The organism is Vibrio sp. THAF190c (assembly GCF_009363355.1).
Classification (GTDB): Bacteria; Pseudomonadota; Gammaproteobacteria; order Enterobacterales; family Vibrionaceae; genus Vibrio; species Vibrio fortis_A.
Genome location: NZ_CP045338.1, coordinates 1,152,544 through 1,613,916 on the forward strand (window position 1 = coordinate 1,152,544; position 461,373 = coordinate 1,613,916).

General features: G+C 44.7%; 375 protein-coding genes, 5 tRNA genes, 3 pseudogenes, 2 riboswitches and 1 other annotated feature (2 of these 386 cut by a window edge). Of the genes and pseudogenes, 230 read left to right on the forward strand and 153 right to left on the reverse strand.

The annotated features are described in order from the left end of the window. From FIV04_RS05270 to torD, 4 genes are all read right to left on the reverse strand, one after another. On the reverse strand, nucleotides 1–490 hold the 5' portion of the coding sequence (locus FIV04_RS05270) for a TVP38/TMEM64 family protein (protein ID WP_152468462.1). The gene continues 191 nt to the left of window position 1, outside the view; 490 of the gene's 681 nt are visible here — the first part of the coding sequence; the start codon lies at nucleotides 488–490; its stop codon lies off the left edge, out of view. Nucleotides 491–614: 124 nt separating this feature from the next. Then, complete coding sequence (locus FIV04_RS05275; protein WP_152468463.1) at nucleotides 615–1,205, reverse strand: TfoX/Sxy family DNA transformation protein; 591 nt, start codon at nucleotides 1,203–1,205, stop codon at nucleotides 615–617. Between the two features lie 128 nt (nucleotides 1,206–1,333). Then, nucleotides 1,334–1,418, reverse strand: a riboswitch (cyclic di-GMP riboswitch). A gap of 171 nt (nucleotides 1,419–1,589) precedes the next feature. Then, a complete protein-coding gene (purR, locus tag FIV04_RS05280; protein WP_032549435.1) occupies nucleotides 1,590–2,594 on the reverse strand; it encodes an HTH-type transcriptional repressor PurR in 1,005 nt (334 codons plus the stop codon). A gap of 321 nt (nucleotides 2,595–2,915) precedes the next feature. Beyond that, nucleotides 2,916–3,563: a molecular chaperone TorD gene (gene torD, locus FIV04_RS05285; RefSeq protein ID WP_152468464.1), complete on the reverse strand. Its 648-nt coding sequence runs from the start codon at nucleotides 3,561–3,563 to the stop codon at nucleotides 2,916–2,918. A 256-nt stretch (nucleotides 3,564–3,819) separates the two neighbouring features. Here torD and torR point away from each other — a divergent pair, with 256 nt between their 5' ends. Beyond that, entirely contained in the window at nucleotides 3,820–4,533 is a 714-nt protein-coding gene (gene torR, locus FIV04_RS05290) for a two-component system response regulator TorR (protein ID WP_152468465.1), read from the forward strand. A 130-nt stretch (nucleotides 4,534–4,663) separates the two neighbouring features. Here torR and elyC read toward each other — a convergent pair whose 3' ends face one another. Continuing rightward, nucleotides 4,664–5,539, reverse strand: coding sequence for an envelope biogenesis factor ElyC (elyC, locus tag FIV04_RS05295; RefSeq protein WP_152468466.1), 876 nt, complete (start codon nucleotides 5,537–5,539; stop codon nucleotides 4,664–4,666). Between the two features lie 115 nt (nucleotides 5,540–5,654). Between elyC and cmoM the strand changes: the two genes are divergently transcribed. From cmoM to fdhF, 5 genes are all read left to right on the forward strand, one after another. Further along, nucleotides 5,655–6,437, forward strand: a complete 783-nt coding sequence (gene cmoM, locus FIV04_RS05300; protein WP_152469530.1) for a tRNA uridine 5-oxyacetic acid(34) methyltransferase CmoM — start codon at nucleotides 5,655–5,657, stop codon at nucleotides 6,435–6,437. A 136-nt stretch (nucleotides 6,438–6,573) separates the two neighbouring features. Then, nucleotides 6,574–7,911 carry a chromosome partition protein MukF gene (mukF, locus tag FIV04_RS05305; RefSeq protein WP_150895148.1) on the forward strand — a complete coding sequence of 446 codons (1,338 nt, stop codon included), beginning with the start codon at nucleotides 6,574–6,576 and terminating at the stop codon, nucleotides 7,909–7,911. Beyond that, a complete protein-coding gene (gene mukE / locus FIV04_RS05310) occupies nucleotides 7,892–8,656 on the forward strand; it encodes a chromosome partition protein MukE (protein ID WP_150871830.1) in 765 nt (254 codons plus the stop codon). Before mukF ends, mukE begins: the two co-directional genes overlap by 20 nt. Next, nucleotides 8,653–13,107: a chromosome partition protein MukB gene (mukB, locus tag FIV04_RS05315; protein WP_152468467.1), complete on the forward strand. Its 4,455-nt coding sequence runs from the start codon at nucleotides 8,653–8,655 to the stop codon at nucleotides 13,105–13,107. Before mukE ends, mukB begins: the two co-directional genes overlap by 4 nt. Before the next feature lie 238 nt (nucleotides 13,108–13,345). Beyond that, complete coding sequence (gene fdhF / locus FIV04_RS05320) at nucleotides 13,346–17,572, forward strand: formate dehydrogenase subunit alpha (RefSeq protein WP_152468468.1); 4,227 nt, start codon at nucleotides 13,346–13,348, stop codon at nucleotides 17,570–17,572. Between the two features lie 114 nt (nucleotides 17,573–17,686). On the opposite strand, the gene FIV04_RS05325 is transcribed toward fdhF, so the two are convergent. The 6 genes from FIV04_RS05325 to FIV04_RS05350 all read right to left on the reverse strand — a co-directional run bounded on the left by FIV04_RS05325 (nucleotide 17,687) and on the right by FIV04_RS05350 (nucleotide 24,095). Further along, entirely contained in the window at nucleotides 17,687–18,652 is a 966-nt protein-coding gene (locus FIV04_RS05325; protein ID WP_032549426.1) for an alpha-L-glutamate ligase-like protein, read from the reverse strand. A 3-nt stretch (nucleotides 18,653–18,655) separates the two neighbouring features. Further along, nucleotides 18,656–20,161 (reverse strand): inactive transglutaminase family protein, encoded by a 1,506-nt coding sequence (locus FIV04_RS05330; protein ID WP_032549424.1) that lies wholly within the window; start codon nucleotides 20,159–20,161, stop codon nucleotides 18,656–18,658. 17 nt (nucleotides 20,162–20,178) lie between these two features. Then, complete coding sequence (locus FIV04_RS05335; RefSeq protein WP_150871840.1) at nucleotides 20,179–20,916, reverse strand: ATP-dependent zinc protease; 738 nt, start codon at nucleotides 20,914–20,916, stop codon at nucleotides 20,179–20,181. Between the two features lie 231 nt (nucleotides 20,917–21,147). Next, the gene (gene cmoB, locus FIV04_RS05340; RefSeq protein WP_032549422.1) at nucleotides 21,148–22,119 is read right to left on the reverse strand and encodes a tRNA 5-methoxyuridine(34)/uridine 5-oxyacetic acid(34) synthase CmoB; all 972 of its coding nucleotides are present in this window, start codon (nucleotides 22,117–22,119) and stop codon (nucleotides 21,148–21,150) included. Between the two features lie 216 nt (nucleotides 22,120–22,335). Beyond that, complete coding sequence (cmoA, locus tag FIV04_RS05345; RefSeq protein WP_152468469.1) at nucleotides 22,336–23,064, reverse strand: carboxy-S-adenosyl-L-methionine synthase CmoA; 729 nt, start codon at nucleotides 23,062–23,064, stop codon at nucleotides 22,336–22,338. A gap of 146 nt (nucleotides 23,065–23,210) precedes the next feature. Beyond that, nucleotides 23,211–24,095: a DUF72 domain-containing protein gene (locus FIV04_RS05350; protein ID WP_152469531.1), complete on the reverse strand. Its 885-nt coding sequence runs from the start codon at nucleotides 24,093–24,095 to the stop codon at nucleotides 23,211–23,213. Nucleotides 24,096–24,401: 306 nt separating this feature from the next. Here FIV04_RS05350 and aspS point away from each other — a divergent pair, with 306 nt between their 5' ends. The 19 genes from aspS to FIV04_RS05445 all read left to right on the forward strand — a co-directional run bounded on the left by aspS (nucleotide 24,402) and on the right by FIV04_RS05445 (nucleotide 43,131). Further along, nucleotides 24,402–26,183, forward strand: a complete 1,782-nt coding sequence (aspS, locus tag FIV04_RS05355; protein WP_152468470.1) for an aspartate--tRNA ligase — start codon at nucleotides 24,402–24,404, stop codon at nucleotides 26,181–26,183. Between the two features lie 109 nt (nucleotides 26,184–26,292). Next, entirely contained in the window at nucleotides 26,293–27,318 is a 1,026-nt protein-coding gene (locus FIV04_RS05360) for a GGDEF domain-containing protein (RefSeq protein WP_152468471.1), read from the forward strand. A gap of 109 nt (nucleotides 27,319–27,427) precedes the next feature. After that, nucleotides 27,428–27,949 carry a crossover junction endodeoxyribonuclease RuvC gene (gene ruvC, locus FIV04_RS05365; RefSeq protein WP_032549418.1) on the forward strand — a complete coding sequence of 174 codons (522 nt, stop codon included), beginning with the start codon at nucleotides 27,428–27,430 and terminating at the stop codon, nucleotides 27,947–27,949. 153 nt (nucleotides 27,950–28,102) lie between these two features. Then, nucleotides 28,103–29,563 carry a methyl-accepting chemotaxis protein gene (locus FIV04_RS05370; RefSeq protein WP_152468472.1) on the forward strand — a complete coding sequence of 487 codons (1,461 nt, stop codon included), beginning with the start codon at nucleotides 28,103–28,105 and terminating at the stop codon, nucleotides 29,561–29,563. Between the two features lie 91 nt (nucleotides 29,564–29,654). Continuing rightward, entirely contained in the window at nucleotides 29,655–30,266 is a 612-nt protein-coding gene (gene ruvA / locus FIV04_RS05375) for a Holliday junction branch migration protein RuvA (RefSeq protein ID WP_032549415.1), read from the forward strand. A gap of 121 nt (nucleotides 30,267–30,387) precedes the next feature. After that, nucleotides 30,388–31,398 carry a Holliday junction branch migration DNA helicase RuvB gene (gene ruvB / locus FIV04_RS05380; protein WP_152468473.1) on the forward strand — a complete coding sequence of 337 codons (1,011 nt, stop codon included), beginning with the start codon at nucleotides 30,388–30,390 and terminating at the stop codon, nucleotides 31,396–31,398. A 555-nt stretch (nucleotides 31,399–31,953) separates the two neighbouring features. Next, nucleotides 31,954–33,540, forward strand: coding sequence for a cytochrome ubiquinol oxidase subunit I (gene cydA / locus FIV04_RS05385; RefSeq protein ID WP_032549413.1), 1,587 nt, complete (start codon nucleotides 31,954–31,956; stop codon nucleotides 33,538–33,540). A gap of 13 nt (nucleotides 33,541–33,553) precedes the next feature. Continuing rightward, on the forward strand, nucleotides 33,554–34,690 hold the full coding sequence (gene cydB / locus FIV04_RS05390; RefSeq protein ID WP_032549412.1) for a cytochrome d ubiquinol oxidase subunit II: 1,137 nt from the start codon (nucleotides 33,554–33,556) through the stop codon (nucleotides 34,688–34,690). A 31-nt stretch (nucleotides 34,691–34,721) separates the two neighbouring features. Then, nucleotides 34,722–34,829: a cytochrome bd-I oxidase subunit CydX gene (cydX, locus tag FIV04_RS05395; RefSeq protein WP_000270284.1), complete on the forward strand. Its 108-nt coding sequence runs from the start codon at nucleotides 34,722–34,724 to the stop codon at nucleotides 34,827–34,829. Then, the gene (gene ybgE / locus FIV04_RS05400; RefSeq protein WP_032549411.1) at nucleotides 34,822–35,124 is read left to right on the forward strand and encodes a cyd operon protein YbgE; all 303 of its coding nucleotides are present in this window, start codon (nucleotides 34,822–34,824) and stop codon (nucleotides 35,122–35,124) included. The genes cydX and ybgE overlap by 8 nt, the downstream gene beginning before the upstream one ends. A 165-nt stretch (nucleotides 35,125–35,289) precedes the next feature. Continuing rightward, nucleotides 35,290–35,727, forward strand: a complete 438-nt coding sequence (gene ybgC / locus FIV04_RS05405; protein ID WP_150872871.1) for a tol-pal system-associated acyl-CoA thioesterase — start codon at nucleotides 35,290–35,292, stop codon at nucleotides 35,725–35,727. Then, on the forward strand, nucleotides 35,717–36,400 hold the full coding sequence (tolQ, locus tag FIV04_RS05410) for a protein TolQ (RefSeq protein WP_032549410.1): 684 nt from the start codon (nucleotides 35,717–35,719) through the stop codon (nucleotides 36,398–36,400). The genes ybgC and tolQ overlap by 11 nt, the downstream gene beginning before the upstream one ends. 3 nt (nucleotides 36,401–36,403) lie before the next feature. Then, a complete protein-coding gene (gene tolR / locus FIV04_RS05415) occupies nucleotides 36,404–36,847 on the forward strand; it encodes a protein TolR (RefSeq protein ID WP_152468474.1) in 444 nt (147 codons plus the stop codon). A gap of 13 nt (nucleotides 36,848–36,860) precedes the next feature. After that, on the forward strand, nucleotides 36,861–37,928 hold the full coding sequence (tolA, locus tag FIV04_RS05420) for a cell envelope integrity protein TolA (protein ID WP_152468475.1): 1,068 nt from the start codon (nucleotides 36,861–36,863) through the stop codon (nucleotides 37,926–37,928). Nucleotides 37,929–37,940: 12 nt separating this feature from the next. Continuing rightward, nucleotides 37,941–39,293 carry a Tol-Pal system beta propeller repeat protein TolB gene (gene tolB / locus FIV04_RS05425; protein ID WP_032549407.1) on the forward strand — a complete coding sequence of 451 codons (1,353 nt, stop codon included), beginning with the start codon at nucleotides 37,941–37,943 and terminating at the stop codon, nucleotides 39,291–39,293. Between the two features lie 110 nt (nucleotides 39,294–39,403). Beyond that, nucleotides 39,404–39,946: a peptidoglycan-associated lipoprotein Pal gene (gene pal, locus FIV04_RS05430; RefSeq protein ID WP_032549405.1), complete on the forward strand. Its 543-nt coding sequence runs from the start codon at nucleotides 39,404–39,406 to the stop codon at nucleotides 39,944–39,946. Between the two features lie 31 nt (nucleotides 39,947–39,977). Next, complete coding sequence (gene ybgF / locus FIV04_RS05435; RefSeq protein WP_152468476.1) at nucleotides 39,978–40,760, forward strand: tol-pal system protein YbgF; 783 nt, start codon at nucleotides 39,978–39,980, stop codon at nucleotides 40,758–40,760. A gap of 117 nt (nucleotides 40,761–40,877) precedes the next feature. After that, nucleotides 40,878–41,939, forward strand: coding sequence for a quinolinate synthase NadA (gene nadA / locus FIV04_RS05440; RefSeq protein WP_032549402.1), 1,062 nt, complete (start codon nucleotides 40,878–40,880; stop codon nucleotides 41,937–41,939). Between the two features lie 145 nt (nucleotides 41,940–42,084). Next, nucleotides 42,085–43,131, forward strand: a complete 1,047-nt coding sequence (locus tag FIV04_RS05445; protein ID WP_152468477.1) for a potassium channel family protein — start codon at nucleotides 42,085–42,087, stop codon at nucleotides 43,129–43,131. 108 nt (nucleotides 43,132–43,239) lie between these two features. Here FIV04_RS05445 and FIV04_RS05450 read toward each other — a convergent pair whose 3' ends face one another. Next, nucleotides 43,240–43,809 (reverse strand): YecA family protein, encoded by a 570-nt coding sequence (locus FIV04_RS05450; RefSeq protein ID WP_152468478.1) that lies wholly within the window; start codon nucleotides 43,807–43,809, stop codon nucleotides 43,240–43,242. A gap of 171 nt (nucleotides 43,810–43,980) precedes the next feature. On the opposite strand from FIV04_RS05450, the gene FIV04_RS05455 reads away from it, so the two are divergent. The 14 genes from FIV04_RS05455 (at nucleotide 43,981) to FIV04_RS05520 (ending at nucleotide 62,353) form a co-directional block, all read left to right on the forward strand. Further along, nucleotides 43,981–46,383: a hybrid sensor histidine kinase/response regulator gene (locus tag FIV04_RS05455; RefSeq protein ID WP_152468479.1), complete on the forward strand. Its 2,403-nt coding sequence runs from the start codon at nucleotides 43,981–43,983 to the stop codon at nucleotides 46,381–46,383. Between the two features lie 247 nt (nucleotides 46,384–46,630). Then, a complete protein-coding gene (locus tag FIV04_RS05460; RefSeq protein ID WP_032549397.1) occupies nucleotides 46,631–47,080 on the forward strand; it encodes an L-alanine exporter AlaE in 450 nt (149 codons plus the stop codon). 154 nt (nucleotides 47,081–47,234) lie between these two features. Next, a tRNA-Ser gene (locus FIV04_RS05465) sits at nucleotides 47,235–47,322 on the forward strand. A gap of 410 nt (nucleotides 47,323–47,732) precedes the next feature. Then, on the forward strand, nucleotides 47,733–48,710 hold the full coding sequence (locus FIV04_RS05470) for a LacI family DNA-binding transcriptional regulator (protein ID WP_152468480.1): 978 nt from the start codon (nucleotides 47,733–47,735) through the stop codon (nucleotides 48,708–48,710). Nucleotides 48,711–49,008: 298 nt separating this feature from the next. Continuing rightward, nucleotides 49,009–50,247 (forward strand): extracellular solute-binding protein, encoded by a 1,239-nt coding sequence (locus FIV04_RS05475; protein WP_152468481.1) that lies wholly within the window; start codon nucleotides 49,009–49,011, stop codon nucleotides 50,245–50,247. 11 nt (nucleotides 50,248–50,258) lie between these two features. Then, entirely contained in the window at nucleotides 50,259–51,353 is a 1,095-nt protein-coding gene (locus FIV04_RS05480; protein ID WP_152468482.1) for a carbohydrate ABC transporter permease, read from the forward strand. Further along, nucleotides 51,346–52,761 carry a carbohydrate ABC transporter permease gene (locus FIV04_RS05485; RefSeq protein ID WP_152468483.1) on the forward strand — a complete coding sequence of 472 codons (1,416 nt, stop codon included), beginning with the start codon at nucleotides 51,346–51,348 and terminating at the stop codon, nucleotides 52,759–52,761. The genes FIV04_RS05480 and FIV04_RS05485 overlap by 8 nt, the downstream gene beginning before the upstream one ends. Nucleotides 52,762–52,779: 18 nt before the next feature. Beyond that, complete coding sequence (locus FIV04_RS05490; RefSeq protein ID WP_152468484.1) at nucleotides 52,780–55,122, forward strand: glycoside hydrolase family 65 protein; 2,343 nt, start codon at nucleotides 52,780–52,782, stop codon at nucleotides 55,120–55,122. Further along, nucleotides 55,115–55,747 carry a beta-phosphoglucomutase gene (gene pgmB / locus FIV04_RS05495; RefSeq protein ID WP_152468485.1) on the forward strand — a complete coding sequence of 211 codons (633 nt, stop codon included), beginning with the start codon at nucleotides 55,115–55,117 and terminating at the stop codon, nucleotides 55,745–55,747. The genes FIV04_RS05490 and pgmB overlap by 8 nt, the downstream gene beginning before the upstream one ends. Nucleotides 55,748–55,852: 105 nt before the next feature. Then, nucleotides 55,853–56,989, forward strand: a complete 1,137-nt coding sequence (locus tag FIV04_RS05500; protein WP_152468486.1) for an ABC transporter ATP-binding protein — start codon at nucleotides 55,853–55,855, stop codon at nucleotides 56,987–56,989. A 166-nt stretch (nucleotides 56,990–57,155) separates the two neighbouring features. Further along, entirely contained in the window at nucleotides 57,156–58,205 is a 1,050-nt protein-coding gene (locus FIV04_RS05505; protein WP_152468487.1) for an OmpG porin family protein, read from the forward strand. A gap of 168 nt (nucleotides 58,206–58,373) precedes the next feature. Then, nucleotides 58,374–59,849 carry a glycoside hydrolase family 32 protein gene (locus FIV04_RS05510; RefSeq protein ID WP_152468488.1) on the forward strand — a complete coding sequence of 492 codons (1,476 nt, stop codon included), beginning with the start codon at nucleotides 58,374–58,376 and terminating at the stop codon, nucleotides 59,847–59,849. After that, nucleotides 59,849–61,783 carry an alpha-amylase family protein gene (locus FIV04_RS05515; RefSeq protein ID WP_152468489.1) on the forward strand — a complete coding sequence of 645 codons (1,935 nt, stop codon included), beginning with the start codon at nucleotides 59,849–59,851 and terminating at the stop codon, nucleotides 61,781–61,783. Before FIV04_RS05510 ends, FIV04_RS05515 begins: the two co-directional genes overlap by 1 nt. A 375-nt stretch (nucleotides 61,784–62,158) precedes the next feature. Then, the gene (locus FIV04_RS05520) at nucleotides 62,159–62,353 is read left to right on the forward strand and encodes a hypothetical protein (RefSeq protein ID WP_150871899.1); all 195 of its coding nucleotides are present in this window, start codon (nucleotides 62,159–62,161) and stop codon (nucleotides 62,351–62,353) included. 107 nt (nucleotides 62,354–62,460) lie between these two features. On the opposite strand, the gene FIV04_RS05525 is transcribed toward FIV04_RS05520, so the two are convergent. After that, nucleotides 62,461–63,132, reverse strand: coding sequence for a DUF1826 domain-containing protein (locus FIV04_RS05525; protein WP_152468490.1), 672 nt, complete (start codon nucleotides 63,130–63,132; stop codon nucleotides 62,461–62,463). Between the two features lie 267 nt (nucleotides 63,133–63,399). Between FIV04_RS05525 and FIV04_RS05530 the strand changes: the two genes are divergently transcribed. After that, complete coding sequence (locus FIV04_RS05530) at nucleotides 63,400–64,332, forward strand: LysR family transcriptional regulator (RefSeq protein WP_152468491.1); 933 nt, start codon at nucleotides 63,400–63,402, stop codon at nucleotides 64,330–64,332. A gap of 10 nt (nucleotides 64,333–64,342) precedes the next feature. Here the strand turns inward: FIV04_RS05530 and FIV04_RS05535 are convergent, their stop codons facing one another. Then, complete coding sequence (locus FIV04_RS05535) at nucleotides 64,343–65,095, reverse strand: DeoR/GlpR family DNA-binding transcription regulator (RefSeq protein ID WP_152468492.1); 753 nt, start codon at nucleotides 65,093–65,095, stop codon at nucleotides 64,343–64,345. Nucleotides 65,096–65,104: 9 nt separating this feature from the next. Further along, nucleotides 65,105–65,809 carry a glycerophosphodiester phosphodiesterase family protein gene (locus FIV04_RS05540; RefSeq protein ID WP_152469532.1) on the reverse strand — a complete coding sequence of 235 codons (705 nt, stop codon included), beginning with the start codon at nucleotides 65,807–65,809 and terminating at the stop codon, nucleotides 65,105–65,107. 244 nt (nucleotides 65,810–66,053) lie between these two features. Between FIV04_RS05540 and FIV04_RS05545 the strand changes: the two genes are divergently transcribed. From FIV04_RS05545 to FIV04_RS05590, 11 genes are all read left to right on the forward strand, one after another. Continuing rightward, nucleotides 66,054–67,067: a C4-dicarboxylate TRAP transporter substrate-binding protein gene (locus FIV04_RS05545; protein ID WP_152468493.1), complete on the forward strand. Its 1,014-nt coding sequence runs from the start codon at nucleotides 66,054–66,056 to the stop codon at nucleotides 67,065–67,067. A 102-nt stretch (nucleotides 67,068–67,169) separates the two neighbouring features. Next, nucleotides 67,170–67,634: a TRAP transporter small permease gene (locus tag FIV04_RS05550; protein WP_152468494.1), complete on the forward strand. Its 465-nt coding sequence runs from the start codon at nucleotides 67,170–67,172 to the stop codon at nucleotides 67,632–67,634. Between the two features lie 9 nt (nucleotides 67,635–67,643). Further along, nucleotides 67,644–68,927, forward strand: a complete 1,284-nt coding sequence (locus FIV04_RS05555) for a TRAP transporter large permease (protein WP_150871913.1) — start codon at nucleotides 67,644–67,646, stop codon at nucleotides 68,925–68,927. A 35-nt stretch (nucleotides 68,928–68,962) separates the two neighbouring features. Then, nucleotides 68,963–69,748 (forward strand): HAD-IIB family hydrolase, encoded by a 786-nt coding sequence (locus FIV04_RS05560; RefSeq protein WP_152468495.1) that lies wholly within the window; start codon nucleotides 68,963–68,965, stop codon nucleotides 69,746–69,748. A 763-nt stretch (nucleotides 69,749–70,511) separates the two neighbouring features. Then, nucleotides 70,512–71,495, forward strand: coding sequence for an LPP20 family lipoprotein (locus FIV04_RS05565; protein WP_152468496.1), 984 nt, complete (start codon nucleotides 70,512–70,514; stop codon nucleotides 71,493–71,495). A 50-nt stretch (nucleotides 71,496–71,545) separates the two neighbouring features. Then, a complete protein-coding gene (locus FIV04_RS05570) occupies nucleotides 71,546–72,562 on the forward strand; it encodes a hypothetical protein (RefSeq protein WP_172974224.1) in 1,017 nt (338 codons plus the stop codon). A 3-nt stretch (nucleotides 72,563–72,565) separates the two neighbouring features. After that, entirely contained in the window at nucleotides 72,566–73,177 is a 612-nt protein-coding gene (locus tag FIV04_RS05575; protein ID WP_152468497.1) for a lipoprotein, read from the forward strand. 84 nt (nucleotides 73,178–73,261) lie between these two features. Further along, a complete protein-coding gene (locus FIV04_RS05580; protein WP_152468498.1) occupies nucleotides 73,262–74,755 on the forward strand; it encodes a transglycosylase SLT domain-containing protein in 1,494 nt (497 codons plus the stop codon). Nucleotides 74,756–74,833: 78 nt separating this feature from the next. Further along, nucleotides 74,834–75,004: a hypothetical protein gene (locus tag FIV04_RS26885; RefSeq protein WP_017071746.1), complete on the forward strand. Its 171-nt coding sequence runs from the start codon at nucleotides 74,834–74,836 to the stop codon at nucleotides 75,002–75,004. 2 nt (nucleotides 75,005–75,006) lie between these two features. After that, nucleotides 75,007–75,813, forward strand: a complete 807-nt coding sequence (locus tag FIV04_RS05585) for an ETEC_3214 domain-containing protein (protein ID WP_032549347.1) — start codon at nucleotides 75,007–75,009, stop codon at nucleotides 75,811–75,813. 58 nt (nucleotides 75,814–75,871) lie between these two features. Further along, nucleotides 75,872–76,846: a bifunctional oligoribonuclease/PAP phosphatase NrnA gene (locus FIV04_RS05590; protein WP_152468499.1), complete on the forward strand. Its 975-nt coding sequence runs from the start codon at nucleotides 75,872–75,874 to the stop codon at nucleotides 76,844–76,846. A 135-nt stretch (nucleotides 76,847–76,981) separates the two neighbouring features. On the opposite strand, the gene FIV04_RS05595 is transcribed toward FIV04_RS05590, so the two are convergent. The 3 genes from FIV04_RS05595 to FIV04_RS05605 all read right to left on the reverse strand — a co-directional run bounded on the left by FIV04_RS05595 (nucleotide 76,982) and on the right by FIV04_RS05605 (nucleotide 81,797). Continuing rightward, nucleotides 76,982–77,512: a winged helix-turn-helix domain-containing protein gene (locus FIV04_RS05595; RefSeq protein WP_152468500.1), complete on the reverse strand. Its 531-nt coding sequence runs from the start codon at nucleotides 77,510–77,512 to the stop codon at nucleotides 76,982–76,984. A 75-nt stretch (nucleotides 77,513–77,587) separates the two neighbouring features. Beyond that, the gene (locus FIV04_RS05600) at nucleotides 77,588–80,650 is read right to left on the reverse strand and encodes an efflux RND transporter permease subunit (protein ID WP_152468501.1); all 3,063 of its coding nucleotides are present in this window, start codon (nucleotides 80,648–80,650) and stop codon (nucleotides 77,588–77,590) included. 1 nt (nucleotide 80,651) lies between these two features. Continuing rightward, nucleotides 80,652–81,797 carry an efflux RND transporter periplasmic adaptor subunit gene (locus tag FIV04_RS05605; protein WP_253895374.1) on the reverse strand — a complete coding sequence of 382 codons (1,146 nt, stop codon included), beginning with the start codon at nucleotides 81,795–81,797 and terminating at the stop codon, nucleotides 80,652–80,654. A gap of 292 nt (nucleotides 81,798–82,089) precedes the next feature. Between FIV04_RS05605 and FIV04_RS05610 the strand changes: the two genes are divergently transcribed. Together FIV04_RS05610 and FIV04_RS05615 are read left to right on the forward strand one after the other, a co-directional pair. Continuing rightward, complete coding sequence (locus tag FIV04_RS05610; protein ID WP_152468502.1) at nucleotides 82,090–82,815, forward strand: TetR/AcrR family transcriptional regulator; 726 nt, start codon at nucleotides 82,090–82,092, stop codon at nucleotides 82,813–82,815. 192 nt (nucleotides 82,816–83,007) lie between these two features. Further along, nucleotides 83,008–84,261, forward strand: coding sequence for a D-amino acid dehydrogenase (locus tag FIV04_RS05615; protein ID WP_150895087.1), 1,254 nt, complete (start codon nucleotides 83,008–83,010; stop codon nucleotides 84,259–84,261). Between the two features lie 109 nt (nucleotides 84,262–84,370). On the opposite strand, the gene FIV04_RS05620 is transcribed toward FIV04_RS05615, so the two are convergent. The 4 genes from FIV04_RS05620 to FIV04_RS05635 all read right to left on the reverse strand — a co-directional run bounded on the left by FIV04_RS05620 (nucleotide 84,371) and on the right by FIV04_RS05635 (nucleotide 88,237). Further along, complete coding sequence (locus FIV04_RS05620; RefSeq protein WP_152468503.1) at nucleotides 84,371–85,108, reverse strand: dienelactone hydrolase family protein; 738 nt, start codon at nucleotides 85,106–85,108, stop codon at nucleotides 84,371–84,373. A gap of 111 nt (nucleotides 85,109–85,219) precedes the next feature. After that, nucleotides 85,220–86,146, reverse strand: coding sequence for a pyridoxal-phosphate dependent enzyme (locus FIV04_RS05625; RefSeq protein WP_152468504.1), 927 nt, complete (start codon nucleotides 86,144–86,146; stop codon nucleotides 85,220–85,222). A gap of 145 nt (nucleotides 86,147–86,291) precedes the next feature. Next, complete coding sequence (locus FIV04_RS05630) at nucleotides 86,292–87,563, reverse strand: HAMP domain-containing sensor histidine kinase (RefSeq protein WP_152468505.1); 1,272 nt, start codon at nucleotides 87,561–87,563, stop codon at nucleotides 86,292–86,294. After that, nucleotides 87,560–88,237 (reverse strand): response regulator transcription factor, encoded by a 678-nt coding sequence (locus FIV04_RS05635; RefSeq protein WP_150871944.1) that lies wholly within the window; start codon nucleotides 88,235–88,237, stop codon nucleotides 87,560–87,562. Before FIV04_RS05635 ends, FIV04_RS05630 begins: the two co-directional genes overlap by 4 nt. Before the next feature lie 130 nt (nucleotides 88,238–88,367). Here FIV04_RS05635 and FIV04_RS05640 point away from each other — a divergent pair, with 130 nt between their 5' ends. The 3 genes from FIV04_RS05640 to FIV04_RS05650 are packed head-to-tail and all read left to right on the forward strand — an operon-like array spanning nucleotide 88,368 to nucleotide 91,298. Beyond that, nucleotides 88,368–89,387 carry a glycosyltransferase family 2 protein gene (locus FIV04_RS05640; protein ID WP_032549340.1) on the forward strand — a complete coding sequence of 340 codons (1,020 nt, stop codon included), beginning with the start codon at nucleotides 88,368–88,370 and terminating at the stop codon, nucleotides 89,385–89,387. Continuing rightward, a complete protein-coding gene (locus FIV04_RS05645) occupies nucleotides 89,384–90,859 on the forward strand; it encodes a glycosyltransferase family 39 protein (RefSeq protein WP_152468506.1) in 1,476 nt (491 codons plus the stop codon). The genes FIV04_RS05640 and FIV04_RS05645 overlap by 4 nt, the downstream gene beginning before the upstream one ends. Next, nucleotides 90,837–91,298, forward strand: a complete 462-nt coding sequence (locus tag FIV04_RS05650; RefSeq protein WP_152468507.1) for a GtrA family protein — start codon at nucleotides 90,837–90,839, stop codon at nucleotides 91,296–91,298. Before FIV04_RS05645 ends, FIV04_RS05650 begins: the two co-directional genes overlap by 23 nt. A 134-nt stretch (nucleotides 91,299–91,432) precedes the next feature. On the opposite strand, the gene FIV04_RS05655 is transcribed toward FIV04_RS05650, so the two are convergent. Further along, nucleotides 91,433–93,802, reverse strand: a complete 2,370-nt coding sequence (locus FIV04_RS05655) for a YgiQ family radical SAM protein (RefSeq protein WP_152468508.1) — start codon at nucleotides 93,800–93,802, stop codon at nucleotides 91,433–91,435. A gap of 246 nt (nucleotides 93,803–94,048) precedes the next feature. Between FIV04_RS05655 and FIV04_RS05660 the strand changes: the two genes are divergently transcribed. Further along, the gene (locus FIV04_RS05660) at nucleotides 94,049–94,729 is read left to right on the forward strand and encodes a hypothetical protein (RefSeq protein WP_152468509.1); all 681 of its coding nucleotides are present in this window, start codon (nucleotides 94,049–94,051) and stop codon (nucleotides 94,727–94,729) included. A 161-nt stretch (nucleotides 94,730–94,890) separates the two neighbouring features. After that, nucleotides 94,891–95,091: a DUF4250 domain-containing protein gene (locus FIV04_RS05665; protein WP_150871959.1), complete on the forward strand. Its 201-nt coding sequence runs from the start codon at nucleotides 94,891–94,893 to the stop codon at nucleotides 95,089–95,091. A 132-nt stretch (nucleotides 95,092–95,223) separates the two neighbouring features. On the opposite strand, the gene FIV04_RS05670 is transcribed toward FIV04_RS05665, so the two are convergent. Continuing rightward, nucleotides 95,224–96,135 (reverse strand): LysR substrate-binding domain-containing protein, encoded by a 912-nt coding sequence (locus FIV04_RS05670; RefSeq protein WP_152468510.1) that lies wholly within the window; start codon nucleotides 96,133–96,135, stop codon nucleotides 95,224–95,226. Between the two features lie 269 nt (nucleotides 96,136–96,404). On the opposite strand from FIV04_RS05670, the gene metE reads away from it, so the two are divergent. Continuing rightward, entirely contained in the window at nucleotides 96,405–98,720 is a 2,316-nt protein-coding gene (metE, locus tag FIV04_RS05675; RefSeq protein WP_152468511.1) for a 5-methyltetrahydropteroyltriglutamate--homocysteine S-methyltransferase, read from the forward strand. Between the two features lie 103 nt (nucleotides 98,721–98,823). Here the strand turns inward: metE and FIV04_RS05680 are convergent, their stop codons facing one another. From FIV04_RS05680 to FIV04_RS05705, 6 genes are all read right to left on the reverse strand, one after another. Further along, on the reverse strand, nucleotides 98,824–99,219 hold the full coding sequence (locus FIV04_RS05680; RefSeq protein WP_032549335.1) for a GspS/AspS pilotin family protein: 396 nt from the start codon (nucleotides 99,217–99,219) through the stop codon (nucleotides 98,824–98,826). Nucleotide 99,220: 1 nt separating this feature from the next. Then, nucleotides 99,221–99,517, reverse strand: coding sequence for a YciI family protein (locus tag FIV04_RS05685; protein ID WP_032549334.1), 297 nt, complete (start codon nucleotides 99,515–99,517; stop codon nucleotides 99,221–99,223). Between the two features lie 204 nt (nucleotides 99,518–99,721). After that, the gene (gene yciA / locus FIV04_RS05690; RefSeq protein ID WP_150871970.1) at nucleotides 99,722–100,117 is read right to left on the reverse strand and encodes an acyl-CoA thioester hydrolase YciA; all 396 of its coding nucleotides are present in this window, start codon (nucleotides 100,115–100,117) and stop codon (nucleotides 99,722–99,724) included. A gap of 118 nt (nucleotides 100,118–100,235) precedes the next feature. Then, the gene (locus FIV04_RS05695; protein ID WP_152468512.1) at nucleotides 100,236–100,802 is read right to left on the reverse strand and encodes a septation protein A; all 567 of its coding nucleotides are present in this window, start codon (nucleotides 100,800–100,802) and stop codon (nucleotides 100,236–100,238) included. A gap of 109 nt (nucleotides 100,803–100,911) precedes the next feature. Then, nucleotides 100,912–101,160: a hypothetical protein gene (locus tag FIV04_RS05700; protein WP_032549329.1), complete on the reverse strand. Its 249-nt coding sequence runs from the start codon at nucleotides 101,158–101,160 to the stop codon at nucleotides 100,912–100,914. Between the two features lie 353 nt (nucleotides 101,161–101,513). Continuing rightward, entirely contained in the window at nucleotides 101,514–102,401 is an 888-nt protein-coding gene (locus FIV04_RS05705) for a LysR substrate-binding domain-containing protein (RefSeq protein ID WP_032549328.1), read from the reverse strand. Nucleotides 102,402–102,582: 181 nt separating this feature from the next. Between FIV04_RS05705 and hisC the strand changes: the two genes are divergently transcribed. The 6 genes from hisC to FIV04_RS05740 all read left to right on the forward strand — a co-directional run bounded on the left by hisC (nucleotide 102,583) and on the right by FIV04_RS05740 (nucleotide 108,916). Beyond that, the gene (hisC, locus tag FIV04_RS05715) at nucleotides 102,583–103,707 is read left to right on the forward strand and encodes a histidinol-phosphate transaminase (RefSeq protein WP_152468513.1); all 1,125 of its coding nucleotides are present in this window, start codon (nucleotides 102,583–102,585) and stop codon (nucleotides 103,705–103,707) included. A 10-nt stretch (nucleotides 103,708–103,717) separates the two neighbouring features. Then, nucleotides 103,718–104,491, forward strand: coding sequence for an ABC transporter substrate-binding protein (locus FIV04_RS05720; RefSeq protein ID WP_152469535.1), 774 nt, complete (start codon nucleotides 103,718–103,720; stop codon nucleotides 104,489–104,491). A gap of 270 nt (nucleotides 104,492–104,761) precedes the next feature. After that, nucleotides 104,762–106,381: a methyl-accepting chemotaxis protein gene (locus FIV04_RS05725; RefSeq protein ID WP_152468514.1), complete on the forward strand. Its 1,620-nt coding sequence runs from the start codon at nucleotides 104,762–104,764 to the stop codon at nucleotides 106,379–106,381. Nucleotides 106,382–106,393: 12 nt separating this feature from the next. After that, nucleotides 106,394–107,644, forward strand: a complete 1,251-nt coding sequence (locus FIV04_RS05730; RefSeq protein ID WP_150895057.1) for a hypothetical protein — start codon at nucleotides 106,394–106,396, stop codon at nucleotides 107,642–107,644. 11 nt (nucleotides 107,645–107,655) lie between these two features. Beyond that, complete coding sequence (locus tag FIV04_RS05735) at nucleotides 107,656–108,051, forward strand: hypothetical protein (RefSeq protein ID WP_032549323.1); 396 nt, start codon at nucleotides 107,656–107,658, stop codon at nucleotides 108,049–108,051. 283 nt (nucleotides 108,052–108,334) lie between these two features. After that, entirely contained in the window at nucleotides 108,335–108,916 is a 582-nt protein-coding gene (locus FIV04_RS05740) for a TetR/AcrR family transcriptional regulator (RefSeq protein WP_150895052.1), read from the forward strand. 125 nt (nucleotides 108,917–109,041) lie between these two features. Here the strand turns inward: FIV04_RS05740 and FIV04_RS05745 are convergent, their stop codons facing one another. Continuing rightward, entirely contained in the window at nucleotides 109,042–110,241 is a 1,200-nt protein-coding gene (locus tag FIV04_RS05745) for a dicarboxylate/amino acid:cation symporter (RefSeq protein ID WP_253895403.1), read from the reverse strand. A 531-nt stretch (nucleotides 110,242–110,772) separates the two neighbouring features. Here FIV04_RS05745 and FIV04_RS05750 point away from each other — a divergent pair. Together FIV04_RS05750 and FIV04_RS05755 are read left to right on the forward strand one after the other, a co-directional pair. Further along, the gene (locus FIV04_RS05750; RefSeq protein ID WP_152468515.1) at nucleotides 110,773–112,209 is read left to right on the forward strand and encodes a nodulation protein NfeD; all 1,437 of its coding nucleotides are present in this window, start codon (nucleotides 110,773–110,775) and stop codon (nucleotides 112,207–112,209) included. Between the two features lie 66 nt (nucleotides 112,210–112,275). Continuing rightward, the gene (locus FIV04_RS05755; protein ID WP_152468516.1) at nucleotides 112,276–113,070 is read left to right on the forward strand and encodes a slipin family protein; all 795 of its coding nucleotides are present in this window, start codon (nucleotides 112,276–112,278) and stop codon (nucleotides 113,068–113,070) included. A 91-nt stretch (nucleotides 113,071–113,161) separates the two neighbouring features. On the opposite strand, the gene trpA is transcribed toward FIV04_RS05755, so the two are convergent. From trpA to FIV04_RS05790, 7 genes are all read right to left on the reverse strand, one after another. Next, nucleotides 113,162–113,968 carry a tryptophan synthase subunit alpha gene (gene trpA, locus FIV04_RS05760; protein WP_152468517.1) on the reverse strand — a complete coding sequence of 269 codons (807 nt, stop codon included), beginning with the start codon at nucleotides 113,966–113,968 and terminating at the stop codon, nucleotides 113,162–113,164. Next, the gene (trpB, locus tag FIV04_RS05765) at nucleotides 113,968–115,158 is read right to left on the reverse strand and encodes a tryptophan synthase subunit beta (RefSeq protein ID WP_032549317.1); all 1,191 of its coding nucleotides are present in this window, start codon (nucleotides 115,156–115,158) and stop codon (nucleotides 113,968–113,970) included. The genes trpA and trpB overlap by 1 nt, the downstream gene beginning before the upstream one ends. Nucleotides 115,159–115,296: 138 nt before the next feature. Further along, nucleotides 115,297–116,724 (reverse strand): bifunctional indole-3-glycerol-phosphate synthase TrpC/phosphoribosylanthranilate isomerase TrpF, encoded by a 1,428-nt coding sequence (gene trpCF / locus FIV04_RS05770; RefSeq protein ID WP_152468518.1) that lies wholly within the window; start codon nucleotides 116,722–116,724, stop codon nucleotides 115,297–115,299. A gap of 24 nt (nucleotides 116,725–116,748) precedes the next feature. Further along, nucleotides 116,749–117,747, reverse strand: a complete 999-nt coding sequence (gene trpD, locus FIV04_RS05775) for an anthranilate phosphoribosyltransferase (protein ID WP_152468519.1) — start codon at nucleotides 117,745–117,747, stop codon at nucleotides 116,749–116,751. A 9-nt stretch (nucleotides 117,748–117,756) separates the two neighbouring features. Next, the gene (locus tag FIV04_RS05780; RefSeq protein ID WP_152468520.1) at nucleotides 117,757–118,365 is read right to left on the reverse strand and encodes an aminodeoxychorismate/anthranilate synthase component II; all 609 of its coding nucleotides are present in this window, start codon (nucleotides 118,363–118,365) and stop codon (nucleotides 117,757–117,759) included. A 2-nt stretch (nucleotides 118,366–118,367) separates the two neighbouring features. Next, nucleotides 118,368–119,963: an anthranilate synthase component 1 gene (locus FIV04_RS05785; RefSeq protein WP_152468521.1), complete on the reverse strand. Its 1,596-nt coding sequence runs from the start codon at nucleotides 119,961–119,963 to the stop codon at nucleotides 118,368–118,370. Nucleotides 119,964–120,088: 125 nt separating this feature from the next. Further along, nucleotides 120,089–120,204, reverse strand: a sequence feature (Trp leader region). Further along, on the reverse strand, nucleotides 120,151–120,276 hold the full coding sequence (locus tag FIV04_RS05790) for a trp operon leader peptide (protein ID WP_032549309.1): 126 nt from the start codon (nucleotides 120,274–120,276) through the stop codon (nucleotides 120,151–120,153). (Overlaps the previous feature by 54 nt.) Before the next feature lie 118 nt (nucleotides 120,277–120,394). On the opposite strand from FIV04_RS05790, the gene FIV04_RS05795 reads away from it, so the two are divergent. The 3 genes from FIV04_RS05795 (at nucleotide 120,395) to rluB (ending at nucleotide 123,133) form a co-directional block, all read left to right on the forward strand. Further along, entirely contained in the window at nucleotides 120,395–121,312 is a 918-nt protein-coding gene (locus tag FIV04_RS05795) for a PHP domain-containing protein (RefSeq protein ID WP_253895375.1), read from the forward strand. Continuing rightward, nucleotides 121,312–121,932 (forward strand): L-threonylcarbamoyladenylate synthase, encoded by a 621-nt coding sequence (locus tag FIV04_RS05800; RefSeq protein WP_032549308.1) that lies wholly within the window; start codon nucleotides 121,312–121,314, stop codon nucleotides 121,930–121,932. Before FIV04_RS05795 ends, FIV04_RS05800 begins: the two co-directional genes overlap by 1 nt. Before the next feature lie 160 nt (nucleotides 121,933–122,092). Then, nucleotides 122,093–123,133 carry a 23S rRNA pseudouridine(2605) synthase RluB gene (gene rluB / locus FIV04_RS05805; protein ID WP_032549307.1) on the forward strand — a complete coding sequence of 347 codons (1,041 nt, stop codon included), beginning with the start codon at nucleotides 122,093–122,095 and terminating at the stop codon, nucleotides 123,131–123,133. Between the two features lie 215 nt (nucleotides 123,134–123,348). Here the strand turns inward: rluB and FIV04_RS05810 are convergent, their stop codons facing one another. The 3 genes from FIV04_RS05810 to yeiP all read right to left on the reverse strand — a co-directional run bounded on the left by FIV04_RS05810 (nucleotide 123,349) and on the right by yeiP (nucleotide 124,838). Continuing rightward, nucleotides 123,349–123,831, reverse strand: a complete 483-nt coding sequence (locus FIV04_RS05810) for an RNA methyltransferase (RefSeq protein WP_032549306.1) — start codon at nucleotides 123,829–123,831, stop codon at nucleotides 123,349–123,351. A 98-nt stretch (nucleotides 123,832–123,929) separates the two neighbouring features. Further along, nucleotides 123,930–124,259, reverse strand: a complete 330-nt coding sequence (locus FIV04_RS05815) for an HI1450 family dsDNA-mimic protein (RefSeq protein ID WP_032549305.1) — start codon at nucleotides 124,257–124,259, stop codon at nucleotides 123,930–123,932. A gap of 9 nt (nucleotides 124,260–124,268) precedes the next feature. Beyond that, nucleotides 124,269–124,838, reverse strand: a complete 570-nt coding sequence (gene yeiP, locus FIV04_RS05820; RefSeq protein WP_032549304.1) for an elongation factor P-like protein YeiP — start codon at nucleotides 124,836–124,838, stop codon at nucleotides 124,269–124,271. A 137-nt stretch (nucleotides 124,839–124,975) separates the two neighbouring features. Between yeiP and FIV04_RS05825 the strand changes: the two genes are divergently transcribed. After that, entirely contained in the window at nucleotides 124,976–125,743 is a 768-nt protein-coding gene (locus tag FIV04_RS05825; RefSeq protein ID WP_152468522.1) for a nucleotidyltransferase domain-containing protein, read from the forward strand. Nucleotides 125,744–125,809: 66 nt separating this feature from the next. Here FIV04_RS05825 and FIV04_RS05830 read toward each other — a convergent pair whose 3' ends face one another. Continuing rightward, the gene (locus FIV04_RS05830) at nucleotides 125,810–128,173 is read right to left on the reverse strand and encodes a DNA polymerase II (RefSeq protein WP_152468523.1); all 2,364 of its coding nucleotides are present in this window, start codon (nucleotides 128,171–128,173) and stop codon (nucleotides 125,810–125,812) included. A 439-nt stretch (nucleotides 128,174–128,612) separates the two neighbouring features. Between FIV04_RS05830 and uvrY the strand changes: the two genes are divergently transcribed. From uvrY to nspC, 10 genes are all read left to right on the forward strand, one after another. Then, nucleotides 128,613–129,257 carry a UvrY/SirA/GacA family response regulator transcription factor gene (gene uvrY / locus FIV04_RS05835; protein WP_032549301.1) on the forward strand — a complete coding sequence of 215 codons (645 nt, stop codon included), beginning with the start codon at nucleotides 128,613–128,615 and terminating at the stop codon, nucleotides 129,255–129,257. A gap of 15 nt (nucleotides 129,258–129,272) precedes the next feature. Next, nucleotides 129,273–131,105 carry an excinuclease ABC subunit UvrC gene (gene uvrC / locus FIV04_RS05840; protein ID WP_152468524.1) on the forward strand — a complete coding sequence of 611 codons (1,833 nt, stop codon included), beginning with the start codon at nucleotides 129,273–129,275 and terminating at the stop codon, nucleotides 131,103–131,105. Nucleotides 131,106–131,151: 46 nt separating this feature from the next. Further along, nucleotides 131,152–131,709, forward strand: a complete 558-nt coding sequence (gene pgsA, locus FIV04_RS05845) for a CDP-diacylglycerol--glycerol-3-phosphate 3-phosphatidyltransferase (RefSeq protein WP_032549299.1) — start codon at nucleotides 131,152–131,154, stop codon at nucleotides 131,707–131,709. Nucleotides 131,710–131,978: 269 nt separating this feature from the next. After that, nucleotides 131,979–132,052 (forward strand) — tRNA-Cys (locus FIV04_RS05850). A 25-nt stretch (nucleotides 132,053–132,077) separates the two neighbouring features. Continuing rightward, nucleotides 132,078–132,153: transfer RNA gene (locus FIV04_RS05855), tRNA-Gly, on the forward strand. 77 nt (nucleotides 132,154–132,230) lie between these two features. Continuing rightward, nucleotides 132,231–132,317 (forward strand) — tRNA-Leu (locus FIV04_RS05860). A gap of 30 nt (nucleotides 132,318–132,347) precedes the next feature. Next, nucleotides 132,348–132,423, forward strand: a tRNA-Gly gene (locus FIV04_RS05865). 873 nt (nucleotides 132,424–133,296) lie between these two features. Continuing rightward, nucleotides 133,297–136,218: a pyridoxal phosphate-dependent class III aminotransferase gene (locus FIV04_RS05875; protein WP_253895378.1), complete on the forward strand. Its 2,922-nt coding sequence runs from the start codon at nucleotides 133,297–133,299 to the stop codon at nucleotides 136,216–136,218. A gap of 8 nt (nucleotides 136,219–136,226) precedes the next feature. Continuing rightward, nucleotides 136,227–137,480, forward strand: a complete 1,254-nt coding sequence (locus tag FIV04_RS05880; RefSeq protein ID WP_032549298.1) for a carboxynorspermidine synthase — start codon at nucleotides 136,227–136,229, stop codon at nucleotides 137,478–137,480. A 198-nt stretch (nucleotides 137,481–137,678) separates the two neighbouring features. Next, entirely contained in the window at nucleotides 137,679–138,818 is a 1,140-nt protein-coding gene (gene nspC / locus FIV04_RS05885) for a carboxynorspermidine decarboxylase (protein WP_152468525.1), read from the forward strand. Nucleotides 138,819–138,874: 56 nt separating this feature from the next. On the opposite strand, the gene FIV04_RS05890 is transcribed toward nspC, so the two are convergent. From FIV04_RS05890 to FIV04_RS05905, 4 genes are all read right to left on the reverse strand, one after another. Beyond that, nucleotides 138,875–139,387 (reverse strand): DUF1566 domain-containing protein, encoded by a 513-nt coding sequence (locus tag FIV04_RS05890; RefSeq protein ID WP_152468526.1) that lies wholly within the window; start codon nucleotides 139,385–139,387, stop codon nucleotides 138,875–138,877. Further along, nucleotides 139,387–141,045: a DUF1566 domain-containing protein gene (locus FIV04_RS05895; protein ID WP_152468527.1), complete on the reverse strand. Its 1,659-nt coding sequence runs from the start codon at nucleotides 141,043–141,045 to the stop codon at nucleotides 139,387–139,389. The genes FIV04_RS05890 and FIV04_RS05895 overlap by 1 nt, the downstream gene beginning before the upstream one ends. A 221-nt stretch (nucleotides 141,046–141,266) precedes the next feature. Beyond that, nucleotides 141,267–141,779, reverse strand: a complete 513-nt coding sequence (locus tag FIV04_RS05900) for a glycine cleavage system protein R (protein ID WP_152468528.1) — start codon at nucleotides 141,777–141,779, stop codon at nucleotides 141,267–141,269. A 217-nt stretch (nucleotides 141,780–141,996) separates the two neighbouring features. Next, on the reverse strand, nucleotides 141,997–142,905 hold the full coding sequence (locus FIV04_RS05905) for a DUF3943 domain-containing protein (protein WP_152468529.1): 909 nt from the start codon (nucleotides 142,903–142,905) through the stop codon (nucleotides 141,997–141,999). A gap of 209 nt (nucleotides 142,906–143,114) precedes the next feature. Between FIV04_RS05905 and FIV04_RS05910 the strand changes: the two genes are divergently transcribed. Then, nucleotides 143,115–144,350: a CinA family nicotinamide mononucleotide deamidase-related protein gene (locus FIV04_RS05910; RefSeq protein WP_152468530.1), complete on the forward strand. Its 1,236-nt coding sequence runs from the start codon at nucleotides 143,115–143,117 to the stop codon at nucleotides 144,348–144,350. 101 nt (nucleotides 144,351–144,451) lie between these two features. On the opposite strand, the gene yfaE is transcribed toward FIV04_RS05910, so the two are convergent. From yfaE to ubiG, 4 genes are all read right to left on the reverse strand, one after another. Then, on the reverse strand, nucleotides 144,452–144,730 hold the full coding sequence (yfaE, locus tag FIV04_RS05915) for a class I ribonucleotide reductase maintenance protein YfaE (RefSeq protein ID WP_150872047.1): 279 nt from the start codon (nucleotides 144,728–144,730) through the stop codon (nucleotides 144,452–144,454). After that, a complete protein-coding gene (gene nrdB / locus FIV04_RS05920) occupies nucleotides 144,730–145,863 on the reverse strand; it encodes a class Ia ribonucleoside-diphosphate reductase subunit beta (RefSeq protein ID WP_032549288.1) in 1,134 nt (377 codons plus the stop codon). Before nrdB ends, yfaE begins: the two co-directional genes overlap by 1 nt. 100 nt (nucleotides 145,864–145,963) lie before the next feature. Continuing rightward, nucleotides 145,964–148,240 (reverse strand): class 1a ribonucleoside-diphosphate reductase subunit alpha, encoded by a 2,277-nt coding sequence (gene nrdA, locus FIV04_RS05925; protein WP_152468531.1) that lies wholly within the window; start codon nucleotides 148,238–148,240, stop codon nucleotides 145,964–145,966. A gap of 505 nt (nucleotides 148,241–148,745) precedes the next feature. Then, nucleotides 148,746–149,489 (reverse strand): bifunctional 2-polyprenyl-6-hydroxyphenol methylase/3-demethylubiquinol 3-O-methyltransferase UbiG, encoded by a 744-nt coding sequence (ubiG, locus tag FIV04_RS05935; RefSeq protein ID WP_032549285.1) that lies wholly within the window; start codon nucleotides 149,487–149,489, stop codon nucleotides 148,746–148,748. A gap of 258 nt (nucleotides 149,490–149,747) precedes the next feature. Between ubiG and gyrA the strand changes: the two genes are divergently transcribed. Beyond that, the gene (gene gyrA, locus FIV04_RS05940; RefSeq protein ID WP_152468532.1) at nucleotides 149,748–152,378 is read left to right on the forward strand and encodes a DNA topoisomerase (ATP-hydrolyzing) subunit A; all 2,631 of its coding nucleotides are present in this window, start codon (nucleotides 149,748–149,750) and stop codon (nucleotides 152,376–152,378) included. A gap of 161 nt (nucleotides 152,379–152,539) precedes the next feature. Next, nucleotides 152,540–153,166, forward strand: coding sequence for a tetratricopeptide repeat protein (locus tag FIV04_RS05945; RefSeq protein WP_152468533.1), 627 nt, complete (start codon nucleotides 152,540–152,542; stop codon nucleotides 153,164–153,166). A 91-nt stretch (nucleotides 153,167–153,257) separates the two neighbouring features. On the opposite strand, the gene FIV04_RS05950 is transcribed toward FIV04_RS05945, so the two are convergent. Further along, nucleotides 153,258–153,602 carry a rhodanese-like domain-containing protein gene (locus FIV04_RS05950; RefSeq protein ID WP_152468534.1) on the reverse strand — a complete coding sequence of 115 codons (345 nt, stop codon included), beginning with the start codon at nucleotides 153,600–153,602 and terminating at the stop codon, nucleotides 153,258–153,260. 171 nt (nucleotides 153,603–153,773) lie between these two features. Next, nucleotides 153,774–155,204, reverse strand: coding sequence for an ammonia-forming nitrite reductase cytochrome c552 subunit (gene nrfA, locus FIV04_RS05955; RefSeq protein WP_152468535.1), 1,431 nt, complete (start codon nucleotides 155,202–155,204; stop codon nucleotides 153,774–153,776). 481 nt (nucleotides 155,205–155,685) lie between these two features. Here nrfA and nrfB point away from each other — a divergent pair, with 481 nt between their 5' ends. From nrfB to FIV04_RS06025, 15 genes are all read left to right on the forward strand, one after another. Beyond that, a complete protein-coding gene (gene nrfB / locus FIV04_RS05960) occupies nucleotides 155,686–156,270 on the forward strand; it encodes a cytochrome c nitrite reductase pentaheme subunit (protein WP_152468536.1) in 585 nt (194 codons plus the stop codon). A 3-nt stretch (nucleotides 156,271–156,273) separates the two neighbouring features. Next, nucleotides 156,274–156,960 carry a cytochrome c nitrite reductase Fe-S protein gene (gene nrfC, locus FIV04_RS05965; RefSeq protein WP_152468537.1) on the forward strand — a complete coding sequence of 229 codons (687 nt, stop codon included), beginning with the start codon at nucleotides 156,274–156,276 and terminating at the stop codon, nucleotides 156,958–156,960. A gap of 2 nt (nucleotides 156,961–156,962) precedes the next feature. After that, nucleotides 156,963–157,937, forward strand: a complete 975-nt coding sequence (gene nrfD / locus FIV04_RS05970) for a cytochrome c nitrite reductase subunit NrfD (protein ID WP_152468538.1) — start codon at nucleotides 156,963–156,965, stop codon at nucleotides 157,935–157,937. 55 nt (nucleotides 157,938–157,992) lie between these two features. Then, the gene (locus tag FIV04_RS05975) at nucleotides 157,993–159,924 is read left to right on the forward strand and encodes a heme lyase CcmF/NrfE family subunit (protein ID WP_152468539.1); all 1,932 of its coding nucleotides are present in this window, start codon (nucleotides 157,993–157,995) and stop codon (nucleotides 159,922–159,924) included. Then, nucleotides 159,905–160,474: a DsbE family thiol:disulfide interchange protein gene (locus FIV04_RS05980; protein WP_152468540.1), complete on the forward strand. Its 570-nt coding sequence runs from the start codon at nucleotides 159,905–159,907 to the stop codon at nucleotides 160,472–160,474. The genes FIV04_RS05975 and FIV04_RS05980 overlap by 20 nt, the downstream gene beginning before the upstream one ends. Beyond that, complete coding sequence (nrfF, locus tag FIV04_RS05985; protein WP_152468541.1) at nucleotides 160,471–160,905, forward strand: heme lyase NrfEFG subunit NrfF; 435 nt, start codon at nucleotides 160,471–160,473, stop codon at nucleotides 160,903–160,905. The genes FIV04_RS05980 and nrfF overlap by 4 nt, the downstream gene beginning before the upstream one ends. 90 nt (nucleotides 160,906–160,995) lie before the next feature. Next, the gene (locus tag FIV04_RS26890; RefSeq protein ID WP_032549272.1) at nucleotides 160,996–161,172 is read left to right on the forward strand and encodes a hypothetical protein; all 177 of its coding nucleotides are present in this window, start codon (nucleotides 160,996–160,998) and stop codon (nucleotides 161,170–161,172) included. 227 nt (nucleotides 161,173–161,399) lie between these two features. Beyond that, nucleotides 161,400–161,999: a GTP cyclohydrolase II gene (ribA, locus tag FIV04_RS05990; protein ID WP_150894993.1), complete on the forward strand. Its 600-nt coding sequence runs from the start codon at nucleotides 161,400–161,402 to the stop codon at nucleotides 161,997–161,999. A 172-nt stretch (nucleotides 162,000–162,171) separates the two neighbouring features. Next, entirely contained in the window at nucleotides 162,172–163,431 is a 1,260-nt protein-coding gene (locus tag FIV04_RS05995; protein WP_152468542.1) for an imelysin family protein, read from the forward strand. Between the two features lie 226 nt (nucleotides 163,432–163,657). Continuing rightward, nucleotides 163,658–165,046, forward strand: coding sequence for a di-heme oxidoredictase family protein (locus FIV04_RS06000; RefSeq protein ID WP_152468543.1), 1,389 nt, complete (start codon nucleotides 163,658–163,660; stop codon nucleotides 165,044–165,046). Nucleotides 165,047–165,191: 145 nt separating this feature from the next. Beyond that, nucleotides 165,192–166,250 (forward strand): imelysin family protein, encoded by a 1,059-nt coding sequence (locus FIV04_RS06005; protein ID WP_152469538.1) that lies wholly within the window; start codon nucleotides 165,192–165,194, stop codon nucleotides 166,248–166,250. Next, nucleotides 166,240–167,328, forward strand: a complete 1,089-nt coding sequence (locus FIV04_RS06010) for a DUF1513 domain-containing protein (protein ID WP_152469537.1) — start codon at nucleotides 166,240–166,242, stop codon at nucleotides 167,326–167,328. The genes FIV04_RS06005 and FIV04_RS06010 overlap by 11 nt, the downstream gene beginning before the upstream one ends. An 82-nt stretch (nucleotides 167,329–167,410) precedes the next feature. Beyond that, nucleotides 167,411–168,955, forward strand: coding sequence for a murein L,D-transpeptidase (locus FIV04_RS06015; RefSeq protein WP_152468544.1), 1,545 nt, complete (start codon nucleotides 167,411–167,413; stop codon nucleotides 168,953–168,955). 173 nt (nucleotides 168,956–169,128) lie between these two features. Continuing rightward, nucleotides 169,129–169,677 carry a YcbK family protein gene (locus tag FIV04_RS06020; protein WP_152468545.1) on the forward strand — a complete coding sequence of 183 codons (549 nt, stop codon included), beginning with the start codon at nucleotides 169,129–169,131 and terminating at the stop codon, nucleotides 169,675–169,677. 138 nt (nucleotides 169,678–169,815) lie between these two features. Then, a complete protein-coding gene (locus FIV04_RS06025; RefSeq protein WP_032549265.1) occupies nucleotides 169,816–170,469 on the forward strand; it encodes an MBL fold metallo-hydrolase in 654 nt (217 codons plus the stop codon). A gap of 53 nt (nucleotides 170,470–170,522) precedes the next feature. Here the strand turns inward: FIV04_RS06025 and FIV04_RS06030 are convergent, their stop codons facing one another. After that, complete coding sequence (locus FIV04_RS06030) at nucleotides 170,523–171,281, reverse strand: DUF2982 domain-containing protein (protein WP_152468546.1); 759 nt, start codon at nucleotides 171,279–171,281, stop codon at nucleotides 170,523–170,525. Nucleotides 171,282–171,502: 221 nt separating this feature from the next. On the opposite strand from FIV04_RS06030, the gene FIV04_RS06035 reads away from it, so the two are divergent. The 8 genes from FIV04_RS06035 (at nucleotide 171,503) to FIV04_RS06070 (ending at nucleotide 181,657) form a co-directional block, all read left to right on the forward strand. Beyond that, nucleotides 171,503–171,895, forward strand: a complete 393-nt coding sequence (locus FIV04_RS06035) for a hypothetical protein (RefSeq protein ID WP_032549263.1) — start codon at nucleotides 171,503–171,505, stop codon at nucleotides 171,893–171,895. A 454-nt stretch (nucleotides 171,896–172,349) separates the two neighbouring features. Next, complete coding sequence (locus FIV04_RS06040) at nucleotides 172,350–173,444, forward strand: TRAP transporter substrate-binding protein (RefSeq protein WP_032549262.1); 1,095 nt, start codon at nucleotides 172,350–172,352, stop codon at nucleotides 173,442–173,444. A gap of 182 nt (nucleotides 173,445–173,626) precedes the next feature. Next, entirely contained in the window at nucleotides 173,627–174,160 is a 534-nt protein-coding gene (locus FIV04_RS06045; protein ID WP_032549261.1) for a TRAP transporter small permease subunit, read from the forward strand. Nucleotides 174,161–174,170: 10 nt separating this feature from the next. Further along, entirely contained in the window at nucleotides 174,171–175,454 is a 1,284-nt protein-coding gene (locus FIV04_RS06050; RefSeq protein WP_032549260.1) for a TRAP transporter large permease subunit, read from the forward strand. A 153-nt stretch (nucleotides 175,455–175,607) separates the two neighbouring features. Then, entirely contained in the window at nucleotides 175,608–176,963 is a 1,356-nt protein-coding gene (locus FIV04_RS06055; RefSeq protein WP_152468547.1) for a cache domain-containing protein, read from the forward strand. After that, entirely contained in the window at nucleotides 176,956–177,594 is a 639-nt protein-coding gene (locus FIV04_RS06060) for a response regulator transcription factor (protein ID WP_032549257.1), read from the forward strand. Before FIV04_RS06055 ends, FIV04_RS06060 begins: the two co-directional genes overlap by 8 nt. 327 nt (nucleotides 177,595–177,921) lie before the next feature. Further along, the gene (locus FIV04_RS06065; RefSeq protein ID WP_152468548.1) at nucleotides 177,922–179,493 is read left to right on the forward strand and encodes a BCCT family transporter; all 1,572 of its coding nucleotides are present in this window, start codon (nucleotides 177,922–177,924) and stop codon (nucleotides 179,491–179,493) included. 280 nt (nucleotides 179,494–179,773) lie between these two features. Beyond that, complete coding sequence (locus FIV04_RS06070) at nucleotides 179,774–181,657, forward strand: methyl-accepting chemotaxis protein (RefSeq protein ID WP_152468549.1); 1,884 nt, start codon at nucleotides 179,774–179,776, stop codon at nucleotides 181,655–181,657. A gap of 57 nt (nucleotides 181,658–181,714) precedes the next feature. Here FIV04_RS06070 and FIV04_RS06075 read toward each other — a convergent pair whose 3' ends face one another. The 9 genes from FIV04_RS06075 to FIV04_RS06115 form a co-directional block, all read right to left on the reverse strand. Then, nucleotides 181,715–182,122, reverse strand: a complete 408-nt coding sequence (locus FIV04_RS06075; protein ID WP_152468550.1) for a hypothetical protein — start codon at nucleotides 182,120–182,122, stop codon at nucleotides 181,715–181,717. Between the two features lie 100 nt (nucleotides 182,123–182,222). Beyond that, on the reverse strand, nucleotides 182,223–182,672 hold the full coding sequence (gene azu / locus FIV04_RS06080; protein WP_152468551.1) for an azurin: 450 nt from the start codon (nucleotides 182,670–182,672) through the stop codon (nucleotides 182,223–182,225). 246 nt (nucleotides 182,673–182,918) lie between these two features. After that, nucleotides 182,919–184,337: a hypothetical protein gene (locus tag FIV04_RS06085; protein WP_152468552.1), complete on the reverse strand. Its 1,419-nt coding sequence runs from the start codon at nucleotides 184,335–184,337 to the stop codon at nucleotides 182,919–182,921. A gap of 171 nt (nucleotides 184,338–184,508) precedes the next feature. After that, a complete protein-coding gene (gene sufE / locus FIV04_RS06090; protein WP_152468553.1) occupies nucleotides 184,509–184,925 on the reverse strand; it encodes a cysteine desulfuration protein SufE in 417 nt (138 codons plus the stop codon). A gap of 3 nt (nucleotides 184,926–184,928) precedes the next feature. Continuing rightward, nucleotides 184,929–186,161: a cysteine desulfurase gene (locus FIV04_RS06095; protein WP_152468554.1), complete on the reverse strand. Its 1,233-nt coding sequence runs from the start codon at nucleotides 186,159–186,161 to the stop codon at nucleotides 184,929–184,931. Continuing rightward, on the reverse strand, nucleotides 186,154–187,410 hold the full coding sequence (sufD, locus tag FIV04_RS06100; RefSeq protein ID WP_253895380.1) for a Fe-S cluster assembly protein SufD: 1,257 nt from the start codon (nucleotides 187,408–187,410) through the stop codon (nucleotides 186,154–186,156). The genes FIV04_RS06095 and sufD overlap by 8 nt, the downstream gene beginning before the upstream one ends. Beyond that, a complete protein-coding gene (gene sufC, locus FIV04_RS06105) occupies nucleotides 187,400–188,146 on the reverse strand; it encodes a Fe-S cluster assembly ATPase SufC (protein WP_152468556.1) in 747 nt (248 codons plus the stop codon). Before sufC ends, sufD begins: the two co-directional genes overlap by 11 nt. Before the next feature lie 2 nt (nucleotides 188,147–188,148). Further along, a complete protein-coding gene (sufB, locus tag FIV04_RS06110; RefSeq protein ID WP_152468557.1) occupies nucleotides 188,149–189,621 on the reverse strand; it encodes a Fe-S cluster assembly protein SufB in 1,473 nt (490 codons plus the stop codon). A gap of 2 nt (nucleotides 189,622–189,623) precedes the next feature. Beyond that, complete coding sequence (locus FIV04_RS06115; protein ID WP_152468558.1) at nucleotides 189,624–189,992, reverse strand: iron-sulfur cluster assembly accessory protein; 369 nt, start codon at nucleotides 189,990–189,992, stop codon at nucleotides 189,624–189,626. 186 nt (nucleotides 189,993–190,178) lie between these two features. On the opposite strand from FIV04_RS06115, the gene nrdH reads away from it, so the two are divergent. From nrdH to nrdF, 4 genes are read left to right on the forward strand one after another with little or no spacing between them, the layout of a single operon-like run. After that, a complete protein-coding gene (nrdH, locus tag FIV04_RS06120; protein WP_150894961.1) occupies nucleotides 190,179–190,403 on the forward strand; it encodes a glutaredoxin-like protein NrdH in 225 nt (74 codons plus the stop codon). Continuing rightward, on the forward strand, nucleotides 190,400–190,798 hold the full coding sequence (nrdI, locus tag FIV04_RS06125) for a class Ib ribonucleoside-diphosphate reductase assembly flavoprotein NrdI (RefSeq protein ID WP_152468559.1): 399 nt from the start codon (nucleotides 190,400–190,402) through the stop codon (nucleotides 190,796–190,798). Before nrdH ends, nrdI begins: the two co-directional genes overlap by 4 nt. Further along, nucleotides 190,791–192,923 (forward strand): class 1b ribonucleoside-diphosphate reductase subunit alpha, encoded by a 2,133-nt coding sequence (nrdE, locus tag FIV04_RS06130; RefSeq protein WP_152468560.1) that lies wholly within the window; start codon nucleotides 190,791–190,793, stop codon nucleotides 192,921–192,923. Before nrdI ends, nrdE begins: the two co-directional genes overlap by 8 nt. 16 nt (nucleotides 192,924–192,939) lie before the next feature. After that, nucleotides 192,940–193,911: a class 1b ribonucleoside-diphosphate reductase subunit beta gene (nrdF, locus tag FIV04_RS06135; protein WP_152468561.1), complete on the forward strand. Its 972-nt coding sequence runs from the start codon at nucleotides 192,940–192,942 to the stop codon at nucleotides 193,909–193,911. Nucleotides 193,912–193,985: 74 nt separating this feature from the next. Here nrdF and FIV04_RS06140 read toward each other — a convergent pair whose 3' ends face one another. The 4 genes from FIV04_RS06140 to trxB all read right to left on the reverse strand — a co-directional run bounded on the left by FIV04_RS06140 (nucleotide 193,986) and on the right by trxB (nucleotide 200,072). Next, nucleotides 193,986–194,678: a redoxin family protein gene (locus tag FIV04_RS06140; protein ID WP_253895381.1), complete on the reverse strand. Its 693-nt coding sequence runs from the start codon at nucleotides 194,676–194,678 to the stop codon at nucleotides 193,986–193,988. 781 nt (nucleotides 194,679–195,459) lie between these two features. Next, entirely contained in the window at nucleotides 195,460–197,181 is a 1,722-nt protein-coding gene (cydC, locus tag FIV04_RS06145) for a cysteine/glutathione ABC transporter ATP-binding protein/permease CydC (RefSeq protein WP_152468562.1), read from the reverse strand. Next, the gene (gene cydD / locus FIV04_RS06150) at nucleotides 197,174–198,958 is read right to left on the reverse strand and encodes a cysteine/glutathione ABC transporter permease/ATP-binding protein CydD (protein ID WP_152468563.1); all 1,785 of its coding nucleotides are present in this window, start codon (nucleotides 198,956–198,958) and stop codon (nucleotides 197,174–197,176) included. Before cydD ends, cydC begins: the two co-directional genes overlap by 8 nt. Nucleotides 198,959–199,112: 154 nt before the next feature. Further along, nucleotides 199,113–200,072: a thioredoxin-disulfide reductase gene (trxB, locus tag FIV04_RS06155; protein WP_152468564.1), complete on the reverse strand. Its 960-nt coding sequence runs from the start codon at nucleotides 200,070–200,072 to the stop codon at nucleotides 199,113–199,115. A gap of 813 nt (nucleotides 200,073–200,885) precedes the next feature. Here trxB and FIV04_RS06160 point away from each other — a divergent pair. The 3 genes from FIV04_RS06160 (at nucleotide 200,886) to FIV04_RS06170 (ending at nucleotide 204,912) form a co-directional block, all read left to right on the forward strand. Further along, nucleotides 200,886–202,226, forward strand: coding sequence for a hypothetical protein (locus tag FIV04_RS06160; protein ID WP_152468565.1), 1,341 nt, complete (start codon nucleotides 200,886–200,888; stop codon nucleotides 202,224–202,226). A gap of 810 nt (nucleotides 202,227–203,036) precedes the next feature. Continuing rightward, the gene (locus FIV04_RS06165; protein ID WP_150872121.1) at nucleotides 203,037–203,693 is read left to right on the forward strand and encodes a 2OG-Fe dioxygenase family protein; all 657 of its coding nucleotides are present in this window, start codon (nucleotides 203,037–203,039) and stop codon (nucleotides 203,691–203,693) included. Continuing rightward, nucleotides 203,677–204,912, forward strand: coding sequence for a cysteine desulfurase-like protein (locus FIV04_RS06170; protein WP_150872123.1), 1,236 nt, complete (start codon nucleotides 203,677–203,679; stop codon nucleotides 204,910–204,912). The genes FIV04_RS06165 and FIV04_RS06170 overlap by 17 nt, the downstream gene beginning before the upstream one ends. 56 nt (nucleotides 204,913–204,968) lie before the next feature. Here the strand turns inward: FIV04_RS06170 and FIV04_RS06175 are convergent, their stop codons facing one another. Next, nucleotides 204,969–205,400 (reverse strand): MarR family winged helix-turn-helix transcriptional regulator, encoded by a 432-nt coding sequence (locus FIV04_RS06175; RefSeq protein ID WP_152468566.1) that lies wholly within the window; start codon nucleotides 205,398–205,400, stop codon nucleotides 204,969–204,971. A 99-nt stretch (nucleotides 205,401–205,499) separates the two neighbouring features. On the opposite strand from FIV04_RS06175, the gene FIV04_RS06180 reads away from it, so the two are divergent. From FIV04_RS06180 to FIV04_RS06190, 3 genes are all read left to right on the forward strand, one after another. After that, the gene (locus FIV04_RS06180; RefSeq protein WP_152468567.1) at nucleotides 205,500–205,991 is read left to right on the forward strand and encodes a DUF2798 domain-containing protein; all 492 of its coding nucleotides are present in this window, start codon (nucleotides 205,500–205,502) and stop codon (nucleotides 205,989–205,991) included. Nucleotides 205,992–206,054: 63 nt separating this feature from the next. Then, nucleotides 206,055–206,363, forward strand: coding sequence for a DUF3861 domain-containing protein (locus FIV04_RS06185; RefSeq protein ID WP_152468568.1), 309 nt, complete (start codon nucleotides 206,055–206,057; stop codon nucleotides 206,361–206,363). 112 nt (nucleotides 206,364–206,475) lie between these two features. Continuing rightward, nucleotides 206,476–206,859: a nuclear transport factor 2 family protein gene (locus tag FIV04_RS06190; protein WP_152468569.1), complete on the forward strand. Its 384-nt coding sequence runs from the start codon at nucleotides 206,476–206,478 to the stop codon at nucleotides 206,857–206,859. A 63-nt stretch (nucleotides 206,860–206,922) separates the two neighbouring features. Here FIV04_RS06190 and FIV04_RS06195 read toward each other — a convergent pair whose 3' ends face one another. Beyond that, the gene (locus FIV04_RS06195) at nucleotides 206,923–207,750 is read right to left on the reverse strand and encodes a DUF2797 domain-containing protein (RefSeq protein ID WP_152468570.1); all 828 of its coding nucleotides are present in this window, start codon (nucleotides 207,748–207,750) and stop codon (nucleotides 206,923–206,925) included. Between the two features lie 276 nt (nucleotides 207,751–208,026). On the opposite strand from FIV04_RS06195, the gene FIV04_RS06200 reads away from it, so the two are divergent. Further along, complete coding sequence (locus FIV04_RS06200) at nucleotides 208,027–209,322, forward strand: GGDEF domain-containing protein (protein WP_152468571.1); 1,296 nt, start codon at nucleotides 208,027–208,029, stop codon at nucleotides 209,320–209,322. Between the two features lie 192 nt (nucleotides 209,323–209,514). On the opposite strand, the gene FIV04_RS06205 is transcribed toward FIV04_RS06200, so the two are convergent. The 3 genes from FIV04_RS06205 to FIV04_RS06215 all read right to left on the reverse strand — a co-directional run bounded on the left by FIV04_RS06205 (nucleotide 209,515) and on the right by FIV04_RS06215 (nucleotide 213,647). Continuing rightward, on the reverse strand, nucleotides 209,515–210,885 hold the full coding sequence (locus tag FIV04_RS06205) for a DASS family sodium-coupled anion symporter (protein WP_152468572.1): 1,371 nt from the start codon (nucleotides 210,883–210,885) through the stop codon (nucleotides 209,515–209,517). A 197-nt stretch (nucleotides 210,886–211,082) separates the two neighbouring features. After that, a complete protein-coding gene (locus FIV04_RS06210) occupies nucleotides 211,083–211,811 on the reverse strand; it encodes a vancomycin high temperature exclusion protein (protein ID WP_152468573.1) in 729 nt (242 codons plus the stop codon). A 147-nt stretch (nucleotides 211,812–211,958) separates the two neighbouring features. Then, nucleotides 211,959–213,647, reverse strand: coding sequence for an NAD-dependent malic enzyme (locus FIV04_RS06215; protein WP_150894932.1), 1,689 nt, complete (start codon nucleotides 213,645–213,647; stop codon nucleotides 211,959–211,961). Nucleotides 213,648–213,831: 184 nt separating this feature from the next. Between FIV04_RS06215 and FIV04_RS06220 the strand changes: the two genes are divergently transcribed. Together FIV04_RS06220 and FIV04_RS06225 are read left to right on the forward strand one after the other, a co-directional pair. Beyond that, nucleotides 213,832–216,222 (forward strand): helicase-related protein, encoded by a 2,391-nt coding sequence (locus FIV04_RS06220; RefSeq protein ID WP_152468574.1) that lies wholly within the window; start codon nucleotides 213,832–213,834, stop codon nucleotides 216,220–216,222. Nucleotides 216,223–216,428: 206 nt separating this feature from the next. Next, a complete protein-coding gene (locus tag FIV04_RS06225) occupies nucleotides 216,429–216,806 on the forward strand; it encodes a hypothetical protein (RefSeq protein WP_032549231.1) in 378 nt (125 codons plus the stop codon). A 134-nt stretch (nucleotides 216,807–216,940) separates the two neighbouring features. Here FIV04_RS06225 and FIV04_RS06230 read toward each other — a convergent pair whose 3' ends face one another. From FIV04_RS06230 to FIV04_RS06260, 7 genes are all read right to left on the reverse strand, one after another. Further along, nucleotides 216,941–218,044, reverse strand: coding sequence for a phosphoribosylaminoimidazolesuccinocarboxamide synthase (locus FIV04_RS06230; protein WP_032549230.1), 1,104 nt, complete (start codon nucleotides 218,042–218,044; stop codon nucleotides 216,941–216,943). A gap of 231 nt (nucleotides 218,045–218,275) precedes the next feature. Beyond that, a complete protein-coding gene (locus FIV04_RS06235; protein ID WP_152468575.1) occupies nucleotides 218,276–218,698 on the reverse strand; it encodes a SulA-like leucine-rich domain-containing protein in 423 nt (140 codons plus the stop codon). Nucleotides 218,699–219,111: 413 nt separating this feature from the next. Next, nucleotides 219,112–219,300, reverse strand: a complete 189-nt coding sequence (locus FIV04_RS06240) for a hypothetical protein (protein ID WP_032549228.1) — start codon at nucleotides 219,298–219,300, stop codon at nucleotides 219,112–219,114. Nucleotides 219,301–219,465: 165 nt separating this feature from the next. Then, nucleotides 219,466–220,500 carry a tetratricopeptide repeat protein gene (locus FIV04_RS06245; protein ID WP_152468576.1) on the reverse strand — a complete coding sequence of 345 codons (1,035 nt, stop codon included), beginning with the start codon at nucleotides 220,498–220,500 and terminating at the stop codon, nucleotides 219,466–219,468. A gap of 62 nt (nucleotides 220,501–220,562) precedes the next feature. Next, nucleotides 220,563–221,231 carry an OmpA family protein gene (locus FIV04_RS06250; RefSeq protein ID WP_032549227.1) on the reverse strand — a complete coding sequence of 223 codons (669 nt, stop codon included), beginning with the start codon at nucleotides 221,229–221,231 and terminating at the stop codon, nucleotides 220,563–220,565. A gap of 118 nt (nucleotides 221,232–221,349) precedes the next feature. After that, entirely contained in the window at nucleotides 221,350–222,039 is a 690-nt protein-coding gene (locus FIV04_RS06255; protein ID WP_032549226.1) for a DUF2786 domain-containing protein, read from the reverse strand. Between the two features lie 178 nt (nucleotides 222,040–222,217). After that, nucleotides 222,218–222,901 carry a DUF3334 family protein gene (locus tag FIV04_RS06260; RefSeq protein ID WP_150872157.1) on the reverse strand — a complete coding sequence of 228 codons (684 nt, stop codon included), beginning with the start codon at nucleotides 222,899–222,901 and terminating at the stop codon, nucleotides 222,218–222,220. Nucleotides 222,902–223,121: 220 nt separating this feature from the next. Here FIV04_RS06260 and FIV04_RS06265 point away from each other — a divergent pair, with 220 nt between their 5' ends. Next, nucleotides 223,122–226,157, forward strand: a complete 3,036-nt coding sequence (locus FIV04_RS06265; RefSeq protein WP_152468577.1) for an FAD-binding and (Fe-S)-binding domain-containing protein — start codon at nucleotides 223,122–223,124, stop codon at nucleotides 226,155–226,157. 59 nt (nucleotides 226,158–226,216) lie between these two features. Then, nucleotides 226,217–226,678 carry an isoprenylcysteine carboxylmethyltransferase family protein gene (locus tag FIV04_RS06270; RefSeq protein ID WP_152468578.1) on the forward strand — a complete coding sequence of 154 codons (462 nt, stop codon included), beginning with the start codon at nucleotides 226,217–226,219 and terminating at the stop codon, nucleotides 226,676–226,678. 101 nt (nucleotides 226,679–226,779) lie between these two features. Here FIV04_RS06270 and FIV04_RS06275 read toward each other — a convergent pair whose 3' ends face one another. The 6 genes from FIV04_RS06275 to hutC all read right to left on the reverse strand — a co-directional run bounded on the left by FIV04_RS06275 (nucleotide 226,780) and on the right by hutC (nucleotide 234,105). Further along, nucleotides 226,780–227,505 (reverse strand): DUF3581 domain-containing protein, encoded by a 726-nt coding sequence (locus FIV04_RS06275; protein ID WP_032549220.1) that lies wholly within the window; start codon nucleotides 227,503–227,505, stop codon nucleotides 226,780–226,782. Nucleotides 227,506–227,773: 268 nt separating this feature from the next. Next, nucleotides 227,774–229,306, reverse strand: coding sequence for a histidine ammonia-lyase (gene hutH / locus FIV04_RS06280; protein ID WP_152468579.1), 1,533 nt, complete (start codon nucleotides 229,304–229,306; stop codon nucleotides 227,774–227,776). Between the two features lie 14 nt (nucleotides 229,307–229,320). Next, entirely contained in the window at nucleotides 229,321–231,015 is a 1,695-nt protein-coding gene (gene hutU, locus FIV04_RS06285; protein ID WP_152468580.1) for a urocanate hydratase, read from the reverse strand. A gap of 44 nt (nucleotides 231,016–231,059) precedes the next feature. Then, nucleotides 231,060–232,055 carry a formimidoylglutamase gene (hutG, locus tag FIV04_RS06290; protein ID WP_152468581.1) on the reverse strand — a complete coding sequence of 332 codons (996 nt, stop codon included), beginning with the start codon at nucleotides 232,053–232,055 and terminating at the stop codon, nucleotides 231,060–231,062. After that, nucleotides 232,042–233,280 (reverse strand): imidazolonepropionase, encoded by a 1,239-nt coding sequence (hutI, locus tag FIV04_RS06295; RefSeq protein ID WP_152468582.1) that lies wholly within the window; start codon nucleotides 233,278–233,280, stop codon nucleotides 232,042–232,044. The genes hutG and hutI overlap by 14 nt, the downstream gene beginning before the upstream one ends. A gap of 111 nt (nucleotides 233,281–233,391) precedes the next feature. Continuing rightward, entirely contained in the window at nucleotides 233,392–234,105 is a 714-nt protein-coding gene (gene hutC / locus FIV04_RS06300; RefSeq protein ID WP_152468583.1) for a histidine utilization repressor, read from the reverse strand. Between the two features lie 199 nt (nucleotides 234,106–234,304). Between hutC and FIV04_RS06305 the strand changes: the two genes are divergently transcribed. Then, a complete protein-coding gene (locus FIV04_RS06305; protein ID WP_152468584.1) occupies nucleotides 234,305–235,048 on the forward strand; it encodes a sporulation protein in 744 nt (247 codons plus the stop codon). 103 nt (nucleotides 235,049–235,151) lie between these two features. On the opposite strand, the gene FIV04_RS06310 is transcribed toward FIV04_RS06305, so the two are convergent. Then, complete coding sequence (locus FIV04_RS06310) at nucleotides 235,152–236,129, reverse strand: DUF3187 family protein (RefSeq protein WP_152468585.1); 978 nt, start codon at nucleotides 236,127–236,129, stop codon at nucleotides 235,152–235,154. A gap of 321 nt (nucleotides 236,130–236,450) precedes the next feature. On the opposite strand from FIV04_RS06310, the gene thrS reads away from it, so the two are divergent. The 6 genes from thrS (at nucleotide 236,451) to FIV04_RS06340 (ending at nucleotide 240,659) form a co-directional block, all read left to right on the forward strand. Then, complete coding sequence (gene thrS, locus FIV04_RS06315) at nucleotides 236,451–238,379, forward strand: threonine--tRNA ligase (protein WP_152468586.1); 1,929 nt, start codon at nucleotides 236,451–236,453, stop codon at nucleotides 238,377–238,379. A gap of 66 nt (nucleotides 238,380–238,445) precedes the next feature. Then, nucleotides 238,446–238,934: a translation initiation factor IF-3 gene (gene infC, locus FIV04_RS06320; RefSeq protein ID WP_301339526.1), complete on the forward strand. Its 489-nt coding sequence runs from the start codon at nucleotides 238,446–238,448 to the stop codon at nucleotides 238,932–238,934. A gap of 105 nt (nucleotides 238,935–239,039) precedes the next feature. Then, nucleotides 239,040–239,234 (forward strand): 50S ribosomal protein L35, encoded by a 195-nt coding sequence (gene rpmI / locus FIV04_RS06325; protein WP_032549209.1) that lies wholly within the window; start codon nucleotides 239,040–239,042, stop codon nucleotides 239,232–239,234. A gap of 41 nt (nucleotides 239,235–239,275) precedes the next feature. Further along, nucleotides 239,276–239,629, forward strand: a complete 354-nt coding sequence (gene rplT, locus FIV04_RS06330; RefSeq protein ID WP_004401084.1) for a 50S ribosomal protein L20 — start codon at nucleotides 239,276–239,278, stop codon at nucleotides 239,627–239,629. 210 nt (nucleotides 239,630–239,839) lie between these two features. After that, the gene (gene yqfB / locus FIV04_RS06335; RefSeq protein ID WP_152468587.1) at nucleotides 239,840–240,154 is read left to right on the forward strand and encodes a N(4)-acetylcytidine aminohydrolase; all 315 of its coding nucleotides are present in this window, start codon (nucleotides 239,840–239,842) and stop codon (nucleotides 240,152–240,154) included. Nucleotides 240,155–240,203: 49 nt separating this feature from the next. Then, nucleotides 240,204–240,659 carry a hypothetical protein gene (locus FIV04_RS06340; RefSeq protein ID WP_152468588.1) on the forward strand — a complete coding sequence of 152 codons (456 nt, stop codon included), beginning with the start codon at nucleotides 240,204–240,206 and terminating at the stop codon, nucleotides 240,657–240,659. A 107-nt stretch (nucleotides 240,660–240,766) separates the two neighbouring features. Here FIV04_RS06340 and FIV04_RS06345 read toward each other — a convergent pair whose 3' ends face one another. After that, nucleotides 240,767–242,005 carry a leucine-rich repeat-containing protein kinase family protein gene (locus FIV04_RS06345; protein WP_152468589.1) on the reverse strand — a complete coding sequence of 413 codons (1,239 nt, stop codon included), beginning with the start codon at nucleotides 242,003–242,005 and terminating at the stop codon, nucleotides 240,767–240,769. Between the two features lie 166 nt (nucleotides 242,006–242,171). Here FIV04_RS06345 and FIV04_RS06350 point away from each other — a divergent pair, with 166 nt between their 5' ends. Next, on the forward strand, nucleotides 242,172–242,864 hold the full coding sequence (locus tag FIV04_RS06350) for an aspartate/glutamate racemase family protein (protein ID WP_152468590.1): 693 nt from the start codon (nucleotides 242,172–242,174) through the stop codon (nucleotides 242,862–242,864). Nucleotides 242,865–242,925: 61 nt separating this feature from the next. On the opposite strand, the gene FIV04_RS06355 is transcribed toward FIV04_RS06350, so the two are convergent. Beyond that, on the reverse strand, nucleotides 242,926–243,507 hold the full coding sequence (locus FIV04_RS06355; protein ID WP_152468591.1) for a TetR/AcrR family transcriptional regulator: 582 nt from the start codon (nucleotides 243,505–243,507) through the stop codon (nucleotides 242,926–242,928). Further along, nucleotides 243,504–244,940 (reverse strand): coniferyl aldehyde dehydrogenase, encoded by a 1,437-nt coding sequence (locus tag FIV04_RS06360; RefSeq protein ID WP_152468592.1) that lies wholly within the window; start codon nucleotides 244,938–244,940, stop codon nucleotides 243,504–243,506. The genes FIV04_RS06355 and FIV04_RS06360 overlap by 4 nt, the downstream gene beginning before the upstream one ends. 411 nt (nucleotides 244,941–245,351) lie before the next feature. Between FIV04_RS06360 and speA the strand changes: the two genes are divergently transcribed. From speA to FIV04_RS06375, 3 genes are all read left to right on the forward strand, one after another. After that, complete coding sequence (speA, locus tag FIV04_RS06365) at nucleotides 245,352–247,259, forward strand: arginine decarboxylase (protein WP_152468593.1); 1,908 nt, start codon at nucleotides 245,352–245,354, stop codon at nucleotides 247,257–247,259. Further along, nucleotides 247,259–248,185: an agmatinase gene (gene speB / locus FIV04_RS06370; protein ID WP_150894891.1), complete on the forward strand. Its 927-nt coding sequence runs from the start codon at nucleotides 247,259–247,261 to the stop codon at nucleotides 248,183–248,185. The genes speA and speB overlap by 1 nt, the downstream gene beginning before the upstream one ends. A gap of 503 nt (nucleotides 248,186–248,688) precedes the next feature. Further along, nucleotides 248,689–270,933 carry a retention module-containing protein gene (locus FIV04_RS06375; RefSeq protein ID WP_152468594.1) on the forward strand — a complete coding sequence of 7,415 codons (22,245 nt, stop codon included), beginning with the start codon at nucleotides 248,689–248,691 and terminating at the stop codon, nucleotides 270,931–270,933. Nucleotides 270,934–271,021: 88 nt separating this feature from the next. On the opposite strand, the gene FIV04_RS06380 is transcribed toward FIV04_RS06375, so the two are convergent. Further along, nucleotides 271,022–271,786 (reverse strand): transporter substrate-binding domain-containing protein, encoded by a 765-nt coding sequence (locus FIV04_RS06380; RefSeq protein WP_152468595.1) that lies wholly within the window; start codon nucleotides 271,784–271,786, stop codon nucleotides 271,022–271,024. A gap of 266 nt (nucleotides 271,787–272,052) precedes the next feature. Between FIV04_RS06380 and FIV04_RS06385 the strand changes: the two genes are divergently transcribed. The 7 genes from FIV04_RS06385 (at nucleotide 272,053) to FIV04_RS06415 (ending at nucleotide 280,861) form a co-directional block, all read left to right on the forward strand. After that, nucleotides 272,053–272,931, forward strand: coding sequence for an NAD(P)-dependent oxidoreductase (locus FIV04_RS06385; RefSeq protein WP_032549194.1), 879 nt, complete (start codon nucleotides 272,053–272,055; stop codon nucleotides 272,929–272,931). Between the two features lie 327 nt (nucleotides 272,932–273,258). Next, nucleotides 273,259–274,290 (forward strand): DUF2157 domain-containing protein, encoded by a 1,032-nt coding sequence (locus FIV04_RS06390; protein WP_152468596.1) that lies wholly within the window; start codon nucleotides 273,259–273,261, stop codon nucleotides 274,288–274,290. Nucleotides 274,291–274,503: 213 nt separating this feature from the next. Beyond that, nucleotides 274,504–275,808 (forward strand): MATE family efflux transporter, encoded by a 1,305-nt coding sequence (locus FIV04_RS06395; RefSeq protein WP_152468597.1) that lies wholly within the window; start codon nucleotides 274,504–274,506, stop codon nucleotides 275,806–275,808. A 186-nt stretch (nucleotides 275,809–275,994) separates the two neighbouring features. Then, nucleotides 275,995–276,756: an ABC transporter ATP-binding protein gene (locus tag FIV04_RS06400; RefSeq protein WP_152468598.1), complete on the forward strand. Its 762-nt coding sequence runs from the start codon at nucleotides 275,995–275,997 to the stop codon at nucleotides 276,754–276,756. A gap of 20 nt (nucleotides 276,757–276,776) precedes the next feature. Beyond that, nucleotides 276,777–277,610: an ABC transporter ATP-binding protein gene (locus FIV04_RS06405; RefSeq protein WP_152468599.1), complete on the forward strand. Its 834-nt coding sequence runs from the start codon at nucleotides 276,777–276,779 to the stop codon at nucleotides 277,608–277,610. After that, nucleotides 277,600–279,120 carry an ABC transporter substrate-binding protein gene (locus FIV04_RS06410; RefSeq protein ID WP_152469540.1) on the forward strand — a complete coding sequence of 507 codons (1,521 nt, stop codon included), beginning with the start codon at nucleotides 277,600–277,602 and terminating at the stop codon, nucleotides 279,118–279,120. The genes FIV04_RS06405 and FIV04_RS06410 overlap by 11 nt, the downstream gene beginning before the upstream one ends. 4 nt (nucleotides 279,121–279,124) lie before the next feature. Further along, a complete protein-coding gene (locus FIV04_RS06415) occupies nucleotides 279,125–280,861 on the forward strand; it encodes an ABC transporter permease subunit (protein WP_152468600.1) in 1,737 nt (578 codons plus the stop codon). Between the two features lie 141 nt (nucleotides 280,862–281,002). On the opposite strand, the gene FIV04_RS06420 is transcribed toward FIV04_RS06415, so the two are convergent. Beyond that, on the reverse strand, nucleotides 281,003–283,237 hold the full coding sequence (locus tag FIV04_RS06420) for a hypothetical protein (RefSeq protein ID WP_152468601.1): 2,235 nt from the start codon (nucleotides 283,235–283,237) through the stop codon (nucleotides 281,003–281,005). Nucleotides 283,238–283,775: 538 nt separating this feature from the next. Between FIV04_RS06420 and FIV04_RS06425 the strand changes: the two genes are divergently transcribed. The 4 genes from FIV04_RS06425 (at nucleotide 283,776) to FIV04_RS06440 (ending at nucleotide 287,935) form a co-directional block, all read left to right on the forward strand. Beyond that, complete coding sequence (locus FIV04_RS06425; RefSeq protein ID WP_152468602.1) at nucleotides 283,776–284,549, forward strand: MipA/OmpV family protein; 774 nt, start codon at nucleotides 283,776–283,778, stop codon at nucleotides 284,547–284,549. A 94-nt stretch (nucleotides 284,550–284,643) separates the two neighbouring features. Then, nucleotides 284,644–285,420, forward strand: a complete 777-nt coding sequence (locus FIV04_RS06430; RefSeq protein ID WP_172974226.1) for an EAL domain-containing protein — start codon at nucleotides 284,644–284,646, stop codon at nucleotides 285,418–285,420. Between the two features lie 455 nt (nucleotides 285,421–285,875). Next, entirely contained in the window at nucleotides 285,876–286,541 is a 666-nt protein-coding gene (locus FIV04_RS06435) for a response regulator transcription factor (protein WP_152468604.1), read from the forward strand. After that, nucleotides 286,541–287,935, forward strand: coding sequence for an ATP-binding protein (locus FIV04_RS06440; protein WP_152468605.1), 1,395 nt, complete (start codon nucleotides 286,541–286,543; stop codon nucleotides 287,933–287,935). Before FIV04_RS06435 ends, FIV04_RS06440 begins: the two co-directional genes overlap by 1 nt. A 72-nt stretch (nucleotides 287,936–288,007) precedes the next feature. Here FIV04_RS06440 and FIV04_RS06445 read toward each other — a convergent pair whose 3' ends face one another. From FIV04_RS06445 to FIV04_RS06455, 3 genes are all read right to left on the reverse strand, one after another. Beyond that, the gene (locus FIV04_RS06445; RefSeq protein WP_152468606.1) at nucleotides 288,008–288,490 is read right to left on the reverse strand and encodes a peptide-methionine (S)-S-oxide reductase; all 483 of its coding nucleotides are present in this window, start codon (nucleotides 288,488–288,490) and stop codon (nucleotides 288,008–288,010) included. A gap of 105 nt (nucleotides 288,491–288,595) precedes the next feature. Then, nucleotides 288,596–289,471: a DMT family transporter gene (locus FIV04_RS06450; protein WP_152468607.1), complete on the reverse strand. Its 876-nt coding sequence runs from the start codon at nucleotides 289,469–289,471 to the stop codon at nucleotides 288,596–288,598. A gap of 75 nt (nucleotides 289,472–289,546) precedes the next feature. After that, nucleotides 289,547–291,019 carry a carboxypeptidase M32 gene (locus FIV04_RS06455; protein ID WP_152468608.1) on the reverse strand — a complete coding sequence of 491 codons (1,473 nt, stop codon included), beginning with the start codon at nucleotides 291,017–291,019 and terminating at the stop codon, nucleotides 289,547–289,549. A gap of 278 nt (nucleotides 291,020–291,297) precedes the next feature. Between FIV04_RS06455 and FIV04_RS06460 the strand changes: the two genes are divergently transcribed. Then, complete coding sequence (locus FIV04_RS06460; protein ID WP_152468609.1) at nucleotides 291,298–291,942, forward strand: LysE family translocator; 645 nt, start codon at nucleotides 291,298–291,300, stop codon at nucleotides 291,940–291,942. A gap of 81 nt (nucleotides 291,943–292,023) precedes the next feature. Here the strand turns inward: FIV04_RS06460 and FIV04_RS06465 are convergent, their stop codons facing one another. Beyond that, the gene (locus FIV04_RS06465; RefSeq protein ID WP_152468610.1) at nucleotides 292,024–293,406 is read right to left on the reverse strand and encodes a sodium:alanine symporter family protein; all 1,383 of its coding nucleotides are present in this window, start codon (nucleotides 293,404–293,406) and stop codon (nucleotides 292,024–292,026) included. 119 nt (nucleotides 293,407–293,525) lie between these two features. Continuing rightward, nucleotides 293,526–293,645: riboswitch (glycine riboswitch) on the reverse strand. Nucleotides 293,646–293,946: 301 nt separating this feature from the next. Here FIV04_RS06465 and FIV04_RS26895 point away from each other — a divergent pair. Both FIV04_RS26895 and FIV04_RS06470 read left to right on the forward strand, forming a co-directional pair. Continuing rightward, entirely contained in the window at nucleotides 293,947–294,105 is a 159-nt protein-coding gene (locus FIV04_RS26895; RefSeq protein ID WP_032549183.1) for a hypothetical protein, read from the forward strand. A 108-nt stretch (nucleotides 294,106–294,213) separates the two neighbouring features. Next, entirely contained in the window at nucleotides 294,214–294,948 is a 735-nt protein-coding gene (locus FIV04_RS06470; protein WP_152468611.1) for a chromosome partitioning protein ParA, read from the forward strand. Between the two features lie 107 nt (nucleotides 294,949–295,055). On the opposite strand, the gene FIV04_RS06475 is transcribed toward FIV04_RS06470, so the two are convergent. From FIV04_RS06475 to FIV04_RS06500, 6 genes are all read right to left on the reverse strand, one after another. After that, a complete protein-coding gene (locus FIV04_RS06475; protein WP_150872251.1) occupies nucleotides 295,056–296,597 on the reverse strand; it encodes a sodium:alanine symporter family protein in 1,542 nt (513 codons plus the stop codon). A gap of 632 nt (nucleotides 296,598–297,229) precedes the next feature. Next, a complete protein-coding gene (locus FIV04_RS06480) occupies nucleotides 297,230–298,393 on the reverse strand; it encodes an ABC transporter permease (protein ID WP_152468612.1) in 1,164 nt (387 codons plus the stop codon). Further along, entirely contained in the window at nucleotides 298,390–299,580 is a 1,191-nt protein-coding gene (locus FIV04_RS06485) for an ABC transporter permease (RefSeq protein ID WP_152468613.1), read from the reverse strand. The genes FIV04_RS06480 and FIV04_RS06485 overlap by 4 nt, the downstream gene beginning before the upstream one ends. Before the next feature lie 8 nt (nucleotides 299,581–299,588). After that, nucleotides 299,589–300,563: an HlyD family secretion protein gene (locus tag FIV04_RS06490; RefSeq protein ID WP_152468614.1), complete on the reverse strand. Its 975-nt coding sequence runs from the start codon at nucleotides 300,561–300,563 to the stop codon at nucleotides 299,589–299,591. A gap of 3 nt (nucleotides 300,564–300,566) precedes the next feature. Further along, nucleotides 300,567–302,009, reverse strand: a complete 1,443-nt coding sequence (locus FIV04_RS06495) for a TolC family protein (protein ID WP_152468615.1) — start codon at nucleotides 302,007–302,009, stop codon at nucleotides 300,567–300,569. 181 nt (nucleotides 302,010–302,190) lie between these two features. Continuing rightward, on the reverse strand, nucleotides 302,191–302,418 hold the full coding sequence (locus tag FIV04_RS06500; RefSeq protein ID WP_032549176.1) for a hypothetical protein: 228 nt from the start codon (nucleotides 302,416–302,418) through the stop codon (nucleotides 302,191–302,193). Nucleotides 302,419–303,014: 596 nt separating this feature from the next. On the opposite strand from FIV04_RS06500, the gene FIV04_RS06505 reads away from it, so the two are divergent. From FIV04_RS06505 to gnd, 5 genes are all read left to right on the forward strand, one after another. Continuing rightward, a complete protein-coding gene (locus FIV04_RS06505; protein ID WP_152468616.1) occupies nucleotides 303,015–304,679 on the forward strand; it encodes a sensor histidine kinase in 1,665 nt (554 codons plus the stop codon). After that, nucleotides 304,680–305,375 (forward strand): response regulator, encoded by a 696-nt coding sequence (locus FIV04_RS06510; protein WP_152468617.1) that lies wholly within the window; start codon nucleotides 304,680–304,682, stop codon nucleotides 305,373–305,375. A gap of 494 nt (nucleotides 305,376–305,869) precedes the next feature. Next, nucleotides 305,870–307,372, forward strand: a complete 1,503-nt coding sequence (gene zwf / locus FIV04_RS06515; RefSeq protein WP_172974265.1) for a glucose-6-phosphate dehydrogenase — start codon at nucleotides 305,870–305,872, stop codon at nucleotides 307,370–307,372. Then, nucleotides 307,369–308,085 (forward strand): 6-phosphogluconolactonase, encoded by a 717-nt coding sequence (gene pgl / locus FIV04_RS06520; protein ID WP_032549172.1) that lies wholly within the window; start codon nucleotides 307,369–307,371, stop codon nucleotides 308,083–308,085. The genes zwf and pgl overlap by 4 nt, the downstream gene beginning before the upstream one ends. Before the next feature lie 29 nt (nucleotides 308,086–308,114). Next, nucleotides 308,115–309,563 (forward strand): decarboxylating NADP(+)-dependent phosphogluconate dehydrogenase, encoded by a 1,449-nt coding sequence (gene gnd / locus FIV04_RS06525; protein ID WP_004742688.1) that lies wholly within the window; start codon nucleotides 308,115–308,117, stop codon nucleotides 309,561–309,563. 102 nt (nucleotides 309,564–309,665) lie between these two features. Here gnd and FIV04_RS06530 read toward each other — a convergent pair whose 3' ends face one another. Next, nucleotides 309,666–310,814 (reverse strand): HD-GYP domain-containing protein, encoded by a 1,149-nt coding sequence (locus FIV04_RS06530; RefSeq protein ID WP_152468619.1) that lies wholly within the window; start codon nucleotides 310,812–310,814, stop codon nucleotides 309,666–309,668. 571 nt (nucleotides 310,815–311,385) lie between these two features. On the opposite strand from FIV04_RS06530, the gene FIV04_RS06535 reads away from it, so the two are divergent. After that, complete coding sequence (locus tag FIV04_RS06535; RefSeq protein ID WP_032549168.1) at nucleotides 311,386–311,802, forward strand: VF530 family DNA-binding protein; 417 nt, start codon at nucleotides 311,386–311,388, stop codon at nucleotides 311,800–311,802. Nucleotides 311,803–311,914: 112 nt separating this feature from the next. Here the strand turns inward: FIV04_RS06535 and FIV04_RS06540 are convergent, their stop codons facing one another. From FIV04_RS06540 to FIV04_RS06560, 5 genes are all read right to left on the reverse strand, one after another. Next, nucleotides 311,915–312,106 (reverse strand): hypothetical protein, encoded by a 192-nt coding sequence (locus FIV04_RS06540; RefSeq protein ID WP_032549167.1) that lies wholly within the window; start codon nucleotides 312,104–312,106, stop codon nucleotides 311,915–311,917. Between the two features lie 204 nt (nucleotides 312,107–312,310). Next, entirely contained in the window at nucleotides 312,311–313,069 is a 759-nt protein-coding gene (locus tag FIV04_RS06545; RefSeq protein ID WP_152468620.1) for a TSUP family transporter, read from the reverse strand. A 164-nt stretch (nucleotides 313,070–313,233) separates the two neighbouring features. Further along, nucleotides 313,234–314,754, reverse strand: a complete 1,521-nt coding sequence (locus FIV04_RS06550) for a tripartite tricarboxylate transporter permease (protein ID WP_152468621.1) — start codon at nucleotides 314,752–314,754, stop codon at nucleotides 313,234–313,236. 10 nt (nucleotides 314,755–314,764) lie between these two features. After that, on the reverse strand, nucleotides 314,765–315,265 hold the full coding sequence (locus tag FIV04_RS06555) for a tripartite tricarboxylate transporter TctB family protein (RefSeq protein WP_152468622.1): 501 nt from the start codon (nucleotides 315,263–315,265) through the stop codon (nucleotides 314,765–314,767). A gap of 191 nt (nucleotides 315,266–315,456) precedes the next feature. Then, nucleotides 315,457–316,428 carry a tripartite tricarboxylate transporter substrate binding protein gene (locus FIV04_RS06560; RefSeq protein ID WP_152468623.1) on the reverse strand — a complete coding sequence of 324 codons (972 nt, stop codon included), beginning with the start codon at nucleotides 316,426–316,428 and terminating at the stop codon, nucleotides 315,457–315,459. Nucleotides 316,429–316,944: 516 nt separating this feature from the next. Between FIV04_RS06560 and FIV04_RS06565 the strand changes: the two genes are divergently transcribed. The 10 genes from FIV04_RS06565 to FIV04_RS06610 all read left to right on the forward strand — a co-directional run bounded on the left by FIV04_RS06565 (nucleotide 316,945) and on the right by FIV04_RS06610 (nucleotide 335,135). After that, complete coding sequence (locus FIV04_RS06565) at nucleotides 316,945–320,103, forward strand: HD domain-containing phosphohydrolase (RefSeq protein ID WP_152468624.1); 3,159 nt, start codon at nucleotides 316,945–316,947, stop codon at nucleotides 320,101–320,103. A gap of 155 nt (nucleotides 320,104–320,258) precedes the next feature. Next, nucleotides 320,259–323,438 (forward strand): HD domain-containing phosphohydrolase, encoded by a 3,180-nt coding sequence (locus FIV04_RS06570; protein WP_152468625.1) that lies wholly within the window; start codon nucleotides 320,259–320,261, stop codon nucleotides 323,436–323,438. Between the two features lie 412 nt (nucleotides 323,439–323,850). Continuing rightward, on the forward strand, nucleotides 323,851–324,573 hold the full coding sequence (locus tag FIV04_RS06575; protein ID WP_152468626.1) for a GntR family transcriptional regulator: 723 nt from the start codon (nucleotides 323,851–323,853) through the stop codon (nucleotides 324,571–324,573). Nucleotides 324,574–324,675: 102 nt separating this feature from the next. Further along, nucleotides 324,676–325,578, forward strand: coding sequence for a methylisocitrate lyase (prpB, locus tag FIV04_RS06580; protein ID WP_152468627.1), 903 nt, complete (start codon nucleotides 324,676–324,678; stop codon nucleotides 325,576–325,578). 191 nt (nucleotides 325,579–325,769) lie between these two features. Then, nucleotides 325,770–326,942 carry a 2-methylcitrate synthase gene (prpC, locus tag FIV04_RS06585; protein WP_032549153.1) on the forward strand — a complete coding sequence of 391 codons (1,173 nt, stop codon included), beginning with the start codon at nucleotides 325,770–325,772 and terminating at the stop codon, nucleotides 326,940–326,942. A 115-nt stretch (nucleotides 326,943–327,057) separates the two neighbouring features. Then, on the forward strand, nucleotides 327,058–329,673 hold the full coding sequence (gene acnD / locus FIV04_RS06590; RefSeq protein WP_152468628.1) for a Fe/S-dependent 2-methylisocitrate dehydratase AcnD: 2,616 nt from the start codon (nucleotides 327,058–327,060) through the stop codon (nucleotides 329,671–329,673). A gap of 9 nt (nucleotides 329,674–329,682) precedes the next feature. Next, nucleotides 329,683–330,855, forward strand: coding sequence for a 2-methylaconitate cis-trans isomerase PrpF (gene prpF, locus FIV04_RS06595; RefSeq protein ID WP_152468629.1), 1,173 nt, complete (start codon nucleotides 329,683–329,685; stop codon nucleotides 330,853–330,855). A gap of 153 nt (nucleotides 330,856–331,008) precedes the next feature. Further along, nucleotides 331,009–332,955 carry a propionyl-CoA synthetase gene (locus FIV04_RS06600; RefSeq protein WP_152468630.1) on the forward strand — a complete coding sequence of 649 codons (1,947 nt, stop codon included), beginning with the start codon at nucleotides 331,009–331,011 and terminating at the stop codon, nucleotides 332,953–332,955. Between the two features lie 211 nt (nucleotides 332,956–333,166). Next, entirely contained in the window at nucleotides 333,167–333,646 is a 480-nt protein-coding gene (locus FIV04_RS06605; protein WP_152468631.1) for an N-acetyltransferase, read from the forward strand. 76 nt (nucleotides 333,647–333,722) lie between these two features. Continuing rightward, entirely contained in the window at nucleotides 333,723–335,135 is a 1,413-nt protein-coding gene (locus tag FIV04_RS06610; RefSeq protein WP_152468632.1) for a phosphatase PAP2 family protein, read from the forward strand. 80 nt (nucleotides 335,136–335,215) lie between these two features. Here FIV04_RS06610 and FIV04_RS06615 read toward each other — a convergent pair whose 3' ends face one another. Then, nucleotides 335,216–336,025: a Cof-type HAD-IIB family hydrolase gene (locus FIV04_RS06615; RefSeq protein WP_152468633.1), complete on the reverse strand. Its 810-nt coding sequence runs from the start codon at nucleotides 336,023–336,025 to the stop codon at nucleotides 335,216–335,218. Nucleotides 336,026–336,213: 188 nt separating this feature from the next. Here FIV04_RS06615 and queE point away from each other — a divergent pair, with 188 nt between their 5' ends. Next, nucleotides 336,214–336,882 carry a 7-carboxy-7-deazaguanine synthase QueE gene (gene queE, locus FIV04_RS06620; protein ID WP_152468634.1) on the forward strand — a complete coding sequence of 223 codons (669 nt, stop codon included), beginning with the start codon at nucleotides 336,214–336,216 and terminating at the stop codon, nucleotides 336,880–336,882. Nucleotides 336,883–336,911: 29 nt separating this feature from the next. After that, nucleotides 336,912–337,607, forward strand: coding sequence for a 7-cyano-7-deazaguanine synthase QueC (queC, locus tag FIV04_RS06625; protein ID WP_152468635.1), 696 nt, complete (start codon nucleotides 336,912–336,914; stop codon nucleotides 337,605–337,607). Here the strand turns inward: queC and FIV04_RS06630 are convergent. The 4 genes from FIV04_RS06630 to FIV04_RS06645 form a co-directional block, all read right to left on the reverse strand. Next, nucleotides 337,567–339,408 carry a tetratricopeptide repeat-containing diguanylate cyclase gene (locus FIV04_RS06630; protein ID WP_152468636.1) on the reverse strand — a complete coding sequence of 614 codons (1,842 nt, stop codon included), beginning with the start codon at nucleotides 339,406–339,408 and terminating at the stop codon, nucleotides 337,567–337,569. The two genes, queC and FIV04_RS06630, sit on opposite strands and share 41 nt — an antisense overlap. 351 nt (nucleotides 339,409–339,759) lie before the next feature. Further along, the gene (locus FIV04_RS06635; RefSeq protein WP_032549144.1) at nucleotides 339,760–340,110 is read right to left on the reverse strand and encodes a DUF2750 domain-containing protein; all 351 of its coding nucleotides are present in this window, start codon (nucleotides 340,108–340,110) and stop codon (nucleotides 339,760–339,762) included. Nucleotides 340,111–340,246: 136 nt separating this feature from the next. Next, complete coding sequence (locus tag FIV04_RS06640) at nucleotides 340,247–340,864, reverse strand: OmpA family protein (RefSeq protein WP_152468637.1); 618 nt, start codon at nucleotides 340,862–340,864, stop codon at nucleotides 340,247–340,249. Between the two features lie 3 nt (nucleotides 340,865–340,867). Beyond that, complete coding sequence (locus FIV04_RS06645; protein ID WP_152468638.1) at nucleotides 340,868–342,181, reverse strand: TolC family outer membrane protein; 1,314 nt, start codon at nucleotides 342,179–342,181, stop codon at nucleotides 340,868–340,870. A 387-nt stretch (nucleotides 342,182–342,568) separates the two neighbouring features. Between FIV04_RS06645 and FIV04_RS06650 the strand changes: the two genes are divergently transcribed. Further along, a complete protein-coding gene (locus FIV04_RS06650) occupies nucleotides 342,569–362,062 on the forward strand; it encodes an Ig-like domain-containing protein (protein WP_152468639.1) in 19,494 nt (6,497 codons plus the stop codon). 117 nt (nucleotides 362,063–362,179) lie between these two features. On the opposite strand, the gene FIV04_RS06655 is transcribed toward FIV04_RS06650, so the two are convergent. Further along, nucleotides 362,180–363,373 carry a class I SAM-dependent methyltransferase gene (locus tag FIV04_RS06655; RefSeq protein WP_152468640.1) on the reverse strand — a complete coding sequence of 398 codons (1,194 nt, stop codon included), beginning with the start codon at nucleotides 363,371–363,373 and terminating at the stop codon, nucleotides 362,180–362,182. A gap of 129 nt (nucleotides 363,374–363,502) precedes the next feature. After that, nucleotides 363,503–364,906 carry a methyl-accepting chemotaxis protein gene (locus FIV04_RS06660; protein WP_032549141.1) on the reverse strand — a complete coding sequence of 468 codons (1,404 nt, stop codon included), beginning with the start codon at nucleotides 364,904–364,906 and terminating at the stop codon, nucleotides 363,503–363,505. Nucleotides 364,907–364,994: 88 nt separating this feature from the next. Here FIV04_RS06660 and yccX point away from each other — a divergent pair, with 88 nt between their 5' ends. Beyond that, the gene (yccX, locus tag FIV04_RS06665; protein WP_152468641.1) at nucleotides 364,995–365,282 is read left to right on the forward strand and encodes an acylphosphatase; all 288 of its coding nucleotides are present in this window, start codon (nucleotides 364,995–364,997) and stop codon (nucleotides 365,280–365,282) included. Nucleotides 365,283–365,322: 40 nt separating this feature from the next. On the opposite strand, the gene FIV04_RS06670 is transcribed toward yccX, so the two are convergent. From FIV04_RS06670 to FIV04_RS06695, 6 genes are all read right to left on the reverse strand, one after another. Beyond that, nucleotides 365,323–365,652 (reverse strand): TusE/DsrC/DsvC family sulfur relay protein, encoded by a 330-nt coding sequence (locus FIV04_RS06670; RefSeq protein ID WP_152468642.1) that lies wholly within the window; start codon nucleotides 365,650–365,652, stop codon nucleotides 365,323–365,325. Nucleotides 365,653–365,788: 136 nt separating this feature from the next. Continuing rightward, entirely contained in the window at nucleotides 365,789–366,454 is a 666-nt protein-coding gene (locus tag FIV04_RS06675) for a Bax inhibitor-1/YccA family protein (protein ID WP_150872326.1), read from the reverse strand. A gap of 221 nt (nucleotides 366,455–366,675) precedes the next feature. Continuing rightward, nucleotides 366,676–367,440, reverse strand: a complete 765-nt coding sequence (locus FIV04_RS06680) for an amino acid ABC transporter ATP-binding protein (protein WP_032549136.1) — start codon at nucleotides 367,438–367,440, stop codon at nucleotides 366,676–366,678. A 22-nt stretch (nucleotides 367,441–367,462) separates the two neighbouring features. After that, complete coding sequence (locus FIV04_RS06685; protein WP_032549135.1) at nucleotides 367,463–368,560, reverse strand: amino acid ABC transporter permease; 1,098 nt, start codon at nucleotides 368,558–368,560, stop codon at nucleotides 367,463–367,465. Nucleotide 368,561: 1 nt separating this feature from the next. After that, on the reverse strand, nucleotides 368,562–369,767 hold the full coding sequence (locus tag FIV04_RS06690; RefSeq protein WP_152468643.1) for an amino acid ABC transporter permease: 1,206 nt from the start codon (nucleotides 369,765–369,767) through the stop codon (nucleotides 368,562–368,564). Nucleotides 369,768–369,916: 149 nt separating this feature from the next. Continuing rightward, complete coding sequence (locus FIV04_RS06695; RefSeq protein WP_150872329.1) at nucleotides 369,917–370,945, reverse strand: amino acid ABC transporter substrate-binding protein; 1,029 nt, start codon at nucleotides 370,943–370,945, stop codon at nucleotides 369,917–369,919. A 490-nt stretch (nucleotides 370,946–371,435) separates the two neighbouring features. On the opposite strand from FIV04_RS06695, the gene FIV04_RS06700 reads away from it, so the two are divergent. Next, nucleotides 371,436–372,374 carry a bifunctional precorrin-2 dehydrogenase/sirohydrochlorin ferrochelatase gene (locus FIV04_RS06700; RefSeq protein ID WP_152468644.1) on the forward strand — a complete coding sequence of 313 codons (939 nt, stop codon included), beginning with the start codon at nucleotides 371,436–371,438 and terminating at the stop codon, nucleotides 372,372–372,374. A 104-nt stretch (nucleotides 372,375–372,478) separates the two neighbouring features. On the opposite strand, the gene FIV04_RS06705 is transcribed toward FIV04_RS06700, so the two are convergent. Both FIV04_RS06705 and FIV04_RS06710 read right to left on the reverse strand, forming a co-directional pair. After that, the gene (locus FIV04_RS06705) at nucleotides 372,479–372,961 is read right to left on the reverse strand and encodes a YajQ family cyclic di-GMP-binding protein (protein WP_150872333.1); all 483 of its coding nucleotides are present in this window, start codon (nucleotides 372,959–372,961) and stop codon (nucleotides 372,479–372,481) included. A gap of 10 nt (nucleotides 372,962–372,971) precedes the next feature. Beyond that, a complete protein-coding gene (locus tag FIV04_RS06710; protein WP_032549130.1) occupies nucleotides 372,972–374,030 on the reverse strand; it encodes a 3-deoxy-7-phosphoheptulonate synthase in 1,059 nt (352 codons plus the stop codon). A 264-nt stretch (nucleotides 374,031–374,294) separates the two neighbouring features. Between FIV04_RS06710 and FIV04_RS06715 the strand changes: the two genes are divergently transcribed. Then, nucleotides 374,295–374,774, forward strand: a complete 480-nt coding sequence (locus FIV04_RS06715; RefSeq protein WP_032549129.1) for a PaaI family thioesterase — start codon at nucleotides 374,295–374,297, stop codon at nucleotides 374,772–374,774. 67 nt (nucleotides 374,775–374,841) lie between these two features. Here FIV04_RS06715 and FIV04_RS06720 read toward each other — a convergent pair whose 3' ends face one another. Next, entirely contained in the window at nucleotides 374,842–376,194 is a 1,353-nt protein-coding gene (locus tag FIV04_RS06720; protein ID WP_152468645.1) for a hypothetical protein, read from the reverse strand. A gap of 97 nt (nucleotides 376,195–376,291) precedes the next feature. Here FIV04_RS06720 and FIV04_RS06725 point away from each other — a divergent pair, with 97 nt between their 5' ends. Next, nucleotides 376,292–377,131, forward strand: coding sequence for a S1 RNA-binding domain-containing protein (locus tag FIV04_RS06725; protein WP_150895953.1), 840 nt, complete (start codon nucleotides 376,292–376,294; stop codon nucleotides 377,129–377,131). A gap of 404 nt (nucleotides 377,132–377,535) precedes the next feature. On the opposite strand, the gene rsmF is transcribed toward FIV04_RS06725, so the two are convergent. The 4 genes from rsmF to FIV04_RS06745 form a co-directional block, all read right to left on the reverse strand. Continuing rightward, nucleotides 377,536–378,957: a 16S rRNA (cytosine(1407)-C(5))-methyltransferase RsmF gene (rsmF, locus tag FIV04_RS06730; RefSeq protein ID WP_152468646.1), complete on the reverse strand. Its 1,422-nt coding sequence runs from the start codon at nucleotides 378,955–378,957 to the stop codon at nucleotides 377,536–377,538. 145 nt (nucleotides 378,958–379,102) lie between these two features. Continuing rightward, on the reverse strand, nucleotides 379,103–381,760 hold the full coding sequence (locus FIV04_RS06735; protein ID WP_152468647.1) for an MlaD family protein: 2,658 nt from the start codon (nucleotides 381,758–381,760) through the stop codon (nucleotides 379,103–379,105). After that, nucleotides 381,747–383,030 carry a paraquat-inducible protein A gene (locus FIV04_RS06740; protein WP_150872342.1) on the reverse strand — a complete coding sequence of 428 codons (1,284 nt, stop codon included), beginning with the start codon at nucleotides 383,028–383,030 and terminating at the stop codon, nucleotides 381,747–381,749. Before FIV04_RS06740 ends, FIV04_RS06735 begins: the two co-directional genes overlap by 14 nt. A gap of 95 nt (nucleotides 383,031–383,125) precedes the next feature. Beyond that, a complete protein-coding gene (locus FIV04_RS06745; RefSeq protein ID WP_152468648.1) occupies nucleotides 383,126–384,922 on the reverse strand; it encodes an ABC transporter ATP-binding protein in 1,797 nt (598 codons plus the stop codon). 89 nt (nucleotides 384,923–385,011) lie between these two features. Here FIV04_RS06745 and FIV04_RS06750 point away from each other — a divergent pair, with 89 nt between their 5' ends. From FIV04_RS06750 to rmf, 14 genes are all read left to right on the forward strand, one after another. Next, complete coding sequence (locus tag FIV04_RS06750; protein WP_152468649.1) at nucleotides 385,012–385,485, forward strand: GAF domain-containing protein; 474 nt, start codon at nucleotides 385,012–385,014, stop codon at nucleotides 385,483–385,485. Nucleotides 385,486–385,582: 97 nt separating this feature from the next. Beyond that, entirely contained in the window at nucleotides 385,583–386,206 is a 624-nt protein-coding gene (gene proQ, locus FIV04_RS06755; RefSeq protein WP_032549122.1) for an RNA chaperone ProQ, read from the forward strand. Nucleotides 386,207–386,223: 17 nt separating this feature from the next. Further along, nucleotides 386,224–388,218 (forward strand): carboxy terminal-processing peptidase, encoded by a 1,995-nt coding sequence (prc, locus tag FIV04_RS06760; protein ID WP_150872348.1) that lies wholly within the window; start codon nucleotides 386,224–386,226, stop codon nucleotides 388,216–388,218. Nucleotides 388,219–388,408: 190 nt separating this feature from the next. Next, on the forward strand, nucleotides 388,409–389,107 hold the full coding sequence (locus tag FIV04_RS06765; protein WP_152468650.1) for a hypothetical protein: 699 nt from the start codon (nucleotides 388,409–388,411) through the stop codon (nucleotides 389,105–389,107). 237 nt (nucleotides 389,108–389,344) lie between these two features. Then, nucleotides 389,345–391,951, forward strand: coding sequence for an aminopeptidase N (gene pepN / locus FIV04_RS06770; protein WP_152468651.1), 2,607 nt, complete (start codon nucleotides 389,345–389,347; stop codon nucleotides 391,949–391,951). Nucleotides 391,952–392,121: 170 nt separating this feature from the next. Next, on the forward strand, nucleotides 392,122–392,340 hold the full coding sequence (locus FIV04_RS06775; protein ID WP_084181798.1) for a DUF2835 domain-containing protein: 219 nt from the start codon (nucleotides 392,122–392,124) through the stop codon (nucleotides 392,338–392,340). A gap of 228 nt (nucleotides 392,341–392,568) precedes the next feature. Continuing rightward, a complete protein-coding gene (locus FIV04_RS06780) occupies nucleotides 392,569–397,413 on the forward strand; it encodes an NAD-glutamate dehydrogenase (RefSeq protein ID WP_152468652.1) in 4,845 nt (1,614 codons plus the stop codon). Between the two features lie 255 nt (nucleotides 397,414–397,668). Further along, on the forward strand, nucleotides 397,669–398,679 hold the full coding sequence (gene pyrD / locus FIV04_RS06785; protein WP_032549116.1) for a quinone-dependent dihydroorotate dehydrogenase: 1,011 nt from the start codon (nucleotides 397,669–397,671) through the stop codon (nucleotides 398,677–398,679). A 196-nt stretch (nucleotides 398,680–398,875) separates the two neighbouring features. Beyond that, a complete protein-coding gene (locus FIV04_RS06790) occupies nucleotides 398,876–399,424 on the forward strand; it encodes a cell division protein ZapC (protein ID WP_032549115.1) in 549 nt (182 codons plus the stop codon). Nucleotides 399,425–399,920: 496 nt separating this feature from the next. Further along, on the forward strand, nucleotides 399,921–402,041 hold the full coding sequence (gene rlmKL / locus FIV04_RS06795; protein ID WP_152468653.1) for a bifunctional 23S rRNA (guanine(2069)-N(7))-methyltransferase RlmK/23S rRNA (guanine(2445)-N(2))-methyltransferase RlmL: 2,121 nt from the start codon (nucleotides 399,921–399,923) through the stop codon (nucleotides 402,039–402,041). 69 nt (nucleotides 402,042–402,110) lie between these two features. Then, on the forward strand, nucleotides 402,111–402,329 hold the full coding sequence (locus FIV04_RS06800; protein ID WP_032549112.1) for a glutaredoxin family protein: 219 nt from the start codon (nucleotides 402,111–402,113) through the stop codon (nucleotides 402,327–402,329). After that, nucleotides 402,307–404,223, forward strand: a complete 1,917-nt coding sequence (locus FIV04_RS06805) for an ABC transporter ATP-binding protein (protein ID WP_152468654.1) — start codon at nucleotides 402,307–402,309, stop codon at nucleotides 404,221–404,223. The genes FIV04_RS06800 and FIV04_RS06805 overlap by 23 nt, the downstream gene beginning before the upstream one ends. A gap of 9 nt (nucleotides 404,224–404,232) precedes the next feature. Beyond that, on the forward strand, nucleotides 404,233–405,960 hold the full coding sequence (locus FIV04_RS06810; RefSeq protein ID WP_152468655.1) for a DUF3466 family protein: 1,728 nt from the start codon (nucleotides 404,233–404,235) through the stop codon (nucleotides 405,958–405,960). Between the two features lie 160 nt (nucleotides 405,961–406,120). Further along, nucleotides 406,121–406,294, forward strand: coding sequence for a ribosome modulation factor (gene rmf, locus FIV04_RS06815; protein ID WP_084181794.1), 174 nt, complete (start codon nucleotides 406,121–406,123; stop codon nucleotides 406,292–406,294). 185 nt (nucleotides 406,295–406,479) lie between these two features. On the opposite strand, the gene fabA is transcribed toward rmf, so the two are convergent. Both fabA and FIV04_RS06825 read right to left on the reverse strand, forming a co-directional pair. Continuing rightward, nucleotides 406,480–406,995 (reverse strand): bifunctional 3-hydroxydecanoyl-ACP dehydratase/trans-2-decenoyl-ACP isomerase, encoded by a 516-nt coding sequence (gene fabA / locus FIV04_RS06820; protein ID WP_032549106.1) that lies wholly within the window; start codon nucleotides 406,993–406,995, stop codon nucleotides 406,480–406,482. A gap of 71 nt (nucleotides 406,996–407,066) precedes the next feature. After that, nucleotides 407,067–408,716, reverse strand: coding sequence for a Lon protease family protein (locus FIV04_RS06825; protein ID WP_152468656.1), 1,650 nt, complete (start codon nucleotides 408,714–408,716; stop codon nucleotides 407,067–407,069). Between the two features lie 189 nt (nucleotides 408,717–408,905). Here FIV04_RS06825 and matP point away from each other — a divergent pair, with 189 nt between their 5' ends. The 7 genes and pseudogenes from matP to FIV04_RS27130 all read left to right on the forward strand — a co-directional run bounded on the left by matP (nucleotide 408,906) and on the right by FIV04_RS27130 (nucleotide 412,976). Further along, entirely contained in the window at nucleotides 408,906–409,361 is a 456-nt protein-coding gene (matP, locus tag FIV04_RS06830; RefSeq protein ID WP_150872368.1) for a macrodomain Ter protein MatP, read from the forward strand. Nucleotides 409,362–409,379: 18 nt separating this feature from the next. Then, nucleotides 409,380–409,688, forward strand: a complete 309-nt coding sequence (locus tag FIV04_RS06835) for a DUF3634 family protein (protein WP_150872370.1) — start codon at nucleotides 409,380–409,382, stop codon at nucleotides 409,686–409,688. A 97-nt stretch (nucleotides 409,689–409,785) separates the two neighbouring features. Beyond that, nucleotides 409,786–410,094 (forward strand): hypothetical protein, encoded by a 309-nt coding sequence (locus FIV04_RS06840; RefSeq protein ID WP_152468657.1) that lies wholly within the window; start codon nucleotides 409,786–409,788, stop codon nucleotides 410,092–410,094. A gap of 156 nt (nucleotides 410,095–410,250) precedes the next feature. Continuing rightward, nucleotides 410,251–411,471 (forward strand): hypothetical protein, encoded by a 1,221-nt coding sequence (locus FIV04_RS06845; RefSeq protein WP_152468658.1) that lies wholly within the window; start codon nucleotides 410,251–410,253, stop codon nucleotides 411,469–411,471. 362 nt (nucleotides 411,472–411,833) lie between these two features. Next, nucleotides 411,834–412,070, forward strand: a pseudogene (locus FIV04_RS06850) (single-stranded DNA-binding protein). Continuing rightward, nucleotides 412,067–412,516: a hypothetical protein gene (locus tag FIV04_RS06855; protein ID WP_152468659.1), complete on the forward strand. Its 450-nt coding sequence runs from the start codon at nucleotides 412,067–412,069 to the stop codon at nucleotides 412,514–412,516. The pseudogene FIV04_RS06850 and the gene FIV04_RS06855 overlap by 4 nt, the downstream one beginning before the upstream one ends. A 91-nt stretch (nucleotides 412,517–412,607) precedes the next feature. Beyond that, nucleotides 412,608–412,976, forward strand: coding sequence for a phage protein (locus tag FIV04_RS27130; protein WP_116871519.1), 369 nt, complete (start codon nucleotides 412,608–412,610; stop codon nucleotides 412,974–412,976). Between the two features lie 217 nt (nucleotides 412,977–413,193). Here FIV04_RS27130 and FIV04_RS06865 read toward each other — a convergent pair whose 3' ends face one another. The 13 genes and pseudogenes from FIV04_RS06865 to FIV04_RS06920 all read right to left on the reverse strand — a co-directional run bounded on the left by FIV04_RS06865 (nucleotide 413,194) and on the right by FIV04_RS06920 (nucleotide 422,595). After that, nucleotides 413,194–413,556 carry a hypothetical protein gene (locus FIV04_RS06865; RefSeq protein ID WP_152468660.1) on the reverse strand — a complete coding sequence of 121 codons (363 nt, stop codon included), beginning with the start codon at nucleotides 413,554–413,556 and terminating at the stop codon, nucleotides 413,194–413,196. A gap of 284 nt (nucleotides 413,557–413,840) precedes the next feature. After that, on the reverse strand, nucleotides 413,841–414,344 hold the full coding sequence (locus FIV04_RS06870) for an RloB domain-containing protein (RefSeq protein WP_152468661.1): 504 nt from the start codon (nucleotides 414,342–414,344) through the stop codon (nucleotides 413,841–413,843). A gap of 7 nt (nucleotides 414,345–414,351) precedes the next feature. Next, on the reverse strand, nucleotides 414,352–415,599 hold the full coding sequence (locus tag FIV04_RS06875) for an ATP/GTP-binding protein (RefSeq protein ID WP_152468662.1): 1,248 nt from the start codon (nucleotides 415,597–415,599) through the stop codon (nucleotides 414,352–414,354). 480 nt (nucleotides 415,600–416,079) lie between these two features. After that, entirely contained in the window at nucleotides 416,080–416,628 is a 549-nt protein-coding gene (locus tag FIV04_RS06880; RefSeq protein WP_152468663.1) for a DUF2726 domain-containing protein, read from the reverse strand. A 70-nt stretch (nucleotides 416,629–416,698) separates the two neighbouring features. After that, nucleotides 416,699–417,831 (reverse strand): annotated as a pseudogene (locus FIV04_RS06885) (zonular occludens toxin domain-containing protein). Beyond that, nucleotides 417,831–418,145 (reverse strand): DUF2523 family protein, encoded by a 315-nt coding sequence (locus FIV04_RS06890; protein WP_032549088.1) that lies wholly within the window; start codon nucleotides 418,143–418,145, stop codon nucleotides 417,831–417,833. The pseudogene FIV04_RS06885 and the gene FIV04_RS06890 overlap by 1 nt, the downstream one beginning before the upstream one ends. A 3-nt stretch (nucleotides 418,146–418,148) precedes the next feature. Then, complete coding sequence (locus FIV04_RS06895; RefSeq protein ID WP_152468664.1) at nucleotides 418,149–419,780, reverse strand: hypothetical protein; 1,632 nt, start codon at nucleotides 419,778–419,780, stop codon at nucleotides 418,149–418,151. 152 nt (nucleotides 419,781–419,932) lie between these two features. After that, nucleotides 419,933–420,067, reverse strand: a complete 135-nt coding sequence (locus FIV04_RS27315; protein ID WP_048612093.1) for a membrane protein — start codon at nucleotides 420,065–420,067, stop codon at nucleotides 419,933–419,935. Nucleotides 420,068–420,078: 11 nt separating this feature from the next. Continuing rightward, nucleotides 420,079–420,321 (reverse strand): single-stranded DNA-binding protein, encoded by a 243-nt coding sequence (locus tag FIV04_RS06900; protein ID WP_152468665.1) that lies wholly within the window; start codon nucleotides 420,319–420,321, stop codon nucleotides 420,079–420,081. A gap of 17 nt (nucleotides 420,322–420,338) precedes the next feature. After that, on the reverse strand, nucleotides 420,339–420,677 hold the full coding sequence (locus FIV04_RS06905) for a DUF1293 family protein (protein ID WP_032549084.1): 339 nt from the start codon (nucleotides 420,675–420,677) through the stop codon (nucleotides 420,339–420,341). After that, nucleotides 420,665–421,776 (reverse strand): annotated as a pseudogene (locus tag FIV04_RS06910) (replication initiation factor domain-containing protein). The gene FIV04_RS06905 and the pseudogene FIV04_RS06910 overlap by 13 nt, the downstream one beginning before the upstream one ends. Continuing rightward, on the reverse strand, nucleotides 421,766–421,966 hold the full coding sequence (locus FIV04_RS06915; RefSeq protein ID WP_032549081.1) for a hypothetical protein: 201 nt from the start codon (nucleotides 421,964–421,966) through the stop codon (nucleotides 421,766–421,768). The pseudogene FIV04_RS06910 and the gene FIV04_RS06915 overlap by 11 nt, the downstream one beginning before the upstream one ends. After that, nucleotides 421,966–422,595 (reverse strand): hypothetical protein, encoded by a 630-nt coding sequence (locus FIV04_RS06920; RefSeq protein WP_152468666.1) that lies wholly within the window; start codon nucleotides 422,593–422,595, stop codon nucleotides 421,966–421,968. Before FIV04_RS06920 ends, FIV04_RS06915 begins: the two co-directional genes overlap by 1 nt. A 134-nt stretch (nucleotides 422,596–422,729) precedes the next feature. Here FIV04_RS06920 and FIV04_RS06925 point away from each other — a divergent pair, with 134 nt between their 5' ends. Continuing rightward, a complete protein-coding gene (locus tag FIV04_RS06925; protein WP_152468667.1) occupies nucleotides 422,730–423,092 on the forward strand; it encodes a DUF3693 domain-containing protein in 363 nt (120 codons plus the stop codon). A 154-nt stretch (nucleotides 423,093–423,246) separates the two neighbouring features. On the opposite strand, the gene FIV04_RS06930 is transcribed toward FIV04_RS06925, so the two are convergent. Both FIV04_RS06930 and FIV04_RS06935 read right to left on the reverse strand, forming a co-directional pair. Beyond that, complete coding sequence (locus FIV04_RS06930; protein ID WP_152468668.1) at nucleotides 423,247–423,609, reverse strand: hypothetical protein; 363 nt, start codon at nucleotides 423,607–423,609, stop codon at nucleotides 423,247–423,249. A gap of 378 nt (nucleotides 423,610–423,987) precedes the next feature. Continuing rightward, complete coding sequence (locus FIV04_RS06935; RefSeq protein WP_152468669.1) at nucleotides 423,988–424,494, reverse strand: helix-turn-helix domain-containing protein; 507 nt, start codon at nucleotides 424,492–424,494, stop codon at nucleotides 423,988–423,990. 122 nt (nucleotides 424,495–424,616) lie between these two features. Between FIV04_RS06935 and FIV04_RS06940 the strand changes: the two genes are divergently transcribed. Genes FIV04_RS06940 through FIV04_RS27135 form a run of 4 tightly spaced genes read left to right on the forward strand, consistent with a single transcriptional unit; the run spans nucleotide 424,617 to nucleotide 427,081 of the window. Next, complete coding sequence (locus FIV04_RS06940) at nucleotides 424,617–425,915, forward strand: phage/plasmid replication protein, II/X family (protein WP_152468670.1); 1,299 nt, start codon at nucleotides 424,617–424,619, stop codon at nucleotides 425,913–425,915. A gap of 21 nt (nucleotides 425,916–425,936) precedes the next feature. Then, complete coding sequence (locus FIV04_RS06945) at nucleotides 425,937–426,215, forward strand: single-stranded DNA-binding protein (RefSeq protein ID WP_152468671.1); 279 nt, start codon at nucleotides 425,937–425,939, stop codon at nucleotides 426,213–426,215. Nucleotides 426,216–426,240: 25 nt separating this feature from the next. Continuing rightward, entirely contained in the window at nucleotides 426,241–426,468 is a 228-nt protein-coding gene (locus FIV04_RS06950) for a hypothetical protein (RefSeq protein ID WP_152468672.1), read from the forward strand. Next, nucleotides 426,452–427,081, forward strand: a complete 630-nt coding sequence (locus tag FIV04_RS27135) for a DNA-binding protein (RefSeq protein ID WP_253895384.1) — start codon at nucleotides 426,452–426,454, stop codon at nucleotides 427,079–427,081. The genes FIV04_RS06950 and FIV04_RS27135 overlap by 17 nt, the downstream gene beginning before the upstream one ends. Before the next feature lie 195 nt (nucleotides 427,082–427,276). On the opposite strand, the gene FIV04_RS06960 is transcribed toward FIV04_RS27135, so the two are convergent. Both FIV04_RS06960 and FIV04_RS06965 read right to left on the reverse strand, forming a co-directional pair. Continuing rightward, nucleotides 427,277–427,639 carry a hypothetical protein gene (locus FIV04_RS06960; protein ID WP_152468668.1) on the reverse strand — a complete coding sequence of 121 codons (363 nt, stop codon included), beginning with the start codon at nucleotides 427,637–427,639 and terminating at the stop codon, nucleotides 427,277–427,279. Nucleotides 427,640–428,017: 378 nt separating this feature from the next. Then, the gene (locus FIV04_RS06965; protein WP_152468669.1) at nucleotides 428,018–428,524 is read right to left on the reverse strand and encodes a helix-turn-helix domain-containing protein; all 507 of its coding nucleotides are present in this window, start codon (nucleotides 428,522–428,524) and stop codon (nucleotides 428,018–428,020) included. A gap of 122 nt (nucleotides 428,525–428,646) precedes the next feature. Between FIV04_RS06965 and FIV04_RS06970 the strand changes: the two genes are divergently transcribed. The 5 genes from FIV04_RS06970 (at nucleotide 428,647) to FIV04_RS06990 (ending at nucleotide 431,616) form a co-directional block, all read left to right on the forward strand. Continuing rightward, nucleotides 428,647–429,945, forward strand: coding sequence for a phage/plasmid replication protein, II/X family (locus FIV04_RS06970; RefSeq protein ID WP_152468670.1), 1,299 nt, complete (start codon nucleotides 428,647–428,649; stop codon nucleotides 429,943–429,945). Nucleotides 429,946–429,966: 21 nt separating this feature from the next. Further along, complete coding sequence (locus FIV04_RS06975) at nucleotides 429,967–430,245, forward strand: single-stranded DNA-binding protein (RefSeq protein WP_152468671.1); 279 nt, start codon at nucleotides 429,967–429,969, stop codon at nucleotides 430,243–430,245. Between the two features lie 25 nt (nucleotides 430,246–430,270). Beyond that, nucleotides 430,271–430,498 (forward strand): hypothetical protein, encoded by a 228-nt coding sequence (locus tag FIV04_RS06980; RefSeq protein ID WP_152468672.1) that lies wholly within the window; start codon nucleotides 430,271–430,273, stop codon nucleotides 430,496–430,498. Further along, nucleotides 430,482–431,111 carry a DNA-binding protein gene (locus tag FIV04_RS27140; RefSeq protein WP_253895384.1) on the forward strand — a complete coding sequence of 210 codons (630 nt, stop codon included), beginning with the start codon at nucleotides 430,482–430,484 and terminating at the stop codon, nucleotides 431,109–431,111. Before FIV04_RS06980 ends, FIV04_RS27140 begins: the two co-directional genes overlap by 17 nt. Nucleotides 431,112–431,391: 280 nt before the next feature. Further along, nucleotides 431,392–431,616, forward strand: a complete 225-nt coding sequence (locus FIV04_RS06990; protein ID WP_152468673.1) for a hypothetical protein — start codon at nucleotides 431,392–431,394, stop codon at nucleotides 431,614–431,616. Between the two features lie 258 nt (nucleotides 431,617–431,874). Here the strand turns inward: FIV04_RS06990 and FIV04_RS06995 are convergent, their stop codons facing one another. After that, nucleotides 431,875–432,294, reverse strand: a complete 420-nt coding sequence (locus tag FIV04_RS06995; RefSeq protein WP_152468674.1) for a helix-turn-helix domain-containing protein — start codon at nucleotides 432,292–432,294, stop codon at nucleotides 431,875–431,877. A gap of 89 nt (nucleotides 432,295–432,383) precedes the next feature. Here FIV04_RS06995 and FIV04_RS07000 point away from each other — a divergent pair, with 89 nt between their 5' ends. From FIV04_RS07000 to FIV04_RS07015, 4 genes are all read left to right on the forward strand, one after another. Beyond that, entirely contained in the window at nucleotides 432,384–433,526 is a 1,143-nt protein-coding gene (locus FIV04_RS07000) for a phage/plasmid replication protein, II/X family (RefSeq protein ID WP_152468675.1), read from the forward strand. 13 nt (nucleotides 433,527–433,539) lie between these two features. Next, entirely contained in the window at nucleotides 433,540–433,815 is a 276-nt protein-coding gene (locus FIV04_RS07005) for a G5P family DNA-binding protein (protein ID WP_152468676.1), read from the forward strand. Continuing rightward, nucleotides 433,812–434,261 (forward strand): hypothetical protein, encoded by a 450-nt coding sequence (locus FIV04_RS07010; RefSeq protein WP_152468677.1) that lies wholly within the window; start codon nucleotides 433,812–433,814, stop codon nucleotides 434,259–434,261. Before FIV04_RS07005 ends, FIV04_RS07010 begins: the two co-directional genes overlap by 4 nt. Before the next feature lie 269 nt (nucleotides 434,262–434,530). Then, on the forward strand, nucleotides 434,531–434,755 hold the full coding sequence (locus tag FIV04_RS07015; protein WP_152468673.1) for a hypothetical protein: 225 nt from the start codon (nucleotides 434,531–434,533) through the stop codon (nucleotides 434,753–434,755). Nucleotides 434,756–435,013: 258 nt separating this feature from the next. Here the strand turns inward: FIV04_RS07015 and FIV04_RS07020 are convergent, their stop codons facing one another. Continuing rightward, a complete protein-coding gene (locus FIV04_RS07020) occupies nucleotides 435,014–435,433 on the reverse strand; it encodes a helix-turn-helix domain-containing protein (RefSeq protein WP_152468674.1) in 420 nt (139 codons plus the stop codon). 89 nt (nucleotides 435,434–435,522) lie between these two features. Between FIV04_RS07020 and FIV04_RS07025 the strand changes: the two genes are divergently transcribed. Genes FIV04_RS07025 through FIV04_RS07035 form a run of 3 tightly spaced genes read left to right on the forward strand, consistent with a single transcriptional unit; the run spans nucleotide 435,523 to nucleotide 437,400 of the window. After that, nucleotides 435,523–436,665, forward strand: coding sequence for a phage/plasmid replication protein, II/X family (locus FIV04_RS07025; RefSeq protein WP_152468675.1), 1,143 nt, complete (start codon nucleotides 435,523–435,525; stop codon nucleotides 436,663–436,665). 13 nt (nucleotides 436,666–436,678) lie between these two features. Next, complete coding sequence (locus tag FIV04_RS07030) at nucleotides 436,679–436,954, forward strand: G5P family DNA-binding protein (RefSeq protein ID WP_152468676.1); 276 nt, start codon at nucleotides 436,679–436,681, stop codon at nucleotides 436,952–436,954. After that, nucleotides 436,951–437,400 carry a hypothetical protein gene (locus tag FIV04_RS07035; RefSeq protein WP_152468677.1) on the forward strand — a complete coding sequence of 150 codons (450 nt, stop codon included), beginning with the start codon at nucleotides 436,951–436,953 and terminating at the stop codon, nucleotides 437,398–437,400. The genes FIV04_RS07030 and FIV04_RS07035 overlap by 4 nt, the downstream gene beginning before the upstream one ends. Nucleotides 437,401–437,785: 385 nt before the next feature. On the opposite strand, the gene FIV04_RS07040 is transcribed toward FIV04_RS07035, so the two are convergent. After that, complete coding sequence (locus FIV04_RS07040; protein WP_152468678.1) at nucleotides 437,786–437,992, reverse strand: hypothetical protein; 207 nt, start codon at nucleotides 437,990–437,992, stop codon at nucleotides 437,786–437,788. Between the two features lie 179 nt (nucleotides 437,993–438,171). Between FIV04_RS07040 and FIV04_RS07045 the strand changes: the two genes are divergently transcribed. From FIV04_RS07045 to FIV04_RS07075, 7 genes are all read left to right on the forward strand, one after another. Then, the gene (locus tag FIV04_RS07045; protein ID WP_152468679.1) at nucleotides 438,172–439,470 is read left to right on the forward strand and encodes a phage/plasmid replication protein, II/X family; all 1,299 of its coding nucleotides are present in this window, start codon (nucleotides 438,172–438,174) and stop codon (nucleotides 439,468–439,470) included. 10 nt (nucleotides 439,471–439,480) lie between these two features. Beyond that, the gene (locus tag FIV04_RS07050) at nucleotides 439,481–439,762 is read left to right on the forward strand and encodes a single-stranded DNA-binding protein (protein WP_152468680.1); all 282 of its coding nucleotides are present in this window, start codon (nucleotides 439,481–439,483) and stop codon (nucleotides 439,760–439,762) included. A gap of 14 nt (nucleotides 439,763–439,776) precedes the next feature. After that, nucleotides 439,777–439,998 carry a hypothetical protein gene (locus FIV04_RS07055; protein WP_152468681.1) on the forward strand — a complete coding sequence of 74 codons (222 nt, stop codon included), beginning with the start codon at nucleotides 439,777–439,779 and terminating at the stop codon, nucleotides 439,996–439,998. Nucleotide 439,999: 1 nt separating this feature from the next. Next, entirely contained in the window at nucleotides 440,000–440,227 is a 228-nt protein-coding gene (locus tag FIV04_RS07060; RefSeq protein WP_152468682.1) for a major capsid protein, read from the forward strand. Between the two features lie 148 nt (nucleotides 440,228–440,375). Next, on the forward strand, nucleotides 440,376–441,899 hold the full coding sequence (locus FIV04_RS27090; protein WP_216651667.1) for a virulence factor TspB C-terminal domain-related protein: 1,524 nt from the start codon (nucleotides 440,376–440,378) through the stop codon (nucleotides 441,897–441,899). Between the two features lie 8 nt (nucleotides 441,900–441,907). Next, on the forward strand, nucleotides 441,908–442,297 hold the full coding sequence (locus FIV04_RS07070; protein ID WP_152468683.1) for a DUF2523 family protein: 390 nt from the start codon (nucleotides 441,908–441,910) through the stop codon (nucleotides 442,295–442,297). A 113-nt stretch (nucleotides 442,298–442,410) separates the two neighbouring features. Then, nucleotides 442,411–443,640: a zonular occludens toxin domain-containing protein gene (locus FIV04_RS07075; protein WP_253895386.1), complete on the forward strand. Its 1,230-nt coding sequence runs from the start codon at nucleotides 442,411–442,413 to the stop codon at nucleotides 443,638–443,640. Nucleotides 443,641–444,260: 620 nt separating this feature from the next. On the opposite strand, the gene FIV04_RS07080 is transcribed toward FIV04_RS07075, so the two are convergent. Continuing rightward, the gene (locus FIV04_RS07080) at nucleotides 444,261–444,467 is read right to left on the reverse strand and encodes a hypothetical protein (RefSeq protein WP_152468678.1); all 207 of its coding nucleotides are present in this window, start codon (nucleotides 444,465–444,467) and stop codon (nucleotides 444,261–444,263) included. Between the two features lie 179 nt (nucleotides 444,468–444,646). On the opposite strand from FIV04_RS07080, the gene FIV04_RS07085 reads away from it, so the two are divergent. The 7 genes from FIV04_RS07085 to FIV04_RS07115 all read left to right on the forward strand — a co-directional run bounded on the left by FIV04_RS07085 (nucleotide 444,647) and on the right by FIV04_RS07115 (nucleotide 450,115). Then, nucleotides 444,647–445,945, forward strand: coding sequence for a phage/plasmid replication protein, II/X family (locus FIV04_RS07085; RefSeq protein ID WP_152468679.1), 1,299 nt, complete (start codon nucleotides 444,647–444,649; stop codon nucleotides 445,943–445,945). Nucleotides 445,946–445,955: 10 nt separating this feature from the next. Further along, nucleotides 445,956–446,237 (forward strand): single-stranded DNA-binding protein, encoded by a 282-nt coding sequence (locus FIV04_RS07090; protein WP_152468680.1) that lies wholly within the window; start codon nucleotides 445,956–445,958, stop codon nucleotides 446,235–446,237. Between the two features lie 14 nt (nucleotides 446,238–446,251). Then, nucleotides 446,252–446,473, forward strand: a complete 222-nt coding sequence (locus FIV04_RS07095) for a hypothetical protein (protein WP_152468681.1) — start codon at nucleotides 446,252–446,254, stop codon at nucleotides 446,471–446,473. Nucleotide 446,474: 1 nt separating this feature from the next. Then, on the forward strand, nucleotides 446,475–446,702 hold the full coding sequence (locus tag FIV04_RS07100; RefSeq protein ID WP_152468682.1) for a major capsid protein: 228 nt from the start codon (nucleotides 446,475–446,477) through the stop codon (nucleotides 446,700–446,702). 148 nt (nucleotides 446,703–446,850) lie between these two features. Continuing rightward, the gene (locus FIV04_RS27095; protein ID WP_216651668.1) at nucleotides 446,851–448,374 is read left to right on the forward strand and encodes a virulence factor TspB C-terminal domain-related protein; all 1,524 of its coding nucleotides are present in this window, start codon (nucleotides 446,851–446,853) and stop codon (nucleotides 448,372–448,374) included. An 8-nt stretch (nucleotides 448,375–448,382) separates the two neighbouring features. After that, nucleotides 448,383–448,772 carry a DUF2523 family protein gene (locus FIV04_RS07110; RefSeq protein WP_152468683.1) on the forward strand — a complete coding sequence of 130 codons (390 nt, stop codon included), beginning with the start codon at nucleotides 448,383–448,385 and terminating at the stop codon, nucleotides 448,770–448,772. Nucleotides 448,773–448,885: 113 nt separating this feature from the next. Continuing rightward, the gene (locus tag FIV04_RS07115) at nucleotides 448,886–450,115 is read left to right on the forward strand and encodes a zonular occludens toxin domain-containing protein (RefSeq protein WP_253895386.1); all 1,230 of its coding nucleotides are present in this window, start codon (nucleotides 448,886–448,888) and stop codon (nucleotides 450,113–450,115) included. Between the two features lie 620 nt (nucleotides 450,116–450,735). On the opposite strand, the gene FIV04_RS07120 is transcribed toward FIV04_RS07115, so the two are convergent. Continuing rightward, complete coding sequence (locus FIV04_RS07120; RefSeq protein WP_152468678.1) at nucleotides 450,736–450,942, reverse strand: hypothetical protein; 207 nt, start codon at nucleotides 450,940–450,942, stop codon at nucleotides 450,736–450,738. A 179-nt stretch (nucleotides 450,943–451,121) separates the two neighbouring features. On the opposite strand from FIV04_RS07120, the gene FIV04_RS07125 reads away from it, so the two are divergent. From FIV04_RS07125 to FIV04_RS07155, 7 genes are all read left to right on the forward strand, one after another. Then, a complete protein-coding gene (locus tag FIV04_RS07125; RefSeq protein ID WP_152468679.1) occupies nucleotides 451,122–452,420 on the forward strand; it encodes a phage/plasmid replication protein, II/X family in 1,299 nt (432 codons plus the stop codon). Between the two features lie 10 nt (nucleotides 452,421–452,430). Continuing rightward, complete coding sequence (locus FIV04_RS07130) at nucleotides 452,431–452,712, forward strand: single-stranded DNA-binding protein (protein WP_152468680.1); 282 nt, start codon at nucleotides 452,431–452,433, stop codon at nucleotides 452,710–452,712. Between the two features lie 14 nt (nucleotides 452,713–452,726). After that, nucleotides 452,727–452,948, forward strand: a complete 222-nt coding sequence (locus FIV04_RS07135) for a hypothetical protein (RefSeq protein ID WP_152468681.1) — start codon at nucleotides 452,727–452,729, stop codon at nucleotides 452,946–452,948. Between the two features lies 1 nt (nucleotide 452,949). Beyond that, a complete protein-coding gene (locus FIV04_RS07140; protein WP_152468682.1) occupies nucleotides 452,950–453,177 on the forward strand; it encodes a major capsid protein in 228 nt (75 codons plus the stop codon). Between the two features lie 148 nt (nucleotides 453,178–453,325). Continuing rightward, nucleotides 453,326–454,849: a virulence factor TspB C-terminal domain-related protein gene (locus FIV04_RS27100; protein ID WP_216651668.1), complete on the forward strand. Its 1,524-nt coding sequence runs from the start codon at nucleotides 453,326–453,328 to the stop codon at nucleotides 454,847–454,849. Between the two features lie 8 nt (nucleotides 454,850–454,857). Continuing rightward, nucleotides 454,858–455,247: a DUF2523 family protein gene (locus tag FIV04_RS07150; protein WP_152468683.1), complete on the forward strand. Its 390-nt coding sequence runs from the start codon at nucleotides 454,858–454,860 to the stop codon at nucleotides 455,245–455,247. A 113-nt stretch (nucleotides 455,248–455,360) separates the two neighbouring features. Then, entirely contained in the window at nucleotides 455,361–456,590 is a 1,230-nt protein-coding gene (locus FIV04_RS07155; RefSeq protein ID WP_253895386.1) for a zonular occludens toxin domain-containing protein, read from the forward strand. A 420-nt stretch (nucleotides 456,591–457,010) separates the two neighbouring features. Here the strand turns inward: FIV04_RS07155 and FIV04_RS07160 are convergent, their stop codons facing one another. From FIV04_RS07160 to FIV04_RS07170, 3 genes are all read right to left on the reverse strand, one after another. After that, a complete protein-coding gene (locus FIV04_RS07160; protein ID WP_152468685.1) occupies nucleotides 457,011–458,738 on the reverse strand; it encodes a response regulator in 1,728 nt (575 codons plus the stop codon). Beyond that, nucleotides 458,738–459,922, reverse strand: coding sequence for an FIST signal transduction protein (locus tag FIV04_RS07165; protein ID WP_152468686.1), 1,185 nt, complete (start codon nucleotides 459,920–459,922; stop codon nucleotides 458,738–458,740). Before FIV04_RS07165 ends, FIV04_RS07160 begins: the two co-directional genes overlap by 1 nt. A gap of 101 nt (nucleotides 459,923–460,023) precedes the next feature. Then, on the reverse strand, nucleotides 460,024–460,386 hold the full coding sequence (locus tag FIV04_RS07170) for a hypothetical protein (RefSeq protein WP_152468687.1): 363 nt from the start codon (nucleotides 460,384–460,386) through the stop codon (nucleotides 460,024–460,026). 258 nt (nucleotides 460,387–460,644) lie between these two features. On the opposite strand from FIV04_RS07170, the gene ccoN reads away from it, so the two are divergent. Continuing rightward, nucleotides 460,645–461,373 carry the 5' portion of a cytochrome-c oxidase, cbb3-type subunit I gene (gene ccoN, locus FIV04_RS07175; protein ID WP_172974229.1) on the forward strand. The gene runs 699 nt beyond the window's last position, so 729 of the gene's 1,428 nt are visible here — the first part of the coding sequence; it begins with the start codon at nucleotides 460,645–460,647; its stop codon lies beyond the right edge, outside the window.

Below are 461,373 nucleotides of genomic sequence, written 5' to 3' on the forward strand. Positions count from 1 at the left end.
AATAGTAGCGTCCTACAGAGATAGGTGTTAAGCCCATTAGTAAGTTAATTAAGAAAAATGGGAATACCGGAATCAGACGCAAAGAGAACAGGTAGAATGCGCCATCTTTTTCTACGCCTTGATTAATAGTAGACAGCTTATCGCCAAACTTACCTTGCACCCAGTCACGCAGTAGAAAACGGCTACTCAAAAACGCTAGTGTTGCACCTATGGTACTTGCAAACGACACGAGTAATAAACTAGTCCAAAAGCCGAATAGCGCCGCCCCGAGTAGCGTAACTACAGCAGCGCCTGGGATAGAGAAAGAGGTAATCATAATATAGAGAATGAAGTAGGTTGCTGCCGCAACAACAAAGTTACTCTCTATGTAGTCATTAAGAAGTGCCTGCTGGGCTTTGGCATTTTCAAGCGTTAAGTATTGACCAAAGTTAACGGCTAGTAACACTATCGTGGCAACTAAAATTATGCCTAAAATCATTTTCTTACTCATGGGAGCGTCCCTTAATCTTTTGCTTATAGTTAGTATAGTTAGACAGGAGAAGGAAAGATTAACTTTCAAAAGAAAATAAAAAAAGCCACATTAATGTGGCTTTTTACAATTAAGTGATTTGGACCTAATTAATAGAGCTGATGAGCTCGTCGCGTCGCTGCTGAGGTATCACCGACCAATGAGTGCCGTTGATTGCACCTTCAAGCGCCCAAAGTAGCTCTAAGCTAACACTTGATGAATGAGATTCTTTAATGGCTTTGTATGCATTAACAGAACCTGACTCATACAAGCTTTCAACGGTATCGATCCCTGCTTTTTTCAACATACGCTCTGTGGCAAGTCGAAGGTTTGGCAAATCTTTCAATCGCGTCGGTTTCGCCGATGATTGGATTTGTTTCTCTTCTTTAGCACAGTCAAGGGAAGCTTTTGCCAGCTCGATAATACGTTCTTGAGTCTGCCAGAGGTCTTCTGGGAGGGCAAAATACTTAGTAACGACTGGGAATCCACGTTTTTTGTAAACGTAAGGTTCGAAGCCCTGTTGTTCAAATTGTGAAGTAGTATTCTTATCAGCTCGAATGTGCAACTGATTGTTTACGACCAATGCAAACATGGTGTCATCGGCAAAAAGGCCGAAACCGCCAAACATTGAGCGTGACTTTATCTTTCCAAGTGGCTCAAATAACTTCATTGAGTCCTTGAGTATCGGTTTATCCATATTGTTTATCTCGGTGTATTTGAATTACGCCACCAAATAAGCAGGTCCGAGAGATTAGCAAAATGTCGCAATGAAATTGTCAATAAGCCGTAAATTACTACTAAAGGTAGGAAATACTGCATTTTGCCATCGGTAACCCCGCTACCATACCAATAATGGGTTAGGCCGGAGGCTTTGCGTCTCACCCTTTCAAGTGATTTGCCCTGTGCGTGACTGTATAATCAAGAATAAAGTTTTTTGTTGAATGAGGTTCACACTTGTTATTCTAAAATGTGATCTTAATTCAGTTAATTGTTGCCTTGATATGCAACTGGGTTTTTATTTTTGACAAATAAAAAAAACGCACCAAACGGTGCGTTTTATTAGATTTTTCTAAAGTTTACGTTATTTTAACGTTTTTACTGTCGCACGCTCAATGATCTCTGGATGCATCTCGAACACGCGTTTTTCGTGGTCTTTGTCTTTGATACGTTCTAGCAGGATTTCGAACGCGTTCTTACCGACACGACGTTTTGGTTGGTGAACAGTCGTCAACGGCGGTGAGAAGTACTCTGCCAACTCAATATTGTCGTAACCAATCACTGAAATATCTTCAGGGATCTTAATACCTTGCTGTTGTAGGCGGCTCATAAGACCAAGCGCCATCGTATCGTTAAAACAGAATACCGCGGTAGGGCGATTTTCCATTGCAGCGATTTTATCTGCTGCGATAACAGCCGTATCACACTCGAAGTTACCTTCAAGGATTAGGTTGTCATCGGCTTGAATGTCTGCCTCTGCCAGTGCTCGACGGTAACCAGCGATACGTTCAACACACGCCGCTTTATCTAAGTGACCACTTAGACATGCAATACGTTCATGCCCGCGTTCAACTAGATATTTAGTCGCTAGGTAGCCACCTTCTTCAGAGTTGTCGATGATCTTATCTGCTTGTGAACTTTCAGGGCCCCAATCCATAACAACTTTTGGAATGTCTGCATGACGGTCAAGCATTTCACGAAGTTCTTCCGTTAGGTCAGAACACATTACTAAGATGCCATCTACGCGTTTTTCAGCAAGCATTCGGATGTAGTCACGTTGCTTCTCGTAGATACCACCTGTGTTACATAGAATCAGCGTATAGCCTTGACGGTAACAGTAGCTCTCTACACCATCGATCACTTCAGAGAAGAATAGGTTAGTTGATTGAGTTACTAACATACCGATTGTGCGCGTAGAGTTACATTTCAAACTACGAGCAACGGCACTTGGTGCATAATTTAATTCGTCTACGGCTTTGTTTACTTTTTCTTGAGTCGCTTCTGCTACGAAACGTGTCTTGTTGATCACGTGAGAAACGGTGGTTGTTGATACGCCGGCTAAGCGAGCGACATCTTTTATAGTTGCCATGGCTTTATCCTATTGATAGCTACTTCCTCAGCAGTACGGAGCAAGTAGCCGTTTTAAGCTACCAGAACAAGAGCTTAGAATGTGTAGGGCTCTCTCGGTACTAAAGTGCTAAAAAACAAAAAACCGCTAATGAGAGCGGCTTGTCTTAACACCGAAATGCTCTTAGCTAATTTAAAGCATAGCATTTCGAGAATGTTTCATATTTTATCGTTTGCGGTCACAATTTTAGACTGACTAGAAAATACTCGCAATAAAATTCACCCAGAAATCTGGGTGAATTGTCACATTCTACCTAAATTGTGCCTTTAGTCATTAGTGAATTTATTCACCAGCCAAATATTGCGCATCAAGTTTACAGAAAGCGGCTAGCAATTCTGCAACACAAGCGTAAAAACCAAACTCATCAAATTCACGGCATTTCGTTGCAAATTGTGGAATCCAGCTGAGAAGTTGTTGTTCAACAAATTCATGCTGTGCAGTGAAAGCTGCTTCTAATTCTTGCTCACTCTCGAGGTCGTTTGAACGAATGATAATGTTGCCAAGGAAATCCAACTCGATGGCTAGGTGGTCAGCAGGCTCTTTTAGGTCTTGGTTTACGGCGATACCATAAGACGCCATGATGGCTTCCATGTCTTGAGCTGGCTTGGCGTTCAGCAGGCCGCTCTTGTCTAAGTAAATAGAAGCGTACGGTAGAGCACCGTATTTATCTGACTTAAGGAACAACTCGCAAAAATCTGACGAAAGCTCCAGTTGAGCGTCTTCACGATTCTGCAATCGGTTAAGCGCATCTACTAGGTTATTGATTGCTGGCTTAAGCGTCTCATTGTCGCCAAGACCAGTTAAAAACGAACGAATCTCAACCGAGTGGTAGTTATCCAGTTCTTCTTGAGTCAGCTCTTTTGCGAACAGGCTCGATAGCCACCAGTAGATTTCAGCTCGTTGTTCGTTGAACGCTTTCGTTTCTTTCATCTCAATAATCCTAATATCGTCTTTCGTAATATCTGCGGTACGAAGGCTTGCTAACGGTTGTATTTGCTAATTGCAAAGTCACTCGTTAGTAGTAATGCCTATATTGAATTGCGATGGAGGTTAAATAGCAAGGTTTAAGATTGTCTTGTATCAAAAAAAATTCAGGTTTCTGGCTTTTATCTTGCGTACTACTAGAATTGTTACTAGTTATGAATAGAATAGTCACTGAAACTATTAAATAAGAAAAGTGGTGTAGATGAGCTATCACGTATTAGTCGTTGAAGATGATGTGGTAACCCGTAGTAAGCTGGTTGGATATTTCCAGAATGAGGGTTACACAGTAAGCGAAGCAGAAAGCGGCGCTCAAATGAGAAACGTTCTAGAAGAGAATAACGTTGACCTCATTATGCTGGACATCAACTTACCAGGCGAAGATGGATTGATGCTAACTCGCGAATTACGCAGTCAATCAGACATTGGGATTATTTTAGTTACTGGACGCACGGATAGCATCGACAAAATTGTAGGCCTAGAGATGGGCGCAGATGATTATGTTACTAAACCATTCGAACTTCGCGAGTTACTGGTTCGAGTGAAAAACCTACTTTGGCGAATTTCTGCAGCTCGCAAGTCACCAGCAGGTGCGGCGGAGCAGGCGGATGACGAATCTATCGTTCGCTTTGGTGAGTGGATATTTGATATTCCACGCCGCGCACTGAGCAAAAACGGTGAGCCAGTGAAATTGACCAAAGCAGAATATGAGCTATTGGTTGCGCTGTCTTCATACCCGAACCAAGTATTAAGCCGTGAGCGAATCTTAAATATGATTAGCCACCGTGTTGATGCGCCAAACGACCGTACCATTGACGTATTGATTCGTCGTATGCGTGCGAAGATGGAGTTTGATCCGAAGAACCCTCAAATCTTTGTGACGGTTCATGGTGAAGGTTACATGTTTGCTGGCGATTAACGCTCAGAATTAAAATGCTCAACAAGCAAAATTGAAAAAGCCGAGATATTCAGTATCTCGGTTTTTTGTTTATGGAATCAGCTTGAAAAGAACATAGGCCATTAGTCATGGTTATCCATGTTGTACAGCATTAAAGTGCTGGCTGTGCGCCGCTCGTTGGTATTGCACCAGAGGTTGTAGAGTTTTCTTCTTCAAGCATCGATGGCTCGGAGATTACAACCGGTTCGTCCATTTCAGAGCTTTGGTTATCTAGCCAGTCGCGCAGTGATTGCCAAACTAAGCCCATCGTTTCGTGCCAGTAGCGCTCTGTTTGTTCCAAGTATGCTGCTTTTGGCATGTACTTGTTCCAAGGCTGTTCAATGCCTTCTTGAGCTAAGAAATTAGTTGGCGCAGGAATTGGTTTGATACCAGCGTCATGGAACTCGTTAAGAGCGCGCTGCATATGGCTTGCAGAAGTCACCAAAACCATTCGCTTGTTTTTTACAAACGCAGCAGCCTGACGCGCTTCTTCCCATGTATCTTTGGCTGTCTCAAGCAAGATAATGTCAGGTTTGGCAACGCCTAATGCTAGGGCAACTTTGGCCATCATACGTGCGTTACTGACTTCAGTGCCACCACCATAGCCAGATAGAATCAACTTAGCACCCGGGTAGATTCGTTGAATGCGAATACCTTCACTTAGTCTCATTAGGCCAGTTCGGCTAAGTTCAGACGTTGGCGGGATTTGGTCATCCACCACATGGCCGCTACCCAATACCATCACGTAATCGACAGGTTCAGTAGTTGGTAAGAATGCGGTGTATTGGCGTTCCATTGGCATAAGAAGTTGGCTAGAAACGGGTTGGAACGCGATAAGGAAAATGCCACATAATGCAGACAGCGTGATAAGGCACCCTGTTTTACGTTTTGTAGTGAACATAACAAGGGCTAAGCCCAGAAAAGCGAGAATTAACATTGCTGGCAGTGGCATCAACAGTGAAGACACTACTTTTTTCAGCTCAAACATATCCGAATAGTCCGAAAAAACATCACTTAGTACTAAAAAGAGACATCGCCTCTTTATTCCTGAAATTCCTGTGACAGAATAGCAGGCACGATAGGACATGATAACTCAAGTAGCTGTGACTGAAGACCGTAATTTCGACGATATTGCCCACAAATTTGCAAAAAATATTTACGGCTCTGACAAAGGAGAGATCCGTCAGATCATCGTATGGGAAGATTTAGAGCAAGCGTTAAGCACATTCAAAACCGATGAATCACCTTTGCAGATTTTGGATGCAGGAGGCGGTTTAGCTCAGATGTCGCAAAAGATAGCTGGCTTGGGGCATAAAGTGTCGCTGTGTGATCTTTCTTCTGAAATGCTGAAATTGGCACAGCAAGATATTGATAAAGCCGGCTTGCTTGAACAGTATCGATTCATTCACTCTCCGGTTCAAAACATTGCACAGCATATGGATGAGCCCGTGGACATGGTGATGTTTCATGCTGTGATGGAGTGGTTAGCCGATCCAAAAGAGGCTTTGGATATCCTGCTTAAGCAAGTTAAACCGGGTGGCGTGGCATCAATTATGTTTTACAACCATCACGGATTAGTCCTTAAAAATGTGATTTGTGGCAATATTCCTCATGTATTAAATGGGATGCCACATCGAAAACGGTTTAAGCTGCAACCCCAAAAAGGTTTGAAGCCTGAAGAAGTCTATCAATGGATAGAAGAGGCGGGCCTTGAGATTAAAGGAAAGTCGGGTATTCGCTCGTTTAGTGATTACATAGGTAACATGGAGTACATGGGCGACTATCAATTCGAAGACGTGCTTGAGCTTGAGAAGCAGCTATGTCGCCAAGAGCCTTACCTCTCTTTAGGTCGTTATATTCACGTTTGGGCGCAAAAACCAGAATAAAAAAGCGGAGAATGTGGTACAAGAGTTGCCATCGCATTCCTAGGCTACAGTCGACAACCTGATAGCCCGCGTTATAAAGAAAAGGCGTAACATCGACATCTGTTCGGTGTTACAAAGAACAGTAACAGGAACCACAATGAGTGAAATGACTCAAACTGCCGAAGAGCAGCCAATTGATGAGTTGGTGGGCTGGGTCAAGCAGCATGATTTTTCATTAAATTTGCCGCCTGAGCGATTGGCATTTCTAATTGCTATCGCAGTACTAAGCAACGAAAGGTTCGATGAAGAGTTAGGTGAGGGTGAACTGCACGACGCGTTTACCATTGTCACTCGTCTGTTCGAAGATACCGGCGAAGCCTCAGCGTTTCGCGCAAACAACGCAATCAATGAACTGGTAAAGCAGAAATTGATTAGCCGTTTTACCAGCGAGATTACCGATGGTGCGAGCATTTATCGTCTATCGCCGCTCGCAATTGGTATTTCAGATTACTACCTACGTCACCGCCAATTCTCGAAGCTAAAACTATCGATTCAACTATCGATGGTTGCTGACGAGATGGCGAAGGCAATTGAAGCCGCACAAAAAGGCGGAACGCCGGGCCACTGGCGTAAAAACGTTTATGGCGTCCTAAAATACTCAGTTGGTGAGATCTTTGACCAAATCGATCTTAACCAACGTGTAATGGATGAACAGCAACAGACTGTTAAACAGCAGATTGCGGACCTTCTTAACAAAGATTGGCGTGAAGCGATCAATAACTGTGAAGCTCTGTTATCTGAAACCTCTGCAACGTTAAAAGAGCTTCAAGATACCTTACAAGCGGCCGGTGATGAGCTACAAACACAGATTCTTGATATCCAAGAGATTGTTTATGGTGATGACGAGCTAGAGTTCGTTGGTGAAACCCTATTCGGTCTGCAGATGAAGCTAGACCGAATCACAAGTTGGGGCCAGCAAGCCATCGATCTATGGATTGGTTACGACCGCCACGTACATAAGTTTATTCGTACTGCCATCGATATGGATAAGAACCGAGCGTTCAGCCAACGACTGCGCCAATCGGTAACCGATTACTTTGATGCGCCATGGTTATTGACGTATGCCGATGCCGAGAAACTCACAGACTTGCGTGATGAGGCTCTAGTGCTTCGTGACGATGAGGTAATGGGTCAAGCGCCACTCGATGTAGAGTACGAAGAATTTGAACAAGTGAACGATTACCTCTCAGATAGAATTGCTGAGATGTTGAAGGTTCACAAACAGCAAGGGACGCCAATCGACCTTGGCCTAGTACTGCGAGACTACCTTGCAGAACACCCTCGCACACACCATTTTGATTTAGCCAGAATTGTTGTCGACCAAGCGGTGCGCTTAGGTTACTCAGAGTCTGACTATCAGGCGATTCAACCTGATTGGCAGGCAATCAACGATTTCGGTGCAAAGGTACAAGCAAATGTCATTAACAAGTACTGATGATTACATGCCAGAGAAACTGGTAAAAGCGATTGCGAACCCATTGTTCCCAGCGCTTGATAGCATGCTACGTTCAGGTAAGCATATTTCAACAGAAGACCTAGATAATCACGCACTGTTGTCAGATTTCGAACTGGAGCTTCAACAGTTTTACCAACGCTACAATACCGAGTTGGTAAAAGCGCCAGAGGGCTTTTTCTACCTACGTCCTCGTTCAACCTCTTTGATTGGTCGAAGCGTACTATCAGAGCTCGATATGCTGGTGGGTAAGGTGTTGTGTTTCCTTTACCTAAGCCCTGAGCGCTTGGCTCATGAAGGTATCTTCACCAACCAAGAGCTGTTCGAAGAGTTGATGGCTCTTGCTGATGAAAAGAAACTGATGAAGCTGGCAACCAACCGTGCTTCTGGTTCTGATTTAGACAAAGAGAAACTGTTCGAAAAAGTGAGAACGTCTCTACGTCGTCTACGCCGTATCGGCATGCTTATCTCAATCGGTGAAACGGGCAAATTCCGTATTAGTGAAGCGGTATTCCGCTTTGGTGCAGATGTACGCGTTGGTGACGATATGCGCGAAGCACAACTGCGCCTAATCCGTGACGGTGAAGCCGTGGTTCATACTCAAGAACCAAACCAAGGTAGCTTGCTTAACGAAGAGCAAGAAGAGACAGAACAAGATGCTCAACAAGATATTTTCGGTGACGAAATCATGAGCAACGAACAGACAAAAGAAGAAGGTGAAGCATGATTGAAAGAGGTAAGTATCAATCGCTAACCATGGTTAACTGGAACGGCTTCTTCGCACGTACTTTTGACATCGATGGTTTGGTGACAACCCTTTCTGGCGGCAACGGTGCGGGTAAATCGACTACGATGGCCGCGTTTATTACGGCATTGATCCCTGACCAAACCCTGCTTCATTTCCGAAACACAACGGAAGCGGGTAGCTCACAGTCATCTCGTGATAAAGGCTTATACGGTAAGCTACAACCGGGTGCGTGTTATGCCGCGCTTGATGTGGTTAACTCGCGAAATCAGCGCCTATTGTTTGCGGTTAAGCTTCAACAAGTAGCGGGTCGTGACAAAAAAGTAGACATCAAGCCGTTCCTAATTCAAGGCCTTCCAAGTCATGTGAAGCCAACGGATGTACTGATTGAAAACGTATCAGACAGCCATGCGCGCGTATGTCAGCTCAATGATGTAAAAGCAGCAGTTGCCCAGTACGAAGGTGCTCACTTTAAAGCGTTCTCTTCTATCGTTGATTACCACGCTCAAATGTTCGAGTTTGGTGTTGTGCCTAAGAAGCTGCGTAACAGTGGCGACCGTTCTAAGTTCTACCGTCTGATTGAAGCATCTCTGTACGGTGGTATCTCAAGTGCAATTACGCGTTCATTACGTGATTACCTATTGCCACAAAACGGTGGCGTAAAGAAAGCCTTCCAAGATATGGAATCGGCGCTACGCGAAAACCGAATGACACTAGAAGCGATCAAGACAACACAGTCGGATCGTGATTTGTTCAAACACTTGATCACAGAGTCAACTAATTACGTGGCAGCAGACTACATGCGCCATGCGAACGATCGTCGCAATAAGCTTGATCAGACGATGAAGCTACGTGGTGAGCTGTTCGGCTCTCGTGAAACCTTGCTTGAACAGAATAACTTGCTTAATCGAGTGCAAGAAGAGCTTGAGCTGCTAGTTGAACAAGAATCTTCGCTTGAACAAGATTACCAAGCGGCTTCAGACCATCTACAACTTGTACAAACAGCGCTGCGCCAACAAGAGAAGATAGAGCGTTACAGCGAAGATCTTGAAGAGCTTAGCGAGCGTCTAGAAGAGCAGATGATGGTCGTTGAAGAGGCGCAAGAGCGCGTTCTTCTTGCTGAAGAGCAGGCGACCATTACTGAAGAAGAAGTGGATAGCCTGAAAACCCAGCTTGCGGATTACCAACAAGCCCTAGACGTTCAGCAGACTCGTGCTTTGCAGTACCAACAAGCGGTACAAGCGTTGGAGAAAACCAAACAGTTATTGGATGATGAGTCTATTACTGCGGAAGGCGCATTGACGCTGGTTTCTGACCTTAAGACGCAAGAAGAACAGAGCACGCAACACCTTCTAGCAACGAAACATAAACTGGATATGTCGTCAGCGGCGTCTGCTCAGTTTGAAAAAGCCTTGTCACTGGTTAAGAGCATTGTAGGTACGGTAGAGCGTAGTGAAGCATCACAAGCGGCTAAACAAGCGCTTGATAAAGGTCGCAACGCAAAACACATTGTTGAAAACGAACAGCAATGGCGAGCTCAGCATCGCGATATGGTTCGTGATGTGGCGCAACAGCGTCAAGCAAAAGAGCTGGCTGAAGAGTACCAGAAGCAACACAACACTCAGCTGAATGATGAAGCGGTCTTTGAAGAAGAACGTGAACGTCATGCAATGCAGATCGAAACGCTTGAGTATGCTCAAGAAGAGTTGCGTGAAGCGAAGAGTGAAAAGCGTCGTATACAGCATAACCACGATCAAGAGATTCAAAAGCTTGAAGCGATTGCACCTGCGTGGATTACAGCAAATGACGCACTAGATAGTCTTCGTGAGCAAACGGACGCTGAACTTGAAGATAGCCAAGCTGTGATGACTCAAATGCAGCAAGTGCTTGAAGATGAAAAAGCACAGTCTGTCGCGAAAGATCAATTGGCAAAACGTCGCAGCGAACTCGAACTTGAGATTGAGCGTCTGGCTTCACCTGGTGGTTCAAACGATCCTCGTTTGAAAGGCCTAGCAGATACTCTAGGCGGCGTACTTCTGTCAGAGATCTACGATGATATAACGATCGACGACGCACCATACTTCAGCGCAATGTACGGTCCTGCTCGTCACGCGATCGTGGTATCGGATCTTGACGGTATTAAAGAGAAGCTGGTGGATCTTGAAGACTGTCCAGAAGATCTTTACATCCTTGAGGGTGACGTTGACGCATTCGACGACAGTTCATTCAATGCCGATGAACTCGAAGGTGCAGTGTGCGTTCAGTTAAATGATCGCCAAATGCGTTACTCACGCTTCCCAGATATCCCGTTGTTTGGTCGTGCGGCACGTGAACAGCGTCTAGAGAAGCTGCGCGAAGAGCGTGATGTAGTCGTTGAAAACCATGCGAAAGCTGCCTTTGACTCTCAGAAGCTAAATCGTCTGTACCAAGCGTTTAATACGTTTGTTGCGAAACACCTGCATGTAGCGTTCAATGCTGACCCTGAGCAGGCGTTGGCATCGGTACGTGATAAGCGTAACCAAATTGTTCGTGCCCTAGCTGAGTTGGATGCGAAAGAGCAGCAGCAACGTAGTCAGCTTGCACAGAGCAAACAAGCATTAGCCGCTTTAGACAAGCTAGCACCTATGGTTCGTATTTTAGAAGACGAAACCATAGCAGAGCGCTTGGCTGAGCTAGAAGCGCAACTGGAGCGTTTAGGCGAAGCGAAATCTTACCTGAGCAATCACGGTAAAGCGCTGCAAAACCTAGAGCAAATCGTCACAGCCCTAGATGCAGACCCAGAGCAGTTTGACGCACTGGAAGCGGAATACAAGCAAGCAGACCAAGCACTGCAAGCCTTGAAGGCGAAGGTGTTTGCACTGTCTGATCTGATTGAACGTCGTCACTATTTTGCTTACTCAGATTCAGTAGATTTGCTGAACAAGAGCAGCGAATTGAGCGAGCAGCTAAAAGCGAAACTGGTTCAAGCTGAACAAGCACGTGCTAAAGGTCGTGATGGCTTGAAGCAAGCTCGTGAGCAAATGAACCAATACAACCAAGTATTGGCGGCTCTGAAGAGTTCACACCAAGCGAAACTAGAAACGGTTCAAGAGTTCAAACAAGAACTTCAAGAGTACGGTGTGAATGCCGACGAAGGTGCTCAAGAGCGCGCTGTTCGTCGTCGTGATGAACTGCAAGAGCGTTTGCATACGTCACGTAGTCGTAAGAGCGAATACGAGCGCACCATCACTTCAACTGAGCTTGAGATGAAGTCTCTGGCTAAGCGTCTGAAGAAAGTACAGAAAGAGTACGTTGAGCTGCGCACTTTTGTGGTTGCAGCAAAAGCGGGCTGGTGTTCAGTGCTTCGTTTGGCTCGTGAAAACGATGTTGAGCGTCGCCTACACAAGCGTGAGTTGGCTTACCTGTCGGCTGGTGAACTGCGTTCTATGTCGGATAAATCTTTGGGTGCACTGCGTTTAGCTGTTGCCGATAATGATGATCTGCGTGATGCACTGCGTCTATCGGAAGACAATGCGCACCCAGAGCGTAAGGTTCTATTCTACATCGCTGTGTACCAACACCTACGTGAGCGTATCCGTCAAGACATTATCCATACTGATGATCCAGTAGAAGCGATCGAAGAGATGGAAGTGGAGCTTGCGCGACTGACGGAAGAGCTAACACAACGTGAAAACCGCCTAGCGATCAGCTCTGAGTCGGTAGCAAGCATCATTAAGAAGACGATTCAGCGTGAGCAGAACCGAATTCGAATGCTTAACCAAGGTCTATCGAACATCTACTTCGGTCAGGTTAAGGGCGTTCGCTTGAATGTGAAGATCCGTGAGAGTCACGAGATCTTGCTGACTGGTCTTGCTTCTCAACAGGAGCAGCACAAAGATCTGTTTGAAAGTTCTCGCTTCACTTTTTCTGAAGCAATGGCGAAACTGTTCCAACGCGTTAACCCACATATCGATATGGGCCAACGCTCACCACAAGTACTAGGTGAAGAGCTGCTTGATTACCGCAACTACCTAGAGCTAAGCGTTGAAGTAAACCGTGGTTCAGATGGTTGGCTACAAGCTGAGTCAGGCGCGCTATCTACAGGTGAGGCGATCGGTACTGGTCAATCTATCTTATTGATGGTTGTTCAAAGCTGGGAAGAAGAGTCACGTCGCCTGCGCAGCAAAGACATTGTTCCATGTCGCCTGCTGTTCTTGGATGAGGCAGCGCGTCTGGATGCGAAGTCTATCTCTACTCTGTTTGAGCTGTGTGACCGTCTTGGTATGCAACTTCTAATTGCAGCGCCGGAGAATATCAGTCCAGAAAAGGGCACAACCTACAAACTGGTTCGTAAGGTATTTAAAGATCACGAACACGTACACGTTGTAGGATTGCGCGGCTTTGCTCAAAACAGAACAGAGTCACCAGTTCAAGAACTGATAGAAGAAGCGTAAAAAGCGCGAGTGAATAGCAAACAATAGATAACTAAGCCCCTTTTCGAAGGGGCTTTTTTTGTGTCCGAAACAGCCCTCATTAAATCCATTCATATTTTATGGTTAATATCAATGGAACGAGTTTGCGGTCACACGCACAAAACCACAAATAATGTATGGTAATAGTAACCACTATGAAATATTAATAATATTGTATTACTTAATTGTTCGTTTAGATGCTGTGTAAGGAAGGTTCACTATGATTCAGATTGTGATTGACGGTAAATACCGCATTGTCGAGCAGGGGCAAACTGTGCTCGAGGCTGCGAATACATGCGGTGTTGATATTCCATCGCTGTGTGGGTTGAACCGCTCTGGAGAAAAGATACCTTGTGACCTATGCGTTGTTGAGGTTGAAAGTGGAGGAATGCAACGAGCCTGTGAACTGGACGTCTACCAAGGTTTAACCGTTAACACGCAATCTGAGCAAATCAGTCAACATCGCCATCGCGCGCTAAATCGAATCATGTCTGATCATTATGCCGATTGTGAAGCACCTTGTCAGACGGCTTGTCCCGCTGGCGTTGACATCCAATCCTACCTGCATCACATCGCACAAAACGACTCGTTGAAGGCGATAGAGGTCATCAAACAAACCTTACCTATGCCATTGTCGATTGGCCGCGTATGCCCAGCTTTCTGTGAAACTGAATGTCGCCGCAACTTAGTTGACGACTCAATTGCGATACGTCAGTTAAAGCGCCACGCTGCGGATATCGATTTAGAAGCGCAAGAAAGCTACACGCCACCTAAGAAACCGGACAATGGAAAGCGGGTCGCGATTGTGGGAGGTGGGCCGGGTGGGTTGACGGCTGGCTACTATTTGGCGAATGAAGGCTATCAAGTTGTTGTCTATGAGTCGATGCCTAAAGCTGGTGGCTGGTTGCGTTATGGTATTCCTGAGTATCGTTTACCAAAGTCAATTCTAGACAAAGAAATTGAGTTGATGTGCCGTAACGGAATGGTGATTGAATGTGATAAGAAGCTTGGTGAAGACTTTTCGCTGTCGAGTCTATCGCAAGACTTTGATGCGGTTTGTTTAGCCGTTGGGGCTTCCAGTGCAGTAGAGATGAATTATACGGGTAGCGATTTAGAGGGTTGTTACCTCGGTGTCGACTATCTGAAGGATTACGTCACTGATCACCAATATACAACAGGCAAAAAAGTGGCGGTCATCGGTGGCGGTAACACCGCGATAGACTGTGCTAGAACGGCGGTCAGAGCAGGGGCTGAGACAACACTGATTTATCGTCGGACTCGAGATGAGATGCCAGCCGAAGATTACGAAATCGAAGAAGCTGAACACGAGGGCGTTAAATTCCACTTTCTGACCAACCCTGCGGAAAACCTCGCAGACGAAAATGGTCGCGTCAAAGCGATTCGTTTAGAGCGAATGGAACTCGGGGCACCAGATGCTTCAGGACGACGAAGCCCGAAAGCAACCGGAGAGTTTTTCACAGAAGCATTCGACACTGTGATTGCAGCGGTATCCCAAAAGCCAGACTTGAGCTTCATGATCGATGAGTCTTTAGAAATTCCCCTCACTCGTTGGAATACTGCTGATGCCAACCCAGATACCATGCACACAGGGGTAGGCAATATCTTCAGTATCGGCGATTTCAGACGTGGGCCAGCAACAGCGGTTGAGGCTGTTGGAGATGGTCGTATTGTTGCTCAGGCGATAGACCGTTTCTTTAGCGGCACTATGACACAGTTACCAGTGAAGCCTTTCAATTCACGTAAAGAGAAGCAATTAAAAGCAGTTGAACGGCAACAATATCAAGCGATTCAAAGTGTCGCCCGAAAGATTATGCCTGAGCTAAGCGCAGAGCAGCGTGAACAAAGCTTCGATGAAGTTGAACTCGGTTTTACCAATGCTGATGCGATTGAAGAAGCGCAACGTTGCCTAGAGTGTGGTTGCCAAGCGAACACTCAGTGTGACCTGCGAGACTACGCGACAGAATACCAAGCCGTGCAAACATTCAATGATTATAAGGTCGATGTTACGGATGATGCGGTCTGGCAAGCAGTAAAAGCTAAGCAAGGGAATAGTAGCCAGCAACCAAGACATAAGTTTGAAGTTGACGCGAGTTCAGAGTTCATCGTCTTTGATGCCAATCGATGTATCAGCTGTGGTCAGTGCATTCAAGCGTGTAGAGAGCAGAATGTTCATGGTGTCTTAAGCTTCATGTGTGCACAAAATGGGAAGCCAAGCTCTAGGCCCGAACTTAGACCGAATTTTGGTCCGAATCAGACGCTAATGGGCGACTCTAATTGCGTTCAATGTGGTGCTTGTGTCCAAGCGTGCCCGACGGGAGCAATGGTGGATGCGAGATACAAACAGCAAGGTTCTGTTGAACAACTACAAAAAGTCGACACCATTTGCACCTATTGTGGTGTGGGTTGCAAGCTCACTATGCATGTTGACGAATCGGCGAATAAGATTCGTTATGTGGAAGGCGCTAACTCGCCAGTCAATGAAGGCATGTTGTGTGTTAAAGGTCGTTTCGGGTTTGATTTCGTCGGTAGTGACGAGCGACTTACAACACCTTTGATACGTAAAGATGGTTGGCTACAACCTGCTAGCTGGGAGGAAGCCATTCGTTTGGTCGCCGATAAGTTTTCCGCTATTAAGAAAGGGGTTGGCAGTCAGGCGCTAGCGGGCTTTTCTTCGGCAAAAACGACTAATGAGGACAACTACGCTTTTCAAAAATTCATCCGTCGAGAGCTGGGGACAAACAACGTCGATCATTGTGCGCGCCTTTGCCACGCCTCCACAGTCACCGGGCTTGAGGCGTCACTGGGCAGTGGTGCAATGACCAATGATATTCCGAGTACTAAACACTCCGATGTTATTTTTATTATCGGCTCGGATACCACATCGGCACACCCGATCATTGGCTCTCACATTAAGCAGGCTGTGCGACATGGCGGTGCACGATTGATTGTTGCTGATCCTAAGCGCATCGATATCGCCGACCACGCCGAACTTTATCTAGCTCACAGACCTGGGACTGATGTGATGCTGCTTAACGGTGTGATGCAGCAGATAATTAAACACGGCTGGTATGATCAAGATTATATCGACGAACGCGTCGATGGTTTTGATACCTTGCTACAAGAGGTTATGTCACCGAGTTATTCCCTCGACAAGGTGGAACTGGTCACGGGTGTAAAAGCGGAAGACATCTTTGCGATGGCGCGATTGATAGGCACAGCAGAGCGCACAGCCGTCTATTACTCCATGGGCATTACTCAGCACACGACTGGACACGACAACGTACGCTCTATCGCTAATCTGCAACTGTTGTGCGGAAACATCGGCATTGAAGGAGGCGGCATTAATCCGCTGCGCGGTCAGTCAAACGTGCAGGGGGCTTGTGACATGGGGGCTTTGCCAAACAACCTACCGGGTTATCAAAAGGTCTACAATCCACTGGTTCGTAAGAAATTTGAGATGGAGTGGGATGTTTCTGAACTGCCTGCTGAGAGCGGTTTAACACTCACTGAAATCATTGATGGCGCGTGTAATCGAGAAGTCCGTGGACTGTACGTGATGGGGGAAAACCCAGTATTGAGTGATCCAAACCAAGCCCATGTGATTGAGGGGCTTGAGGCGCTCGATTTTCTGGTGGTGCAAGATATCTTCCTGACTGAAACAGCTCAATACGCGGATGTTGTCCTGCCATCATGCTCATTTGCTGAAAAGTCTGGGCATTTCACCAACACGGAGCGTCGTGTGCAGCGTATCAACCCTGCGGTGAAACCGCCGGGTGAGGCGAAAGAGGATTGGGCAATCATTCAAATGCTGGCTAATGCCATGGGCAGCGATTGGAATTATCAGTCAGTAGCAGATATTACTAATGAGATCGCTCGTGTAACACCACAATATGGCGGGTTGCGTTGGGAGAACATTACGATAAACGGCATTCAGTGGCCAAGTAACAAAAACAACCCTGATGGCACTCGTATTATGCACCAAACTCAGTTTACGCGTGGGAGAGGGCAGATGGAGGCGATTCCATTTAGATACGCTGCAGAGTTGCCAGACGAAGAGTATCCTCTAGTACTGACTACAGGACGTATCCTTGAGCAATTCCATACTGGGACTATGACTCGTAAAACGAAAGGGTTGGATAATTTGGCGGGACCTCGAGCTATGATCAGTGTGCATGATGCTGAGGCGCTCAATATCAACAATGGTCAGATGCTGAAAGTATCAACACGTCGCGGCGAAATTGAGATCGCTGCATTTGTAACCAAGCGTATGCAGAAGGGCGTGGTATTCATCCCGTTCCACTTTGTGGAGTCACCGGTGAATCGTCTCACGACAACAGCAACAGACCCACATGCGAAGATCCCTGAGTTTAAAGTCGCAGCTGTTAAGGTAGAGCCCGTATTCAAAGAGCAGAGTATTCACGTGTGATGTTTGAAAGTACCTAAAAGTACAGAACACAAAAAAAGCCGCATAGTCTGACTATGCGGCTTTCGTTTTATTTGATAACACTAATGTCGTTATTACTTTTGACCGCGGCTGCTCTTATTCGACGTGTACACCAAACTGCTTAGCAGCGTATGCGACACGCTCAGCCGGTTTCGGATACTCAGCTGGTGTACCAAGGTTTTCGATATGATGAAGACGTGGCAGTAACCCAGCCCCGTTAGCAATCTGAATCGCCAGTCCTGGACGAGCGTTCAATTCAAGCACCATTGGGCCTTCCTCCTCATCAAGTACCATGTCAGTACCCATGTAACCAAGGCCTGTCATTTCCCAAGCACTCGAGGCCAAAGTCAGCAACTTTTCCCAGTGAGGTACCTGCAGTAGGGCAAGTTCTTTGCCTGTATCTGGGTGATGGGTGACGGGTTGGTCAAATTGCACGGCTCGTACAGCTTTACCAGTGGCAATATCAATGCCCACGCCTACCGCACCTTGGTGAAGGTTTGCTTTACCATCGGAAGCCGATGTTGATAGACGCATCATTGCCATTACAGGGTAGCCTTTGAATACAATGATACGTACGTCAGGCACCCCTTCGTAACTAAAACCATCAAAACAGCTATCGAACTTAATTAAATTCTCAACTACTGCTACATCATTTTTACCACCCAACGAGAATAGACCCGCAAGTGCGTTACTGATGTGGCGTTCAACGTCCTCTTTACCGATCGTCGAACCAGATGGCTTGGTATAAACGCCGTCTTTGTGAGAGGTGATAACCAAGATGCCTTTACCACCACTCCCTTGTGCAGGTTTGATTACAAACCCCGGCCAGTCTTGAACCATCTTGTGGATAGTCTTCACTTCCGCTTGATGACCAATCACACCAATCAGTTTAGGTACGGTAGCACCCGCTTGTTCAGCGATGATTTTGGTTTTTAGCTTGTCATCCACCAAAGGATACTTGGAGCGATCATTATAGCGACCAATGTAACTATGGTTACGCTTGTTCATCCCCATGATGCCTTTGTCTTTCAACTTAAACGGCGATGTAAACTGTTCAAACATAACTTAATCCTCCGCTAGCGGTTTAAAGCGACGTAGCTCAGTTAAGCGGTAACCTGTGTAAGTACCTAGTAGTAAGATGCCGCCTAGGACAATAAGTTGTAGACCAATAAAGTTAAACGTTAAGTGCTGAATGAACGGGTTGGTCATTGCCAAGTAAACAAGAACAGCAGTCAGTAGCGAGCCACCACCTTGTAGCACAACCTCTTTTGCACCTTCTTCTTCCCAAAGGATAGACATACGCTCGATAGTCCAAGATAGGATGATCATTGGGAAGAACGTAATCGATAGGCCTTCAGTTAAGCCAACCTTGAACGCGACAACCGTAAAGATAGAAATAATCATGATTACGGTGATAATTACCGCGGATATCCGCGCGACCAGCAGAAGGTTAAGCTTGGATAGATAGCTACGAATTACTAGACCCGTACCAACGATAAGTAGGAAACCGACAATACCTGTCACCAGCTGTGTCTGTACGAACGCTACAGCAATCAGAACAGGCATGAAGGTACCTGATGTCTTCAAGCCGACGATAACACGTAAGAACACAACAATAAGCGCACCAATTGGAATCAGCATGATGGTCTTAAACATCGCTTGTTCTTCAAGTGGTAAGCTGTGGATTGAAAGGTTCAGTAGCTGGTCAGCTGAGATCTTACTGTTGGTCGCTTCAGTTGGAGTCACCTCTTGGGCAATCATTGAGAAGTGAACTTTACTGTTTTGACCGCCGACAACGTCTAGTAGTGAAACGTTCGATTCATCCCAGATCAATAGGTTTGGCTGAACTTGTTGTTGGCTAGATTCAGGAGAGAAAAGCACCCATTGGTTTTTGTCCCAAATCTGAATCATATGTTGGATAGATTGGCGACGACGGCCATCTTCTAACTCGATAACACCAACAACCTTTGAGTGGATTCCAGCAAAAGAAAGTAACTTGTGTGCTGCTTCCACTTTATCCATGTTGTTAAGGATAAGCGCTGAGTTTTGGCTGTCTGGATCGTTAAGTGTTTTAACAAGCTCACGAGTGAAGGTGAGGTTGTCTGCAGAGCGCTGAGTTGCGCGGTCGATAAGGGCTTTCGCTGCTGCTTCTTCAGGGCCGTCAAAGCTTGGCGTTGCCACTTCACCTTCTGGTGGTACGGCATTAACTTGCGCTTGAGGGTCAACTAAGAATTGAGTTTTGTAGTAAATTGTCTGTGCGCCGCTAGCGTGACGGATAGACCACTCAGCTCGACGACCAGTGTCGGTCGTCACGTAAGAGATACCATAGCCCGGTGAGGAAGCGGATTCGCCGATGAGTGTGTAGTTTGATTGCGTGTGTGGAGCCGCTAGCGATACTTTCGCTTCTTGGTCCATGGCGTTGAACTCGATTCGAGCTTCAACGTCCCACACTTGTCGGGTTTCCCCTGGCGTCCATGGCACGCCGTAGGTCGTGTGTCTGAACACACTCAATGCAATGCCGGCTACGATGAGTAGCACGATCGAAATATAAAATGGGATTCTTGACGTCATAGCTTACCCTACTATTGTTATTTATCTTCCGTTTGTACGTACTTTTTACTTACATCCACTAGAGCGATGTCTTTGATAAATTCACGCCCTAGTAATACAGGGTGACTCATTTGAGAGCGATCCGCCAATGTAAATTGCGCTTTTTCATGGATTTTTCCAACTTTCACCCATAATTCGATCACAGCTCGACGTTCTGTCTCGTCGCTGGTCGATTGGCGAATCTTCACATAGCGTACAACGGGTGCTTCAATCCACTTTTGATCTTCTGCAGGTTGCGATTTATCAGCTAGGTGAAACTTCACCCAGTTCTTGCCATTACGCTCAAATTCTTTGATATCTACTGCATTCAACGACGAAGTCGTGGCGCCAGTATCTACGCGAGCATCAAACTTTTGCTTGATTGACTCAATCGTAACTTTTTCAATGGCACCGAGAATGGTTGGTTGCTCGTTTGAAACAACTGGGACTCGAGTGACAATCACTTCTTCCTCTTCGATCTCTTCGACCTGTTGTTTTTCTAGAGTAGTTAGGTGAACTTCAACTTCATTGGATAAAGCAATGATTTCTTCTTCTAGACTCTCGATGTAGTCACTTTGATTGCTAAGTTGAAGCTCTAAGTTTTGAACTTTATTTGCGATGTTTGTCTCTGATTTAGCGATAGCATCCAGAGTTTCTTGATGATAAGCCGCACCGTTAGTGAGAGTACAGCCAGAGAGCAAACCAACCGCCAGAATAGGCGATAATCGCTTAAACATATAAAAACCTTTGAAATTAGAAAATAGTTCAGACTATTGAATAGTTTAGCCCACAAAAAAGGATGCGTGAAGCATCCTAATGTTAGCGTCCGGTCATATTGACAGGCTATGTTTGCCTACAGCCAATTATCATTCGACGAAATAGCTCATTCATTGAGCACTCTGTGGATTTTATCCAATTTCGAGTCTTCTTTCGTCAAATGCTTGTCAGCGTCTTTGGTTTTTCAACGCTTAAGGCTTAGTTGCCACCAAAACGGCACGGCGTGGTGCTGGATGCCCTTCAACTGTTTTACTTGGGTCATTTGGATCCAAGTAATCAGGTAGTGAGTTGTGCGTCATCCATTCGGTAGTGCGTTGCTCACCGACCGTTGTTACGTTTTCATCGACAATACGTACGTCTTTAAAACCCACTTGCTCTAGCCAGCGCTTTAGAGCACGGGCTGATGGGAAGAAGTACACGTTACGCATTTGTGCATAGCGGTCTACTGGCACAAGTACCGCGTTTTCATCACCTTCGATAACCAAAGTTTCTAGCACTAGCTCACCACCAGAAACCAACTGATCTTTAAGTTGGATTAGATGATCAAGAGGAGAACGGCGGTGGTATAGCACACCCATACTAAATACCGTATCGAACGCTTCCAGTTTTGGTAATTGCTCAATGCCGAGTGGCAACAGGTGTGCACGCTGGTCGCCACCCATTAGTTTACGAATTGCTTCGAACTGAATTAAGAACAGGTGAGAAGGGTCGATACCGACAGTCAGTCGCGCACCTTCGCCCAGCATACGCCACATGTGGTAGCCGTTACCGCAACCAACATCAAGTACGCTGCGGTTTTTCAATGGTGTGATGTGTGGAAGAACACGGTCCCATTTCCAGTCGCTGCGCCACTCAGTATCAATATGAATACCGTGAACCGTGTACGGACCTTTACGCCATGGGTGGAACGTTTTCAGCAGGTTTTCTAGCTTCTTCAACTCACCGTCGTGAAATGGTGTGTCGTTAGTCAGCGTTACAGAGTTCTTTAGGTCAACTTGATCCGGTGCACCTTGTGGGATCTTGTTTAAAGCACGCAGCCAGCGGTCGAAGTCTCCGTGCTCCGCATTTTGCCAATCCGTTAACTGTTGAGGAAGAATATTCAGCCAAGGTTGCAGGCGCGTATCTTGAGCAATGAGTTGATAAAAATTGGCAAAATTAAACATAGTTTTTCACTGAGTTAATTAGGGTCGATAACCCTAAAGTAAAAATTAAATTCGTCATTCCCCACAGTGAGGGACGAACATGATAGGGAATCTCGGTTCTATCGTATCGGATTTGAGATCCCCAACTCGCTCGTTCCTCGCTCTTGAGGATGACGCTCTGGTACGAGTTATTTGTGACGTGCTTATGATTTCAATATTGTAGCGTTAAATTGTTAACTACTTAACCGCAAACATTGAGCCGAAGTTAAAGCATTGGAACCAAACTTCGTGGCTAGAGAAGCCAATCTTATCGAATCGCTCTTTATGCATTTGAATCGAGTCTGGGCGCATCACGTTTTCGATGGCGCTACGTTTTTGGCTCACTTCCAACTCGCTATAACCGTTTGCACGCTTAAAGTCGTGGTGTAGATCAATCAGTAACTCGTTAGCATTTTCATCTTCAAAGACATACTTTTCAGACAAGATAAGCACACCACCAGGACGAAGACCGGTGTAGATCTTCTCTAGTAGAGCGAAGCGATCTTCTGGCGAAAGAAACTGCAGCGTGAAGTTGAGTACGACCACTGAAGCATCAGTAATTTCAATTTCTCGAATGTCCGCTTCAATCACTTCTACAGGGGTGTCGCTGCGGTAAGCGTTAACGTGAAGCTTACAACGCTCTACCATGGCTTCGGAGTTATCGACTGCGTAGATTGTACAGCCTTCTTGCTGAATGTGACGGCGCATAGATAGTGTCGCAGCACCCAAAGAACAACCTAGATCGTAGATATTCGAATGTGGTTTCACAAAGCGCTCAGCCATCATGCCGATCGCAGAAATGATGTTGCTGTAGCCTGGAACGGAGCGTTGAATCATATCTGGGAATACTTCTGCAACCCTTGCATCAAAGGTGAAATCACCAATTTTATCAATAGGAGCGGAAAAGATAGTGTCTTTGTTGCTCATAGCGTTCTCTCTCGACAGTCAGCAAATCAGCAGGCTTTCGCATGCTGAATAAAAGGGGGCGTATTTTACGTAAAAAATGTCACTGTGTCACGAAAACTCAGGTTTCACTGCCAATACAAACTGCCAATGGTTTGGTTGTAGATGAGTTAGAACATGCTGATTTGCGTATCGCCCTTGTTAGCCGGGAATTCGGAGAGCTGAGGTAACTTGATATTGTGATGCTGCTGACATTGCTCGATAAGCTGTTTGTATATCGTTGCCGCCAGTTCTGGAGCATGGTCATTATCCGGAGTGTGGATCATCAGATATGGCTGTTTCCCTTCTGCTATCCATGTTGGAAGCTTAGTGAGCCAAGGTTTGAAAAACTCCAGATTCGGCTGTTCGTCGTGCTGGCCAATAAAGCGAATCATCGGGTTGTCAGATGTGGCAATTGCATGCACGGGCACACGAGGTTTTTTCTTATGTGCGTCAATAATCGCCTCAGTCGTTGGCGCTGCAGCAAATACTGGGCGACTGTCCATAATGATGCGATTGATGTTCTCTTCAACTAACCATTGATTAAAGCGCTTTTCGTCGTCGCTTTTGTCAAAAAAGCCAAGGTGACGTACTTCTACGCCAAGTTTCATCTCTTTCGGGAAGAGTTTGCAAAACTGTTGCAGCACAGGCAGTGATTCTGGCTCGAACTGGTGAGGTAACTGAATCGTCCATTGACCAATACGTTCATGTAGTGGTGACATGATTTGTAGGAACTCTTTCAACTCTGCTTGGCAGTGTCTGAGTTGCTGCTGGTGGGTGATGAATTTCGGCAATTTGAAGGTGAAACGAAAGTCATCGTGGCTTGCGTTACGCCAGTTATTGACGGTAGTCATCGATGGCGTCGCATAGAAGGTAGTATTACCTTCAACGGTATGAAAAACATGACAATATTTCTCTAGTCTTTCTGCAGGTTTGGTACCTTTTCCATAGAATTGGCTCTGCCACTCTGAGTGCGACCACATAGTCAGTCCGAGTCTTAAAGGTAATCTTGTCATGGTATCTAAAAGTGTTTTGGTTGCTTTAATCAAAAACACTCTACGAGACTTTTGCTGACTTGGGTACTTTCAATATATAATTAGCGCAATTTTTTCAGTGTTGATGAATATTTGTGCGAGATTTGTGCCGCTTTGGCTGTTTCGTGAGCTATAAAGCGTCAAAGCTGAATAAAACACAACAAATAGGCGTGGGAAAGGTCGATTTTAGACAAGTTTCCGCGTATAAATGGATCTTTGAATTGTAATTAGATTCGGTCTAGTTACAGCATAGAAATTAGTAATTATTAAGAGATTGGGAAATTCATTATGCGTACCCATTACTGTGGTAACCTGAACAAGTCCCTGGCGGGACAAACTGTAGAACTTTGCGGCTGGGTAAACCGTCGTCGTGATTTGGGCGGTCTTATTTTCATCGATATGCGAGATCGTGAAGGTATCGTTCAGGTAGTTGTAGACCCAGATATGGCAGATGCGTACGAAGTAGCTAACCAACTTCGTAATGAATTCTGTATCAAACTAACGGGTGAAGTACGCGTTCGTCCAGACAGCCAAGTAAACAAAGACATGGCAACGGGTGAAGTTGAGATCATCGCTAAAGGTCTTGAAATCATCAACCGTGCTGACGTTCTGCCACTAGACTTCAACCAGAAGAACTCAGAAGAGCAGCGTCTAAAGTACCGTTACCTAGACCTACGTCGCCCAGAAATGAGCGATCGCATCAAGCTACGTGCTAAAGCGTCTAGCTTTGTTCGTCGTTTCCTAGATGACAACGGCTTCCTAGACATCGAAACACCAGTACTAACGAAAGCGACACCAGAAGGTGCACGTGACTACCTAGTACCTAGCCGTGTTCATAAAGGTTCGTTCTACGCGCTTCCTCAGTCTCCACAGCTATTCAAACAGCTGCTAATGATGTCTGGTTTTGACCGTTACTACCAAATCGTTAAGTGTTTCCGTGATGAAGACTTACGTGCTGACCGTCAACCAGAATTCACTCAAATCGATATCGAAACATCTTTCATGAGCGCGGAAGAAGTACGTGCAACAACTGAGAAGATGGTTCGCAACATGTGGCAAGAGCTTCTAGACGTTGATCTAGGTGAGTTCCCAATCATGCCATTCTCTGAAGCGATGCGTCGCTTCGGTTCTGACAAGCCAGACCTACGTAACCCACTAGAGCTAGTAGACGTTGCTGACCTAGTGAAAGACGTTGAGTTCAAAGTATTCTCTGGCCCAGCAAACGACGAAAAAGGTCGCGTTGCAGTAATTCGTGTACCGGGTGGTGCTAAGCTAACTCGTAAGCAGATCGACGGTTACGGTGAGTTCGTTGGTATCTACGGTGCTAAAGGTCTAGCATGGATGAAGGTTAACGACCGTGCTGCAGGCATGGAAGGTATCCAATCTCCAGTTGCTAAGTTCCTAAACGAAGAAGTGATCAACGGTATTCTTGAGCGCACAGGCGCAGAGACTGGCGATATCATCCTATTCGGCGCAGACAAAGCAAACACTGTGTCTGAAGCAATGGGCGCGCTACGTCTGAAACTAGGTACAGACCTAGAGCTGACAGACGAGTCTGCATGGGCTCCGCTATGGGTTGTTGACTTCCCAATGTTCGAAGAAGACGACGAAGGCAACCTACACGCTATGCACCACCCATTCACATCACCTCTAGGTGTGACTGCGGAAGAGCTAAAAGCGAACCCAGCGGCTGCTAACTCAAACGCGTACGATATGGTTCTTAACGGCTACGAAGTGGGCGGCGGTTCTGTACGTATCCACAATGCTGAAATGCAATCTGCAGTATTCGACATCCTAGGTATCGAAGCTGATGAGCAGCAAGCTAAGTTTGGCTTCCTACTGGACGCACTTAAGTTCGGTACACCACCGCACGCAGGTCTAGCATTCGGTCTTGACCGTCTAGTAATGCTACTTTGTGGTACAGAGAACATTCGTGATGTTATCGCGTTCCCGAAAACAACGAATGCTTCTTGTCTACTAACAGACGCTCCAAGCCTAGCGAACCCAGCTGCGCTTGAAGAGCTAGCAATCGCGGTTAAAGCTGCTGAAAAGAAAGAAGAAGAAGAGTAAATTTAGTTAACTAACTCTTTAATTAGAAACGCCACTCCAGCTAGGAGTGGCGTTTTTTTTGCGAGTACGATAGGGTGGAAATTCAATAAGTTAATAAAATGTAAGTGGTATGGACGCCTTAAATATAGAAGCGACGGAACAGCTTCGACGTAAAGTACTAATTGGAATGTGTTTGAATTTGGGTGGAGCTGCGCTTTTTCTTGGTGTGGCGAATATCTTTATTTTTGAACACAAAGCTATGGCTCTCGGAGTGATGGAGATCTTCTACTTCTTTATCTCTGCTTTTATGTTGTTTTACATACGTAACCGAAGTCATCCTAAATGGTTTCTCGCATTTCATAGCTTTGTTCTCGCCTTCCTAATTATTTTCGGTACTCACTCCAAACTGATTGAAGAAGCACTTTTCGTATGGGCGATTGTCTTGCCAACGGTTTTTTACCTCGCAATGGGGAAACAAGTTGGTTTTTATTGGAGCCTAGTGTGTCTGATACTGGAAGTGTATGTCATTTATTTAGGGGCGAGTGCGACTGATTGGATTCCTGCAACATTATTGGCAAATTTTATCCTGGCGTATCTATGTATTTGGGTGGTTTCCCATGCTTATGAAACGAGTCGGGTTAGAGCTGTAACCGATTTAAAGGCCTTAGCGCTCCATGATGCTTTAACTGGTGCGCGAAATCGACTGGCATTGTATTCAACTGTTGACGGGCAAAAGGGTATCGATGAGCTTCAATATGCTCTGGTACTAGATATCGATGATTTTAAACAGTTTAATGACCTTTATGGCCATGATGCTGGCGATGCGGTGTTGGTTGAATGTGTAAAGCGAATCCAAAACATAGCAGGTGAATCGAACACGTTTCGCGTCGGTGGTGAAGAGTTAGTAGTACTGATCAGACATGGTGAATTTGATATCCAAGACGTTGTAACTCAACTTCATCGTGCAGTTAGTCGCCAAGTATTGATGTTTGGTGATGTAAAACTAAGCATATCGTTCAGTGCAGGGCTAGAAAAATACCGAACGACTGAAAACTTTGATACTGTACTCGCAAGAGCGGATGCAGATTTATATCAGGCAAAGCAAGCTGGCAAAAGTTGTACCTTCTATCAAGGTTCCAAATTTGCTGAATCGTAATACAGTGAGTTCCAGTTATCATTTCTCCTTAAGCCTGAGCGAATGCCTCGTTCATAATTCCGCTTACTACTTATCACTATCGGTACTGATCGAGAAGAAAGAACAGAAAATGTCTATTATCCTTGGAATCGACCCTGGCTCGCGTATTACGGGCTATGGGGTTATTCGTCAAAATGGTCGCCACCTGCAGTATCTAGGCAGTGGTTGTATCCGTATGTCTGAGAAAGAGCTTCCGGGACGCTTGAAACAGATTTATGCGGGTGTTAGCGAAATCATCACGCAGTTTCAACCGGACGTATTCGCAATCGAGCAGGTGTTTATGGCGAAAAATGCCGACTCTGCGCTCAAGCTTGGTCAGGCCCGTGGCAGTGCGATCGTTGCCGCTGTAAATGCAGATCTTCCAGTGCACGAGTACGCCGCTCGTCTTATCAAGCAAGCCGTAACTGGCAATGGCGGTGCAGACAAATCACTGGTGCAAAACATGGTGATGAGCATGCTTAAACTCCCAGCAAAACCGCAAGCAGATGCTGCCGATGCACTGGGTGTTGCAATTTGTCATGCCAATACCAACAAAACGCTGATCGCGCTAGCAGGTAAAGCAACCACAGCAAGGCGCGGCCGTTATCGTTAATCCTCCCAATTGATATTCCAATCGCCATCAATTACTTATCTTTGATATGAAATGAGACTTCAAAAACAGTTTTTGTTAAATAGGTTCGCATTCTATTTAACAATTAACTAACATTGGTCGGAGGTCTTACAAGTCAATCAAGGATGATTATCGATGAACCCAATTACATGGTGGCGATCGCTCTTTCTACCCAAAACTCATCAATGGGGCAGTAATGAGTCACGACAGGCGGACATTTTATTACTGTTTACTTTCATTGCGTTTATCGTTGGACTTTACAGTCTGATCAAATGGAGCAAACATGGCGAACAGCTATTAATTGCGACCTCTATCTTCCTCATAGTTCTTGAACTGGTTTCTGCCATCGTTTTAAAGCTCTCGAAAAATCCAATCTTGGCTCTTAATTTTGGTTTTGTCGGCATGGCTGTTCATGCGCTAAATATCATTTATCAAAGCGGCGGGGTCGTCGATTCTACTCAAGCTTACTGGGTGCCTTTGCTGGTGGTCGCTTTCTTCTTATCTGGAACTAGAATTATCGCCCTTACATGGAGTGCCTTAGTGATAGGTGTGGCGGTGGTAATGACCTCTATGCATTTGAACGGTGCAGTATTCCCAAATATCGCCCTAAATGAGCAGGCAATGGTGGTGGAGACCTGGTCTGGGGTCGTCATGCCATTGGTAGTGATATGCATAGCGCAAGCGTTTACCGCTAGACAGAAAGAGATTGCGATTGAGCAAGCCGAGGCTGCGAAAACAGAGAGTCAAAGTGTAGCTGCGCAAGCTACCCAAAGTGAAGCTCAGCTATCTGTTGTGTTAGACCACGCCAACAATAATTCACAGAGCTTGCAAGGCGTCTCAGTGCAGCTTGATCAGCAGTCAAAAGACCTCCACTCTCAAGTTGAAGTCCTAAACATGAACTGTGAATCTCAAGCGAGTGCCGCTGAGCAGATGAGTCAGCAGCTTCATCAGATGACGGAAGGGCTAGAGGAATCCAACTCTTTCGTCAACGAACTGAAAGAGCGCAGTGAAGCGGTTGGAGTCAAAGCGCAGAAAAGCTCAGAGTCTTTGGAAGCATCGACCAACGCCATTAGTCAGATTATCCAAAGTAATCAAGAGATCATGAAAGTGGCAGACCTGATTACGTCAGTAGCCGAACAGACCAACCTTCTGGCACTTAACGCAGCAATAGAAGCGGCGAGAGCAGGGGAGCAGGGCCGAGGCTTTGCGGTTGTGGCAGATCAAGTACGTGAGCTATCTGCGAAAAGTAGCCATTCTGCGATTGAGATCCGAACACTGCTGGACCGGAGTAAGGAAGAAGTTGAGCACGGGCGAACCATTATCGAAACCACGGAAGCTGAAATGAATGGCATTATTTCCGAGGTTCAGACCATCTCTTCAGATGTGAATCAGCTCACTGACATCATGACCATGCAGATGGGCTCTTTGCATGAGCTCGATCAGGCAAGTACCGAAGTTGCAAAGAGTGTCGCAGAGACCAAAACCGTATCTGGGCAAGTTGCATCAAACGGCATTCAATTGAATCAACAAGTCGATCTCGTTAAGCAATTAGTCACAAGTCTGAATAGCGCGGTGTCAAACGCCAAACACGCTTAATTAATTCCCCAATCAAATAGAAAGAACTGGATAAGCATCCAGTTCTTTTATATTCTGTCCATCAAATAATTTTCCATCAAGAGAGTAAGTTGTGATCGGACGTCTTCGCGGTATTTTAATTGAAAAACAGCCACCAGAATTGTTAATTGAAGTGAGTGGCGTTGGCTATGAAGTACAAATGCCAATGAGCTGTTTCTATGAACTACCTGCTGTAGGCGAGGAAGCGATTATCTATACTCATTTTGTTGTGCGTGAAGATGCCCAGCTGCTTTATGGCTTTAATACCGTTAAAGAGCGAGCTCTGTTCCGAGAAGTGATTAAAGCTAATGGTGTTGGTCCTAAACTTGGCCTTGGTATCCTTTCAGGTATGACTGCAAGCCAGTTTGTTCAGAGTGTTGAGCGTGAAGATATCTCAACGTTGGTTAAGCTTCCGGGCGTGGGTAAGAAAACCGCTGAGCGTTTGGTTGTAGAAATGAAAGATCGACTCAAAGGCTGGGGCGCAGGTGATCTGTTTACACCGGCAACGGATGCGGCTCCAATTGATTCAACACCGAATGCGCACGATGCTGAAGAAGAGGCGGTAAGTGCACTTCTCGCTCTTGGTTATAAACCAACTCAGGCTTCGAAGGTTGTGTCGCAGATAGCGAAAGATGGCATGACAAGCGAGCAACTGATTCGTGAAGCACTAAAATCGATGGTATAAACTCGGTTTACCTGTATACATAAAATGCACTCCGCAATACTTTGCCTTCAGCTAGAGTCGGGGAGTGCAGTGAAGAACTTAAATAGAACAAGAGCTTGTCACTCTTGAGTTGGAATGACCTATGATTGAAGCGGATCGCCTAATAGCGCCGGACAACCCAGTATTCAAAGACGAAGACGTCATCGATCGCGCGATAAGACCCAAAGCGTTATCGGATTACCAAGGCCAAGATCACGTGCGTGATCAGATGGAGATCTTCATCAAAGCGGCGCAACTTCGTAATGAAGCGCTCGACCATCTATTGATTTTTGGCCCTCCAGGCTTGGGTAAAACCACACTTGCCAACATCGTAGCGAACGAAATGGATGTGAATATCCGCACTACTTCAGGGCCTGTATTAGAAAAAGCGGGCGACTTAGCAGCGCTTTTAACCAACCTTGAAGAAAACGATGTGCTGTTCATCGATGAGATTCACCGATTGAGCCCAATGGTTGAAGAGGTGCTCTATCCTGCGATGGAAGATTACCAATTGGATATCATGATTGGTGAAGGCCCTGCGGCGCGTTCTATCAAAATCGACCTGCCTCCGTTCACCTTAATTGGTGCGACAACGCGAGCGGGCTCTTTGACATCGCCATTGCGTGACCGTTTTGGCATTACGCAGCGCCTTGAGTACTACAAGGTGGACGACCTACAAAATATTGTACAACGCAGTGCTGACTGTTTGGGGCTATCTATGGACCCTGAAGGCGCACTGGAAGTGGCACGTCGCGCCCGAGGCACACCTCGTATTGCTAACCGTCTGTTGCGTCGTGTCCGTGACTTTGCAGAAGTGAAGGGCAATGGTCATATTTGTGCAGATGTTGCTGACAAGGCACTTAACATGCTCGATGTCGACGCCAAGGGCTTTGACTATATGGATAGAAAGCTTCTGTTGGCGATTATGGAAAAATTTGGCGGTGGTCCGGTAGGTATCGACAATATGGCCGCCGCGATTGGTGAAGAGCGTGACACCATTGAAGATGTGTTAGAGCCGTATCTGATTCAGCAGGGTTATCTACAGCGAACCCCAAGAGGACGAATCGCTACCGATCGTGCTTACCTTCATTTTGGTATCGACAGACCAAGTTAATTAATCGTTGTGTTTTATAAACCCTGGTTGCATAAGCGCCGGGGTTTTTAGTTTTTTATAGAATAACAACTCTTTGCGCGAGTCGATATTAGTCGCCGATATGCCATTCCAAAACTGAAAACATTGATTTCAAATTTGACGTCGCTAACAAAAATTGAAATAAGTTGTCATAATTCTTGTTAATACTTTATGGGTAGTTGTAATTCAAATGTTGATTGAGTGATAGCGGCATGTCACAGATATCATGCCTCGTTATTACCAACCTAATAATTGGTGTGATTTTAATCATGTTTGGTTAAAAATAACTCTAAATTGCTCGTAGAAATTTGATACAAATCAACGCAGGGTTCTCCTATAAACCTTTTGAAACATACTGATTTTACCAGTAATATTAGCGCCAGCTATATTAGCTCATGCTTAACAATAATCTAACTATAACGGTACGTTTTTGCTACAAATTTCAACTTGTAATAACAATCACGTTAATTGTTTTAACATGGATTTTTGCGGTGAATAATCACACAAGTGTCATTCAGCCGACACAAAGGAGTTACCATGATTGATGTTGTTGATCTGTCGCGATTGCAGTTTGCACTGACAGCGATGTATCACTTCTTATTTGTTCCACTGACTCTTGGTATGGCGTTTTTGCTTGCCATCATGGAGTCTCTATATGTAATGACCGACAAACAAATTTACAAGGACATGACTAAGTTCTGGGGTAAATTGTTTGGTATCAACTTCGCTCTAGGTGTAGCAACCGGCTTAACCATGGAGTTCCAGTTTGGTACTAACTGGTCTTATTACTCTCACTATGTTGGCGATATCTTTGGTGCCCCTCTGGCAATCGAAGCGCTTGTTGCATTCTTCCTAGAGTCTACTTTTGTTGGTCTTTTCTTCTTCGGTTGGGATAGATTGTCAAAGCGTCAGCACTTAGCAGTAACATGGTTGGTAGCACTTGGCTCTAACTTCTCTGCGCTGTGGATCCTGGTTGCCAACGGCTGGATGCAGAACCCAGTGGGTGCTGAATTTAACTTTGAAACAATGCGTATGGAAATGGTGAGCTTCGCTGAAGTTGTCCTAAACCCAGTAGCGCAAGTTAAATTCGTACACACAGTGGCTTCTGGTTACACAACGGGTGCAATGTTCATCCTAGGTATCAGCTCTTACTACATTCTAAAAGGTCGTGACCTTGCCTTTGCTCGTCGCTCTTTCGCGATTGCTGCATCATTCGGTATGGCTGCGATTCTATCTGTAATCGTTCTAGGTGACGAATCAGGTTATGAGTTAGGTGAAGTTCAGAAAGTGAAGCTAGCAGCGGTAGAAGCTGAATGGCACACAGAAGAAGCACCAGCTGCATTTACTGTGTTTGGTATTCCAAACCAAGAAACAATGCACACTGACTACGCAATTAAGATCCCTTACGTAATGGGTATCATCGCAACGCGTTCTTTCGATAAAGAGGTAACCGGCCTACGCGATCTGCGTGACGAGCACGTTGATCGTGTCCGCACGGGTATGTACGCATACGAGCTTCTAGAAAAACTGCGTGCAGGCGATAAGTCTGAAGAGAACATGGCAGCATTTGATGAAGTGAAAGGTGACCTAGGTTACGGTCTACTTCTTAAGCGTTACACAGAGAACGTGGTTGACGCGACAGAAGAGCAAATCCAAATGGCAGCGGATGATTCTATCCCGACTGTTTGGCCTCTATTCTGGTCGTTCCGTATCATGGTCGCGTGTGGCTTCATCATGCTATTCGTATTTGGTGCTGCGTTTGTACAAACGTGTCGTCAAAAAATCGAACAGAAGCAATGGGTTCTTAAAGCCGCTCTATTCTCAATCCCACTACCTTGGATTGCGATTGAAGCAGGTTGGTTTGTTGCAGAATACGGTCGTCAGCCGTGGGCTGTAGGTGAAATCCTACCGACGAACGTTGCAGCATCAGCTCTGACTATTGGCGAGCTTTGGACATCACTATTTGCAATTCTTGCACTTTACACAGTGTTCCTAATTGCAGAAGTTTACCTAATGCTTAAATTTGCTCGCAAAGGCCCAAGTAGCCTTAAGACAGGCCGTTACCACTTCGAACAAAACGACAACTCTGTTGAAGACAAAGTTAGCCGTTCAGTAGAAGTATAAGTGAGGGAATATTATGTTTGATTACGAAATCTTACGACTTATTTGGTGGGTCCTAATCGGTGTTCTACTGGTAGGTTTCGCCGTGACTGATGGCTTCGACATGGGCGTTGCAGCTCTGTCTCCTGTTATCGGTAAGAGCGACACTGAACGTCGTATTATGCTGAACACCATTGCTCCTCACTGGGATGGTAACCAAGTTTGGTTAATCACAGCGGGTGGTGCACTGTTTGCTGCATGGCCTCTAGTTTACGCAACGTCGTTTTCTGGATTCTATCTAGCGATGTACGTAACGCTAGCAGCACTTTGGCTACGTCCACTTGCTCTAGATTACCGTTCTAAGATTGAAGATCCAAAATGGCGTAAAGCTTGGGACTACGCGCTTTGCTTCAGCGGCACAGTTCCACCAGTTATCTTTGGTGTTGCTTTTGGTAACCTCCTTCAAGGTGTTCCATTTGAGCTAAACAGCCTGCTGATGTCTGAGTACAAAGGTTCGTTCTTCGCTCTACTGAACCCATTTGCTCTACTGTGTGGGGTACTAAGCTTGATGCTATTTGTTATGCAAGGTGCAACTTGGCTGCAAATGAAGACGACTGAGTCACTACACGAGCGTGCTCGAGGTGTTGCTCAAATCACGGGTCTAATTGCGGTTGCGCTATTCGTAGCGGGCGGCTTCTGGGTTCAATCTATCGATGGCTACGTGATCACAAGTACGCTAGACACAATGGCTGACTCAAACCCACTAAACAAAGAAGTAGCTGTTCAAGCTGGTGCTTGGATGGCGAACTTTGAAACGTACCCAGCAATGTGGGCTGCGCCTATCCTAGGTGTGGTAATGCCATTGCTAGCGGTTGTAGCGTCTCGCTTTGAGCGTGGTGGTTTTGCATTCTTGTTCTCAAGCTTGTCAAACGCTGGTGTTATCCTAACGGCTGGTTTTGCGATGTTCCCATTCGTGATGCCTTCAAGCCTAATCCCGAACCACAGTTTAACAATGTGGGATTCAACAGCGAGTGAACTAACACTTGGCCTGATGACTGCGGTAGCGGCGGTAATGGTACCTGTGATTCTTGCTTACACGACTTGGACTTACTACAAAATGTTCGGTCGTCTTGATAAGAAACACATCGAAGATAACGACGTTTCAGCTTACTAAGCTAGAAGTGAAATAACTTAGGAGAAATTTTATGTGGTATTTCGCATGGATTTTGGGTGTACTTCTAGCATGTGCATTCGGCATCATTAACGCTCTTTGGTTAGAGCACTCAGAAATGATGGATAAAGACAGTGAGTAATCTCACTGAGCAAGTGACCAAGCTGCACCAACCTATGGACAAGACTCTTCTTCGAGTTTTGTCTCTAGTACTGGGCTTCGTGCATGTTGGCTTGGTTATGTGGGATCCTGAAGCCTACGCCGAGAGTATTGGCGGTTTCAATGCGGTCATCGGTCCAATGTTGATTTGGGCGGTGTGTTCAAGCATGGTTTTCGGGGTTGGTTTTAAGCCTAGAGCGTGGGTATGGCAATTGCTATTTAGCCCATATGCTTCACTCACAATTTTGCTCTACCTAACAGTGTTAAGGTTCATATAGCGGCGCAATGCCCGTGAATACAGGCTTTATCGCATTGTTTGGTTTTTAGCCGAAAAGAGGTCATCTTATACAGATGGCCTTTTTTTTCACCACACAAATCAAATATTTCATGCCGTTATACTATTAATGTCAAAGAGTTGAGTTATAGTGATATCTTTAACGTTTTTGTATTGTGGTATGAGTTTGCAGGGATCATCTAAGCCATTTACCTGGCCTGTCACCGTCTATTATGAAGACACAGATGCAGGTGGCGTCGTTTATCATTCCAACTACCTGAAGTTTTTTGAACGCGCTCGAACCGAGATGCTGCGCTCAATTGGGGTATCTCAGCAAGTCCTTTTAGAACAAAACATCGGTTTTGTTGTCCGACACATGGATATCGATTTTATCCAAGGTGCACGCCTTGATGATGCTTTACAAGTCATTACAAAGATTTATGAACTGAAACGTGCTTCCCTAGTATTCTGTCAGGAGATCGTAAATCCTGATGGCAAAGCATTGTGTAAAGCAATGGTTAAGGTAGCATGTATCGACAATCAGAAAATGAAACCTAAGGCTATGCCGACTTTTATTCTTACGGAGCTGACAAACAGTGACTGCTGAAATCTCAATTTTAGGCCTTATTTTAGAAGCCAGCTTACTGGTTAAACTGGTAATGCTTACCCTAATGGGTATGTCGGTCGTCTCGTGGGCGATGATCATAAAAAGAAGCAAAGTGCTTTCTCAAGCGGCGAAACACACAGAGACCTTTGAAGATAAGTTCTGGTCAGGTGTTGATTTGTCGAAGCTATACCAAGAAAGCAACAAGCGTAAAGACGAGCTGTCTGGTACCGAAGAGATCTTCTACGCAGGCTTCACCGAATTTGCACGCCTGCGTAAATCTAACGCGGCGTCACCAGATTTCATTATGGAAGGTACTGGCCGTGCGATGCGTGTTGCCGTTGCTCGTGAAGTAGATGAGCTGGAAACCAACTTACCGTTTCTTGCAACAGTTGGCTCAATCAGTCCATACATCGGCCTTTTTGGAACCGTGTGGGGCATCATGCACTCATTCATCGCATTGGGTGAAGTAAAACAAGCAACGCTAGCAATGGTTGCGCCAGGTATCGCAGAGGCACTTATCGCAACCGCGATGGGTCTATTTGCCGCGATTCCTGCAGTAATGGCGTACAACCGATTCAGCAGCCGTGTAGGTAAGCTAGAACATAACTACGCGACATTCTCTGAAGAGTTCCACAGCATTCTTCACCGTCAAGCGATGGCTGGCAGGGAATAATCGATGGCAGGATACCAACCTAAAAAGCGCAAAATGACCGCAGAGATTAACGTTGTACCTTACATCGACGTTATGCTGGTTTTGCTGATTATTTTTATGGTGACCTCGCCGTTCGTTACTCAAGGTGTGGACGTAGAGCTGCCACAAGCCTCAACAGCAAAATCGGCTCAAGATCTTCTCGGTGACGATAACGCTAGCTTTATCATTGTTGAAGTAAATAAAGACGGTGAACTAGGGCTAAGTGTAAACAACGAAGAAGTTCAACATGGTCTGTCATTAGAAGAGATCATTGTGCGAGTGAAAGCGGAGCTTTCAATTAAACCAAATTCACCAGTGGCTGTTGGTGGCGATGCTGCAACGCCGTATGCTGAAGTTGTTTTACTACTTGATGAATTAAGCCGAGCAGGGGTGCCTAAGGTTGGCCTACTGACGGACATAAGGGAATAACTCCGTAGCATTCATGAAAACAAAAAAGACTAAATCGAATAGCTTAAGTACACCACTTATCGTGTCGCTAGCGCTACACGTGGTGTTATTCGTTGTGCTGATTGTGGGTGCAGATTTTACTATGTCTGAGCCCGAGCCAAGCGGCCAAATGGTTCAAGCGGTCGTTATTGATCCGCAGCTCGTTCGCCAGCAAGCGCAGCAGATTCGTCAGCAACGCGAAGCTGCGAGTAAGAAAGAACAAGAGCGCCTTGATAAGCTACGCCGAGAAAGTGAACGCTTAGAGCGCAACCGTAAGGCGGAAGAAGAGAACATTCGCAAGCTGAAAGAGAAGCAAGCCAGAGAGGCGAAAGCGGCTCGTGAAGCAGAGAAGCGTCGCGTTGAGCAAGAGAAACAGCGTAAAGCTGAAGAAGTTCGTCTTAAGCAAGAGAAAGAGCGCGCAGCGAAAGCTGAAGCCGACCGCAAGCTCAAAGAGGCCGCATTAGTTAAAGCGGAACAAGAGCGTAAAGCGAAAGAGGCGGCTATTGCAAAAGCAGAACAGGAACGCTTGGCAAAAGAGCAAGCGGCTAAAGAAGCGGCAGAAAAAGCACGCAAAGAGAAAGAAGCCGCTGAACGTGCTGAAAAAGAGCGTTTAGCGAAAGAGAAAGCGGCAAAAGAAGCGGCTGAAAAGGCACGTAAAGAGCAAGAGCGATTAAAGCGACTTGAAGAAGAGCGTAAGCAGCAAGAAGCGGCACTTAACGACATATTTGCAGGCCTTGAAACCGAGGCTTCGCAAAACTCTTCAGCAAGACAACAATTTATTGGTGATGAAGTTCAGCGATATGGTGCGATTTATACCCAGCTCATAGAGCAAAACCTGCTGTTGGAGGATAGCTTTAGGGGAAAGTCGTGTAGGGTAAACCTGAAACTGATCCCAACTGGATCAAACGCTATTTTAGGTAGCCTTTCGATTCTAGAGGGTGACAGCCGCCTATGTGCTGCTACGAAACGAGCAGTAGCCCAAGTGCAGTCTTACCCACTACCGAAAGACCCAGATATCGTAAACTCGTTGAAAAACATTAACCTAACAGTATTACCAGAGTAAAAGGACGAACCCGTGTTAAAGAAACTATTACTGAGTTTTGTGTTTGTAATAGCGACCAGCAGTCAGTTTGCACACGCTGCGTTGGAGCTCGTTATTACCGATGGTATCAACTCTGCACGACCTATTGCGATTGTGCCTTTTAAATGGGAAGGCAAAGAGAAACTACCACACGACGTTTCTGCTGTGATCGCATCAGACTTACAGCGCAGTGGTAAATTCAGCCCAGTTGCAACCAGCAAAATGCCACAAACACCCTACAGCGAAGCGGACGTAGATTTCGATGCATGGACAAACCTAGGTGTTGATTCACTGCTGACAGGTAGCATTACTCAAGATGCGCAAGGTCAATACGTCGTGAACTACCAACTGGTTGATATCGTTCGCGGTCAGCTAACTAATGGCCAAAGCCGTGCACTGAGCGATGAAGGCCAACTGGTTCTTTCGAAAGACCACGTTCTTTTCAATAAAAAAGCAACCGTACCGGGCCCACGTTTACGTGAGTACGCACACCGTATTTCAGATCTTGTTTATGAAGAGCTAACAGGTGAGAAAGGCGCATTCTTAACGCGTATTTCTTACGTTGTAGTGAATGATAAGGACAAGTACCCGTACCAACTGCGCGTAGCGGATTACGACGGTTACAACGAGCGTCTGGTTCTTCGTTCAAAGCAGCCACTGATGTCTCCAGCTTGGTCTCCAGATGGTAAGAAACTCGCTTACGTGAGCTTCCAAAATGGTCAAGCGGAAATCTTTATCATGAACATCTACACCGGTGAACGTGAAAAGGTGACGTCATACCCTCGTCACAATGGTGCGCCAAGATTCTCTCCTGACGGTAAGAAATTGGCACTAGTGCTTTCGAAAACAGGCAGCCTTCAGGTTTACACGCTTGATCTACAAACTCGTAAACTGACGCAAATTACTCGCGGTCGTGCCAATAATACGGAACCTTTCTGGCATCCTGATGGCAAGTCTCTCATTTTTACTTCTGATCGCGGTGGTAAACCCCAGATTTATAATGTAAATTTGTCAGATAATTCTACCCAAAGAATTACATGGCAAGGCAGCCAGAACTTAGGTGGTCAAATTACCCCTGATGGTCGATTCCTGATTATGGTGAATCGCAGCAACTCTGGATTTAACTTGGCCAAGCAAGACTTGGAAACAGGCGCGGTACAGGTCCTAACTAAAACCTTACTAGACGAGTCGCCAAGTATTGCACCAAATGGAGGTATGGTCATCTATAGCTCTATTTACAACCAAACAAATGTACTGTCGATGGTATCTATCGATGGTCGTTTTAAAGCTAGATTACCGGCAACTAATGGACGTGTAAGAGCGCCAGCATGGTCGCCGTTTCTGTAGCCACGCTTAAAAGCAATTAGCTATTGATAGTAATAACTATTGTAGCAAGTAACTATCTATAGCAATTTATCGGCTGTAGAAACTAAGTTTGATAACGTAAGGAAAATAAGATGCAACTTAATAAAGTTCTTAAAGGCTTGATGATTGCACTACCAGTGATGGCAGTAACTGCATGTAGCTCAAGTGATGATGCAACATCTGCGACTTCTGGTACTGAAACTAACCAAGCAACTTCAGGTTCAGAAAACAACGTAGACACAACTGTTGTGACACCAATTGACGCAAACGGTCAACTGTCAGAGCAAGAGCTTAAAGAGCAAGCACTACGTGAAACTCAAACTATCTACTTCGCATTCGACAACGCTACTATCGCGGGTGATTACGAAGAGATGCTAGCAGCTCACGCAGCTTACCTAAGCAAAAACGTAGACATGAAAGTAACTGTAGAAGGCCACGCTGATGAGCGCGGTACTCCTGAGTACAACATCGCTCTAGGCGAGCGTCGTGCACAAGCTGTTGCTAAGTACCTACAAGCTCTAGGTGTTCAAGCTGACCAAATCTCTATCGTAAGCTACGGTGAAGAGAAGCCACTTCTTCTTGGTCAATCTGAAGAAGTGTACGCTAAAAACCGTCGTGCAGTACTAGTTTACTAATTAGTAGACTTTTTAATTGAGGAATAGCCTCATGTTCAGTAACACAAAGCGTGTCATTATGCTTTCGTTACTGGCAAGTGCAGCGAGCACCGCGCTCGCTGCACCAGCTCCAGTATCCGATCTTAATAGCACCACAACCAATTCAACTTCCTCTTCTACTCGAGCGGCTTCGAATGAAACCGATATCGAGCGTCTAGAGCGCTTGCTACAAAACCGCAATCGCGTTCAACTTCAAATGCAGCAACAAATGGACGACATGGCTCTTGAGATCAGTGAGCTACGTGGTCAACTTGAACGCAATAGCTACGACATGAAACAGATGTTAGAGCGTCAGCGTGAGCTGTTTATCGAGCTTGATAAAGTAAGAAGCGAAGTGAAATCATCAGCCTCTGCTGCCGCTGTTGTTCCGGCAACAGACGCGAAAGGCGCCGAAGGTACTTTCAGTACTGATGTTGATGAGCAAACCGCTTATCAAAACGCTGTGGATATGATCCTCAAACAGCGAGACTACACGGGTGCGATTACTGCATTCCAGAAGTTTCAAACAGACTTCCCAGATTCTACGTTCACACCTAACTCACACTACTGGTTAGGTCAGCTCTATTTTGCTAAGAAGCAAGATAAAGAGGCAGTGAAGAGCTTTGCAGCTGTTGTAGCTTACAAAGACTCAAACAAGCGCGCTGATGCTTTAGTGAAGCTTGGCGATATCGCTGCGCGTAATAATAACTCTGAGCAAGCGAAAAAGTACTACGAACAAGTGGTTGCCGAATACCCGAACAGTGCATCGGCAAAAGTAGCCAAGACTCATTTATAGTTCTTTAGTAAAAGAGGCGCATCAGCGCCTTTTTTTATGCCTAATCCTTTTTGATCCCAATCGTTGTACTGTGTAGAATGCTCTAATTCTCGGAAGAAGTTGCGTAGAGCAAGAGCAATGAGCCATATATTAGATAAAATCGACACTGTTTACCCATTCCCACCGAAGCCAGTTCCATTGAACGATGCTCAAAAGCAGGCTCACATAGCGAACATCAAAAAGCTACTAAAAGAAAAAGACGCTGTTTTGATCGCTCACTATTACACGGACCCTGAAATCCAGGCACTCGCAGAAGAGACGGGTGGTTTCGTAGGTGATTCGCTAGAAATGGCTAAGTTTGGTAATCGTCACCCAGCGAGCACACTGATCATCGGTGGTGTTCGATTCATGGGCGAATCCGCGAAAATTCTGACACCTGAAAAGCGCATCTTAATGCCAACACTAGAAGCTGAGTGTTCTTTGGATCTTGGCTGTCCAGCAGACAAGTTCACTGAGTTCTGTGATGCACACCCAGACCACACTGTAGTGGTTTATGCTAACACCTCTGCGGCTGTTAAAGCACGTGCTGATTGGGTTGTGACATCGAGTATCGCACTTGAGATTGTCGAAAGCCTAGATGCTGAAGGCAAGCCAATCATTTGGGGACCAGACCGTCACCTAGGTTCGTACATTGCTAACCAAACTGGCGCAGACATGCTCCTGTGGCAAGGTGAGTGTATCGTACACGACGAATTCTCTGCTGATGCATTGAGAAAGATGAAGTCTGTATACCCTGAAGCAGCAATTCTTGTACACCCAGAGTCTCCGGCTAGTGTGGTTGAGCTAGCTGATGCAGTTGGTTCTACGAGTCAGCTGATCAAAAAAGCGAAAGAGTTGCCGCATCCGCAAATGATTGTGGCGACAGACAAAGGTATCTTCTTCAAGATGCAGCAATTGGTGCCTGAAAAAGAACTGATTGAAGCGCCAACAGCAGGTGCTGGTGCAACATGTCGTAGCTGTGCTCACTGTCCTTGGATGGCGATGAATGGCCTAGAGGCGATTGAAAATGCACTTGAGAATGGTGGTGAGCAACACGAGATCTTCGTTTCTGACGAGCTACGCGTGAAATCTCTTATCCCATTGAACCGCATGCTTGATTTCGCAGAGCAGTTGAACATGCAGGTGAAGGGCAACGCGTAAGCAAAGTCTTCATCTTCAGAGTTTATAAGCCAGCATTCGTGCTGGCTTTTTTGTACCTTTTTCCTCGACTTTTACGCCAGATATCTTGTTGATATCGCGAATTTTTCCTAGCATGTAATTAACAAAATACTTAATTGAGGTGCAGATGGTTATCTGGTTACAGCTCAAGCGTTGGCTTCAGGCGAATCTATTCGTGTTAAACGGGAAGAACTTGCTGGTCGCGTTTGCAGGGTATGTGCTTACGGCATGGCTATTGTTGTTCATTGCTGGCGAGCACGATCTCACGTCCTCAATTACTACCTTCGCGTACTATCTGGTCGTGACGGCTTCAACGGTTGGGTATGGTGATTTGTCACCAACCACAGAGCTTGGTCAGTGGGTAGTGATTTTATTTGTGATTCCCGGAGGTCTCAGCTTATTTGCTGCTTTGCTCGGTAAGGTCGCAACCGAGGGTGTTGAATATTGGCGTGCAGGTCTGTTGGGTAAAAGGAGAATTCGAGTGGAAAACCACATTTTAATGTTAGGTTGGAATGAGCAAAGAACGATACATCTTATAAGAATGTTACAGCATGAAGAGACTGGTAAGCGCCCAATTGTGTTGTGTACTCGTTCTGATATAGAAAACCCTCTTCCGGGAGAGATCAACTTCGTTAAAGTGAACAGCTACACCGATGGTAAAGAGATGGAAAAGACGGGGATAGAGTCGGCAAGCTGTATCCTGATTGATAATCCAGAAGATGATATTACTTTGTCAGCAGCTCTGTACTGTGCGAATCGAAACCCTGATGCGCATTTGCTGGTTTACTTTAAAGACGAAGCTTTGAGCGATTTGCTCCACAAACATTGTCCAAATTCGGAGTGTATTCCGGCAGTGGGCGCGGAAATGTTGGCTAAAGCAGCTGTAGATCCGGGCTCGAGTGCCTTGCACCAAGAGTTGCTTAGCTCGACACGAGGCATGACGCAATACTCGACTTACTATCCAGAGAATGCAGAAACAACAACGGTCGCGCCTATCTTTAGTGTTTTCAAAGAGCGCTATCAAGCAACGTTGATCGCAATAGATCACGGTAAGGGGCAGGGGATCGAGCTTAATCCTGAGTTGAATGTTGAAGTTAGTGGAGGATCAAAGCTCTTTTATATAGCGGATGAACGAATCCCAGAGTTCAACTGGCAAACCATTACAAATAAATAGTGGAACCGAGTAATCCTTGGTTAACGAGATCAAAAAAGGCTTCCGATGGGAAGCCTTTTATTCTTTCGTTCATAGCATCACCGCGTGATGCATGCTCGATGTCATTCGTTATTGAGCTTCAGCCAAAGCGATACCGCGTTGCGTCAAGCCACATAGCATAACGGGTACAGCATTGAAGATCTCTTCAAACTGCTCCAAGCCTTCAACGCCTTGCTCTGCTAGTGTCGCAATAGAAGTCTCTGGATCGTAAAGCATGCTGATAGAAAGTAGAACGCCGCCAACCAGTGCGTTGTCTTCACTGTCTTCAGGCATCAAGGTTTCCCAGTCATCACGAGCGATCTGCCAACCTTGTAGCAGGCCCTCACAGAAATCACGAGTTGCTTCGTTCACTACTTCTTCTTCATCTAACTGACAAGCTTGTGGCCAAGTCCAGTTGCCTTCCATTAAAGCTGGGCGAGTTTCATTCCAAAGCGCAATGATAAGCTCAATATAGCTCTCTAGTTGTTCGCCATCAGTGAAAGGAGCAACTTCTTCACCGCCCCATAAGAATGGAAGCCATTCGTGCGGCGTTAACACGTTCGGCGCGGCTGCCATAGCAGTCACAAAGCCAAGTGTTTTGTGTTCTGTGATGAGTTTGCCTTCCAGCTCAGGAAGCGCAAGAATTTCTTGTAGTGTCAAACTGAAGTACCATAGTAGGTGAAACAAATTTGTGCTTATAGTACCAATCTTGCTGTCGCAATCAAAACCCAATCTAAAAAGGCTTGATGTAACTGGATATAGTCGCTAGCTTAAATAAAAAAGCAACAATAAAACTATATGCAGATACGTTCCTCTCTTAAGAAAAAAAGCATGGTTGCGCTTGGATTGTACCTAGCGACCTTTATTGCCATCATCGGCAGTGTCACCTATTTCGTTGTTGAATCGCCTGTACGAGCCAAGCTCCAGCAGAACCTAGACTTAAGGGCAGAAATCCTTTCATCATTAATTGAGGCACCACTCAATAGCTCAGAGGGCTTTTTACATAGCCTGGTGGGCCTTGCACAAGCTCAACCTGACTCAAAATTGTTGGCTCGTCATTTCAAATCGATTCTTGCGACCAGTGACGATACCATTATCAGTGCTGGTATTTGGCCAGAACCTTATGTGTATGAAGCAGATCGAGAACGAGACAGTTACTTCTTTAACAAAGCTGACGACGGGAAAATCGACCAGCTTTTCTCTTACAACAACCCTAAGTCGATGCTGTATCACCAAGAAGCATGGTACGCATCCGTCGCAGAAAAGCCCGTCGGCACTGTATCTTGGAGTGATGTCTACTTAGATCCATACACTCACATTCAAATGATTACGGCTTCAGCCCCGTTCTATTTGAATGGTAAGTTCTCGGGTGTCGCGACGGTGGATTTATCGTTAACCGAGCTTCTAAACTTCATAAAGAGCCACGCTGAAGAGTACGATCTCGGCATTACCTTGCGTGATCAACACCAACAAATATTGGTGACACACAATTTCAATCTGGTTGAAGGTATCTACATAAGTAAGCACAAGTTTGGTCAGTTTGATTGGCAGGTCGATGTCGTCAACTCCAAATTGTTGGTTGCTGATGAAGTATCTAGGCAGGTAATGAGTATTGAATGGGGTATCGCACCGTTCCTACTCTTATGTGTGATGGCCGGCTACTACCTATTAAATCGTTATCTGATCAGTCCAATTACCACGATTGCAGCTAAGGTTGATGGCTCCAAGGAGGGAGGCGTCATAGATGTTAACTACCAAAGCCAAGATGAGATTGGTTACCTGATAAAAACATTCAATGAAAAAACCGTATTCCTAGAAGCTGAGAAAGTAAAAGCTCAAGCATCAACTAATGCCAAAACGGCTTTCCTAGCAACACTCTCTCACGAGATAAGAACGCCAATGAATGCGGTTCTTGGTACCGCACAAATCCTTCTCAAGACGCCTTTAAACAGCGAGCAAGAGAAACACCTGCGCAGTTTGTACGAATCCGGCGATCATATGATGACGCTACTTAACGAGATCTTGGACTTCTCTAAGATAGAGCAGGGTAAGTTAGACCTGGATAACACCCGTTTCCCACTCGACTCCTTGATTGGCAGTATTAACAGTGTCTACTACACCTTGTCTGCGGAGAAAGGGCTGCAATTTAAGGTCTACACCGAAGTGCCAGCTGGTCGTTGGTACTTTTCCGATAAAGCACGTCTGCGTCAGGTTCTGTTTAACTTACTCAATAACGCAGTGAAATTTACCTCGCGCGGCTTTGTTGAAGTCTACTTCAAAGAGGTTACCCGAAATGGCAACACCTACCTGAACATTCGGGTTCGTGACACCGGTATAGGGATCTCCAAAGAAGCTCAAAAACGTATTTTCAATCCATTCGAGCAAGCTGAGTCTTCCACCACGCGTCGTTTTGGTGGTACCGGGCTTGGGTTAGCGATTGTGAAAAAAATCACTGAGTTAATGGACGGAGACATCCAAGTAACCAGTGAAGAGGGGATTGGCACCAGTTTTGATGTGAACTTGAGAATTGAGCCTACAGAACCCGGAGAGGTCGAAAGCCTACCGCATTCGAAGCTTAACTACTCAGGTTTAAAAGTCCTTATTGTGGAAGACAATCGCACTAATACGGTGATCATTGAAACCTTTATGAACAATAAAGGCTTCAGCTGCAAGAGCGTTGAAAACGGTGAACTTGCGATTCAGGCAGTGGCTTCTGAGCGCTTTGATTTGATTCTGATGGATAATCACATGCCAGTGATGGACGGTGTAGAGTCAACAACCGCGATACGTGCATTGGCTGACGATATGTCATCGGTGCTTATTTTTGGGTGTACTGCCGATGTCTTTAAAGAGACACGTGAACGAATGATTGGGGCAGGGGTAGATTACATCATAGCTAAGCCCATTGATGAGCGAGAGCTTGATGATGCGCTATTTAGGTTCTCTAACAAGCTCTATCAATATCATGGCTCTCAACCACAGTCGAATGAAGAGCCTGTGATCAAAGCTCCAGACAATACTGAGGAGCTCTTGGTGACTCTGTACATTGCACTTGAAGATCAAAGTATAGAATTAGCAACGTTTGCGTTGGAGAATCTACTTATCCATATTGAGCCGACGGAGGATTCTTTGCTTCCGTCATTGTTGACTCAAGCCATTCAAGAGCTTTCAAAAGGGCGCTTTCCTTCACAAGAACTCATCAACTCAATAACCGTTAATATTCCAGTTGAATAATTGTATTTAAATTACAGTAAATGAAGTACGGTTTGAATAAAAATTGAGCTGGATCTGTTTTTTTGGTCGAAGTAACTGGTTTTACTGTCAATTATGGTTGTAAATTTACAACTTTATTTTAAATTTGAAATCTATCACTGCAAATGTTGTGTTTTAATAGTGACATAATCTGGTTGGGTGTTGAATTACCCTTTTTATATGTTACTAAATCACTGAATTGGCAGTGGTATATTTTGGGTTTTATGCGATGAAGTCTCGTGGGCCATTTTGTATTCGTAACGCAGCAGCGGATACTTTTGCTATGGTAGTTTTCTGTTTTATCTCTGGCATGATTGTTGAGATTTTTATCTCTGGTATGTCGTTTGAACAGTCTCTTGCATCACGAACGCTCTCTATCCCTGTGAATATTGCGATCGCATGGCCTTACGGTGTTTTTCGTGACTGGGTGTTACGTAACGGAGCGAAAATTTCAGACAGTTCATTGGCGAAAAACCTGTCTGATTTAGTTGCGTACGTTTTGTTCCAGTCTCCAGTTTATGCAGGTATCTTGTTCGCGGTAGGTGCTTCAACTGATCAAATCGTTACAGCAGTAACCAGTAACGCAGTGATTTCGTGCGGCATGGGCGTGCTATATGGCTACTTCTTGGATATGTGTCGTAAATGGTTCCGCGTACCGGGTTACTACCAACAAGCGTAATCTTGTTGATATTTGGTTTGTTTTCAAACGAATGAGTTAATTTGTAAGCGAACAGACTAATTAAGGTAACTTTTTTGACAATGCCCCTTGACCAATGCGAGCAGAATCAATAAAGTAGCGCCTCGTTGAGCAACACAGCTTAACAACAAAATTTGGTGAGGTGTCCGAGTGGCCGAAGGAGCACGCCTGGAAAGTGTGTATACGGAAACGTATCGAGGGTTCGAATCCCTCCCTCACCGCCATATTCCAGAAAGCCTAGCAGCAATGCTAGGCTTTCGTCGTTTTGGTGCTAAGAAAACTAAGCGCAAATATCAAAAAACATATCTTTAGCTATTTACTTCAAATTCCTTCTTTTCTCTTTACGTCGTTGCCCTTGTCACTTCTATTCTCACTTGTCTCTAATGTTTAATGTCATCTTCGTCGTCACCGATGTCTTAGATTCCTATGCCATTGAAACTAATAGGTAAAAGTGGACTTGAATGCTGCTTGTAAAAGGGCATTTGAGCTTGTGTTGTTTGAGAAGCTTTAAACAACGCGTTCTAACCGTGATGGTGATCATGAGTCGTTCTGTGTTTACGTATTTTTACTTGAAAAATATGATTATAAGAACATAATAAACGTAAAATTTACGTTTGTAGTCAGAGGGACCAGTGTGAGTGAATCGAAAACTGAGGCCGACTTAAAGAAAACAACGATACATGAGGCTGCAAAAATCGCAGGTGTATCAATTGCTTCTGTCAGTCGAGCTTTAAATAACAAACCCGGCATCAGTGAGAAAACGCGTAAACGTATTCTAGATATTTGTAAGGATTTGGGTTACGTACCGAGTACATCGGCACGCGAGCTCATGGGGAATCATAAAAATACCATTGCGATTTCTCTAGGACCTATCGATTTTTACGCTTCACGCTACTTGGGTATGCTTTGGCCGTCTCTCTCTGCAGCTATTCGCAACTCAGGACGTAACTTGTTGCCTGTGAGTTTTGGCGAGGTGGACTTACAACAAGTGGGTGGTGCGATTTTATTAGGTATGACCGCTAACGATCCGCGTGTCGAAACCTGTAAGGACCTTGGCTTGCCTTTTGTCTGTATTGGAATGAGCGAAGGTTCATTTTGGGTCGCTCCTGATGACTTTAATGGTGGCCGTGAGGCAACGCAACACCTTGTAGATAAAGGGTTAAGCGATATCTGCTTCGTGACACCTACGACATACGGTGATGGTTATCAATTCCGCCATCAAGGCTATATGTCAGTAATGGCGAGTAATGCACTTCCCATCAGAGAGCTAAGGACAGGCCATGATCCACTAGGTGAGATTGCCGCATACCGATACTTTATTTCGATGGATAAGCAGCAACTCGACGGTTACCAAGGGTTTGTTTGTGAAAGCGATGAAACAGCGCTTGGTGTGATCGCTGCTTTGAAAGACCGTGGATATCGTGTCCCAGAAGACTTTTCGGTTGTTGGCTATGATGGCTTGCCAGGAATCTCTAAAACTTTAACAACCGTTGTTCAAGACACTGACAAGATAGCGGCGAAAGCAGCCTCAATGCTTGAGCTAGCAATATTAGGCGAACAGCCTGTTGGTGCTGTAGTGCCTATTACATTGAAGCTCGGTGAAACGACATAAACACATAGTTTTACTTATTACCTAAAAAGGGCATATCGAAAGATATGCCCTTTTTATATAACCTAACGAAAAATTTACTCAATCGTGACATTTATAGAGCTCATTACGTACTTTTTATAGGTTTTTATAGGAGTAAATGTCCCATAAATGGATAATTATGGCTTTAAATTAGATCCTGATCACTAAAATAGACATGCCAAACGTTGCTCAAAACGAAACTGTGATCGATTTAACGTAAGCGTTTACGTAAACTCTGCATAATACCCTCAGATTTTGAAATTAAGGAACTGAGGGCAACATGAAAAAAACAATATTGGCGGCATCCCTACTTGCTGCAAGCCTATCTGCAACCGCAACTGAAAAGACGGAAGTTACTATCGCTGGGTGGGGTGGTAATGACGTTGTTGTGCTGAACAACTTGGTAAAAGAAGTATTGGCCGATGATTTTGAAGAAGCGGGGTTAACCGTTAAATACCAAGCGGTCGAAGGTGATTTCTCTCAGTTTATAACTAACTCTTTGTCTGCAGGTACAGCACCAGATGCTTTTTATGTTGATGTAGTTTTCGCTAACACTTTGGTCAACTCGGGTAAGGTCGCTGCAAACAGCGAATCGCTAAATAGCGTTAGCTCTGCAGTTATTCCAAGCCTCAATAGTGCGTTTACGTTAAATGGTAAACAGTATGGAATTGCTAAGGATTTCAATACTATCGCGCTTCAATATAACAAAGATATTTTTGATGACGCCGGCGTTGATTACCCAACTAACAGCGATTCTTGGGAAGATTTACGTAAAAAGCTGATCGCGGTGAAAGATGAACTAGGCGATGAAGTATCAGGTATCTGTGTTATGCCTGATTACGCGCGTTTTGCTCCATTCGCATTGGCGACAGGCTGGAAGCCATTCAATGAAGAAGGCAAGACAGTTCTTGATGAGAACTTCGAGCGTGCATTCAACTTCTACACAGGCTTAGTTTCTGAAGATGAAGTCGGTATTTTGGCTACAGACTTAGGTCAGGGCTGGGGTGGCGGTTGTTTTGGTACAGAAGAAACAGCGGTTGCGCTTGAAGGTAACTGGATCAGTGGCTACCTGCGCGACAAAGCGCCAAACCTTCCTTACGGCACAACTTTAATGCCAACCGACCCGAAAACAGGTGAGCGCGGCAACCTTCTATTTACTGTTGCTTGGGGCATAAACGCTGATGGCAAAAATGTAGAAGCAACGCAAAAAGCGGTCGAAATCTTAACGAGCCAAGAAGCGCAAGAGTGGGTACTGGACTCTGGTCTTGCACTACCTAGTCGTAAATCTCTAAGCGACGCGAAATTCTTTGAGGTTGAAGATTCAGAAAGTGAACTGGCGAAACAAGTCTTTAAAGGTGCTCTAGAAGGTAACGTTGAACCTTTTGCCTTTGGGGATTACGGCACGGCTTGGATGACTCCAATCAACGAAGCGCTGAACTCTGTACTGCTTGGTCAAATGACGCAAAAGGAAGCGCTCAAGATGGCTCAAGCGAAATACGATGCATTAACGGCTAAGTAGTAGGACGAGCGATGAACTCTTTACGTCTTCGCCAACAAGTTTACGGATGGCTCCTAGCTGGGCCATTTGTACTGACTTTGGTGGTGTTCTTTCTTTATGCATTGGTTCGAACGGTTTACTTCAGTTTTACTGAATACGACCTGTTTAGTGATGCGGTATGGGTTGGTTTAGCGAACTTCAAAGCATTGCTTACCGACGACTTATTTTTACTGTCATTGGCAAACACGATTTGGTTCTCCCTTATCGTTACCTGTGTGCAAACGGTGTTAGCGCTTGGTTTAGCAATCCTAGTTAACTCTAAGATTCGTGCGAAAAGCTTCTTTAGAACAGCCTTTTACCTACCAAGCATTCTTTCCAGTGCTGCGGTAACGCTGATCTTCATTTGGTTCTACCAAAAGAACGGTTACCTAAATGGCTTTGTTACAGACGTTGTGAATCACTATCCACACATCAGCTGCTTTGCTCTTATCGCGATTGCGACACAATTTGTTCTGGTAACGAAAGATCGCATGAAGGGCTTACCAGTGGGTTGGTTTGACCCAGCATGGGCAATCATCTCGGTGATTGTTGCAGGCCTAGCAACCTTTATTGCAAGTGCAATGGGTTGGGTTGAAGTGACCAAAGATGTGGTTGAAGTGAACTGGTTGAATACTCGTGACCACGTTGGTCCTATGCCACTGACTCTTTGGGCGATTGTTATTCAGAATATCTACACCACGATTCCGACCTTCATGCTGCTATTCCTAGCGGGATTGCAAGGCATTCCAGGTGAGTTGTACGAAGCAGCGCACATTGATGGGGCTAACAAGTGGCAACAGCACTGGAACATTACGATTCCTCAGTTAGCGCCAGTGACATTCGTTGTCGTGACCTTCTCGATTATCGGTACGCTACAGATGTTCGACCAAGTTGCTCTGCTAGGTTCAGCAGCTCCGCTTGAGTCTCGAATCACACTGGCTTACTACGTTTACCACAATGCTTTCCCACCGGGTGGCACACCACAAATCGGTATGGCGAGCGCAGCGGCATTGGTATTGGCATTCATTACATTGGCAGTGGTTTATCTGCAGAAAATCTTTGGAGTAAAGGAGAAAGCAGATGGCTAGTCAAACCATGACGTCAAAAGATGATGCAACTCCCGTGGCATCTATGGAGCAGGTTGCAAAGTTTCAAGCGCGACGCCGCTGGGCAAAAGTGGCTTGGGTATACAGTGCATTGATTCTAGTTGCAACGGTAATGCTAGGTACATTTGTGGTCGCTTTCCTAGCGAGCTTGAAGGATGACCCACTAGAGCAGCCGTTTAAATTCAGCTTTGCTCAGGTTCAACCGAGTAACTGGGGTGCGGCTTACCAGTTAGGTCAACAAGGCAATAACGCACCTATGTTCGGTGGTTTTGCTCCGGGTGCAGAGGTTAACTTCACAGTGACTTATGCGGTTGAAGAGGGCAAGGAATTCAAAGTTCCGACTATCGAAGTTCCGCGTCGCCGTCCAGGCACCGGTATGGCTGCTGCAACGGTGACAGACTTCGCTTCTGATTACGCAGTGGTGAGTGAACCTCGCTTAGTCGCTTCGAGTGACGACGTCACCTATGTCGAAAAACGTGGTCGTAACGAGATTACCAAGCAAGGTCAAAGTCAAACTTGGGAATTCAACGTTCGTTATCAAGGTAGTGGTCCTGAAATTGCGACGCTTCCTCTAACCGTTGAAGCGCCACGTGGTCAGGTGCTGATTGATAGCACGCTAGCACCAAGCAAGATGGAACGTCGCGGTCGAGTTGCAGCATGGGATAACGCGGCGCCAGGTCTTATTGGTTATGTATTTAAGTCTTACGTTCGTGTTTACACCGAGTCGGTAAGTTTGGATACCGGTAAGAGCTTGTTCATGAGCTGGACCATCAACTCGTTCTTCATCGCGATTGGCAAGGTGATTCTAACGCTGTTCTTTGCTTGTACAGCAGGTTACGCCCTAGCTCGATTGAAGTTCACTGGAGCACGCGCAGTCTTTGCTTTCATGCTGTTCAGCATGATGATTCCAGGACAGGTGACGTTTATTTCCAACTATCTGATCTACAAAGATATTGGATTATTGAATACGCCTTGGGCCGTGATTACTGCGGTGGTGGCATCGGGGCAAGTTCTGATTATGAAGCAGTTCTTCGAGAACATTCCTAAAGAACTTGAAGAAGCCGCAATCGTAGATGGCGCGAGCCCAGCCGTGATTCTTTGGAAAGTCTTTATGCCACTGGCTAAGCCAGCCATTTTGTCGGTCACTATCCTTGGTTTCCAAGGTGCATGGAACGACTTCTTCTGGCCGCTGGTGGTGATAAACAGCCCAGCTGACGCATTCACGCTTCCTGTTGGTCTATTAAGTTTACGTAACGCTTATGGCGTAGCAGGTGACTGGAACCTGATTCTGGCAGGCGCATTCCTGTCGACAATCCCAGTACTGATTGTATTTATGGTATTTCAACGTTACTTCGTTGGTAACGATATTTCTTCCGCTGTTAAAGGTTAATTCTCGGGGATATTTAAGATGTTTATGAACTACACCGCTGGTCAAGGCGAACTAAAAAACTGGATCGTTGAAGAGACGGCATTTGATTCAGCACTTCAAGGTAAATGTGAAGTTGTGATGAGTTTAGGTAATGGCTACATGGGTGCACGCAGTGCCACGGAAGAAAAGTATGTAGGCCAAGTGCGCAACTTATTCATCGCAGGTACTTATAACAAGTTTGACGAAGAGGAAGTGACCGAGCTTCCAAACGCTGCAGATATGAGCTCAATTGAGATGTTCATTGATGGCCGTCGTTTCCACTTGGAGTCTGGCGAAGTAAGTAACTACTCTCGTCGTCTAAACGTGAAGAACGGTGAACTGACGCGTGAGTTCACTTGGACAAACACAGAAGGCAAAACGTTTGAGATGCGCTTCCGTCGCTTTATCTCTCAAGCAAACCTTCACCTGATGGCGTTCGACGTTCACGTTAAGGCTGTGAACAGCGATGCGAAAATCGAAATCCGTTCGGGCGTTGATGCTCAACTGTCAAACTCAGGCGCTCAGCACTTCCACGAAGGTGAGAAGCGTATTTATGACAAGCGCTTCATCGAACTTCTACAGCACACGACAGAAAGCAAAGTTGATTTCGTATTCCTAACGTCTCACCGTTACTTCGTAAATGGTACAGAAGTTGAGATCGACCCAGGTCTACAGATGGACCGCCGTAAGGTATGGCTGAACATTCATCAAGAGCTAAAAGCAGGCGAGACATTTGGTACTGAGAAAGTGGGTGTTGTACACACTTCTCGTGACAAGCAGTTCGATGTTGAAGGCTATGAGCTACAAGCTCTACGTGACCACGCGCTAACTAACCTAAAAATGAACGCTGACCGCAGCTTTGACGAGCTACTAGCAGACAGTGCAGTTGAGTGGGACAAGCGTTGGGACAACATGAGCATCACCATCGGTGGTAACGACTTTGACCAACTAGCGACTCGTTTTGCTCAGTACCAACTGAACATCTTCACGCCAATGCACGATTCTCGCTTCGGTATCGGCGCAAAAGGTCTATCAGGCGAAGGCTACAAAGGTCACTCATTCTGGGATACAGAAGTATTCATGCTTCCGTTCTTCATCTACACAATGCCAGAAGTTGCACGCAGCCTACTTGAGTACCGCTTTAAAACACTTGGCGGCGCACGTAAGAAAGCAGCAGACAACGGCTACATTGGTGCTCAGTTCCCATGGGAATCTGCACTAACAGGTGAAGAAGTAACGCCAGTATGGGGCGCAGTAGACATCATCACTGGTAAGTCGACTAAGATCTGGTCTGGCTTTATCGAGCAGCACATCACGTGTGACATCACTTACGCACTGTGGCAGTACTACCAAATCACTGGCGACCAGAAGTTCATGGACGACATGGGCTACGAGATCATGTTTGACACAGCAACGTTCTGGACAAGCCGTCTAGAGTGGCTAGAAGACCGCAACATGTGGGGTATCTGTAACGTAATCGGTCCTGATGAGTACAAAGAACACATCGACAACAATGCGTTCACGAACTACATGGCAGTAGAGAACATCAAGCTAGCGATTCGTTACTACGAAGACCTAGAAGCGTCTAACCCAGAGCTACTGGCTAAGCTGTCTGACAAGTTGAACCTAGTTGAAGCTCGCAAGATGTGGCTAGAGCGCGTAGATGACATCTACCTACCGCAACCGCGTGAAGAAGATAAGATCATCCCGCAGGACGATACTTACCTACAGAAAGAGATCATTGACCTGACTAAGTACAAAGAGCAGCCGTTCGTTGGTGGTTTGTTCCAAGACTACAGCCTAGATCAAGTGAATGAGATGCAGGTTTCTAAGCAAGCAGACATCATGGTTCTTTTCCTACAACAGGAAGACAAGTTTGACCTAGAAACTAAGCTTGCGAACTGGAACTACTACGAGCCGAAAACGCTACACGATTCGTCTCTAAGTCTATCAACTCACTCGGTACTGGCGTCAGATGTGGGTAACCCAGAGCTGTCTTACGACCTGTTCCAACAAGCGGCGTCTATCGACATCGGTCAAAACATGAAGAGCTCGGATCACGGTATCCACGCAGCGTCTATCGGTGGTATGTGGCAGTGCGTGGTATACGGCTTCGGTGGCGTACGTATGCTTGGCGGCGAGCTTCGCATTAACCCTAACCTGCCTAAACAGTGGGATAGCGTGAACTTCCCAATCTACTGGAAAGGTGAGCGTCTAGAAGTAACGGTAGACAACGCACGAGTAAGCATTGTTCGTCCAGAGTTTAACGGCCAACCACTTAACATCGAAGTTGCGGGTGAGCCACGTGTAATCGAATCAACAGAGGCTGTATTCAATGTGTAAGGCATTTATTTTCGACCTTGATGGCGTAATTACCGATACCGCTGAACTGCACTACCAAGCATGGCAACGCATGGCGAACGAAGAAGGTTACTACTTCGACCGCGAAATCAACGAGCAGCTGCGTGGTGTTTCTCGCGAAGCATCTCTAAAAATCATCCTAGATGGTCGTGAGATCAGCGAAGAGAAATTTGCAGACCTAATGAAGCGTAAGAACGACTACTACGTTGACCTGCTAAACACGATTTCTGCAAAAGACGTTCTGCCAGGTATCGAGCAGTTCCTACTGGAGCTAAACGCACGTGGTATCAAGGTAGCACTGGCGTCAGCAAGTAAAAATGCACGTCCAATCCTACACCGTCTTGGCTTAACGCCGCTGTTTGATGCCATCGGTGATGGTTGGTCAGTGCAGCGTTCTAAGCCTGCGCCAGATGTATTTATTCACGCTGCAGGCCAAGTAGGCGTAAACGCTGACGAGTGCATTGTGGTTGAAGATGCAGAAGCGGGTGTAGACGCAGCGAAAGAAGCAGGCATGCGCGTTGTGGGTATCGGCCCTGATGAGCGTGTTGGTCATGCAACATGGCGCTTCGAGGACACAGCTGACATGAAACTCGCTGCAATCCTGTAAAGCAAATCGCTAGCAAAAATTAGCTTTACACATAATAAGAAAGGGGCAGCTTGCCTGCCCCTAATACGCCCAACAAGGCGAAAGAATTAGAACGTAGGTAGAACAATGGCACGCTTAGAACTGAAGAACATCAACAAAATCTATCCAGATGGTGCGCACATCATCAAAGACGCCAACCTAGTGATCGAAGACGGTGAATTTACGGTTTTCGTTGGCCCATCCGGTTGTGGTAAATCAACTATGCTGCGCATGGTCGCTGGCTTAGAAGAGATTTCTTCAGGCGAAATGTGTCTAGACGGCGAGGTAGTGAACAACCTGTCTCCTACGGATCGTGGTATTGGGATGGTTTTCCAATCCTACGCACTCTACCCACATATGACGGTAGAAGAGAACATCGCATTTGGTCTGAAACTGGCGAAAAAGCTAAGTGCAGACGAAATCAAAAAAGCAGTTAAAGATGTCGGCGAAATGCTTGAGCTGACAAACCTTATGAAGCAAAAGCCAAGTCAACTTTCTGGTGGTCAGCGTCAACGTGTGGCGATTGGTCGTGCGATTGTCCGCAACCCAAAACTTTTCCTTCTTGATGAACCACTATCGAACCTTGACGCTTCTCTGCGTGTTCGCATGCGTCTTCAATTGGCGGAATACCACCAGAAATTGAAATCGACGGTGATTTACGTAACACACGACCAAGTAGAAGCGATGACCCTTGCAGACAAAATCGTGGTACTGCGTGATGGTGCGATTGAGCAAGTCGGTTCACCGTTAGATCTCTACTACTTCCCGAAAACTCTGTTCGTTGCAGGCTTTATTGGTTCTCCAAAGATGAACCTATTACCAGCAACATTGATTTCTGCTTGTGAAGAAAAAGCGCATGTAGAAGTGGGTGACTACAAATTTGAAGCGCAAGTGAATACTCAAGGAGCAACGCAAGGCGCACTAATGACACTAGGTATTCGTCCAGAAGACATCCACCTAGATGAGAAAGGCGTTGGCGTTATCGTTGAAGGTCTTGAGCGTCTTGGCACGGAATCACTGCTTTACACGACATTGGTACGTGGCGGTCAAGAAGTCTTAGTGCGCGTTCCGGGTACAGTACACGTTGAAGTGGGGCAGCGTTTGAATATCCGCATCCCTGCTGAAAAATGTCATCTATTTGATAGCAAAGGTAAGGCATACGAGCGTGGTCATACGCTTAATGACCTAATCACGCTGCCACCTCAAGTGCAGCAAGCAAGTTAACCAATATAAGAATAATAAAAAAGCCCGCGGGTTAGCGGGCTTCTAATTACTGCGTTAGCAACGGTTGCAGCCAATGCCAACGTGAACATTAATGCCTGTTGTAGCAGGTACCAATAATTGCTCCTCATCGGAGCGACAGTAACATAGTGATAATAAGGTAATAATCATGAAAAAGACAGTAGTGGCTTCCTCTGTATTTCTAGCTCTAATGCTATCTGGTGCAGCTTTTGCCGAAGACAAAGCAAAAAGCAACGCTGAGTTGAAAGCAAAACTAATGGCACTAGAAGGTGAATACTCTAAAGCCGAACTACTCACTGCTCTTGACGCTGAGCGAAAAGCGCAAGAGGGCAAGTTCCATGGCACCATCGGTACCAACGTTGAGGTCGAAGAATGGAGCGGTAGCCGATCGAACGGTGATAGCTGGGAAGGTGGTAAAGTCAAATACTCACTTGCGAATGGTAATTTCCGTCACGATGACCTGCCAGGCTACGACTTTGGTTTCTATATGGCTCGCGAGTTCATCTACAACGGCACACTTTTTTCAGCGAACCATGAAGATCAAAACGACATTACTGAAATCTACGTAAACAAGAGTTACGGCATCAAGAATGGCAACATTGGCTGGGGTCTCAAGTATGCACAAGAGAGTATCGACCATCGCAGTGTTCCGGGAGCTAAAGTTTTCGGTTCTTACCAAATCAATGATTGGCTCGATGTCCATGGCTACGGTCTCTACCAAGTAGAAATGAAGCGTAAAGAGGGTCATACGTTAGACGATGGTTCTGTTGTTGGCCGAGCTATGGGGAATTTTAACTACTGGGAAATCGAACCGGGTCTAGGTTTTAAGATTGCCGATAACATGGGCGCTTGGATTAACTTCCGTTACCAACAAGGCACGTGGGAAGAAAAAGGCGTATCACACGAAAACGTTGAGACTGAAACCATTATTAAACCTGGTATGTGGTATAGCTTTGGCAAATTAGGTACTGCGCTGTTTGCTGAGATTGGTTCTTTTGAGAACGAACTCGGTGCAACAGGTAACAAGCATAAAGAAGACTACGTAAAAGTGGGTGCTTCTGCTAACTACCCACTTTCTAAAAACTGGCGCGTCTTTGGTGAGTTCAGCTACAAGACTGTGGATATTGAATACGACAACGGTGACACAGGTGACAACACTCTGCCGTTTGGCTTAATCGGTGTTAACTACAGTTTCTAAATTCATAACTCCCCCTGTTAATCAAGCAGGGGGAACCACTCCTATCAGTATTTCTAGTTTCGGACTGGCTTTGGCGGCAACAGGTCCTTTTCGGAGCCTAGGTGTAGGCTCCATTTTTTATCGCCTATTCGAACCTAGACATATTTTTAACAACATCGGTATCGGCTTATGAGCGAACAATATCGCCCTTCACTCCACATGACTCCTGAATCTGGCTGGATGAATGACCCCAACGGATTGGTCTACTTCAACGGCCAGTATCACCAGTTTTACCAATATTACCCTCATGACACTGTATGGGGGCCAATGCACTGGGGACACAAAACCAGTACAGATCTGATTCACTGGCAAGAACATAGCCCAGCACTGCTACCTGATGAGTCAGGAATGTGCTTCTCTGGCAGTGCAATTGTCGATTGGCATAATACCTCTGGATTATTTGAGGATGAACAGCCGGGTTTACTTGCTTTCTACACGTCGTTTATCCAACCAAAAGTGACGCTTGCTGATGGCTCGGAAGTGGAAGACCCTATTCAACAACAGTCTCTAGCGTACAGCCAAGATGGCATGACTTGGACGAAGTATGCTGATGGCGCGCCGATTATCCCAGCTCGTGGCAACCCTGACTTTCGTGATCCGAAAGTGCTCTGGCATGAAGAGAGCCAAGCTTGGGTAATGGTGGTCTCGTGTGGGCAACATATTGAGTTCTACCGTTCAACCAACCTACTAGACTGGCGATTAGTGAGTGAGTTTGGTTATCGTCACGGCGCGCACAGTAAAGGCCCTTGGGAGTGTCCGGACCTGTTTGAGATGCAAATTGAAGGCAGCGACGCAACTCGTTGGGTACTGGTGGTTGGCATTGGTGAGGGCGCACATTGTGGTGGCGCAGGCACTCAATACTTTATTGGGGATTTCGATGGTGAAACCTTCACTAACCATAATCATCCGGAAACAGTGCTTTGGCTGGACTTTGGTCGTGATTACTACGCCACACAATCTTTCTCTGACATACCAACACAAGATGGTCGTCGTATCGTCAGTACATGGATGAGCAACCATCAATATTCTTTAGAATTACCCACAAACGCTTTCCGTAGTTCAATGGCATTACCGCGAGAACTGTTCCTGTTCGAAAGTAACGCGGGTTTGAGAGTCGGGCAGCATTTTATCAAAGAGCTTAATAAGGCGTTAAGCCTTGATGCACAAGAGATCTTCCCAAGTGATGAGCAAGCGGTAAGTATTTACAGTCAACATAAGACAATGAAGTTCAGCGCGCATTGTGAGCTTGAAGCTGAGCAAACTTTGCATTTAAACCTGTACCAAGACACGCCAGCTTTCTTTGAATTTAAACGCTCGGAAAAAGGCATTGAAGTGCGTTCGGTGCGTCGTGGTCAGTTTGGCAAATCGCGCATTGATGAGTACTTCCCACACGACTACCGTATCGATCTTCCGGTCGAGAGCAAATTCCAATTTGAGGTGTTGATTGATAAAGGCTCGGTCGAGCTCCTGATTAATGGTGGTGAGTTCAGTTTCACCAATCTTGTTTATGCCCAAAATACCGATGCTAGCGTGGTACTTAGTGTCGATAGCGGCAGCTTAAACCTAGCCAATGTCCAAGTAGCCAGCCTAATGGGGGACAAATAATGTTATCGGAACAACAAGCTCAAAAGGCATTGAACCAAGTACTGGATTCAGTTGAACTGCCAAAGCTTACCAAAAAAGATGAGAAGGTATTTCTAGAACGTCTAGAGCAATACTTCCCATCATTGACCAGTAAATTGCATGAACTTTATGGTGAACGCTACGACTTCTTCCTTCATCTACAAAAGCTGGTGGTTGTGCTCGCGAAAGCGTTCGCTGGCCGTAAGCGAAAGTGGAAGAACCTAGATGAAAAGCGATTGAAGAACCCAACTTGGTACCGAAGCGAAAAAATGCTTGGTATGGCGGTATACGTTGACCTGTTTGCAGGAGACCTGAAAAAGCTACAACAGAAGATCTCATACCTAAAATCACTAGGCATTAATTACCTGCACCTGATGCCGCTTTACAAAGCGCCTGAGGGTGACAATGATGGTGGTTACGCAGTATCGGACTACCGTAAGGTTGACCCTAAGTTAGGGACAGAAAAAGATCTCGCCAAACTCGCCGAGGCGCTGTCTGATGATGGCATTAGCCTAGTGCTGGATTTCGTATTCAACCACACTTCAGATGAGCACCATTGGGCAGAGCAAGCACGCAAGGGTAACCCAGAGTTTGAAGATTTCTACTACTTCTTCACTGACCAGCAAGATGTGAATGACTACAACCAGACTTGTCGTGAGATCTTCCCAACGGTGCGTCGTGGCAGCTTTACTTACCTTGATGATGTTCAAAAGCACGTTTGGACTACGTTCAACAGCTTCCAATGGGATCTGAACTATTCGAACCCAGCGGTGTTTAATGCAATCACTGATGAGATGCTATTCCTAGCGAACATTGGCTGTGAGGGCTTACGCCTAGATGCGCTTGCGTTTATCTGGAAAGAGAAGTGGACACAGTGTGAGAGCCTCCCAAAAGCACATACTCTGATTCAGTGTTTCAATACTTGTCTACAAATCGCTGCTCCAGCGGTACTGTTTAAGTCAGAGGCGATCGTCCACCCTGATGAAGTGGCACAATACATTGATAAAGATGAGTGTCAGCTATCGTATAACCCGCTAATGATGGCGTTGATGTGGGAAAGCTTGGCTACGCGTAAAACCGAGCTGCTAACCGCGTCGCTTAAGAAGAGTTTCGAAATCTCAGGTGAGTGTTCATGGGTGAACTACATCCGTTGCCATGATGATATCGGTTGGACGTTTGATGATGCAGTTGCCGAACAGTTAGGCATCAATGGTTTCGAGCACCGTCGATTCTTGAACCAGTTCTATACCGGCAAGTTTGAAGGTTCATTCTCTCAAGGCGTGCCATTCCAAGAAAATCCAACTACGGGCGATTGTCGCGTGTGTGGTTCATTGGCATCTCTAGCGGGGTTAGAAAAAGCTATTGAAACCGACGATTCACAAGAGATTGAGTTTGCTCTCAAACGTATTCGTCTATTAAACAGTATCAACCTCAGTATTGGTGGTATCCCGCTTATCTATCAAGGCGATGAGTTAGGGATTCTGAACGACCACGCTTATCTAGAGGATGAGTTTAAACGTGATGATACTCGTTGGGTAAACCGTCCCGCTATCACTGCTGATGCGATTAAACTTGCTGAACAATCTGGCAGTTACCAAAACCGAATCAGCCAAGATCTGAAAAAGATGGTAGCGCTGCGTAAGCAAAACCCAGTGTTTGGAGAGGCGAAAACAGAAATCCTTGAGACCTATCGTCCACACTTGTTTGCGTACTGCCGCAGTCATGAAAATGGTGAAAGCCTGTTGGCGATATGCAACTTTAGTGAAACGGTTCAACATATTCCGGCATCAATTTGTGATGTGTTAGGCAGTCGAGATTGTATTGATATCCTATCTGGGCAACACATTTCTGAACCGACAATTGTAGTACCGGCCTATGAGGTGATGTGGTTGGTTAAAAGTGCTAAGTCGAGTTAGGTAAAATGGAATGTAATTGAGGGGGAGATCATCAGTCTGAATTACATTTTGATGAAAGGCTCTGGATAAGAGGAGCTCCATTTATGTCGCTCATTACGTAACTGCGTATTTTGAGCTTTGCTTAGCAATCAAACAGATAGCCAGTTTACGTAATGGCTTCACGAAAACAGAGTATAAAAAGCCTCACAACGTAGTGAGGCTTTTTACGTTAATTTGTTATCAGTGCGTAAAATTATCTAATAAAAACTTACGTCGCGTAAATATAAATCATTGTAAAATAATGATATTTTCTTTATCCTCCACGGTTCCATGCACTAAGATCTAAATGTCACCTTGCCAAAGGTTGCTTTGAATCTGATAACTTAGGAGAGCCAAATGAAATATCTAATCGCACTCGCTGTTGCGCTGACTTCTTTGTCTTCTGTTGCTGAGATGCCTAAAAACACCGAACCAGTCATGGCGTGTTATTTCAATGGAAACTTGATCGGCAATATGACTCCGACACAATGTTTTTCAAAAGGGGGCGCTTTGTATCACGTGCAGCGTTCTTCATCTCGAACATCTCATTAAATCTACTTAGAGGAAGTCGCCAATTTTATGTTGGTTATACTTCCTCGCTGTTCAAAATATTCGACTCACGTTAAGCCTAAAAGCGACTGGACTTCAGCGTTCAACCATTAACCAAAGTCTACGGTCAACAGCAGTCTATTCTCTTGTGCAGAAACCATTGGTGAGCGATGTACTAATGCCGTTTCTTCATTACCAATCCACGCTCCGCCTTTTAATAGCGCGACGTCACCACACGACAACTGTTGAACGTTACTTTCATCTTGGTATAAGCCGGATAGGTGGTCAGGTTGTCCGTTGCTGCCATGTCCAAGCTTAGAGCGATCAAGTACATGGTTAGGTAGCCATTGTGTTGCTGTGCCATGGAAAGTGGTAACCAACCGACAAGGGACACGATCGACATGAAAGCGTGGGCACATAGCGCTGTTTAATGTTGCTAGGCGTACACCAGCATCTTTGAGATCGAATAAGCAACAGAACATATCGACTAGCTCAGCAATGTTCTGAACTAAAGCTGGAGGCAAGTCGTCGAGTGAATTTTGTAATTCTTGATAAGCACTTTCAGAAGAGACGTTCACTGACTTACTGAAATCCGGGTTATTAGCAACAAACTCCTCAATGGCTTCTGTCAGTTCCCCACTGAAAGCACGCTCCCAAACCACCATATTCAGATTGTCTTGATAGATATCTGTAAGCACTGTTGGTAATTTCCCTTTGCTGAACGAAGGTGTATTGCTCGTTTCGGTATCAGCAGCAAATAGTTCAGTAGTCTCAGTGTTCATGGTGTGATCCCCAGTGTCTAAATTGGTTAACGCTATATGACATTTCACAGCATCAATAATAGCTGATTTTTGAAATGTTATATCATAACAATTGTGGCAATCAAAATGCAGCGATTAAACAGCGTTGGGATAACTTTTCTGTTCGACAGTAGTTAGGTGACCTCAAGCACAGATTTATCCCTTACAACGATAAGAAGAGAATTTATCGAGATCAGATAGCAACAAATATGAGAACCTTAGCAAATTGCTGTAGTACAAGGATTTATTATGCATCATTTCAATATACGCGCTTTGGAGTATCTAAATGGGTTGTCTAAGTACGGCTCATTACGCAAGGCGGCGAAAATGCTCAACGTAGACCCGGCAGCCATGAGTCGCATGCTAGGGCAACTTGAAGCTCAAGTTGAAATGAAAGTGTGGGAGCGTAATAACCGTCAATCGTATTTGACCGAGGCTGGTAATGAGTTGCTTAATCATTATCGCAACATTATACGCAGTGAAGTGGCGGTGCTTTCTCAGCTAACGAAGTTGAAAAACTTAACGGGCGGTAGTGTCAGTATTGCGATCGGAGAAGGCTTCATTACTAATCTCGTTTCCAAGCCGATGGAAACCTTTATGACTCGTTACCCTGATATCAATTTATCGATTGAAATCGCTGGTGCGCTAGATGCGGTTAAACTACTTGAAGATCAGCAGATCGATTTCGCGATTACCTATGCAGCCGCGCCCCATCCTAAGCTTCATACTCATGTAGAGCGCAGTCACCCGCTAGAGCTCATCGTCCCTAAAGGGCATCTTCTAACGTTGAAAGATGAACCGACAACACTGCAAGATCTGCAGGCTTTACCTCTCGCGCTGATCGATAACTCAACTGGTATGGGTAGGCTTGTTCATCATGCAGAGCAGGTGTCTCATGTGAGTCTTTCACCAAAGTTGCAGACCAACTCTGTGAGCGCCTTGAAAAACTTTGTATCAGCTGGGCTGGGCGTTACTTTTATGCCGAAGCTAACGGTCTTGGAAGAGGTTGAATCGGGAGAGATTGAGATAGTGCCAACTGATCTTGAGATCTTGTCTAAAGCTCGAGTGAAAGTGCAGTCACTAAAAGGTCGGGCATTGAGCTCTCAAGCGAGTACATTGCTTGATTTCTTAGTCGAAAACACCCACTTCCTTCGTAGCGATGCAAGTGGGCTGGCTCGATAATCGGCGGAAATTAAGCAGATACAGTATCGTCGATGAGCTGAACGTTTAGCTCTTTTGGGAGTTGGCGATTATTGGTATAGATACGATCAAATCGATCTAGGGCAGCGACTTTCAGTGCAGCAAAGCGACCCCATTTACTCGCGTCTGCGACTAGCCAGCATTCACGGCTGTTGTTGAGAATGGCTTTGGAAAGGTCGGCCTCAACTTGTTCATGCTCCATCGCATAGTGGCTCGTTGTGATAGAGCCACAACCACAAATACCAATGTCTGCTTCAAAATCAGAGAAGAAGCTAACCACGCTGCTGCCTACCATATCTTGGTGTTCACGACGCAGTAAACCGCCTGCTAAATAGACCTCGATCTGCTCGTTCGCTTCTAAAATTCGCGCAACTTGCAGGTTGTTAGTGATAACGCGTAGAGCGGGCTTTGCAAGCAGATACTGAGCGATTCGAGTCACGGTTGTGCCAATCCCCATCATCACAGTCGACCCTTCCGGTATAGCATTAGCGACCGCCATTGCGATGCCGTCTTTGACTTCGGACTCAACGCCAGTGCGAAAGCGATAGCTAGTGTTGGTTAGTGCGGTCGGTAGGCTCACACCACCATGCACACGTCTTGCTAATCCTTGTTCGCACAGTTGGTTTACATCACGTCGAATAGTTTGCGTAGTAACAGCAAACTGGTCAGCGAGATGGTCGATCTGAACATCTTGATTGGATTTAAGAGTGGCGAGTATCTGCTTTTGGCGCTGGTTTAATTCCATAGTGTTTCACTAAAATTGGTTCGGCATGTCGGTAATGATGTTGTCGACACCCATCTCATAGAATCCTTTCGCTTTCGATGGTTCATTGAGTGTCCATATCTTGAGGATTATACCCGATTCTTTTATCTCATTGGCGATAGAAATATCGAGTAGCTGGTGGTCGATATGAATACTATAAAGGTCTAAGCATAGAAGTGTGTTCAAACTGCTTTGATCCCACTTATCACAGATAAAACCGCGTCTTACTTGAGGGTAGTGTGCTTTGCATTGAGCCAACACATCTTGGTTGAAGCTTGAAAACAACAGCTTATCTAGTGGGTAATTAATACGTTCAACAGCCGCAAGCACCTCATCGGTTAGTGCTTGTATTGTGTGTTGGTTATAGACCTTTAATTCGAGGTTTAAGGTTACCCCAAGCTCCATACACTTGAGCATCGCTTCTTCCAAGGTAGGAATAGTAACCCCCTCGAATTCTTTACTAAACCAACTACCAGCATCTAAGGCTTGAATATCTGCGAGCGTCAGTTCGGATAATTTACCAGTGCCGTTAGTACAACGATCAACGGTTTCATCATGCATAACGACTGGGATGTTATCAGCAGTTAGCTGAGTATCAACCTCTACCCACTTGGCGCCCGCTTGGGATGCTCGTTCAATACTTACCAATGTATTTTCTGGTGCCAAAAGTGCTGCACCGCGATGGCCTGTGATCATGTCAATGTCTATTTGTTCATTTGAAAGTTGAGTGAACATTACCTCTCTATCATTACAGATTTATTACTACCTATATGAAAAGTGAGCGACAAAATTTACGTTTTATGGGCAATGTCATGTTTTACGTAATGTTCAAATAAACATTTTTATGTTCATATGAATGTAATAATTGAATCGCATACTCAACCAAAATTTAGCCTTCTATACTCAATTGAAGTAACACATCCAAAATAAAGGATTCAAAATGAAAAAGCTAATAGGAACAGTAATTACAGCCGCGGCGCTCCTTGTCGGTTGTGGTCAGGCAGATGAAGCAGCAACAGAAGCAAAGATTGAGCCGATTGATATCAATATGAGCTTGGTGTTCACTCAGAATGAGCTTCTAACGCAAGAACTAGTCAAAGTCACGGACAAGATTCGTGAACGCACTGATGGATCGGTTAACATTAAAGTCTTCCCTGGTGGTCAACTGCCTGTTTATAAAGACAACTTAGAGCAAGTAGTAAACGGTGCTAACTGGATTGCTGTAGAAGATCTGACTTACCTTGGTGATTATGTTCCTGATTTTGCAGCACTTGCGGGTCCTATGTTGTACAACTCTTACGATGAATACTTGGCAATGATGGATACCGACTATGTTGCAGGTCTTAAGCAACAAGCTGAAGAGAAGGGCATTAAGGTATTAAACGCGGACTATATGTTTGGTTTTCGTCATATGATCACCAATAAAGAGATTGTTAACTCTTCAGATATGGCGGGGATGCGTATTCGTGTACCACAAAGCCAACTGTTTATTAGCACACTCTCTGCTATGGGCGCAGCGCCGGCTTCTCTTCCTTTCCCAGAAACATACGCTGGTGTTCAGCAAGGTGTTGTTGATGGTCTAGAAGGCTCTATCTTGACTATGTACTCAACGAAGATCTACGAAGTTGCTAAGAACATGTCGCTAACTAAGCACTTCCTTGGCTCTGTTGGCATCTACATTTCTCCAACCTTGTGGGATAAGTTCACGCCAGAACAGCAAGCCATTATCAACGAAGAGCTAGAAGCGGGTGTTGAATCTAACACTCAAGAACTGGTTAAACTTGATGAAGAATACAAGCAGAAGCTAGAAGAACTGGGTGTGACGTTTAATGAAGTGAACTCTGAAGAGTTTAACCAGCTGACGGCAGATGTTTACAACCAGTTCCCCACTTGGAGCGAAGGTGTTCACGCGACCATCATGAAAGAACTTGAGACGATTCGTGCGGCTCAATAACGATTAGAATCCCATTTGTTAACACTAGCGACCCAATAGTTTTGGGTCGCTTGATTCCTATTTGCTCGCAGCATTCATAGCGAGTAAATCTAGGAGGAACTCTTGTTTTTATTAAGAAACCTTGAAGAAATCTTAGCGTCGATTGCGATTTCAATCACAGTGCTCGTTGTAATCGTTAACGTGGTTTTACGCTATGGATTTGGCTTTGTTGTCCCTTGGAGCGAAGAGCTCTCAGTGATCTGTTTTATCTGGGCTGTCTATTTAGGCATCAGCTCATGCTACAAGCATAAACTTCATATGGGAGTGGATGTGATTGTGGCCCTGTTACCAACGCGTCCCAAACGCATTTTTAAACTAGGGGTCTCGGTATTCCTATTGGGCATCAACATTTTGATGTCAGTTCTTAGTTATCAGTATTTGATGCTCTCTAGCAAAGTCACGCCAGTAATGGGGATGTCTTATTTTGCTATAAATGGCGTGCTGTTACTCAGTTTCTCTTTGATGGCTATCCACACTGTTAAGTTTATTGTTGACGATGTGGCTTCTTTAAAAAGTTCTAAGCAGTAGGTACTCTCAATGGAAAGCTATCTTCCAATTTTCATTCTTTTTGCTCTTTTCCTACTGAATATTCCGATTGCGTTCTCTCTGATATCGTCCGCAATGGTCTATTTCCTGTTTATCAATAATTCGATTCCCGTGACTTTGGTTATGCAGAGGTTCATCAGTTCGGCAGAGTCGTTTCCGTTACTGGCAATCCCGTTTTTCATTATGGTGGGATCGGTGATGAACTATGCGGGGATCAGTAAAAGCTTACTCGCGTTTGCCGATTCAATGATTGGCCATAAGACGGGCGGCTTAGCTCAGGTTAACGTGGCCCTGAGTACCTTGATGGGTGGCATCTCAGGTTCAGCCAATGCTGATGCCGCAATGCAGTCAAAAATCTTAGCTCCTGAGATGACCAAACGCGGCTACGACTTACCGTTTACTGCGGCCGTGACTGCAGCATCTTCAAGTATTAGTCCAGTGATTCCTCCTGGCATTAACTTGATTATTTTCGCTTTATTGGCGAACGTTTCCGTGCACCAAATGTTCATCGCAGGTTATGTACCAGCGTTTTTGATGGCTCTGTCCTTAATGGTCACCATTTGGTTTATCTCTCGCAAGCGAAACTACAAACCGTCACGATCGAAGCCAGCGACAGCCAAAGAACGTCTTCATTACTTCTTTAAGGCTGTGCCAGCTCTGTTGATCCCGTTCGGCATTATTCTAGGAATGCGTTTTGGGCTCTTTACCCCAACGGAAGCTGGCGCTATTGCAGTTCTGCTTTGTGTCATTATTGGCGCGTTTATCTACCGAGAGTTAAGTTTCAAACACATCCCTCAAATTATGCGAGAGACGGTGCAGGGTACCAGTAGTGTGATGTTCATTATCATCGGCGCTATGGTCTTTGGTTACTACATGACACTGGAGCAAATTCCCCACAATGTTGCATCTGCTTTGATTGAGCTAACAGACAACAAACTGGTTCTGTTGTTATTGATCAACGTTTTGCTGCTGGTGGTTGGCATGTTCATTGAGGGTGGTGCAGCGATGATCATCCTAACGCCACTGCTGCTTCCGGCGGTATTGAACTTGGGTGTCAATCCGGTTCACTTCGGCATTATCGTGATTGTAAATATTATGATTGGTGGTGTCACTCCGCCATTCGGCTCCATGATGTTTACAGTCTGCTCAATATTGAAAGTTCGTATGGTCGACTTCGTTAAAGAAGTGGCTCCCCTGTTGCTAGCACTGTTAGCGGTATTAATGTTGCTGACGTTCTCAGAGAGCGTGGTGATGTTCTTGCCGAATTTACTTTAACACTGTGTCGTTAATCATTATTTAGAGGTGTAAAAATGAATTCGGTATCGAATGAATTAAATCAGAATTGGAAAAGTGTAGATTGGGTTTTAACAGATGTCGATGACACTCTGACTTGGAAAGGCGAACTACCGCCCGAAACACTGATCGCATTGAAAAAGCTTCGAGATGCGGGCAAAAAAGTGGTTGCGGTAACAGGTGCCTGCGCAGGGTGGTGCGATCATATTGCTCAACTTTGGCCGGTTGATGCGGTGCTTGGTGAGAATGGCGCGTTTATTATGGAAAAGAAAAATGGTTTCCTTACCCTTCGCTCAAGTGTGCCGTTAAGCGTGATCAGTGAGAAACAACAACAGCTTAAACAACAAGTGTTAGCAATTTTAAACGAATACCCAGATCTTGAGTTGACGTTGGATCAATCCTACAGACTGTGTGAGGTTGCTATTGATATTGGTCAGAATCGCCCACGTGTCGATGAGAATATTATTGAGGAGGTCGTTGCAAAGATCCGTGCTCTTGGCGCGCATGCAACTGCTAGTTCGATTCATATCAATGCATGGTATGGAGAGCATTCTAAGAAGGCGACTGCGACGGCTTTTTTAGAAGAAAAGGGCCTATCACCCGAAGAAATACTCAAACATAGTTGTTATGTTGGTGACTCTATGAACGATCAATACATGTTTGAGGTATTGCCCAACAGCGTTGGGGTAGCAAACATTCAGCACTATTGGCAACGCCTTGAACACCACCCAGTCGTTGTGATGACTCAACCTGGTGGGTATGGTTTTGCTGAGTTTACGGACAAGTTACTCGCGTTAAAATAGTCAGACAGACATGCGCAAACTCTTCATAGACAAAAGTGAAACTACCCTTAAGGTAGTATCTGTGCTTTCTGTCTATGAAGGTTGTTTTTAATAAGGATTTATTTTTGATTAGTGTTTTATTTCGCTTCTTAGTTCGATTTAAATAGAAAATCAAAATAACTTATCCTCCCACAATATCTACATCCTCTCATTATTCATCGACTACTAGCCTGTATTTCTATTATCCATTTAATTAGGGTTTTATTTTCATTTTTATCAATATTGGTGTGAAAAGTAGTCATCTCATTCCTGTAAATCCCGCGATAGTGATTTTATTAACATTATTGTTATTAATGGAATTTCATTTTTTCTAGTATCTGCCTGGTCTCTTTATTTGGGGGAGAGGCAAAAATCTGCTGTTAATATCAAACTTATCATTGAGATCAGCGTCTCACTTTTATTGAATAAGTATCACCTTTTTAGTCAAAGTTATGTATTTTTTTTGAACTGAAATTCAGTTTTTTTTAAGACTTTGTTCACGTTTTTATTAATGGAATATAAATGGTTATTGTGTAATTTATAATTTACATCAACTGTCTCAAAATCAAGACTTTGTATTGTCTTTTTTGTTAATTAACGGAAGGTTTGTATAAATTTGATGCGTGAAATCAATAGAAAATAAACATATTTCGCTCAAATATGAATCGAACTATAAATTTGGTCGTTTGAATGTTTAATTTTGAGGATATAAGATTGCGACAAACTTTTTCGATATTGGTTCCAAATGTCTTCAAATAAAAAAATAGTTCGCTTTTTCATAGCGCTATTCGCGTTGCTTGTTCTTTCTGGGTGTCAATCAACAAAACCTGAATGGTACCTAAAGCCCCAAGCAGACAGTGACGAGTACATTTATGCAGTTTCTCAAGCGCGAACTCTATCTCATGCTAAAAAAATCGCTGTAAACAACATCAACGAAAAGTTATGGACTCAAGTCGAGTCGTCTTTCTACATGAGAGACACAGTTCGAGAAACTAATGGTAAGGGCTTTTCAAATAGTCTAGTTGACAACAAAGTTAATACTAAGACTGAATCCTTGACTTTGAATGGTATCGAATATGTACAAATGGAAGAGAATGATCTTGGTGCGTTTGTCGAAGTAAGAGTGAAAAGATCACTCGTGACTCAACAGTTGATTCGCGAAATAAAAGACCTAAACCGTAAATCTCAAATCGAACTTGATGCACTTTCTCACGAAGACAAATTACTGTGGTGGTTAGACAATCGCAGTGTTTATCAAACTGAACACGATGCTTCTGTGCGTATCGCAATGCTTTCATCTCTAAAGCCTAGTTATAACGCTGAAATCAGTGCAATTGAACAGCTAACTATTACACACCAAAAACTAAGCAGCCAAATTAACATCCGTCTCTCTTCGGATAGAGAGTCGAGAAAAGCAATTGAACTCTTGGGGAACCAGTTATCAGAGTTCAATATCGCGACCTCAACTTCAAAGAATAAAAACCAAACTCATGTGTTGAAAGTGGATTCTGAGCGTCGAAGAAACAAAGTCGGAGACGCGTATATTTCAACCTTGGTCTCTAATATAAAAATTGTAAATAAGAAATCTAAAACAGTGTCTCGTAGTGAAATTATCTCTACAGGAAACTCTGTAACTAGCTACAAATATGCCGACGAAGGGGCCGCTCGCCACTTTGATGAGCAAATAAAAGAGAAAGGGATTTGGACTGCGCTGGGCTTAATTAAATAGCGAACCTCTAGTCCTATAAAAATAAAATAAACATATTCGGGAGAGAATATATGTTAAAGAAAACGTTAATGGCTAGTGCTGTACTTGCAACTTTGTCTGGGTGTGCGTCTATCGATACGGTATGCACCCCCGATACTCGTGTAAATATTGAAACGGCAGAAGTGCAAATGCCTTCTTCAGAAAACAGCAAGGTTGTTGTTCTTCCTGTTGAACTTGATTTTAAAAACTCAGCATCTAAAAAGATGCAGTCTGCTATGCGTAATGCATTAGAGACACAGATCGACGAGACAGGTGCAAACCTTGTCGATCGTAAAATAGCGAACAAAGTCAAAGGCGAAATTAAGCTTGCTGAACAGAGTGGTCGCTTGAACACGAAAGGTGTGCCAATTGCTGATTACGCGATTATTACAGAAATCACTCATGCTGATTTAGGTACGTCTTTTAGCGAGCGTCGTACATACGTAAATGATGATGGTAAAACGATTGTCGTACCACCGTCATGTAGTTACGACTTTGATGTAGAAGCGGTTGCAAAAGTAGTCGCGTTACCAAGCATGGACGTGATGAAACGTATCAACCTAAAGGGTGATTATTATGCGTCTTCGGAAACAAGTAACTCTCGATGCCCAGTAAGTGATTCTGGGTACGGTTCAATGGCTGCTAAAGCTGCTGCAGAGGCTGTAAATCACTCTACCGAACTCAACAAAATGTTAGCGGCAAGAGCTCCAGTTCTTGAGATGCGTCAGTGTGAAGCGGGCACGCAAGTACGTATCGCTATGGGTAAAAAACAGAAAATCAAGCCTAAAGCCGACATCCTATTTTCTAACGCCATGAAAAATCTAGAAGGTGAAACAGAGATTTTCCCAATTGGTGAAGGCTACGTAGTTAACAATGAAGTCAATGCGGTGACCGAGAAGTATTCTTGGGTTGTGATTGACGAAGAGCTGTCACTTAAAATTAAGAAAGGCACGATGAGCAAGGTGGATGCGTCTAGTATTCAATGTGATCTAACAGATCTCGAATGTCATGCAAAAAATGCTGAAAAAGCAGTTACGGAAACTTTTTAATCTATGAAAAAACTACTTATTGCAACTTCACTAGTAGCAGCTCTAGCTGGCTGTCAGAGCAACAACGCGACGGTTAAGGAAGCGCAAAACTTCGCTCCATGTACTTTCCCAGATGCACCTACTGTATCTGCTCCGGGTTGGATTTGTGACGTGATTCCAAGCGATATCGCTGCAGCGGCAAAAGGTTACTCTAAGAAGAGTGCAGCTGGTATGAGCGTTATGCGCAAAATCGCAGTTAATGATGCTCGTGTAAACCTTGCAGCTGAGTTTGAAACTGACGTGAGCAACCTATTCCAAGCGGCTACTGAAGGTGTGACTTCTACGTCAGCAGCAGAAGGTGTAACTCTGGTGACTGAAGACGTTCAAGAGACATTCGAGAACATCACTAAGACAGTCGTAAATAAAACGCTAACTAACAGTCGCGTTATCGTAAGCCAAGCAAGCCCAACGGGTGGCCTTTATGTTCTAGTCGGTATGGACCAAGCTGCATACGATGCGAATATGAACAAAGTTATCGACGAAGTTGGTGGTGAAGATTCTGCTCTATGGGATCAATTCAACAATGAGAAAGCGGCAGCGGACCTTGCTGCAGCGTTCGATGCATTGAAAAAATAACCGCGAACGGAACCGCGATTAGTATTAGTGAAAAAGGCCGCCATTTGAGTGGCCTTTTGTCTCTATACACTTTGGGAGTGAACTATGTACAAAATGATCAATAAGACCGTGTTAGCTGTCGTTATTTCGGCAGCTATCAGTTCTCAGGCATTTGCTGTGTCAGAAGATCAAAAGCAGCAGCTAAACAATGCTGTAGCCAAAGCAAGCCAGTCTCAAGAAGACAAGATCAAAGAGTTTCATGCTTACGTTAATGCTTATTTGGATGAGTACGAAGCTTGGCGTGATGAATATACCAATAACCTCGATGAGCGCAGAACCGATCTAATCAAGACATGGGGTGAGGGTGAGGTTTCATCTCAAACTAAACAGGTGGATTACTCTCAAGACGATCAGGTGAAAACTTCAGTTGATTACGAAACCAATACTGCAACCGTATCTGTATTGGTTGATGAAGATAGCAGCCCCGAAGAGATCAAAGCGCTCGTTAAAAACATTCCGGTTGAGGTTGCTGGTCAAAACGTTGAGCTAGCGGAGCTCAAAGCAGAAGACCACGCGGTGCTTTACTCCTTGGAGAAAGAGAAAGAAGAGAAAAACTTCGTTATCCAACAGACGCAAAGCCAGATGAATGAGTTGGATGTGCAAGCTGAACGACTGATTTTATCTGATACTGGTATTCCAGACTCTTTCATTTACCAGCGTGCTCATAATAAGAAAATGGCACTACTGGCAAAGGCTCAGGAGCGTATTGCGGCGCAAACCAAACTGTATGACGAAATGCGTGTCAAACATGGTATTGAGGTTAAACGACCAGAGCCAGAAGTTGAGGTCGTAAAGCCCGCAGAAAAGGTTGAAGTACCAAAAGAGGTTGCCAAGCTAGACCAAGCACCAACAGAAAAGCAGCCGCCAAAAGTTGTGGAAAAGGTCGTCGAAAAAGCGCCAGAGCCACAAGTAGTAAAGCCTAAGCCAGTCGTTGACGTTGCGGCGGCACCAGTTAAGCAGAAGAAGGTAATCAGTTACAAAGTTAAGCTTCCTGAGAATAGCTTAAAAGCACGCGCGAGCAAGTACAGTGCGCTGGCTGAGAAAGAGAGCAAAAACTGGGAAGTTGATGCTGCACTGATTATGGCAATCATGCACTCGGAGTCGGCGTTCCGTCCGGATGCTAAATCACACGTGCCTGCGTTTGGTTTGATGCAAGTGGTACCGACCAGTGCAGGACATGATGTTAATAAACAAGTCCGCAATATCGACGCGCCAATGAAAGTGGCGGATCTGTATCAACCAGTTATCAACGTAGAAACAGGTACGGCTTATTTAGACATCCTAAACAGTAAGTATCTTCGCAAGATAAAGAATGACGAAAGTCGTTTGTACTGTGTCATTGCCGCATATAACACTGGTGCGGGTAATGTGGCTAGAGCGTTCAATAAAGACCGTTCCACCAGTATTGGCAAAGCGTCGAAGATTATCAATCAGCTGACGCCTCAACAAGTCTATGACCAGCTAGTGGTTAATCTGCCGTACGACGAAACCAAAAATTACTTGAAGAAAGTAAACAGTCGTATCGCTTTGTATAAGTAATAAATCAGGTAAGCAAAACAACCAAGCACATGTCATTAGCATGTACTTGGTTTACCAGTTAATGAATTGAGAGTAGCAATGTTTAAAATTTTCGCTTTAGTATTTATCGGTGTCGGTATCTATCTTGGTCTTAATTACAGCGATGAAATTGAAAGCATCATGGACACGGATGCTTTTGAGCGAGTTCAAGAGAAAGCTGAAGACGGTACAGATGCGCTAATGGATAAAATCGACGAGATCAAAGGTTAAAAATGTCTGAAGAGCAAAACAAGGATATTCAAAAAGATATACAGGAAGAGTTACAAGAACTTCAAGACACTCAAGAGTCTCTGTTGGAAGAGCAGAAAAAGGGCGGTATAGCACGCACTATCGGCTTAGTGTCCGTTATTTCCATTGCTTTGGGCGGCTTTAATGACAGCTTTGATGCACTAGAAAAGATGTTCGATTTTGGTCTTTCTCAAATGACAGACATTCCATCCCATAGAAAGTTGGACAAAATCTATATTCGTTCATCTGCCGAAATCTTAGACCAAACATTTGGCGCGCCTGTGTATATTAAGCGCGCGACAACGGATGATGTGATTAAGTACTACCAGGACGATAACTTCATCCTTTCTGCGATTACTCGAGATAATGCGATCGTCGCATATCTGGTCTTCCCAAATGAAGGCTTTGCTCCAGAAACATTAGAGCATGCAGGTGGTTCTGAGTTTTTTGCGCAGACGTTTAGTTCTATTGAAAGTGTCAATGAGATCCGTGCATCGTTTGCAAGAACAGGCAACTACTACATTGAAGAGAATAATGGTGGCGAATTTGGCTACTTGTATTCATCAATCAGTGGTGCGAGTGAGTTTATTTCGCCGATGTCACAAGAGAACAGGAAGTTGCTTTCGGAAGTGGTAGACGCCTTAACAATGGATGAGAACGTGGTAGAAAGCGTTCAGTCTTTGCGTAGCAACGCGAAACCGAATTTTTATGGATACAGCACGTTAGGTGTCGGTGCACTAGAAGAAGCGATTCTGTCTAATACCGAATACCGATTAATTCATAAGATTTAGAAACTCTTACCTTCTCTCTAGCCTCTTCGGGGGCTAGTTTTTTATGAGCAGTTTAATAATGGCAAATATTGAATTTGAAGCTTTCCTAGACAAGCTTAAAGCGAACAAAAGAGTAATTGTTCAGGCTCATGATTTCCCAGACCATGATGCGATATCTTCGGCTTATGCCTTGGCATACCTTCTGAAAACACAAGGTTTGAACCCCTTCATTACCTTTAAAGGGCATATAGATAGAGTATCACTGCGAAATCTCATTGATTGGTTAGAGATTCCCGTGCATAAGCCAGAAGATCTACACCTAGAGCCAGATGACAAGATTATCGTTGTTGATGGTTGTATTGGTGAGAAAAACATCACTGATTTCACCGGTGAAGAGGTTGGCGTTATCGATCATCACCAAGTGGAAGCGCCAGAGTCGGTTTGGTATAGCGATATTCGTTCAAACTATGGTGCGACCGCCACTATGATGGTCGAGTATTACCAGTATTTCTCTATAAATATGCCTAAACGAGTCGCTACTGCATTATTGGTAGGTTTAAGTTTTGATACTGCCAATTTTACTCGAAGTGTAGGCGCTGCTGATCTTAAGGCGCTTGCGTATTTGCAAGCCAAAGCGGATAACGCGATCGTTAATAAGATTTGTAGAAACCAAGTTCAGTTTGAAGAGCTACAGTTGTTTAATTCTATGCTTGCCAGCATGCGTCGCGAGAAAAACGCCGCGTTTGCGGTTCTGCCTGAAGGTTGTCCAAAAAACATGTTGGGGGTTTTGGGAGATTTTCTTCTTAGTGTCGATGAACTCGATATCATAGTGCTTACCGCAAGAACCAGTGAAAAGACATTTATCTCACTGCGCTCAGAGTGCTCAGAAAACAATGTCGCTCAAATAATTCAGAAAGCGTTGAATGAAAAAGGCATTGGTTTTGGGGGAGGGCACCCGCATATGGCAGCAGGCATGATCCCACGAAAGTTTCGCTCAGGTGAGGAGCTCGATTGTCTTTATGAGCTGATTCGTCCTAGTTTAGTTCTTAACTAAAGTTTTGTTATGTAAGGGCGAATTAGTGAAATCCTCCGAGAAGATTAAACGGCGATTCATTAACGAGTCGCCGTTTTTTTATTTCGCTATTTCGTTGTTTCACTTTACTGGATTAGAGAGGCATGGTCGAAGATATCAAGCTTGGAAAAAGAAAAACTCAACAATTAATGCGCCGATGAATAACAAAATAAAGAGTTCGAACCTAACCAATTGTGTTTGGAACTGAATCAAGTGAGGCGATATGTTCCCTTGTATTTCACCTGTTTGATTCAGCTGAGATTCAGTGGTTGCTCGTGGTTCGCTTTCCTTGGTTTGATTGTGTATTGATTGGTTTAAGTTAGTAACAGGGGCTATGAATTCATAGCCAAGTTTTGGCACTGTTTTTATATAGATAGGGTGTTTCGTTGAGTCATTCATTGATTTTCGGAGTGTTGAGACAGCTTGCGTCAAACTCGAATTGTCAACGTAGATGTCTCGGGTGTTCCAGAGTGTTGTAATGAGCTCTTTACGCGGAATAGTGCGGTGACGATTTTCAATCAAGTATTCCAACAGTCGAGCCTCATTTGCGCCCAAAATGATGGATTCATCTTGTTGGTTACTCAGTGTTAAATTGTTCTTTTTCGGCAAAAACAGCAGTTGATCATTGATGTTGTATTTATTGTCCATTGATCATCGACCTTTCAATAGGAAATAAAGTGATGGAATCAAAATAGGGAGGAAGTTCTCCCTATTTTTAGAAGACTATGCGTAAGTCTTGCTTAGGCTTTCTTCTGAGCTAGGTTCTACTAGAGTTGTAGGTTTTAGTTCTTTTGCCATCGCTAAGTAGACCGCCGGCAAAACGAAGAGAGTAAATATAGTGCCAAGTAGCATACCTCCTACAAGTACGATGCCGATGCTATTACGAGCTTCTGCACCCGGCCCCGTCACTAAAACTAGCGGGAAATGCCCGAGGATGGTTGCAGCCGTAGTCATTAGAATTGGTCTTAGCCTCAACTTAGCGCTGCTTAAAATAGCTTCGAATTTTGAATAGCCTTTTAACTGAAGATCATTGGCAAATTCAGTAATAAGAATGCCGTTTTTTGCCACCAAGCCGACTAAGGTGATAAATCCTATCTGTGCATAAATGTTCATCGTGGTTAGCCCTAAGAAGGAGAATGACATGCCACTTGCTAGAGCTAAAGGCACAGACCCTAAAAGGACAATGAGAGGCGTTCTAAAGCTATTGAACTGTACAGATAGCACTAGATAAACCAAGAAGATCGCGATAGCTAAAACAGAAAATAGGCTGTTACCTTCTTGTCTTAACTGGCGTGAGCTACCTGCATAATTAATTTGATAATCTGCCGGTAAAATCTCGTGCGCCTTACTTTCCAAAACAGCAAGCGCTTGATCAGCAGTCGTGCCCGGCACTAGACCGCCGAGTATGCGAAAGGCGTTAAGCTGGTTGAATCGATTCGCGCTTCTCACACTCACGGTTTCATCAAACTTGGCAATACTGCTCAACGGAATGAGTTCTCCATTGTGTGTTTTTATCTGTAAGTCCAGTATGGCCTGACTCTCATTGAGTAAGTGCTCTTCAATCATCGGAATCACTCGGTAAGCTTTGCCATTGCTGTCAAAACGAGTCACATCCTGTTCGGAAACCATCACTGCAATTTGGTCCGTGACTGACTTTGTCGTCAATCCTAGGTCCATCATTTTTGAATGATTGAAGATTAACTGTGCCTGAGGCATGTCGATCTTCAGATCCGTGTCGACGAACATGAATTTGCCGCTCATTTGCGCCGCTTCCAGAAGCTGATAGGCATAGGGCAACATGTTCTGATAACTATCTTGCGATTGAATCACCATTTCTACATCGAATTGGCCTGCCGTCGGTAACGGCATAGGTGCAGTCGGATAAACCCTTAGCCCTGTGACCTCTTTAAGCGCGAAGTAGATGCTTTGCAAAACTTCGGTGGTTGAATATGAACGTTGGTCATGAGGCACAAAATTGATGCCACTGAAGCCACCAGAATTGGTAATGGTTTGCCAAATCATATCAATCCCTTCGATTTGAACGGATGATACAGCTGCTTTCATGTACTCATTGTTATAGTCTAGCGACGCGTTTGACGGTGCTTCTGAGATAACAAACAGGGAGCTTTGGTCTTCGACTGGAGCTAACTCGTGTTGAGAAAGTAGGTAGAATGGTACGATGAGAAGCGATAGAACAACGGAACCTGTTAACAGAGGTTTCTTATATTCAAACACTTTTTTGAGCCCATTTTCGTAAAAGCCCGCTAGTTGGTCGAAGACAAGATTTACGCGTTGAGTAAATGGTCCTTCTTTGCCTTTTTCCGGAGAGACATAAGCACTCATAATCGGCGAAAGAGTAATCGCGACGATACCTGAAAACAGCACAGCCAACGCCAGTGCAAAGGCAAACTCTTTGAACAGTGCGCCAGAGAGTCCATCAACGAATCCAATAGGGGCAAAAACAAGTGCCAGAGTCACTGTCATTGAAAAAACAGGGCGTAGCAACTCTCTAGAACTGATAAGCGCGGCATCAAAGCGAGACTTACCATTGCGCATGTGCCTAGCCACGTTTTCAACGACAACGATAGCATCATCAACAACCAAACCAACGGACAGAACAATAGCGAGAATGGTCAGTAAGTTGAGAGAGAAGCCAGCCATATACATAGCCGCAGCGCTGCCCAGAATCGATACAGGAATGGTAATCAAAGGCACCAATGCGGTTCTAAACGAACCCATTAGCAGCAAAATGACGATACCCACCAATATGACGGTTTCGACCAGAGTCGTCGCGATCTCTTTGAGAGCATCACGCATATATTGTGTACCGTCATAGCCGATTGATATTGACGTACCTTCTGGAAGACGCGCGTTGATCTTGGCTAATTGCTGGTATAAAGCGTCACCCACTGATATTTCGTTTGAGCCCGGCGTTGTCACAATGCCAATGAAAACAGATTCACTCATGTTGTGACGAGCTGAGTCTGTACCGCGATCTTCTCCTAGTTCAATTCGAGCGATATCGCCAAGGTGAACAAAAGTGCTCTCATTTTTCTTGATCACAATCTCGCGGAAGTCTTGAGCATTTTTTTGCAAAGCATTGCTCATGATACTGATACTTTGACTGTTACTCTCAACATGTCCTAAAGATGCGATGACATTGTTGTCTGTTAATGCTTTATGCACTTCCCCCGCGCCGATGTTTAGGCTCGCCATTTTCAATGGGTTGAGCCAAATTCTGATCGCCGGCTTCCTTCCCCCTAAAATGTCAGCACTTTGAACACCTGCAACAGAAGAGAACCAAGGGGTTACATCACGAGACAGGAAATCGGTAAGCTGAGATCTGTCCATAGTCGAGCTAGTAACATTGAGATAAAAAGTGGCACCTGGTCGATCCACACGCGCAACAGATACACTCGGGTCTTGAGCTCCCTCTGGCAGTTCGTATGAGATTTGGCTTAGCTTAGACGTCAACTCTGCCAGAGCGTCAGTGCTATTTTCATTGAGCTTTAACCATACGGTGACAGTACTTAGGCCTGCCGTTGTTGAGGAGTCAACATAGTCAACTCCAGGAATACTCATCGCAATACGCTCAATAGGTTCAGTCACAAAGCCTTTAACAACGTCTGCAGAAACACCGATATATTCGGTCTTTATAATCAGAGAAGAGCTTTCAATTTGCGGGAACTGAGAAATAGGTAAACGCTTGGAAGCCATAATGCCAGCAATCACGATCACAAGAGATATCACAATGGCGAGAATTGGTCGTTTAACAAAGATGTCCATACTATTCCCCTGAAGCAGCTACTAACGGATAGTTTTCAGTTGGCTGAGCTTGTCGCGCATGAACTAAGATGCCTTCATAAAGCTTGAATGAGCCTGCAGCAGCCAAAATATCACCTTCTTTTATGTCACCAGTGATGAGTTTAGAGCCATCCACTTCAGTGATAATGTTTACGGGTATGCGTTGCGCTCTAAACTTCTCAGGTTCAAGTTCTATCGGATTCAATTTCATAACGTACGAGCCGTATGAGTCTTGATTGATGGATGTTACTGGTACTTGAAAAACAACGCTCGTTTGAGCGATTGGAACCTTAACTTCTAAAGGCATGTTGTGCTTAAAGTTGGCAAGCGAAGTCTCGATCTCAGAGCGATACATTAAGCTTCGAGTTTCATCAGAAATTTGAGTGTCTTTGGCTATTACTGTGGCAAGCTTGAATGGAGAAGAGGAGAGGCCATCGATATTGCGAACTTGAACTCTAGCACCAAGAGGCACTTCACGATAAAACTGAGGAACACTGAAGTCGACCCATGTTTCTGCACTATCACCGGTGAACAGCGACAGTACTTGGTTTGCCGTTACGTAGTCACCTTTCTTAATATTGTGTATACCGATTTCGCCTGTGAAAGGCGCCTTAACAGTTTTTTTGTTGATCGTAGTTTGCAGTACGTCGATTTCGGACTGGATAACGACTAAATCGGAATAGGCTTGATCGTAAAGCTCCTGGCTGATCGACTTTTTGTTCAGAAGAGTTTTATAGCGTTGCAGCACCGATGCAGCGTGTTTTTCTCGAGCTTCTGCGGATTTGATTCGCGCAAGCTCTTCTTTTATATCGAGTTGAAAAATCAGCTCTCCCGACTTCGCTTTTTCACCGGCCTGCAGTCCTACAAACGCGACTCTTCCAGCAAGTTCAAAGTAGAGGTCTGACTGAAGTGGGGATATCGCTGTGCCCAGTACACTGACTGTTGGAGTATGATCGGCAAGCTGTACGCTTGTTGCAGAGACAACCTCGTAATGTTCTGGAAATGATTGCGCCATCTCTATGGCTGCTGAGACTTGTTTGAACTTAAAGTAGCCCAGTCCGGAAATTATCAAGGCCAAGCCCGATAACACCAGCCCCCAAACTACTAAAGATGACTTTTTACTTTTCATGATTTTACCAGTTTAACTATTAGTAATTATATTCGAACAGTATTCGAATGAAGTTCAATGCTATCCAGAACTTTTTTGTTCGTCAATTATGTGAAGGTGGAGAACGGTGAGGGTGGAGAGGGTTGGTAAAGGTAAATATTTATATATATCAGTCATATAGAACATGACAAAAATATTAAAAATTATATTGATTGACATAAGAGGTGGATCAGTCACAGCTTAACCATAATCATTGACTCACATTAGATGATTCTTTAGCATTCATTCGAATATGGTTCAAATAAGGTTGATTATGCCAGCTCCCAAACACACGATTGAAGAACAAGAAAAACTGATCTTAGATGCAGCTGCACAGTGTATTCTTGATAGCTCTTTGATTGATTTCAAGATGTCAGCGATAGCAAAAGAAGCTGGTTTATCAATGGGTTCGGTCTATAAGCACATTCAATCCAAAGAAGATGTGTTAGTGGCTTTGTCGGTGAGAGTTGATAGGCAAGCACACGCTATTATTCGCGAGATTTTGCAACTTCCTTACTCTTTACCATCTAAAATCGTAGCGATAAATTTGGTATCACAGGAAGCGATGTACACTTACGACTTTTCCTATCAAATGCTATCAATGTTAAACAGCAAGGATTTGTTGGCAAAAGCGTCTCAGAATTGGTTAAGTAAATTCCATCAAGTGTCTGCGGACATAAGAGGGCTTTTTCAAGAAGCGCTTCTAGATGCGATGCACTCCGATGAATTGTTGTGCGCGGACAATGAAAAAGAGACGTTAATCGAAGAGTTCTTGCTGCTTCACTGGGCGATTAATTTGGGGTACCCACAGATTCTAAATCATCCTCATGAAACTCAAATTGGCCAAACTCAAAATCACGCTGATGTTGATTGGTCTCTCGATCACCCTTTGGTTAAGGCGATGATTCGCATGACTAACAGTTATCCTTGGAAAACACCGCTTGAACTCGATGAGCTGAATGAACTTGAGCAAGTATTGTCAGAAAAAGGATGGCGGTAACTCTCGCCTTAGGTGACTCAAGAGCCTAAATTTATTGAAAAAAGCTTGGCTGCCTAGCCAAGCTTTTTATATTTATGCTTTAGATATCTAAGTGTTGATTAAAGGTCAATGCTCTCAATATTGTTAAGTCAACGCTCGCTTCATAAAGTGTCCCCAAGTTACGAAAATGTTGCTAAATACAGGGGCAGAGCAATGGAAGTGATTGTGATTGGTAGTGGTGTGATTGGATTAACCAGTGCTTGGTATTTGGCCAAAGAAGGGCACAAGGTAACGGTCATCGATCGTCAAGATAGCAGTGGTAAAGAGACCAGTTTTGCCAATGCAGGTCAAATCTCTTATGGCTACTCATCACCTTGGGCTGCGCCCGGTATCCCCGTCAAGGCTCTTAAATGGTTGACGCAAGAGCACGCTCCGCTGAAAGTGAAACCTTCTCTATCGCCTGCTTTGATTCAGTGGGCAACTCAGATGTTGTCTAACTGCAGCCCTGCAAAATACGCTATCAATAAATCTCGCATGCTACGCATTGCGAATTACAGCCGAGATTGTTTAACAGAGCTCCGTGAAACCGAGCACCTTGATTATGAAGGTCGCCAGCAAGGAACGCTCCAAGTGTTCCGTGATGCCAAGCAACTGGAAGCGATTCAACAAGATATGAAATTGCTCAAAGAGAGTGGAATTGAGCACTCTTTGTTGAATGTTGAAGAGTGCATCAAGGTTGAGCCGGGGCTTAAATCCGTTCAAGACAAGCTTGTTGGCGGCTTGTATTTACCAGGAGACGAAACGGGTGATTGCCATAAGTTCTGCATTGAACTGACTGAGAAAGCCAAAGCCCTCGGTGTTGAATTTATGTTTGATACTGAAGTGCACGCATTGAATCGAGAAGGTTCATCGTTAACGAGCATCAACACCAGCGCTGGTGAATTGAAAGCAGACGCTTTTGTTCTGGCAACGGGAAGCTACTCGACAGAGCTTTTGAAGCAGATTGATATTGATGTCCCGGTTTATCCAGTAAAAGGCTACTCGTTAACGCTACCGATTGTTAATGCAGATAAGGCTCCGACATCTACGGTGATGGATGAGACATACAAAGTAGCAATGACACGTTTTGATGATCGCATCCGTATAGCGGGTACTGCAGAGCTGGCAGGCTTTAACTTTGACATTCCAGAGAAGCGTAAAGCGACCATCGATATGGTGATCAAAGACCTATTCCCAGAAGCGGGTGACCACGCGAAAGCGGAATACTGGACAGGGTTACGCCCGATGACCCCAGACGGTACGCCAATCATAGGTAAGACGCCTGTGGGCAACCTCTATACGAATACTGGTCACGGAACGTTAGGGTGGACGATGGCATGTGGTTCAGGAAAGATTCTTGCGAGTGTGGTGAGTGGAAAAGTACCAGAAGTCGAAAGTGATGATCTGAGCGTTTCTCGATATCAGTAATACACCGAATATACGAGATACGAAAAGCTCGGTGAAACAATGAGATACCAGAAAGCGCCTCCAAATTATTTGGAGGCGCTTTTTTGTGTATGGGATGTCGGCTCTGGAGTTATTGTGTCGCGGACTCAAGTACTTCGGTGAAGCGAGCCCAAGACTTTTGGTCGGCTTCGAGTTGATAGTTCATAGAGCCAAATACTGTGAATGCATGAGGAGCGCCGCTATACGTCAGCATCTCATGTTCAACGTTTGCTGATTCCAGTTGTTCAGCCAGGCTGCCAAAATCCGCCATAGAGATCATGGCATCTGCAGTACCGTGGAAAATGACCACTTGGGACGGTGTTTGGGAGTAGTCTTGCCCGTCAGGTGTTGATAGACCGCCATGGAAAGAGACATAAGCTTTAGATGGAATCGCAGCCCGAGCCGCTTCTAAGACGGCTGCGCCACCAAAACAGTATCCCATCATGACATTGTTATCGAGATTACCACCCAGTTTCTCAGCTTGAGCTGCAGCGCCCATGAGTAGAGAACGCATTTTCTCTCTGTCTTTATAGAGCTCTCCAGTGTGCTGCTTTTTGTCTTTCACTTCGGTTGGTCGAATGCCTTTACCAAAAAGGTCGACAGCAAATACGTTGTAACCCAGTTCATTGAGCATTTCAGCGCGTTTTTTCTCGTAGTCTGTCAATCCGTCCCAATCGTGTACAAGTAGTACTAACGGTGCGTTGCCACTGGATTCGCTCCAATAACCTTCGTATTCCAGGCCATCCACCGTATAAGGTATATTTTCGCCAGCGATAACAGGGGCACAGAGTGCTGCACTGAGTAAAGATAGAGCCGTTCTAATCTGCATAGGTCCTTCCTGTAGGTATTTTCCCAATGGAAAGTATAGAAAAGAACTTTACCGCTGCATGGCTGACAACATAAAAACGAGATATTACTTCGAAGGCAATACTTAAACTGACTACCAATCCAGTGTCTGATTGGCAGTCATTTCTGGGTATTTACGTTGATAGCGAGGCAGCATAGATTCGTTGCCGAGTAAGCCACCTTGATGAATATAGATCAGTGTTTTGTCTGGGTTATCTTGTTGCCATTGCTCTAAACATTGCCACATTAAAGGGTCGTAAAGTAGATCAAACTCGACATCGGTTTCTTCTAAAAGGTCGAGCCACATTTGGTAATCTCGTTGATAGAGCTTACCGAAGTGGTGCTTGGTCTCCAGAGGAAGAATTTGTGGATGATCGCTTTCACCCAGCTCTTCAAACTGTTTTGTCAGGTAGTCACTACCGCCAACACAAGCACAGGTAATGACGGGAATATTGTGCACTTTAAGATGTTTGTGGAGATAAAGTGCGGTGCTCCCCGTGCCACCTGGTAGGGCGATGACAAAGTCATACTTAGGTTCGAAACGTGTCCAGCTTAAGATCTCCATTGCGAGCTGTTTTACGCCATACTCAGACATCTTGCTGCGTCCACCTTCTGGTAGCACGATACACTCAGGCCCCGGCTGTCTGACTTGTTCAATATAATCTCTTGGGTGCAAGTCACTAGCGGCTACTTGCATGCTGACCACCTTGGCGCCAAGGTCTAACGCGCCGCGGTAGTTTCCTATAGGTTTATCAATCAACCATTGAGGTAAGTGATCAACGTAAAACTCCAAATTCCAACCTTTTATCTTTGCCAGTGCAGCCAGTGACAACAGTGAGTTCGCTTGGGCAGAACCATAGCAGATCAATGTCGTGATGTTCGGATGCTCTTCTTCAAGAAGCTGCATGAACTTGCGCGCTTTGTTGCCACAAAAATGGGAGTGCAATTGATCATCACGCTTTAAAAAGAAAGTGCGGCCATTGAACTGATGTTGGGTGATAGGGCTGTTGTTGAGTTTCATGTTGGATGGGTGCCACGGGGCACATGTTGAACATTTGGAGGCGCAGTATCAGGTAACTGGCAGTTCAAGTAAACCGTTTGAATCAATGTTTGGGTGGATAGTTCACCCAAACATCGGGTCTTGTGTGTTTAGTGTGAGATTGAAATCATTGTGGTTGTTGGTCAAACACCACCAGCGCCACACAGCCACCATCTTGATGGTTAATGAGCTCAAAATCCCAATGGTATCGGTTACAGAGATCTTCCACGATTAACAACCCTAAACCGTGTCCACTTGGGTTGTACTGTTCAGTCAAACCTTCACCTTGGTCATGAATGCTGATTAAATGTTGGGTCAGGGTGATTTCCACTTTGCCACGGTTGGTGGCAGCAATGGCGTTTCTCAACAGGTTGCCAATCAACATATTAAGTATCGCGCTGGTGGCTCGAATACTGGGCTCACCTTCCACTTCCAGTGTTACATCCACTTGCTTTTCGCTCGCTTGTGCCGAGTTCTTAGCAATGATCTGTTCGAGCTCTTGTTGGCTGAACAGACGAATTGGTGCGTCGTCTTGATTTCGTTCATAACGCACTAGCCCTAGTAGCGCGTCCACCATTTCGGACATTTGAGAAACTGCATCGTCGACACGTTTTACTTGGCGGTGTTGGAACTCAGTCATCTGGCTGCGCAGAAGCAGTTTGTTAGAGCCTCGTGCAACCGTAAGAGGCGTGCGCAGTTCATGGCTAGAGTAACGAGCGAAAGCTTGTTCACGTTTTACTAGCGCATTGATTTCACGGCGATACTCATTGAGCTGGTTGGTGAGCTGTCGAAACTCAATCGCAGCTCCTTCTTGGACGGAAAACTCCTGATTGAGGTTGTTTTTATTGCTCTCCAACTGCTTTGCCAGTGAATTAAATGGCTCGATTAATCGTTGAGAAAGGCGGTATAACAGTGCTCCGAAACTGAAGATTAAAATCGCCAATAATGTAAGAACAAAGGAGGTTGCATAGAGAAGCTCTGTGACGTCAAACTCTATTCGATCTATTTCAGAGAGCAAGATAAGCGGATAGGTTACCCCTTCGTGAGAGTACTCACCGATATACACCATGCGCGAATGTGGTTCATCGCCGACTTCACCAATGAAACTCTCTTTGTTATTGATATATTTTTGATAGCGATCTGGCACCAGAGCAGGGTCATTGAAAGCGGTGGTGAGGTCATCAATGCGGACTTCACCTTGCGCTCCGGCTTCAAAGAGGGTGACGGCATAGTTCCGGTCGATAAGGATACGCCTTTCACCGACTCGGTCTTCTGACAGGTACAGAGCAGCGATAAAGACCGCATAGACAAAGGCTGTGATGATAACGGCCATCAACCCAAAGAATAGGGCGAGTCGGCCGGTTAGGCTTTTGGTGCTGCTCAGTACACTTAATATCACGAGTTGGACTCCAATCTAAAACCGACCTTGGGTACGGTAATCAGCATCTGCTGGTCAAAAGGTTTGTCTAGTTGGTTTCTTAGCTGATAAATGTGGCTGCGCAAGACATCGTTATTGGGTTCGTCTTCTTCCCAAAGCTTATAGGAGATATCCTCACGGGTAACCACATCCGGCGCACTCTTGCATAACATCTCAAGGATCGTATAAGTGGTTGGATTGAGAGCCAATAGCTTGTCTTGTCGATAAGCTTTACGCGTCTTTTGGTCAATGCTGATTTCACCAAATACCAATTTACTCGATGCGACAGTACCGTGGTATCGACGAACTAAGGCTTTCATTCGGGCTTCAAGGATATCGAGGTCAAATGGCTTGGTTAGGTAATCATCGGCACCATGTTCAAAACCAGCGAGCATGTCGTCTCGGCTATCTAGTGCAGTAAGCATCAGAATAGGGGTGGTGTTGCCGTTCTCTCGAAGCTTGTTGCAGACAGTGAGTCCATCCATGCGAGGTAGCATCAAGTCTAGGATAATGATATCGAACGAGTTATCCATGGCGAGTTGTAAGCCGAGTTCGCCATTATCAGCATAATCGAGCTCCATGCCAATACACTCAAAGTAGTCGAACAGTACACCTGCAATTTCACGGTTATCTTCTACCAGCAATACTCGTTTCATCTCATTACCCATTAGGACTTATTTGTTATAACGATCATCCTGAATTGACGTGAAAAATATGTCAATAACATAACTTTCATGGTGCGGTAGTTAGTCTGCTTACGGAATCAAAAAAATAGAAGACCGTATTATGACTGAACTTCACATCAATTCGCGCCGCTCAAGCGAACCTCAAATTAGCCCGGCAATCTCGCTGTCTATCATTGTCCCTTTCTTTAATGAAGAGGAAGTTCTGCCCGAGTTCCACTCGCGCTTAACTAAGGTACTTGATGAATTGCCCATCTCGAGTGAGATCGTTTATGTCGATGATGGTAGCAAAGACAATAGCTTGGCTTTGGTGGAGTCGTTTAAGTCAATTGCGAGCTCTATTTCAGTCATTGGTCTATCACGTAATTTTGGTAAAGAATCTGCGATGAGTGCAGGTTTAGAACATTGCCGTGGTCAAGCGGTGATCTTATTAGATGCTGACTTACAAGATCCGCCAGAACTGATTCCAGATATGGTTTCAAAATGGCGGGAAGGTTATGACGTTGTCAATATGCAGCGCAGTCAGCGTGATGGCGAGACTTGGTTTAAGAAGTTCTCAGCAGCAAGCTTTTATCGCGTAATGAACGCCGCAGCAAAAATCGATGTACCTGAGAACGTTGGAGATTTTCGTCTTCTAAGCCGTGAAGTTGTCGACCACATTAATCAGCTTCCAGAGCGTAATCGCTACATGAAAGGCATTTTCTCTTGGCCTGGCTTTAAACAAACCACAGTGCAATTCAAACGCGATGCACGCTTTTGTGGTGAAACCAAATGGAACTACCTCAAGTTACTTGGCTTGGCGATGGATGGCATCACCTCTTTCTCTATTCGACCACTGCGTATCGCAACCGCGCTGGGCAGTATGGTCGCTCTCAGTGCCTTCGTTTACGGCATGTTTATCATCTTTAAAACCTTGATGTTTGGTGAGCCGATTACGGGTTATCCGTCAATGATGGTTGTCCAGTTGGCGCTAGGTGGTATCCAGCTTCTTAGTATTGGTCTGATGGGCGAATACATTGGCCGTATCTTCATCGAAACCAAAAATCGTCCTTTGTATCTCATTCAATCTGTTGTCGATAAACCGGCACTCAAAACAACGTATAAATTAGAGGAATCAGCATGAGCCTGAACAGAACACACCTGTGGTATTTATTAGCCTTCGCGCTAATTCTTAGGTTGCTGTCACTGGCGACGTATCCGTTGATGGATACTACTGAAGCACGTTACGGCGAAATGGCTCGCCTCATGGTAGAAACCGGAAACTGGCTCACTCCTCAGTTTGACTACGGTGTGCCTTTTTGGGGTAAGCCGCCACTGTTTACTTGGATGAGTGCTGCCGGCATCGAGCTGTTTGGTTTGAGTGAATTCGCAGTCCGTGCTCCTCATTGGCTAGCGGGCGTATTCACTATCTTATTGATCGCCTATTTTGCTAAACGTACCGGACAGAGCGCATTGGTTGCTGCTGTGGTATTGGCAACGTGTGGCATTTTCTCGATTGCTGCGGGCGCGGTGATGACGGATATTGCCCTGACGTTGGCTATGACCATCGCTATGCTCGGCTTCTACCTGTGTTGGAAAGGGGAAGGTAGCAAGCGTATTAATAATGCTTGGGGTTATGTCGGTTTCATTGGTCTTGCTTGCGGTCTGCTTGCCAAAGGTCCTGTCGCGATTGTGATCATGGGTATCGCGGTTTTCCCGTGGCTTGTTTTACAACATGGATTGATTGGTGCATTCAAAGCCTTGTGGCAGCGTTTTCCAATTGTCTCTGGTTTAGTGTTAATGATGGCGATTGCTCTGCCTTGGTACATCATGGCAGAAATGGCGACACCGGGCTTTATCGATTACTTCATCGTTGGCGAACACTTCAAGCGCTTTGTAGTAAGCGGTTGGGAAGGCGACCTCTATGGTTCAGCTCATGACGAAGCTCGAGGAATGATCTGGGTGTTCTGGATTCAAGCTGCAGCCCCTTGGTCGATTGTACTGCCAATATTGGCATTTGCTCGTCGCCAAAAAATCAAAGAGCAAAATCAAACCAACAGTGGCTTATTTTCGTTCCTAATTTGTTGGCTTATTTCACCACTACTGCTGTTCACTATGGCGGGCAATATTCTACCTGCGTATGTGCTGCCGGGTATCCCAGCACTAGGCTTGTTGGTTGCAATGTTGGTGGTAGAGAAAGATAAGAAGTGGTTCTCAAGTGTTGCGCTAGTTCTACCTGTGCTACTCATGATTGCCATGGTGTACTTAAACCTAGGTAAGGCGAACGAGAAAAGCGACCGCATTATCTTCAACCATATCGAAGATGACGCACCAAGTTACTACATCGGCAAGCGTCCTTTCTCTGGTCAGTTCTATAGCTTAGGGCAAGCCAAGAAAATCACCGATATCTCAGAGGCAGATACGAGTGATAAGTTCTACTTGATTGGCAAGAAGGCAGAAGTTGAGTCGGTCATTGCACAGAATGCATTGAGCTGTGTGCGAGAACCTGTTGATAAACAGAAACGCGCGCTATTCAGTTGTAAGCCAATGAGTTCGACTGCAATTGCAGAGCCCGTTGCCGTAAAGATTCTCGATGAAAATGCCATTTCACTTTAGAACGATGACCTCAAACGTCGAAAGAGTATTGAGGTCCCATCATCAGCTAATTAAGTTTGCATGTGTTGGTGCTGGTGGTTTTGTCGTTGATTGTGGCACTTTTGCACTGTTTCATTTTGTAGGTGATTTGTCGGTGATGTGGGCAAGAATGTTGGCCTTCCTAGTCGCGGCAACCAGCACTTGGATTGGTAACCGAGTGCTAACGTTCGAATACCAAGGGACAGGGTCACGCAGGGATGATTTTAAGCAATGGCAAAAATTCATGACCTCGGCAATGATATCGGCCTTACCCAACTTAATCTGTTTTAAGGCTCTCACATTGATACTGCCTGAATTCTATGGCTCGCTGTTTTTGGCTATGGCTGTCGGGGTGTTAGTTGGAATGGTCAGTAACTACTTACTCAGTAAATCTTGGGTGTTTAAGCAAACTCAAGCTTAGCCACTCATCTAGCTACAGAAACAAAAAAGTCCAAGTGGGGAAATCACTTGGACTTTTGTCATTTAAAGCGAAGGGTTGTCGCTTAACTACTTAAAGTTACCGTCGCTACTGAAAGCTCTTGTTGTTATGAAGAGTTAGCGCTGCGCCGCACGTTGGCGGTTCTTTCCGTTACCAGAAGGTTTGCCACCTTGGCCATTGCCCGCTTTGTTGCGGTTTGGTTTGCCGTTTCCTTGAGATTGGCCGCCCGGACCTTTCTTAATGAAACCGCTCGCTGGTTTACGACCGTTGCCGCCGCCATTTCCGTTGCCCTGATGACCATTACTTTGGCCGTTGTTACTATTAGGCTTCTTACCACCTGGCTTTTTGCCTGAATGGTTACGTGGTTTTTCGCCGCCCAGACCCGGTTGAGATTTACTGTGCTTGGTCGCGAAACGGTGAGCACCGTGACGACCAGACTTACGGCGTTGCGCTGGTGTTTGTGCATCAAAGTCTTCTTCTGGCACCAAACAACCCGGCTTATCACCGATTAGGTGCTTCTTACCCATATCGATCAGCGCTTCACGGATCAGTTTCCAGTTCTCTGGATCGTGGTAACGCAATAGTGCTTTGTGCAGACGACGTTGACGGTCACCTTTTGGCACAGGAATATCTTCTCGCTTCTTGTACTTAACGCGTTTCAGAGGGTTGGTCTCTGAGTAGTACATCGACGTCGCGTTACACATTGGTGATGGGTAGAAGTTCTGAACTTGGTCACACTCGTAGTTGTGCTTCTTCAGCCAAAGCGCAAGGTTAAGCATGTCTTCATCTTCTGTACCCGGGTGAGCTGAGATGAAGTAAGGGATCAGATACTGTTTCTTACCTGCTTCAGCACTGTACTTCTCGAACATCTCTTTAAAACGGTCGTAAGTACCCATACCCGGCTTCATCATCAAATCAAGAGGGCCTTTCTCAGTATGCTCTGGTGCGATTTTCAGATAGCCACCAACGTGGTGTGTAACTAATTCACGTACGTATTCTGGAGACTCAATCGCTAGGTCGTAACGAACGCCAGACGCGATCATGATCTTCTTAACGCCTTCCACTTTACGTGCAGAGCGGTACAGGTCGATAGTGTGTTTGTGGTCCGTGTTTAGTTTCTCACAGATCTTAGGGAACACACATGATGGACGACGACAGTTCACTTCCGCTTTCGGGTCCGAACAACCTAGACGGTACATGTTCGCGGTTGGGCCACCCAAGTCAGAGATAGTGCCCGTAAAGCCAGGTACTTTCTCTTTAATGTCTTCGATTTCATCCAAGATAGACTCTTTTGAGCGGTTTTGGATGATTCGACCTTCGTGCTCGGTAATTGAACAGAAAGAACAACCACCGAAACAGCCACGCATGATGTTGACTGACGTTTTGATCATGTCGTAAGCAGGAATCTTCGCTTTGCCGTACATAGGGTGAGGGACACGCTTGTATGCAAGGCCAAATACGTAGTCCATCTCCTCTGTTGTGAGAGGGATTGGCGCTTGGTTTACCCAAAGTTCGCGATCACCGTGACGTTGAATCAGAGCTCGACCAGAGTATGGGTTTGTCTCTAAGTGCAGAATACGGCTCGCGTGAGCGTAAAGAATGCGGTCATTGTTTAGCTTTTCAAACGCAGGGATACGAACCGCTGTTGTTTTCGCATCATGGCGAGAAGGGCGGATCGTAATCGGCTGCGCTTTTGGCTCTTCGTCTTTCTTCGTATCGCACTGGGTTTCAACCTCGTATGGGTTAACCGGTACGTAGGCTTTGTTTGGTTTTTCGATACGAGAAGAGTCGATGATCTTGTAACCTTCTGGTGCTGCAGGTAAGTTGACAGCAGTACCACGAATGTTGGTCATATTCGCGATCTCTTCGCCATCGGCTAGGCGGTGTGCAACTTCAACCAATGCGCGCTCTGCGTTACCAAATAGAAGGATGTCTGCTTTTGCATCGAAAAGAACAGAACGACGAACTTTGTCAGACCAGTAATCGTAGTGAGCCACGCGGCGAAGACTTGCTTCGATGCCACCTAGAACAATCGGCGTGCCTTTGTATGCTTCACGACAACGCTGCGAGTAAACCAGTGTTGCACGGTCAGGACGCTTGCCACCTTCGTTATTTGGCGTGTAAGCATCATCATGACGTAACTTACGATCAGAGGTGTAACGGTTGATCATGGAGTCCATGTTGCCCGCAGTAATGCCGAAGAATAGGTTTGGTTTGCCTAGCTTCATGAAGGCATCTTTATTGTCCCATTTTGGTTGAGCAATAATACCTACGCGAAAGCCTTGTGCTTCAAGCAAACGGCCGATGATCGCCATACCAAAGCTAGGGTGATCGACATAAGCGTCGCCCGTTACGATTATAATGTCGCAGCTGTCCCATCCAAGAGCATCCATTTCCTTTCTACTGGTTGGTAAAAAGGGAGCTGTGCCGTAGCATTCGGCCCAGTATTTTTTGTGTTCATGAATAGGAGTGATATCGCTGTACATATTTCGACCTCTGATTTTTGAGGCGGGAATTATAGCGGCATGCGCCCTGACTAGCCAGTAGAACATGCCCCTGATAGTTCTAGTGTCTTTCCCCCAATTAGCCATGTATTGCTATGTTGGGAGGAGATTCTTGGAAAGAGCATAGACCAAGGATACGAGACAGTGAGCAAATTGATGATTTTGATTAGTGTTCCAAGCAGTTTTTGATATCATTCTGCGAAAATAAGTCCATATAAGTAGATCCCAATGATCGAATCTGTATTACTTCAACTTGCGCCTATGTTATTGGGTGCACAACTCGTCCTTACGCTGATCTTAGTTAAAGGGGATATCTGCCCAGGCCAGCGTGGTCGTATTCATAAGGTATTGCCAGCAATTGGCGTACTTTGGTTGGCGGTTGCATCACTCAAGGTCGAAGCTTTCTTAGTGGTATTTGCCATCTTCTATTTCTTCTCTCAAGTTCAGACTAAGAAGACTCGTGATACTGGCCCTATCTGGGTGATGTATCTGGCTTGTGGCTTGGCACTCTCTTATGTGGGTATTCAAGCGAGCGAAAAGGCAACATTAGTTGGTCTAATCTCATCTCTGCTTCTTACAGTTCTACTAGGTAGCGCCTTCTCTCATCTATTGCTGACGATTGCACGAACACGCCTTGAGGCATTCCATCGTATTTTGCCGGTTGCTGGTATCTTGAGTGGTATGCTGGTGGTGCTGGCTACTGTGCTTGGTGTTTATTCGCTTTCTGAAGCAGTATTGGAACCTATGGTGCCGTCGCTACTGTTCAGCTTTGCCCTGTTGATTTCATCCATTGTGGTTTGGTGTTGGCATCTGTTGTTCGCGAAAACACCTGAAAAAATTCAGCTTGCTGTTGCCTTGCTGATGCTGATCGCGTCGGTTGTGGGCTTAGAGCCAATCTGGGCGCTTTAGCAATTTATGAACTTCAGCAATTTAGGCTCTACAACAATTTGGGAACTTTAGAAAGTTGCGAATTGTTCTTTGATTGAGCGAGAAATGTGATCTGTTAATAAGCGGGTTTACCATTGTCGTTCTAAACTTAAATCAGTCGATGTGTTCGTAAGGAGTACGAGATGGATTTAAGCAACGTCAAAAGCCTAGATAGCATTATTCTATTAGGGATCGTCAACGAAAAGTTACGCCTTGAATGTGATAGTTTTGAAGAGCTTGTCAGCATGTATGAAATGGATATCGAAAGCGTGGTGGGCAAACTGGATATGCTCGGCTACCAATACGATCCATTGACCAATCAATTCAAATCTTATCCGAGATAACTGCATGGCACGGTAGTGGTTTAACATGGTATCAGTTTAAAGAGCTTAAAAAGCCACAGATGATCAGTCTGTGGCTTTGTTATTTTTTGGAACTTTTAAACTGCGTCATTTATAAAAATAAGGCTTATATGGTTAGACGACTTTGATTCCATCGAGGTGACTCTTACTTTGTTGTCTTGCAGTGCTGAAGAAGGCTTGTAAGTAGCGTTTGTCTTTGTCTGAATTTCTTACCGCTGCAAACAAGCGTCGAGATAGCCCTTTCCCGAGCGGTTTGCTAGCAATCAATCCTTGTCTTGAAAACTCGCTGATTGCCCAATTCGGTAGTGCTGCCACACCTAATCCTGCAGATACCATTTGTACAAGCATCAATGTATTGTCAGCCTGTTTCCATTTCTTAGGTTCGATCCCCGCAGGTTGAAGAAAGTGCTTTACCACATCCAGGCGCTGCTTCTGAACAGGGTAGGAGAGCATCGTTAGATCGACCAAGTCTTCTGGTTGAATTGCTTTTTTCTCAGCAAGGGGACAGTTAATTGCTGTGATCAGACGCATCTCAAAATCGAACAGCGGCTCATAGTGAACTTCAGATCTAGGCTGGATATCGGAGGTGATTACTAGATCCAGTTCTCCTGCCATCAATGCCGGTAAAGGCTCGAAACCAAAGCCAGATGAGAAGTCGAGGGTCACGCTTGGCCAAGTCACTTGATACTCTTTAAGTGCTGGCATTAACCATTGAAAACAGGAGTGGCACTCAATCGCCATATGGAGCCTGCCGTTAACATCTTCCTTAAGACTGGCCAGCTCATTCTCTGCCTTTGCCAGTTTCGGTAACACTTCATCGGCCAGTCTGAGCAGTATCTCACCCTCGGAGGTGAACTTCACTGGGCGAGTTTTACGCAGAAAAAGCTGCCCACCCACGCGAGCCTCAAGATCTTTCAATTGATGCGATAACGCAGATTGCGTCAGGTGCAGTGATGTCGCGGTCGCTGTTAAAGAGCCACTATCACGCAATGTGGTCAATGTTCGCAGATGTTTGAGCTCTATCATGAGTAATCCTCATAGTTCCTAAGCTGATGTTCAATATTTCTTAATAACTACCCTACGTCGTTTTTGTGGATGTGTAAACATCTGGACGTCTAAATGTTATCGGTTTTCTCATGTGTGAATTAATGAACATGAGGTTTTCTAATAAACAAGTTGAATATTTGGAGATTGTTCACAAAGACGTTTGGCGAGATAGTTTAGCCATCCAGACGCCTTTATCGAAATTATTCAGCGTCTGACCGGATTTAAAATAGTGATTAAGGAATAGGCTCATGACAACAACGACTCATATTTTAGGCTACCCACGTATTGGCGAAAAACGAGAACTCAAGTTCGCTTTGGAAAAGTATTGGCGTGGGGAAATCGATCAAACGGAACTCAAGGCTGTCGGCAGTCAGTTGCGCGAACGTAATTGGCAAGTTCAATCGGACGCCAATTTAAGTTTTGTCACGGCTGGCGATTTCGCTTGGTACGATCACGTTCTTACTACTACGTTGCTTCTTGGTCATGTGCCAAAGCGTCATGATCAAGGTTTCCCTGATTTGGATACGCTGTTCCGTGTTGGTCGCGGTCAGTCTCAGAGCAGTTGCTGTGGTTCAAATCATAATCATGACCAAGGTGGTGCCGCGGCATCAGACATGACCAAATGGTTTAACACCAATTATCACTACATTGTGCCTGAGTTCAGCAAGGACGACTCTTTTGAGGTCAGTTGGCCGCAACTATTTGATGAGGTTAATCAAGCGATCAAGGCGGGCCATAAAGTGAAACCAGTATTGCTAGGGCCATTGTCATACCTTTACCTAGGTAAGGAAGTGGAAGAGGGGTTTGATCGTTTGAGTTTGTTGCCTCGCTTGCTAACCACATACCAGGGAATTCTGGCGAAGTTAGCGAAGTTAGGCGTCGAGTGGGTACAGATTGATGAGCCGATTCTTGCCTTGGAGTTAGAAACCAAATGGGCAGACTCATTCAAGCTTGCTTACCAAGTGATTCAGGGCGATGTAAAGCTGCTGCTAACGACCTACTTTGATTCCGTGAGCGATACGCTAGATAAGATTATCGACCTTCCGGTAAACGGCCTGCATATTGATTTGGCTGCTGCTTCTCAGCAGTTGAACGACGTGGTTGAAAAGTTACCTCAAGATTGGGTGCTTTCTGCGGGTGTCATTAATGGGCGCAACGTATGGCGCGCTGATTTAGCTGCGCAATTGGCATCGCTGCAACCTATCAAAGAGTCGTTAGGAGAGCGGCTGTGGGTGGCAAGCTCTTGTTCTCTACTGCACAGCCCGGTCGACTTAGAGCTTGAAGAGACATTAACTGAAGAGGTGAAGAGTTGGTTCGCGTTCGCCAAGCAAAAAGTGACTGAAGTGAGCTTGTTAGGTGCCGCGTTAGATGGCAATCAGAAAGCGATATTAGCCTGTGAAACTTACAGCTTACCGATTGAAGCGCGTAAGCAAGCGACTCACGTGAATAAGCCACATGTTCAAGCGAGATTGAAAACACTGACGAAAGCAATTGGTGAGCGAAGTGCACCTTATGCAGAGCGTGCGGTTCACCAGTCTGAAGTACTAGGTTTACCATTGTTACCGACAACAACGATAGGTTCTTTCCCGCAAACTGGAGAAATACGAGTTCAACGCAGTGCTTATCGCGCAGGAAAACTGAATGAAAGTGAATACAAACAAGCGCTAAAAGGGCACATTGCAGATGCCGTTAAACGCCAAGAAGCGCTTGATCTTGATGTGCTTGTTCACGGCGAAGCAGAACGTAATGACATGGTGGAGTACTTCGCTGAAAATCTAGCTGGCTTTCAAACCACCAAATTCGGTTGGGTTCAAAGTTACGGCTCTCGCTGCGTGAAGCCAGCCATCGTTGTTGCTGATATTGAGCGAGAAAAATCAATCACCGTTGAGTGGTCGACTTACGCCCAGTCGCTGACTTCAAAGCAGATGAAAGGCATGTTGACCGGGCCTGTGACAATCTTGTGTTGGACTTTTCCTCGTGAAGATATTTCCCGTAAAGAGATTGCTAACCAGTTGGCGTTTGCACTGCGTGATGAGGTGTCTGATTTGCAAGATGCGGGTATCAATATCATCCAGATTGATGAACCTGCAATCCGTGAAGGGTTGCCTTTGAAGAAAGCTGATCATGCGGAGTATTTAGAGTGGGCTGTGGATGCGTTTAAAGTCTCTGCTGCAAGCGCGAAACCAGAAACTCAAATTCATACTCATATGTGTTACAGCGAATTTAATGAAATCATCGAGTCAGTGGCTGCGTTGGATGCCGATGTGATTACCATTGAAACGTCTCGCTCAAACATGGAGTTGCTCAAGGCGTTTGAAGAGTTCAATTATCCGAATGAAATTGGTCCTGGTGTTTATGATATTCATTCGCCAAACATTCCATCAGAGGAGTGGATTGTTGGCTTACTTAAGAAGGCTGCAGAGAAGATCCCAGCAGAGCGTTTATGGGCTAACCCAGACTGCGGCCTCAAAACCCGTAACTGGGAAGAAACCGAAGCCGCATTAGCGAACCTTGTTTCCGCGACGAAAGCATTGCGACAAGAGTGGGAAGCTGAAGAAGTGTAAGACAAGTAAAGCTAGATTAAGGGTGTATATCTGAAGCCTTAATTGCATAAAAAAGCCTCGCAATCGCGAGGCTTCTGTTATTAACATTTGCTCGAATCTCGATCTAACTACCGCTTTCGCAAGTTTGCTTGCTGATAAGCTGCTCCACCATCAATTGACCACGCGTATTACGAATCTTGATGTTGTAAGCCAAGCCCATATCTAGGTTGGCTCTTACTTCTGAGCTGGTACAGTAGCTATTCACGCTGCTTTTCAATACTTGATTAAGCGGTTTTGCGCCTTGAGCATCTTGGTTGTAGATCATCATGATTTCAATCACGGTGTTCTTCGCCAAGACACGCATCACTTTCAACGGACCGTATTCAATAGGTAGCCCAGCTGATAGAACACCTGCACGGTGTTGCGCCATCATCTCTAATTGACGTTGTTTGTCTTGGTCACTTGAACTACAGCCCGCTAGGACGAGTGCAGCCAGTGATCCGATAATCCACTTTTTCACTTTAAAATACTTTCTTAAATGGTTTTACAATCACATTAGCATAGACGCCAGCTTCAATATATGGGTCTGCATCTGCCCAAGCTTGCGCTTCTTCTAGTGAATTAAATTCTGCAATAACTGTTGAGCCTGTAAAACCAGCTTCACCTGGATTATCAGAATCGATTGCAGGCATTGGGCCAGCAGTCAATAAACGGCCTTCATCGTGAAGTGTTTGTAGGCGCTCTAAATGTTGAGGGCGAACGCTTAAGCGCTTTTCCAATGAGTTTTCGACGTCTTGAGAGAAAATCACGTACCACATATTGGTATATCCTTATTTATACTTCACAAAAAAGAGGCTCGATGAGCTATGTAGCTAATTTACGCGAACTAATTGTATTTGGAAGGGGGAAAAAGAAGAAAGTGTGAATTGATGCGCGTCGAAGAGGGTAGGTCTTTAAAAGCTGAATAGAAAACGTTCTAAAGACCCGATATTAATTGGCTATTGGATTGCTAAGTTGTTGGACTACTTCGCAATAGCGCGAGGTTTGCCTTCAGAATCGATAGCGACATAGTTAAAGGTTGCGTCACAGACCATAAAGCGGTCTTCGATACCGTGGTCACGAACTGGCTTCACCCATACCGCCAAGTCGATGCTCATTGAAGTGCGACCGATCTTGGTACATTCGCCATAAACACATACCACGTCACCCACCTTCACTGGCTTTTTGAACGTGATGCTCGAAACCGATACTGTTACGATGCGGCCGCATGAGATTTCTTTCGCTAGAATGCCGCCAGCTAAATCGAGCTGAGACATAATCCAGCCACCGAATACGTCGCCATTGGCGTTGGTGTCAGCAGGCATAGCAAGAGTGCGAAGAAGAAGTTGGCCTTTTGGCGCATCAGAAGTGTGACTCATTATAAGGGATTCCCAAAACATCAATAAGTCAGTGGCCGGCGTTTATCCTAGTGACCACTGTGAACGAAATAATGTGCAAGATTGTAACAAAAAATGAGATTGAGATCTCATTCGACCATTACTCCTCGTCTCGATTTTTCTCAGAAAGGGGCTGTTGTTTGTCTTTAGGTAAGCTTTTGTAGATGTATAAACCTGTCAACAAAGTAAATGTAATGGTTGCGAACAATAGACCAAATACTTTGAAGTTCACCCATACGTCGAGTGATAAATTGAAGGCAACATAGACATTTAAAGCGGCGCATAACACGAAAAATGCCGTCCATGCCCAACTGATGTTACGCCATACAGAATCAGGCAGAGTGAGCTCTTTTCCAAGCATCCCCTTAATTGCCGGTTTTCCCATTAGTTGGCTTACAGTTAAACCAATAGCGAACAGTGCGTAGACAATGGTGACTTTCCACTTAATAAAGTTATCGTCATGCAGAAATATCGTCATACCACCGAACAGTGCAACCATAGCGAAGGTGATGATCTGCACCTTCTCCATTTTTTTGTAGAGTAGGTAAATCAATGCAATTTGAATGGCGGTTGCGGCGATGAGCGCCCCTGTCGCGGTGTAGATGTCATACATCTTGTACAGAGCAAAGAAGATGATAAGCGGGATAAAATCGATAATCTGCTTCATGTTAGACCGAACATCCTGTTGAGATACTTCTATTCAGTCTAGCTAAAAGTGCCTCGATGCAAAATAGACCGAAGCACTTGAAAATGAAATGTTTGATTGAGTGATCTTGTCACCGCGTACATGCAGTTTGGTAACGTGGAATAAGTTGTTTAATGTCTTCCAAGTAACCTTCACTTTTGAGGTTGTCGAGTGTTTGCTCGAGCTCTTCTTCACTCATCATAAAGCAAGTTGATTTACCCGTAGTTAGATCCAAATATTCGTGATATTCGCGTTCAGTAAAGTGGCCAATACGATCCATTAGTAGTGTTTTAATCCCATGGTGAATCAAGCCGTAATACGTATGTCTTTGTAAGGTCATAGCCTATCCTCCGTGACAAGCTGCAATGAGAAAAAGTGCAACCTGCTTTATATTGGTTGGGTTGTCTATGACAAAGCAATTCGAATGCCATTTTCGTATCGAGGATGGATCTTTTTAACTCGAAAGAGTGATTTGTTTCATATTTTCATTCAGTTAAAAGAATGCTTCATCTGCTTTCATCAAGACAATACGTGTTGCGAGAAGAATAGTTTTATTTTGAGAGGCAATATTCCGCATCAATTTGAGAATAACTCGATTCTCATTTTGAAAAATGTCGGCAACCTGTAAGTTCTACGCTTTCCGTGCGGGGTTTACCGTCTATTCGTGTCCGATCCGTTTCTATCCCATCAAAGTTAATCAACCAACCAATCAACCAGAGTAGATAGCGAAGTATTCTGGCGGTTCTTCGGTTGCAACAAGAAATAACCATTTCCTGAGAACACACTGCCTTCACTCACTTTCACTAATCTGCCTAAATCGATGTCTTGTTTTGCAAGCGTGATATCACCAATGGCAATACCGAACCCCTGAATTGCCGCGTTCATTGCCTGATCAAGTGTCGCGAATTGCTGGTTATTTTTGCTTGAAAGTTCATTGCTGCCGATATGCTCCAACCACAATCGCCAGTCACTTTGCTCGTTATTTGCGTGCAGCCAAGTGTATTGGGACAGCTTGTGTGGCTTGATGATGCTCGAATCAATCTCTGTTAGGTGCTCTTTAACAATAATCTGCGATTGGCATATTGGAGCAAGTTGTTCGTTAAACAACAACTGGCTGACGATTGAGTGTTGGTTTGGCTTCTTGCCATAGGTGATTACAGCGTCAAATGGGTCAAAACTCGGCTCAAAGACGTGCTTGATAGTGGATGTTAGCTCTACATCAATTTCAGGGTAAGCCTGTTGAAACGACATCAGTTTGGGTAGTAGCCAAGAGGTAATACAGCTCGGAGCATTAAGTTTTATTTTTGAAGGAGAACTCGATACTTGATTCAGAGCAGATTGCAGCTGTTGAATGGTTGCTTGAATGAGTGGAACCAACTCTTCACCTTTAGGTGTTAACGATAGGCCACGAGCATGACGATAAAAAAGATCACACCCTAAGCTGTCTTCAAAGGCTAAAACCTGACGGCTAACAGCCCCTTGCGTGACGTTTAGTTCATGAGCGGCATGGGTAAAATTCAAGTGCCTTGCTGTTGATAGAAAGGCGAGCAAGGTTTTGGTGGAAGGCAGTGAATGATTCATATATTTACCTATGACTTTTTATCATGGCTATTATGTAATTATTTCGATTCATTTATCAATAGTGTTCTGTTTGAATGTAAATACTTAATCATCATTTATGATTCAATATGTGTATATGTCTCATATATTGAATATGAAAGCGGTGGTGATAACATTCTGATTATGTGGAAAGGAACGCCTCTTGATATCTTTTATCGATAGCCTAGTGCCTCAGGCAGTAAAAAAATTAATACCTTACCAATCGGCGAGAAGAATTGGTGGTGATGGGCGTGTTTGGTTAAATGCAAACGAGTTAGAGAGCCCACTGTTTCCGGGCGAAGTAGGGCATAACCGCTACCCTGACTTTTTGCCGCAAGACATAGCGAAAGCATACCAAGCGTATTGTGAAACGGATGCTGACACGGTTGCGGTGCGTGGAGCGGATGAAGCGATTGATCTATTAATCAGAACATTCTGTAAACCTGCTCAAGACAAGATACTGATTTGCTCTCCAACCTACGCAATGTATGAATTTTGTGCTGATGCGTTGGCGATTGAAACACTAGATTCGCCGCTTAAGGAAGATTTCAGTTTAGATACTGCCGACGTGGTAAAGAAAGCGGAGTTAGCGAATATCGTTTTCCTCTGTTCACCGAACAACCCAACTGGCAACGTGATTCCTAAATCTGATCTGGTAGAAGTACTTGAAGGTACGCAAGGCAAATCACTCGTGGTAGTCGATGAAGCGTATATTGAGTTTGAACCGCAGACATCAGCCGTAAACCTAATTGAGCGCTATCCACACTTAGTGGTGATTCGCACTTTGTCTAAGGCGTTTGGACTGGCTGCCGTGCGTTGTGGATTTATCTTAGCGAGCCCAAACGTGATGCAGTATGTCGCAAAACTGATTCCGCCATACCCAATGCCGGATTGCTCATCGCAAATAGTACTAGAGGCACTATCTGACGAGCGAGTTTCAGTAATGCAAGACGCGACATTAGACTTGGTTGAAGTTCGTAATCGCTTTGCAACTCAATTGGCAAAGTTTAATTTCATTGAGCAAGTTTACCCGTCGTCGACCAACTTTGTGTTGCTGAAGCACAAGCCTGAACACCAACTGTTTAGCGTATTGGCGAAAAATGGCATTGTAACCAGGAATCAACATCATGAGCCTGCGTTACGTCATTGCGTTCGCATCAGTATTGGCAGTAAAGAGAGCATGGATGAAGTGATAGCGTCACTGAATCACTACCAAAAACAATTACGTCAGAGACAACACACTCAGAATACAGAACCTCAACTTCAACTCGATAAAGATCATATCTAGGATGGCAATGATGAAAAAGATACTACTAGGACTCACTTGCGCAGCTGCTCTACTTGGTACCGCCGTACAGGCGAAAGAGGTTCGCTTGGCGTCAGACTTTACCTATCCTCCTTTTAATTACAAAAACAGCGACGGTGTGCCGGTTGGGTTCGATATTGAGATAGCCGATGCCTTATGTGAGCAAGCGAAACTGGACTGTACTTGGGTATCGCAAAGCTGGGATTCGTTGATTCCAAGTCTACTGGCAAGAAAGTCAGATGTGATTATGGCGTCGATGCGTATTACGGAAGAGCGTAAGCGTAAGATCCTGTTTACGGATAAGTACTATCAAACCCCAGCAGTATTCGTTGCCGCTAAAAGCGCGACATTTGATATTGACCAAGATGGCTTAGCGGGTAAAACCATCGGCGTGCAGCAAGGTACTATTCATGACCGTTACGTGACCGACAAGTTCGGCAGTGTGGCAACCATCAAGCGTTATACTGGCCAAGATGAAGTCTACCTTGATCTTCAGAACGGTCGTCTAGACGTCACGTTTGGTAACTCAGATCAGCTATCACTTGCGTTCCTAGATAAAACAGAAGGAAAGGATTTCGAATTCAAAGGCAAAGCGGTAACCGATAAAGCTTATATCGGAGAAGGCACAGCGTTGGCGTTAAGAAAACAAGATGCAAAACTGGCAGAACAGTTTAACAATGCCATCGAAGAGATTCGAGCGAACGGCACCTACGATAAGATTGCCGCTAAGTATTTCTCTTTTGATATCTATGGTAGTGATCTGTAAATTTGAAGTATCAAATTTAGAAAACAATTTAGTCGATTAATATGTGCATAGTGGAAATGCGAATAATTTAATATCGAATAATAAACCCCGAGGGCTCAAGTCCTCGGGGTTTTTCTTTGGGTGATGGGTAAGCGAGGCTTTAATAGAATTATAATCATTGATTGAACCAGGTTTAAACATAACGTGTCATTTGTTTAGTGAATCCATTCACTGAAGGAAGTGATCTGACGGTAACATAATTGTCAATTTGCGATAATTAAATAGAACCATATGCTGCTGTCTCGTTATATCAATATAAAAGTACAATTCGTCGTTCTTTTATCAATTATCTCGCTCAGTTTAGCGGCGATAATTACCATCAATGTCTTTATCCACCGTGATAATAGTCAGCGACTCACTCAATTAGAGTTAAGTTATTACCCTGCATTAGAGCACGCCACAAAAATAAACTCTCTATTACCAAATGTGCGACAACAATTTGAAGCTGCTGTGATCATGGAAGACGAGCAGGCTATCGATTATGCACGCCAAATATCTGCTGATTTACAAGTAGAGGCAAATAAGGGAGCGATAGTTCTACCTTCACAAGCTGATGCGTTTAATCAATTGTCACTTTCGCTAAAAAAATACACCGAATCTGCATATGCGTTGAGTTTAGATTTTATTAATTTAAATGACTCCTTTGATAACTTAACGGTTAGGTCGAATAAGCTCAGCGCGGATTATGATTCGTTACTTGCGTTAAGCGACCAGCTACGTGCATCAGCGAGCCAAAATGTCGTTGATACCATTTTACACTCAGAGAATGCCGCAAATGATGCTGCCCAACAATCAGTTTGGCTTGGTGTTTTCTTTCTCTTGTCTGTTTTTGCTGTCGGTTATGCGATCTTCAAATCTGTTATTAGCTCAATCCTGTTGGTAACCGAAAAAATGCAAGCTATTGCCACAGGTGATGGCGACCTGACGGTTCGAATTGATTACTCAGGCAAAGATGAAATTGCAACCTTGGTGCAAAGCGTTAACCAATTTATTGAAAAGCTTCAAGGTATCATCGCAAGCACTCTGAGTATTGGACAAGAGTTAGAAGTAGTTAGCGATAAGATTCGCAGTGAATCCCATCAAACCTTGGCGTTAAACAGCACTCAACGTGACCATATTGAAGAAGTGACTGATGCGGTTAACAACATCATCGCTCTCATTGAACAAGTTGTTGGCTTTGCATCACATGCTGATTCACAAGCACAGAAAGCGAATGCAAGTGCGCAAACGGGTACTCAAGTTGTATTGAAAACAAGCCAGGAAATAGAAGAGCTGGCAAGCAACATCCGTGATACGGCGACTAAGTTAAAACAGTTGGACAAAAATGCGAGCAACGTAGGTTCAATCTTGAGCACGATACAAAGCGTTGCGGAGCAAACCAATCTACTCGCACTCAATGCTGCCATTGAAGCCGCTCGCGCAGGGGACCATGGGCGCGGTTTTGCCGTCGTTTCTGATGAAGTACGTGTCCTCGCCAATAATACCCAGCAATCTGCGACAGAGATTAATGCTTTACTCGGTGAATTAAAGTCTGGCTCAAATGCGGCGGTAGGAGCAATGGATCAAGGGCTTGCAAGCTCGTCCCAGGCCGTTGGAGATGCGCAAAACGCAGGGGATTACTTACTCGAAATCAGCGGGCAGGTTGAGGAAATCACCGAACTTAATCGTCAGATAGCGAGTACGACAGAACATCAGGCTCGCGCTTCAAAACAGATTCATACCCATATGGATGATTTTAGACAGTGCTCTCACCAAGTATCTCAGTCTACCGATCAATTAGAAGCTCTGAGTCACCAACTCAGTGACATCGTTACAGAGCTGAGCAAATCCACTTCACAATTCAAAGTATAACGGAGAACAATAATGACTCACTCCCCATTTCGCTTATTGCCTGTGGCAGTAGCGCTTGCGGCGTCGTTCGCAACACAAGCTGCAGATGAGCAAAAATTGGCTGAGCTAGAGAAGAAGGTCGCGATCCTTGAAGCGAAAGAGCAAAACTCAATTGCGGATAAGTTTAGTTTCAATGGCTTTGCGTCTTTAAACATGCAATTAGGCAATCAAAACCATGGCTTCATGAAGTCGGAAAATAAAGTGCGTTTTGATGAAGGTTCTTTGTTCGGTTTGCAAGGTGAGTTCGAAGTTAATGAATCGACTTCTGCGGTTGTTCAAATGGTCGCTCGTGGCAATAAAAAAGAGAACTGGTCTCCAGATGTAGAGTGGGCATTCTTAAGCCACAAAGTGACACCTAATTTGACTGTTCGTGGTGGTAAGTTGCGTTTGCCACTGTTCATGTACTCTGACTACTTAGAAGTTGGTTATGCACAGGTTGGCGTGAGAGTTCCTAACGAAGTATACGGCTCAGTGGTTTTAACCTCTCTCACTGGTGGTGACTTCATTTACGATATGGAACTGGATGACAGTACGCTTTCATTCCAAGGTTTTGCCGGTTCACAAAAGCTATCGGCATCAAAGCACAGCTACAACGCTGATACACAGTTTGATGATATTGCTGGTGGTGTAGTCAATTGGACGGATGACACTTGGACGCTTCGTGCCGTTTACGCACAGTCTGTGATTAGCTCTTCTACGAATTGGAACGAAAACAACCAGTCAGTGCTAAATTCAACGTTTGATGATGACAAAGCTAAGTTCTACGGTGTTGGTGGTCGATACGAAAATGGCAACCTAATGCTGGTTTCTGAAGTGACTCGTACAACGGTTGAAGGTTTTTACTACGACGTTGATGCTGCGTACCTAACAGCGGCGTACCGCTTGGATGAAGTAACGCCATACGTGACAGTTTCACACATGGAAACACAAGACGATGATGAGCGAAACGCAACGGCAGACCGCCAGCTTGCAAATCTACTTCAAAATCCAAACAGTGTATCTGCGAGATACGCATATGGCTCAGCAAAAGCATTGGCTGATAAGCTAAACACACAACGCACTACGTACAGCATCGGTGCACGTTGGGACTTCCTTCCAAATATTGCCCTAAAAGGTGACATTAGCTACCTGACTGGCTTTGGTTCAACTTATGGCGGCGTAGCATCGGAATATAAGAACGATGAAAACATTTTGTACACTTTGAAAGTTGACGCTGTATTTTAAGGAAGAGAGTCATGTTGAAAAAAACATTATTAGCCGCTGCTCTTCTTAGCAGTGTAAATGCGTTCGCAGGTATCGTTGTAGTTGGAAGCCCGTCGATGAGCGAGCTTGATGCATCTACGGTGAAGAAGTTGTATTTGGGTAAAGCGAAGTCGTTGCAAATTGAAGCGGTTGACTTGGAAGATGGCCATCCGATGAAAACTGAGTTCCACCAAGCCATTACTCAAAAGACAGAGGCTCAGTTACAAGCATATTGGGCTAAACGGGTATTTACAGGTAAAGGTCAACCTCCTAAATCAGTAGGGCAGGAGAGCCTTGCAAAGGACATGGTTGCAAGCTCCTCTAATACCATTGCTTATATTGATGAATCCTTAGTTGATAGTTCAGTTAAAGTGATTTTAAAACTCTAGACTTAAAAGTGGCGCTCAATTTGAGCGCCACTCTTACATTGGCTTACGTTGAAGCAATGGCTCTTACTGAACCCTTACATGGTACTGCAAACTTCTATGTTATTGTTTGTTGGAGTAATTACTCAGCTTTGTTTTGATTACATTTCAAGAGCATTTGTTAAATGTTGCCTTCATCATGCAGGTTGCTTAACCGTGTTCTAAATGTTTTTGTTCCATATTGAGATTGTTTATTCGAGTTATAAGATGTGTTGTATATGTAAACAAGCGAGTGGAATATAATCTGATGCCTAATGAAAAAAGAGAAGAAATATTAAGTGCAGCAGAAAAGTTATTTATTTGTCAGCCTTATAATAAAGTATCTATTCGCTCTATTGCTAAATCTGCAGGAGTGAGTCCTGCGTTAATTCTCTATTACTTTAATAATAAAGAGCAATTATTTGATCAGCTCATCGAAGAGCATACCCATCGTTTTGAAGAGCAGTTTTCCAAATATCAAAGAGTAGAAGGGATACAGTTACAACAGTTAATCTCTGAGTTAATTGATTTTTGGGAAAGTGCACCCAATATATTTTTATTCTTTACTCTTGGTGGCAGTTCGTTCAATCACGATAATGTACAAAGATTAAAAGAATCTAAGTTCGGTTTCACCTATCACAAAACTCTTGAAAACCTCCTTTACTTAGTTGATGGCTGTAACGAATCGAATTTTCACTACTACCAAATGTTGATGAACTCACTGGTTTCTCAACCCTATTTAGAGTCAAGGCAGAAAAAATTTAACTCTGACCGTTCTACCTTTAACTTAAACCAATATCAGGAAGTAATAGCAAGCTTACTCAAGACCGAAAGTAGCCATCCATATTAAGTTGCTTTGTATGTCACTTCGAGAGAATTGGAAGCATTGCAGTTTAAGCCTTTTCAACTATTTACTTCCCTCAGAACAAAAAAGCCACTCATAGAGTGGCTTTTTGCTTATCGATAGAATCGAAATTACGCTTGCTGTTTCTGTAGCTCAGCTTCTTTCTCTTCGTCTTTGATCAGCGAGTCAACGATAACTGCACACGCTGCATCACCAGTGATGTTCAGAGCTGTACGAATCATGTCGAAGATACGGTCAAGAGCGAATAGTAGTGGTAGACCTTCGATTGGAATACCCGCTGCTAGAAGAACGGCTACAACTAGGAATGATGGACCTGGAACACCCGCTTGGCCTACAGCACCAAGAGTTGATGTCACGATGATTGCGATGTATGCGCCCATTGATAGGTCGATGTTGAATAGCTGAGCAAAGAAGATAGCAACTAGGCCGTAGTAAATCGCGTTACCAGACATGTTGATTGTCGCGCCTAGAGGCAATACGAATGATGCAGTTGAGTTACGAACACCCAGCTCGTTCTCTACTGTATCCATAGTTACAGGTAGTGTTGCCATTGAAGATGCAGTTGAAAGTGCAACGGCTTGAGGCTTCTTCATTGCTGTCAGGAATTTCTTTGCTGATGTCTTTGTGAAGATTTGAATCATCAGTGGGTAAGCAACGAAGCCGAATACTAGGATTGCTGCTACGTAAACAACGAACAGTTTGAACACAACCATTAGTGCGCCAAAACCGAACGTACCTACCGCTTCAGCCATTAGACCAAATACGCCAAGAGGAGCGATGATCATTACTTTGTTGATCATCCATACCATAGCGTCAACGATAGCGTTTACACCGTTGATGATTGGCTCACGCTTCTCTTTCGCTTGCTTGGAGATTGCGATACCAAAGAACAGGCAGAATACTAGGATTTGAAGGATGTTTGCTTCGTTTAAAGACTGGAAAACGTTGGTTGGGATCATACCTGTGATGGTAGCCCAGAAAGTTGGAAGTTCGCCTTTCGATGCATACTCAGATGAGAACATACCTTCAACGCCAGAAACGTCGATGCCGCGTCCTGGTTCGAATACTTCACCCATGATCAATGCAAGGGCAACAGCCAGTGCAGAAGTCAGTGCAAAGTAACCTAGAGTAGTGATACCTACTTTACCCGCTGATGAGCTATTGCCTAAGCCTGCCGCACCTGAGATCAGTGCAACGGCTACCAATGGGATAACCAGCATCTTGATTAAATTGATAAAGATCGCACCTAGAGGAGCGAACATAGTTGCGCTCTCGCCCATCATGGCACCCACTACAGTACCCACGATCATAGCAATAACGACTTGAATGCCGATATTGCCTAGTAAACTCTTTTCTTTTAACACTTCCGTTACCTCTGTGCTACAAAATGTAAAATTCCTAGAACTACATGCCAATGTGCGTCGTACCATTGGATGAATATTTCGTGATGAGTTTTACACTTATCTGTTACATTTATCAATATGAGCAGAGACGAAAATGCATCAAAAAACGTGACATTAATGTTATTTGGCGATCTTTTGTTCTAAGGCAAACGTTTGCTTTGGTTTTTTGATGTGGTGTTATTTGTTTAATTTATAAAAACCTGACCTCAGTGTGTTTTGTGAATACTTTCAAGTTGAGGGTGTTAATACACAACCTTTAACATTTACGTTTCATTTATGCGCTTTTTTTAAGCGTTTTAATGTGGCTCGAGATTGGTATGTTTGTTGTGCGAAATTTAGCCTGAACTATGCTTAAGGTATCGAGTTATTACCAAGATGTTACCTCTGCGCTTTAAAAATAAAACGTCTATCTAGCATCTCAGTTGTAAGGAGAGAGGCATGGCTTTTATATTAAAGTGCCTGTTTGCGTTTCTTCTGCTGTTCAGCTCTGCAAATTCTCAGGCCGACGATGTTTGGGTAATAGGGGTGAATGGAGGGATAGGTCCAGCGACCAGCGATTATCTCACGAGAGAAATAGAACAAGCTCATGATGAGCAAGCCAAGCTCGTCATATTAAAAATAAATACGCCCGGCGGGTTGGATTCGTCGATGCGTGACATCATTCGCTCCATCACTACATCACCGGTTCCTATCGCGACTTGGGTTGGGCCTGCAGGCTCGCGAGCCGCTAGTGCTGGCACTTATATCTTACTCGCCAGTCACATCGCCTCTATGGCTCCCGGAACCAATTTAGGCGCAGCAACACCCGTATCGCTTGGGGGAGGGAAAGCACCTTCCGATCCTTTGTCTCCGCAAGACGACTCTAATCAAGATGGAGAATCGAAATCGAGTGATCAGGACGATACTAAACAAGAGAACTCTGACCAAGTAAAAGCAACCACTGCGATGGAGAAGAAAGTTATCAACGATGCAGCGGCTTACATCGTCAGCTTGGCGAAACTGCACAACCGTAATGAAGAGTGGGCTGAAAAAGCGGTAAGAGAAGCAGCCAGTTTGGACTCAGAAAATGCACTTGAGTTAAATGTGATTGATTTTATTGCGAGCGATTTACAGCAGCTGGTCGAGATGACCAATGGACGCACAGTCATCATTAATGGCATTAATCAGGAAATTCAGCTCAATCAGGTCGCCTTTGTAGAGCGGGAGCAAGATTGGCGTTTCAGTCTGCTGTCAGTGATCACCAATCCTAACGTTGCCTACATTCTTATGCTCATCGGTATTTACGGCTTACTTCTTGAATTTTATAACCCTGGAGTCGGTCTACCGGGTGTGCTTGGTGGTATCTGTTTGCTGTTAGCGATGTATTCATTGCAAATGCTGCCTGTCAGTTACGCTGGTCTTGCGTTAATACTGCTTGGGATCGCGCTGATGATTGCTGAAGCTTTCAGTCCAAGCTTCGGCATTTTCGGTTTAGGTGGTGTAGTGGCGTTTTCACTCGGTTCCATCATGTTGATGGATACCGAAGTGCCCGGCTATCAAATTGCTTTACCATTAATCATTGGCATCAGCCTGTTCTCTGTCGGCTTTTTTGTTGTGACGATATCTATGCTGGTTCGGGTGAGAAATCAGCGAGTGACAACGGGCATGGAAGCGGTAGTCGGTGAGACGGGCAAAGTTGTCAGTGGCTTTCCGGGAGCAGGTAGAGTTTTGGTTGAAGGTGAAATCTGGCAAGCCAAATGTACCGAGAAGCTGCAAGTTGGACAAAGTATCAGAGTGACTAAGCTAACAGGTCTTTCATTAGATGTAGAAGCGCTAGATATTGAAGCAGTGGATATCGAAGAGCATGTCGGAGGCTCATCGACTCGGTCTAAATAGGCGAAATGAGTGGAGAGATGACCCAATGAAATCTCCTTAGTTATCGTTACCAGTAAGGGGGCGGTTATGTTTATACACACGATAGGTATTGTGGTAGTGCTCGTTATCTTGTTGATAGCTAGCATGTTTAAAGTGCTGCGCGAGTACGAGCGTGCAGTGGTGTTTTTCTTAGGTCGTTTTTATCGAGTAAAAGGGCCGGGTCTGATCGTCATCATTCCTTTAATCCAACAAATCGTGCGAGTCGACTTACGTACTATAGTCTTAGATGTACCAACGCAAGACTTGATCACCAGAGATAACGTGTCGGTGAAGGTGAACGCTGTAGTCTATTTTCGAGTGCTCGATCCGAAGATGGCGATTAATAATGTAGAGAACTATCTGGAGGCGACAAGCCAACTCTCTCAAACTACGCTGCGTTCCGTGCTGGGTCAGCATGAGCTGGATGAGCTTTTGTCAGAGCGGGAAGAACTCAACAAAGACCTGCAAGCGATACTCGATCAGCACACTGATAATTGGGGGATTAAAATTGCCAATGTTGAAATTAAACATGTCGACCTAGATGACAGTATGGTTCGAGCTCTCGCTAAACAAGCAGAAGCGGAGCGTTCTCGCCGTGCTAAGGTGATACATGCAACGGGTGAGCTAGAAGCGTCGACTAAATTACAAGAAGCAGCGGATGTATTGAATAAGTCACCGAATGCGATTCAATTACGATACATGCAGACGTTAACAGAAGTGGCCAACGAGAGAACCACAACGATTGTATTTCCAATGCCAGTCGACTTGGTGGACAAGATAGCCGATCCTATCAAGGCAACATTGAATGAAGCCGCCATTAAGAAAGCAATGAAGAGTGATTAAGTTTTGAGAGTAATAAAAAAGCGCCCATATTCGGGCGCTTTTTACTTCTTAAAGTGGCTTTAATCGCCTTTAGCGAACGCTTTGTTGGCGACTACTTTTGCGTTGCCGCTTTCATTGGAGCAATGAAGTCAGCCAGCTTCTCAAGCATTAGCTCTGGTTGCTCAACATGCTGCTCTATGATCTTAACAACCGCTGAACCAGAAATCGCACCTGCAGCGCCTGCTTCAATCGCTTCTTTCACTTGTTCAGGTGCTGAAATACCAAAACCTAGTAGCGCTGGTGGCGCGTTGAATTGGTTTAGACGATCAAGCATATGTCCAACAGGCATGTTTGCTTTTGTCTCTGCACCCGTTACACCGGCACGAGAAAGTAGGTAAGTGTAACCACCGCCAAGCTCAGCCACTTGCTTCAATGTTTCATCGCTTGCCGTTGGTGGTGCGATGAAGATTGGATGGATACCGAACTTCTCAGCAGCTGCAACAAACTCTGCGCTCTCGTTAGTTGGAACGTCAGCAATCAGAACAGAATCAATACCAGCTTTTGAACAGCGCTCGTAGAAGTCTTCAATACCGCGTGAGTACACAAGGTTTGCATACATTAGAAGGCCAACCGGCAGTTCTGGGTATTTCGCGCGAATCTTACCAATCTGCTCAAAACATATATCAGGAGTTGCGCCTGAATCCAGAGCACGGATGTTGGCACCTTGGATAGTTGGGCCATCTGCTAGCGGATCAGAGAATGGAATACCCAGTTCTAGTGCATCGGCACCAGCTTCAATTAGGGTTTCCATGATTTTGTAAGACTGCTCTGCGTTTGGATCGCAAACCGTTACGAACGGTACAAATGCGCCTTGGTTTTTCTCGTTTAGGCGCGTAAACATCTTCTCATAACGGTTCATTAGATAGCTCCTTTTTCTTCTAAGATGGCGTGTACGGTGAAGATGTCTTTGTCACCACGACCTGATAGGTTTACAACCAATAGTTGTTCTTTTTCTGGGTTCTCACGAGCCATTTTCAGTGCGTGTGCAACAGCGTGAGAAGACTCAAGTGCAGGGATGATACCTTCGTTGCGCGCGATCTCTTGGAAGGCTTCTAGTGCCTCATCATCGGTTACGTTGTCGTATTCTGCACGGCCAATTGCATTAAGGTGTGCGTGCTGAGGACCAACAGAAGGGAAGTCTAGACCTGCTGATACCGAGTAAGACTCTTCAACCTGACCGTTAGGGTCTTGCATTAGCGGCGCCTTCATACCAAAGAAGATGCCCGTTTTACCATGCTTAAGCGGTGCACCGTGCTGGTCAGTATCGATACCTTTACCCGCTGGCTCAACACCGATTAGGCGAACACTCTCTTCTTCGATGAAATCAGCAAACATACCGATTGCGTTTGAACCACCACCCACACAAGCGATAACTGCGTCAGGTAGGCGACCTTCACGAGCTAGAATTTGGTTCTTGGTTTCTTCGCCAATCATGCGTTGGAAATCACGAACGATGGTTGGGAATGGGTGAGGACCAGCTGCAGTACCCAGTAGGTAGTGTGCGTCTTCGTATGTTGCAGACCAGTCACGTAGCGCTTCGTTACATGCATCTTTTAGCGTTGCAGAACCAGAGTGCACAGGGATAACTTCTGCGCCCATTAGCTTCATACGGAATACGTTGGGGCTCTGACGTTCAACGTCTTTTGCACCCATGTAAACACGACATTTAAGACCTAGCAGAGCACAAGCCAGAGCCGTTGCCACACCGTGTTGACCTGCGCCAGTTTCAGCGATGATCTCTTCTTTACCCATACGTTTTGCTAGCAGAGCTTGACCAAGCACTTGGTTGGTTTTGTGCGCGCCACCGTGTAGTAAGTCTTCACGCTTTAGGTAAAGCTTGGTTTTAGTGCCTTTCGTTAGGTTACGAGTTAGCGTCAGTGCCGTTGGACGACCTGCGTACTCTTGAAGTAGCGTCATGAACTCACTGCGGAATTCTGGATCCGCTTGAGCGTCGATAAACGCTTGTTCCAGTTGCTCTAGGGCTGGCACTAGAATCTGTGGTACGTATTGACCACCGTATTCACCAAAGTAGGCATCAAGTTTAGCCATCGTGTTATTCCTTCAATTTGCTTGGTATGTCTGGATACCAATGTCTTTAATCTTGTAGAGCACCTCATTGCGATGCTCTGAAATAGGGTCTGTAGACTATCTACAGTGAATCATCTGTTCTTAAGTTGGGCTAGTCGCTCAGTATTGGCGAATTGCAGCAAACGCTTTGTTGAGTTTGTCTGCATCTTTCTTACCCGGAGCACTCTCAACACCTGAGTTAAGGTCGAGCCCTAAACAGCCTAAAGTGGCTGCTTGCTGTGCATTATCTGGGTTCAAACCACCCGCTAGCATCACAGAGCTCTGATCGTTGATCAGCTGCCAGTCGAAGACTTGACCTGTCCCACCAGTCTGAGAGCCTACTTTTGCATCAAGCAGGTGGCGAGACACATTGCTTGCTAACAGCGTAGGCAGCGAATCTTCAACGCCGTAAGCTTTCCAAATCTCTACTTGTTCTGGTAGCTGATTTGCAAGTTCAGTCACGTACTGTTGTGATTCCTCACCATGAAGCTGAACACCGTGTAAACCAAGCTCTTTCACGGCTTTGATAACGCTAGCTTGGTCATGGTTTTGGAATACGCCAATATACTTAAGCGGTGCACCACTCATGGTCAAGCGTGCTGCTTCTAGGTCGACACAACGCTTAGACGCCTCAACAAAAATTAGGCCACCGAATACCGCGCCTGCTTGGTAAGCTTTAGCTGCATCGTCAGGGTGAGTTAAGCCACAAACTTTGTTTTCACCTAATGTTACCTTGCGAACGGCAAGCTCAAGGTTCTCTTCGGCCATCAATGAGCTCCCGATAAGGAAGCCGTCTGCAAATGTCGCTAAGTCACGCACTTGCTGATGAGTGTAGATACCAGACTCTGATATCACGACTGCGTTTGGTGCTAACTCACGAAGCAGAGGCGCCAGCTCTTTGGTACGGTTCAGGTCTGTACTTAGGTCACGAAGGTTACGGTTATTGATGCCAATCACTTTCGCGTCTAATCCGACAGCACGGTGCAGCTCTTCTTCATTACTAACCTCTGTTAACACGCCCATGCCTAACGAGTGAGCAACTTCAGCGAGAGCACGGTACTCATCATCGTTTAGTACAGATAGCATCAGTAGGATAGCGTCTGCCGAGTAATGACGAGCTAAGTAAACCTGATAAGTATCGACCATGAAGTCTTTACATAGGATTGGTTGCTTAGCGATGCTGCGCACTTTAGGCAAAAATTCGAAATTGCCTTGGAAGTACTTCTCATCAGTCAGTACCGAAATCGCATTTGCATGGTTGTTGTATACCGATGCAATGTATTCAAGGTCGAAGTCATCACGAATCAAGCCTTTAGAAGGAGACGCCTTTTTACACTCGGTGATAAATACGGTTTGCTCTCGGCTTAGTGCATCGTAGAAGCTGCGGTCTGAAGCGATTAGCGCATCTTTGAACTCATTTAGCGGTTGCTGCTTTTTACGCGCTTCAACCCATTGATACTTGTCGCGAACAATTTTTGCTAATACTTCTGCCATTTCTGCTTCTTTTACAGAAACGTGAGTTGATAACTTTTCGTTTGTCTGTGTCATCTTTGTAGTCTCAAATCTTGTTCGTTATGCGTGGTCGGCAAGTTGCTGTACAAGCTCATACGCTTTGCCAGAGTTCATTGCTTCCATTGCCTTCGCTGCGTTGGCTTTTAGATCTTCATGACCAAATAGACGCATCAGTAGAGCAACGTTAACCGCTACTGCACCCGCCTGAGCTTCAGTCCCTTTACCTGTTAGGATATTTGTGGTGATAGCTTTGTTCTCGTCTGGCGTACCGCCTTTGATTGCTTCTAGCGGATGCTGATTGAGGCCGAAATCTTCAGGGGACACAGTGTATTCATGAATCTGACCATCTTTGATCTCTGCAACGATGGTTTCACCGTGAATTGCAACTTCATCTAGACCGCTGCCGTGAACAACAGCTGCACGCTTCATACCCATTTGCAGCATGGTTTCAGCGATAGGACGCACTAGCTCTTTGCTGTAAACACCCATAAGTTCGATGTTAGGACGAGCTGGGTTAATCAGTGGACCAAGGATGTTAAAGATGGTGCGAGTTTTCATTGTTTGACGCACTGGCATCGCGTGACGTACACCACCGTGGTATTGCGGTGCAAACAGGAAAGCAACGCCAAGCTTATCAACGGCAGAGCGAGTGTCTTCTGCGCTCATCGCTAGGTTAATACCAAACTTATCAAGAAGATCCGATGAACCCGATTTGCTTGATACGCTGCGGTTACCGTGTTTCGCAATCTTTAGACCACACGCTGCTGCAACGAATGCTGAAGTTGTAGATATGTTGATCGTGTCATGGCCATCACCACCTGTACCTACGATATCTGCAAAATCGTAATCAGGGCGTGGGAAAGGGTTTGCGTTTGCTAGCAGTGCTTTCGCTGCGCCTGCGATCTCTTCAGGTGTCTCGCCCTTAATTTTTAGTGCAGTCAGTACTGACGCCATCAGAATAGGGTCAAGTTCGCCTTTAATGATGATGTCGAAAAGCTGTTGGCTTTCTTCTTGAGTAAGAGATTGTTGGTCGTAAAGCTTATTAATAATCTGTTCCATGATCGTGTCCTATTTTCCATTCTTCTCAAGAGTTGTGTTCTTTTCTAAAGCCCATTCAATGGCGTTCGCCAATAGAGTTGCGCCGTATGTTGTCATGATGGATTCAGGGTGGAATTGGAAACCACACACCTTGTCTTGCTCTTGGACAACCGACATCACCAAATCATCGACTTCAGCGGTAATCGTTAGGCTTTCCGGTACGTGAGTCGCAACCAAAGAGTGGTAGCGCGCAATTGCAAGCGGAGAAGGAAGACCTTGGTAAGTCGCGTGATTGTCGTGTTCCATCATCGAAACCTTACCATGAATGATTTCGCCAGCGCCTGCAACCTTACCGCCGTATGCTTCTACAATTGCTTGGTGACCAAGACAAATACCAATCATCGGTACTTTGCCTTTTAAGCGTTGAATCAGCTCTGGCATACAGCCAGCGTCAGCAGGAGCACCTGGGCCCGGAGAAAGCAACGCAACTGGGTTTTCTAGCTCGTTAATTGCTGCTTCTACTGCTTCCGCGGGGATGTTATTACGATAGATCTTTACGTTGTGGCCAAGTGAACGGAACTGGTCAACAAGGTTGTAAGTAAACGAGTCAAAGTTATCAATAAATACGATATCAGCCATGATTAAGACTCCTGCTTACTTGATGTTTGCTTAGGTGCAGTATGCGCCGCTTGAATCGCAGAGATGACAGCTTGCGCTTTGCCACGTGTTTCATCGGCTTCGGCTTGTGGGTCTGAATCGAAAACCACACCTGCGCCAGCTTGGACTTGAGCAATACCGTTTTCTACGTACGCTGAACGAATCACGATACAGGTATCGAGCGTGCCTTCACCCGTTAGGTAGCCCACTGCGCCGCCGTAGCTGCCACGACGAGTCTGTTCAACATCACGAATCAGCTGCATCGCACGAATCTTAGGTGCGCCCGTTAGCGTGCCCATGTTCATGCAAGCTTGGTAAGCGTGCAGAGCATCAAGGTCTTCACGAAGTTGGCCTACAACGCGAGAAACGAGGTGCATTACGTGGCTGTAACGGTCTACTTTCAGTAGGTCCGCTACGTGGCGAGTGCCTGCTTCAGAGATACGTGCAACGTCGTTTCGTGCTAGGTCAACCAGCATCATGTGCTCGGCGTTCTCTTTTTTATCGGTGCGCAGCTCTAATTCAATGCGGCTATCTAGGTCGAAGTCGATTTGACCATTCGGACGCTTACCACGACGGCGAGTACCGGCGATAGGGTAGATTTCTACTTGATTAGTCTCTTTCTCGTATTTCAGAGCACTCTCTGGTGAAGCACCGAACAGAGTAAACAGCTCATCTTGCATGTAGAACATGTAAGGGCTTGGGTTGCTCTGCTTCAGCTCTTTGTACGCAGCTAGTGGTGCAGGGCAAGGCAGAGTAAAGCGACGAGAAGGAACCACTTGGAATACATCGCCTTTTACCACGTACTCTTTTAGGTCACGAACAGTCTGGCAAAAATCTTCGTCAGAAACACTTGGTACAGCTTCAACGTTATCAAGCGGGGTGACTTCGGCAATCTCTTTTAGCGATTGGCACTGAGTTTGAATATCCGCTAAACGTTCAGTCAGTCGAGTTTTGATTGTTTGATCTTCTGAGAAAACGCTCGCGTGAAGCAGACCTTCGTTCTGTTGATGGTCAAAACGAAGTAGCGTTTCAGCAACGTAGAAGACAAAGTCAGGGCAGTTATTAGTCGCTTCGGCATCGCCAAGTGGCTCGAAGTTCGCCACGATGTCGTATGCAAATAGACCCGCCATGAAAAGCGCGTGCTTGTTGTCTGGGTCTTGTGTAAAGCTGTGTTGAACTAAACGAAGTGCATCGAATGAAGAAGCTTCTCTTAGGCGAGAGTCTTCGTCTAGGTTAATACTTGGCTGAGTAAAGGTCAGAGTCAGTACATTGTCTTTCAGTTCAGATTCAATGTCTGATTTCACGTTCGCATTTAGGTGTTTGATCAGATGTTGACCGTTATCTGTCAGAGCTTGGAAAGTGACCTGATGGCCTTCGCATACGATACGCACGGCAGAATCGATAAGCAGTAGGCTAGTGAGGTTTTGCTTAGACTCAATCTCAGCAGATTCTAGCAACAAGCTGTCCGTTTTATTTTCACACAATGTGTGGAACACGCTTGTTGGATCTTGCGAGTAAGGAACTGTCGCATTGATGACATCAATAGTTCCCAGCTTTTTGATTTCAATGGCCTTGTTCACAAGACCTCCTTTATGATTCTTTAAATTTCCTGCCGTACATAGTCGCATAAAGATACCGTTCGCCCAATCTAGAATCTGGTCAATTCGTTGATTTGTTAGTCAGTTGAATGTGAGATGTCCGACAAATTAAAAAGCCCGCTATGAAAGCGGGCTTAGTGATAAACTTTTTATAAACAATCTGTTTAAGTTAGAAGTACACGTTAGCCCACCAAGAACCTGTCCAAGTGCGCCACCAATTAAGCTCTGAACTTGCTTCTACTGAAGAAAGTTCTAAAACTTTATCTTTATGGTGCTGGTTAAATTCTTGTAACATAGTGAGCCTGTAAATAAAGGTACTTCGTATTTGTGTACTAGTTAACTAGTTCGGGGTTCACAAGTCAAGCCCAACAAAGCAAATATCGTGTTAAATGCAAAAATAATGAACAGAAAATATGAGAATTGATCTACATAGCCATACCACAGCTTCAGATGGTCGACTTACACCACCTGAACTGATTGACCGTGCGTTGAGCTTCAATATTGAAGTTCTGGCTATTACCGATCATGACACAGTTGATGCCCTTGATGAGGCGCATCGTTATATCCTTGATAATAAGCTGCCAATTCAATTGATTAACGGTATCGAAATTTCAACCGTTTGGCAGAACAAAGACATCCATATCGTTGGTTTGAATGTCGACCCAGAATCACCAGAACTCAGTGCGTTAATTGAACAGCAGAAACAGCATCGTATCAGTAGGGCGGAGCTGATCGCCCAGCGACTAGAAAAAGCGACGCGCGAAGGTGTGTTAGAAGAAGTGAAAGCGATTGCCGGTGATGCGCCTATTACCCGAGCTCACTTTGCTAAGTGGCTGGTTGACAATGGCTACGCGAAGACTATGCAGCAAGTGTTTAAGAAGTTCTTAACGCGCAATAATCCGGGTTATGTGCCACCAACATGGTGCAGCATGAGTGATGCGGTGACGGCAATTCATGCGGCTGGTGGGCAAGCGGTACTTGCTCATCCGGGGCGCTATGGTTTTACCGCTAAGTGGGTGAAACGTCTATTGACTGCATTTGTTGAAGCAAATGGTGACGCGATGGAAGTGGCTCAACCGCAGCAGGCGCAACAAGAAAGACGCACTCTTGCGGATTATGCTATACAATACAAACTATTAGCCTCTCAAGGCAGTGATTTTCATTACCCATCTCCTTGGATGGAGTTAGGGCGCAATCTTTGGCTGCCTTCTGGAGTCGAAGAAGTATGGAAAGATTGGGAGTTTCAAACGTTTTCGTCATCTGAAACATTACCAGACGAACAAGCTCCTTCTGAAGATAGAGTCGAGAGACTCGATAATGAGGAAAAATAATGAGCCAGTTTTTTTATGTACACCCAGATAACCCACAAGCTCGTTTGATTAATCAAGCGGTTGCAATTGTCCGTAATGGCGGTGTTGTGGTTTATCCAACAGACTCGGGTTATGCTCTTGGCTGTCAGCTTGAAAACAAACAAGCATTAGATCGTATCTGTCAGATACGTAAAATCGATGATAAGCACAACTTCACGCTGCTTTGTCGCGATCTTTCTGAGCTTTCTCTTTATGCACGTGTTGATAACACGGCATTTCGTCTATTAAAAGCTCACACGCCGGGCCCTTACACGTTCATCTTTAAGGGAACGAAAGAGGTGCCACGTCGTCTAATGAACTCGAAGAGAAAGACTATTGGTATTCGTGTTCCTGACAACAAGATTGCACTCGATCTATTGGAAGCACTGGGCGAACCTTTGATGTCAACGTCTTTGATTTTACCGGGTAACGAGACAACGGAATCTGATCCTGAAGAGATCCGTGATCGTCTAGAACATGCTGTTGACGTGATTCTTAATGGTGGTTACTTAGGTGAGCAACCAACCACGGTAGTTGACTTTAGCGATGATGACCCAGTAGTCGTTCGTGTTGGTTCAGGCGATCCAGAACCGTTCGAGTAACCCTGAAACTCGTTCACATCATGTTACTGTGCATTCGACGGTAATGTGTAAATAACGAGTGATTTTTCAAAGGTTCTTTGCGATAATGCGCGACCGCGATTTTGGTCGCGTATATTTCATTCGACGTCTGTGAAGACGACAATTAGGTAGAAAAGAGTAAATGAGCGAAAAATTACAGAAGGTTTTAGCGCGAGCTGGTCATGGCTCTCGTCGTGAGCTGGAAGCTTTAATCAGAGCAGGTCGTGTAAGTGTTAACGGCCAAGTCGCGAAATTGGGTGAGCGTCTAGAAGACGAAAACTCAGTGATTCGTATTGATGGTCACACTGTATCAGGTAAAGCGTCTGAAGAAGTGGTTTGTCGCGTACTTGCTTACTACAAGCCAGAAGGTGAGCTTTGTACTCGCCACGACCCAGAAGGTCGTCGTACTGTGTTTGATCGTCTACCTAAAATCCGCGGTTCACGTTGGATCTCGGTAGGTCGTCTTGATGCGAACACATCAGGTCTTCTACTTTTCACAACTGATGGTGAGCTAGCAAACCGTCTAATGCACCCAAGCCGTCAGGTTGAGCGTGAGTACCTAGTACGTGTGTTCGGTGAAGTGACTGAACAAAAGGTTAAGAACCTAGTACGCGGTGTTGAGCTAGAAGATGGTATGGCGCGTTTCGAAGACGTCGTTTACGCTGGTGGCGAAGGTATGAACCATACTTTCTACGTAGCGATTAACGAAGGTCGTAACCGTGAGGTTCGTCGTCTTTGGGAATCACAAGAAACGACAGTAAGCCGTCTAAAGCGTGTGCGTTACGGTGATATCTACCTAGACAAGAAACTGCCTCGTGGCGGTTGGAAAGAGCTCGATCTTCAAGAAGTAAACTACCTACGTCAACTGGTAGAGCTTAAGCCTGAGAAAGAGACGCTACTAGACCTTGACCCTTCGAATACATCACGTAAACGTGAGCGTTCTCGTAGCCAGAAGATTCGTCGTGCTGTTAAGCGTCACGAAGAGCGTGCAAATGCACCAAAAGGCCGTAGCAACCAACCTAAGCGCAAGAAGCCAGCAACTCGCGGCACCACAACGCCAGATGCAGGTCGCAGCGCACCGAGCAGCAAGGGTAAGCCAAGCAACTCTCGTTCAGGAAATGGTTCTCGTGGCAACAACACGAACCGTCCGAACAAGCCAGCTAAGCCAAGAACTCGCCAATAATTAACGACTTCTTTTGAATACTAAAAAACCTGCTAACTTAGCAGGTTTTTTTACGTCCAAAAGAAGGGGAAGATGCGAGTAATCGAGTAGCGAAAAGCGCTGCAGTGATCAACTGTCTTGTGTTTTACGCTTTTCTTGCTTTGATTTCGTGAAGCTATAAATCTCTTCGTATCTCGTATCTCGTATCTCGTATCTCGTATCTCGTATCTCATTTTTTATTTGTGATTCGAGAAGTTATCGCCTTTTGCCATGCGATCATAAAGAATCACGTTTACCGCTGCGGCTAAGTTCATGCAACCATTGGTTGGAACGTAAATCGTCTCGCGACAGAAATCGGTGATCTCTTTCTTCAATGTGCCGTCTTCAGGGCCGAAAATGTAGAACGCGCGAGGAGGGTGCTTGTATTCAGGCAGAGGCTTAGCGCCTTCAATCAAATCAACAGCAACAGGTACGCATCCTACTGGGATAATGTCTTTTAGGTCTTCAACACCAATCAACGGAAGCTCTAAGTGCTTCTCTTTGGTATCGGTATGGAATTGACGTGCGTGGTCGTAGCGCGTGCCAGTATAAAATACAGAATTTGCGCCGTAACAGCCCGCTGCACGCATAACCGAGCCTACGTTTTCTGGCGTTTTTGGGTTTACCAAGCCAATACAGGCATAGCCTTTTGACTGAGTATCAGTTTTTGCTTTGGTCATAATTGGTAATGGTGAAATCGGTGACAAAAATTAGCCGAGCACGGAGCTCGGCTAAGATATTGGTGTGCTCATTGAATAGAGCAGCACAAGCTTAAGTTCTAGTCACGCTTCCACAGCATGTGGCAGAACTTATGGTCTGGGTCGCGGCTGATCAGCATACGCGCGAAAACGTCATCTAAAACGTCGTCTTCTTCGTTTACTAGACCAATGCGAATTTCAGCGTAGATCTCTTTGTCGACTTCAAAGCCAACATGACCGACCCAATCGTCACCCGTTTCAACAAGTTCAGCAGCGCCGCGATCTTCGAACTGTGCAGTGAATAGAATCACGTCAGCAGGCTCTAGATTATCCGGTGCCATCTCTAGGAAGATGTCGTATGCAGTGTCGATTGCATCATCATAAGACATTAAGTCATTAGCTTCGGTCATATCAGTATCTTAGCTTGCGCGGTTCATGTATTTACGTTCAGCAGTGTTGATCACAACTTTATCACCCGTTGCAATGTACTCTGGAACTTGAACGGTTAGGCCTGTTGCGAAACGAGCTGGCTTAGTACGAGCAGATGCAGAAGCGCCTTTGATTGACGGGTCTGTCTCTTCGATAACAAGCTCAACAGAAGTTGGAAGCTCAAGTGTTGCAGCGTTACCATCGATTAGGATTGCGTACATACCTTGAGTTTCTTCGTTGATGAATAGAAGCTCGTCTTCGATCATCTCGCCGTTAAAGATGTACTGCGTGTAGTCTTCGTTGTCCATGAAGATGTACTCGTTGCCATCAACGTAAGAGAACATTACAGCGCGCTTAGTCACATCGATAGTTTCAACGATTTCGTCAGCCTTATGGCGAACTTCAGCTTTTACGCCTGTTGCTACGTCGTTACCACGGAAACGGTAGATCTTTTGACCACCACGACCGCCTGGTGTTGTGATTTCGATATCTTTAACTAGAAGCGTTTTGCCATCTACGTCGATCGCAAAACCTTTTTTAATTTCACTTGCTCTAGGCATTTTGTGTTTATCCTTATTGGTTCTATCCGATGATTATATCTCGGAGAACCTATAAATAGGAATAGCTTGAATCATAAAGTCTCCTAAGCGATCATAGAGAAATAGTTAAATCATTCAATTTATTGACGAACTCACTTATGCAGCTACCTGTTATTGACCCGAAAGTGCCTTTCCAGCCTGAGTTTCAACCTGTGGTAAACGACCTGATTACATTTTTAAAAAGTGGCTTAGGTTCGAATCTGCACAGCGTTTACATTTATGGCAGTGTGGCGAGGAAAACGGCAAAACCTGGGCAATCTAATCTTGATGTTGTTGTAGTCACGCACCGTTCGTTTGCCGATCAAAGAACCACGCTACTCAATACGATTAAGTGGCGCTTCCAAAAGAGCTTTCCTCAGGTAACACAAGTCTCTATTAAAACAGCGCTAGTCAGTGAAATTGTCGACTTCGAGAATATCTTCACTTGGGGTTTCATGCTTAAGCACTTAGCGGTATGCGTGCATGGCGAGGATCTTTCAGATTGCTATGGCGACTTCGAGACCAGTTGGGAGATTGCTAAACATTGGAATATGGACGTTGAAAACTGGTTAGCGGTTTATCGTAACAAGATTGCACGAGCCGCGACGCCGGAAGAGCAGATTGCCGCGCAAGTTATCATTACGAAAAAGCTACTTAGAGCCAGTTATTCGCTGATCATGTACCGAGATAAATATTGGTATGACGATCCACGCGAATGTGGCCAACAGTTTCTAAAATATCATCCGGATCGAGAGGTTGAGATTCAACGCTTAGGGATACTTCTTGCAGGCAAACCGGTACCGAAGCGCTCTGTAATAGGCATTCTCGATGGCTTTGGTGAGTGGTTAGTAAAACAGTACGAGAAGACCGAGTTTAGGATTGGTTAGAAGCCAGTGAATGAAAGAGAGCAGAAGCACGGCACTTCTGCTTTTTGTTATTCGAGATACTTGAATCTAGAACAACCCTAGTTGTTGGCCGCTGACTTGTTCGAAGTCGAGTCCGATAAATGGCAATATCGCTTCCGCGACAGGTTTAAGCTGCTTATCGATGTAATGTTGATAGTCGATACCACTCTTCAAGTATTCTTTGGGTTCAGGGCCGTTTAACGTAATCAAATACTCGATGCGCCCTTTGTTTTGGTATTGCAGAGGGCGGCCTAGCTTTTCGTTCATCTCATCCGCCATGCGTGCAGCACGAACTTGGGGCGGAATGTTCTTCTGATATTCGTGCAGTTTGCGTCTTAGCCGTTTTTGATAAACCAGCAAGTCGTCGTGTTTGCCAGCCGCTGTCTCATCGACAAAATTACGAACGTAGTCGGTTGGGTCTTGGTCATGGAAAACCATCTCATACAAAGTCTGCTGAAAGCGTTGGGCGAGTGGCGTCCAGTCAGTACGTGCACTTTCTAGCCCTTTGAAGACAATCTTCTCATCGCCTTCTTCGCCAATTAGACCTGCATAGCGTTTCTTTGAGCCTGTCTCTGAACCACGAATGGTGGGCATCAAGAATTTTCGATAGTGAGTCTCGTACTCTAGTTCGAGTATAGAAGTTAGGTTGTATTTGTCTTTTAGATGCTGTGTCCACCAATCGTTGATATACACGACCAGTGATTGACCGATTTCATCCGCATCTTCTTGACTGTAGCTACCATTCAGAGACACGAATGTGGAGTCAGTGTCACCATAGATAACCTGATAACCTTTCTCTTCGATAAGTACCTTAGTTTGTTTCATGATCTCATGCCCGCGCATGGTAATAGACGACGCCAAACGAGTATCGAAGAAGCGGCAACCGGATGAGCCCAAAACCCCATAGAATGAGTTCATGATGATCTTGATCGCTTGCGAGAAGGCCTTTTCATTGTTCTTCTTTGCAACATCACGTGCAGCCCACAAGGTTTCAATCATCTCGGGTAGAAAGTGCTTGCTGCGGTGGAACTGTCCACCCCGAAAGCCCTCTACGGCTTGGTCGTCATCGCGGCCAATCTCTTGCTTTAATCCTTCAATCAAACCCATTGGATCAATCAGGAAAGATCGAATGATGGATGGGTATAGGCTCTTAAAGTCGAGTACTAATACTGAGTCATAGAGATTGGGAATGGAGTCCATGACATAGCCGCCTGGGCTAGCAATCCAGTTCTCAGGCTGTAAGTTTGGAGCAATGTAGCCAGCTCGATGAATCTGAGGCAAATAGAGGTTAGTAAAGGCCGCCACAGAGCCACCAACCTTATCCAGCTCAACACCGGTTAAGCGAGATCGTTCAATAGCAAACTCAATAAGATGTGTATGTTCAAAGATGCGATTAACCAACATGCAGTCTTGAAGGTTGTACTTGGCAAGTGAGGGTTTATCGAACCTAAACATTCGATTAATTTCATCCATGCGGTCATGAACATTGTGGATGTCTTTACCTTCACCAAGTAGCTCTTGAGAAACCGATTCTAGAGACCAAGACCTGAAGTGGTAGGTTGCGGTTTTGAGCATATCGATACCGTCTAAAACCACACGTCCAGGGATAGTGATAAACCCTTGCTGACTTTGAGCAGAACTGCGGAAGAAGCTAGGTTGACTATCGCGACCAATATTGAGCTTTATTTTGTTCCATTCAGCACGCTTGTGAAGCAGTCGGAAATCAAAATCAATCACGTTCCAACCGATAATGACGTCTGGGTCGTAACGTTTAAACCAATCAATCATGGCTTCTAATAGTGCCGCCTCGTCTTTAACCCACTGAATAGGCGTATTGGCTTCCTGCTCTGGGCCTACCATGATGACGCGACTATCCATTGGGCTATCAAGGCCGATAGAGTAGAGGATACCTTTCTCTGAGCACTCGATATCTAATGAGACGACGGATAGGGTAGGTAAGTAATCACCTGCTCGACATTTAGTGTTAGTGATACGCTGGTGCTGAGTTCGAGAAGTGACGTTCCCAGTAAATTCAATGCTGCCCTTAATGAATCTTTCCATAAGGAAGCGATCGGCGAGACGAATATCGGCTTCAAAAGTAGTGATAGACTCCTTATTGAAGGCTTGGTTTAAGGTGTTGCTTTCGCGGACCAGTCGCGTGTAGCAACCTGCTAGCGGCGTGTGCGAGAAGTTGGTGAGTTCCAAGGCTTTTATCTCACACTCGATCCCCGCTTCCTTGGCGAGTTTAGTGCAAGCGTCGATATTCGATTGCTCAATGAAGAAGATTGGGCGCTCGCCTTTAACGGTAAGCAAAGTTGGCCCATTCGGGGTGCTGACCCAAACATCAATTTGAGTCTGACCTGAAAAGTCTCTTGCTTGTCTTGTCAGCACAAAGCCTTGCTGAATATCCAATATCGTCGCCTGTAATATTTACTGCCGTTAAAACAAGATGCGATTCTAGCACTTAGTGTCGAGCCTGATACAAAAGTCGTTCAAAATAGCCAGTTTTTTTTGCTTTTAGCGACTCGATAACGGGACTTATCGAGCAAAAAGGTGAATTTGTAACAATTGTTCAAATCGCGGTATTGAAAATATATTTATCTTGTGTAAATTAAATGGTCGGCATCTTAACTGATTGTTTTTTAATAAAGCTTAGTCGAATAACTGTGGTTCTTGTAAATAAGTACTTGCTAAAGTTCGTGTTTCAGCACATATTCAACAGAGCTTTTTTTAACGATTTACGTTAAGATGTACAGCAATGCTGCGATCCACTGTTCCTTTATTCAATTGTTTCAATTAGATGAATCAATACGGTGGTTGCAGAGCCAATTAATAGTGTGGAGATACAAGTTTGATAAATGTTTTCCTTGTAGATGATCACGAGCTGGTTCGCACAGGGATACGACGTATTATTGAAGACGTCCGTGGAATGAACGTAGCAGGGGAAGCTGAAAGCGGTGAAGAAGCTGCAAAGTGGTGTCGTACTAACAATACAGACGTCATTTTGATGGATATGAATATGCCTGGCATTGGTGGCTTAGAAGCAACCAAGAAGATTTTGCGCTTCAACCCAGACATTAAAATCATCGTTTTAACTGTTCATACGGAAAATCCGTTTCCAACTAAAGTGATGCAAGCTGGAGCTGCTGGTTACCTTACTAAAGGGGCAGGTCCGGACGAAATGGTCAATGCGATTCGCGTGGTAAACAGCGGTCAGCGTTACATTTCACCAGAAATCGCGCAGCAGATGGCACTCAGCCAATTCTCGCCTGCCTCTGAAAATCCATTCGCTGATCTTTCTGAGCGTGAACTTCAAATTATGATGATGATCACCAAAGGTCAGAAAGTAACGGACATTTCAGAACAACTTAATCTAAGCCCTAAGACAGTGAATAGCTACCGCTACCGACTGTTTAGTAAACTAGACATCAGCGGTGATGTAGAGCTTACTCACTTAGCGATTAGACACGGAATGCTAGACACCGAGACCCTCTAGCACTGAGGTTATATAGTGACATCCTCATTTGACTCAGTCTCATTCCTAAAGACCGTAACAGAGCAGCCTGGCGTTTATCGTATGTATAACGCCGAGGCTGTTGTTATTTACGTCGGCAAAGCAAAAAACCTTAAGAAACGCCTCACTAGCTACTTTCGTAAAAAAGTAGATAGCGAGAAAACGCGTGCCTTGGTTAGCAATATTGCCAAGATAGACGTAACGGTTACACATACCGAGACAGAAGCCCTAATCCTCGAGCACAACTACATTAAGCAGTACTTACCTAAGTACAACGTTTTGCTGCGCGATGATAAATCTTACCCTTACATCTTCATCAGTGGTCACAAACACCCAAGGCTGTCGATGCACCGTGGTGCAAAGAAGAAAAAAGGTGAGTATTTCGGACCTTATCCTGATTCTGGGGCAGTGCGTGAAACCTTGCACTTGCTGCAAAAGATATTCCCAGCTCGACAATGTGAAGATACCGTTTATGCGAATCGTACTCGTCCTTGTCTGATGTATCAGATTGGTCGATGTGCCGCGCCGTGTGTCAGTTCAATCATCTCCGATGAAGAGTATGCAGAACTGATTGGCTATGTTCGTTTGTTCTTGCAAGGGAAAGACAATCAAGTGTTGGAAACTCTGGTCCAAAAAATGGAACAGGCTAGCCAACAACTCAAGTTTGAACAGGCAGCGACATTCCGTGACCAAATTCAGGCGATTCGTCGAGTACAAGAGCAACAATACGTATCTGACGACTCAATGGAAGATATGGACGTACTCGGCTTTGCACAAGAAAACGGTGTCGCTTGTATTCATATCTTGATGATTCGTCAGGGTAAGGTGTTGGGTAGCCGTAGTCATTTTCCAAAGATCCCAAACAATACGGTTAGGGAAGAGGTGTTTTCGAGCTTCTTGAGTCAGTACTATCTGGCACATAATGAAGCGAGAACCACCCCAACTCGTCTGATCCTCAATGCAGACTTGATTGAGGATGTGACTCCGATTCAAGAAGCTTTGTGTGAAGTGGCGGGTCGAAAGATCCACTTCAATACCAATCCTTCCGGAACCCGAGGTCGTTATCTCAAGTTGTCGAACACCAATGCGTTAACGGCAATAACAACCAAGATTAATCATAAAATGACGATTAATCAGCGCTTTAAAGAGCTTCAAGATGTCTTGTCTATGGATGCCATCAAGCGTATGGAGTGTTTTGATATCAGTCATACTATGGGTGAGAGCACTATCGCTTCTTGTGTCGTATTCAACCAAGAGGGTCCAGTGAAGCAGGAATACCGTCGTTACAATATCACGGGTATCACCGGCGGCGATGATTATGCAGCAATGGGGCAAGCGTTAGAGCGCCGTTACTCCAAGCAACTGGATGTGGATAAGATTCCAGACATTATCTTTATCGATGGTGGTAAAGGGCAGTTGAACCGTGCTCATGAGATTATTTCCCAGTATTGGGGGGATTGGCCTGTTCGACCAAGAATGATGGGTATTGCGAAAGGGGTAACTCGTAAGCCGGGTCTTGAAACCCTAATCACTCTGGAAGGTGAAGAGTTTAACCTGCCAACTGACGCGCCAGCTTTGCACTTAATTCAACATATCCGTGATGAGAGCCATAACCATGCAATCGCTGGCCACAGAGCGAAACGTGGTAAAACACGTCGCACGAGTGCGCTTGAAGGAATTGAAGGGGTAGGGCCAAAACGTCGCCAAGCTCTGTTGAAATATATGGGTGGACTGCAAGAGCTTAAGCGTGCAAGTGTTGAAGAAATAGCCAAAGTGCCGGGCATTAGTCATTCTTTGGCAGAAAACATTTATCAAGCATTGAAACAATAGTAAAAATCCCGCACCATAAACGCGCAATGGATAAGAGCCTAATAATATGCGTTTGAATATACCCAACATTTTGTCCCTACTGAGACTTTTCTTAATCCCAGTATTCGTTATCGTTTTCTACCTACCTTATCAATGGGCTCCTTTTGCAGCTGCGATGGTTTTTTGGGTGGCCGGATTTACTGACTGGCTCGATGGCATGCTAGCGCGCAAGCTAGGCCAAACTTCTCGTTTTGGTGCCTTTATCGACCCGGTGGCTGATAAAGTTCTCGTAGCAACGGCTCTGATTCTGATAACTGAACACTACCACTCAATTTGGGTGACCATTCCAGCAGTAACCATGATTGCACGTGAAATTATTATTTCAGCACTTCGAGAGTGGATGGCAGAAATTGGTAAGCGCGCAAGCGTTGCGGTTTCTTGGGTAGGCAAAGTTAAAACTGTTTCTCAGATGTTTGCCTTGTGGGTCCTGATTTGGCGCTATGACGATTGGATGATCTGGGTTGGTTACGCCGCGCTTTATATCGCAACTATCCTGACATATTGGTCAATGGCTCAATACTTAATGGCAGCCAAAGATGATTTGTTGGATGAACAACATCATTAATTGAGAAAAGCGAGCTTAGGCTCGCTTTTTTGATCTTTGAATTTCAGCATCGACGTAATCATATGACGTGACAGTGTGATGGTGATCAACTTTAATCGCCTATTCCTTCGACCTTTTTGTACATTAAGTTAGCTATTTAGCCCTTTTCGTATAAATACTATTCAAACGAATTAAAAATACAAAAATAGTGTTGACTCAATCGTGTGATTCCGTAGAATGCATCCCGTACCCAAGAGGATGGCAATGAGCGATTCGATTGGAGTTACTAAGGCGCCTTGGCAGAGTGGCTATGCAGCGGATTGCAAATCCGTGGACCTCGGTTCGACTCCGGGAGGCGCCTCCATTCAAACCTTGAGTTTGAATACTATGCGACACTAGCTCAGCTGGTAGAGCGCAACCTTGCCAAGGTTGAGGTCACGAGTTCGAACCTCGTGTGTCGCTCCAAATTTTGTAATGTTGATTGGCATCAACATTAAGATGGTGTTTACGAATCGTAACGGCATCGCAATAAAGAATTGCGTGCCCTGGTGGTGGAATTGGTAGACACAAGGGATTTAAAATCCCTCGGCGTTCGCGCTGTGCCGGTTCAAGTCCGGCCCGGGGCACCATCTATAAAGTCTAAACTTAGTTTAGCAAATGCGACACTAGCTCAGCTGGTAGAGCGCAACCTTGCCAAGGTTGAGGTCACGAGTTCGAACCTCGTGTGTCGCTCCAAATTGAAAAAGGCTCACCGGAAACGGTGAGCTTTTTTGCATCTGTGAGATCGTAAAGCTATTTTGAGCCATTAGGTCACGAGTTGACCTCGTGTCCTAGCCGGCCGCGTCGCTCCAAATTAAGAAAGGCTCATCGGAAACGATGAGCTTTTTTGCATCTTGAATATTGTAAAGCTATTTGAGCCATTAGGTCACGAGTTGACCCCGTGTCCTAGCCGGCCGCGTCGCTTCAAATTAAGAACGGCTCATCGGAAACGATGAGCCTTTTTTGTATTCCGATGTTTGAAAAATTCACGCGCTGTTTGAGATTCCCTATGAACTCGTTCCTCGCTCTAGGGAATGACGGTTGACTGGGAGTTATCTTCGTCATCCTCGGTCGTGAGGAACGAACGAGCCGGGGAGCTATTCCGTTTCGCGACGAGTTTACCCATCCCTCGTATTTATAGTCCTAATATTAAAAACTATTGATAGTGTGTTAAAAACTATGTTACCTTCCCGCCCAATCTCGGAATGGACAACGATTGCTTCTGGGGGATACGCGCAGTGACCATTCAGGCTGATTGTGACACTGCGTAGGGTAGGTATCAGTTAGTTCTTTAACTGATAGACGGGATACTTATGGCGCTTGATGCCATGTTAATGGGAAACCCAACATTGAACTCACTTAACACAACACTGCGAATCAGCTTTTCACATCCAATTGGGCCGGTACTTCACCTTTGCCCGATCCTTCAAAACAGTAGCATTACTGAACCTTGATTTTACGCTAAGTAAATTTTGCTGTCGTTAGACGGCGCTTTGTCGTGTTTGTCATTTGACTTACGCGGGCGTACAGCTATACCTCACTTCTAGCAATGTGCTGTTAGGAGGGAGTATGAATACATTCAAGGGATTTTTTATGACTACCGCCTTTGAAGTCGATACAAATACTATCGCACACTCGTTTTCAACTTCAGTTCCAGTTGTTGAAGGCACTTATGATCTTACCCCAGACGCTATTTTGCTTGAACAAGAGCAAAACGAATCGGCAGTCCGTTCTTACCCAAGACGTCTACCGATTGCAATAAAACGAGCATATGGCGCTCTGGTTGAAGATACCCGTGGACAAATTTTCCTAGACTGCCTTGCCGGTGCAGGGACGTTAGCACTGGGTTACAACCACCCAGAGATTAACCAAGCATTAAAAGCTCAGTTGGATTCAGGTCTACCGTATCAAACCTTAGATATCACAACTCAAGCGAAAGAAACTTTTATCAATCGTGTTAAAGGGTTCTTACCACAAGACTTTGCTGAAAATTCAGTGATTCAATTCTGTGGCCCATCTGGTGCTGATGCGGTTGAAGCTGCTATCAAGTTGGCCAAACAGACTACTGGTCGTAACACGATGTTTGCTTTCCGTGGCGCGTACCACGGGATGACCAACGGTACTATGGGCATGATGGGTAACTTAGGCACGAAAGCGCGCCGTAGCGGCTTGATGTCTGATGTTCACTTTATGCCATTCCCATACAACCTTCGTTGCCCATTCGGTCTTGGCGGTGAGCAAGGTGCTCAGGCAAGTCTTCGATACATCGAACGTCTACTTGCGGATGACGAAGCGGGTATCATGAAACCTGCCGCGATGATCGTTGAGCCAGTACAAGGTGAAGGTGGTGTAATTCCAGCACCTGCTTCTTGGTTGCGTGGTTTAAGACGCATCTGTGATGAGCACGGCATCCTACTAATTTTTGATGAAATCCAGTGTGGTGTAGGCAAAACAGGTCATCGCTTTGCATTTGAAGAGTCGGGAATTAATCCAGATATTCTGTGTCTATCGAAAGCGATAGGTGGCGGCCTACCAATGTCACTGCTGGTTTTCGATAAGAGTATTGATACTTGGAAAGCGGGTGAACATACCGGCACTTTCCGCGGCAACCAACTGGCAATGGTGTCGGGTGCGAAAGCATTAGAGATTATTGAGCGAGACAACCTTGTTGAACATGCGAATATCGCAGGTCAATATCTTCGCCACGGTTTAGAAAAGCTACAACAACGTGTTGATTGTATTGCTGAAGTTCGTGGAAAAGGCTTGATGTTAGGTGTTGAGATTCAAAACCCTAACGGCGAGAAGAACAGTTTTGGTGAGCCAGTTGCTGACGGCGAGCTGACTCTTAAAATCCAGCGAGCAGCACTTGAGCGCGGCTTGATGGTTGAAAAAGGTGGACGTGAAGGCTCTGTTATTCGCTTCCTTCCTCCAATGATCATCAGCTTCGAACAGATTGATTTTGCCCTTCGCGTGATGGAAGAGGCGATTCTTGCAGCAGGTGGTAGCCATGTTGAATCTGGTAGTGCAAACGGTGAATGGAAAAAGCACTTCATCCATACAGGTGTAGGTGGCAGCGACGAGTTTGAAAAGGTTCTTAATCAAACCACTCAAGCAATGAAGTCAGTGTTCGAACAAGTGGATGCACCATATTCGGGTCTCGAGCCTAAGCTACTAGAAGCTGCAATTAACGCAGTCGATCTTGATAACGTTCAAGGTTCACTGGTTGATGTGGTAGAAGATACGGCTGACTTGGTTGCAAAGAACTCTATCTTTGTTCAACACCCTGACTGTATTGCACACCTACATACACCGCCATTGATGGCATCTGTCGCTGCTGAGTCTATGATTGCGGCACTTAATCAGTCAATGGACTCCTGGGATCAGGCATCTGCGGCAACCTATGTTGAGCAGAAAGTGATTGATTGGATGTGTGGCAAGTACGAACTGGGCGAAAATAGCGATGGCATTTTCACAAGCGGCGGTACCCAAAGTAATTTAATGGGGCTGCTACTTGCACGCGACTGGATCGCGAACAAAATCGATAACCACTCGATTCAAAAACTCGGCCTCCCAGAGTACGCACAAAAATTACGTATCCTTTGCTCTAAAAAATCTCACTTTACAGTCCAAAAATCGGCTTCTTTGTTAGGTTTGGGCGAAAGTTCGGTGCGCTGTGTTGATACTAACAGTAACGGTATCATTAAAACCGAATTGTTAGAGAAAGCGATTAAAGAGCTAAAAGACGACGGCCTGATTCCATTCGCAGTCGTAGGCACGGCAGGTACAACCGATCACGGTGCTATTGATGACTTAGAGTCGATTGCGCAGATCGCTCAGCAACAAGAGCTGTGGTTCCATGTCGACAGTGCTTACGGTGGCGCCTTGATCCTCAGCAGCCACAAATCTCGCCTCAAAGGCATTGAGAAAGCGGATTCTGTCAGTGTGGATTTCCATAAGCTGTTCTATCAAACGATCAGCTGTGGCGCGCTGTTGCTGAAAGATAAGCAAAACTTCCAGTTCTTACTGCATCATGCTGACTATTTAAACCGTGAGCACGATGAACTGCCTAACTTGGTTGATAAGTCGATTGCAACGACCAAGCGTTTTGATGCGCTCAAAGTCTTTATGACGATGCAGAGCGTGGGGCAGGAACAATTGGGTGAGATGTATGATCACCTGTTGGCACAAACACTTCAGGTTTCCGATCTAATTCAAAACCACGAAGGTTTTGAGCTATTAGCCGAACCAGCATTATCGACAGTGCTGTTTAGAGCGGTTAATAGCAACGTCACGGATTTAGACACGTTTAACCAAACATTAAGATTAGAGGCTCTGACTCGTGGAGTCGCGGTGCTGGGTGAAACTATGGTTGATGGTAAGAGCGCGTTGAAGTTCACCATCCTAAATCCATGCTTAGACATGGCAGACTTCGAGTCTCTAATTACAAAAATTCATAATCTAGCGGCTGAGCTAGCAGAACAACAAGGGTAATAAATATTATGGCAATTCTACAAATTGGTGCAGGTGGCGTAGGTTGGGTTGTTGCACATAAAGCGGCACAAAACAACGACGTTCTGGGTGACATTACAATCGCATCTCGTACTATCGCGAAATGTGAAAAGATCATCGAATCGATCAAAGGTAAAAACAACCTTAAAGATTCAACTAAGAAACTAGAAGCACGCGCTGTAAACGCAGATGACGTTGATGCGCTTGTTGCTCTAATCAAAGAAGTTCAGCCTGATCTAGTGATCAACGCAGGTCCTCCATGGGTAAACATGGCGATCATGGAAGCGTGTTACCAAGCAAAAGTATCTTACCTAGATACGTCAGTAGCGGTTGACCTATGTTCTGAAGGTCAGCAAGTTCCTCAAGCTTACGATTGGCAATGGGGTTACCGTGAGAAGTTCGCAGAAGCTGGCATTACAGGTATTCTTGGTGCAGGTTTCGATCCAGGTGTGGTTTCAGTATTTGCTGCTTACGCGGTTAAGCACCTGTTCGATGAGATCGATACTATCGATGTCATGGACGTTAATGCTGGCGATCACGGTAAGAAGTTCGCAACTAACTTCGATCCAGAGACAAACATGCTTGAGATCCAAGGTGATTCTTTCTACTGGGAAAACGAAGAGTGGAAACAGGTTCCATGTCACTCACGTATGCTAGAGTTTGATTTCCCGAACTGTGGATCTCACAAAGTGTACTCAATGGCGCACGATGAAGTTCGTTCAATGAAAGAGTTCATCCCTGCAAAACGCATTGAGTTCTGGATGGGCTTTGGCGACAAGTACCTAAACTACTTCAACTGCATGCGTGATATCGGCCTACTGAGCCCAGATCCGTTAACACTGCACGATGGTACAGTGGTTCAGCCTCTGCACGTTCTTAAAGCATTGCTACCAGATCCTACATCACTTGCACCGGGCTACACAGGTCTAACTTGTATCGGTACATGGGTACAAGGTAAGAAAGACGGCAAAGAGCGCAGCGTGTTCATCTACAACAACGCAGACCACGAAGTGGCATACGAAGATGTAGAGCACCAAGCGATCTCTTACACAACTGGTGTACCAGCAATCACAGCTGCACTTCAGTTCTTCCGTGGTGAGTGGGCAGACAAAGGTGTGTTCAACATGGAACAGCTGAACCCAGACCCGTTCCTAGAAACTATGCCGGGTATCGGTCTAGATTGGCACGTTCAAGAGCTTGAAGCTGGCCAAGGTCTTCCTGTAATTCACGAGCTGAAAAAATAAGAACCGTTTCTTGTTTTGATTGCTAATTAAAGGGGACATGGATTGTTCCCTTTCCGATGATGATCTCCTTAAAGCTTTGGTATCATTTATTTTGATTTTGTAACTCACTACGTTCGAACAGGACAAAATCAAAATAAATCACACCAAATGTTTAATTTACCTTTCCATCTTTAGATGCTGCTTGAGCGCGTATAGAAAATGACATTTAAGAAAGAAGAACTTAAAACCCCATACTTTATGATCAACGAAGATAAGTTGATTGAGAATCTAGAGAAAGCAAAACAGCTTAAAGAGTTGTCTGGCGTTAAGCTTGTGTTGGCCTTGAAATGCTTCTCTACGTGGGGCGTATTTGACATCATTAAGCCTTATCTAGACGGCACGACAAGCTCTGGCCCGTTCGAAGTAAAACTTGGCCACGAGACTTTTGGTGGCGAAACTCATGCATACAGTGTGGGCTACAGCGAAGATGATGTACGTGAAGTAGCGGACATCTGTGACAAGATGATCTTCAACTCGCAGTCTCAGTTAGCGGCTTACCGCCATATCATCGAGGGGAAAGCGTCAATTGGTCTGCGTCTAAACCCTGGCGTTAGCTATGCAGGTCAAGATTTAGCAAACCCAGCGCGTCAATTTTCTCGTCTAGGCGTGCAAGCAGACCACATCAAACCAGAAATCTTCAATGACATCGATGGTGTAATGTTCCACATGAACTGCGAGAACAAAGATGTGGATGCGTTTATTGGCTTGCTAGATTCAATTTCGGATCAGTTCGGTGAATACCTTGATAAGCTGGATTGGGTGAGCATGGGTGGCGGTGTCTTCTTTACGTGGCCAGGTTATGACATTGAAAAGCTAGGTGCTGCACTAAAAGCATTTTCTGAGAAGCACGGCGTTCAAATGTACCTTGAACCCGGTGAGGCGATCATCACCAAGACTACAGATCTTGTAGTGACAGTGGTCGATATCGTAGAGAACGTTAAGAAAACAGCAATCGTTGATTCTGCGACAGAGGCACACCGCTTAGATACGCTTATCTACGACGAGCCAGCGTCTATTTTGGAAGCGTCAGAGGGTGGCAAGCATGACTACGTAATTGGCTCATGTTCTTGTCTTGCGGGCGATCAGTTCTGTGAAGCAAGCTTTGATGAGCCATTAGAGATCGGTCAGCGCCTTCATATCTTAGACAGTGCGGGCTATACCATGGTGAAGCTAAACTGGTTTAACGGTTTACGTATGCCTTCTGTCTACTGTGAGCGCTCAAGTGGCGAAGTACAGAAGCTAAACGAATTCGATTATTCAGACTTTAAGCGTTCATTATCGCAGTGGTCTGTAAAATAGATTGAAATAAAAAGAGCAACCGATGGGTTGCTCTTTTTGTATGGGATTAGAGAGTCTTAGTTAAACTCTTTTACTAGTCGTAACAGCATAATTCCGCTTGAATTTGCTGTAACCTCTTGCCCTTCAGTAAAATCAATGATTAAGCCGGAGTAGCCACTATTCAAGTCTTTTGCATCCGGTGTATTGGTCCAATACGGTGCATTTATAGTGCTTGGAAAAAACGCTAAATCGATGGCTGGTTTAGCACATTGATAATTGACAATGGAGCCAAGCTCTTTGATGTTAGGTAGTCTGAAACCATCGACCCCAACGTTTACATCTGTTAGCGCTGCCCCCCATTCCGTGATGCTTTTCGGAGAGCCGTTGCAAGTATTACTGTCTGCATTATATGTTTCGCCAACATTACATTTTTGCCAAAGTAAGTTGGTTGAAATATCCAATATTGTCCCATCTTTACGATCAATAAATTGACCAGCTTCTTGTGATAGTGGTTGGTTTTCTACGCAATCTTGAGCAAAACTAGAACTCGAAGCAATTAGCGAAAGGACAAACATGTATTTCAGTTTCATTATTCTACGCCTCCACTTACAGCGATGATCCCTTGATATGTACCCTTGTTACACAATTTGATTTGCCCAGTTGGAACGTCCATACACCAAGCACTACCCGTACCGGCTACATAACTTGAGTGTGTATAAATAGTGGTAGCTGAGTTGCCTACATCGTCACCTTTCATATATGGGAAGTAGTTCTTGGTAGTAGGATCTTCAGCTTCTACACTGTAGTTAACAATAGATCGAGCTTCTGCGGGAGACGGTAATCTCCACGTATTAATTCCGCATATAGAAAAGCTGTTGAGGTTAGCTATGTAGCCTTCTGTGTCACAGCGTCGATTACCGCTTGATTCTGTCGAGTATGCGCACATCGATGATATAGGCCCATCTGCTAATAACTCATCATTTTTATGACCTGGTGCATTAGCGTTTGATGTTGAGTTGGAGTCATACCAAGTGTATCTATATTCCGAGCTTCTCCAGGTTCCTGACTCGCTAGTCCACGGATAAGCGTTATTATCTGGGTCATCAGCATAGGCTTCTAGCCAAGTATCAATATCAGCCTGAGAAGGCAAAGTGATCGGGTTCTGTTTGGCTTCAATGTAAATTCCCGTGCGTTCATCTCGAACACACGCCCACTCTAATGCATCGTTTGGAAGCATATTGCCACTGTAGTCAAGCTTAGTGAACTTAAACCCGTGTTCACCATCGGAGTGGACATTTTCACTTGCCGTATCTAGTCCGTAATCAGCGTCTTGGTTTTTGTAATTAGTAGGTGCCGAGGGGAGAGTATGATCTACGCCATTTGAATAGGTAGCAAATCCAGTATCATTAATCTGCTTATCACCTGGGATATAGAAGGACAGAGTGTTGTTGGAACTATCAATTGTAGTGTTTCCACTACTCGCCATTGTATAGGTAACAGATTCTCCACCTTCACTTAAGCCATCTTGTAAAGCTGTAACTTGCACTAGGTGACTTAACTCTTCAGCAGATATTGTGATAGTTAGAGAGCTTAGGTTACTTGTAAAATCATCTGCAGAAGCAATACCTGTTTGTTTAAGAGTAACCGTTACATCTTCGTACGAATAATTGCTAAGGTCTATATAGCTTTGGGCGCTATCTCCCTCCAAAACGGTTTTACTAGCATCTCTGAAACTAATGGTTGGTTCTGTATCACTGTCTGAAATTGTAACCGAAGCTTGAGCATTACTAATTTGATAGCTATCGCTTGAATCAGCCGAAATCGTATAGGTTAAAATCTTACTACTTTCGTACAGGTTATTATGGATTATATCTAATGGCAAAGATGCTTGTGTTATGCCTGCAGTGATAACAACAGTTTGCGCCGATAGTGGCTCGTAATTTTTGAATGTGCCCGTTGAACGAGTAGTCAGATCGCTTGTGTTAATTGATAGGGTCAAGTCGTTGGTTAGGGCACTTGAGAGAGTAACAGTAATATACTCAGTAGCAGAGCCTGAACTTGGCTCTGAAAAAGTTACTGAGCTAGGGATACTTATTTCCACGACTTGAGGTTCAGTCGGATCAGTAGGGTCGGTTGGTGTTGTGGAATCACCACTATCTTCATGGCCACTTTGACAGCCTGTGAAAAATGAAGTTAGAAGGATTACTGAGACGGCATTAAGAGGCCAACTCGGCTTGTTTCTATCCATGTATGAACCTAAGTGACTAAGTTAATGAAAGTAGCTGTATGGTAACAAAAAACGCAACCAAGTAGTCCTGTTTCACTACCTAAAATTATGATTTACGTAGAATTTATATAGAAATTTTGTAAGTAATGTAAGAATTGAAAGGGATTTATAGGATGCGCTAGGGGGAAGGTAGGTTATGGCTTTCTCCTCCGGCAGTTTGTTTCACCGGAGGAGAAAGTGAATTAACTCTCAATCATCACACGCGTATCTTCGCTCAGTGTCTCAAGTTCGTTGGCGACGTCTTGGATTGGTAACTCAAGAGGGAGTTTTACGGCAATCTTAGCGGTGAAAAGACTTGAACTCACACCACCGCCTCCTGCGATAAACACACGGTGACAGTCCATATCGAGAATTGTAATACCTTGACCATCTAATACGTGGGTCACTTCGTTGACGATACCGGCGCGATCATTCGAGTCTAAGCGCAGATGATGTATCGTATCTTGTACTTGTGGAGAGTGGTCGGCATCAACAAATTGGACGGTTAAGTCGATATTGGCGCTAAATGCCTCTTTAACCGTGGACTCGTTGATTGCTGGGAGTTCTATTTTGATTACACCGGCAACTTGATCCTCAATGAAATTCACTTTACTGATTAGCCATTTGCCCCCGTTCTCGTGGGTGACTGCGGCAAGTTGCTTGATGGTTGCAGGTGACGCCTTACCAATAAAGTTAACGATAAATGTACTATTCATATCAGCCCCCAAAGATTCAATTGAACGTCCTTAATAAGCGTTTGAAATAACGAGATAATCTGTCTTACTTACAGTTTAGAAGCTGGATTAGAACAATATTTGACCTGCGTCAATTTTTGAAACTAAGCCGCAGCGCGAAACAAGTTAATGAAGAGTAGGGCACAAAAAAAGCGACTCGTAAGTCGCTTTTTAGGAAGATTTGCATTCATTGAGTGATTTAGAAGGTCACTTTGAAGTTCATACCGACAAATTGCGAGTCGTATGCAGCACCTGCATCGTATGCGAATTTAGCTGCATCTTGGTTGCCCCACCAAGGGTTAGTGTTCAGATTCACTTCTGCATCGCCACCCCAAGCATCACTTACCCAGTAATGAATGTGACCAACAGGGTTCAAGAAGAACAGAGAAACATCACCCATGGTTTGTGAGCCCATCACTTCACCACCAGACATTAGGATGTCTTGCTCAGCCTCTAGCATCATTTCACCAACAACCGCACCGAAGAATGGAGTAATGAAAAGGTCTTGCCAAGAAGGCACTTCAGCAAATGCTTCAACACCGTATTCCCAGAAGAAGGTCGACATGGTCCAAGAGTACACGAAAGACTCAAACTCGTTGTAGCCCGCGTGACGAGCTGCCGTGTAATAAACACCACCAAAGTAAGGGTGCATCACATAGTTTAGGAAGTGCTCATCTCGGTCCCATACCGGGCCATCAGAGACGTTATCTTTCCATTTTTGACCAAGCTTACTTAGGTCACGCTGGTCATCATCCCATTTGGTGATGGATTCAGGAAGGAATGTCATCAAACCAACAGTCGCAACACTAAGACCCAGAATGGTATAAGTTTGGCCCATTAGGTAATCCCAGTCTTTCTCTTCGCTTACTAAGAAATGCTTTGGTTGTTGGATTGAGAAATCGTACTCGTCGCTTGATTCACTTAGCGCGTAATTGGTGCTCGGCTTGTAGGTATACAAGTTATCATTTACGCAGTACTCTTGAGTACAATCATCCGAGTATGAAAGGTTGAATGGTTGGTCGAAATCGTATTGGCTTGCAACCGAGTTCGCTGACATTAACAGTGAAAATGCAGCAGTAACCTTTGCTAATAACGGTGATTTGGCCACAAGGGTCTCCATGAAAGTTGATAGGTGAGCGAAGTCACAATTATCTATTAATTGCCTGATTTATGGAACTAATAATTGTGAGCTTTCTGAAAGATAATCTTAAATTTCACATCATTAATACTTGTGAAATGACTTAAATGCCTAAACATTGAAGATAGACCACTTTAAAAATAATGCAGCGTCTTTATATGACAGCAAGGGATGAAAATATGACCAAAATCGCAATGTTAAGTACAGGTGAAGAAGTTCTTCACGGAGACATTGTAGACACGAATGCCGCTTGGATGTCCGCTGAGTTCTATCAACACGGCTTTGCATTGGCAAAACGTTCCACGGTCGGTGACCAAATGGGTGCGCTGGTGGAAGAGCTTTTGATGCTGAGTTTTAACTACGATGTGGTCATCGTTAATGGTGGGTTAGGGCCAACGACGGACGACATGAGTGCCGCCGCAGCAGCAAGTGCGGCTGATCAAAAACTGGTTCTTTTTCCTGATTGGCTGCAGCGTATGGAGAGTATGTTTGCAGCGCGTGGCGCTAAAATGCCAGACAGTAATCTCAAACAAGCGATGCTGCCTGAAAGTTCACAGATCGTCGATAACCCCGTCGGCACGGCTTGTGGTTTCAAACTTAAAATTAATGATGCAACCTTCTACTTCACTCCCGGTGTCCCGAGTGAGTTTAAAAAGATGGTGAAAGATCAAATTCTACCGGACCTTTCGCGAAGCTACCCAGAAATCAGTGCTTTTGAATGTAGCAGGCTCTACACCTTCGGACTCTCTGAATCTGGTATCTCAGATATTCTAGACCAGCTTAAGTTACCTGAAGGGTACGAATTAGGTTACCGTTCTTACTTACCCTTTATCGAAGTGAAGCTATTTGGGCCTAAGTCTGGCCTTGAAGTTCGTGTAAAACTGCTTCAGATGGTCCATAAGTTGCTGGAAGGCAATGTCGTGAGTGTCGATGAGCCAATGGTTGAGCATTTAGGTCATCTGTTGAGTGAAAAACACAAAACCTTATCTGTGTCAGAAGTCTCGACCAAGGGAGCTCTATCTGCATGGTTACAGTCCGACGAAAACCTTGAAAACTGTTTTGGCCACTCTTGGGTAATGGCGGAGAGTAAAGGCAGCGATATCGATAAAAGCGATCCTTTGGCTGCAACATTGGCCTTAGCTGGTGCGACAAGAGAGAAGTGTGCTACGGAGCTTGCTCTTGTGACTGGCAAACTTGAAGATAAGACCTTCAGTGTAGCGTTATCGACGCCAACAGGTGAGTGGGGGCAAGTATTTGAGTTTCACCGCTCATACAACCGAGAAGACTCTAGAACGGTAATCAAAACGGTTGCCGCAGACATGTTACGAAGACACTTAGAAAATAAACCTATGTTTGGTCAGTTCACTTCGCTTAAGCGCATCAAAGAGCTGTTCATTCCTAATTCTGTGTTATGACAACAGGCTTGTAACGTTAGAACCAATATATGATAAAGGGCCCGATAATATTAATTATCGGGCCCTTTGTGTTTTGATGCCTTTATCGAGCTATCGCATGACTAAGCGCGTTTCTGCTTGTTGCGATGAATCACGTTGCTCAATGACAACTCTGTTTTGGCTTTACAAATACAAGGTAAAATCTCGTTGCTTTGTGTATAAGCCATAGCAAAACCAACATACTCGACTTCACCCGAGTCCAATGTGCAGCGACAAGCGCCACAGTGACCATCTCGGCAGTTGTACTCAGGCTCAAGTCCTGCCTGCTCCATGGTCTCTAACAGAGTGTTAGATGGGTTAGATTCAATCGTGATGAGTTTGTTGATCTTCAGTGTTGGCATTACAGTTCGAAACCTTCGAAGTCATCTGCACTTACTTCGTTGTCGATTTGACCAACTAGGTAAGATGAAATTTCTGCTTCCTGTGGTGCTACTTGAACGTTATCAGAAGATAACCAAGCGTTGATCCACGGGATAGGGTTAGACGTTGCTTCTGGGTAAGCAGTACCTAGACCAACCGCCTGCATACGAATGTTCGTAATGTACTCAACGTATTGGCAAAGGATGTCTTTGTTTAGACCGATCATAGAGCCATCTTTGAATAGGTATTCTGCCCACTCTTTCTCTTGCTCTGCTGCATCTTTAAACAGGTCGAAACACTCTTGCTTACACTCTTCGGCGATCTGCATGAATGAGAAGTCATCTTGACCGTTACGTAGCAGGTTAATCATGTGCTGAGTACCAGTTAGGTGAAGCGCTTCATCACGAGCGATTAGCTTGATGATTTTCGCATTACCTTCCATTAGCTCACGCTCAGCGAATGCAAATGAACATGCAAAACTTACGTAGAAACGGATAGCTTCTAGTGCGTTAACAGACATCAGACATAGGTACAGTTTCTTCTTCAGCTCGTATAGAGATACTTTGATCTCTTCGCCGTTGATGTTGTGTGTACCTTCACCGTAGCGGTGGTAGTCAGACGTCAGTTTGATTAACTCGTCGTAGTAGTGTGCAATGTCTTTCGCACGCGCTAGGATGTGTTCATTTTCAACGATGTCGTCGAACACAACGCCTGGATCATTCACAATGTTGCGGATGATGTGCGTGTAAGAGCGAGAGTGGATTGTTTCAGAGAAAGACCAAGTCTCGATCCAAGTTTCAACTTCTGGTAGTGATACCAGTGGAAGTAGCGCTACGTTCGGGCTACGGCCTTGAATTGAGTCAAGAAGCGTTTGGTACTTCAGGTTTGAAATGAAGATGTGCTTCTCGTGCTCTGGTAGCTTGTTGTAGTCGATACGGTCGCTAGATACGTCAACTTCTTCTGGACGCCAGAAGAAAGACAGTTGCTTCTCGATAAGCTTTTCGAAGATTTCAAATTTCTGTTGGTCGTAACGCGCTACGTTTACAGATTGACCAAGGAACATAGGTTCTTTTAGTTGGTCATTTTTTGTTTGGGTAAAAGTACTGTAAGCCATGAATGCCTCAAATCCTTTCCAGACCTATATAACAGGCCTCGTTAATGCTTTAGACCCAGAGAAGAAGGCTTCTCTGGGTTCTTATGTTTGTTACTTGTGCTTAGATCTTACAACCGCCGCCTGCACAATCATCTTCTTGTGCCACTGCGCCCTGTTCGTCTTTCGCACCATCACGAGTGTTATGGTAGTAAAGCGTCTTCACACCGTATTTGTATGCAGTCAGTAGGTCTTGAAGAAGTTTCTTCATTGGTACTTTACCGCTTTCGTATACGTTTGGATCATAGTTAGTGTTTGCTGAAATCGCTTGGTCTACAAACTTCTGCATGATACCCACTAGGTGAAGGTAACCGTCGTTAGAACCGATGTTCCAAAGTAGCTCGTAGTTGTCTTTCAGGTTTAGGAAATCAGGCACAACCTGTTTCAAAATACCGTCTTTCGATGCTTTTACAGAAACGAAACCACGTGGTGGCTCAATACCGTTCGTTGCGTTAGAGATCTGAGAAGACGTCTCAGAAGGCATTAGCGCTGTTAGTGTTGAGTTACGTAGGCCGTGTTCAACGATCTCTGCACGTAGTGCATCCCAGTCGTAGTGAAGCGGTTCTTCACATACTAGATCAACGTCTTTCTTGTAAGTGTCGATTGGCAGTAGGCCTTTCGCGTAGTTCGTTTCGTGGAACGAAGGACACTTACCTTGTTCTTTCGCAAGCTCTACCGATGCTTTCAATAGGTGGTATTGGATAGCTTCGAATGTACGGTGAGTTAGACCGTTTGCGCTGCCATCAGAGTACTTAACACCGTTTTTCGCTAAGTAGTATGCGTAGTTGATAACACCAACACCCAGAGTACGACGGTTCATTGTTGACTTGTAAGCCGCTGGCAGTGGGTAATCTTGGTAGTCAAGAAGTGCATCAAGTGCACGAACCACTAGGTCAGATAGTTCTGCTAGGTCATCAAGAGAGTCAATAGCGCCAAGGTTGAATGCAGAAAGCGTACATAGTGCAATCTCACCTTCGTCGTCTTCTACGTTTGTTAGCGGCTTAGTTGGAAGCGCGATTTCAAGACATAGGTTTGACTGGCGAACAGGTGCTACTTCCGCATCAAATGGGCTGTGAGTGTTACAGTGGTCTACGTTTTGAATGTAGATACGGCCTGTAGAAGCACGCTCTTGCATTAGTAGAGAGAATAGCTCTACCGCTTTCACTGTTTCACGCTTGATCGATGGATCGTTCTCGTACTTAACGTAAAGCTCTTCAAAACGTTCTTGGTTTTCGAAGAACGCATCGTATAGACCAGGTACGTCAGATGGCGAGAATAGGCTGATGTTACCGCCTTGAACCAGACGAGAGTACATAAGCTTGTTCAGCTGTACACCGTAATCCATGTGACGAACACGGTTCTCTTCTACACCACGGTTGTTTTTCAGTACAAGTAGAGACTGAACTTCACCGTGCCATAGTGGGTAGAATACTGTTGCAGCACCGCCACGTACGCCACCTTGAGAACAACACTTAACCGCAGTTTGGAAGTATTTGTAGAATGGGATACAACCAGTGTGGAATGCTTCACCACCGCGAATCTCTGAACCTAGAGCACGAATACGACCAGCGTTGATACCAATACCAGCACGCTGAGAAACGTAACGTACGATTGAACTTGCTGTTGCGTTAATTGAATCTAGACTGTCACCACACTCAATCAGTACACAAGAGCTGAATTGACGTGTAGGAGTACGTACACCAGACATGATCGGTGTAGGTAGGGAAATCTTAAATGTCGACGCGGCATCGTAGAAACGCTTGATGTAATCAAGACGAGTTTCTTTCGGGTACTTAGCGAATAGACAAGCAGCAACCAAAATGTATAGGAACTGAGCACTTTCGTAGATCTCTTTCGTTACACGGTTTTGCACGAAGTATTTACCTTCAAGTTGCTTAACCGCTGCGTAAGAGAAGTCTAGGTCGCGTTTGTGATCGATGTATTGATCCAGTTCAGCAAACTCTGCTGGCGTGTAGTCTTCCAGAAGGTGACTGTCGTACTTACCCATATCAACCAGTTTTGCAACGTGGTCAAATAGTGCTGGTGGCTCGTATTGACCGTACGCTTTCTTACGTAGGTGGAATACAGCTAGGCGCGCAGCTAGGTATTGGTAATCAGGAGTCTCTTCGGAGATTAGATCCGCAGCTGACTTGATGATCGTCTCATGGATGTCAGTTGTGGTGATGCCATCATAAAATTGAATGTGAGCTTTCAATTCTACTTGTGATACAGAAACATTGTGCAAGCCTTCTGCTGCCCATGTGATCACGCGGTGGATCTTTTCTAGATCAATCGTTTCTTTGCGACCGTTACGCTTAGTAACAGTAAGTTGTTGGTTCATTCTGCTTAATTTCCCTAACAAAACTGATTAAAGCCGTGTTTTTGTCTATTTCTGTGTAATTTTTGTAAATTACATGTCGGCTTTGTGATCTTGGTCTACCCATATATTGTAGTTCAAACACAACATATAGGGGTCATTTGTTTGTTGGGTTACAAGATAGTGCTAGGCCGGAGATTTTTCAAGGCAAAGAAATGGGAGTTCTTGTGGATAACTACTAAATTGAAAAAAAACTGTAAGTGACCACTAACTGATGAGGATAGCTCTCACTTGATTGTAGAAAATTGGCTTTTTAATGATGGTTTAATTTTGCGCGCTCATAAAAAAAAATTCCTTGATCTTTGGCCAAAAGAGGAGGCGGATTTTCAAAGGTTAAAATTGAATCTAGATGGTCAAAATGGAATCGGGAGCACGAAATTTAGACTGAAAAAAGTCGCAAACTTATGGTAATTGCAACCTTTTTCATTAGTCTAAATTAAATTATTTTTTATGGGGTTATTGGTAGGATTTACGCAAAATTCTTTGTGTGAACAATGTAGTTAACATCTACGTTACTTCCCAGACGGTAGGTGTCCGTCAGTGGGTTGTAATGCAAGCCAGTAATGCCTAATTCCTGTAGAGGCGTGTTATCGATCATCTTGATAAGTTCAGCAGGGCGAATGAACTTTTCGTGCTCGTGAGTACCTTCTGGAACGATCTTCAATAGCTTCTCCGCGCCAACAATCGCAAACAAGTACGACTTAAAGTTGCGGTTTAGTGTTGAGAAAAAGACGTGGCCGTTAGGCTTCACTAACTTAGAGCAAGCCGTGATCACCGATTGTGGGTCTGGTACGTGCTCAAGCATCTCCATACAAGTTACCACATCATACGTTTGTGGGTTTTGCTCTGCGTGATCTTCAATGGTGCTCTGAATGTACTCAAGCTTGGTGCCAGTCTCTAACGCATGCAAACGAGCAACTTCTAACGGCTCTTTACCCATGTCTAAACCGGTAACAACTGCGCCTTCTTTTGCCATGCTCTCAGCAAGAATACCGCCGCCACAACCCACGTCGAGAACTTTCTTTCCGAACAGGCCTTCTGTTTTTTCTAGCACGTAGTTTAGGCGTAAAGGGTTGATTTGGTGAAGAGGCTTAAACTCGCCTTCGAGATCCCACCAGCGTGACGCCATGTCTTCGAATTTTTTGATTTCTGCTGGGTCGACGTTCTGTGATTTGGTCATAATCGGCATTTCCAAGTTAAATAATGCATCCATGAAATTGAGAGCATTATAACTTGGCTTTTGCCTCTGACCAGAAGATCTACAATTTTGCGAATTTGTTGGACGCAAAGTAACCATCTTTCAGCAAGATATGATGATGACGTGCAATTTCTCATCAATTGATTGGCTACAAGGCTCACAAGATGATAAAAGGATAGGGAAAGTGATGCCTCACAAGGTAAATTTGTGTTATATTTTTCGGTCTTATACGTATTCAAAAATACGATCTGACTATAGAGGGAAAATGGCTCTATGAGCGATCTAGCGAAAGAGATCACGCCCGTAAATATTGAAGATGAGCTTAGAGGTTCATACCTAGACTACGCGATGTCCGTCATCGTTGGTCGTGCCCTTCCTGATGTGCGTGATGGCCTAAAACCAGTACACCGCCGCGTTCTATTCGCGATGAATGTACTTGGTAATGATTGGAACAAACCATATAAAAAATCTGCTCGTGTAGTAGGTGATGTAATCGGTAAATATCACCCGCACGGTGATAGCGCTGTATACGACACTATTGTTCGTATGGCTCAGCCGTTCTCACTGCGTTACATGCTAGTTGATGGCCAAGGTAACTTTGGTTCTATCGATGGCGACTCCGCGGCTGCAATGCGTTATACCGAAGTTCGTATGGCGAAAATTGCCCACGAGCTTTTGGCTGACCTTGATAAAGAAACGGTGGACTACGTACCTAACTATGATGGTACTGAACAGATCCCAGCGGTTCTACCAACGAAAATTCCTAACCTATTGGTAAACGGTGCTTCTGGTATCGCGGTAGGTATGGCGACCAACATCCCACCTCATAACCTAGGTGAAGTTGTTGATGGCTGTTTGGCTTACATCAATAATGAAGAGATCACGATTGATGAGCTAATGGACTACATTCCTGGTCCTGATTTCCCAACAGCAGCGCTGATCAGCGGTCGTAAAGGCATCGTCGATGCTTACAAGACTGGTCGCGGCAAGATTTACATGCGTTCAAAAGCGGACATCGAAGTAGAGAAGAGTGGTAAAGAGACCATTATCGTTACTGAGATCCCTTACCAAGTAAACAAAGCACGTCTGATCGAGAAGATTGCTGAACTGGTTAAAGATAAGAAAGTAGAAGGCATCAGTGCACTACGTGACGAGTCTGATAAAGACGGTATGCGTATTGTTATTGAATGTAAGCGTGATGCAGTGGGCGAAGTGGTTCTAAATAACCTTTACGCACAAACTCAGCTGCAAACAACTTTCGGTATCAACATGGTTGCTCTAAACAACGGCCAACCACAGTTGTTCAACTTGAAAGACATGCTTAAGTGCTTCGTAGACCACCGCCGTGAGGTTGTGACTCGTCGTACTATTTACGAACTAAGAAAAGCACGTGATCGTGCACACATCTTAGAAGCGTTATCTCTGGCTCTAGCGAACATTGATGAAGTTATTGAACTTATCAAGAACGCCCCAACGCCAGCAGAAGCAAAAGTTGGCCTAGTTTCACGTGGTTGGGACCTAGGTAATGTTGCTTCAATGCTTGAGCGCGCAGGCACTGACGCGGCTCGTCCAGATTGGTTAGAAGACCAATACGGCATCCGTGACGGTCAGTACTTCCTAACGGAAACGCAAGCGCAAGCAATCCTAGAACTTCGTCTACACCGTCTAACCGGTCTAGAGCACGAGAAGATTCTAGACGAATACAAAGCACTTCTTGATGAGATCGCTGAGCTAATGCACATCCTTGCAAGCACTGAGCGCCTAATGGAAGTGATCCGTGAAGAATTAGAAGCAGTTCGCGATATCTACGGTGACGCACGTCGCACTGAGATCACCGCAGCTAGCCACGATATCGACATGGAAGAGCTGATTGCTCAAGAAGACGTAGTGGTGACACTGTCACACGAAGGTTACGTTAAGTACCAAATCCTAAGCGACTACGAAGCACAGCGTCGTGGTGGTAAAGGTAAGAGTGCGACTAAGATGAAAGATGAGGATTACATTGAGCGTCTGCTTGTTGCTAATACTCACGATAACATCTTATGTTTCTCTACTCGTGGTAAGACGTACCGTCTGAAAGTTTACCAATTACCACTAGCAAGTCGTACAGCTCGTGGTAAGCCAATCGTGAACATTCTTCCTTTAGAGGAAGGTGAGCGCATTACGGCAATTCTACCTGTATCTGAGTTCTCTGAAGATAAGTTCATCTTCATGGCGACTGGCGACGGTACTGTTAAGAAGACATCACTCGATCAGTTCGCAAACGTACGTGCTAACGGCCTAATCGCAGTTAACCTACGTGACGATGATTCGCTAATTGGCGTAGACATCACGAACGGCGATAGCGATATCATGCTGTTCTCGAAGTCGGGTAAAGTGGTTCGTTTCAACGAAGATAAAGTTCGCCCGATGGGTCGTACAGCGGCGGGTGTTCGCGGTATGAAGCTTCCAGAAGATGACCAAGTTGTGTCGCTGATTGTTCCTTCTAACGAAGGTGACATTCTAACTGTGACTCAAAATGGTTACGGTAAGCGTACTGAGCTTGCGGAGTACCCAACTAAGGGTCGTGCAACTCAAGGTGTTGTATCTATCAAAGTCTCTGAACGTAACGGCCCAGTTGTTGGCGCAGTTCAAGTTGAAGAAGGCGATGAGATGATGATGATCACCGACGCAGGTACACTAGTACGTACTCGCGTAGCGGAAGTAAGCCAAGTTGGCCGTAATACGCAAGGTGTAACGCTAATCCGTACTTCTGAAGACGAAAACGTAGTTGGTCTACAGCGCATCGACGAAGTTGAAGAAGCAGAAGTCGTTGAAGGTGAAGTTGCAGAAGGTGAAGCGCCAGAAGCAACAGCTGAACAGCCAGCTGCAGATGCATCTTCAGATGAGCAAGACACAGAATAAAATCTATCGTTAAACATGATTTTATGAATAAAAACCGAGCCTTAGTGCTCGGTTTTTTTATGTTTCAAATTCAGCATCAAAGTCAGGAAAGTTCGTAAACTCGATCAAAGTATATTGTTGAAGAAAGGGGTAAAGTAAGGCTTCTATTCTAGGAGATATGCATGGAAAATTGGTTGTTGATCTCGATCTTACTCACAAGCCTCTTTATCGTCTTGATTATCTTTATGAGTAGTCGCAGCAAAACGGCACGTCGCCTTAATTTAAGCTTGGCAGTGTTTGCTGTTCTAGGGACAGGAGTTTTATGGTATCTGATGAAACAAGATCTGCCACAGCCTGACCTTTCTGAGTCACAACCCGTTACCTTCGCTAACTATCAAAGTGAACTGCAGAGCAAGCTTGAACAAGATCCAAACCAAGCAGAACTGTGGTTTAAACTCGGCAGTGTCTACCTTGAGCAAGGGGAGTTTGCAGCAGCCGTAACGAGCTACGATTATGCTATCCGACTAGAGCGCACGCCAGTAGCACGACTGTTTGCTGCAAAAGCTACGGCGTTATACTACGCGAATAAGCAGTCGATGGGAGAGGAGGTCAATGCACTTCTTAAACGATCTTTGGAGCTTGATCCTAACGATCGTACAGCATTAATGCTCATTGCGAGCGATCACTTCATTAGCATGCGATATGAGCAAGCGATCGAGGTCTGGACTCAGCTGTTAGACTCGAACCAGCAAGGGCTTGATAGGGTTTCAATCATCCACTCGATCAATCAAGCTAAGCAGATGCTGTAATAAAACACCTTCTACTGATTAGCTTGTTAGGATCAACCTGCGATCTTGCTTAAAGCTCTGTTTTCCTATTAAGATGAGTAAAGTTCAGAGCTTATTTACTTTGTTGCATCTCTACCAATCCACCAGCGTTGTGTAAATTGGTGAAGCCTTGCTTTTCTAACCATTGATAGGCTTGGCCTGAGCGATTTCCACTACGACAATAAAGAACGATTTGAGTGCCCTTGTCGAGTTGTGCGAAATGCTGCTCTATCTCATAGAGAGGATAGTTAATCGCATTGTCTAAATGACCATCTGCGAATTCTTGAGGCGTTCTTACATCAACAATCAAAGCGCCTTGCTCAATCCATTCCCATCCCGTTTCTGCACGCTCAGAGGCTTGAGCGATGCCACAGGTTAAACTTGTACACAATGCGGTGATGACTAATGTTGTTTTCATCGGTTCTCCATTGGCTCTCGAGTGGGTGAATAAGATAAAAGAAAGCCACACGTAGAGTGTGGCTTGATTTGATGGTGACGTCTATTTCAGGGCGTTAAAAAGCAGCCTTTGATCATAGTGAGTATGGATACTCACGGTTTTGGCTGAAATTACCGCCCTTGGCTGTCACGATTAATAGTCGTAATTCGCTTCGCGTTTTTCAGCCGCTTCATCCCATTTTGGAACGACAGTATCTAAGAAGTGCTTCTTATCAGCATTCATTTTATCCATATCCATGCCTAGCGCTTTCTGTGCAGCCGCTTTGGTTGAGATATCTGGGATCTCGATAGGATCTGTGATTCCTTTTTTCGCTAGTAGGCGAACCAGCTTGGTACGTGCATCCGCTGCTCTATCAACCGCGGTGCCTAGCACTTCTAGTGCAACTTCAGGAGCGTGCATATGTACACCGTGAGAGGCAATCGCATAGTCCCAGCGCCATTGTGCATGACGAATATCTTGTAGAATAGGTTGCATTTCATCTTCAGTCGCACCAGCATCCCAGGCTACGCCTGCTTCAAAGTGTGCTGCCACAATCTGTTTCTCTGCGGTTAGCTTCATGTTAAGCACTTGCGCTTTACGGCTAGAAACGATGTTCTGCATGGTCTCTTTGCTTTGTGTATGACAGTTTGCACAAGTGTCTTCGAAGCGGTCGAATGGGTTTCCGACTTTATGATCGGTATACACAGTTCCATCTTCCTTAGTCACTTTAGGCATGTGGCAGTCGACACAAACCACTTTGTTCTTACCATGGATGCCTTCACGCCATGTTTCATAGCCAGGGTGCTGTGCTTTCAACATTGGCGCCTTGGAGACTTTGTGTGTCCAGTCTTTGAAGTTAAGTGCATCGTAGTAGCGTTCCATATCTTCCACGGTCGTACCTTGATCCCATGGGAACTTAACGCTTTTGTTTGGACCGGTGAAGTAGTATTCAACGTGGCACTGCGCACAAACAGAAGCCTGTTGATCGAGGCGGCTCTGCTCATCAAACTTTTTACCAATCGCTTCGAATGCACGCTCAACGTATGGTCGAGTCACTTTCAAAGCGGGTTCGCCGTTTTTAAAACCATCACTTTGTGTATCATGACAGTCCGAGCAGCCAATTGGGTTGACGATCTCTTCGCCTAGGCGTGCCCATTTGCCTTCGAAGTAACCATCTTCGCCACGCTCTTCGATAACACGAGCTACATCTGGGCTCTTACAGCTCCAACACGCCATTGGCATAGGGCCAGATCCTTCGTCCATTGGTGCGCCCGTACGAAGTGTTTGTCTCACGTCGTCAAGTGCATAGAAGTGACCTCTGGCCTTGTTATAGTCTTTTGCAAAACCATAACCCGCCCACATGATCACCATATTAGGGTCTTCATGTAGCGCGTCTTCAATGTGCTCACTCTCTGACGTTTGTCTCCAAGAATGATATTGGTCGGGGTGGTTCTGCTCGAATTGGTCGTTACGAGGGTCACCAATTGTTTTTTGTTCTGACGCAGCGAAGCTAGCTGCACTTACTAATGAAGTGCTGACCAGCAATAAGGCTGTGACGGAATTACGTATCCAGTGCTTTTTCACAGTGATATCTCCAATATACTGATTTTTATACCAAGCGTTGTGAGTTTGCTATTTCAAATTAAGAATTGGAGAATTCCTGTTTATATTAATTCATAAACAAACACATTTTGTTACGTGTTGAAGCATTGTTGTTTTAGATCAATTATCACTAGTGATATAAATCACGCTAGTTCAACAATAACCCTAAAGGGGTAGGCTAGGGTGTTTTGAGTGATTAATCATAAGAATTATTCTCATTAAAGAACAATAACTTAACCCTATAACCACAATTGAAATGTGGTGACTGTGCTCACATAATCATCAATGCAAATTTCAACTTAACCCATTAGAGGTATATCCTTATTAATAGAAAGCGTTGTGGCTTTTCCAAAATAAGAATTGATATCATTTAGACGGTAATAGTGCTGTTTAAGGATACTTTTGTTTAATCGGATTTTTATTTAGTTGAGAGTTAAATAAATCCGATATAAGGAAAGGAAAAATGGGCAATATAAAATTGGCCATAGTCATAATGCTTAAATCCCTTCTAGCATTCTGCCTCTATGGTTATTCCATTCATGCTGTTGCCGAATCCGTTGAAATAATGCCAACGGAATCAAATAGGCATGCAGTCGAATTAATTCGCGATAAAGATTATAAGTGCGTTCAATGTCATAAAGATTCCAAAGAAACATTATTGGGTTCACATGGTATAGATGCACATAATATTGTTGGACGAGAAATTAACTGTACAGATTGTCACAGTAATATAAGTCCAGATCACCGAGAAGGGGCACCAGAGGTGATCAAATATCGATCCGCACAATCGCAAAAAGGAACAAATAAGGTATTTTTGGATCCTCAAAAGATCTTACAGGCAAATAGTGGATGTACAGATTGTCATAAACCAGAATATTTACAAGAAGATAACTGGACACATGACGTTCACGCTAAAAACCTAACTTGTTCAAATTGTCACGATGTACACGCTAATAAATCTAAGGTTCTGAGTTTAGATAAGAAAGCAACGATCAAACTGTGTGTTGATTGTCACTCAGACTTTAACCAGAAGAAAGAGGAGGAGTAATCTATGAGCTGCTCTAGAAGAAACTTTTTAACTGGTGCCGGTGCAGTGATTGTGACAACCGGGATCGCTGGCACATCGGTTGTTACTAGCAGAAAAACACTGGCTAGCGTACAGACTGATGGCACTAAGCGCTATGGAATGATCCACGATGAAACCGCATGTATCGGTTGTACAGCCTGTACAGAAGCGTGTCGGGAAGTGAATAAGGTCCCTGAAGGCGTTTCAAGGTTGGAAATTGTGCGCAGCGAGCCACAAGGTGAATACCCTGATGTCGATTATCGCTTTACACGAAACTCCTGCCAACACTGCGACAACGCACCATGTGTCATGGTGTGCCCAACAGGTGCAGCATATAAAGATGAGAAGACTGGCATTGTCGACGTACACAAAGAGAAGTGTGTTGGTTGTGGTTATTGTCTACTGGCTTGCCCTTATCAAGTACGCTTTTTCAATCCAAAAGACGGTTCGGCCGACAAGTGTAATTTCTGTCGCGATACGAACTTAGCACAAGGAAAACTGCCTGCTTGCGTGGAGTCTTGTCCAACAACAGCACTGATATTCGGCGATCTTAATGATCCAAACAGTAAGATCAATCAAGTGCTGAAATCCGAAGTGGTTTACCGAGATAAAGTGCATTTAGGTACGCAGCCTAAGCTTTACAAAGTACCACATCAGAAAGGGGAGATTTGATTATGGGTGCATGGGATACAGCTTTCCAATCTGGAACCGTGGTATGGGATTGGATTATCGCTATCTACTTGTTTTTAGCAGGTATGTCAGCGGGTGCAGTGATGATCTCTATCTACCTCAAGAGGAAGGTTATCGAAGGTGATGCGTCGAAGAATGGAGTGTTAAAGGCAACGGCTTTTCTCGCGCCATTTGGCATCATTTCGGGTTTGCTTATTTTGGTGTTTCACCTTACGAAACCACTCTCTTTCTGGAAGATCATGATCTTCTATAACCCAACGTCAGTGATGTCGATGGGCGTGATCCTATTCCAAGTCTACATGGCGATCTTATTCGTGTGGATCGGAATCATCTTTAGGGATCAGATCACACTGTTTTTGAGTGAGCAGAGCTGGCTTAAAGGGCGCTTAGATTTTGTTGGGAAACTCATTGGCAAACTGGAACCTCTTGAAAACGCAACAGAAATCTTTTTGGCAGTGCTAGCACTCTTGCTTGCGGCATATACCGGTTTCCTACTATCAGCACTAAACACATTCCCAATGTTGAACAACCCAGTATTACCAATACTGTTCTTGTTCTCTAGCTTATCTTCGGGTGCCGCAGCCTGCATTTTGTTTGGGGTTCTGGTGTTTAAAGAGTCTCCTCAAGGCCCGAGTATCTCTTGGATCCATGGCTTCGAACGTCCAGTGGTGATGTTTGAACTGTTCGTTCTCGTGACCTTCTTCACTGGTTTGATCTTCGCTGGTGGTCAAAGCGAGCAAGCGGCGTGGAATGCAATTGGTAGTGGGTTCTGGGCGAGTTGGTTCTGGTATGGCGTGATTGGTATCGGCATGGTTTTACCTTTGCTGCTTAATGCTTTTACCCCTAAAGCGGTTCGTCATACTGGAGTCTACATTTTTGCTGTGACTTGCTTGAGTTTGGCGGGCGTTTTAATGCTCCGTACCTTTGTACTTTATGCTGGTCAATTAACTCTAGCGTAAGCGTGGGTTATGTTTGTTCTATCCGGCCCCTTCGTTGGGGCCATATCGAGGTGATATGCTAGGTTCTTTAGGGCTATTCAATCTCATTGGCGTCGCAATTCTCAGCAGTCTGGTGAGTATTGTTTATTTGGCTGGCTGGTATGCTCAGTCAAAGCGCTACTCAGCCTTCATTGGCAGTGCGACTCAAGCGGCTTCTCTTCTATCGATTGCTGCTGTGAGTATCCTCGCTTTGGCTTTCTATCAAGACGACTTTTCGATTCTCTACGTCGCTGAGCATTCAAATACCCAACTTCCAAGCGCCTTTAAAATAGCAGCCGTATGGGCAGGACATGAAGGCTCGTTGCTGTTCTGGGTGCTTACCTTAAGCTGCTGGGCGGGGCTTATTGCAAGACAAAACCACTACCGAGCGGACTATCGCAATGCGGTACTTGGGATAATGAACCTTGTTCTCACGGTGTTCGCTTGGTTTACCTTATTTGCATCCAATCCATTTGAACTTAACTCAGCTTTTGTCACTGAAGGGCGCGATCTTAACCCTATGTTGCAGGATGTTGGGCTGATTTTTCATCCGCCATTACTCTACCTTGGCTATGTCGGTTTTTCTGTTGTTTTGGCGTTTTCAGTTGCGGCCTTGATGGTCAAACCTATTGAATTTGATTGGGTAAGACATTGCCGAACATGGTGCTTAGTGGCTTGGTGCTTCTTAACCGCAGGTATTGCGCTTGGCTCTTGGTGGGCTTATTACGAGCTTGGTTGGGGCGGCTGGTGGTTCTGGGATCCGGTTGAAAACGCGAGCTTGTTGCCTTGGCTAACTGCAACGGCGCTACTGCATATTTTGGGTGTTGCCAATGGGAAGAAACAGTTATTGAAGTGGTCTTTCAGTTTAGCTTTTATCACGTTTAGTTTAAGTATCTTAGGCACTTTCATTGTTCGCTCTGGAGTACTGACTTCAGTACATGCGTTTGCGGTTGATCCAACCAAAGGGATGTCATTACTACTGATCCTAGTTTTGGTATTACTGAGCTCTTTCTCCCTGTTAATCATCAAAGGGGAGCAATTCGAATCGCAAGCGATTGTTGGTTTTAAAAGCAAAGGCTTTATGGTGTTGATCGCCGCACTGATGTTGATATTGGCGATGTCGATTGTTTTGTTTGGTACTTTCTACCCGATGGTTTTCGAATTGTTAGGCCTCGGGACTATTTCTGTTGGCGCGCCGTATTTCAATCTGTTGATTGCGCCGTTAGGGCTATTGGCTCTTGTGATGATGGGTATCGCACCACTAATGGTGTGTAAACCACAGTGCTCGCTCAAGTTAGCGATACTGTTGGCGGTGGTTTCCATGGTTAGTGGCTCGCTTCTATACGTACCACAAGTGTTAATTAGTGACTTGTACTCAATCTCATGGATGGTATTGGTTACTTGGTGCTTAGCGTGTTGGGTCGTTTTTACCCATGGCTATGGCCTTTGGCGCGTGCGTAACACGCGTTATCAGCGTAAGTTATTTGGGATGTCGATAGCACATCTTGGTGTGGCTGTTCTCGCGGTAGGGGCTGGGATGAACAGCTTTCACTCTTTCGAATCGAGCTACCGTTTGGCACCGCAGAGCCAAGTTGAATTTATGGACTGGACGTTGGCCTATCAAGAGACAGAGCTCTATGTAGGAAATAACTACACTGCAGAGAGAGGCGTTATTGAGGTCTCAAATGAAGCGCATCGTTTCGTTATCGCACCCGAACGTCGCCATTACCCTGTACGGGTGATGAATATGAGTGAACCGGCGATGAAGTGGTTCTGGCATGGCGACATCTATATCACAATGGGAGAGAAGGTCGATCGCCAAGGTTATGCATTTAGAGTGCAGTACAAAGCGTATGTGCGCTGGATTTGGTTGGGGGCGTTATTCATGATGTCAGGAGGTTTAGTGTTAGTCGTGCAAAGGTATCAGCGACCAATCAAGGAGACAGGTTATGAAATTCAATGTTCGTAATAAAATAGTGATGCTGTTTGCCATTACTGCTGTAGTGATGGTCGTCTTTGGTTTGGCTTTGGGTAAAAAACAACAAGTCAGTGTCACTGAGCAACATACGAGAGATTTCCCTGAGTTTTCGCTTGCGAGTCTATCTATGTCTGTAGGAAGTGCGGTAGCGGGAAATGCCCCTGTTACTTTGACGAGAGAAGATGTGACTGCACACCCTTACCAATTAGTGAATGTGTGGGCTTCGTGGTGCGGAATATGTAAGCAAGAACATCCAGTCTTATTAAAGCTTGCGGATAATGATGTACCTATCATTGGTTTGAACTACCGTGACACGGCCGCAGCGGCGATTAAGGCGCTTCAAACTTCCGGTAATCCGTACCATCAAGTGATAAGCGACCCGAATGGTCAATTGGCGTTGGACCTAGGTGTTATTGGTACGCCTGAGACATACTTAGTTGACCAGCAAGGGAGAGTGGTTAAAAAGCTAGTGGGTGCAATGACACAACAAGTGTGGCAAGAGGAGTTTGCTGACTATTTTAAGAATAAGGTAACACTATGAATCACTTAGTCTTAGTATTGTGTTTTTTAAGCGTCCTGGTTACCAGCCCATCGTTAAAAGCTGATGAAGTGTTTGTCTCTAACAACAAACAGGTAGCGGTAGAAGTGGAACTATTTGAGTTCGATAATTTAGCACAACAACAACAGGCAATATCATTAGCGAAAACATTACGTTGCCCCCAATGTCAAAACCAAAATTTAATTGAGTCAAATTCGCCAATAGCAAAAGATTTACGACTTCATGTATTTAAAATGGTTAAGTCTGGAAAAACCGATACACAAATCATTGAATATATGACTGAGCGTTATGGTGAATTTGTTCTTTATAAACCCGCGTTCAAAATGACAAATGGATTACTTTGGCTATTTCCAATTCTCTTATTAGTGCTATTTATATATTTACTAATTAAAAGTGTTAAGGGGAGTCCATAAAAAATTAAATTAATTGTTTACCTCAAGATCGGTATTTTGTAACATATCCCACTCGTATATGACTTAGCACTCTAATATAAGGACGTATTGGTGGAAAACAGAATCTCAAATCTAAAAAAAGAGTTTTATAGCCATGTCCAATCTGAGCAATGGGCAGATAAGTACAGTGCTAAGTCAACAGTCTCTCTTCTGACGCAAGAAGAGCTGGCAGAGTTGGAAAATGCCTGGATTCAACTCGTGATCTGGAAGCAGAAGCAGGTCGGCTAAGTTAAGCTAACTGTCTAATTTTTAACCCTATGTCAACCTGGTTGGCGTGGGGTTTTTTAATGCTGTTAACAAAAAATGTTATATTATAACATTTTGTTGGTTCAGAGCCTTGAAAAAAGTGATCAACAGCGCCATAGTGTCTATCATTAGATTGTTCGCTACAAAATTATTACTTAAATGAATAACGTAGCGCTGTTAAATACAACGAATAGCAAGTGAGTGTAGATATGGCGGAAGTTCGTGCCAGAGTAGATTTTAAAGTAGGGGCCAGCAGCAACATCGATGCTGAGCTTCTTTCATTCCACGGCTTAAAAACAGATAAAGAACACGTTGCTGTGATTTTCAAAGCAGCAGACAAAACACAGGATATCCCTCTAGTTCGTATGCACTCTGAGTGTTTGACTGGGGATGTGTTCCATTCGTCACGTTGTGATTGTGGCGAACAATTAGATGAGACGATTCGTCGCATGGGTGAATCAGGCGGTATCATTCTTTACCTTCGTCAAGAGGGCCGCGGTATCGGTCTTTACAATAAGATTGACGCATACCGTTTGCAAAGCGAAGGTATGAACACTTATGAAGCGAATAACCACTTAGGATTTGGTGATGACTTACGTGATTTCACTGAGGCCGCAGAGATGTTGCGCGCGCTAGATGTGACCAAAATCCGTTTAGTTACCAACAACCCTAAGAAAATCAAAGAGCTGAAGTCTTACGGTATCGAGATTGAAGAAGTTGTAAATACGGCTGCACACATCAAGTCGGGTAATGAGAGTTATCTGAAAGCAAAAGTGTCTCACGGTAAGCACAACTTAACCATCGAGTAACTTAGCGTGCTTGACCTAACATAAAATGAACTAAAAACCTCACATTTGTGAGGTTTTTTTGTATGAGCCTTGCAAATAAATTGTAACTTTGTATTATTCGAACAAGTAGTGCAAATGATAATGGTTTGCACTATTAATATATATAATAAATCAAGCTCAACAAGGATGCTTCATGACCATTAAATCTTTAGTGACTAAAGCGGTTACTTCGTCACTCATTTTTGCTTCTGCTTCATCTTTTGCGGCAGTGACCCAAGATCAAGTTGTCGAGCACTACGCTGACATCGCTCACGCGGTATTTGCTGACTCTGTGATCACAGCGAAAGCTCTTAACTCTTCTATCGACACATTTTTAGCTTCGCCGTCTGCGAGCAACTTTGAACAAGTAAAACAAGCTTGGTTAGAGTCTCGTGTTCCTTACCAACAGTCTGAAGTGTTCCGTTTTGGTAACGCTGTAGTTGATGACTGGGAAGGTCAACTAAACGCATGGCCACTAGATGAAGGTCTAATCGATTACGTTTCAACTAACTACCAATACGAACTAGGTAACGAAGGCGCGAGTGCAAACATCGTTGCAAACGAAACTTTCCAAATTGGTCAAACTAAAGTTGACGCATCAAACATCACACCAGAGCTAATCGCTGACCTAAACGAGATCGGTGGTTCTGAAGCGAACGTTGCATCGGGTTACCACGCAATTGAATTCCTACTTTGGGGTCAAGACCTAAACGGCACTAACGCTGGTGCTGGTGCGCGTGCATACACAGATTTTGTTGTTGGTGCTGAGTGTACAAACGGCAACTGTGAGCGTCGTGGTGCTTACCTTAAAGCAGCTGCGGAGCTTCTAGTTCAAGATCTAGAGTGGATGGAAAAGCAGTGGTCTGCGGATGAAAAGGGTAACTACCGTCAAGAGCTACTAGCTGAATCTAGCGACAATGGTCTTCGTAAGATGCTATTCGGTATGGGTTCACTATCTCTAGGTGAGCTTGCTGGTGAGCGTATGAAGGTAGCACTAGAAGCTAACTCTACTGAAGATGAGCACGATTGTTTCTCAGACAACACGCACAACTCTCACTACTACAACGAGCAGGGCATCTACAACGTATACACTGGTCTGTACAAGCGTGAAGATGGCACATTGCTTTCTGGTCCAAGCATCTACGACCTTGTTGAGCAAAAAGACAAGCAAGCTGCGAAAGAGATCCAGAAGCAGTTCGATCTAGCACGTGCACAAGTTGGCGAGCTTGTTTCTTCAGCAGAGAAGAACAACGAGTACTTCGATCAGCTGATCGCGGCAGACAATGCAGCGGGTAACGCACTTGTGAACAAAACGATCGTTGCACTAGTTTCTCAAACTGCAGCAATCGAGCGTGCAGCGGGCATCATCGGCATCGATAGCCTGAACCCTGACACAGCTGATCACGAGTTTTAATCTCTTGTGATACCTCGATATTTATAAGGGCTCGTTTGAGCCCTTATTTGTTGAGTCCTTATTTGTTGATAGCTAATAGGTTGTGACTCAAAGAGAAACCCTCACGTCCAACCAGTGATGACTGTTCACCTCGGTCGTCAAAGCCAACCCAATCTAATGAATCTAAGTATTAGCCAATAAAAAGTACAACGAAGCTAAATACTCACTAACTTAGCAAAGGCAATGTATGAAGTCGTATCTTTCCGCCTCGTTTTTAACCGCTCTGTTTTTCGTTTCGCCATTACAAGCCCATGATGTTTATTCAGGCGGTAAGACTACCGTCAAAAAAGAGGGGGCGAATGCATTCTCTCTTCCAGCAGCGAACCTGCCTATGACCAAGCGCCTAGATTTCAGCGTAGGTAACAGCTTCTTTAGAAATCCTTGGGTGCCTGCGCCGGCATCGACAGATGCTCGTGATGGCTTAGGTCCACTATTTAATACTAACGGTTGTCAAAACTGTCACATCAAAGATGGACGTGGACACGCGCCTGAAAAAGGTGATGAGAACGCCGTTTCAATGTTGGTTCGTCTCAGCATCCCTGCAGAAACGCCAGAGCAGAAAACCGCTTTTATTCGTGATGGTGTCATTCCAGAGCCGACGTATGGTGGCCAACTCCAAGATTTTGCGATTCAAGGTGTTAAGCCTGAAGGCAAGGTCAACATCTCCTATACCGATGTGCCTGTAACTTTTGCAGATGGCACTGTTGTAACACTTCGCAAGCCAACACTGACAATCTCTGACTTAGCATTTGGTGAGATGCATCCGAAAACACAGTTCTCTGCACGTGTCGCGCCACCGATGATTGGTCTTGGTCTATTAGAAAGTATCCCAGAAGAGACCATTCTAGGTTTTGCTGAGCAACAACAGAAAGAGAACAAGGGAGTGTCTGGTAAAGCGAACCAAGTGCTTGATGTACGCACTAACGAGATGACGCTCGGTCGCTTCGGTTGGAAAGCAGGACAGCCAAATCTCATGCAGCAAAATGCCGCGGCGTTTAATGGTGACTTAGGTCTAACAAGTAACCTGTTTCCAAATGAAAACTGCACCTCGGCTCAATCAACGTGTACTGATTTCCCTGATGGCGGTAAGCCGGAAGTGAGTGACAACATTCTCGACTTTGTAGAGTTCTATTCTCAACACTTAGCGGTACCAATTCGCCGAAATGTTGAAGATCCACAAGTAGTTAAGGGACAGGCACTGTTTGTGCAATCTGGCTGTCAAAGCTGTCACCAAACAAATATCCGTACCATGGAACGAGAAGGACTACCTGCATTGTCGAAGCAACTGATTAGCCCTTATACCGATATGCTTTTACACGATATGGGTGAAGGCTTGGCAGATAATCGACCTGAGTACCTAGCGAATGGTCGTGAATGGAGAACGACACCACTTTGGGGCTTAGGCTACACGCAAGAAGTTAACGGCCATACGTTCCTATTGCACGATGGTCGAGCTCGTAACGTGATGGAAGCAGTATTGTGGCACGGTGGCGAAGCCGAGCAGGCTAAACAGAACGTGCTTAAATTGAATAAGTCTGAACGTGACGCACTTATTACGTTCTTAAACTCGTTATAATCGACGTTTAGGCTCTATATCTTTATCGGAAATTCACAATGTTCAATATGCATTGTGAGTTTCCTTTGCTTTGCGCGAAGTAAACCAATAATCAAACGCGCAACAATGCTCAACATTAGGTAATAACATGAAAAATAAGCAATTCATGAAAAACAAATTGTGGGCTCTTCCGCTTTCAGCTCTGGTTGTGGCGGGGTGTCAGTCTTCGGGGGAATCTAACGTTTCACAAGAAGCAAATCTTGGTTACTCTGCCGATACGACTCAACACTTGAGCACAAATGTTTATCTGACTGAATTCAATTCAGCGGTAAATTTTGCGAAACAAGCGTCCGAGCTAGAAGCGGCGGTTGAATCTTATTGCCAAAGCGATGCAGTGACATTAGATCAGCTAAAATCGGAATGGCAACAAACAATGACTGCTTGGATGGCGTTGCAAGGGCAGGAGCGTGGCCCTGCAAAAGCGCTTGAAGAGAGCTGGAATGTACAGTTTTGGCCGGATAAAAAGAACACCATTGGGCTGAAAATGAGCCAGCTTAACCAGCAAAACAAGCGTTGGACACAGCAAGATATCGCGCTCCAAAGCGTGACAGTCCAAGGCCTAGGTGCACTTGAGTGGTCTTTCTATGATAAAGCTTCTCCACTATTAGCTGACAAGGCGTCTGGCTGTCAGAGCGTTGCTGCGATTGCACAAAACCTAGCGGTGAAATCTTCTGCTATTGCATCGGCTTGGCAGGTTAACCCGTGGACGTCTCTTGATGAGAAGCAATGGGAATCAGAGTACATTGCACTCATGACGAATCAACTCGACTACAGCATGAAGAAGTTGAGTCGTCCACTCGCTAAAATCGGTAAGCCACGACCATACTTCTCTGAGTCATGGCGCGCGCAAACTTCATTGGCTCAACTAAAAGCGAATGTTGTTGCATTAGAAGCGCTCTATTTGGCAGATGGCAAAGGGTTAGATGCAATCCTACGAGAGCAGGGACATCAAGACCTTGCGGACCGTGTTTTCGCCCAGTTTGAACAAACCATAGAAACTTGGCCAGAGCAAGAGAGCTTGTTTGAGTTGTTGCAAAGCAAAGAAGGCTATCGTCTTGTGTTGTCTCAATATAACAAACTAGAACAGCTGAAATACCTGATTCACGAAGAAGTGGCAATCGAGCTTGGTGTGGTAATAGGGTTTAATGCAACTGATGGTGACTGATTCTACACGTAGAAACCTGTTGAAGGCGGCACTAGGTTGTGCCGCTGTTCCAGTACTGCCGTTTGGTTGCGCTTCCAATCAATCGAATCAAGTAACCGACGGTTCGCCTAAACTGATTGGTTGTGCACTGAATGGCAGAGATCGCTTCTCAGCGGTGGTTGCCGATCAATTCGGTCAACCAATTAGCCAGTTGCCGATCCCAGAGCGCGGGCACGGCGTTGCAATAAGTCCAAAGCAAAATCACGCCGTTGTATTTGCGCGTCGTCCGGGTAACTTCTTTATCGTATTTGATTACATGACTGGGCAACAGCTCAAAATGATGGTCAAAGGCAACAATCGCCACTTCTATGGGCACGGAGTTTACTCACTGGATGGTCGTTACCTATATGCGACTGAAGGTAAGAGTGACACCAGTGAAGGGGTGATTGGCGTTTACGATGTAGAGCAAAACTACGCCAAAGTTGAAGAGTTTAGTGGTTTTGGCATTGGCCCTCATGAAGTGATCATCATGCCTAGTGGTGATCTGGCTATTGGGGTTGGTGGAGTTCACACTGATGGCCGCACACCGAAAAACCTCGATACGATGAAACCAAGCCTGACTTATCTCTCTGCTACGGGGCAGATTCTCGACCAGGTTGGATTGCCAGATAAGAAGTTGAGCATTCGACATCTAGCGCATGATGGCGCAGAGACGGTTCTATGCGGACAGCAATATCGCGGTGAACCGGATGAATACCCATCTCTGCTGGCGATGCACACTAAAGGTGGAGAGTTTGTCAGTTTGAATGCTGAGCCAGAGCAGTGGTCTAGATTCAATCACTACATTGCGAGTATTGCGGCATCTGATGAATGGATACTAGCGACGTCTCCGCGAGGTAATTGCTACGGAATTTGGTCGAAAGAGACACGCGAACTTGTCGAGCTCTCGTATCTTGCTGATGCTTCTGGTGTGGTACTACTTGCAGATGAATTTCGACTAAGTTCAGGTGCTGGTGGTGTGATCAGTCAGTCTCGACCACACGATAAATCGACACTTCAATCGGGTATTCAATGGGATAACCACTGGAGTGCAACTTGATGCGTAAAGATCTTTAAAAAATAACATGCTTGCTCCATTTCTTTGCCATACTTAAAAGATGATTTGGCATCAGGAGCATCGCATGTTAGTGAAGTATATTTTCGCCATATTACTGGTGGTCTCCACACATTCGTGGGGCTCCGCCAGTCATCAGATCAGACAGGATATTAAGCCTGGATCTGACCTGTCATTTTCGCTCTTGTACCCAGAATTAACGCAGCGTGTTTACCATGATGCGTCTTACCCAGTGGTTTGGGAGTCCTCTGCAGCGTTTAAAGCCTTTGAATTTCAATTGTCGCTTATCGACAAGGCGCAGTTTGCTCCTCTTTTCAGTGAGCAATTTAATCAAATCGAACAGTACAAAGCGTCGGGTGAATGGGACAAAGTCGATATCCTCACCACGGACGCGTTCCTGCACTATTTAAGTTATGTTGAGAACGCTCCACTGATTGGTAAAGAGTGGTATTTCTCAGAGAAATTGCAAGATAGGCTACCTGAACCCGCTCCAGAAACCGTAGAACGCTTACAAGACAGTATCGATAACGGTTATCTGTTGGAGTTAGTCCTCTCTTATGCGCCACCTGTGGGTAATTTCGATCAGTTTAAAGAGTCTTACGCCGTACTCTCTCAAGCGATGGACGAGACTTTCCCTCGCTATGACCAACTTGGCCTAAAACGTTTGAAAGACGAGATGACACAAAAGCCAATTTTATTAGAGAGAATGGCTTTAGTGGGTGTCGATATCTCTCACGTTGACCCAAATATCCCGATTTTCGATCTTGAGTTGGAGATCGCTGTTAAATCCTTCCAGAAGATCCACGGAATAAAATCTGACGGGATCATTGGCCCCGATACGATGAAGTGGATCAACATGCCATTTGACGATCGTTTACGAGCGATTGCGTTGAATGCGGAGCGTGCGCGTCTGTGGCCGAAAGACAAAGATTCTCTGATTGTGGTTAACGTGCCTAGCTTTGAAATGAAGTATTGGGAGGGCGGCAAAGAGGTCTTTGAATCAAAAGTTGTAGTCGGCAGAAAGTCTCGTAAAACGCCACTACTGGAAATCAATTTAGACTCGGTGATTCTCAATCCGACTTGGAATGTGCCTTGGAAGATCATGGTAAAAGATATCTTGCCGAAGGTACGTGCCGACGAGAGTTACCTAACTAGCAATAATTTCCGAGTGATTGATGGCTGGAGAACGATGGAAACCATAGATCCTGAGCTCATCGATTGGCAGAGCATTAATTTTAACTCATTCCCGTATCGTATGAGACAAGAGGCGGGTTCGCGTAACGCATTGGGATTATATAAGTTCAATACGCCAAATAATCGCGCCATCTATTTGCACGACACACCGAGTAAAGGTTTATTCAATGACGACTTCCGTGCTTATAGTTCTGGGTGTATTCGTGTAGAGCATGCTGAAGAGCTGGCAGAGTTGTTGTTTGCAACTAAAGTTAGAAAGGCACCACAACAAGATGGTTCGCTAGGCCCGAACACCAAAGTGAGGCTCAAAAAGCGAATCCCGGTGCATATTATTTATCAAACCGTTCTGTTTGAAGAGGAAGGGATCCAGTATCGCGGTGATGTCTACCAGTACGATAAGGAAGGCGGAGAAGGGTGATCTTGACCAAAATTTACAAACAAAACTTTATTGATGAATTTGTAATGCCTATCAATAACTAAGAGTTTTAAGGCATCAAAAATAGCGTCTTTGAGCAAATTTTGCTCATTGACGTCGCAATACCCATTATGTATCGTGCGTTTTTTGTTCGATTTAATGGGATTTTTTGCTGTATGTCTCAAAATGTATTCTCTCGCCGTCAGTTTCTCACTATTGCTGGTGGCTCTGTGGTCGCGGCTTCACTCACACCTTCAATTGCTTTTGCTTCGTACCCAGACCAACCTAGAGTCATTAGCATGAATAATCTTCATACCGGTGAACGATTGGAAAGCTGCTACTTCGATGGTAAGAATTACGTGGGTGATGAAATGGCGCGCTTGAGCAAGTTGTGTCGCGATTTCCGTCGTAATGAAATTTACCCAATGGACAAGAATCTCTTTGACCAAATTACTCAGATCCAAAATATCCTTGGTATTCAAAAAGAAGTACAGATCATCTCTGGTTATCGCTCTCCAGCGACTAACGAAGCGCTTCGCTCAAACTCAAGTGGTGTGGCGAAAAAGAGCTACCACATGTTAGGTAAAGCGATCGATTTCCGTATCGATGGCGTAAACCTAAAAGAGCTGCGTGACGTTGCGAAAAGTTTGAAAGCGGGTGGTGTAGGTTATTATGCTCGTAGCAATTTCATTCACATTGATACAGGTCCTGTGCGCAGCTGGTAAGTAGACCTGGGCTAGATGCGTTTTGTTGTACCAAGTTCAAAACTTGTCAAAATAGACATCCAATGTCATAGTTTGCGCCAGATTATGTAATGGAACGCTAAATTAGCCATTATCAAGTTTGCTTTCTAAGGTTTGTATATGTCTCTTAAGTATCAAGTTGTACCGGTTACCTCTTTCTCTCAAAACTGTTCGATTGTGTGGTGTGATGAAACCATGGAAGGCATTGTTGTTGATCCAGGCGGTGACGTTGCACAGCTAGCAGCAATCATTGAAGAGTTGGGCGTAAAAGTGGTGAATTTGGTGCTTACTCACGGTCACTTGGATCACGTAGGTGGCACAGTTCCACTGGCAGAAATCTTAAATGTTGAGATTGTCGGACCGCACAAAGCGGATAACTTTTGGCTTCAAGGCCTAGAGAATCAAAGCCAAATGTTTGGTTTCCCTCTGTGTAAAGCATTTGAACCTAATGCATGGCTAGATGAAGGGGATAAGGTGACATTTGGTAATCAAGTGATCGACGTTATCCACACGCCAGGTCACACCCCAGGTCACGTTGTGTTATTCAGTGAAGAAGCACGTATGGCGTTTGTTGGTGATGTGCTGTTCAACGGTGCGATTGGTCGTACAGACTTCCCTCAAGGTGACTTCAACACGCTAATCTCGTCTATCAAGACTAAGCTTTGGCCCCTAGGTCGCGATGTGACGTTTGTACCGGGTCATGGTCCTGAATCGACATTTGGTCGTGAGCGTGCATCTAACCCGTTCGTTGCTGATGAAATGCCACTTTACTAAACGAGCGGTATAACTTACTTCCTATTTAAATAAACAGCTCGCTTAAGAGCTGTTTATTGTTCACGTTCCGCCGCTGCAAGGTAACGTCGAGCAAGCCCTACAAATTCCTCCCCACTCATTTTTAAGTCATTGGTCGATATAAAGATATCGTAGCCATGATACCCACGCTGATAACGCATCCGGTTAGCCAGCATCGCTTGTAAACCTGAATATTGCCAGCGTCTGTCTTTCTCTTTGGTTAGGGCTTGTGCCTTTGAGGCATTAAGCGCGTCTTGGTCGATAAAAATATTGCTGTTATCGTCGCTAAAACGCATCTTGCCGTTGAATTGTGATGAGTCCAAAACGATGTCTTCAAACTTAGATTCATGCCCCGCCTGCTTAGCGCCAAGGTAGAGTAGTGCTCGTTGGTTTAGTAGCAGTTCAGTTGTGATTTTCGGACAGATGGAATCAAGGTAAGGGGCGTAATCTCGAATTTTGATACCAATCCAAGGAAGAGGTTGATGCCATCCATCTTGTTGATAGGTGCATAGGCCAATCTTTTCTATGTTTGACCATTTCAATACCCAGCCACCTTTATAGAAGTGTTGCTGAAAATGGGTCGGAGTAAGTGTAAACAGGACTCTGCTACGCAGCATCAAGTAGTAGCCAGCGACAAGTAAAACAATAACCAAAAAAGAGCCAACAAAAAGTAGGCGGGGCGCGTCATAATAGAGAGCAACTAACAAGCAAACGAAGCCTAAGATCACAGCGACATAACGATATGCACTTTTGAATTTAGGTAGTGAAAAGTTTGCAATATGACGTGTTTCCATAGGGTTCACCAAGTTTCATATTTTGGGTCTGGATGGATAACCAGTAGATATGACCTCAAATTAATAATGCCCTGTCTAAATAATAGACGTTGATAGACAATATCGTTATTTTTCGTCGACTTTCGACGCTCCACTCTACAAATAGCTCCCGTTTTTTGGTATAAATCGCGCTTCAAATTTTCACCACTGCGAGTTAGAGCAGTGAACTGGAGAAATATTCAATGAGACTTGCTCATAAGCGTAAGGTGCAGGCGAAGCTGCAAAAGCGCATTAAAGCGGCTGTAGCAAAAGTAGAAGCAACGCCAAAAACAGCAAAGCCTGTCGCAGAGAAAGTTGTAGCAGAAAAAACTGTAGCAGCAAAACCAGCGGTAGAGAAAACAGTAGCAGCACCAAAAGCGGCGTCTGTATCACTGACTCCTAAACAGCAACAAGTTCTAGACATCGTTGCTAGCAATGCCGACGGCATCAACCCTAAAGGTATCGGCCTAGCGGCTGGTCAAGAAGATGCGAAAGCTGGTTCATGGGCAACAGGCGCATTGAAAAAACTTCTTGAAGAAAACCTAGTAGCGAAAGAACAGCTTGCAGGTAACAAGGTTGTCTACAAAGCTATCTAATTCCTTTGGAATTAATTCGCTTTCTAAGTTTTAAGCCTCGATCTTATCGAGGCTTTTTTACATCTAGCGCCTGCCAAACTCTCTACTGCTCCTGAGCACATCCAACTTACAAAGACTTTTTCAATATTTTATAAGTGCTTATGTTCATAATCATTTGGCACTCTACACGACGTCTGTCACGTTCTCGTAAAATGTTGTTAACTTTAGCCGTAGATTACTACGTACGAACTTTTCTTTGCGATCTCCCGCTTATCGCTTCTCTATCTCTTTAATTTTCGTTGTTTGGGTAAAAGTCCTACGTACTAATACTTAGTTCTTTGGTCTAATACTGAATTTATTGGCTGCGTAGCCTGCGTGCTCATTCCCATTTCTTATTAACAGATGTCGATGCATTCTTTGGTTGAATCATAAAGTGCTCATAGAAAGAGTATTGAACCCAACAAAGGACGTGAACATGAGTCTTATTTCTAACTCCCTCACTCGAGTGTTTAAAAACGTAGCGGTTACCGCGACAGCTTGTTTAGCAATGGTTGCTACAGGCGCGACAGCTGCTGACAAAGTCTATCGTTTGAAACTGGCGGAAACTTGGGGGCCAAACTTCCCAATTTTCGGTGACACCACTAAGAACATGGCCAAGATGGCTGAAGAGATGTCGAACGGTCGTCTACAAATTCGTATCGACTCTGCGAATAAACACAAAGCGCCGCTAGGTGTATTCGATATGGTGAAATCTGGTCAGTACGATATGGGTCACTCTGCATCGTATTACTGGAAGGGTAAGGTGCCAAACACGCTTTACTTCACTTCGATGCCTTTCGGTATGCTACCAACAGAGCAGTACGCTTGGTTCTACTACGGTGGCGGTATGGAGCTGATGGAGAAGGTTTACTCTCCACATAACCTACTTTCGTTCCCAGGTGGTAACACAGATACTCAGATGGGTGGTTGGTTCCAGAAAGAGATCAACTCAGTAGAAGATCTACAAGGTCTTAAAATGCGTATCCCAGGCTTCGCTGGTGAAATCTTGGCAGAGCTAGGTGCTAAGCCTACAAACATCGCACCGGGCGAGCTATACACGTCTCTAGAGCGTCGTACGATTGATGCATTGGAGTGGGTAGGTCCATCTCTTGATTTACGTATGGGCTTCCACAAAATCGCACCTTACTACTACACAGGTTGGCATGAGCCAGGTACAGAGCTTCAGTTCCTAATCAACAAGCGTACTTGGAACAAGCTACCAGATGACCTGAAAGCGATCCTACAAGTAGCGATGAAGACTGCTGCTTACGACATGTACACGCAATCTAAGCACGAAAGTGGTAAGAACTGGGCTTCAATCCAGTCTGAGTACCCAAATGTTCAGGTAAAAGACTTCCCAGTTGAAGTAATGACTGCACTTCGTGAAGCGAATGACCGCCTATTGAAAGAGCATGCTGACAAAGACGCAACAGCGAAAGAGATTCAAGCTTCGCAAGCGGCTTACATCGAGCAAGTTCGTCCATGGTCAAACATCTCACACCGTGCTTACCTAAACAGCCAAGCACAATAATTGGTTTGCGCATTAAAGCGTAACCCCAAAAAATCGGTAGCTCGGGCGAGTCTTGAGCTACCGAGAAGCCCAAGAAAACCTCTTTGCAGTTTCACCTTAAATAATAACGAAACGCTAAGAGCCCCTAATACAGCTCCGCTGTTGCATTGAGCGGAGCCATTTCAAATTCCATGGAGTAGGGAATGAGAAGTCTAATTTATATCGAACGAGCCTTTAATCGTTTTGGTGATTTCCTTGGCTGGTTATCCAGCATCCTGTTCATCTTGTTGCTTGCCAACGTGGTGTATGACGTTGTGATGCGTTATGTATTTAACGACGTGTCGATTGCGTTTCAGGAGATGGAATGGCACCTATTCTCGGCCGTATTCCTACTTGGTGTTCCTTATGCCATTAAAGCGGGTGGCCACGTACGTGTTGACCTGTTCTATGAGCGCCTTTCCAATCGCGCTCAAGCCATCATCGATTTACTAGGGACAATATTCTTTCTGTTCCCGTTCTGTTTGTTGGTAGCTTGGTACGGTATTGATTTTGCCAAAGAGAGTTACTCACTAGGTGAAACATCGGGAGATCCAGGCGGCTTGCCGTATCGCTGGATCATTAAAGCGATGATCCCATTGTCATTCCTATTTATGGCAATCAGTGGTGTTGGCCTGATGCTGCACTCACTGAACAAGATATTTAACCCACACCTGATTCAGTCACACGAGCAAAAGTAAGGAGACAAAAATGATCGGTATTGTAATGTTTTTTGTAGCCTTGTTTGCGTTGCTACTTGGCTTCCCGGTTGCGTTCACCTTTGGTGGTATCGCGTTGATTTTTGGTGTGTGGGCCGAAGGTATGGATATGTTTGCCTTCATGCCTTATCGAATCCAGTCCATCATGGAAAACACGGTGTTGATGGCGGTGCCACTGTTCGTGTTCATGGGCTTGGTTCTACAGAAGACTCGTCTTGCTGAGCAGTTGCTTGAGTCCATGGGTAAGCTGTTTGGTGGTGTACGAGGCGGTATCGCTATCTCGACAGTTTTGGTAGGCGCACTACTTGCTGCCTCGACAGGTGTAGTAGGGGCTTCAGTGGTAGCAATGGGGCTTATTTCACTCCCTGTTATGCTTAAGTACAACTACGACAAAGGGTTAGCGTGTGGCACCATCTGTGCTTCAGGTACTCTAGGGCAGATCATCCCACCTTCTATCGTACTTATTCTGCTCGGTGATGTGCTTGGTGTACCTGTTGGTGACCTTTTCCAAGCGGCAGTATGGCCGGGTTTGGTATTGGTTGGTGCTTATGTGCTGTACATCCTTATCTACGCAAAAATGAACCCTGAAGCGGCGCAAGCGATCCCAAGTGACGACAACATCAGCCGTAAGCAAGAAGTTATCACTGCTTTGAAAGCTGTGATTCCGCCTTTAGCTCTGATTGTTGTGGTATTGGGCTCAATCTTTGCCGGTGTTGCGACGCCAACGGAATCAGCCGCTCTTGGTGGTGCTGGTGCTATCGTATTAGCGCTACTTTACCGTCAGTTTAGCTGGACAATGGTATACGAAGCGTCAAAAGAGACAGTGAAAGTGACAGCAATGGTATTTGCTATCTTGCTGGGTGCAACAGCCTTCTCTATGGCGTTTACCTACACTGGTGGTGACTACCTAGTTGAAGAGTGGATGCTACAAATCCCGGGTGAGAAATGGGGCTTCCTGATCATCACGATGTTGGTTATTTTGATTCTTGGTTTCTTCATCGACTTTGTTGAAATCTGTTTTATCATTGTACCAATCATTGCACCGGTTGCTGAGATCATGGGCATCAACATGACATGGTTTGCAATCTTGATCGCAATGAACCTACAAACCTCTTTCTTAACACCACCATTCGGATTTAGCCTGTTCTACCTGAAAGGTGTGGCGCCAAAAGGTGTGACGACTCGTGATATTTACCGTGGTGTAATGCCGTTTATCGGGATTCAGATACTGGTGCTCGCATCGCTATTGGTATTCCCTGAATTCTACGGAATGTGATCGCCTGATTACATAAAATTAACAAGTCTTGATAAAGTAAAGCTGCTCTTAGGGGCAGCTTTGTTTTTGTACTAAGCTGCAAGGAGATTGGCTGTTTCGGCCAAAGAGCGAAGTAATGAAAGCATATAGAGCTGACGTATCCAAGGAGTGGAAATGCCTCTAAAAGCGAAACTGATTCTATTGAGCCTATTACCCTTGTTGTTGGTGATGGCTCTTACCAGCTGGATCTCTGTTTTCCAAGCCAAGACCTTGGGTGAAAAAGAGGTGGAGCTGTTCCATTCCAGTTTGATTAAGTCCAAAGAGTCTGCATTAAAGGATCTAGTCGATCTGGCGTTTGATGCTATCTCTCACATCTACAACGATCCCGATATGGATGAAGCCGAAGCTCAGCATGCCGTCAAAGCGATCATCAGCAAACTGCGCTACGGCACAGATGGCTATTTCTTTGTTTATGATGAGTTTGGCACCAATCTTGTTCACCCAGTCATGCCTGAGCTGCAGGGAGAAAACCTTCTTCATATCCAAGACGAAAACGGCAACTATTTGATTGAGTCTTTGTTGGCGCAAGCAAGAAGTGGCGGTGGCTTTCACCATTACCTGTGGCAGAAGCCGTCCACTAATGAGATTGTTCCTAAACTGAGCTACGCGTCATGGCTAAGCAAATGGAATTGGATGATAGGAACCGGGCTCTATATTGAAGATGTCTCTCAGGAGGTCACCAATATGCAGTCTGCGGTTAATAACAATATCGAAACCACTTTCTTCACCATGGTGGTGATTGTAACGGTGACGGTAGCCGTGATTGTGGTGCTGACACTAGCGGTTAACCTGCATGAACATCGTATTGCAGACAAGAGCCTTAAAGAACTTGCCCATAAGACAGTGATGTTCCAAGAAGATGAGAAAAAGCATCTAGCTCGCGAACTTCATGATGGGATAAATCAATTACTTGTGTCGAGTAAATGTCACCTAGAGCTGTTAGGGACTAAACTGGATGATGACACCCAAAAACGACACTTGGAGAAATGCCAGAACTCATTAATGACAGCAATTAACGAGGTTAGGCATATTTCTCACAATCTTCGTCCAAGTGCCTTGGATGATTTAGGGCTTGAAGCTGCACTGAATTCACTGTTGATTGATTTCAAATCACATTCTCAGATAGAGACAGAAGCAGCAATCAGTTTAAATGGTTTAAAGTTGAAATCAGAAGTAACAACAACACTTTATCGTGTTGCTCAGGAGTCATTGACCAACATTGAGAAGCATGCGAGTGCCAATAGTGTGAGAGTGGCACTTCAGCCTTTGGGCAGTATGTTGCAGCTGATTATACGCGATGACGGCGTTGGTTTTGATGTCAGCACAACACTGCGCAAGTCAGGTATTGGACTGCGTAATATGCGCGAACGCGTCGAGTTTATTGGCGGTGAATTTGAATTGGAAAGTGAGCCGGGCTTCGGCACAGAGATCACCGTATTATTGAAATTAGATGGATTAGTTTATGGATAAACCAATTAAAGTGGTGATCGTCGATGATCATCAAGTGGTATTAGATGGATTTATCGCACGTTTGCACTTAGAGCCTAAGATCGAAGTGATTGGGTCTGCAAGCAATGGTTTAGAAGCGGTTGAAGTAGTGAAAGACCTACAACCCGATGTGGTGCTTATGGACGTCAGCATGCCGATCATGAATGGCATTGATGCCACTCGATTGATAAAAGAAGAGACGCCGGATATTAAAGTGCTGATGTTAACCATGCACGACAACCGCGAATACATCATGAAAGTGATGCAGTCGGGGGCTGTGGGTTACATGCTTAAAGAGATATCTGCTGAGAAAATGGTGCAAGCGATTAAGACCGTTAATCAAGGCTCGACCTATTTCTGTGAGAAGGTGACTCAGACGCTGTTCACTCAACCTATCACTCCAACTCAAACCGCAAAAAATCCGTTGAGTAGACGAGAAGAGGCGGTATTGAAGCTGGTGGCGAAAGGGGAGAGCAGTAAAGCCATCGCCAAGACGTTGGATATCAGTTATCGGACGGTCGAAACGCACAGGCAAAATATAAAGCATAAGTTGGACATTCATTCGACCGCTGAGCTGGCAAAATTCGCGGTTAACTCCGGTCTTGTTGAATGATTGCTCCCTAATTATTGCTCTTATAAAGTGCTTTTGGAGCATAAAAATACTTTGACCTGAAAGTAATTTAAATCAATAGACCGACGTGTTCGGTCTTTTTTTAGTCATAAATTCGAGTAAATTGATTACATTTGAGTGAAAACTCAGCGAACTACCTATGGTTTACTGAAAACAACAGCTTAACCTGCTAAACTTCAGTCATCCAAGTATTTGAATTGCTGTGACAACGAACTTGTTCTGCTTGGATTGAGTGTTCTGGTTTGTTTTATTTAGTCACAATATGATTAGGGATATTACTAAATTAGTAGTACCCCGTAGAGAGGGATAATGACTAAAGGTATAGATAAATACAGTATTGACAGTACCGATTACACGGTAGGTCAAGATAACGTACAAAAATGGGGATTTGATGTTCACAATCCTGTTTTTGGTATCAGCGCAGGTCTTATTGCGCTGTTTTTAATTGGGATATTGGTTACGGATACCGCGTCGGCTAAGGCGGCACTAGACGGTGTTAAATGGCAAATCATCAACTCGTTCGATTGGCTATTCATCTGGTCTGGCAACATTTTCGTTATTTTCTGCCTAGGTTTGATCGTTTCTCCATTTGGTAAGATTCGTTTAGGTGGTAACGACGCAACGGCTGATTACTCATTCATGTCTTGGTTGGCAATGCTGTTCGCCGCAGGTATGGGTATTGGTCTAATGTTCTGGAGTGTGGCAGAGCCAGCAGCATACTTCACTGGCTGGTATGAGACGCCGCTTGGCGTTGAGCCTAATACACCAGAAGCAGCACGCTTGGCGATGGGTGCAACTATGTACCACTGGGGTCTTCACCCATGGGCTATTTATGGTGTGGTTGCTCTGTCTTTAGCATTCTTTACCTACAACAAAGGTCTTCCGCTTTCGATTCGTTCTATCTTCTATCCGATTTTAGGCGACCGCGCATGGGGTTGGGCTGGTCACATCGTTGATATCTTAGCGGTACTGGCAACGCTGTTTGGTCTAGCTACATCTCTTGGCCTAGGCGCACAGCAAGCTGCATCAGGTATCCAACATGTATTTGGTATTGAAGCTGGACTGTCACTGCAAGTGATTGTTATCAGTGTCGTGACTCTGCTTGCCGTTGTTTCGGTACTGCGTGGTATCGACGGTGGTGTAAAAGTCATCAGTAACATCAACATGCTGGTGGCGTTCTTACTATTGATTTTGGTTGGTCTGATTGGCTACGCAGTAACGCTGGGCTCTATCCCAACTACATTGATGGCGTACATTGAGAACATCATTCCACTGAGTAACCCACATGGTCGTGAAGATGAAGCTTGGCTACATGGCTGGACGGTATTCTATTGGGCTTGGTGGATCTCTTGGTCACCATTCGTAGGTATGTTCATCGCACGTGTTTCTAAAGGTCGTACCGTTCGTGAATTTATCACAGCAGTACTGATTGTTCCGACGACGGTAACTATCATCTGGATGTCAGTATTCGGTGGCTTAGCGATTGATCAAATTGTGAACGGCATTGGTCAACTAGGTACTGAAGGCCTAACCGACATTTCACTAGCCATGTTCCAGATGTTTGATGTGCTACCGTTTGGTACGCTGCTTTCAATTATTGCCGTGATTCTAGTACTTGTGTTCTTCATCACGTCGTCGGATTCAGGTTCGTTAGTAATCGATAGCATCACTGCAGGTGGTAAAGTTGATACTCCGGTACCGCAGCGTGTGTTCTGGGCGTTCCTAGAGGGGGCAATTGCGGTGGCACTACTTTGGGTTGGTGGCACAGAAGCAGTACAAGCTTTGCAAGCGGGTGCGATTTCGACGGCTCTTCCGTTTACGCTTATTCTACTGCTGATGTGTTTGAGCCTACTAATGGGTATGCGTACAGAGAAACGTTAATTGATCTGGTAAATCTGTAACGAAATATAGATTTTTGATCTAAATATGAGGCGAAAGAGTGATGTTCTTTCGCCTTTTTTATACACAAAATATAAGGGCTTTATGGGACAAAAAAGACCGATTTGAGCGTTATAAATTTGGCGAAGTGACAAGCTTTTGTCATAAAATAAAGCTATGAATCTTGTGGCGTTATTTTAGGCATTTATTTGTTAAAACCACTCGAACTTAGTTATTAATTTGGTTAGTATGCGCGGGTTTTCCAACCACTTGTGTACTAAGAATGAAACTAACATTAAAGCAAAAGTTGATAGGCGCGAGCTTATCAGCAGTGGTAGCTATGGCAACTGCGTTGACATGGCTCTCTGCAAACCAACTATTTGAACAAACTCGCAGCGGTATTTACATGCGAGCAGAAAGCGTATCGGAAGCGGCTTCTGAAGGTATTAAAAATTGGATTGATATTCGTAGAGACATTGCATCTGCATTTAATGATTTTTCGCAAGAGAGCGATGTAGTCCCATATCTAAAACAAGCTCGCGTAGCGGGTGGCTTTGACGATATTTTCCTTGGTACACCAGAAGGTGGTATGTACCGCTCTCACCCAGAGCGTAACCGTGCAGGTTATGATCCGCGTCAGCGTCCTTGGTATAAAGAAGCGAACGCTGCAGGCAAACAGATCATCACAACGGCTTACACAGATGCGATCACTAAAGCGCTTCTAGTAACGATTGCTGAACCTGTACGTAAGAATGGTCAATTTGTTGGTGTTGTTGGAGCTGACGTACTGATTGATCAACTGGTTAGCGACGTGATTAGCCTTGATGTGGGTGACAACGCATACGCGATGCTGATTGATGCGACAGATGGTACATTCTTAGCACACCCTGATTCAGCACTGAGCTTGAAGCCAGTAAGCCAACTGTCTAACGATATTTCAATGTCGACTATTGAGAACGCAGTTCGTACAGGCAGCATCGAGATCATTAATGAGCGTGGTAAAGAGAAGCTACTTTACTTCACTAAGGTTCCAGACACGAACTGGATCTTTGCTGTTCAAATGGACCGCGCAACTGAAGAAGCGAGCCACTCAACACTACTTACTCAGCTAATCACGACTGCAGTAATCATCACACTAGTCGTTATCGCATTAGTATCTTGGTTAGTGGGCTTCCTGTTCCGCGATCTAAACCGCGTATCTCTTGCTCTAGAAGAGATTGCATCAGGTGAAGGCGATTTAACTCAACGTCTTGAACCTAAGAGCGATGATGAGATTGGTCAACTGGCTGAGAACTTCAACCGCTTTGTGGGCAACATGCACACCATGGTGCTTAAACTGAGTGAAGTATCGGCTTCTTTGGCGAATCAAGCTCGTCAAACAGCTTCTCAAGCAGAAGAGCGCAGTGCGCGCATTCAAATGCAGCAAGATGAGATCAACATGGTTGCAACCGCTGTAAATGAAATGGCAGCAGCAACACAAGAGATCGCGGGCAACGCAGACCACACTGCACAGAACTCATCTGAAGCAGTGGGTGCGTGTGAGCACGGCACAGGCCAAGTGACTCAAACTCAAAGCTCTATTCAAAACCTTGCTCAAGAAGTTCAAGTAGCGACTAACGTTATTCTTGAACTGGAAGAGCACGGTAATAGCATCAACGCGATTCTTTCAAACATCCAAGGTATCGCTGAGCAAACAAACCTTCTAGCACTGAACGCAGCTATCGAAGCAGCACGTGCTGGTGAACAAGGTCGTGGTTTTGCGGTAGTAGCAGACGAAGTACGTGTTCTTAGTCAACGTACACATGGCTCTACACAAGAGATTCAACAAACGATCGAATTGCTTCAAGGCACAACCGGTAAAGCGGTTAGCATTATGAACGATAGCCGTTCTCTTGCTGAAACCAGCGTTGATGATGCAAACTCTGCTGCTGCGAGCCTAACGCAGATTCATGCAGCGGTTGAACGTATCAGCGATATGGCGACACAAATCGCTTCTGCTGCAGAAGAGCAAGCATCGGTAACGTCTGAGATTACTCGCAACACTGAGGGCATCCGTGACGTATCTAACGAGCTAGCTGACGAAGCACACCAAGCTGCAGAGCAAGCCGCTCAGCTGTCTGAACTTTCTCATGAACTAGAGAGCGAAATCAGCCGCTTTAAGCTGTAATCGAGACCAATACAATAAAGCCCCAACCTAGATTGGGGCTTTTTAAATTAGTGGTCATTAAAACGCGCAGCAATTAAACCCAGGAGAGGTTAGTTTCCCTGTCACAGGGTTGAACTTTTTTCCGTATTTAATGGAATGCTCTAATACGAAATCACCATAAGCTACTCTAGGTTCTGAGACTAAAACACCAAATAATACTCTAGCATCACCACCCGTAACTGATTCAAACTCTCCCCAACAATCGCCTTTCAAAGCAACCTCGTCAGCTATCATAGTTACTCTAAATTCTTTTGATACTTGCTTAGATGAGTCAATAACAAATACATGGTCGCCAATATGGATATCTTTGTAGTGATCCCAACCGAACTGGGTGGGTGAACAATCAAATATGGCATGTTTAGAAAGAGTACTATAAATAGTCTTATGGTCTCTATTTCCAATATTGTTAAGTAAGAATCGATTCATAATACACCACAGGTTAACAGTTTGATGTATTGTATAATCCTGCTTGTTAATATGAAATAGAAATCCGAGCAAATGCTCGGATTTTTTGATTAATTTGGAGTTACTTGAACTCAAATTTGCCTTTCATGATTGCCCAGTGGCCTGGGAAAGAACAGATAAACGAGTAGTCACCACCAGCTTGCATTTTCTCGGTGCTGAAAGTAACAGAAACCGATTCGCCTCCGCCAATAACACGTGTAAACGCATATACACGATCATCGCCCGGTTTTACGTAGTTGTTGTCGAGACCAGCAGACATACCATCAATACCAACGGCTTGAACTGATGCTGTATCAGTGATGACAACATTGTGTCCCATTGATTGTACAGGTAATGAACCAGTGTGGTTTAGCGTTAGCGTCACCTCTTTACAGCTAGCTGGAACACTTAGGGTATCCGTTGAAAACTTCATTTGGTCGCTGGCATCAATTGATACTTCACACTCAGACGCTTGGGCAGTAAAACTCGCACCGATAAGAGCGACGGTGGTTGCGATTAATCGTAAAGACATACGTTGTTCTCCATTATTGTTTTTGGGGGAGGTTTTTCCTTAAGAACGATCGATACGTATTATCTTCGAAAGTTGATCATAGAAATGTGCTACAGCCAGAATTATAAGCAACTCATTGCTTTATATTTGTTAGCAAATAATATCCGTTGAGGGTGGGTAGATTTCTGATGAGCTCAAGTGGCTAAATACCGGCTTGATGAAAAAATCCGAGCGACGAGCGCTCGGATTAGTTGGTGCACGATTCCATTAGTTATTAGGGTAACCCGGGAATTGAGTTTTGAAGTCGGCTCTAGAAGGGAAGTACTTCTCCAAGAACTTAACCACTTCCGGATCAAGACTCACTAACTCACTGTAAGTAGACGCCTTATACTCTTGAGACGTGTGACCTTTCGGGTTGATGTCGTAGTAAGCGTAAAGCGCATAAGCAAGGTACTCTTGGTCGTATGACTCCGCATCTAGGTCGGCTTCAACGATGTTTGCGTCTTTAAGATTTGGGTAGTAAGTGCCATTGCGAATTGCTGCTGCGTTCAGGGTGTCCAACTCTTTCTGCATAGTTGCCCAAACTGATGTTGGTTTGCTTACAGCAACTTTCATCACACCATAGTCGTGAACAAAATGAAGGATTTCTTCAAATGCCGCATCACGACCAGTTAGGTTAGGTTTGGTCTCTTCACTCGTCGACTCAGTGGTTTCGGTCGCAAACAGATCTTGGAAGCGGTAGTTGCCTTCCAACTCATCCATGTGTGCGTCTAAACGTTCATCCCAAGACTCATCATAGAAGAAAGCCATCGATGCTTTACTTTGATAAACCGCCTCTGCAATCTCTTTATCCATGTTATCTAGGAAGAAGCTCATCACCGCTTTCACATGAGCTACTTTTGATTCGGTGTGCATCTTAGATTTGTCTTCGATGATAAGTGGAATCTGGTAGCCATGAGCGCTAACACAGGTTTTTTGATGAATACCAATATCACTCAGTGCTTTAGATGTTGGTTCAATCGCTGTGCAGTTGGTATGTGAGATCTTGGTATAGCCAGTTTCTGTATTCTCCGCAGCATACGGCAAGAACTGAACACCGTTACTTAGAGTTTCGCCCAATCGTACGTATAAGTTCATCGGTCTCATTGAATCGAGGTCAAACATCACACCCATATTGGCTTCAACGAAATCTTGGTTGATCAGAATATTCGATTGCTGCTTCCACAACGTCACGTTTTTTGCGTCTTGTTCAACAGTGGACAGGGCTAACTTTTCAGGTACTGAGGTGCTGTTAAAGTTCTCGTAATACAGATTGAAATGAGTCAGTTGGTACTCCTCACCTTTATCTGTTTTGACAGTGACATTGAATGACACATCGGCATCACTCATCGTTTTGTAGTTTCGCTCTGGTATGCCATGAACTTGAGCAAATGTGCCTGTAGTGTTGGTTTTCTCGGCATACTGCGTGATATCGATATTGAAGTCTTTATTACTGTTCAATTGGAATGAACTGACAGCCAGTTGTAAGGTGTAATCCTTTCCAAGCTTAGCGATTGCGACTGGGTCACGAGCGTCAATTTGCTTTGAAGGCGCTGGAGTTGGTGTGTTCTTGTTACTTTCTTCGCTGCCACAAGCTGTGAGCAACATCGGGATTAGAAGCGTTGATAAAGCAGAAGCGTATTTCATGATTCATTGGCGTTATTGATAGGGATGAAATTAAACTCTACAAGAATTTATAGTCGTCTTCGGTAAGGGGTTGTAATGACAATGTAATGAAAGGTCAGCAAAGATGGCTAGGGCTAGGAATAGTTGCTTGTTGGTAGGCTGGCTACTAAACAAGCAACGGAACTGGCGACTCTATTCGTATTGACGTTGAACTATGCGAGCATGGCTGAGTATGTGTCTTACGATAGCTTCCAAACCTTGACTACGACTAGGGCTTAACTGAGATTGCAAATCCAGTTGAGTAAACCATGCTTTGATGTCGAATTTCAGAATATCATCGACGGTTTGGTTGTTGTATGCAATGACAATGAGAGCCAGTAAACCTTTGACTAGTGATGAGTCACTGGTCGCTTGAATTGACATTTTACCTTGTTGATCAATAGTGAGATCCAGCCACACGTTACTTTGGCATCCGGCAATAAGGTATTCATCGTCTAACTTGGCTGTGGGGAACGCCTGTAGCCTTTCTCCTAACTCGATAAGGTAGACATAACGCTCTTCCCAGTCGGCGCATCGGTCAAAGTTTCGTTTAAGTTTGTCAGGGGTCATACGTTACCTTAATAGTTGGCTAATTCGCTTTAATGCTTGGCAGAGTGCGTCTACATCTTTTGGCCCGGTATACATGCCTACAGACGCTCTACAAACCGAATTCTGGCCAAGGCGCTTAATCAGCGGCATTGCACAGTGATGGCCGGTACGAATTGCAATTCCATATCTGTCTAGGAAAGATCCAACATCGAATGAGTGCTGATTTTTCATATTAAACGCCAATAGACCGGTTCGATTTTCATCGTCGCCATAAAGCTCTATTTCAGGGAGTTGTTTAATGCTATCGATCAGATAGTACATAATGCTTTTTTCGTAGGCGGAGATCTCTTTGAAGCCAATCGCTTCTAGATAGTCTATTGCAGCCCCTAAACCTAAAATCCCCGCGATGTTTGGTGTACCCGCTTCGAACTTCCACGGCGCCTGACCAAATGAAGTCCCCAAAGGCAGTGTCACTTGGTCGATCATTGCACCGCCGCCTTCCCAAGGGACCATTGTGTCCAGATGTTCCTTTTTCGCATAAAGGACACCAATCCCCGTAGGGCCATACAGCTTATGGCCAGAGAACGCATAGAAATCGCAACCTAGATCGGCCATATTGACTTCTTGGTGCATGACAGCTTGCGCACCATCGACCAACACTGGTACTTTTGCTTTGTGCGCCGTTTTAACAATAGTCTTAATCGGATTGACTCGTCCCAGAACATTGGAAACATGGCTGATCGCAAGCAGCTTGGTTTTGTTGTTCATTAAAGAGACAAGGTCATTCAAATTCAGATAACCATTCTCCGCCATCGGCCAAACTCGAATGGTGATATCGTAAATCTCGGAGAGCAGTTGCCAAGGAACAAGGTTGGCGTGGTGCTCCATTTCGGTCACGATAATCTCGTCACCCGGTTTTAACCTTGGTCGTAAATAGCTATTGGCAACTAGATTGATGGCTTCGGTTGTGCCTTTGGTAAAAACAATATTCTCGCGTGATCTTGCTGAAATAAAGTGGCTAACTTTTTCTCTGACCAGCTCCATCTCTTCGGTCGCTTTAGAGCTTAAAAAATGGACACCGCGGTGAACGCTGGCGTAATCATGCTGGTAGAACTGTGTCATGCGATCAATAACGACCTGAGGCGTTTGAGCAGTCGCAGCGCTATCTAAGTAGACGAGGGGTTTGTCGTAAACTTGAGTTTTTAAGGCAGGGAAGTCACTAAACCAAGGACTTGCCGTGACGATAGAGTCAATCATGTTCGCTCCCTTTGTTAAGTGACGCGTTGATTTTGCCTATCGCGTATTGTTTTAGTGCTGGATGTTTAATTCTTTCGGCAACTTCAATAGCAAAAGCTGATGTAATCATATGTTCGGCGTGTTGTTTTGGGATGCCTCTTGCGCGTAAGTAATTGATCTGATTTGGGTCAATCTGTCCGGTGGTGGCACCGTGACTGCACTTTACGTCGTCGGCATAGATCTCCAATTTCGGCTTGGAATTGACTTGAGCATGATCACCTAGAATAAGACTGTGAGTATCCATTTGCCCGTCTGTTTTTTGCGCTACAGGATCAACGTAAATCATTCCATCAAATACCGACTTAGATTGGTCACGAGCGATAATTTTATGACTTTGTTCACTTAAACAGTGTGGCGCATTGTGCTTGAGATAGGTGCGAGTATCGAAAACCTCTTCAGATTGAGGCAGTGATACGCTATCCATAGACACAAAGCCTTGTTCCCCAGCGAGTAAACTGCTGACTTGGTGGCGGATAAGTTGCCCCGAGTAAAGTAGGCAGCAAGAGTGGGCGCTTGCATGCGCGTTGACCGTTATATCATTGTGTCCAAAGTGGTGTTGTGCGGAGGACTCTTCGATTATCTTTGTGTGATGATAATGTGCACCGCAACCAATATGCTGAGTTAAACGAGATAACGTAACCCCACCACCAGCGCCTTCAGAGACATGGTGCTCGATGACGTTGATTTCCGAATGAGCTGCAACTTCAATGTGGTTTCTGTAGCTCGACACATCTCCTTGCTTACTTGAATTTACATGCAGCAGGTATATCGGCTTTGAAACCTGCGTGTTGGCTTCCACTTCGATTAGCACGCCACACGAAGCAGTGGCATCAGTAATGTAAGTAAAAGCATCTGGCTTTATCGAACGTGATAACTCGTCGGTTTCGATAGGTGACAGTGCACTTATTGGCGTCACGCGAACTTTGGGGATCCAGTCTGAGTATCTTGCAGAGAAGTATCCGTCAACGAAAACGAGTCGATAAGCGTCAATATCTAAACTGAATTCATTGTATGGCGTATTCGCTGCAGGTTGTTCTGGAGCACTAATCATTTCAAGTGCTTTCAATCGGTCGAGCGGAGTGTATTTCCAGTCTTCATGCGTAGAAGAGGGGAGCTCAACATCAAGCAATTTCAACCATTGCTTATTCTGCCACTCATTCGGTTGAACAAGGGTTTGAAATGAATCAAGTAATGAGAGCTTATTCTTCATCAATGATCCACCCATAACCTTTCTCCTCTAACTCGTGAGCTAACGTATGGTCGCCAGATTTTACGATTTTTCCCTTGTACAACACATGGACGAAATCGGGCTTGATGTAGTTAAGGATGCGTTGATAGTGCGTAACCAGAATAAAGGCACGTTGCTTATTCTGTAATGCGTTCACGCCTTCTGATACCGCCTTGAGCGCATCAATATCTAGACCTGAATCGGTCTCGTCGAGTATGCAAAGATCGGGAGAAAGTACTGCCATTTGCAAGATATCATTGCGCTTTTTCTCACCACCTGAGAATCCCTCATTAACGGAACGTTGCAAGAGGTGGGGTGGCATCTTCAATAATTGAGCTTTTTCTTCGAGTAGGTCTTCAAAGTCAAATCGATCGATAGGTTCTAAACCACGATATTCGCGAATCTCGTTGAGGGCAGTATTGAGAAACAGCTTGTTGCTCACACCAGGAATTTCGACGGGGTATTGGAAAGCCAAAAATACGCCTTCACCCGCTCTCTCTTCTGGAGCGAGCTCAGTGAGATCTTGGCCTTTGAAAATAATCTCGCCGCTGTCGACTTCGTAATCGTCTTTTCCTGCTAGTGTCGCCGAGAGTGTACTTTTTCCTGAACCATTTGGGCCCATGATGGCATGAACTTCACCGGGTTTAACGGTTAGGTTAATGCCCTTTAGAATAGCGTTTTCTTCAACGCTAACGTGCAAATCTTTAATTTCTAACATGTTTATCCCACACTGTGCTCGAGGCTGATTGATAAAAGCTTCTGGGCTTCAACAGCGAATTCGAGTGGTAATTCTGAAAATACGTCTTTACAAAAGCCATTCACAATCATTGAAATAGCGTTGTCTTCACTGATGCCTCGTTGGACACAGTAAAAGAGTTGGTCTTCGCCGATTCGAGATGTTGTGGCTTCATGTTCAACATGAGCGGATGGATTTTTGACTTCGATATATGGGAAGGTGTGCGCGCCGCATTGATCGCCAATTAACATCGAATCACACTGAGTAAAGTTCCTCGCACCTTCAGCGTTAGGAGTCACTTTAACCAGCCCTCGGTAGCTGTTTTGGCTTTTGCCAGCAGAGATCCCTTTTGAGATGATCGTAGAGCGCGTATGTTTCCCGATATGGACCATCTTGGTTCCGGTATCCGCCTGTTGAACTCCATTGGTTAAAGCAACGGAGAAAAACTCGCCGACTGAGTAATCGCCCTTTAAAATGACGCTCGGGTATTTCCAAGTGATTGCAGAGCCTGTTTCAGATTGAGTCCAAGACATCTTGCTGTGGTCACCTTCACAAACGGCTCGTTTGGTGACAAAGTTAAGAATCCCGCCTTTGGAATCTTCTTCGCCGGAGAACCAGTTTTGGACGGTGGAGTATTTCACTTCCGCGTTTTTATGAATGATCACCTCTACCACGGCTGCGTGAAGTTGGTAACTGTCTCGCATGGGAGCGGAGCAGCCTTCAATGTAACTCACGTAGGAATCTTCATCGGCGACAAGAATGGTGCGTTCAAATTGGCCTGTTTTGGCATGATTAATTCTAAAGTAGGTTGAGAGCTCACGAGGGCACCTGACACCTTTGGGGATGTATACAAAGGTCCCGTCAGAAGCGACCGCGGCGTTTAAGGCTGCAAAGAAATTGTCTTTAGGAGGGACAACAGTGCCCAAATATTGTTGAACAAGGCTTGGGTATTCTTGAATAGCTTCACTGAATGAACAGAAGATAATCCCCAGCTCTTGCAGCTCTTTTCGATAGGTGGTGGTAACAGAAACCGAATCAAAAATAGCGTCTACAGCAACTTCAGACCCTTCTCTTACTGGGACACCAAGTGCTTCAAACGCAGTTTCTACTTCTTTGGTTAAGAACTCATTTGACCCATCGTCACTGTTGTCGTTACTAGCATCATCGCAACTTGAGCAGCTCGGCGCTGAATAGTAACTGTAATCTTGATAATTGAGCTCAGAGTATTCGGCTTTGAGCCAATGTGGCTCCTCCATTTCTAACCATTGTTGGAATGCGTTCAAGCGAAACTCCAACATCCATTCAGGTTCGTTGCGCTTTGCGGAAATCGCTCTGACAACCTGTTCATTGATCCCTTTTGATAAAGTATCTGAAGACAGCTCTGTGTAGAAACCTTCACGGTAGTGAGTACTTTGCAGTATCTCTTCAACTTCAGGCTGCGTTTCAACTGCACACATGCTTAAACTCCAAAACTCTCACCACATCCACAAAGGTTTTTTACTTTGGGATTGTTGTATACAAAATTGCTATTTAGCCCTTGACGTACAAAGTCAATCTCAGTGCCATCGACCATAGGCATTGCTTGGAGAGCGACATAAAAAACAACGTTATGAGACTCATATTTAATGTCGCCTTCTGATGGTTGTTCGATAAGGGTTACAACGTAGGCAAACCCCGTACAGCCAGAGGATTTCACTGTCAGGTGGAAGTACTGTTTCTCACCCGCTAATTGAGTGATTCTGTTGGCGGCATTTTCACTCAAAGTGACGCCTTGCCACTGCATGTCATGTATTGATATTTCGTTAGAACCAGAACTCGGAATACTCACCTTACTGCCTCATAGTTGATTACTGCGATCAAATGATATTGATTATCATTTTCATATCAACCATGCATTTTTTATGGTTTTTGGTGTGAAGATCAATATATTGACAAAATTAAATCTACAAATACTATATGTGCCACGCTATATTTGATAATGGTTATCATTAAGATTTAAGTGAGGTTGTACTATATGGATATCGTCGTCTACTCGAAACCACAATGTGTTCAATGCACTGCGACAGTGAAGGCATTACAGAGCAAAGGTATCGAGCATACCGTTGTTGATCTAACGCTGGATGAAGTTGCGATGGAGAGGGTTCAATCACTGGGTTATCGACAGGCTCCAGTGGTGGTGGCCAATGGTCGTCACTGGTCGGGTTTTCGACCTGACATGATCAGCGCTTTGGGACAATGATCGTTTACTACTCGAGTGCCTCAGGCAATACCCAGCGATTTGTAGAGCAGCTGGGAATGTCAGCAATTCGGCTTCCTATTGAAGATGGTGAAGGGCTACCCGAGATTGAACAGCCATTCGTGCTCATATGCCCAACATATGCTGACGGAGAAGGGCGGGGAGCCGTGCCTAAGTCTGTTATACGCATATTGAATAATCCGAAAAATCGCGCATTGATTAAAGGCGTGATCGCGTCGGGAAATCGAAACTTTGGGGCGTTGTTTGCTCGTGGTGGTGCGATTGTCGCTGAAAAGTGCAATGTACCACTCTTGTACCGTTTCGAACTATCAGGAACCCAGAACGATGTTGAAATCGTTCGTGACGGGTTAAAACAATTTTGGAAACATCATGGATAACCACTTCGAGAATGAGTCTCTTGACTACCATGCTCTAAATGCGATGTTGAATCTGCTCGATGATCAAGGGGCGATTCAATTTGAGGCAGATAAGCAAGCTGCTCGCCAATTTTTCTTACAACATGTGAATCAAAATACGGTCTTTTTCCATAACTTGGATGAGAAAATAGACTATCTCCTGAGAGAAGGTTACTACGAGTCGGAAGTTATCGAACAGTATGACCGCAGTTTTCTTCATCAGATTTGGCAGCAAGCTTATCAAATCAAATTTCGCTTCCGTACCTTCTTAGGTGCCTACAAGTTTTTCACTTCCTACGCACTGAAAACACGAGATGGTAAAAGATACCTTGAGCGGTTTGAAGACCGAGTTGTGATGACGGCACTCTTATTGGCACGAGGTGATTGTGACTTTGCTCTTGCACTGATGGAGGAGATCATCCATCAGCGTTTTCAACCGGCTACGCCAACCTTTGTCAACGCTGGTAAGAAAAGTCGTGGTGAATTGATCTCATGCTTTTTGCTGAGAATTGAAGACAACATGGAGAGTATTGGCCGCGCAATAAACTCTTCGTTGCAGTTGTCCCGTCGCGGTGGCGGTGTCGCGCTTCTTCTTAGCAATTTAAGAGAACAGGGAGCGCCAATTAAGGGAATTCTTAACCAAAGTTCGGGTGTTGTACCGGTGATGAAGCTACTTGAAGACAGCTTCTCTTACGCAAACCAATTAGGTGCAAGGCAGGGAGCAGGTGCTGTTTACCTAAATGTTCATCATCCCGACATCATGCAGTTTCTCGATACAAAAAGAGAAAATGCCGATGAGAAAATTCGAATTAAGACATTAAGCCTTGGAGTGGTTATTCCTGATATTACGCTGGAGTTAGCCAAGCAAAACAAGGATATGTACTTGTTTTCCCCTCATGATGTAGAGCGTGTTTACGGTGTGCCTTTCTCTGAGATCAGCGTTACCGAGAAGTATCATGAAATGGTGGACGACCCAAGAATTCGGAAAGGGAAGATCAACGCGCGAGGTCTTTTCCAAACATTGGCAGAGATCCAATTTGAGTCTGGCTACCCATATATCATGTTTGAAGATACGGTGAATCAAGCCAACCCGATTGAGGGTCGCATCAACATGTCCAACTTATGCTCGGAGATTCTTCAAGTGAACGAGGCGTCGAGCTTCGATGATGACTTGAACTACAACCATACTGGGCGAGATATCTCATGCAACCTAGGTTCGATGAATATCGCTAAAGCCTTGGATGGTGGGCAGCTATCGCAAACCGTAGAGACGGCAATTCGAGCCTTGAATGCTGTGTCAGAGATGAGTGCCATCAATAGCGTGCCGTCGATTCGAAAAGGGAATGATGAGGGGCATGCGATTGGCTTAGGTCAAATGAACCTGCACGGATTCTTAGCACGTGAGCGAATTCATTACGACTCCCCTGAGGCGATTGATTTCACTGGCAGCTATTTTGCCTGCATCTTGTACCACTGCCTCGTTGCGTCCAACAAACTCGCTCAAGAGAAAAAGAGCGTGTTTAAGGGGTTTGAAAACTCCACTTACAGCGACGGCTCATTTTTCAGTAAGTATCTAGAACAAGATTTCTCTCCAAAGTCAGACGTCGTCAAAGCGCTATTTGAACGCCTAGATATACGTGTACCGACAGTTTCCGAGTGGGAAGAGCTGAAACAAACGGTGATGAGTTCTGGCCTTTACAACCGAAATCTACAGGCGATTCCACCTACAGGCTCTATTAGTTACATCAACGACTCTACGGCGTCTATTCACCCTGTGACCGCCAAAGTTGAGATTCGAAAAGAGGGTAAGATTGGTCGCGTTTACTTCCCTGCGCCTTATTTGAACAATGAAAATTTAGAGTACTTCCGTGATGCGTATGCCATCGGTCCTAAAGCGATTATTGATGTGTATGCCGCAGCGACAGAGCACGTCGATCAAGGCTTGTCACTAACCCTGTTCTTTGATGATGAAGTGACGACACGAGACATTAATAAAGCTCAGATCTACGCATGGAAAAAGAAAATTAAGACGCTTTACTACATCCGTATGCGACAGAAAGCGCTAGAAGGCACTCAAGTCGAAGGCTGTGTGTCTTGCTCACTGTAAATAAGGGATAAACTCAATGAAACAGATGGAATCAGGTCCAGTACGAGCAATTAACTGGAACCGTATGATAGATGACAAAGACCTAGAGATTTGGAATCGTCTAACGGTGAATTTTTGGCTTCCAGAAAAGGTGCCATTGTCGAATGATATTCAGACATGGAAGCAGTTGACCGAGGATGAGCAAACATTAACGATTCGAGTATTTACCGGGCTGACCTTGCTCGACACAATTCAAAACTCTGTGGGAGCTCCTGCCTTGATGGAGGATGCTCGAACGCCACACGAAGAAGCAGTGTTGACCAATATCGCTTTCATGGAAGCAGTACATGCTCGTAGTTACTCTTCGGTGTTTTCAACCTTATGTACCACGCCACAAATTGATGAAGCATTTCGATGGGCGGAAGAAAACCCGTTACTCCAGAAGAAGGCTCAGTTGATTCTAGAAGATTACTTATCAACGGGCGACCCGCTTAAGAAAAAGGTAGCGAGCGTATTTCTTGAAAGCTTCATGTTCTACTCAGGTTTCTACTTGCCGATGCATTGGTCGAGCCGAGCGAAACTGACTAATACGGCGGACTTAATCCGTCTTATTATCCGAGACGAAGCCATCCATGGTTATTACATTGGATACAAATTTCAGCTCGCTTTTCAGGAGCTGGATGAAGTTGAGCAGGCGAGAGTAAAGGATGAAGCGTACTCGCTTATGTTCTCTTTGTATGAAATTGAAACGCAATACACAGAGTCGCTTTATGACCAAGTTGGTTTAACAGAAGATGTTAAACACTTCTTACACTACAACGCCAATAAAGCATTGATGAACTTAGGCTTTGAAGCACTCTTCCCCGATGAATTATGTCAGGTCAATCCGGCAATTATGGCAGCACTTTCGCCAAATGCGGATGAAAACCATGACTTCTTCTCAGGTTCTGGCTCCTCCTATGTGATAGGTAAAGCCGTGGCGACTGAAGATGACGATTGGGACTTCTAAAGAAAAATCCGAGTATTGATACTCGGATTTTTTATTGGCGATTCGATTAATTTATTAGCTGATTAGCCGATGAATTAAATGTGCTTTTTGGCTACTTCAACCGCTTTCTCTAGATCTGGGATGGTTGTCAGTTCAGGAACGCGTTGTAGGTATACGATGGTGTTGTTCTTATCGACAACAAATGTGGTTCTTGTAAGTAACCCTAGCTCGCTGATTTGTGTGCCCGTCTTAAAACCAAATGCGTGGTCTTTTGCATCCGATAGTAGCAACAAGTTATCAGACAGGTTCTTCTCTTTCTTGAAGCGATCTAATGCAAAAGTCGTGTCAGCACTTAACCCAACAAAATCAATGTCGGCAAGCAGCTGCTTGTTGCTCTCTACGAATTTTGAAAGGTCTTGAATTTGCTGGTCACAAACTGGGGTATCGACAGAAGCCAGCACGCTAAAGATACGAACGTTTTTGTTCTCGGCAGACGTGTCATACGCTTGGTTTGTGTTGCTCATTAACGCTACTGATGGAAGTTTGTCACCTACAGACAAAGACTCGCCCACTAGGTTAAAGGTGGTGTCTTGGAACATAGTCAATGTCTGATTGCTACCGGTTGGTGCATTGTCGCTGGTCGTTGAGAACTGAGCTGCTTCAACTGTTGATGATATAGCCAGTGCACTCATTAAAAACAGAGCGTTGTGTTTAGTCAGTTTGAGCTTGTTCTTTGATGACTTAAATAGGTCGCTTAGGTTAGCAATGGCTGTGCGGTTGAATTTCACAATGGTTTTCCTTTAGTTGATAAACAGTAGAAGAACACCAGTGTAGTGAGCGCGAAAATTTCGATATAAACAAAAATATAATTGATTCCAAATAATTCATATCTCGCAAATTCAAACAGCGATTAGGCTTGTTTCTTTTTGTGGGAGAAATACGTAACTCGTTGTTCTAATTATTAATATCTTCATTTTTTATTATCGGTTTCAAACGGTTGATTATCAACACTCTTCTTCGAAATAGCTCCTTGATTACCTTTTCTCGAACATCATATTTGGTGGCGATGTTCCGTGACCACAGACTTTTTATATTGGTGTCGTTTTTGTTAGGACTTGGGAAATGCGCCATTGTACTTTACCCATCAACAGAGATAGTCATCAGCGAATACTGACGTGGCTGAGTCTGAATAGGACACCTTACCTTGTATACCTAAAGTGATAATTAGAAAAACAAAAGTGTAGAAAGACTTTAGATATGAGTGAGAAAGAGTGGTTTGAGACCTTATCAACATAATATGTATATCGTAAGGGTGTGCGAAAAGTGTCGATTGGAGAGTGTGCTTAGAAGAGTAAGACGAACGGCATTACAGCGATTGTGTTACCCCAATTCGTGGCGCTGTCGTTGCAGCCGTTGCTTTAAGAAGCATCTTTATACTTTCTCGTGAAAATGGAACGACGATTAGGGAGCGAAAACGCCATCGCAGGGTGGCCAAAGGAGAGGTAACAAAAAGCCCGAGTACATTGTGCTCGGGCTTTGTCGTTTTATCTCGTTAGTAGAGACTCTGTGTTAGATAGCTTGTCGAAGTTGGAAGTAACGACCTTCACCCGACAGCAGCTCACTATGAGAGCCTTGTTCTACAATCTCACCTTGCTCAATCAAGACGATAGAATCCATCTTCTCTAGTCCAATCAAACGGTGAGTAATGAAGATAACTGTCTTGCCTTCGAAGTGCTGCTCAAACAGCGCCATGATGCTTTTCTCTGTCTGTTTATCTAGGCCTTCGGTAGGCTCATCCAACAGTAGGATAGGGGCATCGTGGAGAATGGCACGTGCAATGCCGATACGACGCTTCTCACCACCAGAAAGCTGACGGCCTCCGTCACCTAACCAAGCATCGAGTGCGTTGTCTTCAAGCAGTTTCTCAAGGCCAACGCTCGTCAGAATGCCTTGTAGCTCTTCATCGCTAGCTTGCGGTTTAGCAATCAGTAGGTTGTCACGCAGGCTACCGTTGAGGATATCAACACGCTGGCTTACCACACTGATGGATTCACGCAGCTGGCTCTCATTCCATTGGGTTAGGTCGATACCCGCAATAGAAATCACGCCACGTTTTGGATCCCAATAGCGAGTCAGCAACTGAATCAAAGTCGACTTACCTGAACCTGTTTGGCCGACAATCGCCACTTTATTGTTCGCCGGAATCGATAGGTCAACCGAGTTCAATACCGTGCGCTCAGAATCTGGATACTGGAATGAAACCGCGTTGAATTGAATATCTAGCGGTTGGTCAATATCAAGCTTGCTATCGCTGAACTGAACTTCTGGTTCAGACAGAATCACTTCATTCAAGCGACGCGCCGAAGTTAGTGTTTGACCTAAGTGTTGGAACGCGCCAGCGATAGGCATTAGCAATTCAAAGCTTGCCATTGTAGCGAAAGCCATCAACGCGATCAGTGGGTCTGGTGCGTTGCCGCCAACACCGTCTGCAGCAAGCCACAACATCAGCACTAGAGTTAAACCGTTGAACAACATCAATGCCGCTGACGCCATACCTGTTAGGTTGGCATTAACGAACTGGTTCGCCATTAGCTTTTGTTGCGTGTTTAGAATCGCATTGCGGTAGCGTTCTTCAGCACCAAACAGGGTTAGTTCGCTGTAGCCTTCAATCCAATCCAGTGTGGTAACACGTAGCTCTGCTTTGTTCTGAGTTAGCTCGCCACCGTTGCGTTGACCCAGCTTGTAGAACAATACCGGCCAGATGATCAACATGATCAGTAGGATAGAGCCTAAGATTAATCCTAGAGAGCTATCAAACCACATCAAAAATGCGGTTAGGAAGAAGATACCCAACACACCCACAGTCACAGGGCTTACCAGTCGTAGGTAGACATGGTCCATCGCATCGACGTCGGCAACCAGGCGGTTCAGCAGGTCAGCATCACGCAGGTTTGAAATACGACCTGGGATAAGTGGTGCCAGCTTTTTGAAGAAGAAGATACGTAGGTCAGTTAACAGCTTGAAGGTCGCATTGTGGCTCACTACACGCTCACCCCAACGGCCAGCGGTACGGCTCATTGCAAGACCGCGCACGCCACCACCTGGCAACATGTAGTTAAAAGTTTCACGAGCGATCGTCAGGCCAGCAACCGCAGAAGCAGAAATGAACCAACCAGACAGGGTCAACAAACCGATAGAGGCGGCTAAGGTTAAGAAGGCTAGTAGCATGCCCAAAGACAGCCCAAACCAATGTTTCTTATACAGTTTCAGGTAAGGCAGTAAATCACGCATCTAAATTACCCTCATTATCTTGTTGAGCCAAATTCGCGTTTAGCATCTCTTCAAATAGACCGCCAGACTGAGACAGCTCATTGAAGTTGCCTTGTTCGACGAGCGTACCGTCGCGCAAAACTAGGATGTTGTCTACCGATTGCAGCGGCGCAAGTTGGTGCGTCACGAGTAGGGCAGTGTTGTTTTGGATGCGGTTGTTGATGCCTTGCATTACTAGCTTTTCACTGCGCGTATCTAGGCTGGCAGTTGGCTCATCCAGTAACCAGAATTGACCATTTTGAATCATCGCACGAGCAAGTGCCAAACGTTGTGACTGACCGACAGACAAGCCGCCTGAGCGATCCGAGATCATGTAATCTAGTCCGTGCTCTTGAACAAACTCATCCGCGAAAGATTGCTCTAACGCTTGTTGAACAGTTTGGTCACTGATGTCTTGCTTACCTAGCGTGACATTGTCACGGATGGTGCCGTGCAGTAGCAGCGGGTTTTGACCAACCCAGCTGATTGCTTTACGCCATGACGCAAGGTCAAGCTCTCTTAACTCAATGCCATTGATTTTCAAGCTTCCTTCATAAGGCATGAAACCAAGAATGGCATTGATTAAACTCGTTTTACCCGCACCACTTGGGCCAACAAGGGCAGTAGATTGTTGAGTATTAAGCGCAAAGTTGATAGGGCCAACTAACTGAACACCTTCTGGGCTCAACACTTTAAGGTCTTGAGCTTCAATGGATATTCCAGCGTCACTGTTGAGTTGCGTATCACCTGATTTTACTTTGTTGATGTCTGTTTCTAGAAACTCAACAATGCTCTCTGCAGCGCCTACAGCCTGTTGCTTAGCGTGGTAGAAAGTACCCAGATCACGCAGAGGTTGGTAAAACTCAGGCGCGAGAATCAAAATAAATAGACCGGCGAACAGAGTCACCCCAGCACCGTAGTGACCGAAGTTCAACTCACCGATGTAAGTGAAGCCGAAGTAAACCGCGGTCATTGCGATAGAAAGCGACGTGAAGAACTCTAGAACGGCAGAAGATAGGAAAGCGATCTTCAATACATCCATAGTACGCGTACGGAACACTTCCGATGCACCATGCAGCACTTCTGTTTCCGCTGATGTGCGGTCAAACAGGCGAATCGTGGTCATTGATTGCAGACGGTCGTAGAAGTGACCAGACAATCGTTGCAGCGCCTTAAAGTTCTTACGGTTGGCATCGGCTGCCTTCATTCCCACCAGTGCCATAAAGATTGGAACCAGCGGTGCAGTGATAAGGAAGATAAGACCGGCTGCCCAGTTCACTGGGAAAACCACCACCAAGATAACAAACGGAATCATCACCGAAAGAGACATCTGAGGTAGGTAACGCGAGAAGAAGTCTTGCATGTCTTCGACTTGCTCTAGAAGCAGCGTTGCCCATGTGCCTGCTGGCTTGCCTTTGATGTAGGCTGGGCCAAGCTCTCGAAGTTTATCGAGAATCAGCTGACGGATATAAACACGAACTTGCTCACCACAACGGTAACCGGCGATCTCTCGCCCCCAAGTACAACCAGCTCGACCAACAACCGACAGAGCCAGACCTGCAAAATGGCCGACTAGCTCAGATTTATCGACATGTTCGATAATCAGTTGATGAAGAATAGAGGCGAGAAGGGCAGCTTGCGCCACCAAGAACACGCTTGAAAGTACGCCAAGGCCAATAGCAATCATGAGCCAGCGCTTTGCGAGGCCGCTTTGTTGCTTAAGCCATTTATTCAAGCTGCGTTGTTTTTTCTTATCCATTATGAAGGCTTAATGATAATTATTATTCGGTTGAGGGCGGCTAGTATACAAAAGAAAACCCCGTGGATATACCACGGGGTTCTAGGGAATTATAACAAAGTGTATTTAAACTCAGTATTTAGCGTGCCAATCGGCAAAATTGAAAACTGAGGTTTTACTTATCGGCCAGTCCGTCTAGGAAACGTTCCGCATCAAGTGCCGCCATACAGCCTGTACCTGCTGATGTAATCGCTTGACGGTAGTTGTGATCCATTACGTCGCCCGCAGCAAATACACCTTCGATGCTGGTTTGTGTTGCGTTACCTTCTAGGCCAGATTGTACGATGATGTAATCGTCTTTCATTTCTAGCTGGCCTTTAAAGATGCCCGTATTTGGCTGGTGGCCAATAGCGATAAACGCGCCCATTACGTCGATATCTTCTGTCTTGTCTGACTGGGTATCTTTAATGCGAACGCCTGTTACGCCCATGTCGTCACCAAGAACTTCGTCTAGCGTGCGGTCAGTGTGAAGTACAATGTTACCGTTCTCCACTTTATCCATTAAACGCCTAACCAAGATCTTCTCAGCGCGGAATGTGTCACGACGGTGGATTAGGTGAACTTCAGACGCGATGTTTGAAAGGTAAAGTGCTTCTTCAACGGCTGTGTTACCACCACCTACTACTGCAACTTTCTGGTTACGGTAGAAGAAACCATCACATGTAGCACACGCTGATACGCCACGGCCTTTGAATGCTTCTTCAGATTCAAGGCCTAGGTATTTCGCTGAAGCACCCGTCGAGATGATTAGTGCATCACAGGTGTATTCACCTGAATCACCTTTCAGTGTGAAAGGACGCTTCGATAGATCAACTTCGTTAATGTGGTCGAAAAGAATTTCAGTTTCAAATCGCTCGGCGTGCTCTTTCATACGCTCCATAAGACCCGGACCTGTTAGGCCTTCTGCATCGCCAGGCCAGTTTTCAACTTCAGTGGTTGTTGTTAATTGACCACCTTGCTGCATACCGGTAACAAGAACTGGGTTTAGGTTAGCACGAGCTGCGTAAACAGCAGCAGTGTAGCCGGCAGGGCCAGAACCAAGAATCAATAAATTACAATGCTTTACGTCGCTCATGAGGACTCCGAGGTTGAATTCGTTTTTATTTATAATCGCTGATGATTGTATGGAAAATATGAGGGCAATTAAAGTTTTAACAAGGGCGCAAATGTAATTAATCGTTATAGGTTAGAACTTAACCGAGACAAACGTTCTCGTGGTTGCAAGAGCTGCGAGAACGTCACAAGGTTTGAGGTGGGTTGGGGGAAGCGGATTGCAACCGGAGTGTTAATAGGAATATCATTCTGTTAGCCGAATCACCGATTACTACTGTGCTTTAAAAGTGAAGTAGGGAGCTCGCATGTTTGAGTGTTCAGTGAGAGGTGGCGTTTGTATTTCCACAGAAATACGTTACTAAAAGCTAACACTAGTAATTTGTTAATAACTTGTCGTGAGGGAAATATTGTCAGCTAGTACGCCTTCGTACTGGGCGCCACTTATATGCTTATATTCAACAAGGCTCACAATGATCATGATTTATGAGTTCATGCACTCTTTTAGTCTCGACAGGCCAAATCATGAAGTATCACTAAATGAATAAAACTATATTTTCGTGAATTTGAAAAAGAGGGCACTAGAACAAAAAGCAGAGCTTTAAGCTGCTCCACAATAAACTAGACCTAGCAACAGGCGAAATTGTAACCTCAAAATAAATAAGAAATGGTGTAACTCTAACTCAAAGTACAGTCAGAATTGGAAGTAAAAACTTCAAATAAGATACAGAGATAAGTAAGAGCATTGGTTGATCTTCGAAAACATAACGGTAATGATTTATATCAAATATGAACTTAGTTTATAATCATTCAAATCAATAACTTTATGGACGGAAAGATGTACACAACTCTATTAAATACGCTTAAGCAGGTCTGCAAAACTGAATATATAGCCCCAAATGGACAGTTGATTCGTTCACGGAGAGAGTTAAATAATGGCTATTTCAATAGTGCTCAATCCTTTGACGGATCATTCTATGTAAACGATGGTTCTGTGGTTCTAGCTAGTCAAGATGATGAAGTACATTGGATTAGTACGATCTCGATTTACTCTGACATGCTAGATTGTGATTTAAAGCTTCAAACAATATCTGGAGACGGCTCACTAAAAGTAGTTCATCCAAAAAAACGAGAAGTAGTTGACAATAAGGTGTACATTGAATTCGAAATAAATGATATTCCAGTTCTCGTACAAATAAAGTGTACGGATGAATTTGAGATATCAAGAATTCGTATTTGGGCGTCACCATTAAAAAATATTACAAATGCGATTCAACTTGCAGGGCAGTTATGGAGTGAAATCGATGAAAAGAAGTTAGAACTTTCCGAAATCATTACTGATGAAACGTTTAAACAAGAGCAAGTGTTAAAAGAAACGAAAGATGAAGTTATGCGCTATCAGACATTGGTTAAAGAGCTTACTGAGTCACATGATATTTCACAAAATCAATTAAACTTAACTAGAGACTATTTAAAAAACACCAGGGCAGAGCTAGATGATGCAAACAATAGCGTTAAAAAAATCACGGAGCAAGAAGAGGGGGCCAAAGAAAACATAGCTCAACTGAACAATACAATAACGGTTTTGGATGAAGAAAAGAAAGCAGCAGAAAGTACTCTAGGGCAACTAAAAAGTGAGTTGGTTAGATATGAAAAGGATATACTTCGTTATAGTGAAGACTTTAGTTCGTATAAAGATGAGCTTACAAAGCAAAACAATAAATACTATTTATTCCTTATATTTCTCCTGATAACTGCCACGCTTGTTTCATTCAAAATATACAGTCATGCTCTGTCTACTGTTGGAAACTTTCAGTTTAACTTCGATCTTTGGACTTTAGCTGTAAGTAGGTTACCAATCATCACTATAAACCTCTTTATCCTCGGAACTTTGAGTAGTCTAATTTATTACACATTGAAGCTAATCACAGAGAATGCAAAAAATGTTGCAACAACTAAACAAGTTACTTGTTTAGTCAAAGAGTGTGTGGAGGCACAAGCAAGCGACCTCAACGTAACTGATAAGGAAAAGCTGAAACAAAGAGTTGAGTCAAAAATGTATTTAATTAGAGATTTAAATCGAACAGAAGAGAAGCCATCAACTAATGGCAGCAAGACGGTTGACGAAAGCAAAATAATAGATAAGTTGATTGATCAACTAAAATTAGCAAAGAAGTAATAGAGGATTTGCATTCTGTGTTACATCTCGGAGATTAACAGCGAGACGTAATAAGAAGAATGGATAACTTTTAGTATTGTAAAACCCTATGAGCAGAATGTGAATGGGTAAAAGGTTATTCAAAATAATGGAGCATAACTTGTTTGGGAGTAAGCCTCGGCGTTTGTGAACCCGTGCTACTTATGTTGAAATTACGCCCATTGTTCTAGTCGACAGCCAGACTTCAAATGCCCTCAAGGTTGAGAAAGCGCTCGGTTCCCAATCTTAAAAGAATGCAGGCGCGACATTGGGGCGGCCGAGTTCCCCCCGAACTCGACCTGTTCCAGACGCGCAAGCAAAGGCGTTTGGATACTTTACAGTTGATAAATTAACCAATGTGCTATCACTGTGTAAATGGTTAATAGCTGTCGCTTCATTAGGTGTGTCGCATTTCAGTCTGTAACCGTTTTTGTTGGCAATCATTATGATGTTTGTCCATTTCTGCTCATCCAAATTCCTCATCCATTCCCTTCAAAACACAGTGCTACGCAGGAAATTAGAGCATAGCGTGCCAAATTAAACATTGCCTTTTTAATTAAAAATAGTGAATAAAACTAGCCAGTGAAGTGTGCTGAATTTTAAAGGTGCCCAACTTTTGAACTGGTTTTAATCACTGGTTTTTGAATTCAACTTGGCATTAAGTTTTAAATTTATCTCTACAGCAGAATAAATGGTTGTTTAAAGTTGATTTAACCAGATCTTCACGTATCATTTATGTAAACAAAAGGTTAAATAAAATAAGTAAAGTGGACATTCATTAAGGAGTCGATGATGTTACATGCTCACGAAAACACCCTACATATTACCCACCTCAGCAACCATGCCGTTGAAGAGTTGTCACCTTCGTTCGAAAAGCTACCAAGCACTGAACATGCAGATGGTAAGTTTCGTTTAAGAAGATACTCGGTAATTCGTTTTTGCGGTGGTCAGGTTGTGGAACAGGACAAGCACAACTTTGTTCAATCAGAAGACATTAATCACTTTCAAGGCGACGTAGTACGCGAATTTGAGCCTGTTGAAGCTAACATTCTACAGAGTGAAGGCATGCAAGAGATGTGTGAACTCTTCATCGAGACGAATGGTTTGAAAGACGGTCAAGAGATCGAAATTCACCAAATTCGTATCTCAGCAATTTACGAAGAGACACAAGTAGCCCCTGAAGGCGTACACCAAGATGGTTTCGACCACATCGCACTTATCGGTGTGAACCGTCATAACATTGTTGGTGGTGAGATCATGCTTTACCAAGATTCTCACGAAGCACCATTCTTTAGAAAAGTACTTGAAGATGGTGAAGTGGCGATGCTCGCGGACAGCAAGCTATGGCACAACGCTCAACCTATCCGCACGATTGACCACGATGAAGTAGGTCATATGGATGTATTCGTATTAACAGCAAAGGATGAACGCAATGTCCTTCACTCTTAATGAAGTTCGCCAGCAATTTAGTGCGTTAAGCCAATATCATAATGGCAAGCCTGTTACTTTTTTCGATGGGCCTGGTGGTTCGCAAGTCCCTGAAAATGTCCTTGCCTCAATGACTGAGTACCTTGGCCATTTTAATTCAAATCTAGGTGGACACTACTTTTCGAGCCAGAAAACAACAGGGCTAATGCAGCAGGCGAGAGAGTCAGTTCAAGCGTTACTGAACGCAGAGTCTTCTGGCAATATCGTTTTTGGCGCCAACATGACTTCGTTGACGTTCCAATTGAGCCGAGCAATCAGCCGCGATTGGAACGAGGGTGATGAGATCATTGTGACTGCACTGGATCACTACTCAAACGTATCAAGCTGGCAACAAGCGGCAGAAGACAAAGGCGTTGTAGTACATCAAGTTCGTGTAGATGAATCAGACTGCAGCCTAGACATGGCGCACTTCGAATCTCTACTGAGTGATAAAACTCGATTGGTCGCAGTCACTTTCGCTTCCAATACCACAGGCTCGATTGTTGATGTAGAGAAAGTCGTAGAACTGGCACACAGTAAAGGTGCACAGGTTTACGTTGATGCGGTTCACTACGCACCTCATCACTTGATTGATGTACAGAAGCTGAATTGTGATTTCCTAGCGTGTTCTGCGTACAAGTTTTTCGGGCCTCACGTTGGTATCGCTTACGTTGCTCCGCAATGGTTGCATACATTGAAACCGTACAAAGTTGAGCCTGCGACAAATGTTGGTCCAGGTCGTTTTGAAACCGGTACTCAGAGCTTTGAAGGCCTAGCCGGTGTAATTGCGGCGGTTGACTACCTAGCACAGTGTGGCGATCCGGCAGACGATCTCAGAACGCGTTTGGAGCAGAGTTACAAGTTGTACAATCGCCATGAGAGTCAACTGAGTGAGTACTTCTTGCAAAGGTTGAACGAGTTAAGCGGTGTTCGCCTTTACGGTAAAACAACCCATGACTCGAACTTGCGTACGCCGACGTTTGCCATCACGTTTGATGATCACTCACCAGAGTCGATAGCTAAGGCGCTAGGCGAGCACAATATTTGTGTTTGGAATGGCCACTTTTACGCACTTGGTTTAGTTAAGCAGCTAGGCATAGAAGAAACAGGTGTGGTTCGTATTGGCTGCATGCATTACAACTCAATTGAAGAGATCGACTTACTGTTCAATGTGTTGGAAGGCATTCTTCGTAAAGACTAATCCAGACTCACAATCAAACGAAAAGAGCGCACTGGAAATAGTGCGCTCTTTGTTTTTTATCCTTTCGAATTGAGATTTTGAGCCATCGCTTTAGCTACTCGCTCAAAGGTTGCGAGCTCATCACTATCAATGCCTATCTTCATCTTCTCAAACATCTCGCTATCAACCTCAGTTAGCTGATCAACAATGGCTTTACCGTGCTCGGTGATAGCCAAACATTGACTGCGCTTGTCTTCGGGGTTGGGCTCTTTAACGATCAATTCTTGTTTAATTAGGGCACTGAGCAGGCGAGTCACTTGCGCCTTATCTCGGTCCAAATAGTTCGCGATATCAACAGCAGTGCACTGCGGCTTCTTGGTGATTATCTTCAGTACACGCACATGCATGGGTGCAATATCGAGATCCAACGCCTCTATCTTTTCATGCACATTTCTTTTTACGGCATGTACCAATTTAAACAGGCTATCCAGTGATTTACTTTCAGACATAAAAACGCCTCAGTCAAACTAGTTGACATTATCAATCAAATTAAACTATAGTTGACATTATCAACTTAATTTAAAGCTAATTCAAGACTGGAGAAGAGAATGACTGTACAAGCTGTGATGAATGAATCAGTAATCGAGCCACAGAAAACGCCGCTTATCCAAAAAGTCTTGGTTATGTTGGGCATGGTTAGCCTGATGGGTGGCACGATCACCGGAACAATGACGTACCTTAACCTAGGTTTTACGGAGACTTTCTTTGCCGATTGGGCAACAAACTTTTTTACAGCGCTGGTTACAGTGATTCCAATGGGTTTCACCTTGATGGCGCTGTTAACCAAAGGCGCACAAAGACTACTTCCTAATATGGCAGCGAAAGCGAGAGACGCGCTGGTTGGCATCATTATGGCGCTAGTGATGGAATCAGGGATGGCGCTAACAAGTGCGTATCACAATGTGGGTTTGAGTAATCGCGCTGATTTTGTAGAAGCATGGATGAATGGAGTACTAGGAGCGCTGCCTGTGGCGTTAGCGCTCATGATAACGGTATCGATGACGATTAAGCCGAAGGTGGAGAAGTTCCTGAAGAGCTAACCCAAATCATCGTCATTCCCCAACTTTATTAACGACCAACTTAAACGCATTAGAGGCCATAAAATGATTCCTACAATTCGCAAAGATAAACAGTACCGCATCACCATTGAAGAAGTCGGTACCGAACAAGCAAGAACGCTAGAGTTTGATTACCAAGACCGTGAAGACCTATTCAACGTTGTCGACAGTTTGAAAAAGGGCAGTGGGCTTGAACCCGAAACGGCAACGAAAGTAGCAGTAGCCCTTCGTCTGCTTGGCCCTGTGATGATGAAAGATCGCAAGCACCCTCTATTTTTGGATTTCATGCCGCACTTTAAAACGTTCATGCAGAATCTTAAAAGCACTGTGAAGCAGGCGCTTAAAGAAAAATAGTCAGGCTCTTGGTCTGCGATCTGATTGCCAGAGTCTATAGTAAGTAACACGAGTACCTTGTTTACTATTAACGATGAGGCTTCAATCGAAAGCCTCATTCAGGGAGTGATTCATGAGCCAAGACCTTCAAGCCAATAAACAAAATGCGATCAATTTTTATGAGATGGCCTACAGAGGCAATCCAAAAGAAGCGGTAGAGAAGTACGTCGGGGATGAATATATTCAACATAACCCGCTGGTGGGTAACGGACCACAGCCCTTCATCGACTACTTTGAGCGCATGCAGTTAGAGTACCCGAATAAAGACATCACCTTTGTTCGTGCAGTGGCTGAAGGTAACTTGGTCGCGCTGCATACTCATCAAACATGGCCGGATAATGTCGAGTATGTGACGATGGACTTCTTCCGTTTTGATGATAACGGAAAGATTGTTGAACATTGGGACGCACTTCAGGAGATCCCAGAAGGGACGGCGAATGGCAATACCATGTATTAGTAACCTGAAAATAGAAAACGCCCAGTGATTGTTGTCACTGGGCGTTTGTTTTTAGTTGGAATGTTACTCAGCAGACACTTCTACTTCGTAAGAGCCAAATTTACGAATGTTGATAACACCCGTATCAAGAATCAGATATTGGCCTTTAATCCCTTGCAGCACACCTGTCACTTCTGGGTTTTTGTCGAAGTTGTGTGACGTGATTTTCACAGGGTGTTGCTCAACTGGGTAGCTCAGTGGCGTGATGTTTTCATTAAGAACCTCAATGGCATCATCACCAAATTGAGCTTTGATCTCTTGGATCTTATCTTCCACAAGCGGCAACAACTCTTTCGCGCGTTCAACCAATTCGATGTCATCGCCATCGCCTTTTAGCAGGGTGCGCCAGTTGGTTTTATCTGCGATGTGTTTTGCCAGTTCCACTTCAATCAGACCTGAGATCTGACGCGTTTTCACTTTCAAGATTGGTAGGCCTTGAGTGGCACCTTGGTCAATCCAGCGTGTTGGGATCTGCGTATGACGAGTGATACCTACTTTTAGGCTCGAGGTGTTTGATAGATAAACGAAGTGATCAACCATGCAGTTCTCTTCACCCCATTCCGGCTCACGACAGGTTCCTTGGTCGTAGTGACAAGTCTCTGGCTTCATGATGCACATGTCGCAGCTTGCTAGCTTTTTCATACAAACAAAGCAGTGACCTTGAGAGTAGCTTTTCTTTGTTTTCTTACCGCAAGAGCAGCAGAAGATGTTGCCTGTGTGGGTGAGGTTAATGGTTTTGCCGATCAGAGGGTTCAATTCTACGAACTCTTCGCCGACCGGTAGACGATACGTAACCGTACCATCAAGAGAAGCACTCATTTTTTTGAGTGTTCCTTTCGCTAATAAAGACATGACATTACTCGTGCGTTTTTGATTATATTTTGCGATCTAGCCGTAGCCTTTGCCGCATTGATTATCCAGTCAGTATACCAAATAGAGGTGCGCTAGGTACGTAATATTGATGTTAGATAAAGCGTTCGAACTTTTCTTAAGCACCCTCTAAATTAGAGTATGATATTTTGAAAAGCCGTGCTATAACGTTTGCCGGCGAGATATGCGTGCTTGGCATAGACCGCAGAATGTTGTGAATAGAGCGCCAAAAGTGCTCATTAGATTGGAAACAAACCAGTGAAGTGGATACATAAGGTTGTCATATTTTTGGTTGTGGCGACTTTGGCAATTGTTCAGCTATATCAAGTAAGTGGTAATCGCGTCATTACGGCCATAACGCCCGACAAATTCGAGTTTATTGCAACCAGTGACAAGGTTGATAATGGCGTCAGTACCTCGGTCTTGAGTCTAAAAGATGATCACTATGTGTTGAACTGTGAGTTAATCGAGTCTGAATACCCTTGGCCTTATTGTGGGCTGTCGATCAAAATCAATTCTGATCCCACCATCGGGATCGACCTTTCCCAATATCATACTTTTCGAGTCAACATCGACTACCACACTAGCGAAGAGTCTAGCGGCCGATTAAGAACTTACCTTCGTAATTACAACCCTGCTTATTCAACGCCTGATGACGAGTATTCCTTTAAATACAATGGCATGGAATTTCAGCCTGGTGTTGATGGCGGCGTGATTGAAATCCCGATTGCAAACCTGCAAGTGATGACTTGGTGGCTTGCGGACAACGACATCGCGCTAGAGCACTCTGCACCGGAATATTCAAATGTCAACTTGGTGGAATTTGCAACTGGGTCGGGTGCCAAACTCGGTAAGCATCAGATCGTTGTTAAGAGTATTGAATTTGAAGGATCTTACATCAGTGCAGAAAGCTTGTTTCTTATTCTGCTGTTTGTGTGGGTCGGAACAGGCACAGTATTTTTGTTGTCTGAGCTACACAGCTCTCGCAAGCGAATGATGATTGCGGAAAAGCGTCATGCGCATCTAAAGAACGTGAACAAATCTCTTCGTGAACAGAACTTTGAATTCTCAGAGCTTGCCAATCGCGACGAGCTGACTGGGACACTGAATCGTCATGCCGTCCGTGATTGGCTTAAAGCCCAATCTCAAGATGTAAAGCAGGGCTATGGCGTGTTCAGCATGCTCTATTTCGATATCGACCATTTCAAGTCAGTGAACGATCAGTACGGCCACCAAATGGGTGACCACATTCTGCGTGAGTTTTCTATGGTGGTGGGGAGCTTAATCAGCTCAACCGACAAGTTGGTTCGATGGGGTGGCGAGGAGTTCATCGTTTTTTGTCCAGAAACGTCCATTGCAGAAGCTCAAGCCAAAGCCGAGAAAATTCGAACTATTGTGGGGCAACACTTATGGATTCATGGAGATCCTTTGACCTGCAGTATCGGCGTTGCTCAAATGAAACAGGAACGGATGACAGAAACTATCGCTAGAGCAGATGAGGCACTTTATCAAGCAAAGCATTCAGGTAGAAATCAAGTGGTGGTGAATCAATAACGTTAGAGTTTTGACTAGCTATTCAGCGGGGATATAACGAAAGGAAAAAAAAAGAGGTGGCGCGTGAGGCCACCAAAGGGAAAGTATGCCTGTGTTGTTGTTAGTAGGTGCCAGGCTATGATTACACTCTTGATTATTGAAACGGGTTGCTAGGGGGAATCGCAACCCGTTTGTGTGGAGCAGGAGTGTTGATTACCAGAAGATCCATGCAAACAGTGTCAGCGCCATGATACATACAATGTTAAGCACCATACCGATACGCATCATCTCTTTTTGTTTGATGTGACCAGAGCCAAATACGATAGCGTTTGGTGGTGTCGCTACAGGCAGCATGAAGGCACATGATGCGGCTACCGCGATTAGTGCAGACAAGATAACCGGTGACATACCTAGTGCTTCAGCAATCGTTGCGAATACAGGAACCAGTAGTGCTGCACTTGCCGTGTTACTTGCGAACTCTGTTAGGAATACCACGAAAGCTACAACCGCTAAGATAGTCAGAAGCACGCCAGCTTGCTCTAGGAAACCACTTAGAGAGTGAGCTAAGAAAACGCTGGTGCCTGTCGCTTTAAGAATGTTACTCAGACAGATACCGCCACCAAATAGAATCAATACGCCCCAGTCAGTTGTTTTCTCAACGTCTTTCCACTCTACTGCGCGAGATGCGCCAAGCAGTACGATAGCGCCAATAGCAACCAGGCTATCGAACTTCGAGAAGCCACCGATCATTGCGTTGATTGGTTTACCGAAAATCCACAGAGTCACAGTTAGCAAGAAGATCGACAGTGTGACTTTTTTGCTGTTGGTCCACTCAACTGGCTTATGATCTAGTTCGAAAGTGTGGTTCAGTTTTGGTTTAGTCATCGCATATAGGATAACCATCGCAACTGGTAGAAGAATGAGAGAGATAGGAAGGCCTAGCGCCATCCACTCAGTAAAGCTCAAGCCAACTTCTGCTGCTGCGATTGCGTTCGGTGGGCTACCTACTAGCGTTGCGATACCACCAATTGAAGCACAGTAAGCGATACCAAGTAGAACGAATACATAAGTATTGCGGTCTTCACGTTGGTCGACTTTGTTCATCACACCTAAAACCAAAGGCAGCATCATTGCTGTAGTCGCAGTGTTTGAAATCCACATTGATAGACCCGCACTCACACCGAATAGCATGAATATCGCAACCGACATTTTTCCTTTCGCAATCAGAAGTACTTTATCGGCGATCGCTTTGTCGAGCTCTTGCTTGTTCAACGCTGCTGCTAATGCAAACCCACCTAGGAAAAGAAAGATAATTGGGTTGGAGAAGTTTGCCAGTGCCGCAGGGGTGTTGAAGACACCAAATACAACAGCTAGCAATGGAACAAGCAATGCCGTGATGCTGACGTGAATCGCCTCTGTGAGCCAAAGTACAGCAACAAAGATCAAGATACTCAGACCAGTGTTGACCTGCGATTCGAAGGGCAGGGTATTAATCAAGGTCGCAAACAACAAGAAATTCCCGATTAGGATCATGCTGTTGCGGGTGAACAACCAGTGTTTCAGTGTAGTAACAAGTGCCGTCATAGGGCGCTCCTTTTGTTTCACCTCTGTTATTAGATGCGCCTATTTTTTATGTGGCGCTTATTGTGTTCGAGGTGTTTGACTTGATGTAGGGTCAGACTTTGTTGACAGAATGTTACTTAAGTTAATAAAGGAGTGTTGGTGTGTTTTGTTCTTGGTGTAGCAAAGTGTGAGGCGACAAATCGAAAATGTGTAGATTTCTACACATCGGTTTGTGGATTACTGTTTTCAGGGGTTGCGCTAGGTTGGATCGGCTCTTTTGGACCTAAAAATTTCGGTGCGGTATCTATGATGTAGAGGTCTAAAAATGCTTTGGTCCGTGCAAACACTTCACGTAATCGAATATAGAAGCCGGAGTGTTTGGTTGGCCCAGAAACAGCCAAGCACTGGGCGTGAATGTCGTAAGAGCTGGCGATGAAAAGTGCACGCTCACAGTGAAACTTTTGAGTGATGATTAGAAAGTTATCGGTATCAAAAATCTTCTTGGCGCGGACAATAGAGTCAAGGGTACGAAAACCTGCGTAGTCGAGGTTGATACGCTCTTCAGGCACACCAGCTTTAAGAAGGTCGCGCTTCATTGTCCAAGGCTCGTTGTACGAGCGATGTGCGTTATCACCACTCAATAGAAACTGGTTAATGGTGCCTTGGTTATACAAGTCGATAGCGGCATCGATTCGGTGCTTATAGTATTCGTTAAGAGTGCGGCCTAAGTACTTACTTGTCCCTAAAACAACCGCCACCTCTCTCTGAGGGACGTCTTCTATCTGGGTAATGATTCGCCCTTTAGCCTGCCAAGAAACCCAGTAATCAATACCAATTACTGTCGCAGCCCCAATCAACACAATGATAAACACGGAAAGTAGGGTGGTTTGGATCTTTTTGCTCGCCTTCTTTAAAAGTGCAATCAAATTTGAAGAACTGAATTTCACTCGAGGTAGGGTCCTTGCGCCTGAGCATCGTTAACGAATAGTCGATAGTAACAAAAATATCTTATAAAAATGAACGATTAAGTGATGTCTATATGAAGAAAAAAGCCCCTGCGATGCAGAGGCTTTAGAGATAATCTTCAATCTTGCTTAGAAAGCAGTACGCTTATAGCGACGGTACACTGGTTGCCAGAAGTGCTGGTCGATAGCTTGTTGTAGCGCTTCTTCAGTGATCTCTAGTGCAACACCTTGCTCGATCGCTTTCTTACCAACGGCAAAAGCAATCTTCTTAGATACAGTGTGGATCTCTTCTAGTGGTGGTAGAAGTGCACCAGAACCATTGATTGCTAGTGGAGAACAAGTTGCAAGTGCACGGCTTGATTCCATCAGCATTTCGTCGGTAATGCGAGATGCGTTAACCGCTAGAACACCAAGGCCGATACCCGGGAAGATGTAGCTGTTGTTACATTGTGCGATTGGGTAAGTTGTACCTTTGTGAGTCACTGGCTCAAATGGGCTACCTGTCGCAACAAGTGCTTGACCTTCTGTCCAACGAATGATGTCGTTTGGCGTCGCTTCAACACGGCTTGTTGGGTTAGATAGAGGGAACACAATTGGGCGTTCACAGTGAAGGTTCATCTCTTGGATAACTTCTTTGCTAAACAGACCCGGTGCACCAGATACACCAACCAGTACAGTAGGCTTCGCGTTACGGACAACATCTAATAGCGAGAAACCAGTACCTTCTGTTTCCCAACCTTCAGTGTTCTTATTTGTTTGAACCAGACGTTGTTGGAAGTCTAGTAGGTTTGGCATGCCTTCTTGTAGAAGACCCCAGCGGTCAACCATGTAAACTTGTGAGCGAGCTTGCGCATCACTGATACCTTCAGACACCATCTGAGCGATGATCGCTTCTGCGATACCACAACCTGCAGAACCTGCACCAAGGAATGTCACGCGTTGCTCAGATAGCTTGCTACCTGCCGCTTTACAAGCAGCCAATAGTGAGCCGACTGTTACAGCAGCTGTGCCTTGAATGTCATCGTTGAAGCAACAGATACGATCTTTGTAGCGCTCAAGCAGTGGCATCGCGTTCTTCTGAGCGAAGTCTTCAAACTGAACCAAAGCATCCGGCCAACGGCGTTGAACAGCTTGAATGAACTCTTCAACAAATGCGTCGTAGTCTGCACCCGTGATACGAGGATGACGCCAGCCCATGTACATTGGGTCTGCTAGACGTTGAGGGTTGTTGGTACCAACATCAAGAACGATAGGCAGCATGTAAGCTGGGCTGATGCCGCCACACGCTGTGTATAGAGAAAGCTTACCAATTGGAATACCCATACCACCGATACCTTGGTCTCCCAAACCAAGAATACGCTCACCGTCCGTTACCACGATTACTTTTACATTGTGGTTAGTCGCATTGTTCAGTAGGTCATCGATACGATCGCGGTTCGGGTAAGAGATAAACAGACCACGACCACGACGGTAAATGTTAGAGAAGTTTTCACATGCCGCACCTACAGTTGGTGTGTAGATGATTGGCATCATTTCAGAGATATGATTCTGAACTAAACGATAGAAGAGTGTTTCGTTAGTATCTTGGATGTTGCGCAGGTAAATGTGCTTATCCATGTCGCTTTCGAAGTTGCAGTACTGCTTGTAAGCACGGCCAACTTGCTCTTGAATCGTTTCTGTATTTTCAGGCAGAAGGCCTTCTAGGTTAAAAGAAGCACGCTCTTCAGCGGTGAATGCACTGCCTTTGTTTAGAAGAGGAGTACTTAGTAGTGCAGGGCCCGAATATGGGATGTACAGAGGACGTTTGTCGTTGTTCATTGGAAGCCTAATATGGGAGAAAGAAAAACGGAAAAATGATAACGGTTTAGTTATTCAATTGTAAACTGTTTATCCCTTATATAACCAAACAAAATGATGATCTCACTGCTTTGCCACACTTCTCGAATATCGAGTGAAGATTTAGGTATACTTAGCTCACATTTTTTATCTATTGACACCTTTTATGTCTCTACTACCCATCGATTCTTATGAACATGCACTTCATCAACTCCTTCCTTCAAATCACCTTGTTGTAGAAGCTGAAACAGGCTCTGGTAAGTCGACTCGTTTACCGGTTTGGGCAGCAAAACATGGTCGAGTATTAGTGATTGAGCCAAGGCGTATCGCATGTACTTCATTGGCTGAGTTTTTGGCTACTTCATCGGGCAAACCGTTGGGTGATGAGGTGGGCTATGCGATTAAGCTAGACGCCAAATACAACGAATCGACTCAGGTGACCTTTGTCACTCCTGGTGTCGCTCTGCGATGGTTGGTAGAAGGTGGGCTAGAGACGTTTGATATCGTTGTGGTCGATGAGTTTCATGAACGTCGCTGGGACATTGATTTGTTGGTGGCGATCTTGAAAGCGCGTAGCCAACATCGATTAATTGTAACGTCGGCGACAATCGAAGGGGCTAAGCTTGCTCACTATCTCGATGCAGAACGCATCACTTGTGAAGGTCGAAACTATCATGTCTCTATTGAACATCGAGCATTGGACTCTCGTCACCTACCGGATAGCCGTAATATCGAACGTCGCGTTGCTGATGAAGTGAAACATCAGCTAGCGGCGTGCAGTGGCGACATTCTTGTTTTCCTACCGGGTAAGAAAGAGATTCTACAAACGGCTCAAATGCTGAATGGCATCGAAGAGATTGAAGTATGTCCGCTCTACGCATCGGTTTCCGATAGCGAGCGCAATCGCGCATTGTCCGATATTCCGCTGGATTCACCACAGCGAAAGATCAAAGTGATTCTGGCGACCAACGTGGCTGAGACCTCCCTAACCATTCCGAACATTGCGGTGGTGATTGATTCTGGTTTGGAACGCAGAACGGTTCAGCGCAATGGTAGAACAACGCTAACTTTGAAAGCGATATCTCGTGCCAGTGCGAAACAGCGAGCGGGACGTGCAGGGCGTGTTATGGATGGTCAGTGTGTGCGACTGTTTGGCGAACATGCGGCTCTAGAACTTGTTACACCACCAGAGATGCAACGTGAAGAGTTGATTGAGCCGATGTTAGCGGCAGCTTGCTGTCAGATGACGTTTGAAGATTTAGACCTACTAGATGAGTTACCAGGAAAGTCATTGTTGAAAGCGAAGCAAGCTTTGCTTTTGATGGAGGCGATAGATGAAAAGGGGATGGCGACCGAGCATGGCCAACGCATGTATCCATTGCCGATTGATGCTTTGCATGCCGACATTGTGACTCGGATTAAATCTAAAGCGCTTAAAGAGGCGATGATAGATCTCACAGCCGCGCTTTCAGTTCCTGCTCGACTTTATCAGTTGCCAAACAGTCCAGAACATTTGGATGCTCTGTTCAAAGAAGAGAAAGAGGGCTGCGACATTGCCTTACTCATTGGCGTCGTCCGCGGAAAACAGTTCCCTCATATTACGGTTGATAAGCAAGCTCTGTTGGAGGCTCAAGGTTTAGCGGAACAGATGCGCGAACTGTTTGAACTCCCTCAATTGGAAGTCGCTTCTCGATTCAACAGAGTCGATTTACTCAAAGAGATTTTACGCCTGCACCCAGAATTGGCTTTTGTTCGTCGAACAAAGCGGCGTGAGGCGTTCGCCAATGGGCAACTCGAAGTGATGTTAGGCAGGGAAAATCGAGTTCCAGACAGCAGCGAAGCTCTGCTCGTACTTGATACCTATAGCTTGCCCGGTAGAGGAGTAAAGCAGACATTGACCTTAGCAACAACGGTAGCGCCGATCCCGCTTCAGTTGCTGGTAGAGCAAGAGCTGGGGGAGTGGGAGCAAGGTGAAACGGTCGTTGAAGGGCCATCAGACAGCTCGGGGCAGGTGTTCACGGCTATGTCTTTGGTTTACGCAGGTCGTGTGATCGACACCAAGCTTATCGAGGCGCAAGGTCAACTCTCACTTAAGCCCGTCATAGACATGGTGGTAAGCGAGCAGTACCTACAAGGGTTCGCGAAACAGAGAACTCAAGAGATCAAACATTGGCAGTTGTATGTGCGAATGGGACTGAGTGAAAGTCATGAATACTCGCAACAAATCGAAGAGCTTAACTTTGTTAATTGGTTTGCTGCCCAGTTAGAAGAGTTGGGTGTTAGCCAAGTAGATGAGTTAGAGATGTTCGACGCGGAAGACATTCCGTTTGATGGCATTCCATACTGGGAATATGAAGAATTTGCAGAAAAATACCCATTCCATTTATTATTGGCCGATCTCCAACTTGATGTTGAATACCTTCCTCAAAGAAAGCTTGTGTATGTCCATTACTCGAGCGGTGGGCGTAAAACACCACCCAAGCGTTGGGAACTGCCAGTTTGGTCTGGTTGGCGTATTCAGTACAAGAAAGCGAGTCGTGTTTTGGATGTGAAATAATTGGAATTACTTCAATTTGTAAAATATTAATCAAATAGGCGCATATATGAGTTTTCAGTTCGTCTTTTGTTACAAAATTGATTTTTATATGCCTTTTTAACCAATCAAAAGGTCATAAAAGACCATTCTTCTATATCCTATTGCTATATAGAAAAAGTTGGTGGATATTAAGAGTATATTGTGTTGCCAATGTGTCGGGGGACATCATGGATAAACAAAAAGAGACCTGTGTAGAATTTGATTACACAAACTTTCTTGGCGCGTCATGCGATAAAAAATGGACTTTTCTAGAAGCACTCACCACATTTGCCCCTGTGTTCGGTACAGTTTGGAAAGATAGCATTAAAGATCTATCGACTCCGGAAGATCGTTTATGGGAAAAGGCACTCAAATCGCTCTCTACGCGAAAGAGTGACGAATCGAATATCGTGGTACTACTTAAGTTGGCAAAGTTGGAAGGTATCAATGAACTGAAAGTTGTGATGCCATATTCGTTGGAAGATGAACAGATCGAGTACATCGAATCACGAAGCCACCTAGTGATCACCGGAAGTTCGGCTGAGGAGTTCACGATAAAGCTATAGACGGTGAGGCGTTATTTCGGCGCCAAGCCTGATAACAATAAAGGGCCGCTTATCTACTTCATTAACTCAGTTACTTGAGTAATAAAGTGATAAGCGGCCCTTTAAGTAACAGACCTTATTGATAGAAAGGAGTGTTAGTCGATTAGGTTGTACTCAGCGCGTAGGATGTCGACGATCTCTTGTTTCGGATTCTCGCTCAGTTCAATCTTGCTACCTGTGATCTTTTCAGCAATATCAAGGTAGGTGCGAGACAGAGACATTAGCGCATCAAGCGGCAGTTCGTTATCGCGAGCCAATGCTTCACGCTCAGGCATACGCTCTTTGTTAAGTAGAATATCGGCATCTGGGAAGTGGTTTAACAAGAACTGGCGGAAGCCTTCTTTCGAGTTCTCGACGATGTTGCCTTTGTTGTACTCTTGAGTATCCCAAATACGTGATGAATCTGGCGTGCCAACTTCATCCATGTAGATAAGCTTTTCATTGCCTTGAGCATCATTGACGTAACCAAACTCAAACTTGGTATCAACGAAGGTTTGATCAACCTTGCTCAATGCTTCGCTAATCACGCCAAAGCCTTCTTTCAGTAGCTTCTCGTAATGAGCAATATCGCTCTCTTTAGTGAAGTTAAATGCAGCGAAGTTCTGCTCGATGTTCTGACGAGTGATGTTGACATCATCTGCTTCTGGTACGCCAGGGATGCCCTTAAGAATACCCTTGGTCGATGGTGTGATCAGTAGCTCTGGAAGCTTTTTATCTTTCTCTAAGCCTTCTGGCATTTCGATACCACAGAATTCACGTTCACCATTTGCGTAGGCACGCCACATTGAACCAGTAATGTATTGGCGACAAATCGCTTCGATCATAACTGGGCGTGCTTTTTGTACGATCCAAACGAATGGGTGAGGGATATCTAGGATGTGGCTATCAGCCAGTCCGTTATCTTTAAACAGTTTAAACCAGTGATTAGAGATAGCGTTGAGTGCAGCACCTTTACCTGGAACACCTTTTAAGCCGCCTTCGCCATGCCAAATACAGTCAAATGCAGAGATACGGTCACTAATAACCATGATTGCTAACGGTGCATCAGGTGCAACATCGTAGCCTTTCTCTTTAATTAGTCTTTGACTATCTTCTTCGGTTAACCAGTAAACTGAGCGAACTTTGCCACTGTGGACAGGTTTATCAGTACGGATGGGTAGATCATCATTTACGGCTAGAACTTGATCAGCGAGGCTCATTTAGACATTCCTATCTTTTATCAAACGTCGTACAGAGAAGTGCATAACACACTCGATTAGGTGGGCATTATACCCAATCTAAATTCAGCTTCCAGAGAAAAAGCAAACGTTTGCTTGTTTCTTTGCAATTCTCTTTTTCTTTCTGCTTTCAAGGTTCGTTATAACAAATAAAAACCCCGCTCAATGCTGTCGTTGGCTACGACAGAAAAGAGCGGGGTCGGCAGTGTTTGATTAGTGAACGTGATGAGTTGTGCTGTGCTCGACAAAGAAGACTTCGCATTGGTATTGGATCGCAAGCTCACGTAAATACTGTTGGCCAAATGAATCAATTTGGTTGCTCGCGATAATCGCACTCGCGTTTCGAGAGCGAATCGCTTTTTCAACAGTCTCCATTTCGCTCATTTGACGGGAAGGTTTCATGTGAATGATGCGCTCACAGCAAATGTTGAACTGAGAGAGTTCTTTCGCTGAAGGGCGAGGGGTCTGCGCTGTAAACAGTAACCACTGTTCTTGATTGGACAGCAAAGCCATACGTGCTAACAAGTTTGCTTGGTGGCGAGATTGATTAGAGCTCTGCGGCAGATGTGATGCTGCAGAAAATGCGCATTGAACTAGCGGGCTAGAGTGTTGTGCTTTTACGTGAGCTTGAATCATTTTGCTGTCCTTATATACATGCTGTATGTGTATACAGTAGTTTTTGTGGTGCATAAGATCAAGCAATTTTTTGAGGGAATATTGAACAAAACCTCGAAATCCGACTCGAGATTTAGATTAAGTTATTGTTTTAAATTATGTTTTTAAATTCGACTGAAATATCAAAATTTCTCATGATTAAGAAGGTTTGAGATCCACAGCACCTTTTCTATACAGGTTTATACAGTGGTTTGATAAAAGTACTGTATAGGCACTGAGGTGACTTGTTTAGATAGAAGTTCTCTTTAGAAGCGAAAGAGGGCTTAAGGCGAAAGGGAAGTAATGGTGTAGCGAAAAAAGATGGTGGATGCGGTAAGTTAGCAGGATCAAAAAAGCGCCTCGATTGGCGCTTTTTTACTTCCGTGTTGAGGTAACTATCTTCTCGTTGCCTCGGAGAGTTTTGCTCTCATTTCCATTTCGCCGATATTGAACTGGCGAACGTCCATGGTTGCAATGTCATTGCATTCTTCACATGAACAATGAGACTTACCGTCAAGGTAGTCATGTTTTTTTACTAGGCTTGGCTTTTTACACCAATCACATACGCCTTCAATTGTGAACATATCCTCTCCTCACCTGTATCGTCAGGTGTATTTTCGGCGTGGATTATGACACAAGTAGTACTAATAAGTTAATTGTTTGTTACCTATTTTTGAGAGGGAGATCGTTTGCGACACCAATAATAATGGGTTTCCGTGCACTAAGTCGCTCCCGTAAGATTTTATTTGTTACGTTTTGGTAACATTTTGTAAGATTGTTTTCAGGGCAGCGTTCAACCTTTTCATCTCTTCATCGCTACCTTGGCCATCAGGGTGATAAATTTTAGAGAGTTGCTTGTAGCGAATTTTGATTTTCTTTTGTTCAGGAATGGCCGAAATCTTGTATCCAAACACAGCACAGGCTAGCTGAAGGTTGTGATTGCTCTTACTGTTTTGTCGTTTCTTCAGCTCTTTATAGAGCGTGGCGATTTGGTGCTTTTGTTGTTTCAGTTGGATATCTTTGAGCTTGATTTGTTCTCGGTTGATATCTTCAGTTTTTGTTTGATTATTTTTACGCAGCTTGGCGACTAGGAAGCCCGTAATACCGAGTAGCAGAGTAATAACAATCGCTAAGCCAATTATTAAATTGTGGGAGGTTTTGTTTTGTTGGCTAGCCTGAAACGCAGGTTGGGTAGTCTGCGATGTCGTCATGGAAGACGAATTGGTTAATTGGGTTGTGGCCTGCTCACTATATTGCTCATCCAGTGCTTTAAATGATGAAACTTGTTGTGAGCGACGCTGATTAAATTGTGCTTGCAGGACGCGTTCATACGCTTGTTGAGCTCGAGGGAGCTGAGAGCTTGCTAGACGGTACCACAGCTCAGCTTGGTCAAGTGCATCAAACGACTCGGTTTCTTGCTCATAGAGCTCGCCTAAGTTGAATGCCGCTTGATGATTGCCTTCTATAGCAAGTTGTGTATACCAAAGGGCAGCAGCGTTAATATCCTTCTGAGTACCTTGTCCGTTGACCAGCATATCAGCAGTTTGCAGTTGAGCTTGCTGGTGGCCTTGTTCTGCAGCTTGAGAAAACCAATAGAAAGCTTCTTCTTCGTTTTTGATGCTTGGCTCATTCAAGTAGGCCTGTGCTAAACGAAACTCGTCTTCTGAGTTGCCTTGGTTAGCCTTCCCTTGAAGCTGAGTCAGTTCTTGCTGTGTTATCTCTGCAAATGATTGGGCGCTAAGAAGACAAAAAAGTAGGGGGATTAAAGTGAGCTTGTTCAACATAGATCCATCTTTCTCGGTAGTTCCTATAAAAAAGCCCAGCGATTGGCTGGGCTTAATCGAGATTATTTCAGCGGTAGAATTTGAATCTCTACGCGACGGTTACATGCTCGACCTTGAGATGTACCATTGTCACAGATTGGGTAGCGTTCACCGTTACCACGAGCAATAGCGCGACCTGCTGCAACATCTTGAGAGATCAAGAATGCACGTACAGATTCAGCACGACGCTCAGATAGGATTTGGTTTGTAGACTCGCTACCTGTGCTATCTGTGTGACCATCGATCACTAGGCTTGTGTCAGGGTATTCAACTAGAATACGAGCAACACCACGCAGTGTTTTGTGGATGCTTGGCTCAAGAGCGTAAGAACCCGATTCAAAACCGATGCCGTTTTCTAGGCGAAGTAGCAGTTGATTTTCGCCCACACGCTCAACCTGAACACCAGAGTTAAGTAGCTCTTGGCGTAATGCTGCTTCTTGTTGGTCGAAGTAGTAACCAATACCACCACCGACAGCCGCGCCACCTGCAGCACCAATCAGTGCGCGTTTACGACGATCTTTAGAGTCATCACCCGTTGCCGCGCCCGCTACGGCACCAGCGATAGCACCGATAAGTGCACCTTGTGTCGCAGAGTTTGTTTCAGATTCACCTGTCGTTGCGTTTTGACGCTGAGTCGCCTGACAGCCAGTTAGAGCGATAGTCAGCGCAAGTGCTAATGTGATTTTTTTCAACGTGTTGTCTCCATGTTGTACTTCAGTCATAACAGTCGATGTATATGACAAACATATTGTTCTGTATATCCGTCGAAGGAAATATTTATCAGCGATTTACTGTTAAGTAAAGCCAGTATTAGGATTTGGTTATCCGCTTTGCCGCCTGCGCACCAGCGACAGGGCGGTTTACAGATAACTTACGACCTTTCTTTAAGCCTACTTCATAATCAGCAGTAAGGTTTTTCATTGCTTCTTTTAGTTGTTGCTTAAAGGTTTCGCGGTCGATGTTTTTAAATTCTTTATCAATGTAGTTATTGATTTTGTTGTTTGATTCATCATCGGGGGTGATGGTTGGTAGTTTCTCAAGCGCACCTTCAACCCAGCCAGAGACAAACGAGTTTACGCGACGAGTGACTTCCGTTGAGCTGGTGCCAGAGCCGGCGAAGCTATTACGGAATTGGCCTGTATGCTCATTCATTTCACGGTAGATGATGTCAAAAGCAAAGGCTGCGAATATTGCGCGATCCGCTTCTCCGATGAATTCGGCGCGCTTCAGGCCTTTGTGATTTAAAAGAACCGCTTCCACACCAAATTTGGTATTAATGCCGCGAATGACACGCAGAAGGGTTGAGCTAATGTTAGCGGGTAGCAGATGTGTTGATTGAGTTTTCCCCATCTTGATGAATTCAATATCGTCCTTCTCGAGGCCGTATTTGAGCATCAAGTTATGCGCCATTTTGATTGCGTTAGCGGCTTCGTTAACGTTGGCTGAGTTTCCAAGCTCTAAGCACTTGGCAATTTTTTTGAGGGCTCTTTTCTTATCCATCGACTGACTAATCATTACCACATTTTTTTAAAAGTCCGACATTTTACCCGTTTTAGTGAGCAACAGAAAGTAAAAGTCGTGTTAGCAATGGTAGTGATTGGTCTGAATGTAGCCCTAGAAATGAAAAACACCATCAAATCGTTGATGGTGTTTTAGAAGGTAAGAACGAAAATTTGGCTTAGATGCCTAGTTCGTCCAGTAAGTCTGCTGCTGCGTCGTTGTCAGACGGTTTGTTGTCTGATTTGTCTTCGTTCATTTTCTTTTGCGTTGCTTCTAAGATGCTGTCTGGGCATTCATCTTCAGAAATTTCAAACTCTTCAAGCTGAATAAACTCAGTCTTATCCATAGCCAGCTCTAGGTAGAAAATGTTGTTCTTTTCAGTAGAGAAAGTCACACGGCGCGCTTGTGGTCGATCCAGATTAGTATCTACTGATAGGTTAACTTGTTTGTTCAGAGACAGCATTTTTGGTTGGTTCTGGGTAATGTTGGTTTGCAGCTCTTTACGTACTTTGTTGGTAAAGTCGCCAACCAATTGGTTCATCAGCTCACCTAAAACATCACCCACTTCGTCAGAGGTGTGCAGTACTGCAAGCTCATCTTCCGGCATGCCCATGTTGCGCATGTAGTTTGCGTAGATCTCTAGAGCCGCTTTTGAAGTGAAGTTGATAACAACTAGGCCTGAAAAGCCGCCGTCGAATAGAACAAAACAACCAAAATCTGGCTTAAGGCTGGTCTTACTGATCTTTTGGACCATAGCCGAGTATTGAACTGGAGAAGCAGTTGCAGAAGTCAGTACGCTTGATACCGATTGGCATAGTTTTAGAAGAATGTCTTCTGTTGTGACTGTTTTATTTTTTCTCATTATATTGTGCTCATGGGTATCTTTAACAAAACGATATCCAGTATGTTACTACTGAAAGAATAGAAAAGTGACTATTATTGCATTCTTGCACTGAGATTCTTATTTGATCACCTTTTTATATGAACTTATTAGTAGTAAAGTGACGAAATTCAAAGAAAATTATTAAAATTCTAATTTAACCCATTGCTGATAGGATCAGCGAAGTAGGGGCAGGAAGCAAATGTTACCAAGACTTCAACTCAATGCTGATGTCGATCCAGTTGTTGTTCGCTTTTTAGAAGAGTTAAAAGCGGCAGGTTTTACTGGTGACATCGAATCTCATTATTCAAGCCGTTTAGCCGTCGCGACCGATAACAGTGTTTATCAACAGCTGCCACAGGCGGTGGTACTCCCAAAAACTACTCACGACGTTTCGTTAGTCGGAAAGATCAGTGCGAAATCCACGTATGAAAGGGTCACTTTTTCCCCTCGTGGTGGCGGTACTGGTACCAACGGTCAATCCTTGACGAAAGGTGTGGTTGTTGACCTCTCTCGATACATGAATCAAGTGATTGAGATAAATGAGAAAGAGGGTTGGGTTCGTGTTCAAGCGGGTATCGTCAAAGATCAATTGAACGATGCCGTTCGCCCTTATGGCTATTTCTTCTCTCCAGATCTTTCGACCAGTAACCGTGCCACCCTAGGCGGAATGATTAATACGGATGCTTCAGGTCAAGGCTCGCTGAAATACGGCAAAACTTCCGATCATGTGTTGTCGTTGCAAGCGGTGTTTGCTGACGGTTCTATTCTGGAGTCAGACCTTTCAAATGGGTTACCTAACGTTGGCGAGTTCGCCCATAAAGCGTTAGAGGTAACGGAGTCTGTTTGTCGTGAAAAACGCCAACAAATCCTAGAAAAATTCCCACCATTGAACCGTTTTCTTACTGGTTACGACCTAAAGAACGCGTTTAATGAAGAAAACGATCGTTTTGATATCACTCGCGTGCTGTGTGGTGCAGAAGGATCACTGGCTTTTATTACCGAAGCCAAGCTAAATCTTACTCCTATTCCAAAAGCTCGAACGCTCGTCAACGTGAAGTACAACTCGTTTGACTCTGCATTACGTAATGCGCCATTTATGGTGGAAGCGAATGCTTTGTCTGTCGAAACCGTTGACTCACGAGTATTGAATCTCGCTAAGCAAGATATTGTTTGGCACACAGTGAGCGACTTGCTGACTGATGTGCCGAATAAAGAGATGCTCGGCATCAATATGGTTGAGTTTGCTGGTCAGAATGAGGCTGAAGTTGAAGCTCAAGTGAGTGCACTGACTGAACGCTTGAACCAAATGCTAGAAGCGGAAGAAGCGGGCATCATCGGTTTTCAAGTGTGCAGTGACTTAGCGAGCATTGGTCGTATTTATAACATGCGTAAAAAAGCCGTAGGCCTGTTGGGTGCAGCAAAAGGACGAGCTAAGCCTGTTGCATTTGCTGAAGATACTTGTGTGCCGCCAGAGAACCTAGCTGACTTTATTGCTGAGTTCCGTGAACTGCTTGATGCTAAGTCTTTAAACTATGGGATGTTTGGCCACGTTGATGCGGGTGTTCTGCACGTGCGTCCAGCGTTGGATCTTTGCGATCCTAAACAAGAAGCGTTGATGCATGAAGTCTCCGATGAAGTCGTTAAGCTGGTGGCTAAATATGGCGGATTGATGTGGGGTGAACATGGTAAGGGTTTCCGCTCTGAATATGGGCCAGATTTCTTTGGCCAGGAGCTCTTCACTGAGCTTCGTCGAGTAAAAGCAGCGTTTGACCCGCACAACAAGATGAACCCAGGAAAGATCTGTACACCGCTTGATAGTGATGCAGAGCTGGTTAAAGTCACCGACACTAAACGCGGTTACTACGATCGCCAGATTGATGTGCAAGTCCGTGATAGCTTCAAGCAAGCGATGGAGTGTAACGGCAACGGTCTATGTTTTAACTACGACACAAGCTCACCGATGTGTCCATCGATGAAGGTGACGGCTGATCGTCGTCACTCTCCAAAAGGCCGTGCAGGTTTAGTGCGTGAGTGGTTGCGTCAGTTAACTGAGCAGGGTGTTGATATTCTTGATTTGGAACAACAAGCGCTAAACGACTCTACGCCTGTGAAAACCATGATCGAACGTGTTCGTAACTCGCTCAACAAGCGCCACGAATACGACTTCTCTCATGAAGTGCATGAAGCGATGAATGGTTGTCTTGCTTGTAAAGCGTGTGCAAGCCAGTGTCCGATTAAAGTGGACGTTCCTAGTTTCCGCTCTCGTTTCCTAAATATTTACTACTCTCGTTACCAACGTCCAGCAAAAGACTATTTGGTGGCGAACATTGAGACCATGTTGCCGTTAATGGCTAAAGCGCCAAAAGTTGTCAATGCGGCTCTGTCGCAGAAGTGGGTACAAAGCGCGACAGCAAAAACAGTAGGTTATGTTGATGCACCTTTGATGTCTGTACCTACGCTGGATAAGCGATTATCTGAAAAACAGCTTAAGGCGTTTGACTTACAGTATTTAGAAGGTCTGTCGAAGGAGCAAAAGCAACAGCACGTTCTGATTGTTCAAGACCCATTCACCAGTTACTACGACGCAGAAGTGGTCGAAGACTTTGTCTCGCTACTTATCAAGCTTGGGAAAACTCCGGTCGTTCTACCATTCAAACCAAATGGTAAAGCTCAGCATATTAAGGGCTTCCTAAGTAAGTTTGCAAAGAATGCTAAATCGACCGCTGATTTCTTATCGCTTATCGCTGATATCGGTATTCCATTAGTCGGTGTTGATCCTGCTCTGGTGCTTTGTTACCGCGACGAGTATCTAGAAGTACTCGGTGATAAGCGTGGTGATTTTGATGTACTCACCGTGCATGAATGGATGCTGCCACGTCTTGAAGAGTTTACTTGTCGCGAGTCTAGCGAAGAGATGTGGTACTTGTTTGCTCACTGTACTGAAAAGACCAAAATGCCAAATGCAGAGAAAGAGTGGGGCGCAATATTCGCTCACTTTGGTGCCGGGCTAACGACGGTGCCTGTGGGCTGTTGTGGTATGGCCGGTACTTTTGGTCACGAAGTCGATAAGCTGCAGATGTCGAAAGATATTTATGGATTGAGTTGGAAGCCACAAATTCAAGATCTTCCTAAAGATCGATGCCTTGCAACAGGGTATTCTTGTAGAAGTCAGGTTAAGCGCTTCGAGGGAGAGAAACTTGCTCACCCACTTCAAGCACTTGAAAGATTGATATAAATGATGAAGCCCAGCACTGACTGGGCTTTTTAATATCTCAATATGGCATAAGGAAGGCTATGAAGTTCTTGGAATTAAAAGTACCACCGCTCGCGTTGTTTGTTGTGATTCTATTGTTGTCATATTGGCTAGCAAATAGCTTTACGTTGGCTTCGTTTTCTCTTCCTTATCATCAGCTCATGTTATTACTGGGTATCTTGGTCAGCGGCATGATTGGTTTTTCTGCGGTTTGGGAGTTCAAGAAACGCAAAACCACAGTAAACCCAATCAAAGTGGACAGTGCCTCATTGGTGGTTGATTCAGGTATCTTCGGATACAGCAGAAACCCAATGTATCTTGCGCTCTTCATCCTGCTATTTTGTTTCGGATACTATCTTCAAAATCTATTTAGCCTTTCGCTTAGCTTCTTGTTCGTTGTCTACATGAACCGCTTTCAAATCCTTCCTGAAGAGCAAGCGTTAGAATCGCTATTTGGTGCCGAATACGTTGATTACAAACAGAAAGTTCGCCGCTGGATTTGAATTTGTTATGTTAACTAGCGCGTAAATCAAAAAGCCCAGCTTATCTCAAGTTGGGCTTTATAATTTTTGCTATCGCTTTGCGCTAAAGAGCTGTTTAGTGATTAAGCGGCTGCAGCGAACTGTGCTAGGAACATATCTTTGCGCTCGTTGAAGCGGTTTACTAGGTCGTCAACTGACGCTTGGTCGTATGGCTTAAGGCCACTTGCTACCATGCGTTTAACGCCTTTACCTACGATCTCACCATCTTCTTTAAAATCGAAGTTAAGAGTTACAACACCACGCTTGCCTTCAACATCGAATGTTGCGCCAGAGAACTCAACCTCTGGGTGAGTTAGGTCGATACGAGAGAACTCTACTTCCATGCTTTCATAGATAACCAGTGGACGCTGGCAGTTGATCATCATTTGTTGCTCTTCCATAAGAGGAACCATGATGTGCGGGAAGTTCATACCAGAGAACTGAACGTAATTAGTCACGACATGTTCGATGAATGCTTGATCTTGGCTTGTTTCACCTTCACATGTCATGTGTAGGTACTCTTTGCCTTTCTCATCAACAACAGCACTTTCTTTATCGCATTTGTTTTCTACATCCAATGCAATGCCATCGCTTACCATGCCTGAAAAATCAAAACGCATCTTTTGGCTAATGCCTTGCTTTTGCAGTAGAACCGCAAATAGTAGGTCGCCAGGTACACAAAAGCGCTTGTTGTCTTCATCGTGAATTGGGTTGAAATCACCAGCAACCTTTTTTGCGAAGTGGCTAGCTTGTTCACGAGTGAATTGAAATTTGTTTTCTTCAGTAGAAACGTATGGTGTCAGAAACATAATACCGCTATTCATTATCAAAACTGCGGCGATTATAACGGACTAATTCGAATCTAATGGTCTATCCAGTTAGTGACTGTGTTCATATGCTACAGAATGGTAACGCGAGTGTTATGTGATCTTGGTTGGAGTATTGGCGGTGTAAATGATAGAGGTGGGAGTGGAAAGGTGAGCGGCTTAATCAGTGATGCCTGCACTTCATATCTGAGCTATGAAGTGCAGGTTTAGTCGGTTAAGCAGAGATATCCTTAACGCAGAATATTGCTACTTAGAAGCTACATAGAATGCCATCAGGCATTAGATGGTTGTGTACTGAAAGCTTAAGCAGCAAGTTAGCTTGTTCGATGTCTGGTGCGAAATAACGGTCTTTGTCGTAAAAGCTTACCTTCTCACGTAAGATCTGTTTCGCTTCTTCTACTTTTGCTGACGACTTATCTGGCGCTCGGAAATCAAGCCCTTGCGCTGCTGATAAGTATTCAACCGCAAGAATACCACGGGTGTTTTCTGCCATGTCACGCAAGCGGCGGCCTGCGAATGTCGCCATCGAAACGTGGTCTTCTTGGTTCGCAGATGTTGGTAAGCTATCAACCGAAGCAGGGTGCGCGAGTGTTTTGTTTTCACTTGCTAGTGCTGCCGAAGTTACCTGAGCAATCATAAAGCCTGAGTTTACACCACCGTTGTCGACCAAGAATGGAGGTAGTTTGCTCAATGCACTGTCAATCAATAGCGCCATGCGGCGTTCAGACAGACTGCCAATCTCAGCAATTGCTAGCGCTAAGTTATCTGCGGCCATTGCCACAGGTTCAGCGTGGAAGTTACCGCCAGAAATGATGTCGCCATCGTCTGCGAAAACCAGCGGGTTATCAGACACAGAGTTTGCTTCGATCTTTAGGATATCCGCTGCATTGCGGATTTGTTGCAAACAAGCACCCATCACTTGAGGCTGACAGCGCAGTGAATATGGGTCTTGAACCTTTTCACAGCAGGTATGAGATTCACCAATTTCACTGGTTTGATCGAGTAGGTGACGGTAAGCCAGAGCAGCGTCCATTTGTCCGCGATGACCACGCACACGGTGGATTCGAGGGTCAAATGGTCGACGGCTTCCAAGCGCCGCTTCTACTGACATCGCACCACAGACTGTTGCTGAGGCGAACAGATCTTCTGCCGCAAACAAGCCTTCCAGTGCAAATGCTGTAGAAGCTTGAGTGCCGTTGAGTAGCGCTAGACCTTCTTTGGGCGCGAGGGTAATTGGCTCAAGCCCTGCAATTTGCATCGCTTCTAAGCCAGTGATGATCTTACCATTGTGACGTGCTTGACCTTCACCCAGTAGAACCGTACTCATATGAGCCAATGGTGCTAAGTCGCCAGATGCACCTACAGAGCCTTTTTGTGGCACACAAGGATAGACTTGTGCGTTCACTAGGTCGATCAGTGCATTGATGACTTTAAGACGAATACCCGAATAGCCACGAGACAGGCTGTTGATCTTCAGTACCATCATTAGACGAACGGTTTCGTCAGACATGAACTTGCCGATACCTGCCGCATGGGAGAGCACGATACTTTTTTGCAGTACTTCTAAATCTTCAGGTGCGATTTTAGTGTTTGCGAGTAAGCCAAAACCAGTGTTGATGCCATACACGGTACGATCTTCGGCGATCACTTGCTCAACCACTTGAGTGCTTGCCTCAATATCAGGAATGGCTTCAGGATCCAACGATAGGTTCACTGGGCTACGGCTGATTTTACGAAGCTCGGATAGGCCAAGTTGTCCTGGTTTCAGTAATAGGTTCAACATATCTTCTCTCACTCTTAAAGCTTACGTAGTTCAGCGTTTAGCATCGGTAGGTCTAGTTTTTGGTCTTTCGCGCACTGCTTAGCAATGTCGTAGCCTGCATCAGCGTGTCGCATTACACCGGTTGCTGGGTCGTTGTGCAGCACGCGAGCAATACGACGAGACGCATCATCACTACCATCACAACAGATCACCATACCTGAGTGCTGTGAGAAGCCCATACCTACGCCACCACCGTGATGCAGAGAAACCCAAGTTGCGCCACCCGCGGTATTCAGCAGAGCGTTGAGTAGTGGCCAATCTGATACAGCGTCAGAGCCATCCATCATACTTTCTGTTTCACGGTTAGGACTAGCTACTGAGCCTGAATCTAGGTGGTCACGACCAATAACGACGGGTGCTTTAAGTTCGCCATTTTTAACCATTTCGTTGAACGCCTGACCTAAACGTTCACGGTCTTTCAAACCAACCCAACAGATACGAGCAGGTAAACCTTGGAATTGAATGCGCTCACGAGCCATATCTAGCCAGTTGTGAAGATGTGGGTTGTCCGGAATCAGCTCTTTTACTTTCTGGTCAGTTTTGTAGATATCTTCTGGATCACCAGACAGTGCAGCCCAACGGAATGGACCAATACCTTCACAGAAAAGAGGACGGATATATTGAGGAACGAAACCTGGGAAATCGAATGCGTTTTCGACGCCTTCTTCCAGTGCCATTTGACGAATGTTATTACCATAGTCCACGGTTGCTGCGCCGCGTTCTTGCAGATCTAACATCGCTTGAACTTGGATCGCCATAGATTGCTTCGCTGCTTTGATTACTTTCGCTTCATCGGCTAAGCGCTCTTCCGCTGCTTTTTCCATTGACCAACCTTGAGGTAGGTAGCCATTGAGTGGGTCGTGAGCAGAGGTTTGGTCTGTTACTGCGTCAGGGATGATGTTACGTTCTACAAGCTCAGGGAATACATCCGCTGCGTTGCCAAGTAGGCCAACAGAGACTGGTGTTTCAGATTCTGTAATGATCGCCATCGCTTCATCTAGGCTGGTGGCTTTCTTGTCGACATAGCCAGTACGCAGACGGTAATCGATACGAGACTCGTCACACTCAACCGCGATCATAGAGAAACCTGCCATGGTTGCCGCTAGAGGCTGAGCGCCGCCCATGCCACCAAGACCACCTGTTAGAATCCAGCGCCCTTTTGCATCACCATTGAAGTGCTGTTTAGCCATTGCAACGAAGGTTTCATAAGTACCTTGAACAATGCCTTGTGATCCGATGTAGATCCAGCTACCTGCGGTCATTTGGCCGTACATCATCAAGCCTTGTTTATCGAGCTCGTTAAAGTGCTCCCAGTTTGCCCAGTGCGGTACTATGTTTGAGTTGGCAATTAATACACGAGGAGCGTCTTTGTGAGTTGGGAAAACGCCCACTGGTTTGCCTGACTGTACCAATAGAGTTTGATCGTCTTCTAGGCGTTCTAGCACTTCAACAATAGTATCGAAGCATTTCCAGTCACGAGCAGCGCGGCCAATACCACCATACACAACCAGCGAGTGAGGGTGCTCAGCTACGTCTGGGTCTAGGTTGTTCATTAACATGCGTAATGGCGCTTCTGTCAGCCAAGATTTAGTACGCAGTGTCGTACCATGCGGAGCGCGAATCTCACGTGAGGTATCTAGGCGAGGGTCGCTATTGTGATGTTCCGTCATGTTGGATTTCCTTATGTTCACGTTATCTTTTGTTTTTATTAAAGTTATGCGTTTGCCATAGCGTTGGCGATATCCCAACATAGGCGCGCAGCAAGTCGAGCCGTCTGTTGGTCTATGTCGTAATTTGGGTTGTACTCAGCAATGTCAGCGAGTAGCAATTTATCAGGGTGTTGAAGCACTAGTTCTAACAGCGGCGCGAGATTGTCATAGCTGACTCCGCGTGCTGCTGGAGCACTGACTCCGGGTGCAGTTGCCGCAGGGAACACATCAAGATCGATGGTTAGATATAGGTAGTCACACTGTTTGATAAATTCAGACAGCTTTTCTAAGTTACCGACCAGATTAGGGTAGGTGATCTGGTGGTCGTTCAAATACCAAACATTGAGCGCGTCTGCCTTTTTAAACAAAGCTTGCGTATTGCTCGCAGCGCTTACACCTAAACAAGCGTAGTGAAACGGCCAGCCTTTTATTTGGCACCATTGATGGATCTGATTGAATGGCGTGCCTGAGCTCGGTTTAACTTCGGCGATCTCGCTTTCATGTTCACGTAAATCGAAATGCGCATCGAAGTTGATGATGCCAATACGAGGTGGTTGATCTGGTGATATCTGATCAAGGTGGTTTGCTAACCCCTGAAATGATGACCACGCTATCTCATGCCCACCGCCCAATACGATGGTGCGTGTTTCCTTTAAGGCTTGAGTCACGACCTCAGCGCATTGCATTTGTGCGTTGGTGAGATCATCACCTTCACAGGTTACATTTCCGAGATCGTAAACATTCGCTTGGTTATGCCATGCCATATTCGCTAGTGCTTGGCGAATGAGGTTCGGCGATTGCTTAGCTCCGACGCGTCCTTTGTTTTGTGCGACGCCAGCGTCAGTCTCAAAGCCGACGAGCGCAACGCTTTGCTCAGAAGGTATGTTCAAGCAATCAACGATCTGCGTGATGTGGTGAACTCGTTTGCCATCTACACCGTCTTCTAAGTCATCACGACCAGTCCATTTATGATTTTGTTGGGTTAGATTAGAAGCTGTCATGGCATAGCTCTCCTGCAACGATACGTTTAGATATGCGTGGTACACCGACCTGATAGCTAAGATCCGCTGGATGTTCAATGTTCCAGATTGCGAAATCTGCGTCGTAGCCTTCTACAATTCTCCCACGTGAACCGGCTTTGCCAATGGCTTGCGCTGCGTGACAGGTAACGCCTCTTAAAGACTCTTCCGGGGTCAAACCAAAGAGAGTACAGCCCATGTTCATCATCAGAGTGAGGTCAGCAAAGGGTGAAGTCCCAGGGTTTAAGTCGGTCGCGATCGCCATCGGCACCTTGTGTTCGCGCAATAGTTCGATAGGTGGCTGCTGAGTCTCTTTTAAAAAGTAGAAAGCTCCCGGTAGCAGGCTTGCAACGGTATTGTTTTCGCTCAGAGCCTTCACACCTGCAAGGTCGAGATATTCAATATGATCAACAGAGGTCGCCCCATAGTTTGCCGCTAAGGCACTGCCGCCCATATTGGAGAGCTGCTCTGTGTGACCTTTTATGGACAAGCCATGGTTTATCGCCGCCTGAAAGACGAGCTCGGTTTGCTCCAACGTAAAGCCGATCGACTCACAAAATACATCGACTGAATCTGCAAGCTTTTCTGCAGCGGCTTGTGGGATGATGGTGTTACAGATGAGGTCGACATACTCATCGGCGTTGTCTTTAAACTCAGGTGGAACGGTATGTGCAGCCAAAAGGGTGGTTGTGATGCGTACACGACGGTAGTTTTCCAAAGCCTTAGCCGCTCTGAGCATTTTTAACTCGTCTTCGAGTGTCAAACCATAGCCGGACTTAACTTCAACCGTGGTAACGCCACTACTTAGCAGGCCATCAAGGCGCGGTAGGGCTAGTTCAATGAGTTCTTCTTCACTCGCGGCACGTGTCGCTCGAACCGTTGATAAGATTCCGCCGCCTTGCGCTGCAATGTCAGTGTAAGCTGCACCTTTGAGCCTCATCTCAAACTCATTGGCACGATTGCCCGCGTAAATCAGGTGCGTGTGGCTGTCGATTAACCCTGGAGTGACCAACTTGCCTGAACAGTCAACGACCTGGTGATCTGACATTGATTCTTGTGTGGCAAATGCGTTTGATTCTGATGGGACAATTTGAGCAATTTTGCCACCTACGACCAATATGTCTTGAGGTGTTGACGGCGCGTAGCCGAGCTCCCCAACTGCCATTGAACAGATACTTGCATTTTTAAGGATCAAGTTTGTCGCCATTTCGATCGTTAACCTTGGTTGTTTAAATGTATATACAAATAAATAGGCTAAAGTACTTAACTAATCAAGTTGATGTTGCAAAATTGTGATCAATGAGCAGGATGATGTGCTTTAATCGAGCAGTATCTTAGAGCTTAATTTGTATTTAGATCCAGGGTGATAAAGCAGGGCAAAACTAACCAAGCGTTCAGCACTCCAGGTGCGACGATTGAGTAGCAAGCAAGGCTCATTGGCTGCCATTTCTAAGCTCTCTTTAACTTTAGGTTCCGGCACAATGGCCTCTACAGTGTGTTCTATAGCACTTAGTGGGCAGTTGTTTGAGAGATATTCATTCGGGGTAGCGTGAGTAAAATCTTGATCTAGGTAGTTAGGGACAATATCCGAATTCACCCAGCGACACTCTAACTGCGTCGGTGTGTTGTCAGAAAAGTGGATGATTTCACTATAAAAAATGGGTGTGTTAATCATTACGCCCAATTGCATGGCGGTCTTTTCATCCGCGTTGATTTGCAGATGTTTAACCACTTGGCTTCGATGATTTTGTCCACGTTCACGTATCTCTTGAGCGATGTTGTTAATGTCGAGCAGCGGAGACTGGGCTTTTTCTGTCGGTTCACAGACGAAAGTTCCGAGACGCGGCTTGCGTGCTAATTTACCTTCACTTACCAGATCTCTGATGGCCTTGTTCACCGTCATTCGGCTAACGTTAAACTGTTTGGTCAGCTCTAACTCTGTGGTGATTCTGTGCCCGGGTGGCCAGTGTCCCATAGAGATCTTGTCATCAATAAACTGCTTTATCTGCAAATATAACGGCGCGTTCGACATACTTAACCCTCAATTGACTATACAAATAGAGTACCTGATTTGCCAACGATTACAATATTTACACTAAATGTGTGGTGTGATGACTCATGGATAGGGCAAATTACTTGCTAATATGATGCAACTGCAGCAAATTTGTCGGTAGACCTCTAATGCATTCAAATAAGTCATTCAAAAAACGATAATTCTAAAAAGGGAAAGTATGTTTAAAAAGCTAAAAGCCTCGTTGGGTATAGGTGCGGCGAAAGTCGACACAGTTTTGGATAATATTGAAGTGTTCCAAGGTGGTGAATTATCTGGCAATGTTCATATCCTCGGTGGTGACGTAGAGCAGCAGATCGACTTGATTAACTTGGTACTAAATACTGAAGTTAAAGTGGAAACAGAAGACAGCACGAGCTACGAGACTTTTTCTTTAGGCAGAATTCAAGCAGTAGAGCCATTCACCATTCAACCGGGTGAGACCAAGCAAGTTCCATTTCGCTTAAAGCTGAATGATGAAACGCCAATCACGGCACTTAACGCGAAAATGAACCAGTGCCATGTATGGGTAGAAACAAACCTAGATATCGGCTTCGCGATTGACCCTAAAGATCGTGACTTTATCGTTGTAAAACCTCTGCCGACCGTTGAGAAGATCATTCAAGGTGTTGAAGCTGCGGGCATGACAATGGTCAAAGCCGATGTTGAAAAGGGCTACCTAAAGGGTAACACTTTCTCGTCTGTGTCGGGTTGCTACCAAGAGATAGAATTTAGAAGCGGCGGTTTTATTAATAATAAAGAGATTGAGCTTTCATTTATCGTGAATGGTAATACGGTTCACTGCCTGGCTGAAATCGATCGTTCATTAAGTTTCCGTGGTGATCAATACATCTCATTTAGCCTGCCAATCAATGCGTCTGATAGTGATATCAATGCTGCTGTTTCTCGTATCATGAGCTCATAAGTAAGTAGCTTTATGTAGTAACTCAGCAAGAGTAAGCCGTGTCGATGCGCGGCTTTTTTGTATTTGCTGCATTCAAGTGAATTGGTGCGCTCCACCGAGCGAATTATTCGCTGCCTCTAATTCGATGACGATAAGCTATCTGAAAGCCAACATCGGTTGAGTTATCCATGTTGATGATGTTTTCAATAATGGATAACTCAACTGCGCCAAAGGGCAGTTTATAGCGGTAGCCGAACAGGATTTCGTTGGCCGGCTCTGAAAATTCTGTAGAGCCATTCTCTGCGCCTTCATAAAGTCGATATTCCAAGTGAAGCTCATGATTGGTGAGCAGTTCTAAACGATAACCTGCCATAAAAGCGAGCAGGGTACTTTTATGCGGGAAATCATTCTTTCGTTCGTAATCGGATTGGTGTGTGATTGCGATAGATGAGTAGATACTCTGATCCGTAAATGCATAGCTGTAATTTAACTGCGCACTCTGTTCAAAGCTTTCCCCTTCAAAGATACCGTTATTAACGTTGTTTCTATATAGAGCGACACCCAGCGACAAGCCATGTGATTGGGTGTTGATAAATTGGTATTGGCTATAAAGCGTAAAGGCGCTGGTCAGAGTGTCCCCTGAGAAATCGGAAATGTTGACACCATGCTGTGGTGCATAAATGTCGAACTCGTGTTTATTCTTCTGATCTCGCCCTGCTTGGTCAATGCTAAAGAAATCATGAAAATCGATGATCAAACTATCAAGGTGATTGTTGCCAGCGTAAAGCCAGCGGTAATTGAGCTCAAACTGCCACTCGCTGTTTACCTGCCAGCGAAGACCGGTATGAAGCTGGTTTTGATAGTAGTCGAGATGATAATCATCTGAATTGGCCCAAATACTCGCAGCAGTAAAGCTGGCGAAAAGTTCAATGTCACCATCATCAATAGGGAAGCCCGAACGTAGGGTTGGAGTGTGACGAGTCGAATGCATAGGGGATTGGACATAACTCAATAGCGGTCCATATTCATCGCTAGAAAAGCTAGGCACATTGTAAAAGAGAGTCACAAAGCTCAGCGTTTGAATCACAACTTTGTTTTTCATTCCCACCCCCAAGGTTAACTAGCGATAGTAAGTTAAGCTTAGTGGTAAAAGAGCGATTTAACATCTTATTAACTTTTGTTTTTTGTTTGAATTCTTGGTTTTTTGTGCTTACTGGAAGTACACGACAGAAAGCGGTCATTGTTATTTAATATTAATTCGTTACAATGCTTGCTCACTTTTTAAAGAGGCATCTGTATTTGTTTCTTGAAAAGTGAATTTTACTTATTCATATATCCCCAACCAACTCCGCTTGGTTGACCGACATATATTAAACATTTTCATGTGTTGCTTGGTGTGCAACACCACTGTAAAGGACAAATAATGCCAATTATTACTCTTCCTGACGGCAGTCAGCGTCAATTTGACAACCCTGTATCAACTCTAGATGTTGCCCTATCAATCGGTCCTGGTCTTGCAAAAGCAACCATTGCTGGTCGTGTAGATGGCGAGCGTGTTGATGCTTGCGACCTAATCGAGAACGATGCAAGCTTAGAAATCATCACAGCTAAAGATGAAGTTGATGGTCTTGAAATTGTACGTCACTCTTGTGCTCACCTTCTTGGTCACGCTGTTAAGCAGCTATTCCCAGAAGCGAAAATGGCGATCGGCCCAACGATCGACAACGGCTTCTACTACGACATCGACCTAGAGCACTCTCTAACGCAAGAAGATCTTGAGAAGATTGAAAAGCGCATGAAAGAGCTGGCAAAGACCAAATACCAGGTTGTTAAGAAGAAAGTTAGCTGGCAGGAAGCGCGTGATGCTTTCGAAGCTCGCGGCGAAACATACAAAATGGAAATCCTAGACGAGAACGTTTCTAAAGACGATCGTCCAGGCCTATACCACCATGAAGAATACATCGATATGTGTCGTGGTCCACACGTACCACATATGGGCTTCTGTCAGCACTTTACTCTACTTAACGTAGCGGGTGCTTACTGGCGTGGTAACAGTGACAACAAGATGCTGCAACGTATCTACGGTACTGCATTCCACGATAAAAAAGCGCTTAAAGCTCACCTAGTTCGTCTAGAAGAAGCAGCGAAGCGTGACCACCGTAAAATTGGTAAAGCATTGGATCTATTCCACATGCAGCAAGAAGCACCAGGCATGGTGTTCTGGCACCACAACGGTTGGACTATTTTCCGTGAACTAGAAGTATTCATTCGTCAAAAACTGAACGAATATGAGTACCAAGAAGTTAAAGGTCCACTAATGATGGACCGCGTTCTTTGGGAACGCTCTGGTCACTGGGACAAATACGCAGAAGCGATGTTCACAACGTCTTCAGAGAACCGCGAATACGCTATCAAGCCAATGAACTGTCCAGGTCACGTACAGATCTTTAACCAAGGTCTGAAATCTTACCGTGATCTACCGTTGCGTATGGCTGAGTTCGGCTCATGTCACCGTAACGAGCCATCAGGCGCACTTCACGGCATCATGCGTGTTCGAGGCTTTACTCAAGATGATGCTCACGTATTCTGTACTGAAGACCAAGTTCAACAAGAAGTAAAAGCTTGTATTGAAATGGTTTACGACACTTACACAACTTTCGGTTTCGAAAACATCGTTGTTAAGTTGTCAACTCGTCCAGAGCAACGCGTAGGTTCTGATGAAATGTGGGACCGTGCTGAGGCTGACCTTAAGCAAGCACTAGAAGCAATGGAAATCGCATACGAGATTCAAGAAGGCGAGGGTGCGTTCTACGGACCTAAGATTGAATTTACTTTGCATGATTGTTTGGACCGTGCATGGCAATGTGGTACAGTGCAGCTCGATTTTGCATTACCAGAGCGTCTAGGTGCAACTTACGTTGGTGAAGATAACGAGCGTCACACGCCAGTTATGATTCACCGCGCGATTTTAGGTTCTCTAGAGCGCTTCATCGGTATTCTAATTGAAGAATACGCTGGCTTCTTCCCAACGTGGTTGGCGCCAGAACAAGCAGTTGTAATGGGCATTACCGACAAACAGTCGGAATACGTACAAGAAATTACGAAAAAACTGCAAAAAAGTGGATTTAGAGTCAAAGCAGACTTGAGAAATGAGAAGATTGGCTTTAAAATTCGCGAACACACTTTGAAACGTGTACCGTTCATGCTTGTATGTGGTGACCAAGAAATGGAAGCCGGTGAAATTGCAGTACGTACACGTAAAGGTAAAGACCTAGGCAAGTTTAAAGTGGATGACTTTATTTCTTACATCCAAGCCGAGGTTTCAAGCCGTAAGCTCAATCTGGAGGAATAAGCTATTAAAGGCGGAAGACGTGGCCAACAACCGGCCAAACAAAACCAGCATCGTTTAAACGGTGAAATTCGTGGCGTTCGTGAAGTTCGTCTAACAGGCGCTGACGGTGAAGCCGTTGGTATCGTTTCTATCCAAGAAGCGCTTGATGCAGCTGTAGAAGCTGGTATGGATCTTGTAGAGATCAGCCCTAACGCCGAGCCGCCAGTTTGTCGTGTGATGGACTACGGTAAGTTCCTCTTCGAGAAGAGCAAAGCTGCGAAAGAGCAGAAGAAGAAGCAAAAGCAGATTCAGATTAAGGAAGTAAAATTCCGTCCTGGAACTGACATTGGAGACTATCAGGTAAAACTACGCAACCTGACGCGTTTCCTAGAAGACGGCAACAAAGTGAAGGTAACAATTCGCTTCCGTGGCCGCGAAATGGCTCACCAAGACATCGGTGTCGACGTTTTGAATCGTCTGAAAGAAGATACAGTAGATTTAGCTGTTGTAGAATCTTTCCCGACTCGAATCGAAGGCCGCCAAATGATCATGGTATTGGCCCCTAAAAAGAAGTAATTAACGGCTTTGCAAGTAATTGAACCCTGCAGCCTCTGGTTGCGGGGTTTTATTCGCCCTAATTACTATTGTTATTAACAACTCAACAATGCGGAGTTATTCATCATGCCTAAGATGAAAACCAACAAAGGTGCTGCTAAGCGTTTCCAGAAAACTGCTGGTGGTATTAAGTTTAAGCACGCTGGTAAACGTCACATCCTGACTAAGCGTACTACTAAGAACAAGCGTCAGCTACGTCCAAATGCAATCCTTCCTAAGTGTGAAGTGGCTGCAGTTGCTCGTATGATGCCATACGCTTAATTCTTTTTAGTTTAATAATCGTTTAGTTTAGGAGAAGCATAATGCCTCGCGTAAAACGTGGTGTACAAGCTCGTGCACGTCATAAGAAAGTTCTAAAACAAGCTAAAGGTTACTACGGTGCACGTTCTCGTGTTTACCGCGTAGCTTTCCAAGCAGTTACTAAAGCTGGTCAATACGCTTACCGTGACCGTCGCAACAAGAAACGTCAATTCCGTCAACTATGGATTGCACGTATCAACGCTGCATCTCGTCAGAATGGTCTATCTTACAGCCGTTTCATCAACGGTCTTAAGAAAGCATCTATCGAGATCGACCGTAAGATCCTTGCTGACATCGCGGTATTCGACAAAGCTGCATTCGCAGTTCTAGTTGAAAAAGCAAAAGCTGCTCTTTAATTAGAGTTTGCATTTAGGATTAAGAGAAGGAGAGCTTAGGCTCTCCTTTTTTATTGCCTGTGATTTGGCTCTTTAGAGATTCCCAACTCCTTCCTTCGTCAGTCTTGGGAATGACGAGATAAATTTTCGCATCCAATTTTCATTCGCTTCGTTAGATATTCTGGTATATAAACAAGTATCTAAACCTTTAATTACAAGTGATTGAAATCCATGACCGCACCAACCACTATGACGTTCTTTGAGCGTTTTGAAGCTGACATCCTTTCTGGCAAAAAGACTATCACCATCCGTGACGAATCTGAGCGTGATTACCAACCGGGTAGCGTTGTAGAAGTATCAACATTGGAGCAAGGACGTGTATTCTGTAACCTTAAAATCATCAGCGTAGAACCGATTCTGTTCGATGAACTGGGTGAATTCCACGCCCAACAAGAGAACATGACATTGCAAGTACTCAAAGACGTTATTCAAGAGATCTACCCAGGTATTTCTCAATTGTACGTTGTCTCCTACGAGCTGGTTTAATTACTAACAACGAACCTTTAGTACAGTTCTTGGATAGATAGGAGGGGTTATGGCAGAGTTATCGAGCGACACTAAACAGCAAACCTTGCTTCAACTTTATTGTCGCGAGCAAATGGACCAGCCGTTAATCCCTCGTGCAGGTCTCGACACCTCTCTTTACGACAGTGAAGCTGAAGCCTTTTTGGCTTGGAGCGAAACTAAGCGTGATTTGGTTATCAGTGATATCGAAAACCGAGTTTGGGTGAAGAGCTGTCCTGGTGGCTATATTACAGAGGTACATTTTCACACAGATGGCACTTTAAATGAGTATCGGTTGTTTGATCGTTTTGAAACGAAGGGGCTTTGGTATCTCAACGATGGTTTACTGCATGTTGAAATCATCAAAGGTGATAATCGCTACCAATTTGCTGTAGTAGCCAATGGCGACCTCAATATTCACTCTGCTGTGGAATACAAAAACGACGAGCTGCATTCATACTTAAAGCTGGTTCAGGTAGAGAGTTAAAAGACAAGTCGCTTCGTAATCCAATAAAAAAGCCAACAGTGATGTTGGCTTTGTCGTTTTTAGCACGCGCGTTGTGCTTTTATTGTTTTAGAGTCTTTATCTGGTGACTAAACTTTGAAGCTCGCAAGGCGTGAGTACAGTTCACTCTCAAGGTCTTGCTTGGCACAAATTGTCAGTAGATCATCTATGAAGTGTTTTAAAGCACGAGCTTCAATACGGCGAATGCCTTGCTGTTGCTCTGCAGTCAGGTATTCATAGATGGTTGCAGCACCAAAATCGCCAAAGATCATTTCGCCTTGTTTATTAACTAAGGTGTTGTGCGCGTATAGGTCGCCATGACAAACCTTGTTGTCGTGTAAGTGATTAAACACATCAATCATTTGAGTAACGATGTTATTGATTTGCTCGATAGGTAGTTCGAAACCTTCTGGGAAAGTGTCGCGTGTGCAAGTCTCGAGTGTCGGCGGCAGTCCTAGGTTGTAATAGCTTTCAGGGATCAGCTCCATAACCAATGCTAGGTCGTCGCCATCATCCACTTGTGCAATGGACTTAACGAGATTATCGTGATGACCTGCTTGGAGACAAGCCTCTAACTCATCATGCGGATAACCATCACTGGTCACTTCACCTTTAAATATTTTAACTGCCACTTCGTTTGGGAAATCAAACTTGTCATCAACCCAGTTTGCATGAGAGATCACGCCACTCGCACCTTGCCCTAATACCTGATTCAAACGATAACTCGTCGTTGTTACCTGCGGCACGCTATCGAGCGATGTAGGATGTTTGCAGAATGGATTTCCCGCAAATGCTAGCCACGCCAGTTTAGGAAGCTTAATCAGCAGTTCCGGAAACTCGGCCAATTGGTTAGCAGATAGGCGAACCAGTTCGAGGTTGTTGAGATTTTCCATGCTGTTTGGCAGCGCCTTAATTTGGTTGCCTGCTAGAGCCAGTTTTTGTAGTCGTGGGCGGTGTCCTAGGCTTTCTGGCAATACCTCAATCGCGTTGTCAGTCAGAATCAACCAGCGTAGTTGGGTAGGTAATGAATGTTCACTAACCGTTTTAATTTGGTTCGTTTTAAAGCCAACCATTTCAAGGTTCGGCAGTTCACCCAACACCTCTGGAAGGTGAGTGAACTTGTTGTTAGACACAAAGATAATGCGCAGCTTGGTCAGTTTTGCCAGCTCTTGTGGAAGTTCAGATAGTGAATTACCTGAAAGGTCGAGCACTTCGAGGGTGTCTGCAAGCTCTATGATTTCCATTGGGAACGTTTGAAGGCCTTCAGCCAATTTTAAATGTGTTGAGCCCAATAATTGTCCGGATTGTAATTGTTCTAGAGTTTGCAAACCTAAGCCTTCTGATTGTGTTTCATTTAGGCGGGTAGTGTACGTGTCTTAGTTAGTGATTGCGAGGGATGTGCCATATTGCATCTAACTAAATTGCTTGATAAAACATTAGTTAGGGCAAGGTTTTATTAGTAAAGCAGTGCATTCAATTTGAGTAGAGGGAAGTATGAAAACGATCGGTCTGTTAGGTGGAATGAGTTGGGAGTCGACAGCCAGTTACTACAAAGCACTCAATGAAGGTGTGAAGTCGAGGTTAGGCGGGCTTAATTCAGCAAAAGTTGTGCTTTTCAGTGTCAACTTCGATGAAATCGAAAAGCTTCAACACCAAGGAAAGTGGGATGAAACGGCGGTTCTACTCTCTGATGCAGCAGAGTCGGTAGAAAAAGCGGGTGCCGATTTTCTAATGATATGTACCAATACGATGCACAAAGTCGTATCAGAAATCGAATCACGTATTTCTATTCCAGTTCTCCATATCGCGGATGCTACAGCAAGCGTGTTGCAAACTGATGGCATCGAAAAGGTGGGTTTATTGGGGACTCGCTTTACCATGGAGCAAGATTTCTACAAAGGCCGCCTGACAGATAAATTCGGTATGGATGTGGTGGTACCAAATTCGGAAGACCAAGAGAGCGTGCATACCATTATTTATGACGAGCTTTGCAAAGGCGTTATTAAAGAAAGCTCGAAGCAGCAGTACCTTAAGATCATTGATAAGCTATATGCCGAAGGTGCTCAAGCTGTGATTTTAGGCTGCACAGAGATTGCACTGTTGGTGAGTCAACAAGACACGCAAGTACCTCTGTACGACACCACCGAGATCCACGCGAAGCAAGGTGTTGAATACGCGTTGAGTTAATTCACAAAATGAAAAGCCACCTGCGATGGTGGCTTTGTTATATCTAATGAGCGTTAATAAGCTAATCAGGCTTATTGCCACCAATGGCGCGCCAACACATATCAAAACTCTGTTGAACGTAACTCCGTTGTTCTTCTGTCGAGAGCTGGTTTTGGTCTAGCAACCAGTTAACCGATATTAAGAAGTGGCTATGAATGAAATAGCGCACCAAATCCATATCCAGCTCGATCAATTCACCAGAATCTTGTCCCGCTCGTACATTGTCATCAAGAGTAGCGAACAGTTCTGAAACAATGATCTGCCTTGCTTCAGTGGTCGGATGGAAATGGATATTAGAGAGAAACTTCATCGCAGTAGGATGCGCAGCTGCCCAATCGATTCCCACCTCCCACAGCTTGCTCATTTTTAGATACAGTGACGTACTGTTTGTATCAAGCTCTTGAAAAACAGCATTGAATAGCGCTTGCTTCAGCTCTCTAAAAAGCTCATCAACCAGCAGTGATTTGTTTTCAAAGTGATGAAACAGAGTCGCCTTTGCCACACCTGCTGCTTTTGCAATTTGGGCGGTAGATGTGCCCTCAACGCCTTGTTCGGCAAAGAGTTGAAGGGCTGAATCTAAGATCTGCTGTCTTTTTGTGGTCATCGGTTAATCACTTTAAAAATCAATTTCTTGAACGCGCTATTATACGGAGGATGCAGCAGTTTTGTGTAGTTGATTTTTCCTCGGCTCAGAACCGTTTTAGCGTGACTGAAGGTTTTGAATCCTTCGATACCATGATAATGCCCCATACCTGATGGGCCAATCCCACCAAACGGTGCATCATCAGCGGCAACGTGAACCAAAGAGTCATTAATACATACGCCACCAGAATGAGTTCTGTTAAGGATTGCATTCTGCGTTTCGCTTTCGTGACTCATGATGTATAGCGCCAGTGGGCGAGGACGATCATTGATGTACTCAATCGCTTCGTCTAGTGAGTCATAAGGGACGATAGGCAGAACAGGTCCAAATAGCTCATCTTGGAGAGCAATCATGTCGTCATTGACGTCAGTCAGTAGGTGAGATGTCATGCGATGATTTACATCGTCTTGAGCTTGTTCGCTCACTGTATGAACGGTAGCACCTTTTTGCTTAGCATCGTCAATAACACCTTTTAGTCGAGCATATTGACGCTGATTGATGACTGATGTGAGCTCTTTGCTCTCAAGACCCGCAGGGTAAAGTTTTTTAAAGTAGTTCTTATAAGCTTCAACAAACTCATCAACTTTCGCCTTCTGGATTAGAATGTAGTCTGGTGCGACACAAATTTGCCCAGCGTTGAGGCTCTTAGAAAATAGAATTCGCTCAACTGCATCCATCACGTCTATATCAGGCGCGATCACGGTCGGTGACTTGCCGCCGAGTTCTAGAGTAACTGGAGTTAAGTTCGCTGAAGCCGCCCTCATTACATGCTTACCTACGGTTGTCGAACCTGTAAACATAATGTGGTCGAAAGGAAGAGCGCTGAATTGAGCCGCAACATCCGCTTCGCCTTCAATGATCGCGATTTGATCTTCACTAAATCCTTCGCTCAACATCTTTTTTAAAACACGGTTTGTTGCGGGCGTGAACTCAGACATTTTCATCATCGCAACGTTACCCGCAGCCAATGCAGTCGCCAATGGACCAATCGATAGGGTAATAGGGAAGTTCCAAGGAACAATGATGCCAACAACACCTAGTGGTTGATAATGAACGCTCACTTTCGCTGGCTGAAGCATTAATCCAGCACCGCGGCGAGAAGGCTTCATCCATTTTTTAAGATTCTTTCGGTTGTAATCAATTAAGTGCAGCGAAGGCGTGATATCGGCAATGAGAGAGTCGTATTTTGCTCTTTGACCATAATCTTCTGATAGTGCGTCGATGATTTGATCTTGGTAACGCACAAGCAGCTCTTTTAGACGCGCTAGGTTGTTTTGGCGTGTTTGTAAGTCAGTATTCGAATTCGCTCGAAAGTAACTTTTCTGCTGGGCGAACACCTCGGTCATGTCAGCATTTGATACTGTTTCATTATTGGTCATTGGATTGTGGTTCATTGATTTTTACTCCCCATTTAACTGACTGACCGATCGGTCAGTGGTCTAAATTTATACCAGTCCTCACTGCTTTACAAGACAAAGTTAAAAAATAGTTTAAAAGATGAACAGGGTGGGGCCATGCCTAAAACAATAGAATGTTATGGATTTCTTATGGGTTACGAAAAAAATCTGACCAAATGATCATGGCGTATTACACCGAGAATTGGCGGCAAGCCTTGATGTACCGATATCTCACGAGTGCTTAAAACAACTATTGTCGACACGACAAATATCTATGATTGGACTCGCTCGCCAGAATATCAGTTAATGCGCCCAACGAATCGTAACGTATCGATTTAGCTTGGGTAATGCCACTTGTCTGAACAGGGTGTTACTTGGTGATGGCCCTATATAGTGAGGTCTCTTGAAATGGAACAATCAGTTAATTTAGATCGCATCCGTGCAGAATATAACGTTAAGCACTGGAGCCAAGGTTTCTACGGTATTGATGACAATGGGGAAGTGTATGTCTCTCCAAGCAAAGCGGATCATCAAATTCCTTTAAGCAATATTGTTAAGCAACTTGAACAGAAAAATGTCGGTTTACCAGCATTGGTGCGATTCCCGCAGATTGTTCATCAACGAGTGCACAATATCTGTAATGCGTTCAACCAAGCTATCGATGAGTACCAATACGACAACCGATACCTTTTGGTGTACCCAATCAAGGTGAACCAACAAAAAGAAGTCGTCGATGAGATTTTAGCAAGCCAAGCACAGCTAGAGCAAAAACAGCTAGGGCTAGAGGCGGGTAGCAAACCTGAGCTTTTAGCTGTGTTGGCATTGGCTCAAAAAGCGAGCTCAGTGATTGTTTGTAACGGCTATAAGGACCGTGAGTACGTTCGCTTAGCTCTGATTGGTGAGAAGCTGGGTCATAAGGTTTTCATCGTACTTGAAAAGTTATCTGAGCTTGATCTTGTTCTACAAGAAGCGAAAGCGCTAGGCGTAAAACCGCGTTTAGGTTTGCGTATTCGTCTTGCTTCTCAAGGCGCGGGTAAGTGGCAAGCAAGTGGTGGCGAGAAGTCGAAGTTCGGCTTATCTGCATCGCAAGTGTTGACTGTGATAGAGCGTTTGAAAGCGGAAGACCAGTTAGACGCATTAGAGCTTGTTCATTTCCACTTGGGCTCACAAATGGCAAACATTCGTGATGTACGAAACGGTGTAAGTGAAGCTGCTCGTTTCTACTGTGAACTGCGTGATATCGGTGCTCAGCTAGATTACATCGATGTTGGTGGCGGTTTAGCGGTGGACTACGATGGTACACGTAGCCAGTCATCGAACTCGATGAACTACGGTTTAGCAGAGTATGCGCGCAACATCGTGATGACAGTTGGTGACATCTGTAAGCAGTACCAACAGCCAATGCCAGTGATTATTTCTGAGTCTGGGCGTTCTTTGACAGCGCATCACGCCGTTTTGATCACTAACGTTATTGGTACCGAGAGCTACTCTCCGGAAGTGATTGCAGAGCCTGAAGAAGATGCGCCATTACTTTTGAAAAACATGTGGCGTAACTTTCAGTCACTGCGCGATGGCAGCGATGACCGTGCTTTGATTGAGATTTACAACGATACTCAGAGTGACATTGCAGAGGCACATAACCAGTTCGCAACGGGCATGTTAAACCTTCAAAGTCGAGCATGGGCAGAGCAGGTTTCACTGCGCATCAACTACGAATTAAACCAGTTGATGAGCACAAAGAACCGCTACCATCGTCCGATTTTGGATGAGCTAAGCGATCGATTGGCAGACAAGTTCTTCGTGAACTTCTCACTGTTCCAATCGCTACCAGATGCATGGGGTATTGATCAGGTATTCCCTGTATTGCCACTAAGCGGTTTGGATAGAGTGAATGAGCGACGTGCAGTGGTTCTGGATATCACTTGTGATTCAGACGGCACTATCGACCAGTACGTAGACGGTCAAGGTATTGAAACAACGTTACCAGTACCTGCTTGGAACCCAGATGAGCCGTACTTAATGGGGTTCTTCTTAGTCGGCGCGTACCAAGAGATCTTGGGTGACATGCACAACCTGTTTGGTGATACACACAGTGTGGTTGTAAACGTTGATGACGAAGGTAAAGCGAACCTAGATTACATCAATGAAGGTGACACCGTTGCTGACATGATGCGCTACGTGCACATCGATGTGGATTTGATTCGCCAAAACTACGAAGAGATGGTCAGCGCGAAAGTACCGCAAGAAGAACAACAGAGTGTACTTGCTGAGTTAGAGCAAGGCTTAATGGGCTACACCTATTTAGAGGATTTTTAATGAACGATCTGTTTACTAAAAAAGATTACTCGTTGTACTCCAATGCAATGACGTTTATGCGTCGTCCTTTGGTACAAAATCCGGTCGATGCTGAGGCAGATGTCGTGGTGCTTGGTGCGCCACTAGACATGGCAACATCAGGTCGTCCGGGCGCGCGATTAGGTCCAGATGCGATTCGTCGTGCTTCAGTTAACTTGGCGTGGGAAGGGAAGAAATTCCCGTGGGACTTTAATGTCTTCGATCATACTAAGGTTATTGACTCGGGTGACTTGGTGTTTGATACCGGTGATGCTGAAGATTTAACGGTACGCTTAGAAGCAGCAGCAACGGAAATCCTTAACAGTGGTAAAACGTTGTTGGGTTTAGGTGGTGATCATTTCATTACACTTCCGCTCTTACGCGCTTACGCGAAAAAGTATGGTGAAATGGCATTAATTCATTTTGATGCACATACGGATACCTACAGTCATGGCAGTCGTTACGACCATGGGACTATGTTCTATCATGCGCCAAACGAAGGGCTAATTTCGAAAGAGCATTCTGTTCAAGTTGGCATTCGTACCGAGTATGAGAAAGATGAGCACGGTTTTAACGTTATCAATGCGATGGAAGCGAATGATCTGAGCGTGGACGAGATCGTGTCACGCATCAAGCAAACTGTCGGCGATAAGCCTGTTTACTTGACGTTTGATATTGATTGTTTAGACCCAGCGTTTGCTCCAGGAACCGGAACACCAGTCTGTGGTGGGCTGAACTCCGACAAAATCTTGAAGATTATTCGTGGTCTTCAAGGTGTAAACATGGTCGGAATGGATGTTGTCGAGGTGTCACCAGCTTATGACCAAAGTGACATTACGGCATTAGCAGGAGCGACCATTGCTCTAGAGCTTTTGTACGTTTGGACTGCAAATCGTCTAGCTGACTGATTTTCAAAGCACACCTATGATTTTAAGAAGCCACTGTTTTAGAGAACAGTGGCTTTTTTGTTTTACGCTTCACTTGTAGAAGATGAGTCATATGGCACGAGATAACTTCGAAAATAGCAATTCCACCATAGCGAGATCTGAGCACGATAGCTCTATTGAAAGCGCATAATGGTGGAAATTGACGCTAGTTAGTGACTATTTCTGACTGGATATAATAAGTCCTTATTTGCGCTCATTTATTTCGATAAATCTGGCTCAGAAAGCGGACGCGGTTCGATATGCAATCAATTCCTCCTGTAAATGGAATTTTCCTAAGGAAATACTAGTCTTAAGAGTAAATGAGTTCGATAAACATCAAGTAAAAACAAAATCGAACCATCATGAGCTAAAGATAGATATCTTGATAAAAATTAGTGGTTGAATCTGAGTTACAGCCCAACAAGCGCTTACAACAATTCTTACACGATGATGAGACCCATCATTATGTGTATCTAGGGGGACATATGGATGTCGAAGTTTTGCGTAACGCAGCAGTAGTTAAGCAGGTGAGTGGTGATGTAATCATCATGGATGCAGATGGGACTGCTCGTAAAGCCAAAGTGGGTGATACGATTCGTGAGAATGAGATTGTATTGACACCTAAAGGCGCGAAGTTGGTATTGGTCGACACTTCAGGAGACATACAGGTCGATGAAAACTGTGTCGGCTGTATTGATGAAGTGTTTGCATGGCGAGATGTTCCCGTAGAAGGCGACGTCGAAATAGACTTGAGTCAACTTGGCGATGATAGTTTTGGTGCCGACGATATTGCAGCTATTCAAGAAGCAATCTTAGCTGGGGAAGATCCGACGGAAATTTTAGAGGCAACGGCTGCGGGTGGTGCTGGTAGTTCAGCTAACGCAGGCTTTGTCACCATCGATTATAACTATACCGAAACGCAACCTTCGACGTTTTTCGAAACCTCTGCATTGGAAGAAGAGCAAGTTGACGAAAATGACGATGAATTTAGAAGCGACGTTACAGCCTCGACCGGAGGCCAAAGTGTTTCTCAGAGCCTGACCGAGGGTTCTTTGTCACAAGGAACTTATCCTCAAACCGTTTCCACCAATCAACTTATTCAAAGTGGTAGTCTTGACTTAGACCCTAACACTTTTGTGCCTGCTACTGACTCTCTCTCTTCTCTGCTTAGTGAACTTAATAGCGACATTACATCAGGTGGTGTGGCGGTTCAGTTTGTTTATGATGCAAACGAGAATGCGATTGTGGGCACTCAGAACGGTACAGAAGTTCTGCGCGTCGATATCGATACAGTAAGCTCGGGTTCGAATGTCAACTTGACGCTTACTTCTACATTATCTGCTCCTATCGATCATGTTTCTTCAGTAGGTGACGGGCAGGTTTCATACGTTGATAACCAGATTACGCTGACCTTCGATATCGAAGGCGCTGATATTGGTGGTAACGCCATCGAGACACCTATTTCAGCTGGTGTTGCAATTTTTGATGGCGCAGATCCAATTCCCGAGACTGTCACGATTACCAACCCGGAAACCAATACGACCTTGGTTGAGGGGAGTTTTGTTTCTATAGAAAGTGATAGTTTGGCCTCGGTAGCGTTTGATTCTGCGTCGCTTGATCAATTCGATGGTATTTTGAGTGATAACCAGAACACCATCGCGCGACTGTCGGACGATGGTACAGAGATCACTCTGTCTATCTTGGGCCGCGGAGAGGTTGTACTTACGGTTTCAGTTGATACTCATGGCGAGTACCATTTCCAACAGTTCAAACCCATTGAACAGATTAATTCAGACTCTCTTGAATTTTCACTTCCAGTAACAATCACTGACTTCGACCAAGACTCGGCAATGAGTACATTAAACATCACTATCTCTGATGGTGATCGACCAACGATCAATTCCGTCGACCCAATCTCTGTACAAGAGAGTGGTCTTGTTGGTGGTTCTGAAGAGGGTGTAGGTATTATCACTGGTGCGGGTTCAGTGGATTCAGATACTTTTACAAGTGACATCATTGATCACCACGAATTAGAGCCGTTGGAGTTCAATACTGATGGCAGTCTGTTGTCGAACGGCCAACCAGTTTCGTTAGAGTTAATGAGCGAAGTTAACGGGGTAAGAAACTACGAGGGCTTCATCACTCTTGATGGTGTTAGAAGCGTTGTTTTTGAAGTTGCAGTCGATAGTCCAGCTTTGGGCTCTTACGAGTTCACACTACTCGATTCTTTAACGCACCAAGGCTCTCAAGATGCCGAGTTGAGTTTTGAACTGCCTATCTACGCAGTTGATGCGGACGGTGATCGTTCCTCTTTAGCGGGTGGTAGTGGGGACGCTCAACCCGCATTGATTGTGGTGACGGTGGCCGATGATGTTATCGAGTTGATAGACAACAGCGTGTCACTTGATGAGCCAACGCAAGACGGTGAGTCGACGGTTTCTTATAACCTTTTCAACTTCACCGGTGGTGATGGAGCGACGGTACAGTCCTTTGTTTATGACGGCACAACATACAATCTAGATCCAGATCAGGACCAGGCGGTTCAACAAGCGTTTGTGTTTGATGAGGGGACACTCAATGTTGCATTAAACGGGGATGTGACTTTTGTCGTTGCGAGAGACATTGACCATTCAGCAAGCGAGACCATCACTCAAGATATTACCTTTAATGCCGTTGATGGTGATGGCGATACAGATTCAGCCTTACTACAAATCTCAATTACTGACGGGCAAATTCCTACCATTAATGACATTCCGAGTGTGTCTTTATTGGAGCCAGACTTGGCTTCGGGCTCTTCACCAATAGGCTCTGATGTTAGTTCAACGCAAACAATCGATTTAACCCCAGGTAGTGACGACGTCGCTCGTTTTAGATTGGAGAGTTCAGAGTTTAATACTAGTGGCGCGCTAACATCGAACGGCTTAGTGGTGAGTTTGAAAGAAGAGCCTACGGACTCAGGAAATTACGTTGGGTTTGTGACTGATAGTTCGAATACAGAAGTGCCGGTATTTACGCTCGAGTTTTCAGATTCGACATTGGGTGAATACACTTTCACGCTACTTGACTCTCTAGATCACGCCGATGGTTTGCAGAATAACAACTTATCATTTGACCTTCCCGTTTACGCGGTGGATTCAGATGGTGACGACTCCCTAGGTGCTTCGCTAACTGTGACAATAGGTGATGACCTACAAACCATGCAAAATGGTATTTTGACCATTCAAGAGCCTAGCTTAGGCGTGTTGGCTCAAGGTATTGTTACGACGGAAACGATCAATGTGCTCCCTATCCAAGGTGCAGATGGGGCGTCAATCACTCAGTTTACCTACGATGGTGCAATTCGAACCTTAGATCAGAATGATACTGGCGAGCAGGAGTTCCAATTCCTAGAAGGCTCTCTGTTTGTAACCCTAGATGGAGACGTTCGTTTTGAGCCTAATCGTAATCTCGATCAAACCGATGGTGATATCGTTAAAACGGTTGTGCTGACATCTAGTGATGGCGATGTAGATGTGGACACGGCAACTGTGGTCTTAACAATCACTGATGGCGACGACCCAACTATAGATAATGTACCAAGTGTCACGCTCGATGAGTCTGGATTGATCGATGGTTCAGCGCCAAGTGGTGTCTCGGTTGATTCAAAAAATACTATTTCATTTACTGAAGCGAGTGATGACGTTGCACGTATCGAAGTGGTGGTGGGACAGTTTAACCGCGACGACTCGCTAACCTCTAACGGGCTTATCGTTGAAATTCGCGAGGAGCCGGCAGGGTCAGGTAGTTACTTAGGCTATACGACCGATGTTTCAAACGTTGAAACGCCCGTTTTCACTCTTACTTTTGATCAAACCAATATTGGTGATTTCACCTTCGTATTGCTTGACGCGTTCGATCACAGGCCTCTGCAGGGCAATAACTTACTCTCTTTCGATATTCCTATTTTAGCTGTCGATACGGATGGAGATAAAACCGCTGTAAGTCAGTTGGTTGTGAACATCAATGATGATGTTCAGGTTATGCAAGATGTTGATTTAACAGTGACTGAGCCAAATTTAGCTGACGTTAGCGCTGCAGCTGTGACCACTGGTGTAGTTGATGTGCTTACCGCGCCAAGTGCCGATGGTTCGAGTGTCACTCAGTTCACTTATGACGGCACGTCTTACACGCTTGATCAAAACATAGCGACTGAGCAAGAGTTTACCTTCACGGAAGGCTCACTGTTCATCACGACTCAGGGGGATGTGCGCTTTGAGCCGAACCGAGATTTAGACCACTCGGCTGGCGATATTGTTAAGAGCATTGTGGTGACATCGAGTGATGGTGATAACGACGTTCTTACCTCTACGGTCACGCTGACAATTACCGATGGTGATATTCCGACTATTGATGTAATTCCTCCCGTTTTGCTCTCAGAATCAAGCCTTGCTGATGGCTCTGCGCCAAGTGGTGTGGCGGTGAGTCAAACCGAAACCATCTCTTTCACTAACCAAAGTGATGATGTTGAGCGCTTCAGAATCGCGACCGATGAGTTTAACCCTTCAGGCACGCTGACTTCGAATGGCCTAGCTGTTGAGCTTCGAGAGTTCCCAGAAGACTCTGGCCAATACACAGGCTTCACAACTAATGCACTAAACCAAGAAGTCGAAGTATTTACCATCAACTTTGATGACGTCGTGTTGGGCCGTTACACCTTCACACTGCTTGAAGCCCTCGACCACGAAGATGGTTTAGACAACAATAGCCTAAGCTTCGAGCTACCTGTTTATGCGGTTGATAGCGATGGTGATGATTCGGTAATGTTGCCACTCACTGTGACCATCGAAGATGATGTTCAAGGCATGAGCAATGGCGTCTTAACCATTGAAGAGCCGACAGTCGCGGATCTGGCAGCAGGGGTGGTGACCACAACCACGATTGATGTGATGCCAGAGCAGAGTGCAGATGATGCGACCATTACTCAGTTTGCCTACGACGGTGGCACTCCGTTGTTGCTAGACCAAGCTGACACCGGCGAACAAGAGTTTATATTCACCGAAGGCTCATTGTTTATCACCCTTGACGGTGATGTCCGTTTTGAACCCAACCGTAACCTCGACCATGAAGATGGTCCAATCGTGAAATCGATTGTGGTGACCTCTAGCGATGGCGATGTCGACGTGGAAACCGCGACGGTTGTTCTAACCATCACCGATGGCGATATTCCAACGATTGAATCTGTACCAAGCGTATCATTGTCGGAAACGCAGCTTGCTGATGGCTCAACGCCAAGTGGCAGTGCAGTGAGCCAAACTGAGACTATCTCATTTACCAATCAAAGTGATGATGTAGAGAAGTTCCGACTTGAACCGACCCAGTTCAATACTGGCGGTACCTTAACTTCAAATAACATCGCAGTTGAGCTAAAAGAAGATCCAGTAAACTCAGGAAACTACACTGGTTTTATCGATGATGGCGGTACGGAAGTTCCCGTGTTTACCTTGAGCTTCTCAGGGACAACCCTTGGGGAATATACCTTTACGCTGCTGGAAGCGTTAGACCATGCCGATGGATTAGATAACAACGAGTTAACCTTCGATTTGCCTGTCTACGCGGTCGATTCAGATGGCGATGATTCATTGATGTCGCCGTTGTCAGTCACTATTGGTGATGACGTGCAAATCATGGCTAATGGTACGCTCGATATCACCGAGCCAAATTTGGCTGACGGAACTGTTACTACCAACACCATTGATGTAATGACGGCGCAAAGTGCTGATGGCGCGGTGAATACCCAGTTCACTTACGATGGCGGAGCAGCGCAAACCCTAGACCCAACGAATGCAGGTGAGCAGAAGTTCACGTTCACTGAAGGGGACTTGTACGTCACCATTGAAGGTAACGTGCGTTTTGAGCCTAACAGAGATCTCGACCATGAATCTGGCGATATCGTCAAATCGCTAGTGTTCGCCTCAAGTGATGGCGATGTTGATGTAGAAACGGCGACGGTAACGCTAACGATTACAGATGGTGATATTCCAACCATTGAATCTGTTCCAAGCGTCACTCTGGCAGAAGCAGGACTGGCGGATGGCTCTTCTCCAATCGTGGGCGCGGTGAGTCAAACAGAAACTATCTCATTCACCAATCAAAGTGACGATGTCGAGAAGTTCCGATTAGAACCAAGTGAGTTCAATACAGATGACTCCTTGAAATCTAATGGGCTAGCGATTGATCTTAAAGAAGATCCGGCAGGCTCAGGTAACTACATTGGCTTTACTACTAGTGCTTCTAATGTAGAGACACAGATTTTCACTCTCAACTTTAGCGCTACCACTCTAGGTCAATACACCTTTACATTGTTAGAGAACATCGATCATGAAGATGGTCGTGGCAACAACGATCTGACGTTCAACTTGCCAGTCTATGCTGTTGATACCGATGGCGATGACTCTCTAATGTCACCACTGTCTGTCACCATCACCGATGATATTCAAGTGATGGCGGGCGGCTCTCTAAGCATCGAAGAGCCGACAGTCGCTGATTTAGCTGCAGGTACGCCGACAACATCAATCTTCGATGTATTGACCTCACCAAGTGCCGATGGCGCGAGCGTGACTCAGTTTACTTACGATGGCACGGCTTACACGCTTGACCAAACTGATGCGACTGAGCAAGAGTTTATCTTCACAGAAGGATCGCTATTCATCACTACTCAAGGTGAAGTGCGCTTCGAACCAAATCGAGACTTAGACCACTCGGCGGGTGACATTGTCAAAAACATCGTGGTCACCTCAATAGATAGCGACAGTGATTTACAGACTTCTACAGTCACGCTGACAATTACCGATGGTGATGTTCCGACTATTGATGTGATTCCTCCAGTTTCGCTCTCAGAATCAAGCCTTGCTGATGGCTCTGCGCCAAGCGGTGCGGCAGTAAGTCAGACTGAGACTATCTCTTTCACTAACCAAAGTGATGATGTTGATCGCTTTAGAATCGCGACTGATGAGTTTAACCCTTCAGGCACGCTGACTTCGAATGGCTTGGCTGTTGAGCTTCGAGAGTTCCCAGAAGACTCTGGTCAATACACAGGCTTCACAACTAATGCACTAAACCAAGAGGTCGAAGTATTCACTCTTAACTTTGATGACGTTGTGTTAGGACGTTATACCTTCACACTGCTTGAAGCGCTCGACCATGAAGATGGCTTAGACAACAACAGCCTAAGTTTTGACCTACCTGTTTATGCCATTGATAGCGATGGTGATGATTCGGCAATGTCACCACTGACGGTAACCATTGAAGATGACGAGCAAGGGATGAGTAATGGTGTCTTGACCATCGAAGAGCCGACAGTCGCCGATCTGGCTGCTGGGGTGGTGACCACAACCGCAATTGATGTGATGCCAAAGCAGAGCGCGGATGGCGCGACCATTACTCAGTTTACCTACGACGGTGGTACATCTTTCTTACTGGATCAAACAGATACAGGCGAGCAAGAGTTTATCTTTGCTGAAGGTTCTCTATTTATCACTCTCGAAGGTGATGTGCGTTTTGAACCGAATCGTAATCTCGACCATGAAGATGGCCCAATCGTGAAATCGATAGTGGTAACGTCTAGCGATGGCGATGTTGATGTCGAAACAGCAACGGTCACTCTAACCATTACTGATGGTGATATTCCAACCATTGAATCGGTGCCAAGCGTATCTCTGTCTGAAACGCTACTTGCCGATGGCTCTATGCCAAGTGGCAGTGCAGTGAGCCAAACTGAGACTATTTCATTCACTAACCAAAGTGATGATGTAGAGAAGTTCCGACTTGAACCGACGGAGTTCAATACTGGCGGCACATTAACTTCGAACAACATCGCGGTTGAGCTAAAAGAAGATCCAGTAAACTCCGGAAACTACACTGGTTTTATCAATGATGGCGGTACGGAAGTTCCGGTATTCACTTTGAGCTTCTCAGGAACAACCATCGGCGAATACACCTTCACCCTGTTGGAAGCGTTAGACCATGAAGATGGACTAGGTAACAACGAGCTGACCTTTGATTTGCCTGTCTATGCGGTCGACTCTGATGGTGACGACTCATTGATGTCACCATTGTCGGTCACCATCGGTGATGATGTTCAAATCATGGCGAACGGTACATTAGACATTACCGAACCGAATTTGGCCGACGGAACGGTAACCACTAACACCATTGATGTGATGACCGCACAAAGTGCTGATGGGGCGGTAATTACTCAGTTCACTTACGATGGCGGCGCAGCGCAAACCTTAGATCCAACCATTACCGGTGAGCAGAAGTTCACGTTCACTGAAGGAGACTTGTACGTCACCATTGAAGGTAATGTGCGTTTCGAGCCAAACCGAGACCTCGACCATGAATCTGGTGATATTGTTAAATCACTTGTGTTTACTTCAAGTGACGGCGATGTCGATGTTGAGACGGCAACGGTAACTCTGACTATTACCGATGGCGATATCCCGACTATTGAATCTGTTCCAAGCGTCACTCTAGCGGAGACAGGACTTACGGATGGCTCGTCACCAATCGTGGGTGCGGTGAGTCAAACGGAAACAATCTCATTTACCAACCAAAGTGACAATGTAGAGAAGTTCCGATTAGAGCCGACAGAGTTCAATATAGACAACTCACTCAAGTCAGATGGTTTGATCATTGAGATCCGTGAAGAGCCAACGGGGTCGGGTAACTATATTGGTTTCACAACAGATATCTCGAATGTTGAAACTACTGTCTTCACATTGGATTTCAGCTCAACAACGTTAGGCGAATACACTTTCTCGCTTCTTGAAGCAATCGACCATGCACCTATTCAAGGCAACAATGATCTGACATTCAGCTTGCCAGTTTATGCAGTTGATAGCGACGGTGATGACTCGTTGATGTCACCGTTGTCAGTCACCATTACCGATGATGTTCAAGTCATGGCGAACGGTGCGCTTAGTATCGAGGAGCCAACGGTTGCTGACTTGGCGGCGGGCACGCCAACGACATCCATATTCGACGTACTCACTAGCGCTAGTGCTGATGGCGCAAGTGTTACTCAGTTCACTTATGACGGTACGACTTACACGCTCGACCAAACGGACAGTTCTGAACAAGAGTTTTCCTTCACTGAAGGCTCGTTGTTCATCACCATTCAAGGTGAAGTGCGCTTTGAGCCAAACCGCGATTTAGACCACTCAGGTGGTGATATTGTCAAGAACATCGTAGTGACTTCTAGTGATGGTGATAGTGATGTACTGACCTCTACGGTCATGCTGACCATTACCGATGGTGATATTCCGACTATTGATGTAATTCCTCCTGTTTCGCTCTCAGAATCAAACCTTGATGATGGCTCTGCGCCAAGCGGTGTGGCAGTGAGCCAAACCGAGACAATCTCTTTCACTAATGAAAGCGATGACGTTGAACGCTTTAGAATCGCGACCGACGAATTTAATCCTTCAGGCACGCTGACTTCGAATGGCTTGGCTGTTGAGCTTCGAGAGTTCCCAGAAGACTCTGGTCAATACACAGGTTTCACAACAAATGCATTAAATCAAGAAGTCGAAGTATTCACCCTTAACTTTGATGACGTCGTGTTAGGACGTTATACCTTCACACTGCTTGAAGCGCTTGATCATGAAGATGGACTCGACAATAACAGTCTCAGCTTCGACCTACCGGTATATGCGGTTGATAGCGATGGTGATGATTCGGTAATGTCGCCACTCACTGTGGCTATCGAAGATGATGTTCAAGGCATGAGCAATGGCGTTTTGAATATCGAAGAGCCGACAGTCGCGGATCTGGCAGCAGGGGTGGTGACCACAACCACGATTGATGTGATGCCAAAGCAGAGCTCGGATGGCGCGACCATTACTCAGTTTACCTATGACAGCAGTGTTTACACGCTCGACCAAACTGACACGGGCGAGCAAGAGTTTATCTTCACCGAAGGGGCATTGTTTATCACGCTTGAAGGTGATGTGCGTTTTGAGCCAAACCGTAACCTCGACCATGAAGATGGTCCAATTGTGAAATCGATTGTGGTGACATCCAGCGATGGTGATGTGGACGTCGAAACCGCAACGGTTGTTCTGACGATCACCGATGGCGATATCCCAACTATCGAGTCGGTACCAAGCGTATCATTGTCTGAAACGCAGCTCGCCGGTGGCTCTGCGCCAAGTGGTAGTGCGGTGAGCCAAACCGAGACCATCTCGTTTACTAATCAAAGTGATGATGTAGAGAAGTTCCGACTTGAACCGACAGAGTTCAATGTTGGTGGCACATTAACTTCGAATAACATCGCAGTTGAGTTAAAAGAAGATCCGGTCGATTCCGGCAATTATGTTGGCTTTATCGATGACAGTGGCACGGAAGTTCCGGTATTTACCTTGAGTTTCTCCACAACCTCATTGGGCGAATACACCTTCACATTGCTGGAAGCGCTTGATCACGCCGACGGATTAGATAACAACCAGTTGACCTTCGATTTGCCTGTCTACGCGGTCGATTCAGATGGCGATGATTCGCTGATGTCACCATTGTCAGTCACCATTGGCGATGATGTTCAAATCATGGCGAACGGTACGCTCGATATCACCGAACCTAATTTGGCTGATGGTACGGTGACTACCAACACCATTGATGTAATGACGGCACAAAGTGCTGATGGGGCGGTAATTACTCAGTTCACTTACGATGGCGGCGCAGCGCAAACTCTAGATCCAACCATTACCGGTGAGCAGAAATTCTCGTTCACCGAAGGGGATTTGTACGTCACCGTTGAAGGTAATGTGCGTTTTGAGCCTAACAGAGATCTCGACCACGAAGATGGCGATATCGTGAAGTCGCTAGTGTTCACCTCAAGTGATGGCGACGTCGATGTTGAGACAGCAACGGTTACTCTGACCATAACCGATGGTGATATTCCGACCATTGAATCAGTACCGAGTGTCACGCTAGCAGAAGCCGGACTGGCGGATGGCTCTTCTCCAATCATGGGAGCCGTAAGCCAAACGGAAACAATCTCATTCACTAACCAAAGTGATGACGTAGAGAAGTTCCGCCTAGAGCCAAGTGAGTTTAATGCAGATAACTCACTCAAGTCAGATGGCTTGATTATTGAGCTTCGTGAGGAGCCAACGGGATCAGGTAACTATATAGGTTTCACCACTGATATCTCGAATGTCGAGACCACAGTGTTCACTGTTAACTTCAGTAGCTCTAACCTAGGTGATTATACGTTTACTCTATTAGAGGCCATTGATCATAGACCGATTCAAGGTAACAACAACCTGACGTTCAGCTTGCCAGTTTATGCTGTTGATACTGATGGCGATGATTCACTCATGTCACCGCTATCTGTCACCATCACTGATGATATCCAATCATTAGTTGATGGCTCCATGACCGCCAAAGAGCCATCAACAGGCGTTGAAACATCTAATACTATTAACCTAATGCCAGATAGTAGTGCGGATGGCGGAACACTGACTAGCTTTAGCTATGACGGAGAGGCGCTACAAACACTTAACCAAAATGTGTCGGGGGAACAGCCGTTTACTTATGACGAAGGCACACTGTTTGTCTCTATTGATGGCAGCATGCGCTTTGAGCCTGTATCCGATTTGGACCATTCAAGTGGCAACATTGTTAAAACGATTACAGTTAACTCTTTGGACGGAGATGGGGATATTGTTAGTACCTCCGTATCGTTGACGATTGAAGATGGCGATGCGCCAATTATCGATACTGTACCTGACATTGATCTAAACGAAGCGAACTTAAGTGATGGATCTGCTTCAACAGGCACGCCAGTAACCGAAACCAAAGTCATAACCTTCACTGAGGGTAGTGATGACGTCACGCACTTTAGAGTTGATACCGCCAATTTCAATACTTTGGGAGCTCTGAAGTCAAATGGCCTTGTCGTTGAAATCAAAGAACAACCAACGGATTCAGGCAACTATGTCGGCTTTGTTACTGACGCGTCAAATGTTGAGACCAATGTTTTCACGCTTGAGTTTTCAGACAGCAACATAGGTCAATACACATTCACACTCTTGGAAGCGTTAGACCATGCAAATGCAAGCCTTGCCAATACTTTAGATTTCGATATACCCGTGATAGCGGTTGACGCTGATAACACGGACTCCGCATCGTCTTCTCTGAACGTGACAGTTACCGATGACTTGCAACAGACTCAAGACCGTACGTTAAGCATTGTTGAACCAGTGACAACGTCAGGCGCTGGTGGGCCACCGTCAACGGGTATTGTTGATGTGATGCCAACAGGCAGTGCAGATGGCGCAACGGTCACTCAGTTTATGTACGGTACTGACGGACCGTTCGTCTTAGACCAAATGAACTTCATTGAACAAGAGTTTGCCGTTTCAGATGGGAAACTGTTCGTTAAGTTAGACGGTTCTGTGCGATTTGAGCCAGACCGAGATCTCGACCACTCTGGTGGTGATATCGTTCGCACCATTACTGTTACCACAAGTGACTTTGATAAAGATGTCGAAACAGCGACGGTGACGCTCACTATTACGGATGGTGTTGATCCTGTCATCAATATTGTGCCAGACGTTTACTTGTCAGAAGTGAACCTAACCGACGGCTCGATGCCAAGCTCGGGGCCGGTGAGTTCAACACATACCATCACTTATACCGAAGGAAGTGACAATTTCAGCCATTTCCGTATCGACACCAACGAATTTAACTTTGGTGGCTTGCTGAAATCGAACGGCTTAGTTGTGGCACTGAAGGAGGAGCCTGCAGATTCAGGAAATTACATCGGTTTCACTACTGACGGCTCAAACAATGAAACAGATGTCTTCACGATAAGCTTCGATAGTGTTAATAAAGGGCAATTCACGATTACCTTGTTGGAAGCGCTCGATCACCTGAATGGTCTAAATTACAACGACCTTAACTTCCGCCTACCAATTTACGCGGTTGATACCGATGACTCTGAGTCGACACGACGTGACATTGTCGTAACGATTGAAGATGACATTCAGCAAATGCAGGATGGAATCTTAACGATCACTGAGCCAACTTCAGGCACACCAACAACGGCGACGGTTGATGTGATGCCGCTGCCAAGTGCTGATGGTGCTACCATCACTGAGTTTACCTACGATGGTGGGCTAGCAATCTCGCTTAATCAGAATATTACTGGTGAACAAGAGTTTACCTTCACGGAAGGTTCATTGTTTGTCACGTTAGATGGTGATGTGAGATTCGAGCCTAATCGAAATCTCGATAACTCAGGTGGGAACATTGTCAAAGATATCGTGTTCACTTCCTCAGATTTTGACAATGATGTCTTCATGTCGAGTGTTCGATTGACCATCATTGATGGTGAAGACCCAGAACTGAATGTGGTTCCTGGCGTCAACTTATCTGAAAGTAACCTATCCGATGGCTCCTCTCCAGACTCGAACTTAGTTAGTGAAACCAATACCATCACAACATTTGCTAGCAGTGACGACATTGCGAAAATTATCGTCAATACGTCGCTATTTAATGTTGGTGGGACGATTAAATCAAATGGGTTGGTGGTAGATCTACGAGAAGACCCAGTAAATTCGGGCGACTATTTGGCGTTTACCACGGTATCACCGGGCGTCGAAGTCCCTATTTTCACTTTAACGTTTGATGATTTAATCCCAAGCAAATATACCTTCACGCTTCTGGAGCATTTGGATCATCCAGATGGCGATGGAAACAACGAGATTCGCTTTGACTTATCGGTTCGCGCTCAAGACACTGACGGTGACATTTCGGACCCTAAACCACTTGAAGTTATCATTGGTGATGATGTTCAGGTAATGCAGTCAGGGGATCTAACAGTCACCGAGCCTACTACAGGTACTGTGACTAGCGATGTGTTTGAAACCATAACGGGACCAAGTGCAGATGGTTCAACAGTCATTGGGTTTACTTATGATGGCGGAGCAGAGCAGTTACTGGATCAAAACGATACTGGTGAGCAAGCTTTTGTTTACCCTGAAGGGACACTGTATATCAAGTTGAATGGTGATATTCGCTTCGAGCCAAACAGAAATCTAGACCATGAAAATGGCGACATCATTAAGAACATCGTTGTGAACTCTCTAGACCGAGATCTCGACCCAGAAGACGCAACCGTCAGGTTAATAATTAGTGATGGTGCACCACCGACAATTGATCTCATTCCGCCAGTAAGCTTGAGTGAAGTGAACTTAGCCGATGGTTCTTCCCCAAGTTTACCAGTGAGTGACACCAAGCAGATCACGTTCACAGCAGGGAGTGATGACGTCAGCTACTTCCGTATTGAGACGACTGAATTCAATGATAACGGGGCGCTTAAATCCAATGGACTCTCCATTCAATTGAAAGAGGATCCTTCGGTTTCTGGTGGCTATATAGGTTTTACTACAGAAGATCCTGTTAATGGACCTGAAGTCGATATCTTTAAAATTAGTTTCTCTACCACCGTATTAGGAGAGTACACCTTTACACTGCTGCAAGAGATCGATCATGCTGGTGTGCAGGGCAATAATGATCAAATCTTTACCTTACCCGTTTACGCTGTTGATACTGACGAAACCGACTCTGCGATGACACCGCTGAGTGTCACGATTACCGATGACGTACCTGAAATAACAGATACAGGTGTTGGCAGTACCTTTGTCGTTGATGAAGAGGATATTGGTGACCCAACACAGGCAACTGGTTCTTTTGTTACAACGGAAGGTGCAGACCAGGTCGATGCTTACGAACTTCGCAATATAGCCGCTGTGGAAGCGATGCTTTCATCTGGTGATGAAGATATTGAGATCGAAGAGATAACTGGCGCGGCTAATACAACGACTTACCAAGGTGCTACAGAGTCGGGTACTCCAATCTTTACTCTAGTATTGACCAATGATGGCGATTATACGTTTACCTTATTAGGGCCACTAAATCATGCCACGACACCAACCAATCTAGATACGTTGACCATACCTTTTGACGTGGTAGCGGTCGATGGTGATGGTGACGATTCAAACCAATACCGATTGCCAATAGAAGTGCTGGATGATGGTCCAACAATGACGGCTCCGACTGGAGAAACCGTGGTTGATGAAGACGACTTGGCTGGAATTGGCTCGGATCAATCGGAAGACACGGTTATTAATGGCTTGTTTACGATTGATGAGGGTGCCGACGGAGTTGTTCTTTATGAATTGGTAAACCCTGACGCAGTGTTAACTGGGCTGACCTCGGAAGGCGAAAGCTTAGAGTGGTTAGCAGTTGTTGAAAGCGGCACAACATTTACCTATACCGCGCAAACCGATACAAGCAACGAAGCTGTGTTTGAGATTGTGTTTGATACCAGCGACAACAGTTATCAGTTTGAACTGTTTAAACCGCTCAAGCATTCGGATGCGGACGGTGAAAACAGCATTCCATTGAACTTCTCTGTAATAGCCGAAGATTTCGATGGGGATCAGTCTAACGCTATCGCGCTTAACCTATCCGTTACAGATGATGTTCCTCTTGTGACCACTCAATCTATCACTCGCCTTGAGGGGCAGAACTATAGTGGCTCAAAAGTAAATATGTTTGCGACTGCGACGGACACTGGTGCTGATGGGGCCGTGCTTACGCAAATAGAGGGTACGTCTGATGGCGATACTGGCATCGTTTTCCGTAGAAGGCCGAGTGACACAGAAAGTGATACCTATGATCTTAACTCAGGTCGTCAACAGGTCCGTGTTTATGAACAGGAATATGATGCTGGCGGTAATGTCATAGACGAAAGAGAGTTAGGTCGCTTGCGTATCAACTCTAACGGTGAAGTTGAGTTCAGAGCAAATAGTTATCTTGAACACGATGGCGATGAGATTAACTTTTCCATCAATGTGATCGCGACTGATGGGGATTTAGACACCTCTGAAACGCCATTAAACATCACTATTGTTGATCGCGACTCAACGGCTGTTTCATTGAAAGTGACCACTACTGAGGATATAGGTCGTGATCCTTCAATAGACTATGCCTCTGGTAGCGAGCCAACAGACCTAGAAAACACCTTTGATAATCAAGATGGTCTGTCTGATGCTCCCGCTCAAGTTGCCTTGCAAGTGAATTTGTACGATCAAGACAATACTGAGGCGATCGGGCAACTGAAGATCTTCGACAATACCAACCATAGAGGTACCTTCTACTACTTTGATGGCTCAGAGTATGTGAAGTTATCGGAAGATGGAGATGGCAATTTCATTCTGGATGGCGCAGATATTGTTCAGAGCTTCATGCCAGACCCTGATGATCCTACAGATCCAAAAGATATTATTGCTACCATCGACAACCTCTACTTTGTCCCTGACCGAAACTTTAGTACTGGTGAAAATGGCGTCAGAATCAATTATGAGTTGGAGATCGACAACAACGGCGTACTTGACCACACCGTAAGCTCTAACTTTAGAATCGAAATTGAAGCTGTGGCGGATGAGGCTGAGTGGGATGATGCAAATAGCACATTCACTTACCGCCCTGATACCGACAACATGAACCAAGATATACCGGTAACGGAGGATGGAAATACTATTACCCTCAATCTTGAGGCGGACTCTCAAGATACTTCGCGCCCTGAGACGATTACATATGAGTTAAAAATCGTTCCACCTACGACCGTAAGTGACTTTAGGTTACTAGACAGTGCTGGTGATGAGATCCAACCGGATGCGAATGGGCTTTATATTATTGAAGCCGCAGACATTAACAGCACTATCGTGGATCCTAGCGACAACTTCTCAGGCACCATTAGTTTTGAAGCCGTTGCCATAACAATGGAGAACCGTAATCCATTTGACGATAGCGATAATGCAAATGTCAACGACAAAACTACAGCTAGATCGGAAGTGCGGATACTTACGATAGACGTGTTACCTGATGCAGATTTAGGCACGTTAAGCGTGAATCGTAAAACCATCAATGAAGATAATATTCTCGACCCAGATACTGTTGGTGATCCTAGTAATAGAGTTGCGTTTACACTTGATGAAGTGATTACTTTGACGCCATCGGTGGATGCGGATGGTTCTGAAACTTTGTATGTGAGAATCAACAATATCACGGAAGGCGCCGAGCTTTACGAGTTAGGAACCAACAACGTTATCCCAACGGTGACAATTGATGGCGTCGATTATCAAGAGATTCTTTATTCTGAACTTGACCAAGTCGAAGTGATACCTAAAGAGCACAGTAATGAAGACTTTAGCTTTGATGTATTAGGTGTGGTGAAAGATACAGCTTCACTTTCAACGGGTTCAGTAACTGATGAAGTAACCTTTGGGCCTAAGACCGTCAACGTTGAGGTCATCGGTGTTGCTGACGTGCCATTTGGTGGAACTAACGGCACCGATTGGGAAGAGTTTACTGATGGCGGCGTGAGTGGGGTGCAAACCACAATCCAAGAGAGCCAAAATGGTGACAGCTTCGCAGTTCTTGATTTCACGGTATTGTCTGGTGAGCGAAGACCAGATAATCCTGCCGATGCCCCGCTTGCAGGTGATGGTTCAGAATCGATAACTGTTATTCTATCTGGTATCCCAGATGGTGTGGTCATCGAAGACGGCGATGGTACGGTTATAGATCTTAACTTTGTTGGTTATGAATTAGACGGTAGTGGTAACCCTGATCTTGATAAACCTATCTATGAAGCGAATATCACTGAAGCGGGCGTAACGTCAGGCATCATCATTCGTCCTGTCGACTCATCGACCGAGAATATTCATATTCAAGGGCGAATCGTCGTTACAGAGAATGACGGCCACACCTTAACATTTGACCAAGAAGTTCGAGTATTGGTTGAACCTAGAATCGACACTTCTGCGACTTATAGCAATACCACAACCGGTGACGAAGATACGGCTATCAATATCGATTGGCATCCGCAAGGTGTTGATTACATTGATGACGATGAACATTTCACTTCCATTACCATCAATGGTATTCCAACGGGTGTTGTTGCGGTAGTGAATGGTGATGTGACAGTCGATTCGAGCACACCCGGAACGTTAGTTATCACACCGAAAGACTCCTCTCAAACACCAGAGCAATTTACTCAGATTGCTTTGGCAAATGACTTTATCCAAATGACACCGCCACAAAACTCGAGCGTAGACTTTACGTTGACAACTGTCTTGGAGATGGAGGAGAGAGATTTCGAGTATACCGACGATGCTATTGTTGGTGAGGGCGGTCGAGTGGTTGCTAATCCTGCAATTCAGGGCACTATCACAGTACAAGTTGTGCCGGTGGTGGAACCTGAAGATCCAGACGGAGATAATGTTGACGAGAACTTTATCGTTTTTTCCAATGAAGACGGCAGTGGTGAATTAACATCAATTACTTCTGATAATTCTGGGGTAATCAAATTTACTACCAATAGTGATAATCAAGCCGTTGATGGTGGTGGTGTTGAAATCTTCGATGGCGAGTACGTTATCCGTTACAAAGAAGATGATGTCTCTCCTGTATTTCCTATCAACGAAGTCATTAACGAAGTTGTCATTCAGTTGACGACTACGACTAACGGCACATTGCCAGACGAAGTGTTGAGTCAACTGCTTGTTACTGGTGCTGTGTATGAGGGTGATGGTCGCTGGGTGGTAACAGATGAAGATGCGTTTACGATTAGCGCACCTGAAGGCTTAGATCTCACTGCACCATACGATGATGGTATAGATACCAACACCAGCAGCATCAAAATGACGGTGTTTACTCAAGTCGAGGACTTAGGGGACGAACTTAACGATCAAGATTCTGCAATAGAACGACGACAAGGTGAAGTGACGTTAACATTCCCTGAACAGATAGCTGGTGGAGGAGAAATTGCTGCTGATATCGCTGCGACTCCGAACCAAACAATCGATGCAGTTGAAGATACTCAACTCATGCTTGGTGACGCGCTTGAAAGTATTATTAGCTTCAGTGGTGGCGATGCATTTAATGACCAAATTACTATCGTTATTGATGACACCGTGGTTGTTAACCCAGGAGATCCTGACGAAACAACCATAAATATAAGCATTGGTGGTAGTGGTGAGATTGATTTCGTTAACGGCGAGTATGTATATCAGTCCACTTTGGTACAAGGTGTAACGCCAGACTTCTCTGATTTGGTATTAAATTTACCTGCAAATTATTCAGGTGACTTTGACTTGCCATTTACGGTGATCACCAAAGACTTGATATCAGGTGATGAGAATGTACTTGATACCAGTGCCATCATTAAAGTCTCTGCAGTAACCGATGTAGCGCCAAGTATCTCTGTCGATATCACGGGTTCTTTGGATGACTCGTTGAACCCTGTCGATATCGATGGTCAACCGGGCGCTGAAGCTGTGGGTTACGAAGATACCTATATCGTGCTCGATTTCTCTGGTTCGGTTGCGGACCAAGTCAATGGTGTTGAAGGCGGTGATGAACGTTTCACCGATATCACGTTAACGTTAACTGACACAACCAATGGCGAATTCTACAGTGATACTGGAACGCCATTGGGCACATCTATATCCTTCACCGAAAGTGAAATTGAAAACGGTGCCTTGTCAGGTGTGCTGTTTAGACCGAAAGAAAACTTCCCGACTTATGATGACGTCAATGGTGTTGATGTCAGCACTGTGAGCGTTACTGTCAGTGGGAATATTCTCGATACGGCAACGTTCAATGAAGGTGGTCCAAGTACCACAGAAGATGCGACAAGCGAGTCTTTCTCAACGGTGGTGAGTTTCGATGTTGTTCCTGTGGTGGATGATGTTCAAATTACAGGGCCAGGCAGTGACCCTGATATCATCGAAATCACAGGTACCGAAGATCAGGAGATATCACTTGCTGGCTCAAGTCCTGTATCGATTGCATTGACTGACCTAGACGGTTCGGAAGAATTTGTCTCTATCAAATTCACCGATATGCCTGATGGTTTCCAATTTAGAGTCGATAGCGGCTCTGACTTTACCGTTAAGAATAATGGCGGAGGCGTGTGGAGTGTTCAACTGCCATCGAGCGTGTCGAATTCATTTGATTTGAGTGAAGTATCGGTACTACCTCCGAAAGACTTCAGCGGTACTTTTGAATTTGGTGTTGAAGTCTTTACGCAAGAGTCTCTGCTTGGTGTACCAACCAACGCAGGTACGCTGCCGAAGTTCCAAGTACATGTATTGCCAGTAGGGGACGATATTGATACGGATCCAACGGACTCTGTTTCTGGTAATGAAGGTGAGAATATCGATATAGAGATTAACGCGACTATTCTAGACAACGCATTTTCGGCAACAGGAAGCGGGACTTATACAGAGAACGATCACGAAACAATTCGAGTTGTTGTCAGTAACGTTCCTTCAGATGCTTCAATTTTGTATCCAGATGGAACGACACTTGGCACTTATGATGCGGGCACTGACACTTGGACACTAGATGTAGATGCAACAGAACTCGATAAGATTGTATTTAACTCTGGTGAACATAACTCCGATACTGGTAACGCGCTTGGCATTGATACACCGTTGTCCATTTCTGTTCGCTCAGTGGATACAGATGCCGATAACACTAAGTATCTAGGTCCAGAAACAATTTTTGATGTGGATTTGGTGATTGATCCAATCAATGACCAACCAACCTTCGTCAATATTGAAAATTTAGAGACTCCAGAAGATACGTCTATCGCCCTGAGTGATGTGTCTGGCTTCAAAATTGAAGATCCAGATGCCGTCTATGATGACCCAAGTGCGATATATACATTAGATTTAGAGGTCGATAAAGGCACCTTGAGTTATACCTCTTCTACAGGGGTAACCGTAGAACCTGTGTCCGGCACTGGGACTAAATTGACGCTTACGGGTACTTTGGTGGATATCAATAATGCTCTGGAAAATGGTAGCGTTAGATTTGAATTGGGTGCAGACCTGAACTATCTAACGGATGGTGTTGCGACAGTCACTGCCACTGTTGATGATGGTGGTAACAATGGTTCACCGGGGCCGCTTACCAATCAGACTACATTTGAAATTAAGGTTACCGAGGTGAATGATGCTCCAGATGCAGAAGATGTTATAGATCTAGGTACGATTTCTGAAGGGGATCAGATAACTATCAAGGCGGAAGATATAATAGCTGTTTCAACTGATCCGGAAGGAGATGTACGAACAGTCACCGCACTGACTCTGACGTCAGGACAAGGTTTATTAGAGTATTTTGAAAACGATAATGGTGATGACAATATGTCAATCACTGGGCCTTATTGGGTATTTACTGCAAATGACGAATATGATGCAGTCAGTGGCGATATCAGTTTCTCATATACCATTCAGGATGACGGACAAACTAATGGCGTTGATGACTTCTTAACAGACAGCGGCACATTGAGCTTAACGGTAACGGGTGTTAATGATTCGCCTGTTATTAACGGTGACAATGTCACGCCAGTCATTGACGAAGATGTCGACCAGTTGATTAGCGGCATTACCGTTGCTGACCCAGACTATGTCGGTCTTCATGCGGGTGACTTCATGACGGTCACCTTAAGTGTCGATTTTGGTACTTTATCAGCGACGTTACCGGGCTCGACGACTGTAACAGTGAGTGGGCAGGGTACTAGCTCGATTATGCTGGAAGGGACACCTGCCGACATCAACGATATTCTCAACACGCCAACCAACCCAGTCGGGGTGTTTGTGAATACGCAATACATTCCATCTAATAGTATTAACCTACAGGTTGTGGCGGAAGACAGCGGCAACCCATCTGGCATTATCATCGAAACCCCACCAGAAGAGTTTACGATTCAGGTAACACCGGTCGCGAATGCACCGAGTTTGTCTATCGACCCTGCAATGAACTATGTTCGCAATATTACCGCAAGCCAAACGGCGAGCGCGAGTGGTATTCCTTTGGTTGGTATTGTGGCGGCGTTGGCTGACATCAATGAAGTTCTGACATTGAATATCAAAGATGTGCCGGCAGGTGCTTCCGTGGTTAGCAGTGCGGGTACAGTCACCCTTAATGCTGGTGTATGGACAGCATCCGCGGATGCGATTGATAGCCTAAAAATTGTCGACCTTCCTGAAGATGCAGCACCACACACTATCAAGCTGGAGGCAGTTTCTTCGGAGCTAGACGGCATGAATATGGTGATCTCTCCTGGGGCAACATCCTCAGAGATAGACCTCAACCTGACGATTGTAGCGGATGCTACTGACATCGATTTAAGTGCGACAGCGGATGATGTCCAGTTACTTGGCGATGGCGGTAATGCTGTTCTTGAAGCGGGGAGTGGTGATGATCTTATCGAAGGAGGCAGTGGTAATGGCACCTTAATTGGTGGTGATGGTTCTGACATCCTTACTGGTGGCGACGGTATGGACTCTTTCGTTTGGCTTAATATCCAACATGGTGTTGAAGACACTATTACCGACTTTGATTTATCGGAAGGGGATACTATAGACCTGAGAGAAGTGTTACCAGAGTTGCAAAACACTACGCTTGATATGTCAGTTCTGCTGCAACAGATAGATGCAAAAGTTGTAGACGGTAGTGATATAGAGCTAACGATAAATCCAGATGGTATGGGGACCACCCAACAAGTGATAGTAGTCGAGGATCTTGCTCCGCAATTAACTCTCGCTAGTACCATGCCTGATGACATCTTAGATGCGCTAGTACAGCAGAATGTGATTATTCATGGCTAAAGGCTAACCTTTATAAGAGAAACGCCGACTCTATTGAGTCGGCGTTTTAATTGTTGAGGTAGAAGAAAAGATTAGATAGCAGAAGAGACTATTTTAGAGAGTTCTTCTGTAATAGCTCATCTTCAACACCCTTGAGCTTCATCTCATCCATAATGAAGTTGACAGTGTTCAATAAGCGTTGCTCACCTTTTGGAATTAAGTAACCAAACTGGCTGTTGGTAAATGGTGTCTCACAACGCGCCGCTTCTAAGCGTTCATCGGTAACTTGATAGAACAAGCCTTCTGGTGTTTCTGTCACCATGACATCGACTTTGCCTGTCGCGACCGCTTTCGGTACATCGAGATTGTTCTCATAACGAGTAAAGCTTGCCTGTTGCAGATGTTTATCTGCGAACGCTTCGTTGGTTCCACCAATGTTGACGCCAACTTTGACTGAAGGTTGATTAACTTTGTCTATAGTATTGAATTTATCGGCAGTACCTTTGGCGACCAGAAAGCACTTACCAAACGTCATGTAACCTTGGGTTTGTTCTGCAGCAAGTTGACGTTGTATCTTACGAGTGATGCCACCCATTGCGATGTCGTACTTATCTTCTTCTAAATCTGTAAGCAGATCTTTCCAAGTTGTACGAACCAGCTTGAGCTCAACACCCAGTTGTTCCGCTATATGCTGGGCGACGTCGATGTCGTAGCCCGAATAGCGTTTTCCATCGAAGTAAGAGAAAGGTTTGTAGTCACCTGTCGTGCCTACTCTTAGCGTGCCTGACTCTTGGATATCTTCCAACTGGTCAGCCGCTGCTGTTCCACTCGTAGCAAGAGCGATTGAAGCGAGTAATAAAGAGATCTTTTTCATTGTTATTGTCTGTTGTGTTTGGTGTGAGGATTAAAACTAACAGAAAGGGAAGAAGAAAGAGATCAAACCAACGCGTAATTAGACTTTATTGCCAAAAGTAGCAATTAGTCTGACTATTAACTGACATATTGTCTGATTTATACCCCATGATAAGCCTAATACGTCTAGCTGATCACAGATTCTAACTCAAGGTCATTGCACAATAGGTTTTGCACCAATATAATATAATCATACAATAACACATTACTTGAGTTTAGGAGTTAATTATGACAAAACCTGTCATTGGTTTCATTGGCCTTGGTCTTATGGGCGGCAACATGGTTGAGAACCTACAAAAACGTGGTTATGAGCTAAACGTTATGGATCTTAACAAAGAAGCGGTTGCAGCTTGTGTAGCTCGTGGTGCAAAAGAAGCAACTTCTGGCAAAGAACTTGCGGAAAACAGCGACATCGTAATGCTATGTCTTACAACGTCTGCTGTTGTAGAAAAAGTGGTATACGGTGATGAAGGTATCCTAGCGGGTATCAAAGAAGGTGCAACACTGATTGACTTCGGTACCTCTATCCCAGCTTCAACGCGTAAGATTGGCGAAGACCTTGCAGCGAAAGGCGCTGGTATGATTGACGCACCTCTAGGTCGTACACCAGCTCACGCGAAAGACGGCCTACTAAACATCATGGCTGCAGGCGACATCGAAACATTCAACAAAGTTAAACCTGTTCTTGATGAGCAAGGCGAAAACGTATTCCACCTAGGTGCTCTAGGTTCAGGTCACGTAACTAAGCTTGTAAATAACTTCATGGGTATGACGACTGTAGCAACAATGTCTCAAGCATTCGCTGTTGCAAAACTGGCTGGCGTTGATGGTCAACAACTGTTCGACATCATGTCTGCAGGTCCATCTAACTCTCCATTCATGCAGTTCTGTAAGTTCTACGCAGTAGATGGCGAAGAGAAGCTAGGTTTCTCTGTAGCAAACGCGAACAAAGATCTTGGTTATTTCCTAGAGATGGTTTCAGACCTAGGTACAGAGTCTCTAATCGCTGAAGGTACGTCTAAGAGCCTACAAGCTGCTGTTGATGCAGGTCTAGGTCAAAACGACGTTCCAGTACTATTTGACTACTTCACTAAGCTAGAGAAGTAATACAAATAAGCCCTGCTCATGAGAGTTTTTCCTCCTTTTTTCTCATGAGCAGGGTTGCTTATTTGTCTGATTTATTTGTCAGTAAACACTCTCTTAAAACATGCATTTGCGTGCTTTATTTATCTTCATATTCCTGCCTTCAATTGCTTCATCTCTTAGCACCAATTCGAGTGCCAGCCTGATTTCATAACCCTTAAAGATCTTAAAAACCATGAATTTATCCGTGTCTGATCTACGGAGACGGAAACTCCATGTTACTCTTAAGCCATAATAGAGTTAGAAACAGAAAATTCTAACTCGTGAATATCGGTTTTAAGAGAGGTAGACATGAAAGTGTCTAAGAAGGAACGCAGAATCATTGGCAATGCGCTTGATGAGTGGCAGTCCCAAGGTGTTTTAACACAAGAAGAGCATGACAAGCTGACGAGCACCTTTGAGGTGTCGGCTTTCGATTGGACTCAGATCGCTCGTTACTCGTTCACTATTGCGGTGACATGTGTTGTATTGGCAACCTTATCCTTTGTGTTTGATGAGTGGTTGATAGAGCTGTTCAAAAGCATCTTCACTGCGCCAGAACTAGCGAAGAGTCTGTTCTTCTTGGCGGGAGCTGTTGGCTTTTACGTGTTCGGTGTTCGCAGAAAGAAACTCTACCCAAGTAAAGTCTTGGCCAATGAGGCACTGTTCGTTCTCGGAATGATAAGCACCGCGCTGTCGATCTTTTTCCTTGGAAAGGTCATAGAGACAGAGAACCTAGCACCACTGATTCTACTAGCCTCAGCGATTTATGGTTTGATTGGGCTCTGGCTGCCTTCGCAAACGGTCTGGATATTCGCCCTGATGACGTTAGGTGCGTGGTTTGGTTTCCATTCCTATCAGGTTCAGAGTGATGGCTACTATCTAGGTATGAATTACCCGCTGCGCTTTGCATTGTTTGGTGGGCTTTTGCTGGTGGCGAGCCTCTACGTTTTACCAAGGATCAGGGCAGCGATGGAATTTGAAAGTGTGACCAAGTTTGTTGGCTTGCTCTATTTCTTCTTCTCCCTTTGGCTGCTCTCGATATTCGGAAACCATGCTGATTTCAGTATTTGGTTGGATATAGAGCAGATCTCGATTCTGTATTGGTCGGTGCTACTTTTGTTGGTTTCGCTTGCGGGACTCTATCTCGGATTGAAGCACCATGATGATATGACTAAAGGTGTCGCTTTAGTGTTCATCTTCTTGAATCTTTATAGCCGTTTCTTTGAGTACCTCTGGGAAGGTATGCACAAAGCCCTGTTCTTCGCGATTCTCGCGGTGAGTTTCTGGTTATTAGGGACCAAAGCAGAGAAGATTTACCAGTTAAAGCTACCTAAGGCTTGATGTGCTAAGTAAACATGTCAGACAATATTAACAATTGATATTAATTATCATTAACTTTATCATCTAGGAGATTTCTTGATTAAGGTAAATATCCGCCTTTCTTGACTGTGTTACCTTGATGAATGTGACTCTCAATTAGAGAAAGCAAGAGCCTCGAATCTACGGAGGCTCTTTTTTTGACTTCAACTCACAACTGTTCCGAGTTAAACCCTAATGAATCTGACTCATAAAGATTACTTTAAGATTGCTTTTCCCTTCATTGTCTCGACTGTTACGCAACCTTTGCTTGGAGCGGTAGATACTGCCGTTATTGGCAAACTCGGTGTTGCTGAGCTGATTGGTGGCGTCGCAATCGGCACCGTTATCATGAACACCTTATATTGGTTGTTCGGCTTTTTCCGTGTCAGTACAACGGGCCAGAGTGCTATTGCGCTCGGCAGAAACAGTCACTCAGAGCAGGCGAGTAGTCTGTTTCGCCCATTTGTATTGGCCTTGTGCGTTGGGTTAGTTTTCATTGCTCTGCAATCACTCATATGGATGGGAGCCGAGTGGATCATCTCTCCGGACGCTAGTGTTGGGCAAAACGCCAAGATCTATTTTGACATCATGATTTACGGCGCTCCGTTTGTACTGTTGAACTACACCATCATCGGTTGGTTGATGGGGCAGGCCAAAGCCAAAGAAACTTTGTTCACGCAAGTGTTTGGTAACGTACTCAATATCGTCTTGGATATCGTGTTCGTACTCTATTTTGATATGGCGATAGCAGGCGTCGCAGTTGCTACTTTGATTGCACAAGTTACTACCTTTGCTATCGGTGTTGGCTTCGTCCTTAAAACATGTCAGTTCTCGCTGTTCGATCACCTAAGCACAGCGAAGATGTCTAAGAAAGACCTGAAAGTGATTATGTCTTCGAATATGGACCTGTTGCTACGTACGATTTGTATATTGGTTTTCTTCAATATGATGGCTCGCATTGGTTCTCAGCTTGGTCCAGACGTGTTGGCAACGAATGCGATATTGATGCAAGTAACTTTCATCGTTAGCTATATGTTCGACGGTGTTGCTAATGCCTCAAGTGTGTTTGCTGGTAAAGCGGTAGGGCAGAAAAATCCGAAGTTGCTTGATAGTGTGATTAAGTTAAACACTCAGTGGACGACCGCATTTATTGCAGTACTGACTCTTCTTACTCTGGTGTTTAAAGAGCAAATCGTCATGCTATTCACCACGCTACCGGAACTGAACACTCTATATCTTGAAATGAGCCCTTGGTTACTTGTATTCCCACTGGTGGCGGGATACGGGTTGACTTTCTATGGTATTTTCACCGGGACAGGTACGACGAAACCGGTAAGGAACTCAAGCTTTATAACGCTGCTGGTGTTTTTAGTGGCGCAGCTTTTAGCTGTGCCACAGTGGGGAAACCATGGTTTATGGCTAGCTTTTACGCTCTTTTATGTTGGACGTTTTGTTTTCTTGTATCCATCTATCCAGCAAGTGCGAGAAAAGTGTTTATAGCTTTATATTTATAAATCAAACGTGTTTATCTCATAGTATTGAAATTCCCAACTAATTAAGGGCAGGTGAGCTTGCCCTTTATTCTCGAAAACCAAAAAACAGTCAGATTTACCCCTTACGGGATGTTTTCTTAGCCAAACCCGCATGATAGTATTGTTATGTTATATTATTACAAGCCAAGCTGTCGTGAACACACAACCAATACTCGCTGTAAATCAACTTCAAATCTCAGATTCTCATCAGTCTTTTTTCCGCAATATCTCTTTTACTCTTGCAGAGGGTGAGGTACTTGCCGTTATGGGACCGTCTGGGATTGGTAAGTCTATGTTGTCCAAGGCGGTAGCCGGTTTTTTACCTAAAGATGTCTTCGCTAATGGAGTTATCTCGATTAATGGCGAGGAAGTCAGCACGCAAGCGATGCTGCAAAGAGAAGCTGCTCAGAGACCTGCGGTGATTTTTCAAGACGCGTTACAAGCTCTGAACCCATTGGCTTCAGTCGAGCAACAGCTTAGTTTAGCCTTAACGGGCAATAAAACGCGTCTCAACTCGACTCACAGAGCAACCGTATCCACACTGCTTGACCAACTTGGCTTTACTGACGCTGACATGGCTTTAAAGCAGTATCCAAGTCAGTTATCTGGTGGTCAGAGACAACGTATTTGTATAGCCATTGCTCTGCTTGGTCGAGCGAATCTGCTTATTGCTGATGAGCCAACCAGTGCGCTTGACCCAATTACCGAGTCAGAGATCCTTACTCTATTTAGAAATAGCATTCAGCAAAGAAATATTGGCGGAATGTTGATTACTCACGACTTATCTGCAGCGCTCGCTTGCGACAAGCTGTTGGTGATTGCAGAGGGTACTATGGTGGCTTACGGTACTCCGAAAGAGGCGATTACCTCAAGCAAGCACGAGTTCTGCCAGCAACTGGCTCAACTGCTTCCGTAGTTTAGAGTCGGAGTCCCTTTATGCACAATCATACTCAACCTATGTCCGCACAAGTTCGTTTTGAAAATGTGAACGTCCATTATTACTCGAAGCCTGCTTGGCTTGGAGGAAAGCCATTCAAAGCGCTCGATCAACTTGATCTAAATATCGAAACTCAGAACTTGGCGATTGTCGGGCCATCTGGCGCCGGTAAGTCTACTTTGATTGAGCTGCTTTTCAGTTTACGCCGACCTACGTCGGGTGAGGTGTATATCTGTGGGCAACCGCTCTCATCAAGTTCAGAGAAACAGCGCAGAGCATTGTGCCAGCATATCCAGCTTATTCCACAAGAGCCGCAATCGAGCTTGAACCCTTACTACACAGTGGAACAGTTGTTATTGGAGCCACTTATCAGCATGGGGCTTATTGATAATAAAGAGCAAAAAATTGAAAAGGCACTCAGAGATGTTGGACTTAACGAGTCACTATTAGCTCGTCCATCAAGACAGCTCTCCGTTGGCCAAGCACAGAGAGTCGCAATTGCTCGCGCTTTGATTGTAGAGCCTTGTGTGCTGGTGGCTGATGAGCCCACCAGTAGCTTAGATCCAGTGAGTCGACAGCAGGTCCTAGACTTGTTTGTATCCATCCAGCAGCGACGCCAAATGCGACTGATCTTGGTGACTCACGACTTGAATGCAGCCGAAGCACTTTGTGACGAGATCTTAGTGCTCGACAAAGGCCAAGTCGCTGAACACGGCGATGCTAAGCAAGTGATGAAACAACCCAAACATATGACCACTCGAGCTTTATTGAGTGCGCAAAAAACGAATCATGAATACACAAAAACCATTGGAGAGGTCTCGTATGCACCTTAATACGCCAAAGTTAGCAGTAGCGCTAGCTCTAAGCACATTGCTAACAGGTTGTTTCGATTCTGAAGAGAAGAAACAAGACGCTGAACAGGCGGCGACGCCTGCTGCTAAATCATCAGAAATACGTGTTGCGATGATGCAACCGCCAAGAACCGGCCTTTCGCCTCTATCTGACGACGCATTCAAGCTGTCTCGTTGGAGCACGGCTGAAACATTGGTAAACCTAAGTGACCAATCGGTGGCGGAACCTATGTTAGCAACCGAGTGGGAACAAGTTGATCCAATGACTTGGACTTTCAATGTGCGTGAAGGCGTTAAGTTCCATGACGGATCAGATCTCAACGCTGCGGTTGTTGTTAACTCACTTCAAAAAGCGCTAGATGCAGCGCCGAAGCCACGTATCCTTGATGGTATTGAATGGCAAGTTGAGGCGATTGGTGATTTTAAGGTTCAGATAAAAACAACGTTTAATGATCCACTTCTGCCAAGCCGTCTATCAAGCCCACAGCTTTCTATTCTATCGACAGCTGCTTACCAAGAAGATGGTCGTGTGAACTCAATTAAAGCGGGTACTGGTCCATTTATCCTGACAGAAATCAACGGTACAACGAGCGCGAGACTGACACGCTTTGATGGTTACTGGGGTGAGAAAGCTAAAGTTGAAAACATCTTGGCGGAATACGTGCCTAACGGCTTCGCACGTGCAGCGGCTCTGCGTACCGGTGAAGCGGACGTAGTAGAAGCGGTTCCGGTTTCTCAAATCGCAATGATGGATCAATCTCAACTACATGAAGTTGCGATGCCTCGTACAAACACACTATATCTAAATAATCAGTCTGAAGTGTTTAGCCAATTTGCTCTGCGTAAAGCGGCAGGTCAAGCAGTGAATCGCGAGCAAATCATTGAAACGGTTTACGAAAACCATGCTGATCTTGCTAAAGGTCTTTTAGGGCCAGCATTGGCTTGGGCACAACCAGTACGTGATAAGAATCCACGTATGGAAACAATGGAAATTCGTCAAGCTAACGGTGAGAAGATCACTATTGGTACCTTTACCGACCGTGCTGAACTGCCGGAAGTAGCAGTACTTTTAAAGCAGCAACTAGAAGCGGCAGGTTTTGTGGTTGAGCTAGACGTTCGTGAATATGCTCAAATTGAAAATGACGCACTTGCAGGTAAGTTTGATGCCTTCATTCTATCGCGTGCGACCGTTCTAGATTCGGGTGACCCAGTTGCTTACATGCAGAGTGACTTCAGTTGTGACGGTTCATTTAACTTAGGTCAGTTCTGTTCTGAAGAAGTGGATGCGGCACTAGATCATGCTGACCGTCAACCTCTAGGTGAACTGCGTCAACAAGCGATCATTGAAGCTGAGAACTTGATTCTGGGTCAATACGCTGCGATTCCTCTATTGCACGAGCGTGTGATTCAAGGCGAAAGCGACAAAGTGAAAAATGCACAGCGTGATCCACGTGAACGTCGTCTTATCGACCAGTTTACTGAGGTGAACTAACGCAATGTCACTTGTTGCCAACATGCGCCTCAATTGGGGCGCTTGTATGCCATGGCTGTCACGCTTAGCCTCGCTGAGCGTGGTGGTGGTTTTAGTGGGGCTAATGCCCGATATAGCTGGGATTGACCCAAGTCAGGCGATCTTGCGTGCGCGAGCAGGTGCTCAGCAGTTAATGACGGCTGAAGCACTGCAAGCGATTCGTGCTGACTTGCAGTTAGAGCGTTCTGCCACAGAACGATTGTGGGACTGGTTGGTGTTGGCTGCGCAAGGCGATTTAGGTGTCTCTTGGGTAGATGGTTCACCTGTTATGCAGAGTGTTCAATCTACGGCGAAAACGTCATTGTTTTTGATGGCTTGTGCACTGTCTATGACGTTAGTGTTCTGCCTTATCAGTGTCTTGTTCACCATTCATCGTTGGCAACAAAACAAGCTAGATAATCAGCACAATAGCTTAAGCTCTGTGTTGGTATCGCTCCCTGAGTATGTGATTGCGTCACTCCTTATTTTGGTATTCGCAATTTGGCTAGGTTGGTTTCCACCTTACGGTTGGACTAGCACCCAAAACCTCTGGTTACCGACACTAGCGCTCGCTTTACCTGCAAGTGGATTATTTAGCCGACTATTGAATGACAGCTTGATTCGGGTTCTTGATGAACCTTGGGTTATCACTTGGCTTTCAGCTAACATCAGCAAATTTCAGATTTTGAGATTTGCCTTGTGGCGAGCACTGAGCAATCTTATCCCGCAACTTGCCATGATTGTGATTGGTTTGACTGGCGGTGCGGTGGCAGTCGAGCAGATTTTTTCTATTCCCGGTATTGGTCGCTTGATTCTGGGCGCGGCTAAGTCGCAAGACCTTCCACTGCTTCAAGGTGGTCTGTTGGTATTGCTCGCTTTCTCGATTCTGATCAGCAGCGTTAGCATCATGATCCAGCGTGCTTTGCTCGGACACAGCGCGACCAGCGGTAAGTTGATCAGCAGTCACAGCACGTTTCGTTTCACTCAGAGCCGCACAAAAAGAAATGCCAGCTTAACCATCTTCGTTCTGCTTATTGGTTGTGCTGGTTGGGCGCTGATCCGTGACCCTTACCTCATCCAATTTCCTCGATTAGCCTCACCGAGTCTTGCAGCCCCATTTGGTGCTGATGCGGTAGGTCGAGATCTGCTTGCGAGAGTGGGAGGAGGGATGTTCTCGACCATGAAAATGGGAATACTGGCGACTTTCCTAAGTCTAGTGATCGGCTTATTGCTTGGATTTGTGACTCGTTACAGCCAAGGCCTTATCGAGATCACTAAGGCGGTGCCTTATATCGTGGCGGGTCTTTTGGTTGCTGGCTTAACTGGGATGAACCCGAACAGTGCCCTGATTGCCATCGTGTTAGTGTCTTGGGCTCCTTTAGCGGCGCACTGTTCAAGCTTGGTGTTAGAAGCAAAGGCTCAACCGTATACGCATTTGGCTCCTGTTTGGGGAACCAGTCGTCTGCGTGTTTTGCGTTATTACTTGCTCCCTTATGTTCTGCCGCCATTGATAAGGCATGCATTGTTAAGACTGCCCGTCATTACGTTGAGTTTAACGTCTTTGAGCTTTATCGGCTTGGGAGCGAAGCCACCGGAACCAGAATGGGGCTTGCTGATTGCCGAGAATCTACCTTACATCGAGCGTTCTGCGATTGGTGTTATCGCGCCAATTGCTGGCCTTGTCATGCTCTCTGTTGCGATCAACTTGTTGTTTGATGATTAGGTTTGATAGCGACTTGTTTGATGAAGATCGGCCCACGGTAAGCACCGCACAATGACTAAAGAAAAAGCCTCTTGATTCTATATGACAAGAGGCTTTTCTATTTGTGACGAATTTTAGGGTGAGACACCTGGTACTTGCTGCTTACTCTGCGTTGACCAATATTAGACCTTGGTATCCTGCAATTTGAACTTCAGTGACTGGATCTCCGAGGTTACCGTTAGCATCTACAGGTCTCATCTGCTTACCCAACTGAATCGTAATCAAAGGCTCTGAAAAATAACTCACATTTCGGCCATGAAAGTCGGTTCGATACAACACTAAACCTTTTTCAAACTGACGTGCGAGAACCATCTCTTCTGGTCCGCCATTGACGACTTGATTCTCCGATTGATAAGCGAAGTAAGTATGAGTAGGCATTACATGAGCCATTCCATTGGGTAAATCTTGATGAACTAACTCGGTCATCGCACTATCACCAACAATTGTGTAATCGGCAGCAAAAGGCGTCGATGTTGATAGCATGAGTGGGATGGCATTGTGATTGCTCGGGATTTCCCCTGAAGGCGCACCTATGTCCACCTTCAATAATGAAGTAGGTTGGTAGGCAATGTTTTGAGCAATGCCACTGGTGTAGTAATTACCACTGGTGGTGTTATGACTCCCATACAGATAGCTGCTATTCCACTGATTAAAGTAGCTGCGATCCGTGTGATGATTGAGGTAGTAGATGGCAAGGCCAGAATACTGGTCTTGTTGCCAATTTTCTTGCGTATTCCCAAAATATTGAACTCGACCATATCGTGTCGTAGCTTGGAAAATGACGCTACTACCAGACTGAGCTAACGCTGAGTTATCCCAGAATTTAGATATTCCCGCATACCCACTGAAGCCAGTAGTGGGGAAGAGGTAGTGCTCTCGAAGATAGAGAGAGCCTGCATCAATGAGATGAGATTGCCCATTTCGGCCATACAGATTTGCTGTCCCGATATTCAGGCCAACAAGTGTTCCCGGTTGATCGGTTGCAAGTCTGTTTAAGAACGACGAGAAGTGTTTTTTGTATAGAGAGTCTGCTTTGTCAGAGCCCGCTATCGCTTGCAGTTCGGTAATGTTACCTCCGGAGTAAACGAAGAATTGATTACTGCCCAATAGCTTATTAGTGTCATCGTTGTAAGCCCCATTTAAGCCTTGTTCTACCCAATTTTTTGAGTAGTAAGCTGACATAGCCTCTTGATAGTCGTTGTTAGCTAAATTTGTTAATGCCCAAGATGAAGATTGATTCCACATGCGGCCGAAAGGGATAACCCGAGATTCCCAGCGAAAACGCGCAGTTGCGTTTTTGTTTGTACGAGCCTTGTATTCAGAGTTTGATAGATAGTTGTCGTTATTGATGTCTGCTGAGTGATCAAAGCCTCTGATCTTTCTCCATTTCTCAATTGTTCGACCATCTGGCGTCGTTTCTGCTGCGTTGGTGAGTTTCACCGTTGGGAAAGAGTTTTTGAGTTTTATTTCTTTTAGACGCGGTCTGTGCTCTGGCTCATTCCATCGAATGCGTACCACATAGAGTCGGCCACCATCACGCAGGTATTCAGAGCCAAAATATTGTCCACCGCCGTAACTGGCACCGCTGCCATCATGAGTGGTTGCGCGCTTCCAATCATCCGGCATGTTCCAAATTACTGCTTGGTTCTTGGTCATGTTCAGAGTCTTATCTTTTTTGATCGAAATGGTTTGCCATTGGCTAGCTTGGCCGCGTTGGTCGACTGCATTGGGATACTCAATTGAAAAGCTTCCGCCGGTCGCAAATTGAGAGAATTTCAGCGTTAAGCGATCAAATGGTTCGGAGTGATAAATGTAGAGCGCACCATTGTTATCAGAGTGCTCGAACACATCAGCATCCCAAGGCGGTTGTTGGTATAGCCAAAATCCGGCATGTGATTGATCGACGGTGTATCCCACAATCGTGGGTTTTCTGTTTAGGGTGGTATTTTCACCGTGGGTTGAATCAACCTCCGCAATCACAGTGTCTTCAGAGAAGTGTAGGAAGAAGTCTTCGTAGTTTAGAGCGTTGGCTTCAGCGTAGTTTCTAAGTTCGTCTTCAACCCAACTTGAGTTGATCTCCAGTTTTTGGTTGTACATGTAACCCAACGTATTGCTACGGGTGTTGTCGGAGGGTTCAGCATAAGAGCCGAAAATAATATCACTATTACTTAACTCCCAATCAATAAGCTCTTGGGCTGTAACCTCAACACCATTGTGATTGGTTGTAGATTCGTGTTGTCCTGGAAGGATAAAAGCGGTGCCTGCAGAAGGGAACTCAGTTGAAACCGCATTGAGTGAAACGGCCATCAGAGTGGCTGCCAAAATAGTTTTAGTCATTCCCACAATTCCAAATCCAAAAATTACAGCAAAAAACGATGCGTCAAATTGACAATCAAATTAGGAAAAAGTATTGGCGAAGAACAAATTATGATCAAGTAGAAAGGAACCGAATATAAAAATGCTCTCTATAACTTAATGAATATCAGAGCTATTTATTTTTTTATTATATAGAGGAATTAAAGTGGAGATTCATTCAAAAGAGCTCATTTAATTCTCATTTTGAGAAAAAGATTAACGATAGATATTAACTATAAACCATATATGCTTTCGGTTTTATATTGCCTTAGATACTCATTTAATTGCTTATTGTTAACTGTAACAAAAACTTAATTTTTTAAGAAAAATAAAATTGGCTTCGTTTATTTTGAGTTTATAAAGCGAATCTATACTGCCCGCCATCAACTGAGTGCAAGGTCGTGTTTGACACGTAAGTGCAAGGGTTACTTTACCTCCTGTTGATTACTAATAAATTTGTAATCAGTCAGCATGCTTGCACCAGTGGTTATTTAAACATCAAACAGACGAAGAGATAATTATGAAAACTTGGGTTTTAGCAGCGGTAGCAACACTCCTTTCAGGTACAACAATTGCGGCAGAGACATACATTCGTAACGGTAACGTTTATTCACACGAAGGAAAATGGAGTGCAGAAGCGGGTGTCGCAACAACGAGCGATTTATTTAAAGGGCAGAAGCACAGCGTGGTGCCACTTTTGAATTTTGGTTATCACGGTGATGATTTCAACGCAGATCTTAATGAGATCAACTACCGCTTTATTGGTAACAACAGCGATTTTATCAATATGAACGTCTTTGTTGAAACCAGCGGTATGCATTACGAATCTGATGATGCCAAGATTCTTAAAGGTATGAATGATCGTGACCTTGGAATAGATTTCGGCCTTAACATGGATCTAGATTTCGGCTCCGACGTTGTTTCAGCCTTCTTCCAACATGATGTGACGGGCAAGTCTGAAGGTTTCAAAACTGGTTTGAAATATACAGCAATCGTTGAACTAGACCAGTGGGTATTCGTGCCTTTCGCAAGCGTCGATTACAAAAGCGCAGACTTCGTTGATTACTATTTCGGTGTTACTCAAAAAGAGGTGGCAGCGAATCGTAAAGCCTATAAAGCGGATGGCACGTTCTCTTACAGTCTAGGTTATAAACTGGTGATGCCATTAACCGATAACTTAGAGTTAACTCAAACTTCTGCATTTACGCGCTTGGGTTCTGATATCGCAGATTCTCCATTGGTCGACAGTGCGAATCAATGGTTAGTAGGCGCATCGGTCGCATACTACTTCTAATAATAAAACAACGTTAGGAACGTAATAGTTGGCTTCTATTCAGGGACGAATAGACTTCTTTATCTTTTTAGAATAAATGGTTACTGAGGACGATATGATTCGTTTTAATTACAACAGCAGAGTTTTTGAAATCTGCTTTGAAAACTATGTGATCAGCAGTGCTTACCAAGAGTTACGCAATGAGTTAGGTCATGTTTATGGCCATGAAGCATTATGTCGCATAAAAGAGAATGGTATTGAAGTTGCACCATGTAAGTTCTTTGAGTATTTGGAATCTCGTTCATTTGTTGAAATGGTAGAGTTGAATATGCTGATAGTGAATATGCATCTGAAAGGCTTTAGATATTCAAGTATTTATGATTCAAGGTCTAAGCTATTTATTAATATGGTTCCGAGTTTTTTTAAAATTATTTATCAAAATGAAGAAATGTTACAGAGTTTGGTTCGCGCTATTCTCATCGAAGACATTAAACTTCATCAACTTGTCTTAGAAATAACAGAAAGCCCTTGTCCTATTGATGATTTAGTTGAATTTTACTTGGGTGTAGATAAGTTGAGGAGTAAAGGCATACTTATTGCGATTGACGACTTCGGTACGGGGTATTCAGACTTTTCAAGAGTGGCTGCAATTAAACCCCATTACGTCAAAGTAAGCCGTGAATTATTGCTTTATTCTCAGATATTTAAAAACAATGAACTTAGAAAACTGGCCGCGCTGTCTCAAACAGAGAGTATCACCTTGGTTTATGAAGGCATCGAGTATCTAGAGCAGTACGAATTCGCCAAAAGCAATGGGGCAAGGCTGTATCAAGGGTACTTGCTGTCTAAACCTGTTCATCATGCTATCTCCCAGATGCCTTGTTACTTCTAAAATTGCCTATGTATACGTGATTTTAGTCACAAATTTATGTCCAGATTACTAGGTTGAATATATTCATGGTCAATGCCAGGCTTTAAGGTATTTGTGTGAGTGATGTCTTGTAAGTAATTATAAATGCAATGAAAAACATTGTTATTCCAGTACATGGTGGCTAAATATTAAACAAGAGTTTGATTATTTATTCTAACTAAAAGAATGCATATACCAATAGAAGTGAAAATAATTTTAGATTCATAAATTATTTTCTATTCGATTCATTGTATTTCTTTAAATTTATGCTAATTTCTCGCCCCAAATTATAATGAGAGCCGCTAACTTATATTGACCTATTGGTTAATATAAACTTCCTTCATCTAAATTTTAGTGGGGGAGTATAGCTGACTGTCAAATAGTCTCGTCGATTTGGTTTTTCTGTACCTCTATTTGAATAATTTAAAGGAAGAACGATGAACGTATTGATTGTCGAAGACAATACCCAACTGCTCAATGAGTTAGCGATGCAATTGATCCATAAAGATATGCGGGTGCATCGTGCTGAGACAGGAGAAGAGGGGGATTATTGTCTTAATAACTTCCAGGTCGACCTAGTAATTTTAGATCTTGGGCTACCTGATGGTGATGGTATTGAATGGCTTAAAAAGTGGCGGTCAAATGGTATTACCGTTCCTATTCTGATCTTAACGGCTCGAGATAACTGGGCAGATAAAGTAGCAGGCCTGACGGCTGGCGCAGATGATTACCTAGCTAAACCTTTTGTGTTTGAAGAGCTTCTTGCTCGAGCTCATGCTCTCTATCGCCGCTCTTATGGGGCCTCCAATTCGTTGATTGAAGTTAGTTCATTTCAGCTTGATATTGATTCGAAACGCATTATGTCTGGTGACGTCAAGCTAGATTTGAGCGCCTACGAGTATCGATTACTAAAGTGCTTGATTCTTAATGCCGACAAAGTGGTTTCCAAGGACAAGCTACGTGCAGATGTATACGGCGATGAACTTGTGGAAGATGGCAATGTGATTGCCGTATTGATTAGCCGTATTAGAAAGAAAATTATCGCCAGTCGAGGGAGTGACCCGATTATCACGATTAGAAACCAGGGGTACAAACTTTGTTGATGAGGGTTAAACAACTGACTGGAACACTTAAGTTTCGTTATATTTTGGCAACAGGGTGGGCTTTAATTCTTCTTTCTTTTCTGTACGGGCAAGCGAATCTGCGTGTGTTCTATGCCAACTCGGACAAGTTCGTTAGTTTGTGGCTGTCTTCGGGTACAAGCTACTTACTGAATGACTTCATTATGGAAGATGGTGAGTTGATATTAAACCGAGATGTGCCGAAGAGGTTTCAAACGCGCGCTGAGCAGCTGTTTGTTTTTGATAGCGACCATAATCTACTTTTTGAAACTAACCCAACTGACTCTTTAGGCAAGTACATAAAGGACGAGTGGCTCAATAGCGACACATGTACACAGTTTTCTATCAGTAGTGACGGGTTAGATTATTTTGTTGGTATAAAGCACCACTACGGTAATGAGCATTTGCCTGATTTGATGTTTGTGACGTTTAAAGAACATCATGCTATAGATCCGGTTTTCTTCGAAGAGATAGATCGGAATTTTCAGTACGTTAAAGGTATGTTTTATTTGCACATTTTCCTTATCATTCCTTTAATGTGGCTGTTTTCTAACTGGAGTTTAAGACCCATTGATCGCATTAATAATCAATTAATTGCGCTTAAAAAGGGAGAGATTACAAAGCTTGATGACAATTCGGCTAAAGAACTGCGACCGTTGGTTGAAAGTTTGAATGGTTTGATTCATTACGAGCGTCAACAAAAAGAGAAACAAAGACAGCTTCTCTCGGATTTGTCACACGGATTGAAAACACCGCTATCGGTGTTACAGGGAGTTGCACGGAGTCACTCATTAGGCATTCCGCTGCACGACAATAAGAAGATTGATTACGTGATTAACCAAGAAGTTAAAAACATGGTTGATCAAATCCAACATCGTTTGAAAGTTGCATCTAACGATCACAGTTCTGTTTTATCAGCACAAAGTCATCAGGTTTCTGAAATCGTCGATCAGTTGGTGTTTGGTATGAAAAAGATACACGCGACAAAGAACGTGACGTTTAAGTTGTGTGTCCCAGCAGATGTCGTATTTGTCGGCCAGCGTAATGATTTGATGGAGGTGGTGGGCAATCTTCTCGATAACGCATGTAAATATGGTAATGGTGAAGTTCATGTTTCCGCTTACATCAAGAGCTCAAAGTGTCTTTACGTGGTTGTTGAGGACAATGGAGAAGGTGTACCAGACGCGTTAAAAGAGAAGTTAGGCGATCGTGGAATGCGATTAGACAGCCGAGTTCAAGGCTACGGGCTTGGAATTAACATCGCGCAGGAACTTCTATCTAGCTACCACGGCTTATTGAAAATCGAAGATTCCTCCTTGGGAGGCGCTAAATTTACCGCAGTGTTTGAAGTCCAAGAAGACTTGCAACTGAGATAGGTTTTCAATGTCTCTCAGTTAAAGATAGGACAGCTAATGAGCGTTTAATCGTTGGGTTAAACGCTCTTTTTGTTATTGATTCTTGTACTTATGTAGCAGGTCCCAAGGAATATGACACAAGTGGTGATTCTCTGGGTGAAGTGACAAATGGTGCTGGTGGATGTCGTCACTCAGGACAAAATTTGTCAAAGGCAAAATCTCTAGAGCAATTCGGTCGGCATCATCTCGAGCTGCAATGATTTGCTTGGCTTGCTCAATATGGTTCGGCTGTTCACTATAAATACCAGTTCGGTACTTCTCGCCAACGTCATTTCCCTGCTTGTTCACACTGTATGGGTCGATAATCTCGAAAAGGTGATGTATTAGCGTTTCTAAAGAGACTTCCGTCGGATTAAAAGTCACTTCTACACATTCAGCATAACCATCATAATCGCCTTGAGTTGTCGCACTCTTACCATTGGCCCGCCCAGCCTTAGTGTCAATAACACCGGGTACGTACTTGATAAACTCTTGGACTCCCCATAAACAGCCACCTGCTAGGTAGATTCTTTCCATTACTCTTCGCTCATAACTAAAACAGGACTATGTTAATGACTCCTAGTCGTTGAATCCAGTCACGTATATTGGATAAAGGTGATCATTTGTAGCAACACCAATCAACTATTGCCACATCACCAAGATGGCCGCAATCGCGATAAAGAATAGGGCAAGCATGTCTTTATTCTTAACCGGCTCTTTCAGCCAGAATATCGAAATGAGCATGGTGAAGAACACTTCGATTTGCCCGAGAGTTTTTACATAAGGCACTGCCTGCAGCGACATTGCACTAAACCAACCAAGTGAACCGACAAAGCTCGCGATACTGGTCATGATCACCAATTTGGGTTTGGTGAACATCAGTTTCAATGTATCGCGGTCTTTTAAAAGCAAATACGTTAATAGCAGTAGGGTTTGCGTCAGAATTACAATGAACAAAACCCACGCTGCACTGTGCGGGAATGGTAAGTTCAGGCTCAAGCTCGCCTCACGGATCCATAGCGAAGTGAGAGCGAAAGCGGTGCTACAAGCGAGGCCGATTGAAGCCGTCTTTAGAGATACACTGCGAACACCATTGGCACAACTAAGCAGAAATACCGCGACCATACCAAAAGCGACGCCAACCCAACCGAGTAATGTTAGTGAAGTGCCGAAAAACAGCATCCCCAACAGTGCGGACACAGGGGCTTCACTTTTTGCCAGCCCAGCACCAATCGCAAAGTTGCGCTGCTTAAACAGCACCACCATTAAACCTGTGGCGACGATCTGCATAATAGAAGCGCCTGCCAGAAAGAAGTAAGAGTGCCCAGTGAAGGTTGGCATTGGGGCATCTTGGTATTGGTAGAGGCAGAACAAGTAGATTAGGGCGAGAGGGCTTGCCCAAAGAAAACGCGCAAGCGTTACTCCTGAAACGTTCAAGGTTTGACTTAAGCGGCTTTGAAAAGCGTTTCTCCATGCTTGGCTAGAAGCGGCAAGCACAGTGAATAGGATCCATTCCATGGTTATCGTTCCTTGGGAAGGAGAAAAGGAGCAGCGTGTGAATTGCGCTGCTCGGTATTGATTTCGACTACGGTTTTATAGGTAGCGAGCTTTCAAGTGATCTTGGAAGAACTTGGCATTCAGCGTTTCACCTGTCGCGCCTTTCACCAACTCGTCGGTGGTTAGCAGGCTTCCTTTGCTCCAGATGTTGCTCTCTAACCAGCTAAAGATCGGAGTTAGATCGCCAGATTGAATCACTTGGTCAACATCAACAGTTTGCTTCATTGCTGCCATAAACTGCGCTGCGTACATTGCACCTAATGTGTAACTAGGGAAGTAGCCAAATGCGCCGTCTGTCCAGTGAATATCCTGCATACAGCCATTAGTGAAATTACCTTGAGTACTAAGCCCTAGGTAATCTTGCATCTTTTGGTTCCACAGCTCAGGTACGTCCGTATGTTTGATGGCGCCGTTAATCAAATCGCGTTCAATTTCATAGCGCAGGATAACGTGTGCAGGGTAGGTTAGCTCATCGGCATCAACACGGATAAAGTCTTTCTTAACACGGGTGTAGATCTTCTTGAAGTTCTCTTGCTCGAACTCTGGACCACTGAATTGATTACCAGCCATACGAGCTAAATGTGCAATAAAAGCATCGCTTCTACCAACTTGCATTTCAAAGAACAGAGATTGAGACTCATGAATACCCATTGAGCGCGCTTCGCCTGCTGGTGTGCCTGCTAGTGCTTTTGGTAAACCTTGTTCGTAGCGAGCGTGGCCAGTTTCATGAACAATGCCCATTAGTGATTGAACAAACTCTGATTCATCGTAGCGGGTTGTGATACGCACATCTGAAGGCACGCCGCCACAGAATGGGTGAACACTTTCATCTAGTCGACCATGTTCAAAGTCGAACTTGAGCAGTTTCATCACCTCAAGGCCAAGCGCTTTTTGCTTGTCTGTTGGGTAGTGGCCAGTAGGAGCGATGAGTTGTTCCGTCGATTGCTTCTCGATAACTTGATCAATCAAGCCAGGAAGCCATGTTTTTACATCGCTGAACAGAGCATCAAGAGAGGCAGAGCTGGTGCCCGGCTCGTAGATATCCAGCATTGCGTCATAAGGTGTTAAGTTTGCTGCGTCGGCTCTGATTTGTGCTTCTTCACGAGAAAGTTCGACAACTTCACGCCAGTTTTTCTCGAAACCAACCCAGTCATTTTCGCCGCGCTGTGTTCGCCAAGCATGCTCACACTTTGAGCCCGCGAGAGATTTAGCTTGCACTAGCTTTTCAGGAAGAAGGTTTGCTTGTTGCCATTGTCTTTTAATCTCACGCAGTGACGATTTTTGTTCTGCATTTAAGTTTTCATTCTCAGCGTTTGCGATCCAGTCAGCTAATTGAGGTTGCGTCATTAGACCGTGAATATGAACGGATAGCTCTGCCATCGCTTCACTACGTGCTTGGTTACCACCTGCAGGCATCATAGATGCGGCGTCCCAGCCACAAATTGCAGATAAATGTTGGAAGCGTGAACATTTTTGAGAATGTTCAACCAGTTTTTTGAATGCGCTCATCATAATTCCCTGAGAATAAAAGAAATAGTTTAGCAACCAACGCCATAGTGACCAATAGGTTTGTTCTACAAAGCGACCTTGGTTGTAAATAATTTGTAAACCACATGGAGGGCAGAAGACCAAAGGTTTTATAAAATAATCGGGTAGGGGTAATACAAAGCTTAACAAGCGAGGATGAATTGAGTTAATCTGCAGCATATTGATGATGCTTTGCCTCTGTTTTATTCACTTCAGATATCAGCGGTCAAGCTAAGAGTTTATTTTGCAAGGATGCGGTTATGATACTGAACTTTGAAGCCTTTATTGTGGCGATCACCATTTTGACTTTAACGCCCGGGTTAGATACAGCTGTGGTGATTCGTAACACCACCCGCTCTGGGATGAGAGATGGTGCGGTAACAAGTTTTGGTGTTTGTTTAGGTTTGTTTGTGCATGCGACTTTCTCGGCGATCGGCATTTCAGCGATTCTTCTGCAATCTGCAGAGCTGTTTCAAACCGTTAAGCTGATTGGTGCGGCGTATCTGATCTGGTTAGGTGCTTCTAGCCTTTATGGTGTCTTCAAAGGCAATGCAGGGTTTGAGGTATCAGACGCAAAACATGAACAACTGAGCGTATCTCGCTCTCTTAGAGAGGGCTTTCTCTCTAATGTGTTGAACCCTAAAACAGCGGTCTTTTATCTAGCATTCTTACCGCAGTTTATTGACCCTCATGGTTCGCCATTTATGCAGTCGATGTTGATGGCCGGAATCCACTTTATGATTGCTATGATTTGGCAGTGTGGCATCGCTGGTGCAGTAGGTTCAGCAAAACAGCTATTCAAGAGCCCTAAAGTGATTGGTTGGATGGAAGGCGTGACGGGCGCCGTATTGATTTCACTAGGTATCAAGTTGATGCTGGAAGAGCCACCAACGCCAACAGCTTAATAACTGAATGTTTGAGATAAAAGAAAGCCGAAGTGTTCTAGTTCGGCTTTTTTGTATATTCGATATTACCAATCTACTCGCTTAAACCATCGACGGCTTACGTGTGCTCTTCGGTTCGCCTTTCATTGTCATTTGATTAAAGAACTGTTTCGTTTCTTCAATCACGACTTGGCGTAGCAAGATCAAACCGATTAGGTTCGGAACTGCCATCAAACCATTGACGATGTCTGCTAGTAGCCAAATCACGTCGAGTTTTAGGAAGGCACCCGATGCAACCAATGCAATAAAGATAACCTTGTATGGTAGAACCGCTTTGGTACCAAACAGGAATACAACACAGCGCTCACCGTAGTAGTTCCAACCTAGAATAGTCGTGAAAGCAAAGAAGATCAGACCAACAGACACTAGCATTGGACCAATTGTGTCGGCATTAAGACCAACAGCAAAGGCGTGTGTGGTCATCGCTGCACCTGAAAGATCCGTTTGCCAAGCACCTGTTAAGATAAGTGCCAAACCTGTCATTGTACAGATGATGATAGTGTCGAAGAAGGTACCCGTCATAGAGATAAGACCTTGCTTAACACATGAATCGGTCTTCGCTGCTGCTGCAGCCATAGGTGCACTACCTAGGCCGGATTCGTTCGAGAATACACCACGAGCAATACCCGATTGAATTGCTAGCATGATGCTCGCTCCCAAGAAACCACCAGTTGCAGCAGTATTGGTAAACGCTGAAGTGATCACTAGGCTAACCGCATCTAACAGTTGATCTGCGTTCGATAGCAGAACACTCATACATGCGACGATGTACATGACAGCCATCGTTGGAACGACTTTACCGGCTACTTTAGCGATAGACTGGATACCGCCAAGGGTTACAACAGCAACAAGTAGAGTAAGTACGACCGCAGATAGCTCACGAGAGGCACCAAAAGAGATTTCTGTTGCGTCGAGAATCGCGTTCACTTGCGGGAAAGTACCGATACCAAAACAGGCTACGCCAAGTGCAAATACAGCGAATAGAACCGCTAAGATACGAGAACCAACACCGTATTGTAGGTAGTACATTGGTCCGCCGACCATCTCACCTTTACTATCGACTTTGCGATATTTAACGGCAAGAAGACACTCTGCATACTTAGTCGCCATACCGAACAGGGCAGCGAGCCACATCCAGAAAAGCGCACCCGGTCCACCAAGTTTAATAGCAGTAGCAACACCAACAATGTTACCAGTACCAATAGTCGCAGAAAGGGCGGTACATAAAGCAGCAAAGCTAGAAACATCACCATGACCAGATTTATCTTTGGTGAACACCATCTTCAGAGCAGTTGGCAGGTGTCTAAACTGGAGTAAGCCTAAGCGAAAAGTAAAGTAGATACCTGTACCAACGAGCAAAGCAAGCAGCGGTGGTCCCCAAACAAGTTGGTTGATGGTTTGTAATGTTTCTTGTAGATAGTTCATAGGTTCCCCTTAATAAATAAAAATTTAAGGAGAAGAGTGAAAGGGCAGTGCTGATCAAAGAGATCGCACCACTTAATACATTATTACTGTAGTTAGTGTTCTGAATTAAGGTTGTTGCTTTCCACTCCTCTGTCCTTTTGCCTGAGAGTTTCACTTAGCGAAAAACTTACTGAGAAGTTTTGGTCTCTAAGCTTGCTCCTTCGGCGACCGATTTAACGGTTCTCTCCAGAGGTTCCTCCAACGACAGTCCTCGCTTTTCTGATTTTCATCAGCACAAAGCACCTGAAAGATTTACTTCTTCGGCGGGTCAATCTAACCAAATGTTAGAATTTAGTTAAAAACCACTCTCCTGCAGTCTTCATCGGAACAATTACCTAGATGAATAGGTAATCTGTACGCGTATCCTAGATCAGAAAAAGTGTGATGTCAGTAGTAAAATATCTGTTTGCACAAATCTTGTTCAACTAAATGATCAAACAACGTGACTCTGACGTAACTTGCTTATTTAAATGGTATAAAATAGAGAAACAAGGAGGAGTTATGACTCGACTAATCGCAATTGTTTTTTTATTGGCGTTGGCGTTTGTGCTGTTTCGTTATCGGACCAACGAAAAAGTGCAGAAAAGCGTAGTGATTGTCATCGTAGGTGGCTTTTTGTTGTATACCGCAAGCTTGATGTTTTCCGAGCTAACACGCTGAAGCTGACTGGTGACTTCATTAGGTGGAAGTATGCCACAGCCAAGAGTAGTACTTGTTGCTGTTAACTTTGCAGTGACATTGTAACCTTTAATGAATTGGAGTAACCCTGTGAGCCAACAATCTGGGCAGAATGAACAAGACGAAGTGGTTGTCATAGAAGAACGTGACAAATGCAGCCAGCTATACATTGGTATTGCCGCCGTTATGGGCTTAGCCCTTGGAGGTCTGATTGGCTCTTCGGTCACAGCATCGAAGTGGGAGTCAACCTATCAAGTCTTGGAGTCTCGCTATCAAGAGTTGAAGAACAGTAAGCAGCAGTTGGTGACACAAGTTGAAGCTAAGGTAGCTAAAGTTGACTCAGAAATTGGTAACCAAGTTGAAGCAGCTCTGCAAAAACAAGCTGAAGCGCACCAGAAAGAATTGGATGAGATAACAAAGCAGACCGCTGTTCTCGAAAAGGCCAATTACTCGTTGGAGCAACAACTGAATGAACAAAAAGTAGCACTAGAGCAGTCAGAACAAAATAATCAAAAACTCAACCGCCAAGCGGACATGCAATCGACCATGTTTGAGCGCTCACGTGAACTGTTCCGTAAAGAGTTACAAATCACCCAAGCGCTTGAAGCGTTAGAGGCAGAACGTGATAGATTAGAGCCTAACCTAAAGCCGCTTAAGAAGCAGTGTGATACGTTCCTTGAGGGTACATCTTGGGACGCAAAATCAGACTCTTGTGATAAGCTTGATGCTGCTAACTCTCGTTTGAGCGACATTAGACAGATGATAGAAGTTCATAGAATGGACCTTCAGCAAATCAAAGATCTGACTGAAGAGATTGGACTGTAATCCTTCTTACTTTTTCTACATTCAATTAAACAAAAAAAGTCCATATCATTGCTTGATATGGACTTTTTGTTATTTGGTCAATAGGGACCTGTTGTTAAAACAAGATTCTATTTTCCGTATGTTTTGATTTCGCCTGATTTCACTCGAGCTACGAATGACTGAAGTTCTTTTTTCACAACAGGCATTAGGAAGTAAAGACCAAGGATGTTGAAGATAGACATCGCGAAGATAGCTGCATCTGAGAAGTCGATTACCGCACCAAACTGAATTGTCGCGCCAATTACAACGAACACACAGAACATCACTTTGAACACAAGCTCAGTTGTTTTGCCTTCACCGAATAGGTAAGTCCATGCTTTCAGACCGTAGTAAGACCAAGAGATCATAGTCGAGAAAGCGAACATGATAACAGCAAGAGCAAGGGTGTATTTGAAGAAGCCAGCTGTTTCAGTAAACGAAGCGGCTGTTAGTGTTACACCTGTTAGACCTGAACCATCGAATGGACCTGTGTTTAGACCTGCGATAGTGATAACAAGTGCTGTCATTGTACAGATTACAACGGTATCAACGAACGGTTCTAGTAGTGAAACAAGACCTTCCGTGATTGGTTCTTTAGTTTTAACCGCAGAGTGAGCAATCGCAGCAGAACCTACACCAGCTTCGTTCGAGAATGTAGCACGTTTCAAACCTTGGATTAGGGCACCAATGAAGCCACCTACAACACCTTCACCAGTAAATGCACCAGTAAAGATAGCGCTGAAAGCAGGGCCTACTTGATCAAGGTTAGAACCGATAACAATAAGAGCCATACCGATGTATAGCGCTGCCATCCAAGGTACAACACGCTCAGTTACAGAAGCAATCGAAGGCATACCACCAACAATTACAGAGAAAACCAAACCAGCTAGAACAAAGCCTGTAATGATGCCGTACTCGCTTGGAATGTCGAATGCGTAAGTTAGCATTGCGTGAGCTTGGTTGGCTTGGAACATGTTGCCGCCACCCAGAGAGCCCAGAATACACATTAGAGCAAAGCCGATAGCCAGTGCTTTACCTAGTCCGCCCATGCCACGCTCGCTTAGACCCTGGCTTAGGTAGTACATTGGACCACCAGATACAACACCTGAAGGTAAGATGGTGCGGTATTTAACACCTAACGTACACTCACAGAATTTTGATGCCATACCAAGCAGGCCACACAAAATCATCCAGAATGTTGCACCTGGACCACCAATTGCTAGAGCAGCACCTACACCTGCGATGTTACCAAGGCCGACGGTTCCGGAAAGGGCAGTAGCTAACGCTTGAAAGTGAGAAACCTCGCCGTCTTCTTTGGAGTTAGGATCTGTGTATTTGCCTCGAATAATGTCGATGGCCATACCCACGCGCTTAAATTGAACGAAGCCAAAATAAACAGTAAAGATGAGTGCAGCGAGCAATAACCAACCAACAATGATTGGGAAGTTAGCCTCGCCAACTGGCACACTTTTGAATATTAATCCAACGAACCATCCAGTATATTCGTTGAAAAAACCATCAATACTTTGGCTTAAATTACTGATTGTTTGATTAAATGACCCTTCTTCTGCAAATGCGGTGGAACTGAATAATAATATAAACCCTAAAAATAATGCTCTTATGTTTTTCATGGTTTTCCCTGTATTTTACTAAATTTTATTTACTGCTGTTGAGCTTGCTTTCTATTAACTTTTATTTTCAACAAGTTATCTATTCATTTGGTTGGCAACAAACGGCTTGTAACCAACTCAATACTTCGAATAAATATAATTACTGAACAAGTTTTATATGGATATAGCTTCTCTGTGTGAGTAAGGTCGTTCTATTTTTATAACTGACCTTGTTGATAATCCTATACATAAAAATAATGGCATTAAAGATTTTTTTACAATTAATTTACATTTGTTTGGGCTCAGTCATCGTTTTCAGTAAGTCATTGTTTTGAAATTGCGACTATTGGCCTTTTAGAATGGACATCAGTTTGCATGTTGAGCCAAACCTGTGAAATTGTGTTGACCATGTTGCTAAAGGGAGTGTTTTGAGCTTCTTGAAATGGCCATTGGTGCGGTAAAAAACTGACGGTAGAAGTCAGTAAGTCGCAGTCGGTAAATCTTATATTTTGGCTGTATAAAAGTTAGAGCTATTTACCGGTGTTACTTTATATTTGGCGAATAAAAAAGCCCTTTATAATAAAGGGCCTTTTGAGAAGTAATTGTTAGTGTACGTTATTTTTATAAACCACAAAGCTTATTGCTAGTAGTTATTAGTTATACCCAGCGGTTCGTTTCTGAGATTTGTGAAACAACTTAACCGCTAATAATGAAGACCAAAGCGCGACTTGTCCCCATAATAAGGTCCACTGTGGCGCTATATCTTGCCAAGTGGCGTCCATCTGATTTATCCCAAGAAAGCCTTGTATTGCTGGGGTACTTGGAAAGAGTTGCGACAGTCCAACCAGCCAAGTTGGCATCATCTCAACAGGCCATATAAAGCCTGAGGAGAAAATCAAAGGCATAGAACTGATCAAAACAACGACAGTGACCCATTCTCTTCTTGGCACAAATTCACCAATCAAGATACCAACTAAGCAGCTACCGACTAAGAATGGGAGCAGTAGTGTGAGTAATTGACCATGAGTTGCCAGTGAGTTGATGCCGTAGAAATCGAAACTCGCCCCAAAGTAATACATAGCGAGTAGGTAATAGATGCCCACGAGTACACAGCAACGAGCGACAATTAGCTTTAAGCTTGAAACCCGTGACCAATATCCTGAGGTTGCTTGGCTATTTTGGGTTGCGCCAATTAAGCCAGATGCCATCGCGAGGGTTTGCTGAAGTATCAAAACAAAAACCGCTGGTACAACGTAATCTATGTAGCCCATACGACTGTTAAACGTTGGTTTCAGGTTTAGACTGAATGCGTTATACCCATTGGCCGCAGTTTCTAACGGTACGCCTTCAACGAGTAGGTGGCTGACTTTGACCTGTGCGGCGAGTGTGCCGCCCGCTTTAGCCAAGCCCTCGATGATAGTACCGTACACAAGAAAGAACGAAGCATCGCCCGCATACGACAGCGTTGGGCTTTTACCTAGCAGCAAATCTTTGTAGAAATTCTCTGGAATCACCAAAAAGCCACCAATTTCCTGATTCAGTAGCGCTTGTTTAGCGTCAGCGAGACTAAAATCACGGCGAGTGATGTTAATTTGAGGTGTGGCATCAACCATACGCTCTAGTTGATAACTGCTCTGGCTACCATCCAAGTTGACCACTGAGGCTTTTAGTTGCTCAGGGGTCTGTTGCGCATAAGGCAAAGGATAGAGAAAAGAGTAGAAAATCACTCCACCAAAGACGGTCAATAAGACGACTGGGTTTCGGACGACGGCTAAGAGCTCGTGCTTAATGAGTTCGATGAAGCTGACTGGTTTCATTGTACGGCTCCATTCACTGGTTGTGCGTTCAAATGTTTACGGATCAGAAGCAGTGTGATGATAGCTGGAATCACGTAGCCGAACATCGGTAGCAGCTGCATTATCGTTTGCGCTGCATTGATGCCATAACTGGACAGTGCGGTTTGAGCTTCAATGTAATGACTAATCGGCAGCAGACTGCGCCACGCTTGCGCGGCGGCATTCATGTCTGTTACTGGAAAGGTGATCCCCATGAATGCAAAGCTTGGTGCGGTGAATGCACCTGCAAAGCTCATGGCTCTCGCGGGATCGAGTGTCAAAAAGAAGAAAGCACTACCCATGATCATGCAACAAATGACGGTGATCAGTTGTGTGAATATCAGAGGTGTGAAACTCCCATGATAAGGCCAATCCAAAAATACGTAAAACCAAGCCATAAAGCTGATACCAAACACTAAGAACAGCAGAGCGTAAGGCAGCAATGTCGAGGTAAGTGCTTTGACTGTCGATGTACCGAGCCATTTTTTCAACACTCTTTCACGACAATTGGCAGCCAAAACCAATATGGTTCCGACGACAATCATGATCTGCCAAAGGGCAGGGATGATCGCCGATACTAAGAACTGCGAATAGCTGGTGTTCTTATTGAATAACGGGGTAATCTGACTTTGGATTGTCACTGCTTGGCCAAGTGCCGATTTCACCGTTTTGTCGCCATGAGATAACTGCTTAGCGACTTCCACTTGAGCATTAAACGTTCCTTGTGCTTGTAACAGAGCCGAATTGACCAGCTTACCAATCAGGATAAACTGGCTGTTATAGAACACAGAAACCTTAGGGTTCAGTCCAAGGTAAATATCGCGCTCAAAATGTTTAGGGATGATCACGTAGCCATAAATATCACGCTTGACCATGGCTTGTTTTGCTTGGCTAATATCTGTGTATTTTTGCGTGACCGCCAGCGTTGGTGAGGCATCCACTAAACGAACAAACTGCTGTGAAAGCTGACCATGATTTAAGTTCACCACCGCAACAGGCAGATCGCGAGCAATACCTTGAGAGAAAATCAACCAGATACTCGCTACCAGAAGTAGTGGTATCCAAGTGAGGCTAGATAGCAACCATTTGTCTTTGCGCACGATTCGCCACTGACGCACAAATTCGTTATCAGTGGCTTCAACTTCGCTGGGTTGAGGAGAATAGGACATAATTGACCTTACAATTCAACGACCAAACTCATACCCATGCGTAACGTATCGTTGTTATCGACTGGGCGAGCTTCAATTTCAAATGTTCTTAGGTCAAAGCCTTGTGCGGCATCTGTTGAGCGCCAAGTCGCAAAATCACCCATGACGGCAATATGACTCACTTCGAATGTTACGTTTTTATCAAGTGCAGGAAGGTAAGCATTGAACTGGGATCCTTTTTCGAAGTACTTGAGGTGGTCTTCTCGAACATTGAGCACAGCCCACGCGTCTTGCGTGTCGATAACAGTGACAACAGGGAAACCTTGAGGTGCCAGTTCACCACTGCTTAATAGCACTTGAGCAACTTCACCATTAAACCAACTGTGGATTTGTGTATCTTTGGCGTAAGCCTCAACCTCGGCAACGGCGCCTGCAGCCATTAACGCTCTTTGAGCTGCTGCGACTTTGGTTTCATCACGAGCTCCTTCTTGAGCCAGCTTATACATTTGAAGCGCGGCACTTTCTGTATATTTCGCTGCTTGCCATTGAGTTTTCGCTTCGTCACGCTTTTGTTCAGCGACGACACCATCTTTATAGAGGTTATTAACTCGTTGGTAAGTCTTCTCCATCAAGTCAGCGGCAGCCTTTGCTTTTAGCCATTGGTCTTTCGCTGCTTGTATTTGCTGCTCACGTGCGCCTTTCTCGGCTTCTTGTGCAAGCGCGCCAGCTGCTTTCTCTCCGGCTTTTGCTTGCTCTAGCTTTGCATCGATCTCAGGGCTCAGTAGTGAGAAGACCAATTGACCTTTTTCTACGGTGTCACCCTTTCGAACGAACACTTGGTCAATACGCCCTGGCACTTTGGAAGAGATGCTGTATTGCTGAGCGTCGATCTGGCCTTGAATCTTAACAGGCTGTGGCAGGTATGCTTGATAAAAGCTGTACCCAACCCAACCGACAATGCCAATACCGATGATTGAAGCGATAAGTGGTTTAACTGATTTCATGAATCACCCTTTTGTATTGGTGTTGTGAGCACTTGGATAAACGGCAGAGGTTGAATAGCTTGGGAATGTATTCATCTCGCTGCTTAGCGCTAATAGTTTGTTTAGAGATACTAGGTATTGAAAGCGAGCGACCGATTGTTGAGTTTTGATGCTTGCCAGATATAGCTCAGCATCAACTACTTCTAGCGATGTAGAGAGACCTTGGTTGAAAGCTTTTTTACGTAGCGATAGGTTTTCTTGTGCAAGAGAAAGGCTTGAGTTGAGACCTTGAACTTCTTCTACAGCCTGTTGCGCCTCAAGATAGGTTTTTTGAACCAATACAGTGAGGTCTTGTTTTGCTTGTGACTTTAGATATTGAACTTGTGAAACCGCACTGTGCGCAGCAGCAACCTTGTCTGAGCGACCTGACGTATCGATAAGAGGTACATTGACCCCAATTCCTACTAACCAGTCGGGTTTCATTTCACTCGCAAGTGAGTCATCTTCATGCAGGCTGTAGTCACCGTATAGGTAAACTTCTGGATAGTATTTGCCTTTCTCGGCTTTAATTAGGCTGCTCGCTTGCTTCTCTTTGGCGTCTAAAATGCTCAAACCTGGATAGGTCGTCAATGTCTGGTCAACAAAGGTGTCCATATTTGGCAGGTTGTTGTTGATGAACAGGGCTTCTGATGGCTCAACAGTTTCTGAAAGGCCAAGAATCTGAGTTAATGCAAGCTGGGCGATTTTAAGGTCGTTTTGAGCTTTGGTTCTCTCGACGATTGCTTTATCGAGAGAGGCGTCTGCTTGTAATCGTTCTACACGCGCAATCTGACCTTGCTCTTCCAGCTTAATCGCGAAATCTCGGTGCTGAGTTAAGCCGGCTTCTACCGCTAAACGGGTTTGGACTACATCTTGCGCCAAAATCACAGAGAAGTAGTACTTGGTAAGATCTTCGTAGCGCGCTTGTTTCTCCATCAAGAACTGACTTTGCGCTTCTTCACTCTGGCCTTCAGCCGCAGTTTGAGCTGCAGTAATTCGACCACCAGTGAAGATAGGCCACACAGCACGAATAGAAGAACTAAAAATGTCTTGTTCTGTAATGGTTGAAGTGATGCCGCCTAAACTGCCGAGAATAGGCTGCAATACTGGACCTAGTGCACCTAAACTGGGTACTCCACTCAAGCTATCCGCAAACTGCTCGCCATTGATAGTGACATCGCTGTCGAGGTGTGTGTAGTTTGCACCTAAGGTAACAGAAGGTAAATTGAGGCTGCCAGTTGCATTTTGAAGGTGCTGATAGCGCTCTACGTTTGCTTGCTGTGCTGCCAGAGAATTATTGTTTTGCTGTAGCAGATCCCACGCATCAGGAAAGGAGAGAGGCGCGGCAAAACTGGCCGAACTCACACAGCTTATTAGCAGTGCGGTCAGTGAAAATTTTGGTCTGAATTTTGGTGATGTCATCTTCATACTTACCAAATTAGAGTAATAACTCTAATGTTAACAGGCTGATCCGAATTTGTCTTGAACTGATTGAGCAATTATCTATTACGTTCAGTCTAGATGCGGTGTTGCATTAGAAATAGAAAGAGCACGTTAGAACGTGCTCTTTAAATAAGTATAGAAGTGATTGTTTTAAAATGAAAATGTTCTAATCAAAGCCTGGGCAGTGGTGGTCTGCACGCCAAACTAGGTGACGCGAACCTTGCATTGTTTGAAGCAAATCTCTTCCGGACATTTGGGGGAACGCCAATAACACTTTTAGATCAAGTGGCGAAGTAGCATCTTTTTCGTAAGCTCTGACGTGCGTAAATGTCGATTGTAAGTTTTTGAACAGCATAGCCTTAGTAAGGCAAATTCCAAAAGAATCGCGTTTCATTGCCTGGTTTCCTTTTCAACAATGTTATTACGTTATGTTTTTAATCCGTTTTTGAAATCGACTGCGTCACTTTTGCCAATCAGCATTTATTATTGGAGTGTCTGAGAACTAAAGACTACCTCTTTTGTTGTTGTGATTTTGGTGGAAAGTCGACCCATATCAATAGGGTAATTCTTCCACATTAACGTAGGTGGGCTCATTTCCTACGTGCTCGTGTGACACATACGATAATCGCTAATTGTTACCAATGTGTTACTTGTTTCGTTGTGTCTACTATCAAGAGAAACGGCGTCTCTTGATTGATAGCTTTATGCTTAATTTATTATGTGCAACTAGTATAATTGTATTTTTTATAACCAACCTAAAAAACAGCTAAAATCGGAGTGATCTAGGTCAACAATTAATCAGGTAACTGAGTGTAAGAGCTAAGAATTTCTAAAAAACGATTTTGAGGTTTGGTCTAAATCTGAAGTCAGTCGTTTTTAGATTAAAAACTCTGTTAATAACATGCGCTTTAGTCACAAATCTGAACCTTTGAAATCTCTCATAATTAACTTGGTGTTAACATTGTTAGATCGCATAGGGAGTAGGTGTCGATGAAGTGGAGCAGTATCAGCTTTAGAAAAAGATTGCTGATTATTATGACAGTGACAGGGTTAGTCGAGTTGTTGATTCTTAGCGCGGCTGGCTTTGCCTACATTAAACACTCCCAAGAAGAAGAGATGGGGCTCAAAGCCTTAGGGGTAGCCGAGTTCCTTTCCGAATCACCACGTGTTATCGAACTGATCCAACGCCACTCAAGTAACCCTGATCTCTTGTCTCAGTTAGATTCTGAACATCAACAACGCTTCCGCAACTTAACCCATCTAATTGGCGCAGCATTCATTGTGATTGGCGATGAACAGGGAATTCGCCTTGTTCACCCTGTCGATGAAAGATTAGGTAAGCCGATGCGAGGGGGAGACAACCAAAAAGCACTGGTTTTCGGTGAGTCCTATGTGTCGACAGCCAAGGGTTCGTTGGGGCTTTCTGTTCGTGGTAAATCGGCAGTTAAAGACTCGAATGGCGAAATCATTGGGGTGGTGTCAGTTGGTTATCTGCTTGACTCTCTACAAGATAGAATCGAGCCCTATTTGGCGTTCTTGATCATCATGGCATTGTTGGTTGTGGCAGTGAATGCCTTGATTTCTAGTTATGTCTCAAGACGTTTCCAGAGAGCAATCCTTGGTTTTGAACCTGAAGAGATCGGTCGTCTGTATGTTGAGCTTGATGTCACTATGAGCACGGTGAAAGAAGGTATTTTGAGTATCGACGACCACGGTGTTCTTCGCTCAATCAACAAGAGTGCCTGCGATATTCTTTCTATTGATAGAGAGTCTTCACTTAATAAACCGTTTTCTCAGGTAGTGCCGAATAGTGACCTTGAGCAACTATTGTCGAGTGGTCAGTCGGACCACGATATTGAGCTTTATCTAAACAATAAGCGCATTATCGCAAACCGCAGCCCAATCGTTGTAGCGGGGGAAGTGGTTGGTGCAGTGTCGAGTTTTAGATTGAGAGATGAGATCAACGATCTCACCGAGCAGCTCTCGCAAACCAAAGAGTATGCCGACCTGCTGCGTTCTCAAACTCACGAACATCGCAATAAGCTCAACACTATTAGCGGTATGTTGCAAATGGGTGAGCTAGAAGCAGTGCAACATTTAATTGGTCAAGAAACTGCACACTATCAGAGCCTTATCGAGTTTTTGAGAGAAACCGTTAAAGAGCCTCTTGTGGCAGGTATGCTGCTTGGCAAAACAGAGCGAGCTCGTGAAATTGGTTTAGAGCTGGTGGTAGAAGAGGGCTCTCGATTAGAAACGCTGCCAAGGTGGTTAAACGCCGATGACGTCGTGACCATCTTGGGGAACCTGATTGATAACGCGTTTGATGCGACTCGAATGGCAATCAGCCAGACAGAATCATTCCCACCTGCGAGACGTATCATCGAGGTTTCGGTCAGCGATTATGGTAATGAAGTGATTCTTGAAGTTGACGATAAAGGATGCGGTTTACCAGAAGGTTTAGCCATTGAAGACCTCACGCGCAAAGGGGTTTCAAGCAAGGCCAAGCAAAACCGAGGCGTGGGCTTGTATCTGGTTAAGCAGATTGCGGATCGTTACCAAGGTCAGCTTGATATGATTGAAAACAGAGATTTTGGTACACGGATGACCGTTTACCTACCAAAAGAAGAACAAATATCGTTTAAGGAAGAGCGTTAAATGAATGCAGTCACTAAAGTCATGGTCATTGAAGATGATATTGCGATTGCGGAGTTGCACCATCGTTACTTAGAGCAGATGGGCGGGTTCGAAGTGGTTGGGATTGCTACGTCTCAATCTGAGGCGATCATGCAGTTGGATATATTAAAGCCTGACCTTGTGCTGCTTGATGTCTACTTACCTGACGGTTGTGGTTTAGATATTTTGAATCATGTTAGAGGCAACAACCAAGGCTGTGATGTCATCTTAATCACGGCGGCACGTGATGTAGATACGCTCCAGCAGGCAATGCGTGGTGGCGTTGTTGATTATTTGCTTAAGCCTGTGATGTTTCCACGTTTAGAAGCGTCACTTAAAAAGTATCGCTCGCAACAAGAAGAGTTGGAGAGCGTTTCTGATCTCAACCAAGGCTTAGTTGATAAGATGTTGCAAGCTGCCAATCAAGCAGATTCGAAACCAGCAGCAACACTGCCAAAAGGTATTGATGGCGTGACGCTTGATAAAATCCGAGCGCTATTTGAAAGTGCCGAAGCGAAAGATCTGACAGCAGATGAGGCAGGGGAACGCATAGGCGCAAGTCGCACCACGGCTCGCCGATATCTTGAATACTTGATCACCACTGGTGAACTGAATGCTGATCTGAACTATGGTTCAGTTGGCCGACCAGAACGTTGTTATAACAAAGCGACGCGGTAACCTTTTGAGAATCGTACTAGAATCGACTCATTCATCTAATCACTTCCCACCCTAGCTTGGCATTTGCACATAAACCCAAGCACTAATCAAAACAGTCCAAATTATAAAACCAGTTTAATAATTAACTGCTAAATAGTTATCAAACTGGTTTTTCGTGCTACTCCGCCGACCAGATCCCATTTATTTTTCACTACAATGATTTGGAATGCAGTTCCGTCTTCGTTTAATCATTTTTGTTCTAAGTAATGGCAAATAATTTGGATTAAATGAGTCAATATTTAATCGATTGCCCTCACAGTGGTTGATGTAAATCAAATAGTCATAGACAATACTGACCCGAATTGAGGTGATCTATATCACCCTCGTTTACCAAACGCATTCTCTAGTGTGATAGGCGCTCGCTATTGAACTAATAGCCAAGACCTATTATCTATTTTTGTATGTCGCTGATACCGTTGGCGAATACTGAAAACCTTGTTTTTATAGGAAAGATGATGGTAATACCTGAAAACAGCAGCATCGTTATTTTTGGTGCGTCGGGCGATCTAACGTATCGTAAACTGATCCCCGCTTTATACCACTTGTATGCTAGCAATCAACTGCCGGAATCCTTTGCGATTCTTGGAGTGAGCCGTACTGAGTACAGCGATGAGTCTTACCGTGAAAAACTGAAGAAATCTCTTCAGGAAATGGAAGAAACTGAGCCAGAGACGCTAAACGCGTTCATTAATCACCTGCACTACCAAGCGATTAATACCTCTGACACAGAAGATTATGCTCGTTTAGCACAGCGCCTAGACAAGCTAGAACAAGATTATCAATTCGAAAATCACAACACTCTATTCTACTTGGCAACGCCGCCAAGCCTATATGGTGTGATCCCAGCGAACCTAGCAGCACATGGCCTGAACGATGAGTCGAACGGCTGGCGTCGTCTAATCATCGAAAAACCATTTGGTTATGATTTAGCTTCTGCTCAAGCGCTAGATGAAGAAATCCATCATCACTTCCAAGAACACCAGATCTATCGTATCGACCACTACCTAGGTAAAGAGACGGTACAAAACCTTCTAGTACTTCGTTTCTCTAACGCGATGTTTGAACCACTGTGGAACCGTAATTTCATTGATTACGTTGAAATCACAGGTGCTGAGTTCCTTGGTGTTGAAGAGCGTGGCGGATACTACGATGGTTCTGGTGCTGTGCGCGATATGTTCCAAAACCACCTGTTACAAGTATTAGCAATGGTTGGTATGGAGCCGCCTGCACAAATCAATGCAGATTCAATTCGTGACGAAGTGGTTAAAGTTCTTCAATGTCTGAAGCCTCTTGAAGAAGAAGACCTACGTAAAGACTTGGTTCTTGGTCAATACACGGCGTCTGATGTGCGTGGTCAGCACCTACTAGGTTACCGCGAAGAGCCGGGTGTAGCAGACGATTCTCGTACTGAGACATACATTGGTCTTAAAGCTCATATCAATAACTGGCGTTGGAATGGGGTTCCTTTCTACGTACGTACAGGTAAACGACTACCAACACGTGTTACGGAAATTGTGATTCACTTTAAGAACACGCCACACCCAGTATTCGGCCAAGATGCACCAGAGAACAAGCTGATCATCCGCATTCAACCGGATGAAGGCATCCAAATGAGCTTTGGCTTGAAAGAGCCGGGCGCAGGCTTTAAAGCAAAAGAAGTGAAAATGAACTTCTCTTACTCTGACTTGCCTGAGACTCAAATGCTAACGGCTTACGAGCGTCTACTTCTTGATGCTCTGAATGGCGACGCGACTCTGTTTGCACGTACTGATGCGGTAGAAGCGTGTTGGAAGTACGTTCAACCTATCTTAGATTTCAAACAAGATCCTCAAGCGCTATTTGGTTATGCTTGTGGTACTTGGGGTCCGCAAGAAGCAGACGAGCTTCTTGAAAGAGACGGCCGCGCGTGGCGTTTCCCTTGTAAAAACCTAACAGATACGGATTATTGCGAATTATGATCAACCATAAGATCTTTGAAACGCCAGAACTAGTTGTTGAAAATCTAGCAAACGAAATGAAAGCGTACAGCGAGCAGGGCACACCTGTTCATATTTCACTTTCAGGTGGTAGTACGCCAAAAATGCTATTCAAACTGTTGGCACAGGCGCCATACGCAGAAGGCATCCAATGGAAAAACCTTCACTTCTGGTGGGGCGACGAGCGTTGCGTCGCACCAGATGATGCGGAAAGCAACTACGGTGAAGCAAACGCACTTCTATTCTCTCAAGTAAATCTTCCTGCTGAGAACATCCACCGCATCCGTGGTGAAGATGAGCCGAAAGCAGAAGCAGAGCGTTTTGCAAAAGAGATGGCAGAAGTCATTCCAACAGAAAATGGTACACCTGTTTTCGATTGGATCCTGCTCGGTGTTGGCGCAGATGGCCACACAGCTTCTCTTTTCCCGGGTGCAACTAACTACCAAGATGAGAACCTGTCTGTACTGGCTTCTCACCCTGAGTCTGGTCAAATCCGTGTTTCTAAAACAGCTAAGGTTTTAGAAGCGTCAAAACGAATCAGCTACCTAGTACTGGGTGCTGGCAAAGTTGATATCGTTAAAGAAATTCATACGACTCCTGCTTCAGAGCTGCCTTACCCGGCAGCGAAAATCCAGTCTAAAACTGGCGAAACAGAGTGGTTCCTAGATTCAAATGCAGCAAGTGCTATCGCATAATCGCGAATAGCCGCAAGGAGATATAAATAATGAAAGGTGATATCGGTGTAATTGGCCTAGCGGTAATGGGTCAAAACCTTATCCTAAACATGAATGACAACGGCTTTAAAGTTGTTGCTCACAACCGTACTGCTGCGAAAGTAGACGAGTTCCTAGAAGGTCCAGCGAAAGGTACAAACATTGTTGGTGCTTACTCTCTAGAAGAGCTTGTTGAGAAACTAGAAGCACCACGTAAAGTGATGCTAATGGTTCGTGCTGGTGCAGTTGTTGATACTTTTATCGACAACCTAATTCCACTTCTAGACGAAGGCGACATCATCATTGACGGTGGTAACACAAACTACCCAGACACAAACCGTCGTGTTGCTCACTGTCGTGAAAAAGGCATTCACTTCATCGGTACTGGCGTATCTGGTGGTGAAGAAGGTGCACGTTTCGGTCCTTCAATCATGCCAGGCGGTGCAGCTGAAGCTTGGGAAGCGGTTAAGCCAATCTTCCAAGGCATCTCTGCAAAAACTGACGCTGGCGAACCTTGTTGTGACTGGGTTGGTAACGACGGTGCTGGTCACTTCGTTAAGATGGTACACAACGGTATCGAATACGGCGACATGCAGCTTATCACTGAAGCTTACCAGTTCATGAAAGATGGTCTTGGTATGTCTGCAGATGAAATGCAAGCTGTATTCGCTGACTGGAACAAGACTGAGCTAGACAGCTACCTAGTAGAAATCACTGCTGACATCCTTGGCTACAAAGATGAAGACGGTGAGCCTCTAGTTGAGAAGATCCTAGACACAGCAGGCCAAAAAGGTACTGGTAAATGGACGGGTATCAACGCACTAGACCTAGGTATTCCTCTAACGCTTATCTCTGAGTCTGTATTCTCTCGTTGTCTATCTGCGCTTAAAGATCAACGTGTTGAAGCTGAGTCTCTATTCGGTAAGACAATTACTCCAGTTGAAGGTGACAAGCAAGAGTGGGTTGATGCACTACGTCAAGCTCTACTAGCTTCTAAGATCATCTCTTACGCTCAAGGCTTCATGCTAATGCGCGAAGCATCTAACGAGAACGGTTGGGACCTAAACTACGGTAACGTAGCACTAATGTGGCGTGGTGGTTGTATCATCCGTTCTGCATTCCTAGGCAACATCCGTGATGCGTATGAAGCGAACCCAGACATCGCGTTCCTAGGTTCTGATGAGTACTTCAAAAACATCCTACAAGGCAGCCTAGCGGCATGGCGTAAAGTGGCAGCGAAATCTCTAGAGTCTGGTATCCCAATGCCATGTACGATTTCTGCGCTATCTTTCCTAGACGGTTACACAACTGCTCGTCTACCAGCTAACCTGCTTCAAGCTCAACGTGACTACTTCGGTGCTCACACTTACGAGCGTACAGACCGTCCACGTGGTGAATTCTTCCACACTAACTGGACTGGTACAGGCGGCGACACTGCTTCAACAACTTACGATGTATAATCGTAACCAGTTGTTTTAAAAGTGAAAAAGGATGCTAGTTGGCATCCTTTTTTGTTTCTGTCAACACGCCCTAGTGATTTCTAGTTAGATACCTAACCAACATTAAGCTTGGAAGCTGGTCACTTCTTCTTTGTCAGAAAACTGCTCCCTTACCGCCATACAGGTATCTAAGTTCTGCTTAAGCGCTTCGACACAGCTCGGGTCGAACATAATGCCAACGTTTTCTTCGATGTACTCAAGCACATCATCAAGCTCCCATTCTGATTTATAGGCTCTCTTACTCAGTAGGGCATCAAACACATCCGCTAAGGTAACGATACGTGCCTCCAATGGAATTTGAGTACCACACAGTCTGTCTGGTAAGCCAGTTCCGTCGTAGCGTTCGTGATGATGCCGAATAATGTTCTTCAGAAACTGCACTTCATCGTGTGAGATAGAGTGGTTATCAGAAATCGAGACAACATCCTCAATCATGGCTTCACCGTAAATGGTGTGTTGATTCATGATGGCGCGATCTTCATCGGTAAATCGCTTGGTACTGAAAAGTACATGGTCGGGGATTCGATACTTACCGATATCATGGAAAGGTGCATAAACACGAATTCGATGAATGAACTGATAGGTGATTTCTGGCTTTTGCTCAGACATGGCACGCGCCAATATCTCACTGTAACGCCCCATGCGAATCAAATGTTCTTTGGTTTCAGGATCTCTTGCATGGCCCATATTTAGGGCAATCGCGAGAGAAGTTTGAAAGTGTTTTTGATTCTCATGCAATCGAGTAAATAAGCTCGCGATGAGCTGGGATAGATACGCAATGTCAGCTTGTATGCTCTTCTGGTTAAAGAAGCCAATCGCAGTGGCATTAATGAAGATGAAGCCCAGGTTCTTGTCACGATAGTAGATAGGAGAGGTGTAACTACTTTGATGCCCTATATCGATTAAGCGACAAATTTGGCGCGTTGGATTCATCGTCGATAAGTCATTGATAACGCGCACTGAGGGCAGCTCAGACATCTTTCTCAGCGAAGATTCTGGTCTGATGTTGTATTCAATGTAGTTATGGCTTGCCTCTTGGCACAAGGCATCGGAAACAAAGTAATTAGTGGCTTTGTTTTCGTTAGTTAAAGCTATGGAGAGGCGCGAGAGCATTGGATAGAACGAACGCACAAGCTGAAATAGGTCGTCTAACGTCGAGGTAATATCTTGATCTTTAGCTGCGATTTTACTGAGTTGGGAGTAGTCAAACATGAGCGGGGCTGACCTTAATTTATAATTATGTAATTGTTTTTCTTTGATTTATTGATTTCTCATATTTAAGAATACGAACATACCAGTCCTGTTAACGAATTGTAATCTTGTCATCCTATAAATTCTAATCACATCACTAAAAATGTGGTTATTACATTTAAGAGTCATCCATTTTGTTAACTGGGTTGGCTTTTTGTTATGTCGATCCAGATTTCTAATCCATTTTGGGTATTTACAGCGATGTCGGTTCCAGAAAGTTTGCCCAATAAACATGATGATTATTAATAAGTTGGCGTGTTTAATTGTGAAAATGAATGTGTTCTAGCTATGAACTGAAGTCAGAATTGTTAAATGTTTGGTTTATAGAACGAGCTTATTGAGTGATGTGATGGTTAGTTCTCACGCGATCAAACTAAAATTGGAAATATGCGTCGATGATAATTAGGAGAGTGGCAGGCTTTGTGCCATCATTACCCTCATTGACAGGCGTGCAGGAAGCAGACCTAAGTAAACAACCGTTATTGATGATGGTGAACTAACGCAGAGTGCTTGCTCTGTTTAAGGTATGACGATGACAGATGAAGAAAGAATTGAGCTGCAGAAAAACAACCCACTGCACGGCTTAAAGTTAGAAACCATGATCACTGAGCTGGTGGATCATTACGGTTGGGAAATCCTTGATGCAGCAATGCGTATGAACTGTTTCAACACTAAGCCGTCTGTCGCGAGTGCGGTGAAGTACTTGAAGAAAACACAGTGGGCGCGCGAGAAAGTAGAGAACTTTTACTTGTATCGCTTCAAACGTATGCCAAAAGCATCTGATCTTGAATATCAAATGCCACCACGTTCACGTACTTTCCGCCATGGGCTTGAGCCTAAAGAGCCAATGGAGCTGACGGTAGAATCTATCCTTGCGTCTCAAGCTAAGGCCGCGTCTTCTTTTAAAGCGCGTCGCTCGGGTGGTAAAGGGCGCAATTTCCGCCGCTAATCGCTATGGTGGACTGAACAAGATACAAAAAAGGAGCATCATGCTCCTTTTCTTTTACTATCTACTTTTGAAGTAGGGTAAACCCATCAAAGTTGTATTGCTCTGCGAGTGATCAGGCTTCGCGATTTTTCTTTTGATTCTTGATGAAATCACCTACGTAGATTGCAGCGCTGAAGACGAGAAACAGAGCAGAAACCGAAAACAGAGCGGGCATTTTTAGTATCCACGCAAAGGTTGCTGCTAAGAACGCAATGAAGCAGATCAGTCTGCTTGATGACATAACATGACCGAGTTTGATGTTCATAATGCCCCCTAATATGCTTGCCTCTTTTACGCAGTAAGTATCTCATCATTGGATAAAAATTAATCTAAATTAATATCAAACAAGATGATTATCAGGCTCTCTTCACAAATTTAGCGAACGCTATTTTAATGAACGGAAGTAACACTGCAAAGTCGAACGCACTTCTATCGCTAAAGGACATATCTGGCGATTTTTAATAACCGATTAATTGGCGTAGAAAAAGTATGCGGTGATTAAGAAGCTTGCAATGATAACGCTATTGCGAACATAGTTTTGTGGGATGTTGCGTGATATCTGAGCTGAGTAGTAGCCACCGATCAGAGTGCCGAGCAATACCGCAAGCCCTGAACTCCAATCAATCGAACCATCAACAATAAATAGGATGATGGCCGCCATTGAAGCGCTTGCTGATACCAATAACTTAATACCGTTCATGACATTGATGTTGGTATAACCCGCTAAGGCAAGATAGCTTAGCGTGACAATACCGAGACCAGCATTGAAGTAACCACCGTAAACGCATACCAAAAGCAACAAAAGGGCTGAGAAGAAGGCACCTGCTTTACCTGCGTGTTTGTGCTTTGATGCCGCTTTTTTAATCAAGCTGTTGATTTGGCCACCAAAGGTAAAAAGCAGTGCAGCGAATAGGAGTAGCCAAGGAACAGATTGTGTAAAGAGAGCTTCAGGAGTGTGCAGCAGTAAGAATGCACCGATTGCGCCCCCCAATACACTCAGAATCAAAGTCAACTTGAGCTGCTTTGTGCCCGATAGGATCTCTTGCCTTAATGCGTAAGCGCCACTGATGTAGCCTGCACAAGAGGCAAAGGTATTGGTTGCGTTGGCAGCGACCGGAGGGACGCCTATAAATAGTAGAGCAGGGAACGTAACAAAACTGCCTCCTCCTGCAATGGAGTTTAATATGCCACCAAGCACACCAGCGAGAAAGAGTATCAGCCATTCCATGGCACAGTTCCTAATTGAGAGACGAATAACTAACTTACTGCATTTTGAATCTAAAACCAGCCTTATCAGAATGTTATGAACAAGTTTGTGATTTGTTGCAATGGATGCTTAGACCATCAATTAAAAAAGGGAGCCGAAGGCTCCCTAGGTAAAGTGCAGTTTGATTACGCTTCTACAGGCTTAGCTTTAAGGCTCTTAAACAACTTCATAAATAGAGGGCTGAATAGAACCAACACCGCAAGGATGGTAAAGCTCATAGTAATCGGGCGCTCCCAGAGGAAACTTAGTTCGCCGTCACTGATCATAAGTGCACGTCTTAAGTTCTCTTCCATTAACCCGCCTAGGATGAAGCCTAGCAATAGAGGCGCCAATGGGAAGTCGGCCAATCTCAATCCTATTGCTGCCATTGCTACAAGCAATATGATAAAGACATCCATAGTGTTAAACGACACCAAGTAAACACCAGTAATTGAGAAGAACAGAATCATAGGTAGTAACACGGTTCTTGGCACAGCTAGCAGTTTAGAGATGTATGGGATTAGCGGTAGGTTTAAAATCACCAGTACGATGTTACCGAAGTACATAGAAATGATAACCGACCAGAACACATCAGGGTGCTCAACGAATAGACGTGGACCTGGCTGAATACCGTAGGCAATCAAAGCACCAAGCATAATTGCTGTCGTACCTGAACCTGGGATACCAAGTGTTAATAGAGGAACAAACGAACCGCTAGAAGCTGCGTTGTTTGCAGATTCAGGTGCAACAAGACCACGGATGCTGCCTTTACCAAACTCTTTCTGCTTCTCTTTTGGTGCTAGACTACGTTCCATACCATAGCTTAGGAAAGCTGCGATAGTGGCACCAGCACCTGGTAGTACGCCAGTAAAGAAACCAAGAATAGAAGAACGAATCGATACAGGAGCTACGTCTTTAACTTCTTCTTTAGTCACTTTCATGCTGCCGATGTCGGACATTTTACGGCTTTCTTCTTCACTGGTGTCTTTTTGAGGTTTAAGCACACCCATCAGAGTTTCACCAAGCGCGAATGTTGCCATCGCAAGTAGTAAGAAGCTAAAGCCGTCCATTAAATCGGTCAAGCCGAAAGTGAATCGTTCAACACCGACACCTTTATCGATACCTACCGTTGAAAGCATTAGGCCTAGAATTGTCATCATCCATGCTTTGATCACTTGTCCCGGTCCAGCAAAGGCTGCAACTGCCGACAAGCCAAGTAGCATCAGCGCAAAGTAGTCTGAAGATTGGAAGCTTAGCGATACGCTTGCAAGCGCTGGTGCCGCGATAAGAAGCATGATTGCTGATAGCGTACCACCAGTAAATGAAGAGTAAGCCGCCAGTGCAAGTGCTTTACCTGCTTGGCCTTTTTGCGCCATTGGGTAGCCATCAAATGCAGTTACCACGGTTGATGAACATCCCGGCGCATTGATGAGAATCGACGAAGTTGAGCCGCCAAATACCGCACCATAATAAACACCAGCCATTAGGATTAGACCTGATGAAGGTTCTAAACCGTAAGTGATTGGGATCATTAGCGCGATCGCAGAGATAGGCCCTAAGCCCGGTAGCATCCCGATAAAGGTACCAACGAAACAGCCCACGATCACCATCATGATGTTCATCGGCATTACCGCGGTCGAGAGTCCTTGTAAAATTCCATCTAACATAATGCGGTTCCTACCAAAGTGTGTAGATAAGCCCAGGTTCTAGATAGATATCTAATCCCTGAGTTAATAGAAGATAAAAAACGATGACAAACGGAAATGAAGCACCAATCAGGATTGGTTTTCTGCGCTCACCCAGTAGGTAAAAGCCTGCTAATAAGAAGAAGCCGGTTGCCAGTACAAAGCCTAGATAGGTAAGTCCAACGCCATACAGTGCCATTAGAACTAAGAAACCGATTAACAGCTTCCAGTTAAGTGGTGTGGTATCGCAGGATTTCTTCGGTTCTTGTTTTCCGGTTACGAGTAAGATCAGCGCCAGAACAATACCCGCAAAGGTGAGTAGGGTTGGTAGTGTTCGTGCTGTAAAAGGTTCGTATTCATCACCGGGGAACAGTGGGATAAGGGTTGTCTGGTAGCCGTAGCACAAGCAAACCAATAGGAACACTAGGGCACCGATTCGATCGCGAGTGAGTAGGTTCTCTTTGGATAAGAACGTGTTCGATTGTTCCGACATATCCAACTCCATAAAAAATAAAAAAGCCATGCATGAGCGGGTTAATGAAGAATGTCTAGGATCACTAACGGAATGTAGGAAGAGAGTAGTGCTCAACTGCCTACAAATTACAAAGGAGATTGAGTGAACTCATGCATGGCAAAACAGAGAATAAGGAAGGGGGAGCTGTCGATTCCCCCTAAATAGCTTTGTTACTTGAGGAAGCCAAGCTCGCGCATTAGGTCGCCCATTTGCTTCTCTTGGTCTTCTAGGAAGGAGTAGAACTCTTTGTCGGCTTTGTAGTTGTCGATCCAACCATTACGGTCGCGAACTACTTGCCACTCATCAGTGGTGTACATTTTGTTAAGCGCTTGGTTCCACTCATCAATTTTCGCTTGGTTTGTGCCAGGTGCAGCAAAGAAACCACGCCAGTTAGCAAACACAGTTTCATTGCCGTACTCAGTTAGCGTTGGGATGTCTGGTGCTGCATCTAGACGTTTAGGCGCTGTCACAGCTAGTACTTTTACTTGGCCAGATTTTGACATCTCCAACACTTCACCAAGGCCTGTTGAAAGCAGTTGAGTCTCACCAGATAGTAGAGCTGCCATCGCTTTACCGCCCGCATCGTAAGCAATGTAGCGAACTTTCTTAGCGTCAAAACCTTCACCTTTAAATGCTGCTGCTACGACTAGGTGGTCCATACTGCCACGTGCTGAGCCACCAGCGATTTTGACTTTACGAGGGTTAGATTCGAACTCTTTAACCACATCTTCCCAAGTATCGTACTTAGAGTCTGCTGACGTTACGATCGCGCCATAGTCCGCAATGGTTGCAGCAACAGGGGTTAGGTCACGGAAAGATTGTGGAAAAATACCAGTTAGAGAGCGAACAACAATCGGTGTTGAGTTGACCATAAGCGTATCTTCTTGACGCTTAGCCGTTTCAATAAGGTGTGCAATCGCTTTACCACCGCCGCCACCGGACAGGTTTTGGAAAGAGACATTTTCTACGATGTCAGACTTTACCAATACATCGCCAGTACCACGAGCAGTCATGTCCCAACCGCCGCCTGCGCCGCCAGGAATTAAGAAGTGGATTTTCTCTACGTCTGCCGCAAAAGTGTTGAATGAGAAGGTAGCGGCGATCACAGTCGCTGCGATAGAGGGTTTCATTGCCTTGAACATGTTTCACGTTCCTTATGTATTGTTCTCTTAGTTAAGCGAGAAACTTATTGATGTATTAACTACTGGGTATTGAGCGAAGTTCAAATAACCAGTCGATGCTCAAAGGTTAATGCTGTGTTAATGAATTGTCTTTAATGTGGTGATATTGAGGATAAAGAGCATTGAATTAATAAAGTTCATAAAGTTCATGGCTCGCAAATCGGATGATGAAGCATCTTTTTGACATGAAAATATGTATAAAATAAGACGGCGCTAATAATAGATTTATAAGATAAACGTAAGATAAAAAAGAGAAATTTCTATTGAAGAGTAACGGTAGCTGATTTTTGTAAACTTGTGAGAACGAAACCTGAGAGTTATCACGTAAAAGATCTAAATATATAGAATATTGTATTGATATTGGAAATGACCGTTAACATAATGTGATAACAAGGCTTAATAACTGGGTGGGAATTCTCCAAAATCACCCAACAACTCTTAAGGATCTAAGAGGCAATTGTTCAAGGATAGAAGAACATGAAAGATGCAAAAGTTTCGTTGCGGTTTACCGTGGGTGGAATGTTTTTACTTGCAACTATATTGACGGCGACCGTCGCAGTTTCACTTCAATATTATTTCAGTAAGACGATGGCAACGGAGCATACCTTGTCGAAACTGACGATGGTGTCCCAAGAATTAAGTGATTATGTTGAAGCGATCGATTCTGATGCGATCAACACGGCGCAGCTGTTGTCTTCTGTTAATCGTTCCATTAGTAGCCAGATATCGAAGCAAGAAGCTCGAAATATTCTGTCTGAAGCGATCAAAGACAACCCACTTTTCTATAGTATTTATATTGGCTCTTCTAACGACGACTTCTTCCAAATCATCAATCTCGACTCCTCGCCAATTGTTAGAGAAAAAATCAATGCTTCAGAAACCGACCGTTGGGTTGTGATTGAAATTGCAAATAGCTCTGATGGGCGACTTCGCTCTACAAGTTATTATGATGAGGCATTTAACCTTCGTGATGTCGTAACTGAATCGAGCAATTATTTCCCTACAACGCGTCCTTGGTATATCTCAGCTTCGACTGATGTAGTCGGTAAGACTCAGCCTTATCTTTTCCAGCATCTTCAGATTACAGGACAAACCTACTCACTGGCATTCCAATCGAAAAATGACCAAAACAGCCAGCACGTGATTGGCATTGATATTGTGTTGTCTTCATTGGCCAACAAACTTTCAGCAACAGCACTAGGGCTAGAGGCGGACAGCCAAGTTGAGTCTTTTTTATATTCAACGTCGGGTAACATTATTGCGACTAACCGAAAGCGAGAGCCTAAGTCATCCGCTTTTGAAGTTAAGCCACTTTATCTTACGAGTAGCCAACAAGCCTTGGTGAGTGAGACGGGGCCAATCCAAATCTCTAACCAGAATGACTGGGGGCCGATGGACTTTTCTGTGTCTGGACAACCCAACGGCTATGCGATTGATATGTTGAAGTTGATTAGCCAGCAGACGGGCATAGAGTTTAAATATGTGAACGGATTTTCATGGCAAGAACTAACCGATAAGTTTCGAGAGGGTGAGTTAGATGCAATACATTCGACCCTCAAGAATGAATCAAATGGTGTTGTAGGGCATTACAGTCAACCTTTATACCAATTGCCTTTCTCTGTGGTGACCAGAGAGCAAGATTCTGGCACAACCACATATCAAGCGCTCGCCGGTAACAAAGTCGCGATTCTGTCGGGTTGGTCAATCACCGAGGAGCTTAAACAGCAATACCCCAAGGTTGAGCTAAGCTCATTTCCAAGCCTTAAGGCCGCTTTTGACTGTGTGGAGAGCAAAGCATGTGATGCAGTATTAGATGTTAAACCTGTCTTAGATTTTGCTCTTGAACGTTTTTTCCATTCTGGGCTGCGCAATAGTGCTGAGCTGGTGGATCTTCAACAAGACTACGCCAGTGACTTTTATCTGGTGCTGGGAGAGGAGCACCAAGCGCTACTCCCAATCATCAATATGGCATTAGACAGCATTACGCCAAAGCAGAAGGCCGCGTTAGAAGCTAAATGGTTTCATCACGAGGCGATTGATAGCGATACAACAGTGCCTTACACCGAACTTTATGAATTGATACCTTCGGCAACATTGGAAGGTCAAATGAACCAGATTCAGCTAAATGGAGAGAGTCGCCATCTTTACTTGCGCAAGATAGAGACAGGAGAACACTACTCAGAATATTTTGCTGTGGTCATACCGGAACAAGAGATCTATCAAACCGTACATAAACGCGTCGCGACTTCGATTGGCATTACTGTGCTGCTGATGGCACTTACCCTGCCAGTGGCGTGGATTTTTGGTGCTCCGATTGTTCGCCCAATTCGCAGGCTGCAAGAAGAGACGCTTAAGATAAAACAGCGACGCTATGATGACGTAGAAATGATCGAAACTCGTATTAAAGAAGTTTGGGACCTCTCTGTGGCTGTGAAAGACATGGCTAATGAAATCAAAACGCACGAACAGACACAAGAGGAGTTTGTTGAGGCGTTTATTAAGCTTATCGCACAGGCTATCGATGACAAATCTCCTTACACGGCAGGTCACTGTAATCGTGTTCCAGAGCTCGGCATGATGCTGGCAGATGCGGTTGAAGCCTCAGATGAACCGCTATTTAAAGACTTCAAATTTGCCAATAATGATGAAAGACGTGAGTTTAGAATCGCAGCTTGGTTGCATGATTGCGGCAAGATCACTACGCCAGAGCACATTGTGGATAAAGGCACTAAGTTGGAAGCCAACTACAATCGTATTCACGAAGTGAGGATGCGTTTTGAGGTGCTGTGGCGAGATGCAGAAATTCAAGCGCTTGAGAAGCAACTGTCACAACAACAAACCAAACAAGAAAGCGAGAAAGAGCTAGCAGAACTTCAACAAACGTTAATTGAAGATTTTGAGTTTATTGCGACATCTAATGTGGGTGGTGAATTCATGAGTGATGAGAAAGTTGCACGTATTCACCAGATCGCCAACAAAGTCTGGTATCGCCATTTTGATGATCGCTTAGGGCTTTCTCCTGTAGAGGCGTTAGCTCATAAAGGGGAGGCGAGTACGCTACCAGCGAAAGAGCAATTATTGTCTGATAAACCGGAACACATCATTCCGAGAGAGCGAACTGCCGAATATGATCCTAAACTAGGTATTCGAATGGCGGTTCCTGAGCACCAATACAATCTAGGTGAGGTTTATAACCTGTCGATTGCCAGGGGTACATTGACGGCGGAAGATCGCTTTAAGATTAACGAACACATGATAAGTACGATCAAGATGCTCGAGAACTTACCTTTCCCGAAAGAACTGAGTCGCGTACCACGTTACGCTTCGACTCACCATGAAACATTAAAGGGAACGGGGTATCCACGTAAATTAACGGCGAAGGATCTGTCGATACCAGAACGCGTGCTGGTGATATCCGATATCTTTGAGGCTCTCACGGCATCAGATCGTCCATATCGTAAGGCGAAGCCGATCAGTGTCGCTGTTAACATTATGCACAAAATGGCGTTGGATGAGCATATTGATATTGAGTTGTTCCGACTATTTTTGACGAGTGGCACGCATCTTAGGTACGCAAAGGCGTATTTGAAGCCTGAACAAATAGATAGTGTAGATATCGAACAATATATGAATTGAACGGCGAGGAGTATATGAGGCGCTAATAAAGACTTAATTGTTATTGTGGTAAAGCTCAATTAAAGGATTGTAATTGAGGTTATAGAAATATATCGTATGAAGTACTGCTCATGCAGAGTTTTTTATAATAATCATTAACACGGATGTCTGGCTATATGGATAAGGTCTACGGAGCAGAGAAGAAGTTCTCTATTCGGTTTACGGTGGGTGGCATGTTTATCGTTGCCACAATTATCACTGCAATATTAGCGATCTCTTTGCAGTATTATTTCAACAACAAGCTCGCCACAGAGAATACACTCACCAAGTATTCTATTATTGCCAATAATATCAGCGACTATATTAAAAGCTCGGATGGTGAGAGCAGTTACACAACAGGATTATTGGCATCGATTCTGAGAGCAACCGATGACCGGCTTGATCAAGAGACATTAAAGAAGATCTTCGCCGATGTGTTGTCGAATAATGCGCAAATCTACAGTGTCTATTTGGGGGAGCGGGACGATAACTTTTTCCAATTGATCAACCTTGAGTCTTCTCCTATCGTTCGAGAGAAAATCAATGCAGCCCCTCAAGACCGCTGGGTTCTAATACGCATTTTTGACCAAGGCGATCAACGACTAAAACAAACTCACTTTCTGGATGAAAACTTTAACGTTCGCCATCAAATTTCAGAAAACAGCAACTACTTCCCAACTCAACGTCCTTGGTATGAAAGTGCGACAGAGCTGGTAAGTAAGACTGAACCCTACCTTTTTCAACACCTAAAGATCACAGGTCAAACCTTTTCTGTGGAGCTACCAGAGCATCAATTAGTGCTGGGTGTTGATGTTTTGCTCTCCTCTTTGTCTGATAAAATGAAAGGCATTTTAGCCAGCTCTGGCGCTAGCTCTGGAGTTGAAGCATTTGTATTTCGACGAAATGGCGAAGTGACTGCGACTAACCTAGCACCGAACTTTGCAGACGAGATGCCTCAAGGCGTGCCTTTAGAGCTCACCCAAACTCAGCGAGAGCTTATCGAGAATACGCGCTCATTAAAAGTGTCAAACCAGATGGCTTGGGGGCCCATGGATTATGCTATCTCGGGTGAGCCAAGAGGTTATGCGATTGACTTACTGAAAGAGCTTTCACGCTCAACTGGGCTGAAGTTCGAGTTCATTAACGGGTTTACTTGGAATGAGTTATTGCAGCAGTACAGCGACGGTTCATTAGATGTGCTGCACTCATTGCAGAACAACAACCAAGGCTACGCCACAGGGGCGTTCAGCGATCCCATTTACCAACTGCCTTTTGCAATCGTAGCGAATAAGCGCTTAGGCAAGATTGAATCGCTGAAAGAACTCAATGGTAAACGCTTAGCGATTCTGTCGGGTTGGTCAATCATTCCGGAATTTCGTTCTAAGTATCCACAGATTGAGTTGGTAGAGTTTTCAAACATCAACGACAGCGTACATGCTCTAAAAGCAGGAAAGGTTGATGGTTTTTTGGATAGCTCGGCAATTCTTAAATCCGCAATCCAGCAATACTTTTTGGTTGATATGAAGCTCAGCGAGGGTATTGAGGAGCTGGTGGAAGACTTCCCATCCAATTATCACATCTTGATGCAAAAAGGCGATCAGGATGTCGTTGAAATCATCAACCTAGCTATTGCGAACATCAATGCGGAGCAACGCACTTACTTAGAAGAAAAATGGCTGAACCCTAACAAGAAGATAGCCAAAGAAGACATGCGCCGAGTTCCGTATCTAGAGCTGTATGAATTTGCTCATACTGAAGCTCTACATGGACAGTTGGTGAAACGTAACGTTTCGGGCATCGACAAATACATCTACATCACACCAACCCGTGCGCAGGGGGATGAGTATTTTGCGGTGATTGTTCCAGAGAGCATCGTGCTGGCCCAGGTGATGGACAAGGTCGCGAAATCGGTATTAATCACCGGAGTGTTCCTGTTGGGCTTGTTACCATTGGCGTGGCGCTTTGGTTCGCCAATTGTTAATCCAATCACCACCCTGATTGCGCAAACAGATCTGATTAAAGAGCGTCAGTATGATGATGTGAGACCTGTTAACACGCGTATCTCAGAGATCGATGAGCTGTCGACAGCGATTGTTGATATGTCAAAAGAGATTAAACGACACGAAGAAGCGCAAGAGGCGTTTGTGGAAGCCTTCATTAAACTCATCGCACAAGCCATCGATGACAAATCTGCGTATACGGCAGGGCACTGTAACCGTGTACCAGAGCTAGGCTTGATGTTAGCTGAGGCTGCAGAGCGGTGTGAGAGTGGTCAATTTAAGTCGTTTAAGTTTAACAATGATGATGAACGACGCGAGTTTAGAATTGCCGCTTGGTTACATGATTGCGGTAAGATCACAACGCCAGAGCATATTGTCGACAAAGGCTCTAAGCTAGAAGCGAACTATAACCGTATCCATGAAGTTCGAACCCGATTTGAAGTTCTGTGGCGTGATGCTCAAATCAAAGCGCTAACTCAACAATTGGAAGGTCAACTCAGCGAAGAAGAGATCGATAAACAACTCAAACTGGCGCAAGCTCAATTGCAAGATGACTTCTCATTCATTGCGACTTCGAACGTGGGTGGTGAATTCATGAGTCAAGATAAGGTCGAGCGAATCAAGCAGATTGCTGACATCACATGGACGCGTCACTTTGATGACAGACTGGGTCTATCGCCAATTGAGGAACTCAATAAGCAGGGTAACACTCGACTACCCGCTACCGAGAAGCTGTTATCGGATAAGCCTGAACACATTATTAAGCGCGACCGTCCAATTGAGTTTGATCCTAAACATGGGATTAAAATGGATGTGCCTGAGTACTTATATAACCAAGGGGAGGTTTATAATCTGAGTATTGCTCGTGGCACGCTGACGGCAGAAGACCGCTTTAAGATCAACGAGCATATGATCAGTACCATTAAGATGCTTGAGAATCTTCCTTTTCCTAAAGAGCTCAGCCGTGTACCTCGTTACGCGTCAACTCATCATGAAACATTAAAAGGGACAGGTTACCCGCGTAAACTTAAGGCAGATGACCTGTCTATTCCTGAACGTATCTTGGTTATCTCAGATATTTTTGAGGCGTTAACGGCCGCAGATAGGCCATATAAGAAAGCCAAGCCTATCAGTGTGGCTGTCGACATCATGTATAAGATGGCGTTAGACGAGCACTTAGATATCGATTTATTCAGACTGTTCTTAACCAGTGGTACGCATATTCGTTATGCCCAAGAGTATCTAAAACCAGAGCAGATCGACGATGTGGATATTGAAAAATATATGGAGCAGGACGTTCTCTTAAAAGCGGTTTAGCTTCCCCAATCACCCCCCAGTCAACCCAAATACAGGCGTACCAAAGTGTGCGCCTTTTCTATACCTGATGGTTTTCTTTTCTAAATACCCTTTTTACACATCAGATTGTCGACCAAAACTCAGGGTCTCAAACTATTGTCGACAGTGTCTTTTTCCTCGAAAAGCTTAGAAATACGCTTAATTATAAACATTGGTCAATTAAATCATGTGTTTAGCGTAAATTATGTGTTTCTAAGATACGATCTGGATAAAAAGTGTAGGGCTATACCTTAGTCTAAATTGTCGACAATATGCTTGATTGTTGACAGGTTGGCAGGCTATCTTGTTATCAATGTTGAATGATTGTTAACAATTAGCGCAATTCTAAAAACAATCATTAGAGATGAATATGTAGGATTAGGGTGAAAAGAAGATGGCGACGACAGCAGTAAATACCTTGCTTAACGATGACCCTAAGTTAAAAGGGGGCGACAAAGAGCATACTAAGTCAGCAAGTCTGACGGAGTATCTGATTGAAGCCATCGTTAGTGGTGAACTTGAGCCGGGCGGAAAAATCTCTGAGCCAGAGTTGGCTAAGCGATTTGAAGTGAGCCGTGGCCCGCTACGTGAAGCAATGATGAGAGTGGAAGGGCTTGGGCTGATTGAGCGTATTCCTCATGTTGGTGCTCGCGTAATTACCCTTTGCGAAGAGAAGCTGATCGAGCTCTATTCCGTACGAGAGGCACTTGAGGGCATGGCAGCGAGATTGGCGGCTCGATACATCACAGCTGAAGAGTTAATGGGTTTAGAAGGGCTGCTACTGACTCACTCAAAGCACATTGACCAAGTAGATGGCGCATCTTACTTCCATCAGCACGGTGATTTTGACTTCCATTACCGAATCATCAAAGCGAGTCGTAATAGTAAGTTAGAGGCGCTTTTGTGCGATGAGCTTTATCACTTGCTCCGCATGTACCGCTACCAATCTCCTCGCGCTCAATCACGCCCTATTGAAGCACTTAACGAACACAAGTTTATTCTGCAAGCAATCAGCCAACGAGATGAAGAGTTAGCAGAAATGTTGATGAGAAGACATATATCAGGCAGTCGCCGCCTTATTGAGCAGCGATTGCAAGTTAAACAGGACGCTCAATAAATCGAGTGAATCTGAAATTCTTACTTAAAGCACATATAGCGTGATGACTGCACCTGTTCGCAGTCACACCAACAGAAATCGAATACATCAGGGAGAGAAATCATGAATCTATCGCCAGGAGCTAAGTTTCGTGAAGCGGTTGCAAACAACCATCCGCTGCAGATCGTCGGAACCATTAACCCTTATTGCGCCATGATGGCGAAAAACCTAGGGCATCAGGCTATCTATTTGTCAGGAGGTGGTATTGCCAATGCGTCTTACGGACTACCAGATTTAGGTATCACTACATTAAACGACGTGTTAGTGGATGTAGAACGCATTACCAATGCGTGTGACCTGCCTCTGCTGGTTGATATTGATACTGGCTTTGGCGGGGCATTCAATATCGCTCGTACTATCAAAGCGATGGAAAAAGCTGGAGCCGCGGCTGTTCACATGGAAGACCAAGTGGCGCAGAAACGATGTGGCCACCGTCCAAATAAAGCCATTGTGAGCCAAGCTGAGATGGTCGACCGAGTAAAAGCGGCGGCAGACGCAAGGGTAGACAGCGACTTTGTGATCATGGCGAGAACAGACGCTTTGGCCGTGGAAGGCATCGACAGTGCGATTGAACGCGCAATTGCATGTGTAGAAGCAGGCGCAGATATGATCTTCCCTGAAGCGATGAATCAACTTGATCAATACGTGAAGTTCTCAACAGCGCTGCAATCTGCAACAGGCCGTCATATTCCTATCTTGGCCAATATTACTGAGTTTGGTCAGACACCATTATACAACTGCAAAGAACTGGCAGAGGCTCATGTCGACATGGTTCTGTACCCGTTGAGCGCCTTTAGAGCGATGAATAAAGCGGCAGAAAACGTCTACAAACACCTGTTAGTCGAAGGCAATCAAGAGGCGCTGCTAGATTCAATGCAGACACGTAAAGAGCTTTACCAGCACCTGAATTACCACGATTACGAGAATAAGCTTGATCAGCTGTTTGCGAGTGACGAGAGCGAATAGAGCGGCTCAGTAACGCAATTAGAAATAACGAATTTAAAGAAACATTAAGAATACTTAATCCAATAACGTGAAACGGTTAGCTAGACCTACAACAGCCAAGTGACTCTATATTTTGGATGAAATATGCGCTTAGGACTGAATCAAAAACGCACCAAAGAGTGCAGGCAGCTAACACAGAGAAGGAGTTCATCATGACCACTACATTGAGCAACAAAGCAAGTGTCGAAGAGAAAGCGCCAGCTAAGGCACCGATCGGCGGCGCGGGTCTTCGAGGCCAAAGTGCAGGCGAGACCGCTTTGTGTACCGTAGGTAAATCAGGTACAGGCCTGACCTACCGCGGTTACGACATTACAGACCTTGCCAACAATGCCCAGTTTGAAGAAGTGGCGTACCTGCTGCTTAGAGGTCACCTACCGAATGCGAAAGAGCTTGATGATTACAAGACCAAGCTTGTTGGCTTGCGCGGCTTACCTGAATCATTAAAAGCAGCGCTTGAGTTAATCCCTGCGGATGCCCACCCAATGGATGTGATGCGCACGGGTTGTTCCATGCTAGGTAATATTGAGCAAGAGACAGATTTTACTCAGCAGCTTAATGCGACTGAGCGAATGCTTGCGTTGTTTCCAGCCATTATCTGTTACTGGTATCGCTTTAGCCACGATGGCGTAAGAGTAGATACTGAGGATCACAGTGAAGCGTGTATCGGTGGTTACTTCTTGAAAATGCTAACCGATGAAACCCCAACTGAGCTACATAAGCAGGTGATGCACTGTTCACTTATCCTTTACGCTGAGCATGAGTTTAATGCTTCAACGTTTGCGGCGCGTGTTTGTGCTTCGACTTTGTCCGATATTCACTCTTGTGTGACTGCGGCGATTGGTACGCTGCGAGGCCCTCTGCATGGTGGTGCGAATGAAGCTGCGATGGAGATGATTCAAGATTGGCAGACACCAGAAGAAGCGGAATCCAATATCATGCAGATGCTTGCTAACAAAGACAAAATCATGGGCTTTGGTCACGCTATCTACCGTGAAAGCGATCCACGTAATGCTTTGATTAAGCAATGGTCTAAGGCGCTTTCTGAAGAAGTGGGTGACACTAAACTGTATGCAGTTTCAGAGCGCGTTGAGTCGGTAATGAAGCGCGAGAAAGGACTATTCTGTAACGCTGACTTCTTCCATGCATCGGCGTACCACTTCATGGATATCCCAACTAAGCTGTTCACTCCTATCTTTGTGATGAGTCGTTTGACTGGCTGGGCTGCGCACGTGTTCGAGCAAAGAGCGAATAACCGTATCATTCGCCCAAGTGCGGACTACACGGGCCCTGAGCACCAAGAGTGGTTGCCTATCCATTTGCGTTAACTGTAACGATAGACAGAGTGGATTGCTCTGTCGGCAATGGATGTCGTCTGGCTCTATTTGGACGTCATCCACCTTTATCGAGCAGTGAAGTTACGCCCAATATGGAGGGGCGATTATGACCGAATATACCCAAGACCGTGAGCAGTGTCGAAATCAATTTCGAAAAGTGTTGCCGGGAACTAACCTTGAATTTTATGACGTACGTGACGCGGTTGAGCAACTTGCTCCCGGTAGCTACGACACCTTACCTTACACCTCTAAAGTTCTGGCTGAGCAGATTCTAAGACGTTGTGATATCGACTCACTACAAGCCAGCCTAGAGCAGATCATCGAAAGAAAACGAGAGCGTGATTTCCCTTGGTATCCTGCTCGTGTTGTTTGTCACGACATCCTTGGCCAAACTGCATTGGTTGATCTCGCAGGCTTGAGAGATGCAATTGCGGATCAGGGCGGCGATCCAGCTAAAGTAAACCCTGTGGTTGAGACACAACTGATTGTTGACCATTCATTGGCTGTTGAACACGCCGGCTTTGAAGATGACGCATTTGATAAAAACCGCGCAATTGAGGAGCGCCGTAATGAAGACCGCTTCCATTTTATCGAGTGGTGTAAAACGGCATTTAAGAATGTGAATGTTATCCCTGCGGGTAACGGGATCATGCATCAGATCAACCTTGAGAAGATGTCGCCAGTTATTCAAAACAAAAACGGCCTAGCATATCCAGACACCTGCGTCGGTACCGATAGCCATACTCCTCACGTTGATGCACTAGGCGTTATCGCGATTGGTGTTGGCGGACTAGAAGCTGAAACTGTGATGCTGGGTCGACCATCAATGATGCGATTGCCTGATATTGTGGGTGTTAAGCTTACTGGTCAGCGTCAAGAAGGTATTACTGCAACAGATATCGTGCTCGCGATTACTGAATTCTTGCGTAAAGAGCGTGTTGTCTCTAGCTACCTAGAGTTTTTCGGGGAAGGGGCGAGAGCCTTGTCGATTGGTGACCGTGCGACGATCTCTAACATGACACCGGAATATGGCGCGACCGCGGGTATGTTCTACATCGATGAGCAGACCATTCAGTATCTCAAGCTAACGGGGCGTGAGCCAGAGCAGGTCGATTTGGTAGAGCGCTATGCTAAGCAAGTTGGGCTTTGGGCTGATGATATGACTTCAGCGAAATATGAGCGTGTGCTTGAGTTTGATTTGTCGCAGGTCGAACGAAACCTTGCTGGCCCGTCTAACCCTCATCGTCGACTACCAACTTCTGAGTTACAGCAACAAGGAATCAGCCATGAAGAGCTGACTGAAAGCGACGACGATCAAATGCCAGATGGCGCGGTGATCATTGCTGCTATCACGTCTTGTACTAATACCAGTAACCCAAGAAATGTGGTTGCAGCAGGCTTAGTCGCTAAAAAAGCCAACCAGTTGGGGCTTGTTCGCAAACCGTGGGTGAAAACCTCGTTTGCTCCGGGTTCGAAAGTGGCCAAGCTTTACCTTGAATCGGCAGGCTTGTTGGATGAACTTGAAACGCTGGGCTTCGGTATTGTCGGCTATGCCTGTACGACCTGTAATGGCATGAGTGGCGCACTTGATCCGCAGATTCAACAAGAAATCATAGACAGAGATCTTTACACCACAGCTGTGCTATCTGGAAACCGAAACTTCGATGGTCGTATTCACCCTTATGCCAAGCAAGCGTTTTTAGCATCTCCTCCACTAGTTGTCGCTTATGCGCTTGCAGGGACAATGCGCTTTGATATTGAGAAGCACAGCCTTGGCAATGATGCGTCGGGCAATCCGATCTATTTGAGCGACTTATGGCCAAGTGACGAAGAGATCGATGCAGTTGTAGCGCAACACGTGAAACCACAACAGTTTAACGACATCTACATTCAAATGTTTAAGTTGGATGAAGGGCTGTCAGCCAGTGAGCCTCTATACGATTGGCGTCCGAAGAGCACGTATATCCGTCGTCCTCCATATTGGGAAGGCGCTTTGGCAGGGGAGCGTTCGCTGAAAGGAATGCGACCACTGGCAATTCTGGGTGACAACATCACCACAGATCACCTTTCTCCGTCTAATGCGATTCTCGCGAGCAGCGCAGCCGGTGAGTACTTAGCCAAAATGGATGTGCCAGAAGAGGATTTTAACTCTTACGCGACTCATCGAGGCGATCACTTAACCGCTCAACGTGCCACCTTTGCTAACCCTAAGCTCTTTAATGAGATGGTCCAAGAAAATGGCAAAGTGGTACAAGGCTCACTTGCTCGTATCGAACCTGAAGGCAAGGTAACACGCATGTGGGAAGCAATCGAAACCTACATGGATAGAAAGCAACCGCTGATCGTGATCGCTGGGGCCGACTATGGTCAAGGATCATCTCGAGACTGGGCTGCTAAAGGTGTTCGCTTGGCTGGTGTGGAAGCGATTGTTGCTGAAGGTTTTGAGCGTATCCACCGTACCAACCTAGTCGGAATGGGCGTTCTGCCGCTGCAATTTAAAGCTGGGGAAAATCGCAATACGCTCAAGCTAGATGGCACAGAACTGTTTGATGTCCATGGGGATATCACACCGGGCGCAGATCTCGCATTAGTTATTACACGTCAGGATGGTAGCCGAATGGATGTCGCAGTCACTTGTCGTCTGGATACCGAAGACGAAGTGCATGTCTATCAAGCTGGTGGCGTACTTCAACGCTTTGCCAAAGACTTTTTGGCTCAGTAGGGAGGCATTATGAGTATTCATCAATTGAAAATTGCGGCCACCTACATGCGAGGCGGCACTAGTAAAGGTGTTTTCTTTAATCTTGTTGACCTGCCAGAGCGTGCGCAAACGCCCGGCGAGTATCGAGACAATTTACTGATGCGCGTTATTGGTAGCCCAGATCCTTACGGCAAACATACAGACGGTATGGGTGGAGCAACATCCAGTACCAGTAAGATTGTGATTGCATCTAAGAGTGAACAACCCGGTCATGATGTCGATTATTTATTTGGTCAGGTAGCGATTGATAAACCGTTTGTCGATTGGAGCGGTAACTGTGGCAACTTATCAGCTGCTATCGGGCCTTATGCCATTCACGCTGGTCTTATTGATCCAGAACGAGTCCCAATGAACGGCGTCGTTGAAGTTCGGGTTTGGCAAGCCAATATCGAGAAGACAATTATTGTCCATGTACCAATGATTAATGGTCAAGTTCAAGAAGTCGGTGATTTTGAGTTAGATGGCGTGACTTTTCCAGCCGCTGAAATTCAGGTCGACTTTATGGAACCCGCTGGTGAGGTGGGGAGTGTGCTTCCAACCGGACAAGCGGTTGATCTACTCGATGTTCCTGAATTGGGTTGTATTGAGGTGAGTTTGGTTAACGCAGGGATACCAACCATCTTTGTTGATGCATCCGTTCTTGGATATCAAGGAACTGAACTGCAAGAAGACATCAACTCTGACGAGAAAGCCTTAGCGCTGTTTGAGTCGATTCGAGCGCACGGCGCTGTTGCCATGGGTTTGATTGAAGATATCTGTGAGGCTCAATTGCGTCAGCACACGCCGAAGGTAGCGTTTGTATCGCCACCAAAACCGTATAAAGCATCTAGTGGGAAGATGGTCGAAGAGGCTGAGATTGACGTCTTGGTTAGAGCGCTGTCCATGGGCAAATTGCACCACGCCATGATGGGAACAGCAGCTGTTGCCATAGCATCGGCCGCCGCCATATCCGGAACACTGGTTAATCGCGCTGCAGGTGGTGGCGAACGAGATTTTACTACTTTTGGACACCCTTCTGGAACGTTAAAGGTGGGAGCCGGTGCTTCGTTAACCCCTAAAGGGTGGGCGGTAGAGAAAGCCATGATGAGCAGAAGTGCTCGGATCCTGATGGAAGGGTTAGTGCGCGTGCCTTGTCCATTGTAAATGCTTGGGTCTTGGCATGGTCTGTTTATTACGACATTGCTGTGCCAAGACCTGAATAGGCTATTCAATACGGGCAATAACACGTAAAGACAAAAGGTCAACAAGCCGAGTATACGGCTGATCGTTTTCTGACGAATTCAAGGAGGAGGCGTTATGTCTTCTACACTAGAGCAAAAAGAGCAATCAATTGAAACTTCAAACCAAGGTGTGGCGCAAACAGGAGCTTACCAAGCTGCCTATGATTTTGCGACGCGTAACCCTGAGCAATACTGGCAAAGCCAAGCTCAATGTATTGATTGGTTTGAAGAACCTACCCGAATTTTAGAGAAAGATGACAATGGTATAGAGCGCTGGTTTGCTGACGGCGTGATGAATACGTGCTGGCTTGCACTTGATTATCATTGTGAGCAAGGACGAGGTGATACCACTGCGCTCGTCTATGACTCTCCTATAACAGGCGTTAAGAAGCGCTACAGCTATGTGGAGTTGCGCGATCAAGTAGCGAAAGTCGCCGGCTTGCTAGCGGCTCAGGGTGTCAAAAAGGGCGACCGAGTGGTTATTTATATGCCGATGATTCCGGAAGCGGCGATGGCGATGCTTGCCTGTGCGAGACTCGGTGCGATTCACTCAGTGGTATTTGGAGGTTTTGCCCCTCATGAGCTTGCGGTACGCATTGAGGACGCCGAGCCTAAGATGCTGATCACGGCGTCGTGTGGCATCGAAATCAACAAAGTTATTCCGTACAAGCCTTTGGTTGATAGAGCTATTATGGATAGTCGCTGGAAGCCACAAAATGTACTAGTGCTTCAACGACCTGAATGTGAAGCTGAGTTACAAAATGAGCGAGATTTGGATTGGCAGCAGGAGATGGAGAACTCACTGCCTCACGGTTGTGTGCCTGTGCTTGCAACGGATCCTCTTTATATCTTGTATACCTCAGGCACTACGGGCAAGCCGAAAGGGGTTGTACGTGATAATGGCGGTCATGCGGTTGCGATGAAGTATTCGATGAGTACTATCTATAACATGCCACAAGACGGGGTTTTCTGGGCGGCTTCTGATGTCGGTTGGGTTGTTGGCCACTCTTACATTGTCTATGCGCCTTTGATTCACGGTTGTACGACCATTTTGTTTGAGGGTAAGCCAGTTCGAACTCCCGATCCGGGCGCGTTTTGGCGAGTTTGTGAAGAGTATTCTGTGAACGTTTTATTCTCAGCTCCTACAGCGTTTCGTGCAATCAAGAAGGAAGACCCAGAGGGGGAATGTCTCAAGCAATATGATCTATCAAAGCTCGACACTATCTTTATGGCCGGGGAGCGTTTGGACCCACCAACCCTAGAGTGGGTTGAAAGTAAAACAGCTAAACCGGTTGTCGATCACTGGTGGCAGACCGAGACAGGCTGGGCCATCGCGGGTAACCCAACTGGCTTAGAACTGATGCCTGTGAAAGCTGGTTCAGCGACTAAACCTGTTCCGGGCTATCAAGTCGAGATCCTCGATGAATTAGGAGAAACGGCTCAGCCAAATCAGCAAGGCTTTGTTGCGATTAAGCGTCCTCTACCACCGGGTTGTCTCCCTACCGTTTGGCGCAATCATGACCGCTTTGAATCCGGCTACTTGAGTCAGTTCCCTGGTTACTATGTATCGGGTGATGGTGGATACCTAGACGAAGAGGGCTATCTATTCATTATGGGACGTATTGACGATGTGATTAACGTTGCGGGGCATAGATTGTCGACTGGTGAAATGGAAGAGATCGTTGGTGGCCACCCTGCTATTGCTGAATGTGCGGTTGTGGGAATTCACGATGACTTGAAAGGGCAGCTTCCGCTTGGATTAGTGGTACTTAAAGATGGCGTAAAAGTCGATGACATTGAGCTTCAAGGGGAACTGGTAGGAAAGGTTCGTAATGAAATTGGTGCGGTTGCCTGCTTTAAACAAGCGCTTGTTGTTGAGCGTCTACCTAAAACTCGCTCGGGCAAGATTCTGCGTAAGACGATACGACAAATCGCGGATGGAGAGCAGTACGTTGTGCCTTCAACAATCGATGACCCATCTAGCCTTAAAGAAATCGAAAGTCGTCTATCAAAAGAAGTCTAGTCAGTACTGTTAATTCAATTAGTACTGTTAATAAAATAAAGACGTTTAATAAGCCGCTTAGTGATAAGTACTAAGCGGCTTTCTTTATGGTTCAGTGGAATAATTGCACACCCTAAACATGTCGATACAAGTATCTGTGCTTGTATCGTCGCTATGGGTAAGTAAACTAGGCTATAGTGTTATTTTGTGAAATAAAAGAAGACTCTACATCATGAGCCTAACATTGAGAGCTGCACAAAACTCAGACCTTGAGCAACTGAACGAGATGATGTTCGACCTTCATCATTATCACCATCTCGCTAGCCCGGATCACTTTAAGACTGCTGAGGAAATTGAACAGGAAAAAAGTATCGCTCGATACCTCGATGATCCTCAATGCTTGGTTTATGTGGCTTTAAAAGGACAGCTGATAGTGGGGTTTGTCACGGGACATTTTTGTGAATTGGTGTCCACGGTGAGTAAACCTGTTCAAATGGGCAGTATTGATGAATTGTTTGTTTTGCCTGATTACCGAAATCAAGCGATTGCCGAGAAGCTTTTCAGTAAGTTAGAGAAAACATTTTATGATTATGGAGTGCAGCAGGTGTTCGTTGAAGTATGGGACTTTAATGACAATGCCAAGCACTTCTATCAAAAAATGGGGTTCATACCGCACATTCAATGGTGGAGAAAGTCTTTGGTGAAAAGCTAGGCAGCGCTTAGTGAGTGACTCTATTACACTGCGTTGTTTTCGTTCGTATTTTCTTATTTGTTTGTAGGTACTTTCGTTGTTATATCGTTTCTTCCTCATAATATTGGTTTCTATTTTAGGCATCTCAAATGTATCGGCTCAAGAGCAACTACCCGATAACCTAGCGGGGGCGCTCTGTTTAGTTCGAGCTGATGACCAAATTGTTTTGGTCGATGAGATCATTACAGGTCAATTATCTTTACCGGGTGGCACTATAGTGGTTGGCGAGCCTGCTTATGTCGCAGCCCAAAGAGAGACATGGGAAGAGGCTGGCTTAGCCGTTACCGTTGGTGACGTGCTTGGCTATACAGATGGTGCCGTGGTGTTTGATTGTATTTCTGATTCAGAGATCATCAGCTACGACATAAAAAACGAAATTGGTGGGTTTGAGCTGCCAATCTGGTTTGCTCCGCACTACGGTGTAGAGGTAAGCCGCGCTATGCTTCTGACCCCTGGAACACTTGATGCCAAAGAATACCGCTACCCAGAGCAGTGGGATACCATTGTAGAGATGTTCGGCCGTGCTTCCGATCAGCCTGTCACTTATGTTTCTGAGTTAGTCGCCGCAGCGCCTCAAATTCATCAAGGAGAGCTTGGTGTTATTGCGATGCTCCAAAACGCGATTAACTCACTGCCAAGTGCGATTGGCCATACCATTCTAGTGACCGACCTTATTGCGCAGCCTTGGATTTTTATCGTTGTTTTACCTTTGATAGCTTGGCATTTTGGCCGTAATTTTGCGCTCAAGTTTGGCTTTACGCTTATCTCCGTTACTCTACTGACTTTGATTGCTCATCAGGGCTTTGGTTTGCCTCGTCCGCACGCATACCTCCCAACACTTAAGCTGGTGGAAAGTAGTGGTTATAGCTTTCCAAGCATGTTAGCTGCTATCTGGGTAAGCCTTACCAGTCTGGTCGTTTGGAAGCTGAAAAAGCTCGACGACCAAAAAGCGTGGTCTTGGCTCGGCATTGGTCTGTTGTGGATTGCACTATTTAAAGCATATTCAGGAAGTGCGTTCTTCAGTGATGTTTTAATGGGGGCGGTGTTAGGCGGGCTAGCGACTTGGCACATTGTTCGATTAGATACAAAGCCAGATGTAAACATTAGTGAGTTATTGAGTTCCAAGGCGGTTTGGTGGGGACTTGCGATTATTTCTATTGTTCTAACCGTCATATGGCCATTGCCCACTTTTACATTTTGGGTCGCCATTCTAATGACAATAGCCTGCTTAGTAACTTTGACTCACGCTAACCCTCTAGTAGGTCAGTTCTCATTCAATATTGTACTGGGCGTGATTGTGCTGCTTTTGGCAACCAATGGAGTAATTAGTTGGGCAGGAAGCTTTGTTTCGTATAGCGGTATTGGTTCCTTGATTGTCGAAACACTTCGTTTTCCGCTGTTGATTCTGATTGGTGTAGTTGCTTTCCGCTTACCTTGGAAAAGAGTTTAGAATCGATATCGCGTAATAAAAAAGGCTGTGAAGACAGCCTTTTGTGTTTTTGCTTGGAAGGGCGAGAGCCCAATTAGCGATTACTTGTCGAAGATAAACTTATCAATAGCCGTAGCTACACCGTGGTCGTCATTACTTGCGGTGATGTAGTTGGCAATCTGTTTAGTCTCTTCCATCGCATTTTCCATTGCAATACCAAGGCCAGCATACTCCAGCATATGGTGATCGTTTTCAGCATCACCCATACAAATCACTTCATCAGAGTGAATGCCGAGATGGTTCGCAATGGCTTCGATACCGACACCTTTGTTTGATTTAGGGTTTAAGAATTCAAGGAAGAACGGAGCACTTTGAACAATCGTGAATTGAGATTTAAGTTGCTCTGGCAATTTCCCAATGATTTCTGTCAGTTTGCTCGGCTCTGCGACAATCATGGTTTTGATGATCTCGTGATCGTCTTCTAGTTGAGAAAAATCGAATTCAGTAATTTCTAGGCCATTGATGCGCGCTTCAATGCCGGTGTATTCGTTGTTTTCTGGTGTGATTAGACCATGAACCTTACTGAATGCATGAACATATCCACCCAATTCATGAGCAAGTTCAGCAATCTCCTTAGCCGCTTTACCGTGGCTAATTTCGCTATGAATCACTTCTTTGGTTGATACGTTTTGTACCATCGAGCCGTTGTAGAAAAGGACGAAGTCGTCTTCGCCATTGATGTTCAACTCGTCGAGTTTGCTCTGCATCCCTTCAAGTGGGCGTCCTGATGCTAATACAACTTTAACGCCTTCTGCACGAGCTCGGGCAATCGCATCTTTGTTCTCTGCAGAGATGACTTTATCACTGTTTAACAGTGTGCCATCCATATCCAGAGCAATCAGTTTGTACATGTGGATCCTTACTTACTAAAATAAAAAGCTAACAAAAATGAATGTTGGCAAGGATAAGGCAAGTGGAAACTGCAAGCTAGGGCTTTGATCAACGGATTTTGTAATACTCATTTGTTTGACCCAAGCCTTTAAGTGCTTTATCGTCTCCGCCTAATTTGTTTTACGAAATGATGTGAGCTGAGGGAAAGTTGTACAAGATTAATGAAATGTTTGAAACCATCCAGGGTGAAGGTGTCTTTACTGGTGTTCCAGCGGTGTTCGTGCGCCTGCAAATTTGTCCGGTCGGTTGCTCTTGGTGCGACACGAAACAGACATGGGAAGCATTGGCTGAAGATGAAACATCCCTTGGCGATATTATGGTGAAAACAGAAGACTCACCAACTTGGTCCTCAGTTGATGCTCAAGGCATAGTTGACCAATATGTTAAACAAGGCTTCAATGCTAAACATATTGTGATTACCGGTGGTGAACCTTGTATTTACGATCTTGTACCTTTAACTGAAGCCTTTGAAAAGATGGGGTGCCGCTGCCAAATTGAGACCAGTGGAACATCAGAAGTGAAAGCGACGGCGAACACTTGGGTGACGGTGTCACCTAAAGTGGCGATGAAAGCGAAGCTAGAAATTTTAGACAGCGCTCTGCAGCGCGCAGATGAAATTAAGCACCCAGTGGGTACGTCTAAAGATGTCGACCAACTTGATCACCTATTAGAGCGTGCGAAGGTTTCTTCAGAAACGGTTATTGCACTGCAGCCGATTAGCCAAAAAGATCGTGCGACACAGCTATGTATCGACACGTGTATCGAGCGAAATTGGCGCCTATCTATTCAAACGCACAAGTATTTGAGCATTGCGTAACTCAGCAGCATTGTCGAAAAGGAATAAAAATGAAGAAAGCAGTTGTTGTATTCAGTGGTGGACAAGACTCAACCACGTGTTTGGTTCAAGCTCTGAAGGAGTATGATGAAGTTCATGCGATTACTTTTGACTATGGTCAGCGTCATCGATTAGAAATCGAAGTTGCACAGGGCCTAGCAAAAGAGCTTGGAGTAAAAGCGCACAAGGTTATGGATGTGACGTTATTGAATGAGCTTGCGATTAGCTCACTGACGCGTGATGACATCCCTGTATCTCATCAACTGCAAGAGAATGGCTTGCCAAATTCATTCGTACCAGGCCGCAATATCCTGTTTCTAACGTTGGCGGGTATCTATGCGTACCAAATCGGTGCTCAAGCGGTGATCACTGGTGTTTGTGAAACTGACTTTTCTGGCTACCCTGACTGCCGTAATGATTTTGTAAAGGCAATGAACTCTGCGCTTGTACAAGGCATGGACAGAGAGCTAGATATCAAGACTCCGCTTATGTGGCTGAACAAAGCGGAAACTTGGGCGCTTGCAGACCAGTACTCGGCGCTTGAGCTGGTTCTTAGTAAAACTCTGACTTGCTACAACGGTGTGATTGGCGATGGTTGTGGTGATTGCCCTGCGTGCGAGCTACGTAAAGTAGGGCTCAACGACTATCTAGATAATCGCGATCAAATCATGGCTGAACTGGTTCGTAAGCAATCGGTGAATCGCTAAAGCTATCAGCAGCGATGGGGTCGTTATACGCATCAATGATGCAGTTTCTTCCATTCGCTTTTGCTTGATACAGTGCTTGATCAAGCACTGAATATAGAATATCAAAGTCACTCAGTGATTTCTGCGTCGCCAAATAGGCGAAGCTTGCAGTAATCGTGAGTGGCTTTTTTGATTCTGACAGAAATTCACTAGTGGAAATAGCGTAGTGGATCTCTTCAACGCGCTCACGCACATCTTCGATATTGGTATCTTTTAGCAGAATGAGAAACTCTTCCCCACCAAGACGCCCCAATAGCTCTCCTTTGTTTAGATGCTTAACGATCTGATGGCTAACATGAACCAAAGCGCGATCGCCGGTAGGGTGGCCAAACTGATCATTAATCGTCTTGAACCTGTCTAGATCCAATAGAACTAATACGTGTTGTTTATTCGCTTTTGAAGACGCTTTAGTCTCTTTCACTCGCTTAATGATTTCTGCACGACTGTAGGCCTTAGTCATTGAATCGATGGAAGCTTTACGCCGTATTTTCTTATTCGAGTAAAAAGTGAGGCTAGCTGTGACAACAAGTAATAGAACAATGGCGTTATACATCAGCTTTTGCTGTTGCATTTTCTCTATTTGAAGTTGGTTAAGGTCATGTTGATTGCGTAGCTGAGAGCTCTCTAGTTCTTGTTCATATTGATTGTGCGCTAAGCTCAATGCCTCTAGTGCTAATCGGTTATCTGTATTGCGAGTCGCGATTTGAGATTGCGCATATTGCTCATAGTAGAAGAGTGCTTGTTGGTAATCTTCTTGAGTCCGGTAAAGCTTCGATAGCTGCTGATATACGTCAGCTATATAGCTTTCTCGTTCAACTTGTCTCGCAAGTATCAAGGCGCGCTCGGCGTAATCAAATGCTTCACTCAATAGCTCCTGCTCTTCGAACATTTCGCTAATGGCGAGGTAGGCTTGAATCCGCATCACATCATTATTGAGTTCGGTAGCGAGACTCAAAGACTCAGTGAGGTATGCTCGTGCTAAAGGGTATTGTTGGGTTGCGGTATATGCTTTTCCTAAGCCTAGTGTCGTCATGGCCGTGCCGTAGTTGTGACCAGAAGAATAGAGCAATGTCTTAGCTTGAAGGAACTGTGAGATAGCTAGGTCATAGCTAGACTGAGCCATATAGAGTTTAGCGAGACTGTGGCGAACCTGTGCTTTCATAAGATCAGAAGCAGTCAGGCGTAAGTTGAGGGCTGCTTTCAAGTATTGTTCTGACTGATCAAACTGTTTCATCTCTTTGAAAAGGTTACCCAAATCGTTATAGATTCCAGATATGTCTTGCCCTTTAGGAAATGACTCAATTAAGGTCATGTAGGTGTTGAGGGCTGCTTGGTAATCGCTCCTGAAGTACTGATTGTTGGCGATGACGCGATAAGCGATAGATTTTGGTACGATAGGGTCTGCAATATCGTTGATGTCTGCTTCAAGTATCGAGCAGTAATAATTGGCTTGATGATAGCGAGACTGTTCATTAAATGAACGACAAAGCTGGTACTTCAATAGCAGCTTACCTGTTTCGTCACTTTGGGCTTTCATCTGTCTAAGTAGTTGAATGAATCCTTGCTGAGCTGTTTGATATTGTCCCTGACTATCTAAGAATAACGCTTCGATAAATTTCGCCTCTAACGCTTGGTAATTTTCATCGCCTGAACTCCCTCCGTAGAAAGGTTGATTATGACGTTTCATGTAGGTGTAGAGGAGGGCTGAAATATAAAGTTTTTCACCATTAGATTCAGCACTAGCGTATCGTGCCTTAAGCATATTGAAGGCTCGATCTGGATCTGTGTTTAGTGTCGAAAGATACAGAACATTCCAGTCAGAGTTAGGAGTTTCGCCTAGGTGAATTTGAATACCAGCATCCTTCCGATCAATTTCAGATTTAGCAGGTAAGCTTATGAAGATAATTAAAAATAAAGAAAGTAGGCGGATCACAGATGAGAGTCTGAACTAGATAAAGAACGTCATTCTAAATTTAGTTTGATCTTGGTTCAAATTATCCGTGATAAGTGGATAGAAATGTGTGAGTGAAATCTCTGTCCAAGTTGGTAGTATGGCCAGAGTTTAAAAAGCAGGTAAAAAAATGGCCGCTGTTGAGCGACCATTTCTTATGATTTAGATGTATAGCTTAGCTAGGTCAGAAGGCTCTAGTTCTTTTCCTTCTAGAGAAGCGTTCCAGTTAACGCCAACTAGTACACCATCTTCAGCTAGCGTTAGTAGCCAATCTTCAACGAAGATATCAAGAGGGATTTCTAGTACTTCGAAATCAGCCCACTCTTCTACGTTGTGCGTTTGAGCATCTTCTTTTGAAGACCAGAAAGGCATAACTTCGCTATTTTCAAATTCAGTAGAGTCACATGCTAGCCAACCTTCTTCGTTACGAAGGCCCCATACAAGTTTAGTTTCTTTTGATTCAGAAACGAATAGATCAAGGTTTGCTTGAGTATCAGCTGTTAGTTTGCTCATGAAATAGTTCTCTATATTGATAACGGGGCAAGGTTACCATTAACGCCGCCTTAGGTACATGGCTTAAATGGGATAACCAATGCCTTTAATGGTTTATTTCAGAGTATTAAACCTTTAAGTTACTTGGGTATGAAGGTTACTTTTCTATCTTAGTAAAGATGTGCCACTCTTCTTTAATATGCCCTTTAAACCCAGCCACCGATGCCACCACTTTACGATTGAGTGCATGACTAATGTTGTCTTGGTTGATTCCCCCTGAAGCTGAATCACCATAGCCGACAATATTTATTCGTGATGGCGCGATACCATTGCTGATTAGAGCTCGACGCACATTAGAAGCTCGTTCTTTTGAGAGCATCAAGTTATGCTCTGCGTTGCCCGTTTTACTCGCGTAGCCTTGCAATTGAATAGTCGTGGTTTCATAACGTTTCAAAAAGGAGGCCATTTGACGGATCTGGTTCAAGAAAGCAGGGTTTATTTCAGTCGAGTTATTCGCAAATAAGATATGAAGCTGCTTCTGTTCAGACGATTCAAAATATGATCCACATCCATCATTATCTATTTCGGCACCAACTGGTGTACCAGGGCAAAGGTCACGAGCATTGATAACACCGTCATTGTCGTCATCCTGCAAGTCATATATTTGGTCTGGCTTAGGTGTTGGTATGTAGGCGTACTCATCGTCGAACTGCTGGCCTACCGCTGTTGAAGAGGCCAATACTAATAAAGCAGAGAAAATGCTAAATGTTTTCATGGCTTAGTACTCCACTTCTTCATGCCATTCTTCAGGCGTTTGTACTCTGAGAGCGGTTAGTAGGTTTCCAGCCGCGTTCATGACTCTGTACTTTGCATATTGTTCATCGTACTTAGCATCGAGGTAGTCTTTTCGTGCTTCAAAAAGTTCATTTTCGGTGTTGAGCAGGTCAAGGAGTGTACGCTTGCCTATACGATATTGTTTTTCATAAGAAATCACTGTGTCAGAAGCTGAGTCAACGTGGTCAGATAGAAATTCTTTCTGTTGAACCGTCAAGTCAAGTGCGCTCCAAGATAGCCTCAAGCTCTCTTCAACATTTCGAAAACTTCTTTCTCTTAGATCTTTTGCTTTGTTCAATTGATAAGCAGCGCTTTCTGCTCTGTCTTGGTCGGCACCGCCATTATAGAGGTTGTATCTAAGTCTCAGCATTGCCGAAAACTCATCACTGCTGCCCTCTGTACCGCCGGCATCATCTCGCCAGGTTTGTGTAGCTTCAACCGATACGGTTGGGTAGTTAGTACTTTTTGATTGTTGGTATTGAAACTTGGCTGAATCAACGTCTGCACGCGCAATTTGAATGACCGGGTGCGTCTGAAAAGCAAGCTCAAGTGCATTGTCGATTGTATACGGAATTGCGGCAGAATCTGCTCTTGGGAAAGTCAGTCCAAGTGGCTTTTGACCTGTTAGGCGCTTGAATTGAGTGTGCGTATCGAGGAGGTTGTTTTGAGCTGCCAGTAAATTGCCGTGAGCTTTGGCAATACGCGCCTCAACTTGAGACATGTCAGCGGTTGAACCAATTCCCGAATCCACGCGTTTCTTTATGTCGCGATAGATATCTTTATGGGTCGCCAGATTGCTTTCAGAAAGGGAAAGCACTTCATACGCTTTTACCGCATCAAGGTAAATTTTAGTTACTTCTAACGCAGTGTCTTGTGCTGTCGCAAGCAATTGATAACGTACAGATTCAGCGTCTGCGGCCGTTCGGTCTATATCATTGAGCGTATTAGAGCCATCCCATATCAATTGCGTAAGAGTTATCGTCGCTTCTTTGCGGGTGAGATCTGTCGTATTGGCGTTGGTTACAAGATCGGTGTGCTCATAACCAATACCAGCATCAAGGTCGATACTTGGTCTATATGCGCCTCCAGAGGCATCATTGAGATAACGTTTGCTGATGTACTCATTGTAAGCACTTTTTATCTCTGGATTGTTCTCAAGAGTAAACGCAACCGCCTGCTCTAAAGTTTGACTATATGAAGGCAAACTTAAGAGGACAGCAAGGCCACACGTTGCGGTTTTAATCTTATTCACTGACATCTCCGTACTGTACGAATTACAAACAAAATCAAGCTGAAATAGGTGACTAATTCTAGCGCCAAAAAAATAACGATCTGACGATGGTATTGATAAAAAAGAGAAGGCTTTCCAAGGTGTATTGAGAGGTATAAATTCCCTAAAAATTTAATAAATCTTACCAGTTGCCATCTTCTTTAATGTGTGAAAACACAATAACTTATATCGACATTTAGAGCATTCAGACTACCATTTGATGTGATCTTTGTCATTAGTCTGTATCTGTTTTTGTTAAATGGATGGGTCTCGGCTATGAATTGATGGTGCATAGGTGTTATATTTTATCTAATTAGCATTTTTTATGTGTCGCATTTTTGACACACCACTTCAAAAGTGGATTTAGGGGTAAATATGGATATGACAATTTTAAGCCTAGTAGGCGCACTAGGTTCTGGACAACGTATTGTTATAGGCCTTGATGGCAATGTGCGAGTTTTAGAAGCTGGCGAAGCACTGCAAGCAGGTGATCTCATTTTAGAAGTTCAAAATGAGTCGGCAGAAGCAAGCTTGTCTGCAAAACGATTTGAAGATGAAGTTGAGATAGAACTCGATGATGACATCGCGAATATTTTTGCCGCTTTAGAAGAGGGTGCAGACCCAACGCAACTCGGCGATGAATTCGCTACTGCTGCCGGTGAAAGTGGCTCAAGCCTAGTTAATAGTGGCACTATCGAGCGCGACGGCGAAGAGACGATCCCTGAAACCGAGTTTGTGACCAGTGGTTTCCAGTCACTCGGACTGTCAGAAACTCAAAGCCTGACTCTTCTAGAAGCATTCCGATCATTTACCCCAGAAAATAGCGCGCCTAATTTTACCGACTCTACTGGCTCTTTAGTTGGAGATACGCTCTCAATTTCAACAGACGAAGATACGTCAGTGAGTGGTCAGCTAGAAGCAACAGATGCTGATGGTGACGAGGTCACTTTCACACAAGGTCAAGCTCCTTCCAACGGTCAATTGTCTCTTGCAGCAGACGGCAGTTGGACTTACACACCTAATGCAGACTACAACGGCAGCGACAGCTTCACTGTAATTGTGTCTGATGGACAAGGTGGAACTGATACAATCACAGTTAACGTTGACGTTACCCCTGTCAACGACACCCCAACGATTGTTGATGGTAACGGTGACCCATTGGGCGATAGTGTCTCAGTGACAACTGATGAAGATACCGCAGTCAGCGGTTCACTTTCTGCTTCAGACGGTGATAACGACTCTTTAAGCTTCTCAAAAGGCAGCGATCCATCTAATGGCTCAGTGACTGTTGATGAAAACGGCAACTGGACTTACACACCAAACGCAGACTACAACGGCAGCGACAGCTTTACAGTCATCGTGTCTGACGGCCAAGGCGGTACCGATACATTAACTGTGAATGTTGGTGTGACTCCCGTTAACGATGCGCCAGCATTAGTAGATGGTAATGGTGACCCACTAGGCGATAGCGTTGCTGTAACAACCGATGAAGACACGCCAGTCAGCGGCTCTCTCGCTGCATCTGACGGCGACAATGACTCACTGAGTTTCTCAAAAGGCAGCGATCCGTCTAATGGTTCAGTGACTGTTGATGAAAACGGCAACTGGACTTACACACCAAACGCAGACTACAACGGCAGCGACAGCTTTACAGTTATCGTCTCTGATGGCCAAGGCGGTACCGATACATTAACTGTGAATGTTGGTGTGACTCCAGTTAATGATACTCCGGCGATTGTTGATGGTAATGGCGATCCTCTAGGCGACAGCGTCGCTGTAACAACCGATGAAGACACGCCAGTCAGCGGCTCTCTTTCTGCATCTGACGGCGACAATGACTCACTTAGTTTTTCAAAAGGCAGCGATCCATCTAATGGCTCAGTGATTGTTGATGCAAACGGCAACTGGACCTACACACCAAACGCAGACTACAACGGCAGCGACAGCTTTACGGTTGTCGTGTCTGACGGGCAAGGCGGCACTGATACACTGACAGTGAATGTTGGTGTGATTCCAGTTATCGCGCCGACGCTGACCATCACCAGCGATGATGCGGACTTGAACGATGGCGACAGCGCGACCATCACGTTCACCTTCAGTGAAGCGGTGGATGGCTTCGATGCGAGTGATATCGAGACCACAGGCGGTACGCTGAGCGGTCTGACGACCACAGACAACATCACCTGGACGGCGACCTTCACGCCAGCGGACGACTTCGATGGCACCGCGAGCATTACGGTCGCGGATGACAAATACACCGACGTGGACGGCAACAATGGTACGGGCCACAGCCTGGATCTGAACGTAGATACCATCGCGCCGACGCTGACCATCACCAGCGATGATGCGGACTTGAACGATGGCGACAGCGCGACCATCACGTTCACCTTCAGTGAAGCGGTGGATGGCTTCGATGCGAGTGATATCGAGACCACAGGCGGTACGCTGAGCGGTCTGACGACCACAGACAACATCACCTGGACGGCGACCTTCACGCCAGCGGACGACTTCGATGGCACCGCGAGCATTACGGTCGCGGATGACAAATACACCGACGTGGACGGCAACAATGGTACGGGCCACAGCCTGGATCTGAACGTAGATACCATCGCGCCGACGCTGACCATCACCAGCGATGATGCGGACTTGAACGATGGCGACAGCGCGACCATCACGTTCACCTTCAGTGAAGCGGTGGATGGCTTCGATGCGAGTGATATCGAGACCACAGGCGGTACGCTGAGCGGTCTGACGACCACAGACAACATCACCTGGACGGCGACCTTCACGCCAGCGGACGACTTCGATGGCACCGCGAGCATTACGGTCGCGGATGACAAATACACCGACGTGGACGGCAACAATGGTACGGGCCACAGCCTGGATCTGAACGTAGATACCATCGCGCCGACGCTGACCATCACCAGCGATGATGCGGACTTGAACGATGGCGACAGCGCGACCATCACGTTCACCTTCAGTGAAGCGGTGGATGGCTTCGATGCGAGTGATATCGAGACCACAGGCGGTACGCTGAGCGGTCTGACGACCACAGACAACATCACCTGGACGGCGACCTTCACGCCAGCGGACGACTTCGATGGCACCGCGAGCATTACGGTCGCGGATGACAAATACACCGACGTGGACGGCAACAATGGTACGGGCCACAGCCTGGATCTGAACGTAGATACCATCGCGCCGACGCTGACCATCACCAGCGATGATGCGGACTTGAACGATGGCGACAGCGCGACCATCACGTTCACCTTCAGTGAAGCGGTGGATGGCTTCGATGCGAGTGATATCGAGACCACAGGCGGTACGCTGAGCGGTCTGACGACCACAGACAACATCACCTGGACGGCGACCTTCACGCCAGCGGACGACTTCGATGGCACCGCGAGCATTACGGTCGCGGATGACAAATACACCGACGTGGACGGCAACAATGGTACGGGCCACAGCCTGGATCTGAACGTAGATACCATCGCGCCGACGCTGACCATCACCAGCGATGATGCGGACTTGAACGATGGCGACAGCGCGACCATCACGTTCACCTTCAGTGAAGCGGTGGATGGCTTCGATGCGAGTGATATCGAGACCACAGGCGGTACGCTGAGCGGTCTGACGACCACAGACAACATCACCTGGACGGCGACCTTCACGCCAGCGGACGACTTCGATGGCACCGCGAGCATTACGGTCGCGGATGACAAATACACCGACGTGGACGGCAACAATGGTACGGGCCACAGCCTGGATCTGAACGTAGATACCATCGCGCCGACGCTGACCATCACCAGCGATGATGCGGACTTGAACGATGGCGACAGCGCGACCATCACGTTCACCTTCAGTGAAGCGGTGGATGGCTTCGATGCGAGTGATATCGAGACCACAGGCGGTACGCTGAGCGGTCTGACGACCACAGACAACATCACCTGGACGGCGACCTTCACGCCAGCGGACGACTTCGATGGCACCGCGAGCATTACGGTCGCGGATGACAAATACACCGACGTGGACGGCAACAATGGTACGGGCCACAGCCTGGATCTGAACGTAGATACCATCGCGCCGACGCTGACCATCACCAGCGATGATGCGGACTTGAACGATGGCGACAGCGCGACCATCACGTTCACCTTCAGTGAAGCGGTGGATGGCTTCGATGCGAGTGATATCGAGACCACAGGCGGTACGCTGAGCGGTCTGACGACCACAGACAACATCACCTGGACGGCGACCTTCACGCCAGCGGACGACTTCGATGGCACCGCGAGCATTACGGTCGCGGATGACAAATACACCGACGTGGACGGCAACAATGGTACGGGCCACAGCCTGGATCTGAACGTAGATACCATCGCGCCGACGCTGACCATCACCAGCGATGATGCGGACTTGAACGATGGCGACAGCGCGACCATCACGTTCACCTTCAGTGAAGCGGTGGATGGCTTCGATGCGAGTGATATCGAGACCACAGGCGGTACGCTGAGCGGTCTGACGACCACAGACAACATCACCTGGACGGCGACCTTCACGCCAGCGGACGACTTCGATGGCACCGCGAGCATTACGGTCGCGGATGACAAATACACCGACGTGGACGGCAACAATGGTACGGGCCACAGCCTGGATCTGAACGTAGATACCATCGCGCCGACGCTGACCATCACCAGCGATGATGCGGACTTGAACGATGGCGACAGCGCGACCATCACGTTCACCTTCAGTGAAGCGGTGGATGGCTTCGATGCGAGTGATATCGAGACCACAGGCGGTACGCTGAGCGGTCTGACGACCACAGACAACATCACCTGGACGGCGACCTTCACGCCAGCGGACGACTTCGATGGCACCGCGAGCATTACGGTCGCGGATGACAAATACACCGACGTGGACGGCAACAATGGTACGGGCCACAGCCTGGATCTGAACGTAGATACCATCGCGCCGACGCTGACCATCACCAGCGATGATGCGGACTTGAACGATGGCGACAGCGCGACCATCACGTTCACCTTCAGTGAAGCGGTGGATGGCTTCGATGCGAGTGATATCGAGACCACAGGCGGTACGCTGAGCGGTCTGACGACCACAGACAACATCACCTGGACGGCGACCTTCACGCCAGCGGACGACTTCGATGGCACCGCGAGCATTACGGTCGCGGATGACAAATACACCGACGTGGACGGCAACAATGGTACGGGCCACAGCCTGGATCTGAACGTAGATACCATCGCGCCGACGCTGACCATCACCAGCGATGATGCGGACTTGAACGATGGCGACAGCGCGACCATCACGTTCACCTTCAGTGAAGCGGTGGATGGCTTCGATGCGAGTGATATCGAGACCACAGGCGGTACGCTGAGCGGTCTGACGACCACAGACAACATCACCTGGACGGCGACCTTCACGCCAGCGGACGACTTCGATGGCACCGCGAGCATTACGGTCGCGGATGACAAATACACCGACGTGGACGGCAACAATGGTACGGGCCACAGCCTGGATCTGAACGTAGATACCATCGCGCCGACGCTGACCATCACCAGCGATGATGCGGACTTGAACGATGGCGACAGCGCGACCATCACGTTCACCTTCAGTGAAGCGGTGGATGGCTTCGATGCGAGTGATATCGAGACCACAGGCGGTACGCTGAGCGGTCTGACGACCACAGACAACATCACCTGGACGGCGACCTTCACGCCAGCGGACGACTTCGATGGCACCGCGAGCATTACGGTCGCGGATGACAAATACACCGACGTGGACGGCAACAATGGTACGGGCCACAGCCTGGATCTGAACGTAGATACCATCGCGCCGACGCTGACCATCACCAGCGATGATGCGGACTTGAACGATGGCGACAGCGCGACCATCACGTTCACCTTCAGTGAAGCGGTGGATGGCTTCGATGCGAGTGATATCGAGACCACAGGCGGTACGCTGAGCGGTCTGACGACCACAGACAACATCACCTGGACGGCGACCTTCACGCCAGCGGACGACTTCGATGGCACCGCGAGCATTACGGTCGCGGATGACAAATACACCGACGTGGACGGCAACAATGGTACGGGCCACAGCCTGGATCTGAACGTAGATACCATCGCGCCGACGCTGACCATCACCAGCGATGATGCGGACTTGAACGATGGCGACAGCGCGACCATCACGTTCACCTTCAGTGAAGCGGTGGATGGCTTCGATGCGAGTGATATCGAGACCACAGGCGGTACGCTGAGCGGTCTGACGACCACAGACAACATCACCTGGACGGCGACCTTCACGCCAGCGGACGACTTCGATGGCACCGCGAGCATTACGGTCGCGGATGACAAATACACCGACGTGGACGGCAACAATGGTACGGGCCACAGCCTGGATCTGAACGTAGATACCATCGCGCCGACGCTGACCATCACCAGCGATGATGCGGACTTGAACGATGGCGACAGCGCGACCATCACGTTCACCTTCAGTGAAGCGGTGGATGGCTTCGATGCGAGTGATATCGAGACCACAGGCGGTACGCTGAGCGGTCTGACGACCACAGACAACATCACCTGGACGGCGACCTTCACGCCAGCGGACGACTTCGATGGCACCGCGAGCATTACGGTCGCGGATGACAAATACACCGACGTGGACGGCAACAATGGTACGGGCCACAGCCTGGATCTGAACGTAGATACCATCGCGCCGACGCTGACCATCACCAGCGATGATGCGGACTTGAACGATGGCGACAGCGCGACCATCACGTTCACCTTCAGTGAAGCGGTGGATGGCTTCGATGCGAGTGATATCGAGACCACAGGCGGTACGCTGAGCGGTCTGACGACCACAGACAACATCACCTGGACGGCGACCTTCACGCCAGCGGACGACTTCGATGGCACCGCGAGCATTACGGTCGCGGATGACAAATACACCGACGTGGACGGCAACAATGGTACGGGCCACAGCCTGGATCTGAACGTAGATACCATCGCGCCGACGCTGACCATCACCAGCGATGATGCGGACTTGAACGATGGCGACAGCGCGACCATCACGTTCACCTTCAGTGAAGCGGTGGATGGCTTCGATGCGAGTGATATCGAGACCACAGGCGGTACGCTGAGCGGTCTGACGACCACAGACAACATCACCTGGACGGCGACCTTCACGCCAGCGGACGACTTCGATGGCACCGCGAGCATTACGGTCGCGGATGACAAATACACCGACGTGGACGGCAACAATGGTACGGGCCACAGCCTGGATCTGAACGTAGATACCATCGCGCCGACGCTGACCATCACCAGCGATGATGCGGACTTGAACGATGGCGACAGCGCGACCATCACGTTCACCTTCAGTGAAGCGGTGGATGGCTTCGATGCGAGTGATATCGAGACCACAGGCGGTACGCTGAGCGGTCTGACGACCACAGACAACATCACCTGGACGGCGACCTTCACGCCAGCGGACGACTTCGATGGCACCGCGAGCATTACGGTCGCGGATGACAAATACACCGACGTGGACGGCAACAATGGTACGGGCCACAGCCTGGATCTGAACGTAGATACCATCGCGCCGACGCTGACCATCACCAGCGATGATGCGGACTTGAACGATGGCGACAGCGCGACCATCACGTTCACCTTCAGTGAAGCGGTGGATGGCTTCGATGCGAGTGATATCGAGACCACAGGCGGTACGCTGAGCGGTCTGACGACCACAGACAACATCACCTGGACGGCGACCTTCACGCCAGCGGACGACTTCGATGGCACCGCGAGCATTACGGTCGCGGATGACAAATACACCGACGTGGACGGCAACAATGGTACGGGCCACAGCCTGGATCTGAACGTAGATACCATCGCGCCGACGCTGACCATCACCAGCGATGATGCGGACTTGAACGATGGCGACAGCGCGACCATCACGTTCACCTTCAGTGAAGCGGTGGATGGCTTCGATGCGAGTGATATCGAGACCACAGGCGGTACGCTGAGCGGTCTGACGACCACAGACAACATCACCTGGACGGCGACCTTCACGCCAGCGGACGACTTCGATGGCACCGCGAGCATTACGGTCGCGGATGACAAATACACCGACGTGGACGGCAACAATGGTACGGGCCACAGCCTGGATCTGAACGTAGATACCATCGCGCCGACGCTGACCATCACCAGCGATGATGCGGACTTGAACGATGGCGACAGCGCGACCATCACGTTCACCTTCAGTGAAGCGGTGGATGGCTTCGATGCGAGTGATATCGAGACCACAGGCGGTACGCTGAGCGGTCTGACGACCACAGACAACATCACCTGGACGGCGACCTTCACGCCAGCGGACGACTTCGATGGCACCGCGAGCATTACGGTCGCGGATGACAAATACACCGACGTGGACGGCAACAATGGTACGGGCCACAGCCTGGATCTGAACGTAGATACCATCGCGCCGACGCTGACCATCACCAGCGATGATGCGGACTTGAACGATGGCGACAGCGCGACCATCACGTTCACCTTCAGTGAAGCGGTGGATGGCTTCGATGCGAGTGATATCGAGACCACAGGCGGTACGCTGAGCGGTCTGACGACCACAGACAACATCACCTGGACGGCGACCTTCACGCCAGCGGACGACTTCGATGGCACCGCGAGCATTACGGTCGCGGATGACAAATACACCGACGTGGACGGCAACAATGGTACGGGCCACAGCCTGGATCTGAACGTAGATACCATCGCGCCGACGCTGACCATCACCAGCGATGATGCGGACTTGAACGATGGCGACAGCGCGACCATCACGTTCACCTTCAGTGAAGCGGTGGATGGCTTCGATGCGAGTGATATCGAGACCACAGGCGGTACGCTGAGCGGTCTGACGACCACAGACAACATCACCTGGACGGCGACCTTCACGCCAGCGGACGACTTCGATGGCACCGCGAGCATTACGGTCGCGGATGACAAATACACCGACGTGGACGGCAACAATGGTACGGGCCACAGCCTGGATCTGAACGTAGATACCATCGCGCCGACGCTGACCATCACCAGCGATGATGCGGACTTGAACGATGGCGACAGCGCGACCATCACGTTCACCTTCAGTGAAGCGGTGGATGGCTTCGATGCGAGTGATATCGAGACCACAGGCGGTACGCTGAGCGGTCTGACGACCACAGACAACATCACCTGGACGGCGACCTTCACGCCAGCGGACGACTTCGATGGCACCGCGAGCATTACGGTCGCGGATGACAAATACACCGACGTGGACGGCAACAATGGTACGGGCCACAGCCTGGATCTGAACGTAGATACCATCGCGCCGACGCTGACCATCACCAGCGATGATGCGGACTTGAACGATGGCGACAGCGCGACCATCACGTTCACCTTCAGTGAAGCGGTGGATGGCTTCGATGCGAGTGATATCGAGACCACAGGCGGTACGCTGAGCGGTCTGACGACCACAGACAACATCACCTGGACGGCGACCTTCACGCCAGCGGACGACTTCGATGGCACCGCGAGCATTACGGTCGCGGATGACAAATACACCGACGTGGACGGCAACAATGGTACGGGCCACAGCCTGGATCTGAACGTAGATACCATCGCGCCGACGCTGACCATCACCAGCGATGATGCGGACTTGAACGATGGCGACAGCGCGACCATCACGTTCACCTTCAGTGAAGCGGTGGATGGCTTCGATGCGAGTGATATCGAGACCACAGGCGGTACGCTGAGCGGTCTGACGACCACAGACAACATCACCTGGACGGCGACCTTCACGCCAGCGGACGACTTCGATGGCACCGCGAGCATTACGGTCGCGGATGACAAATACACCGACGTGGACGGCAACAATGGTACGGGCCACAGCCTGGATCTGAACGTAGATACCATCGCGCCGACGCTGACCATCACCAGCGATGATGCGGACTTGAACGATGGCGACAGCGCGACCATCACGTTCACCTTCAGTGAAGCGGTGGATGGCTTCGATGCGAGTGATATCGAGACCACAGGCGGTACGCTGAGCGGTCTGACGACCACAGACAACATCACCTGGACGGCGACCTTCACGCCAGCGGACGACTTCGATGGCACCGCGAGCATTACGGTCGCGGATGACAAATACACCGACGTGGACGGCAACAATGGTACGGGCCACAGCCTGGATCTGAACGTAGATACCATCGCGCCGACGCTGACCATCACCAGCGATGATGCGGACTTGAACGATGGCGACAGCGCGACCATCACGTTCACCTTCAGTGAAGCGGTGGATGGCTTCGATGCGAGTGATATCGAGACCACAGGCGGTACGCTGAGCGGTCTGACGACCACAGACAACATCACCTGGACGGCGACCTTCACGCCAGCGGACGACTTCGATGGCACCGCGAGCATTACGGTCGCGGATGACAAATACACCGACGTGGACGGCAACAATGGTACGGGCCACAGCCTGGATCTGAACGTAGATACCATCGCGCCGACGCTGACCATCACCAGCGATGATGCGGACTTGAACGATGGCGACAGCGCGACCATCACGTTCACCTTCAGTGAAGCGGTGGATGGCTTCGATGCGAGTGATATCGAGACCACAGGCGGTACGCTGAGCGGTCTGACGACCACAGACAACATCACCTGGACGGCGACCTTCACGCCAGCGGACGACTTCGATGGCACCGCGAGCATTACGGTCGCGGATGACAAATACACCGACGTGGACGGCAACAATGGTACGGGCCACAGCCTGGATCTGAACGTAGATACCATCGCGCCGACGCTGACCATCACCAGCGATGATGCGGACTTGAACGATGGCGACAGCGCGACCATCACGTTCACCTTCAGTGAAGCGGTGGATGGCTTCGATGCGAGTGATATCGAGACCACAGGCGGTACGCTGAGCGGTCTGACGACCACAGACAACATCACCTGGACGGCGACCTTCACGCCAGCGGACGACTTCGATGGCACCGCGAGCATTACGGTCGCGGATGACAAATACACCGACGTGGACGGCAACAATGGTACGGGCCACAGCCTGGATCTGAACGTAGATACCATCGCGCCGACGCTGACCATCACCAGCGATGATGCGGACTTGAACGATGGCGACAGCGCGACCATCACGTTCACCTTCAGTGAAGCGGTGGATGGCTTCGATGCGAGTGATATCGAGACCACAGGCGGTACGCTGAGCGGTCTGACGACCACAGACAACATCACCTGGACGGCGACCTTCACGCCAGCGGACGACTTCGATGGCACCGCGAGCATTACGGTCGCGGATGACAAATACACCGACGTGGACGGCAACAATGGTACGGGCCACAGCCTGGATCTGAACGTAGATACCATCGCGCCGACGCTGACCATCACCAGCGATGATGCGGACTTGAACGATGGCGACAGCGCGACCATCACGTTCACCTTCAGTGAAGCGGTGGATGGCTTCGATGCGAGTGATATCGAGACCACAGGCGGTACGCTGAGCGGTCTGACGACCACAGACAACATCACCTGGACGGCGACCTTCACGCCAGCGGACGACTTCGATGGCACCGCGAGCATTACGGTCGCGGATGACAAATACACCGACGTGGACGGCAACAATGGTACGGGCCACAGCCTGGATCTGAACGTAGATACCATCGCGCCGACGCTGACCATCACCAGCGATGATGCGGACTTGAACGATGGCGACAGCGCGACCATCACGTTCACCTTCAGTGAAGCGGTGGATGGCTTCGATGCGAGTGATATCGAGACCACAGGCGGTACGCTGAGCGGTCTGACGACCACAGACAACATCACCTGGACGGCGACCTTCACGCCAGCGGACGACTTCGATGGCACCGCGAGCATTACGGTCGCGGATGACAAATACACCGACGTGGACGGCAACAATGGTACGGGCCACAGCCTGGATCTGAACGTAGATACCATCGCGCCGACGCTGACCATCACCAGCGATGATGCGGACTTGAACGATGGCGACAGCGCGACCATCACGTTCACCTTCAGTGAAGCGGTGGATGGCTTCGATGCGAGTGATATCGAGACCACAGGCGGTACGCTGAGCGGTCTGACGACCACAGACAACATCACCTGGACGGCGACCTTCACGCCAGCGGACGACTTCGATGGCACCGCGAGCATTACGGTCGCGGATGACAAATACACCGACGTGGACGGCAACAATGGTACGGGCCACAGCCTGGATCTGAACGTAGATACCATCGCGCCGACGCTGACCATCACCAGCGATGATGCGGACTTGAACGATGGCGACAGCGCGACCATCACGTTCACCTTCAGTGAAGCGGTGGATGGCTTCGATGCGAGTGATATCGAGACCACAGGCGGTACGCTGAGCGGTCTGACGACCACAGACAACATCACCTGGACGGCGACCTTCACGCCAGCGGACGACTTCGATGGCACCGCGAGCATTACGGTCGCGGATGACAAATACACCGACGTGGACGGCAACAATGGTACGGGCCACAGCCTGGATCTGAACGTAGATACCATCGCGCCGACGCTGACCATCACCAGCGATGATGCGGACTTGAACGATGGCGACAGCGCGACCATCACGTTCACCTTCAGTGAAGCGGTGGATGGCTTCGATGCGAGTGATATCGAGACCACAGGCGGTACGCTGAGCGGTCTGACGACCACAGACAACATCACCTGGACGGCGACCTTCACGCCAGCGGACGACTTCGATGGCACCGCGAGCATTACGGTCGCGGATGACAAATACACCGACGTGGACGGCAACAATGGTACGGGCCACAGCCTGGATCTGAACGTAGATACCATCGCGCCGACGCTGACCATCACCAGCGATGATGCGGACTTGAACGATGGCGACAGCGCGACCATCACGTTCACCTTCAGTGAAGCGGTGGATGGCTTCGATGCGAGTGATATCGAGACCACAGGCGGTACGCTGAGCGGTCTGACGACCACAGACAACATCACCTGGACGGCGACCTTCACGCCAGCGGACGACTTCGATGGCACCGCGAGCATTACGGTCGCGGATGACAAATACACCGACGTGGACGGCAACAATGGTACGGGCCACAGCCTGGATCTGAACGTAGATACCATCGCGCCGACGCTGACCATCACCAGCGATGATGCGGACTTGAACGATGGCGACAGCGCGACCATCACGTTCACCTTCAGTGAAGCGGTGGATGGCTTCGATGCGAGTGATATCGAGACCACAGGCGGTACGCTGAGCGGTCTGACGACCACAGACAACATCACCTGGACGGCGACCTTCACGCCAGCGGACGACTTCGATGGCACCGCGAGCATTACGGTCGCGGATGACAAATACACCGACGTGGACGGCAACAATGGTACGGGCCACAGCCTGGATCTGAACGTAGATACCATCGCGCCGACGCTGACCATCACCAGCGATGATGCGGACTTGAACGATGGCGACAGCGCGACCATCACGTTCACCTTCAGTGAAGCGGTGGATGGCTTCGATGCGAGTGATATCGAGACCACAGGCGGTACGCTGAGCGGTCTGACGACCACAGACAACATCACCTGGACGGCGACCTTCACGCCAGCGGACGACTTCGATGGCACCGCGAGCATTACGGTCGCGGATGACAAATACACCGACGTGGACGGCAACAATGGTACGGGCCACAGCCTGGATCTGAACGTAGATACCATCGCGCCGACGCTGACCATCACCAGCGATGATGCGGACTTGAACGATGGCGACAGCGCGACCATCACGTTCACCTTCAGTGAAGCGGTGGATGGCTTCGATGCGAGTGATATCGAGACCACAGGCGGTACGCTGAGCGGTCTGACGACCACAGACAACATCACCTGGACGGCGACCTTCACGCCAGCGGACGACTTCGATGGCACCGCGAGCATTACGGTCGCGGATGACAAATACACCGACGTGGACGGCAACAATGGTACGGGCCACAGCCTGGATCTGAACGTAGATACCATCGCGCCGACGCTGACCATCACCAGCGATGATGCGGACTTGAACGATGGCGACAGCGCGACCATCACGTTCACCTTCAGTGAAGCGGTGGATGGCTTCGATGCGAGTGATATCGAGACCACAGGCGGTACGCTGAGCGGTCTGACGACCACAGACAACATCACCTGGACGGCGACCTTCACGCCAGCGGACGACTTCGATGGCACCGCGAGCATTACGGTCGCGGATGACAAATACACCGACGTGGACGGCAACAATGGTACGGGCCACAGCCTGGATCTGAACGTAGATACCATCGCGCCGACGCTGACCATCACCAGCGATGATGCGGACTTGAACGATGGCGACAGCGCGACCATCACGTTCACCTTCAGTGAAGCGGTGGATGGCTTCGATGCGAGTGATATCGAGACCACAGGCGGTACGCTGAGCGGTCTGACGACCACAGACAACATCACCTGGACGGCGACCTTCACGCCAGCGGACGACTTCGATGGCACCGCGAGCATTACGGTCGCGGATGACAAATACACCGACGTGGACGGCAACAATGGTACGGGCCACAGCCTGGATCTGAACGTAGATACCATCGCGCCGACGCTGACCATCACCAGCGATGATGCGGACTTGAACGATGGCGACAGCGCGACCATCACGTTCACCTTCAGTGAAGCGGTGGATGGCTTCGATGCGAGTGATATCGAGACCACAGGCGGTACGCTGAGCGGTCTGACGACCACAGACAACATCACCTGGACGGCGACCTTCACGCCAGCGGACGACTTCGATGGCACCGCGAGCATTACGGTCGCGGATGACAAATACACCGACGTGGACGGCAACAATGGTACGGGCCACAGCCTGGATCTGAACGTAGATACCATCGCGCCGACGCTGACCATCACCAGCGATGATGCGGACTTGAACGATGGCGACAGCGCGACCATCACGTTCACCTTCAGTGAAGCGGTGGATGGCTTCGATGCGAGTGATATCGAGACCACAGGCGGTACGCTGAGCGGTCTGACGACCACAGACAACATCACCTGGACGGCGACCTTCACGCCAGCGGACGACTTCGATGGCACCGCGAGCATTACGGTCGCGGATGACAAATACACCGACGTGGACGGCAACAATGGTACGGGCCACAGCCTGGATCTGAACGTAGATACCATCAATGACAAACCAACCGCAACCGATTTCTCAGTAACCCTAGACAACCAAGATGAGGCGTTCTTTACGTTTGATGGTGGTCAGTCTGGTTCTCAAAATAATGTTGGTGATGAGGAAGATGACGCTTCTGGTACACCTGTTGACGTGAAGATTCTTGAAGAGCCTTTATTTGGTAACCTTTACGATGTTAGCGGTGGAGGTAAAGTATTAATTGAAGCTGGAGATATCATCAGTAGTGATGCTCAAATCGAATATGAGCAAGATCAGAATGCTGTCGATAACTTGGACTTCGTCGCTAGTACATTCGAAAATCAAGTAGGGAATGGCACTTCTAGCGTTAGTTATTTACAAAGTGATTCCAACGATCCACAGAGCGGTGTGGTTATTAGTGCAGGCCTATATAATGGTGCGTCTCCAGTTGGTGACAACATCAGTAGCACACCTAGCTATCTCGTTTACGATGGTAGCGGTCAAGAGGATGGTTTTGGTGTCTCTCAAAGTGCTAATGCGAATAGCGGCGAACTTGATGTTATTAACGGTGGTGCTCAGGAATACATTTCAATTGATTACTCTGCTACTGGAGCATCAATCACCGAGGCCAATATCGACTTCGGTAGTGTTTATGGAAACTACAATGCTAATAACAGTGCCGGTGGTCGAATTGAAGTCATTGCCCTTGATGAAAGTGGTAATGTTGTCGGAACTTTCTACTTCGATAGCGATGAGTCTGGCGAAAACGGACTGACTATCGATAACAACGGGAATGCGACTGTAAATATTCAGGTAGACGGCGGTTTTACTGAGTTGCGTGTATTCACCACTCAGGATGGTTCTGATAACCCTAACCGAAACTCTAACATCACGCTTAAAGGTGTAGATGTAGTCAGCGCGGATATTTCCGAAGAGATTGATTACCAATCGGTTGATTCGAGTGGTTTGGTTAGTGATGAAGTTGCCCAACTTACTATTACACCAAACACAACTAATGCTAATCCAATCGCTCAAGACGATACTGTATCTGTCTTTGGTGGTTTATCTGGTTATTACTACAGTTCGAATGACAGCGTTAATGGCAACATCGACTCTGTACAAGACGCGTTAGATGTTATTGCAGGTAAGGATGCTGACCTTACATTTGAAGCAAAAGACATTAACTATACGTTGAACGGAAATAACAACGGCTTAAGCTCTCAAAGTCAGTTTGAAGACTTCTTAAATAACGACTCTGGCTCTGTTGAAGGTACAGTTGGTGCTCACACTGATGGCGTCGTTCAAATGAGTGGCTCTGTTTATCTAGAAGCCGGTGATTATGCGTTTAAAGTTACTGCTGATGATGGTTACACGATCTTAATTGATGGAGTAGCGGTTGCTACGGTTGATCAGAACCAGTCGTCTACAACTACCATGCATGATTCATTTACGATTGATAGCGATGGTTATCACTCCATTGAAATCGTTTATTGGGATCAAGGTGGTGCCGCTAACTTAGATATCAATCTTGGTACCGTTGACGGCAATGGTAATTACAACAATGGTGAGCATGACTTAAATGACTTCCCATTGATTGGTGACGTTCTGTCTGTACGAGAGGGTGAAACTTTAACTGTAGATTCTTCACTGCTGCTTGCTAACGATTATGATCCAAACACAGGTGACACCGTTGCGATTGTCGCGGATGGATTTAGTTCAGCCGATGGAACAGTGTCATACGATCAAAACAGCGGGGAGATTTCTTTCACGCCGCATAGTAATGTGACGGGTAGTGCGTCGTTCACATATACCATTGTTGATAGCTCAGGCTTGACTAGCAGTGCAACGGTAACAACGACAGTTGCACCAATTAGTAACGGTTTATTGGTTTCTGCGAACTTAACCAGCGTAAGTGGAAACGTTGCTGACTCTATCGTTGCAGGCATTGAATCTAGTTTGGCGAACGCTACTGTAGATCCAACAGCAGATGGCGATGACAATCACCTTCAGACAACAAGTGGTGCTTGGGTCGAAGCTCTTGACGGTAATGACACAGTCGTTTACGGCAGCGGGGATCATATGCAGGTACGCGGTGGACAGGGTGAAGACGTCATTATCGGAAATGATGGTACATCCACTGTTGTAACTGAAAACCTACAAGGCGGTGATGGCAGTGATATTTTGGTTGGCGGTATAGACGCATCAACAAGCATTAATCTTCTGGGTGATGATACTGGAGAGTCTGGTGACGACGTACTCATTTCTCGTAGCCCAACAACGAGCACAGCATACTATGGTGGTTCAGGTAATGATGTTGCATACCTAACAGGCCAAAGTACCGATTACACATTTAGTTCGGTGGGAGCTCCAGATTTCCGTTTAACTCATACTGGAACAGGCAATGCAAATCATGATTTCTATAGTATTGAGTCATTGTACTTCTCTGATGGTAAGTTCGAGGCTCAAAGTGGCAGCTTAGTTAAAGTTGCTGAGGTTTATGAACTTAACATTGATATCGATCTGAATGACAATGACGGCAGCGAACAAGTAAGTTCATTGATCGTTAGTGATGTACCTTCAGATGTAACACTGTCGACAGGTACTAAACAAGCTGATGGAACGTGGGTGATTGATCCTGCCGAACTCGATGACGACGGCAAGTTAACAATCATCGTAGAAGCACCAGTTGACACAGCGCCTGTTCTAACTGTTACAGCAGGCGCTTATGAGGTCGATGACCAAGGACAAGCTGTTGACTCGGAAATGTTTGCTGATACTCAAACAGGTACAGTAATAGCACCTACTTCAGGCAGTGAAAACGGCGATAACACCATTATTGGCTTTGGTGGTGACGATGTGTTGTTCGGTGATACTGGTGGTGTAGTTGATAACTCTGTTGCACCAACTAACTACAATATTGCTTTAGTCGTTGATACTTCAGGCAGTATGAGAGACGCACTCAATAGCAACAGTAGTCAATCTAAGTTAGACGTGGTTAAAGCGTCAATCATTGCTATGTTGGCTGATATCGCGTCGCACCCAGGAACTATTAACCTGGCGTTAATTGGCTTCGAGGCGAGTGCGAGTATAGAAATCAATTTACAGAACCTAGAAGAATCCGATTTAGAGCAGACAGTTAATTCGGCAATTAATGCTCTTACGGCTGATGGGGCAACGAACTACGAGGCTGCGTTTGATTCCGCTAAAGAATGGTTTGAGGACGACGACCAGCCATCAAGTTACGAAAACTTAACGTTCTTCTTAACTGATGGTAAACCAACTGTATCAAACAACTCTAATAGCGGTGGTTCTACTACTCAGTTCGATGAATTTGCTGACTCAGTGACTGCTTTTGACGAGTTAGCGGATGTATCGAAAGTTAGAACTATTGGTATCGGTGATGGCATTGATGCAGAAATATTAGAGCATTTCGTAAATGACAATGGCTCTTCGTATACGTACACATCAACGACAACGCAACTTGCAAACTTTAGCTCTAGCACAGGTGAAGCTTGGAGTCTTGATAACTTTACGGTTTCCGGCGGTACAGCAGTACTTACTGATTCGCGTATCTTGTTCACGGATCCAAACGACACTTCTAGTTCAGCGTCAATGACCAGTCCTGAGTTCACGGTTGCTAATGGTGAAGCATCTGTTCTGACATTCGATGTATCACAAGGTAGCCATTTCGGTGGCGGCGATGTGTTTAGCTGGAGTGTTCAGAAATTTGACGAACAAACTCAATCATGGGTAAGTGTCTCATCTGGAAGCAGTACTGGCTCGATTGAAACAGATCTACTTCATGAAGGTAAGTATCAGTTGGTACTCTCTGTTTATGAAGACCAAAGCGGATACACTGCAGACGTATACTTAGACAACTTTGTAATAAAGACAGTAACAAGTACGACAGGCGATGTTGAAATCGTTCAATCAAGCCAAGGCCTAGATGCTGCACTTGAGGAAGGTAGTAACGAAATCACGCTACTGCCTGTAGGTAATGATGATCTAAGCGGCGGTGCAGGCAATGATATCTTATTTGGCGATGCTATTAACACTGATAGCTTGCCATGGACTGAAAGTGGTCTTGTTCGCCCAGATTCGTTGCCAGATGGCTCGGGTATGGAAGCACTGACGACGTTCTTGCAGATGTTGAATGGCGCAGAACCTACAGAAATGGAAATCTATGAATATGTTAAAGATAACCATGAGCTGTTTAATGCCGATAGCGACACTCGAGGTGGAGATGATACCGTAGCTGGCGGGCTAGGTAATGATATCCTCTATGGCCAAGGTGGTGACGATACACTGATTGGTGGATTGGGTGACGATATCTTAACTGGTGGTGAAGGAGAGGATATCTTTAAGTGGGTAGACATGGACGATGGTTCTTCCGACACTATTACTGATTTCAGTGTGGCAGATGGAGACAAGCTTGACCTATCTGAGCTGTTGGCTGACCTTGAGACAGATGATATTAATGCTCTGCTAAACAACATCGAAGGTTCGATCACTGATAACGGCAATGGCGGCTCAGCACTAACCATTGATAAAGGTGGCGAGTCTATGACAATTGAGTTTAACAATGTCACTTCATCAGAGTTAACAGATTATCTATTTAATCAAGATGGTTTGAAATACACTGATAGCTAATGTTCATTGAAGCTCATTAGATAACAAAAGGGTCACCAAACGGTGACCCTTTTTATTTCTTAATCTTTAACGAGATATGTAACGCTTAAAGAACTAAAGAACTAAAGAACTAAAGAACTAAAGAACCTTACACGCAAAACCTTTTAGGTAGAAACCTTCCGGGTAGGCTGTGTCTGTCAGGTGGTCTGCAGCTTGTTCGAAGCGCTCGACAAACTTAACTGTGCGACCAGCATCGATAGCAGCATCGGCAATGATCTTCTGGAACAGGTCGGTGCCCATTAGGCCAGAACATGAGTAAGTAAGTAGCGTGCCACCAGGCTTAAGGATCTGCATTGCGAGCATGTTTACATCTTTGTAGCCGTTTGCGCCTGATGTTAGGTTGTTTTTGCTAGAAACGAACTTTGGTGGATCCATGATCACAACATCAAATTTGGTGCCTTGGTCACGGTATTCACGAAGAAGTTTAAATACGTCAGCATTCAAGAACACTGCGCGTTTTTTTGAAATATCGAATTCGTTTAATTCAGCGTTGCGCTTAGCCGTGTCTAAAGCAAGCTGTGAAACGTCAGCGTTAATAACACGTTTTGCTTGGCCTTTTAGTGCGTACAGACCAAAGCCACCAGTGTAAGAGAAGCAGTTCAAGACTTCTTTGTCTTTTACGTACTTCATTGACTCTTTACGGCTGTCTCTTTGATCTAGATAGAAACCTGTTTTGTGGCCTTCAACGATATTTACGCTGATTTTTACACCATTCTCTTCGATTACAACAGATTTCGGTGGCTCTTCACCATGCAGAACACCGACAGTTTGTTCTAGTCCTTCTTTTTTACGAACTGCAACGTCCGAACGCTCATATACGTTGCAGTCAGGGAAGCACTCCACTAGAGCTTCTACAAGATCAGACTTATGATACTCCGCTCCAGCACTTAGCAGTTGGCATACTAAGAAGTTCTGATATTTGTCGATAGTGATGCCGGGTAAACCATCAGATTCAGCGGCAATCAATCGGTAGCCAGTAAGACCATCACGAACGATGATCTCTTCACGAAGCATTTGTGCATCTTTGATGCGTTTTACAAAGAATGCTTTATTGATGTCTTCTTTTTCAAATGTCCAAACACGAGCTCGAATTTGCGAAGCAGGTGAGTAGGCTGCTTTTGCTAGCCATTGACCGTTGCTTGCGAAAACGTCGACTGTTTCACCGAGTTGCGGTTCACCCGTTACTTTGTCGATACCACGAGAGAATACCCATGGGTGTTTGCGGCGTAGCGATTTATCACGGCCTTTTGCTAATTGAATCGATGGAGTCATAGTTTACTCTGATTGTTTGAATTCGAAGGGGATGTATTGTCATGGAAGCGTTAGGCAAAATCAAACGCCAAAGACGTTAGATACAAAAAAGGGCCACAAAAGCGGCCCTAATCTTCGAAATTACTACTCCTAGGCTTTAAGACCTGTGAGTAATCCTTCCATTGAGTCACTTTGCTGACGAAGTTGGTCAACGTTCGCGTTACTCTTACTAATCATGTCGCAGATGTTGTTTGACTGATTACGAATCTCTTCAACACTCTGTGCGATGTTGTCAGCAACCACACCTTGCTCTTCCGCAGCCGTAGCAATTTGGGTACTGCTGTCTGAAATAGATTGGTTTTTTTCTGCTAATGAACCAATTTCAACGTTAACTTCAGACATTAGTGTTTGACCTTCATTAGCGTTGTTTACTGTTACTTCCATTAGTTTAGTAAGCGACTGGCTGTTACGTTGTAGCGCTTCAATCATGGTTTGTATTTCAACAGTCGCTTGCTGCGTGCGGCCGGCTAGGGCACGAACTTCGTCTGCAACGACAGCAAAGCCACGGCCTTGCTCTCCAGCACGAGCTGCTTCGATCGCCGCGTTCAATGCAAGCAGGTTTGTCTGCTCTGAAATTGCATTAATGGTCGTTACCACTTCATCGATTTGTGCCGCGTTTGCATCGAGCTCTTCAACCGCTTGAGAAGCCGATTGAATCTCTTGAGAAAGGTTAGAAATTGATGCAAGTGTATTTGACACTTTATGCTGACCACTTTCTGCAACTCCATGAGCGTCCATTGTTTGAGAACTCGATTCATGTGCTAGGTTAGCGACTTCACGAATAGTTGAAGCCATCTCTTCAGTCGCGCTTGCAAGGCTGTTTAGATGTTCTTGTTGAACGCCTGAAATATCTGAGCTTTGTTGAGTTGATTGGTTCAGGTCAGAACTGATTTGCTGCATCAAAGCGACAGACTCTTGAATCGAAAGCACCATTTTTTGCTCACGCTCTGCTACCTTATCAATAGTGATGGCAATTTCGCTAAATTCGTCACGAACCAAGAAGTAGTTCATGCGACACGTCAGATCGCCATCAGCGAGCGTGTTAAGAGCTTTGTTCATTGAGAACATCGCACCACCAATAAAGGTCATGATGTAGTAGACACCTAGGGCGATTAAAGTAAGCGTGATGCCAATGATCGTGATTTGTGTCGTTGAAAGTGCAGACCAGAGGTTTTGGTCGTGTGTCGCTACCAAGCTAAATGCACCATTCATCACTGGCACTGCACCTTCTCCAAAACCTAGAGAGATAGTGTCAGATTGACTGATAAGCTGCGCCACTTGGTCACGAGATAGCTGGCCTGCTTCAATAAGGCCTTTCATTAGCATCAGTTCGTCTTGATAAAGATGGACTAAAAGCGCGTCGGCAGCGCTATCTAGGACTAGAGTTAAGATAACAAGAGCTAATACAGGAAGTAGAAAAAGAAGGTAGAATTTCTCTTGGATCTTTAGGTGGATTAGATATTTATCAATCCAGCGGAAAGGGATTTCTTTCATATTAATGGTGCTCAAGTAATTCCACCCAACTGGGGCGGATGAATAGATTTATCAACTATATCACCCAAGTAAATTATGAGGCAATGTTATGGATCGTTCCCATCGTATATTTCTGGTAACAGGTCATGTTCAATGTGTGGGCTTTAGATACTCGACACGAATAAGAGCAATGGATTTAGATCTAACTGGTTATGCAAAGAATCTAAACAATGGTGATGTGGAGGTTCTTGCTGTAGGAAACAGTGCCAACATTGAGAAGTTGCATACCTGGCTTCATAAAGGACCAGACACTGCAATAGTAGAGCGGGTAGCGGAGCAAGATGCTGCTGGTATTAAGATTGATGATACCAACAGCAGATACTTTCAAGTTCTTTAAAAGGTGAGCTTGTTATTTAGTGAGTTATGACTGAAGAGCCTTAGAGGCATTTTGCTGGTTTAGGAAGACCAGCTAGTTTAGTTGCCTGCTTTGCTGGGCCCTTTTTAAACAGCTTAAACAGGTATTTGCTGTTGCCTTTTTCAGGACCATGAGCCTTTTCCATCGCTTTTACAAGCATGCGAACTGCAGGGGAAGTGTTGAACTCTTCATAGAAATCACGCACGAAATGAACGACTTCTAGGTGAGCTTCTGTGAGTTCAATACCTTCGTCATCAGCCAGAGTCTCGATCATACCTTCTTCCCATTGCGTGTGGTCTAGAAGATAGCCTTGAGCGTCAGTTTCGATTTGTTTTCCGTTATATTCAAACATGTTTAATCCAGAGTCATATCAATCAGCTGCGTAGGGTACATTACTCAGTGAGGTTTCCCAACAAATAATAGCGAATAGAAAACAAAAAGCCCAAGACGAATCTTGGGCTCTCAAGCTTATTTAGTTGACGATGTTATTAGTCGTCGTTACCCATAATACCTAGAATGCTTAGTAGGCTGATGAAGATGTTGTAGATAGATACATACAGCGTAACTGTCGCTGAAATGTAGTTAGTTTCACCGCCACGAATGATACCTTGAGTTGTCATCAAGATAGCCATTGTAGAGAACACAATGAATAGGCTGCTAAGCGCTAAGTGTAGAATTGTCGATTGGATGAAAAAGCTTGCAATCATACCAACAACTAGCACTACGAATAGTGAAAGCATTAGGCCGCCCATCATTGATAGGTCGCGTTTAGTCGTTAATGCGTAAGCTGATGCTGCCATAAATGATAGTGCAGTACCGCCCAGAGCAGTTAGAACCACATCTCCCATGCCTGCGCCGATGTATGCATTGAGAAGAGGGCCAATGGTGTAGCCTAGGAAACCAGTGAATAGGAATGTAAACACTAGACCCATGCTGTTGTCACGGTTCTTCTCTGTTAGGAAAAGTAGACCATAGAAACCAACCAGCATAATGATTAGACCAGGGCGAGGCAGATTCATTGCCATCGAAATGCCTGCTACAACAGCAGACCAAAGTAGTGTCATTGAAAGTAGCGCGTAGGTGTTACGCAGTACTTTGTTGGTTTGCAGAGCGCTCTCTTGAGAGGCCGTGCGAGAAAACATAGGGCTGTTCATAATCTTCCTCGTAAGGTGATATCAATAGTTATTAGTACATTTATGGTGCTGAAAGTTCGAAAAATCAAGCCTTTCATTCAATTTGTCTGCTTAAAATGATAATCAAAATAGAGAGTTAAGTGTTTTTCAAGGTGTAACACAATGTAACTGTGCGACGGTATCTTGTCCTCTAAAATAGAAAGGGCAGCAAAAATAGCTGCCCTGTTAGGTAGATAAGGATTCTAGTGGTGCAGAATCTGACTCAAGAAGTTTTGAGTTCGATCGGACTGCGGGTTTTCGAAGAAGTCGACAGGATTGTTCTCTTCGATGATTTCACCCGCATCCATAAAGATCACTCGGTCGGCTACTTCTTTCGCAAAGCCCATTTCATGCGTAACACAAAGCATGGTCATGCCTTCTTCCGCTAATTCAACCATAACGTCTAGAACCTCACGAACCATCTCTGGGTCAAGTGCCGAAGTTGGTTCATCGAACAACATTACTTGTGGGTTCATACACAATGAGCGTGCGATTGCTACACGTTGTTGCTGACCACCAGAAAGTTGACCTGGAAACTTATCCGCTTGCTCTGGGATTTTTACACGTTCCAGGTATTTCATTGCGATTGCTTCAGCTTCTTCCTTCGGCATTTTCTTTACCCAAATTGGAGCTAGGGTACAGTTCTCTAATACCGTAAGGTGTGGGAACAGGTTGAAGTGCTGAAAACACATGCCTACGTCCTTACGTACGGCTTCAATGTTTTTTAGATCTTCAGTTAGCTCATTACCTGAAACAAAGATGTGTCCTTTTTGGTGCTCTTCTAATCGGTTGATACAGCGAATCATCGTTGATTTACCCGAGCCAGAAGGGCCACAGATTACGATCTTCTCGCCTTTCTTAACTTCTAGATTGATGTTTTTAAGAACGTGGAACTCACCGTACCACTTGTTCATGTCTTTTAGTTCAATCATCAATTCTTGAGATTCGTTGTTTTGTTGTTGCGTCATAATACGTCCTTGATCTCTTTAACTATCGTTTGTGACCGGTGTGAAGTCTGTTTTCTAGCCATATCGAGTATCTCGACATACCAAAACAGAACACCCAGAACACTAACGCGACAAATACATAACTTTCTGTTGCAAAGCCTAACCACTCAGGGTCGGTGTTAGCTGCTTGACCGATACCCAGTACATCGAACATACCGATGATGAGAACCAGACTGGTATCTTTAAACAGGCCAATAAAGGTGTTTACGATAGATGGGATCGTAATCTTTAGAGCTTGAGGAAGAATGATAAGTCCCATTTTCTTCCAGTAAGTTAAGCCAAGCGCATCTGCGGCCTCATATTGACCTTTAGGAATCGCTTGTAAGCCACCACGGATAACCTCTGCCATGTAAGCTGCACTGAACAGCACCACACCTACTAGTGCACGAAGCAGTTTATCTGTTTCTGAACCCGCAGATAGGAACAGTGGAAGCATTACTGATGCCATGAACAGCACGGTAATCAGAGGTACACCACGCCAGATTTCGATATATACAGTACAGATACTGCGAATAATCGGCATTTCCGAGCGTCGTCCAAGTGCCAGTGCGACACCTATAGGTAGGGACACCACAATACCAACAAGTGCGATGATTAGTGTAACTAGCAAACCGCCCCATTTGTGTGTCTCTACAACCTCTAGACCAAATACACCGCCATAAAGTAGAGCGCCAATTAGGAATGGGTAGATGTTCACGAAGAATAACCAAATCCACGTACGCTTTGGAGTTCCTTCATAGGCTAATAAGCCAACGAAGACAGCGAGCGTAAAGTAGAATAGGCGAGGGCGCCACAGTTCAGCTTCAGGGTAGAAGCCGTACATAAACTGCTCCCAACGAACACTGATGAATACCCAACACGCACCATCACTTGTACAAGCGTCACGTGTCGTACCTACCCAGTCTGCGTTCAGGATGCCCCAGTCAAAAACTGTCCAAATTAATGAGAATGCGAAGTAACCTAGGATTACGGTTACGACACTGTTCACAGGACCATTAAATAGGTTTTTTCTAAGCCAACCTACAACACCGACCGTATTCGCTGGAGGTGGTAAATCAGGCTGAAATTGATGTGTGCTCATTTTATCTCTCCACCAATGCAACTTTACGGTTATAGATATTCATTAACGCAGAGGTTAATAAGCTCAATGTGAGGTAAACACCCATTGTCATCGCGATAATTTCAATCGCCTGACCGGTTTGGTTAAGCGTTGTTCCAGCGAACACAGAAACCAAATCAGGATAACCAATCGCCATTGCTAGTGATGAGTTTTTAGTTAGGTTTAAGTATTGGCTTGTTAGCGGTGGGATGATAATTCTCAACGCTTGCGGAATGATAACCAGCTTCAAAGTTCGAGAACGTGGCAAACCTAGAGACATTGCCGCTTCAGTTTGGCCATGACTTACAGCGTTAATACCTGAGCGTACGATCTCAGCGATAAATGACGCCGTATAGATACTTAGGGCAAGCATAAGAGCTGCAAGCTCTGGGATGATGCTGATACCGCCTTTAAAGTTAAAACCTTTAAGAGCAGGATATTCAGCTGAAATTGGCATACCCATAATGAAGTAAACAATGATTGGTAGAACAACAATTAAACCAAGAGCGATACGACCCATTGGTGTTTGTTGACCCGTTAAGCGTTGTTTGTTGTTAGCCCAAATATTAATGATGATGGTCGCTACAATACCCGCTATAAAAGCGGCGATAACAATACTACTTCCTGCCTCAAAGACAGGTGCAGGGAAGTAAAGACCACGAACATTAAGAAAGATTGCTTCACCAAGACTTAAGCTTTGGCGAGCTGATGGTAGCGCTTGTAGAACAGCGAAGTACCAGAAGAAAATTTGTAGCAAAAGAGGAACGTTACGGAAAATTTCGATATAAACCGCAGCGAGTCGGCTAACTAGCCAGTTTGATGATAGACGCGCAACACCCATGGTAAAACCAAGAACTGTCGCTAGGATGATACCCAGAACAGAAACGAGTGCGGTATTAAGCAGGCCAACAATGAATGTTCGACCATAAGAGAAGGTTTCGTCATATTCGACGAGCGTTAAACCGATACCAAAGCCAGCTTCTTGGCTAAGGAAATCGAAACCGGTAGCGATGCCGCGCGCGTCCAAGTTCGTTAACGCATTGTTGACAATGGTATAGAAGAAAGCGGCGAGAGCACCAAGAGCGATGATCTGAAAGACGACCGATCTGAAAGTTGGGTTATAAAGAAGGTTTGCGCTTTTAGCTTGGGGCTTTTCCTGGGAAGGAACAGAAGTGTTATTAGGTTTCATACTGCAATAACCTCAAATCCATTTAACAGTTAGGGCGGAAATCCGCCCTAATTCCGTGTTACTCAGTTGTAAATTCAGCGACTCTAGGTCAATCGGCTATATAAAGGATTGGCCAGAAGCCGCTGTGTAAAGTAATCACGTAGTGGCTATTAACGGATTGGTGGAGCGTACATAAAGCCGCCCGCATTCCATAGCGCGTTTACACCACGAGAGATCTGAAGAGGAGAACCTGTACCTACAGTACGCTCGAAACTCTCACCATAGTTACCCACTTGCTTGATAACTTGGTAACCCCAGTCATCACGGATACCTAGGCCTTTACCTTTAGGACCATCAACACCAAGGATACGCTTGATGTTTGGATCTTTAGACTTCAGCATTTCGTCTGCATTTTTAGATGTAATGCCGTACTCTTCTGCGTTAACCATTGCAGACAGTGTCCACTTAGCTACGTTGAACCACTTGTCGTCATCTTGACGAACTACTGGACCTAGAGGTTCTTTAGAGATGATTTCTGGAAGTACTTCAGCAGACTTAGGATCTGCAAGGTTTAGACGAAGTGCGTAAAGGCCAGATTGGTCTGTTGTAAGAACGTCACAACGACCTGCATCGAAACCTTTAGAAGTTTGCGCAGCCGTATCAAATACCACTGGCTTGTAAGACATACCGTTGTTACGGAAGTAGTCAGCAAGGTTAAGCTCTGTTGTTGTACCAGACTGAACACATACAGATGCGCCGTCTAGTTCTTTAGCACTCGTTAGGCCAAGATCTTTCTTAACCATAAAGCCTTGACCATCGTAGTAGTTAACGCCTACGAAGTTCAGACCAAGTGCCGTATCACGGTGCAGCGTCCATGTCGTGTTACGTGACAGAACATCGATCTCACCCGATTGTAGAGCCGTAAAACGCTCTTTAGCCGTTAGAGGTACGTATTTAACTTTAGTCTTATCACCGAGTACAGCCGCTGCAAGAGCTTGACAATACTCAACATCAATTCCTTCCCATTCACCTTTTGAGTTAGGGTTAGAGAACCCTGGAAGACCTGTACTTACACCACAAGTTAGAAAGCCTTGAGATGTGACTTTGTCCAGAGTGCTTTCTGCCGCTGATGCAGATGTTGCCATCATTGCAGTTGATGCAGCTACTACTGAAGCAAGAAGTGTTAGTTTATTTGTCATTTGTATCCTTCCTTGTTAAACCAGGTGACACCTGATACACGTGCTCGATTTGTGTTGTGCTTGCTGTGTTGCTTGTTTTTGTTACCTTTAAGCGCGGCTGCCCAAATCATGATTTGCATTTTGCAAATAACATTGTGTGCGATTTGAACAACTGTTTATAAGGTTAGGAAAGGATTTGCAGTTTCTCAAATGTATAATTTAAAAAGATTTTTGAGTGAAATCACAAATCCGGACACATTTAGAATGACCAAATGTTACGTGAATGTAAATAGTGCAAGGGCTCACACTGTTGGTGCAACGAGATTTAGGTTTCTAATTTCTCAATAGCCTAGCTGAATATATTGTTTAGGTGATTTTCTGTCGAAACTTTAACCTTAAGAAAATCTGAAATTTGGTGAAATATTATTTTAATTATGCAAATGCACCTAGGATTATGCCCCAAATTTGGTAGCATGCATGAATAGTTATTAAAGAGGTCTCAAGGAAGAAAATGCGTTACTTTCCAATGTTTTTAGACATCGAAAACAAACCGATTTTGGTTGTGGGTGGTGGCGAAGTAGCCTGTCGAAAAGTCGATAGTTTGCTTCGAGCTGGAGGCGATGTAACCCTTATATCACCGAAGGTTGAACCTTATTTGCAGCAATTAATAGATGAAAATAAACTGCACTGGGTGCAAAATTTTTATTCGTCTCAAATGCTGTCGAATCGTTACTTGCAAGTATGGGCAACGACGGACAACCCAGAGCTAAATCATCAAGTGCATAGTGATGCAAAAAAAATGGGTATTTTAGTAAATGTGGTCGACGACCAGCCATATTGTGACTTTATTACTCCTTCGATGATCAACCGAGGTAGAATTCAGATCGCGATATCCAGTGGTGGTGCGTCACCTGTTTTAGTTCGTAATATTCGTGAAAAGTTTGAGAGCTTATTACCGCAAAACTTGGGTCTACTCGCCGACTTTGGTGCTTCGAAACGTAACTCAATTAAAGAAACCTTTCCAACGGTAGATGAACGTCGTAAGTTTTGGGAGCGTTTTTTATCTTCATCGCGTATAGAACGTATTACAGAGCGAGAAGAGCTGGAAGCATTCTATCAAGAGTCTTTAAAGGAAGATGTGGATTCGCAAGGGCAGGTGACTTGGATCGAGTTTGAGTCAGACGTCGAGCTACTATCAATTAAAGCATTACGTTTGATGCAGGAAGCGGAACTTGTTTTACATCCAGCTGACTGTCCATTTGAATATGTGGATTTGTGTCGTCGTGACGCTGAACGTGAGCAGTTCAAGGACAGTGGTGACCTGTCTACCAAGCTGATGAAGGCTCGTAGCGAGAACTTACGAGTGTGTGTTTTTGTGCCGCCAAGTAGTGTCGAATTTAACCTGCTTATCGGTAGTGATGTTAAGTTAGCGTCTGGGCGCAGTCTTTAAGCTTTATTACTCGCCTATGATATGACTGAAATCACAGTCATTTAGAAACACAAAAGCCTCAATACGATTAGGCATTGAGGCTTTTTTATGCGGCTAAATTAATATTAGTCGCGGAAGTTATCGAACTGGAATGGTTGACCTAGCTCACCATTGCGAACTAGCGCCATAACAGCTTGAAGATCGTCACGCTTCTTACCTGTCACGCGAACTTTCTCACCTTGGATCGCAGCTTGAACTTTGATCTTGTTGTCTTTAATTAGCTTAACGATTTTCTTAGCAACTGGAGTCTCGATACCTTGTTTGAAGATAACGGTTTGGTGCCAGTATTTACCAGATTGATCAGCTTTTTGAGATTCCATAGCTGACACATCTACACCACGTTTGGTTAGGTTGCCACGCAGGATATCACGAAGCTGTTTTAGTTGAAAGTCGTGCTCTGCAGACAGTTTTACTGTTTCATCTTTGAATTCAAAGCTTGCTTCAACACCACGGAAGTCGAAACGTGTTGCAAGTTCGCGGTTTGCATTATCTACCGCGTGGCGCAGTTCAACGGTTTCGATCTCAGAGATAATATCAAATGAAGGCATGGTTAATTCCTTAAGCTAAGTTTCTATCTTTAATTGCAGTTGCAAGCAGTTCAAGCATGCTCGCTGTATCGTCCCAGCTTAGACATGGATCAGTGATTGATTTGCCATACTCTAAGTTGTTGATGTCTTTCATCGACTGGTTGCCTTCTTCAATGAAGCTCTCAGCCATGATACCTGCGATTTGATTCTTACCAGACTTGATCTGCTCACAGATGTCTTTAGCAACATCAAGTTGTTTACGGTGTTGTTTCTGACAGTTAGCGTGGCTAAAGTCGACAACAAGACGTTGTGGCAGATCGAACTCAGCCAGTTGTTGGCATGCTTGATCAACAGACTCAGCGTCGAAGTTAGGACCTTTATCACCACCACGTAGGATAACGTGACCGTATGGGTTACCAGAAGTGCGGTAAACAGTCATGCGACCATTTTTATCTGGCGAGTAGAAGTAGTGAGAGGCTTGTGAAGCACGGATAGCGTCGATAGCGATCTTGATGTTGCCGTTAGTCGCGTTTTTAAAACCAACTGGGCAAGACAGAGCAGACGCCATCTCACGGTGAATTTGTGACTCAGTGGTACGTGCACCAATTGCGCCCCAAGTAATCAGGTCAGCAATGTATTGGCCAGTGATCATATCCAAGAACTCAGTTGCCGTTGCTAGACCAAGTTTATTGATATCAAGTAGAAGCTTACGAGCTTTGTTAAGACCGGCTTCTAGTGCGTAAGAGCCGTCTAAATTCGGGTCAGTAATCAGACCTTTCCAACCTACGACAGTGCGCGGCTTTTCAAAGTAAGTTCTCATTACGACGAACAGTTCGTCTTTATATTGCTCTTGAATTTTGCTTAGACGCTCAGCGTAATCTAAAGCGGCATCAGTGTCGTGCACAGAACAAGGGCCAACGATGACCAGTAGACGGTTGTCGCGTCCAGTGAGGATGTCTTCGATTTGGCGGCGAGAGTTTGCAATGCGCTCAGCAACGTCGTCAGTGATTGGGTGTGCGTTGCCTAATTCGGCAGGAGTTGGCATTGGCCCAAGTGCTTGGGTTCTCAACTCATCAGTTTTTAATGGCATGTGATAGCTTTTTATTCTATTGCGAAGCAGTAAAGATAACGGAATTAATCGGAGGAATAAACTCCCTTAGGTCAAAGTTATCTCGGATATCGGCAATATTCTTAGATTTATCAGTTTGCTTGGGGCGTACTTCAAGGTGAGATTGATTGAAACGAGTTGAATTACGGGATGAGTAACGTTAGCTCTCTTTTTTGTAACATTTTTTTGACATTCAAACGCGCGTTAGGTTAACTGGTCAGACAACTATAAAGCTAGGACGCAGCAATGTTATCACCACTTCAGAAAGCAAATTTTTATCTCAACATGTTTGGTTTTTTTAAAGTGCCTTTGATTTGGTTATGTCGACCAAAACTGTTGGCGCTAGATGATACCCATGTCGAAGTAAAAATTCCCTTGAAAAGAAGGACTAAAAACCACCTCAATAGCATGTATTTTGGCGTGCTAGCAGTAGGGGCGGATGTGGCCGGTGGTTTCCTTGCGATGAGTAAGTCTCAGCAACAAGGCGAGAAGATCTCTTTGGCTTTTAAGGGAGTGAATGGCCAGTTTCTAAAAAGACCAGAAGGGGATGTGCATTTTACGTGTCGTGATGGCGCTCTGATTAACGATATGTTGGCAGAGACGATGAAAACCGGTGAAAGGGTTAACCAACCCGTTACTATTGTCGCGACATGTCCAACACTGCACGGTGATGAGCCAATGGCTGAGTTTACTTTAACGCTCTCTATTAAAAAGGTCAGCCGTTAAGCTGACCTCTATATTTTTAATTCGAGTAAGACTTCCTTTAAGTGACCCGGTCACGTAAAGGTGAGCGTTAGACTTGAGTGATCTCTTCAATATCGACTATCTTCGAACGGTTCATAACGATTTTCCAACGATAGTATGTCGGCTCGCTATCGTGATTATTCTCTTTGATGATCAAATTAAGCAGATGACGTTTCTCGACCGACTCTCGACTGACCTGACCTTCATTCAAACGATAGACTTTATTAGAACCCTTATCCATCAAACGAGTTAATGCTCTTAGGCTGATAGACAGCGTCTCGCGTGTCTCTTCGTAACCACTCATGAAAGTTGATGTCGACATTTCTGTATGTGAGCGATAATGAAGGATTTGTTCCTCGCGCTGTACAACACGCTTTTTACGTATCGCTTGAATACGATCTGCAAGCTTCGAAAAACTTGTGTAGTCGAGCCACTCTAACTTGTGTCCAACGACTTTCTTGGTTGTAGGATCCAGATAACGGCGTTTCCACTTAGGTTTCCCTTTACGAATCCAACGCCAAAGAATATCACGTAGATCATCTTTAAATATCTCGCGTAACGCGTAGATAAATGACATAGCGACAATAAATGATGCCGTAATCTCGCCAAGAAAGTCGCGAGCCAAGATAACCGTGGTTGTCACGAACACCATCACAAGACCGGTTGCGATACCCTTAACGGCACGTTTAACGTTATTACCCATAGAGACCGCTTTCTCTTGCAGAACGATAGGGTGTTCAATCAGACGGCGTAGTAAGCGCATCTTATTGCTTAGACGAGTAACATCTTCACGAACTTTTGCTGAGTTGTATCGGTTGAGTTTGCGGTGTGCAGTTTCTTTTTCGCACAGTGCAATCAAACGTTCTTTAATCGTGGAGTATTCACTGCCTCTTGGCATATGAGAAACCAACGATAAAAACTTCTGCTCGGTATACCAAGATAGATAGTTATCGATATTGGCATAGTAACGCTTTAGGTTTTCTTCATATGGAATGCTTCGGCGAAGCTTCTTTAGGATGTCGAGTGCGAGCTCAATAACTTCATCTACTTCGTCTGAAGTGACCGTGTCACCATCATTCTTATTTAAGCTGGATACCGCTTTATCCAAAGCAATAACATATTGATACGCAAACAAACTTAGACTGACACGATATTGTGTAGTAGAGAGGCGTCCTCGTTTTGCAAGGCGACTGTGGACGAGAGGTAACAGTGTTTTATCACTGTAATAGGCACGTTTCTGAGTGATGGAACTGTAGAAGAATGCACTCTCAGAGAGAACCTCTGGCGTTAGGCCGAGCTCACCGGGAACAAAGAGATACACATCCATGTCGAGCTTTTTTGTCTTGGCCATTGCATGGTTTATTTTTAGTGTAATCGCGTCTTGTTTATCAACGGTGATCAACGAAAGTTCCTCTAATGTAAAAATATGAATGAAATTAGCGAAAGCATAACAGAGATCACGTATAATCTCTGCCAAATTTCATGTAGAGACAATTTTGATGATTAATATTGGTCAAATAAACAACTTAGAAGTAGTAAAACAGGCAGATTTCGGTGTATTCCTTGACGCAAGCGACTATGGAACCGTGTTGCTACCAAAGAAATTTACTCCTGAAGGCGTTGAAATTGGTCAAAAGTTAGATGTGTTACTTTACATCGATTCAGACAATCAAGTTGCAGCAACGACAGAAACTCCGATCGCGCAAGTGGGCGAGTGGGGTCTAATGCAAGTCGAGGGTGTGAACAGCACAGGTGCATTCGTTAACTGGGGCATCAAAGGCAAAGACCTACTAGTTCCATTTAGCGAACAGCGTGGCCGTCTGCATGAAGGTCAATCTATCCTTGTTTATGTTTACATTGATAAAGCGTCTAGTCGTATCGTAGGTACAACGAAGTTCAATAAGCTACTAGACAACACGCCAGCAAACTACAAGCGTAATCAGCAAGTAGACCTTATTATTGCTGAGCGTAGCCAACTGGGTTACAAAGCGATCGTAAACGGCGAGCACTGGGGTATGATTTTCCCGTCAGACGTTATCGGCAAGCTTTTCATCGGTAAAACGTTGAAAGGTTACATCAAGAACATTCGTGAAGAAGACGGCAAGATTGATCTCTCTTTACAGAAGGTTGGTGTGGCTAAGATGGATGACCTAAGCGTTAAGATCCTAGACTTACTCGAGAAAAAAGGCGGCTTTTTACCGCTGAATGATAAGTCTTCACCTGATGCTATTTTCTCTGCTTTCCGTACCAGTAAGGGTACATTCAAGAAAACGATCGGTGGTCTTTACAAAGCAGGTAAAATTTCGATTGATAAAGAAGGTATTACCTTAGTTAAGTAAAGGGCTATATTGAGGTAGCACTTAGCCAAGTTGGTGTTTGTAGAGGAGCTCTTTATGGGCTCCTTTTTGTTTTCAACGCTTTCTACTTTTTGCGGGCAATGTAAATGAAAAAAAAGCCCAAACGTTCCTGTCTGGGCTTAGGGGAAAGGGCTCCAAGGAGCCTACGCTTACAGCGCTATTTATCTGTCTGATAGGTCAAGTTTAGTCGAGTTTTACCAAATAGCGATTTATTCCCTTTAAAAGCAGATATATTTATTAATAGTTTTGATATTAATGGGGCTAAATACACTGTCTTAGGTTCGGTCATTCCCTTATAGCATTGAACACATTGAAACCAAAAAGCCCAATAACACGGTATATTTACTGGCGTGCTATCGGGCTTTTTGTCGCTTTAGTGTGGAGCTTTAAAACAAGTTTTTGTCTCGGACTAACTCACGAGGTAGGCCATTTTTAATGCGGTTGCCGACCCACTTACCAAGTCCGATAATCGCACCTTCAAACTTAACTAGAACTTCGCCTTTGCCTGATAGGCCGTCAGGGCGAACGTCGCGTCCCATGAACCACTCTCGAGCATCTTCAATGGTTAGTTCAACGACATTTGATTCGTTCCCTGTTGCCAGCGAAGTCGCAACTTGATGCTGCCAGCGATAGCCTTTCTTGTGTGTCTCGGCGATCTTGATACCCATACGCGAGAAACGTAGCTCACCAATCATTGGCTCAAGCGCAGCAGGGAATAGCCAAACATCTTTATCGCGAAGCCATACTTGTGCAACTCTTGGTAGAGAGATATCCAAGGCGGTGTTTAGATGAGTTTCAACTTCTTGTTGTATTTTCTTTGATGCCTTTTCAAATGGAAACTTGCCCATTCGTTTTTTAACTTGTGGTGGTGTAACTGAAGCTACCTTACGTATACGAGCGACAAAGAAGCCCTCTGAGTCGTAAACTTGTGGGAAGATGTGTAGGAATCCTTCTTCAGTTAAGGTTGCTTTTGCATCTTCGAATAAACCTTCAAGAGATTCAAACTCAACGGCATCACCAAATGTCTCCTTGAGGTGATGACAAACTTGCTGGTTTTCTTCGGTACTCAGGGTACAAGTTGAGTAGACCAATACGCCATCAGTCTTCAAAGCATGGAAAGCGCTCTCAATCAGATCTTTTTGTGTATTCGCGATATCAACAACCGAATCGTAGGTCCAGTTTTTCATTGCGTCCGCGTCTTTACGAACGGTACCTTCGCCAGAACATGGAGCGTCAAGAAGAACAGCGTCAAACGTTTCTGGTAGCCAACCACCAAACACACGCCCGTCGAAATTACTCAGTGCCGCATTGCGAACGCCACAACGTTCAATGTTTGCGTGAAGTACTTTTACACGACTCGCTGCGTATTCGTTTGCAACTAATACACCTTCATTGTTCATCAGAGCGGCGATCTGTGTCGTTTTAGAACCTGGAGCCGCAGCGGTGTCGAGTACCGCGTCATATTCCTCGTTACCGAAGAATAATGCTGAAGGTGGCATCATTGAGCTGGCTTCTTGAATGTAGAAAAGACCAGACATATGTTCAGATGTGTTTCCAAGTGGAACAATACTCTCGTCTGCAGTGATCCAAAAACCAGTATCGCACCATGGCACAGCTTCTAGTTCCCAGCCTTTGTCTTTTGCTCGAACGAGGAAGTCTTCAACACTGATCTTAAGTGTGTTGACTCGAATACTTTTGCGTAGCGGCTTCTGACAGGATTCGATGAATGAAGCCATGTCCAGATGACTAGGCATAAAGGTTTCGATATGAGTAAGAAACTCTTCGGGGATATAGACGTTAGCGTGCAAAGGGAAATCTCAGCTGTGACTTGAATGCGACAAGTTTAAAGCAAAATGGTTGAGGGCTAAACCACAATTAGCTTAGATAATAAAAATGCAGCCTATTGGCTGCATTTACGTTTAATTGTTGTTCTATCTGGAGCCTATGGGAGAATTAAGGCTTTGGAATCGCAGTGCGCCACATTTTCCAATCATCCTCCGCCTGTGGATAAAGGTAGAAAGATTGGTCTTCAGCCGCTTGTGGTTGAAGTGTATCTGTTGGCGGTGTAGCAAACGTGATGCCGCCGCGTAGCAAGCTCTCTACTGTTCCTGCTTTAATATTTGCACCAGATAAGCCGATAGAAACATCTACACCTGAGACATTCCAGAACACGCTGTTTGCGCGCACCAAGTAGGCGTATTCGGAGTCGATGCGGATCGTTGAGATGATACGATCTGCGAACTCACCCAAACGAACATCAATCACTGAGCCGATCTCTAATTCACGGAATAGGATTGGGGTGCCTTTAGTCACAGAACCACGAGATTCACTCTGAAGTACAAACACTTTACCTTGAGAGGCAACAGGCGCGTCTGAGAGTACAAACTGATTAGCACGTTTTCCTGATCCTGGTTCAACACTAATGTGCTTAGACAGTAGCGCCGAAACGTTTTTGATACCACTCAATCCAATCTCAGGGCTTGCCAACCAGAAATGACTATTCTGAACTGCCACTTTATCTACGTACTCCGGAAGAATTCGCGCTGTGATCTCAATACCTTTGCGATTAAAGTTTGGAACAACCAGCGTTACTTCGCCAACAGTGACACCCTGGTATTTAATCGCGGTGCCTTTAGCCACTTCAATATCACCACCAGCGGTCAACTGAATTGCTCGTCCAAATTTACGAGCCGTTTTTGCGTTCTCGTACAGTTTCCAAGATGAACCGATTTTGTTATCGATCCCTGGTAATGAATCAAACGCAATACCACCTTGAATCAACGTTTTTACCGGAGCTGCGGTAATGTTTACGCCAGCTAAAGAAGCATCGACTTCAACACCAGAGCGGTTCCAAAATACAGTCTGAGCGGTAATTAGGTGTGTATAGCGGTTCTCGACCTTAGCTTTGATCTTCACACCACCATCAGATAGTTGAAAGTCGGATACAGTACCCACTTCTAGGTTTCGATAAAGAATAGGGCTACCTTTCGAGATAGGAGGCAGTTCGTTGGCAAATAGAGTGATCGACTTTGAACCACTATGATTCAGTTTAGCCAACTCAGCCAAAGATTTACTTTGGAACAGCTGATATGTCGGTTGTACTTTAGCTTGCCCTTCGCTTACAAAGCTGATTGAGCCCGTCAACAATTGTTTGGCTGGTGGCACTGTGACACTCAAGCCAGACTCAGTGAGTTCAGCGGACGCGCTGCCTGTCACAAAGAAACGGTTGTTGCTCTTGATAAGGTGCGCGTATTGGTTGTCGATTAGCGCATCCATGTAAACTTCGTGCTTATCACTTCCCGTGCCAACACCATCTACCAAGCCCACTTCAATGATCGAACCGACAGCTATGCCTTTGTAAAGAAGGTTGGTGCCAACATCTAGGCCAAATGAATTGTTCGACGTAAGACGAATCGCGACTGACTTTTCTTGTTGTTGGTTGTACTCATGTTTGCGGATAGCTGTAAATTGACGAGCCTTGTCACCTTCGCCCGGTACCAGCGTTAAGAAGTTACCTGTTACTAGGTTGCCAATGTTTTCGACACCCGTTAAAGACAGTTTGGCTTCTTCTAAGATGAATTTACTACCAGAGTTCAGGAAATCACTAAATGCAGGTTGAATGGCTGCTGAAGCGACCACATTTTCGCGGCCCTTGCTCAGTGACAGGTCGGTAATCTGACCGATTTCGATACCTCGGTACATAATCGGAGCGCCTGTTGCGCTGATGTTGTTGTCATCAGGCACGGCAATTTTGACCGAGATACCACGACCAGCAGTCTTCAAGTCTGGGTAGAGCTTGAACTTGGTATTCATTTCGACAGGCTGACCTTCTCCTGGCGAGTCCACAGCAATCGAGCCACCAAGCAAGGCACTTAGACTCTCTAAACGCACGTCGACACCAGAGAAGCCAATGCTTGCACCTAAACCACTTACATTCCAAAAACGGCTTTGGTCAGTGATGATATGGCTATATTCGTCTTTGATGGCCGCTTGAATGGTGACAGATTTTCCACTCTCGTTGAGCTGGTAATTGTATACCTCACCGATTGGGATTTTGCGATAGACAATTTGAGAACCAACCGATACGCCGCCAAGGTCTTTTGCCGTCAGCATAATGTTCAAGCCTTCAGAAGCGAGTAGGTCAGAAGGGGATGACTCTAAAGCCTTGAACACGGTTTCAGGCTCTTGCTCAGTCTCACTTGGGTGAATCGCAATATAGTTACCAGATACCAAAGCATCCAAACCTGAAATCCCAGATAGGCTAGCCGTTGGTTTCACTAACCAAAATCGGGTGCCTTTGCTAAGAAGTTTTTTCGCCTCAGGGTAGATGTCTGCATCAACATAGATACTTTCAAGATCTTCCGAGAGAGTGATGTCGCGCACCATACCCACTTCAAGACCTTGATAGCGAATGGTCGTTCGGCCTGCGATTAAACCTGCCGCATCGGAGAAGTAGATTTGTACGCGTTGTCCAGCATCGTGGATAGATTTCATCACCAACCAACCGGCGAGAGCGACGGTTAATATTGGAAGAATCCACAAAGGCGAGATACCTTTGTTTTTTCTTATCTCTGGTGAGTACGACGTTTGTGATTGGTTATTGTTGTTCATTCACTGACCCATCATTAGAGGTGTGGTTATCCCAAATAAGCCTTGGATCTAAGCTTTCAGCAGCGAGCATGGTAAGTACTACCACAATGCCAAAAGCCACAGCACCGTATCCCGGTGTAAAATTAAGTATTTGACCGCGGTCGACCAGCGTCATCATGATTGAGATAACGAACAGATCCATCACAGACCATTTCCCAATCCATTTAACGATAAAGTAAATCGTCATACGCTGACGGCGATAGAGTGTTCTTTTTACTTGAATGCATATAAGAATGTAGGCAAGTCCAAGAATCTTAGCGACAGGCACGATGATACTGGCGATAAAAATGATCGCTGCGATGCCATACATCTCACTATTTATTAATGAGGCAACACCGGAGATTATTGTATCTTCAAGGCGTTGGCCGTTAGTGATGAGTATCGAAATAGGGATGACGTTAGCGGGTATGATCGCAACGGATGCCGCAAATAGGAGGCACCACGTCTTTTGAATTGAGTATGGTTTACGATGATAAAGCTGGTGGTGGCAGCGCACGCAATTTTCGCCCTCTGGCTGGGAAAGGTGACAGTTATGGCAGTGAACACTTTTAGCTTCTTCAAATTCGAAGCTTGTTTCTTCCTTCCACGCTTCCCAATAACGGCGAACACTAATGCGGCTCACCAGCAGCACACTAAACAGTTGCAGAAGTAGTAGGCCGATAAGCCCGGGGCCGACAAAAATGTCTGAATAATCCTGCAGCTTAAAACATGAGACCGCAACACTGACAAGGAATACATCGAGCATCATCCAGTGTTTGAGTGTTTGGATGATAGCCAGCGAATAACGAAATGGCATGAACCACTTCATGTCTAAAGCTAGGTGAGTCATCAATACTGAACTGCAGACAAGAAAAGGTGCAATGGAACTGCAGAATAGGATTAATAATCCGAGTAGCGGGAAACCTTCCGCCATCAGCGTGAATACGCCAGAAGGCAGAGTCGCAGGGATCATCACGCCAATTAGACGAATACTGATGTAGTCGAAAAAGTGCGACGGAATGAACAACAGCAAACAGGTAACCGCTATTGCCAGGTTGCCTGATAGGCTAGGAGATCCACCTCGATAAAGCTGAGTACCGCAGCGAGGACAATACGCTGATTTTCCGCTCGGGACGGCGGTTTTATCTACCGGTAACTCGCACCCTTGGCAAAGACGCACATTTTGTGCCTCTTTCTGATGGTGTTTTGGCAATGAAACAGATGAGCTTGACGCTTTAGAAGTGGAGGCCATAAGACCTCCGGAAGATGATTTGATTGTTGGTAAGTGGAAACTGGTTTTGTTTGATTGGGCGAGTATTAGCCTCGCCCTGAGATGGTGAACAAACGTTAGGCGTGAGATTGCACACTGCCGTAGAGTGTTTGATACAGTCCTTGTTGTTCAACCAATTCACCATGTGTACCTGTTTGTGTTACTTGCCCGTCTTCTAATAGATAGATGAGGTCAGCTTGTTTTACCGCTGAAAGTCGGTGCGCAACAATTAATGTTGTGCGGTCTTTCAAAAATTCACTCAACGCTTTGTGTAGCGCGGCTTCCGTTGCAGTATCTAGAGCAGACGTCGCTTCGTCGAGGATAACAAACTTAGGATTACTCAACACCATGCGAGCGATAGCTAAACGCTGTCTTTGACCGCCAGATAGACGAACCCCGTTCTTACCAATTTGTGTATCTAGACCATCACTTAACTGCGAAATGACGTCTTGCATTTGAGCAATATCTAGAGCACGCCACAACGACATTTCGTCGTAATCAGCACCAAGGGTTAGATTATGCCTTAATGTATCGTTGAAAAGTATAGGTTGTTGTAAAACAACGGCTATTTGATTGCGAATTACATCGAAGCTGATGTCGTCGGTTGTCTCACCGTTGTATTTTATGTGGCCCGACTCTGCGCGATAAACACCAATCAGTAGTTGAATTAACGTGGATTTACCGCCACCACTTGCACCCACCAGCGCCACTTTCTTCCCTGCTGGAATAGAAAGTGAAAGTTGGTTTAAAACAGTGTTTTCTAAAGTGTAAGAGAATGTAACATTTTCAATATCAACTGACACTTCTTTATTTTCAGAGAATGGATTCACTTTACTGATAGGGCGGTGCTCTTCCTCAAGTGTAAGCAGGTCATTGATACGCTTTAATGCCGCCTTCGCGCTGTACCAAGAAAACTGAATACCCAGTAGTTCTTGCACTGGGCCTAACATAAACCAAAGGTAACCAAATACCGCAAAGATTTGACCAATGGTCAAGTCGCTAAATAGCACCATTAACATCGCTACAGCTCTAAACAGTTCAAAGCCGAGTAAGAATAGAAGAAATGATAGGCGACCAGCGGCTTCAGACTGCCAAGCGTACTTGTCGGCATCGATACGAACTTGGTCCGCTTGTTGTTTAAGTTCGTCTAAGAAGATACGTTCTTTATTGGCTGCTCTTAGTTGATAAATACCGTCGAGCGTCTCGACCAAGCGGTTCTGAAAGCGCTCAAAGGACTGGTTTTCATGTTTCTTAAGGTGTTTAACCTTACTTCCGAGTTTTCGAGAGAAGTAAATCACCACAGGGTTCACTAACAAGATGAACAAACCCAAGCGCCACTCTAACCAGAGCAACACAATTGAAGTCCCTAGCACGGTGAGAAAACTGATCAGAAACTTAGACAGTGTTGAACCAATGAATTTATCGATGGTCTCTATGTCAGTGATTAAGTGAGCATTGATACCGCCGCTCCCTTTTGTTTCGTACTGTCTGATACTAATGCGCCCAAGCTTGTCGATCATCTTGCTACGCATTTGGTAGGTGATGGTTTTCGATACTAGGGTAAATTGGCGCCCCTGCAGGATGTTAAGCCCTTGGCTGACCGTACGCATTACAACAACCAAAAGCAGAGTCAGTGCAATGTAGCCTGTGGGCGTTTGCATTGAATCTGGTAGTAGATGATTCATCATCTCTAAGCCAGAGGCGGGCTTGTCGAGCAGTACTTCATCAACCATCAACGGCATTAATAGAGGAATAGGGACGCTGATAAGCGTAGCGAGAATGGCAATAATGTTGGCAAACACCAGCTTGGACTTGTGTTTTTTTATTTGAGTCACCAGCCAAGAGCGGCTGATAGTGTCATCTGAATTGGTCATTGTAATGAGAATAAGTCCTATTTGGGTTGGTGGCCGCATTCTACTGCGTTCTCTTAATAATGGAAGTCTCAATTTAATTGGAAGTTAATATGAAAATAGAACATTACCATCGCTTAACCAAACAAGCCGTCGCTTTAATCGAATCAGAAACCGATATGATCGCAAATTTGTCAAATATCAGTGCATTACTGTCGATGGAACTTGACGATCTTAACTGGGCAGGCTTTTACTTAATGAAAGGCGATGAGTTGGTTCTTGGTCCATTTCAAGGTAAACCTGCGTGTGTTCGTATTCCAGTTGGCCGTGGCGTGTGTGGAACGGCAGTGGCAACAAATTCTGTACAACGTATATACGACGTACATGAGTTCGAAGGTCACATCGCTTGCGATGCAGCTAGTAACTCAGAGATCGTGATTCCGTTCTCGATCAGTGGTGAAATTGCTGGCGTGCTTGATATCGATAGCCCAAATGTTGGCCGATTTAGCGAAATTGATGAGGAAGGATTGGTATTTTTCATGGCAGAAGTGGAAAAGCTGCTTAATTCGCATACGAACAAGGCATAAATTATTCTCTTACTGTGGTTTTTCCCAAGCATCTCTCTATAATACGTAAAAATATTTTCTTAATGCTCGCGGAAAACCGCAAAAACCAGGAACCCTCATGGAAAACACTGAAAAGTTAAAAAACAGCAAAGAAGTTATCGCATATATTGCTGAATGTTTCCCTAAATGCTTTACTCTAGAAGGTGAAGCAAAACCACTTAAAATTGGTATTTTTCAAGATCTTGCTGAACGTCTAAGTGAAGACGAGAAAGTAAGCAAGACTCAGCTACGTGCAGCGTTAAGACAGTACACTTCATCATGGCGTTACCTGCACGGCGTAAAAGCTGGTGCAGAGCGTGTTGACCTAGATGGCAACGCATGTGGTGTTCTAGAAGAAGAGCACGTAGAGCACGCTAAAGCGACTCTTGCAGAAAGCAAAGCAAAAGTTCAAGCTCGTCGTAAAGAGCAAGCGCAAAAAGCTCGCGAAGAGAACAAAGCAAAACCTAAGGCGAAGAAAGCTCAACAGCCTCGTCGTCAAGCACCAAAAGCTCCAAAAGTAGAAAAGCCTGTTGAAACACGCGCTCTAAATGCTGACGAATTCGTTACTGGCAAAGAAGTGAATGTGAACATGGGTAAAGGAAACATGGCTGCGACCATTGTTGAAATCAATAAGGAAGATGTACGTGTTCAGTTAGCAAACGGCCTACAAATGGTTGTTAAAGCGGAGCACTTGCGCGCTTAAAGGAGATACTCCTACGCATGAAATGCCGTTCAAAATTGACACTGATTGCTGCTAGCTTTTGGCTAGCAGCTTCAGCTCAGGCTCTAGAAGCCAAACTCGATCAGGATGATTTACCTCTACTCGCTCCTGAAGTCCAACATGAAACCGCGAGTAAACGTGTAACTTCTCGTTTCACGCGCTCTCACTACAAACACTTCAATCTCAACGACGATTTCTCTCAAGCTATCTTTAATCGTTATCTAGAGATGCTCGACTATAACCGCAATATCTTCACACAAGCGGATATCGACTCGTTTACTTCTAAAGCCATTCAACTTGATGACCAATTGAAAGCCGGTAATAACCAGATCGCTTTTGATGTGTACAACCTCTCAATGCAAAAGCGCTTTGAACGTTTTCAATATGCGTTATCTTTGCTAGATGAAGAGATCAAGTTTGATGTCGACGAAAGCATTGAACTCGACCGTAGTGAAGCGGCTTGGCCTAAAGATACTGCCGAAGTGAATGAGCTTTGGCGCAAACGTGTTAAATACGATGCGTTAAATCTCAAGCTGACGGGTAAAGAGTGGCCTGAAATTCAAGAAGTTTTGGAAAAGCGTTACAACAATGCGATGAAGCGAATTACGCAATCGCACAACGAAGATGCTTTCCAGATCTACATGAATGCATTCGCTCGAGAAGTTGACCCTCACACTAGCTACTTGTCACCACGCAACGCCGAGCAGTTCCAATCAGAAATGAATCTTTCATTAGAAGGTATTGGTGCTGTGTTACAAATGACCGATGACTACACGGTTATTCGTTCATTAGTGGCTGGTGGTCCTGCGTCTAACAGTAAACAGCTGGGCGAGGGGGATCGCATTGTTGGTGTCGGTCAAGATGGCGAAGAAATCGTTGATGTTATTGGTTGGCGCTTGGATGACGTTGTTCAATTAATCAAAGGTCCAAAAGGAACCAAGGTTAAACTTCAGATCCTGCCTGATGGCAAAGATGCAAAAAGTCACGTTGTCACAATTGTTCGCGATAAGATTCGTCTAGAAGACCGAGCCGTTAAGTCTGAAGTGATTGAGAAAGATGGTAAGAAGATTGGTGTGCTTGAAGTACCGAGCTTCTACGTTGGTCTTTCAAAAGATACTGATAAACTGATTACAGACCTTAAGAAGCAAGGTGTCGACGGTATTATTGTTGATCTTCGTAACAACGGTGGTGGCGCCCTGACCGAGGCAACGGCACTTTCTGGTCTGTTCATTAAAGAAGGCCCTGTCGTTCAAGTTCGTGATAGCTATGGTCGTGTCAAAGTGAATAGTGATACCGATGGTGAAATCAGCTATCAAGGTCCACTGACCGTTTTGATTAATCGATACAGTGCATCGGCATCAGAAATCTTCGCTGCAGCAATGCAAGATTATGGTCGAGCAATCATTTTGGGTGAGAACTCGTTTGGTAAGGGTACGGTACAACAACACCGTTCATTGAATCATATCTACGATTTATTCGATAAAGAGTTAGGTTATGTTCAATATACCATTCAAAAGTTCTACCGAATCAATGGTGGTAGTACACAGAACAAAGGTGTTGTACCAGATATCGCTTATCCGACGCCAGTCGATCCTGCTGAAACAGGTGAGAGTGTAGAAGATAATGCGCTACCGTGGGACAGTATCGACAAAGCAAAATACTCTGTGTTACAGCGTAACGATGAGCAAATCGCGAAGTTAACGACGCAGCATCAAGCTCGTATTGCTCAAGATATGGAGTTCGGATTTATCGCTCAAGATATTGAAAAATACAAAGCAGATAAAGACGACAACATGCTTTCTCTTAACGAGAAAATGAGACAAGAAGAGACAGATACAGCAGAAGCGCTTCGTTTAGAACGTATCAACCTGCGTCAAAAAGCTAACGGTGAAGAAGCCTTTAAGACACTCGATGATGTGCCTAAAGACTATGAAGCTCCTGATGCTTATCTCGACGAGTCGGTTGCGATCATGCTAGATATGCTTAAGAAGTAGTTCTTAATGAATGATTAAAAGCGAGCCTTGTGCTCGCTTTTTTATTGTCTGTTGTTTGCGAGTGATTCGCGCTTTCTACTCCTAAGATGACAATAATGTTACTTCGTAAGTAAAATTTAGTGATTTGGATCATATTTTTCGCTTTATATGAATAACGTGCCTAAGCTTAAAGAAACATAAGGGGGCGCGTATGAAATGGATACTTCTGACATTATCTTGTCTATCATTTATCGCTACAGCTGGTGAAGGTGCTGCACCGGTACCAAATGAGCCAACCCAACCAGCTAAGAGTGACAGTAATCTGTCGCACTTCGATCTTCCACTTTTGCTGGGCGACTGGTATTTACTAAACCCTAATCCTGAAGATGGCACTGAAGATTTCCGAGCGATTAAGCTCACCCTAGATTCCAATTACACGTTTAGCATCGATATTCAAAAGAGAGATTTTAGTGTCGATCACTGGGAAGGAATGTATAACGCTAACGGCGATACCATCATTCTTGGTCTAAACACCTCTGAACCTCAGGTTTACTCTTATAGCAGTAATCATAATATGTTGAACCTCAACGGCGTTCTTTTCACCAAAGCGTTACCCAATGCGCTTGCTGGGATCTGGTCGAGTGCAGAGCTTTCAGGCAGTGATTTAAGAGCAAGCAACATCCAGAAAATGGATCTAGTGCTGCAGCCTGATTTCATTTTTATGTTCCGAGTGTCTGATGAATCGGGCGGGGAGATTGTTCAGCGTGGTGTTTACTATACCGAAGGTGATCAATTGGTTCTTCTATATGAAGATGGTGAGCATGGTACGCGTTATACACTGAACAGTGACGTATTGACGTTAGAAGGCGAAGAGAGTGACATGTATGCCGTGCTTAACAGGATTCGTTAACGCGCTGTTTCCAAAGAGGTTGTGTTAGTTTGTTACTCTTACTGATTGATGGAAAATAGTAACGTCGCCCCCAATCACAGTGATAAATAACATTTCTGGTTAAAAAACTAGCAAATATAAGAGGCATTTATACCAAATGCCTCTTTTTGTTCATCTAGCCCTTGTGTTCTGACCAAACTGCCTTTAGATATATACAGTTATTTCAAATTTACGCATAACGATCAAAAGGAACAAGTCATGGCACATACCCCTCAGGCCAAGTATCGTAAAGATTATCAATCACCTTCTCATAGTATCTCTGAGATAGACCTAACATTTGACCTATATGACACGGCTTCTATCGTGACCGCCGTTTCTAAGGTGAAGCAAGAAAAGGAAAGCTCAACGTTGGTATTGGATGGTGAAGGCTTGAAGCTGGTATCTGTGTCGGTTAATGGCGCAGAGTGGAATCAGTACGAGCAATCTGAAACGCAACTAACATTGAAAGAACTTCCGCAAGAGTTTGATCTAACAGTTGTGACGGAAGTGAACCCGGAAGGTAACAGCGCTTTAGAAGGCTTATATAAGTCTGGTGGCGCTTTCTGTACTCAGTGTGAAGCGGAAGGTTTCCGTCGTATTACTTATTACATGGATCGCCCTGATGTATTGGCTAAGTTCACTACGACAGTCATCGCTGACAAAGCGGAAAACCCATTCCTATTGAGCAATGGTAACCGTATCGATGAAGGCGAATTAGAGAATGGCCGTCATTGGGTTAAGTGGGAAGACCCGCATCCAAAACCAGCGTATCTGTTCGCATTGGTTGCAGGTGACTTTGATGTACTGCGTGACAAATACACGACTCAATCTGGCCGCAATGTCGATTTAGAAATCTTTGTTGATAAAGGTAACCTAGATCGCGCAAATCACGCGATGGTGTCGCTAGTAAATTCGATGAAGTGGGATGAAGAGCGCTTCGATTTAGAATACGACCTAGATATTTACATGATCGTAGCGGTTGATTTCTTCAACATGGGTGCGATGGAAAACAAAGGTCTTAACGTATTCAACTCTAAGTTTGTTTTGGCTAATGACCAAACAGCAACGGATACAGATTATCTAGGTATCGAGGCAGTAATCGGCCACGAGTACTTCCACAACTGGACCGGTAACCGCGTTACTTGTCGCGACTGGTTCCAATTAAGCCTGAAAGAAGGTCTAACTGTATTCCGCGACCAAGAATTCTCTTCTGATCTAGGTTCAAGAGCGGTAAACCGAATCAATAATGTTCGTATTATTCGTGGTCCTCAGTTCGCAGAAGATGCGAGCCCAATGTCTCATCCAATCCGTCCTGAGAAAGTGATCGAAATGAATAACTTCTACACTTTGACGGTTTACGAGAAAGGCAGTGAAGTCATTCGTATGATCCACACTTTGCTGGGTGAAGAGGGCTTCCAAAAAGGTATGAAGCTTTACTTTGAGCGTCATGATGGCACAGCAGCGACTTGTGAAGATTTCGTGGCAGCAATGGAAGATGCATCAGGCATCGACCTGACTCAGTTCCGTTTATGGTACAGCCAATCGGGTACACCTACTTTATCGGTAGAAAGTCACTACGATGCAGAAGCTAAACAGTTCACGTTGAAAACAAGCCAACGCACTGAGCCAACACACGAGCAATCTGAAAAACAAGCGCTACACATTCCTTTCGACATCGAACTCTACACATCGAAAGGCGATGTGATTGAGTTACAATGTAACGGTGAGCGAGTAGGCAATGTGTTAGATGTCAAAGAAGCGGAGCAAACCTTCGTATTTGATAACGTTCAAGAGCAACCAATTCCATCTCTACTGCGTGAGTTCTCTGCTCCTGTGAAACTGGAATATGATTATTCAGACGAAGAACTTATCTTCTTGATGGTTCACGCTCGCAATGAATTTTCTCGTTGGGATGCAGGCCAGATGCTATTGGCAAAATACATCCGCAGTAATGTAGCGAATGTACAGCAAGGTAAAGAGTTTGAGCTGTCTTCTTCGGTCGTTGATGCGTTCCGTGGAGTACTACTGAGTGAAACTCTTGAACCAGCGTTTATTGCTGAGATGCTATCACTACCAAGCCACAATGAAGTGTCGGGCTGGTATGAGCGTGTCGATATCGATGCAATTGCATCTGTACTGAAATCAATGAAAGTAACACTGGCTACAGAGCTGCAAGATGAACTGGCTGCTGTATACCATAGCCATGCGCTAAAAGAGTACACCATCGATCATGACTCAATTGGTAAGCGTACATTGCGTAAAGTTTGCTTGAGCTACCTAGCACACACAGAACTTGGTAATGACCTGGCGGTTGAGATGTACGAATATGCGAATAATATGACAGATACGATGGCAGCAATGGGTGCGGCGAACAGTGCGCAGCTTGCGTGTCGTGAAACGCTAATGGCTGACTACAGCGATAAGTGGAAGCACGACGGTTTGGTCATGGACAAATGGTTTGCACTACAAGGTACCAACCCAAGTAGCGATGCGCTAGAAGTGATCAAAGCATCTATGTCTCATCAAGCATTTAGCTTAAAGAACCCGAACCGTACACGTAACTTGGTTGGCTCATTCCTGAACATGAACCCGGTTCAGTTCCATGACAAGTCGGGTAAGGGCTATGAGTTTGCGGGTGAGATCCTGCGTGAGCTAAACAGCACCAACCCGCAAGTAGCTTCTCGACTAATTGACCCACTACTTAAATTCCGTAAATACGACGAAGAGCGCCAAGCGTTGATCAAAGCGGAACTTGAGACGTTAAAGTCGATGGACAATCTTGCAAAAGACCTGTTTGAGAAAGTGACGAAAGCGCTCGAGGCGTAATCTAGGTCGTGATTCTCTGATAACTTTAGCGAGATTATCTTCTAACTATACAGTGAAAAGCGATATAGTCAGATAATGTTTAAATTTAAGCCAGTAATGCATTTGTATTGCTGGCTTTTTAATCAAAAGTGCCGATTTTTCGGAATACTGTTTATTTATACAGGTTTTGTATGAACAGCTACCATTTCAGACTCAACATTACTTATCAGCAATTTTTGGCGAATTATTCGGGGGCCGCAAGTAACGTACATGTTATTACGACGACGGGTTTAAGGCTCCAATTACCTGCAACTCGATTCAGACCATTTCTTACACAAATAGGGGTGAAAGGGCTGTTTAGACTAACAACTGACCAAAATAATAAGTTTATTAAGTTAGAAGCTCTGTAAGCCTCGCCATAACTAGAGAGTTAAAAGGAATCTTAATCACATAATCAAAAATTTCACCTCCTACCAGCCCGAAAATTATTAACTATTTTTCAATAATGCTTTTACAATAAATGGATGCATTACCTTTGCTTAACTCGCTTGTGAAACCAGAGGTTTAGAGCCCTGTTTTCGAGCGAGCTGAGTGATCCCCCTAATAATAAAATACAATTTTAATTGTGGAGTGTGACTATGACCGCACGTGAAACTGTGGTTCCAGTTTTGCTTGAAAAAGTGTACAAACTGATTCAAGACAAACTAGACCTTGCTCATCGACCTCTAGTAACTCAACTTGCTCAACACATGTTTAGTAATGTTTCTCACGACGACCTTATCCAGAGAAACGAATCCGATTTATATGGTGCTGTAGTTAGCTTATGGCATCACATCAATGAGAAGAAAGCCGACGATATCTCTGTGCGAGTATTCAACCCGACGGTTAGTCGCCAGGGTTGGCAATCAACGCACACGATTGTTGAAATTGTGGTGCCAGACAGCCCATTTCTTGTCGACTCGGTAAAAATGGCACTAACACGCCTTGATCTCTCTTCGCACTTAATGCTCCACAACCCAACTCAAATTCTTCGTTCAGACAAAGGCGATGTCGTCGGTGTTAGCGCTAACGAAGGTGTTTTCCAGTCACTGTTCCATATTGAGGTTGACCGCTTAAGCAGCAAAGCTGAGATGACTCAACTGAAAGAAGAATTACTGGCGATCTTCCGCGATACTGGTCTGGTTGTTAATGACTGGATGAAAATGGTTGAGCGACTACAAACGGTTACAGACCAAGTTGAAGCGCAAAAAGATTCTATTCCAGTTGACGAAAAACGTTTCGAAGAGACCGTTGCGTTTTTGCGTTGGCTAGGTGAGCACAACTTCACTTTCATGGGATACAAAGAGTACGACCTAGTATCTGTAGATGGCGATACAGTTCTAAAACCAACGGAAGAGCAAGGCCTTGGTTTATTCGCGAACTCAAATCGTGTTCGTGATGTAAAACTGTCTGAATTCTCTGATTCGGCAAGACTAGAAGCGAAGAAGCCTTACGTTCTTATTCTAACGAAAGGTAATACAGCGTCACGCATCCACCGTCCAGCATATACCGATTACATCGGTATCAAGAAGTTTGATGAGAACGGTAAAGTGATCGGTGAGCACCGTTTCACAGGTCTTTACACATCTGCAGTTTATAACCACACAGTAGAAACGATCCCACTCGTGCGCGAGAAGGTAGAGCGTATTCTTGAAGCAAGTGGTTACCGTGAAGGTTCATACTCTTACAAAGCACTGCATAACATTCTTGAGAACTACCCACGCGACGAACTTCTTCAAGCTCGTGAAGAAGAGTTGTTAGAAGTTGGTACTGGTGTCGTACAGATGCAAGATCGCGATCTACTGCGTCTGTTTGTTCGCAAAGACCCGTTCGGCCGCTTCTTTAGCTGTATGGTTTATGTGACGAAAGACCGATACAACACTGAATTGCGTCGTCAAACTCAACGTATTCTTAAGCAGTACTTTGGTTGTGAGCAAGAAGTGGAGTTCACGACTTATTTCTCTGAAAGTCCACTGGCTAGAACGCATTACATTGTTCGTGTTGATAATAACAACATGGACGTTGACGTTAAGACAATCGAGCAGAATTTAATGGAAGTATCATCGACTTGGGATGACCGCCTATCGGAGTCAATCATTGCAAACTTTGGTGAGAGCAAGGGACTTCCTCTGTCGAAAGAGTACATGCGTGCATTCCCACGTTCATACAAAGAAGACATGATGCCAGGCTCTGCGGTTGCAGACATTGAGCGCTTGGAAGCTCTGACTGAAGAAAACAAGCTGGGCATGTTGTTCTACCGACCACAAGAAGAGGCAGCGGACTCGAAAGCCGTTCGACTGAAGCTTTTCTACCACAGTGATGAGCCAATCCATCTTTCAGATGTTATGCCTATGTTGGAAAATCTAGGTCTTCGCGTGATTGGTGAGTCACCTTATGAAGTTCGTAAGACGAATGGCGTTACATACTGGATCCTTGATTTCTCAATGCTGCATAAGAGCGAAGAGACGATTGATCTTCGTGAAGCGCGTGATCTTTTCCAACAAGCATTCGCTGCTATCTGGGCTGGTGAGCTAGAGAGTGATGGTTTCAACCGTCTAGTACTGGGTGCTGGTCTTTCAGGCCGTGAAATCTCGATCCTTCGTGCGTATGCTCGTTACATGCGTCAAGTCGGCTTCCCATTCAGTCAGCAGTACATTGAAGAAACACTGTCGCATTATCCTGAACTTGCAAAAGGTCTGGTTAAGCTTTTTGCTAAGCGTTTTGATCCTAAACACAAGGGGAGCGCGAAAGGTCAACAAGATCTTATCAACACAATCACTGAGCAGTTAGATCATGTAGAGAGCTTGGATGATGATCGTATCATTCGTCGTTACATGGAAATGATCAGTGCAACGCTTCGTACTAACTACTACCAAGTAGACGAGAACAAGCAAGCGAAACCATGGCTAGCACTTAAGATGAAGCCAAGCGAGATTCCTGATATCCCGGCACCAGTTCCGGCATTTGAGATCTTCGTTTACGCACCAGACATTGAAGGTGTTCACCTACGTGGCGGTAAAGTCGCTCGTGGTGGTCTTCGTTGGTCAGATCGTCAAGAAGATTTCCGTACCGAGATTCTTGGTCTAGTTAAAGCGCAACAAGTTAAGAACACGGTAATTGTTCCTGTTGGCGCGAAAGGTGGTTTCGTATGTAAGCGTCAGCACACGATGACTGGCCGTGACGAAATCTTTGCTGAAGGTCAACGTTGTTACAAACGCTTCATTCGCGCATTACTGGATGTATCCGATAACATCATCGAAGGTGAAGTAATTCCACCTAAGAGTGTTGTTCGTCATGATGAAGATGATCCGTACTTGGTTGTTGCAGCGGATAAAGGTACCGCAACCTTCTCAGATCTAGCGAACTCAGTATCTGCTGAATACAACTTCTGGCTAGGTGATGCATTCGCATCGGGCGGTTCTAACGGTTACGACCACAAAGCGATGGGTATCACTGCGAAAGGTGGTTGGGAATCGGTTAAGCGTCACTTCCGTGAGATGGGCATCGACTGTCAAACCACAGACTTCACTGCAATTGGTGTAGGTGATATGGCGGGTGACGTATTTGGTAACGGTATGCTGCTATCTAAGCACATTCGTCTGCAAGCTGCGTTTAACCACATGCACATCTTCATCGACCCGAATCCAGAATCTGCGAGCAGCTGGGAAGAGCGTAATCGCCTATTCAATCTGCCACGTTCTAGCTGGGAAGATTACAACAAAGAGCTGATTTCTAAGGGTGGCGGTATTTTCTCTCGTCGTTCTAAGTCAATTGCTCTGACACCTGAAATCCAAAAGATGCTTGGTACTAAGAAAGCATCTCTAGCGCCAAATGATTTGATCAAGATGATCTTGTCTATGAAGGTGGATCTACTTTGGAATGGCGGTATCGGTACTTATGTGAAATCTTCAAATGAGACTCACACTGATGTAGGTGACCGTGCAAACGACGTGTTACGTATCGATGGCCGTGACCTACAAGCGAAAGTTGTTGGTGAAGGTGGTAACTTAGGTATGACTCAGCTGGGGCGTATTGAGTATGGTCTAGCTGGTGGTCGCGTAAATACTGACTTTGTTGATAACGTTGGTGGTGTTGACTGCTCGGATAACGAAGTAAACATTAAGATCTTCTTGAATGGTCTAGTATCCAATGGTGATCTAACAGTTAAGCAGCGTAACCAGGTGCTAGAGTCGATGGAAGATGAAGTCGGCGAGATTGTGTTGGATGATGCTTACTGCCAAGCTGAGTCTATCTCTGTAACCGAGCACCAAGGTGTGAGCCTAGTGAAAGAGCAAATTCGCTTTATTCACACTATGGAGAAAGCGGGTTACCTAGATCGTGGTCTAGAGTACATTCCAGATGATGAGACACTGCTTGAGCGTGAGAAGCAGGGTAATGCACTAACACGTCCTGAACTATCTGTACTTATTGCATACGCTAAGATGGTACTGAAAGAAGATCTTGTTTGTGATGAGATTGCGAACGATGAGTTCCATGCGCAGCAACTGATCCAGTACTTCCCAACTGAGTTACGCCGTAACTATGTGCAGCACATGGATAGCCATCCGCTACGCGCTGAGATCATTGCAACAGCACTGGCTAACCAAATGGTTAACGAAATGGGCTGTAACTTCGTGACTCGTCTTCAAGAAGAGACGGGCGCAGACATCGTTGATATCGCTAATGCTTACACAGCATCACGTGAGATCTACGGTTTTGGTGATGTGCTTAAGCGTATTCGTGCCCTAGATAACGTGGCTTCCTCTGACGCGCAATACGATCTTATTTTCCACGTTCGTCGTGCGATGCGTCGTATCAGCCGTTGGTTGTTAAGAAACCGTCCTGGCAAACAGTCTGTGACTGCACTGATTGAGCTCTACCGTGAAGATGTGAATGCGATTACTAAGGTTCTTGATGAAACGCTAGTAGCTGCAGAAGTTGAAGAGCACAACTCAGTTGCTAAGGTTTGGGTAGAACAAGGTGTTGAAGAAGAGTTAGCAAACTCGGTAGCGCGTTTGTCTAGCCTGTACTCGGCACTGGATATATCTACAGTAGCTCGTGAAACGGGTAAAACAGTTGAGCAAGCGTCTAAACTGTACTTTAACCTTGGTGACCGTCTATCACTGCACTGGTTCTTGAAACAGATCAATAGCCAAGCAGTAGACAATAACTGGCAAGCACTGGCTCGTGCTGCATTCCGTGAAGATCTTGATTGGCAGCAACGTCAACTAACCGGTCAAGTTCTAACATGTGGCTGTGCAGCGGACCTTGATGTGATTAAGGCACTGGATGATTGGATGGAAAGTAATGCAGTATCACTGCATCGCTGGGAAAGCATCCTAAACGAGTTTAAAGTCGGCTCAGTTCATGAGTTTGCTAAGTTCTCAGTAGCTTTACGTGAACTTATGCTTCTTAATCTAAACTGTATGTCGAAAGACCAATAAGGTTTAGGTAACTTAAGTACCGATATGAAGTGGCAGCCGAGTGGGGCTGCCATTTTTTATGCGTCAAAATAGGGCGAGATTGTTAATTACTTTAAGTTCCAAGCAGATAGACGATAACGTTTGCCTAATTATTGACGAACTTTGTTAAGAATTCGAATTATCTTACCCTTACTGGTAGTAATAGATTGAATTGTTGGGTAAATAAGTAAATAATATCGCCCCGTTTACACGGGGCTTTTTTCTATCGGAGGCACAATGCTTTACCGTCTAGCCAGAACTGGCTTTTTCCAACTTGATGCCGAAAAGGCACATGATCTTGCAATTCAAAACTTCAAGCGTTTCACTGGCACTCCTGTCGATCTGCTTTACCGTCAACAGTTACCGCATCGCCCTGTAGAGGTGATGGGGCTAACGTTTAAAAACCCAGTTGGTCTTGCTGCTGGCTTAGATAAGAACGGCGAGTGTATTGATGCATTCGGTGCAATGGGCTTCGGCTTTGTTGAAGTAGGTACTGTTACTCCACGCCCTCAAGCGGGTAATGACAAACCTCGTCTTTTCCGTCTTGTTGAAGCGGAAGGCATTATCAACCGTATGGGTTTCAACAACCTTGGTGTCGATAACCTAATCGAGAATGTTAAGAGATCAAACTACGATGGCATTCTTGGTATCAACATCGGTAAGAACAAAGATACTCCAATTGAGAAGGGCGCTGAAGATTACCTAATCTGTATGGAAAAGGTTTATCAGTACGCAGGCTACATTGCTGTAAACATCTCTTCACCAAATACTCCGGGACTTCGTTCTCTACAATACGGTGAAGCACTAGATGAGCTTCTAGCTGAGCTAAAAACTAAGCAAGCTGAGTTAGAACAGAAACACGGTAAGTATGTCCCACTTGCACTTAAGATCGCACCGGATCTAAGTGATGATGAAATCAGCCAAATCTGTGAATCATTGATCAAAAATAAGATCGATGGTGTGATCGCAACCAACACAACACTAGATCGTTCAATCGTTGAAGGTATGAAGCATGCTGACGAAGCTGGTGGCCTAAGCGGTCGCCCAGTTCAATCTCGCAGCACTGAAGTCGTTCGTAAGCTTCACGAAGAGCTAGGCGACAAGCTACCTATCATTGGTGTAGGCGGTGTTGACTCGTACGTGGCAGCAAAAGAGAAAATGATGGCGGGTGCTAAACTTGTTCAAGTTTACTCAGGTTTCATTTACAAAGGTCCAAGTCTAGTGAGTGATATTGTTAAAAACCTATAATGTTAGGGACGATCTTGAACGTCACGTTATAAGTTGATAGATATCACTAAAAGATACACTGTAACTCGCTGAGTTTTAGAGAAAAGAGGAATTTCATTTCCTCTTTTTTTTTGCCTATTGCTCAGTAAAATTACTGCATTGAAGGGTAATTTTGCGTTTTACCTAATGGAATGCTTCAACAGTGTGAGACGAAACGATGCTTAAACCTAGTGATACATGGAGTTGGTACTACGATGAACAGCAATGTTCATTAATGCTAAATCTGGGGGAGGATATGATTTTCAAAACTAACCTCGTCCGTAACAAGCTGGTGGATTGTGCATTTAAAGAGAACGAATTCACTGTTGATGATGCTTCTTCCTACCAGACCTTCAAAGAACAGATCTCCGGGCTAGAGCTTTCTGAGCCTCGTCAAGCAGAGCTGGCACTTTACTGTGTTGCTGCAAAGCGCTTCCATAAACCTGTTCAGCCGAAAAGTTGGTTTTTTGAGTCTCAGATTCAAGGCCATGAATGCCCAGAAGAGGGCGACATTGTACGTATGAATAACCAGTACAGTTTAGGTTACTTCATTGTGCTAGAGGTTGGAGAGAACGCGAGTTTATGTGCTTCAGTAGACCTTGATGAATTTAATCTAACCTCATCAAAAGCACTTCAGTTTGGTGATTCCATTAAAGTGATGCACGATAGAATGGTAGACGCAAATGCTATCCTGCATCATCACCGCCACATAGCGATGGTAGGTTAGTCAAAAACAACGCTCTCACACTTAAGAAAATCGACCCCAGGGTCGATTTTTTTATACCTGAAATTCAGTAATCCAACCAAATGACCCATAGATAATTTGTTTATGAGGTGCTTTTTTACACAACCAAAGCTTATTTTTTCAACTTAATTTCAACACATCTCTGAGCCGATTTCTGGAAATAGGCCTGCAAAATTCCCTGTTTAAGCGGTTTTGTAACCGAGTTACACCTCTAAATTTAATTTGGTATATACCAGAATTAAGCGGAATAATAATTCACAAAGCTATATTCGAGTGAATATTTAGTGCATAGAGTCTGTTATAAGGTTGTTTTTTGAGCGCAAGGTATATCTTGGCTTAGAGAGTTAGCGACTGCTTCGCTCAATGAACATTTGCTGAGCAATTAGGTAGAAGAATCAATGAAAAGATGTGTTTAGAGTGACGCTTATTGACTCAAATAAGGTATAATCGAGCTCATTTTTACCAATAAAAGAACACTATGAATCAATATCTAGCGGTTACCTCAAACGGCCTTGAGAATTTATTAGTTGAAGAACTAACCCAACTAGGGATTACAAACGCAAAACCTGTTCAAGCAGGTGTTAAATTCAAAGCGACGAATGAGCAGATTTATCGTTGTTGTTTGTGGAGTCGTTTGGCTTCAAGATTTGTACGTGTGCTTTCTGAGTTCACCTGTCAAGATGACATGGACCTGTACCTTTCTACGACGGCAGTAAACTGGGTAAATCAATTCCACAGCTCTAAGCGTTTTGTGGTTGATTTCAACGGTACTAACCGTGAGATTCGTAACAGCCAATATGGTGCGATGAAGGTTAAAGATGCGGTTGTCGACTGCTTCGAAAAGAAATCTTTACCTCGTCCAAATATCAGCAAAGAGAACCCAGATATCCGTATCCATGTTCGTCTGCACCGCGATAAAGCGATCTTGGGTGTTGATATGGTTGGTAGCGGTCTTCACCAACGTGGCTATCGTCCAGAGTCTGGTCGTGCACCTCTACGTGAGACTTTAGCTGCAGCAATCCTGCTACGTAGTGGTTGGGATGCGACAAAACCATTCTTAGATCCAATGTGTGGTTCGGGTACGTTAGTTATCGAAGCGGCAATGATGGCAGCGAATATGGCGCCAGGCGTTAAACGTCAGAAGTGGGGCTTCCAAGCTCTGGAAGACTTTGATGCTGAACTATGGGCGGAAATCAAATCAGAAGCCAATGTTCAAGCTCGTCGCGGTTTGAAAAAAGTAGAGTGTAAGTTCTACGGCTATGATAACGATGCACGTGTTTTGAAAACAGCGCGTGATAACGCGCGCCGTGCTGGCGTTGAAGAATTAATCGAATTCGAATTGGGTGATGCGGCGCTAGTGAAACGTCCTGCTGAGTTTGATAACGGTGTTATTGTATCGAACCCACCATATGGTGAACGTCTAGGTACAGAACCGGGCCTTATCGCACTGTACACAGCATTTGGTGCTCAATTGAAATCAGAGTTTGGCGGTTGCAATGCGTCAATCTTCTCTAGTTCTGATGAACTGCTAAGCTGTCTGCGTATGCGTGCTGACAAACAGTTCAAATTGAACAATGGTGCGTTACCGTGTCACCAAAAGAACTACTCAATCTCTGATCGTCCTATGTCAGAGCGTCCTTCTGAGCAGCAAGAACAACAAATCGCCCCAGATTTTGCTAACCGTTTGAAAAAGAACATTGGCAAAATTGGTAAATGGGCTAAGAAAGAGCAACTTGACTGCTACCGTATCTACGACGCAGACCTTCCAGAATACAACGTTGCTATCGACGTTTATCCGGGTCACCTTGTGATTCAAGAGTATGCAGCACCGAAGAACGTTCCTGAAGAGAAGGCGAAACGCCGCCTAACAGACATCATTCGCGCATCTATTCAGGTAACAGGCGTAGAAGCGAACAATGTCGTTCTTAAAGTGCGTCAGAAGCAGAAAGGGTCTTCTCAATATCAGAAGTTATCTCAAGACTCTTCGAATCTAGAAGTAAACGAATATGGCGTGAAGCTGATCGTAAACCTTCATGATTACCTAGACACGGGTCTGTTCTTGGACCACAAATTAACACGTCGACGCATTGGTGAGATGGCTGCGGGTAAAGATTTCTTGAACCTGTTCGCTTACACCGGCTCTGCAACAGTTCATGCTGCGGTTGGTGGTGCTCGCACGACTAAGACTGTCGATATGTCGAATACCTACCTAGAGTGGGCAAAAGAAAACATGGAGCTTAACGGTCGAGTAGGCCGCCAACACCAATTTGTTCAAGCTGATTGTCTACAATGGCTAGCAAAAGAGAATGGTAACTACGATCTTATCTTTATTGATCCACCAACGTTCTCTAACTCTAAGCGTATGGAACAGACATTCGATGTACAGCGTGACCACCTTCAGTTGATGGAGAATCTAAAACGCATTCTTCGTGATGAAGGTACGATTGTGTTCTCGAACAACAAACGTCACTTTAAGATGGATCTAGAAGGCTTAGAGGCTTTAGGCCTTAAAGCACAGAACATTTCTGGTAAGACATTACCTCTAGATTTCTCACGTAATAAGCACATCCATAACTGTTGGGTTATTACTCATAAGTAATATGTGTGCACGCATAAGGATAGATAAGTGCTGACACTATACAGTACTGAAGGGTGCCATCTATGTGAGATGGCATTTGAACTTACGGAACAGTTAAACATTAGCCAGCACGTTCAAGTGGTTGATATTGCTTTTGATGATGAGTTATTTTCCCGTTACGGGGTCACTATTCCCGTACTCAAATACGAAAGCTCCGACGGCAATATTAGTACAGAACTGAACTGGCCCTTTGGCTTGTTAGAATTAAACGATTGGTTAAGAAAGAATGGCATTACTTACAATTCATAATGGTCAGTTAGCATTTGGCGATCACCCATTATTAGATCGTGCAGACTTCGCTTTGCAAGAAAATGAGCGTGTTTGTTTGGTAGGCCGTAATGGCGCTGGTAAGTCAACCTTAATGAAGGTTCTTGCTGGTGAGATCATTATGGATGACGGTAAGATGCAAGTGACACAAGATGTTGTTGTATCGCGCTTAGAACAAGATCCTCCTCGTAATGAAGAGGGAACGGTTTATGAGTATGTTTCTGGTGGCTTAGCGGAAATTGGTAAGAAGCTAAAGATCTACCATGATCTATTGGATCTTATTGGGGAAGATCCAAGTGAGAAGAACATTAACCGTTTAGCTCGTGTTCAAGAAGAGTTGGATCATGCGAACGCATGGCGCTTTGATGATCGCGTTAACAATGTTCTTGGGGCTTTGAAACTGTCTCCAAACACTAAGTTAACCGATTTGTCAGGTGGCTGGCAGCGTAAAGCGGCTTTGGCTCGTGCGCTTGTATGCGACCCTGACGTATTACTTCTTGATGAGCCGACTAACCACCTAGATGTAACAACGATTGAGTGGCTAGAAGGTTTCTTAAAAGACTTCCGTGGTTCTATTATCTTTATCTCTCACGACCGTGCATTCATTAAGTCAATGGCGACTCGTATCGTTGATCTAGATCGTGGGCAGTTGAGCTCGTTCCCTGGTGATTACGACAACTACCTTGTAGAGAAAGAAGAAGCGCTTCGTGTTGAAGAGATGCAAAATGCTGAGTTCGACAAAAAGCTTGCTCAAGAAGAAGTCTGGATTCGTCAAGGCATTAAGGCTCGTCGTACTCGTAACGAAGGCCGCGTACGTGCACTTAAAAAGCTCCGTGAAGAGCGCAAGAATCGCCGTGAAGTGCAGGGTAAAGCCGTTATTCAAATCGATGATGCACAGCGTTCTGGTAAGATTGTATTCGAAGCAGAGAACCTGAACTTTGGCTTTGAAGGCAAAGAGATCGTGAAAGATTTCAGCTTCAACATTATGCGTGGTGACCGCATCGCACTGATTGGTCCTAATGGTTGTGGTAAGAGTACAGTCCTTAAACTTCTATTAGACCAGCTTAAGCCTGATTCTGGTCGTCTGCATTGTGGTACTAAACTCGAAGTGGCTTACTTCGACCAATACCGCGAGATTTTAGATCCAGAGAAGTCGGTTATTGATAACCTTGCAGACGGTAAGCAGGAAGTGATGGTCGGTGGTCGAGAACGACATGCTCTGAGCTACTTACAAGATTTCTTATTCTCACCTAAACGCGCACGCACGCCGGTTAAAGCTCTTTCTGGTGGTGAGAAGAACCGACTGTTGCTTGCTCGTATTTTCCTTAAATCGAACAACTTGTTGATTCTTGATGAACCAACTAACGATTTAGATATCGAAACTTTGGAACTTTTAGAGGATTTGCTTGCCAACTATCAGGGGACGCTTCTTTTAGTAAGCCACGACCGTCAGTTCGTAGATAACACGGTTATGACAAGCTGGATCTTTGAAGGAAATGGCGTTATTGAAGAATTTGTTGGTGGCTATCACGACGCTCAACAACAACGAGCACAAGTTCTTCAGTCGCGTCAGGTTGAAAAGCCATCAAAGAAAGCAAAAGTAGTTGAGGAAACTCCCAAAACTGCGCCAGCTAAGGCTAAACCTAAGAAGTTATCGTATAAGCTACAGCGAGAGCTTGAAGCGTTACCTATGCGTTTAGAGGAATTGGAAGCCCAAATTGAAACTCTTCAGGAAGAAGTGAATGAACCTAACTTCTTCTCAAAACCTGTAGAGCAGACACAACCAGTTTTAGATAAGCTATCTGCTGCAGAGCAGGAGCTAGAAGTTGCTTTTGAGCGTTGGGAAGAGCTCGAGGCACTACAACAGGAAAGTTAAGAAGTAATAATGAGTAGTACGAATTTTAAGTTAACGACAATTGCAGCCTTGGTATTGGCTGCAACGAACGCTAACGCTGCCTTATACCAAGTCGTTGAGGTAGAGAAACCTGCAGCGATTACGAACGCAACTGAAACTTTCGGTGTTGCTATTCAACCTGGTAGTGCGACGGATGGGTCTAATGAACTTGCTATGGGTTGTTTCGATTCTAACGCGATAAACTGTGCAACCGGTTCGTTTAAGTTAGCGGGCGAAACACGCAATACGGTTGAAGGTGTTAGCTATCGTGAAGAAGTGCCTTTTGCGATGGATGCTGCGTTTCAATATATCCAAGAGTTTAACGACTTTGAGAGCTACTGCTTTCGTGAATTAAGATATTCAACTTGTGAAAGCTGGGCCTTACAGCGCTGGAATACCTGGAAGTTAGAAATCAATGATCTAACACATGTCAATGCTCAGGCATTCGTAGAAGGCGGCGCGTCTTCTATAAGTACATATAATGTTGTCATTAACGGCCTGGATAGCGCTGCTGCACCTATTGGTATCGAGTCAAATGGTAATGATATTCGCAACAACGCGGTGACTACTGTTCCTGTAATTGCAGCTTCAGAGTCTCGCGCTTGGGGCGCTAAAACACTTAGTGACGGTACTGTTGTCAACTACGGCAGTATATCTGTAGATCAGCCGAATACAGGAACGTCTACGATTACGTTTAGCTCTAAGGCAGCAATCTGGGATGCTGGCAATGTTCAGCAACTTACATGGATCCAAGGCGATATTCCTCAGACAGGGGATTACTTTGCTCAAGGTAGTATGCGTGGACTCGCCGAGAAAGACGGTAAGTTATACGGAGTCGGCTTTGACACAGTTAATGGTAGTGGCGATCTACAAGACATGAACGCTAGTGTGTTCATAAGCAATGGCATTGATCTGTCTTCGGCTACTTGGGAAACGAAGCAAGTTTCTGGTGCTCAAGTAAATTCAGGATCTTCTAATGATGATGCTGTTTACAGTAATTCGGTTGTGGCCGATATAAATGATAATCTTCTAGCTGTTGGCTATGCAAAACGTAATGGCTATGTGCCAGAAAGTGGTTCAGCCGCAAACAAAGCATTTGTTGTTGATAACATCGCTTCTGGTTCTCCTTCTGCAAACTTTACATTACAGAGCTCTTTGTTCTTCACTGGTGCAGGTTCGGAAGCTAAAGCGCTTAACAACTTTAATGAGTTTGTTGGCCAAGTTGACGCCGATACTATTCGAGAAGTCGATGGTAGCGAGCGTCGCCATCGTGGTTTTATTTACCCGTATCAAGCAGACGGTACAGACCCTTCGAGAATCGCATTATTCGATAGCAAAGCTTGGTGGTTAGACGACCTGACCAACGGTGCTAATGCTGATGGTCAAGATTTCTCAGACCAGAATAACTTTTTCCGTATCATCGATGCATCAGATATCAATGACGCAGGTGTTATTTCAGCAACGGCTATCAAATGTACAGTGAATGGCGTGGCACAACAGTATGACACAACGTCGCATAACTCATACTGTGGAAATGCATCATCTGATGCAGTAGAGGAAGTTGTCGCTGTAAAACTGGTTCCAATTTCTGGTGCAACGTCTGCTGATATACAAGCGCGTGGAACTGATTCTCAGAATGTTGAACGTCAAGGCGCGGGCCTGGGTGTTTTCGCTTTGACACTGCTTGGTTTCCTCGGGTTCCGTAGAAAATTTAAATAATTTTAGCTCTTGAGCCCAAGTTCACAGTTCTGAACTTGGGCTTTTTTTCGCCTTGAGAAAAGTAGGATCTTGGTTAATTCTTAAAGTTGGAGTCACAGAAACTCCACGATGTTGTAATCATTATATGTTTAGAAATGGACACCCGTATGAGGACTGCACTATGAAGAGACAAAAGCGTGATCGCCTAGAACGAGCACAATCTCAAGGCTACAAGGCTGGTTTAAATGGAAGGTCGCAAGAAGCTTGCCCGTATAGCCAAATGGATTCTCGGTCGTATTGGCTAGGTGGTTGGCGTGATGCCAAAGATGACAAACAAGCAGGTCTCTATAAGTAATAGGACAAACGTCAAGGATTTCAAAGGCTCCGATTTTCGGGGCCTTGTTATTTTTGGGAACGAGAAGCTGGTGGAGGGGGCAACTTTAATGGTTACAGCAAATAACCAACCATTTAATGCACTATAACTAATATGTTTGGCACAAAAGAAAAGCTGCAATTAGCAGCTTTATCTTAAGAATTCTTTTAGAAAGAAGACGTATCTTGGAAAAGGCCAACTTTAAGGTCTTTTGCAACGTAGATTTCCTTACCATCTACAAGAACGCGACCATCTGCTAAGCCCATGACTAGCTTACGGTTAACGACACGTTTCATGTGGATCTCGTACGTTACTTTTTTCGCAGTTGGTAGGATTTGACCAGTGAATTTCACTTCACCTACACCTAGAGCACGGCCTTTACCTTCGCCGCCAACCCAGCCTAGGAAGAAGCCAACTAGTTGCCACATTGCGTCTAGACCTAGACAACCAGGCATTACAGGGTCACCTGGGAAGTGACAATCAAAGAACCATAGGTCTGGAGTAATATCTAACTCAGCAAGGATTAGACCTTTACCAAAATCACCCTCAGTTTCTGACATCTTAGTGATGCGATCCATCATCAACATGTTTGGTGCTGGAAGTTGAGGGCCTTGTGGCCATAGTTCGCCTTGGCTTGATGCTAGAAGCTCTTCGCGAGTGTAAGAATCACGTTTGTTTTGCATTATCAATTTACTCCAATTTTTGATAGGTGCATATTAGTGAACAGGTGTACGCTAAACAAGTCCGATCAGTACTAGACAAACCAGTTTTTGATGCGTTCCACAATTCCTGGCGGATGTTCATGTCTTTCAAAGTTTTCAATACGTTCCGCGATTTTGCTAAGAACGCTTTCTTGCTCTTCGTCTCTAAATGGTTTGTTCATGATAAGAGGAATTGCTTCGTCTACATTTGATACAGACCAGATATGAAATTGTCCATTTTTGATGCTTTCTACGACATCGGGTTGAAGCGCTAAATGCTTCAAGTTTGTATGCGGTAGAATAACACCTTGCTCGCCTGTTAGCCCTTGATGTTTACAGACGTGATAGAAGCCTTCGATCTTTTCATTCAAGCCACCAACCGCTTGTACGCGCCCAAATTGGTCCACGGCACCGGTAACCGCGATGTGTTGATTAATCGGGTACTCAGAAAGTGCACTAACCAGTGAACATAGCTCCGCAAGCGAGGCGCTATCACCATCAACTTCACAGTAAGACTGTTCGAATACTACCGAGGCCGAGTATGGCAGAGGATCTTCAAGATTCAGCGAGGCACTCACAAACGCTTGCATGATCATCATACCTTTAGCGTGAAGATTACCACCGAGTTCAGCTTTACGTTCCACGTCTGAGATATCGCCGTCACCAAAATGAATAACACACGAAATACGAGCAGGCTCACCATAAGAGATAGGGTGTCCAGGGACGTCAATAACGGTTAAACCATTAACTTGGCCAACTTGCTCACCTTGAGTTTCAATGATCACTTGTCCATCAAGGATATCGTCTAAAGCTCGCTCAGGTAGATAAGACTCACGTTGGTATTTGTGTGATAAGGCTTGCTCGATATGAATACTATTGATTTCAGTGTTGTTTGATTCAATAGCTGCTTCACTAAGCAAAGTGTTGTGCCAAATTGGACACAAAGGGGTATATGTTTGATCTTCAGCTTCCCTAGCACCAGCGCAAAGTAAGGCTGTAACAGCTTCTACATTAAGCTCTGGTAACTGATAGCGTTGTTGTAGCCATTTTAGATAGCCTAAATATTCAACCAAACTCTCTTGGTCTAACTTAAGATCTTGTTCAATCTCACTAAAAAGGCAAAAGCCGCTGCGGATGTCGCTGTCTAAATAATCAAGGTCGCCCATTTGGCCACGATCACCAACTATGATGAGCTTGATGTTATATGTACGAGGTAGCTGTGGTGCACATAGATGATCTGGGTTGCTTCTGATTGGTTCAATCTCATCGCCTAATAAGGCAGATTTAAGTAATAGCCAGCTTCCTGGGTTCGCGAGGATAAGATTCGCAGATACAATAAGAAATCCATTGTCGGCTTTAGAAAGCAGGCCGTGCTTGGTTGCAATTACGTGTCCATCTTTTGACTCAACTTGATCGAACAGTGCTTCTGCATTAAGTGACTCTGTTCTGATTACAGGGTGATTATCGTCTGAAGTAGAGAGACTCAATGATTCAATGATAAGTTGACGATAGATGGCATTATCAGGTGCGTTGACGAGTAACACGCGTGATAGGCTAGACAAGCGCACAAAGCGAGTTAAGGCGTCACGGAATCTATGCTGAATCTGAGTAAATGAAAAGGGCGTTAGGTTAGGGTATTGCTCTAACTGATGTGCGTATTCATCATATTGTGGCGTAACATGTCGCCAGTCTACTTGAGTCATTGAATCTACTAAAAATGGTAAAGAGACAGGGAGTATATAGAAAAACGACAATGCCTAATAGAAGTATCTGTTTAATCGCAATAAACCAAGCAATATAAGTATGATCTTGGTCTATTCTTTTAATTGATCAATTGTCTAATTAGGTAATTTGGGTTACGCTGTCACTAGGATTAACATTTGGGATTTGACATGAAATATCAGCAGCTTGAAAACTTAGAATGTGGTTGGAAATGGAACTATCTGGTAAAGAAATGGAAGGAAGGTGAATCCATTACCCGTCATATCGATTCAAGTGAAGCAGATGTCGCTGTTCAGAATCTTCTTAAGTTAGAACACCAGCCTACAGGCGTTCTTGAGTGGATAGAAGAGCACATGTCGCTAGAGCTCGACAACAAGCTAAAGCAGGCTATTCGAGCGAAACGTAAGCGCCACTTTAACGCAGAACAAGTCCATACCAAGAAAAAGTCGATTGATTTAGATTATCGCGTTTGGGAAAAACTTTCACAAAGAGCAAATGAACTAGGTTGTACGCTTTCTGACGCGATTGAATATTTGGTAAGTGAAGCATCAAGAAGTGAACAGGCAAGCAAAACAGTAACAAGCCTCAAAGAGGATTTGAGTGCGTTACTATCTGACGATAAATAGTGATTTAAGGCGGCTGTTATGATGTATGTGATTCTTATTGGAGCAGCACTCGTATTTTGGTTAGTTGCAATTGATAGGCCTGTGCTCAAAGTGACTTTTGAAAAAGGGCAAATAGTGCAGTTTAAAGGGCATATGCCACCAAGTTTCAAACACAACTTACAAGAAATCGGCCGTAATCAGAGCTTTGATGGTGAGCTGAAGGTTTATGCGAAACGCTCTGGCTACAACTTAAAGTTCTCCAAACAGGTTCCTAAAAGCACTCAACAACGTATTCGTAACGTTTTCCCTCATAATGGCTTTAAATCGAAAGGCTCTAAGAGAGCGTAAATTCTGATAATGCTAACTGACTAGTACTTTGACATTCTAAACTCATCCAAATTGTTCAAATTCGACCTGCATAATACCTTCAGTCGAAGGAGGTATTATGAAAAGGTTACTGATTCTCTTTTTCTTTTCTCATGTTTCTATCGCTGATGATGCGCTGGTTAACCCGGTGGCGAAGAAGATTAAATCTCAAGTTATCAAAACACTGAATGCTAAAGGACATGGTGAGCTTGATGGGTTTTGTGATTTGATGCTGGAAATGAAGCACAGCAAAGTATTCACCAAAGTTCATCGAGTTAGGACTCATGGTGATGCGAAATTATGTAAGCTAGCTAAAAAAGCAGTACCTAAGAAACAGTATCGGTACCAAAGCTATGAAAAATTCATTCGTATCCAGATAAGTTTTTAACGACAAACTGCAGCTAACGCACTATAACTAAATTTATTGAGTAACCGATAACTATCCCGTGAAAAATAATGCAACTTCATTTAATATATACCACTAATAATTTAGATAGGCTGTCATAACAGCCAGATAACGAAATGTGGTCAAGGGATTTGTAGGTTGTTGTTAGCAAATAAAAATTACACTCCTGAAGTAGTAGAACTCTCCAGAAAAATATCTTCGAATGTTGCAGAACGTTTTAACAAGTGGCTCGTCAGTCCCAAATACAAACTTAATCAGGACCTCGTTGACTCATTGCTTAGTCTTGAAAACCGCTATTGTGATGATGTTATTTTTAAAGAATCGGAGCGTATAACCAATAATCAACGCATTTTATTAATGTGCGAACAAGATAGGGTTGCCGCTAAACGTCAAAAAATCGCAGCGAAGCAAAACACACTGCGCTATGTTCTAGAAGATGTATGCGAAACAGCTTCAGTACTTCTAGAAAAGAAGCTTGAAAGCACTCTTATTAGCTCTCTTTTTTCTCAGCTTCCAGACTATAACGACTTCGCTAGCGTTGCCTATTCTCCCTCATTGAACTTCAATAAACTGCACCGCGTAGCGGAAGAGAATCGAGGCTTATCGTCGAGCCTAACGGACTTTGTTTCTAACAGGCAGTTTTGTGAAAAATACGGCCGTAAGCCTAAAGCCATCTTAGACCCGAAAATAGCCGTAGGGCAGATCGGGATTGATAATAGTCGATTACTTTTTCCTATCTTGATGAGCCAACCGCTACTTAAGTGGTCTGATGAAAATACGAAACATATTGCTCCGAAGCTATGGCAGCACTTAATGGTGACCGCAAATGCAACGCGTATACGTCTGCAAGACACTTCGGTCAGAGAGCCTGACGTTGGTATTCTATTAGGCACACTTCGTATTTTACCAATGTTTCTGGTATGCAATCATTTCTCTCAAACGTTTGAAGATGCTCTCGTCCAAACTATGCTGAGTTATCGTGAAGCAAGTGATAAGCACAACGAATACTATGCTTGTGCGGAAGTGTTACCTGATACCAGCTTTCTAGAGAAAGTGTTTTCAAGCATGGAAATGACACTGCTTAATAAGCTGATCGAACATATCGATTGGAGCCCGAATACCACTTACATTAAGCAAGCATTAGTGGAGGAGGTCGATGGTGTGAATGTTTCTGATAGGAGCGTTTATGGTGCTGCACTTGCCCAGGCTCATGCTTTTTCTATTTTCGAATCCCTAAACAATAGTGAATTGTTTAACCTCAAGCATCGTCCTTATTGGTTCTCTCAGGTGCAAATGTCGGGTTTGGCTATTGCTCAGATGAAATCGAGAGTCCCTGGGCAGTTGATGAATAGTATCTAGTTACCACGTAACTAAAGTGTGTTTAGCACCGACTTTGCAATGTAGTCGGTGTTTTCTTTCAAAGCTATAGTTACAGCCATCTCAATAATACCATCCGTGTTTTACGTAACTTGTTAAAACTCTTATATGTTTCACGAAAAAGAGCAGGGAACGTATAACATCCACACCTTATTTCTTTTTTAACTTTCAGCCTTAGAGCTTGAGTTAAGTTATCTTCAGGTTCATTAAAGTTATCGTATTTGTTTAACGTTAGTAGCATCAAGTTGCACTGTAACTTTTTCTATCTGAAGAATGAATGCTATCGCGTGTGCACCGAGAGTTTCTTGCATCAATATGAGTGTTGTGATGACGCAGAGCAACGATTGATTGTAAGTCGAACATTGTCAGGCAGCGATAGCAAACAAGAACGATAGAGAGCAAATCGGCTACGCATATCTAGGTGGTAAGTTTCCAGTTGAAATGAAGCTATCATTACAAGGCGACCAATCGGCTTATAAATCGGGAAACTATTAGTTAGATAGTTCAAGCTTCACGGTCAATAACTTCGGCGCCTTGAGTTAAAGCGCTTCGGTATCAAACTTGTGAGGTCAATGAAATGATGACAGCAGCAGAGCTCAAACAATCCATTAGCTGGTTACACAATGATGTGGATGAAGCACTTGAAGATGCCAATGATGAACGTGCAAAGGCACAATACAAAAAGATCTTCGACAGCTTAGAGTGGCTACATGAAATGTTGTTGATGCGAGAGTCAGATAAAAATCATGTGAAGATGCTTGGGTACCGTGAAGACTCCAATCAAGTTCAATGCATGGTGTCGAATGTAGTTGGTTTAAACTTCCTAGAAGTAAATGAACTGGCTGACTCGGAGTTTTTAATCGGTGACTGGTTCATGTCAGTTGCAAACGTGGATGAGCAACAAAGCCACCAAACCAAAATCTATGGGCCATACAAAACAGACCAACAAGCAATGGACGCAGCTCGTAAAAGCTTGTCAGTCACAAGGTTCAACGTAACAGATAGCCCAGAGCGCCATGCCCAATAAGTACAACCCAACTACGTATTATGTCTGATTATGTTTAATGGTGCATATATTATAAATTCAATGCAACCTCTTGTATTTAGAGGTTTTATCATTGAAGTATCGCGAAATGAGTAAGAATTACATTTTTCGAGAATTAGAGTGTCAAATGACCAAGGAAGAGGTCGCTGAACTCTGTTTTAAATCTGTGAGAACTGTCACAGGTTGGGACGAGGGGAATCCAATTCCTCCCGAGTGTAAAAGGCTCATGAGAATGGCCAAAGGTCGGGAACTTAGCATTAGTGAGGACTGGGAACAGTTCAAAATGTTACACGACCGAATGGAGTTGCCCACTGGCCAAGTCGTGAGACCACAACAAATATTGGCAGGGATTGCATTATTAGGAATTCAATCAGAGTTAGAGATTAAGACTTCAACACACTTACTCGGTCTTGCCAGAGCAATAGCTAATATCAAGAAATAGGGTTAGAAAAGTATGGTTTTTCTAGGGCGAGCTCTGAGTTGAATGAGCATAATTAACGTGATGTGATTTTTATTGGTAGAGTAACTGCGACTGGAACATTGAAATTCCTGTTTAAGTAGCCAGTCCTCCTTTTTGGTCATATCAAGGAGAAAGAAGCCGAACCTTTATCGAGAGGGTTCGGCTTTTTATTGTTTTTGTAGGGAATAATTCTATCTATTTATCTTAATCTTCTTCTTGGTCTACTTTTCTTCTCATCAGGCACATCTACATCTTTTTTTTCCGGCTTAGGTTCGTCTGTATCTTGTTCTTCCGGTTCAGGCTTATCGGGAGCAGGACCTTCCTGATTAGTAATATTCTTTTGTTGCTGCTCTAGTTCATTCTTTATTTTCTCTTCAACACATGCATCAATATCTACAGCATTTTCAAGTTCGCATTCATTTACAAATTGTCTAATAATTTCCTCTGACATACCTGTCTTATCGACTAAACGTTCAATTAATTTTTCAATTTCTTGCTTATAGTTTATAAAGTTCTCGATCGAATTTTCATGTTCTTCATTACTTGAATCAAAAGAATCCATAACCTAATTACCCTTAACATACTAATTTCAATGAATTTAACAACCACTACGATATATTAAAATTATGAATAATTACAATGAGTTTGAATGCTAGTACATGAGCTTAGTCACGTAATGTGTTAAAAGGTCATATACCAGAAGTATGTTGTCGCGAAGATTGAAGGTGAGGCAATTGCTTTATTGGGGGGGGCAGTAAGAGCTTGAGACCAAGACTTCAAGGTATCTACTGAAACTTGCCAAATAAAATAGTAATTTGCCTGCTACAGCTATAGCAGGCAAAAAGTTTACTGCATGATGTCGATGATTGCTTTTAGTTCAGGAACAACTTTTGCAGCCTCATCTAATACTTCCTTTGTAAAAAGCGAAGCGTAACTATTTTTATCGGTCGGGCTACCATCTAGCTTGGGATGAATAAGCTTTTTAGCTGTATTATTGTTTAATGGTGTTGGCTTTTTGAGTTTTAGAATTTGAATCAAAAGCCCTTCTAAACAAGGGTTTGAGCCAATCAAAGGTATATCCTTCTTTTTGGCCTCAGCAACGAGCTTGGGTGGCCAAGGTATATCTAAATCTAGCAACGCAGCTACACTGGTTTCTCCTCGCCCAGAACGAGCTTCACCCAATGCATCATTGATTACATTGTTTGGGCCTTTACCGCCTGCCGATTTTGGTTTTACGCTCTTGTTACCATTTGCGTATAACGAACGAATATGTAACAAAAATGCTTTCTCAGCAGAGCCTTCACCAACAAATATCAATACAGGCTTTTGTTTTTTTATTTTCCTAGCCATGTGACCTCTAATCGAATTCTGGAACGCCGCCAAGCAAGCCGTTAATATATTTAGAATATAGGTTGTCTCTTTCTTTGATACCTTCTATTTGGTCTATGCGCCAAACATCTGATACAGAGTCCTCTTTTTCTACTAGGTAGCAATGTTGTTTTCTCAGAACATCTAATACTTGTGGAGTATGCGTAGTGAAAATTAATTGAGCGTTACCTTTATTTTGATAACTACACTTGAATAAATCTAATATCTCTAGAGTTAATAGCGGGTGGAGATCATTATCAAACTCATCGAGAATTGCTACACCACCTGTATCGAGCTTTTGAATTATTTGCGCAAGCATGTAGTAAGCAGTTTGTGTACCATTAGACTCCATCCAAATCGGTACTTCATAGTCTTCATTATTATTGGAGTGTACAAAAAGAGGTACTAATCTCTCTTCTTCTTTGCCCGTTGTTTCGTTAAGAACTACACGATTTTCAATTTCTATATCTTTTACACCCAAGTCATAGTCTCTTAGTAGAGATTTAACTTTTTCAAAGCTCTCAGGGTTAGAGTCAAAATACTCTGTAGCCATCTCTAAATGTATTTCGTTATCTCTTCCACTTATAGTTAAGTTAGAAGCATTCAAGCTAAAGTATGCTGCTACTAAAATAATATAAGGAGCTTTAGCTGCTTGTTTTTCATCATCTCTAAATCGTGATAGGTAAGAAATCATAGAGCAGTTCTTTGGACAGCCATCGAACATTGAAAGTTTACCTCTCACATACTCGTTATTTTTCTTAATAACGTATTGGCCGTCTATCAACTCTCTTGAGAATACTCTACGGAATAAGCCTGTATCTGGCGATTTGATTTTCAGCTCTTCGCGTTCGACATGTGTCTCATTCAATGCAAGTGAGTATCTATATTCGAACTCATTAGCTATGTCGCTTGGGGTAGATAGAGGAACTATGAAATCAATCTCAATCTCTGTTAGACCTTCGCTATTGGCGAAGTGAGGAATGATAGGGATTTCTTCTTCCTTATCTAGAGATCTAAATGAATGAGTAAGGAACCAAGAAGCAAATGCCAGAGGTTTTAGAAGATTGGATTTACCGGAACCATTAGCTCCAAAAACACACATTACTTTAGATATTTTTGAACCGTCACCTTGTTCGTAATCAAAGTAAGAATGCGTACTTTTTTTAGAAACCGTTAAATCAACATTTGTTTCATCTAGGTATGATTGAAAATTTTTGAACTTATAGCTTTTAATCATTTTTAATGCCTTTGGGACGTTTTTTTGTCTCTACATTGAGCATATCACTAAAAAATTGATTGTCGAGAAAGAATTCTGTCAGTTTCTCACACTACTAAATTAAAATTAGGCTCAAAAAAGTAGAGCATGAGACCGAATTGGCTGATAGCTAGGTCGAATTTACCCCCGTGATACAACACGGGGGCTAACGTCCCGCGCTTCGTTGCGGCCCTCCCGACGAAACAGGCCCCTCCCAACGAAGCGCGGAACGAAGCTCAGTTTATGCGCGATGTTAGATTGTTGGGTTGCAGTAGCAAAGAGCCCCACTGATATAGTGAGGCTCTGCAAGGGATGTTCTGGCAGGAAAGGGGCTGGCACTTCATATTCTCAGCTTGGGCAGTTTGAAACACTCACCAGTTAAGCTCTGAGAACCATTGACCATTATCGAGTGGCTCGGTGCATCGTTCGCGCTCCGCTCTCACTTATCCCTGCGGGGCGATACTATGCTTGAGCAGCTTCGTTGGTGCTAGGTTCTTCTATGCCAAAAAGTGACCTCTCTAGCTCAAAATAGTCATAGCTCTTTCTTACCTTAAAATGCTTGATTTCAACACCCGCAGACGCAGCGGCCATATCAACAAGCTTGTCTCGTTCCTTTCGATCTTGGCGGTTATGAGTTGAATCATCTAACTCGATGAGCATTTTTACCTCTAGAGTTAAAGGGTCACAGAGAACAAAGTCGACATGTTTCTTGGCAATAGCGTTGAAAGCTCTCCACCAATCACTTTTGTTGTATGCTCCTTTCTTTGGAGCCATCACATCTGCTATGCGCACCTTTGAAAAAACGGTGTACTTTCCTTTGGTCACTATAACCAAAGCTTGATAAAAGCTGAGTTCATTAGCAGTACAAAGCTTTTTAATCGGCTGATATTGATAGTGTTTAGTCGAACTATCATCAGGGTTTTGTGAACCATTCAGTGAAGACTTAAGAAACTTTACTATCAAGGCAAGAACAAAGAAGAGCGCAGCAAGTATGAGAATTGATACATCCATATATTTAATCCAGTGGGTTAATGTATGGATGCATGTTATCAGTCAGATTTTTATGTGAAAAACATCAATACTAGAACGTCACAGCCTTACCAAAATCAAAAGGATCATGTTTTGTCTCTTCGTTGTTGGGTTCGACGCACGTCAGAATCTTTTCTGAATCACCCCAAGTCACACTGTACACGCAATCTGCTAATACTTTAAAGCCATAACCCATCTCTATCAGCTCAAACTGACTGAAAGTGAACAGCTTACTTTGGTTCTCATGCACCTCGATGTAAATACGTACAAAAGAGTTCTGAAAGTCGACCAAATTCTTGCTGATATCTTTCCAAGCGGTTTGGCGAGAGTAGCCCGTTACCGATAATTCAAACTCACTAAGAGGGCCAAAACCCTTAGCGCGATTTTTAGACTTCGAACTGTCATCTGGCACACCATCAGGAACTGAGACCTGGGGCGGCTCAGATTGCTGAATTACTGTAGTTGGTTCAGGCTCTGATTCACCGTCTGACCAAGCGTATATGTTAAAGATGATTCCACAAACAATGAGTAAGCCACCCATCCAAAAAGGCCAACGATGCCATATTGGTTTAATGTCGTTGCTCATGGCCTCGGCTACGCTGCCGCTACTTTGGGTGTGGGACTGATAGAAAGGGAAGAATGACTTCTTATACTTGCGCTGTTCTTCGTTGACGACCTCAGTCGTTGCACCAATTCGCACTTTCTGTACGTGTTCTTGCTACCAAAAGCGGTATTCTTAGCGCAGTAATAAGTCATTTCAACCATATCGCGAACGTCTTTATGAATCTTCCTCAGATTCTGAGTCAGCAATATGATGTCTATGCCGTAGTGACCATGCAGTGAATAGAACTCAAGAATCTTACTATCCAGCTGTCTATTAGGTAGCACCATATGGGCCTCATCAATCACGAACAGAGGGCCTTTGTTATCAGCGTCTCGCCAATCACTTTGGTAATCCTCAAGCTTTGAAAAGGGTCTATCCATAGAGCCATATTCGTTTAGCTTACCGTCAACAACCTCTATGAGTTCGAGCACATGATTGCCAAAAACCTTTTGGAAATAGGGCACGTTTAAAGTGACATTGGTAACGACTTTTCGACCCGCCTTGATAGCAGGAATAATGTGATAGGCCACGCTCTCATAGCTTTTACCGCTACGTGGTCGGCCTGCAATACAATAAATCATTAAGAACCCAACCTTGTAAATGGAATTAACTGCAGAATCATGCGAATCGCAATCGCAGAAATGATAAGGCTTAGGCACTGAGGCAAACCCACAGCACCCATGACCCAAGCTACGTTGGGTGGGATAGACTCTAAATACTGGCTGACGTCCACAGGCTCAAATGCAGCCACCGCCCAAGACAATCCCTTGTTCACGACAGACATGAATTCTTCAACAATCCAGAAAACCATATCTTTCAGCATGTCGACAAGGCTTATAACGAGTCGATAGAGAAACTCCAATAGCTGATTGAAAAGCGAGATAATCCAATCCATAAGTTATCCTCCAAAGATAATTTGACGACAATAGAACGCTGTCGATGCTAAGAAGATGAAGCGGAGAAAACCAAATATCGAATCTAAATCGATGTAGTCATCAAATGAAAAGTAGCCATAAAAAGGAACGGGCAGACCGAAGTCAGGGCGCTTAGCACCACTTAAATCAATCTCACCAAAGCTAGAAACGAAAGGGTCAACCACCGATGTTTTCATCTCTTGAAGTTGAGCGGTAACAATGCTGTCTAAACCACCGTCATAACTGGACTGATAGAACCCCTGACAACTGGAGGTTTCAATACAAGAGCCACCAGTTCCGGCCGCTGAAGTATCAACTTCTTTCAAAAGCTCACCTATGTCGTTAACGCCCTCGGTTAGTCCGTCTACTTTCCCCGATAACCCATCAATGCTTGTTTGAACACCTGATAAGTCGACGGTTGATGTGCCTCCGGAGATGGCTCCTATCTGGTCACTCAATTGGTCGATTCTCGCGCCAAGCTCCTGATTGACGGCATAAGCAGCATCATCAGCAACACTGGATAACATTTGAGTGTGGAAATCTTGTGTTTGCTTAATGTCGGTGGTGCTTGTAAGAACCTTATTGAGTTTGCTTTTTATCTCTCCATTAGCTTTAAATAGCTTTTTGAAATTTTGAGGATTATTCCAAGATTTAGCAGCATTTTTTAGTTGCCTTTGTTGGTCTGCCGTCAAACCTCCACCGCCAGAAACCTCAAGGTTGTTTACAGCGTTCAAAACTTGATTAGAAATATCTTGTGCACCACTTGCAGCATCTGCGGCATTTTCAGCATTACGCTTAGCCTCATAAACGTAACCACCAAGAGCAGAGATAGAACCTTGATTAGCAAGAACACCATCGTTAATGGCATCCAGTTCGTTATGTAATTCAGAGAATTTAACGTCAACATCGCTAAATTCATTTTTAATCAGTCGACTGTTATCAACACCGCCATCGATGTTGTTAATAGCGCGTTCTAAATCTTGTAGCTCTTTTCGAGTCCGCTCCTCTTGAAACGTCATTGTCTGGCGTAGGTTCTCAAGTGTCCTTGTAAACTTCTTACTCGTATTACCCTCAGCCATAAGATTGATAATATTTGTCAAATCTCGATTAGCGTTAGAAAGACTGTAGATAGCGGTATTAGAGCTTTGGCAATCAGGGTCTTGAGCATCACACTTTATAAGCTCAGGTCGGCTTGCTTTGTACAAATCAAAAAAGGGATCAAGTTTGTCAGGTATCCCGTTGTTATCCGAATCAAGGTCCACGTTATCATTAAGAGTGGGATTAGGGTCAACACCATTTACAAGTCCGTCACCGTCCCAGTCTTCATCATTGTCCGGTATACCGTTGTTATTCAAATCGTCAGGGTTTGCCGTTTCACTACCACAGTTAAAAATATCTGTATCGGCATAGTTCCAACTTGCCGTGCAGTATGAATCAGGTTGGGGCGGATTATCATCGCAAGTAAGACTCCCTACAGGAAGTAAGGAGCGACTGGGTGGTGTATCAGAGCAGAGCTTCACCTTGAGCTGAGAATACGGGCCGCCGTAAGTGACATCAGCGGATAGAGCAGGCGCAGAACAAAGCAAAGCTAATAGAATTAGAGATGTGCTTTTCATAAAACAACCTATAAAAAAAGGAGCCGAAGCCCCTTTGAAATTAACCTTGGAAATTCTGAGCAGCTAGAAAACCAGACAAGCCACCCAAAAGAGCAAAGACCATAAGAATCAGGTCATGTATGGCGACCAACATACTCAGAAACCTCCATCAGTTAAGCGGACTTAACAGCACGTTTGGCAAGACCGATTGCCTTATACGCCATAGTGATACCAACGATTGCTACACCCGCAGCACCCACTTTAGTTGCAACATCAGCAAAATCTACAGCAGCCCAAATAGCTTCCATAATTCAGTTCCTTATAAAATTTTAATTAACTTAACCGCCATTTTGACGGCATATGACATAGCGAAGCCGCTAACGAAAACCAGTGAGAAAGCCCCACCGAAAGCCGCCGTAGCTTCGATTGCAGTAACCTGAGTGAACCCCATCAAATATTCATAATCACTAGCTGTAATCACAATGACTCCAGAGCAGGACTCAACTGACGTTTCAACTAAAGCTAGAAATCCATTGTCATTTGGTAAGGCACACTTAGGCATAACAATTCCGTTTTAATCTACTTCTTAAGTGACGCATCGAAATGCTTTTGAATGTCCGCATCAGCAGGGACGAGCTTAGTCACCAAGATGTCGAGAGGATCATCAGGGTTGGCACCGAAGTTCAGTTCATATTCACGATTGGCAACAAATGCGCGTGTACGGATGAGTTCGCGCGCGTAGTTCACATCGATTTTCAACGCTTGTTTGTTGTAGGGAATATCCGTCGAGAACCCGATGCCTGTTTGTTGAAACTTCTCGTTGTCGACTTCTTCCACAGCACGAAGCACGGCCAGTTCCGCGAATTCCATACCGGATTTAGGGAAACGCTTGATAGAGATACCAGTTATTGTAGGCATATTGTTGACTCCAAAATTTCGATTTTCTTTTTCGTGTATTCGTCAGGAATCCCTAACGAGGTTTCAAAGTTGGCGCGTCTGTGGTGAGTGGGAATGAGCATCCCGAACGCTTCACCCAAATCACCCTCAGTCATCGCAACGATTTCAGCCGACCCTTACCACATTGACGACGAATCCAAGCGATACGAGCGAAGAACTCTAGACCTTCTTTCTTCTTGTTCAGCTGAAGTTTCATTGGTTCCGCTGGGTCGATACTGGCCGCGAAGTCGCAGATGCCCGCGAACGCAGAAGTAGGCGAGGCGAGGAGTGACAAATCACACTTCTTCAGCTCCACTTCGTTGCGGTACCAAATCACTTCAGGGTCAGTAATCTTTTGCTCAAACTTCTTGTTATAGATTCGCCAGTAGACCGTTGACGTACGAGAGCCAACGAGAACCGCTTCTTCTGATAACTCACCAGATTGAGAAACGCGCTTATGAGGAACCATTGTCGGACCACGACCACGAGAAGCAGTGCGAAATGCTCCCTCATAAAAACATTTCTCAGCGTACTTACAGTCAAAGATTCCGGTGTAGTCATCGACACACAAATCAAGGCGGGCGAGGCGAGTGATGCCCAAGATAGATAACCACCAGTGCAGTTTTTGGTGTGAGATGAACTCGAACAACTTCGAACAACCCGTACCGTTGATTTGCACAAACACCGTGTCATTGTTGCCACCGATACCAACTAGACCACATTCCACTTCACCCGTTGAATCGAGAATCACCATAGAGTCGTTGTAACCATGAAGGCCACGGCCACGCATCGGAGACAAACGGAAGTTGAACACCTTGGCCATGAACTCCTCGAACCTATGAGCCAGAATCTTGCTGCATTTGTTACGATGTAACTCCATGGATTTCTCTATGGCTTCTGGTGAGTTAAAGCGGCCGTTAACGCTGACTTTCTTAAACTCTGGGAACTGCAAGTTGATAAAGTCTTGATCGTTTGAGTTGTCCAAAGAACGCAAAGAACTGTAGGAAAACGAAAACGCTAAGTGGTCAACTTGTACCGGACGAATTTCGTCGTGATACTTGTGCGGTTTCTTAGATGGCATGGAAAACTCCCTTAACCAATAACTCTTGATAGTTCTCGTCAGTAATCTCGACCACTTGGAACGAGGTCATTCCGTAGTGCGTCATCAAGAACTGGTAAAAGTCGTAAGGTGTTTTGAAGAACTCATGACCCCAAGTGAAGTAAGCATTGATGCCATGGCTCGGTTCGTTATCGAAGTAGATTGAATCCATCACGAACACTCCAAGGCCAAGAGCTCAGGAGTAGGAGACCGAACCATCAGATTCTTGGTACTCGATGTTTTAATAAGGCAGCTAAGGTCTTGCACCAGTGAGCGAACAAACTCGAAGTGTTCTTGAGCACGATGCTTATCTTTCAGCATGGCTAAGATTTCAGTGACAGCGTCACCAGAGAATTGAACGCCATTATCAAGGCGTTGGCCTAAACGAAATATCTTGAACTGGCGCAGATAGCTGCGAATCGACTTAGCCAAGTTCGGTTGAGTTCGTGAGCTTGAGGTTATCGATAAGACACCATCAACCAACGTGTATTTGAAAGAGCCAACATGCTTGGCCGTCGAAAGAGACTGAGATTTAGCGACTTGGCGATTGGCTTCTTTGATAGATGCTTGGTTATTTTCGAACTCGGCCTGACGTTGGCGCTGACGAGAAGCAAAGTCTTGTTTGGCTTTAACTAGCTTGAGTTCATTGAAGTAGTTGATGCATTCAAGAGCGAACTCAGTTAACTCGCCAGATGAGTCATACATAGATTCGCCAAAGTTCTTACGAAAGAACACACCAGTTAGGCGTGGGCTAACTTTGAATTCATTTTTAATGAGTATGACAACGTTACAGTCCAACATAATTCACCTTAGGAAAAGAAGCTTTTGCCTGCATGAGTACCGATTTATGGGGATTCTAGTTGCCATTAATGGGGATTGTAAATAGCGCAAATTGGGGATTAAAAAGCTAGAATGAGATCAAACGGAGATGAGCTATGTATGCAAATAAACTATTAGATGCTTATAAAAAGTCGCAAAACTACGTACAAGATAAGCAGATAGCACATGATTTAAATCTTTCACCACAGAAGCTAAGCAAAATACGCAAAGGTATTCGCTATGTATCTGATGAGGAAGCAATTTTCTTAGCTGAAAATGCAGGAATTGACCCAGAGCTAGCTTTGCTAGGTTGTCACGCTGACCGCAATGAAAACCCAGAGGTAAAACAACTTTGGGAGCAGATTGCAAAAAAGTTTGATAGGCATGGTTTGTCAGGCATTTCAATGGCTTGCGGTGGATTAGCATTATGGATGATGCCTACCCAAGAAGCACTAGCCAACTGCGTATTATGGGTTTGAATTATGTTGAGGGTTTGCTGAAAGCCTGAATGAAATCAAACGTGGGCGAGGGATATGCTCAATTAGAAAGGCCAGCTTGCTGGCCTTTTTTAATGCTCATCGTGAGAATCGTTTAATGATTGAAGCCCGTAATATAATTTGCATAATGCGTGTGTTATTGCTGTGTAACAATGCTTTTAGGTAAGTTGGTGTATTCGTTGGAGCATTCATATTCTGTATGCAACCATAGAGCTACAATCATTGCTTGATCTAATATGTGCGGGTAGATGTCAAGCTTTCTTGCCCATTCTTGAGCTTGAAGCTTAGCTCTTCTGATACTTATATTACGACTGATTTTTTTATTTGCTCCATGTTGCTCGAATACCATGTCAAGCCATAGGGTGGCAGTATTAACTTCGTGATAAAATGTATCTAATTCTTGAGTTATCTTTTCTATTAGAGACTCGTCTATTAGTTCTGGTCTTTTATTTTTGATTTCGTTGAGGACTTGAATTGTAGCTTTCTGGTCAATCATCATATCTATATCTCCCTCTCTTTTAATATATGCTAACCTATCTAAGTGTCTAATATCAAAGGTTTAATACTACACAGCACTGTTACGTTATGACTCACTTTTCGCTGCTATAAGCTTGCTTGTAGAGGGAAAATGAGTGGCCAAGCGCCCACGTTCTTTAAGAGTCAGTTTCAGTCAATCGCGCGGCAGTTTTTGGTTTATCTCGACCTATGACGAATATTGACGAGCGAGACTAAGCGAGGAAAATTGAGGAGTAGGTCGAAGCTAGATTTTTCGAATGGAAGGGGCCCCGTTTCGTCGGGGAAGGAGCCATTCGTAAATGGCTCCTTCTGGCGAAGGTACACTATCTTTAATAGTGTACTCTTGTTTCATTTTGAAACACTACTTAGACAAAATTTGCTTCCAAGATCTTACACAGCTTTCTTCTTCTTGCTTGTTATTGAATAAGATTGAGCCATTTTCGTATAGCGCTAACATGTCTCGAGCTTGATTTTTATCACGCTCTTCAAATGAAAATATAGGGCGATTAGATTGCTTGGTTAACTCTTCTATAAACCCTTTTTTATCATCGACATATTCATACATCGTCATGATAACTTCAGTTTCAGATACCCCCTTCATGCAAGGCCCAACAAGCTTCATGAACTCAAAAGGATCTAACTGCGTCACTTGATCTTTTTTGCCTTGGCAAATCTCGCGTTCAGTTAGGTTTAAAGCTTTTGCCAATTTCGCCACTTGAGTCGCTTTGGGTTCGGTTATTCCTCTTTCCCATTTACTGACTGTCTGCACAGTTACGTCCATCTGTTCAGCTAAATCTTCCTGCTTTATTACTAGTTCAATTCTACGTTCTTTTAGTACTTCACCAATACTCATGTTTACGTTGTCCATATCAAAACCTTACATTAGTTTAAGTTTACACCCACTTTAGTGTTGCTTATTAGTAACACATACTTTAGTGTATATGTACATACACAAAAGTACTTATTAAACTTCTTGACAGGGTTTTAGGTGTGATAGACAAACTCAAGATATCAATACCATTTAAAGCAGAATTCACTATGACGACTTACCAAGCTAAGTCGGGTGAAGCTGTCTCTTATGTTGATATTAAAGAGTGTTCTCGACGCGGAATCGGCTTGGAGGCGAAGACGATTTTCTTTACCGGAGAGTCTGGCTCGGATAAGTACGAAGTTGCTGACTTAAGGCATGCGTTTGAATCTCTTCCAACGCACTTTACTGGTATGGCATTCAAGATTTATCAAGGAACGCGCTTGCGTTCTCCTTGTATAGAGTTAAAAGCTTCTCCCGCAAAAATTTTGCAAGGACATAATGTTTACGGGCCAACATCTATTGAAGTTGGAGCGGTTGAAATGTTGATGGCATTTTATAACAACTATCCAGACGTCTACGAAATGCTTGACGTTCCATTATCGACACTAGATACCATTGATGCGACGTATTCAGCTCGAGTTAAAACTGAACTCCAAGCTCGCCAAGTTATCCAGCAACTCAAAAATGTATCGAATAAGCAGATGCGTACAGCCGTACGTAATGAGCATGAAACCACAGTTTACTTCAACAAGAACTCTCGCCACTGTGATCGCAAAGCTTACTTAAAAGGGCCTGAGTTCAATCGTCAGCTGAGAGATTTAAGAGCACTTCAGGAGAAAGGTGATCATTCATATGATCGTGTTATCGATGTCATGTCTTCACCTCAATTAATAAATTATGCACGGCACTTAGTACGCTTTGAGGCAGGAGCTCACCGTCGCTACTTAGACGCTCTAGAAATACCCAAAAACCTATTTGAAGCAATTAGTTATCAAAAAGAATACGAGTCGGAAGGTCGAAACTTAATAGCAGATATCTGGACGAAAGCATTTACGCCATTACTAGACGCATTAGAGGGACAACGCATGAACATCTTTAACGACGAAGAAGTCCATAACAACTTGAAAAAAACTTATTATCGCATCACTCCAAAAGGAAACGTCTCTTACGCTAAAGCTGACAAGTTATTCCGTTTTTATCGCTCGTTAGTATCAGATGGCTATTGTGCGGTATATCAATCATTTACATCTAGAGCAACATTCTCTCGTCAGCTAAATGACTTATTAGCAATCGGCTTTTCAAAAGCACAACTTCAAAACCTTCAAGGTAATGAGAAGGACAATGTAGTTCCTCTATTACAAGTCATTGAAATCGACTTCTCACAACAACACCCAACTGACTATAAAGAGCCCAAAGTAGGGCACATATCACGAATGTATGGTTACGGTGAAGACAACGTAATCAGACTAACAGCTTAACCAAACTCATAAGGAAACATCATGCTAAAAATCGAGATCTTCCCAGAAAACGTACAAGTTGAAACACGAACAATCCCAGCAAAAGAAGGTAAACCGCCTCGCAAGATTTATGAGCAAATAGCTTATGCACACTTAGGTGGCAAGTTCCCTGTAGAGATGAAATTACAATTAGAAGAAGGCCAACCAGCTTATGTATCAGGACTTTATACAATACATTCCTCTAGCTTTGTTATTAATCAGTTCGGCTCTCTTGAGTTGAAACGCTTCGGGCTACTCATTGACCCAATAGTCGAAAAATAAACTGCGAACAAGGAAGTTAAACGTCATGGCTACAGTAGGAATATATAACCCAAACAATAGTGTTCATCTTGGCTTAGCAGACTTTGAGTTACTTCAATTATCACGGCCAACATATAAAGCTCGCTTTATGCGTCGAGGTCATGAAGATGTTCAACTCTTAGTCTTTTTAGATGACCATCGAGAAATCCCATTTGTTAGAGTTCCACTCGAAATCTTACTAAAGGCAGCTAAGAGTTATGAGTCAAACAACTAGTTATTTTACTCATCCATTTTTTTGTATTCCACGAGATGAACGTAAAACAAATGGCTCAAAGGGAGCTCGTATCGCAGGATACGAGCCATACTCATCAGAAGAAGATGCTTACTTAATCGAGCATTATCAAAAAATACCTTTGACCCATATTGCTAAAAAACTCGGTCGCTCGGCTAGCTCTGTCTACACACGTTCTAAGAAGTTAATTAGAGATGATCTGATAGTTAATAATCAACAGTGGAAAAAATCGCACTATAGTGAAAAAGAAGACGCATTCATTATCGAATGCCAAGATAAAATGTCCTTCGAACAAGTTGGTCAGGTTCTTGGCCGCAGCAGAGACTCAGTAAAAGTTAGAGCCGGTAAGTTAGGCGTCTCATACAGGAAGGTTGCTGAAACATCTCCGGTAGTAAAGCTATATAATGATGATGTTGAGTTAATACGTCAGTTATCAGAGTTAGGCTTAACTTATCGAGAAATCTCAGAAAAGTTCGAAGTTGATGAGAGTCATGTGAGGAAAGTCTGTCTCTTTAAAGAGCGTTTATACTTGGATAAGAAGGATTATTTTAATCATATAAATCGTCAAATAGATGCCATAGATGGCCAGGATTAACCTGAAAGAAATCACAATCCAACTGCGCATTATGGGTTTGAATTATGTTGAGGGTTTGCTGAAAGCCTGAATGAAATCAAACGTGGGCGAGGGATATGCTCAATTAGAAAGGCCAGCTTGCTGGCCTTTTTTAATGCTCATCGTGAGAATCGTTTAATGATTGAAGCCCGTAATATAATTTGCATAATGCGTGTGTTATTGCTGTGTAACAATGCTTTTAGGTAAGTTGGTGTATTCGTTGGAGCATTCATATTCTGTATGCAACCATAGAGCTACAATCATTGCTTGATCTAATATGTGCGGGTAGATGTCAAGCTTTCTTGCCCATTCTTGAGCTTGAAGCTTAGCTCTTCTGATACTTATATTACGACTGATTTTTTTATTTGCTCCATGTTGCTCGAATACCATGTCAAGCCATAGGGTGGCAGTATTAACTTCGTGATAAAATGTATCTAATTCTTGAGTTATCTTTTCTATTAGAGACTCGTCTATTAGTTCTGGTCTTTTATTTTTGATTTCGTTGAGGACTTGAATTGTAGCTTTCTGGTCAATCATCATATCTATATCTCCCTCTCTTTTAATATATGCTAACCTATCTAAGTGTCTAATATCAAAGGTTTAATACTACACAGCACTGTTACGTTATGACTCACTTTTCGCTGCTATAAGCTTGCTTGTAGAGGGAAAATGAGTGGCCAAGCGCCCACGTTCTTTAAGAGTCAGTTTCAGTCAATCGCGCGGCAGTTTTTGGTTTATCTCGACCTATGACGAATATTGACGAGCGAGACTAAGCGAGGAAAATTGAGGAGTAGGTCGAAGCTAGATTTTTCGAATGGAAGGGGCCCCGTTTCGTCGGGGAAGGAGCCATTCGTAAATGGCTCCTTCTGGCGAAGGTACACTATCTTTAATAGTGTACTCTTGTTTCATTTTGAAACACTACTTAGACAAAATTTGCTTCCAAGATCTTACACAGCTTTCTTCTTCTTGCTTGTTATTGAATAAGATTGAGCCATTTTCGTATAGCGCTAACATGTCTCGAGCTTGATTTTTATCACGCTCTTCAAATGAAAATATAGGGCGATTAGATTGCTTGGTTAACTCTTCTATAAACCCTTTTTTATCATCGACATATTCATACATCGTCATGATAACTTCAGTTTCAGATACCCCCTTCATGCAAGGCCCAACAAGCTTCATGAACTCAAAAGGATCTAACTGCGTCACTTGATCTTTTTTGCCTTGGCAAATCTCGCGTTCAGTTAGGTTTAAAGCTTTTGCCAATTTCGCCACTTGAGTCGCTTTGGGTTCGGTTATTCCTCTTTCCCATTTACTGACTGTCTGCACAGTTACGTCCATCTGTTCAGCTAAATCTTCCTGCTTTATTACTAGTTCAATTCTACGTTCTTTTAGTACTTCACCAATACTCATGTTTACGTTGTCCATATCAAAACCTTACATTAGTTTAAGTTTACACCCACTTTAGTGTTGCTTATTAGTAACACATACTTTAGTGTATATGTACATACACAAAAGTACTTATTAAACTTCTTGACAGGGTTTTAGGTGTGATAGACAAACTCAAGATATCAATACCATTTAAAGCAGAATTCACTATGACGACTTACCAAGCTAAGTCGGGTGAAGCTGTCTCTTATGTTGATATTAAAGAGTGTTCTCGACGCGGAATCGGCTTGGAGGCGAAGACGATTTTCTTTACCGGAGAGTCTGGCTCGGATAAGTACGAAGTTGCTGACTTAAGGCATGCGTTTGAATCTCTTCCAACGCACTTTACTGGTATGGCATTCAAGATTTATCAAGGAACGCGCTTGCGTTCTCCTTGTATAGAGTTAAAAGCTTCTCCCGCAAAAATTTTGCAAGGACATAATGTTTACGGGCCAACATCTATTGAAGTTGGAGCGGTTGAAATGTTGATGGCATTTTATAACAACTATCCAGACGTCTACGAAATGCTTGACGTTCCATTATCGACACTAGATACCATTGATGCGACGTATTCAGCTCGAGTTAAAACTGAACTCCAAGCTCGCCAAGTTATCCAGCAACTCAAAAATGTATCGAATAAGCAGATGCGTACAGCCGTACGTAATGAGCATGAAACCACAGTTTACTTCAACAAGAACTCTCGCCACTGTGATCGCAAAGCTTACTTAAAAGGGCCTGAGTTCAATCGTCAGCTGAGAGATTTAAGAGCACTTCAGGAGAAAGGTGATCATTCATATGATCGTGTTATCGATGTCATGTCTTCACCTCAATTAATAAATTATGCACGGCACTTAGTACGCTTTGAGGCAGGAGCTCACCGTCGCTACTTAGACGCTCTAGAAATACCCAAAAACCTATTTGAAGCAATTAGTTATCAAAAAGAATACGAGTCGGAAGGTCGAAACTTAATAGCAGATATCTGGACGAAAGCATTTACGCCATTACTAGACGCATTAGAGGGACAACGCATGAACATCTTTAACGACGAAGAAGTCCATAACAACTTGAAAAAAACTTATTATCGCATCACTCCAAAAGGAAACGTCTCTTACGCTAAAGCTGACAAGTTATTCCGTTTTTATCGCTCGTTAGTATCAGATGGCTATTGTGCGGTATATCAATCATTTACATCTAGAGCAACATTCTCTCGTCAGCTAAATGACTTATTAGCAATCGGCTTTTCAAAAGCACAACTTCAAAACCTTCAAGGTAATGAGAAGGACAATGTAGTTCCTCTATTACAAGTCATTGAAATCGACTTCTCACAACAACACCCAACTGACTATAAAGAGCCCAAAGTAGGGCACATATCACGAATGTATGGTTACGGTGAAGACAACGTAATCAGACTAACAGCTTAACCAAACTCATAAGGAAACATCATGCTAAAAATCGAGATCTTCCCAGAAAACGTACAAGTTGAAACACGAACAATCCCAGCAAAAGAAGGTAAACCGCCTCGCAAGATTTATGAGCAAATAGCTTATGCACACTTAGGTGGCAAGTTCCCTGTAGAGATGAAATTACAATTAGAAGAAGGCCAACCAGCTTATGTATCAGGACTTTATACAATACATTCCTCTAGCTTTGTTATTAATCAGTTCGGCTCTCTTGAGTTGAAACGCTTCGGGCTACTCATTGACCCAATAGTCGAAAAATAAACTGCGAACAAGGAAGTTAAACGTCATGGCTACAGTAGGAATATATAACCCAAACAATAGTGTTCATCTTGGCTTAGCAGACTTTGAGTTACTTCAATTATCACGGCCAACATATAAAGCTCGCTTTATGCGTCGAGGTCATGAAGATGTTCAACTCTTAGTCTTTTTAGATGACCATCGAGAAATCCCATTTGTTAGAGTTCCACTCGAAATCTTACTAAAGGCAGCTAAGAGTTATGAGTCAAACAACTAGTTATTTTACTCATCCATTTTTTTGTATTCCACGAGATGAACGTAAAACAAATGGCTCAAAGGGAGCTCGTATCGCAGGATACGAGCCATACTCATCAGAAGAAGATGCTTACTTAATCGAGCATTATCAAAAAATACCTTTGACCCATATTGCTAAAAAACTCGGTCGCTCGGCTAGCTCTGTCTACACACGTTCTAAGAAGTTAATTAGAGATGATCTGATAGTTAATAATCAACAGTGGAAAAAATCGCACTATAGTGAAAAAGAAGACGCATTCATTATCGAATGCCAAGATAAAATGTCCTTCGAACAAGTTGGTCAGGTTCTTGGCCGCAGCAGAGACTCAGTAAAAGTTAGAGCCGGTAAGTTAGGCGTCTCATACAGGAAGGTTGCTGAAACATCTCCGGTAGTAAAGCTATATAATGATGATGTTGAGTTAATACGTCAGTTATCAGAGTTAGGCTTAACTTATCGAGAAATCTCAGAAAAGTTCGAAGTTGATGAGAGTCATGTGAGGAAAGTCTGTCTCTTTAAAGAGCGTTTATACTTGGATAAGAAGGATTATTTTAATCATATAAATCGTCAAATAGATGCCATAGATGGCCAGGATTAACCTGAAAGAAATCACAATCCAACTGCGCATTATGGGTTTGAATTATGTTGAGGGTTTGCTGCAAGCCTGAATGAAATCAAACGTGGGCGAGGGATATGCTCAATTAGAAAGGTCAGCTTGCTGGCCTTTTTTAATGCTCATCGTGAGAATCGTTTAATGATTGAAGCCCGTAATATAATTTGCATAATGCGCATCGAGTTTATATTCACCTAAACACTTGTTTTTCTGTACAGAAACCCCATCTAATTTAATGATATTTCACATTAACGGGAGAACGAAAATGTCAAACGAGCGTATAACTTTTAAACCAACTATTGAACAATACAATGCATTTTCTAGTGAGCCTGAAGTTCAAAGAATGTTTGCTGTTGCTGCAGCATTAGAATTGATTCAAGCTGATGTAGCAGGAACTACTGAGAATAAAACTTGTAGCCTTCTACAGGGGCATATGGAAAGACTTTCTTCTTACGCTGACAATATTCAAGAAGCCCTAAAGGTAAAGTAGTAAATTTATAGACTCGATTTTCTCTGCTATATGCTTGCATGTAGAGAGTAAATGAGTGGACAAGCGTTAGCGCGTCAGGCAAAAGCTTAACTTCATGGTTAGGCTTTTTTATTACTTGGTATATAAGCTAACTATCCAACCCCCCAAGACCATTAGAGAGAGAGGCAGGTTTTGGGAGGCAAGCGAAAGCGCGCAAAACTGACTCTCTCAAGTTGGGGTTCCTGTTACACCCCAACTAAGTCCTGACTTTAGGACTCCTCATTCCATTTCCGGCGTTTTGCCGTCAAATACAGAAACCCCAAGAACAGTATTATTCTCGATCATACTTTGTAGGCTTGTTGCTATGCAGTACTTGTCTATGGTCGCTAATAAGTGATCTTTATCGTTATCTGGGAGTCGTTGAACTCTTTCTAAGGCTATCTCCATTTTCGCATCTAATGTGGTCTCAGAACTATCGTTGAGTAGAGCATTCGGAGTGCACTCCAAAGCCTTCGTTAACGCGTAAATCGTACTTAACTTAGGATCTGTTTCATTACGCTCAATCTTTGATATCTGTCCTAATCTGATACCACATTCCTTTGCTAAAGCTCCTTGAGTCCAGCCTTTATCACGCCGTAACCGTTTAAGATTTTCACCTATAGACACAATATCAACCTCATTTTTATCTTGTAGAGTCAATTATAACCCTATATATTTACATTCGACCCTAAATTCATTCTGTAGGGTTACATAAATTCATTGTGTAGAGGTATTGACAGGTTTTTCGTATGTTCTTCATTGACCAACTTTTCATGCAACAAGATCATCCCGAAGGTGGACTTCCACTTGTCGGGACGCATGTTATTGAAAGGTTGGATATGGAGACTGGTGAGAAATTACCTCCATCAGTGAACCAAAAAAGACTCGAGGGTTCATTTAGTACTAAGTTGACCATTCGTTGTGATGGGTATCGGGTTCGTATGGAGGGCAATCCTTCACGCTGGCAAAGAATGGATAACTTGTTTGGATTAAAAAGCCTTGATGAGTGCGTTGAAATCTATAACCACATTCTAGCTAAGTATGATCTTCCTCCATTTACAAAAAACACTCGTCTCTCACATAGGCAAACTGAAGAAGGGAAATCATCTTCTCTTGTTGGTGATGGCGCTGAAATTACATCGATTGACTGGACGAGGAATCACAGTGTAGGCGAGGGGAAAGAAGCGTCTTTTATACGTGGGATGTCTTCAATATCAGTTGGTCGTGCGAGGCTTCCAAAGTTGTACCCGAACGGTATGACATGTAACTGGGGTGAAGCATCGAGTTGGATGATGATAAAGCTATACAGTAAGGCATTCGAACTTAAGGAGCACTTGAAAGCAGACAAAAGAAAGAAGCGGGGCGTTACGTCGTCACAGTTGGAATATATAGATAAATTAATAAGTTACTGTGAATCAAATGGTGTTGTGCGAGAAGAACATAGCCTAAGGCAATCTTTATTAAAGAGGTACAACCTTCAATTTTATGGTCTGGTAACCGAACAAGATTTTTACAACCATCTGAATAATATCGAGGACGCTATGAAAACCATACACATTAATCATGATGAGCATAAAAGCATAGCAGATCAGTTACTTGAGTTAGGAGTTGTGAATAGTAGACAAGCCGCAAATGCCACTCAAAGTTATGCAGTTATGTGGCAAAACGGAACTGATATTAGAGGGATTTTAACTCGCTCTAATTTCTTTGTTCACAAAGCACGACTCAAGAAAATAGGACTAGACATAGGCCAACCGTTCGACGTTACGCGAATCTGCCCGACGCTAAAACGTTCAGAGGTGATTACTGTAGAGCCGTTGTTGATACCAGACTGGTATCAACTGCCTACAGCATCAAAGTCTAATGTACTTCCATTTAAAGCTGTCGCATAAGTAAGGAAACCAAATGTTGAAAATAGAAATCTTCCCAGAACATGAACAACCAATCACACGAACATTGCCAGGTAAAGATGGTAAGCAAGCCAGAACGATAAGAGAGCAAATCGGCTACGCATATCTAGGTGGTAAGTTCCCAGTTGAAATGAAGCTATCATTGCAAGATGAGCAATCGGCTTATAAATCGGGAAACTACGAGTTAGATAGTTCAAGCTTCACGGTCAATAACTTCGGCGGCCTTGAGTTAAAGCGCTTCGGTATCAAACTTGTGAGGTCAATGAAATGATGACAGCAGCAGAGCTCAAACAATCCATTAGCTGGTTACACAATGATGTGGATGAAGCACTTGAAGATGCCAATGATGAACGTGCAAAGGCACAATACAAAAAGATCTTCGACAGCTTAGAGTGGCTACATGAAATGTTGTTGATGCGAGAGTCAGATAAAAATCATGTGAAGATGCTTGGGTACCGTGAAGACTCCAATCAAGTTCAATGCATGGTGTCGAATGTAGTTGGTTTAAACTTCCTAGAAGTAAATGAACTGGCTGACTCGGAGTTTTTAATCGGTGACTGGTTCATGTCAGTTGCAAACGTGGATGAGCAACAAAGCCACCAAACCAAAATCTATGGGCCATACAAAACAGACCAACAAGCAATGGACGCAGCTCGTAAAAGCTTGTCAGTCACAAGGTTCAACGTAACAGAAAGCCCAGAGCGCCATGCCCAATAAGTACAACCCAACTGCGCATTATGGGTTTGAATTATGTTGAGGGTTTGCTGCAAGCCTGAATGAAATCAAACGTGGGCGAGGGATATGCTCAATTAGAAAGGTCAGCTTGCTGGCCTTTTTTAATGCTCATCGTGAGAATCGTTTAATGATTGAAGCCCGTAATATAATTTGCATAATGCGCATCGAGTTTATATTCACCTAAACACTTGTTTTTCTGTACAGAAACCCCATCTAATTTAATGATATTTCACATTAACGGGAGAACGAAAATGTCAAACGAGCGTATAACTTTTAAACCAACTATTGAACAATACAATGCATTTTCTAGTGAGCCTGAAGTTCAAAGAATGTTTGCTGTTGCTGCAGCATTAGAATTGATTCAAGCTGATGTAGCAGGAACTACTGAGAATAAAACTTGTAGCCTTCTACAGGGGCATATGGAAAGACTTTCTTCTTACGCTGACAATATTCAAGAAGCCCTAAAGGTAAAGTAGTAAATTTATAGACTCGATTTTCTCTGCTATATGCTTGCATGTAGAGAGTAAATGAGTGGACAAGCGTTAGCGCGTCAGGCAAAAGCTTAACTTCATGGTTAGGCTTTTTTATTACTTGGTATATAAGCTAACTATCCAACCCCCCAAGACCATTAGAGAGAGAGGCAGGTTTTGGGAGGCAAGCGAAAGCGCGCAAAACTGACTCTCTCAAGTTGGGGTTCCTGTTACACCCCAACTAAGTCCTGACTTTAGGACTCCTCATTCCATTTCCGGCGTTTTGCCGTCAAATACAGAAACCCCAAGAACAGTATTATTCTCGATCATACTTTGTAGGCTTGTTGCTATGCAGTACTTGTCTATGGTCGCTAATAAGTGATCTTTATCGTTATCTGGGAGTCGTTGAACTCTTTCTAAGGCTATCTCCATTTTCGCATCTAATGTGGTCTCAGAACTATCGTTGAGTAGAGCATTCGGAGTGCACTCCAAAGCCTTCGTTAACGCGTAAATCGTACTTAACTTAGGATCTGTTTCATTACGCTCAATCTTTGATATCTGTCCTAATCTGATACCACATTCCTTTGCTAAAGCTCCTTGAGTCCAGCCTTTATCACGCCGTAACCGTTTAAGATTTTCACCTATAGACACAATATCAACCTCATTTTTATCTTGTAGAGTCAATTATAACCCTATATATTTACATTCGACCCTAAATTCATTCTGTAGGGTTACATAAATTCATTGTGTAGAGGTATTGACAGGTTTTTCGTATGTTCTTCATTGACCAACTTTTCATGCAACAAGATCATCCCGAAGGTGGACTTCCACTTGTCGGGACGCATGTTATTGAAAGGTTGGATATGGAGACTGGTGAGAAATTACCTCCATCAGTGAACCAAAAAAGACTCGAGGGTTCATTTAGTACTAAGTTGACCATTCGTTGTGATGGGTATCGGGTTCGTATGGAGGGCAATCCTTCACGCTGGCAAAGAATGGATAACTTGTTTGGATTAAAAAGCCTTGATGAGTGCGTTGAAATCTATAACCACATTCTAGCTAAGTATGATCTTCCTCCATTTACAAAAAACACTCGTCTCTCACATAGGCAAACTGAAGAAGGGAAATCATCTTCTCTTGTTGGTGATGGCGCTGAAATTACATCGATTGACTGGACGAGGAATCACAGTGTAGGCGAGGGGAAAGAAGCGTCTTTTATACGTGGGATGTCTTCAATATCAGTTGGTCGTGCGAGGCTTCCAAAGTTGTACCCGAACGGTATGACATGTAACTGGGGTGAAGCATCGAGTTGGATGATGATAAAGCTATACAGTAAGGCATTCGAACTTAAGGAGCACTTGAAAGCAGACAAAAGAAAGAAGCGGGGCGTTACGTCGTCACAGTTGGAATATATAGATAAATTAATAAGTTACTGTGAATCAAATGGTGTTGTGCGAGAAGAACATAGCCTAAGGCAATCTTTATTAAAGAGGTACAACCTTCAATTTTATGGTCTGGTAACCGAACAAGATTTTTACAACCATCTGAATAATATCGAGGACGCTATGAAAACCATACACATTAATCATGATGAGCATAAAAGCATAGCAGATCAGTTACTTGAGTTAGGAGTTGTGAATAGTAGACAAGCCGCAAATGCCACTCAAAGTTATGCAGTTATGTGGCAAAACGGAACTGATATTAGAGGGATTTTAACTCGCTCTAATTTCTTTGTTCACAAAGCACGACTCAAGAAAATAGGACTAGACATAGGCCAACCGTTCGACGTTACGCGAATCTGCCCGACGCTAAAACGTTCAGAGGTGATTACTGTAGAGCCGTTGTTGATACCAGACTGGTATCAACTGCCTACAGCATCAAAGTCTAATGTACTTCCATTTAAAGCTGTCGCATAAGTAAGGAAACCAAATGTTGAAAATAGAAATCTTCCCAGAACATGAACAACCAATCACACGAACATTGCCAGGTAAAGATGGTAAGCAAGCCAGAACGATAAGAGAGCAAATCGGCTACGCATATCTAGGTGGTAAGTTCCCAGTTGAAATGAAGCTATCATTGCAAGATGAGCAATCGGCTTATAAATCGGGAAACTACGAGTTAGATAGTTCAAGCTTCACGGTCAATAACTTCGGCGGCCTTGAGTTAAAGCGCTTCGGTATCAAACTTGTGAGGTCAATGAAATGATGACAGCAGCAGAGCTCAAACAATCCATTAGCTGGTTACACAATGATGTGGATGAAGCACTTGAAGATGCCAATGATGAACGTGCAAAGGCACAATACAAAAAGATCTTCGACAGCTTAGAGTGGCTACATGAAATGTTGTTGATGCGAGAGTCAGATAAAAATCATGTGAAGATGCTTGGGTACCGTGAAGACTCCAATCAAGTTCAATGCATGGTGTCGAATGTAGTTGGTTTAAACTTCCTAGAAGTAAATGAACTGGCTGACTCGGAGTTTTTAATCGGTGACTGGTTCATGTCAGTTGCAAACGTGGATGAGCAACAAAGCCACCAAACCAAAATCTATGGGCCATACAAAACAGACCAACAAGCAATGGACGCAGCTCGTAAAAGCTTGTCAGTCACAAGGTTCAACGTAACAGAAAGCCCAGAGCGCCATGCCCAATAAGTACAACCCAACTGCGCATTATGGGTCTGAATTATGTTGAGGGTTTGCCAACGGCCTAGAGCGTGCAACAACGTGGGCTAGGGATGTGCTCCATTAGGAAGGTCGACTTGTCGGCCTTTTTTAATGCCCATCACTAGAATCGTTTTGTTAGTGATAGCCCGTAATATAATTCTCACAATACGCATTGAACCACCCCTGTATTCGCAAGCATGGCGCGCCAGTGTTTGAGCGTCAGCGAGTTCTTTTCTCTTTTTTCCTTTTTCTTTTTTTTCGAAGAAAGCTACCGAACGCCGAGGCAAGCGAAGCGCGGGGTCGGGAGCTTTCGATTGGAGAGTACACTATCTTTAATAGTGTACTCTTGTCCGAATTTCGGAATTTTCATCAGCTAAACTTTGTCTTTTAGCTTTAGTTTGCCGTTCTCATCAAGCTCTACTTGGATCTTTCCTTCTGCGAATTGCATCAACAAAAAGTGAACTATGTCAGGTTCTCTAACAAAATCTTTTTTTTCCATTGTCAGTTCAAATGATCTCTCTTTTAGTGCCTCTGCTTCCACTGCCTTAATTCGTACATTTTCAATTAATGCCTTTTTCATCAGTAACTTACCCTTAATAATTGATTTCTGACTGACGTTTTTTTTCTTTTTATGTTGCTTTATTACGATCATATACAAAAGCTTAGTCTATACAATAGAACTGTTGACATGAAATATGTATACAGTATACGCTCGTTATCAATGTAACTTGATAACTGTATACATGATGGTTGTTCTGTATGATAGATATGCTGAAAATATCGATACCTTTTAAGCGCGAATTTGTAACTAACACTCGCGTTTCTAAAACTGGTGAATGCATTGAGTATGTCAATATTATTGAGTGCTCACGTCGTGGTATTGGTCTCGAAGCTAAGTCTGTTCATTACAAGGGTGGGGAGTTAGATAACAAGTATGAAGTTGCTGATTTACGTCACCCTTACGAGTCTCTTCCAACTCACTTTACGGGTATAGCTTTTAAGATTTTTCAGGGTACTTTGCACCGTTCTCCATGTGTAGAGTTAAAAGGATCACCTGCAAAAATCATTCAAGGTCATAACGTCTTTGGTTCTACATCCATTGCTCTTGGTTCTGATGAGATGCTTTCTGCTTTTTTGGATAACTACCCTCAAGTTTGGGATATGTTGGATGTTACCCAAGCAACTCTCGATAGTCTTGATGCTACGTACTCGGCTCGTGTTGAAAATGAAAACAAGGCTAAACAGGTTATTAACTGTCTTAAGAACGTATCCAATAACCAGATGAGAAAAAGTGTTCGCAATGAGCACGAAACTACTTGTTATTTCACTCAAAACTCTCGTCACTGCAATCGTAAGGCATATCTCAAGAAACCAGAATTTGACGCTCAGTTATCCAGACTGTTGGCGCTTCAGGCTTCAGGTGTTACCGAATTTGACCGTGTTATTGACGTTATGTCTGACCCTAGAATTATTAACTTTGCTCGCAATCTCGTTCGTTTTGAGGCTAGTGCTCATAGACGTTATCTCGATGCGATGGAAGTACCAAAGAATTTATTACAAGCAATTAGATTTCAACAGAATTACGAAAAAGACGGTAAGTCATTAATTCAAGATATTTGGCTAAAAGCATTTGCCCCATTACTGCAAGCATTGGAGGGACAGAGAATGAACATTTTTAACGATGAAGAAATACATAAAAAATTAAAGCAGCTTTACTTTAGAACTACCCCAAAAGGCAACGTTAGTTATTCGAAGGCTGATAGAGTTTTTCGTTTTTACCGTTCTCTAGTTTCTGATGGTTATGACGCTGTTAAGTCCTCTTATTCTTCTAGCAGTTCTTTTTACGATCATCTTAAAGAGCTTTTAAATGCGGGTTTCAGTAAAGCTCAATTACAGAATTTACAAGGCAATGGAAAAGATAACGTTGTTCCTTTGCTTCAAGTTATTGATGTTGATTTTTCTAATCAGCGTCCTGATTGGTACGTCGAGCCAGAAGTCGGCATTTTAAGTAAGCAATATGGTTTTGATACCTCAAACGTAATTAGATTAAGTGCATAGGAATATACAAATGAAAAACGAACTACTAATTGAAATTTTTAAAGAGAATGAAGCTATCGATGTATTTGAGGGTATTTCTCAAAAGAACAACAAGCCGTTTCGCATGTTGTCCCAAATTGGTTACGCCCACGTTGGCGGCAAGTTTCCGAAAGAATTTAAAATCCGTCTTCAAGAGGGTCAACCTTTCTGGCCTGCGGGTAAATACCATTTAGGTATGAACTCTCTTGTTGTTGGTATGCGTGGCGATTTAGAAATTGGCCGCGAGATGTTTTTGATCCCAGTTAATCAATAGGAATTTGGCCGCTAATGTTTTGCGTTAATCCAGAGAATGGTTATTTAGCTGTTAAACAGTTAGCGGCTGATGGTGTTTTTCAATTTACTAGCCTTTATACAGCTAATGAATTGACAGTTGTTAGTGACCAAATTTCAAAGGCAGATGTGGCAATGATAGTTGGTGCTGTAGCTAGTCTTTATGGTTTGGTTTTCGTTATTAAGTTGGTTCTCCAACAATTAGGTTATAGGTCTTAACATGAAAAAAGTTATCCAGTTCTTTAAAAAGAACAAAACGTCTATCGCTGTTGCTGTAGCTGCATCTTCTGTTTCTGCTGTTTCTAATGCTGCAATCGATGTTTCTGCTGCTACGACTGCAATCACTACTGATGGTTCAGCTGCTATCGGTTCTGTTGGTCAAGCTCTTATTGGCCTTGCTGGTCTAGCGGTTGTTTACAAATGGATTAAGGGTGCCATCTTCGGCTAATCCTTTGAATTTTAGACTACTAAACAGGGAGGCTCGCGCTTCCCTTTTTTGATCTCGTTGGAGGTTTTATGCCTGTCTACATTTCTATGAATGACCTGTTTTATATCTTCGTCATTCTTGTCCTAACTGATGCAATTAGGAGGATGGTGTGAAGGGATTTTTACTCGTTTTCTTTTTGCTTTTTTGTTTCTCTCACTCTGCCAATGCCCGGTTAATAAAAATTCTTGGTAGCGGTCAACTTGCTCACTGTGGTTACGTTAATAAGGGTGATGTTATTAACAGTGCTACTTATTGTAAGGGTGTCGGTGAACGAGAGGGATATGGTACTTGTGTCGTCGATTATATGTGGATTTCTGGGGGTTATGTTCATCCTTTTTATTCTGCGGGTAGCTGTGGTAACTCTTGGATTCGTGGTGGTTTTATAAGTAGTTGTCCAGAAGGTACAACTCTGAGTGAAACTACGGGTAAATGTGAAGAGCCCGATTTTTGTGGCAGTTCACAGTGGGTCAGTCTTGTAGCTTCTCAAAGTAATGCATGTGCTGCTCAGTACCCTGATTTCTATACTGATTTCTCTAGTACTTGTGTTAGTAAAAATGACTATTCATTTACTTGTAAGCAAGGCGCACCAAAACCTCCAACTGGCGGTGATGGTGGTTCTGGAGGTGATGGTTCTGGAGGTGATGGTTCTGGAGGTGACGGTTCTGGTGGTGATGGTTCCGGTGGTGATGGTTCTGGAGGTGACGGTTCCGGTGGTGATGGTTCCGGTGGTGATGGTTCTGGTGGTGGCGGTTCTGGGGGTGATGGTTCTGGAGGTGGTGGTTCTGGAGGTGACGGTTCTGGTGGTGATGGTTCTGGTGGTGACGGTTCCGGTGGTGATGGTTCTGGAGGTGATGGTTCTGGAGGTGATGGTTCTGGAGGTGGCGGTTCTGGAGGTGACGGTTCTGGAGGTGACGGTTCTGGAGGTGGCGGTTCTGGAGGTGGTGGTTCTGGCGGTGGCGGTTCTGGTTCTGGCGGTGGCGGTTCTGGCGGTGGCGGTTCTGGCGGCGAGGGCTCTGTCGATTTATCTGGGGTCATTACCAAGATTAACGAATCTAATAAACTGCTAAATGATCTTAAAACGTCTAGTGATAGTGTTGGTTCTGCTATCGGTGCTAATGGTGCTAAATTAGATGAACTAGGTACGAAATTAGATAAGCTTGCTGAGGGTTCTAAAACTTCCGCGTCTGCTAATAACTGTCAGCCTAATAGTTTTTCTTGTTCTGGTAATGCTTACGAATGTTTTATTGCTCGTCAGTCTTGGGATAATAAATGCTTAATTAAGTCTATGACTGAAACAGAAATTGACCCTACAGTAGAAACCGATGCTAAAAGAAAAATAACTTCATCTGGTGATGATTTAATTAATTCTTTAGAGAGCTACAATAATGAAAAATTAAACCCTAATCTTTTATCGAATGGCGAACAGGTTTTATCTGATAGCTTGAGTAAATATGATGAATCTAACGGCTTTAGTTTTGATGATGGTTGTCCTAGTCCAATTAATGTTGCTTATGGGTTGGGTTCATTTGAATTAAATTATCAACCTTTCTGTGACCTTGCTTTATATATTAGGGCAATGCTTATGCTCACTGCTTCTATTGCTTCGTTTTTAATGATTGCTAAACATTCATAGGTGAATTTATGTGGACTTCTATTCTTAATGCTCTTTGGTTTATTGCATCATTTTTATTTGGTTGGCTATTTACTTGGATTGGTCGTGCTCTTCCTTGGATAGCAGGTTTCTTTGGTTCTACCGTTACCCAAATAGCTTTGAGTTTCGGTTTTGGTGTTACAACCTTTACGGGTTTTAATATGTTTACGTCTCGTCTTTTGGAATTTGCTGCTTCTGGTATGGATGGGGTTCCTGCTGCGGTTCCTCAGCTTTTAGGTCTTATGTGGGTTGATAAAGCTTTGAATCTAATGCTCAGTTCTGCTTTTGTTTTGATGACTATCAAAGGTTTGAAAGCGGGTAAATTCTCTCGAAGTGTTTGGAGTGCTCCAGGCTCTAAAACTGGAGGGTTTGGCGCATGATTTATTTACGAACGGGTTTGCCTGGGGCGAGTAAGAGCCTTAACAGTCTCCGAGAAATTGTTAATTCACATAATCCCGAAAGGCCGTATTTCTATAACAACATTAAGTTGTTGATGTTAGATATGGATGTGTGTCGTTCTTTTTCTGGTTGGTTCTACGGTTGGTTTTTTCCAAACCTTAAAGACAAGGCTTTAAAACGTAAGCTTACTAAAATACTTAAGCCAATTCATAAAGACGGGGACTTTGTCACTCTTGATGATGTTCCTTTCTTGCGTAATCACTTTGATTCACACAATCACTTTTCCACTTGGCTTCACTGGGTTAATAAGGTCTACGACAAGAAGCAACTTGTTCAGCTTAATAACTTGCTGGACTGCATGACCGATGAGCAAAAGAATAGTGCAGATGCTTGGGAAACAGTTAAGGTTTGCAATCTTCACTTTACCCATTTTGATGATCCAAATGCTTGGTTTGAGCTGCCGACAACTTCGGTTATTTTGATTGATGAATGTCAGGACTTTTTTCCACCTCGTCCCGTCGGTTCTCGTAAGCCAGAAGCGATTGCTCGATTAGAGAAACACCGTCATGGTGGTTACGATATTCACTTTATTACTCAGCATCCGACTTTTGCAGACCAAAACTTACGTAAGTTAGTTGGCCGTCATGTTCATTATCATAATCCGTTTGGTGGTAAGCAGATTACTCGCTTTGAATCTTCCAAGTGTATAGACCCTGATAACTACCACGATAAGAAGCAGTGTAAGAAAAAGGCCATGACTCATGACACCAAGTTTTATGGTGTCTACTGGTCTGCTGAAATTCATACTCACAAGTTTCAATTTCCAAAGATATTGCTTGCAGGTTTGCTTGCGATTTTTCTTTGTCTTTACTCGGTTTACTCGGTTTATTCGTTTATCGATTCACAGGCCAATCCCGAAACTGAAGTTTCAGCGCCAGAAATAGAGCAGGGTGCGAATGTCGTTTTACCTACTCAAGAGCCAGCTGCCGATACTATTCCTGTGGATTCATCTCTCAATGAATACATTGAAAGTATTTCTAAAGGTGTTTATATAAATGGTTCTGTCATGTCACAAGGTCACATCGAGTATGCTTTTTATCGTCCAGAAGATGATGCGGTCTTTCATCCGTCAGACGTAGGTATTGTTGTTGAGCCGATTGCGCCTTGTCTTGCCAATCTTATTGTTGGCGATGTTCGCAAACCTATCATGTGTAATCCGTTTTATGTTCGGGTTCCTGTCGATGATGAAGAAGATGAGGAGGAATTTAATTCCTTGTTTGGTGATTCAGATGGTGATGAGCCCCGCAGGGATAAGCGAACGTGATGAACTTATGGGGTTGATGTAGGTTGTTGAGCGATAAACAGCGAAGCGTAGCAGTGATAGAGAGGAAAACGAAAACCCTTATTTCTGCTAGGCCGCTCTTAAATTTGGGTAGGCTTTGTTGAGTGTTTGTCGGTGGTTATAGTTTTACTGGAGGATTGATAGCGTGATTGATTTCATTCTGGAGCATTTCTTGGTTATTTGGCTGTTTCTATTCGTGTTTCTTTGCCTGAAGCGACCTGTGTCTTAGTGCGTATTATGGGTCTGAATTATGTTGAGGGTTTGCCAACGGCCTAGAGCGTGCAACAACGTGGGCTAGGGATGTGCTCCATTAGGAAGGTCGACTTGTCGGCCTTTTTTAATGCCCATCACTAGAATCGTTTTGTTAGTGATAGCCCGTAATATAATTCTCACAATACGCATTGAACCACCCCTGTATTCGCAAGCATGGCGCGCCAGTGTTTGAGCGTCAGCGAGTTCTTTTCTCTTTTTTCCTTTTTCTTTTTTTTCGAAGAAAGCTACCGAACGCCGAGGCAAGCGAAGCGCGGGGTCGGGAGCTTTCGATTGGAGAGTACACTATCTTTAATAGTGTACTCTTGTCCGAATTTCGGAATTTTCATCAGCTAAACTTTGTCTTTTAGCTTTAGTTTGCCGTTCTCATCAAGCTCTACTTGGATCTTTCCTTCTGCGAATTGCATCAACAAAAAGTGAACTATGTCAGGTTCTCTAACAAAATCTTTTTTTTCCATTGTCAGTTCAAATGATCTCTCTTTTAGTGCCTCTGCTTCCACTGCCTTAATTCGTACATTTTCAATTAATGCCTTTTTCATCAGTAACTTACCCTTAATAATTGATTTCTGACTGACGTTTTTTTTCTTTTTATGTTGCTTTATTACGATCATATACAAAAGCTTAGTCTATACAATAGAACTGTTGACATGAAATATGTATACAGTATACGCTCGTTATCAATGTAACTTGATAACTGTATACATGATGGTTGTTCTGTATGATAGATATGCTGAAAATATCGATACCTTTTAAGCGCGAATTTGTAACTAACACTCGCGTTTCTAAAACTGGTGAATGCATTGAGTATGTCAATATTATTGAGTGCTCACGTCGTGGTATTGGTCTCGAAGCTAAGTCTGTTCATTACAAGGGTGGGGAGTTAGATAACAAGTATGAAGTTGCTGATTTACGTCACCCTTACGAGTCTCTTCCAACTCACTTTACGGGTATAGCTTTTAAGATTTTTCAGGGTACTTTGCACCGTTCTCCATGTGTAGAGTTAAAAGGATCACCTGCAAAAATCATTCAAGGTCATAACGTCTTTGGTTCTACATCCATTGCTCTTGGTTCTGATGAGATGCTTTCTGCTTTTTTGGATAACTACCCTCAAGTTTGGGATATGTTGGATGTTACCCAAGCAACTCTCGATAGTCTTGATGCTACGTACTCGGCTCGTGTTGAAAATGAAAACAAGGCTAAACAGGTTATTAACTGTCTTAAGAACGTATCCAATAACCAGATGAGAAAAAGTGTTCGCAATGAGCACGAAACTACTTGTTATTTCACTCAAAACTCTCGTCACTGCAATCGTAAGGCATATCTCAAGAAACCAGAATTTGACGCTCAGTTATCCAGACTGTTGGCGCTTCAGGCTTCAGGTGTTACCGAATTTGACCGTGTTATTGACGTTATGTCTGACCCTAGAATTATTAACTTTGCTCGCAATCTCGTTCGTTTTGAGGCTAGTGCTCATAGACGTTATCTCGATGCGATGGAAGTACCAAAGAATTTATTACAAGCAATTAGATTTCAACAGAATTACGAAAAAGACGGTAAGTCATTAATTCAAGATATTTGGCTAAAAGCATTTGCCCCATTACTGCAAGCATTGGAGGGACAGAGAATGAACATTTTTAACGATGAAGAAATACATAAAAAATTAAAGCAGCTTTACTTTAGAACTACCCCAAAAGGCAACGTTAGTTATTCGAAGGCTGATAGAGTTTTTCGTTTTTACCGTTCTCTAGTTTCTGATGGTTATGACGCTGTTAAGTCCTCTTATTCTTCTAGCAGTTCTTTTTACGATCATCTTAAAGAGCTTTTAAATGCGGGTTTCAGTAAAGCTCAATTACAGAATTTACAAGGCAATGGAAAAGATAACGTTGTTCCTTTGCTTCAAGTTATTGATGTTGATTTTTCTAATCAGCGTCCTGATTGGTACGTCGAGCCAGAAGTCGGCATTTTAAGTAAGCAATATGGTTTTGATACCTCAAACGTAATTAGATTAAGTGCATAGGAATATACAAATGAAAAACGAACTACTAATTGAAATTTTTAAAGAGAATGAAGCTATCGATGTATTTGAGGGTATTTCTCAAAAGAACAACAAGCCGTTTCGCATGTTGTCCCAAATTGGTTACGCCCACGTTGGCGGCAAGTTTCCGAAAGAATTTAAAATCCGTCTTCAAGAGGGTCAACCTTTCTGGCCTGCGGGTAAATACCATTTAGGTATGAACTCTCTTGTTGTTGGTATGCGTGGCGATTTAGAAATTGGCCGCGAGATGTTTTTGATCCCAGTTAATCAATAGGAATTTGGCCGCTAATGTTTTGCGTTAATCCAGAGAATGGTTATTTAGCTGTTAAACAGTTAGCGGCTGATGGTGTTTTTCAATTTACTAGCCTTTATACAGCTAATGAATTGACAGTTGTTAGTGACCAAATTTCAAAGGCAGATGTGGCAATGATAGTTGGTGCTGTAGCTAGTCTTTATGGTTTGGTTTTCGTTATTAAGTTGGTTCTCCAACAATTAGGTTATAGGTCTTAACATGAAAAAAGTTATCCAGTTCTTTAAAAAGAACAAAACGTCTATCGCTGTTGCTGTAGCTGCATCTTCTGTTTCTGCTGTTTCTAATGCTGCAATCGATGTTTCTGCTGCTACGACTGCAATCACTACTGATGGTTCAGCTGCTATCGGTTCTGTTGGTCAAGCTCTTATTGGCCTTGCTGGTCTAGCGGTTGTTTACAAATGGATTAAGGGTGCCATCTTCGGCTAATCCTTTGAATTTTAGACTACTAAACAGGGAGGCTCGCGCTTCCCTTTTTTGATCTCGTTGGAGGTTTTATGCCTGTCTACATTTCTATGAATGACCTGTTTTATATCTTCGTCATTCTTGTCCTAACTGATGCAATTAGGAGGATGGTGTGAAGGGATTTTTACTCGTTTTCTTTTTGCTTTTTTGTTTCTCTCACTCTGCCAATGCCCGGTTAATAAAAATTCTTGGTAGCGGTCAACTTGCTCACTGTGGTTACGTTAATAAGGGTGATGTTATTAACAGTGCTACTTATTGTAAGGGTGTCGGTGAACGAGAGGGATATGGTACTTGTGTCGTCGATTATATGTGGATTTCTGGGGGTTATGTTCATCCTTTTTATTCTGCGGGTAGCTGTGGTAACTCTTGGATTCGTGGTGGTTTTATAAGTAGTTGTCCAGAAGGTACAACTCTGAGTGAAACTACGGGTAAATGTGAAGAGCCCGATTTTTGTGGCAGTTCACAGTGGGTCAGTCTTGTAGCTTCTCAAAGTAATGCATGTGCTGCTCAGTACCCTGATTTCTATACTGATTTCTCTAGTACTTGTGTTAGTAAAAATGACTATTCATTTACTTGTAAGCAAGGCGCACCAAAACCTCCAACTGGCGGTGATGGTGGTTCTGGAGGTGATGGTTCTGGAGGTGATGGTTCTGGAGGTGACGGTTCCGGTGGTGATGGTTCCGGTGGTGATGGTTCTGGAGGTGACGGTTCCGGTGGTGATGGTTCCGGTGGTGATGGTTCTGGAGGTGACGGTTCTGGAGGTGATGGTTCTGGAGGTGGCGGTTCTGGAGGTGACGGTTCCGGTGGTGATGGTTCTGGAGGTGACGGTTCCGGTGGTGATGGTTCTGGAGGTGATGGTTCTGGAGGTGATGGTTCTGGAGGTGGCGGTTCTGGAGGTGACGGTTCTGGAGGTGACGGTTCTGGAGGTGGCGGTTCTGGAGGTGGTGGTTCTGGCGGTGGCGGTTCTGGTTCTGGCGGTGGCGGTTCTGGCGGTGGCGGTTCTGGCGGCGAGGGCTCTGTCGATTTATCTGGGGTCATTACCAAGATTAACGAATCTAATAAACTGCTAAATGATCTTAAAACGTCTAGTGATAGTGTTGGTTCTGCTATCGGTGCTAATGGTGCTAAATTAGATGAACTAGGTACGAAATTAGATAAGCTTGCTGAGGGTTCTAAAACTTCCGCGTCTGCTAATAACTGTCAGCCTAATAGTTTTTCTTGTTCTGGTAATGCTTACGAATGTTTTATTGCTCGTCAGTCTTGGGATAATAAATGCTTAATTAAGTCTATGACTGAAACAGAAATTGACCCTACAGTAGAAACCGATGCTAAAAGAAAAATAACTTCATCTGGTGATGATTTAATTAATTCTTTAGAGAGCTACAATAATGAAAAATTAAACCCTAATCTTTTATCGAATGGCGAACAGGTTTTATCTGATAGCTTGAGTAAATATGATGAATCTAACGGCTTTAGTTTTGATGATGGTTGTCCTAGTCCAATTAATGTTGCTTATGGGTTGGGTTCATTTGAATTAAATTATCAACCTTTCTGTGACCTTGCTTTATATATTAGGGCAATGCTTATGCTCACTGCTTCTATTGCTTCGTTTTTAATGATTGCTAAACATTCATAGGTGAATTTATGTGGACTTCTATTCTTAATGCTCTTTGGTTTATTGCATCATTTTTATTTGGTTGGCTATTTACTTGGATTGGTCGTGCTCTTCCTTGGATAGCAGGTTTCTTTGGTTCTACCGTTACCCAAATAGCTTTGAGTTTCGGTTTTGGTGTTACAACCTTTACGGGTTTTAATATGTTTACGTCTCGTCTTTTGGAATTTGCTGCTTCTGGTATGGATGGGGTTCCTGCTGCGGTTCCTCAGCTTTTAGGTCTTATGTGGGTTGATAAAGCTTTGAATCTAATGCTCAGTTCTGCTTTTGTTTTGATGACTATCAAAGGTTTGAAAGCGGGTAAATTCTCTCGAAGTGTTTGGAGTGCTCCAGGCTCTAAAACTGGAGGGTTTGGCGCATGATTTATTTACGAACGGGTTTGCCTGGGGCGAGTAAGAGCCTTAACAGTCTCCGAGAAATTGTTAATTCACATAATCCCGAAAGGCCGTATTTCTATAACAACATTAAGTTGTTGATGTTAGATATGGATGTGTGTCGTTCTTTTTCTGGTTGGTTCTACGGTTGGTTTTTTCCAAACCTTAAAGACAAGGCTTTAAAACGTAAGCTTACTAAAATACTTAAGCCAATTCATAAAGACGGGGACTTTGTCACTCTTGATGATGTTCCTTTCTTGCGTAATCACTTTGATTCACACAATCACTTTTCCACTTGGCTTCACTGGGTTAATAAGGTCTACGACAAGAAGCAACTTGTTCAGCTTAATAACTTGCTGGACTGCATGACCGATGAGCAAAAGAATAGTGCAGATGCTTGGGAAACAGTTAAGGTTTGCAATCTTCACTTTACCCATTTTGATGATCCAAATGCTTGGTTTGAGCTGCCGACAACTTCGGTTATTTTGATTGATGAATGTCAGGACTTTTTTCCACCTCGTCCCGTCGGTTCTCGTAAGCCAGAAGCGATTGCTCGATTAGAGAAACACCGTCATGGTGGTTACGATATTCACTTTATTACTCAGCATCCGACTTTTGCAGACCAAAACTTACGTAAGTTAGTTGGCCGTCATGTTCATTATCATAATCCGTTTGGTGGTAAGCAGATTACTCGCTTTGAATCTTCCAAGTGTATAGACCCTGATAACTACCACGATAAGAAGCAGTGTAAGAAAAAGGCCATGACTCATGACACCAAGTTTTATGGTGTCTACTGGTCTGCTGAAATTCATACTCACAAGTTTCAATTTCCAAAGATATTGCTTGCAGGTTTGCTTGCGATTTTTCTTTGTCTTTACTCGGTTTACTCGGTTTATTCGTTTATCGATTCACAGGCCAATCCCGAAACTGAAGTTTCAGCGCCAGAAATAGAGCAGGGTGCGAATGTCGTTTTACCTACTCAAGAGCCAGCTGCCGATACTATTCCTGTGGATTCATCTCTCAATGAATACATTGAAAGTATTTCTAAAGGTGTTTATATAAATGGTTCTGTCATGTCACAAGGTCACATCGAGTATGCTTTTTATCGTCCAGAAGATGATGCGGTCTTTCATCCGTCAGACGTAGGTATTGTTGTTGAGCCGATTGCGCCTTGTCTTGCCAATCTTATTGTTGGCGATGTTCGCAAACCTATCATGTGTAATCCGTTTTATGTTCGGGTTCCTGTCGATGATGAAGAAGATGAGGAGGAATTTAATTCCTTGTTTGGTGATTCAGATGGTGATGAGCCCCGCAGGGATAAGCGAACGTGATGAACTTATGGGGTTGATGTAGGTTGTTGAGCGATAAACAGCGAAGCGTAGCAGTGATAGAGAGGAAAACGAAAACCCTTATTTCTGCTAGGCCGCTCTTAAATTTGGGTAGGCTTTGTTGAGTGTTTGTCGGTGGTTATAGTTTTACTGGAGGATTGATAGCGTGATTGATTTCATTCTGGAGCATTTCTTGGTTATTTGGCTGTTTCTATTCGTGTTTCTTTGCCTGAAGCGACCTGTGTCTTAGTGCGTATTATGGGTCTGAATTATGTTGAGGGTTTGCCAACGGCCTAGAGCGTGCAACAACGTGGGCTAGGGATGTGCTCCATTAGGAAGGTCGACTTGTCGGCCTTTTTTAATGCCCATCACTAGAATCGTTTTGTTAGTGATAGCCCGTAATATAATTCTCACAATACGCATTGAACCACCCCTGTATTCGCAAGCATGGCGCGCCAGTGTTTGAGCGTCAGCGAGTTCTTTTCTCTTTTTTCCTTTTTCTTTTTTTTCGAAGAAAGCTACCGAACGCCGAGGCAAGCGAAGCGCGGGGTCGGGAGCTTTCGATTGGAGAGTACACTATCTTTAATAGTGTACTCTTGTCCGAATTTCGGAATTTTCATCAGCTAAACTTTGTCTTTTAGCTTTAGTTTGCCGTTCTCATCAAGCTCTACTTGGATCTTTCCTTCTGCGAATTGCATCAACAAAAAGTGAACTATGTCAGGTTCTCTAACAAAATCTTTTTTTTCCATTGTCAGTTCAAATGATCTCTCTTTTAGTGCCTCTGCTTCCACTGCCTTAATTCGTACATTTTCAATTAATGCCTTTTTCATCAGTAACTTACCCTTAATAATTGATTTCTGACTGACGTTTTTTTTCTTTTTATGTTGCTTTATTACGATCATATACAAAAGCTTAGTCTATACAATAGAACTGTTGACATGAAATATGTATACAGTATACGCTCGTTATCAATGTAACTTGATAACTGTATACATGATGGTTGTTCTGTATGATAGATATGCTGAAAATATCGATACCTTTTAAGCGCGAATTTGTAACTAACACTCGCGTTTCTAAAACTGGTGAATGCATTGAGTATGTCAATATTATTGAGTGCTCACGTCGTGGTATTGGTCTCGAAGCTAAGTCTGTTCATTACAAGGGTGGGGAGTTAGATAACAAGTATGAAGTTGCTGATTTACGTCACCCTTACGAGTCTCTTCCAACTCACTTTACGGGTATAGCTTTTAAGATTTTTCAGGGTACTTTGCACCGTTCTCCATGTGTAGAGTTAAAAGGATCACCTGCAAAAATCATTCAAGGTCATAACGTCTTTGGTTCTACATCCATTGCTCTTGGTTCTGATGAGATGCTTTCTGCTTTTTTGGATAACTACCCTCAAGTTTGGGATATGTTGGATGTTACCCAAGCAACTCTCGATAGTCTTGATGCTACGTACTCGGCTCGTGTTGAAAATGAAAACAAGGCTAAACAGGTTATTAACTGTCTTAAGAACGTATCCAATAACCAGATGAGAAAAAGTGTTCGCAATGAGCACGAAACTACTTGTTATTTCACTCAAAACTCTCGTCACTGCAATCGTAAGGCATATCTCAAGAAACCAGAATTTGACGCTCAGTTATCCAGACTGTTGGCGCTTCAGGCTTCAGGTGTTACCGAATTTGACCGTGTTATTGACGTTATGTCTGACCCTAGAATTATTAACTTTGCTCGCAATCTCGTTCGTTTTGAGGCTAGTGCTCATAGACGTTATCTCGATGCGATGGAAGTACCAAAGAATTTATTACAAGCAATTAGATTTCAACAGAATTACGAAAAAGACGGTAAGTCATTAATTCAAGATATTTGGCTAAAAGCATTTGCCCCATTACTGCAAGCATTGGAGGGACAGAGAATGAACATTTTTAACGATGAAGAAATACATAAAAAATTAAAGCAGCTTTACTTTAGAACTACCCCAAAAGGCAACGTTAGTTATTCGAAGGCTGATAGAGTTTTTCGTTTTTACCGTTCTCTAGTTTCTGATGGTTATGACGCTGTTAAGTCCTCTTATTCTTCTAGCAGTTCTTTTTACGATCATCTTAAAGAGCTTTTAAATGCGGGTTTCAGTAAAGCTCAATTACAGAATTTACAAGGCAATGGAAAAGATAACGTTGTTCCTTTGCTTCAAGTTATTGATGTTGATTTTTCTAATCAGCGTCCTGATTGGTACGTCGAGCCAGAAGTCGGCATTTTAAGTAAGCAATATGGTTTTGATACCTCAAACGTAATTAGATTAAGTGCATAGGAATATACAAATGAAAAACGAACTACTAATTGAAATTTTTAAAGAGAATGAAGCTATCGATGTATTTGAGGGTATTTCTCAAAAGAACAACAAGCCGTTTCGCATGTTGTCCCAAATTGGTTACGCCCACGTTGGCGGCAAGTTTCCGAAAGAATTTAAAATCCGTCTTCAAGAGGGTCAACCTTTCTGGCCTGCGGGTAAATACCATTTAGGTATGAACTCTCTTGTTGTTGGTATGCGTGGCGATTTAGAAATTGGCCGCGAGATGTTTTTGATCCCAGTTAATCAATAGGAATTTGGCCGCTAATGTTTTGCGTTAATCCAGAGAATGGTTATTTAGCTGTTAAACAGTTAGCGGCTGATGGTGTTTTTCAATTTACTAGCCTTTATACAGCTAATGAATTGACAGTTGTTAGTGACCAAATTTCAAAGGCAGATGTGGCAATGATAGTTGGTGCTGTAGCTAGTCTTTATGGTTTGGTTTTCGTTATTAAGTTGGTTCTCCAACAATTAGGTTATAGGTCTTAACATGAAAAAAGTTATCCAGTTCTTTAAAAAGAACAAAACGTCTATCGCTGTTGCTGTAGCTGCATCTTCTGTTTCTGCTGTTTCTAATGCTGCAATCGATGTTTCTGCTGCTACGACTGCAATCACTACTGATGGTTCAGCTGCTATCGGTTCTGTTGGTCAAGCTCTTATTGGCCTTGCTGGTCTAGCGGTTGTTTACAAATGGATTAAGGGTGCCATCTTCGGCTAATCCTTTGAATTTTAGACTACTAAACAGGGAGGCTCGCGCTTCCCTTTTTTGATCTCGTTGGAGGTTTTATGCCTGTCTACATTTCTATGAATGACCTGTTTTATATCTTCGTCATTCTTGTCCTAACTGATGCAATTAGGAGGATGGTGTGAAGGGATTTTTACTCGTTTTCTTTTTGCTTTTTTGTTTCTCTCACTCTGCCAATGCCCGGTTAATAAAAATTCTTGGTAGCGGTCAACTTGCTCACTGTGGTTACGTTAATAAGGGTGATGTTATTAACAGTGCTACTTATTGTAAGGGTGTCGGTGAACGAGAGGGATATGGTACTTGTGTCGTCGATTATATGTGGATTTCTGGGGGTTATGTTCATCCTTTTTATTCTGCGGGTAGCTGTGGTAACTCTTGGATTCGTGGTGGTTTTATAAGTAGTTGTCCAGAAGGTACAACTCTGAGTGAAACTACGGGTAAATGTGAAGAGCCCGATTTTTGTGGCAGTTCACAGTGGGTCAGTCTTGTAGCTTCTCAAAGTAATGCATGTGCTGCTCAGTACCCTGATTTCTATACTGATTTCTCTAGTACTTGTGTTAGTAAAAATGACTATTCATTTACTTGTAAGCAAGGCGCACCAAAACCTCCAACTGGCGGTGATGGTGGTTCTGGAGGTGATGGTTCTGGAGGTGATGGTTCTGGAGGTGACGGTTCCGGTGGTGATGGTTCCGGTGGTGATGGTTCTGGAGGTGACGGTTCCGGTGGTGATGGTTCCGGTGGTGATGGTTCTGGAGGTGACGGTTCTGGAGGTGATGGTTCTGGAGGTGGCGGTTCTGGAGGTGACGGTTCTGGTGGTGATGGTTCTGGTGGTGACGGTTCTGGTGGTGATGGTTCTGGAGGTGATGGTTCTGGAGGTGATGGTTCTGGAGGTGGCGGTTCTGGAGGTGACGGTTCTGGAGGTGACGGTTCTGGAGGTGGCGGTTCTGGAGGTGGTGGTTCTGGCGGTGGCGGTTCTGGTTCTGGCGGTGGCGGTTCTGGCGGTGGCGGTTCTGGCGGCGAGGGCTCTGTCGATTTATCTGGGGTCATTACCAAGATTAACGAATCTAATAAACTGCTAAATGATCTTAAAACGTCTAGTGATAGTGTTGGTTCTGCTATCGGTGCTAATGGTGCTAAATTAGATGAACTAGGTACGAAATTAGATAAGCTTGCTGAGGGTTCTAAAACTTCCGCGTCTGCTAATAACTGTCAGCCTAATAGTTTTTCTTGTTCTGGTAATGCTTACGAATGTTTTATTGCTCGTCAGTCTTGGGATAATAAATGCTTAATTAAGTCTATGACTGAAACAGAAATTGACCCTACAGTAGAAACCGATGCTAAAAGAAAAATAACTTCATCTGGTGATGATTTAATTAATTCTTTAGAGAGCTACAATAATGAAAAATTAAACCCTAATCTTTTATCGAATGGCGAACAGGTTTTATCTGATAGCTTGAGTAAATATGATGAATCTAACGGCTTTAGTTTTGATGATGGTTGTCCTAGTCCAATTAATGTTGCTTATGGGTTGGGTTCATTTGAATTAAATTATCAACCTTTCTGTGACCTTGCTTTATATATTAGGGCAATGCTTATGCTCACTGCTTCTATTGCTTCGTTTTTAATGATTGCTAAACATTCATAGGTGAATTTATGTGGACTTCTATTCTTAATGCTCTTTGGTTTATTGCATCATTTTTATTTGGTTGGCTATTTACTTGGATTGGTCGTGCTCTTCCTTGGATAGCAGGTTTCTTTGGTTCTACCGTTACCCAAATAGCTTTGAGTTTCGGTTTTGGTGTTACAACCTTTACGGGTTTTAATATGTTTACGTCTCGTCTTTTGGAATTTGCTGCTTCTGGTATGGATGGGGTTCCTGCTGCGGTTCCTCAGCTTTTAGGTCTTATGTGGGTTGATAAAGCTTTGAATCTAATGCTCAGTTCTGCTTTTGTTTTGATGACTATCAAAGGTTTGAAAGCGGGTAAATTCTCTCGAAGTGTTTGGAGTGCTCCAGGCTCTAAAACTGGAGGGTTTGGCGCATGATTTATTTACGAACGGGTTTGCCTGGGGCGAGTAAGAGCCTTAACAGTCTCCGAGAAATTGTTAATTCACATAATCCCGAAAGGCCGTATTTCTATAACAACATTAAGTTGTTGATGTTAGATATGGATGTGTGTCGTTCTTTTTCTGGTTGGTTCTACGGTTGGTTTTTTCCAAACCTTAAAGACAAGGCTTTAAAACGTAAGCTTACTAAAATACTTAAGCCAATTCATAAAGACGGGGACTTTGTCACTCTTGATGATGTTCCTTTCTTGCGTAATCACTTTGATTCACACAATCACTTTTCCACTTGGCTTCACTGGGTTAATAAGGTCTACGACAAGAAGCAACTTGTTCAGCTTAATAACTTGCTGGACTGCATGACCGATGAGCAAAAGAATAGTGCAGATGCTTGGGAAACAGTTAAGGTTTGCAATCTTCACTTTACCCATTTTGATGATCCAAATGCTTGGTTTGAGCTGCCGACAACTTCGGTTATTTTGATTGATGAATGTCAGGACTTTTTTCCACCTCGTCCCGTCGGTTCTCGTAAGCCAGAAGCGATTGCTCGATTAGAGAAACACCGTCATGGTGGTTACGATATTCACTTTATTACTCAGCATCCGACTTTTGCAGACCAAAACTTACGTAAGTTAGTTGGCCGTCATGTTCATTATCATAATCCGTTTGGTGGTAAGCAGATTACTCGCTTTGAATCTTCCAAGTGTATAGACCCTGATAACTACCACGATAAGAAGCAGTGTAAGAAAAAGGCCATGACTCATGACACCAAGTTTTATGGTGTCTACTGGTCTGCTGAAATTCATACTCACAAGTTTCAATTTCCAAAGATATTGCTTGCAGGTTTGCTTGCGATTTTTCTTTGTCTTTACTCGGTTTACTCGGTTTATTCGTTTATCGATTCACAGGCCAATCCCGAAACTGAAGTTTCAGCGCCAGAAATAGAGCAGGGTGCGAATGTCGTTTTACCTACTCAAGAGCCAGCTGCCGATACTATTCCTGTGGATTCATCTCTCAATGAATACATTGAAAGTATTTCTAAAGGTGTTTATATAAATGGTTCTGTCATGTCACAAGGTCACATCGAGTATGCTTTTTATCGTCCAGAAGATGATGCGGTCTTTCATCCGTCAGACGTAGGTATTGTTGTTGAGCCGATTGCGCCTTGTCTTGCCAATCTTATTGTTGGCGATGTTCGCAAACCTATCATGTGTAATCCGTTTTATGTTCGGGTTCCTGTCGATGATGAAGAAGATGAGGAGGAATTTAATTCCTTGTTTGGTGATTCAGATGGTGATGAGCCCCGCAGGGATAAGCGAACGTGATGAACTTATGGGGTTGATGTAGGTTGTTGAGCGATAAACAGCGAAGCGTAGCAGTGATAGAGAGGAAAACGAAAACCCTTATTTCTGCTAGGCCGCTCTTAAATTTGGGTAGGCTTTGTTGAGTGTTTGTCGGTGGTTATAGTTTTACTGGAGGATTGATAGCGTGATTGATTTCATTCTGGAGCATTTCTTGGTTATTTGGCTGTTTCTATTCGTGTTTCTTTGCCTGAAGCGACCTGTGTCTTAGTGCGTATTATGTATATTATGTTAAATGCAGCATGTGAGAGCGAGACGTAACTCCTTATATCCACACCCCACCATCACTTTTCTACAGACAAAACAGTTCAATTTAACCGAAAGTTTATTTACCATAAAATACCTAATAATCATATTCATAATCTTCGATTCAGAATACGTTTATTAGGACTCTACTAATAAACGATCGATCGCTTCTGTGATCTCTTTGGTTCTTACTGGTTTTGTCACAAAATCATTCATCCCCACATCCAAGCATGAGACTTTATCTTCGTTAGATGTATGAGCTGTCAGTGCGACGATTGGTATGTCAATGTTGCTTTGTCTCATCAGTTTGGTGGTTGTTAACCCGTCCATTACCGGCATTGAAACGTCCATAAGAATAATGTCTATTGGTGCTTCTTCAGATTGGATAAAGTCTATTGCTTCTTTTCCGTTGCTTGTGATGAAAACTTTATGCCCTTGTCGTGACAAAATCAGCTGGATTACCATTTGATTCGTTGGATTGTCTTCAACGATTAACACTGAGTATTGAGCCCTGAAACATGTGTCTGTTGGGCAGCATATTTCTTCCTTCTCAGCGTTCTGATGTAATCGACTTAACACTGGTAATTGAACTTTGAAGCATGATCCCTTGTTGAGTTCACTCGCGACTTCAATCCTACCGTCCATTAACTCAACTAGGCGTTTGGTAATCGCTAAACCTAAACCTGTCCCACCAAATCTACGTGTAATGGTACTGTCTGCTTGAACAAATGGACTGAATAGCGAAGCTAACTGTTGCGGCTTCATTCCAATCCCTGTGTCTTCAACCGATATGTGGAATGCGCTTTGTTGGTAATGAATACCGATGTTGACTTCACCTTGCTCTGTGAACTTAATGGCGTTACCCACCAAGTTAAACAGAATCTGCGCAAGTCTCGTTTGGTCTATGTAATGTAGTTCGTTTTCAGGCATTTCACAGGACAGATTTAACGTCAGTCCTTTAGCGTCTGCTATCTTCTTTTGTTCGGATAATACAAAAGTTACAGTGTCTCTTACGTTATTCCATTGAGGAGCCAGTGAAAAACACCCTGATTCAATTTTAGAGAAGTCCAGCACGTCACTAATTATAGCCAGTAATAGTTCCGAAGATGTTCCCATGCTCTGAATGATCGAGCGTTGCTCACAAGTAAGTTCTGAACACTTTAATGTTTCTATCAGTCCGATAATGGCATTGAGAGGTGTTCGGAGTTCGTGACTCATCATCGCCAAGAATTCAGATTTGGCTTTGTTTGCTCGTTCTTCTTCTTTACGTGCAGAGATGAGCTCGGCAGTACGTTCTCTAACAGTCGCTTCTAACTTCTCTTTATTTTCAATGTCGAACACGGCGCGTTCAATTAGAGGTCTGAAACGATTCAATGTGGCTTTAGTTTCAACACTAAAGTGCTTTGTATTGGAGTGAATGAATACGATAACCGACTGGGTTAAACCTGTATCGATACCCGTCATCAATACAGAGTTGATCTGATCAAGCAATATAGAGTTGAGTGAACTAAACTCTGGAAGATTTCGAGGCTCAAATAATATCGTGCATTCGCCATTAATAACACGAGACAGCTTTCCTGAGTCTCGCCAAAAGATATTTTCGTAAACACGATTGTTAGTTAGAAGCGTTTTAAAACTATCTCTATTATTGACTCGTGAAATTACGATGAAGTCATCGAACTTTATATACTTCTTAAGAACTAGTTCTAGGCTGGAGAATATATCCGAGATTGAGTTAGCTTTACTAATTTCAGATATTGTCGACAAGATCACCCTATTCTCTTCAGCTAAACTGCGCTCTCGTGACTTAGCTCTCTCTAATTGAACAAGTGCTTCTTGCAACGCTTCTTGGTTGTCCGTACCCATTACTTTTTTAACCTATAAAATGTGGCAGATGACACCATCAAGTTACCATGTGCGTTCTCGCCACCACACAGACGTCCTTGTTCGCCAAAAGTGAATGGACATATATACGGAAGTCCATTAAGTGCTTGATTTATTTGGGTGCAGACTTCACTCATATCTTGTTTAAGACTTAGCATCGGTCCTGCGCAGAAGATGTTGATCGCGCCCAGTTTCTCTTCATGATCCATGTCGTTAAAGTAGGATGAATGTATGATATTGGCAGCTCTACTAATGATCTGCTTTCTAGATCCTTGCATGAGATGAATGACATCACCCTCATTAATATCGGTAAATAATTCAATGCCTTTACACTCAGTTTGTCTAATTGAATGGGATAACTTGAAATAAGGTGTTTTATACGAAGAGCCCACCTTTCGTCCAAGCGGATAGACAGATGACTGTTCGAAAATAAAACCATCATCTGAGCTTCCCAAGTGATAATTGGTCCATTCATTGTAGACATCAACAGCCGGCTTATTATCGATCTCTTGGAGTATACGATCTCGCGCTTTTGTTACTGTGCCAGAAAATTCAGTTGGCGTGTGTCCAGCATTGAGTGAGCTATATACAGATTGCGATGAGAAAAATACAGTAAGCGAAACACCATTAATAGAAACGAGATCTTCTGTAAATATACTCCAGTTTCCCGAAACCTTATTATCAGCTGCACTGCCACCAATTATCGGTACTTCGGTTCCGAATTTCGAATCAATCGCATCCATGACCGTTTCTTCATTGCCCGGCGTTGAATGAAGAAGAATAAGGTCGGGTACTTCCCCTGCTCGGTCTGCCTTTTTCAATGCCATATCAATAGCATCATAGGTGCTTGAGGTAACATCGCCATCGAAGCTCTTTATCCCCGTGCCATATGCATTGATTCCTGAATCATAAATGGCTAATACACCGATAACTGGACCTGAATGAAACCCAGTCTCTGTCATTATCCCATGACAGGTCGTACAACCTTGAATTGGTATATTTGGGAGGTGCTGTTTTAGCAACTCCTGAATCGCGAACGTTGAATACTCTTCGGTGCAGTAGCAGATAAGACAAGCGATCTCATGAGTTCGCTCTAAACCCGCGAGTAGCTCTTGAACAGCGATAACGTTGTCATGTGAGTAGGAAACTTTAGACAGAAACTTCATAAACGCTTGATTAATTTATTAATCGCTCAGTTATAACATTTTGAGGCGTGAGTTTTTACTGATTTAGTACAAGTTTATCGCCACCTCCGACCTCATATTGACTATTTTGAGAGGGTGACCGAAACACTATGATCTTGTTGCGTGGTTGTGACTGTTATTTGTGACGTCGGTTCATCGGTTGTAAGTAACCAAGAAGATGGACTTTTCGTGACTAAAGACCCGCCTCCCTCATAGCTAATATCAATTTTGTTACTTTCAGATGTTTCGATTAAATAGTTGTGATTATCACTTGAAACTCTAACATTATATTTATCAATAGTAATTTCACACGGCGTAGAAAGAATACAGTCGACCGTTTCGTTATTTTCGTATGTCACTGTTCTCCAAGTAAATGCAGCTAATAAAATAGACAACATGACGATAATTTGTACAAGCCTGCCTTTTGTGAGCTTTTGTGCTGCCATTTTATCCTTTACTCCTTGTTACAAAGTTCAAAGTTTTTAAATAAAAATACATTTCCTGACCAACCGTAAGGTTACTACTCTGTCATTGATTTGTTAATTCAAGTATAGTGTCGCGTTGAAAATGCCACTTTTTTTTAAAATCAGCAAGCGGAAATAAAGTTCTGAATAGTCTGAGTTTCTTTTTCTGATTTGGGTGGCATTACGACGTGAGTCGTGTTGGAAGTAAAGTGTAGTAAATAAGAAATTGGAAGCATGCAAATGAGCCAAGAAAAGCAGCTTGAACAAAACTACAACTATACGGTCGTCCGTCAGTTCACCTTAGTAACTATTCTTTGGGGTATTGTCGGTATGGGCGTTGGTGTTTTGATTGCCGCTCAATTAGTTTGGCCACAGCTAAACTTTGATACGCCGTGGCTGACGTACAGTCGTTTACGTCCCCTGCATACTAATGCGGTTATTTTTGCGTTCGGTACAAGTGCCCTGTTTGCAACATCATATTATGTTGTACAACGCACCTGTCAGACGCGTCTCTTTGGTGGCCCTCTCGTAGCCTTCACCTTCTGGGGTTGGCAAGCGATTATTCTGTCCGCTGCAATTACTTTACCGTTAGGTTTAACCTCTGGTAAAGAATACGCAGAACTAGAATGGCCAATCGATATCGCTATCACGCTTGTGTGGGTAGCTTATGCGGTCGTGTTCTTCGGAACCATGATTAAGCGTAAGACATCACACATCTACGTAGCAAACTGGTTCTTCGGAGCCTTCATTATCACGGTTGCCGTGTTGCACATCGTTAACAGCCTAGCTGTTCCTGTATCTGCGTTTAAATCGTACTCGATTTACTCAGGTGCTATCGATGCAATGGTACAATGGTGGTACGGTCACAACGCGGTAGGCTTCCTGTTAACAGCTGGTTTCCTAGGTATGATGTACTACTTCGTACCTAAGCAAGCTGAACGCCCTGTTTATTCTTACCGTCTATCGATT

Coding starts and splice junctions, on each gene's coding strand:
- FIV04_RS05275 (WP_152468463.1), bottom strand. CDS start 1,205: ATGGATAAACCGATACTCAAGGACTCAATGAAGTTATTTGAGCCACTT.
- purR (WP_032549435.1), bottom strand. CDS start 2,594: ATGGCAACTATAAAAGATGTCGCTCGCTTAGCCGGCGTATCAACAACC.
- torD (WP_152468464.1), bottom strand. CDS start 3,563: ATGAAAGAAACGAAAGCGTTCAACGAACAACGAGCTGAAATCTACTGG.
- torR (WP_152468465.1), top strand. CDS start 3,820: ATGAGCTATCACGTATTAGTCGTTGAAGATGATGTGGTAACCCGTAGT.
- elyC (WP_152468466.1), bottom strand. CDS start 5,539: ATGTTTGAGCTGAAAAAAGTAGTGTCTTCACTGTTGATGCCACTGCCA.
- mukF (WP_150895148.1), top strand. CDS start 6,574: ATGAGTGAAATGACTCAAACTGCCGAAGAGCAGCCAATTGATGAGTTG.
- mukE (WP_150871830.1), top strand. CDS start 7,892: ATGTCATTAACAAGTACTGATGATTACATGCCAGAGAAACTGGTAAAA.
- mukB (WP_152468467.1), top strand. CDS start 8,653: ATGATTGAAAGAGGTAAGTATCAATCGCTAACCATGGTTAACTGGAAC.
- fdhF (WP_152468468.1), top strand. CDS start 13,346: ATGATTCAGATTGTGATTGACGGTAAATACCGCATTGTCGAGCAGGGG.
- FIV04_RS05325 (WP_032549426.1), bottom strand. CDS start 18,652: ATGTTTGAACAGTTTACATCGCCGTTTAAGTTGAAAGACAAAGGCATC.
- FIV04_RS05330 (WP_032549424.1), bottom strand. CDS start 20,161: ATGACGTCAAGAATCCCATTTTATATTTCGATCGTGCTACTCATCGTA.
- FIV04_RS05335 (WP_150871840.1), bottom strand. CDS start 20,916: ATGTTTAAGCGATTATCGCCTATTCTGGCGGTTGGTTTGCTCTCTGGC.
- cmoB (WP_032549422.1), bottom strand. CDS start 22,119: ATGTTTAATTTTGCCAATTTTTATCAACTCATTGCTCAAGATACGCGC.
- cmoA (WP_152468469.1), bottom strand. CDS start 23,064: ATGAGCAACAAAGACACTATCTTTTCCGCTCCTATTGATAAAATTGGT.
- FIV04_RS05350 (WP_152469531.1), bottom strand. CDS start 24,095: ATGACAAGATTACCTTTAAGACTCGGACTGACTATGTGGTCGCACTCA.
- aspS (WP_152468470.1), top strand. CDS start 24,402: ATGCGTACCCATTACTGTGGTAACCTGAACAAGTCCCTGGCGGGACAA.
- FIV04_RS05360 (WP_152468471.1), top strand. CDS start 26,293: ATGGACGCCTTAAATATAGAAGCGACGGAACAGCTTCGACGTAAAGTA.
- ruvC (WP_032549418.1), top strand. CDS start 27,428: ATGTCTATTATCCTTGGAATCGACCCTGGCTCGCGTATTACGGGCTAT.
- FIV04_RS05370 (WP_152468472.1), top strand. CDS start 28,103: ATGAACCCAATTACATGGTGGCGATCGCTCTTTCTACCCAAAACTCAT.
- ruvB (WP_152468473.1), top strand. CDS start 30,388: ATGATTGAAGCGGATCGCCTAATAGCGCCGGACAACCCAGTATTCAAA.
- cydA (WP_032549413.1), top strand. CDS start 31,954: ATGATTGATGTTGTTGATCTGTCGCGATTGCAGTTTGCACTGACAGCG.
- cydB (WP_032549412.1), top strand. CDS start 33,554: ATGTTTGATTACGAAATCTTACGACTTATTTGGTGGGTCCTAATCGGT.
- cydX (WP_000270284.1), top strand. CDS start 34,722: ATGTGGTATTTCGCATGGATTTTGGGTGTACTTCTAGCATGTGCATTC.
- tolR (WP_152468474.1), top strand. CDS start 36,404: ATGGCAGGATACCAACCTAAAAAGCGCAAAATGACCGCAGAGATTAAC.
- tolA (WP_152468475.1), top strand. CDS start 36,861: ATGAAAACAAAAAAGACTAAATCGAATAGCTTAAGTACACCACTTATC.
- pal (WP_032549405.1), top strand. CDS start 39,404: ATGCAACTTAATAAAGTTCTTAAAGGCTTGATGATTGCACTACCAGTG.
- ybgF (WP_152468476.1), top strand. CDS start 39,978: ATGTTCAGTAACACAAAGCGTGTCATTATGCTTTCGTTACTGGCAAGT.
- nadA (WP_032549402.1), top strand. CDS start 40,878: ATGAGCCATATATTAGATAAAATCGACACTGTTTACCCATTCCCACCG.
- FIV04_RS05445 (WP_152468477.1), top strand. CDS start 42,085: ATGGTTATCTGGTTACAGCTCAAGCGTTGGCTTCAGGCGAATCTATTC.
- FIV04_RS05455 (WP_152468479.1), top strand. CDS start 43,981: ATGGTTGCGCTTGGATTGTACCTAGCGACCTTTATTGCCATCATCGGC.
- FIV04_RS05460 (WP_032549397.1), top strand. CDS start 46,631: ATGAAGTCTCGTGGGCCATTTTGTATTCGTAACGCAGCAGCGGATACT.
- FIV04_RS05475 (WP_152468481.1), top strand. CDS start 49,009: ATGAAAAAAACAATATTGGCGGCATCCCTACTTGCTGCAAGCCTATCT.
- FIV04_RS05480 (WP_152468482.1), top strand. CDS start 50,259: ATGAACTCTTTACGTCTTCGCCAACAAGTTTACGGATGGCTCCTAGCT.
- FIV04_RS05485 (WP_152468483.1), top strand. CDS start 51,346: ATGGCTAGTCAAACCATGACGTCAAAAGATGATGCAACTCCCGTGGCA.
- FIV04_RS05490 (WP_152468484.1), top strand. CDS start 52,780: ATGTTTATGAACTACACCGCTGGTCAAGGCGAACTAAAAAACTGGATC.
- pgmB (WP_152468485.1), top strand. CDS start 55,115: ATGTGTAAGGCATTTATTTTCGACCTTGATGGCGTAATTACCGATACC.
- FIV04_RS05500 (WP_152468486.1), top strand. CDS start 55,853: ATGGCACGCTTAGAACTGAAGAACATCAACAAAATCTATCCAGATGGT.
- FIV04_RS05505 (WP_152468487.1), top strand. CDS start 57,156: ATGAAAAAGACAGTAGTGGCTTCCTCTGTATTTCTAGCTCTAATGCTA.
- FIV04_RS05510 (WP_152468488.1), top strand. CDS start 58,374: ATGAGCGAACAATATCGCCCTTCACTCCACATGACTCCTGAATCTGGC.
- FIV04_RS05515 (WP_152468489.1), top strand. CDS start 59,849: ATGTTATCGGAACAACAAGCTCAAAAGGCATTGAACCAAGTACTGGAT.
- FIV04_RS05520 (WP_150871899.1), top strand. CDS start 62,159: ATGAAATATCTAATCGCACTCGCTGTTGCGCTGACTTCTTTGTCTTCT.
- FIV04_RS05525 (WP_152468490.1), bottom strand. CDS start 63,132: ATGAACACTGAGACTACTGAACTATTTGCTGCTGATACCGAAACGAGC.
- FIV04_RS05530 (WP_152468491.1), top strand. CDS start 63,400: ATGCATCATTTCAATATACGCGCTTTGGAGTATCTAAATGGGTTGTCT.
- FIV04_RS05535 (WP_152468492.1), bottom strand. CDS start 65,095: ATGGAATTAAACCAGCGCCAAAAGCAGATACTCGCCACTCTTAAATCC.
- FIV04_RS05540 (WP_152469532.1), bottom strand. CDS start 65,809: ATGATCACAGGCCATCGCGGTGCAGCACTTTTGGCACCAGAAAATACA.
- FIV04_RS05545 (WP_152468493.1), top strand. CDS start 66,054: ATGAAAAAGCTAATAGGAACAGTAATTACAGCCGCGGCGCTCCTTGTC.
- FIV04_RS05555 (WP_150871913.1), top strand. CDS start 67,644: ATGGAAAGCTATCTTCCAATTTTCATTCTTTTTGCTCTTTTCCTACTG.
- FIV04_RS05560 (WP_152468495.1), top strand. CDS start 68,963: ATGAATTCGGTATCGAATGAATTAAATCAGAATTGGAAAAGTGTAGAT.
- FIV04_RS05565 (WP_152468496.1), top strand. CDS start 70,512: ATGTCTTCAAATAAAAAAATAGTTCGCTTTTTCATAGCGCTATTCGCG.
- FIV04_RS05570 (WP_172974224.1), top strand. CDS start 71,546: ATGTTAAAGAAAACGTTAATGGCTAGTGCTGTACTTGCAACTTTGTCT.
- FIV04_RS05575 (WP_152468497.1), top strand. CDS start 72,566: ATGAAAAAACTACTTATTGCAACTTCACTAGTAGCAGCTCTAGCTGGC.
- FIV04_RS05580 (WP_152468498.1), top strand. CDS start 73,262: ATGTACAAAATGATCAATAAGACCGTGTTAGCTGTCGTTATTTCGGCA.
- FIV04_RS26885 (WP_017071746.1), top strand. CDS start 74,834: ATGTTTAAAATTTTCGCTTTAGTATTTATCGGTGTCGGTATCTATCTT.
- FIV04_RS05585 (WP_032549347.1), top strand. CDS start 75,007: ATGTCTGAAGAGCAAAACAAGGATATTCAAAAAGATATACAGGAAGAG.
- FIV04_RS05590 (WP_152468499.1), top strand. CDS start 75,872: ATGGCAAATATTGAATTTGAAGCTTTCCTAGACAAGCTTAAAGCGAAC.
- FIV04_RS05595 (WP_152468500.1), bottom strand. CDS start 77,512: ATGGACAATAAATACAACATCAATGATCAACTGCTGTTTTTGCCGAAA.
- FIV04_RS05600 (WP_152468501.1), bottom strand. CDS start 80,650: ATGGACATCTTTGTTAAACGACCAATTCTCGCCATTGTGATATCTCTT.
- FIV04_RS05605 (WP_253895374.1), bottom strand. CDS start 81,797: ATGAAAAGTAAAAAGTCATCTTTAGTAGTTTGGGGGCTGGTGTTATCG.
- FIV04_RS05610 (WP_152468502.1), top strand. CDS start 82,090: ATGCCAGCTCCCAAACACACGATTGAAGAACAAGAAAAACTGATCTTA.
- FIV04_RS05615 (WP_150895087.1), top strand. CDS start 83,008: ATGGAAGTGATTGTGATTGGTAGTGGTGTGATTGGATTAACCAGTGCT.
- FIV04_RS05620 (WP_152468503.1), bottom strand. CDS start 85,108: ATGCAGATTAGAACGGCTCTATCTTTACTCAGTGCAGCACTCTGTGCC.
- FIV04_RS05625 (WP_152468504.1), bottom strand. CDS start 86,146: ATGAAACTCAACAACAGCCCTATCACCCAACATCAGTTCAATGGCCGC.
- FIV04_RS05635 (WP_150871944.1), bottom strand. CDS start 88,237: ATGAAACGAGTATTGCTGGTAGAAGATAACCGTGAAATTGCAGGTGTA.
- FIV04_RS05640 (WP_032549340.1), top strand. CDS start 88,368: ATGACTGAACTTCACATCAATTCGCGCCGCTCAAGCGAACCTCAAATT.
- FIV04_RS05645 (WP_152468506.1), top strand. CDS start 89,384: ATGAGCCTGAACAGAACACACCTGTGGTATTTATTAGCCTTCGCGCTA.
- FIV04_RS05650 (WP_152468507.1), top strand. CDS start 90,837: ATGAAAATGCCATTTCACTTTAGAACGATGACCTCAAACGTCGAAAGA.
- FIV04_RS05655 (WP_152468508.1), bottom strand. CDS start 93,802: ATGTACAGCGATATCACTCCTATTCATGAACACAAAAAATACTGGGCC.
- FIV04_RS05660 (WP_152468509.1), top strand. CDS start 94,049: ATGATCGAATCTGTATTACTTCAACTTGCGCCTATGTTATTGGGTGCA.
- FIV04_RS05665 (WP_150871959.1), top strand. CDS start 94,891: ATGGATTTAAGCAACGTCAAAAGCCTAGATAGCATTATTCTATTAGGG.
- FIV04_RS05670 (WP_152468510.1), bottom strand. CDS start 96,135: ATGATAGAGCTCAAACATCTGCGAACATTGACCACATTGCGTGATAGT.
- metE (WP_152468511.1), top strand. CDS start 96,405: ATGACAACAACGACTCATATTTTAGGCTACCCACGTATTGGCGAAAAA.
- FIV04_RS05685 (WP_032549334.1), bottom strand. CDS start 99,517: ATGTGGTACGTGATTTTCTCTCAAGACGTCGAAAACTCATTGGAAAAG.
- yciA (WP_150871970.1), bottom strand. CDS start 100,117: ATGAGTCACACTTCTGATGCGCCAAAAGGCCAACTTCTTCTTCGCACT.
- FIV04_RS05695 (WP_152468512.1), bottom strand. CDS start 100,802: ATGAAGCAGATTATCGATTTTATCCCGCTTATCATCTTCTTTGCTCTG.
- FIV04_RS05700 (WP_032549329.1), bottom strand. CDS start 101,160: ATGACCTTACAAAGACATACGTATTACGGCTTGATTCACCATGGGATT.
- FIV04_RS05705 (WP_032549328.1), bottom strand. CDS start 102,401: ATGAATCATTCACTGCCTTCCACCAAAACCTTGCTCGCCTTTCTATCA.
- FIV04_RS05720 (WP_152469535.1), top strand. CDS start 103,718: ATGAAAAAGATACTACTAGGACTCACTTGCGCAGCTGCTCTACTTGGT.
- FIV04_RS05725 (WP_152468514.1), top strand. CDS start 104,762: ATGCTGCTGTCTCGTTATATCAATATAAAAGTACAATTCGTCGTTCTT.
- FIV04_RS05730 (WP_150895057.1), top strand. CDS start 106,394: ATGACTCACTCCCCATTTCGCTTATTGCCTGTGGCAGTAGCGCTTGCG.
- FIV04_RS05735 (WP_032549323.1), top strand. CDS start 107,656: ATGTTGAAAAAAACATTATTAGCCGCTGCTCTTCTTAGCAGTGTAAAT.
- FIV04_RS05740 (WP_150895052.1), top strand. CDS start 108,335: ATGCCTAATGAAAAAAGAGAAGAAATATTAAGTGCAGCAGAAAAGTTA.
- FIV04_RS05745 (WP_253895403.1), bottom strand. CDS start 110,241: ATGATCGTGGGTACTGTAGTGGGTGCCATGATGGGCGAGAGCGCAACT.
- FIV04_RS05750 (WP_152468515.1), top strand. CDS start 110,773: ATGGCTTTTATATTAAAGTGCCTGTTTGCGTTTCTTCTGCTGTTCAGC.
- FIV04_RS05755 (WP_152468516.1), top strand. CDS start 112,276: ATGTTTATACACACGATAGGTATTGTGGTAGTGCTCGTTATCTTGTTG.
- trpA (WP_152468517.1), bottom strand. CDS start 113,968: ATGAACCGTTATGAGAAGATGTTTACGCGCCTAAACGAGAAAAACCAA.
- trpB (WP_032549317.1), bottom strand. CDS start 115,158: ATGGCTAAACTTGATGCCTACTTTGGTGAATACGGTGGTCAATACGTA.
- trpCF (WP_152468518.1), bottom strand. CDS start 116,724: ATGACACAGACAAACGAAAAGTTATCAACTCACGTTTCTGTAAAAGAA.
- trpD (WP_152468519.1), bottom strand. CDS start 117,747: ATGGAACAGATTATTAATAAGCTTTACGACCAACAATCTCTTACTCAA.
- FIV04_RS05780 (WP_152468520.1), bottom strand. CDS start 118,365: ATGGCTGATATCGTATTTATTGATAACTTTGACTCGTTTACTTACAAC.
- FIV04_RS05790 (WP_032549309.1), bottom strand. CDS start 120,276: ATGTTACAAGAATTTAACCAGCACCATAAAGATAAAGTTTTAGAACTT.
- FIV04_RS05795 (WP_253895375.1), top strand. CDS start 120,395: ATGAGAATTGATCTACATAGCCATACCACAGCTTCAGATGGTCGACTT.
- FIV04_RS05800 (WP_032549308.1), top strand. CDS start 121,312: ATGAGCCAGTTTTTTTATGTACACCCAGATAACCCACAAGCTCGTTTG.
- rluB (WP_032549307.1), top strand. CDS start 122,093: ATGAGCGAAAAATTACAGAAGGTTTTAGCGCGAGCTGGTCATGGCTCT.
- FIV04_RS05810 (WP_032549306.1), bottom strand. CDS start 123,831: ATGACCAAAGCAAAAACTGATACTCAGTCAAAAGGCTATGCCTGTATT.
- FIV04_RS05815 (WP_032549305.1), bottom strand. CDS start 124,259: ATGACCGAAGCTAATGACTTAATGTCTTATGATGATGCAATCGACACT.
- yeiP (WP_032549304.1), bottom strand. CDS start 124,838: ATGCCTAGAGCAAGTGAAATTAAAAAAGGTTTTGCGATCGACGTAGAT.
- FIV04_RS05825 (WP_152468522.1), top strand. CDS start 124,976: ATGCAGCTACCTGTTATTGACCCGAAAGTGCCTTTCCAGCCTGAGTTT.
- pgsA (WP_032549299.1), top strand. CDS start 131,152: ATGCGTTTGAATATACCCAACATTTTGTCCCTACTGAGACTTTTCTTA.
- FIV04_RS05875 (WP_253895378.1), top strand. CDS start 133,297: ATGAATACATTCAAGGGATTTTTTATGACTACCGCCTTTGAAGTCGAT.
- FIV04_RS05880 (WP_032549298.1), top strand. CDS start 136,227: ATGGCAATTCTACAAATTGGTGCAGGTGGCGTAGGTTGGGTTGTTGCA.
- nspC (WP_152468525.1), top strand. CDS start 137,679: ATGACATTTAAGAAAGAAGAACTTAAAACCCCATACTTTATGATCAAC.
- FIV04_RS05890 (WP_152468526.1), bottom strand. CDS start 139,387: ATGAAACTGAAATACATGTTTGTCCTTTCGCTAATTGCTTCGAGTTCT.
- FIV04_RS05895 (WP_152468527.1), bottom strand. CDS start 141,045: ATGGATAGAAACAAGCCGAGTTGGCCTCTTAATGCCGTCTCAGTAATC.
- FIV04_RS05900 (WP_152468528.1), bottom strand. CDS start 141,779: ATGAATAGTACATTTATCGTTAACTTTATTGGTAAGGCGTCACCTGCA.
- FIV04_RS05910 (WP_152468530.1), top strand. CDS start 143,115: ATGACCAAAATCGCAATGTTAAGTACAGGTGAAGAAGTTCTTCACGGA.
- yfaE (WP_150872047.1), bottom strand. CDS start 144,730: ATGCCAACACTGAAGATCAACAAACTCATCACGATTGAATCTAACCCA.
- nrdB (WP_032549288.1), bottom strand. CDS start 145,863: ATGGCTTACAGTACTTTTACCCAAACAAAAAATGACCAACTAAAAGAA.
- nrdA (WP_152468531.1), bottom strand. CDS start 148,240: ATGAACCAACAACTTACTGTTACTAAGCGTAACGGTCGCAAAGAAACG.
- ubiG (WP_032549285.1), bottom strand. CDS start 149,489: ATGGATGCATTATTTAACTTGGAAATGCCGATTATGACCAAATCACAG.
- gyrA (WP_152468532.1), top strand. CDS start 149,748: ATGAGCGATCTAGCGAAAGAGATCACGCCCGTAAATATTGAAGATGAG.
- FIV04_RS05945 (WP_152468533.1), top strand. CDS start 152,540: ATGGAAAATTGGTTGTTGATCTCGATCTTACTCACAAGCCTCTTTATC.
- FIV04_RS05950 (WP_152468534.1), bottom strand. CDS start 153,602: ATGAAAACAACATTAGTCATCACCGCATTGTGTACAAGTTTAACCTGT.
- nrfB (WP_152468536.1), top strand. CDS start 155,686: ATGGGCAATATAAAATTGGCCATAGTCATAATGCTTAAATCCCTTCTA.
- nrfC (WP_152468537.1), top strand. CDS start 156,274: ATGAGCTGCTCTAGAAGAAACTTTTTAACTGGTGCCGGTGCAGTGATT.
- nrfD (WP_152468538.1), top strand. CDS start 156,963: ATGGGTGCATGGGATACAGCTTTCCAATCTGGAACCGTGGTATGGGAT.
- FIV04_RS05975 (WP_152468539.1), top strand. CDS start 157,993: ATGCTAGGTTCTTTAGGGCTATTCAATCTCATTGGCGTCGCAATTCTC.
- FIV04_RS05980 (WP_152468540.1), top strand. CDS start 159,905: ATGAAATTCAATGTTCGTAATAAAATAGTGATGCTGTTTGCCATTACT.
- nrfF (WP_152468541.1), top strand. CDS start 160,471: ATGAATCACTTAGTCTTAGTATTGTGTTTTTTAAGCGTCCTGGTTACC.
- ribA (WP_150894993.1), top strand. CDS start 161,400: ATGGCGGAAGTTCGTGCCAGAGTAGATTTTAAAGTAGGGGCCAGCAGC.
- FIV04_RS05995 (WP_152468542.1), top strand. CDS start 162,172: ATGACCATTAAATCTTTAGTGACTAAAGCGGTTACTTCGTCACTCATT.
- FIV04_RS06000 (WP_152468543.1), top strand. CDS start 163,658: ATGAAGTCGTATCTTTCCGCCTCGTTTTTAACCGCTCTGTTTTTCGTT.
- FIV04_RS06005 (WP_152469538.1), top strand. CDS start 165,192: ATGAAAAACAAATTGTGGGCTCTTCCGCTTTCAGCTCTGGTTGTGGCG.
- FIV04_RS06010 (WP_152469537.1), top strand. CDS start 166,240: ATGGTGACTGATTCTACACGTAGAAACCTGTTGAAGGCGGCACTAGGT.
- FIV04_RS06015 (WP_152468544.1), top strand. CDS start 167,411: ATGTTAGTGAAGTATATTTTCGCCATATTACTGGTGGTCTCCACACAT.
- FIV04_RS06020 (WP_152468545.1), top strand. CDS start 169,129: ATGTCTCAAAATGTATTCTCTCGCCGTCAGTTTCTCACTATTGCTGGT.
- FIV04_RS06025 (WP_032549265.1), top strand. CDS start 169,816: ATGTCTCTTAAGTATCAAGTTGTACCGGTTACCTCTTTCTCTCAAAAC.
- FIV04_RS06030 (WP_152468546.1), bottom strand. CDS start 171,281: ATGGAAACACGTCATATTGCAAACTTTTCACTACCTAAATTCAAAAGT.
- FIV04_RS06035 (WP_032549263.1), top strand. CDS start 171,503: ATGAGACTTGCTCATAAGCGTAAGGTGCAGGCGAAGCTGCAAAAGCGC.
- FIV04_RS06040 (WP_032549262.1), top strand. CDS start 172,350: ATGAGTCTTATTTCTAACTCCCTCACTCGAGTGTTTAAAAACGTAGCG.
- FIV04_RS06045 (WP_032549261.1), top strand. CDS start 173,627: ATGAGAAGTCTAATTTATATCGAACGAGCCTTTAATCGTTTTGGTGAT.
- FIV04_RS06050 (WP_032549260.1), top strand. CDS start 174,171: ATGATCGGTATTGTAATGTTTTTTGTAGCCTTGTTTGCGTTGCTACTT.
- FIV04_RS06055 (WP_152468547.1), top strand. CDS start 175,608: ATGCCTCTAAAAGCGAAACTGATTCTATTGAGCCTATTACCCTTGTTG.
- FIV04_RS06060 (WP_032549257.1), top strand. CDS start 176,956: ATGGATAAACCAATTAAAGTGGTGATCGTCGATGATCATCAAGTGGTA.
- FIV04_RS06065 (WP_152468548.1), top strand. CDS start 177,922: ATGACTAAAGGTATAGATAAATACAGTATTGACAGTACCGATTACACG.
- FIV04_RS06070 (WP_152468549.1), top strand. CDS start 179,774: ATGAAACTAACATTAAAGCAAAAGTTGATAGGCGCGAGCTTATCAGCA.
- FIV04_RS06075 (WP_152468550.1), bottom strand. CDS start 182,122: ATGAATCGATTCTTACTTAACAATATTGGAAATAGAGACCATAAGACT.
- azu (WP_152468551.1), bottom strand. CDS start 182,672: ATGTCTTTACGATTAATCGCAACCACCGTCGCTCTTATCGGTGCGAGT.
- FIV04_RS06085 (WP_152468552.1), bottom strand. CDS start 184,337: ATGAAATACGCTTCTGCTTTATCAACGCTTCTAATCCCGATGTTGCTC.
- sufE (WP_152468553.1), bottom strand. CDS start 184,925: ATGACCCCTGACAAACTTAAACGAAACTTTGACCGATGCGCCGACTGG.
- FIV04_RS06095 (WP_152468554.1), bottom strand. CDS start 186,161: ATGATTGACTCTATCGTCACGGCAAGTCCTTGGTTTAGTGACTTCCCT.
- sufD (WP_253895380.1), bottom strand. CDS start 187,410: ATGAAGAATAAGCTCTCATTACTTGATTCATTTCAAACCCTTGTTCAA.
- sufC (WP_152468556.1), bottom strand. CDS start 188,146: ATGTTAGAAATTAAAGATTTGCACGTTAGCGTTGAAGAAAACGCTATT.
- sufB (WP_152468557.1), bottom strand. CDS start 189,621: ATGTGTGCAGTTGAAACGCAGCCTGAAGTTGAAGAGATACTGCAAAGT.
- nrdH (WP_150894961.1), top strand. CDS start 190,179: ATGGATATCGTCGTCTACTCGAAACCACAATGTGTTCAATGCACTGCG.
- nrdI (WP_152468559.1), top strand. CDS start 190,400: ATGATCGTTTACTACTCGAGTGCCTCAGGCAATACCCAGCGATTTGTA.
- nrdE (WP_152468560.1), top strand. CDS start 190,791: ATGGATAACCACTTCGAGAATGAGTCTCTTGACTACCATGCTCTAAAT.
- nrdF (WP_152468561.1), top strand. CDS start 192,940: ATGAAACAGATGGAATCAGGTCCAGTACGAGCAATTAACTGGAACCGT.
- cydC (WP_152468562.1), bottom strand. CDS start 197,181: ATGCGTGATTTACTGCCTTACCTGAAACTGTATAAGAAACATTGGTTT.
- cydD (WP_152468563.1), bottom strand. CDS start 198,958: ATGGATAAGAAAAAACAACGCAGCTTGAATAAATGGCTTAAGCAACAA.
- trxB (WP_152468564.1), bottom strand. CDS start 200,072: ATGAGCGACGTAAAGCATTGTAATTTATTGATTCTTGGTTCTGGCCCT.
- FIV04_RS06160 (WP_152468565.1), top strand. CDS start 200,886: ATGTACACAACTCTATTAAATACGCTTAAGCAGGTCTGCAAAACTGAA.
- FIV04_RS06165 (WP_150872121.1), top strand. CDS start 203,037: ATGTTACATGCTCACGAAAACACCCTACATATTACCCACCTCAGCAAC.
- FIV04_RS06170 (WP_150872123.1), top strand. CDS start 203,677: ATGTCCTTCACTCTTAATGAAGTTCGCCAGCAATTTAGTGCGTTAAGC.
- FIV04_RS06175 (WP_152468566.1), bottom strand. CDS start 205,400: ATGTCTGAAAGTAAATCACTGGATAGCCTGTTTAAATTGGTACATGCC.
- FIV04_RS06180 (WP_152468567.1), top strand. CDS start 205,500: ATGACTGTACAAGCTGTGATGAATGAATCAGTAATCGAGCCACAGAAA.
- FIV04_RS06185 (WP_152468568.1), top strand. CDS start 206,055: ATGATTCCTACAATTCGCAAAGATAAACAGTACCGCATCACCATTGAA.
- FIV04_RS06190 (WP_152468569.1), top strand. CDS start 206,476: ATGAGCCAAGACCTTCAAGCCAATAAACAAAATGCGATCAATTTTTAT.
- FIV04_RS06195 (WP_152468570.1), bottom strand. CDS start 207,750: ATGTCTTTATTAGCGAAAGGAACACTCAAAAAAATGAGTGCTTCTCTT.
- FIV04_RS06205 (WP_152468572.1), bottom strand. CDS start 210,885: ATGACGGCACTTGTTACTACACTGAAACACTGGTTGTTCACCCGCAAC.
- FIV04_RS06215 (WP_150894932.1), bottom strand. CDS start 213,647: ATGAACAACGACAAACGTCCTCTGTACATCCCATATTCGGGCCCTGCA.
- FIV04_RS06220 (WP_152468574.1), top strand. CDS start 213,832: ATGTCTCTACTACCCATCGATTCTTATGAACATGCACTTCATCAACTC.
- FIV04_RS06225 (WP_032549231.1), top strand. CDS start 216,429: ATGGATAAACAAAAAGAGACCTGTGTAGAATTTGATTACACAAACTTT.
- FIV04_RS06230 (WP_032549230.1), bottom strand. CDS start 218,044: ATGAGCCTCGCTGATCAAGTTCTAGCCGTAAATGATGATCTACCCATC.
- FIV04_RS06235 (WP_152468575.1), bottom strand. CDS start 218,698: ATGATTCAAGCTCACGTAAAAGCACAACACTCTAGCCCGCTAGTTCAA.
- FIV04_RS06240 (WP_032549228.1), bottom strand. CDS start 219,300: ATGTTCACAATTGAAGGCGTATGTGATTGGTGTAAAAAGCCAAGCCTA.
- FIV04_RS06245 (WP_152468576.1), bottom strand. CDS start 220,500: ATGTTGAACAAGCTCACTTTAATCCCCCTACTTTTTTGTCTTCTTAGC.
- FIV04_RS06255 (WP_032549226.1), bottom strand. CDS start 222,039: ATGGATAAGAAAAGAGCCCTCAAAAAAATTGCCAAGTGCTTAGAGCTT.
- FIV04_RS06260 (WP_150872157.1), bottom strand. CDS start 222,901: ATGAGAAAAAATAAAACAGTCACAACAGAAGACATTCTTCTAAAACTA.
- FIV04_RS06265 (WP_152468577.1), top strand. CDS start 223,122: ATGTTACCAAGACTTCAACTCAATGCTGATGTCGATCCAGTTGTTGTT.
- FIV04_RS06270 (WP_152468578.1), top strand. CDS start 226,217: ATGAAGTTCTTGGAATTAAAAGTACCACCGCTCGCGTTGTTTGTTGTG.
- FIV04_RS06275 (WP_032549220.1), bottom strand. CDS start 227,505: ATGTTTCTGACACCATACGTTTCTACTGAAGAAAACAAATTTCAATTC.
- hutH (WP_152468579.1), bottom strand. CDS start 229,306: ATGTTGAACCTATTACTGAAACCAGGACAACTTGGCCTATCCGAGCTT.
- hutU (WP_152468580.1), bottom strand. CDS start 231,015: ATGACGGAACATCACAATAGCGACCCTCGCCTAGATACCTCACGTGAG.
- hutG (WP_152468581.1), bottom strand. CDS start 232,055: ATGACAGCTTCTAATCTAACCCAACAAAATCATAAATGGACTGGTCGT.
- hutI (WP_152468582.1), bottom strand. CDS start 233,280: ATGGCGACAAACTTGATCCTTAAAAATGCAAGTATCTGTTCAATGGCA.
- hutC (WP_152468583.1), bottom strand. CDS start 234,105: ATGTCGAACGCGCCGTTATATTTGCAGATAAAGCAGTTTATTGATGAC.
- FIV04_RS06305 (WP_152468584.1), top strand. CDS start 234,305: ATGTTTAAAAAGCTAAAAGCCTCGTTGGGTATAGGTGCGGCGAAAGTC.
- FIV04_RS06310 (WP_152468585.1), bottom strand. CDS start 236,129: ATGAAAAACAAAGTTGTGATTCAAACGCTGAGCTTTGTGACTCTCTTT.
- thrS (WP_152468586.1), top strand. CDS start 236,451: ATGCCAATTATTACTCTTCCTGACGGCAGTCAGCGTCAATTTGACAAC.
- rpmI (WP_032549209.1), top strand. CDS start 239,040: ATGCCTAAGATGAAAACCAACAAAGGTGCTGCTAAGCGTTTCCAGAAA.
- rplT (WP_004401084.1), top strand. CDS start 239,276: ATGCCTCGCGTAAAACGTGGTGTACAAGCTCGTGCACGTCATAAGAAA.
- yqfB (WP_152468587.1), top strand. CDS start 239,840: ATGACCGCACCAACCACTATGACGTTCTTTGAGCGTTTTGAAGCTGAC.
- FIV04_RS06340 (WP_152468588.1), top strand. CDS start 240,204: ATGGCAGAGTTATCGAGCGACACTAAACAGCAAACCTTGCTTCAACTT.
- FIV04_RS06350 (WP_152468590.1), top strand. CDS start 242,172: ATGAAAACGATCGGTCTGTTAGGTGGAATGAGTTGGGAGTCGACAGCC.
- FIV04_RS06355 (WP_152468591.1), bottom strand. CDS start 243,507: ATGACCACAAAAAGACAGCAGATCTTAGATTCAGCCCTTCAACTCTTT.
- FIV04_RS06360 (WP_152468592.1), bottom strand. CDS start 244,940: ATGAACCACAATCCAATGACCAATAATGAAACAGTATCAAATGCTGAC.
- speA (WP_152468593.1), top strand. CDS start 245,352: ATGGAACAATCAGTTAATTTAGATCGCATCCGTGCAGAATATAACGTT.
- speB (WP_150894891.1), top strand. CDS start 247,259: ATGAACGATCTGTTTACTAAAAAAGATTACTCGTTGTACTCCAATGCA.
- FIV04_RS06375 (WP_152468594.1), top strand. CDS start 248,689: ATGGATGTCGAAGTTTTGCGTAACGCAGCAGTAGTTAAGCAGGTGAGT.
- FIV04_RS06380 (WP_152468595.1), bottom strand. CDS start 271,786: ATGAAAAAGATCTCTTTATTACTCGCTTCAATCGCTCTTGCTACGAGT.
- FIV04_RS06385 (WP_032549194.1), top strand. CDS start 272,053: ATGACAAAACCTGTCATTGGTTTCATTGGCCTTGGTCTTATGGGCGGC.
- FIV04_RS06390 (WP_152468596.1), top strand. CDS start 273,259: ATGAAAGTGTCTAAGAAGGAACGCAGAATCATTGGCAATGCGCTTGAT.
- FIV04_RS06395 (WP_152468597.1), top strand. CDS start 274,504: ATGAATCTGACTCATAAAGATTACTTTAAGATTGCTTTTCCCTTCATT.
- FIV04_RS06405 (WP_152468599.1), top strand. CDS start 276,777: ATGCACAATCATACTCAACCTATGTCCGCACAAGTTCGTTTTGAAAAT.
- FIV04_RS06410 (WP_152469540.1), top strand. CDS start 277,600: ATGCACCTTAATACGCCAAAGTTAGCAGTAGCGCTAGCTCTAAGCACA.
- FIV04_RS06415 (WP_152468600.1), top strand. CDS start 279,125: ATGTCACTTGTTGCCAACATGCGCCTCAATTGGGGCGCTTGTATGCCA.
- FIV04_RS06420 (WP_152468601.1), bottom strand. CDS start 283,237: ATGACTAAAACTATTTTGGCAGCCACTCTGATGGCCGTTTCACTCAAT.
- FIV04_RS06425 (WP_152468602.1), top strand. CDS start 283,776: ATGAAAACTTGGGTTTTAGCAGCGGTAGCAACACTCCTTTCAGGTACA.
- FIV04_RS06430 (WP_172974226.1), top strand. CDS start 284,644: ATGATTCGTTTTAATTACAACAGCAGAGTTTTTGAAATCTGCTTTGAA.
- FIV04_RS06435 (WP_152468604.1), top strand. CDS start 285,876: ATGAACGTATTGATTGTCGAAGACAATACCCAACTGCTCAATGAGTTA.
- FIV04_RS06440 (WP_152468605.1), top strand. CDS start 286,541: ATGAGGGTTAAACAACTGACTGGAACACTTAAGTTTCGTTATATTTTG.
- FIV04_RS06445 (WP_152468606.1), bottom strand. CDS start 288,490: ATGGAAAGAATCTACCTAGCAGGTGGCTGTTTATGGGGAGTCCAAGAG.
- FIV04_RS06450 (WP_152468607.1), bottom strand. CDS start 289,471: ATGGAATGGATCCTATTCACTGTGCTTGCCGCTTCTAGCCAAGCATGG.
- FIV04_RS06455 (WP_152468608.1), bottom strand. CDS start 291,019: ATGAGCGCATTCAAAAAACTGGTTGAACATTCTCAAAAATGTTCACGC.
- FIV04_RS06460 (WP_152468609.1), top strand. CDS start 291,298: ATGATACTGAACTTTGAAGCCTTTATTGTGGCGATCACCATTTTGACT.
- FIV04_RS06465 (WP_152468610.1), bottom strand. CDS start 293,406: ATGAACTATCTACAAGAAACATTACAAACCATCAACCAACTTGTTTGG.
- FIV04_RS26895 (WP_032549183.1), top strand. CDS start 293,947: ATGACTCGACTAATCGCAATTGTTTTTTTATTGGCGTTGGCGTTTGTG.
- FIV04_RS06475 (WP_150872251.1), bottom strand. CDS start 296,597: ATGAAAAACATAAGAGCATTATTTTTAGGGTTTATATTATTATTCAGT.
- FIV04_RS06480 (WP_152468612.1), bottom strand. CDS start 298,393: ATGAAACCAGTCAGCTTCATCGAACTCATTAAGCACGAGCTCTTAGCC.
- FIV04_RS06485 (WP_152468613.1), bottom strand. CDS start 299,580: ATGTCCTATTCTCCTCAACCCAGCGAAGTTGAAGCCACTGATAACGAA.
- FIV04_RS06490 (WP_152468614.1), bottom strand. CDS start 300,563: ATGAAATCAGTTAAACCACTTATCGCTTCAATCATCGGTATTGGCATT.
- FIV04_RS06495 (WP_152468615.1), bottom strand. CDS start 302,009: ATGAAGATGACATCACCAAAATTCAGACCAAAATTTTCACTGACCGCA.
- FIV04_RS06500 (WP_032549176.1), bottom strand. CDS start 302,418: ATGAAACGCGATTCTTTTGGAATTTGCCTTACTAAGGCTATGCTGTTC.
- FIV04_RS06505 (WP_152468616.1), top strand. CDS start 303,015: ATGAAGTGGAGCAGTATCAGCTTTAGAAAAAGATTGCTGATTATTATG.
- FIV04_RS06510 (WP_152468617.1), top strand. CDS start 304,680: ATGAATGCAGTCACTAAAGTCATGGTCATTGAAGATGATATTGCGATT.
- zwf (WP_172974265.1), top strand. CDS start 305,870: ATGGTAATACCTGAAAACAGCAGCATCGTTATTTTTGGTGCGTCGGGC.
- pgl (WP_032549172.1), top strand. CDS start 307,369: ATGATCAACCATAAGATCTTTGAAACGCCAGAACTAGTTGTTGAAAAT.
- gnd (WP_004742688.1), top strand. CDS start 308,115: ATGAAAGGTGATATCGGTGTAATTGGCCTAGCGGTAATGGGTCAAAAC.
- FIV04_RS06530 (WP_152468619.1), bottom strand. CDS start 310,814: ATGTTTGACTACTCCCAACTCAGTAAAATCGCAGCTAAAGATCAAGAT.
- FIV04_RS06535 (WP_032549168.1), top strand. CDS start 311,386: ATGACAGATGAAGAAAGAATTGAGCTGCAGAAAAACAACCCACTGCAC.
- FIV04_RS06540 (WP_032549167.1), bottom strand. CDS start 312,106: ATGAACATCAAACTCGGTCATGTTATGTCATCAAGCAGACTGATCTGC.
- FIV04_RS06545 (WP_152468620.1), bottom strand. CDS start 313,069: ATGGAATGGCTGATACTCTTTCTCGCTGGTGTGCTTGGTGGCATATTA.
- FIV04_RS06550 (WP_152468621.1), bottom strand. CDS start 314,754: ATGTTAGATGGAATTTTACAAGGACTCTCGACCGCGGTAATGCCGATG.
- FIV04_RS06555 (WP_152468622.1), bottom strand. CDS start 315,265: ATGTCGGAACAATCGAACACGTTCTTATCCAAAGAGAACCTACTCACT.
- FIV04_RS06560 (WP_152468623.1), bottom strand. CDS start 316,428: ATGTTCAAGGCAATGAAACCCTCTATCGCAGCGACTGTGATCGCCGCT.
- FIV04_RS06565 (WP_152468624.1), top strand. CDS start 316,945: ATGAAAGATGCAAAAGTTTCGTTGCGGTTTACCGTGGGTGGAATGTTT.
- FIV04_RS06570 (WP_152468625.1), top strand. CDS start 320,259: ATGGATAAGGTCTACGGAGCAGAGAAGAAGTTCTCTATTCGGTTTACG.
- FIV04_RS06575 (WP_152468626.1), top strand. CDS start 323,851: ATGGCGACGACAGCAGTAAATACCTTGCTTAACGATGACCCTAAGTTA.
- prpB (WP_152468627.1), top strand. CDS start 324,676: ATGAATCTATCGCCAGGAGCTAAGTTTCGTGAAGCGGTTGCAAACAAC.
- prpC (WP_032549153.1), top strand. CDS start 325,770: ATGACCACTACATTGAGCAACAAAGCAAGTGTCGAAGAGAAAGCGCCA.
- acnD (WP_152468628.1), top strand. CDS start 327,058: ATGACCGAATATACCCAAGACCGTGAGCAGTGTCGAAATCAATTTCGA.
- prpF (WP_152468629.1), top strand. CDS start 329,683: ATGAGTATTCATCAATTGAAAATTGCGGCCACCTACATGCGAGGCGGC.
- FIV04_RS06600 (WP_152468630.1), top strand. CDS start 331,009: ATGTCTTCTACACTAGAGCAAAAAGAGCAATCAATTGAAACTTCAAAC.
- FIV04_RS06605 (WP_152468631.1), top strand. CDS start 333,167: ATGAGCCTAACATTGAGAGCTGCACAAAACTCAGACCTTGAGCAACTG.
- FIV04_RS06615 (WP_152468633.1), bottom strand. CDS start 336,025: ATGTACAAACTGATTGCTCTGGATATGGATGGCACACTGTTAAACAGT.
- queC (WP_152468635.1), top strand. CDS start 336,912: ATGAAGAAAGCAGTTGTTGTATTCAGTGGTGGACAAGACTCAACCACG.
- FIV04_RS06630 (WP_152468636.1), bottom strand. CDS start 339,408: ATGCTTAAGGCACGATACGCTAGTGCTGAATCTAATGGTGAAAAACTT.
- FIV04_RS06635 (WP_032549144.1), bottom strand. CDS start 340,110: ATGAGCAAACTAACAGCTGATACTCAAGCAAACCTTGATCTATTCGTT.
- FIV04_RS06640 (WP_152468637.1), bottom strand. CDS start 340,864: ATGAAAACATTTAGCATTTTCTCTGCTTTATTAGTATTGGCCTCTTCA.
- FIV04_RS06645 (WP_152468638.1), bottom strand. CDS start 342,181: ATGTCAGTGAATAAGATTAAAACCGCAACGTGTGGCCTTGCTGTCCTC.
- FIV04_RS06650 (WP_152468639.1), top strand. CDS start 342,569: ATGGATATGACAATTTTAAGCCTAGTAGGCGCACTAGGTTCTGGACAA.
- FIV04_RS06655 (WP_152468640.1), bottom strand. CDS start 363,373: ATGACTCCATCGATTCAATTAGCAAAAGGCCGTGATAAATCGCTACGC.
- FIV04_RS06660 (WP_032549141.1), bottom strand. CDS start 364,906: ATGAAAGAAATCCCTTTCCGCTGGATTGATAAATATCTAATCCACCTA.
- yccX (WP_152468641.1), top strand. CDS start 364,995: ATGGATCGTTCCCATCGTATATTTCTGGTAACAGGTCATGTTCAATGT.
- FIV04_RS06670 (WP_152468642.1), bottom strand. CDS start 365,652: ATGTTTGAATATAACGGAAAACAAATCGAAACTGACGCTCAAGGCTAT.
- FIV04_RS06675 (WP_150872326.1), bottom strand. CDS start 366,454: ATGAACAGCCCTATGTTTTCTCGCACGGCCTCTCAAGAGAGCGCTCTG.
- FIV04_RS06680 (WP_032549136.1), bottom strand. CDS start 367,440: ATGACGCAACAACAAAACAACGAATCTCAAGAATTGATGATTGAACTA.
- FIV04_RS06685 (WP_032549135.1), bottom strand. CDS start 368,560: ATGAGCACACATCAATTTCAGCCTGATTTACCACCTCCAGCGAATACG.
- FIV04_RS06690 (WP_152468643.1), bottom strand. CDS start 369,767: ATGAAACCTAATAACACTTCTGTTCCTTCCCAGGAAAAGCCCCAAGCT.
- FIV04_RS06695 (WP_150872329.1), bottom strand. CDS start 370,945: ATGACAAATAAACTAACACTTCTTGCTTCAGTAGTAGCTGCATCAACT.
- FIV04_RS06700 (WP_152468644.1), top strand. CDS start 371,436: ATGCGTTACTTTCCAATGTTTTTAGACATCGAAAACAAACCGATTTTG.
- FIV04_RS06705 (WP_150872333.1), bottom strand. CDS start 372,961: ATGCCTTCATTTGATATTATCTCTGAGATCGAAACCGTTGAACTGCGC.
- FIV04_RS06710 (WP_032549130.1), bottom strand. CDS start 374,030: ATGCCATTAAAAACTGATGAGTTGAGAACCCAAGCACTTGGGCCAATG.
- FIV04_RS06715 (WP_032549129.1), top strand. CDS start 374,295: ATGTTATCACCACTTCAGAAAGCAAATTTTTATCTCAACATGTTTGGT.
- FIV04_RS06725 (WP_150895953.1), top strand. CDS start 376,292: ATGATTAATATTGGTCAAATAAACAACTTAGAAGTAGTAAAACAGGCA.
- FIV04_RS06735 (WP_152468647.1), bottom strand. CDS start 381,760: ATGAACAACAATAACCAATCACAAACGTCGTACTCACCAGAGATAAGA.
- FIV04_RS06740 (WP_150872342.1), bottom strand. CDS start 383,030: ATGGCCTCCACTTCTAAAGCGTCAAGCTCATCTGTTTCATTGCCAAAA.
- FIV04_RS06745 (WP_152468648.1), bottom strand. CDS start 384,922: ATGACCAATTCAGATGACACTATCAGCCGCTCTTGGCTGGTGACTCAA.
- FIV04_RS06750 (WP_152468649.1), top strand. CDS start 385,012: ATGAAAATAGAACATTACCATCGCTTAACCAAACAAGCCGTCGCTTTA.
- proQ (WP_032549122.1), top strand. CDS start 385,583: ATGGAAAACACTGAAAAGTTAAAAAACAGCAAAGAAGTTATCGCATAT.
- prc (WP_150872348.1), top strand. CDS start 386,224: ATGAAATGCCGTTCAAAATTGACACTGATTGCTGCTAGCTTTTGGCTA.
- FIV04_RS06765 (WP_152468650.1), top strand. CDS start 388,409: ATGAAATGGATACTTCTGACATTATCTTGTCTATCATTTATCGCTACA.
- pepN (WP_152468651.1), top strand. CDS start 389,345: ATGGCACATACCCCTCAGGCCAAGTATCGTAAAGATTATCAATCACCT.
- FIV04_RS06775 (WP_084181798.1), top strand. CDS start 392,122: ATGAACAGCTACCATTTCAGACTCAACATTACTTATCAGCAATTTTTG.
- FIV04_RS06780 (WP_152468652.1), top strand. CDS start 392,569: ATGACCGCACGTGAAACTGTGGTTCCAGTTTTGCTTGAAAAAGTGTAC.
- pyrD (WP_032549116.1), top strand. CDS start 397,669: ATGCTTTACCGTCTAGCCAGAACTGGCTTTTTCCAACTTGATGCCGAA.
- FIV04_RS06790 (WP_032549115.1), top strand. CDS start 398,876: ATGCTTAAACCTAGTGATACATGGAGTTGGTACTACGATGAACAGCAA.
- rlmKL (WP_152468653.1), top strand. CDS start 399,921: ATGAATCAATATCTAGCGGTTACCTCAAACGGCCTTGAGAATTTATTA.
- FIV04_RS06800 (WP_032549112.1), top strand. CDS start 402,111: ATGGCATTTGAACTTACGGAACAGTTAAACATTAGCCAGCACGTTCAA.
- FIV04_RS06805 (WP_152468654.1), top strand. CDS start 402,307: ATGGCATTACTTACAATTCATAATGGTCAGTTAGCATTTGGCGATCAC.
- FIV04_RS06810 (WP_152468655.1), top strand. CDS start 404,233: ATGAGTAGTACGAATTTTAAGTTAACGACAATTGCAGCCTTGGTATTG.
- rmf (WP_084181794.1), top strand. CDS start 406,121: ATGAAGAGACAAAAGCGTGATCGCCTAGAACGAGCACAATCTCAAGGC.
- fabA (WP_032549106.1), bottom strand. CDS start 406,995: ATGCAAAACAAACGTGATTCTTACACTCGCGAAGAGCTTCTAGCATCA.
- FIV04_RS06825 (WP_152468656.1), bottom strand. CDS start 408,716: ATGACTCAAGTAGACTGGCGACATGTTACGCCACAATATGATGAATAC.
- matP (WP_150872368.1), top strand. CDS start 408,906: ATGAAATATCAGCAGCTTGAAAACTTAGAATGTGGTTGGAAATGGAAC.
- FIV04_RS06835 (WP_150872370.1), top strand. CDS start 409,380: ATGATGTATGTGATTCTTATTGGAGCAGCACTCGTATTTTGGTTAGTT.
- FIV04_RS06840 (WP_152468657.1), top strand. CDS start 409,786: ATGAAAAGGTTACTGATTCTCTTTTTCTTTTCTCATGTTTCTATCGCT.
- FIV04_RS06855 (WP_152468659.1), top strand. CDS start 412,067: ATGATGACAGCAGCAGAGCTCAAACAATCCATTAGCTGGTTACACAAT.
- FIV04_RS06865 (WP_152468660.1), bottom strand. CDS start 413,556: ATGGATTCTTTTGATTCAAGTAATGAAGAACATGAAAATTCGATCGAG.
- FIV04_RS06870 (WP_152468661.1), bottom strand. CDS start 414,344: ATGGCTAGGAAAATAAAAAAACAAAAGCCTGTATTGATATTTGTTGGT.
- FIV04_RS06875 (WP_152468662.1), bottom strand. CDS start 415,599: ATGATTAAAAGCTATAAGTTCAAAAATTTTCAATCATACCTAGATGAA.
- FIV04_RS06880 (WP_152468663.1), bottom strand. CDS start 416,628: ATGGATGTATCAATTCTCATACTTGCTGCGCTCTTCTTTGTTCTTGCC.
- FIV04_RS06890 (WP_032549088.1), bottom strand. CDS start 418,145: ATGGATTGGATTATCTCGCTTTTCAATCAGCTATTGGAGTTTCTCTAT.
- FIV04_RS06895 (WP_152468664.1), bottom strand. CDS start 419,780: ATGAAAAGCACATCTCTAATTCTATTAGCTTTGCTTTGTTCTGCGCCT.
- FIV04_RS27315 (WP_048612093.1), bottom strand. CDS start 420,067: ATGGAAGCTATTTGGGCTGCTGTAGATTTTGCTGATGTTGCAACTAAA.
- FIV04_RS06900 (WP_152468665.1), bottom strand. CDS start 420,321: ATGCCTAAGTGTGCCTTACCAAATGACAATGGATTTCTAGCTTTAGTT.
- FIV04_RS06905 (WP_032549084.1), bottom strand. CDS start 420,677: ATGCCTACAATAACTGGTATCTCTATCAAGCGTTTCCCTAAATCCGGT.
- FIV04_RS06915 (WP_032549081.1), bottom strand. CDS start 421,966: ATGGATTCAATCTACTTCGATAACGAACCGAGCCATGGCATCAATGCT.
- FIV04_RS06920 (WP_152468666.1), bottom strand. CDS start 422,595: ATGTTGGACTGTAACGTTGTCATACTCATTAAAAATGAATTCAAAGTT.
- FIV04_RS06925 (WP_152468667.1), top strand. CDS start 422,730: ATGTATGCAAATAAACTATTAGATGCTTATAAAAAGTCGCAAAACTAC.
- FIV04_RS06930 (WP_152468668.1), bottom strand. CDS start 423,609: ATGATGATTGACCAGAAAGCTACAATTCAAGTCCTCAACGAAATCAAA.
- FIV04_RS06935 (WP_152468669.1), bottom strand. CDS start 424,494: ATGGACAACGTAAACATGAGTATTGGTGAAGTACTAAAAGAACGTAGA.
- FIV04_RS06945 (WP_152468671.1), top strand. CDS start 425,937: ATGCTAAAAATCGAGATCTTCCCAGAAAACGTACAAGTTGAAACACGA.
- FIV04_RS06950 (WP_152468672.1), top strand. CDS start 426,241: ATGGCTACAGTAGGAATATATAACCCAAACAATAGTGTTCATCTTGGC.
- FIV04_RS27135 (WP_253895384.1), top strand. CDS start 426,452: ATGAGTCAAACAACTAGTTATTTTACTCATCCATTTTTTTGTATTCCA.
- FIV04_RS06960 (WP_152468668.1), bottom strand. CDS start 427,639: ATGATGATTGACCAGAAAGCTACAATTCAAGTCCTCAACGAAATCAAA.
- FIV04_RS06965 (WP_152468669.1), bottom strand. CDS start 428,524: ATGGACAACGTAAACATGAGTATTGGTGAAGTACTAAAAGAACGTAGA.
- FIV04_RS06975 (WP_152468671.1), top strand. CDS start 429,967: ATGCTAAAAATCGAGATCTTCCCAGAAAACGTACAAGTTGAAACACGA.
- FIV04_RS06980 (WP_152468672.1), top strand. CDS start 430,271: ATGGCTACAGTAGGAATATATAACCCAAACAATAGTGTTCATCTTGGC.
- FIV04_RS27140 (WP_253895384.1), top strand. CDS start 430,482: ATGAGTCAAACAACTAGTTATTTTACTCATCCATTTTTTTGTATTCCA.
- FIV04_RS06990 (WP_152468673.1), top strand. CDS start 431,392: ATGTCAAACGAGCGTATAACTTTTAAACCAACTATTGAACAATACAAT.
- FIV04_RS07000 (WP_152468675.1), top strand. CDS start 432,384: ATGTTCTTCATTGACCAACTTTTCATGCAACAAGATCATCCCGAAGGT.
- FIV04_RS07005 (WP_152468676.1), top strand. CDS start 433,540: ATGTTGAAAATAGAAATCTTCCCAGAACATGAACAACCAATCACACGA.
- FIV04_RS07010 (WP_152468677.1), top strand. CDS start 433,812: ATGATGACAGCAGCAGAGCTCAAACAATCCATTAGCTGGTTACACAAT.
- FIV04_RS07015 (WP_152468673.1), top strand. CDS start 434,531: ATGTCAAACGAGCGTATAACTTTTAAACCAACTATTGAACAATACAAT.
- FIV04_RS07025 (WP_152468675.1), top strand. CDS start 435,523: ATGTTCTTCATTGACCAACTTTTCATGCAACAAGATCATCCCGAAGGT.
- FIV04_RS07030 (WP_152468676.1), top strand. CDS start 436,679: ATGTTGAAAATAGAAATCTTCCCAGAACATGAACAACCAATCACACGA.
- FIV04_RS07035 (WP_152468677.1), top strand. CDS start 436,951: ATGATGACAGCAGCAGAGCTCAAACAATCCATTAGCTGGTTACACAAT.
- FIV04_RS07040 (WP_152468678.1), bottom strand. CDS start 437,992: ATGAAAAAGGCATTAATTGAAAATGTACGAATTAAGGCAGTGGAAGCA.
- FIV04_RS07045 (WP_152468679.1), top strand. CDS start 438,172: ATGATAGATATGCTGAAAATATCGATACCTTTTAAGCGCGAATTTGTA.
- FIV04_RS07050 (WP_152468680.1), top strand. CDS start 439,481: ATGAAAAACGAACTACTAATTGAAATTTTTAAAGAGAATGAAGCTATC.
- FIV04_RS07055 (WP_152468681.1), top strand. CDS start 439,777: ATGTTTTGCGTTAATCCAGAGAATGGTTATTTAGCTGTTAAACAGTTA.
- FIV04_RS07060 (WP_152468682.1), top strand. CDS start 440,000: ATGAAAAAAGTTATCCAGTTCTTTAAAAAGAACAAAACGTCTATCGCT.
- FIV04_RS07070 (WP_152468683.1), top strand. CDS start 441,908: ATGTGGACTTCTATTCTTAATGCTCTTTGGTTTATTGCATCATTTTTA.
- FIV04_RS07075 (WP_253895386.1), top strand. CDS start 442,411: ATGTTAGATATGGATGTGTGTCGTTCTTTTTCTGGTTGGTTCTACGGT.
- FIV04_RS07080 (WP_152468678.1), bottom strand. CDS start 444,467: ATGAAAAAGGCATTAATTGAAAATGTACGAATTAAGGCAGTGGAAGCA.
- FIV04_RS07085 (WP_152468679.1), top strand. CDS start 444,647: ATGATAGATATGCTGAAAATATCGATACCTTTTAAGCGCGAATTTGTA.
- FIV04_RS07090 (WP_152468680.1), top strand. CDS start 445,956: ATGAAAAACGAACTACTAATTGAAATTTTTAAAGAGAATGAAGCTATC.
- FIV04_RS07095 (WP_152468681.1), top strand. CDS start 446,252: ATGTTTTGCGTTAATCCAGAGAATGGTTATTTAGCTGTTAAACAGTTA.
- FIV04_RS07100 (WP_152468682.1), top strand. CDS start 446,475: ATGAAAAAAGTTATCCAGTTCTTTAAAAAGAACAAAACGTCTATCGCT.
- FIV04_RS07110 (WP_152468683.1), top strand. CDS start 448,383: ATGTGGACTTCTATTCTTAATGCTCTTTGGTTTATTGCATCATTTTTA.
- FIV04_RS07115 (WP_253895386.1), top strand. CDS start 448,886: ATGTTAGATATGGATGTGTGTCGTTCTTTTTCTGGTTGGTTCTACGGT.
- FIV04_RS07120 (WP_152468678.1), bottom strand. CDS start 450,942: ATGAAAAAGGCATTAATTGAAAATGTACGAATTAAGGCAGTGGAAGCA.
- FIV04_RS07125 (WP_152468679.1), top strand. CDS start 451,122: ATGATAGATATGCTGAAAATATCGATACCTTTTAAGCGCGAATTTGTA.
- FIV04_RS07130 (WP_152468680.1), top strand. CDS start 452,431: ATGAAAAACGAACTACTAATTGAAATTTTTAAAGAGAATGAAGCTATC.
- FIV04_RS07135 (WP_152468681.1), top strand. CDS start 452,727: ATGTTTTGCGTTAATCCAGAGAATGGTTATTTAGCTGTTAAACAGTTA.
- FIV04_RS07140 (WP_152468682.1), top strand. CDS start 452,950: ATGAAAAAAGTTATCCAGTTCTTTAAAAAGAACAAAACGTCTATCGCT.
- FIV04_RS07150 (WP_152468683.1), top strand. CDS start 454,858: ATGTGGACTTCTATTCTTAATGCTCTTTGGTTTATTGCATCATTTTTA.
- FIV04_RS07155 (WP_253895386.1), top strand. CDS start 455,361: ATGTTAGATATGGATGTGTGTCGTTCTTTTTCTGGTTGGTTCTACGGT.
- FIV04_RS07160 (WP_152468685.1), bottom strand. CDS start 458,738: ATGGGTACGGACAACCAAGAAGCGTTGCAAGAAGCACTTGTTCAATTA.
- FIV04_RS07165 (WP_152468686.1), bottom strand. CDS start 459,922: ATGAAGTTTCTGTCTAAAGTTTCCTACTCACATGACAACGTTATCGCT.
- FIV04_RS07170 (WP_152468687.1), bottom strand. CDS start 460,386: ATGGCAGCACAAAAGCTCACAAAAGGCAGGCTTGTACAAATTATCGTC.